This is a genomic window from Streptomyces sediminimaris, from assembly GCF_047049295.1.
Lineage (GTDB): Bacteria > Actinomycetota > Actinomycetes > Streptomycetales > Streptomycetaceae > Streptomyces > Streptomyces sediminimaris.
In genome coordinates this window covers 1-448,527 of record NZ_JBJWOT010000001.1, presented here as the reverse complement: position 1 = coordinate 448,527, position 448,527 = coordinate 1, and the positions used below count along the sequence as shown (strand labels likewise).

Sequence of the window (448,527 nt, the reverse complement as noted above, 5' to 3'; positions counted from 1 at the left end):
CGGGTGCGTGGGCCGGCGGCCGGCCGCCTCAGGCGTCCCCGTCGGCCGGCTCCTGCCGGGCGGACGACTCCAGATGTCCGGCCAGCCGCTGCGCCTGCAGCAGCAGAGTGCCGTACGCCGACGCCTCCTGGGGCTCGGACCGCAGGCCGTCCGGCATCCGCTCGTGCAGGCCGTCCACCGTGGCCCGCATCTTCTTGGCGGCCTGCTGCAGGTCCTCCTGGCGCTCCGCGCCGAAGCCGCTCTCCGCGTACAGCCGCATCACCTCCGCCGCCTCGGTCAGGAAGTCGGCGTAACCGCGGATCAGGGGCAGCCGGGACCACCGTTCCTGGCGGCCCTCGGCCGCCGCCTCGAGCAGGGTGCGGGTGAGTTCCGTGGTGTGCACGGCGGCGTATTCCAGGACCAGGATCACGGCGTCGTAGTCCTTGCCCGGGAACGACCGGGCGAGCGTGCGCCGGCGCACGTTGCCCCAGAGGCTCTCCCGGCTCCAGCCGACGGCCGACCGGGACTCCGCCACGAGATGCTTCAGGTGCAGGGCCCGCCGGTGCCAGCCGTTCGCCTCCTCCTCGCCCCACTCCCCGTCGGCCAGGCACGACGCCGGTGCCTCGAGGATCCCGGCCGTCTCCTGGGCGGCCTCGCTCAGCGAGGCACGGGCGTTGCGCAGGTAGACGGGCGGCCGGATCAGCGCGTTGACGGCGATGCCGACTGCGGCTCCGAAGGCGGCCTCGGCGATGCGGAACCCTGACGTCGCCACGCTGACCTTCTGGTCGGTGAGGACGAAGAGGGCGCCGGTCGCCGTGTAGATCCCTTGGCGTCCCAGGCGTGACCAGGAACTGAGGAGCACCACGATGGGCAGGACGAGACCCATGGTGCCGATCCTGTTGTGCATCAGCAGGATCAGGCCCGTGGCCATGGCCGTGCCCGCGGCGATGGCCACCAGCTGCTGCAGCGCGTGGGCGACCGACTGATAGACGGTCGACTCCACGAGCAGGATCGCCATCCAGGGTGCCATGTAGGCCACGGGAGCGTGCAGCCACCAGCCGGCCACCGCCCAGGACAGCCAGGCCGCGAGCGCGGCCTTCAGCGCTTGCGCGGCGAGATCCCGCTCCCTGCACGGTCCCTGGCATGCGCGCTGAACGGCCTGCGCCACCCCCGACAGCCTCGTGGCCACGGCCCGAGTCGCGTCCGACGTCCATGTCATTTCGGTTTTTTCCCCGCATTCTCCGCATGGTGCAAAGGGGGTGGGTTCCCCAGGCCGGCGGGCCGAAGCAACGAGCCTCGGGTGCGAAAGCCCACGCCGGAGCGGGACACGGAGCGGGGCGTGCGGCAGGGACGCCGCGAAGGGCACCGGGGCCATGCCGCCCGAGCCCCCCTCGCGCCGATCCGGCCTCAGCGAAACGCCACCGGCGAAGCCGCGGGGGCTCAGGCGAAGTCGGTCTCCCCGGCCGTCACGATCCGGGCGCCCATGTTGCGTTCCATCATCTCCAGCGCGGCGGACCCGAGGCGGGGATGGATGCAGGCGACGGCGTCCCTGGGCACGGTGACGTCCAGATGGCGGATGTGCGCGTCCAGGGCGGAGTACAGGACGCACTGTTCGGTGACCTGACCGCTGAGGACGACGTGGTCGACACCCAGGCGCCACAGCAGGTAGGACATCGGCGTCTCGTAGAAGACGGAGTGCCGCGCCTTCAGCACGAAGAGCGCGTCGTCGTCGGGCCGCAGCGGCTCGACGAGATCGCGGTGCGGCGTGGACAGCGCCTTCTCCACGATCTCTCCCTGGTGGGAGCGCCACGACCCGAAGTTGTCGTTCGCGTAGACCACCGGCGCGCCCGCCTCCCGGGCCCGGCCGATGAGGCCGGCCACGACGGGCACCACGCGCTCGGCGGAGGGCACGAGCAGGTCGGCGTCCTCGTGATCGTAGGTGTTGATCATGTCGATCACGATGAGTGCGTGCACCGTGCCTCCAGCGGGGCGCTGCCGTGGTCGTCGCGACGGTTCCGGGGAACGCGCGTGAGAGCGCGCTGGCGAGTACCCGGCCGAGGAGCGAAGCTAACGGGAAGGGCGCGAGTGGCACGCCGTCCCTCTGCTTCTTCCGGGTCCGCCGGGGAACCCGGTGCCCCGGCAGTCCCCCTCAGCGCGCCAGGAGGCGTTGTGAGCCAGAACCGGGCCACGACGGACGTCGCACCGGAGCCGGCCGACACCCTGCTGCTGGACGTCGTCCGGGACTGCGGCGCGTCCAGGGGGCTGCTCTACGTGCTGCCGCGGGACGGTGACGCCCTGTGGCTGGTGGCGCTGACCGGGACTCCCCGTGAAATGGCCGTTCCGTGGACCCGGGTGGGGCTCGCCGACGCGGTACCGGTGGCCGACGCGGTACGGGCCGGCCGCCTGATCTGGGTCGGCGACATGGAGGAGATGGCCCGCCGCTATCCGCGCACGTCCCTGGTGCTGCCGTACGCCTTCGCGCTGGCCGCCGCCCCGCTCACCGCACGGCACTCCGCCGTCGGCGGTCTGGTGCTGCTGTGGCCCGCCGCCCATCCGGCGCGGCTCAGCGGGGCCGAGCGCGCGGTCATCGACGCCGGCTGCCGCCGGCTGGGCCGGCTGCTGCAGGACACCGGCGTCCGCGACAGCCCGCGCCCGCCGGGTGGACCACGCATCCTGCCCCACCCCTCGCGCGCCGGTGCCGCACCGGCCGAGGGGGGCGAGGCTGCCGCGTTCATCGCCCGGCTGCCCGGAGGGGCCTGCGCGCTGGACGACGCCGGACGGTTCACCTTCGTCACACCGGAGGCGGCACGGCTCCTCGGCGCCGACGCGGGCTCCCTGCTGGGCACGCTGCCGTGGGAGGCACTGCCGTGGATGGACGTCGCCGAGATCGAGGACCACTACCGGGCGGCGGTGGTGAGCGAGCGGCCCACCACCTTCACGGCGGTGCGCCCTCCGGACACCCCGCTCGCCTTCGCCCTCTACCCGGACGCGTCCGGCATGAGCGTACGGATCACCCGCGGCGACCCGCGCGACGAACTGCCGCCGGGCCCGGTGGCGTCGCCCGCCGGCGCCGCCGGAACGGCCGACCCCGCCGCCGGCGGAGCGAGCCGGGCCGGCTTCCTCTACCACCTCATGCACCTGGCCGCGACGCTCACCGAGGCCGTCGGCGTCCAGGACGTGGTGGACCAGGCCGCCGACCAGCTCATGCCCGCCCTCGGCGCGACCGCCATGGCCGTCAACGCGCCGCGGGAGGGCAGACTGCGCATCCTCGGCTACCGGGGCTACGACCCCGGACTCATGGAACGCTTCGACGACCTGCCCCTCACGGCCGACACCCCGGCCCTGCACGTGATGGAGAGCGGCAGCCCGCAGTTCTTCACCGGGTTCGACGAACTCCGGCGGTCCTACCCCCGCGCCGTCCGCCTGGACGACAAGACGTCCTGGGCGTTCCTGCCGCTGATCGCGTCCGGCCGGCCCGTCGGCTCCCTCGTCCTGTCCTACGACCGGCCCCGGCACTTCCCGCCCCCCGAGCGCGCGGCGCTCATGGCGCTGGCCGGTCTCATCGGCCAGGCCCTCGAACGAGGCCGCCTCTACGACACCCAGTACGCCGTCGCCCATCAGCTCCAGGCCGCCCTGCTGCCGAGGCATCTGCCGTCCCTCCCCGGGCTGCGGGTCACCGCCCGTTACCAGCCGGCCGGGCAAGGAGTGGAGGTGGGCGGGGACTTCTACGACCTCATCCGGCTGACCGACAGCACCGTCGCCGCCGCGATCGGCGACGTCCAGGGACACGACATCGACGCGGCGGCCCTCATGGGGCAGGTCCGCACCGCCGTGCACGGCCACGCCACCGCCGGCGCCTCCCCGGGCGGCGTCCTCGCCCGGACCAACCGCCTGCTCGTCGACCTGGAACCGGACCGGTTCGCCAGCTGTCTCTACATGCACCTCGACCTCGCCCGCCATGCGGCGTGCCTGGCGAGCGCCGGCCACCCGCCCGCCCTGCTGCGCCACGCCGACGGCCGCACCGACGTGCTGCGCGCGTCCCCCGGGCTGCTGCTCGGCATCGAGCGCGAGGCCGGCTACCCGGCCGTCGAGTTCCCGCTGGAGCCCGGCTGCACCCTCGTGCTCTACACGGACGGACTCGTCGAGCGGCCCGGCGTCGACGTCGACGACGCCATCGCCGCGCTCGCCGCACTGGTCGCACGCACCGACCCCGCGGACCCGGACGCCATGGCCGACGCCTTGATCCGGCACGCCTCCGACTGCGCCGACGATCTGGCCCTGCTGATCCTTCACGTCACGGCCCGGGAGGCGGCCGGCGGGTGAACGTGCCCGGTCGTGTCGGGCACATGGCGCGGGGTACCCGGTGCGCGCAAGAGCACGACGGCGGCATCGGGAGCGTGCGCCCCGCCCCGGGCGCGGCATCGCGAAGGGAGCGTTCATGGTGTACGACGCCCACGGCGCGGACCGCTCCGGCGACTCGGGCCCCGCCGGCCTGCACGTCGCGCCGGAGGAGCCCGCTCCCGCGGCACCGGCGCGGCGGGACCTGCCCGTGGACCGCACCCAGGCGATCCTGGAGGCGGCCAAGCGGGTGGGCGCGCTGCTGAAGGAGAAGGGGCACCGGTTCGCACTGGCCGGGAGCGTCGCCGTCTACGCCCACGGCGGCGGCGGGCGGCTCCAGCACGACGTCGACTTCTGCGTCCTGCGCGAGGACGCCGACGCGGTGGCGGCCACGCTGCGCGAAGGCGGGCTCACCGTGCGCTCGGCACCGGAGGACTGGCTGCTGAAGGCCACCTGCTTCGGTCAGCTGGTCGACATCATCTTCGAACTCTCCCACCGCCCCGTGACACCGGAGCTGCTCGCGCGCGCGGGTGAACTCCCGGTCGACTCCGTGCAGATGCCGGTGCTGTCGCCGACGGACGTGATGGTGAGCCTGCTCAACGCCTTCTCGGAACACCACTGCGACTTCGGAGCCGTGCTCCCGGCCGCGCGCACTCTGCGGGAGAAGGTCGACTGGGAGGACGTACGGCGCAGCTGCGGTGACGAGCCCATGCCGGCGGCGTTCCTGTACCTCCTGGAGCGGCTGAACGTCATAGCTCCCGGGGCGGCGACGCCAGCCAAGGCGGCGGGAATCGAGGCCGCCGAGGCCGAGGCCGCCGGTCCCCACGTCGCCGATCTCCACGTCACGGATTCCCACGTCACGGATTCCCGGCGGGAGGCCGAGTCCGCCCCGTCCCCGAAGGGAGCGTCATGAGCGGGACTCCCGGGTCCGCCGAGTACCGAGTCGCCCACCTGACCGAGCGCTTCGCCACGGGAGGCTGCGGCGCATTGGGCGTGCGAGCCGAGATGCGCGGCGAGGCCGTCCTGCTGACCGGCACGGTCCCCTCGGACCGGTGCCGCGACGACATCCTGCGGCTCACCCGCGAGGAGTTCCCGGACGCCACGGTGCGCTGCGACCTCGTCACGGCGCGCACGGCTCCGCCCGACGACGCGGAGGACCTCTCGTGATCCGGGTGGCGGCCGTGGGCGACATCCACATGGGGCCGGAGAGCAACGGCCTGCTCAGGCCCGCGTTCGAGACCCTGTCCGACTGCGCCGACCTGCTGCTCCTGGCCGGCGACCTCACCCGCCACGGCACGGTGGACGAGGCCCGGGTCGTCGCACAGGAGGTCGAGGACCTTCCGGTGCCGGTCGTCGCGGTCCTCGGCAACCACGACCACCACGGCGACCGCCCGGACGAGATCACCACCCTCCTCGAGAAATCCGGCGTGCGGATGCTGGAGGGCGGGTCCACCGTCGTGGCCGCGGGCGGCGCCCGCGTCGGAGTCGCGGGCACGAAGGGGTTCGGAGGCGGGTTCGCGGGGCGCTGCGCGGGGGAGTTCGGCGAGAGCGTCATGAAGGAGTTCGTCCGCCACTCCCGCGCGTGCGCGGACGGCCTGCGGACCGCGCTCGACGAGCTCTCCCGGACGGACTGCGACGTACGCATCGCCCTCACCCACTTCTCGCCCGTACCGGACACGCTGGCGGGTGAGCCGCTGGAGATCTATCCGTTCCTCGGCAGCTACCTGCTGGCCGAGGCGATCGACGCCGCGGGCGCCGACCTCGCCGTCCACGGGCACGCCCACTCCGGCACGGAGCACGGCATGACCAGCGGTGGCGTACAGGTGCGGAACGTGGCGCAGCCCGTCATCGGACGGGCCTTCCACGTCTACAACCTCGGCGGCTGAGCCCGGCCGCACCGCCGTTCGGACGCCGCGCGGTCAGGTGTCGCGCGATCCGATGTCGCGTCGCTCCAGCGGCCGCACGGCGGGCCCCTGGAGAATGCTGCCGTCCGGCGCGAAGCGCGAGCCGTGGCACGGGCACTCCCACGCCTGTTCCGCACGGTTGAACGCCACCAGGCAGCCGAGGTGGGTGCAGCGCGCCGACACCGCGCGCAGTTCGCCCTTCTCGTCCCGGTGCACGGCGCAGTGCCGTGCGCCCACGCGCACCACGGCACCTTCGCCCCGGGGAACGTCCTCCGGCGTGAGGGGCCGGGTCACCGACGACAGCCGGTCGCCGAGGAAGTGCCGTCCCACCTTGGCCTGGTTCTTCAGGAACGTCGCGCCCTCGCGGACCACCGTGCCCAGACGGCGGGGATCGTAGAGGCCGGCCCACTCGACCTCGCGACCGTGGACGAGGTCACTGATCAGGCGGCCCGCCATGATGCCGCCGCTCAGTCCCCAGCCGCCGAACCCGGTGGCCACGTACGTGTGGTCGCTGCCGGCGCGCATCGGCCCGACGAGGGGCACGGAGTCGGTGGAGTCGTTGTCCTGCGTGGCCCAGCGGTGGGTGACCGTGAAGCCCTCGAACCGGTCGCCGGCCCAGGCGGACAGCCGGGCGAAGCGCTCTTCGACGTCGGCGGTACCGGGGGTGATGTGCTCGCCGGTGACGACCAGCAGGCGTGTGCCGTCCCGGTACGGCGCGCTGCGCACCGAGCGGGTGGACTGCTCGGGAGTGATGTGCATGTCCCGCGGGGCCCGCTCCTCCTCGATGGTCCCGGCCACGACCAGTTCGCGGCGCGGCGAGAGCCGGGTGAAGAGAAGAGCCCGGTCGAACACGGGGTAGTGCGTGGCCACCACCACCTCGTCGGCGCGCACCGACACGCCCGCGTCGGTCCTCAGCACGCAGGGTTCACCCTCGGAGAGGCCGACCACACGCGTGCCCTCGTACACGGCGCCGCCGCGTCGGCGCAGATCGCCGGCGAGCGCCAGCAGGTACTTGCAGGGGTGGAACTGGACCTGGTTCGTCACCCGGACCGCCCCGGCGATCGGGAAGGGCAGCTCCGACTCGGTGACGAAGTCGGCCGGCAGGCCCGCCTCGCGCGCGGCCTCCGCCTCCGCGCGCAGTTCTCCCACGCGCCGGCGGTCCTCGGCGTAGGTGAAGGCCGACGCCTCCTCCCACTCGCAGTCGATGCCGAGCTCGTCGACGATCCCGGCGGCGTGCTCGATCGCCGCCGTCTGCGAGCGCGCGTAGAGCCGCGCCCCCTCCGGTCCGCGGGTGCGGCGCAGGTGGTCGTAGACCAGCGTGTGCTGAGCGCTGAGCTTGGCGGTGGTGTGTCCGGTGACCCCCGCGGCGATGCGGTCCGCCTCGAGCACCGCCACCTCCCGCCCCTGCCGGACCAGCTCCCAGGCCGTGCTCAGCCCCGCGATCCCGCCGCCGATCACGGCGACCTCGACGGTGATGTCTCCGGACGGCTGCGGGGCGGGCTCGCCCCGCGGCGCGGTCTGGAGCCAGTACGATCCCTGCGTCCTCGTCTCAGCGTTCATGAGCGCCGGGTTCCCCCCTCGCGGTCGGGCACGCGGAGCCGGGCCGGAAGCCCACGCCGAGCCAGAAGGCCCTCACCCATTTCAAGATCACACGTCAGTGATCGCTGTCACCAACCTCCGTGGACAGAACACCTAGGCCAGAAGCCGGAGCACGGCCTCTTCGACCGGACCCTGCGTGGCGGGCTCACCGAACCGGACTCCCGCGCCCAGACGGTCCAGGTCCGGCGCGATGGTCCGGCCCTCCTCGAAGAGCTCGATGACCCTCGGATTGATGTACGAGGCGCGGCAGACCGCGGGTGTGTTGCCCAGATAGCGGGCCACCTCGCGCACGGCGCGGGCCTCGGCGCGCTTGCGGGCCGTGCGTGACTCCGCGGCGACGGGCGCCGCCACGGCGAGCGCCACGGCCGCGAGCACGGTGGCGTGCCAGGTCCGGAAGTCCTTCGCGGTGAGGCGGGTGCCCGTGCGTTCCTGGAGGTAGGCGTTGAGATCGTCCGCGTGGATGTTGTGCCAGGAACGGCTCTCCCAGTAGGCGAAGAGGCGCTCGCTGTCGTCCCCGCGGCGCAGCAGTGCCCGCAGGACGCGGCACACGGACTCCTCGGACAGCGCCAGGGACACTTCCTTGGCGCCCTTGCCCGGGTAGGTGAAGCGGACTTCGCCACGGCGGTGGGTGACATGCCGGCGCAGCAGCGTGGTGAGGCCGTGCGACTCGTTGTCCCGGCGGTAGGCGTCGTTGCCGACGCGGAAGAAACCCAGGTCGAGCAGGCGTGCCGCACAGGCCAGCACACGGTCCCGGCACAGGCCCCGGGCGTCGAGGTCGTCCGCGGTGTGTTTGCGCAACCGGGGCAGGGCCGGGGCCACTTCCAGCACGTGCTCGTGCTTGGCCGCCTCCTGCCGCTCACGGAAGCGCGGGTGGTACAGGTACTGACGGCGCCCGGCGGCGTCGGTGCCCACCGCCTGGATGTGCCCGTCGGCGGCGGGGCAGATCCACACGTCCTGCCAGGCCGGCGGTATCACCAGCGCGCGCAGCCGCTCCTTCTCGGCCGCGTCGGCGATCGGGCGGCCGTCGGGCCCGACGTAGCGGAAGCCCTTGCCGCAGCGGAGTCTGGTGATGCCCGGCCTGTGCGGGTCGCTGGTGCGCAGGCGGGCCCCGCGCAGCACATCACCGGACCGCTCCGGCGCATTCACAGCCACGACGTGATGCGTTCCCCGGCACTGCTGACCCGGCACAGCAGCCGGAAGGCCTGGAACAGGGTGAGGGGCCACAGCGCGGCGAAGGTCCATATCACGGCCGGGTCGGAGGTGCGGATCCCGATCACGGCGAGGGCCAGCGAGGCGCACACCAGGACCGCCACCGTGAGCGCGAGCCGGCGCCGCGGGCGTGGGGGGCGTGTCTGGCCCATACGCCGGACAAGGCGTCGGTCGCCGCTGAGTTCGGCCTCGATGTGCCGCAGGGCGACCCTCTCGTGCGGTGACAGCACGATGTCGTTGGGCTTGTCACGGTCGTTCACGATCAGCACCTCATTCCACCCGGGCCCGCGACACCGGACCACTGGGCCCGCCCCGCCTCGTGCGGCGTGGGGGCCCGAGCGCCCGGTGATGCCCCGTCGAGTGCCCCGGAACGGCCGTCCGACGCCTCTCGCGGGCCAAGTTCCGGCGCTCCGGCCGTACGTACGGTCCGCGGTTCGGGCGAGCGGGCGACGGTGCGGTGGCTCCACATGCTCGACGGCACGCGGGCACGCGGGCACGCGTCGCCGGCCGCGCGGCGCGGCCGGCTCGAGGCAGAGCGGACCGGCCGGTCCGAGCGGGCGGACGACGCGCGCACCTGCGCGGAACTCACGGCGATGGAGGCCGAGTCGGGCGGCGCCGCCGGGGCGGCAGCGGACACGCCGGGTCCGGGCCGGCGGAGCGGGCCAGGGGCCGTCTGCGCCGCTTCGAGGACCGGTGCGGCGGGCGAGGGCGGTGACACCGCCGGCCGACGGGGGCGCATCCGGCCGGACGACCCGGGTACGCTCCTCCGGGCACTCCGAGCGCTCTGCGCGCCACGGCCGCCCCGGTCACACGCCGGCGAGCAGACCCTCCAGCGGCGCCGGTACCCGGTCGGCGTCGAGGGCTTCGACCAGGACACGGCCGTAGTGGATCTTGCGTCCCTTCTTCGTGCCGAGGAAGCGCCGCAACTGCTGTTGCGGGGAGCGGCCCCGCTGTGCCGGCTGGTGCAGGAAGGTCCGCAGGGCGCGCAGCTCGCCCTCCTCCCGGACGAGTTCGCGCACCCGCGGCACGCCCAGCGCGCGGATCAGCTCGTCCTCCAGGTCGGCCGCGCAGACGAAGAACCCCTGCCGTGAGCTCCCTGCGTCGAGGGCGCGGGCGTAGTGGGCACGCTCCCGCTCGTCGCACAGCCCCGTGAGGCGGAGGCCGAGGCCGGGCGGACCGAGGAGGCGGACGAAGCGCCCGACGCTCATCGCGCCGCCCACCGGCAGGACGCACACCCCCTCGTCCGCGAGGTTCCGGCCGCGCCGCACGGCCAGCGCGCCGACCGCGGCGACGTCGCTCGGCCCTTCGAGCAGCACGGCCGCCCGGACGTCCAGCCGCGCGGCGAGGTCACGAGCGGGAGCGCCGGGTCCACCCGCCGCCCAGGCGACGACCGCCTCCCGGAACGACCCCATGTCGGTCATGGCACGAGTCTCCGCTCCTCGCCCGCCTCCACGCCAGCGGTTTTCCGTCGGCGGCTGCGGCGGCCCCCTCCCCACCGGTCGGCTGAATCCGCAGGCCGGGCGGCGTGTCCGGGCACGCGGGGCGGCCGGTCCGGCGCACGGTGATCGAAACCGCCGTCGCCGAGGAGGAACCGTGAAGCGTCGTGTCGTCGCCGTCCTGGCCGCCGCCGTCGCCGGTCTGGTGCTGTTCGCGGCACCGGCCGTCCCCCATGACGGCCGCGGCGACGTCGAGAGCAACGACTGGAACTTCCCGCTCACCAACATCGGCCTGCTGTAGCCGGTGAGCGGGGCGGCCCGGCCCTCCGCGGCCGGGCGGTCACCGAGGATGCCCGAGGCGGTGGGCCTGCAGAGATGACGGACTGTTCGAGGCGGCGGACCCTGCGGCGCGCATCGGCTGCACCAGGACCGAGGCCGCGGGTCTCGCCCGGTTCCGGACGTCGTGGAAGCCGCGACGCGCCGTCCCGTCCGCCGCGTCCCGCAGGCGGCCGCAGCCCCTACCCGGCGTCGGCCGCCGTCGAGTGATCCGCTCCGGTGTCCTGCGAGGAGCGCAGCGCGTCGAGTGCGCGGGCCGACTCCGAGCCGGGCTCGGCGTGGTAGATCGCCAGGATCTGGCCGCCGGAGTCGGCGATCGGGAGCTTCTCGCGGCCCAGTTCCAGCAGGCCGAGCCGCGGGTGGCGCAGCCGCAGCGAGCCTCCGGCCAGCGCGGTGACGTCGTGCCGGGCCCACAGCCGCCGGAACCTGTCGCTGCCCAGGGACAGTTCGCCGACCAGTTGCACGATCCGTGGATCGTCGACATCGCTGCCCACGGACGCGCGGAACCCCGCGACCAGCCCGCCGGCCGTCTTCTCCCAGTCCGGGTGGAGCTCCTGTTCGGCGGGGTCGAGGAAGATCGCACGCAGCCGGTTGACCCCCGGCCGGAGGTTCGGTGAGACGGCTGTGGCCAGCCGGTTCGCGGCGAGCACCTCGAACGTCCGGCTCTCCACGAACGCCGGCAGGTTGATCACGTCCAGCAGTCGGAGGATCCCGGCGGGCACCACCTCGCGGCGCGGCCGCCGGCGCGCGGCGGGACGCGCGGTGCTCAGGCTCAGCAGATGTTCCGTGGCGATCGGGTCCAGCCGGAACACCCGTGCCAGGGCCCGCAGCACCTGCGGGGACGGATTGCGGTCGCGGCCCTGCTCCAGGCGGAGGTAGTAGTCGGCGCTGATGCCCGCCAGCATGGCGACTTCCTCACGGCGCAGCCCGGGGGTGCGGCGCACGCCCACCACCGGCAGTCCCGCGTCGGCCGGATCGGTCAGCTCACGGCGGGCCCGAAGGTACTCTCCGAGCGCGTTCGGCCTGCTCATGCCCTCGATCCTACGAGCCGGGCCAGGGCCGTGCCTGGTCCTGCCACCCCCAGGATGACCGGGGCACAGGCTGGGTCCGCGGCTGCTCCGTACGGTCGGATCCAGCTCCCGGAGACGCCGGCGAGCGGAAGGGAAACATGACAGACAACGAGCTGCCCGGCGGCACCTACCGCGTGGGCGACCTCAGCCTCACCCGGTTCGGCTACGGCGCCATGCAGCTGGCGGGGCCGGGCGTGTTCGGCCCGCCCGAGGACCGCGACGCCGCGATCGCCGTCCTGCGCACGGCCGTCGAACTCGGCATCCGGCACATCGACACGGCCGACTTCTACGGTCCGCACGTCACCAACGAGATCATCCGCGAGGCGCTCGCGCCCTACCCGGACGGCCTGCACATCGTCACCAAGGTCGGCGCCCGCCGTGACGAGCGGGGCGGCTGGCCGCACGCCCGCACCCCGGCCGAGCTGGTGCAGCAGGTCCACGACAACCTGCGGCGCCTCGGTCTCGAAGCGCTCGACGTGGTCAACCTGCGCGTCGGCGGTTTCGACTCGCCCGAACCGGGCTCCGTGGCCGAGCAGTTCGGCGCCCTCGCCGAGCTGCGTGAGCAGGGCCTGATCCGGCACCTGGGACTCAGCACGGTCAGCGCGGACCAGCTCGCCGAGGCCCGGTCGATCGCCCCGGTCGTGTGCGTGCAGAACTTCTACAACATCGCCAACCGCCGGGACGACGACCTGATCGACCTGACCGCGCGGCAGGGCATCGCGTACGTGCCGTACTGGCCCCTGGGCGGGATGTCCCCGCTCCAGTCGGACATCCTGGCGAAGGTCGCCGAGCGGCTGGAGTCCACCCCCATGTCCGTGGCCCTCGCCTGGCTCCTGCACCGCTCACCCAACGTGCTGCTGATCCCCGGCACGTCCTCCGTGGACCACCTGCGCGCGAACATCACGGGCGCGGCCCTGGACCTGCCCGCCGACGCGCTCACCGACCTGGACGCCATCGGCGGCGGGGAACGAACCGGGCAGAGGCCCGCGCGGTAGCGGCCGGCGCCGACTCCACGGACACGTCCGATCCTCCGCGGGAGCCGGCGCCGGGTCCCTGCGGCCCGCCGGTACCGGGCCTCGTCCCCGCGGGTACCCGCGGGTGGCGGCCTGCCCCGTGTGCGACGTCCGGAGCCGGAAATCACGTGCCGCCGGCGGTCGACTGCGGCATCTTTGCTCCCATGAGTCGCGGTGGAAGGGGGACTCGTGCGCACGGCAGGGGCAGCGAGACCCGGAGCGAGGGGACATGACGGACGACGTCGACGCGTTCATGAGCCGGCTGGACCCGGAGATGTGTGTGGTCACCGCCGTGGCGGGCACGGAGCGGTCGGGGTGCCTGGTCGGCTTCTCGAGCCAGTGCTCCATCCACCCGGTGCGGTACGTGGTGTGGATCTCCAGGGCCAACCACACCTACCGCGTCGCGTCCGCCGCCGACTGCCTGGCCGTCCATCTGCTGACCCGCGAGCAGCACCGGCTGGCGGCCCTGTTCGGCGGGCGGACGGGGGACCGGACCGACAAGTTCGCGGAGGTGCCCTGGCGGGCGGGGCCCGGCGGCTCGGCGATCCTGGAGGAGGCGGCGGCCTGGTTCGTGGGCACCGTCGAGGAGCGCGTCGACGGCGGCGACCACGTCGGCTTCGTCCTGCGCCCCGTGGACTGGGGCGAGCGCACACGCGGCCCGCTGCTGCGGCTCGACGACGCCCTGGACATCACGCCCGGCCATCCGGCGTGACGTGGTGTCCAGGGCTCTCGTACGCCCGGGGGAGGCGATGAGCCGGGGTCCGCCACGCGATGTACGGGACCACCCTGAGCGTTCCTTTTCAAGGTCACTACCATCTGACCGAAGACAACCGTTCGACCGGTACGTGCGGTGCGTGCCGGTCGGGGTCGCCGATGCCAGGGTCCGCTCCCCGGGCTGCGGTGATCTTCCTGCCCAGGAGGACCTTCCGCATGTTCCGACGAATTGGCACCACTGTCGTCCGACATCCCGTCTGGACGATCGTGGCATGGCTGATCGCCGCGGTGGCGATCGTCGCCACCGCTCCGAGCCTGCCCTCGAACAGCGACGAGAGCAGTTTCCTTCCCAAGAGTTACGAGTCCATCGAAGCGGCCGATCTCCAGGCGAAGGCGTTCCCCAGCGCCTTCACCCCGTCCGCGATCGTGCTGTACCAGCGCACCGACGGCGGAAAGCTGACCGCCCAGGACAAGAAGGACGTCGCCCGGATCACCGACGAACTGGGTGACAAGCACATCGACCAGGTGCAGAAGGTGGTCCCCGGCCGGCCGTCCAAGGACGGCCGGTACACCATGACCCTGGTCCAGATGGACAGCAAGAACGCCGGCCAGCCCAAACAGGCCGACGCCGCCAAGGTGCTGCGTGAGGACGCCAAGCAGCTGGCCAAGGGCACCGATCTGCAGGCCAGGCTCGGCGGGTCGGCCGCGCAGGCTCTGGACCAGCAGGATTCGTCCAAGCGCGGTCAGGCGCTGATCGGCATCGGCACCTTTGTGATCATCCTGGTCACGCTGCTGATCATCTTCCGGGCGCCGATCCTGGCCGTGCTGCCACTGCTCCTGATCGGCGTGGTGTCGGCGATCGCCAACGGGCTGATCGCGTACGCCACCAAGCTGTTCGACCTCCAGGCCAACAGCTCGATCTCGTCGATCCTCATCGTCGTGCTGTTCGGCGTGGGGACGGACTACTTCCTGTTCCTGATGTTCCGGTATCGCGAGCGTCTGCGTGCCGGTGACGAGTCCAAGCAGGCCATGGTCAACGCGGTCGGCCGGGTCGGGGAGGCCATCGCCTCCGCCGCCGGCGCGGTCATCATCGCCTTCCTCGCCCTGACGCTGTCCACGCTGGGCTTCCTCAAGCAGATGGGCCCGGCGCTGGCCATCGCGGTCACCGTCACCCTGATCGCGGGGCTGACGCTGATCCCGGCCGTGGTCTCGCTGATCGGTCCCAAGGTGTTCTGGCCGTCCAAGACCTGGCAGCGCGAGCCGGACAATGCCCGCTTCGCCGCCTTCGGCCGCGGGGTGCAGCGGCGTCCCGCCCTGACCGCGGGGCTGTCGGGCCTGGTCCTGGTCGCGCTCTCGCTGGGCATCTTCGGCTACCACGCCACCTTCGACCTGGCCTCGGGCTCGATGCCCAAGACCAAGGAGTCGATGGTCGTCCAGACCAAGATGCAGAAGGCGTACTCGGCGGGCGCGGCCGCGCCCACCGACGTCTACCTCTCCAGCGCCGACGGCAAGCCGCTCGACAGGTCCGCCTTCGGCGCCTACGCGCGGAAGCTCGGGGCGGTGGACGGAGTCGCGAACGCCCGTATGGCGCAGGTCAACAAGGCGGGCACCACCGCGGACTTCACCGTCACGCTCAAGTACGAGGCGTCCACGGACAAGGCGATCGAGGCCGTCGGCCGGGTGCGCGACGTCGCGCACGCCGACGCCCCGGACGGCACCGAGGCCCTCGTCGGGGGCATGTCCTCGATCTACAAGGACATCGACACCGCGGTCAACCACGACTACCGGACCGTCTTCCCCGTCGCCGCCGTACTGATCATGGTGATCCTGGGACTGCTGCTGCGCAGCGTGGTCGCTCCCTGGTACCTGATCGCCTCGGTGGGCCTCGGCTTCGGAGCCACCCTCGGCGCGACCGTGCTGATCTTCCAGAAGGGGCAGGGGCACTCGGGCCTGATGTTCATGCTCCCGGTGATCATGTATCTGTTCGTGGTCGCCATCGGCACCGACTACAACATCCTCATGATCGCCCGGTTGCGCGAGGAGGCCCGGGAGGGCCGCGAACCGAGGGAGGCGGCCGGCATGGCCCTGCGGCACGCCGGTCCCACCGTGGCCGCGGCCGGCTTCATCCTGGCGGCCACCTTCGCCACGATGATGCTGGCCGGCAACGCGCTGCTGACGGAGATGGGCTTCGCCGTCTCCTTCGGCATCGCGGTCGCCGCCTTCGTCATGGCGATGTTCTTCACGCCCAGCCTCACCGCCCTCATCGGCCACGCGGCCTGGTGGCCGGGGCACGCCGACCGGTCACAGGCACCGGTCGGCGCGGGCGCAGGAGCGGGCGCCACCGCTCCGGTCTCCGGGGGCGGCGACCCCGACCCGGTCGCCCACGATCCGGCGGCACGCCGCCGCTAGCCACGGCGTGGCACGACAGGTCTGCCGGGCCGCCCGGCAGACCTGTTCGCGTCGTGCGGGCCACGGCGGCGGCACGCCGGTAGCCCGGGGCACGGGCGGGCGCGGCGGGATGGGTCCCCGCCGTCAGGCGTTCGGGTCGAAACCGATCCCGGACGGCTTCACCGAGGACAGGTGGGAGGCGAAGCCGGCGTCCACCAGCCGTTGTCGCACTTGTGGCGCGAGCAGCTGTTGGTGTTGTCCAGGTCGGAGGCGTCGTGGCACTGCCCGTTCAGCGCGCCCGTCGGCTTCAGAGCGCCGTTGACGGTGGCGTCGGGGCCGAGCGCGGGAGTGCCGGTGGCAGCCGTCCCCTCCCGCGCCAGGAGATGACAGGCGTACCACTGGTGAGTCCCGGCCCCACGGTCGGTCGTGACGGCCCGTCAGCCGAGCTCGTCGGGCAGGTCGGCCGCGGAGTCCTCCGGTGCGAGGTCGGGCCGCAGCCGCAGCCAGGAAGGCTGGCGCAGCATCCCGGCCCGGGTACGGGTGCTGTAGCGGACCTCCCCGACCAGCCGGGGCAGCACCCAGTGCGCGCCGGCGACCGCGGGCGGGGGGTCGAAGGGGCACTCCGCCGTGGCCGCCGCCCGCAGCAGTCCGGCGAGACGGGTCCGCTCGGACTCGCTCCAGCCGGTGCCCACCCCGCCGACGTACCTCAGCCGTCCGGCCGCCCGCTGCCCGACCAGGACGGCGCCGGGCAGACCCGACAACCGGCCCTTGCCGGGCAGCCAGCCGCCCACGATCACGTCCTCGCTCCGCATGTTGCGGATCTTGATCCAGGCCCGGGAACGCACCCCCGGTTCGTAGACCGAGTCCAGCCGCTTGCAGACCAGGCCCTCCAGCCCGTGTTCCACGGTGGCCCGCAGCGCCTGTTCGCCGTGGCCGACCAGTGCGGAGGGCGTCGACCAGAACGGCCCGTCGAGACCGAGTTCCTCCAGCCGCCGGCGCCGGCGGAGGTAGGGGAGACCGGTGAGCCTCCGTCCCCCCAGGTGCATCACGTCGAACAGCACCAGGTGGACGGGTACCTTCGCCGCCTGTCGTGCGGCCTTGGCGGGGGAGTGGGCGAGACCCATGCGGGACTGCAGCAACTGGAAGTCGGCGCGGCCCTGTTCGTCCAGCGCCAGGACCTCCCCGTCCAGCACGGCCGGTGCCGCGCCGAGTGCCGTGCCCAGCGGCCGCAGTTCGGGATACGCGGCCGTGATGTCCTCCCCCGACCGCGCCCGCAGCCGGAGGCCGCCGTCCCCTTCGAGGTAGGCCACCACACGCTGGCCGTCCTGCTTGGTCTCATAGGCCCAGCGGGCGTCCTGCGCGGCCGGCGGCAGGGTCCCGGGTGTGGCCAGTATCGGCGGGATCAGGGGGAGCGTCACGGGGTGAGGTCTCGACGCCCCGGCCCGCAGCCATTCACCCCGCCCGCCGGTTTCCCCTGAACGGCGCTGCCTACAGGCTGCTCACCGGGGCCAGCAGGTCCTCCAGCCCGACCCGGCGGAAGAACTCCACCCGTATCCGGTCGGCCACGGCCGAGACGACCTCGCTGCCGTCCCGGCCGGGGTCCACATGGATCCTGAACGGCCGCTTGCCGGGCGGCAGTTCGACCGTCCGCACGATTGCCCTCGCCACGTCGGCGACGTCGGCGTCCGGCGGCATCAGCCCGGCCAGCCGCTGGTTCACCTCGGCCGTCAGCGCCCGGTACTTCGTGTCGTAGACGGCGGCACGCCCGGTGTCGGCCGGTGCGCCGGCGTGGGCGAAGTGGTTCGTGCCCGAGGTGAAGGCACCCGGCACGACGATCGAGGTGTCGATGCCGAACCGTATGAGCTCCGCCGCGTAGCTCACCGCGAGCGCGTCCATGGCGGCCTTCGCCGCGAAGTACGGCGCGAGGAAGGGCGGGGTACCGCCGCGCGTGCTGGAGGAGCCGATCCACACGAGGTGTCCCTGCCCCTGGCCGCGCAGCTGGGGCAGGGCCGCCCGGTTGACGCGCTGGGTGCCGAGCACGTTGGTGTCGTAGACGTCCGCCAGCTGCTCGGGGGTGAAGGCCTCGGCGGGGCCCAGCACCATGTGCCCGGCGTTGTGGATCAGGACGTCGAGGCGCCCCCGCTCGTCGACGACGCGGGCGACCGCCGCGTCCGCGCTGTCCTGCCGGGTCACGTCCAGCTCCACCGCGCGCAGGTCGGCCCCGTGCTCGGAGGCGTGGGCGGCCAGATCGGCGGCGGCGCGGGCGTTGCGCGTGGCGAGGGCCCGCATGCCCGCGTAGACGGTGTGTCCGCGTTCGGCGAGCGCGCGGACGGTGAGGGCGCCGAAACCGCTGGAGGCGCCGGTGACGAGAATGACCTTGCTGTCGCTCATGACTGCTCCTCGGTGCCGTTCGATCTCTCGATCTCTCGGCCTGTCGATATCTCGGCCTGTCGGTCTGTGGATGTGCCGGTCGCCCGGAGGACGGCGCGGGGCCGTCAGATGATGCCGCCGTTGGCCCGCAGGACCTGTCCGTTCACCCAGCGGCCCTCGGGGCCGGCGAGGAAGGACACCACACCGGCGATGTCTTCCGGCGTACCCAGGCGCTCCAGCGGCGGCTGTGCGGCCAGGCGGGCGACGGTCTCCTCGTCCTTGCCGTGGAGGAAGAGGTCGGTGGCGGTGGGGCCGGGCGCGACGGCGTTCACGGTCACGTCACGGCCGCGCAGCTCGCGCGCGAGGATCAGGGTCAGCGCCTCGACGGCTCCCTTGCTCGCGGCGTAGCCGCCGTAGCCGGGGAAGGCCAGGCCGACCACCGACGAGGAGAAGTTGACGAGTGCTCCGCCCCGGCGCAGCCGACGGGCGGCCTGCTGGCCGACGGCGAACGTGCCGCGGACGTTGGTGCGGTACAGCGAGTCGAGCTCGCCGAGGTCGAGCTCGGCGACGGGGGACAGCAGCATCCGCCCGGCCGCGTGCACCACCGTGTCCACGCCGCCGTACACCGCCTCCGCCCGGTCGAAGAGGGCGGCCACCTCGGTCTCGTCGCCGACGTCCGCACGGGCGGCGAAGGCGGTGCCGCCGGCCGTCTCGATGGCGCGGACGACGTCCTCGGCGGCGTCCTTGCCGCCCGCGTATCCGACGACGACGGCGAAACCGTCGGCGGCGAGCCGCTGGGCGACCTGCCGTCCGATGCCTCGCGATCCGCCGGTCACGATCGCGACGCGCCGGTCCGTCCGGAACTGAGTGGTCATGAGGGCATCCTTTGCTCGATTGCTTCGTAGCGTCGTTAACGCGATTGCGTAGCGACGGTAACACGGCTTCGTAGCGTTGGTAAAGACGAATTCGTATCGGCGCTACGGATGGCGTACCGTGGAGCCATGGATGCGAGGGAGAAGATCCTGGAAGCGGCCGCGAAGCTGCTGGCGGAGGCGCCGGTGGCGGACGTCTCGACGCGTGCGGTGTGCGAGGCGGCCGGGGTGGGGGCACCGATGCTGTACCGGCTCTTCGGCGACAAGGCCGGGCTGCTGGCCGCCGTCGTCGACCGCGGCTTCGAGGAGTACCTCGCCTCCAAGCGGGCGGCCCGGCCCAGCGACGATCCCGTCGCCGACCTCAGGAGCGGCTGGGACAACCACATGCGCTTCGCGCTGGAGCACCCCAACCACTACCGGCTGATGTACTCGCCGGAGCTGACCGCCCCGCCCGCGGCCGCCCGGGAGGCGCATGCCCTGCTGCACGGCATCCTCGAACGCTGCGCCGCCGCGGGCAGGCTCGGTGTCCCGCCCGCCCTCGCCACCCGGATGATCATGTCCGCCAACGTCGGAGCGGCCCTGTCGATGCTGACCAGGCCGGAGCAGTACGCGGACCCGGGCTTCTCCGAGCGGCTGCGCGACACCGTGCTGGACGCCCTGACCCGTCCGGGGGACGCCGGCGGAGCACCCGAGGGGGACCGCGCCGTCCCGGTGGCGGCCGCGACCCTCGCCGCGCGCCTGCGCGCCGAGCCCGCCCCGCGCCTCACGCCGGCGGAGTCGGCCCTGCTGGAGCAGTGGCTGGACGAGCTCTCTGCGGGCTGAGCGCTCAGCGCTCGGTGGACGGCCGCGCCAGGAGCGCCCCGGACCGGTGGGCCAGGACGACGAGTTGGGCGCGGTCACGGGCGCCCAGCTCGGTCATGATGCGGCGGACGCGAGTGCGCACCGTGAGCGGGCTGACGCCGAGGCGGGCCGCGATCTCCGCGTTGGAGCGGCCCTGGGCGACCCGGGTGGCGATCTCGCGGTCGCGGCCGGTGAGCGCGGCCAGGCGCTCGCTCGCGCCCGGCGGCGCGTCCGCGGCGGGGGCGCCCGGGAAACGCGTGATCAGCGCGCGGGTGGCGAGCGGGGAGAGCAGCGCGTCGCCCGCGACGACGGTCCGGATGCCGTCGAGCAGTACGTCCGCGGTCGCGTCCTTGCCGAGGAAGCCGCTCGCGCCGGCCCGCAGCGCTCCTGCGACGGAGGCGTCGATCTCGTGCGTGGTGAGGATCAGTACGCGCGTGTCCGACAGGCCGGGATCGGCGCAGATCGCCGTCGTCGCCGTCAGGCTGTCCGTGCCGGGCACCCGGATGTCCAGCAGGACGACGTCGGGGCGGTGCACGCGCGCCAGGGCGACGGCTTCGCCGCCGCAGGTGGCCTCGGCGACCAGCTCCATGTCGTCGCAGGAGTCGAGCACGACGCGTAACGCGGCGCGCAGGAGGGCCTGGTCGTCGGCGAGCAGTACGCGGATGGTCATGGTGTGGGTCCGTTCCTGTCGTCTCAGGGTCCCTGTCCTGGAAGCCATGATCGGCGATGACCGGCGGGAACGTCGGGCGAGGGACGCCCCTGCCCGGCGGCGCGGGGGTCCGTCGCGGGGGAAGGCACGAGGTCAGACACGGGCGGACGGCCGTTCGACCCGCGCGGCCGCTTCCCGGGCGGCGCGGGGCCTTGCGGGTGAGGACGGGTCTCTCGGCGGCGACGACCGGCAGCCGTCCAGGACGTGGTGCGCACGCCGGCCTCGGAGTCCGCGCGGGCCGGGACCGGGCCGTGGGCCGCTCACGGCGCGCCGTTGCGTAGGCTTCCGGAGCTGGAACCCGCCGCGACGCCGGCGGACCCGCGACGGTTGGAGGGACTGGCCGTCGGGAGGAGTGAGGGAAGTCCCGGTGCGGTGGTGAGCATGGCCGGCAGGACAGTGCGCGCGGAACGGGCCGACGCGACCCGTGAGCTGATCCTCACGGCCGCCGAGCGGCTGTTCGCCGAGCGCGGCGTGAACTCGGTGTCCAACCGGCAGGTCGGCGAGGCCGCCGGGCAGGGCAACAACACCGCCGTCGGCTACCACTTCGGCACCAAGGCCGACCTGGTGCGGGCGATCGTACGCAGGCACGCGGGGCACACCGAGGAGATCCGCTGCCGCCTGCTGGCGGAGATCGGCGACTCCACCGACGTGCGTGACTGGGTGGACTGCCTGGTGCGCCCGCTGCCCGAGCATCTCGGGAGCCTGGGTGGTCCCACCTGGTTCGCGCGGTTCTGCGCGCAGGTGATGACCGACCCGGCGCTCCACCGGATCGTGCTGGAGGAGTCCTTCGCCTCCCCGTCCCTGCGGCAGTGCGTCGACGGGCTGAACCGGTGCCTGCCCGATCTGCCCGCGGAGGTCCGGGCCGAGCGCGGCGAGATGGCTCGCCACCTCATCGTGCACATGCCCGCCGAGCGGGAGCGTGCGGTCGCCGAGAACCGGGCCACACCCCGCTCCAACTGGGACGACGCCGCCACCGGTCTCGCGGACGCGGTCGTCGGACTGTGGCTGGCGCCGGTGACACCCTGAGAGCGGGGGAGCGCCGGGAACCCGCCGCCAGGCAATTTACTTGAGTTACGCAACTATATGCTACCGTGGGTGCATGCCCGCACCGCCGCCGCCCGAGCTCCCCGGACCCCCCGCGCCCGACGAGGTGACCGAGATCGAGCGGGCCCTCGCCCGCATCACCTACCTGAGCACGCGCGCCCGGCAGCACGAGCGGCTGATGGCCCTGGCCGGTGTGCCGCTGGACCGGGCGGCGGTGGCACTGCTGCGGCAGGTCGCCGACGCGGACCCGCTGCGCCCCGGGGAACTCGCGAACCGGCTGGGGGTGGAGGCCTCCCACGTCACGCGCACCGTGCAGCAACTGGAGAAGTGCGGCTACGTCACCCGCGTCCCCGACCCCGACGACCGCCGGGCTCAGCGCATCCGGCTCACCGAGGCCGGACGGCAGGCTGTGGAGCGGGTGCGCGAGGCCGGGGTCCGCGGCATGCGGCAGGCCCTGTCCGGCTGGAAGCCGGAGGAACTGCGGCAGCTGGCCACCCTCTTCCACCGCATGGTCGACGACTTCCTCTCCCACTCCGGCGAGGAGGACGCCGGGGAGCCGGCGGACGGGCGGACGGGCACCGTCTGACGCCGAGGCGGTTCGCCCACCGGCACCGGACCTTCCCGAGGTGGCGCACGCGGTCGTGCCCAGGCGCGAGCGCCGTGTCCGGGGCCCGCCCGGGAGGGGAACGGCTGCCTGAGGGGCCCGTCCTACCCTCGGGTAACATCCGGGTGCAGGTCATCAGAGGAGGAACCGTGTCACGGTCCGAACGCTCGCCCCTGCTGCTCGCCGGCCTGTTGGCCGCCGCGGGCGTCACACACTTCGCCAGACCACGCCCGTACGACGAGATCGTCCCACGGGCGCTGCCGGGCAGCCCCAGGACGTGGACGTACGCGAGCGGCGCCGTCGAACTCGCCCTCGCCGCCGGGGTCGCCCTGCCGCGCACGCGCAGAGCCGCCGCCCTCGCCACGGCCGCCTTCTTCGTCGGTGTGTTCCCCGCCAACGTGAAGATGGCCGTCGACTGGCGGGACCGGCCGGCGCCGCAGAAGGCCGCCGCGATCGGACGGCTGCCGGTGCAACTGCCCCTGGTCCTGTGGGCCCGCAGCGTCGCGAGGGCCGGGGAGGGCCGGGCGTGAGCGCGCGCGTGAACGTCGGCGACACCGTCGACGACTTCGAACTGCCGGACGAGACCGGCGCCAGCCGCAAGCTGTCCGAGCTGCTGGCCGACGGTCCCGTCGTGCTCTTCTTCTACCCCGCCGCCCTGACCGCCGGCTGCACCGCGGAGGCCTGCCACTTCCGTGACCTCGCCGCCGAGTTCGCGGCCGTCGGCGCCCGGCCCGTGGGCATCAGTGGCGACACCGTGGACAGGCAGCAGGAGTTCGCCGGCCGGCACCACCTGGGCATGCCGCTGCTGTCCGACGCCGACGGCGCGGTCCGCGAACGCTTCGGCGTCAGGCGGGGGTTCGCCCTCGCGCCCACCAAACGGGTCACGTTCGTCATCGCCCCGGACCGCACCGTCCTCGAGGCGGTCCACAGCGAACTGCGCATGAACACGCACGCGGACCGGGCACTCGCCGCGCTGCGCGCACACCGCGGGTGACACCCTCGGCCCGGGGTCCCTGGCGTCCCGGGGCCTCCGGCCGCGGGGCGATCAGCAGCCGGCGGGCGGCCCGGAGCCGGCGCGGCCCTCCGGTACGGCGAGCCGCCCGGCCAACGCTCAGCCGGCCGCCCGCTCCCGTACGACGTCCCCGGGCTTCTTGTCGTCCCTGAGCCCCAGGTACCGCGGATGGCGCAGCATTCCGTCCCGCGTCCACTCGGTGAAGTCGACCTGCGCGACCAGTTCGGGCCGCACCCACCGCGCGCCCGGCTCCGCCACCCGGCCGCCGAACGGCTGGTCGGGTACGCGCAGTCCGTCCAGCCGGGCCCGCAGGGAGAGCAGGCTCCGCCGGTCGAAGCCGGTCCCCACCTTGCCCGCGTACCGCAGCTGCCCGCCCTGGTGGTAGCCGATGAGCAGCGCGCCGAGCCCGACCCGGCTGCCCGCCGGTTCGGTGAACCCGCCCACGACGAACTCCTGCCCCCGCGAGCACTTGAGCTTCAGCCAGTCCCGGGACCTGCGCGGCTGGTAGTCGGCGTCCGCCCGCTTGGCGATCAGGCCCTCCCAGCCGCGGTCGCAGGAGGCGGCCAGCAGCTCCGCACCGCCCTCGTTGCGATGCGGCGTCATCCGCAGCGGAGGACGGTAGGTCAGCGCCCGGCGCAGCAGGGACTTGCGGGTTCGCAACGGCAGCCGGGTGAGGTCCGCTCCCTCCAGCCTGAGCAGGTCGAACACGTAGTACGTCACGGCGACGCCGGCCGCCTCGATGTCCTCGGGACGCGTCAGGCCCATGCGCTGCTGGAGCCGGCCGAAGTCGGTGCGGCCCCGCCGGAACGCCACGACCTCCCCGTCGACGGTGAAGTCCGTGCGGGGCTGGTCGGCGAGGGCCCGCACGATCTCCGGATAGGTGTCGTCGAGACGGCGCCCGGAGCGGGAGAACACGGTGGCCCGCTCGCCGTCGCGGACCGCGAGCAGGCGCACGCCGTCCAGCTTGCGCTCGAACACCCAGTCGTCGTCGCCGGAGAAGTCCCGGCGGTCACTGAGCGTGGCCAGCATCGGGCGGGCGGCGAGCTCCGCACCGGGACGCGCCGTACGCAGCAGCCGGCGCTGCTCGCCGGGGAGCGAGTCCAGGAGACCGCCCACCGCCGCTCACCGCTCCCCGCTGTCCGCGGCGACCTGGGCGAGCGTACGGCCGCTGGTGACCGAGCGGGCCCTGCGCGGGTCGGGCGTCCCGTGCCCCTGCGCCTTCCCGCCCGCCTTGACCAGCAGCCACGCCTCCTCGCCGCCGTCGCCGCCGTCGCGGAACCGGGTGAGCGCGTACTCGCCGCGCAGCTTCGAGCCCTTGAGCCGGAAGCGGGCGTGCCCGCGGTCCAGGGACTCCCCGAAGTCGACGGACCGTCCCGTGCGGTCGTGGCTCAGCGGCTCGTAGACGCCGTGGTCCCACACGATCACCGTGCCGCCGCCGTACTCGCCCCGCGGGATCACGCCCTCGAAATCCTCGTACTCCAGCGGATGGTCCTCCGTGGGCACGGCGAGCCGCTTGTCGTGCGGATCGCCCGAGGGGCCCTTGGGCACGGACCACGACTTCAGTACGTCGCCGACCTGCAGCCGGAAGTCGAAGTGCAGGGTGCCGGCGTCGTGGATCTGTACGACGAACCGGGGTTCCTGGCCCGCGGCGGCCCCCCGGCCCCGCGGTTCCGCGGTCCGCCCGAAATCGCGCTTGCGGTGGTAGTCCCGCAGCCTCTCCTGCTCGGCCACCTCCGGCCCCTTCCGTACGGTCCTGCCGCGACGGCCCTGTCACGGGGTGACCGGGTACCCGGCCGATGTCTCAGAACTCCTCGTGCACCTCAGGGTCCCCGCCGACGCGCCGGTGGGCACGGTCCGCGACCGCGCCGAGCTGGGAGGGGTCCAGCTCGAAGCCGAAGACGTCGAGGTTCTCGCGCTGCCGCTCGGGGTTCGACGACTTCGGGATGGGCACCGCGCCCAGCTGGGTGTGCCAGCGCAGGACGACCTGCCCGGGCGTGACGCCCAGCGCCTCGGCGACGGCCGCGACGACGGGGTCGCGCAGCAGGCCGGTGCCGCGGCCGAGCGGGCTCCAGCTCTCGGTGAGGATGCCCCTGGCCGCGTGGAAGGCGCGCAGCTCCTCCTGCGGGAAGAACGGGTGCAGCTCGATCTGGTTGACGGACGGCAGCACCCCGGTCTCCTTCTCCAGGCGCTCGATGTGCCCGGCGGTGAAGTTGGAGACGCCGATGGAGCGGATCAGACCGTCCTCGCGCAGCTTGATCATGGCCCGCCAGGAGTCGACGTACCTGCCGACGCGGGGCAGCGGCCAGTGGATCAGATACAGGTCGACGTACTCCACGCCCAGGCGGCCGCGGGACTCCTCGAAGGAGGCGAGGGTCTCCTCGTAGCCGTGGTGCCGGCCCGGGAGCTTCGTCGTCACCACGATCTCCTCGCGGGGGACGCCGCTGCGGGCGACCCCGCGGCCCACGCCGGACTCGTTGCGGTAGTTGGTGGCCGTGTCGAGCAGGCGGTAGCCCTGCTGCAGGGCCTCGGACACGGCGCGTTCCGCCTCCTCGTCGCTCATCGGCCAGGTGCCCAGGCCGAGAGCGGGGAGCGTCGTGCCGTCGTTGAGCCGGTGTGCCGGGATGCTGGTCACCGTGGAACCCTTCCGTCGACTGTGCCTGTCTCCAGCCTCGCGGATGGGGCGAGCCGTGATCAACCGGACGCGTGGGCGACGGGGGCGGGCGGGATCCGGTCGTGGCGGGGCGTTTCGTGGCCGCCCCGGCCGTCCCGCGGCCGGGTTCCCTGCGAAGATCGGATAGCCGCGGCCCGGCGACGACGCGTATCTGCGCCATCTGCTGGACCACCAGGTCGCCTCGGTGCACCCGCTGGTGCCGGTGCATCCGGAGACGGGGGAGCGGGTGCTGTTCGTCAACGGCTACTACCTCGAGCAGATCACCGGCGTCTCCCGCCCGGAGAGCCGGGCCCTGATCGACATGCTGCTGGAGCAGGCGGTGCGGCCCGAGTACACGGTGCGGTTCCGCTGGGAGCCGGGCAGCGTCGCCTTCCGGGACAACCGGGCCACGATCCACCTCGCTCCCGGCGACAGCGCCCACCTCGGCTTCCCCCGGATCATGCACCGGGTGATGCTGGGCGGCGATGTCCCGGTCGGGGTGGACGGCAGGCCGTCGGAGCCGGTCGTCGGGAGCGAACCCGGGCGCTGGTGAGGCCGGTCGCCCGGCCCGCCCGGGCCCGGCAACCGCGGCTCAGGCCAGTGGGATGGTCACCTCGTCCTCGACCGGCGGATCGATCTCCTGGGCGCGGTTGCCGGTGGCGGCGAAGCAGCGCAGCCGGACGGCCTCGGGGGTGACGTCCAGGCGCAGGAAGCTCTTGAAGAAGGGCGGGCTGTACGTCGCCGAGCCCGGCGAGAACAGCCGCGTGTAGATCCTGTGCACGGGGAGGCGGATGCGCGAGGTGCGGCCGGGGCGTCCGCCGGCGCCGAGCAGTGCGGCCACGACACGGGCACGGCGGGTGACGCGCACCGGTCCGCCCGGGGCGCGGGTCGGCGGGATGCCCAGCCGTTCGGCGATCACGGCCGTGGCCTCGTCCTCGGAGAGGGTGAACAGGCGGCGCAGCCGCAGCCGGCGGCCGTAGAGCCCGCTGTAGAAGGCCAGGGAGTCGCCGCGCAGCGGATAGCAGCGGAAGTCCTCCTCGGTGACGTCGGCGACGCCGACGCGGGGGATGGTGTGGGTGGCGTGCATGAACGCGCCCCCGCCGCCCGAGACGACGTACTGGATCGTGCGGCCGCCCACCCGGACCGGGTAGCGCTGGTAGTTGTGGATGTCGCCGCCTATGGCCGCCACGTAGTGGTGGCGGGGGTCGCGGACGATGTCGTCGACGGTGCCGTGGCCGCCCTCGATGGCGCAGGGATGGTGCTCCCCGTCGACGTAGAGGGGCGATCCGGTGACGAGGATCTTCGGGCGCGGGCCCTGGGACACCTCGCGCAGCCAGGCGCCCTGTTCGGCGTCGATGGTGCCGAGCAGGCCGGTGTCGATGCCTATGATCCGCAGCGGCCCGGCGTCGATGGCCCAGTACGGGCCCGGCTGGACGGCCTGTTGGGCCGGCGCGGAGCGCAACGCGCGGTCCCGGTCCAGGTGCTGACCGTCCTTCGCGCGCGGCCGGTGCCACAGCAGGCCGCGCACCCAGGCTCTGCTCAGGGGGCGCGGCGCCGGTTCCGGGTCGAGGGGCGGGGCGTCGTCGCAGAAGACGCGCATGAATCCGTGCAGACCCTCGTACCAGTCGTGGTTGCCGGGTATCGCGTAGATGGGCGCGGGGTAGTCCCGGTAGGGGCGGAAGAACTTCGTGCCGTAGCCGTCCGCGCTGCCCACGGGATAGATGACGTCGCTGGTGATCACGGCGAAGTCCGTGCCCTGACCGGCCCTCAGAAGGCCCGGCACCACCGCGTACTGAGGGTCGTCGCCCTCCCCGGTGTCCCCGATGACCAGGAAGGAGAACCGGTCCGCGTCCGTACGCCGGATCACCTTGTCGGCGGGCGCGCCGGCGGCTCGGCGCTGGGCCACCCACCTGGCGCGGGTGCGGCCGGTGGGGTCACCGAACCAGGAGGCCAGTACGCCGTTGCGGGCGGCCCACAGCGTCCTGGGGCTGAGCCAGGAGAGCTTCTCGACCCTGGCCGGCATCAGTTGCTTGTACTCGCCGCGCTCGGCGACGCCCCAGCCGGCGCCTTCGGCGGTATCGCGTGAAGAGTCAGACACCGGTGAACCGTAACAACGGTCAAGTGGGGGAGCGCAGGGGGTACGGGTCGCCGGCGGGTGACCGCGGGTCACCACTCGTCGCTGGTGGGCGGCGGGGCCCACCGGGGCGTGGCGGGCGAGGCCGCTCCGTGGTCCGCCCGCCGGGGGCGGGCGGCGGCGACGGGGCCCTGGAAGCGCGCGGTGCCGTGTTCCGGAGCGGGCTCCGGTGGTGCGCCGGCCGCGGAAGGCCGGCGGGACGCCGCTGCGGGCCCCGGCCGCGGAGCCGGGGCGGAGCCGCTCCACTCGCCGGCACCCAGCACCAGCAGCGGGTCGAACATGACCACCACGCCCGCCAGCAGCAGGAAGACGGCCGGACCCAGGAGCATGGGGAGCAGCAGCGAGGAGGGCGAGTCGCCGGACCAGGTGCCGGCGCCGTTTCCGTGCACCTGGACGCTGACGGCGGCCATGGCCGTGTAGTGCATGCCGGACACCGCCACGCCCATGACCAGACTGGCGCCGAGGCTCGTCATGAAGCCGCGGACGGTGACGGCCGCCCAGAGCGCGGCGGTCGCCGCGACGACCGCGATGACGACGGACAGGACGACGGGCAGTGTGGCGTACCGGATGTCTCCGTTCATCCGCATCGCCGCCATGCCGAGGTAGTGCATCACGGCGACCCCGGTGCCGGTGATCACACCGGCGACGGCCAGCGTGACCTTGCCGGAGCCCCGGTAGCCGACGATGAACACGCCGATGCCGACCACGACGATCGCCACGGCGAGGCTCACCAGCGTGAGCCCCCTGTCGTAGCGGATCCCGGTCTCCGCGACCTGGAAGCCGAGCATGGCGATGAAGTGCATCGTCCAGATGCCGCTGCCGATCGACGCGGCGCCCAGTGCCAGCCAACCCGCCTTCCAGGACTGTTCGTCGAGCATGGACCGGACGATGCAGCGCAGCCCCAGGGCCCCTCCCAGGCATGCCGTCAGATAGGCCGCCACCGGGGTCACCGCACCGTAGCGGAACCCGTCAATCGTGCCTTGCATGCGACAACTCCCCCCAGAGCCCCGGCAGATGGTGGAGCAAGGTCTACGGGTAAGGGTGACGTAAAGGCAAGAGATTACCAGCGGTAACTGAATAGTTCTCCATTACTGGTGGTCAACGGCGGTCACATATGCGTGAGTTCCGGCCATGGGCCGTTTCCGGACGTCTCCTCTCCGACGGCACCGACGGCACCGACGGCACCGACGGCACCGACGGCACCGACGGCACCGGCGGCGTCGAGGCGGGCGGCGGCCGGGCTCGCTCAGCGGGTCAGGAGATCGACGGCGGTCCTCAGCCGTTCGAGGAAGAACTCCCGTGACGGTGCCTGGTGCTTGAGGCCGATCGAGGCGCTGATCATCGTCCGGGCGACGGCACGCGCCCTCTCGTGTCCGTTCTCCGCGGCGATCGCGTCGGTGATGAGTTCCTCGAAGCGCCGCGGCGCGGTCTCGGCCACCTCGCCGAGCAGACCGGGGTTGGCCTCGATGACCTCCGTGACCTCGCGCGCCAGCGGGCCGATGTAGCGGCCGGCCCACCGGTCGAAGGCTTCGACGAGCCGCTCCGGCAGCGGCCGTCCGGTGTCGCCCAGTACGTCTTCGACCGCCGCGATGTCGCGCTCCAGGACCTGGGTGACCGCGGCACGGAAGAGAAGCTCTTTCGAGGAGAAGAGGAAGTAGAGCCCCGGCCGGGAGATGTCGGCCGCCCGTGCCACCGCCTCCATCGAGGTCTTCCGGTAACCGAATCGCGCGAACGTGGTCATGGCGGCGTCCAGGACCGTCGTCCGCCGGCTGGTGTCGGCGCTTGCCGACGGCGGGTGGCCGGCATCAGGGCTGCTCATGGGCCGAGCATACGAGGAGTAGCCGAACTATACAATCCAAGTCTACTGTGTATAGTCCTCGCCATGGCTGAGACCGAGCTCATCTCCACACCCTTCACCGCCGCCAGCACCGCGGACGACGTGCTGCGGGGCCTCGACCTGACCGGCGTCCGCGCCATCGTGACGGGGGCTTCCTCCGGGATCGGGCTCGAGACCGCCCGCGCGCTGACCGCCGCCGGGGCGGAGGTCACCCTCGCCGTCCGGAACACGGCCGCGGGCGCCCGTGCCGCTGAGGCGATCGCGAGGTCGACCGGAAGAAGCCGGCCCCCGGTGGCCCGGCTCGACCTCGCCGACACGACGGCCGTCGCGCGGTTCGTGGACGCGTGGCGTGGCCCGCTGCACCTCCTGATCAACAACGCGGGCGTGGTCACCGGTGGCCTCGAACGGACCCGCGAGGGCTGGGAGCTGCAATTCGTGACCAACCATCTGGGCCACTTCGCCCTGGCCGTCGGCCTGCACGGCGCGCTGGCCCGGGGAGCGTCCGACCGCGCCGGCGCCCGGATCGTCTCGGTGAGTTCCACCGCGCACATGCGTTCGGGCATCGACTTCGACGACCTTCACTTCGAGCGCCGCCCCTACGATCCGCAGATCGCCTACGCCCGGTCCAAGACCGCGAACTCCCTCTTCGCCGTGGCGGCCACCCGCCGGTGGGCGGTGGACGGGATCGTCGCCAACGCCGTGAACCCCGGCGGTGTCGCGACGGGGCTGCAACGGAACTTCACGCCACAGCAGAGGCGGTCGCTCGACGCGGCCGAGGCGGCCGGCGTCTTCACCTACAAGACGGTGGAGCAGGGGGCCGCGACCGGCGTCGTCGCGGCCGTCCACCCGGCCTTCGCGCACTCCGGCGGCCATTACCTCGACGACGCGACAGAGGCCTACACCGTGCCGGACGACGCCGACCTCGCGCAGCACCCCCACGGCGTCAAGGAATGGGCGCTCGATCCCAGGGCAGCCGAGCGCCTCTGGAGAGTGTCGGCCGATCTGCTGCGTGACGGTGCTCCCGGGGTGTCGGTGCCCGGTGAGGGGTGCACCCGGTGAACACGGCAGCGGCCCGAGCGGCACGCTCCGCCGGTGACGGAACCCACGCCTGAGGAGGCCCCATGTCCAAGCCGCCCCTGCCCGCCGAGGCCCAGGACCTGCTGAGCCGGGCCAACCCGGCCGTCATGGCCACTCTGCGCCCGGACGGCGCGCCGGTCTCCACGCCCACCTGGTACCTGTGGGAGGACGGCCGGGCTCTGGTCAACCTGGACGAGGGGCGTGTCCGGCTGCGGCATCTGCGCCGCGACGCCCGCGTGACGCTCACCGTCCTCGACGGCGGCGACTGGTACACACACGTCACCCTCGTCGGCCGGGTCGTCGAGATGTACGACGACGAGGGCCTGGCCGACATCGACCGCATCGCCGCCCACTACACCGGCAAGCCCTATCCCGAACGGGCCCGCGCCCGCGTCAGCGCCTGGATCGAGGCCGAGCGCTGGCACGGCTGGGGCGCGCACCGCGACAGCGGCCGGTCCTCGGCCTGAGGGTCGGGGCGGTCCGGCACCGCCGGTGCCGGACCGCACGGCCGGCGGCGACCAGGCAGGCGGTCGATCCCCCGGCATGCGCCATCACTCGACACGCGGGTCAGCGCACCCGCACAGAGGGATAACCCTAGATTGCGTCCGGTGGGACCCTAGATTGCCCGCGCGTTGATGACATGCCACGGTCAACGCTGTCATTCTCCATTCAACTGCCACCCACCCCCCACGTTCTTCTCATCCGGCAGTGACGGCCCACCCCGCACGGCCCGTCTCGTCCCGGTCAGTACACCCGTCTGTCCGGTCTGTCATGGCCGCCCCACGCGGCCGCAGCAGTAGGAGAACGAGTGAGACGCATCCCCCGCAAGCGCACCGCTCTCGGAGCCCTGGCCTCCACCGCGGCTCTTCTCGCCGTCGGCATCCAGTCGGTCCCGGCAAGCGCTCAGTCCGCCGCTCCCCACCCCAGCCCCCTGCGCGCCGGGGGCCTGGAAGCGAAGCTGAGTCCGTCACAGCACAGCGCCCTGATCAAGAGCGCGCAGGCGAAGACCTCGGCGACCGCTCGCACCCTGGGCCTCGGCGCCAAGGAGAAGCTGGTCGTCAAGGACGTCGTCAAGGACAACGACGGCACCGTGCACACCCGTTACGAGCGCACCTACGCGGGCCTGCCCGTCCTCGGCGGCGACCTCGTGGTGCACACCCCGCCCGCCTCCCTGGCCAAGGGCACGGTGAGCACGACCTTCAACAACAAGCACACCATCAAGGTCGCCTCCACCACCGCGACCTTCGGCAAGGCGGCCGCCCGGACGAAGGCCCTCAAGACCGCCAAGGCCCTGCACGCCGAGCGGCCCACCGCCGACAGCGCCCGCAAGGTGATCTGGGCGGGCACCGGCACCCCGAAGCTCGCCTGGGAGACGGTGGTCGGCGGCCTGCAGGACGACGGCACGCCGAGCCGGCTGCACGTCGTCACCGACGCCGTCACCGGCAGGGAGCTCGGCCGGTTCCAGGACATCAAGACGGGCACGGGCAACACGCAGTACAGCGGCACGGTCACGCTGAACACCACGCTCTCCGGGTCGACGTACCAGCTCTACGACACCACGCGCGGCGGCCACAAGACGTACAGCCTCAACGGCGGCACCTCGGGCACCGGCACCCTGATGACGGACTCCGACGACGTCTGGGGGACGGGCTCGGGCTCCAACTCGCAGACGGCGGGCGCGGACGCCGCCTACGGCGCGCAGGAGACCTGGGACTTCTACAAGAACACCTTCGGGCGCAGCGGCATCAGGAACGACGGTGCGGCGGCCTACTCCCGCGTCCACTACAGCAGTGGCTACGTCAACGCCTTCTGGGACGACAGCTGCTTCTGCATGACCTACGGCGACGGCTCCGGCAACACCCACGCGCTGACCTCGCTGGACGTGGCCGGGCACGAGATGAGCCACGGCGTCACCTCGAACACCGCGGGCCTGAACTACAGCGGTGAGTCGGGCGGGCTGAACGAGGCGACCTCCGACATCTTCGGCACCGGCGTGGAGTTCTACGCCAACAACAGCAGCGACGTCGGCGACTACCTCATCGGCGAGAAGATCGACATCAACGGTGACGGCTCCCCGCTGCGCTACATGGACAAGCCGAGCAAGGACGGCGGCTCCGCGGACAGCTGGTACTCCGGCGTCGGCAACCTCGACGTGCACTACTCCTCGGGCCCGGCGAACCACATGTTCTACCTGCTCTCCGAGGGCAGCGGCACCAAGACCATCAACGGCGTGACCTACAACAGCCCGACCTCCGACGGCGTCGCCGTCACCGGCATCGGCCGGGCCGCGGCGCTGCAGATCTGGTACAAGGCGCTGACGACGTACATGACGTCCAGCACCAACTACGCCGGAGCCCGCACCGCCGCCCTGAACGCGGCCGCCGCGCTGTACGGGACCAACTCCACGCAGTACGCCGGGGTCGGCAACGCCTTCGCCGGCATCAACGTCGGCAGCCACATCACCCCGCCCTCGTCGGGCGTGACGGTCACCAACCCGGGCAGCCAGTCATCCACCGTCGGCACGGCGGTGAGCCTGCAGATCTCGGCCAGCAGCACCAACGGCGGCTCCCTGAGCTATTCCGCGAGCGGACTGCCCACGGGCCTGTCGATCAACAGCTCCACCGGCGTGATCTCCGGTACGCCGACGACGGCCGGCACCTACAGCACCACCGTCACCGCGAAGGACAGCACCGGCGCCACCGGCACCGCCTCGTTCAGCTGGACGGTCAGCACCTCGGGCGGCGGCACCTGCACCGCGGCGCAGCTGCTCGCCGACCCCGGCTTCGAGTCGGGCGGCACCGGCTGGAGCGCGACCAGCGGCGTCATCACCAACGACACCGGTGAGGCCGCCCACGGCGGTTCGTACTACGCCTGGCTCGACGGCTACGGCACCACCCACACCGACACCCTCTCGCAGTCGGTGACCGTCCCGGCCGGCTGCACGGCCACCCTCACCTTCTACCTGCACATCGACTCCTCGGAGACCACCAGCAGCACCGCCTACGACAAGCTGACGGTCACCGCCGGATCCAAGACCCTGGCGACGTACTCCAACCTCGACGCCGCCTCCGGCTACACCCACAAGTCCTTCGACCTGTCCTCGTACGCGGGCTCGACCGTCACCCTGAAGTTCAGCGGTGCCGAGGACTCCTCCCTGCAGACCAGCTTCGTCGTCGACGACACCGCCGTCACGACCGGCTGACCACCGTCCCACCCGGCAAGGGCCTCACCCCGCGGCGCGCGGGGTGAGGCCCTTCGGCGTCCGCCGGGGCGGGAGACCAGCGGGGTGGTGCGGACGAAGCCGGCGCACGGGGTGCGTGAAAGGGGGCCGCGCCGAAGGCTGCTCGAGGCAGGAAGCGGTTCAGAAGGTCCGCTGCAGAAGGTCGAGCAGGGCCGCCCAGTGCCGTTCGTCGGCCTCCTTGTCGTAGGCGGCCGTGTCCGCCTGCGTGTACCCGTGCTGCGCGCCCGGGTAGACCTCGCAGCGGTGGCGGACGCCCGCCGCCGTCAGGGTCTCCTCCAGCAGCCGCTGCTGCTCGGGCGGCATGGAGCCGTCCTGGTCGGCATGTGCGAAGTACAGCTCCGCGGTGACGTCCTTCGCCACCAGGTGCGGGCTGTCCGGCGCGTCCGTGGCGAGCCGGCCGCCGTGGAAGCCGGCCGCGGCGGCGACCCGGTCCGGGTAGGTGCCGGCGGTGAACAGGGCGAGCCGCGCTCCCATGCAGTAGCCGGTCACCGCGACCGGGCCGTCCGCCGCCGAGGGGGAGCCGGCCAGCCACTGCAGGTACGCGCCCGCGTCCCGCACGGCGAGGTCGGGGGTGAACGACCGCATCACCGGGGCGATCTGCTCCCAGATCTGCGGCCGCGCCGCGGGGTCGATGAACTCGGGCAGGTCGAAGACCGGGGTACGGCCGTGCCGGTAGAAGACGTTCGGCACCAGCACCGTGTAACCGGCCCCGGCCAGCCGGTCGGCCATCGACCTCAGATGCGGTCGCAGCCCGAACGCGTCCTGGTAGAGCAGCACGGCGGGGTGCGGGAGGCCGTCGGCGGGATGGGCGAGATAGGCGTCGGCGACGCCGTCCGCGGTGGTGATGTCAACGGCTGTTCCCTGTACGGAGGTCATGGGGGGACCACCTCTCTGCGCACGTTCGGCAAGCGGCTGTCGCGGGCCCGGCGGGCCGGGCCCGGCCAATCGTTGCACGTGCCACACACCGGGCCGCCGTGGCCCCTGCCTCCGTCGCGACCGCTCACTCGAAGCGCGTGACGTCCCCGGCCCCCCGCCGTACGACCTCGGCCTCGCCGCCGGAGAAGTCGATGACGGTCGTCGGTTCGGTGCCGCAGTCGCCGGAGTCCACCACCGCGTCCAGCACGTGGTCGAGGCGGTCCTTGATCTCCCAGCCCTGGGTCATCGGCTCCTCCTCGTCCGGCAGCAGCAGGGTGCTCGACAGCAGGGGCTCCCCGAGCTCGGTGAGCAGGGCCTGGGTGACGACGTGGTCGGGGATGCGCACCCCGACCGTCTTCTTCCTGGGGTGCTGCAGCATGCGCGGCACCTCCCTCGTCGCCGGCAGGATGAAGGTGTAACTGCCGGGCGTCGAGGCCTTGATCGCGCGGAAGACGTCGTTGTCGACCCGTACGAACTGACCGAGCTGTGCGAAGTCCTGGCACACGAGGGTGAAGTGGTGCCGACTGTCCAGCCGGCGGATGGACCGGATCCGCTCGATGCCGTCCCGGCTGCCCAGCCGGCAGCCCAGTGCGTAACAGGAGTCCGTGGGGTACGCGATGAGGGCGCCCGCGCGGATGCTCTGCGCGATCTGGGAGATGGCACGAGGCTGGGGGTTGTCGGGGTGCACGTCGAAGTACTTCGCCATCCGCCGAGCTTATGCGGTCCCGACCTTGGCGACGAACGCGTCGACGTTCGCCACGGTCCGCCGGATCTTCTCCTCCAGGGTGATCGTCTCGTGCAGCCGCGCCCCCACGCCCGCGTCCCGCTTGCCCCGCACGTACAGCGAGCAGGCGAGGTCGGCGCAGATGTAGACGCCGACCGAGTTGCCCTGCTGGCCGGCCCGGCCCGCCTTCGGCGCGACCATCAGGCGGACGCCGCCGGAGTGGGTGGTCAGGCACATCGAGCACATGCTGCGCCGCTGCTGCCCGACGGCGGAGGCCGAGGCGCGCAGCACGACGGCCTTCGGACGGCCGTCGTGCCCCGGGGTGACGAGATAGGCGCGGTCGGGCGCCTGTGGATCGCGCCAGCCGAGGTAGTCCAGGTCCTCCCAGGGCCGGTCGGCCAGGTCGCGCGGCACGGACAGGCGCTTGGCCTCGCCCTTGGAGCAGTTGATGAAGGCGGCGCGGATCTCACGCTCGGTCAGTGGTTCCATAAGCCCACGCTAATTTGCCTAAACTCTTTAGGCAAACCAATAATGGCTTCTGGTGACGGAGAGGGAGGTCGTGGTGCGCGCAGGGCTGACCACGCAGCGGGTCGTGCGGGCGGGTGCGGAGCTGGCGGACGAGATGGGCTTCGAGCAGGTGACCGTCTCCGAGCTCGCCCGGCGCTTCGACGTGAAGGTGGCGAGTCTGTACTCGCACGTGCAGGGCTCCCGGGACCTCAGGACCAGGATCGCGCTGTTCGCCCTGGAGGAACTCGCCGGCCGCGCCGCCGACGCCCTCGCGGGCCGGGCCGGCCGGGACGCCCTGACCGCCTACGCCGATGCCTACCGCGACTACGCCCGGGAACACCCCGGCCGCGCGGCCGCGGCCCGGATGCGGCTCGACCCCGAGACCGCGGCCGCCAGCGCGGGCGTCCGGCACGCGCAGATGGTCCGCGCCGTCCTGCGCGGCTACGACCTGGCGGAACCGGACCAGACACACGCCGTGCGGCTGCTGGGCAGCGTCTTCCACGGCTTCGTCAGTCTCGAGGAGAGCGGCGGCTTCAGCCACAGTGCCCCCGGCTCCGAGGAGAGCTGGAGACGCGTCCTGGACGCCCTCGACGCCCTGCTGCGCAACTGGCCCGCCGACCCCACCCGCTGAACAGGAGGCAGGAGGAACATGCCCACCACGTACGACTGGATCACCACGCCCATCACCGCGGGCCTGCTGCGCGGCGCCCTCGACGCGGAGCACACCGAGCGCGGCGTGCTGCCGCACCGGCTCCCGCCCTGGGCCCGCGCCCAGTGCCACGATCCCCAGCTGGCGATGGCGGAGTCGCAGCCCTCCGGGGTACGGCTCGTCCTCCGTACCCGCGCGACGGCCCTCGAACTGGACACCCTGCCCACCAAGCGCCTCTACGTCGGCGCCCCGCCCCGTCCCGACGGCGTGTACGAACTCCTCGTCGACGGCCGCCCGGCGGGCCGGGGCAGTGTCAGCGGCGGCGACACCGTGACCGTCGACATGACGGCCGGAACCGCCGAACTCCGCTCCGGTCCCGTGGGCACCCTGCGCTTCACCGGCCTGCCCGAGGGGGAGAAGGACGTCGAGATCTGGCTGCCGCACGACGAGACCACCGAGCTGGTCGCCCTGCGCGCCGACGCGCCCGTGGAGCCCGCCCCGCCGGGCGACCGCAAGGTGTGGCTGCACCACGGCAGCTCGATCAGCCACGGTTCCGACGCCGCGGGCCCCACCGCCACCTGGCCCGCGCTCGCCGCCTCCCTCGGCGGCGTGGAACTGATCAACCTGGGGCTGGCCGGCAGCGCCCTGCTCGATCCGTTCACCGCCCGCACCCTGCGCGACACGCCCGCCGACCTGATCAGCGTCAAGATCGGCATCAACCTCGTCAACACCGACCTCATGCGGCTGCGCGCCTTCACGCCCGCCGTCCACGGCTTCCTCGACACCGTCCGCGAAGGCCATCCCACCACACCGCTGCTGGTCGTCTCGCCCATCCTGTGCCCCATGCACGAGGACACGCCCGGTCCGACCGTCCTGGATTTCAGCACCCTGAGCGACGGCCGGCTGCGGTTCCACGCCATGGGCGACCCGGCCGAACGGGCCGACGGAAAACTGACCCTGGGCGTGATCCGGGACGAGCTGGAGCGCATCGTGGCACAGCGGGCGGCCGACGACCCGAACCTGCACCACCTCGACGGCCGCGACCTGTACGGCGAATCCGACGCCGCCGAGCTGCCGCTGCCCGACGGCCTCCACCCGGACGCCGCCACCCACCTGCGCATCGGCGAGCGCTTCGCCGGGCGGGTCTTCACCCCGGAGGGCGCCTTCGGCGATCCGGGCAGCTGAGACGTTCGCGGCGTCCCGCCCCTCGCCGTACGAAAGCCGTACTCGTGTCACCCCGGGCAGACGTGAGGTAACGTCCCCGACCGACGTGCCGAGGTCGGTGCGACGGATCGCGATGGACGAGGAGAAGGCCGAGATGGCTGGCCGAGAGGACGGGGGCCGCGCCGCGCGGGTGACGGACGCCGAAGGCCCGGGGTGGGAGCTGGAGCTGCTCGACCACCTGCGGCCGACCGGGCGGGACGTGCGCCGGGTCGTCACCTGGCTCGCCCGGGCGGTGGACGGGACGGCCTGCCTCCGGGACGACACCGGCCGGGTCCTCGCCGGTACGCCGGCGCCGCTGGACGACGGCCTCGTCGCGGACCTCGCCTCCGGCCGCATCGCCTCCGCGGCCTGGCACGACGCGGGGCTGCACGTGCGGCTGGTCGGAGTGCGGCTGCCGCGACCCGCCGCGGCCGGAGTGCTGTCCGTCTCCCGCACGGCCCCCTTCGACCGGCGGGCCTCCGACATCGTGACCCACACCGCGCAGGTGGTCGAACTCCTGCTCAGCGCACGCGAGTCGACGGCGGCCGGTCGGCGGCTGCGGCGCGCGACGTCCGATCTCCGCCTGGCCATCCTGCAACTGCTGATGGTCGAGGACACCGTCTCCGCCCGCCGCGTCGCCGCGGGCCTGTGGCCCGGTCTGCTCGACACCGACACCGCCTGCGTCTACGTCCTGGAGGGCAGCGCCGAGGAACGTGACCGCATCGCCGAGGAGTGCCTGACCGCGACGGCCGAGCAGGCGCTGGTCGTGCGCTGCCCCGCGGTGGACGCCCACGTCATCGTCGTCGCCCCCCGCGACGGGGCGGCCACCGCGCTCAGGCTGGTGGTCGGCCGCCGTCCGGACACCTTCCTGGGCGGCAGCGCCCCGCAGAGCCTCGTCCGCACCGCGACCGCGTACGGGCAGGCCGTCAGCGCACTCGCCGTCGCCCGCTTCCGGCCCGACCAGCAGGCCGTCTACGCCGAGCGCACCCATCCCGAGCGTCTGATGGACCCGGCCGAGCTGCGGGCCTGGACGGCCAACGTGCTGCGCCCGCTCGACGCCCTGGCGCACCACACGCGCGCCGAACTGCTCGCCACCACCCGGCTGGGCCTGGAGTTCACCGCGGTGAACACGGCCAAGGTCCTCGGCGTCAGCCGCAACACCGTACGTGCCCGCATGGAACGCGTGGAGAGCCTGCTGCACGCGGACTTCTCCGACCTCACCGCACGCGCCGTCGTCCACCTGGCGCTCAACTCGCGGGTCGGCCTGGCGGAGGAGGAACCCGCGACCCGTCCCGCCGGGACGGCCGGTTCCGGCCTCACCGGCCTGCTGGCCGGCCCGGCCCTGCGCACCTGGGCCCGTGACCTGCTCGGCCGCCTGGAGACGGACGCCCGCCATCTGCGCCGCTCCCTGCGCACCTGGATCGCCGCCGGAGGCAACGCGGAGCGTGCGGCGCAGCTTCTGGGCGTCCACGCGCAGACGGTGCGCGAACACGTGCGCAGCGCGGAGCCCGTCCTCGAGCGCCAGCTGCTCGCCTCCGGAAGCGATCTGTACGAGGTCGTCCTCGCTCATCTGGCCCTCGGCGAACTCGACCGGCCCGCGTTCGACCGGACGAACTAGGACCTTCCGGACTCACTTGTGCACAGGTGAGCCCCGGGGGCGCCGCAGCGGGCATGGACGCGGTTCACAAGGCATCCGCTCGGCACGTAAGTTCGACGGGCCGCGGGGGCACGACCGGAACGGGGGACCGGTCGCGCCCCCTTGCGGTTCTACGCCCGTAGCCGCACGGGCACCGCGCCCGCCGGCCGCGCACGACGAACGACGGCATCTGCCGCGACTCGTCCACGCCGACCGCCGCTCTGACCGGCCGCGGCCCGTGGCCACCGCTCGGAGCACAGTACATACCGTCGTCGGCCCTCCGCGTACGACTGAGCGAGATCTCGGCGTGAAACCGCCCCCGGCCCGCGGCCGCTGGCGCGACGCCGGCCGAATGCGCGGCGTGGGACGGGTACCCGGGCAGTCCCCGGAACCACTACCGCCTGAAGGAGGCACGGATGACCAGCAGCTCGGAGACCGGAGGCGTGACCGGTACGAAGGACAAGGACTACAACCTCATCTGGTACGTGGAGGCGTGCCTGAACAACGCCCTGCGCCTGGAGAGCTACATCCAGGACGCGGAGCGTGAGAAGGACACCGAGGTGGCCGATCTCTTCCGCAAGGCCCAGGCGGACAGCCGCAAGGGTGCGGAACTGGGCAAGGAGCTCCTGCGCGCGCGGATGAACGGCGGCTGACACCGGACCGCCCCCGAGGCCCGGGCCCCCTGCGTGACGCACGGGGCCCGGCGTGATGCAGGGGGCCGGACGTGACGCACGGAGCCCGGCGCAATGCACGGGGCCGGTCGCCCGTAGGCCGCCGTAGGCCGCGGGAGGGTCACCTGACGGACGTGCCGACGCCCGGACGCGCACGCGCACGGCCGGACCGCCGCGCTCGACCGGCTCCCGGCCGCGGCCGGCGGGTGAGGCCCTCGCGGAGCCCGTCGGTCAGCGGCTCATCCTGGCCCTGACGCCGCCGGCCGCCGCGGCGGGGCGTGCCGTGGCCCGCACGGACCGGCGCACCAGACGCGCCTCGCGCCGCAGGTCGTGCGCGGCATGCCGGCTCCGCCACGCGAGCGAGGGTGCGCCGCCGGTGTCGTCGGCGGCGATCAGCAGACCGCCGAGCATCGACAGGTTCTTCAGGAAGTGGATCTTCTGCTGGGCGCGCTCGTCGGGATCCTCCACCTCCCAGAACCGGTGCGCCGCGACGGTGGTCGGCACGAGCGTGGCCGCCATGGCCAGGGCGGCCGGCCGCGGCAGCCGCCCGCCGGCCAGCAGCAGACCCGCCACCACCTGTACGGCCCCGCTGAGCCGTACGGCCTGCTCGGTGCTGTCCGGCAGCGGGCCGACCCGCTCGGTGACCGGCTGCACGACCGGCTCCGCCACGGGGGCGACCTGGCCGGGAGCGCGCACCGAGTTGATTCCGCCGGCGACGAACATGGAAGCCAGCATCGGCCGGCCGACGAGTCGCAGGAGACTCATGACCCTCTCCTCGGGTGTGGGGTGTGTGCGGGAACCCACCGGGTTCCCGGGGCGCTGTGGTCGATGCCACGTCGTCCGGCGAGGTGAGGGCATGTTCCTCGGCCGGGCCGGGAGCTACCGTCGGTGCGCAGTCCCTGTTCACTCTCACGCGGTACGGACGACCTCGCAGTGCTCTCAGACCTCTCCCCGCTCATCGCGGCGACCGCCCGATGGCTGACGTGCGCCTACCCCCCGGCCGGTGGAGCCCTGGCCTCCGCCCTGTGCGACGTGCAGGCCCGCCAGGCCGTCACCGTCGCGGCCTGGCTGCGCTACCCGACGCAGGTGGACGCGGCCCTCGTCGGCATCGCCGGGCCCGGAGGGTCCGCCCGGCTCGACTGGGTCGCGGGCCTCGACGACCCCGCCCACCGGGACGCGGACGCCCACGCCTGGCGCACCTGGGTCGACGAGGTCGTGGCGAGCTGGGCCGCCTGTCTGCTGACCGACCCGGAGCTGGCCGCCCTCGCCGTGGCAGCGGTCGGCGGGAGCGATCACTCGGCCGGCACGCCCGTCGCGTTCCGGCGCCTGGTCGCGCCGGACGACACCGACCGGCGGGCGGCGGCGCTGCTGCGCCACCCCGACCTGCTGGCCCCCGTGACCGCGCTGCACCAGGACCAGCTCGTGATGCTGCTCGGGACAGGACCGGCGCTCACCGCCTGACGCGGCGCGGAGCGGCCGCCCGTGGGGGCTGGAGGAAGCCGCCCCGCCGGGGGTGACCCCCGGCCCTCCACAGGCCCGCACGGACTCCCGTCGTCCTCTCGCCGTCCTGTCCGCGGTCAGTCGTGCTTGCCGCGCCCGCTGAGCGCGTCGCGCATCCGGTCGACCATTCCCGCTCCCGGCGCCAGCAGCTTGTTGGCCGGAGGCTGGTCGGGAGCGGAGGGGTGCGGCCGGGTCGGCGCCGTCTTCTTGGCCTGGCGGACCTTGTCGCCCAGGCTGTCGAGCGCCTCCGGCGTGCACGCCGCACGCAACTGGGGGAAGAGGCTGCCCTCCTCGTCGGCCACATGCGAGCGGATCTCGGTCATCAGCCGGCCCATGAGCCGGTCGAACTCGGCGTCGCCCGCCTCGCAGCCCTCCAGATCCTTCATGATCTGCTCGGCCTTGGAGTGGTCCTCGATCTCCCTGTCCGCGATGGCGTCGCCGTCGGCCAGGTGCTCCCGGACCGCCGGGTACAGGTACTGCTCCTCGGCCACCGAGTGCCGGACCAGCTCGATCGTGGCCTGGTCGGCGTACACCTTGCGGTCCTGGTGGCCGGGCGGCAGCGCCTCGATGCGACCGAAGAGCTCCTCGACCTCCCGATGGTCGGTCGTGAGCTCGTCGATGACGTTCCCACCGTGTCCCATGCCTTTCACCTCCAGGCAGAAAGTGGCGGTTCCCGGTCCGGATCCGCCGCGGGCCCCCGAGTGCCCCCGCGGCCCGCGGGCTAACGCTCCTCCGGCCGGAGTACGGCTGCTCGTGACGGGTGTGGGACGCCGCCTTGTTGGAACTCGGCGCAACAGCACCGCCGTACGGGGCAGCTCGTGGGCGGCAGGACGGAGTGACAGCTCGGGAGGCCGGTGTGGCAGACGCGGTGGATGAGGCGGTCGCGAGCGTGGGCGCCGAGGTGGCCCTCCGGGCGGAACGGCTGTGGCAGGTCGCTCAGGCCCTGCACCGCGATCCCGAGTACGCCTTCGAGGAGCACCGGGCGGTGCGGCTGCTGACCGGGGAGCTCGAACGCGAGGGGTTCACCGTCGAGCGCGACCTCGCGGGCATGCCGACGGCCTTCGCCGCGCGCGCGGGAGCCGTGGCCCGGCCCGCGGTGGCCCTTCTGCTGGAGTACGACGCCCTGCCCGGCCTCGGCCACGCCTGCGGCCACAACCTGATCGCCGCGGCCGGTCTCGGCGCCGCGCTCGCGGCGCGGGCCGTGCTGGGGGAGGGCGCGGGGGCCGTCTGGGCCGTCGGGACACCCGCCGAGGAGGGCGGCGGGGGCAAGGTCGCCGAGACCGAGGCGGGCGTCTTCGACGACGTCGACGCCGCGCTGATGTTCCATCCCGGGGTGCACAACTGGCGCTGGGCGCCCCTGACCGCACAGACGCAGTACTGCGTCGGCTTCCACGGCCGCGCCGCGCACCCCACCGGCAACCCCGCCGACGGCATCGACGCCCTCGCGGCCCTCATCCAGCTGTTCAACACCCTCGCCGTCGTCGGCCGCCGCCTGCCGGAGGCCTCGCACATCCAGGGCATCGTCTCCGAGGGCGGCCGGGCGACGAACGTCGTCCCCGAGTACGCGGAAGGGGTCTTCGGCCTGCGCGCCCTGACGACCGACGCCCTCGAGGAACTGGCACAGGAGCTGCTGACCTGTGCGCACGGGGTGGCCCGGGCCACCGGCACCACCGTCACCTTCGGCCGCGCCACCCCGCGCTACGAGCACTTCCGCGACAACGACGTGCTGTCCGGACGGTTCGCCCACCACCTGGAGCGCGCCGGCATCCACCTGACGCCCCCGGCACCGGGCGTCTACCTCGGCTCCTCCGACATCGGCAACGTCAGCGGACGCGTCCCCGCCATCCACCCCTTCGTCGCGATCATGGACCCGCACGGCTCCGACCACACCACGGAGTTCGCCGCGGCGGCCTCCTCGGACCGCGCCCGGGAGGTGCTGCTCGCGTCGACGCGGGCGCTCGCGTGCACGGCGGTCGAACTGGTGCTGTCGGCGCGTCTGCGCGAGCACGCCTGGCAGGAGCACGGGGGCGGGGTGCGGGCCGGGGTGTGGTGACGGCGGGACCCGAGGGGCGCGCCGCTCCGGCGGCCGTGCCCCGGTCAGGGCCGGGGCACGGCCGCCGGCTCCTGCTCAGGGCGGGTCCGCGAAGGCGCTGTTCGCGCACGTCCGAGGGCGGCACCGGCGTCCCGGGCGGCCAGGTGGCGTCCGGGGGTACGGGAAAGGGCCCGCGCGGCGCGCGGACCCTTCACCGGGTGCGGCGATCGGGCTCACGAACGGGGCCGCTCGAAGGTGAGCAGCAGGCCCTCCACCGCCCCGGGACCGACACGGCCCTTGACGTCGGCCGAGGTGATCGCCTTCAGGCCCCAGCCGTCCTCGGCGTGCTTGTTGAGGACCTTCTCCAGCTTGTCGCTGTCCAGTGCGTCACCGATCAGCGACTCCCTGAACGTGACCACCTTGTACTCGTACATGACTGCGGTGTCCTCCTGTGCGATGGGCCGGAACGGGCGGCGGTGCGAGGAACAGCCAACCACGGCACCGGGGCCGCCGACACACCGGCGGTGGGTCAGCAGGCGCTGCTCCCGGTCGTCCGCTCGCCGCCGGACCCGGTCGGGGCCGACGGCCATTGCGCCAGCGACAGCATCCGCGTCACACGGTGGATGAGGTAGCCGGCCAGCGGCAACTCGACGAACAGCGCGAGCGCCGCGGACAGCCAGACCTCCGGGGTGCCGAAGGCGAGCGACACGTCGAACCAGGCGTCGCCGATCAGCAGCACCGCCGTCGCGAGTCCGGACAGGATGACCGCTCGGTGCCGCAGCCAGCCGAAGAGCGTGGTCGCGGCCATCGCGACCAGCAGCAGGACGTCGAAGCCCACCCAGGCGACGCGCCAGTGGTGGACCTTGTAGCCGGAGGGCAGCGACAGTGCGAGCAGGACGGTCCACGGTACGAGGGCGACGGCGCAGACCGTCAGCACCTCCAGGGTGTGCCTGCGGTGCCGGCGTATGCGCTCCAGCAGCTCGGGCGGCGGAGCCGGTGCGGCCTCTTCGAGCTCGTCGACCTGCGTGTCGCTCACGTCGCCTGCTCCGTTCTCGTCCGTGAAGGGGCGTCTCAGGCCCCGGTTCCCCGTTCCCTTAGTGACAAGCCTTCGGCCGCCGGCATTCCCGGCGGTGCGCTCACCGCGGCCGTCCCGCGGGGCGGCGGCTCCGGGATCCTGGGCGCGGGCGGGGGACACGGGGCCCGGAAGGGGCGGTCCACCTCGCCGTTCGTGCCGGTCATGGCGGACCTGGCGGCTCCGGCGCCCGTGCCGGCGGCCGGCGGGATCACGGACGGCCGCGGGGTGGCCGCCGCCCTGGCGCCGTCCGCCGCCGGAGCGCTTCTCGGCACCCGCTTCCAGGCCACGCGTGAGGCACTGGTCGACCCCGCGGCCGCCGAGGCGAGCGTCGCCGCGGGCAGGACACGGAACGCGGCCCCGTGCTGGACATCGCCCGGGAATCCCGGTGGCCGCCGCGCCGCGCCGCGCCGCACGGCACGCACGCTCCCGCATCCCTTCCCCGACGGGTGGAGGGGGCCCGGAGGCCGTATTCGCCGCCGGCCCCGTGCCCGGCGGGACTACCGCGAGGGTGTGGCGAGCGGCGACCTCCCGTCGCTTCCGGTGCGGGCGGGGGAGGGCGCCGGCCTCACCGACGACCTGCCGTACGCCGCCGGTCTCGTCGGCGTGCTCCCGGAACGGGCGGCGCGGGCGCCGGCGCGGGCCGGTTGGCAGTGACCGGGCGGCGCGGCCGGACCGGTGACGCCAGCGGGCCCCGCGTCCCGTACCTCGCCATCGGCGAGGGGGCGGGACGCGGGGCCCGGGTGCCGCTCCTGCCTGCGCGGAGACGGCGAAGTGGTCGAAGGGAAGGGGGAGCCGGGGCTCAGCCCGGTCCGCCGCCGGTCAACCGTGGCAGATCAGGACGATGAGGCCGTCGCAGTCGTCGCCGTCGTCGTCCCAGTCGCCGTGACCGCGGTGAGCGGCGCGGTCGTCGTGGCCGCGGGCGTGGGTCCGGGCCGTGGCGTCGTGCGGGGAGGGCGGCGCGGCCATCGCGGGCGCCGCGGTAACCGCGAGTGCCGCGCAGGCGAGGCTCAGGGCGGCACCCGCCGCGAATATTCGGGGCATGCGGGAGCCGGTCTTCTCGGAGGGGCGGGGGCAGCTGGAGTCGAGCTGTGCAGTGTTCATGCAGTCACCGTGCCTGCCCCGGCGGCCGATTTCGCGCCGAGCGGAGCCGACCGGGTGAGAGGCCCGCGACCCGCCGATCGCCTGATCGGCCCCTGCCGGGGGCCGGGCCGACGGCGGGTCAGAGGCCCGGATCGGCGGCCCGGTTGTCCCGGTTCCCCGAGTGCGTCCTCACGATGCCGCGTTGCCGCGGGGCTGCGCCTTGTCGCGGACGTCACCGGCCGGGGCCGGCCGGTCCTGGTGCGGATCCTCGTGCGCGGCCCGGTGGCTGCCGCGCAGGGCCGAGGCGACCGCGGAGATCAGCGCCATGCCGGCGGCCACGCCGAACACGATGGCCAGGCCGTGGTGGAACGGCCCGGACACCAGCCGCGGGAAGAACGTGTGGCCGGTCAGCGCCGCCCGCTGGGCCGCGCTCACGTGGTGCAGGGCACCGTCGGACGCCAGCAGGTGCTCGATGGGGTTGTTGCCGAGGAACGTGGCGAACAGCGTGCTCACCGGCGGCAGCGAGGCGGCGTGCTCGGCCGCGCCGGCCGGCACGCCGTGTGCCTGGAGCCCGCTGCTCAGCGTCCCGGGCAGCGAGGAGGCGAGCCCGGAGACCATCAGCGAGAAGAACACGCCGATGGACAGGGCGGTACCGGAGTTCTGGAACGTCGAGCGCATGCCCGACGCGACGCCCCGGTACCCGGGCCGCACGCTTCCCATGATCGAGGACGTGTTGGGCGCGGAGAACATGCCCTGCCCCAGCCCGTTGAGCAGCAGCAGGGCCGCGAAGAGGCCGTAGCCGAAGTCGACCGGCAGGGCGAGCAGGCCCAGGAACGAGGCCGCCACGACCACCAGTCCGGCCGTGGAGAACAGACGGGCGCCGAACCGGTCCGACAGGAAGCCCGAGACGGGGCCCGCGATCAGGAAGCCGACCGTGAGCGGCAGCATGAAGACGCCGGCCCACAGCGGGGTGTCCTCGAACGCGTAGCCGTGCAGCGGCAGCCAGATGCCCTGGAGCCAGATGATGAGCATGAACTGCAGGCCGCCGCGCGCGATCGCGGTCAGCAGCGCGGCCAGGTTGCCCGCGGCGAAGGCGCGCACCTTGAACAGCGCGAGGTTGAACATGGGCTCGGCGACGCGTGTCTCGACGTAGCAGAAGAGCAGCAGCAGGCCGGCGCCGCCGAACAGGCCGGTGAGGACCCAGGGGTTGCCCCAGCCGGTGGCGCTGCCGCCGTAGGGCTGGATGCCGTAGGTGATACCCGCCAGCAGGACGCCGGCGCCCACCGCGAAGGTGAGGTTGCCCAGCCAGTCGACGCGGCCGGGCCGGCCCGCCGCGGTCTCGCGGAGGCTGAGGTAGGACCAGATCGTGCCGGTGACGCTGATCGGGACGCTGACCCAGAAGACGGCGCGCCAGTCGACCACTGCGAGCAGACCGCCCGCGAGCAGGCCGAGGAACTGGCCGGCGAGCGCGGTGATCTGATTGATGCCCAGCGCCATGCCGCGCTGCCGGGCGGGGAAGGCGTCGGTGAGGATGGCGGCGGAGTTGGCGGTCAGCATCGAGCCGCCGAAGGCCTGCACGATGCGCCAGACGATCAGCCACAGGGCCCCCGCGCCCGCCCGGAAGGGGTCCAGGGACAGGGCGACGGAGGCACACGCGAAGATCAGGAAGCCGAGGTTGTAGATCCGCACCCGGCCGAACATGTCGCCGAGCCGGCCGAGGACGACGACCAGCACGGCCGAGACCAGCAGATAGCCCAGGATCATCCAGAGCAGATAGCCGATGTTGCCCGGGGCGAGCGGGTCGAGGCCGATGCCGCGGAAGATCGCGGGCAGCGAGATGATCACGATGGAGGCGTCCATCGTGGCTATCAGCACCCCGAGCGTCGTGTTCGACAGCGCGACCCACTTGTAGCCCGGCCCGACCGGGGTGTCCTTCCCGCGGGCCGGGCGCAGGGCGCTGAACGCGAACGGCCCGGTCACAGCCGCTCCGCCAGCCGGTCCAGCAGCGGAAGGGCCGCCGCGAGCGCGGCGCGCTCGGCCGCGGTGAACTCCTCGAGGACGGCCCCGAGCCGGTGGACCGACTCCGAGCGGCGTTCGGCGAGCATGGCGCGCCCTTCGTCGGTGACCGCCACGATGCTGCGCCGCCGGTCCGCCGGGTCGGGGCTGCGGCGGACGAGTCCGCGCTGTTCCAGCAGCGTCAGCGTGCTCGCCATCGCCTGCGGGCGGACCCGCTCCGTCTCGGCGAGCGACGTGGGCGTGTCGGGGCCCTCGCCGCTGAGGCGGGCGAGCACCGACACACCGGAGAGGGACACGTCCCCCACGGCGTGGGCCTGGCGGAGCCGCCTCGTGACGCGGCCCATCGCGAGCCTCAGGTCCGACGCGAGTCGCGTGGTGTCGCCCGGGTCGCCGGTCTCGGCGCGGCCTGTGCCGCTGTGCACCTTCATGGGTGCTCAGTCTAGGTTTATCAGTTGGGACTGCTCAATCAATTGTTAGTAAACGCGCCGGCCGACGGCTCGCCCGGCCCGGGTGCCGGGCGGGCCCGCGGGGGCCCACCGGCCCCGTTCCGGTGGGCCCCGGCGGCCGGCCGCACCGAGCGGCGCCTGCGTCGCAAGGCGCCGCCGCAAGCGGAGCGCGGCCTTGATCAGTTCGCGCGGACGCGCCGTCCCAGCAGCGCCACACCGGCCAGCAGGACGAGCACCACCGCCGTGAACCAGGTCATCGCCCCGGCCGTCGAGGTGTACCGGCTGGCGACGCCGAGGCCGACGGGCAGCAGCGCCAGGCCGAGGTAGGAGACCAGGAAGAGGCCGGCGAGCGCCTCGCCGCGGCGGGCCGGGGCCGCCATGGCCGCGACGGAGCCCACGGCGGACTTGAAGAGCATCCCGGCACCGGCGCCGGCGACGACACCGGCGAGCACGAACACGGCGAGGCTCGCGGTGCGCACGCCCGCAGCGAGCACGGCCACTCCGGCGGCCTGGGCGAGCAGCCCGGCGTTGCGGCGTGAGCGGGGGGTCAGCCGGCCGGTCAGCACCTGCGCCGCCGCGGCCGCGCCGAACACCACGAAGACGATCAGTCCGGCCAGGGCCCGGGACGGGTGGTGCAGGGTGCCGCCGACGAAGCCGGGGACCAGGGAGGTGAACAGGCCGAAGACCGCCAGCGAGGCGAAGCCGGCGGCACTCGCGGCGAGGTACCCGGCCCGGTCGCCGTGGTCGGTGCTCACCCGCTGCGGCCGGTAGGCGGGCCGGGTGGCGGGCTTGTGGACCGTCTCCGGGGTCAGCGCGACCGCGGCCACACCGAGCAGCAGCGCCACGCCGACGACCGCGTAGGGCAGGCGCAGCGGCGCGCCGAGGTACTGGGCCAGCAGGCCGGCCACCAGCGGGCCGAGGCCGAGGCCGCCGATGTTCGCCGCCGTCGAGACGATCTCGAAGCGCTGCGGCGAGCCGTCCGGCCGGTGCGCGCTGTGCAGGTCGTGCAGATGCGCGGTGGCGGTCGCGGTGAGCATCCCGACACCGAGCCCGGTGACCAGTCGCGCGACGAGCAGCACCGGCAGCGACGGCACGGCCAGGAACAGCGCGGCGGCGACGAGCTCAAGCACCAGCGCCGCGGTCAGTACCTTCTTGCGGCCGAGCCAGTCCGAGACGTGCCCGGCGAGCAGCAGGCTGGCGAGGACGCCGACCGCGTAGACCGCGAACACGACCGTCACGGTGAATGTCGAGAAGCCGTCGTGCGCCTGGTAGAGCGGGTACAGGGGGGTCGGCACCGTGGAGAACGCCATGGCCGTGACGAACACCGCCGCGATCGTCCAGAATCCGGCCCCGTGGGCGCGCCCCGAGCGGCGGGTGGCCGGCCCGGCACCGGCGTCGCCGCGTGCGTGGCGGGTGGCCGAGGACATCGACATCTGAGCACTCCGATCGGTGGACGCTGACTCCGGCGGCTCCAGGGCCGCGTACCCCTTGCAACCGGTGCCCGTGGTGTCTGCTTCCCCTTCGACGGAGATGATCGAAGATGACGGTAATCTCTGTGAGAGATGATCGGCGGGAGGGTGGACGCATGGAGCTGCGGCAGATGGCGGTCGTCGTCGCGGTCGCCGAGGAGGGCGGGTTCACCGCGGCGGCGCGGCGGCTGCACGTGGTGCAGTCCGCGGTCTCCGGGACGGTGCGCGCGCTGGAGCACGAACTGGGCGCGCGGCTGTTCCTGCGCACCACGCACCGGGTGACGCTCACCGCTGCGGGGCGTGCCTTCCTGGCGTCCGCCCGTACGGCTCTGCGGGCCGCCGAGGAGGCACGTGCGGCCGTCGCCCTGGTCCAGGAGGAACTGCGCGGGGAGATCACCGTCGGCGTGATGCAGGGGCTCTACGCCGGTCTCGCCCCGGGGCTGGCCGCCTTCCACCGGGAGCATCCGGGTGTCGTGGTGAAGCTGAGGCAGGCGCCGGCGGAGGACATTCCGCGGGACCTGCGGGACGGCACCGTCGACCTGGCCGTCGTGGCCCTCGACTCCGCGCGGCTGCGGGGGCTCGCCACCAGATCCCTGGCGCGGGAGGAGATGGTCCTGGTGGCCGCTCCGGGGGAGGCCCGTCTGCCCCAGCGGCCGGTGACCCCGGCCGAGGCGGTCGCGCTGCCGCTGGTGGACTTCCCGCCGGGCTGGGCGATCCGCGCCTCGGTCGACCGGGCCCTGCGGACCGCCGGCGTCGAGCGCGCCACCACCTTCGAGGTGAACGACGTCCTCGGCGCCACCGACCTGGTGCGGCACGGCCTCGGCGTCTGCGTCCTGCCCGCCTCCCTGGCCGCCCGCTTCCCCGACCTGTCGGTGCGCCGCTTCGCCGCGCACGCACCGACCTGGCGGATGCGGGTCGTGCACCCCAGAGGGGAACTGCCGCCCGCCGTGGCCGAACTGCTGCGCCACATCGGGTAGCCGACGCCGGACGTCAGGCGTTCGGGTGGCCACGCGGCTGATCGTGCCGGTCCCGCCGAGGGAGACGGTCACCATGTCGGTGAAGCGGACGCCCGCGCGGTTTCGGCGCCTCGATGGCGTGCGCGGCGACCACAGGGGGCGGCGCTGAAGCAGCAGCAGCCGCCGAGCCCGGACGCCTGGTGGCCGGTGACCGAGTCGGCGACCTTGCCGGCGGCGCAGCCCCGGGTGGAGCCGTTCATCCAGGGGAAGGGCGTTGCGGTGACGTCCCCGATCGCCCCGGCAGCCCGATCCTTCATCCGTCCGCCGGCGGGGCGTGCCGGCGGCGCCCACCGGCCGGGCGCGGGCCCGGGGTGAGGCGCCGCGGGCGGCCCGGCGGTCGAGGACGCCGAGACCGCCGGGCACGCCGCAGGCGCAACGAGGAACGTGCCGCGCTCAGCGCGCCGCTGCGATCCGGAGCCTGATCGTGCGGGCTTCGGGGCGCAGGGCGAACTCGGGCCACACATCGGGTCCGCAGGCCCGTGAGCCGAGTCCGTGCTGAGCCGCGTCGATGAACAGGTGACTCGTCGACGAGCGGGGCAGTTCGAAGGGATGGCCGGCCGCCGCGATCTGCTGCGGCGTGTGGCGGCTGAGGGTGAAGCCGGGGCGGCGTCCGCGGGTGTCGGGCAGGGCCGCGAAGGTCAGGACCTCGGTGTCGCCGCTCGCCAGCGTCAGCCGGCGCAGGGCGGAGCGGTGTCCTGTCTCCTGCGGGCGGGCGTACTCCACCGACAGGTCGCGGACGGTGGAGGTGAATCGGCCCGTGCGCGCCGCCCGGAGGTTGTCGGGGTAGGACTCCAGGGGGCCCAGGCCGAACCACTCGGCGCGGTCCACGGGCGCCGTGCCGTCGGGCAGGTCGAAGCGGACTCCGATCCGCGGCCACACCGTCCGCCAGCCGCGCGAGGGCTGGATCTCCACGCGCAGTTCCAGTTCGCCGTCGTCGAGCGACCAGACGGACTCCACCAGCACCGACAGGGCCGAGTTCGCCGCGGAGACCTTGTCGACGGTGCGCAGGGCGTCCGGGGCCCGTTCGACGCCGAGGCGCCGCGCGGTCAGCCGGTGCAGACCGTCGAGCCGCCACAGGTCGGCACTGGACACGCCGACGACACTGTCGTCGCTCCCCTCGAGCCGGTCGGACGCGCCTTCGTCGTTGTCGGTCGGCGCGCGGAACAACTCCAGCCGGGGCCCGGTGACGGCGCGGCCGGCGAGGCGGACGAGCGAGCCGCCGACGAACTCGGCGATGCCGAGGCTCAGCGTCCCGGTGTCCGGCTGCCACGCCCCCCGGGGCCGGACGGCGGGGACGGGGAGGCGGACCGAGCGGTCCAGTTGGGCACTCGCCACCACATGCCCCTCGGGCGCCCACGCGGTCTTCTGGGCCAGCACCGCGTCGACGGTCAGCCATGTCTCGGCGTCCGGGGACACCGCCACCGGCGGCAGGGGCACTCGACGCGAGGCGCCCGCCGCCACGACGGGAACGTCCAGGTCCCCCGATTCCACGAGCACCCCGTCGTGCTCGACCCGCCGGCGGAAGCGCAGGTCCGAGGTGTCGGCCGAGTGGCGCAGATTGGTGACGGTGAGCCCGTCGCCGTCGAAGGTGAGGCTGACCGGCTGGACGACCGCCTTGAACTCGTGCAGGCCCGGCGTCGGCACGTCGTTGCTCAGCACCATGCCGTCCATCACGAAGTTGCCGTCGTGCACCACCTCGTGGAAGTCGCCGCCGTAGGCGTAGTACGGCGTTCCGTCCTCAGCGGTGGCGAGGATGCCGTGGTCGCGCCACTCCCAGACGAACCCGCCGTGCAGCCGCGGGTATTGGTGCACCAGGGCCTCGTACTGGTCCAGCGCGCCCGGCCCGTTGCCCATCGCGTGGGCGTACTCGCACAGCAGGAAGGGCTTGGTGCGCTGCCGGGCGCCCTGCGCGGGGGTGCAGCCGAGCAGCGGGGCGCGGGAGCCGTCGGTGCCGATCTGCTCGGTCTCCAGGACCGAGGGATACATGCGGGAGTAGACGTCGGTGTAGTCGCCGGTGTAGTCGCCCTCGTAGTGCACGGGGCGGCCGGCGTCGCGGGCGTGCACCCATGCCGACATGGCGGCGAGGTTGCTGCCGGTCCCGGCCTCGTTGCCCAGCGACCAGATCACGACGCTGGGGTGGTTCTTGTCCCGCTCGACGGTCCGCTGGATGCGGTCCAGGCAGGCCGCCCGCCACGCGGGGTCGTCGCTCGGGTTCCCGGCCCAGCCGACCTTCTCGAAGCCATGGGTCTCCAGGTCGCACTCCAGCACGACCCAGAAGCCGAGTTCGTCCGCGAGGTCGAGCAGCCGGGGGTGCGGCGGGTAGTGGCTGGTGCGGATGGCGTTGACGTTGAACCGCTTCATGCGGGCCAGGTCCTCGCGGGCGTGCTCCTCGTCGAAGACGCGGCCGCGCTCCGGATGGGTCTCGTGCCGGTTCACCCCGTGGAAGACGACGCGGCGGCCGTTGACCAGGAACCGGTCGCCGCGGATCTCGACCGTGCGGAAGCCCACGCGCAGGGCGACGCTCTCCGCGGCCGAGGACACCGTGGCGTCGTACAGGCGGGGCCGCTCGGCGGACCAGGGCTCGACGCCGGGGACGTCGATCGGGGCCACGTCGGCCGCCGAGGCCCAGACCTGCTCGACGCCGAGCTCGGGGATGCGCAGGGTGACCGGGAAGGCCGCCGGGCCGGCGGCGACCTCCGGGTCGACGCGCCCGCGCCCGTTGTCGTACCCGGTGCGCAGCCAGACGTCCTCGATGCCGGCGGCCGGCCGGGCGAGCAGGGTGACCTCGCGGAAGATGCCCGGCAGCCACCACTGGTCCTGGTCCTCCAGGTAGCTGGCCGCCGACCACTGGTGCACCCGTACGGCCACGACGTTGCCGCCCGGGCGCACCGCGGACGTCACGTCGAACTCGTGGGCCAGCCGGCTGCCGCCGGCACTGCCGATCTCGGCACCGTTGACCCACACCCGGAAGAGCGACTCGACGCCGTCGAACCGCAGCACGACGCGGTCGGCGGCCGGCCAGTCGGCGGGCAGGTCGAAGTGGCGGCGGTAGTCGCCGGTGGGGTTCTCGTCCGGCACGTGCGGCGGGTCGATCGGGAAGGGGTACTGGACGTTCGTGTAGATCGGCCGTCCGTAGGCGCCGTCACCCTGGAGCACCCAGTGCGAGGGCACCGCGATGCTGTCCCAGCCGTGGTCGTCGAAGTCCGCGGCCGCGAAGTCCTCCGCCACCGACGCCGTGGGTGACAGACGGAACCGCCAGGGCCCGTTCAGCGGGAGCGAGGGGGCGTCGGAGCGCAGCCAGGAGCGCGCCGGCCGCAGCGCGCCGCGCCCGGGCGCGGTGTCCGAAACATGTGCGGAGAGCTCGGAAGGCAAGAGGTCACAACTTTCTGGACGGCGACGGACGCCGCTTGCGGGGGAGCGGTCGCCGGGTGGCTTGGAGGCAGGGCCCGTGAGCGGTAACGTGAGCGCTCACGGAGCGGGCGATTCGGAGTCTGCGCCGATCAGCGGACGGGTGTCAAGGTTCCGGAGCCGCGGCCGACCGGACGGAGGTGGACGATGGCGTCGTCGGGGACCGGCCCGCGCCGGGTGACGATCGACGACGTGGCGCGGGCCGTCGGAGTGTCCCGGCAGACCGTGTCGCGGGCGCTCAACGACAAGGGCGAGATCGGCGCCTCCACCAAGCAGCGCGTCCTCGACGCCGCCCTCGAACTGGGCTACCGGCCCAGCCGGTTCGCCAGGGGACTGGTGCGGCAGGACACGGTGAGCGTCGGCCTGGTCGTCCCCGACCTGCTCAACCCCTTCTTCACCGAGGTGGCCGCCGCCGCTCTGGAGGCGGCGCGCTCGCGGGGCTGGCACGTCGTCGTCTACGACACCGGCGGCCGGGTCGCGGAGGAGCGCGGCACGCTCGAGGTCGTCGCCTCGCAGGTGGACGCCGTCGTGGGGTACCTGACCCTGCCGGAGGAGGAGATCGACAAGCTGACCCGGGGACTTCCCGTGGTCTTCATCGACCGGGAGCCGCGCGCCGGGCGGTTCAGCGCCATCCGGATCGACGGCGAGGCGGGCGTCCACGACGCGGTCCGGCACCTGGTGGACGCGGGGCACCGGCGGATCGGCATGATCGACTACGCGGCCCGGGCCGAACCGAGCCTGCGCCACCGCTGGTTCGACGCCGCCATGGCCGCCCGCGGACGGGACTCCGGCACGGTCGGTCGCGCCGACCAGAGTATCGAGGGCGGCGAGCGGGCACTGGAGGAACTCCTCGCCGGACACCCCGACGTCACCGCCGTGTTCACCTTCAACGACATCATCGCCGTCGGAGCCCTGCGCGCCGCGCGCCGGCTCGGGCGGCGGGTCCCGGAAGACCTCGCCGTGATCGGCTTCGACGGCCTGCGGCTCGGCACGCTCGTCGAACCGCCGCTGACCACCGTGGCCCTGGACACGCGGGCACTCGGCGCGCTCAGCGTGGAGCAGGCCGCCCGGCTGCTGGCCGGGAGCGGCCCGCTCAGCGGTGCCGAGGCGGCCGTCAGGGCCCGGCTGCGGCCGGGCGGATCGGCGTAGCCGCACGGTCCGGGCCCTGTTCGTTCTCGGGCCGGCGCAGCTCCAGCAGCAGTGCCTGGCCGGGGTTGAGATTCGGCATGGGCAGGCCGGCCACGGTCAGCACCGAGCCCGGCAGCGTGAGCCGGCCGCCGCCGAGCGCCGCGGACAGCCAGGCGGGGCCGGAGACCTGGTGGAAGGACGGCAGCCCCAGCTCGGTGCGCACACGCACCTGATACGTCGCCTCCGGCGCCAGGCCGGGCAGCCGCACCCGCCCGTACTGCCCCTCGGGCGACGTGGCCAGCCGGGCCCAGCAGTAGAACGCGGCGGAGCCGTCGTGCGCGACGACGCCGTGCAGCAGCGTCGCCTCGTCGGCGAGGTCGGCACGGACCGTGCGCCCGCCGTGGAGCAGCGGGCGCAGCTCGCGGTGGAGCGCGGTCCAGGCGGCGAGCCGGGCGAGTTCCCCGGCGGAGCAGCGGGTGAGGTCCTGTTCGATGCCCGCGTGCCCGAACAGGGCGGTGACCAGCCGCAGCGTGTCGGAGCCGACGCGGGCGGTGGTGTGGCTGGTGCCCGGGCCGACGTGGGTGCCGACCAGTTCGGGCGGCAGCAGTTGCCCGGTCCAGCGCTGGACGGCCTGCCGCTCCACCGGGTCGTTGCAGTCCGAGGCCCACACCCGGTCGGCGCGTTCCAGGATGCCCAGGTCGACGCGTCCGCCCCCGGCCGCGCAGCTCTCGATCTCCAGCGCGGGGTGGCGCTCCCTGAGCGCGTCCATCAGCCGGTAGAGGGCCGGCACCTGGGCGTGCCCGGCCGGCCGGTCGGCCGGGCCGCGGACGCTCTCGTGGAGCTCCCGGTTGTGGTCCCACTTCAGACAGGCGATGCCGTACTTCTCCACCAGGGCGTCCAGCGCATCCAGCAGGTGGTGCCAGACCCGGGTGTCGGACAGGTCCAGGACGTGCTGGTGGCGGGCGGACGGTCCGAGCCCGCGGGCCGGTCCGAGGATCCACTCCGGGTGCTCGCGGGCCAGGTCGGAGTCGAGGCTGACCATCTCCGGCTCGACCCACAGCCCGAACTCCATGCCCAGCGACCGCACATGGTCCACCAGCGGCGTCAGCCCCCCGGGCCACACCGCGGGGTCGACGCTCCAGTCGCCCAGTCCGGCGTCGTCCGAGCGGCGTCCGCGGAACCAGCCGTCGTCCAGCACGAACCGCTCGACACCCACCTCGGCGGCCTTGTCCGCCAGCCGCAGCAGCCGGTCCAGGTCGTGGTCGAAGTACACCGCCTCCCAGCTGTTGAGGGTCACCGGGCGGGGGCGGCGCGGATGGCCGGGGCGGGCCCGCAGGAAGGTGTGGAAGCGGTCGGCGAGCCCGTCGAGCCCCTGGTCGGACCAGGCGAAGTGGCAGACCGGAGCGGTGTACGACTGGCCGGGTGCGAGCCGGATCTCCCCGGCCCGCAGCAGGTCGCCGCCGCCCAGCACCGCGGCGTGGACGCCCGCGCCCTCCGGTACCTGTTCGACCAGGTAGCGCTGATCGCCGCTCCAGGCGACGTGCACGGCCCAGACCTCCCCGCCGCGGAAACCGAACCCCGGCACGCCGACCGTCACCTGGTACGGCGAGTCGAGACCGGGCTTGCCGCGCCGCACCTCCCGGACGTGGCTGCCGAAGCCCAGCGGGCGCCGCTGCGGGGAGCGCTCCCGGCTCCACTTGCCGGTGAAGTCCAGGATCTCCGCGGCCCGTCGGGGCAGCGGCAGGAGCGTGGTGACCCGCACCACGTCGTACGGTGCGGGATCCGCGTCGGCCCGCCGGGTGAGCGTCGTCCGCACGCCCAGGACCCCCGAGGGCTCCAGCCGGTAGGTGAGGGTGGCGTCGAGTCCGGCCCCCGCGTCGGTGAGTTGCAGGGTCAGCTCCCCGCCGCCCGCGGTCCGGGGACGGTGGCGGCTGCCGGTCAGCGTCAGCCTCGGTGCGGCGAACGTCCCGGCCAGATGGCCCTCGTGGGCCGGGGTGCCGGACCAGCCGTCGGCCTCGGTGGGCCAGACGGTGAACCGGCGTGGCAGGTCGATGGAGTTGTTGAGCACGGCGGGCTCGCCGGTCAGGGCGAGTGCCGCCAGTGCGTCCGGCGGCAGCTCGCCCGGATCGGCCCCCCAGTGCAGGACTCTGGGCACGGGCTCGGTGAGCTCCACGATCAGTGCGGTGCCTGCCGCGCGCAGGGTGTGGATTCGCGCGGTGGTGTCCGGCATGCGTGGTCCTGCCTTTCGGGGGTGGGGGGCCGCTTCGCTACTTCGCGAGCAGCTGCTTGCTCTTCTTCTGCATCTCGGGGAAGACCGAGTCGTCCTTCTGGCCGGCGAAGTACGCCTGGAACAGCGGCTGGAGTGCGTCCTGCAGGGCCGCGCCGTTGCCGTAGACGGGGGAGGGGTGGAGCACCTTGTCCCGCATCATGTCGGTGAAGACGGACAGGTCCACGCCCTTGGCGGCCAGCGCCTTGGCCGAGGCGTCCATCGACGCCGGTATCGACGGGAAGAAGGTGCCGGTCAGCGAGGCCTTGGACTGGCACGCCTCGCTGCCCATGTAGGAGACCCACTTCCAGGCCAGGTCGGCGTTCTTCGTACCGGCCCAGATGTTGTTGCCGTTGGAGTTGCTCAGCACGGCCCGGGTCCTGCCGTCGGGGCCGTAGGGAGTGGGCGCGATACCGACCTTGAGGCCGGGGATCTTCACGAAGGTCGACGCCTCCCAGGAACCGGCACTCTCCATGGCGACCTTGCCGGAGGAGAGCAGGTCGACGTCGCTGATGCTGTCGGTGAACTGGCCGATCCTGGGCGCGTAGCCCTTGTCGGTCAGGGAGCGGATCCAGTCCATGGTCTTCACGAACCGCGGATCGCCGTAGTCGAACACCGTCGGCCAGGTGGCCTTGTCGCCCAGGCGCCAGCCGGTGGTGTCGACCAGCGGGCTCCAGGTGACCTGTCCGATGAAGTCCTTGGCGGCGACCTCGCCGTAGCCGTAGGTCTTGACGTGGGACTTGTCGAAGCCCTTCTGGTCGCCGCGGCGTCCCTTCTCGTCGACCGTCAGGTGGGCGATCATCTTGCCGAGCGTGCCGCCGTCGTCGGGGTTCCAGTTCAGCGAGTCGACGTCCTTCTCGCCGTATCCGGCCTTCCTCAGGGCGTCCCGGTCGTAGTAGATGCCGGTCGCCGCCCAGTCCAGGGGCAGGGCGTACTGCTTGCCGTCGGTGAACTTCCAGGCGTCCACGCCGACCGAGAAGCGGGACAGGTCGAAATCGTCCCTGGCGATGAAGCGGTCGAGCGGCATCAACTGGTGCTGGGAGGCGTACGCCTGGAAGAACTGGACGCTGTTCTGGAAGGCGTCGGGCGCGGTGCCGGCCACGAACCCCGCGGTGAGCTTGGTGAAGTAGTCGTCGACGTTGTACTTGGTGATCTTCACCTTGACGCCGGGGTTGGCCTGCTCGAAGTCCGTGGCGCACGTCCGGTACGCGGCGGCCTGCTTGTCGTCCCAGGTCCACCAGTTGACGGTCTTGGAGCCGCCGGCGGAGGAGGAGCCGCCGGAGCAGGCGGACAGGATCGCCGCCAGGGTGAGCGTGGCGCCCAGCGCGACGGTCTTTCGAACTGCCGTGGAGCGTTTCATCGGTCCTTCTTTCACGGTGACACGGAGGGCGCGGGGGACGGCCGCACCGGCGGACGGGACGACGTCTTCAGCAGCGCGCGGAACGCGCCGAGGGCGATGGCCAGGTCCTCGGGACCCCCGGCGTCGTGGCCGTTGAACTCCCACAGGCGCAGCTGCTTGGGCCCGGCGTAGGCGTGATGGGCGGCGATGGTGGTGACCGGCGGGCACACCCGGTCGCGCAGCCCGGCGGAGAACCAGGCCGGGGCGGTGGCGCGGCGGGCGAAGGCGAGCCCGTCGAAGTAGCTCAGCGTCTCGAAGGTCTGCTCCACCCGGTCCCGGCGGGCGCCGAGGTAGCCGACGATCTCGGCGTAGGGGTCTGCGTCGGTGAGCCGGGTGGCCTGCCGGATGTCGCAGAGGAAGGGCGCCTGGAAGTGGGCGGCCGAAAGGCCGGGGACGAGCCCGGCGACCGCGAGGGCGATGCCGCCGCCCTGGCTGGCGCCGACCACGGCGATTCTCGCCGGGTCGACGAGGTCGCCACGACCGCGCAGGGCCTCGACCGCGCGAACGGCGTCGGTGAAGACCCGCCGGTAGACGTACGTGTCCTTGTCCTCGATGCCGCGGGTGAGGAAGCCGGGGTGGGCGGGGCCGCTGCCGACCGGGTCGGGCGTCGCACCGCCGCCCGCCCAGGCACCGCCCTGGCCGCGGGCGTCCACCAGCAGGTGGGCGTACCCGGCGGACGCCCACAGCAGGTCCTCCACGGGGGCCCCGCGCCCGCTGCCGTAGCCGTGGAACTGCACGACCGCGGGGAGCGGCCCGGTGCGGTGCCGGGGCATGCGCAGCCAGCCGCGGACCGGGTGGCCGCCGAACCCGGGGAAGACGGCGTCGAGGACGTCGACCGTCTCCAGGCCGGTCTCGACGGCCGTCAGCTCCAGCGACGCCTCCCGCTCGGCGCGGGCGTGCGCGAGGGTGTGCCCCCAGAAGGCGTCGAAGTCGGCGGGCTCGCGGTAGCAGCTGCGGTAGGCGAACAGCTCGGGGACGTCCCGCTCGCTCAGCACGGCACCGGCTCCTCCCGCACCCGCAGGCCGGCGTCGAGGTCGATCCGGTCGCCGGTGGCCAGGCGTATCTCCGCGGTCCGGCCCCGGTGGCGGATCCGGACCGGTTCCGCCGCGTCGCCGGCCAGGCGGCGCACGGTGACCGTGGTCGGGACGCCGTCGGCCCAGCCGACGTCGACCGCGAGGCCGCCCCGGCAGCGCAGGCCGGTGGCCCGGCCCTCGGGCCACTGCGCGGGCAGGGCGGGCAGCAGGTGCAGGACGCCGGTGTGGCTCTGCAGCACCATCTCGGTGATGGCGGCCATGAAGCCGTAGTTGCCGTCGATCTGGAACGGCGGGTGGGTGGAGAACAGGTTGGGCAGCAGGCCGCCCCACCGGGAGCCGTCGGCCGGGGCGTCGACCGCGCAGTCGCCGTCGAGCGGGCGGCTCGCCTCCAGCAGCAGTGAGCGTGCGGCCGCGCCGTCGCGCAGGCGCGCCCGCAGAGCGGTCTTCCAGGCCCAGGACCACCCCATGGCGCCGGGACCACGCCGGTCCAGCGTCCTGCGGGCCGCGTCGGCCAGTTCGGGGGTGGTGTCGGGGTCGATCCGGCCCAGCGGGTGCAGGGCGATCAGGTGGGAGAGGTGACGGTGGTGGGGATCGGCCTCGGTCAGGTCCTCGGCCCACTCCTGCAGCCGGCCCTCCGGCGAGATCCGCGGCGGACGCAGACGGGGCAGCGCGGCGCGTATCTCGCCGGACAGGGGCGTGTCGAGGCCCAGCAGCTCCGCTGTGGCGAGCGTGCGTTCGAAGGTGGCCCGGATCAACGCCAGGTCCATCGCCGAGGAACGGGTGAGGGACCTCGGAGCGCCGTCCACGAGGAAGAGGTTCTCCGGAGAGGTCGACGGGAGCGTGTCCAGGCAGCCCGCTCCGTCGTCGAGGAGCCAGTCGAGCAGGAACTCCGCGCAGCCGCTGAGCAGCGGCCACGCCCGCTCGCGCAGGAAGCCGGGATCGCGGGTGAAGTCGTAGTGGTCCCAGGCGTGCTGGGCGAGCCAGGCCCCGCCCATCGGCCACAGCGCCCACGAAGGGTCGCCGTGGCCCATGCCGACCGGCAGCGCCCAGCCCCACATGTCGGTGTTGTGGTGCGCCACCCAGCCGCGCGCGCCGTACAACTGCCGTGCCACCGGCCTGCCCTGGGCGGCCATACGGTCCAGCAGGTCGAACAGCGGCTCGTGGCAGGCGGCGAGGCCGGCCGCTTCCGCGCCCCAGTAGTTCATCTGCGTGTTGATGTTGATGGTGTAGTTGGACGACCAAGGGGGGCGCGGGTCCGTGTTCCAGATGCCCTGGAGGTTGGCCGGGGGGCCGGTGTGCGGGCGGGAGGCGGTGGCCAGCAGGTAGCGGCCGAGCTGGAACAGCACGGTGGCGGTGAGGAGTTCGTCGTCCCCGCTGAGGATGTCGCGGGCGACGTCGTGGGCGCCGCGGCGGCGCGGGCCGATGCGCAGGGCGGTGCCGCCGAGGAGGCCGCGGATGTCCGACTCGTGGTTCTCGAGCAGCCGGCCGGCGCCCCGCGCGAGGGCCCGGGCGGCGGTGTCGTGCGCACTGGCCAGGTGGGTCGCGCGGCCGGCGGGTTCCTCCCCGTGCCAGTGCCGGGCGGCGGCCGTGGAGCTGGTGAGGGTGATCAGGACGTGGGAGGCGCCGGCGACGAGGAGGTTGCCGTGGGCCACGGTCACCTCGCCGTCGGTGTGCAGGGCGAGGGCGAGCGCCCCGAAGGGGTCGTAGCCGTCGACCGGGCCGGCGGCGTACCGCAGGGGCTCGGCGACCTGCGGTTCGTGGGCGGGGGCGCCGTCCACGGGTATCTCCACGCCGAGCGTGAGGCCGCCCGTCGTGGCGCGGCGGTGCACCTCGCGCAGGGGGGTCGACAGGTCGACCGAGAGGTCCACGGTGCCGCATTCCGCGTCCAGGGTCGTGCACAGGGCGCCGGTGACGGCGTCGGCCCAGACCCGGCGGCGGACGGTGACCGCGTCGAGGTCGAAGCCGTCCTCGGCCACCGCGGTGTCGAGGTTGAGGCTCCTGCCGCGGTAGGCGGCCCGCTCGCCGCCCGCGACGGTCAGATGCAGGTCGGCGTAGGGAAGGTACTCCTGGCTGTAGGGCCCCTCGAAGGTCATCAGCAGTGTCTCGGCCCGGTCCTGGTCTCCGGCGCGGAGGGCGGCGCGGACCTCTTCGAGGCGCCGCGGGCCGGCGCCCCCCGCGAGGACCGCGGCGAGGGCGGTGGCCGGGCCGCCGGGGGAGCCGGACCACACCGTGGAGTCGTTGATCTGGATGCGGGCCCGGTGGGTGCCGCCGAAGACCATCGCGCCCAGCCGGCCGTTGCCGACGGGGGCTGCCTCGGTCCATGCGGCCGCCGGGGCGGGCCACGTCAGCACCAGGTCGCTGGGGAGCATGGCGGTGATCTCCGATCGCGGGGTGCGGCCGGTCATTTGAGGCCGGAGAAGCCGATGGAGTTGACGATGCGCCTGCCGAAGGCGACGAAGAGCAGCAGCATCGGCAGCGCCGCGATGAGGGCGGCGGCCATCAGCCCCGCCCAGTCGGGGGCGGCCTGCGGGGAGGACTGCTTGAAGACCCCGAGAGCGAGGGTGAGGGGCTGCACGTCCTGGCTGTTGGTGATGAGCAGCGGCCAGAAGTAGTCGTTCCAGGCGTTGACGAACATCAGCAGGGACACGGTGGCGATCGGCGCGGACGACATCGGCAGGATGATCCGGAAGAAGATCCGCAGCGGGCCCGCGCCGTCGATGACGGCCGCCTCCTCGACCTCGTCGCTCAGGCCCAGCATGAACTGCCGCAGGAAGAACAGGGTGAAGGCCTGGAACAGCGCGCCGGACAGGATCAGGCCGCCGAAGGTGTCGGACAGGCCGAGGTCTTTGACGAGCACGAAGTTGGGCAGGAGCGTGAACACGCTGGGCACCATCAGCGCGGCGATGAGGATGTTGAAGACCAGGTTGCGGCCGCGCCAGTGCAGCCGGGAGAAGGCGTACGCGGCGCTCGCGGAGAACAGCACGATCAGCGCCGTCTGGGTGGTCGCGTAGATCAGTGAGTTGCGCAGGTAGAGCGCGATGTCGAGGGAGGCGCCGGAGCCGCCCTGGGCCTGGGCCTGCGCGGTGGAGGCGATGCCCAGCACGCGCTCGAACGCGCCCCAGGTGAAGCCGACCGGCAGCGGCGAGGAGGGGTCGGTGGCCAGTTCGTAGTTGTCGGACAGCGCGGTGCGCAGGATCCAGTAGAAGGGGAAGAGCGTGACCAGGACGATGACGCCGAGGTAGGTCCAGGCCGCGATCCTGCCGGGGGAGAGGCGGCGGGAGCCCTTCCCGGTGGAGCGGTGCGCGGGGGCCGTCCGGCCGGGTGCGAGGGCGACTGCCATGACGGGCTCCTTCAGCTCAGGTCGGATTCGCCTGCGCGGGCGAGCCGCAGCTGGGTGAAGGTGACCGTGATGAGCAGGGCGAACAGGGCCAGCGAGAGGGTGGCGGCGTAGCCGAAGTCGAACTGGCGGAAAGCCTTGTCGTAGATGTACATCTGCAGCACGTTCGAGGCGTTGGCCGGTCCGCCCCGGGTGGTGACCTGCACGATGTCGAAGACCTGGAAGGAGTTGATGACGGTCAGGACGACCACCATGACCAGGATCGGGCGCAGCAGGGGGATGGTGAGGCGGCGGAACATCTGGATCTCACCGGCGCCGTCGACGCGTCCCGCCTCGTAGATGGTGGGCGGGATCGTCTGCAGGCCGGCGAAGATCAGCAGGGCGTAGTAACCCATCCACTTCCACACGCTGATGGCGGCGAGGGAGGGGATGGCCCAGCCGCCGCTGCCGAAGAAGAGGACGGAGTGGCCGGTCAGGTCCTTCAGGACGCTGTTGATGATGCCGAGGCTGGGATCGAGCATCCACTGCCAGACCAGGGCGGCGATGACGTTGGAGATGAGGAAGGGCAGCAGGATGACGCCGCGCAGCAGCGAGGAGCGGGTCACCCGGTGCAGCACCACGGCCGTCACCAGGGAGACCAGGGTGCCGAAGGAGACGGACAGGGCGACGAAGTAGACGGTGACGAGGAGGGAGTGCCAGAAGACGTCGTCGCCGGCCATTTCGTGGAAGTTGGCCAGTCCCACCCAGTGCGGCGGGGTGAGGACGTGGAAGTCGGTGAAGCTGAGGTAGATGCCGCGGAGGGTCGGGTAGGCGAAGAAGACCGCGAACCCGGCCACGGCGGGGAGGATGAGCAGGAGGGCGGCCGGCAGGTCGCGGCGGCGGGCCGCCGCGGACCTGGCCGGTGTGGAGCGGCGCGGCCCGCGGACGCCACGGGCCGTGCGGACGAGGGGAATCCGGCCGGAGGCGGTGGCCGTGGTGGTCACCGCGGCGGGCGGCGGTGCGGACGGCGGTGTGAGCTTGCCCTGTGATGTGACCACCACGGCACTCTCCTCGGGTGTCAGGCGGGTGGAACGCCGGCCGGGGGCGGACGGCGGGTCAGAGGGTGATCCGGTCGATGTCGGAGGCGTAGTCCGAGGGGTTGCCGAAGCCGATCGTGTTCTCGCCGGCCTTCAGCGGGACGGTGACGGTGACCGACTGCGGTGTGCCCCAGTCGTTGTCGTTGCTGCCGGGCAGCGGCACCTGGAAGGACGTGTCACCCGTGGTGACGACGATCGTGCGGCCGGAGGAGCCGTCGGTGTAGTCGATCCTCATCAGGTAGGTGACGTCCCTGGGCGCGGTGACGTGGTTGACGGTCACCGAGCCGCTGCCGCCGAGGTTGCCGACCTTCTTGCCGCCGGAGCACGCGGAGCAGTCCGCGACGGAGGCGTTGCCGCTGAGGGTGTTGCCGGGGGCCTCGGCCTCGTGGCCGACCGGTCCGCCGGCTGCCGGTGTGGTGAGGAGGACGGCCTTGCCGGGCGCGGACGTCCGGCCCCTGGCGTCGTGGGCGGCCACGGTGAAGGAGTAGCCGGTGCCGGCCTCGAGCCCGCTCACGGTGGCGGAGGTGCCGGCGACGGTGGCCGCCTTCGAGCCGTTCACGTAGACGTCGTAACCGGTGGCCGGCGTACCGGAGTTCACCGCGTCCCAGGCGAGCGAGACGCTGGTGGCGGTCGACCTCGTGCCGTGCACGGCGAGCGGGACGCCGGGGTGGTGGCCGTCGCGGCGCGGGGTGATCCGCAGCAGGCGCGAGCCGTGCGGTGGCAGGTTGTCGGTGAAGTGGCCGCTCACCGAGCCGAGGTTCCTGCGGCGCCACAGGTCGCGGACCGCGGCCTTGCCGCTGATGCCGAGGTCGCTGAAGTCGGCCGTCACGTCGGAGTAGCCCTTGCCGAGGTTGAACAGGGCCACGGTGTAGCTGCCGTCGGCGTTACGGGCGTACCAGACCTGTTCGGGGGTCTTCTGGCTGACCGGCTTGGCCGGGTTGCCCGCCTGGTCGACCGCGATGACCTCGTCGTTGGTGAGCAGCTTCAGCCCGTAGGAGTCCAGCTTGGTGAGGTCGTCACCGATGTACAGGGGCGCGGACTCGATGGCCCACAGCGTCATGTAGCTCTGCCGCTCGACGTTGTTGATGCCGTCCATGACGCCGGAGCCGACGTCGAGGGAGTCGAGGTTGTTCCAGTGCCCGGGGCCGGCGTCGTCGATCCACGGCACGACGTCGTTCCAGCGCGCCTTCACGGAGTTGTTCCAGGTCACCAGTGTGTCGCAGTAGCACTCGACGTCGGTGTCGACCCGCCAGCCGTTGGAGTTGGCCTTCCAGACGTCGGCCTGGTTGTGGCTGAGCGACCAGGACAGCACGAACTGGATGGGGCGGCCGGTGTTCCGCAGCGCGGTGTGCCAGGCCTTGATGTCGGGGACGTTGTCGTGGGCCGCGTCGCCCTGGTTGGAGCCGGGGCCCACGCCGTCGATCTTGAGGAAGTCCACGCCCCAGGAGGCGAGTTCGTCGGCGACGGACTGGATGTACTTGGTGGTGCAGGGGCTGGAGAAGTTCAGCTGGTAGGAGACGTTGTCCCAGCCGCTGGTCCTGCGCAGGTCGGGGTAGACGATGTCCTTGGTGGTGCAGCCGGGGGCGTGGTAGATCGGCGTCCTGCCGTCGTTGTAGTAGTCCTGGTAGAGGCCGACCGCCAGGTAGAGGCCGAACTTCAGCCCTTTGTGGTGCAGTTGGTCGCCGATGTACTTCATGCCGTGCGGGAACTTCTTGAGGTCCGCACTCGGGCGGGCGTAGCCGTCACCGACGTTCCTGCCGTGGTCGACGTTCCAGCCGGCGTCCACGTTCACGTAGTCGTAGCCGTGCGACTTCAGCTTCGCGGCCAGGACGTCGGCCTGTCCCAGGACGTTGGACTCGGTGAGCCAGTTCTCCCCGCCGTAGCCGGGGAAGTTGGTGGACTCCAGGCTCCAGGTGCTGTAGCCCATGTACGGCTTGGCCGCCACGGCGGGCGCGGTGGTGGTGCCGGGCGCCGTCCGGGCCACGGGGGAGCCGGCGGGGGCGGCGGCCCGCGCGGCGGCGGGCACGGCGAGGGCCACCGCGAGCGCGGTGACGGCGGTCAGGGTTCTCAGACGTGCGGGTCGAGCTGGACGAGACATGGAGGTACTCCGTCAGGGCGCGACTGCAGGCGGTGGTCCGCCTCTGGCATCGGGGAAGCGATGGAGCGGGGAGAACCTCTCGGCGGTGGTCGTCCCGGAACACCACCGAGGGGATCGCTGAGACCGGCTCAGGCAAACAGGGCCGTGGGTGGGGGCCACGCTCCTCCACGGCGCGGGACCGTCCCGTCCGCTCCGGTGAGGAGTGCGGCGAATGTAGGCCGGGTTTCCTTCCAGCGTCAACATAGTCGGCCCCGATAAATATCCGATGTCTGTGCTCCTGTGATGGGGTTCCTTGCCGTCGCGTTCCAAGTGACCTGGGGTTTTGTGAAGCGAAGGTAGGGTGAATCGGGGCTTGTTTTAGTTTCCAATGGAAAGGTATGGTCGCCGCATGACCCTCGCCGACCAGCCCCCAGCGGCCGCTCTGGTCTTCCAGGCCCTGCTTCAGCACGGTCCGCTGAGCCGCGCCGAGATCGGGCGGCGGACCGGGCTGACGCCGGGAGCCGTGACCAAGGTGGCGACCCCGCTGATGGCCGACGGCTGGATCACCGAGCTGGGCCGGTCCGCGGCGGAACGGGCCGGCGGCCGCCCGGGGACCCTGATCGCCGTACGGGCCGAACGCGCCCTGTTCGCGGGGGTGAAGGTCACCGGGGAGGAACTCATCGGCGTGCTCGCCGACCTCACCACCCGGCCCCTCGCCTCCCGGCGGGTCAGGCTCGACTCACGGGACGTGGGCACCGTGGTGCTGGCCATCGCGCGGCTGGTGGAGGAGCTGCGGGGCGCGGCGGGAGTGGCCGGCGACCGCGCGCTGCACGGCATCGGCGTCACCATCTCGGGCGACGTGGACGGCCGGCTGGGCACGGTCCAGTACTCGCCCTTCCTCGACTGGCGGCGCGTGCCGCTCGCCCAGCTGGTCGAGACGGCGGCCGGAACCCCGGCGGTCGTCGAGAACGACGTACGCGCCCTGACCGTGGCCGAGCAGTGGTTCGGGGCGGGCGCGGGACTGTCGACCTTCGCCCTGGTCACCGTCGGCGCCGGTATCGGCGCGGGCCTGTCCATCGGCGGCCGCGTGGTCTCCGGGGCGCACGGCGTGGCCGGCGAGGTCGGGCACCTTCCGGTGGGCGGCGCCGACCGCGTCTGCACCTGCGGCAACACCGGCTGCGTCGAGGCGGTCGCCTCCACCCACGCGATCACCGAGCAGGCCCGGCAGGCGACCGGCGACCCGCGGTTGACCATGGACGACGCGGTGCGCCTCGCACACGCCGGAGACCCCGGCGTCCGGGCGGTGTTCGCCCGCGCCGGACGCGCCGTGGGCCTGGCACTGGCCTGCGTCGCCAACCTCATCGGCCCGGAACGGATCATCATCTCCGGCGAGGGCGTGGCCTCCTACGACCTGTTCGCCGACCACATCCGCCGGAGCTTCCTCGGCCACGCGTTCGGCGCCGCAGCGGACTGCGACCTCGTCGTCCGGCCGCTGCCGTTCGAGGAGTGGGCGCGGGGCGGGGCAGCGATCGCGGCGCAGCGCGTCTTCGCCCCTGCCAAGTAGGCGTCCGGCAGGCGCCGGTCAGCGCGTGCCGATGCCCTGGCCGACGAGCTCGAGGAGCTGCCGGGCGGTGCCGGCCGGGTCCACGATCTGGTGGAGGTGCTCGCCGGGCAGGTGCGCCACACGCCAGCCGCGCTCGCGCGCCTCGGCGGCGAGACCGTCGTACGGGGGCCCGAACAGCAGGTAGGAGCAGGGGTGGTCGTCCCATCCGCCGGGGACCGGGACGCGCTGCTCGTAGTAGGACAGCGGCAGGGCGGGCTGCTCCGCCACGACCGTGCGGCGCACCGCTCGGTCCGGGAACATGGGGGCGACGTCCGCCTCGTCCCACCAGTCGGTCCAGCGCGGCAGCCTGCCGTCGACGGTCTTGGGGCGCAGGAATTCCAGGAACTCGGGCGCGGCGACGGGCGTGGTACCGGACCGGGCCGGCAGCGCGGCGTCGACGAAGACCGAGGCGGCCACCGGGTGATCGAGGCCGGAGCGGATCAGCGGGACGAACAGGCCCGCGTTGCTGTGCGCGACCAGCGCGACCGGGTTGCCGGACGGCACCTGGCGCAGATCGTCGCGCACGGCGTCGACGACCCGGGGCGCGTAGGGCGGGCCGCCCGCGCCGATGTGCAGCAGGGACGGCACCCTGACCCGGCATCCCGCGGCCTTGAGACGGTCGGCCACGGGATGCCAGGTCGAGGGGCCCACGGACGGGCTGTGCACGAGCACGAAGACAGGTGGCATACGGCGATCCTGCCGCCCGGGCCGGGCGCGGCGCGACCGGCTCGGCCGACAGCAGAACGCCGCACCGGGCCGTGCGCGTTCAGCCGCTGTGCGAGACGGTCAGCCCGTAGAAGGCGACCCGTGCGCCCTTGGTGGTGCTGTCGGAGGACGACTGGTTGTACGACCCGGCCTTGAAGTACTGCTTGTAGGGGAAGAAGGACGACGGGATCGGGTAGTGGGTGGTGCTGCCGTTGACCGTCAGGTCGATGGTGTCGCCGCCGGAGACGGCGATGGTGTACGTCCAGGTCCTGCCGATGGGGACGTGGCCGACGGGGTGCGGGGTCTGGCCGCCGGAGGGGGAGTTCTCGGTGCCGAGGACGATGTCGCCGTTCGAGTGGTAGTACAGCTCCAGCAGGGGCTTGGTGGAGGAGCCGCCGCTGCCGAGGTGGATCTGCCCGACGCACACGTTCTTCGTCACCGACACCACCCGCAGCGTGGCCTTCAGCCGGTGGTTCCCGCGGAGGGACCAGTCGGCGGCGCCCCCGCCGCGGTTCATCTCCCGCAGCTCGGAGCGGGCGTAGCGGGAGTGGGGTGTCGTGACGCCCTTCTCCGGCGCCCAGAAGGTCATCGCCCCGTCGCGCTGGTCCGTGTAGAAGTACGCGTCCTGGTAGCCGTTCGCGCCCCGAAGGCGCGAGGAGGGGACGGTCGTCGGGGAGCCGGGCGAGCCGACGGGCTCCTGGAGCTGCCACACGGACAGGTCGAAGTTGCCGCCGGGGGCCTTGCCCGGGTCCGCGGCGGTGGCACTGCCGGTGCCCGTCACCGCGAGGACGCCGACGGCGGCCGCGACACTGACGCCGGCCAGGACTTTCGAACGGATCATGGCGTGCCCTGCTTTCTTGGGTGGGGGGTGAGCGGGGGTGAGCACGTTCCGGAACCCGGTGTTCATGCGTTCACGTGACTGAACATTATGCTTGTCCGTGAACTGCCGAGGTGGGGCAGAACCTAAAGGTCTGCACCAGCACCGTCAAGGGGTGAAGCGGGAGGGGCTTCCGGGGCGGGTGTCGCCTCGCCTCGTCCTCGGGGTGCTCCTCGAAGCGTCCGGCCGGACCGGTCGGGCGGAAGGAGTGGCAGGTCCAAGTGGCTTTTCCCTAGGATGTGTTGTCTGCCGGTCCGGTCGGCCCGGCGCGGCTTGGAGCTGGGGGAAGACGATGGAGTCCGGGAAGCAGCTGTCCACCAAGATCGATGCCACGGTTCCCACGGCCGCGCGCATGTACGACCACTACCTGGGCGGCAAGGACAACTACGCCGTCGACCGGGCCGCCTGCGAGGAACTGGACAAGGTCGTGCCCAGCACGCGGGCGCTGGCCCTGAACAACCGGCGCTTCCTCCAGCGGGTGGTCCGCACCCTGGCGCAGGAGTACGGCCTGCGGCAGTTCCTCGACCACGGGTCGGGGCTGCCCACACAGGACAACGTGCACCAGGTGGCGCAGCGGATCGCCCCCGACTCGCGGGTGGTGTACGTCGACAACGACCCGATGGTCCTGGTGCACGGCCGCGCCCTGCTGGACCAGAACGACCGCACCGCCGTCATCCAGGCCGACCTGCGCGAGACGGACGCGATCTTCTCCCATCCCGACACCGAGCGCCTGATCGACTTCTCGCAGCCGGTGGCCGTGCTGTTCAACTCCGTCTTCCACTGCATTCCGGACAGCGAGACCGACGGACCCCTCGCGGTCGTCGAGCGGGTGCTCGAACGGCTCGCGCCCGGCAGCTGCCTGCTGATGTGTCAGCTGGTCAGCGAGGATCCGGAGGTGCGGGCGTTCGTGACCGACTTCATGGACCAGGCGACGCAGGGACACTGGGGCCGGGTGCGTCAGGAGAAGGACGTGGCGCAGCTGTTCGAGGGGCTGGAGATCCTCGAGCCGGGCCTGGTGGAGGTGTCCACCTGGCGCCCCGACAACGACGTGGCGCCGCGTCAGCTCACCCAGGAGTGGATCGAGTTCGGCGGGGTCGGCCGGCTGCCGTAGCGGGCCGGCGCCCGGTCACTCGGCGCCGTACCGCTGCCGGGCCGTCTCGCGCAGGCGGGCCAGGGAGTCGCGCGGGCTGAGAGCGTCGTCGGCCAACTGGTCCAGGGCCACCCGGTACTGCTCCGTCTCGTCCCGGTCCTCCAGGAACGTGGCGCTCCTGATGTGCTCCAGGTAGACGATGTCGGGCAGGTCCAGGCCGCCGAAGCGCAGGTAGGTGACGGGGATGGCCGGCGCTGAGGCGTCGGTCACGTCCAGCGGGACGACCTGCACCGTCACATGCGGCAGCCGGGCCATCTCGATCAGATGCTCCAACTGCTCACGCATGATGTCGCGGCTGCCCAGGACGCGCAGCAGCACCGACTCGTCGACGATCGCCCAGAGCTGCGGCGCGTCCGCGCGCTGCAGCAGCCGGCCTCGCCTGCTGCGCAGTTCCACCCGGCGGTTGACCTCGCGGGCCGGGGCGGAGGGCAGGCCGCGCTCCACCACGGCGCGGGTGTAGGCCGGGGTCTGCAGCAGGCCGGGAACGTACTGGATCTCGAAGGTACGGATGGAGTCGGCCGCTTCCTGCAGTCCGACCAGCCGGTCGAACCACTCCGGGACCAGCCGCTTGTCGAAGCGCTGCCACCACCCCGCTTCCCCGGCCCGCCGCAGCAGTTGCAGCAGGACGGAAGCCTCGTGGTCCTCCGTCTTGTAGAACTCCAGCAGGGCCCGGACGTCGCTCTCGGTGGGTGGCCGGCGGCCCTTTCCCGCCTCGATGCGGGAGAGCTTCGCCGGGCTGAACCCGACAGCGCGCGCGGCCTGTTCCTGGGCGAGCCCCGCGTCCTCGCGGATGCCCGCGAGCTGCACCCCGACCAGCATCTTCAGCAAAGTCGGCGCGGGCTCGGTGCGATGCAGATACGGTTCCAGGCGGGAGACGCGCGGCGACTCGGAGGGCATCCTGACTCCCGGTGGGCAGGGGGCAACAGGCCGCATTATCGCACTGCTCGACCTCCCGGCGCATGCGCGTGCCGAAGCGGAACGACGGCGCCCGGCCGGGCGGCTCGGCGGGTACGCGGCCGGGCGCCGGCGCGGGTGCCCGGCAGGGCGTCACAGCAGGTCGTCGAACTGGCCCTCCTTCGCGGCCGCCAGGAAGTCGGCGACCTCGGCGGAGGTGTAGATCAGCGCCGGGCCGTGCGGGTCGCGGGAGTTGCGCATCGCCACGCCTCCTCCGGCCAGCGCGGCGACCTCCACGCAGTTGCCCTCGGCGTTGCTGTGCCGGCTCTTGACCCAGCGGACGCCCAGCGAACTCGCTCGTACCCCGTTCGAAACTGATGGCACTGCGGCCTCCTTGCGCGGGACTGGCTCGAACTGAACGCGCAATTTCCCGTGAAATTGCACGGACAGGCTGTCGGGGTGGATAATAACCAAGGCACCAACGTCCGTGTCAGCGCCCCGTCCTGACGCCACCGCAGGAGATGCCGTGTCGCTGCCCGTGCAACCAGCACCCTGGTCCGGCCCAGGTCCGCTCCCGGCCCGTACCACCTCGGCCGGTGCCTTGCCCGGCGCCGGCCGCGGGACCGCCGGCCTGCGCCTGACCGGCGGTCCCGCCGCCTGCGGCCGGGCACGCGAGTTCACCGAGCGGGTCCTCGACGACTGGGAGCTGGACCAGGTCCGTGACGACGCCTTGGTGGTGGTCTCCGAACTGGTCGCCAACGCGGTGCTGCACGGCCTGCGGGACGACGCGGGTGAGGGGGCCGAGTCCGAGGTACTGCTGCGGCTCAAGCGCCGTGCGGCGCATCTGATGTGCGCCGTCACCGACCGGAGCGAGACGCTCCCCAGCCCGGCACGCGGCGGCGCGTCCCTCGACGAGGGCGGCCGCGGCCTGATCATCGTCGAGGGGCTGTCCCGGCACTGGGGCTGGACCCGGTGCGTCCCCACGGGCAAGACCGTCTGGGCCATGCTGCCCACCGAGGCGCGCGTCCCCCGATGACGTCACGACCCGAAGTGTGCGGCGGTGAGCCTCCGGTGACGGACCGGACACCGGGCGCCGCTCTCCAGGACGTCGGACTGGTCCCCTGGCACGACATCGAGGACTCCTCGGGTTCGGCCGCGGCCATCCCGTTCCTGCTCGCCGCCGTCGCCTCGGGTGACGCGGCCGCCGCCCAGAACGCCCTGGACCGGCTGCGGCACCGCATCTGCCGCTACGGCTTCGTCGTCGGTCAGGCGACGGCCGTGACGGTGCCCTTCCTGTGGGACCTCGCCCAGCGCCCGCAGACGGCCTGCCGGGTGCAGATCCTCCAGCTGCTGCGGGACATCGCCGACGCCCGGCAGTGGGAGATCACCGCCGCCGCCTACCCGAAGTTCCGCCGCCACCACGGCGATTACGTCGAGTGGGAGTCCGCGGCCCGCCATGCGGTACGCGCCCAGCGCGGCGCCCTCACCCGCCTGCTGGCCGAGCAGGACACCGCACTCGTCCACGCCACCGAGGCACTCGCCTCCACCCTGACCGACTGACGGCACGGGCCGGTGAAGCCACGGGCCCGCGTGGGCACGGGCTCAGACGACGCGGGCTCAGACGACGCGGGCGACTCCCGCGTAGATACCGCTGTCCTCCGGCTCGGGCAGCCGGCCGGGCGCGCCCCACTCCGTCGCCGTCACCAGGCCGGGCGGAACCAGGTCGAGACCGTCGAAGAAGCGCTCGACCTCCGCGCGGGTGCGGAAGCCGAGCTCGATGCCGCCCTTCGCGTACTCGGCCGTGACCTGCGCGGAGAGGTCCGGGAACAGGTCGGAGGAGGCGTGCGACAGCACCAGGTAGCTGCCCTTCGGCAGCGTGGTGACCAGACCGCGGACGATGCCGTGGGCGTCCTGCGCGTCCGGGACGAAGTGCATCAGCGCGATCAGCGACAGCGCGATCGGACGGTCGAAGTCCAGTATGTGCCGGGCGTGTTCGACGATGGAGTCCGGCCGGCGCACATCGGCCTCGATGTAGTCGGTGGCTCCCTGGGGGTTGCTGACCAGCAGCGCCTCGGCGTGGCGGAGCACGATCGGGTCGTTGTCGGCGTAGACGATCTTCGCCGTCGGTACGACGCCCTGGACGATCTGATGGAGATTGGGCTCCGTGGGGATGCCCGTGCCGATGTCCAGGAACTGGTCGATGCCCTGCGCGGCGAGCCAGGCCGCCGCACGGTTCATGAACTCCCGGTTCTGCCGGGCCGCGTCCCTGGCCTCGGGCGGCAGCTGTTCGCCCACGGCCTCGTCGACGGGGTAGTTGTCCTTGCCGCCGAGCAGGTAGTCGTAGACCCGCGCGGGATGGGCCTTGCTGGTGTCGATCCGAAGGGACGGCTCCGGGCCGGTCGTCATCGCAACTCCATCACGCCGTTGAATCAAAAACAGATCGAATACGCGATCATCGTACTCGGGTGGTGCCCGCGGCAGTCCCGGGATTCCGTGCGGACCGTGCGGCGCTCGCGCGGGCGCGCGGTCAGCGCGTACGAGACGTGCGCCGAGGGGCCGGATCCGGCGCACGGACACCTGAAGGCCCCGCGTCGCGCGGTGGTGGCGTGGTCATGGAGAAGGCTGCCGGTCGGACGCCGGCCATACGTAGGGCAGGTCGTCCGGCACTCCCGGGAACCGGGCCGCGTACACCTCCCGGTCCTTGCGCACCAGCGCCGACCGGTGGCTGAGGTGGAACGCCTCGTCCCCCAGCCACGGCGGCAGTTCACCGGCTGCCGCCAGGTCCGCCTGAGCGCGCGGGACCGTACCGGGACGGGCCGCGGCGAGGTCGGCCACCAGAGTGGCCGCGCAGCTGTCCTGATGACCCTGCTCGCGCCACACCCGGCAGACCTCCAGCCCGTAGCGGACCAGCGCTTCCTCGTACCCGGTCCACATGCGCACGGCCGGGTGGCGGCGCCAGCCGTATCCGGGCACGGTCAGCCCGCGCAGCACCTGCAGGGCCTCGACCCGCTGCTTGCCCAGTCTGCGCCGGTCGAGGTCGAGCGCGGACTCCCGGAAGCCGGGGTGGGGCAGGAAGGTCTGCATGGGCGGCTTCCGTTCCGTTCCGGAAGGGGCGGGGCGCTCTGTCTCCCGTCCGACGCTGCGTGAGGTGACGCCCGCGCGCAACCCGTGACCGCGGACAGCCGTGCTCACCCCGGTGGCCGTCGCCCGGCCGTTCGTCTCCGGCGCGACCGGCGGGCGGGCGGTTGGTAGCGTGCCCGCATGACCGAACGCGAGCACCGTGTCGTCGTCGAGGGCTCCCGGATCACCACGCCCCGGCTGGTCCTGCGGCCCTGGAGGGCGGCGGACGCGGAGGCGGCCCTGCGCGTCTACGGCGCCGCGAACGTCGCCCAGTGGCTGGCCCCGGCGATGGAGCGGGTGACGGACCCGGCGGCCATGCGGGCCGTTCTGGAGGAGTGGGTGACGGGCGCCGGGGAGCTGGAGGCGCCGGCGGGGCGATGGGCGATCGAGCTCCGCGACGGCGGAGCGGTGGTGGGCGGTGTCGTCCTGCTGCCGCTGCCTTCGCAGGAGCAGGACCTCGAGATCGGCTGGCAACTCGCCCCCGACGCCTGGGGACAGGGCCTGGCGGCGGAGGCCGGCCACGCCGTGGCGCACTACGCCTTCGAGTCGGGCGTGGAGGAGCTGTTCGCGGTCGTGCGGCCGCGCAACCAGCGGGGCGCGGCCACGGCCCGGCGGGTGGGGATGGAATGGGTGGGGGAGACGGACAAGTACTACGGCCTGCGGTTGCAGGTCTTCCGTCTGCGGCCGGGCGATCTCGACGTGCCGGTCCTGCGGGCGGAGCAGTGGCCCGCCTCGTGAGCCGATCCCCCGGGGGGAGCCGATCCGGTGCGAGGGCTGATATCCGCCATGTGAGCCGATCCGTCACGTGAGCCGATCCGCCACCTGAGCCCGACCGGCCCGGGCCGCACGCCCGGGCTTTGCGGTGTTGCGGGGCGGGAAGCGCCGTAGAGCACCAATTGCCGCGCCTCAACGGTGTCGCGCCGTATGTCAGTTGTGGCGGCGGGAGCACACCGGTTCCGGGCGGGCCGTGCGCGCGACTTGCCCACCCTTTGACGATCCGTTCCTTGACCGTTAAGCCACTCGTCTGTGTCCGGGGTGTGTGTCGTCCTTATGGTCCCTGCGTATTTCGAAAGAAGGGGCTATGGACACACTCCACGCGGTCAGGGCTCGTGGGATCGCCAAGAGCTTCGGTGAGGTCGTCGCGCTCGACGGCGTCGACCTGGATGTGACACCAGGTCGGATTCACGGCCTGGTCGGGCCGAACGGCGCGGGCAAGACGACACTGCTCGGCCTTCTGCTGGGCCTCGCCGTCGCCGACGGCGGTCACCTGGAGATCCTGGGTACGCCGGTCGGGCGGGCACTGGCCGCTCCCGACGGCGTCGCCGGATTCGTGGACGGGCCCGGGCTCTATCCCTCGCTCACCGCCCGGCAGAACCTGTCCGCGCTGGCCGCGCTGCGCGGCCACGGCGCGCGGACGGCGGGCGTCGAGGAGGCACTCGACCAGGTCGGGCTGACCGACGTCGCCGACGACAAGGCGCGTGGCTTCTCCCTCGGCATGCGCCAACGGCTCGGGCTCGCCGCCGCGTTGCTGACCAGACCCCGCCTGCTCGTCCTCGACGAACCCTCCAACGGCCTCGACCCGGCCGGCAAGAGACACGTCCACGGCGTCCTGCACCGGCTCGCCGCGGACGGCACCGCCGTGGTGCTCTCCAGCCACCGTATGGACGACCTCGAAGCGCTCTGCGCGGAGGTCACCATCCTCGCCGCCGGACGGGTGGTGTTCTCCGGCCCGCCCGGCAAGCTGGCGACGGAGAACCGCGAGCTGGACTACCGGTTGGTCACCTCCGACCCGCGGGCGGCCCGCCAGGTGGCGGCCGGCGCGAACGGGATCCGCGTCCTCGACGACGCGCGGGTCCGCCAGGACGCCGACGTGCTCGTGGTGCGCGCGCTCCTGCCCGCCCTGGACGAGCTGGTGGTCCGACTCGTTCGGGCGGGAGTGGCGTTGCGTGAGCTCACCCCCGTCGTTTCACCCCTCGAGGCCGCGTTCCTCGCCCTCACCGAGCAGCAGGAGACCGCCGGATGACCGCGACCGCCGTCGACGACCGCGCCGTTGCCCCCGGTCGCGTCCCGGTCTCACGGGGCTACCGCTTCGAGCTGGTCAAGCTGGTCTCACAGTGGCGTGTCCGGCTGCTGGTCCTCGCCTGCTGGATCGCGCCGGCGGTCTTCGTGCTGGGGGTGGGGCAGCAGAGCACACTGCCCACCGACACCCTCTTCGGCCGCTGGATGCTCGCCACGGGATGGGCCGCGCCCCTGGTGACGCTCGGCTTCGCGGGCACCTGGGCCCTGCCGCTGCTGACCTCCGTGGTCGCCGGTGACGTGTTCGCCTCCGAGGACCGGCTCGGCACCTGGCGCCATCTGCTCGTGGCGGTGCGCTCACCCCGGCGGATCTTCGCGGCGAAGGCGCTCGCCGGACTCACCGTCATCCTGCTGCTGGTGGCCGGGCTGGCGTGTTCCAGTGCCGTGGGCGGGCTCCTGGCCGTCGGCGACCGGCCGCTGGTCGGGCTCGACGGCCATCTGCTGGCGCCGTCCGACGCCGCCGGGAAGGTCTTCCTCGCCTGGGCCTGCGTGCTGGCCCCGACGCTGGCGCTCGCCGCGATCGGACTGCTCGGCTCGATCGCGCTGGGACGCTCCCCGATGGGCCTGCTGCTGCCCGCGCTGGTGGCGCTCGTGATGCAGCTCGCCCAGATGCTGCCGCTGCCCGTCGCCGTGCGCCTCGCCCTGCCCGGCTACGCCTTCATCGCCTGGAACGGCCTGTTCACCAGCCCCGTGCAGACCGGCCCGCTGCTGATCGGCACCGCCGTCAGCCTCCTCTGGGCGGCGCTCGCGACCGCGCTGGCCCTGCTGCTCTTCCTGCGGCGTGACTTCACCAATCCGGCCTACGACGGCTCCGGGAGCCGCGCGGTCACCGCCGGGCTGCTGCCGCTGGCGGGACTGCTCGCCCTCACTGTCGCCGTCGTCGCCGCGTCGACCGGCTCCACGGGGTCGGGAATCCGGCAGGACAAGGTGCAGAGATCGCTCGCCACGGCCTTCGCGCACCTCTACCGCCTGCAGACCGAGCAGCTTCACCGCCCCGCCGTCACCGAGGCGCAGCTGCGGGCGTCGGCGGACTGCGACAAGGGCGGCGGCCGGCTCTCCGCGCAGGGACCGGGCAACGACTGGCGCTGCGTCGTCACATGGCACCTGCCCGGCGTCAAGGCCACCGGACAGGCCGTCTACCAGCTCGACTTCACCGCGGACGGGCGGTTCGTCGCCGACGGCGACGGGCCGAAGGAAGTGAACGGCTACTTCCTGGTGCGCACCCCGACCGGGGACGCACCGAACCCGCTCTGGCAGTTCGACGGCAACGTCGAACTGCTCGACACCACCCTGAAGGGATGACTCCATGCAGGTAATACGGCAGCGCCGCGTGAACGAGAAGGAGCAGATCAGCCTGTTCGGCAGACGCATCGGTCGCCGGACCGTGCTGGTGACGACGGGCATCGCCGTCGCCCTCGCCGTGACCGGCACGGCGGCCGCCTCGACGTACCGGTTCGGTACCCAGCAGGTCGGCCAGGTCACCGCGGACGGCCAGGTCGTCTCCGCCGACCAGCACATCGCACCCTACGGCGACCGCACCGTCATCAACGACGGCAAGATCATGTCCTCCTCGGTCAGCCCGGACGGCAGCCACCTCGCGGCCGCGATGGCCGACGGCGACGCCTCGCTCGTGATCATGGACCTGGGGACCGGGCAGGTGAAGCAGAAGGTCGGCACCAACGCGGCGGACGACCTGCGCATCAAGAGCGGCTCCGTCGGCCAGGAAGGCCCGGCGTACTCGCCCGACGGCAAGCAGCTGTGGCTGGGCCAGAGCGACGGGTACACCAGGTTCACCGTCAACGCGGACGGCACCCTCGCCGACCCGACGACCGTCTCCATCCCGGCCGACGGCTCCAAGCGCGCGCTCGTGGGCGCCGCGGTCTTCTCCGCCGACGGCTCCACCGTGTACTCGGCGGTCAACGGCCAGAACCGGGTGGTCGCCATCGACGCGGCGACCGGAACGATCGAGCGGAGCTGGGCCGTCGGCAACGCCCCGCGCGGACTGGCCCTGGTCGGCGGAAAGCTGTACGTCAGCAACGAGGGCGGGCGTCCGGCGAAGCCCGGCGACACCACGATCAACTCCTACGGCACCCAGGTGGTGGCGGACCCGGACACCGGTGCGAGCACCACCGGCACGGTCAGCGTCATCGACACGGCCGACCCGTCGGCCCCCGTGGGGAGCATCGACGTCGGTCTGCACCCGACCGCGGTGTACGCCAGGAAGGGCGCGGTCTTCGTCACCAACACCGCCGACAACAACGTGTCGGTCATCAGCACCGCCAACGACAAGGTCGTGCAGACCATCTCCACCCAGCCGTGGCCGGAGGCGTCGGTCGGCTACGAGCCCAACGCGGTGACCCTCACCGACGACGGCCGCCTGCTGGTGACGCTGGGCCGCGCCAACGCGGTCGCGGTCTACCGGTACAAGTCCCCGCAGGAACCCGCCAGTTACGTCGGACTGCTGCCCACGGACTACTTCCCCTCCCAGATCACCACCGTGGGCAGGAACGTCGTCGTCTCCAACACCCGTGGCATCGACGCCCGCCGGCCCACCACCAGCGGCGGCCACGGCACCCACGACACCACCTCCAGCCTGACGCGGTTCACCCTGCCGGACGACCACGTCGTCAGGTCCCAGACGGTGAAGGTCTTCAGGCAGAACGGCTGGACGCCCGGCTCGGTCAGGACGTCCCAGGGCAGGCACCACCCGCGGCCCGTTCCGGTCCCGCTGCGGCTCGGCGACCCCTCGACGATCAAGCACGTCTTCCTGCTCGTCAAGGAGAACCGGACCTACGACCAGGTCTTCGGCGACATGCCCCAGGGCGACGGCGACCCGGCGTTCACGCAGTTCGGCGAGAACGTGACGCCCAACCAGCACGCGCTGGCCCGGCAGTTCGGGCTCTACGACAACTTCTACGACATCGGCACCAACTCCGCCGAGGGCCACAACTGGCTGATGCAGTCGGACAACCCGGAGTACACCGAGTCGTCGGCCGGTGAGTACACGCGCAGCTACGACACCGAGAACGACGCCCTCGGCCACCAGAAGAGCGGCTTCATCTGGTCCGGCGCGCAGGCGGCCGGCAAGTCGGTCAAGGACTACGGCGAGTTCCAGTCCATCGAGAGCAAGCCGGCGGGCGCGACCTGGCAGAACCTGTACTGCGACGCCAAGAACATGGAGGCGACCGGGGCGAAGACCGCGTACCCGATCCAGACCGGCTCGGCGATCCCGTCGCTGAACAAGGTGTCGGTGCCCGGCTTCCCGCTGTTCGACCTCAGCGTGCCGGACGTCTACAAGTACCAGATCTGGAAGCAGGACTTCGAGAAGAACGGCCCGGCGAACCTGAACATGTTCTGGTTCTCCAACGACCACACCGGTGGCCCGCCGAGCCCCGCGGCCGAGGTGGCCGACAACGACCTCGCGGTCGGCAGGATGGTCGACGAGATCACCCACAGCAAGTACTGGAAGGACTCGGCGATCTTCGTCGTCGAGGACGACTCCCAGGCCGGCCTCGACCATGTCGACGGCCACCGCGCGCCGGTCCAGATCATCAGCCCCTGGTCCCGGCACGGCAAGGTCGACAGCCACTACTACTCGCAGATCATGATGATCCGCACCATCGAGCAGATCCTCGGGATCCACCCGATGAACCAGAAGGACAGCGCGGCGACCCCGATGTACGGGGCGTTCAGCCACAGGCCCGACGACACTCCGTTCACGGCGCTGCCCAACCGGACCTCGCTGACCGACGGTCTCAGCACCCTGCCTCCCTGCGGCGCGGACACCCCGGCACCGCAGGACGCCAAGGCGGCACCCGCGCCGACCGCGGGCAAGGTGCCGGCGGGCAAGCAGAAGCTCGCGGTGCAGTGGAAGACCTGGGAGTCGCACCAGCGGCTGACCGGTCCGCACGCCGTGCCCGACTACGCCAACCCCGCGCAGATGAACCGCCTGACCTGGTACGAGACGCACAACTGGAGCAAGCCGTACCCCGGTGACGGCAAGGTCTACGCGCCCGATGACGTCCCGGGCGCCTACCTCCCGTCGCCGGAGAACGACGGCTGACGCGACCTCCGGCCCCGAGTGACCCCCGGCCGGCTGCGGCACCCGCAGGACGCGGCGTGTCCGCGGTGGTGCGGGACCGGACGAGGAGCGGCGCGGCGCGGACCCGCACGGCGTTCGCGCCGTGCGGGTCCTGTACCCCGGTCGCGGTCGGCGTCCCGTCGGAACGCCCGCCGCGACTCCCTCAGTTGGCCTCAGTAGGAGGCGTAGTCCTCCCGCTTGACCACGCACAGGGCCCAGATGATGAAGCCGGAGAAGGCGATCACCACGACGGACCAGACGGGGTAGTACGGCAGCGAGAGGAAGTTGGCGATGATGATCAGCCCGGCGATCGCCACGCCGGAGACGCGCGCCCACGTGGCCGCCTGGAACAGCCCGAAGCTGACTCCGACGGCGACCGCGCCCAGGATGAGGTGGACCCAGCCCCATCCGGTGAGGTCGAACTGGAAGACGTAGTTGGGCGTCGTGACGAAGACGTCGTCCTTGGCGATCGCCATGATGCCGCGGAAGATGCCCAGCAGCCCGGCGATCGTCAGCATCACGGCGCCGAAGATCGTCAGGCCGGAGGCCCACTGCTGCTTCGCGGATTCCCGGTGGGTGGGCTGTGTGGGCTGAGTGGGGTGTGTGGCGGTCATCCTCAGTACCTCGATTCGATCGGCCCGGTGTACTTCAGTGCCCGGACGCGGTGGCCGCGCCGGTGGGCGTTCCGGCGCCGTGGCCGTTCAGGACCAGGTCCTTCGCCCTGGCGAACTCCTCGTCGGTGATGTCGCCGCGGGCGCGGATCTCGGACAGCCTGGCGAGCTCGTCGACGCTGCCGGCCGCGCCGGATCCCTTGGCGGTCTCGCGGATGTAGGAGTCGAAGGCGCGCTGCTGCGCCTGTGCCTCCGCCACCTCGCGGTGGCCCATGTTCTTCCCGCGCGCGATCACGTAGACGAAGACCCCCAGGAAGGGCAGGAGGATGACGAACGCCAGCCAGCCCGCCTTGCCCCAGCCGCTCATGGCGTCGTCACGGAAGATGTCGACGATGATCCGGAAGAGCAGGACGAACCACATGATCCACAGGAAGAACACCAGCATGGACCAGAAGATGCTCAGCATCGGGTAGTCGTACGCGAGGTACGTGGGCGTGCTCATGTCTCTCCCTCCGTTCCGGGCGATCCGCCCGGCGGCCTTCTTCTGCACTTCTCAGCGTGCGCACGGCAAGCCCCGGGCGGCTTCACCCGGCGCGGGTGAGCGGCCGGACGGCCGGATCGCTCCCGCCTGGGGCCGCCGGAGGCGACGGTGTGCCGGAACCAGGCGCTGGTGGCGACGGCCTCGCCCAGGGCCATGCCCGAGACGGCGACGACGAAGACGCCGATCAGCCAGGACAGCAGCGTGAACGCCGGTCCGAGCGGGCCGAACTCGTCGAGACTGCGCTGCATGGCGTCGGACAGCAGCAGATGGCCGGCCCAGCTCAGGGTGATCGTTCCCGCTCCCGCCAGGAGCGCTCCCGGCAGCAGGCTCCACCAGCCGATCCTGCCGCCCAGCAGCAGGTGCTGGGACCACCACCACAGCAGGACGGACCCTGTCAGGGACAGCGCCAGGCCGGTGGCCGGGCCGACGCCGAAGCCCCGCCGCAGGGGGGCCTGGACGAACATGAAGGCCAGCCACACCACCAGCCAGATCAGCCAGCGCCAGGCCGCCGCCCGCACCGGCGCCCGGGGCAGGTGCCAGCAGCGTTCGCACACCGCCTGCAGGGCCCGGCTGAACGCGGTGGCCGACGCCAGCGTCAGGAGCGCGCCCAGGGCGCCGACGGACTGGCGCGCCGCGTCGTCGGCGGCGTAGGTGCGTTTGACCTCGTCGAGCGTTTCGCCGCGTACGCCCAGAACCGAGCTCAGGGAGTCGACGAGCAGCTGCCTCATTCCCGGCGGCGCGAACGCGGCCACCGTCATCAGCAGGGGCAGCGCCGCCAGGAAGGCCTGCGCGGCCAGCCGCATGGCACCTTCCACGAGGTTGAGCGCGGCCAGCCGGGGCAGCAGCCGGCCCACCGGGCCGGCCCGGAGGCTCGCCGCCGCCCGGACCGCGCGCTCCCTGAGGGTGGTGGGCGGTGCGGTCTCCCTGGCCATGGCTCACGTGACCGCGTGTCCCGGTTTCTCGGTGGTGTCGGAGGCGGGACCCGCGGCCGCGAGCACGGCGGCGATCGCCAGCACGGCCAGGACCAGCACGAGGACGAGGACGACGGCGCCGACGGTGGGATGGTTCCACAGGACGAGCGCCAGGGCCCCGGCTCCGATCGTGACACCGACCGTCCAGGACTGGTGGTCCGACAGCCAGCGTCCCGTCAGGCCGGTGTTCAGCCCGATGCGGCGCAGGCCGCCTCCGGCGGCCGCGGCCCCCCGCCCGGCCAGGCCGCGCACACCGCGGGCCGCCCGGCCGGGTCCGTAGAGGTAGGCGGTGAGCGCCGCGAGCAGGGAGACGACGAGCAGGGTGCGGGTGCTCGCGCGCAGGAAGCGCACGAAGGTGTCGAAGATGGCCGCGGCGGCGTCGGGCGGCAGCGTCGCCGAGGGGACGGAGTCGAGGTAGACCCGTCGCGCGACGGCCAGGGCGACCAGCAGCAGCACCGCCATCACGGCCACACCGACGCCGACGACGATCACCATCAGCCGGTGGCTCGGAGCGACCCAGATGGTGAGGGCCGCGAAGGCCAGGGTCAGCACGGGCAGCCAGATGCCGACGATGTTCAGCAGCCGCATCCCGTCCTGCGCCTTGCTCAGCTGGTCGGTCCTGAACAGCGTGACCGTGCGGTCGACGTTCGGGATGGCGGCGGCCTTCTGGAAGCCCGCGTCGACGAGGCGCTGGCGTACCTGGTCGACGACGACTCCGACGTCCAGCTGCACCGCGTCGCCGTTGGCCTGCAGGGCGCCCTCGCGTGATCCCGTGAGCATGTTCACCACGGCGGCGTGCGCCCGGCGGTTGGCGCCCGTCCAGGCCTGCTGGAAGGCGTCGCTGGTGACCACGCGGCTGACGTTGCGCTCCACGACGGTGCGCACCGCGGAGCGCAGCGGACCGGTGAGGGACTCGGAGCCCTGCACCACGCGCGGTGGCGCGCCGTTCTTCTTCAGCGTGTTGGTGAGGGCGGCCGTCACCGCCTCCACGTCCACGTTGGCCACGACCCGGTCGGTCAGCCGGTTGACGAGGACCTTCTGCACGGCCGGCTCGGAGGCCAGCGGCGCTACGGTCTGTACGTACCGGTCGGTGTCGGCGACCTCGTCGTGCACCCAGGCGGCGACGAGCGCGAGCGGTGCGAGCACCAGCGTCAGCACCAGCAGGACGACGGCGCCGGCCCGGCGGGTCCGCCGGTGGCGCAGCGTCGCGGCGCGCCGCAGCCGCAGGTACTCCTCGTGTTCCGCGGCGGACATCACGCGCGAGGCCTCCGCGGTCGCGCCGGAGCCCGGCGTCACAGAGGTCGAAGGGGGAATCATGCGGGCCTCCCTCGTCTTTTCCGCGCCCGGCGGTGGTTGTGGTCAGTCGCTGAGGGGCATGGGTGTGGCGCCGTCGGCCGCGGAGAGGCCCGTGCCGCCGCGCAGGCCCGACCTGCGCAGCGCGGCCCGCCAGGCGAGGGCCAGCACCGTCTCGGCCAGTCCGAGCAGCACGAGCCACAGTCCGAGCAGCCGGGTCAGCGCGCGGGCCGACTCGGTCGGCAGGGCCAGGACGACGATCCCGGCCACGACGCCGATCACCGCGGACCCCACCACGAAGCCGCGGTGCGGCAGGTTTTCGGCGGCGATCGCCGTGTAGAGGGTGAGGATCCCGGTCACCAGCCAGACCACGCCGACGATCAGTGAGAGAGCGGCGATGGTCTGCAGCGGATTGCGCAGGCACAGCACTCCGGCCAGGACGTACAGCACGGACATGGCCAGCGAGACGATCCGCTCGACGAGCCCGGCGCCCGCGAAGACGGAGACGAACCTGAACGCCCCGTTCACCAGCAGGTACAGCCCGATCAGCACGGCCAGGACGTGCAGGGTCTCCTCCGGCCAGACCAGCACCAGGACGCCCGGCACGAGCGTCATGACCGCGGACGCAAGCACCCACGTCCAGGAGCGGCCGAGCTGTTCCAGCGCCCGAGCGGCGCCGTCGGCCTGCCCGGGTTCCCGGCCGGGCGCCACCCGGTCGGGGCTGTGCTCCGGACCGGTGCGCGGTGCCGGACCACGGGGAACGGTCATGGCTCCTCCTCGCTTGACGAGCGGGCCGTATGCGGAACGCCGCCGGATGGTGAGCGGGGATCTCACGGGTCAGCGTCTCCCCTGGCCGCGGTGGCCGGGTCACCCGTCCCGGGTGATCCGCCGGCTCCGCCCTGCCGCTGGGCTGGGGACCGCACACGTTGCGACCGGCGAGGCGGCACGAGCGGTCTCAGGGCCACTGCCGCACCGGACCCAGGAGGCTGAGCCATGACCGTCCCGAACTCCTTCACCGCGGCCCTGTCTCCCGCCGAGCGCGCGGGCATCGGCCGTGACGCCCGCTCCCGTGCGTCGCGTTCGTGCCACGGCTGGTTCGAGGCGGGCCAGGACCGGTTCGACCCGGTCGGGGTGATAGAGCGTCAGTCGGCGGCGCGGGTGGCCGAACTCGTGCCCATCCGCTACGGGCGCATGCTCGAGTCACCGTTCCGCTTCTACCGCGGCGCGGCGGCGATCATGGCCGCGGACCTGGGCCCCACCCCCAACTCCGGGCTGCGGGTGCAGCTGTGCGGGGACGCCCACCTGCTGAACTTCCGGCTGCTGGCCTCTCCGGAGCGGCAGCTCGTCTTCGACATCAACGACTTCGACGAGACCCTGCCCGGGCCGTTCGAATGGGACGTGAAACGGCTGACGGCCAGCTTCGCGATCGCGGGCCGGGCGAACGGCTTCTCCCGCAAGCAGCAGGACGCCGCCGTACGGACCTGTGTGCGGGCCTACCGGGAGCGGATGCGCGAGTTCGCCGGTATGCGGACCCTGGACATCTGGTACGCCCAGGACAACGTCGAGCGGCTGCGGGAGTTCATGGCCTCGTCGATGGACAAGGAGGCCCAGCGCCGCACCGCCCGCGCCACCGCGAAGGCCCGCACCCGCACCGGCATGCAGGCGTTCGAGAAGCTCACCCGCACCACCGCCGAGGGCCGGCGGATCACCCCCGACCCGCCGCTGATCATTCCGCTCAGGGACCTGTTGTCCGGTTCCGCGGAGGAGGAGAAGGCGCTGCAGAGCGTGCTGGACGGCTACGCGCCGACCCTGTCGTCCGAGCGCCGGCACCTGCTGCGCCACTACCACGTGGTCGACATGGCCCGGAAGGTGGTCGGCGTCGGCAGTGTCGGCACCCGCTGCTGGATCGTGCTCCTGCGCGGCCGGGACGACGAGGACCCGCTGCTGCTCCAGGCCAAGGAGGCCCAGGAGTCGGTGCTGTCCGCGCAGACCGGCGGTGACCGGTACGACAACCAGGGCCGCCGGGTGGTGGCCGGGCAGCGCCTGATCCAGACCACCAGCGACATCTTCCTGGGCTGGACCCATGTGCTGGGCTTCGACGGCAAGGAGCGTGACTTCTACGTACGGCAGCTGCGCGACTGGAAGGGCATCGTGCGGCCGGAGACCATGGGGCCGGATCTGCTGTGCATGTTCGCCCAGCTGTGCGGCGCCTCGCTGGCCCGGGCCCACGCCCGTTCCGGCGACCCGATCGCCATCGCCGCCTACCTGGGCGGCAGCGACCGCTTCGACCGCGCCCTCACGGAGTTCGCGCAGTCCTACGCCGACCAGAACGAGCGCGACTTCGAGGCCCTGGCCGCCGCCGTCCGTACCGGCCGGGTCAGCGCCCAGGCCGGGTGACCCGGGCTCACTCCGGCAGCTGCCGCATCTCCCGGATGTGCAGCCCCAGGGACTGCAGGCGGGCCAGGAGCCCGTACAGGTGCGCCTCGTCGACGACCGGGCCGTACAGGACCGTCTGGCCGGACATCAGCACGTGCTCGAGCTCCGGGAACGCTTTGGCCAGCGTCTCGGACATGTGTCCGTCGACTCGGATCTCGTAGCGCATGGGCTCTACTCCCGCGAATCCTGGGGAAGCGGTCCGCGCCCCTCTCCGCGATCGTGCGCCCGGACGGCCCGCCGGGCCTCACCCCGTACGTGTGACCCCGGTCGCGGAGGCCGGCCGGCGCCCCGCACGTCACGTGGTGCCGCCGCTCACCGCAGGGTGCCGCGGACCGGCCGCGCCCACCGCCGGGACGGCGCAGGGGTGCCTCATCCGTCCCGGACGAGGTCCGCCGAGCGCAGCAGCCGCATGTCCCGGGCGCGGTGCACGGCGTCGCTGCGGCGGTTCACCCCCAGCTTCCGGTACAGGCTCTTCAGGTGCGTCTTCACCGTGTTCACCGACACGAACAGGTCCGCGGCGATCTCCTGCGTCGACATCATCTGGGCCAGGCGCTCGAGGACGTCGCGCTCGCGGGAGCTGAGTTCCTCCACGACCACCGGCCAGGGCGGTGTCCCGATCCCGGCCCGGACGCCGTGCGCCGTGGCGGCGGGCGCGAGCCACCCCGCCGCCAGCTGGTTCAGCGGCGGCGTCAGCAGCAGGGGCTTGAGCCACCGTCCGGCTTCGAGGAAGGGACGCCGCAGCAGCAGGTGCCGCGCCTCCTGGAGGGCCTGCGCGACCAGCCTGCGGGCGGCCGGGGTGTCGCCGGACGCCTCCGCGGCCTGCGCACGCACCAGTGTGGCCCGCACGGTCACCGCCGGTCCGGCCCGCTGCGCGGCGGGCACGCTGTCGAGGAGGTCGATCGCGGCGTCCGCATGGCCCGCGGCGAGCTGGATCCGGGCGGCCTCCACGGCCCACGCCGGCTGGTCCTCGCCCAGCCGGTCCAGCACCTCGGCGGCCGCCTGGGACCGGCCTTCGGCCAGGTGGGCGGCCGACGTCACCAGTGTCTCGTGGCTGTCCGCCCACGGGCAGTCCACGGCGGCGGTGACGTCCGGGTCCGCCGCCCGGACCGCGGCCCGCGGGTTGCCCCGGGCCAGCTGGAGCCGGGCGGTCACGAGGGCCCGTGCGGCGGCGGGCACGGGGTCCTGGGGGGCGGCGGGCGCGTCGGCCGCCTCGTCGAGGATGGCCTGCGCCCGGGCCAGCTCGTTGCGCTCCACGGCGACGGCGGCCAGGACCGTACGCCCGATCCCGGAGCCGGACGGCCCGGAGAGGCTGAAGCGCTCCGTCTCGTTCGCCGCCTCCAGGGCCTTGTGCTCCGCCCGGCCCGTCCAGCCGTCGAGGTAGTCGATCAGGGCGAGGTGGCCCATCGACTCCTCGCGGGCGAGCACGGTGGCGGCCCGGCCGGGCGAGCCGGTCGCCTTGGACAGGGCGTCGCGCGCCTCCTCGAACCGCCCGGCCCACACGTGTGCGGAGCCCACGTGGGTCCGCAGCAGGGCGGGGAGTTCGGGATGCTCCTCCAGCAGATGCGCGGGGACCTCCGGCTGCACCTCGTCGGCCGTCTCGGCGGCCCGCCGCGCGCGGGCCGGGGAGCCGGTCAGGCGGGCGGCCAGCGCCTCCAGCAGCGCGCAGCTCAGCCGGGCGGCAGCCGGGTCGGCCGCCCGTGCGGGCAGCTCCGCCTCGGCCTGGCGCAGATGGGTCAGGCCGCGGTCGAGGTCGCTGTGGGACAGGTCGCAGGCCGCTCGTACGAGGTCCGTGGCGGGGCCGGTGGCGTCGGGGTCCATCCGGGAGAACAGCTCGGTCAGGTGCTCGGAGCGCAGCCCCGTGAAGAACTGCCCGATCGCCAGGTCGTCGACGACGGCACCGGCGGTGAAGTCCCAGTCGCCCGCGGCCGCGCCGTGGCTGAGCGTCTCCTGGAGCGAGCCGGCCCGCCGCAGCCACCGGGCGGCCCGCCGGTGCAGCTCGGGTTCCAGGCCGGGGAGGCGTACGCGCAGATGGGTGCGGAGTATCTCCCCGAACAGCGGGTGCAGGCGGTACCAGGACTGCCCGAGCTGTTCGACGAACGCGTTCTCCCGGCACAGCTCGCCCAGGATGCGCGCGGCGTCGCTCCGGCCGGTCAGCGCGTCGGCCAGGTCGGGGCAGAAACGTTCCAGCACGCTGACGCGCAGCAGCAGGTCCTGGGTCTGCCGGCTCTGCCGTTTGAGCACCTCGGTCAGCAGGAAGTCGGCGACGGTGCTCCGGCCCGCCTCGAACTCCTTGAGGTAGGTCTCCGGGTCCGGGCTCTCCTGCGCCGCCAGGGCGCACAGCCGCAGACCGGCGGCCCAGCCGCGGGTGCGGTCCACCAGAGCGCGCGCGGTGTCGACGGGCAGCCGCAGTCCGTGCCGCCTGAGCAGGGCCGCGGCCTCCTCGGGCGTGAAGGCCAGCTCCGCGCCGCGGATCTCCGTCAGTGCGCCGGCGGCCCGGTAGCGGTGCAGCGACAGCATCGGCTCGGTGCGGGTGACGACCACCAGATGCAGTCCCCGGCCCGCGTGCCGCAGCACGAAGTCCAGCTGCTCCGCGACCTCCGGCTCGGTCACCCGGTCGTACTCGTCGAGTACGACGGTCAGGGCCGGCCTGCGCCCCTCCAGCTCCCCGGCGATCGCCGAGAGCACGCCGCGGTTGACGTGGTTGGCGTCGGCCGGCCAGCCGACCTGCTCGGACAGCGGGCTGCCGGACGCGCGCAGGGCGTGCAGGAAGTACGCCCAGAACATTCCGGGCCGCGCCTCCTCGGCCTCGACGGTGAGCCAGGCCAGGGGCTGCGCCACACTGGCGGCCCATTCGGCGACCAGCAGGGTCTTCCCCGCCCCCGCCGGCCCGTTGACCATCGTCAGCGGGGTGCGCAGGGCCTGGTCGAGGTGTTTGGTCAGCCGTGGCCTGGACAGGAACGTGGCGGGCCTCGTCGGCAGGGCGAAGCGCGTACGCAGAAACGGGTCCCCGAGCGGATCGACACGGTGCTCGGCCGGCACCGGATGCCCCTCATGATCGGCCACGGTACTCACCACCACTGTGGGTCAGGTCATGGGCAGCGCTCCCCTTCGCTCAGCGTCCCATTCTTCGCGTGGAGGCGCCCGGCACACCTGGTCCGATGGTCCCTTCACTCGACCGAACGGCCCTGATGAGGGAGACCGGCGAGCCCATCGGTCCTACGCACCGACCTGGTCGGCCCTGTCCGTCAGGTGGCCGAGGCGGACGGCGGCGGTGACCGGCGTGAGGGGTGTGAGGACCCGCGGGAGCCGTCGGGCCGCTCCTCGCGCAGGGTGGACTGCCGGACTGCCGGACTGCCGGACTGCCGGACTGCCGGTCGCCGGTGCCCCGCCGAACCGGGGTGCCCGCCGCCTGTAGCATCTGCCTGCGTCGGGCCGGACACTTGTGCGGGTCCGGCGATCCCCGCCGGATGAGGAGACGAAGGTGCCGGAGAGCAATCCCGGGTTCGGGACGCACCGGGCTCATGGCGTCGAGCAGCCCGGGGCCGCGCCCCGTCGGCCCGGCGCGCCCGCCGGCCTCGTCGCCACCCCGGACACGGCGCGGTGTGGTCCGCTCGCCCGGCCGCACCGCCCCACGCCGCCCGGGCACGCGCGCGAGGCGGCCCGCCGCTCCGGCCGCACCGTCACCGGCCGCACGCTCGCGGCACGGCCGGATTCCCGGAGCACCCCGTCGCGGAGGAACCCGCGGACCGCCCGGGCGGCGCACCACGCCGCAGGCCGCCACGACGTCTCCCGCCGCCCGCCCGCCTCGACCGCGTAGGCGGCCGCACCCGATGTCCGATCCAGCCGCGACCGGGAACCGACGACATTGAACACAAGCCGTACGACGACTGAGGCGCGGCCCGGCGCCGCCGGACCGGCGGTGCGGTCGGCGCGCGCCCTGGCTCGGCTCGCGCTGCTGTGCCTCGCCGGAGCCGTGGCCTGCGTGGTGGCCGGAGCCGGCCAGTGGCTGATCCTGCTGCTCGGACTCGCCGGACTCGCCATCGCCGGCGCGGGACTGTGGTGGGCCCTGGCGCACCGCGGAGCCGCCCGTCTCCTCGGTGCCCTGCTGGCGATCGCCGCGCCCGTGGGCGTCCTGGTGCTGTACGCGGTCTCGGGCCTGTGGGTGGTGGCGGCCGCGGCCCTGGCCTGCTGGACCGTCGCGCTCGCCTGCGCGCGGAGCGCCCTGCGCCATCTGCGCAAGCCGCGCGGCATGCGCCATCGCGGCACCCGCGCCCCGCGCCGCGCCGTGGTGATCATGAACCCTCGGTCGGGCGGCGGAAAGGTCGGCCGGTACAAACTGGTGGAGCGGGCCGAGGCACTGGGCGCCCGGGTGATCCTGCTCGACCTGGACGAGGACCCGGACCCGGCCGCCCTGGCCCGGCAGGCCGTGGCCGAGGGCGCGGACCTGCTCGGCGTGGCCGGTGGTGACGGGACCCAGGCCCTGGTGGCGGCCGTGGCCGCCGAGCTCCGTCTGCCCTTCATGGTCGTGGCGGCCGGCACCCGCAACCACTTCGCCATGGACCTCGGCCTGGACCGCGACGACCCCGCCAAGGGCCTGGACGCCCTCTCGGACGGCGTGGAACTCCGCGTCGACCTGGGAGACGTGGCCGGCCGGCCCTTCGTCAACACGGCCTCGTTCGGCACCTACGCACATATCGTGCAGAGCCCCGACTACCGCGAGGCCAAGGCGAGCACGGCGCTCGACCAGCTGCCCGACCTGCTGACGGGCGAGGCGGGCGCCACCCTGACGGCCCGCGCCGACGACGAGGTCCTTCAGTCCCCGCAGGCCGTGCTGGTCAGCAACAACCCCTACGCGCGCGCCGACCCCCTGACCGGCGGACGCCGGCCGCGGCTCGACACGGGCAGGCTCGGAGTGATCTCGGTCCGGGTCGAGGGCGCCGCCCGGGCCGCCGAACTGGCGCTGCTCGGGGAACGGGCGAGCGGCATCACGACCCTGACGGCCCGCCGCGTGGTCGTCGAGGCGGACGAGGAGGCCATCCCGGTGGCCCTCGACGGCGAGGCGCTCACCCTGCCCACGCCGGTCGTGTGCACGGTGAGGCCGGGTGTGCTCCGGGTGCGGGTACCCAGACACCGTCCCGGCGCCCCGTACGTCGCACCGTCGGTCGACTGGCGGCGCGTCGTCCGGCTCGCCCTCGGCCGAGCACCCCGCCCGCACGAGAAGCACGAGAAGCACGAGAAGCACGAGAAGCACGAGAAGCACGAGAAGCACGAGGAGCAGAGCGATGGCTGACCGCCGCCCGCGGCAACGACAGGTCCCGCAAGGACTCATGCACGATCTCGCCGCCCTCGACCAGGCGCTGTACGAGGCCGTGACGGTCACTCGGACGCCCACGCTGGACGCGGCCCTGCGCCGGCTGTCCGCCGCGTCCGACCATTCCAAGATCTCCTTCCTGATCGCCGGGGCGCTCGCGGCACGCCCGGGACACTCACGCCGCGCCGCCGCCCTCGGGGTCGCGGCGATCGGCGTCGCCTCGGCCACCGCCAACCTGCTCGGCAAGCGCCTCGTGCGACGGTCCCGGCCGCACCGCGCCGAGGACTCGCCCTTCCCGGGACGCCACGTGCCCATGCCCGCGTCCGCGTCCTTCCCCTCGGGCCACACGGCCTCGGCCGTCGCCTTCGCCGCCGCCGTCGGCCCCGCGCTGCCGGCCGCCACGCTGCCGCTCGGCCTGCTCGCCTGCGCCGTCGGCTACTCGCGCGTCCACACGGGCGTGCACTATCCGGGCGACGTCATCGCCGGCGCCGTGCTCGGAACCGGCGCGGCGGCGACCGTCCTCGCCGCCGCGAGCCGGGACGGCCTGAGAGCGCGGGCCTTCCGCCGCCCGTAGCGGCACCCGGCCCACCGTGCCGGCAGGACGCCCGGATTCCGTTCCCCGGCGGATCATGAAGATTCCGTGCGCGAAACCTGTCTAAGATCTGGAGCTTGTACGGAGAGGGGAAACGTGTGAGCGATTTAGCAGGTCCCGGCTGCCCCGAATGCGGCCGGCTCCGGGCAGCGGACGGGACCCCGACCTGCTCGTGCACCCGCCGCGCCGCGGAAGCCCGCCGGGAGACCCGCACGGCGGAGGCGGCGGCCGCGGAGGACTTCGACCCGGTGCGGATACGGCCGTTCGTGGCCATCGACGACGGCTCCGCCGCACAGGAGGCAGCCTCCGGCGAAGCGGCACAACCGGCGGACGGCACCGGGCCGTCGGACGGCACATCCACGTTCGCCGCCTCTCCGGACCTCGACGGACTGCCCGCGCCGACCCCGTCCGACGACGCCCCGAGCCGTCGGCGCCGTCCCCGGTCCCTGCTGGTCGCCGGTGGCGGAGCCGCCGTTGCGGTCCTTGTCACCGGGGGAGTGATAGGGGGCGTCTTCTGGTACGAAAGCCCCGCGCGGGACGACTCCGCGTCCAGCGGTGTCCGGGCGGGCCTGCCCGCGCAGCGGTCGTCGGAGCAGACCTCTTCGTCGGCGAGCCCCTCCCGGGCGGCCACCTCGGCGGCCTCGTCCACGGCCTCGGCATCCTCCGCGCCGAGAGCCACCCCGTCGGCCCGCGGTACCACCCCGGCCGCTCCAGGCCACCCGAGCGCGACCGCCCCCACGGCCACCGCCACGGCGACGGGCACGCCCGCGCCGAGCGAGCCGGGCGGCGGGGCCCCCGTCCTGCGCTACGGCGACACGGGGCCGGAAGTCGTCGAACTCCAGCTCCGGCTCGCGCAGATCGGCTTCTACGACGGGGCGGCCGACGGCGACTTCGACCGGCAGGTCCAGAACGCCGTCGGCTCCTACCAGCTCACCCGCGTCATCCTCAAGGACCCCTCCGGCGTCTACGGCGCGGCGACCCGCGCGTCGCTGGAAGCCGAGACCAAGGAGCCGTGACGCACACCGGGAGTGAGACGGCCGCGGGCGTACGGCCGCTCGGCGCGGCCCGGTCTCACGCCTTGGCGGCGAGGGGGCGCCAGGTGTTCCAGGTGTCGAGTCGCTGCCGGTAGACGGCTTCGACGACCGGGTAGGGGTACTCGCCGAGGAAGAGCCGCAGGGGTGGTGCGTCGAGGTCGACCAGCTCCAGCAGGACGTCCGCGGTGGCCTGGGGGTCCTGGGGCGCGCGGGCGGTGGCGCCGGCCCGGCGGGCCTCGCGGACCGGCTCGTAGGCGGCGATGGGGCGGGTGTGGACCGCGGAGTCGCCGGACCAGTCGGTGCCGTAGGGACCAGGCTCGACGACGGTGACGTGGATGCCGAGGGGGCCGACCTCCTGTGCCAGGGCTTCGCTCATGCCTTCCAGCGCCCACTTGGAGGCGTTGTAGAGCCCGAGGGTGGGGAAGGCGGCCAGGCCGCCGAGGCTGGAGACCTGCACGATGTGCCCGCGCTGCTGGGCGCGCAGGATCGGCAGGGCCGCCTGGGTCACCCACAGCGGGCCGAACAGGTTGGTGTCGATCTGGGCGCGGGCCTGTTCCTCGGTGGTCTCCTCGACCATGCCGAAGAGGCCGTAGCCCGCGTTGTTGACGACGACGTCGAGGCGGCCGAACGTCTCGGCGGCCTCCTGCACGGCGGCGGTGACGGCGGCACGGTCGGTGACGTCGAGACGCAGCGGGAGGACCCTGTCGCCGTAGGTGCCGACGAGGGGTTGCAGTGACTCGGGGCGGCGTGCCGTCGCGGCGACGCGGTCCCCGCGGGACAGGGCGGCGGCGGCCCAGATCCGGCCGAAGCCGCGGGACGCGCCGGTGATGAACCAGGTCTTCATGTCCTCGACCCTCCGCGATCGGCGGATCCGCAGCCAGCACCCCGGCAGGGTTACCCTGCACCGCATGGTGACCGACAACGCCCTGGGGGAGTTCCTGAAGGCCCGGCGGGGCCGGGTGCCGGCGTCCCGCGCGGATCTGCCCGCTCCCGGACGGCGACGGGTTCCGGGCCTGCGCCGGGAGGAGCTGGCCCGGCTGGCGGGCATCAGCGAGCCGTACCTGACCCGCCTGGAACAGGGTGTCGACCGGCATCCGTCAGCACAGGTCCTGACCGCGCTCGCACGGGCCCTGGAGCTGGACGCCGACGCGTCGGCGCACCTGTTCGCGCTCGCCGCGCCGGATCCCGCCGGGCCGTCGCGGACCGAGGTCACCGCGGACGTGCACCAGCTCCTCGACGCGTGGGTGGGCACCCCGGCGTACGTCCGCGACCGGCGCTTCGACGTCCTGGCGGCGAACAAGTGGGCCCGCGCGCTGGCCCCGATGTACGAGGCGGGGCGCAACCTGGCCCGGGAGATGTTCCTCGGTTCCGAGGCCCGCCGCCTCTTCCCTGACTGGCCGGAGATCGCCACCCAGACCGCCGCGGCCCTGCGCGCCGAGGCCGACCCGCGCGATCCGGCCACCGCGCGGCTCGTCGCGGAGCTCGGGTCGGACGACGACTTCCGGGCCCTGTGGGCACGGCACGAGGTACGTCCCTCCCGTGACGAGCTCAAACGGTTCGTGCATCCGGTCGTCGGCGAACTCGCCCTGCGGCGGCAGGCGTTGACGGTCGGTGGCGCGGAGCAGCAGGTGATCATCGCGTATCAGGCGGTGCCGGGGAGTCCCTCCGCGGCCGCCCTGGACCGGCTGCTCTGACGGCTCCTGCCGCATCGCGGGTCCATTACCTCCGGGGTCATCGACCGGTGACCGGGGGCAGTGTGATGATCGTCCGCGTAACGAGCCGGATCCGCCCGAAGGGACGTCATGTCTGCCTACGCGATAGCTCACCTGCAGGAAGCCGCTCCGCACCCCGAGATCGCCGAGTACATCGAGCGCATCACGGCGACCTTCGCGCCGTACGGCGGGCGTTTCCTGGTGCACGGCGCGCAGCACGAGGTGAAGGAGGGCTCGTGGCCCGGGCACGTCGTGGTGATCGGTTTCCCGTCGATGCGGGAGGCACGGGCCTGGTGGGAGTCGGCCGCCTACCGGGAGATCGCGCCGCTGCGCTCACGGCACATCGCGGGGGACATCATCCTGGTGCCGGGTGTCGGGGAGGACTACGACGCGGCGGCGACCGCGCAGGCGATGAGGGCGGCGCTTGAGGGCTGACGGGCCACGTCCGACCCGCGGCCGCGTCGGGCCGCGGTGTGCGTCCTGGGGGCACCGGCGAGGCTCCCGTGGCGCCCGGGGGGTTCGAGGGGCGTGGTCATTCGGTGGTGCCGGACTGCGGCTCGGCGTCGCCGGACCGGTCCGTGTCGGGCGCGGTGTAGTACACGGAGCTGCCCTGCTTGGTCCGCTGGGCCAGGCCCTTGGCCACGAGACCTTCGACCGTCGTGCGTACGACGGTGTTCTTGACGGGGCGGTCGGGGTGCTCCTGGCTGAGGGCGGCGGCGATCTCGGAGGTGGAGCGGGGCTCGCGCTGTTCGGCGAGGTGGCCGCGGACCAGGTCGACCAGCGTGGGCCGAGCCGGTGGCTCGGCCGCGGGGCGGGCCTTCTTGGCGGAGGCGCGGGTCGCGGTGCGGCGGCGGGAGGAGGTGCCGGCCTTCCTGGACCGGGGCTTGGTGCGCGGGGAGGCGGCCGGCTCGGCGGCGGGCTCCACGGCCGGTTCGGCCGCCGGTTCGGCGGGCGCGGGAGTGATGCCGAGAACCTGCTGCATGTTCAGCAGCACGCTGTGGTCGTGTTGCAGCGCGGCCAGCTGCGCCTGCAACTCGGCGATCTCGGCGCCGATGCGGTCCTGCTCCTTGACGTTGCGTTCGAGGTCGCCGCTGACTTGTGCGGCGTACTGGGAGGTGAGTTCGCTGGAGGCGGAGGGCTGGGACATGGAGTTGACCTTTCTCGACGCCACGGCCGACCGGTCGGGCGAGAGACCGCGGCGGGCCGGGCAGCGGGCTCGCGGACACGGCGGACGCCGTGGACCGCACCCATCATGCCGAACGAGTGCGGCGTAGAGATACTACGGACGCCCGACGCCGCCTGTTCCGTGCGGAAGCCGTGTTTTTCGTCGGCCCGCGCGCGGGTGCGGGTCCTGCGCGCACCGCCGGTCCGGTACGCGTGGGGACGCAGCGGTGGCGGACGCCGTTCGCGGCGTACGGTTCTACTGGCTGTGGCCTTCGCGTTGGTAACCCCCGTCATGGCGTCGCGCCTCCTCCAGGGTCACCTGTCGCGGAAGCTTCGTCATCCGCGGTGCGACCGGGTGGGAGAGCGGCCGGGACACCCCCTCGAAGCGGCTGGGGAAGGGGTACTTCCGCTCCAGGAAGCGGTGGATGGCGGAGCGGGCCGCCGCCCGCGACTCCGCGGCCGTGTCCACGTCGTTGAGACAGAAGAAGTCGATGTCCTCGCCGGCGGCGAGGCGGGCCAGGCGGCGCCCCATGTCCGGCGTGCCCAACTGGACGTAGCGGAAGCGGTAGTGGGCCGGGACGGCCCGTCCCGTCGCGATCGCCCAGTGGTGGTGGAGTGTGGACGCCGGGGCGACGTCGGAGACGGAGCGGAAGCGCGAGAACGCGGTGTGCTCCAGCTCCTCGATTCCGAGGTCCTCCATCTCCCGCATGACGGCGAGCAGTTGTGGGTGGGGAGTGTGCAGCGACTTGTGGGTGGCGTATCGGCCGTGGAAGCGCCTGATCACCTCGCGGGCGTTCTTGCCGGCGGAGTTGGGCGCCGGTTCCAGCGGGTGCGGGGAGCCCACGCCGAGCTTGAGCGGCGACAGCGGGATGCGGGCGATGCCGTTGCCGTGGAAGAAGTGCTCCGCCCGCACCGGGCGGTTGATGAAGACGTCGTCGTTGAAGTACAGGTAGCGGTCCGACAGGCCCGGTATGCGGTGCAGGCTGCTCTCTATCGCGTGCGAGTTGAAGACGGGGAGGGCCTGCGCCGGGAGGATGTCGTGGTGGTCGACGACCGTCAGGCCCTCCGCCTCCGGGTTCAGCCAGTCGGGGATCTGGGAGTCGGTCACGAGATAGACGTGCCGGACGAACCCGGCGTACATGTCCAGCGACCGCAGCGCGTACCTGAGTTCGTCATGGCTGGTGTAGCGGGACGCCCCGGTCTCGCGCGGTGCGATGACGTCGCCGGAGAGCCGCTGGTAGGCGTGGCGCTTCGCGGACAGCGCGGGGTCGTCCCCGTCGACCCAGGTGTAGACGGCGTCGACGGGGAAGCGGACCTCGTCGACGCCCGTCCCGGCGAAGGCCGCGAACGTCGGCAGCCTGCGGTGCGGACCCGCCACGGTGGCGGGTGTCTGCGCCGACGCGGGCAGGACCTCCGAGACGGCGTTGCGGCGCGGGGCGACGAGCGCCGGGCCGTAGGCGTCCCCCAACTGGGCCCCCGGCACGGTGAGCCAGGAGGGGTCGGAGCCCGCGGCGGTGCCCAGGTCCCGGCCGCGGCGCCAGAACTCGATGTCGCAGCCCGCCTCCAGGCCGCTGAGCACCTGCCCCTGGGGGCCGAGGCGCAGCACGCCGGTGCGGAGCACGGTCGCCCGCTCCAGAGCCCGGGGCACCTTGCCGTCGGCCCACAGCGCCGCGGACGTCACGGTTCCGTGCGGGCCGACAGCGCCGACGTACTGCGCGGTGTGCGCGAAGCACTGTGCCGCGCGGGCGAGGACCGCCTCGCGGTGGGCCGCCTCGACGCCGACCACCGGCCGGGACGCGCCGCCGTCGTGGTCGGAGGGGACCAGGAAGTAGGGGACGCCGATCGACTCCAGCAGGGTGCACACCCGTTCGAGGTCGGCCTCGGCGGCGTCCGCGGCCGTGTAGGCGGCGACCACGGGCCCGTGGAGCCGTATGGGCCCGAGGGTGATCCGGCGCAGCTTCGGGACGGTGGAGCGCAGGCGGCGCCGGGCCCCCGCCGTGCGCAGCGTCCACAGCCGGGACGAGAGCCCGAGCCGGAGGCGCACCAGGAGCTCCCTGACGAATCGCAGGGCCGGGGGCGCGGGGTGGTGGTGGCGGATGTCCATGTCCGCGGCCCCGTCAGTTCCGCTTCTCGAAGGGGCTGGGGAAGGGGAAGTAGTGTTCGAGGAACTCGCCCATGCGGAGGCCGACTTGTTCGCGTTCCTCGGGCGGCACGTCGACGTCGTTGAGGCAGAAGAAGTCGAAGCGGCGGTTGCGGCGCAGATCGTCCAGGCGTGCCTCGGCGTCCGGGCGGCTGATGTTGACGTAGCGGAAACTGAAGGTGCCCGGTACGCCGCGGCCGGTCATCAGTGCGTACTGGTAGAGCAGCGGCGCCGTCATGGCGACGTCCTGGGGGGAGCGGAAACGGGAGGCCGTGGTGCGCCGGACGTCCTCGGCGAACAGTTCCTCCAGCGCCCGCAGGGTCTCGCGCTGCTGCGGCAGCGGGGTGTGCATGAAGTTGTTCGTCGTCATCCGCCCGAACTTCTCCATCAGCAGCCGCCGGACGTTCTTGCTGGCGGAGTTGGTGGCGGTCTCCTCGGCGTGCGGTTTGCCGACGCCGATCTTGAGGGGGGAGACCGGGATCTTCATGAGCCCGCTGCCGTGGAAGAAGTGCTCCGCGGTGACCCGGCGGCCGACGAACACGTCGTCGTTGAAGTACAGGTAGTGCTCGGAGAGGCCCTCGATGTGGTGCAGGCGCGTCTCGATGGCGTGGGAGTTGAACACCGGCAGCACGTCCGGCGGGAAGATGTCGCGGTGGTCGACGACGGTGACGCCCGCGGCCCGGTCGTCGAGCCAGTGCGGTTTCTGGCCGTCGGTGACGATGTAGACGTGGCGCACGAAGTCGGCGTACATCGCGAGCGAGCGCAGCGAGTACTTCAGCTCGTCGTGGCTGGTGTAGCGGGAGGCGTTGGTCTCCTTGGCCAGGATCTCGGCCGTGCCCCGGCCCTGGTACCGGGCCCGCTTCGCGCGCATCTGCGGTTCCTCGCCGTCGACCCAGGTGTAGACGACGTCGACGGGGAAGGTCACGTCGTTCACGGTGGGCCGGGTGAACGGCAGGAAACTCGGCAGCTCCCGGTCGCCGACCTGCACGGTGGCCGGTCTCTGCTCGGATGCCGGCAGCACGTCGGTGACCGGGTTGCCGCGCGGCGCGACCAGGGACTCGGCGAATACGTCCTCGGACGCCTGCGGCTGGATCCTGGCCAGCCGGCGGGGGCCCTCGTCGGAGGCGAGGAGCTGCGCGCCGTCCTCCCAGAACTCGACGTCGCAGGCGAGTTCCGGCCCCGCGAGCAGCTGGCCCCCGGGCCCGAGGTGGTTCTCACCGATCCGCAGGGTGGGGGCGGTGCGCAGCGGCGTCGGCAGTACGCCGTCCATGAACAGCGCGGGGTGGCGCAGCTGGCCCCCGGGCAGCGGTCTGCCGATGAACACCGCCTTGCCCGCGTTCTGCGTCTCGAGCGCGGCGAGGAACCGCTCCCGGTCGACGGCGTTCACCCCGACGGTGTAGCGGGTGCGCGCGGCCGGCAGCAGGAAGTAGGGGATGCCTTCCTGCTCCAGGGCGGCCACGACCAGACCGAGGTTGCAGGCGGCCGCCTCGGCGGCGGTGAAGGCGGTCACGACCCGTCCGTAGAGCTGCTGGCCGCGCACGGCCACGGGGCGCAGCACCGGGTCGGTGACCGCGGCCTGCCGGCGCCGCCGCATGGTGCGCAGCTGCCACACCCGCTCGGCGGCCTTCCGTTCGACCCGGGGCCGCATCCGTCGGGCAAAAGAGCGCACGGTCACGTTCTGAGCTCCTCTTCACCAACCTCTACACGCACTTGCGTTAACGAGACCCACGCGTGTGGCGAAAGGTTGTACGAGATATCTCCGAAAGTTAACGCGGCTCACATCGGATTCTTTACTTGCCATGGTAGGCAGCCGTCACCACCAGCTTCCCCGTGGCTTCGTCGTTCTCCATGCACCGGTGGGCCGCGGCGATCTCCTCCAGGCCGAACACCCGGTCCACGTTCGGCCGGTGCACGCCCGCCTCGACCTGCCGCACGATCCGCTGCAGCACGGCCGCTCCCGCGCCGCCCTTGCAGTCGTCGCTGTGGAAGGCCGTGAGCCTGGTGCCGGAGGGGATCATCGCGATCGGCTCGAAGTCCGGTATCACCCACCCACTGAGCGAGCCGGACACACACACCGTCCCGCCGCGACGGACCAGGCGCAGCGAGTCCGCCGCGGTGCGCGCGCCGACCAGGTCCAGGACATGGTCGGGACCCTCGGGCCAGATCTCGTGCAGGCGGGCCCCTAGCGGCCCGCCGTCGTCGACGAGCACGTGCTCGACGCCGGCCGCGGCCAGCGCGGCCGCCTTGTCCGCCCGGCGCGTCGTGGCCGCGGTCGTGAGGCCGTAGCCGCCCGCGATGGTTGCGGCCGCCATCCCGACCGAGGACGTCCCGCCCCGGATCAGCAGCCGCCCCTGGCCGCCCGGCACGATCCCCAGCGCGTCCAGCGAGCCCTGCGCGGTCAGGTGGCTCTCGGGCAGTGCGGCCAGCACGGGCCACGGCAGCGTGGTGGTGAGCGGCATCAGCAGCGGGTTGGGCAGCAACGCGTACTCGGCGTAGCCGCCGTCGAACTCCCGGCCCATCCCGCCCATCACCGCCGCCACGGTCGTCCCCTCCGGCAGCAGCGGGTCGGTGGAGGCGGCCACGGTTCCCACGCACTCGATCCCGAGCACACGCGGGAACCGCACGCCGGGGGAGTGCCCTTGCCGGGTCCGCAGCTCCGAGCGGTTCAGGCCCGCGGCCATCACCCGCACCAGGCTCCAGCCCTCCCGGACCGCGGGCACGGGCCGCTCATGGATCTCCAGCACCTCCGGGCCGCCCGCCCCGACACAGACCGCCGCGCGCATCGTCGTCGTCATGCGTTCACTGTCACCGGCGCGCGGCGTGGCCTGCCACCGCTACGATGCCACGTCATGCCCCTTGGCCGCCAACTTCCCGAATCCGGTGGGACGTCACGGATCTGGCCGTCAGGCGGTGCGCATCAGTGGCCCTCGGGCGGAACGAGCCCGGTGCACTCGCATCCGCGCGGTCACCTGGTGTACGCGGCGCGGGGCGTGCTGTCCCTCCACACGGACCGCAAGACATCGATCGTTCCCACCAACCGGGTCGGGTGGATCCCGGCCGGCTTCACGCACCACCACCGCGCGCACGGCGGCACCGACATGCGGATCCTCTTCCTGCCCGCCTCCCTGGCCCGGTCGGTGCCGGCTCGTCCCGCCGTGTTCACGGCCTCCGACCTCGTCCGCGAACTGCTGCTCACCCTCACCGGCCCGCGCTACCACGACGGCGCCGGGCGCGGCCCCGGCCGCGCGGCGCACGCGCGCCTGCGCCGCGTCCTCGTCGACGAACTCCACGAAGCGCGGGAGCAGCCCCTGCACCTGCCGGAGCCCCGTGACGACCGCCTGCGGGCCGTCGCGCGCAGGCTGCGCGCCCACCCCTCGGACAACTCCTCACTCGCCGAACTCGGCCGGGCGGCCGGAGCCGGCGCCCGCACCCTCAGCCGCCTCTTCCACGACGAACTCGGCATGACCTTCTACCAGTGGCGCACGCAACTCCGCGTCTACCACGCGCTGGTCCTCCTCGCCGACGGCCACGACACGACCCGCGTGGCCCACGCCTGCGGATGGGCGAACCCCAGCGGCTTCATCGCGGCCTTCACCCGGATCGTCGGCACCACACCCGGCCGCTACCGCAACGGCCCCGGGCACGAGCGATGAGTTCCGGCGGCGGGCGGAGTCCACCCCTGGCCGACCGCACTCCGTCCACGAGTCTCTGTGAGGGACCATGACCGACCACGCCCTGCCGCCCGTCGTCGACGCCGAGACCTGGGAGCGCCGCCTCCGGGCGCTGCGAGCCCGGGAGAAGGCCGCGACGCGGGAGCTCGACGCCATCGCCGCCGAGCGCCGCCGCCTGCCGATGGTGAAGATGCCCGATTACGTCCTCGAGGGCGAGGAGGGCCCCGTCCGGCTGGCGGACGTCTTCGCAGGCGCCTCGCAGCTGATCGTCTACCACCACATGTGGTTCCCGGGCGAGGAATGGCAGTGCCCGGGCTGCACCGGGTTCACCTCGCAGTACACCCGCCTGGAGTTCCTGGAGAACTACGACGCCCGGTTCGTCGTCGTCACCCAGGGCCCGATCGGGGAGGCGCTCGCCTACCGGCGGCGCGTCGGGAACAGGATGACCTGGTACTCGACCGCCGGCAGCTCCTTCGGCGCCGACGTCGGCGCACCGCCCGGCGGCGGGTTCGCGGTCAACGTGTTCCTGCGCGACGGCGAGACGGTCCACCGCACCTGGCACACCGACGGCCGGGGCACCGAGCAGCTCGGCCACTCCTTCGCCCTCATCGACCTCCTGCCGTACGGCCGCCAGGAGGAATGGCAGGACTCACCCGAGGGCTGGCCCCAGTCGCCCACGTACAGCCGGTGGGCGACGTCCCGGGACCTCGCCGCGCTCTACGGCCCCGGGGGTGGTGAGTGAGCCGGCGGCCGGTGCCCGGGATCAGCCTGCGGCGAAGGGCGTGAAGTGCGCGGGCGGATGGTCGATGGGCAGGTCCGGACGCCAGTGGGCGAGGATCTGGGCGCTGCACTCGAAGAGGTCCCGCCGGGGAAGCCGCTCCAGCGGCCACCACTCCCATCCGCCCACGCTCTCCTCCGGCCGCGTGACGGGCTGCCCCTCGCAGGAGCGGACGACGGCACCGACGGTGATCCGGACGACGTCACCGACGTGATCGACGAGCGTCCCCAGGAGCGTGACGTCCTCGGTCCGGGCCACCAGAGCGGTCTCCTCGGCGAGTTCCCGCACGACGGTCTCCTCGAAGGAGGCGTCGTACGGCTCCACGGTGCCGCCCGGCAGCTCCAGCGTCCCGAGCCGGTGCCGGCCCAGCAGCAGGCGCTCCTGCCGGACCACGATCACCCCGACACCGACCGCCGCCTGCGGTGCCGGCGGGCGGGTGGTGCGGGGCCGGCTCGTGATGCGGCCGCCTTCGGCGTCGAGTGGGTGTGTGTGCAACGCGCTGCCCTTTCGTAGGGTGTCGAGTCCGTACGGTCCCGCATCCGTATCCCCTTGCGGGATGGAGCCCGCGTTCCAGTGTGGAGGGCGTGTGCGGGAGTGGCTGGAGGGGGCTGAGAGACTGGGTGGCATGGACATCGTTCGCAGGAACAGCGTCACCGTCACGGGCGGGCAGGGGCCGGCCGCGGGCCTGGCGCCGGAGCGGATCGGCGCGATCCACGCCCTCACCGGCCTGCTGGACACCTTCGGCGATGGCCTCGACGACGATACGGCCCTGCTCGCCCTCGGAGTACCTGCTCCCGACACCCACACGGAAACCGGATGATGAGCCCACTGAAGATCACCACCCGAGACGCCGCGACCGGTCCCGTTCTGGAGATCTACGGCGAGCTCGACTACACGAGCGCCACCGAACTGCGCGAAACGGTCGCCGCGACCGAACTGCGGCCCGGCCAGCGCCTCGTCCTCGACCTGGCCGGCCTGACCTTCTGCGACTCCAGCGGCATCACCGCCTTCATCGCGGCCCGGCACCACGCCCACACCGCCGATGCGGAGATCGCGCTCGCCGCCGTCCCCGCCAACACGCTGCGCGTGCTGAGCATGGTGGGCCTGGACCAGCTCTTCCCGCTGCACCCCGACAGCGAGGTCGCCACCCGCTCCTGAGGCCGCCGTCCGTCTCTGGGACCGCGGGCCGACGGCACACCGCGGCGGGCCCCCGGCGGGCCGTTCAGTCGTCGACCGGAGCGGCCGTCTCGACGTCGATCACACCGTCGTTCTCGAAGAGCTCCGCGGTCAGGGCGGCGGAGTCGCCGGTGCCCTCCAGTTCGAGCAGTACGCGGGCGGCCGAGTCGGTCCGGCCGGGCAGGCGGTCGACCTTGACCTGGAGGATGCGGAAGCCGCGCCGGGTGCACGTCTCCATCAGCTGCGGCAGCAGCGCCGTGCCGGTGCGGTAGGTCATGCGCAGTTCGAAGGCCGAGGCGGACGAGCCGGGGACCAGGCGCTCGGTGAACAGGGGAAACCCGCGTACGACGACGAAGTGCAGCGCCGTGACCGCGCCCGCCAGGACGGGCAGACCACCGCCGCAGGCCATGCCGACCGCGCAGGTCAGCCAGATCGTCGCGGCCGTCGTCAGACCGCGTACCGCGTCTCGGCGTACGAAGATCAGCCCCCCACCGATGAACCCGATGCCCGACACGATCTGGGCGGCCACCCGGGACGGGTCGAAGGAGACGTTGTCCAGGCCGAGCACGTTGGTGAAGCCGTGCTGCGACACCTCCATCATCAGCGCGCTCGCGATGCCCACGAGGGTGTGGGTGCGCAGGCCCGCGCTCTTCTGCTGGGCCGCCCGCTCCCAGCCGATCAGGCTCGACAGCAGCAGTGCGAGACCCAGTTCGGACAGCTGCCGCAGACCCTGTCCGTTGCCCACGTCCCACAGGGGGACCGCCAGTCCGGTCACCTGCACCTCCCGTACCACCAGGACGACTACCCCGGCGGCGGCACCCCAGTGGGGAAAGGGCGGCTCATCCTTGCCGCAGACACTGCGTCCTTGCCACAGACGCGTCCTTGCCGCAGACGCGACGGCAGACACCCGACCGGCCCCGGTTCCGGCGGTGGCCGCTTCCTCCGGGTGCCGGTGCCGCGCCCGGCGGGCAGCGGAACGGTGGCGCGACGCGTAGCGCAACGGCGGCGCGACGCGTGCGCCGGCCCTCGCCGGCCCCCGCGCTCGGGGCCGCCCCTCGTCCGGCCGCGTCCCGCCCGCCGCCGGAGAGGCACCCGCCGGGACGGCCGTGGGTGTGCCGCTCACGGCCTCGCCGCGGCGGGGGACCGTGTCACCGCCGGCGTTCGTCCTTGATCCGGCGGAGTTTGCCGAGGGAGCGCTCCAGGGTCTCGGGCTCCACGATGGCGACCTCCACGCTCACGCCGACGCCGTCCTTGACGCCCTTGGCGATCGCCTCGGCCGCCGTCGCGCGCTGCTCCGGACCGGCGCCGGTCTCCGCCTCGACGCGCACGGTCATATGGTCCATCCGGCCGCGGGTGCTGAGCTGGATCTGGAAGTGCGGGGCGACACCGGGCGTGCGCAGCACGACCTCCTCGATCTGTGTCGGGAAGAGGTTGACACCACGCAGGATGATCATGTCGTCGCAGCGTCCGGTGATCTTCTCGATGCGGCGGAAGCCGCCCCGGGCCGTGCCGGGCAGCAGCCGGGTCAGGTCCCTCGTGCGGTAACGGATGACGGGCAGCGCCTCCTTGGTGAGCGAGGTGAAGACGAGTTCACCGCTCTCGCCGTCGGCGAGGACCTCGTCCGTGATCGGGTCGACGACCTCGGGCAGGAAGTGGTCCTCCCACACGTGCAGGCCGTCCTTGGTCTCCACGCACTCCTGGGCGACGCCGGGACCCATCACCTCGGACAGGCCGTAGATGTCGACCGCGTGGATGTCCATGCGCTCCTCGATCTCGCGGCGCATCTCCTCCGTCCACGGCTCGGCGCCGAAGATGCCCACCTTCAGGGAGGTCGTGCGCGGATCGACGCCCTGCCGCTCGAACTCGTCGAGCAGGGTGAGCATGTAGGACGGCGTCACCATGATGATGTCGGGCTCGAAGTCCCGGATGATCTGCACCTGGCGCGCCGTCATGCCGCCCGAGGCGGGGATCACCGTGCAGCCGGCCCGCTCGGCGCCGTAGTGGGCGCCGAGACCGCCGGTGAACAGGCCGTAGCCGTAGCTGATGTGGACCTTGTGGCCCGGGCGTCCGCCGGCGGCGCGAATGGAGCGGGCGACGAGGTCCGCCCAGGTCGACAGGTCGTTCTCGGTGTATCCGACCACGGTGGGGCGCCCGGTGGTCCCGCTGGAGGCGTGGATACGGCGCACCTCGGACATGGGGACGGCGAACATCCCGAACGGGTAGGTCTCGCGCAGGTCCGCCTTGGTGGTGAAGGGGAAGCGCGCCAGGTCCTCCAGCGTCCGGCAGTCCTCGGGCCGCACGCCGGCCCGGTCGAACTTCCGGCGGTACGGCTCGACGTTGTCGTAGGCGTACTGAAGCGTCTGCCGCAGGCGCTTGAGCTGGAGGTCTCTCACCTCCTGCCGCGGCATCCGCTCGGCGGCGTCCAGCAGATCCGCAGGCAGGGGCTCACCGCGGCGGGCCGGACCGGCCGCCGACGTCTTCGTCTCGCTGATCAATTCGGCTCCTCGGGTGGCGTGTTGCGGACGCTGCGGCTGCGGCCGCGGAAGACCGCGATCACCGCCTCACCGCGCCTCACGATCACGTCGTAGATGCCGCTGCGGCCGAAGCGGGTGACTTCCCCGGCGGTGGCCGTGAGGACGTCGCCCTCGTACGCCGGGGCGACGAAGGTGACGTCCGCCCCGGAGGCGACGGTGACGGGGCCGTGGCTGTTGCACGCGCAGGCGAAGGCGGAGTCGGCGAGCAGGAAGACGTATCCGCCGTGGGCGATCCCGTGGCCGTTGACCATGGACGCCGTCACCGTCATGCGCAGCACGGCGGTCCCCTCGCCCTGCTCGAGCAGTTCGACGCCGAGCCGTCGCGAGGCCTCGTCCGCGGCGAACATGCGCTCCACGGGCGCCGGAGCCGATCGCGTGGCTTCCGTCATGGTTCACACCACCTTGTTTACCGACCGAACATTCGGTTAGCGTGCGGCACGGTCAAGTAATCAAGCCGCCCCGTCGCCTGTCAAGAGGTGAGCCCATGCCGAACGGAGCCCCCGAGGTGCCCGACTTCCGCACCCGCCATCGTGACCTGCTGGAACGGGCCGTGACCACGCCCCGGGAGCACCGGACGCCGTATCCGGAGTCGCCCGGCAGGACGGTGTACGGCGAGGACGCCGCCGGGTCCGGTGAGGCGACGTTCCGCGAGCAGGCCGGCCGCTTGGCCGTGCCGCAGTTCCGGCGCCCCGTTTCCGCCCCCGCCGAGGAGTCCGCCTGATGCCCGAGGACGTCTATCTGATCGACGGCGCCCGCACCCCGCAGGGCCGCTACGGCGGCGCCCTGGCCTCGGTGCGACCGGACGACCTCGCGGCCCTCGTCGTCGGCGAGGCCGTGCGCCGCGCCGGCGTCCCGGCCGAGGCCGTGGACGAGGTGATCCTGGGCGCCGCGAACCAGGCGGGCGAGGACAACCGGGACGTGGCCCGCATGGCCGTGCTGCTGGCCGGCCTGCCGCACACGGTGCCCGGTTACACGGTCAACCGGCTGTGCGCCTCCGGGCTGACCGCCGTCGCCTCGGCCGCCCACACGATCCGCTCAGGCGAGGCCGACCTGGTCGTCGCGGGCGGCGTGGAGTCCATGACCCGCGCCCCGTGGGTGATGGAGAAGCCCGGCACCCCGTGGGCCAAGCCGAAAGAGGTGTACGACACCTCGCTCGGCTGGCGCTTCACCAACCCCCGCTTCGCGTCCGCCGACCGTGCCGTGCCCGAGGGTGCCGGACCCGGGACGGTCAAGCTCACGCTGTCGATGGGGGAGACGGCCGAGGAGGTCGCCGCCCTGGACGGCATCACCCGCGCCGACTCCGACGCCTTCGCGCTGCGCAGCCATCGGCGGGCGGTCGCCGCCCAGGAGGCGGGCCGCTTCGACCGCGAGATCACGGCGGTCCCGGTACGCGACGGCGACGTCACCCGGGACGAGGGCCCGCGCCCCTCCACCACGCTGGAGAAGCTCGGCACCCTGCGCACCATCTTCCGCGAGGACGGCATCGTCACCGCCGGTTCCTCCTCGCCCCTCTCCGACGGCGCCGCGGCGCTGGTCGTGGCGAGCGGGTCGGCGGTCGAACGGTACGGGCTCACCCCGCGGGCCCGGATCGTCACCTCCGCCTCGGCCGGCGTCCAGCCACACCTGATGGGCCTCGGACCGGTGCCCGCCACCGAGAAGGCCCTCGCCCGGGCCGGATGGCAGACGGCCGACCTGGACGCGGTGGAGCTCAACGAGGCCTTCGCCGCACAGGCCCTGGCCGTGATCCGCCGCCTGAAGCTGGACGACTCTGGTGCGTAATTCGGTTGTCAGCCTGCGAGTTGGTAGTTGAGCTGGGTGAGGCGGCTGCTGCGGGTGCGGTCGAGCGGGTGCCCGCTCCAGTAGGCGTCGAGCCGGACGATGTTGATCGCGGTGGCGGAGAAGGCGTGCTGGAGGCGGACCTTGGGCAGGCCGCGGTAGCGGGCGCGGCGGATCCCGGTGACATCAAGGGCCTGATTGATCGTGGCTTCCACCCCGGCCCGTAGCTTGTACCGCTCCTTGAAGTCGTCGCTCTTCTGTGCGGTGCGGGCTGTCTCGAGGGTCTCGTGCAGTTCGCGGGGGCGCAGGGTGAGCATGCGGACGCCGCGCCGGGAGGCGGTGCACTGCTGCTGGACCGGGCAGGCGTGGCAGCAGGCGCGGGAGAACTGGACGACGATGGCGTCCTTGCCATGCTGGGTGACCGGGAACCAGCCGTCGCTCGTCTGCCCGGTCGGGCAGCGGACCTGCCGCATGTTCCAGTCGACGGTGAAGGCGCTCTTGGCGAAGCCGGCCTTCGCCTTGGCCTGCGGCGAGTGATCGAGCAGGGCGGGAGTGACCATGGTGATGCCCTGCCCGGCGGCCTCGTGGATCAGGTCGGCGGAGGGGTAGCCGGAGTCCAGGTAGTGCTCGCCGGGCTTGACCCGGCGGTCTGCCAGCCGTTTCTGGATGGGGGCGGTGGCCTTCACGTCCGGCACCGCGGCGTGCGTGGTCATCACATCCGTGATCAGGTTCGGCATCACTGCGTCCGCCGCCGTGTCCACGGCTTCGGCTTCGGCTGGAGCATGGCAGGTCTCCGTCAGGTGGACCTTGTACCCCAGCCAGAACAGGTCCTCGCCCTTGGCTGCCCAGCGGGCGTCCGCGTCGTAGGGGGAGGCCAGGCGGATACTGCCGGGCGGGACGCCGTCCGTCTCGGCCTCCCGCTTGCTGACCACCTCCTTCCCGCGACTGGTGGTGTGCACGTAGAACGTTTGCACCAGGACCTGCCGCAGCAGCGCCACCGCCTCGATCTCGCGGATCCACGGCGGGGCGTCATCCGCCCAGGCGGCCCGGCACAGGGCGAGCGCGTCCTGGCCGAAGACCAGCGCGAGCCGGTCGCGTTTGGTCTTGGACGAAGGCATCGTCCATCCGTTGACGCGTTCGCCGTAGCGGTGGGCGAACTCGGCCACGTTCACACTCCGGGCCAGCCAGGTGGGTGCGGCGACGGCCAGGGCTTCCAGGGCCGCGCGGACGCTCTCCCCGGCCAGCTCGGTGCGGTTCAGGTCGCGCACCGCGCTGATGACATGGGTTGCGTCGGTCCGCTGCTTGCCGCCGGCCGCGACCAGTCCGGCCTGGCGGCAGTGCTCCAGCAGCCGGTCGAAGACGGTGCGTTCCAGGCCGTGCTCGCTCAGGCGCGCGCGGAAGCGGGACAGCACGGTGTGGTCGAATCCGGTGTCGCCGAGCTCCATCCCGAGGCCGTATTTCCAGTCGATGGCGCGGACCGCCATCGCCGCGGCCTGCCGGTCGGTCAGGTTCTCGGCGAACTGCAGCACCGTCACCAGCGCCAAGGCCCCCGGCGAGGTCCCGGGTGCCCCGCGCACCCCGAACGCCTCCGCGAACGGCGCATCCGCGAAGACCTCAGCGAGCTGGTCCCGCACCCGTATCGCCAGGCTGCCGTGCGGGAACGCGGCGCGGGCCACCGCCGCGGTCTGCTCAGGAACCGGCGGCAACCCCTTGGACTGCATCGACATCTGCATCCTCCCCGACGGACGCACGGAGAGGAAACGACCGCCGAGCCGATCATCCCCCACCGAACCGATGACGCATCAGAAATTGCGCACCAGAGTCCTGGACGAGGACAAGGTCAACGCCGACGGCGGCGCCATCGCCCTGGGTCACCCGCTCGGCTGCTCCGGCGCCCGCATCCTGCTGGCCCTGCTCGGCCGGCTGGAGCGCGAGGACGCGGCGCGCGGCCTGGCCACCCTGTGCGTCGGCGTCGGCCAGGGCGTGGCGATGCTGGTGGAACGGGTGTGACCAGGAGGCCACGGCACCCGCGCACGCCGACGGGACCCGCCCCGGGCAGGCCCCCGCTGTGGTGCGGCAGGAGCACACCTCGCCGGTGCGGCAGGGGGACGCCTCGCCGGTGACGCGGGGCGCGCCCCGCCGCGGCCGGTCGTCGTGGCCGCGGCGGGCGACCACCTGCCACGGTCCGCCGCCGGGCCCGCGGCGGGCCGATCCCCGGGCGGCGGCCGGGCGCCCGACCGGCGGCCCGCGGCCCCGCGTGCGCCACCCCGCGTACGCCGCGCCGCGGGCCGCGACGGGCGCCGGCCTGCCCGCACCGTTGGAACCGATCAGGTTCCGGCACTTGCCGAAACCCGGGATTCACCGCATATCATGTACCGAACGAACGGTCGGTTGGGATTGGTGGTACGGATGACGGCACAGCAGGCCGACGCCCCGGCGCTCGACGGCGCGCCGCCCGCGCTGCGGGAGCACTTCGAGGCGACGATCGAGCGCGACCAGCGGATCGAGCCGCGGGACTGGATGCCCGAGGGCTACCGCAAGACGCTGATCCGGCAGGTCGCGCAGCACGCGCACTCGGAGATCATCGGCATGCAGCCGGAAGGCGAGTGGATCACACGGGCGCCGTCGCTGCGCCGCAAGGCGATCCTGTTCGCCAAGGTCCAGGACGAGGCGGGACACGGCCTGTACCTGTACTCGGCGGCCGAGACCCTCGGCGCCGACCGCGCCGAGCTCACCGAGCGGCTCATCGAGGGGCGGCAGAAGTACTCGTCGATCTTCAACTACCCGACGCTGAGCTTCGCGGACGTCGGCGTGATCGGCTGGTTCGTGGACGGCGCCGCCATCTGCAACCAGGTGCCGCTGTGCCGTTCCTCCTACGGCCCGTACGCCCGCGCCATGGTGCGGATCTGCAAGGAGGAGTCCTTCCACCAGCGGCAGGGCTACGAGCTGCTGATGACGATGATGCGCGGCACCCGGGCCCAGCGGGAGATGGTGCAGGACGCGGTGGACCGCTGGTGGTGGCCGTCGCTGATGATGTTCGGCCCGCCCGACGACGCCTCGCCCAACTCCGCGCAGTCGATGGCCTGGAAGATCAAGCGGCACAGCAACGACGAACTCCGCCAGCGGTTCGTCGACATGACCGTCCCGCAGGCCGAGAAGCTCGGGGTCACCCTGCCCGACCCGGAGCTGCGCTGGAACGAGGAGCGCGGCCGGCACGACTTCGGCACGCCGGACTGGGACGAGCTCATGCGGGTCATCAAGGGCGACGGCCCCTGCAACACCGAACGCATCGAGCGGCGCCGGACCGCTCACGAAGAAGGCGCCTGGGTGCGCGAAGCGGCCATGGCGCACGCCGCCAAGCAGGCGGCCCGCGCCGCGAAGGGAGCGGTGGCATGACCTCCGACCGGCACGGCTGGCCCCTGTACGAGGTCTTCGTGCGCGGCAAGCGCGGCCTCAACCACGTCCACGTCGGCTCCCTGCACGCCGCGGACGACGCGATGGCGCTCACGCACGCACGTGACCTGTACACCCGCCGCAACGAGGGCGTGAGCATCTGGGTGGTGCGCTCCGAGCACATCGCCGCCTCCACCCGCGACGAGAAGGACCCCTTCTTCGCCCCCAGCGCGGACAAGGTGTACCGCCACCCCACCTTCTACGACATCCCCGACGACGTCCCCCACATCTAGGAGCAGGGCATGAGCGACGACCACGTCTACATGACCCTCGCCGAGGGACAGGACGACGGCGACGCGCGCTGGGCCTTCGGGACCGGTTTCGAGGACCCGCTGCACGGCGTGCCCACGGCCGTTCCCGAGGGCGTCGACCGGGAGGAGCTGGCCGCGACCTGCCTGACACTGGGCGACGACGCCCTCGTCACCGCCCAGCGGCTGGCCGAGTGGACCACACGCGCACCGGAGCTGGAGGAGGAGGTCGCCCTCGCCAACATCGGCCTCGACTTCCTCGGCCAGGCCCGGCTGCTGTACGCCCGCTGCGGCCAGGCCGACGGCACGCGGCGCGGCGAGGACGCCTACGCCTACTTCCGCGACGCCGACGCCTTCCGCAACGTGACCCTGGCCGAACTGCCCAACGGGGACTTCGCGTTCTCCGTCGCCCGGCTGCTGGTCCTCTCCAGCTGGCGCCTGGCCCACTTCGAGCAGCTCGCCACCACCGGCGACCCGGTGCTCGCCGCCATCGCCGCCAAGGGTGCCAAGGAACTCACCTACCACCGGCAGTACGCGGCCGAGTGGGCCGTCCGGCTCGGCGACGGGACGGCCGAGTCCCACCGGCGCATGCAGAACGGTCTCGACCAGGTGACCGCGCACCTGGGCGAGCTGTTCGCGGCCCACGACGCCCGCGGCGCCGTGCTCGCGGTGCTGGAACAGGTCACCGGGGCCGCGGGCCTGAGCCTGACCGAGGTGCCCGGGCCGGCCGTAGGCGGCGGCGGACGCGAGGGCGACCACACCGAGCACCTCGCCCCGCTGCTGGCGGAGCTGCAGGGGGTGGCCCGCGCCCACCCGGAGGCGACATGGTGACCACACTCACCGACCCCCGGCGCGCCCGGCACATCGCCGAGCAGGTGCCGGACCCCGAACTGCCCATGCTCACCCTCGCCGACCTCGGCGTGCTGCGGGACGTCAGCGTGGCCGCCGACGGCACGGTCGTCGCCTCCCTCACGCCGACGTACTCGGGCTGCCCGGCCATGGCCGAGATGCGGGCCGGTGTCGCGGCGAGGCTCCGGGGCGCCGGCTACCGGCACGTGGAGGTCCGTACGGTCCTGGACCCGCCGTGGTCCACCGACTGGATCACCGCCGAGGGCCGCCGCAAGCTCGCCGAGCACGGCATCGCGCCGCCCGGACCGGCGCCGCGCCCGTCGTCCGGCCCGGTGCCGCTCCTGCTGTCCCCGACCCGGCGGGTGGTGGCCTGCCCGCGCTGCGGTGCCCGGGACACCGAGGAGACCTCCCGCTTCGGCGCCACCTCCTGCAAGGCGCTGTGGCGCTGCCGCGCCTGCCGGGAACCGTTCGAGTACGTCAAGGAGATCTGATGGAGGACCTGTTGGCCACCGACGCCGCCGTTCCCCCGCGGGCGCGGCGTGCCCGCCGCCGTCCGGCCTTCCACACCCTGCGGGTCGCGGACGTCCAGCGCCTGTGCGAGGACGCCGCCGCGGTGAGCTTCGACGTGCCCGAGGAGCTGGCAGAGGAGTTCGCCTTCGAACCCGGGCAGTCGCTCACCCTGCGCCGCGAGATCGAGGGGCGCGAGGAGCGGCGCTCGTACTCGATCTGCTCCCCGGCGGGCTCCCGGCCCCGGATCGGTGTCCGCGTGGTGCCCGGCGGCCTGTTCTCCTCCTGGCTGGTGAACGAGGTCGAGCCCGGCGACACCGTCGAGGTGATGGGCCCGGTGGGTGTCTTCACCCCCGACCTCACCACGCCCGGGCACCACGTGCTCATCGCGGCCGGCTCGGGCATCACCCCCATGGTCTCCATCGCCGAGTCGGTCCTCGCCGCCGACGAGGGCTCGCGCGTCACCCTCTTCTACGGCAACCGCCGCACCGGCTCGGTGATGTTCGCCGAGGAACTGGCCGACCTGAAGGACCTCTACCCGGCCCGGTTCCAGCTCGCCCACGTGCTGTCGCGCGAACCGCGTGAGGCCGAGCTGCTGACCGGCCGCCTCGACGCGGACCGCCTCGCGGCGCTCGTCGACGGCCTGGTCGACGTCGCCGAGGCCGACCACTGGTGGCTGTGCGGCCCGCACGGCATGGTCCGCGACGCCCAGAAGGTCCTCACCGGGCTGGGCGTGCCCGAGGACCGGGTGCACCAGGAACTCTTCTTCGCGGGCGAGGAGCCGTTCGCCCCGGTGCGGCACGAGGAGAGCCGGGCCGACGGCCCGCTCAGCGAGGTCACGGTCGTCCTGGACGGCCGCACCACCACCTCCGCGCTCTCCCGCGGGTCATCCCTCCTGGACTCCGCCTCCCGCGTACGCCCCGACCTGCCCTTCGCCTGCAAGGGCGGCGTCTGCGGCACCTGCCGCGCCCGGATCACCGAGGGCGAGGCGGAGATGCGCCGCAACTACGCGCTCGAGCGGGCCGAGGTCGACGCCGGCTATGTGCTCACCTGCCAGAGCTTCCCCCGCTCCGACGCCCTGACGGTCGACTACGACTCCTGAGGCCGCACCTGCCGCGCGGCCGTCTCCCGCGCGGCCGGGGCCGGCGGGGAGACGGCCGCGGGGAGCACGGGCCGCCCGGGGACTCCCGGCCCAGGTGTTCAGGATGCGTTCAGGACGGCGCTGCCAGGCTCACGGGTGGCGATCGCCGGTCCGCGGTCGTCCAGCTCGGAGCGCCCGCCCCGTCACGGGGCCGGGCGCCCTGCCGCACGACCACCCGAGGAGCCCCCCACCTTGCGACAGCCGCACGTGCTCACCGACCTCGACGCCGCGGGCGCGCGGAAGCCGGTGACGAAGAAACTGCCCGAGGTCACCCTGGCCTTCTGGATCATGAAGATCGCCGCGACGACGCTGGGCGAGACCGCCGGAGACCTCTTCTCCCAGACCCTCGGACTGGGCTACTTCCTCACCACGGTCGCCCTGTTCCTGATCTTCGTGGTGACGCTGGTCCTCCAGTTGCGCTCCGGCCGCTACGACCCGTTCCTGTACTGGGCGGTGATCCTGTCGACCAGCATGGCCGGCACCACCATGTCCGACTTCATGAACCGCGACGCCGACGCCCGGTACCTCCCCCACGGTGCCACGTCGCTGGGCTGGGGCCCGCAGGGACTGGGCCTCGGCTATCCGGCCGGCGCGGCCATCCTGGTATCGGGCCTTCTGGCCATCTTCGCCCTGTGGAGACTGAGCGGGATGACGTTCCGGATCCGCGACATCGTCACCTTCCGCGGCGAGGCCCTGTTCTGGTCGGCGATCCTCGTCTCCAACACGCTGGGCACCTCCATGGGCGACTTCCTGTCCGACAGCTCCGGCCTCGGCTACGCGGGCGGCGCGCTGCTCGTGACCGGGGCGCTCGCGGCGCTGGTCGTGCTGATGAAGGTGCCCGCCGTGCCGAACACGCTGCTGTTCTGGATCGCCTTCGTGCTGACCCGCCCGCTGGGTGCCACCGCCGGCGACTTCCTGACCAAGCCGGTCGGCACGGGCGGCATGGACCTCGGGACGGCGGGCTCGTCGGCCGTCCTGCTCACCGTGCTGCTCGGTCTGATGGCCCACGCGCGGATCCGGCAGCGCCAGGCCCCGGCCGGTCTGTGACGGAGCGCGGACCGCTCACCGGCCGTACCCGGCGGGCAGCGCGCGCCGCGTCCCGGCCGGCCCTCAGCCGGCCGGCAGATCGGCGGTGAAGCGCGCCCCTGAGGTGTGGCCGCGATCGTGGGACACCTCGCCCCCGACGGAGCGGGCCAGGCGTCGCGCCAGCGGCAGCCCGAGGCCCGCGCCGTCGTGTCCGTCGTCGTGGTCGGCGCGGCGTCCGGGCTGGAAGAGGTCGTCGAGGAACGTCTCCGGCACGCCGGGACCGTCGTCCGTGACGTCGATCCGCACCCCTCCGGGAACCTGCCGCGCGGAGACGGTCAGGCCGGAGCGGGCGTAGCGGAAGGCGTTGGCGAGCAACGGGCTGACGATGCGCTCGAGCAGCGCGGGTGCCACACCCGCCTCCAGGGCCGGATCGGGTACGTCGACGACTGCCGTCACCCGCCTCCCGGCGCCGGGCGCGCCGAGCGTGTCGACAAGTCGGCACAGGACGGGTGCGACGGCGGCGGCGCCTGGGGCACCGGGGGCCGCGGCGGTGCTCCGCGCGGTCGCACGGGCGTCGTTCAGCAGTGTGTCGCAGATGGTGCGCATGGACTGGGCGGCCTCGGCGATCGCGTCGAGCGTGGCGTGCGTCTCGGCGGCGCGGCGGGGACGCGAACGCCACCAGTCCAGCTCGACGACGATGCGGGTGAGCGGGGTGCGCAGCTCGTGGGACAGCTCGCACGTGAGCTGCCGTTCATGGCGCAGCACGGCGCGGATGCGGTCCAGGAGGGCGTCCAGCGAACTGCCCAGGCGGGCCAGTTCGGCCGGATGGCTCCCGTCGCCGAAGCGCGCGTCGGAGCCGACCGCGCTCCACCGGATGGCCTGGTCGGTCATGGTGCGCACCGGCCGCAGGGCCCGCCCGACGGCCAGGCGGGTCAGCGCGTACGTGCACGCCAGCATGACGCCGTCCAGGATCAGCGAGCCCAGCAGCAGGCTGTCCGCCGAGTCGCGGTAGGGGTCAAGGTCCAGGGCCGTGACGACCGTGGCGCCGCCGCCGGGACGACCGGGCACCGGCCGGGAGCAGAGCCGTACCGGATCCGGGCCCCGCGGGTCGACGGTCGCACACGCCCCGCGGCGCTGTGCGGCGAGCCGGCCGGCGGCCCGGGTCACCCGGCTGCCGCCGGTGGTCGCGGGCGGCCTCTCCAGCAGGTGTCTCCCGGCGTAGATCCACACGTTCGCGTCGAGGAGGCCGTCGTTGCCGGACTCCACGACCCGCACCCGGGGGCCGCTGGTGTCGACGGTGGCCGAGACCGCGGCCGCGCGGTCGCGCAGTTCCGCGTCCGCCTGATGCCGCAGATGGCGGTCGATCACGGCGTTGAAGACGAGGGTCAGGGCCGCCGTCACCAGTGCGGCGGTGGCCAGCGCCACGAGCGAGAGCCTGCCTCGCAGGGTCCGGGGCGCCGGACGGCGCAGCAGACGGTTCACGACAGTCGGTGCCCGATCCCGCGCGCCGTGTTCAGGGCGAGGCCGCTGCCCGCCGCGCGCAGCTTGCGGCGCAGCCGGCTCAGGTACTGGTCCAGGGTGTTGTCGCTGACCTGGGCGCCGTACGGCCACGCCGCCCGGACGAGGTCGCGGCGGCGCACCAGGGCGCCGTTGGCCGCCATCAGCGTGGCCAGCAGCCGGAACTCCGTGGGGGAGAGGCCGAAGTCGGCGCCGCCGACACTGGCCCGGTGTCGGCTCGCGTCCAGCGACAGGTCGCCGCTCGTGGTCACGGCCGGGGGCGCGGCGCGCTTGAGCGTGGCGCGTAACCGGGCGATCAGCTCGGCGAGGTGGAAGGGCTTGGGAAGGTAGTCGTCGCCGCCCGCGGAGAATCCCGACAGCCGGTCGGTGAGCTGGTGGCGGGCCGAGAGGAAGATGACCGGGGCGGCGAAACCGCCCGCGCGCAGCGCGTGGCAGACGTCTCGGCCGTCCGCGTCGGGCAGGCCGATGTCCAGGACGACGGCGGCGATGTCGCCGGCGCCCAGCCGGAGGGCGGTGGCGCCGTCGACGGCCAGTACGGGCGTGAAGCCCTCCTCCGACAGGCCGCGGCGCAGCACGTCGCGCAGAGCGTGATCGTCCTCAACGACCAGGATCTTGTGGCGCATGGTCCTCCGCCGGGGCGTCGGTCGTGAGCGGTGTGCCGGGAAGCGTTCCTGCCGGAAGCCACCGGGCCATGGCCCACAGGCACACGGCCAGCCAGCCGGTGGCGAACAGCCAGCCCCCGAGGACGTCGGTGAGCCAGTGCACGCCGAGGTAGATGCGGGAGAGGCCGACCGCCAGGGCCCAGCAGCCGATGGTGATTCTCAGCAGGGGGGTGCCGCGCGGGGCGCGCAGTGCTATCGCGAGGACCAGCAGTCCGGCGGTCATGGCGGAGGTGGTGGTGTGCCCCGACGGGAACGACCAGCCGCTCGCGTGCGTGGCCCAGTCGGCGCCGGCCGGGCGGGGCCGGTGGATGAGCGTCATCACCCCGTAGCGCAGCGCCTGGCCCACCGCCAGACAGGCGAGGCCCAGCAGGGCGGTCACGAGACGCTGTCTGGCGGTTCGCCCCACCGCCAGACCGCACAGCAGGATCAGCAGGTAGGGAATGACGCCGGTCCCGGTGTCGGTCACCCCCCGGGCCACGGCCTGGGCCACCACCGGGCGATGGCCGACCGACCAGTGCAGGAGCCCGCTGTCCGGCCGCAGCGGGACGCCGTGCCGGCCCACCACCACCGCGGCGAGCACGGCGAACGCCGCCCAGGCGCCCAGAGCGACGCTGCCGGCCGTTCCTGCGGTGTCACGCCGATTCATGCGGCCCAGGCCCCTTCGTCGGGAACGGTGCGACGGCGGCGAACGCACGGAGACGGACGTCCACAGCGGTGTAGGAGGTCTACAGGGAAGTAGACCGTCTACAGAACTGTAGACGACCGACGGGGGCGCGGTGTTCCCCGAGGCGCGCGGCTGAGCCCCGCGAGATGCGGCGGTTCGGGGCCCGAAGCCCGAAAGATACCTCCTACAACCGGTAGAAGGTGCGGGGTAACCTGTGCGGTGAGGATGCGAAGGAAGGCGGACGGTGGAGTACCGAGAGGACGAGGAAGTCCGCGGGGCCTCCGGCAGAAGGGCGCGCGGCGAACTGGAGAGCGATGTGCTCGCCGCGCTCTGGGCGGTCGGCGGACCGCAGACCGCTCGCGAGGTCCGGGACCGGCTGCCGGGCGATCTCGCCTACACGACCGTCCTGACCATCCTGTCCCGGCTGCACGACAAGGGCACGCTCGTCAGGCGCCGCGAGGGCCGCGGCTACGCCTACGAGCCGATCCGGGACGAGGCGTCCCACACCGCCCAGCGCATGCACTCCCTGCTGCAGGGCGGCTCCGACCGCGAGGCGGTCCTGGCCCGCTTCGTCTCCGAACTGTCCGAGCAGGACGAGCACGTGCTCCAGCAGCTGCTGACCGGGCACGACGCCCCGGACGAGAGCGAGCGCGACCGCGGGAAGCGGTGAACCAGTGCTGATCAGCGTCTACGTCCCCTTCCTCGTCACGGCGGTGCTCGCGGTCCTCGCGCCCGCCGTGGCACGCCGGCTGCCGCCCCGCCCCGCTGCCTGGGCCCTGGCCTGCGTCGCCCTCGTGACCGCGGCGGGCTGGGCCGGCGCCCTCGCCCTGCTGGCCTTCACCGGAGTGGCCCAGATCCCGGAGATCGCGCAGGAGGGCCGCTGGTCCGTGGCCGTGCTCCAGGCCGAGGACCCGGTCTCCTTCGCCGTCGCGGCGGGCAGCGCCCTGGTGCTGACCGCGGGCGTCGTCGCCCTGGCGGTGGCCGCCGTACGGCAGGTCCGGCACGTGCTGTGGGCGCGGCGGGAGTGCGCCCGGCTGCCCGGCGACCTGGAGGTGGCCGTGGTCGACGACGACGCTCCCATCGCCTTCGCGCTCCCGGGGGCGCCGGGACGCGTCGTCGTCTCGCGGGGCATGCTGCGCTGCCTCGGCGACGTCGAGCGTGACGCCCTGTTCGCGCACGAGCGGGCGCATCTGCGGGGCCGCCACCACCTCTTCCAGGCGCTGTGGCGGCTCACGGCGGCGCTGAATCCACTGCTGCGGCCGCTGGCCACCGCGGGCGGCTTCGTCCTGGAGCGCTGGGCCGACGAGGAGGCCGCGCGGCGCGTCGGTGACCGCAGGGCCGTCGCTCACGCCGTCGGACGGGCCGCTCTGGCGTCCGCCGCTCCCGCTCGTCCCGTACTGGCCGCGACCGGCGGAGCGGTACCGCAGCGTGTGCGGGCGCTGATGGGCCCGCCTCCCGCCCGCCGCAGCCTGCCGTTCGTGGCGGGCGGCCTGCTGCTGGCGGTGTGCTGCGCGAGCCTGGTCAACGCTGCCTCCGACAGCGACCAGATGCTGGACCGGGCCCAGTCGGCCCACTGCGCGGCGCACGCGCCCACCGTCGGCGCGCTACCGTTGAAACCCCACCCGAGCGGCGCGGGCCGGCCGGCCAACTGACCGACCGGCCGACCGGCCAAGTGGCTGACCGGCCGACACGCGCGTGGTACACGGACGTGTGACGGCCCGGGTCAAGCTACTACAGCATGTAGAGTGGCTGTGTCTCTACGTCTTGCGGTAGGTGAGGCCAGGTCGATGACCGGGACCCGGTACATGGTGCCGCCGCGCTCCACCCGCCCGCCGGGCGGAGCCGCGCGGTGGAAGTGGGGAGGCGAGCCCTGGCTCGCGGCGGTGGCGGTCGTCTTCACGGCCGCCCAGCTGGTCCTCGTACGGCCCGCCCTGGGCCTCGGCTGGGACGAGACGGTCTACGTCAGCCAGGTCAGCGGACATGCCCCGGCCGCCTTCTTCAGCGCGCCACGCGCCCGCGGCGTCCCCCTGCTGGTGGCTCCGATCGCCTCCTGGTCGTCCTCCACGACGCTCCTGAGGGTGTACCTCGCCCTGCTGTCCGGCCTCGGCATGTACCTGGCACTGCGCGCCTGGCGCGGGCTGCTCCCGGTCCGGGTGCTGGCGCTGGGCGGGGCGCTGTTCGCCTCCCTGTGGGTGACGCTGTTCTACGGCCCCCAGGCGATGCCCAACCTCTGGGTGGCATTCGCCGCTCTCGTGGCGGTGGGCTGCTTCCTGCGGGCGCAGGCCGACCGCACCCGGCCGGGACCCGTATGGGGACTGGCGGCGAGCGCGGCCGTGATGGCGCTGATGCGGCCGACCGACGCGGTCTGGGTGACGCTTCCACTGCTCGTGGCCCTCGTCGCCCTGCCGCGTTGGCGGCACGGGCGGCTGCTGCTCGCGCTGGCCGGAGGGCTGGCGGCGGGCGCCGTCGAATGGGTCGTGGAGGCGTACGCCGACTTCGGCGGCCTGGCCCAGCGGCTGTCCGACGGCTCGCGCATCGAGGGCGGTCTCGGCGCGAACAACGCCATCGGTGACCAGCTCCGCAGCCTCGGCGGCCGCACCCTGTGCCGCCCGTGCACGGGGGCGATGCCCCATCCGGCCGTGATGCTGTGGTGGTTCGCACTGCCCGTCCTGGCCGCGCTCGGGCTGGTGGTCGCCCTGCGGGCGCACCGCGCCGCGTCCACCGCGCTGCCCTTCGCCTGCGGCGTGTCGGCCGCTGTCCCGTACCTGTTCCTGATCGGCTACGCGGCACCCCGCTTCCTGCTCCCCGCCTACGCACTGCTCTCGCTGCCCGTCGCCGGCGCGCTGCTGTACCTGGTGACCGCACCGCGGGGCCGCCTGCGCCCTGTCGTCGTGGCCGCGGTGACGATCGGCCTCCTCGGGCATCTGGCGATCCAGGCGATCGTGCTGGGGCACGTGGTCGACCGTACGACGGCGAACCACGAGCGCTGGGCGCGCGTCGCTGACGGACTGCACCGCCACGGCGTACGGCCGCCCTGCCTCATCACCGGGAACCCCGCGTCCGCGCCCGCCATCCCGATCGCGTTCTACGCGGGCTGTGCGTCCGCCGACACCGGTGGCCACAACGAGAACACCACCGCTGCCGCCTTGGTGCGCACCGCTCGCGCGCAGCCGGTCGCCGTCCTGACCGCCGAGGGCGGCAGGCCGCCCGCCTACGCCCGCGACTGGCACCCGGTCCACCTGGCCGCAGGGGTGGACGCCTACCTCGCCCCCGGTTCCGGGAAGGGGCCGGCCGGATGAGCGCCTCCTCCCTGGCACCCCGGCGGACGAGCCGGCGCACCTATGTGCACACAGCCGTCTCCTCGCTGGTGCTGCTCATCGGGGCGGTGCTGGCCGTGCGCCACCGGCAGGTCCTCGACAACGGCACGGACCACCTGGTCGTCGCGGACCGCGGCTGGCTGCTGCTGGCCGTCACGGCCGCGTCCGCGACCTGGCTGTGCGCGGCCCTGATCCAGCAGGGCGCGGTGGCCGTGCCGCTGCCGAGGACCCGGCTGGTGGCGGCGCAGTTCGCGGCCTCCGCCGCCAACCACGTCATGCCCGCGGGGCTCGGCGCGACCACGGTCAACTGGCGCTTTCTGACCCGCTGCGGCCTCACCCCGACCGCCACGGCGACGGCCCTGGCCCTGAAGGCGACCGCGAACACCCTCACGCGGGCCGTGCTGACAGCCGCACTGGTCCTGGCCGGCCCCGGCCTCATCCGCCTTCCGCACCTCCCCGCGGCGACCGCCCTCCTCGCGCCGCTGCCCCTCGTCCTGCTGCTTCCGCCGCTGCGCAGGCGCGTCGGCCCGCTGCTGCGCGGCGCGGCGGCGGAGGCCCGCGCGGTGCACGCCCGCCCCGGACGGGCAGGGGCGCTGTGGGGTGGCACCATCGCCTTCGCGGCCTCGCACGCGCTCACCGTCTACGCCGTCGCACACGCCCTGGAACTGCCGCTCCCCGCGGCCAAGGTCGCGCTGGCCTACCTCGTGGCGAGCGGCGCAGCCGTACTGCTGCCCACACCGGGCGGCCTCGGCTCACTGGACGCCGCACTCGCCTTCGCCCTGGTCGGCGTGGGAGCGCCGGGCTCCATGGCCGTCTCCGTCGTCCTCGGCTACCGGCTGCTGACGACCTGGCTGCCACTGGTACCGGGTCTCGTGGTGCTGGCGGTCCTGGCGCGCCGCAAGGCGGTGTGAGCCGGCCACGGCGGTCCGGCCGGCCTGCCCCGGGCGGGGCGTGACAGAAGTCACCCGAAAGCGTGACTCGATCTTGGAATGCCCGGTCTCCCGCCACTGCTGCACCGTTGGTGGGCCTGCCCTGTTCGGGGGTGCGCTGGGCAACGGTGCTCGTCGCGGCCGGCCGTGGCCTCCAGCGGGAGCTGGACGGCCCCGGCCTCTGCTCCCCTGTCCGTGGACCGCGTCCGTCGAAAGGTTCCCCCGCACCATGCCTCTGGCTCTGCTGGCCCTGGCTGTCGTCGCCTTCGGCATCGGCACGACCGAGTTCGCCACCATGGGGCTGCTGCCCCAGATCGCCGACGGGGTCGGGGTGTCGGTGCCCCATGCCGGCAACCTCGTCTCGGCCTATGCGCTCGGTGTGGTGGTCGGTGCCCCGGTCCTGACCGGCATCGGCGCACGCGTACCGCACAAGCGGCTGCTGCTGCTCCTGTCGGGGCTGTTCGTGGTCGGCAACGTCGCGTCCGCGCTCGCGCCCGACTTCGGTCTGCTGTTCGCCGCGCGTTTCCTGGCGGGGCTGCCGCACGGGGCGCTGTTCGGCGTCGGCGCCGTCGTCGCCTCCCGGCTGGTCGCACCCGAACGGGCGGCGCGCGCCGTCTCCAGGATGTTCCTCGGGCTGACCGTCGCGAACATCGTCGGCGTCCCCGCCGGCACCGCCCTCGGCCAGCACCTGGGCTGGCGTTCCGCCTACGGCGCCGTCGCCGTCATCGGTGTCGTCGCGCTCGCCGCACTCGCCCTCTTCGTGCCCCACCAGCCGCGCGGCAGGCAGTCCGGCATCCGGCACGAGCTGCGGGCCATGGGCAACAGGCAGGTGGCCCTCGGCCTGGCCACGGCGGTCGTCGGCTTCGGTGGCTTCTTCGCCGTCTACAGCTACCTGGTGCCCATGCTGACGCGTCTGACGGGCATCTCCGACTCCTCGACCACCCTCGTCCTCGCGCTCTACGGCGTCGGCATGACGCTCGGCACGCTGATCGCGGGCCCGCTCACGGACCGCGCCCTGCGGCCGACGCTCTACGCGGGGCTCGCCCTGCTCGCGGCGGGCCTGGTGACCTTCTACTTCGCCGTCCACAGCACCGTCCCGGCCCTGCTGACGATCACCTTCATCGGCGCGATGGGCTCGCTCATCACCACGCCCGTGCAGATGTTGCTCATGGCCAAGGCCAGGAACGCCCCGACCATGGCCGCCGCCTCCAACCACTCGGCCTTCAACCTGGCCAACGCGGGCGGTGCCTGGCTGGGCGGCCTGGCCATCTCCGCGGGCTGGGGCTGGGCGTCGCCCGACCTCGTCGGCGCCGCCCTCGCCGTGGCGGGCCTCGGCCTCGCCTTCACGGGCGGCCTCATGGACCGGGACGGCCACCGCTCCGAGGTGATCACGTCGTCCTCCGCGGGGGCATCGGCGCATACGGGAAGCGAAGAGCCGCTGCGGCGGCCGTGACGCCACGTGAGGGGCGCCGGCTTCGACCGGGCCCATGCGGGGCGGACCGGCCCTTCCACCGGGGCCGGCGTCCGCGGCGCCGGGCCCGTGCGCGCCTGCGAGCCCTGTCCGGCCCCGGCCATGACGCACCTGGTGCCGGTGGTCGCCGGTCCACTTGGGTGTTCGTCGGCTTGAGCGGGGGCCGACGGGTTACCCGGCAGATATGGCGAAGCTGCATCTTCCAGGGCGCAAAGTTCAGGACGACCGTGACCGGGACCCGGCTCCCAGGGTGCCGTCGCCGGAGGAGGCCGGGCCGGACCCGGAGGTCGAGGAGGCCGCCCCGGACACGCCGACCGAGCTGCCCAGGAGCGCATGGGTCGCCGTCTTCAAAGGCAGTCTGAAGGAGTTCAAGGACGACGAGCTGACGGACCGGGCCGCGGCACTGACCTATTACGGGGTGCTGTCCCTGTTCCCGGCCCTGCTGGTGCTGGTCTCCCTGCTGGGCATCACCGGCAAGGCCGCCACCGACAAGGTGCTGCAGAACGTCCAGAAGCTCACTCCCGGCGCGGCGCGCGACATCATCACGCGGGCCGTCGAGCAGCTTCAGAACAACTCCGGGACCGGCTCGGTGATGGCCGTCATCGGCGTCGTGCTGGCCGTGTGGTCGGCGTCCGGATACGTGGCCGCCTTCATTCGCGCCGCGAACGCCGTCTACGACATCCCGGAGGGGCGGCCGGTGTGGAAGGTCCTGCCGGTGCGGGTCGGCGTGACGGTGGTGCTGATGGTGATGGCGGTCGTCAGCGCGCTGATCGTCGTCTTCACCGGCGGCCTCGCCCGCCAGACCGGGCAGACGCTGGGGATCGGGGACACGGCGCTGACCGTGTGGGCCATCGCCAAGTGGCCCGTCCTGGTCCTGCTGGTCACGGTGATGATCGCGATCCTGTACTGGGCCACCCCGAACGCCAAGGTCAAGGGTTTCAGGTGGATCACCCCCGGCAGCCTGCTGGCCCTGTTCATCTGGCTGATCGCCTCCGGCGGGTTCGCCGTCTACGTCGCCAACTTCTCCTCGTACAACAAGACCTACGGCACCATGGCCGGCGTCATCGTCTTCCTCGTCTGGCTGTGGATCAGCAACCTCGCGATCCTGCTGGGCCTGGAGTTCGACGCGGAGACCGTCCGGCAGCGGGCCATCGCGGGTGGCCTCCCGCCCGAGACCGAGCCCTACACCCAGCCCCGGGACACCCGCACCTGGGACGAGGAGGACGTCCGCCGCCTGGACGACGACGTCTGACCGGGTGAGGCGTGGACGCGGAGGACCGAGTGGGGCCGCAGACGCGCGGAGGGGCGCCGGCCGTCGCCGGCGCCCCTTTCGTGTCGGGTTCCGGGGTCGTGCGTATTCGGGTCTCGGGCTGTGAGTATGCGTGACCGCTCGGCTGCTGTGGCGGTCAGCGCGCCACGCGGTGCCTGCGTCCGCCGCGGCGGAAGCGCACGGCGGCGTAGACGAGGTCGATGAGCAGCACGGCGGCGCCGATGATCAGCAGGTAGAACAGGCCGTGCGCGGCGACCCCGATGATGCCCAGGACGACGGCCACGAGGACGAGGAACAGGAACAGGCTCATGGGCTCTCCCAGCGGCTTCGCCGCGTCGGCGGCGTCGGCGGTTCAGCGGCGGCCGAGACGGCGTTCGCCGCCGGCGCCCGGCGCGTAGTCGAGTTCGTAGTGCGCGAAGATCCCCGGCTCGTCCGAGGCGGGCAGCTCCCCGTCGACATCGATCGAGGGGGCCTTCTTGACCACGTCCTTGGACTGAGCGATCTTGAGATAGCCCGGTCCGACGGTCGCCCCGGTGAGCGGAGCGAAGACCAGGCGCCGGCGGGTGGGGAGCCCCACGGTCACCGTCGCGAAGAAGGGCTGGTCGGTCGCGGTGTCGACGTAGATCGCCTCCAGCGCTCCGATCTTGTGACCGCGCGAGTCGACCACGTCGTGCCCGCGCCATTCACGGATGTCGCCTGCCTCGAACATCAGAAACCTCCACAAGAGGGGTACCCCTGCTCACGGTACTGATGTCTGGGGGAGGCTGCCCTGAACAGGCGGGGCGGGCGCGCATGTGTCGCGGGCGGCCGGCACCTCGTCGTGGGGCGAGTCCCCGCCGCAGGCGAGGGATCGGAGGCCGACGTGGCCGGGACGACGCCGGAGGGGACGGCGGCCGCCGAGGCGATGGCCGAGCCGGCCGTCATCGAGGCTTCCGCGGACCTGCTTCCGCCGTCCGGGGATCCGCCGCGGCGGCGAACTCCTCTTCCGGAGCGCCTTGCTCCTCCAGGACTGACCGCACCGGTGTCGACCGGTCGGCACGCTGGTCGACCGGTCGGCGCCCTGCCGGCCGGCGCCACAGGCCGCTTACGGGAAACCGGGAGACCGCCGTGCGTCAGGGCGACTACGTCGTCTGCTTCGTCGATCTGTAGTTTTCTACGACAGGACGCGACGCCGGGTGCGGCGGACCCCGTCTGGCCTGGGACCGAGCCCGGTCCGCACAGCCGACCGGGGCCGCCTCGGGCGCCGAGGGCCGAATCGCGGGGTGTCGCCGGGCAGCCGCGTCGTTCTAGGCTGCCGGAAGTGAGGAATCCACACCTCCCTGAGCCCCCAGTCCCCGGGCAGCGAGCAGCGTCCCGCAACGTCGGGTGGCCGGAGCCCACCTCGCCCCGCGCTGGTGTCCTCCCGCGGGTCCCCGGCCTTCGTCCTCGCGGCTGTTTTCGAGCTGGGGCTCATTCCCGCAGGCCCCGGAGCCGTAGGGACGTTCCCGCGCGGGGTCCTCGCGCCAGGGGACGGCGCGAGCCCTCGCGCACGGCGGCCGCCGCCATCGCCGACTTCAGGCGGCGGCCGCTGCCCGGCCTTCCCGCCGGGCAGGGCCGTGGGCACACGCGCCGTCGAGCGAACGCAGCGCGCGACACCCCGTGCGCGCGGGACACGCCACAGGGGTGCCGCGGGGCCGCTCGTGCCGCGCCGGCGGCCGCCTCCTGATCAGTGCCGCTCCGGATCGAACTCCAGTACCTGTGTGAGCCGGATGTTGTTGCCCGACGGGTCCCGGAAGGAGGTGTCGATGCCGTACGGCTGTGTCGTCGGCGGGTCGTTGAACTCGACGCCACGGGCAGACAGTTCGTCGTAGGCGGCCTTGCAGTCGTCAGTCTCCAGGAACAGTGTGCCGCCCGCGCCCTTGGCCACCAGGTCCGACAGCTGCGCACTGCTCGCCTCGTCCAGCATCGGCTCTCCCGGCACCGGCATCAGCACCAGCGCCGGGCCGTCCCCGGGCGGGGCGACGCACAGCCAGCGGAAGCTCCATGCCTCCATCGTCACGTCGGCCCTGACCTCCCAGCCGAGCTTGGTGGTGTAGAAGGCGAGCGCCTCGTCCTGGTCGTGCACCCAGAACTGCGCGTTGGCGATCTTGATGGTGGTCATGGCCGCTCCTCGGTCGGTTGCCTGGGAACGACGCTAGGCAGCGGACGATGGCGTGTCTTCTCGAAACGTGCGGTTCCGCGGCCGCGCGTAGGCCATCGCCACGCACCGGGGGACGCGCACGTGCCGGGCGGCCGGCGGATGCGCCGCCCGGTAGGCCTGCGGCGTCACCCCGTACATCCGCCGGAAGCTCGTCGTGAACGAGCCGATGCTCAGCGCGCCGACCGCGACCCCGATCGAGGCGACCGTCCAGTCGGTCGCCAGCAGCAGGGCCGCGGCCCGCTCCAGGCGGCGGGTCAGCAGGTACTGGTGCGGGGACTCGCCGAACGCGGCCTTGAAACTCCGGCTGAAGTGGGCCGGCGACAGCGCGGCGGCCGCGGCCATGTCGGCCACGGTGAGTGCCTCGCCGTAGCGGGCGTCCGCGAGATCCTTGGCACGGAGCAGATGACGGGCGATCGGAACCTGGGCCACGGATCCATTGTGCGGTCGGCGGTGGCGCCGTGCCGTCCTCGCGAGGAGGCCCGGGACCGAACCGCCTGCCGGCGGCCTGGCCCGCACCGTGTACGGCGATGCCGGACATCGGCACGTCCGGCGGTTTGATCCCCGCGATCGGGTACAGGCGATATGTATGGCCCAGTCGATACAGGAAACAGAACGCAAGTACGCGGCGCCTGCGGCCGACGACATCTCCTGGCTGTCCGACCTGGCGGGCGTGGACCCGGTCGTGTCGCTGGCCGACCGGGGAGTCCACGAGCTGGACGCCGTCTACTACGACACCGAGGACCTGCGCCTGACGAGCGGCAGCGCGAGTCTGCGGCGCAGAACCGGCGGGACGGACGAGGGATGGCACCTCAAACTTCCGCTGCCCGGCGACAGCCGGGAGGAGATCCGCCTCCCGCTGTCCGAGGAGGTGCCGGACGAACTGCGCGAACTGACCCTGTCGCGCACCCGTGGAGCGGACCTGCGGCCGGTGGTGCGCATCCGTTCCACCCGCTCGGTGCGCGACCTCCTCGACGCCGAGGGCTCCGCCGTGGCCGAGCTCAGCCTCGACTCGGTGCGGGCGGACTCCCGGCTCGTGCCCGGTCTGCACGCCATGTGGACGGAGATGGAGGTCGAGCTCGCCGAGGGCGCCGACCCCAAGCTTCTGAAGCACCTCGAGAAGGTGCTGCGGAAGAACGGCGTCGAGCGGGCGTCCAGCCCCTCCAAGGTCGCCCGCGCACTGCAGGAGACGACGCCGGCTCCCCGCGGAGGCGCGGGCGCGGAGGTCGAGCCCGGCTCGGCCGGCGCGCACGTACAGGCCTACCTCGAACGGCTGGTGCGCGCCCTGATCGACCTCGACCCGGCCGTACGGCGCGATCGGCCGGACGCGGTGCACAGGATGCGCACCACGATCCGCCGGCTGCGCGGCTGTCTGCGGTCCTGTCGTTCCGTCCTCGACCGCGAGGTCACCGATCCGGTCCGGGCGGAGCTGAAGTGGCTGGCCGGAGAACTGGCTCCGGAACGCGACCACGAGGTGCTGCGGGACCGGCTGACGGCGGGCGTGCGGGCACTGCCCGGCGAGCTGGTCCTCGGCCCGGTCGGGGCGCGGTTGCAGGCGTGGGACGCGGCGGAGCAGGCCGAGGCCCGCCGCCGCACCCTCGAGGCGCTGGCCTCGCCCCGCTATCTGCGGCTGCTGGAGTCGCTGACCCGGCTGCTCGAGGACCCGCCCCTGCGGGCGAAGGCGTCGGGCAGGCCCGAGAAGGTCCTGGCCAAGGCGGTCGTCAAGGAACACCGGCGGCTGCGCACGCGCATGGACCGGGCGCTGGCGATGCCCGCGGGTTCCGAGCGCGACGCGGCCATCCACCATGCCCGCAAGGCGGCGAAGCGCGTCCGTTACGCCACGGAGACGGCCCGCCCGGCCCTCGGCAAGCCCGCCAAGCGCCTCGGCAAGCGGGTCAGGACCGTACAGCGGATCAGCGGCGACCAGCACGACGGCGTCGTGGCCCGCGAGGTGCTGCGCCGCCTGGCCATCGCGGCCCACGCCGCGGGCGAGCCCGGCTTCACCTGGGGCGTGCTGCACGGCCAGGAGAGGGCCGCCGGACAGGCACGGACACGCCGGCTGCCCAGGGCCTGGGAACGCGCCAGGAAACCGCACCTCGGGTAGTGCGGGCGGCCGCCGACGGCCGCCCGCCGCGCGCGGGGAAGCGACGGCGGCCCCGCGCGGCGCCCGGCCCTCGCCGTCACAGCAGCAGAAGCGCCGCCACCGCACTCACGCAGGCGACCAGAGTCAGTGCCGATGCCACGCAGCGCCGCCGCAGCAGGCAGTAGCGGCTCTCGTATTCCGCGCGCAGGGAGTGGCACCGAGCGGCGACCCGCTCGAGATCCGTCCGGCTGCGCTGGAGGCTGTCGGCCACGTACTGCTGCTCGATCTCGGTTCGCCGAGCGCCGGTCAGCCACGGCAGCCGCTCGGTGAATTCCCGGGCACGGTCCTCCGCTTCGGCGATCCGGGCCCGCCACAGCAGGTAGCCCTCCACCTGGTTGACCATGTCGGCGGCCGTACGCACGTCCCCGCCGGCTCTGTGTGCTGGTCCGGTCATGCGGGCAGCCTGTGGCTCTCGTCCATGTCCGTCTTCGCGATGTGCGGGTGGTGCAGGTCGAACGCCGGGGATTCGCTGCGGATCCGCGGCAGGGTGAGGAAGTTGTGCCGCGGCGGCGGGCAGGACGTCGCCCACTCCAGCGAACGGCCGTAGCCCCACGGGTCGTCGACGCCGACCGGCTTGCCGTACTTGGCCGTCTTCCACACGTTGTACAGGAACGGCAGGACCGACAGGCCGAGCAGGAACGAACCGATCGTGGAGACCGTGTTGAGGGCGGTGAAGCCGTCGGCGGCCAGATAGTCGGCGTACCGGCGCGGCATGCCCTCGGCGCCCAGCCAGTGCTGCACCAGGAACGTGGTGTGGAAGCCGACGAACAGCGTCCAGAAGGTGATCTTGCCGAGCCGCTCGTCGAGCATCTTGCCCGTCCACTTCGGCCACCAGAAGTGGAAGCCGGCGAACATCGCGAAGACGACCGTGCCGAAGACGACGTAGTGGAAGTGCGCCACCACGAAGTACGAGTCCGAGACGTGGAAGTCCATCGGCGGCGAGGCAAGCAGGACGCCGGTCAGGCCGCCGAAGAGAAAGGTCACCAGGAAGCCGGCGGACCACAGCATGGGCGTCTCGAAGCTCAGCGAGCCCTTCCACATCGTTCCGAGCCAGTTGAAGAACTTCACCCCGGTCGGGACCGCGATCAGGAACGACATGAAGGAGAAGAACGGCAGCAGTACGCCGCCGGTGACGAACATGTGGTGCGCCCACACCGAGACCGACAGACCGGAGATCGCGATCGTCGCGCCGACCAGGCCCAGGTAGCCGAAGATCGGTTTGCGGGAGAAGACGGGGATGATCTCGGAGACGATGCCGAAGAACGGCAGGGCGATGATGTACACCTCCGGGTGGCCGAAGAACCAGAAGAGGTGCTGCCACAGCAGGGCGCCGCCGTTGGCCGCCTCGAAGACGTGCGCCCCGAACTTGCGGTCCACCTCCAGCGCGAGCAGGGCGGCGGCCAGCACGGGGAAGGCGAACAGCACCAGGATGCTGGTGAGCATCACGTTCCACACGAAGATCGGCAGGCGGAACATGGTCATTCCCGGCGCGCGCATGCAGGTGATGGTGGTGATGAAGTTGACCGCGCCGAGGATCGTGCCGAAACCGGACAGGGCCAGGCCCATGATCCACATGTCCGGCCCGATGGGCGGCGAGTGAACCGCGTCGTTGAGCGGCGCGTAGGCGAACCAGCCGAAGTCGGCCGCTCCCTGCGGGGTGAGGAAGCTGCCCAGCGCGATGAGCGAGCCCAGCAGGTACAGCCAGTAGGCGAACATGTTCAGCCGAGGGAAGGCCACGTCAGGGGCGCCGATCTGCAGCGGCATGATCCAGTTGGTGAATCCGGCGAACAGCGGTGTGGCGAAGATCAGCAGCATGATCGTGCCGTGCATGGTGAAGGCCTGGTTGTACTGCTCGTTGGAGAGGATCTGGATGCCCGGGCGCGCCAGCTCGGCGCGCATCACCAGCGCCATCACCCCACCGATCAGGAAGAACGCGAACGACGTGCTCAGGTACAACGTGCCGATCGTCTTGTGGTCGGTGGTCGTCAGCCACTTGACCACGACGTTCCCGGGCCGTTTGCGGCGCAGCGGCAGCTCGTCGGTGTAGTGACCACCGGGTGCCGCGGCGCCCTGAGGCTCGTTGAGGATGCTCACAGGTCGTCCGTCTCCTGAAACTCGCCCTGCCCTGCCGATCGCCTGCCATCCTCGTGGCGCCGGGGCAGCCCTCGACGCCCCGGGGAACCGACACGCCACCCGCCGCCCCCGGGTCTCACACGATCGGAGCAACCGGGGCGCCGGGGCACCCGGCCCGTGATCCCGGATACGGGCGTTCTCGCATATCGCCGGTCTGCCGGGTACTCGCGGACCATGGCTACACACGACCAGAAACCCGAGGGCGACATCGAGAAGGCGGAGGAGGAGCGGGCCGCCTCCCGGCCGTTCAGCTATCCGTATCCCGAGCGTCGCTCCAACGTCCGTGCCACCCGGCACATCTCTCGCGAGGAGGCCGAAGCGGACAGCGTGCCCGGTGTGCCGGGCGGCTACGGGACCTCCGGCGGCGGGCAGCCGGGCAGGACGAGCAGCGGCGCCGACGAGGCCGACCCCGACCAGCACTGACAACTGCGCCCGCAGCGGAAGGAGTCACCATGACGGTGCCCGAGGAGAACCGGCCGAAGACGACCACGACCGACGAGGTGGTCGCCGGCGAAGGCAACGAGGCCGCGAAGGACACGTCGAAGGACAGCTCGCCGGGAGCGACCGGCCGCACCGTGCGCGAAGCGCTGGAGGAGGCCGGGGTGAGCCCGGAGGACTTCGAGGAGTCGTGAGCCCCGGTCGCGGCTGCCGCCACGTCCCGGTCGCCTCCCGGGCCCCGGCCGTCCGCGGCTTCAGCCGCCGGGCCCCGGGTCCGGGTGCACGGCAGACTTGATGCCGGCGCGCGCCGCCTCCAGTTGGGCGGCGAAGGCGATGCCGAGGAAGAGGGCGACGCCGGTGACGTTGGCCCACAGCAGCAGGGCGACGAAGGCGGTCAGGGGCCCGTAGACGGCCCCGAACGAGCTGCTCCTGCTCACGTACAGCGCCAGCAGCCACGTCGCCGCGACCCACAGGACGAGGTGGACCGCGCTGCCGAAGGCGAGCCAGGTGTAGCCCGGCTGCCTGCGGCGCGGTGACCACCGGAAGATCACGGCGGAGGCGATCCAGGCGAGCGCCAGCCCGACGGGGACCTCGAGCGCGGCCCACCAACGGTCCGTGCCGCCGTGGGAGCCCAGCGTCGTGGCGATGGCGTCGCCGACCGCCTCTCCGGCCACGAGCACCACGAACCCGAGGACCATCGGCAGGCCGGCCGCCATCGCCAGCAGCAGGGCACGCCCGTATTTGCGCGGGAAGGGCCGGTCCCGTTCGATGCCGTAGATACGGTTGGCGCCCCGCTCGATCTGGCCCATGGCGGAGGCGAGGTTGAGCACGGCGAAGCCGAGGCCCAGCCAGAGGGCGAGTGTGCTCCAGATGTCGCCGTGTGCGCTCTGCCGGGAGCGGGCGAACGCCTCCTTGAGGACCCCGGCACCGGTGCCGGGCACGATGTCGCCGAGGGACCGTTCGACGATGCGGCCCGCCGCGTCGGTGTGCACGGACGTGGCGAGGCCGACGAGAGCCAGGGTCAGCGGTACCAGGCCGACCACGATCTGGAAGCCGAGGGCCCGCGCGTGGGAGAAGCCGTCGCCGTAGCGGAACCGGGCGAAGGAGTCGACCAGCAGCCGTACGCCGCCGTAGCGCCGCAGCGCGGTCAGCGCCTCGTCTCCGGAGAGTTCCTCCCCGATCATGTCCCTGGTCTGCGGGACGTGCACGGCCGTTCCCATCGCGGACAGGCTCCCTCCTGCGAACCGGGGCCCTCGCCCCGGCCTCTGCCTGGTGCATGCCAGTTCCGACTGCCCCGGAACGGCCGGTTCAACGGGGGGCGGCAGGCGCGCGGCCCCGGATGCGGCCGCGGGGTGCCTGCCGGCGGTGCCCAAACGGCCCGGGGACCGGCCGGTCGTGTGCCCGCCCGGTGCCGCGGCGTCCGTCCGCCGGCCGGTCAGCCGGGGAAACCGGCGGTCAGCCGGGGAACCGGCCGGTGGAGCGCAGGAGCCAGCGGCGTTCCGCGTAGGCCAGGTCGTCGCGCCACAGGCGTCCGGCCGTCGAGGCCATGAGCCGGCGCAGAACGGGTGCCGCCGTGCGTGCGGCGGCGAAGCCGGGGCGCTCGGAAGAGGCCACCACCGCTTCGACGACGGTGGTGCGGGGCCGGCCCCGTTCGTCCGTGCCGAGGGGGGTGGCGTGGGTCTCGACGACGGAACCCCGGCCCTCGCCCCCGGTGATGCGCATGACGATCGTGCGTGGTTCGGGGCTGGTGAAGACCGCCCGCACCGGTACCACGAGCCGCCCGGCGACCTTGAAGGAGACGTCGACGACGAACCCGTCGTCGTCCGCCTCGTCCGCCTCGTCCGCCTCGTCCGCCTCCTCCGCCTCGTCCGGGGAGCCGGCGTGGTGCGGGTCCTCCGCGCCCGGTGTGCGGACGACGGTCAGGTCGACGAAGGAGTACGGGTGGAACCAGGCTCCGTGCCAGGGGTCCAGCCGGTTGGCCACCACGTCCTCGGGTTCGCAGGTCCCCACGCCCGTGTAGACGGCGGAGACCGACCGCGACAACGGCGGGCGGGGCGGTACGACCGGTGCGCGCAGCGGCGGTTCGCCGCCGACCGCGTCCAGGCGCACCCAGACCAGGACCCCGTCGTCGTGCACGGGGAACGGGTCCCAGCCGGCGAACGGCGCGCCGTCCAGGGCCAGTCCGTGCCAGTGGCACACGAGCGTGCCGCACCGGACGGGGCTGTCCGCCAGCGGCGCCCCCAGGTGCGGGCAGACGCCGGGGCCCGCCGCGAGCCGCCCGTGCGCGGTGCGCCACACCACGATGTCCTGACCCGCCACCGTGCCGGACAGGGGCCGGTCGTCGCGTACGTCACGGCTCGCGCCGACGACGTACCAGTTGCCGGACGGACGGGCCTGGGCCCGCTTCAGCGCCTCGGCGATGGTGCCCGGCCGGGCCTGGCGCCAGGTGGGCTGCTGCTTCTCCCAGCGCACCGGGTGGCGCCGCAGTGAGAGGGGAAGACGGCCGGAGCGCCTGCGGGGTGTCATGCGAACCTCCGGTGCATCGGCTCGGGGGCGGACGCGGGCGCCGGTCCTTCCGGCACCGCGGGCGCCGGCTCCCGTGGGGTACGGGGCGGTCGGTGGCGGAGCCTGGCCGCGGCCACGCGCGCCAGGCCGTCGAGGGCCACGGCGGCGCGGCGGCGCCGTGGGACCGCGGCGCGCCGCTGCACCGAGCGGTAGCCGTCCTCGGCGACCGCGTCCAGGATGCCGCCGTAGAGGACGAACGCCGTACGGATGCAGGGGCGGGAGAGGGGATGGAGCATGGCGAGTCCCGGGGCCGCCTCGCGGTACAGCTCGCGGGTCAGCCGTTCGAAGTCCCGGAGCGCGGCGGTGATGCGGCGGTCCGCTCGTGCGGTCCTCCGGCTCCACAGCAGCAGCTGCCGGTCCACGCCGTGCGCGGCCAGCAGGTCGGCGGGCAGGTAGACGCGGCCGCGGTCGAGATCCTCGCCGACATCCCGCAGGAAGTTGGTGAGCTGGAAGGCCACGCCCAGTGCCGCGGCGTGCGGCGCCGCTTCCTCGCGGGGGACGACCGTGCCGAGCACCGGCAGCATCTGCAGGCCGATCACCTCGGCCGAACCGTAGGTGTAGCGGCGCAGGTCGGTGTAGGTGGCGTAGTCCGTGACGTCGAGGTCGGCGCGCATCGCGGTCATGAAGTCGGTGAAGTGCCGGTGGTCGATGGCGTACCGGTGGGCGGTGTCGGCCAGGGCGCGGACGACCGGCTCGGTGCTGTCGCCCTCGCGCAGGCCCGTCCGCAGGTCCCGTTGCAGCCGGGCCAGCCGGGCGGAGCGCTCCAGGGCGGTGGTCGCGGGGTCGAGTGTGTCGACGATGTCGTCGGCCCAGCGGGCGAATCCGTACAGGGCGTGCACCGCCGGCCGGTGCTGCACCGGCAGCAGGCGGGTGGCGAGGAAGTACGTCTTGCCGTGCCGGGCGTTGAGCCGCCGGCAGCGGGCGTACGCCTGGCGCAGCCCGGGGTCGGTGATGCCCGCGGCGTCGAGTTCGCGGTCGCTCACGCCGGCCTCCTCTCCCGTCGGCCGCGTGACCCCGACAGCGCGCCCGCGCGGTGCGGGCGCGGGCCGCCCGTGATGCGTGCCGCGGCCAGCTTGCCGGACAGCAGGACGGTCGGCACGCCGACGCCGGGCGTGGTGCCGCAGCCGGCGAGGACGGCGTTGGCCGTCCCCCGCGGCAGGTTGCGCGGCCGGAAGGGCCCGGTCTGCGCGAAGGTGTGGGCGGCGGAGAAGGGGGAGCCCGCCGCGTGTCCCTGCGCCTGCCAGTCGGCCGGGGTGACCAGGCACTGTTCCTGGATGGCGGAGGCGATGCCGTCGAGGCCGCGCCGGTCCAGTTCGGCGAGGAGACTGTGCCGGTAGCGGGGGGCCAGGTCGCCCCACTCGGCCGCGCTGGGGCCGAGCCGGGTGTTGGGGCAGGGCGCCAGGATGTAGTGCAGGTGGCGGCCGGGCGGGGCGAGCGTGGGGTCGGTGGTGGTCGGGCGGGTGACGAGCAGGGACGGATCGCTCATCAGCCGGCCCGTCTCGGTGAGCTCGCGGAAGGTCTGCCGCCAGGCCGCGCCGAAGGAGAGGGTGTGGTGGGCCAGCCACGGCCAGGTGCGGTCGGTGCCGGCGTGCAGGATCACGGCGGAGGGGGAGAAGCGCAGCGGTACCGGGCGCTTGGGCGCATGGCCGAGCAGGCGGTAGGCGACGGGCAGGTCGGGGGTGAGGACCACGGCGTCGCAGGGGATCCGGTCGTGCGCGGTGACGACGGCCGTGACGCGGTCGCCGGAGCGCTCCAGCCGGCTGACCGGCTCCGAGAAGCGCAGGTCGGCACCGGCCGCCGCGGCGGCGTCCGCCATGGCCCGGGGCAGGGCGTGCATGCCGCCGCGCGGGAAGAACACGCCCGCGACGGTGTCCATGTAGGCGATGACGGCGTACGCGGCCAGCGCGTCGGCCGGTGCCACGCCCGCGTACAGGGACTGGAAGGAGAAGATCCGCTTGAGCCGTTCGTCGTGCAGGAAGCGGCCGATCCGCGCGTCCAGCCGGCCGAAGCCGCCGAGCGCGGCCAGCCGCGCCAGGTCGGGGGCGAGCAGTTGCGCGGGGGAGTCGAAGTTGGCGTCGATGAAGTGCCGCATCTGCGCCCGGTAGAGCCTCTCCAGCCAGGCGCGCAGCCTGCGGTAACCGGCGGCCTCCCGCGGCCCGGCGAAGCCCTCGACCTCCGCCTCCATGGCCTCCGCGTCGGTGTGGACGTCCAGGAGGCTGCCGTCCGCGAACCGCGCCCGGTACGCCGGGAGCAGCGGCACGAGGTCGACCCGTTCGCGCAGGCTCTCGCCGACGGCGGCGAAGGCCTCGTCGGCGAGGTGGGGCATGGTCAGCACGGTGGGACCGGTGTCGATGTGGTAGCCGTGGCGCGTCAGGCGTCCGGCGCGGCCCCCGGGTGAGGCGTCGCGCTCGACGACGGTGACCCGGCGTCCGGCGCCGAGCAGGTGCAGCGCGGCCGCCAGCCCGGACAGACCGGCGCCGACGACCACGACGTGGTCGGTGCGCCCGGGAACGGTGCGGGTCATCGGCATCCCTCTTCCTCGGCGGTGGTCGGCAGCAGGGACACGGCGACCTGGTCGCCGGGCGCGCCGCCCTCGGTGTCCGCCGGCGTGCCGGCCGCGGAGCGCAGCAGCTCGCCCAGCCGGCTCGCGGCGTGCGGTGCGAGCGGGACGCTGTCGAGGCGGCGCAGGCCCTGGGCCGTCAGCCGTTCGATCCTGGTCTCGACGGTGGCCCGTGCCCCGGTGGCCTCGAACACGTCGCGCACCGTGGCCAGCTCCGCGTCGGAGGCGTCGGCCCGGCCGAGCGTGCCGTGCAGTACGGCGAGGGCGCGCCGGTCGCCCGCGGTCTCGGCCCGCGCCTGCGCCACGGCGGCGAGATACGTGGGCTTGCCGCTGCGGACGTCTCCGCCCGAGGGCTTGCCGGTGTCGTGCGGGTCGCCGAAGGCGTCGAGGAGGTCGTCGCGCAGCTGGAAGGCGAGGCCGATGCTGCGGCCCACCGAGCACAGGGCGCGGGTCGTGGCGGCGGCGGCACCGGCCAGCGCGGCCCCCAGCCCCAGCGGGCGCTCCACGGAGTACAGGGCGCTCTTGAGGCAGGCGGCGCGGACCGCGCGGGCGAGGGAACGCGCCGAGGTGGCCTCGCCCTGGACGTCCAGGTACTGCCCGGCCACCATCTCCATGCGCATGGTGCTCCACAGGTCCCTGACCCGCCGGGCGGTGGCGGAGGGCAGGTCGGTGTCGGCCACCACGTCGTCCGCCCACACCAGGGCCAGGTCACCGGCCAGGATCGCGGCCGCCTGCCCCAGGCGTGCGCCGCGCGGCCCGGTGACCGTGCCGCCGTACTGACCGGCGACGTCGGCATGGAGCGAGGGCCGCCCGCGGCGCACCGGTGCGGCGTCCATCACGTCGTCGTGGACGAGGGCACAGGTCTGGATCAGTTCCAGGGCGGCCGCGATCCGCAGGGTCGCCCACGTCACGGACGATCCGCCGCCGCAGGCACGCATCGCCCACCACACGAACCGGGAGCGGGTGAGCTTGCCGCCGTCCTGCGTGAACTCCGCGACGCGTGCGGCCAGGTCCTCGGCGAAGAGCGGGTCCACGGCCTCGGCCGCGCTCATCCGCTGGGCGAGTGACTCGGCGAGCACACCGCGCACGGCGCCGGTGACGTCGGCGTCCACGGCGCGGGGATCGTGGGGGCCGCTCCGGTGCGCGGCGGGCGCGGTGCCGGGTGGGCGGTTCTCGTGCGAGTGGCCCCAGGGTTCGGCGGGGTTCCGCGCGAGGGCGGGAAAGTCCTGCCCCGAGGACGGCTGTGCCCCCGGGCAGGGGGCGGGGCGGTGATCCTGTGCCGCGGTGGGGCTCGTGCCGGGTCCCGTCATCGAGTTCCTCGCGATCAGAGCTGATTTCGTCGTCCTTGCTTCGGTTCGGGCTGCGGCGACGGATGCGGAGCGGTACGAAAAACGGCGGAGACATGAGCGCGCCGTGTCGGGGCGCGGCCGGGGCGGCCGCGGCCGGTGCGCACCGGCCGGGGAGCCGCCCTCGCTCCGAGCGGCCGCCCGGCGAGACGGAGTGCCCAGACCGGTCGCGACCCAAACGGGCGCGCCTGTCGCGGAGGCGCGGCCACCGGCGGGTGACGATCGCATCCGAAGGGGTACCGCACCCGGAATGGTGTCGGCAGGCGGACAGCCGACGGACGGGCGGACGGCTCGGAAGGAGTGAGGTGATCGTGCTCGAGGCGGACGTCGCCATCATCGGGGCCGGAGCGGCCGGTCTGTCCCTGGCCCACCGGCTGTCCCGTCCCGCACCCGGCCCCCGCTGCCTGTCGGTGGTGCTGCTGGACGCCCCGCCCGGCCCGTTGCGCCCGCCCCGGCGCACCTGGTGCTTCTGGGAAGCCGGCCGCGGACGCTACGACGCCGCCGTCACCGCCTCCTGGCGCCGCCTGCGCGTGCACCCGCCCACGGGGCGGCCGATCGAGGACGACATCTCGCCGTTGCGGTACAAGATGATCCGCTCGCAGGACTACGAGTTCCTCATCGCCCGCGACCTCGCGCGGGACACCGGGGTACGGCGGGTGGAGGCGACGGTCGAGAGCGTGGAAGGCCGTCAGGAGGGCGCGGTGATCCACGCCCGTGCGGCGGACGGGCAGGCCCGTTCGGTGCGGGCGCGCTGGGTGTTCGACTCCCGTCCGGCGGGCAGCCTGCCTGCGGCCCGGACGACGCTGCTGCAGCACTTCCGCGGCTGGTTCGTGCGCACCGGCCGTCCGGTCTTCGATCCGGCACGGGCCGACCTGATGGATTTCCGCACGCCGCAGCCCGCCGAAGGGCTGTCCTTCGGCTACGTACTGCCGACCGGTGCACGACAGGCCCTGGTCGAGTACACCGAGTTCTCCCCGTCCGTACTGTCCACCGAGGCCTACGACGCGGCACTGGACCACTACACCGGCGCCGTGCTGGGCCTGAAGGACCTCGAGATCGTCGGGACCGAGACCGGTGTCATCCCCATGACCGACGCCCGTTTCCCACGGCAGACGGCGCCGTCCGTCTTCCGCATCGGCGCGGCGGGAGGAGCCACCCGCCCCTCGACCGGCTACACCTTCGCCGCCGTGCAGCGGCAGACCGCGGCCGTCGCGGCCGCCCTGCGGCAGGGGCGCCGGCCGGTGCCCCCGCCGCCCCACTCCGCGCGCTCGCGGGCCATGGACGCCGTACTGCTGCACGCGCTCGACAGCGGCCTGGTGGACGGCCCCGCCTTCTTCTCGGGCCTGTTCGCGCGCGTGCCCATGAACCGGCTGCTGCGCTTCCTGGACGGCGGGACCCGGCCGTACGAAGACCTCGGCATCGGCCTGCGCACCCCCGTCCTGCCCATGCTCCGCGCCGCCGCGGAGGTCCCGCGGCTGCCCCGGCGCCCCTTTCCCGACCTGTGACACAGCGACGCACCCCGCCCACTTCCCGAGGAGACGGCATGACCGTGCTGCGCGACGGAGATCTCTCCGCCGCCTTCGACCACGCGGCCCGCACCTACGACACGCTGGTCGCCGCCAACCCCGGCTACCACGCCCACTTGCGCCGCTCGGCCCGCAGACTCGGCCTGTCCTCTCCCGCCGGCGCCCCGCCGCGGGTGCTGGACCTCGGCTGCGGCACCGGCGCCTCCACCGCCGCGCTGTGCGCCGCCCTGCCGGGCGCCGACATCACGGCCGTGGACGCCTCCGCCGGGATGCTGCAGCGGGCCCGGGCCAAACGCTGGCCCGGGACGGTCAGGTTCGTGTGCGCCCCGGCGGAAGGCCTGGAGCAGGCCGGTGTGCACGGGCCGTTCGACGCGGTGTTCGCCGCCTACCTCTTGCGGAACGTGGCCGACCCCGACGCCGTGCTCGGCACCGTCCACGACCTGCTCGCCCCGCACGGCCGGCTGGCCGTGCACGAGTACACGCTCAGCGGGCGCCCGGTGCACCGCGCGGTGTGGACGGCCGTGTGCCGCGGCCTCGTGCTGCCCGTCGCGAGCGCACTGGGCGACGGCGACCTCTACCGGCACCTGTGGCGCAGCGTCGTCGACTTCGACACCGTCGACGTCTTCGCCGACCGCGTCCGCGCCCGCGGATTCGAGCGGGTGCGGGCCCTGCCGCTGCCCGGCTGGCAGACGGGCATCACCCACACGATCCTGGGCCGCCGCGCCGGCTCCGCTCCCCGGACGCCACGGTGACCGGGACCGTCCGCCCCGGCCGGGACCGCCGCGCCGTCTTCCTGCCCGCGCCGCCGGGCACACCCCGGCTGAGCGGGCCGCCGCGCACCACCGCCGTCGTCGGCGCGGGCATCGCGGGCCTGACCGCCGCGACGGCCCTGACCGAACGCGGCACCGACGTCACGCTGTACGAACGCGAGGCATACCTCGGCGGCCGGGTGGGCGGCTGGCCGATCGAGCTGTCCGACGGCTCGCCCGCCACCATGAGCCGCGGCTTCCACGCCTTCTTCCGCCAGTACTACAACCTCCGCTCCCTGCTGAGCCGCACCGACACCCACCTCGGGCGGCTCACCGGCCTGCCCGACTACCCCCTGCTGCACAGCAGCGGACTGCACGACGGCTTCCGCAGGGTCCCGCGCACGCCGCCGCTGAGCGCTCTGGGCTTCGCGGCGCTCAGCCCGTCCTTCCGCTCGCGGGACCTGGTCCGGATGAACCCCGCCGCCGCGCTCCCGCTGCTCGACGTCCGCGTCCCGCGGGTCTACGAGCGGCTGGACGGCGTCAGCGCCCACGACTTCCTCGCCTCGCTGCGCTTTCCGCGGGCCGCGCGCCATCTGGCCTTCGAGGTCTTCTCGCGCAGCTTCTTCGCCGACCCCCGGCTGCTGTCGGCGGCCGAGATGGTGCTGATGTTCCACATCTACTTCCTCGGTTCCGCCGAGGGGCTGCTCTTCGACGTGCCCCGCGACCCCTTCCCGACGGCCCTGTGGGAGCCCCTGCGCACCTACCTGAACCGGCACGGCGCCGCAGTGCGCACCTCGACGCCCGTCGAGCGCGTGGCGCCCACCGGTGACGGCGCCTTCACCGTCGTGACCGGCGGCGGGGAGAGGCGCTACGACACCGTCGTCCTGGCCCTCGACACCCCCGGACTGCGCGCCCTGGTCGGCCGGTCGCCCCGGCTCGGCGACGCCGCCTGGCGCGAGCGCGTCGGCCGCCTGCGCGCCGCCCCGCCCTTCCTCGTCTCCCGCCTCTGGCTGGACCGCCCCGTAGCCGCCGGCCGGCCCGGGTTCCTGGGAACGGCCGGATACGGCTCCCTGGACAACGTCAGCGTCCTGGAACGCTGGGAGGGCGAGGCCGCCCGCTGGGCGGCCCGTACCGGTGGATCCGTGGTCGAACTGCACGGCTACGCACTGCCCGAGGACGCCGACCGGGACACCGAGGCCGCCGGTCTGATCCGGCAGCTGCGGCGTGTCTACCCGGAGGCCCGCCACGCGCGGATCATCGACGAACGTCACGAATGGCGCCGCGACTGCCCCCTGTTCCCGGTCGGCGGCTACGACGACCGCCCCGCCGTGCGGACCCCGCAACCGGGTCTCGTACTCGCCGGCGATCTGGTGCGCACGGACCTGCCGGTGGCTTTGATGGAGCGGGCGGCAACCAGCGGATTCCTCGCCGCCAACGAGATCCTGCAGCAGTGGGGCGTACGGGGCCACCCGCTGTGGACCGTGCCCGACCGGGGCCGGAACCGGCTGCTGCGAGCCCTGGCGACCGATCGGATTCGGCCACCTGTTCCCCGAGATGCGTGAAACGGCGATGAAAACGAGAATCAAGGGTATTCGGCAGCGAGCGGCAGAGCGGCCGCGTCCAGCGCAAGCGGCTGACCAGTCGCTTCGAGTACGAGGGATACGAGGGAAGGCATCCATGATGACGCCGGTGTTGACGACTGAGGCCCGGGCGGAACAGCTGTCGGAGGTCGCCGATGCCACTCACGTCACCCCCAAGGACGCCCGGGAGCTGACCCGCCACTTCCTTGCGCGGCTGGCTGTGCTGGAAGAGGGCACGCAGGAGCACCAGTACGCCCGCAACACCCTGATCGAGATGAACATCTCGCTGGTGCGCTACGCCGCCGCCCGGTTCCGCAGCCGCGGGCCGCAGGAGATGGAGGACATCGTCCAGGTCGGTGTGATCGGGCTGATCAAGGCCATCGACCGGTTCGAGGTGACGCGCGAGGTCGAGTTCACCTCCTTCTCGATCCCCTACATCGTCGGCGAGATCAAGCGGTTCTTCCGTGACACCTCCTGGGCCGTGCACGTCCCGCGCCGGCTGCAGGAGGCCCGGGTGCAGCTGGCCCAGGCCACGGAGGAGCTGAGCAGCCGTCTGGGCCGGGCGCCGACGGTCGCGGAGCTGTCGCAGCTGATGAGCCTGTCCCAGGAGGAGGTCATCGAGGCACGCGTGGCCTCCAACGGCTACAACTCCTCCTCCCTCGACGCCGCCATCTCCGGCAGCGAGGACGGCGAGAGCGTGCTGGCGGACTTCATCGGCAGCGAGGACGGCGCGCTGGAGCTCGTGGAGGACTTCCACGCGCTGGCGCCGCTCATCCACGACCTCGACGAACGCGACCGCCTGATCCTGCACCTGCGTTTCGTGGAGGAGCGCACCCAGGCCGAGATCGGCGAGCGCCTGGGCATCTCGCAGATGCACGTCTCCCGTCTGCTCAACCGCCTGCTGGGCCGCCTGCGCGAGGGCCTGGCGACCACCGGCTGAGCAGTCCGGGCCGCCCGCCCGGCGGGTGCGGGTTCAGGCCACCGTCCGGCCGTCGACGGAGATGCCCAGCCGGCCGGCCACGGTGGTGAGCGCTCTTCCCAACGGCAGCGCGACCCGGGTGCGGGCGTGCTGGTCGCCCCGGGTCGGATCGAGGTTGACGATCACCACCGGCGTTCCGGCCCGGGCGGCCTGCCGTACGAATCTCAGCCCGGACATCACCGTCAGCGAGGAGCCCAGGACCAGCAGCGCGGCAGCCCCGCGGACCAGTTCCCGGCAGTGCTCCACCCGCTGCGGCGGAACCGCCTCGCCGAAGAACACCACGTCCGGTTTGAGGATGCCGCCGCAGCCGGTGCAGGGCAGCACGCGGAAGTCGCCGACCTGCTCGTCGGTGAGGTCGGCGTCGCCGTCCGGGTTGATGCCGGCGGCCACCGGGCCGAAGCCCGGATTGGCCGCCTCCAGCCGGCGGGCGAGTTCGCCGCGCGGGCTGAGGGCACCGCAGGACAGGCAGCGCACCCGGTCCAGGCTTCCGTGGAGCTCCACGACTCCCTCGCTGCCGGCCGCCTGGTGCAGACCGTCGACGTTCTGGGTGATCACGCCCGAGAGCAGGCCGCTGCGCCCGAACGCGGCCACCGCGCGGTGCCCGGCGTTGGGGCGGGCGCGGCCGAAGGTGCGCCGGCCGAGGTGGCTGCGGGCCCAGTACCGGCGCCGGGCCTGGGCGCCGGCGGTGAACTCCTGGTAGGTCATCGGAGTGTGCCGGCTCAGGCTCCCGCCCTCGCCCCGGTAGTCGGGGATGCCCGACTCGGTGGAGATGCCGGCACCGCTGAGGACCAGGACCCCGCCGGCGCTCAGCAGATCGGCCACCGGTCCCGGATCCGTGGTGGCCGCGGGCAGATCCTCGGCAGGGGTCCAGCTCAGAGTGGGGCGCATGCGCATGCCGCCAGGGTACGGAACGGGGTGCCGGTCCCTGCCGCGTACCGGAGCCGTCCCTCCTCGTGATCCGACAAGCGGGTCAAACAAAAGGGTCGGAATTGGGTCTGATGACAGATCCACCAACTCCCTGCCGTCATTGCCATGACGCATCGACCGGGTCGCCTGCCGGCCCTCGCCCAGCTCGCCAACTCCATGGGTGACGGCGCCTGTTACGTGACCTCGGCGCTGTACTTCACCCAGGTCGCCCATCTCGCTCCCGGGCGCGTGGGCCTCGGTCTGACCCTCGCCCGGGGGAGCCGGCTCGCTGGTCGGGGTGCCGCTCGGACGGCTCGCGGACCGGCGCGGGCCCCGCGGCATGTCGGTGCTGCTGGCGCTGGCGACCGCCGCGGCGATCGCCTCGTTCCTGCTCGTCTCGGGATTCGTGGCCTTCGTCGCCGCGGCCTGTCTGTACGCCGCCGCCCAGTCCGGGCTCTCGGCGGCCCGTCAGGCGCTGCTGGCGGCCCTGGTGCCGGCCGAGCAGCGCACGGGGCTGCTGGCCCGCCTGGACGGGCAGTTCCGCGGAGATTCCGAACCTGCCGTACTCGTCGAGGCGGCCTCAGTGCGGGAACGGACGTTTCGGCATCACCGCAACCGGCCCAATGCCGAGCGGCTGTCATCGTCCGCGGCGCGGTAGATCAGCAACCGCTGGTCCGGATCTTGAAGTGGCGCGAGAACTTCGAAGTGCACTGCGATCACACCGACGTCAGGATGCCGCAGCACCTTGTGCCCCCGACCGTTGACCTTGATGTCTCGCTCGGCCCACAACCGCGCGAATTCCTCGTCACGAGTGATGAGTTCGGCGATGAGATCGGTCAACGCCTGATCCTCCGGACAGGCGGCCCACGCGGCGCGCAGGTGGGCGACCCCTTCCCGCACGACGCGCTCGCGGTCGACATAGAACTCACGCATCTGCGGATGCACCAGACACAGCCACATCGCATTGCGCTGCGACGGCGGCAGGGTGTCGACATCCAGCAGCAGCCTCGCCATTTCGCTGTTCCAGGCCAGGATGTCGTAGCGGTGGTTCATCAGCATGGCCGGCAGCGGCGACAGGTCGGCGACCAGACGGGCCAGCGGCGGCGCAGCAGTGGCGGCAGGCTTGTCGGCGCTGCGGGGACGCTGCCGGGCCAGGTTGAAAAGGTAGGCGCGTTCGGCAGGGGCCAGGCGCAGCGCCCGGGCCAGGGCCTCCACCACCTTCGCTGAGGGCCGCAGTCCGCGGCCCTGTTCCAGCCGCACGATGTAGTCGATGCTGACCCCGGCCAGTTCGGCGACCTCTTCGCGGCGCAATCCCGGGGTGCGCCGGGCCTGCTGACGTGACGGCAGGCCGACATCGTGCGGGTCCAGGCGTTCGCGCCGGGCCCGCAGGAACACGGCCAGCTCCTGTGCCGGGTCCACGGTGCGGATCATCATGCTCGATCCAACAGCCAGGGTGGGACTGGTGTTCCCAGGAACGTCCTTCCCTTATGCCCGGCTCGCGGCGGTCACAGGCTTGTTCTCGGCAAGGGATCACAAACACAGGAGGAGACGATGTCGCTCACCCTCGACACCTACCGGCTGCTGGGCCGCTCCGGGCTGCGGGTCTCACCGCTGGCACTGGGCGCGGCGACCTTCGGCACCGAATGGGGCTGGGGCGCCGAGCCGGACGAGGCACGCGAGCTGTTCGACCTCTACGTCGAGCGCGGCGGCAACTTCATCGACACCGCCAGCACCTACACCAACGGCAGTTCCGAGCGCCTGCTGGGCGAATTCACCCACGAAAACCGCGAAAGCCTGGTGCTGGCAACGAAGTACACGACGCTGCGCCGGCCCGGCGACCCGAATTCCGGGGGCGCTCACCGCAAGAGCCTGTTCGCGTCGGTGGAAACCAGTCTGCGACGGCTGAACACGGACTACATCGATCTGCTCTACCTGCACGTGTGGGATTTCACGACGCCGGTCGAGGAGATCCTGCGCGGCATGGACGACCTGGTCCGTCAGGGCAAGGTCCTCTACGTGGGGATCTGCAACACCCCGGCCTGGCAGGTGTCGCGTATGCAGGCGATCGCCGACTTGCGCGGCTGGTCGCCACTCATCGCTCTGCAGACCGAATACAACCTGATCGAGCGTACCGGGGAACGTGACCTGATCCCCATGGCACGGGAGATGGGCCTGGGGGTGGTTCCGTTCTCCCCTCTGGCCGGCGGGGTGCTGACCGGCAAATACGGCCGCGACGACCTGACCGCGACGGAGGTCGCCGACGACGGCACCCGCAAAGGCTTCAACATCGCCAACGGCGCGCTCACCGAACGCGGTCTCGCCATCGCGGACGTCGTGAAGGAGGTCGCCACCGAGCTGGGCCGCACCCCCGGGCAGGTCGCGCTGGCCTGGTCCCTGAAGAACCCGGGCGTGACAGCACCGATCACCGGCGCGCGCACCACCGCGCAGCTGAGGGACAACCTGGGTGCCCTGGAGGTCGATGTCACCGCCTCCCAACTGGCCCGCCTCGAAGAGGCCGGCGCGATCGGGCTCGGCTTCCCGCACGACTTCCTCGCCGGCGCCAGGGGCCGTTCTGTGAACAGCGGCGACCTGAAGATCGAAGCCCGCCGCTGACGCCGGATCGAGCCCCGAGGGCAGCACCGCCAGCGCCCTCCGGGCGAACACCGGCACATCTCGCATGCGTGGCCGTGCGTCCGTCGAGCGGTGGCTCGAGCCGATGCTCGCACACGTGACAGAGCGTGGCGCCGGCACGATGAGGAGGGGCCCGCCCTTCGTCGTCCGCCGGTGAAGCGCCGAGGTGGTCAAGGCCGCGATCGCCGACCCGCGGGCCCGGCGTCCGCGCGACGTCGGCACATCGGCACCGAGCCGTCGGCACTCGGCATCGCCGACCGGCCGCGCCGGGCGGCAGCAGACCGAGCTCCTGCGTTCAGTGATCGCGGGAAGCCGGAGCCCCGTACTCGGTGCGCCAGGTGGTCGGTGGCATCTCGGTCTGGCGTCGGAAGAAGGTGGTGAAGTTGCCGGTGTCCCGGAAGCCGAGGCGTCGGGCGCAGCTGCCGACCGGCAGGTCGGTGTGGGCGAGCAGCCGCTTGGCTTCCAGCAGGATGCGCTGGTCGAGGAAGGCCTTGGCGGCGATGCCGGCGGCGGCGCGGGTCGCACGGGTGAGGGTGCGCACGTCGTAGCCCAGTGCCTGCGCGTACTCGCCGACGTGGTGCCGGTCGGTGAAGTGCTCCTCGACGGCGGCGCGGTAGGCGCGGAACACCTCCGTGGACCGGGCGTCGGCACGGGGTGCCTCGGCCGGCTCGGCCGTGGCGGGGAGCGCGCGCAGGATCAGTGCCGCGAGCAGGTGGGAGAGCAGTGCGGGAGACGCCAGGCGCGGGGAGCGGACCGCCGCGTCGTGCTCGCGAGCGAGGTGTTCGGCTGCGAGCAGGGCGAGGTCCAGGCGCTGCCGATCCAGCTGCCAGCACGCCGCCACGGCCGCCTCCGCCGCGCTGAAGCCGGTGAGGAAACCGGTCCGGAACAGGATCAACGGGCCCTCGCAGGCCTCGACGTCGCTCCAGCGGTGCACCATGCCGGGCCGGATCCACACGGCGCTTCCCTCCGCCAGGCGATAGCTGCGGAAGTCCGCTTCGTGGGCGCCGGTACCCGAGCTGATCAGGGCCAGCACATGGAAGTCGGGGCGCTGCGGCCGTACGCGACGGCGGCGGGTGTCCATCGAGCGCAGCGCCCGGAAGTCCAGCACCTCCACGCCGTACGACGCTCCGATCGCGGGCAGGTACCTCAGCTGCCGGACCGGATCGTGTCCGTTTTCCACAATTCCCGTGCTCCTTTCCGTCAGGAACCGGACTTCGCGTCCCCTACGTTCGAACCCGTGCCCGGGCAGCAGCCCAGGGTAACGGTTCGAGGCTGCGGCACGCCGCGTGCGATCGCCCGGCACAGCCACGTGAGAGGTGCAACGATGTCGGAAATCACAAAGCCGGTGCCCGTGGCGGGCGGGACCCTGGACGCGCGGGTCGGGGGCCGCACCGGACCGGCGCTGGTGTTCGTCCACTACTGGGGCGGCTCCGCCGACACCTGGAGCGGCGTGATCGGCCACCTGGGGCGCGGACAGGCCACGGTCCGCTTCGATCAGCGCGGCTGGGGCACCGCGCGGGCACTGCCGGGCCCGTACCACCTCGACCGGCTCGCCGACGATCTGGGCCGGGTGGTCCACGCGTGCACGCCGGGGCCGTACGTCCTCGTCGGTCACTCGATGGGCGGCAAGGTCAGCCAGCTCCTCGCGGCGCGGCGCCCGGCCGGTCTGGCGGGGATGGTGCTCGTCGCGCCCGCGCCGCCGAAGCCGCCCGCCACGGTGACCGAGGAGTACCGCCGGACCCTGTCCCGGGCGTACGACGCGCCCGGGACGGTGCGGCACGCCCTGGACCATGTCCTGACCGCGGGGCCACTGCCCGAGGCGGTGCGGGCCACCGCCGTGCGCGACAGCCTCGCCTCAGGGGCCGGGGCCCGGCAGGAATGGCCGCTGCGCGGCATCGCGCAGGACATCACCCGTGCCGCACGTGACATCGAGGTCCCGGTCACCGTGCTGGCCGCGGAGCACGACGTGGTGGAACCGCCGGACGTGCTGCGCGCATATCTGCTGCCGCACATACCGCAGGCGGCCCTCGTCACCGTGCCGGCCGCCGGCCACCTGCTCCCGCTGGAGGCCCCGGCCGCCGTCGCGACCGCGCTCGACGGATTCCTCTCGACCCTTCGGCACGGAGCGCCTACAGGAAGCGCCGGATCGGCACTGGATGCATCGGGGTGATCCCGACAACACGGCGAGCGTGCGTGCCAGGCGTCGCGGGGCAGGCGGGACTTTCGGGACACGCCCTATGACCCCTCCGCGGCCGTCAGCGCCTCCAGCGCGCTCGCCTGGGTGCGCCAGTCCGAGGCATTGGGGCTCGTGCCCGACCAGCGCTGGCCGAGGCGGTTGAGGGAGTCGCGGTCGGTGGCCCAGACCGAGTCGGCCTGCCGGTCGACGTACGCCCGGTAGGCGGCGGACCCGGTGGCGTCCGCGAGGTCGGCGAAGCAGCGGATGAAGATGCCCTTGAACTGTTTCTGGTTGTCGTCGCAGGAACCCGTGCCGACGTCGCAGGACTCGGTCAGTACGCCGTCTCGGGTCAGCGCCGTCGAGGACATCGCCGCGTCGGCCAGGCGCTCGGCCGTGTCCAGGTAGCGCCCGCTGCCGGTCGACCGCCACAGCTGCGTGAACGCGCCGATGGCGAGGCCCTGGTTGTAACTCCACACCGTCTGGCCGTTGTTGGCGCAGTTCGCGGTCAGCCCGTCGTTGACCAGGCCCGAGGAGCCGATCAGCCCGCTGGCCAGGTACCAGTCGGCCGCCGCGGTCGCCCGGCCGCCCCACACGGTGTCGCCCGCGAGGCGCTGGTGCAGGGAGGTGGCCAGCCACAGGTACAGCCCGTTCGTGACGGCGTTCTTGTAGGTGCGCTCCCGGTTCCACCAGACACCGCCGCCGCAGGTGCCGGTGTCCCAGTACTGGTGGACGTAGTCGGTGATGGTGACCGCCTCGTCCAGGTAGCGGCGCTCGCCCGTGTAGTCGTAGGCCTCGACCCACGCGACCGCCCACCACGCCGAGTCGTCGATCGCGCGGCTGATGAAGTCGCCCTCGATGGGGTCCGAGCTGCGGCCGCCCGCGGGGAAGACGCCGCGGTTCTGCTCGAAGGTACGGGCGATCGCCCAGTCGTAGTCGTGCCGCCCGCTGTGCCGGGCGAAGTCGATGAGCGCGGTGAGGGCGGCGGCCGAGTTCCACCAGCTGCTGCGCCACCAGCCCTCGTCGGTCCGGTACGACGCCATCAGCGCGTCGGCCGCCGCGCGTGCGCGGGTGGGCGCGGGCCGGACCCAGGCCGTGCAGCTGCCCTCCTGGTGGGAGGCCTCACGGCCGCAGGCCCGGACCGCCCCGCCGTAGAGCAGGCCGCGCGGGTCCCGGGTGGCGAACATGACGGTTCTGGTCGAGGCCGCCCCCGAGGGCACACTCGTACGGCCGAGCGAGGAACCCTCGGGCCGGCTCGCACCACCGTCCCAGGAACGGTCGAGCCAGATCTCGTCGCCCGCGCCGCCGCCCGCGATGACGCCCCAGGCCATGCCGGTCTGCCGGTCGACGTGCAGGCTGATGGTGCGTCCGTAGAGGGTGGCCGGGGGGACCGGGGTGGCGTCGCCCGCCGCCGTGGCGGGGTCGGCGCCGTCGCAGGAGGAGCCGTCGCACACCGTCGGGTAGACCCAGTCGGTGCACGCGACGCCGGCGGCGTCACCGCAGGCGCGGACCCAGCCGCGCCGGTGCCCGGCCGGGTCGGTGATGTTGTACATCAGCGTGCGGGTGCCGGTCCACGTGCCCGGGATGCTCGCCTTGCCGAGCAGGGGCTCCCAGGTGGCGCCCCGGTCCCAGGAGCGGTCCAGCCAGACCGAGTCACCGCTCACGCCGTCGTCGATGCTCGCCCAGGCCATGCTGTCGGGATCGGAGACGTGCAGCCGCAGGGTACGGCCGTTGATGTTCCTGCTCGGCACCGGGAAGGTCTCCTGCCGCGCCTTCGACGGATCCAGGGTGTCGCAGGCGAGGGCGCAGACCGCTGTCGCGGCGCGGGAGGGTGCGGGGAGGGCGACCAGGCCGGTCAGGGCCAGGAGCAGGGCCAGCAGCCCGCCGATGACGGGGTGGGTCCGCGCTGACATGGCGTACCGCCTCTCTGTGGGGGCCGTGCGCGGAAAGGGGGTCGACGGCCGCCCGGGGAGGAGGGCGGCCGTCCGGGGGAGCGGTCGGTTCTCGGCAGCCGTTCGGCAGGAACCCGCGGGACAACGTTGTCGAGCCGACTGCCGGGTGGCCGCTCGACGGCCGTGTATCCGTTTCAGGGTGCCGCGTCGAGCAGGTCGAGGGCGCTCTGCTGCCGTGCCGCGTCCACCGTGTCGAGCGGGCCGGACCAGTGCAGTCCGTACTGGTCCAGGGCGTTGCGGTCGTCCGCGTGGGCGCGGTCGGCCTGGCGCTGCAGATACGCGGTGTAGGGGTGGTCGGACAGGGCCGCGTTGAGCTTGCCGAGACCGCGCGCGTACGCGCCCTTGAAGGACGGGCCGTCGCCGCCGCAGTCGCCGCTCTCGCACGGGTCGCGGAGGATGCCGTCGGCGGTGTGGAGGGAGGGGGCCGTGGTCGCGGCGTCGGCGATCTGCCGTGCGCGGGTGAGGAGTGCGCCGTCCCCGGTGGCCCGGTTCAGTTCGGTGAGGGCGCCGAGCAGGACACCCTGGTTGTAGGACCAGACCGCCTGGCCGTTGTTGCGGCAGGTGGACAGGTCGATGCCGTCGTTGACCAGGTTCGAGGCGTTGATCATTCCGGTGCTCTGGAACCAGGACCAGCCGGCGCGGGCGCGTTGCAGATAGCTCGTCTCGCCCGGGATCCGGTTGTGCAGGGCCGCGTTGAGCTGGATGTAGAGGGAGTTGGCGATGGCGTTCTTGTACGTCCTCGCCGTGCTCCACCACACTCCGCCGCCGCAGGTGGTGTCCCAGTAGGCGGCCATGTGATCGGCGTCGGCGCGGGCGGTGGCGAGGTAGCGGCTGTCGCCGGTCAGGTCGTAGGCGGCGACCCAGGCGAGCCCCCACCAGCCGGTGTCGTCGATGTAGTCGTTGCGGAACTGCCCGCCCTGCGCGCTGAGGTTGAGGTCGTAGGTCCGGGAGATCGCGTACGAGTAACTGCCCATCCCCGACACGCGGATGTTCTCGATGACGGCGGTCAGGGCGTTCGCGGAGTTCCACCAGCCGGTGGTGTCGAACAGACCGGTGGCGTTGTTGTAGAAGGTCATCAGCGCGGTGGCCGCCGCGGTGCGCCGGTCCCCGGCGTTCCAGGTGGTGCGGGCCCACGGGGTGCAGGCGATCTCGGCGCGGTCGCCGGCCTTGCCGCAGGCGCGCAGGGCGCCGACGCCCCGGTTGTTCCAGTCGTCGACGTTGTACATGAGGGTGCGCCAACCCCGTTGCCCCGAGGGGACGGTGGTGTCGCCCAGCTTGCTTCCGGAACTCCAGGTGCGGCCACCGTCGAAGGAGCGGTCGAGCCACACCTCGTCGCCCGGGTTGCCGCTGTCGGTGGACGCCCAGCCCATCGCGTCCGCGTCGTCGAAGTGCAGGACGATGGACCGTCCGTAGAGGGTCGTGCCGACCGGGGTGCGGTCGCCGGGGGAGAGGGCCGGGTCGCGTGCGTCGCAGTACTTGTTGCAGACGGTCGCGGCGGCGGAGGAGGCGCCGGCCGCGGACGCCGGTTGCGCGGTGAGGGCGGCGAGGAGCGCGAGGGCGAACGCCGCGGCCGGGCGCCTGAGAGTGAGGGGTCTCGTGGTGGGGGCTTTCGCTGTGCGGTGTCTTCGTACGGGAGTCATGGGGCCTCCCTGTCGGCGCAAGTCCCTTGGCCGCGCCGTGGGTTCGCAGGGGCCGGTTCACGCGGGAGCCGGCGGCGGCGGAAACCGGGGACGTGCTGCGGTGAATGGAGAGAGAGCGCTCTCAGAAGGTAGTGACGGGGAAAGGGGGCGTCAATGGGTTGTTGCGTACGAAAGTTGGCCGGTGGGGCGGCGGCCCTCCGTGGATGTACGCAAAAGGTTGCAGTGCTTGCATTCGCTTGCGTCGTGCGGCGCAAGGGCGAACAGTACCCGCAGGTCCTCACCACGGCCGCCTCGACCCCCGACCTCGCCCAGGCGGCGCCGCAGTCGTCGGCCCGAACCGCACCGTCGGCGACATCGCCGGCGAGGCGAGCGGCCGCAGGGCGGTGACCCTCACCGGGACCGGTCAGTACGTGGAGTGGACCACGCGCGCGGCGACCGACACCCTGGTCACCCGCTTCTCCGTTCCCGACGGCACCGACACCACGCTCGACGTCTACGCCGACGGAAATCTCCTCAAGCCCATCGGCCTCACCGCCAAATACGCCTGGCTGTACGGGAACGAGACGTCACCGGGCAACTCACCCGGCTCCGGCGCCCCGCGTCACATCTACGACGAGGCGAACCTGATGCTCGGCACGACCGCGCCGGCCGGCTCCAGGATCAGGCTGCAGAAGGACGCGGCCAACACCTCCACCTACGCGATCGGCTTCGTCAACACCGAGGAGGCGACCGCCCGTCCGAACCCGGACCCGTCCGCCCACGCGGTCCCGGCCGGCTTCTCGCACCAGGACGTGCAGAACGCCCTGGCCCAGGTCCGCATGGACACCACCGGCAAGCTCGTCGGTGTCTACCTGCCCGCCGGTGACTACGAGACCGGCAGCGAGTTCCAGGTCTACGGCAAGGCGGTCGAGGCCGTCGGCGCCGGGCCGTGGTTCACCCGCTTCCACGCCCCCTCCTCGCAGGAGAACACCGACATCGGCTTCCGTGCCGACGCCACGGCCGACGGCTCGACGTTCGCGGGCTTCTCCTGCTTCGGCAACTACACGTCCCGGATCGACGGCCCCGGCAAGGTCTTCGACTTCTCGAACGTCTCCGGCATCACCATCGACGACATCTGGGTCGAGCACATGGTGTGCCTCTACTGGGGCGCCGACACCGACCACATGACCATCAAGAACTCCCGCACGGAAACCGCATCCGAAACCGCATCCGCCGGGCCGGCCCGCTCGGAAGTACCGGCAAGGGCCCTCGTCCCGCGCGCTCCCCCGAGAGCGGGACGGGGGCCCGCTCTCGGGGACGGCGCGGGCCCCTGTTCAGAGCCCGGTGACCTTCCCGCTCGCCGAGATCTCGTGGACCAGGGTGATCGTGCGCTGCCCGCCGGGTGCCAGGCGCAGGTCCCAGTGGGCGATGCCGTCGGGGTCGACCGCGTCGGGCGGCGGGGCGCAGGCCTCCTCGCGCAGGCGGACCTCCACCGCCGAGACCTCGGAGACGGGGATCCGTTCCCGGAGGGTGACGACCTGCTCGCCGTGTGCGCCGGGGGCGGAGAAACGGGAGACATGGAGGCGGACCGTGCGGGTGATCACGGTCCGCTGGGTCAGCGTGGCGGTGTCGCGGGACTCCTCGGTGTGCCGGATCACCCGGTAGTCGTCGTGGCTGCCGAAGGCGAGCTCGACGGGAGCACCCGGAGCGGTGAAATCCAGCGTGCCGCGGCCGGTGAAACCGCTGCCGCGGACGAGGTCCACGGGCCCGGCCAGCAGCGCGTGGCCGGAGGTGTTGTCGAACCGTACGACCTGGGTGACCAGCGGCGACAGTTCCGGGGCGGAGGCGTACTCGCTGCGGGCGGCGGTGGTGACGGCGGTGAGCGGCACGCGGTGGGCGCGGCCGTCGGTGGGGACGGAGACGGGCGCGGGGGAGTGCAGCACACGTGCCTCGCCGCCGTCGTCCACTCCGGGAAGGCCGAGCACCGGGGCGGGGCCGAGGTCCGTGATCTCCTCCTCCCGCACTTCCACGTCGACCGTGCGGCGCTCGGCGGCGGTGCGGTCTTTGAGGGTGAGACGGTCCTCGGCCAGCCGTGGCGGCTCGGTGGCCGGCGCCGAGCGGGCCGTCGACAAGGTCAGCCGCACCCGCGACCAGTCCTCGCCGGTGCGCTGCCAGACCATCGCGTCGGTCTCCAGCGTCAGCGCGTCCTCGTCCAGTACGGCCCGGTATGCGGGGCGCCACAACGCGCACGCGGTGAGGTGGGTCAGCCGCAGCCGGGCCGGCCCGGCCGCGTCCGCGCGCACGGTCAGCTCGACGTGGCCGAGCAGTTCGGCGGGCTGTTCCTCGGCGAGTTCGGCGGCCCGCCGCACCTCCGCGAGCTCGCCGGAGAGGGCCTTCAAGCGTGCCTCCGCGGCACGCAGCCGCTCGGCGCAGGCATCACGTTCGCCGTCGATCCGGTCCAGTTCGCGCGTCCAACGGGTCTCGTCCGTCTCCCCGTTGCCGGTGTTCTCGGCGATGTCCCGCAGCAGATCGGTGGCGAGGTGCCCCAGCAGGCCGAGGCGGGCGCGCAGCCGGTCGCGCCGGTGACCGAGCAAGAGCTGTTCCTCTTCGAGGGCGCGCGTCCGCCGCCGCAGGGCGGAGTCGTCGGGGGAGGGCAGGGGCTCCCGGGGCGTCCAGGTGCGGACGATCCGGATGTCGAGGACGGCCGGTTGGTGATGGCCCGTCAGTTCCGCGTGCAGGGTGCGGTCGACCGCGAGCGCGCTGACCGGTCCCAGGCGCAGCCGCTGCACGCCGGCGCGCAGGTCGAGTTCGGTGGTCCGCTCGATGTGGGCGCGGTCTTCCAGACAGGTGACGGCCGTGACGGGCAGGGGGATCGGCTGGGTCTGCGTGGCCATGGTGTCAGCTCCTGCGGTTGCCGCCGGCCAGGGCCTTGTTGGCCGGGACGCGGATCTCGTAGCCGCCGTCGAGGGCGGCGCTGCCGCCGGCGGGCAGGTCGACACGCCACACGCGGGTGCCCGGGGCGTGGCGGTCGGGCCCGTCGGCCTGCCCGGGTGCCGTCCAGTCGGCCCGTTCCTCGATCCGGACATCGGATTCGGAGGTGACCGGGACCCGTTCGTGGACCTCGACGGTGATGTCCTCGGCGAGCCGGTTGGCCAGTCCGACGTGGACCTGGTGTGCCAGCACGGTGGTGTTGTTGCGCAGTCCGGCCGTCGACTCGCGCAGGTTCGTGCGGCGGGTGACCTTGACGCCCTCGGCCGGCCCCAGCCCCATCCGGCGGACACCCCCGGGAGCGAGCGTCGGCAGCGCGGCGGTCAGCAGGAATCCGCCGTCGGCGGTGACCTCCACCGGTCCGGCGAGCAGGGCCTGGTCGGTGGCGTTGGAGAGCACGAGGGTGGCGTAGACGGTCTGCTCCACGGACGGCACACACAGGTACTCGGTGCGCAGACCGACCGGGATCTCCGTGACGGTGACGGTGTGCCAGGCGCCGTCGGAGGGGATGTCGGCGCGGGCGGCCGCGTCGAAGCGGTGGTCGAAGGAGCCCGCCGACTCCCGGGGCCGCACGGCGTGTCCGGGCAGCGGCAGCGCGGCCACCGCGTCGGCGCGGCGGCGGTACTCGGCCGCCACCGGGTCGTGGGGAGCGTGCGGAAAGAGCCTGCCCCTACGGTCCTCGGGCTCGTCGGCACCGGACAGCACGAGGGCGGCGTAGTCGAGCTCCGCGCCGCTCGGCTGCGGCGGACCCGTCTCGGCCGGCGGCGCGGGCGGCGGGGGCATCCGCCCCGGAGCCGCGGGAGCCGCGGCAGCCGAGGGGGCCAGGGCGGCGGGAGCGGAGACGCGCCGGGCGGCGGCCGCGGATCCCCCCGCCGGTGGCCGTCCCGACCGTGTCGGCGGCGCGATGCCGGGCAGGGCTGGGCCGGATACCTGCGGCGGGGCACCGGCGAGTCCCGTCGGTGCGGCGGGTGCCGCGGGCGGCGTGCCGTACCCTTCCGGCGCCGGCGGCGGTGAGGCGGCACCGGGCGCGGCCACGGTCATGGGCAGCGCGGTCGAATCCGGGCGCGCGCCCGCCGCGTCATAGCCGGAGAACAGATCGGCCAGCCCCGCGGGCGGCTCCCGCCAGCCCGACGACGCGGGCGAGGGCTGCCGGCGCCCGACCCGGACCGAACGCAGCCTCGGCAGATCGGTCCGGCGCCGCAGATCCGCGGTGGCCAGGGCCACGCGCACCCCGCTCCAGTCCTCTCCGGTGCGCTGCGCGACCGAGGCACGCAGCACCAGGGTGCCGCCGTCCGCGCCCCGGCGGTGCGTGAGGCGGTAGGCCGGGACCCAGACGGCGCCCGGCACACCGTACTCGAGCTCGACCTCCACCGGTCCCGACCCGTCGAGCGTCAGGACCGCGCCGACCGTCGTCGCCACCTGCCCGGACGGTACGTCGGTGGAGGCGCGGGCCCAGCGGTCCGTCGCCACGGAGAGTGCGTGCTCGGCGTGGCGCACCTCCGCCTCGAGCTCGGCCAGCCGCTCGTGCAGGCCGACCAGCCGCTGGTCGACGAAGTCCGCGAGCCGCAGCCAGGCGTCGGCGGGTGTGCGGCGCGGCGGGTCCTCGCGCTTGCGGGCCGGCGGGACCGGACGCAGCGCCGCCACTTCGGAGATCCTGCTCAGGTGGCGGTCACGGCGGCCCTCTGCCGCGGCGTACACGTCACGCAGCCGCTCCATCTCGTGCCGCAAGGTGCCGGCCGGGTCCGTGCCGGACGGCTCGGCGGCCACCTCGACGCGCGCCTCGGTGACGCGCACACCGGCCGCGCCGACGACTCTGGCGCGCAGCGAGCCCGGGTCCATCGTGCGGGGCAGGCCCGTCACCCGTACCCGGCCGCCGGCCGGCACGGTGCCACGGGCCACCCGGGTGCAGAACGCGCCCCGCGCGTACACCACGACCGCGTCGAGCGACGACGCCCAACGCTGTTCCGGTTGCTCAGACTTCATCCGCACTCCGCCCCCACCGTGTCCGTGCCGAGCGAAGCCTATGCCCAGGCCGCGCTCGGCTCGTGGTTCTTCCCGGGGCCGCTTCACGTGTGCTGCCCGCCGGACGGCCGATCGCCGTGTTCACCTGGGGTGTGTGCAGGCTGGTGCCTGCCCGCACGTTGGGGGATCACGTCGGGTGGGGGCGCGGCGTACGACCACGGTGCGCCCGGGTGAGGGCGTGGGGCGCGTCGGGGGCAGGTCGTCGCCGTCTTCGCGCTCGTGGGGGCGGTGAGCCCGGCACTGGGGGCGGTCGGCCGGAACGACCTCCTCCACCGGCTCCGGGCCTGCCGGGTGCGCGGGTGGCGGCGGGGGCGAGAAGGGCTCCGCCGGTGCCGTTCCGGAATGGCCGACCGGAAACCGATCGTGGCCGATGGGCCGATGGGGCGACAGGCTGGCCTGGGCCGGTGGGGCAACGGACCGTGGGCCGCCGCGCTGCCAGCCCGGCACCGTAGCGGCCCGGTCCGGCCCGGTCCGGCACCGTAGCGGCCCGCCTTCGCGGTCCGGTGCGCGCGACACAGCCGTCACACGGTCCGGTACCCGCTACCCGCCGGGCCGCGAGGTGACGCGCGGGATGTGACGTGCTCAGGAGCGCCGTGCGAGGGCCGGGCTGCCCGTGACGGTCGGGCGTGCCCGAGCAGGCGGTCCTCGGTGTCCTGGGCCCTCGCACTGCCGACGGGCGATTGCTCGCGCAGCCGTCGTCCAGGGCCCCTGCGGACCGTTCCGGCCCGCAGGGGAGCGGCCCGCCCCGTTCGCGGGGCTACTCCTCGTCCGCCGTTGTGGTCGGCCTGGTGCGGCCGGGCTCCGGCGGCTCGGCCTCCAGGGCGCGGATGTGCAGGACGTCGCCGATGAACAGGTCGTAGACCAGCACGCCGATCACCCCGCCGATCAGTGGTCCGACGATGGGTATCCAGAAGTAGTCGCTGAAGGACCCGGACAGGGTGCCCGGCATGGCCAGGTCCTGCCAGCCGGCCGCCCAGGTGAACAGACGGGGCCCGAAGTCACGGGCGGGGTTGATGGCGTATCCGGCGTTCGCCCCGAAGGACATGCCGATCGCTGCCACGACGAAGCCGATCAGCAGCGGTCCCAGGTTCGCCTTCACCGCGGTGTTGCGCAGGTCGATGAGCGCGACCACCAGCATCACCAGGAAGGCCGTGCCGACGATCTGGTCGATCAGCGGCCCCCAGTTCCCGCCGTGGAAGTAGGGCGCGGGGAAGGTGCCGAAGATGGAGAACGAGGCGAGGGTGTGCCCGTTGACCTTGGGGCCCTTCATGGCGTTGTCGAAGGTGCTGATCGCGTCGTGGTACACGCCGTAGACGAGCGCGGCTCCGGTGAAGGCGCCCACCAGTTGGGACAGCCAGTAGGGCAGGACCTTGGCCCACGGGAACTTGCGGCGCACCGCGAACGCCAGCGTCACCGCCGGGTTGATGTGTGCACCGCTGACGCCGCCGGCCACGTACACGCCGAACACGACCGCCATCGCCCAGCCCCAGGTGATCAGCAGCCAGTCACCGGCACCGAGGAAGAACGTCGTCGGGCCGGACGTGCGGCCCGACCCCGGCAGGGCGGCGACCGCCATGGCCACCACACCGCAACCAAAGGCGATCAGTACGAAGGTTCCGAGGAACTCCGCCAGGCACTCGCCCCACAACCCGCCCCGGCGCCTGAGCCGGGAGGGCTTGAGCAGGGGCTGGATCTCTACGGCCATGTGATCCTCCCGATGTGCGGTTGTGCGCGCCACGTCTAGGCGTGGTTTGTCCCGTCATAACGCGACTCGGGGATCGCGGCAAGGTCAACGGGCTTTCGCGGCGAAATCTCGAACTTTTGTTCCCTTCCGTGCGGCTCGGATGATCTTGCGGACGGCTCACACGTTGGTCCCGCCCCACCGCCTGTCGGCCTGCTCCCAGTCCGCGGCCCACAGGCGCATGCGGTGCCGGCCCAGACACGCCTGCAGGCCCTGTACGCCGATCAGCACCACCACGCCGGCTCCGCCCGCGGCCGTGAGGCCCACCATGGCGGACTGGAACAGGGCGTTCGCGGGGGAGAGGGGCTCGGCCGTGAGGTGGTTGCGCACGTCGGTCCACACCCTGATCCGCTGCCCCGGCGAGGCTCCCCGCCGCACCTGGGTGGCGGCCGTGTGCTTGTGTCCGTCGGTGCCCGTCCAGCGCACCGTCGCCCGTACCCGCCGGTGACTCGCCGGGCCCGTGGTGGCCTGGGAGTTCGCGAGTCGCACGACGACCGCGGGGACCGGCCGGTGGGCGGCGCGCATCCGTGCGTAGCCCTCGTAGGCCGTGCTCCCGGTCACCCAGGCCGCCGCCAGGCCGCCCGCGACGGCGCACAGCCAGGCCGCGAGGATGATCCACGCCTCCACGACGTCGACACGCCGGCGCAGCGGATTGCTCCGCCACCTCCACAGCCGCGCAGCCGAGCGGCTCGTCGTCGCCATCGGCCGACACCCCTTCGAGAGTCCCGGCGACATCCTGCTTCGAAGTTGCCCCGTGCCATGTTGCCCCGTGCCATGTGTCCCGGGCGGGGAGTACCCCCGTCAGCGCGGGCGACACCCGGGACAGGGGGCCGAATCGACGCCTGCCCCGGCAGTCCGGTTCGCGGGCGTCCCATGGGCTCGGCGGTACCCCGGGTGCCGGCGGGCAGGCTCGCCCGCCCACGGCCGCCGCGCAGCAGCGTCCGCGTGATCCCCGCGCCCCGTCAGTACGGCCGTGGCGTGCAGCGCTGCCCAGCGGGTCGCCGGCCGCCCGGCAGAGCCGGGCCAGGACGGTCAGGGAACCGGTCCCAGCGATCCACCGCGTCTCCTTCCGCGGTGGATCCCGTGCTCCGGGGCTCCCGCGCCGGTCCGCGTCAGTCGCGGAGCGCATCGCGCTCCGCCGCTGGTCCAGCCCGTCTCTCCACCTCGCGGGCCATCCGCTCCCGTGCTCCCGCGCTCCCGGGCCGCGCGGGAGCGGGTGAGCGCCGCCGGGTCCTCGACACGGAGCGCGGCGGGGGCGGCCGTCCGGCCCGGATCAGGGGTTCGGGGCACCGGCCCGCAGGCCGTCCATGACGAGGTCGAGGAGCCGGGCGGCGCGTGGCCGCCAGTCGTCGGTGGGGGCCAGCTGCCACAGGCCGGCGATGGCGAGCATGAAGTCGTCGGGGGTCAACCCGGGGCGGATGGTGCCCGATTCCTCGTTGGCGCGGAGCAGGAGTTCGGCCGCGTCGGCCACGGGGGTGGGGGAGGGTTTGGCCGGGCTGCCCGGGGCGCTGGTGGCGAGGCGGATCGCCTCGGCGAGGCCGGCTTTGGCCATGGCGAACTCGGCCAGCCGGTCCATCCAGGTCCGCAGGGCCTGCTGCGGGGGCAGTTGCCGCAGGAGCTGGACCGCGCTGTCGGCCACCTGGTCCATTCCGTGCCGGTAAACCTCCAGGACGAGTGCTTCGCGGCTGGGGAAGTTGCGGTAGAACGTGCCCTGCCCGACGCCGGCCTTCTTGGCGATCGTGCTGAGGGGAACGTCCGGACGGTGTGTCAGCTCGGCCAGGGCGACGTCGAGGATGCGCTCGCGGTTGCGCTGCGCGTCCGAGCGCAGGGGCGCGTGGTCGTTGTGCTGCACTCGTCACTCCTCGCGGGTCCGGATCGAAACCCGTCCTTGCTAAGCGGACAATTGTCCGCTACGTTGACTGCGTAGCGGACGGCTGTCCGGTTAGGTCAACCATAGCCCTGGCCGTGACCGTACGGCAGCCCGCGCACACCGTACTTCGGCGGCGCACCCCGGCCCGAGCGGGCCCGCACCCCGGCCCGAGCCCCGACCGGCGCGCACGACGCATCACGACGGGCAGCACCCCGGGCCCCGCCCTGCTCCGCCGCGACAGCCCCTTGCTCACCTTTCCTGCGTGAAGAACTGCGAAAGAAGTGGCTCATGGCCTTACCGACGTCCGGCGTCATCACCCTGCACATCAACGGCGAGAAGTTCACGCTGCCCGTCGAGCACCGCACCACCCTCCTCGACGCACTGCGCGAGCGGCTCGACCTGACCGGCACCAAGAAGGGCTGCGACCAGGGCCAGTGCGGCGCCTGCACCGTGCTGGTCGACGGCCGCCGGACCGTGGCCTGCCTGCAGTTCGCGGTGGCGGCGGAGGGACGCGACATCACCACCATCGAAGGCGTCGCCGACGGTGAGCGGCTGCACCCCGTCCAGCAGGCATTCCTCGAACGGGACGGCTACCAGTGCGGCTACTGCACGCCGGGACAGATCTGTTCGGCCATCGGCGTACTCGCCGAGCACGCCGCCGGGTGGCCGAGCGCCGCGACGGACGACCTGCGACCGGAGGCGGGGCCACCGCCGCTGACCGCCGAGGAGATCCGGGAACGGATGAGCGGCAACCTGTGCCGGTGCGCCGCCTACGCCTCGATCGTGGAAGCCGTCGCCCAGGCCGCCGAAGTCCCCGCCGCGCCGCGGGCCGGCGCCGGGCCGAACGCGAAGGAGCAGGCGGCATGAGGGAGTTCGCCTACCAGAAGGCCTCCGACGTGCCGGGTGCCGTCGCGCTGCTCGACGCCGACCCCGACGCCCGTTTCCTGGCCGGCGGTACCAACCTGGTCGACCTGATGAAGAGCGGCGTCGAGCGGCCCACCCGGCTCGTGGACGTACGGGAGCTGCCTCTGGACCGCGTCGAGACGGCACCGGACGGCGGCCTGCGCATCGGCGCCACGGTCACGAACAGCGACCTCGCCGCCCACCCCGAGGTACGGCGCCGTTACCCCGTGCTGGCGCAGGCGGTGCTGGCCGGCGCCTCCGGGCAGCTGCGCAACATGGCCACCGTCGGCGGCAACCTCCTGCAGCGCACCCGGTGCGCGTACTTCACCGACGTGACCAGGCCGTGCAACAAGCGCGCCCCGGGCAGCGGTTGCGCCGCCGTCAGGGGCGAGCACCACAACCACGCCGTCCTGGGCGCCTCCGAACACTGCGTGGCCGTGCACCCCTCGGACATGGCCGTCGCCCTGGCCGCCCTCGACGCCGTGGTGCACTTCGAGACCGCCGACGGGCCGGACGCGCTGCCGCTCGGCTGGCTGTACCTGCCGGTCGGCGAGACGCCGCACCGCGAAACGGCCCTGCCGCCCGGCGCGTTGATCACACACGTCGGCCTGCCGCCGGCCCCGGTCGCCGCCCGCTCCCGCTACCGCAAGGTGCGCGAGCGCGCCTCCTACGCCTTCGCCATCGGCTCCGTCGCGGCGGCACTGGACGTCCGCGACGGCGTGGTGCACGACGTACGCCTGGCGTTCGGCGCGGTCGCCTCCCGCCCGTGGCGGGCACGCGCGGCCGAACGGGTGCTCACCGGAGCGCGCGCCGACGCGGAGACCTTCGCGGCCGCCGCGGACGCCGAACTGGCCGCGGCCCGGCCGCTGGCGCACAACGAGTACAAGGTGGCCTTGATGCGGAACCTGACGACGGCAGTGCTGAGCGAACTCGCCGAGGAGGCCGGCCGATGAGCGCGCCCACCGTGACCGCCGCGGCGACCCGTGCCGTCGGCCGGGAACACGTCCGCGTCGAGGGCCGCGACAAGGTCACCGGAGCGGCCCGCTACGCGGGCGAGGTCCCCTTCGCCGACCTCGCCCACGGCTGGCTGGTGCTGTCCACCGTCGCCCGCGGCCGTATCGAGGAGATCGTCACCGATCCCGTCCTCGAGATGCCCGGCGTACTCGCGGTCCTGCACCACGGCAACGCCCCGCGCCTGGAGACCGACTTCGTCGGCCTGATGGGAACCAGGCCCGATCCGACCTGCGCCGTCTTCCAGCACGACCGGGTGCCGCACGCGGGCTGGCCGGTGGCGCTGGTGGTCGCCGAAACCTCCGAGCAGGCGCGGGAGGCCGCGGAGACGCTTGTCGTCCACTACGAACAGCAGCACCACGACGTGGAGTTCACCGCGGCGGACCCGGCGGCGTACCCCGTGGACGGCCACATGCCGGCGATCACGGACAAGGGGGACCTGGAGGCCGAACTCGCCGCGTCCGCGGTCGTGCTGGACGCCGAGTACACCACGCCGGAAGAGCACCACCACCCGATGGAACCGCACGCGGCCACCGCCCGCTGGGACGACGGCCGCCTGGAGGTGACCGACTCCAACCAGGGCGCCACCTGGGTCGTCTCGGAGCTCGCGAACATCTTCCGCCTCGATCCGGCGTCGGTGCGGGTGCGCTCCGAACACGTCGGCGGCGGCTTCGGCAGCAAGGGGGTGCGCGCCCACCAGGTGGCGGCCGTCATGGCCGCCAGCGTCCTGGGACGCCCGGTGCGCGTCGCGCTGACGCGCCGCCAGATGTTCACGCTGGCCGGGCACCGCAGTCCCACCATCCAGAGGGTCCGCCTCGGCGCGGACGCCGACGGGCGCCTGCGCGCCCTGGACCACCGCTCCCTCAGCCGCACCTCCACCGTGTACGAGTTCGTCGAGCCGAGCGCGGGCGTCGCCCGGGTGATGTACGACGCGGACGCCCATCACACGGAGAACAAGGTCGTACGGCTCGACGTGCCCAGCCCCACCTGGATGCGCGCCCCGGGCGAGGCGCCGGGGTCCTTCGCCCTGGAGGCCGCGCTCGACGAACTCGCCGAGAAGTGCGGCATCGACCCCATCGAGCTGCGCCTGCGCAACGAACCGGACAAGGGCCCCGTCTCCGGCCTGCCGTTCGCAAGCCGCAACCTGCGGGCCTGCTTCGAGGAAGGCGCCCGCCGCTTCGGCTGGGACCGGCGCGATCCGCGGCCCGGCGTGCGCCGCGACGGCCGCTGGCTGCTCGGCACCGGTACCGCGGGCGCGTCCTTCGGGGCCGGCGCCGCTCCGTCGACCGCGTCGATCACCGCCGAGGCCGACGGCCACTTCACCGTCCGCATCGCCGCCGCGGACATCGGCACCGGCGCCCGCACCGCCCTCACCCTCGTCGCGGCCGACGCCCTCGACGTCCCCACCGAACGCGTCCGCGTCCGCGTCGGCGACAGCGCGTTCGGGCCGGCGATGATCGCCGGAGGCTCCATGGGCACCCGCTCATGGTCCTGGGCCGTCACCGCCGCCGCGGGCGAACTGCGTGAACGGCTGGTGCCGGGCATGCAGATCCCCGAGCAGGGCATCACCGTGCGCTCCGACACCACCGAAGCCGTCGCCGCGCTCGTCCGCAAGGAACGCCACTCCTTCGGTGCCCAGTTCGCCGAGGTCGCCGTCGACCCGGCCACGGGGGAGGTGCGCGTACGGCGCATGCTCGGCATCTTCGCCGCGGGCCGCATCGTCAACCCCCTCACCGCGCGTGGCCAGTTCACCGGGGGCATGATCTGGGGCATCTCGATGGCCCTGCACGAGGAGGCCGCGCGCGACGGGCACTTCGGCGGCCTCGTCGGTGCCGACCTGGCCGGCTACCACGTGGCCACGCACGCCGACGTTCCGCACATCGAGGCGGACTGGGTGGACGATCCCGATCCCGAGGACCCCGTCGGCATCAAGGGCATCGGCGAGATCGGGGTCGTCGGCGCCGCGGCGGCCGTCGCCAACGCCGTCTGGCACGCGACCGGTGTGCGCCACCGCGGGCTGCCCATCCGCCCGGACCGCGTCCTGACGGCGGGCCCCCGTGCTTGACCTCCTGCCGGAGCTGGGACGCCTGCTCAAGGACGACCGCGCTGTCGCCGTCGCCACCGTCGTGGCCGTCGGCGGCAGCGCCCCCCGCGGGCCCGGCGCCTCGCTCGCCGTCGACGAGGAGGGCACCGTCACCGGGTCGGTGTCCGGCGGCTGCGTCGAGGGGGCGGTCTACGAGCTGTGCCGGCAGGCGCTCAAGGACGGCCACAGCGTGCTCGAGCGGTTCGGCTACAGCGACGAGGACGCCTTCGCCGTCGGGCTGACCTGCGGCGGGATCCTCGACGTCGTGGTCACCCCGCTGCCCGCGGGCGCGCCGCTCAGGGCCCTGCTGCGTACCGCCTGCGACCTCGCGGCGACGGGTGAGGCGGTCGCTCTCGCGCGCGTCGTGCGCGGCCCGGCGGCCCACCTGGGCGCCGGCCTGCTGGTGCGCGCCGACGGCTCGTTCGACGGCACGCTCGGCGGTCGCACCGATCTCGACGTCACGGCCGCCGCCGAGGCCCGGGCCGCCCTCGACACGGGCCGTACCGGCACCGTCGAACTGTCGGAGGACGGCTCGCACTGCCCCGGTGGACTCACCCTGCTGATCGAATCGAGCGTGCCGCCGCCCCGGATGATCGTCTTCGGTGCCGTCGACTTCGCCGCGGCGCTGGTCCGAGCGGGAAAGTTCCTCGGCTACCACGTCACCGTGTGCGACGCCCGGCCCGTCTTCGCCACCCGGGCGCGCTTCGCCGAGGCCGACGACGTCGTCGTGGACTGGCCGCACCGCTACCTGAGAGGAACCACGACCGACGCCCGCACCGTGCTGTGCGTCCTCACCCACGACGCCAAGTTCGACATCCCCCTGCTCGAGGTCGCGCTGCGTCTGCCGGTCGCGTTCGTGGGCGCGATGGGCTCGCGGCGCACCCACGCCGACCGCCACCGGCGCCTGCGCGAGGCGGGGCTGACGGAGACCGAACTGGCCCGCCTGCGGTCGCCCATCGGACTCGACCTCGGGGGCCGCACCCCCGAGGAGACGGCCCTGTCGATCGCGGCGGAGATCGTGGCAGCCCGGCGGGGCGGGAGCGGTGTTCCGCTGACCGGCTCCGCAAGGCCCATCCACCGCGCCGACCTGGCCTGAGGTGCCGCGGGCGCAAGCCTTTCCGAGTGAGCGAGTGAGCGAGTGACCGGGCGACCGGGTGACCAGGCGACCCGCGGTGCCGTATCACGCGGCCTGCGGGTCTCCGGGGCCCAGGGACCGTCGGATCACTTCTACTACATGTAGTAGATTGAGCTGACGGCCACCACCGGTTCACCGTGACGTCATTCGCATGTCATCGCGGGCGTGGGACTGGCCGGCGGCGCCGGGCTGTCCGGGTCGCCTCGCTGACAGGGAAGGACGTGCCCATGACCGCGGCCGCCACCGCGCAACTGGCCTTCGACGGGTCCGGTATGGACGGGTCGCTGTTCACCTCCATCACGGACTTCGCCCGCGACACCAAGTGGCTGAACACCCCCATGGAAGTGTGGACCAACCTCGGCCTGGGTGTGTTCGCGATACTCATGGTGATGGGCTGGTGGAAGGCCCGCCGCCGGGGGACCGAGGCGATGACCGTCGCCCTGGCCGCGCCGGTCGCGGTCGTCGTCGCCTTCGCCGCCGCCGAGGTCGTCAAGAAGATCGTGGCCGAGGCGCGGCCGTGCCGGTCGATGCCCCACGCGTACCTGGTCGACTCCTGTCCGGCGCCGTCCGACTACGCCTTCCCCAGCGGACACACCACCGTGGCCGCCGCCACCGTGGCCGCCCTGTTCCTGCTGGACCGCCGGCTCAGCGCCATCGCCGCGGTGTTCGGCGTGCTGGAGGGCTTCTCCCGGGTCTACGTCGGCGACCACTACCCGCACGACGTCCTCGGTTCCGCGATCGTCGCCCTCCCCGTCGCCTACCTCACCAGCCTCGCGCTGCGCCGCTGGGCCACGCCGCTGGTCACCAGCCTGAACCACGGCGCGCTGCGCCCGCTGCTGAGCGCGGAGCCCCGTGGCGGTGGCGTAGCGCAGCACACTCCCTGACCACGACCAGAAGACGATCCGCGCCGGGCACCGACGTGCCCGGCGCGGATCGCCGTTCTAGGTCCTGTCCCTCCTGACCGGGGCCGGACCGTCCGCGCTTCGAGTCACCTCCACGCGGACGCCTACCGGCGGAGCGTCACATCCCCCGGGCCGTGACGTCCGCGGCGTACACCAGGGCGACCCGGTGGTTGTACTGGATGGTGTACATCGACTTGGCGCCGGTGACGACCGTGCCGCTGGAGGCGAAGAAGTCGTCCGTGCGGGCCGGGGGCCGGGTGGCCACGTAGGCCTGGCCGGGCGGGACGCTGTACATGCTCAGCGGGGACTGCGTCGAGGGGGACAGGCCCGACGGGTACTCGGAGGCGTCGGGGTAGCTGGAGCCGTAGACGGCCACCGGGGAGGTGCCGGCGGCCGTGACCACCCGCACGCCGTGGGCCGGTGCGGTGTTGCAGCCGTGCGGGTTGTAGAACCACACCTTCGCGCCGCTGTACCAGATGGCGGTCCAGTCGCCGTCCTGACCGGCGACCACGAACTGCTGTCCGGCCTGTGCGGTGCTGCCCCAGTCGTTGATGCGGTCGGTGCCGGGCGCGCCCGGGTGGATCGCCTGGTCGCCGAAGAGCGGGGCGGTGGCGCTGGGCGCGGTGCGCAGGTGGACGAAGTCGGACGCCTGTGTGCTCTCGGTGCAGGCGGTGGTGGCGCCGGTGGGGTCGTCGGAGGGACAGATCTGCACCGTCTGCTGGTTGCGGGCGAAGCCGGGGGCGATGGTGACCACCGAGCCGACGGGGCCGACTCCGTGCCGTCCGGTGCGCACGCCGAGCAGGTTCATGAAGTGGTTCCAGTCCCAGTACGGGCCCGGGTCCCAGTGCATGCCCGCGACGAGGGACGACTTCGGCCCGGCGACGTTGTCGTGGCCGATGATGTGCTGCCGGTCCAGCGGGATGTCGTAGCGGGCGGCGAGGTACTTCACCAGGTCGGCCGTGGCCTCGTACTGGGCTTCGGTGTACCAGGTGGCACCGTGCGCGGCGTAGCCCTCGTGCTCGATGCCGATCGAGTGCATGTTGGTGGAGTAGTTGCCCGCGTGGAAGGCCAGGTCCTTCGTGGGCACCATCTGCGTCACCGCGCCGTCGGAGGAGCGCATGACGTAGTGCGCGGCGCCGCCACCGGGCGTCTGGAAGGTGGAGATGGCGGCGTCGTAGGAGCCCTCGGTGTCGTGGATGACGATGGTGTCGATACGGATGCCGTTGGCGGGGCGGTCGGAGACCTGGCCGTTGGACGGCGACGCCGGGACGAAGACGCAGTCCAGGGTGGCGGGACACTCGACGTCCGTGTCCGCCGCCGCCTTCAGGTGCAGGGCGGCCAACTGGTCGGTGTCCGGGCGGACTTCGCTGTCGGCACCGAGGCTCATGTGCCGGCCGTCCGCGGTGGTGCGGGCGGCACCCTTGCGCAGGGTGGCGAAGACCCGGTCGGCGAAGGCCTCGGCGCCCTGCCGCCGCGTCGACTGGCTGTACCGGGCCACAGCCGCGTACCAGTCGCCGGCGTCGGTGGAGGTGCGGCCGGCGGCCTTCTTCTGGTACGAGGCGAGCAGCGCCGCGCCGCCGCGGATGTTGGCGGACGGGTCGGTGCGCAGCTTCCCGGCGGGCAGCCCGGTCAGGCGCGCGGCGGCCTGGAGGGTGTGCAGGGCCGGGTCCGCGGCCATGGTGGCCAGGTCCCCCCGTCCCGCCGCGCCCGCGCCGCCCCCGGCCAGCATGGCGGGGGTGACGTCCGTCAGATGCATCGGCCCGTAGCCGCCGTCCGCGCTGTGCCGCCCGGCATGGGTCTCCCAGGCGGACTCCTGGTACGCCACCGCCATCAGGACCTCGCGCGGTACGTGGTACTCGTCGGCGGCCTGCGTGAAGTCCTGTTCCAGCGTGGTCGCCGCCGAGCCGGTGTCGTCGGTGGCCAGAGCGTTCGCCGGAACGGCCATCGTCGCCGCGACGACCAGTGTGGCACTCGCGGCCAGCAGGGCTCTGCGGCGGCGCCGTGACGCGTCCGCGCGCCCGGCAATTCTCGTGGTCATGGAATAGTCCCCGAAGCTGAAGAGAGCGAATGAGTGGGAGGGACCGGGCCGGTGGTCGTACGGCTGCGGCCCGGCGACAGCATGTCCTCGCCACGTCGGATGTGGATGATCCCCCTCCAGGCGAACCGGCGTCAACCTCGGCCAGCCGAGGCCCACTTGGGGCCGCGGCCCGCCCCGCGGCGCCCGGCGGCGCACAGGCCGCGGGGGATCTCGTCGTACGGGGCGCGCCGTTCGGGCGCGATCGGCAACACCGCGCCGGAGTCCGGGCCGCGCTGAACCGGCCGCCGCGCGAGGGGCCACGCGGCGGCCCGGCGTTCCGGGTTCCCCTGAGCGCGGGACCCCGGAACGCCGGGGCCGCCCCCGCACCCAGCAGGTCCCCGGCTTCAGGCACCGATCATGTTGTAACCGCCGTCGGCCATCAGGAACCCGCCGGTGATGTGGTGGGCGTCCTCGGTGGCCAGGAACAGCGCGGCGCCGGCCAGCTCCTCCGGGCCCGGGATGCGGCCCATGGGCGTCATCTCGCGCAGCCGGTCGCCGCGCCCGCTCTTCCAGTCCGCGCGCTCCAGCGTGGCCGGCGTCTCGATGAACCCGGGGGCGAAGACGTTCACCCGCACCGCAGGGGCGAAGGCGTGGGCGTAGGACTTGGTGAGGCCGATGATCCCGTACTTCGCGGCGGCGTACTGCGGTGCCCGCGCGCTGCCGCGGGCCACCACGGTGGAGCCGATGTTGACGATGGCACCGCCGCCCTCCTGCTCCAGCATCCGCGCCCCGAACTCGTGCGTGCACAGCAGCGTGCCCTTCACGTCGACCGCCAGGACGTGGTCGACGGACTCCTCCGTGAGCTCCCGCCAGGACATCTGCTCCCGTGCCACGTCACCGACGTTGTTGATCGCGACGTCCAGTCGGCCGAAGTGGCTCCACACCGCGTCGGCCATGCGCCTGATCTGCCCGTGCTCGGCGATGTCGGCCTGCACCAGGAACGCCTTGCGCCCGAGGGCGGTGACCCGCTCGGCGGTCGCCTCCGCGCCCGCGCGCGAGCTGCGGTAGTGCACCGCGACATCGGCACCCTCCTGGGCGGCGCGCACCGCCAGCTCGGCGCCGAATCCGGTACCGGCGCCGGTGACCAGCACGGTCTTGCCGGTGAAGCGCCGGGAGGTGGTGGTCATGAGAACTCCGTTCGACAGTGGGATCGTTGAGCGGATCGAGACGTCATACAAGGGTGCGGCCGCCGTCCCCGTACAGCACCCGTCGGGTCACGAAGCCGGACCCTGGGCGGGGAAAGAGGAGGGCGAGACCGGCCGTGACGTTCCACGCCGTCCGCATGCCGGAACCGGATACCGGAGGACTCGATGAAACTGGTGACGTTCGACGCGGGCCCGGAGGCCGCACGTGTGGGCCGCCTCGACGGCGACACGGTGGTCGGACTCGACGTCCCGACCACCCGGCAGTATTTCGAGCGCCAGGGCAACGTCCCCGAGACGGGCCGGACGTACCCCCTGGCGGACGTGCGGCTGCGCGCGCCGATCGTGCCCAGGAAGTTCTTCCACACGGCCGGAAACTTCCGGGAGCACCACGATGACCTGGCCCGCGTCGACTGGTCCCACCCGGTCAACAAAGGCATCGTGTTCTTCCAGAACGTCGACGCCGTCATCGGCCCCGAGGACGACATCGTGTACCCGGCCAACCTGACCCGGGAGCTGGACTACGAGCTGGAACTCGCCGTCGTCATCGGCAGGCCGGGCAAGTTCTTCACCGCCGAGCAGGCCGTCGAGCACATCGCCGGATACCTGGTCTTCAACGACATCACCGCGCGCGACATCCAGCGCAAGGAGATGGAGTCGGGTGTCTTCTCCTTCTGCAAGGCCATCGACACCTTCTGCCCGATCGGCCCGTACATCGTCACCGCCGACGAGATCGGCGACCCGCACCACCTGGACATGGAACTGCGTGTCAACGGCGACGTCCGGCAGAAGTCGAACACCTCCCGCATGTCGGTGTCGATCCCGCAGCTGGTGGCCTACCACTCCCCGCAGACCTACAGCGCGGGCGACCTCATCACCACCGGTACCGTCGCGGGCGTCGCCGCGAGCACCGCGGACCCGTTCGCCCACTACCTCAAGCCCGGCGACGTGGTCGAGGCCGAGATCGAGAAGCTCGGCGTGCTGCGCAACCGGGTCGTCTCCTGGCACGACGCCTACGGCACCCCCGAGCCGCCGGCCGGACAGTGGGCGTGACGGCACGGGACCGGCGGGGCCGCGTATCTCCGCAAGAAGTGCACCGTCGCGGATCCGCGGACATGGGACCGCCGCACAGGGGCATCCGAACACGAAGCCGAAAGCGTGGAGCGCGCGGCCGTCTTCGGCTCGCTCCCCTGACAACTTGGAGTGTCCAATGCCCGGTTACGGCGGTTCATCTGCCACGTCCTCCGGATCGCGCACCAACGGCATGGCGATCGCGAGTCTGTGCTGCGGCATCGTCGGGTTGTTCTTCCTGAACATCATCCTGGGCCCCTTGGCCATCGTCTTCGGTGCCGTCGCCCGCCGACGGACGGCGGCGGGGAACGGCACCGGAATGGCGACAGCCGGCATCATCCTCGGCGTCGTCGACGTGGTCCTGTGGGTCGTGCTCCTGGCCGTCGCCGCCAACGGCGGGTCCGGCTGGTACGTGGGCGGCTAGAGAGTTCCGCCGGCGCCGGTTGCGCCGGCGCGTGACGGCTCTCGTGGGCCGCGCCGCGCCGGGAGGGTTCGGCGTCCCTGCGTGGTCGCTGAGCGGCGGACCGAACGCGCGCCCCGTCAGCGGTCACCGACGGAACGCGGAAGCCCGAGGCGCCTCCTGCGCCGCACAACCAGGCCGAGCGCCATCCCGGCGAGAAGAAGGACCGCCCCGGCGGCCAGCCATCCCCAAGGGCTGTACTCGTCGACGCACGACTGACCGGCGGTTGTCGTCGTGCAGACGTTCCCCGGGCCCCCGCGGTTGAGGTAGGCCACGTACAGCAGGGGCACGCCGAGCCCGGAGACCAGGCCCGCGAGCCCTGTCCGGCAGCCGCGGCGGGTGGCGAGGAAGACGGCCGCCGCAAGGGCGACGGGCAGCAGGAAGACACCGACGGTGAGCACGCTCAGCAGTCCGAGCGAGGCGAGGCCGCCCACCAGGAACCATGCGCAGAACCACGGCCACACGCTTCTTCTCATGCGCCCCTCCATCACGGCGTCGGGCACCGGCACGGCACCGTCCGGCATGATGTCGCTACCCAGCACGCGCGGCCCGCAGCCCACAACGGCCCACCGGGCGTGCAACGGTCGTGCGTACACGCGGGCCCTGGAGTGAGGACGGCCCGCGCGGGCAGGTGGACCACGACATCGAGGACGGCCCGCCGACCAGGCAGGGGTGCCCGGCGGGAGAGCGGTGGTGTGAGGATGCCTGAACCATCGACGGCGGTACCGCCGTCGGGACCGGACGGGCCGGACGGCAGCGAGAGGCGGACGCCGCCGTTGCGGCCCGGCGCCTATGACCCGGCCGACTACGCCGATTGTGTCGTACGGAGCGCCGAGGCGGCCGGTGTGTCGCCCCTGCTCGTGATGACCGTGCTGCACAACGAGGCGTACAAACCGCACCACCCTGTGCTGGAACGGCTGTGGCAGTGGTGGAAGCCCGAGGCGTCGTTCGGGGTGGCGAACATGCACCGTGCGACGTTCGAGCAGGTCCGGCGCGCGCACGGCCTGTCCGGGCGGTGGCAGGACCTTCGCGACGACCCCGCTCTCGCCATCCACGCCGCGGCCCTGTACCTGAAGGACCTCGACCAGATCCTCCCCGAGCGGCACGTCCGCCGTTACACCCGAGCCGAACTGCTGGCCCTGGGCTACAACGCGGGCGGACGCAACATGCGGGCGTTCGCCCGAGGCGTGCCGCCTGGGCCGATGGCCCGGTCTTACCTGCGCCGTTTCCGAGCCCATCGAAGCCGGGCGGCCGCCGTCCTCGCGAACGGCGGCCGGCCGCGCGGCACCGCGGCGGAATGAGCGCTTTGAACTCGTCGACCAGCGCCCGGCCTCCGCGCGAGTCCAGGACCTGTGCCGCACGAAGCCTCAGGACCTGTGCCGCACGAAGCGGAGGTGGGCGAACCGCTCGCCGTCGCGTGGCGCGCGGGTCCAGGACCGGGTGGTGAAGGTGGGGAGCCTGCCTCGGGTCAGGGCGAAGCGGGGGAGCGACAGGCCGAGTTCGGTGTGCAGGGCCTGCAACAGACGCAGTTCGCGGTCGGGTCCGGTGTCCCCGGGGCGGAACAGCCGTGCGGGGTCCAGCGCCTCGGGTATCGCGCCGGAGCGGTGGACCGCCTCGCCCTGCACGGTGAACGCGTAGAGCTCCTCACCCTGTTCGGCCACGGAGAGGTGCAGCGCGCCCGGGTGGCGTTCCGGCACAGCGTGTCCGGGGTCACGCCAGATCACTACGGCGCGGCCGGAGGAGGAGGCGGCCCGAGCGGGGGACCGGAACCGTCTGTCCAACCAGTGGTGGGAGTAGCCGTCGAAGGCGAAGGCCCACCCTTCGGTGGTGCGGCCGACAGCGACCACGGCTCGGTCCTCCCAGGGTTCCACGCCCTCGCGTTCGTGGGCGTGGGGCGCCCGCCAGGACGCCGTGCGCGGCTCGACGGGCGCGCTGAGTCCGGCGCCCTCCTCGCCGATCAGGGCCGGCAGACGGGCGGGGTCGAGTCCCTCGACCCAGACGCAGCGGTATCCGTCGATCCCGCGCTGGTGCACCGCGGGATCGCTGAGCCAGGCCAGGCCCGGCGGGTCGAGATCGGGTACCGGATCGGGTGCGGGCCCTCTTTCCCCGGCCCGTGGGGTCGCGAGGAGTTCCCGCCCGCGCTCCGGGGTGAGCAGCGGGCCCAGGACGGGATCGGCGAGCAGGCCGACGGGGGCGATGAGCAGTGGCCCGGGAGCCTCCCAGCGGGGAAGAGCGTCCCGCAGCACCCGCCACGCGGCGTCATTGGCTCCCCAGCGGGCCAGTTCCCGGGCCTCGGTGACGGCCTGGCCCCATGGACCGCCGGGCGCGTAGCGATGGGTGCCGTTGCGTACCGCGCTCAGTACGGCCTCGGCCGTCTTCCGGTCGGCGCCGCGGGCGGCCATCGTCCTCAGCCAGTGGTCGTCCCCGCCCGGCCGGTGTGCGCCGGGTGCTGTCGTCATGGCTTCCACGGGGAGGATCTCGGGAGCGTAGCGCGCGTCGGCCACCAGATTGCCGTAGCCCGGGCAGTCGGGCGGGCTCAGCAGGTGCCGCAACTGGTCGAGCAGGGTGGCGCTGCGCGGCCGCCCGAAGGCCCGCGCCTCCTCGAGCAGGGGCAGGGCCTGTTCGTACCGTCCGCGCAGGGCGAGCAGGCGGGCCTCGTCCACCTGGACGTCCTGGGCGATCGTGGTCGCGTTGACGAAGCCGGGTCTGTCCGCCCGGTTGGCGTGGAAGTGGCGGTACATGGCCTCCATGTACGCGCGGAACGACCGGTGGCGCTCGGGCGGTTCACCGCTCCAGCCCTTGTAGACATAGAGCGCCCACTCGCCGTCCTCGTCGCGGTCGCCCGGGTCGAGCAGGGCGTACGACGCGTCGGAGTCCGTATCCAGGCGCAGCGCCCGCCGCCACATCCCGGCCAGCAGGACGTCCTCCTCGCTCGGGTCGTCGCCCAGGTTCTCCTGGTACAGCGAGGTCAGGTCGTGGGGGTCGGTGAACCAGTCGATGTCCGCGGCGCCACCGAGCTGATAGATCCCGGCCGTCTGGTCCACGTGCCAGCCGTCGCTCACGGCCAGGAACTGCCGGTAGGAGGCGGGCAGCCGCCGGCCCAGCCGCTCCTCCGCCGCGGTGATCGCCGCCTCGTCCGCACCGGGCCGGCCGGGAGGCGTGACGGGCCGGTCGCCGGTCTCCGCCGCCTTCTCGTCCTCGTCCTCGTCCTCGTCCTCGTCTGCGCGCGGTACCCACTCCTCCTGCCAGCGGCCCAGGAAGGTGTGCCAGGTGAAAGACTCACTGCTCATGGTCGGATGGTGCCATCCAGCACTGACATTGATGCTGATACTCAGGTTCCGGTGGTCGTGGCCCAGGCACTGACTGACGCCCTGCTGGGCTGTCCTCCCGCTGTTCAACGGCGCCCGGCGCCCTCGGCAGGGCAGGTGCCCTCTGTCGGCGGCTCGCGCCGAGCTGGGGCTCCGGCCAGGACGCCAGGTGTGCCGCCGCAGCGAGCGCCGAAGAGATCGACGCCTGTCTCCGTCATGCCTGCCTGCCCTGCATGCCGTGCGGCGTTCGCTGTCAGTGCCGCGTGGCACGATCACAGGCGTGGCATTCATGGATGAGGGCACCATCGCGAGACTGGCCGACGAACACGGCGTACCCGCCGACGTGGCAGGGGAGTTGGCAGGGCTGCTGCGGCCTTGCGTCTTCCTGGTGACGTACGAGGACCTGCCGGAGGGACGCCGGGCGGATGCCCGCCCGGCCGGGCGGACGGGCGGGCTGCCCTCGCTCCCGGAGGGCGTCGAGTGGCCCGAGGGGGTGCCCTTCGCGCTGGCCGTCGGCTGCGCGGCCCTCCCGCGTGACGCCATCGACATCGAACTGCCCCTGGACGGGCAGCTGTTGTTCTTCACCACCTTCAGGTACGAGCCGGAGGACTCGGCCGTCCTCCATGTCCCCACCGGCGTCCCGACCACGGAGCACGCGCTGCCGAAAGAGCTGGACGGCCAGGAGGCCGTGGCCTATGAGCCACGCGTGCTGTACCCCGTGCCCGGTCTGACCATCGACCATGACTGGTACAACGCGCCCGCGGCCGCGGCGTTCGGGGACGGCGGCTCGGACCGCCATGAGGTGCTGGACCGCTTCGTCGAAGCGGCCGTCGACAGCGTCCCGGGCGGATCCCCGTCCAACTCCGTCGCGCAGATCGGCGGATTCTCCAACCAGTGGCAGGTGCCGCCTGACGAGAACGGCCTCGTGCTCCTGGCCCAGATAGCCGGAAACGGCGTCGACCAGGGCCTGTTCACGCTGAACCTGATCGTGGGCGCCCGTGAGGACATCGCCGCCGGGCGCTGGGACGAGCTTCAGTACGAGCAGCAGTACTGAAAGAACCGGGCGGTCTCCTGCGCGGCCGAGAATGGCCCGGCGAAGCCTGTCGTGGCAACCCCGGTGGACACCGGCCCGGCCCCGGACCGGGCGCCTACGGAACCACGGGGAGCCGGCGACGGGCGAGCGCGGTGCGTGTCGTCCGTCGTGGCGGACTGCCCGCGTGGCTGCCGGTCGTGCCCATGGCCTCGTGCTCACGCCCGCGGTCGCGGAGCGATCTCCTCGATCAGGCCCTCCACCAGCTTCCTGATCTCGTCCCGGATGGGCCGGACCGCCTCGACGCCCTGGCCGGCGGGGTCGTCGAGCCGCCAGTCCAGGTAGCGCTTGCCGGGGAAGACGGGGCAGGCGTCGCCGCAGCCCATGGTGATGCAGACGTCGGATTCCTTGACGGCGTCCGGGGTGAGCATCTTCGGGACCTCGGCGGAGATGTCGACGCCGACCTCGGCCATGGCCTCGACGGCGGCGGGGTTGACCTGTTCACCCGGGGCGGACCCGGCGGAGCGGACCTCGACGCGATCCCCGGCCAGGTGGGTCAGCCACGCCGCGGCCATCTGGGAGCGGCCGGCGTTGTGGACGCAGACGAAGAGCACGGAGGGCTTGTCGGGCATCAGTGGTCTCTCTCGGTCTCGCGCGCCTGTACGGCGGCGGAGGGAGGGTGCACACATCAGCACCCGGTGATGTCAGTCATCAGTGATGTGACAGTATCAGTGCATGCTGACGTCAGTCGACGCTGATCTGCTCCGGGTCCTGGCCGACCCGCTCAGGCTCCGGATCGTCACCCTGCTCGCCGAAGAGACGCTGTGCACCACCCATCTCGTGGCGGAGACCGGTGCCCGGCAGACCAACCTCTCCAACCACCTGAAGGTGCTGCGCGAGTCCGGGGTGGTGGAGACGGAACCGTGCGGCCGCTTCACCTACTACAAGCTGCGCGCGGACGTCCTGGCGTCGCTCGCCGGCCAGTTCGCCGACCTGGCCGAGTCGGCCCGTACCGCCGCGGGCAACAAGCGGTCCTGCCCCTGACCCCTCGCCGCCCCGGCGACCGCACCGAGGAGACCTGTTGACCACCACGCACGAGCCGGCCGCGGAACCGGCGCTGCCCGGCACCGCTCCACAGCCCGCACCGGGCGCCACTCCGCCCCGCCGACCGCTGGCCGCACGCGCCGCCGCCGAACTCATCGGCACCGCGGCCCTCGTCGCCGTCGTCGTCGGCTCCGGCATCCAGGCCACCCAGCTCACCCGGGACGCGGGTGTGCAGCTGCTCGCCAACTCCCTGGCCACCGTCTTCGGCCTCGGTGTCCTGATCCTCTTGCTCGGCCCCGTCTCCGGCGCGCACTTCAATCCCGTGGTCACACTGGCCGAGTGGTGGACCGGCCGGCGCGGCGGCGCCGGCGTGACGATGCGTGAGGCGGCCGTCTACGTCCCGTCGCAGATCGCCGGCGCGATCGCGGGCGCGGTCCTGGCCGACGCGATGTTCGGCAGGCCGCTGGTGGCGTGGTCGACCCACGACCGGTCGGCCGGACACCTGCTGCTGGGTGAGGTGGTCGCGACGGCCGGCCTGGTCCTGCTGATCTTCGGTCTGGCCCGCACCGATCGGCTGCGTTTCGCCCCCGTGGCCGTCGCCTCCTACATCGGCGCCGCCTACTGGTTCACCTCCTCCACCTCCTTCGCCAACCCGGCGGTGACCATCGGCCGCACCTTCAGCGACACCTTCGCGGGCATCGCGCCCGGGTCACTGGTGGGCTTCATCGGCATGCAGCTGATCGGCGGTGTGATCGGACTGGCCCTGGTGTCCCTCGTGTTCCTGCCCGGACGGGAAGCCGCCGAGTGACACGCCTGCGGCGGGCGGTGATCGGCGCTGGAGCGGTGTTGACGGGGCGAGTTCCTGCCCCGCTGGTCAGGCCGCGGCCGGTGCGATCGTCAGCAACCTGCCCATCGCGACCAGCACCGACGGCTCAACCCGGTAGTACACCCAGGTGCCACGCCGCTCGGACGTCAACAGCCCGGCGTCCTTGAGCTTCTTCAGGTGGTGCGAGACGGTCGGCTGCGAGACGCCCACGTCGGAGATGTCGCACACGCACGCCTCGCCGCCGTCGTGCGAGGCGATCGCCGTGAACAGACGCAGCCGCACCGGATCGCTCAGCGCCTTGAACATCCGGGCGGCGGCCACGGCCTCCTCCGCGGTGAAGGGGCGCTCGGTCAGCGGCGGGCAGCACGGCTCTCCGGCCTCGGGGCCGAGCAGGGGAAGCGCCTTCGTATTCGGCATGCGTCTATGTTGACATACGTCAAATCAATGGGGCCGGGGAGCGTGGTGCGGACCGCCTGCTCGCCCATCCCGGGCCGTACCGGCTGTCTCGAGCCGCATCGCCCGCCCCTTGCCCGTATCGCCCGCCCCGACTCGTATCGACCGCCCCGAGCCGCATCGCCCGTACGGCCGCCCGCTTGATTAGATAAATGTCTATGTTGACGCTCGTCGATGCGGGTGTCATTCTGGGCGGGCAAGACATCGACAGACGTCGAAATAAAGGGGAACACCGTGAACGCGCCCACCACCCGGCTGCCCGTCGTGGTCATCGGGGCCGGCCCCGTCGGCCTGGCCGCCGCCGCTCATCTCGTCGAGCGCCACCTCGAACCGCTGGTCCTGGAGGCAGGTCCCTCAGCCGCCACCGCGGTACGCGACTGGGCGCACGTCCGGCTGTTCTCCCCGTGGGCGGAGGTCACCGACCCCGCCGCCGAGAAGCTGCTCGCCCCCACCGGCTGGATCCGCCCCGACGGCGCCACCTACCCCACCGGCGGCGACTGGGCGGCGGACTACCTCCAGCCCCTGGCCGACGTCCTCGGCGAGCGGGTCCGCTACGGCGCGACGGTGACCGGTGTCGCCCGCGCGGGACGGGACCGCGTCGTCGATGCCGACCGTGACCAGCAGCCCTTCACCGTCCACATCGAAACGGCCGACGGCCGCGAGGAGCGCCTGACCGCCCGCGCCGTCATCGACGCCTCCGGCACCTGGACCGTGCCCGGCCCCATGGGTGCCGACGGGCTGCCCGCCCTCGGCGAGAAGCCGGCAGCCGGCCACATCTCCTACCGTGTCCCCGACCTGGAGAACCCGGCCGTCCGGGCCCGCTACGCGGGCAGGCGCACCGCCGTCGTCGGGTCCGGAGCCTCCGCCTTCACCGCCCTCGCCCACCTCGCCGCCCTGGCCGAGGGCGAGCCGGGCACGCACGCCGTCTGGGTCCTGCGCCGGGGCATCGGTGCGAACACCTACGGCGGCGGGGAGGCCGACCAGCTGCCCGCGCGCGGCGCCCTGGGCCTGCGGGCCAAGGCCGCCGTCGAGGCCGGGCACGCCGACGCGGTCACCGGTTTCCGTACGCGGGCGGTCGAGCGCGACGGCGGCCGGATCGTTCTCGTCGCCGAGGACGGCCGCCGCCTGGACCCGGTCGACGAGGTGATCGTGCTGACCGGCTTCCGCCCGGACCTGTCGTTCCTCTCCGAGATCCGCCTCGGCCTCGACGAGCGCCTCCAGGCTCCGGCCGCGCTGGCCCCGCTCATCGACCCCAACGTCCATTCCTGCGGCACCGTCTATCCGCACGGCGTGAACGAACTGTCCCATCCCGAACCGGGCGTCTACCTGGTCGGCATGAAGTCCTACGGCCGCGCCCCCACCTTCCTCGCCATGACCGGCTATGAACAGGTCCGCTCCGTCGCCGCTGCCATCGCCGGTGACCGCGAGGCCGCCGAACGCGTCGAACTCACCCTGCCCGAGACCGGTGTCTGCGGTGGCGCGGGCCTCTACGACGACCCCGACGCGGCCCAGGGCGGCGAAGGCGGAGGCTGCTGTGCGGCCCCGGCCACCCTGCAGATCGGCACCGGCGTACCCGCCGCGTCCGGGGGCTGCTGACGATCTGCCGAGGCCGGGCGCCCACGCGGCCGAGGCCGCGACCGGTGCGGGGGGACCGGCCGCGGTCGCGCCCCGCCGGCTCAGCCCGCGCCGCCCCCCGGCGTCACGAGACCGGTTTCGTACGCGACGATCACGGCCTGCGCCCGGCTGTCGAGGTCCAGTTTGGTCATCGTGCGGTTGAGGTGGGTCTTGACGGTGGCCTCGCTGATGAACAGCTGCTCGGCGATCTCGGTGTTGGACATACCGCGTGCCGTCAGCAGCAGCACCTCGCGTTCCCGGTTGGTGAGCGCCTCCAGGAGCGCGGGGGAGTCCGGGACCGGCTCGCAGCGCCGTACGTATGCCTCGATGAGCCTTCGGGTGACGCTCGGTGCGAAGAGCATGTCTCCGCGCGCGACGGCGTCGATCGCCCCCAGCAGCCGCGCCGGGCCGGTGTCCTTGAGCAGGAACCCCGACGCCCCGGCGCGCAAGGCCGCGTACACGTACTCGTCGAGGTCGAAGGTGGTGAGCATCAGAACGCGCGGCAACGGGCCCGTTCTCGCCGGGAGTCCGGACCCCGGCCGGGCGCCGGTGGCCTCCGCGAGGATGCGTTCCGTCGCGGTCGTGCCATCCATGCCCGGCATCCGGACGTCCATCAGGATCACATCGGGCCGGACATCCGCCGCACAGGCCACGGCCTGCTCGCCGTCGGCCGCCTCACCGACGACCTCGACCCCTGGCGCGGCCCGCAGCAGCGCGACGAGCCCTGCGCGGATCAGGTCCTGGTCGTCGACCACGAGCACCCGGATCATCGCCGCAACCAGTCTCCTCAACTCGCGGCGTGCGGCTCGGCGGGAAGTGCCAGGCGTACGCTGAACCCCCCTCCGGCACGCCGGCCGACGTCCAGTGTTCCGCCGTAGAGCCTGGCGCGTTCCCGCATTCCGATCAAGCCGTGTCCGGACGTCGGCGGGACGTTGGCCGGAAGCGAGCGCCGTGGCCGGCCGTCGTCGGTGACGGTGATCGTCAGCTGCTGAGGGCCGTAGGCGACGACCACCGTGGCGTGCGCGGGGCGGGCGTGTTTGATGACGTTGGTCAGGGCCTCCTGCACCACGCGGTAGGCGCACAGCTCGATGCCGGGCGCCAGCGGCCGGGGCGTCCCGCGAGTGTGCAGGTCGACGGGGACACCGGCGGCCCGGACCCGCTCGGCCATCTCGCCGAGACGTGACAGGCCGGGCATCGGCGTGTACGGCCTGGTCCCCGGGGCACCGTCGTCCGGGCGGTCGGTGTCGTCGTCCGTGCCGTCGTCGGCGTCGGTGCGCAGCAGTGTCAGCATGCGGCGCAGTTCGCCCAGCACCTCCTGGCTGGTTTCGTTGATCGTCCGGATGGCCGCACGGGCGGTGTCCGGCGCGCTGTCGAAGACGTAACTCGCCATTCCGCCCTGCACATTGATCACCGACATGTGGTGGGCGACCACGTCGTGCAGCTCCCGGGCGATGCGCCGCTGCTCCTCCGCGATCGCCCGGCGCGTCCGGTCCCGCTGTTCGCGGCGCAGCTGCTCCGCCAGCTCGGCGAGCCGGTCGGCGCGCCGGGCCGAGACCCGGGCGGCGACGCCGAAGCGGCAGCCGACGGCCGGGAAGACGATCGCCTGGGCGAAGACGGCGGGCGTGGGCTGGCCTGCCCGCCAGCCGGCGTACACCCAGACGGCGCCCACCAGCGCCGCGCAGACGGCTGCCGGGCGCCACGGACGCAGCGAGGCGACGGTGTACAGCGCGAGGAACGGGCCCATCGAGTTCACGACGGGCCAGTAGTCGAACGCGATGAACAGGACCCAGGCCGCGCTGCTGATCGCGAAGACCGTGAGAGGATTCCGCCTGCGTGCCGCGAGCGGCGCGTTGACCAGACATGTGAGGGCGATGCCCAGGGCGTCCTGGGGCTGCCAGTCAGGTCCCCGCTCGGGTTGGTGGCCGAGCAGTACGGCGACCACCGTGAAGGCCACCGCGATCGTGACGTCCAGGAGCCACCGCTGTCGTGGTCCGATCAACTGTCTGGTCCTTCCCACGGCCGCAGCGTACGGGCACGGCGGGCGGGAATCAGGGCAGGAAGTGCGCAGTCGTGGCCGCCGCAGGCGCAGAAGCAGCCGGACGGCGTGCCGCTCCACGTGCCCCGGCAGTCGGCGACGGACGGGGTAGCGGCGTGTGAGGCCGTCGCGGGTACGTCCAACCCGAGAGCCGCGGGCGCTCCATGCACCTCCTGACGAGGAACCCCTCGACGCGAGCCACTGTGACCCGCGCCGCGTACACCAGGGTGCGCGTCTCACCGGCGTCCGCCGGCCGGCCGTGTGCCAGCTGCCGGCCTGGCGGACGCGGTGCCCCCCGGCAGCGCCACCGCGGTGACGACGAAGGCCGCGCAGAGGGAGGTGAGCATGGCTCCCCCGTGGTCATGCTCTTTCCCTGTGATGGACGTGCCGTGGCGCCCCTGGGCCGTCCGCCCGGCCGTCGGCTCGCGGCGTGCTCCCCTTCGACAACGACGCTAGGGCAGCGGCCCGGACCGATCATCAGACCGCCGGTTGACGATCCCGGTAAACCTTCGCGGTACTCCGGCCCCGCCGCCCAACCGTGGTTGCAGCCGGCACCAGGCGGCGGAGCAGATCCGTCCTCCGGCGTGAACAACGTGGCAGCGGCCGGAAGCCCGGGCCTGGATATGTGTCCGCCCGGCGCGGGTACCCGTTGTCCGCGGTGGAGGTGAACCATGGACGCGAGAGTCTCCCTGGGACGCGTCGCGGGTCTCCGCTTCGGAGCCCACTGGAGCGTCCTGGCCGTCTTCGTGCTGATCGCCGCCGGGCTGGCGCAGGGTCGCCTGCCGGTGGCGCACAGCGGGCACACGGCCTGGGTCTACTGGGGAGTCGGCCTGGCCACCGCTGTCCTCTTCCTCGCCTCGCTGCTCGCTCACGAGGTGGGTCACGCTGTCGTGGCCCGGCGCAACGGCGTGCCGGTCGACGGCATCACGCTGTGGCTGCTGGACGGCGCCCGGCTGCGCGGTGAGGGGCCGTCACCGGGCGTGGAGTTGCGCATCGCCGGTGCGGGACCGCTGGTCAGTCTGTTCCTCGGTGCGCTGTTCGGCGCACTGGCCGGCCTGTTCGCCCTGTTCGACGCAGCCGGTCTGCTGGTGGAGGCGGTGGCCTGGCTCGCCGGGATCAACGTTCTGCTGGCCCTGTTCAACGCCCTTCCCGCAGCCCCGCTGGACGGCGGCCGGCTGCTGCGCGCGGCGGTGTGGCGTCGCAGCGGCGACCCGCTGCGTGCCACCGTCCTCGCCACGGCCGTGGGCCGGGTCATGGGCTGGCTCCTCGCCGGGAGCGGCTTGTACCTGCTGTTCCTGGGTGCCTCGTTCAGCGGCATCCTGCTGGCCGTCGTCGGATGGTTCCTCATCGCGACGGCGACCGCCGGAGGCGGCCGGGCCGGAATGGGGGAGTTCCTCTCCGGCGTGTCCGTACGCGACGTGATGACGCCGATTCCGCCGACCGTCCCCGCCGGGGCGAGTGTCCGCGACTTCCTCGGCGGCTGCGCGGGTCACGACCCCCACGAGGCGGTCCTCGTCGTCGGTGACGACGGCCGCCCGATCGGGCTGATCACCGCGCAACGAGCCGCGCGAGCGGTTTCCGGGGAGGAACACACCACGAAGCTCGGGTCGGTCGTGGTGCCGCTCAGGGACCTCCCCACCGCGACACCGGACTGCCCACTGGTGCGGCTCCTGCCCCGGCTCGACGCCAGTCCCGTACGTCGGGTGGTCGTGCTGTCCGCCGACGGGGCTCCGGCCGGGATCGTCACCTCGTCCGACGTCAGCCGCCTGACCACGTGGCTGTCCTCCACCTCGCCATGGCCACGGTCGGCCGGGTCGTGGCAGTCGAGGAAGAAGGAGGTGCCCGCGGGATACGCGGAAGAGGGCGAGGGGGATGAGGGGGCACCAGGCGGGATGACGGGCTGAGATGACGGGGCGAGGGATGAGCAGGCGGGATGACGGGATGAGGGGTGATCAGGCGGGCATGGGCACAGGGGTAGGGGTGGCCCAGGCCGGCTCCCCGCGGGGCCGCGGCGTCACTCCGGCGCGCTGACCACGACCGCGTAGCTGCCGACCCCCAGGAGCGCCTCGCCCGGGATCTGCTCCTCGTCCGTCAGGAGATGACGGACGCGCCCTGATCGCTCGTCGAACTCGATGTCGGTCACGGTGCCCTTGCCGACACCCGTCTCGGTCAGCACCGCCTTCCCGATGGGGTCGTGCGTCGCATGGGCGGGGTCGGCGGGTTCGATGGTCTTCTCGTCCCGGAGCCGGCCCGCCTCCTCGACGGCGATCGCGTCGGGCCCGAACGCCTGGACGTGCGCCCATTCCAGGGTGTGGTGCCCGCGGCCCCGGGTCTTCAGGCGCAGCCCCGCGATGTGGGCCGGGGACGGAGCGACCGTGCACGCGGTGACCGTCGCGAGGGTGTCGGCCGAGCTGAGGTCCATGACGGCCCTGCCCAGGGCCTTGCTGAACAGCATCGTGCTCACTCCTCCCGCGCCTCGTGCCGGAGCCGGTCGCGCAGGCCTTCCGCGGCGGCGCCGAACCCTCCCAGGTCGCCCGCGCTGTGCTCGGCGGTGGCGTCCGGGACGAGCATCCGCTCCCGGGAGACGGTGACCGGGCCGGCCACCGGCAGCAGAATGTGGCGCTGCTCCGCGGTCTCGATCTCGTAGCCCGCCACCACCGGGGCCTTGCCGGTCTCGACGACGGCGTCGACGACGGTGCCCAGCCGCGTTCCGCTTCGGGTGGTGAGCGCCACACCCAGCACATCGGCTCCGCCCGGCTCGTCCCGGTCCGACCGGGCGGCCGTGTCGTCCTCCTCCAGCGTGGACTCGTCGCGCACCATGACCGCGTGCGGCCCCAGGGCGTGGACGTTGCTCCACAGCAGAGCGCGGTGCAGGGGGCCCGAGAGCAGTCCGCGGCCGGCCAGGGTGAAGCAGCGGATGCTGCCCGTCGGAGCGTCGAAGACGATGTCCTTGACCTGCCCGATGTCCTCCCCCGCCAGGGTCACCACCGGTTTCTTGATGATCTCACCGGCCCGCATGTAGACGGTCACGGCTGCCTCCTCACCGCTGAGGCCGACGGCCCTGCGCTATGACACCCCCGGAACGTCGCCGGGCCTGCAGCGACACGAGGGAAGCGGTGCCGGCCGCGGCAACCGCGAGAGCGATGATGAGCCAGATCCACCATTCCATCCCTGTGCCCCTTTGCTCCCGGTCTCCCTCCTTCCCTCCCGGTTCCCTGCTCCGGCCCGGATATGCGCGGCACGCGGTGCATGCCTACGGTCTCGACGGCACGGCGTACCCGCGAAGCCCGGCCGTCCGCGCCCGAGTCGCGCTGCCGCGAGCGGCGTTCACACCAGGCGGGCAAGGGCTGCCGAGACCAGCGCCGCCGTGCCGGTTTCGAGGGTGAGGCGGGGGCTGGGCAGGAAGCGGGGGGAGTGGTTGGCGGGGAGGGCGGCCAGTTTGGCGGCGGCTCCCGTGCCGGGAGCGGCGGCCCAGCGGGCGGGTCCGGTGGCGCCGAGCATCCAGTAGGCGCCGCGGATGCCGGGGTGGCCGTGCAGGTGGGCGCCGGCGCCGGTGAGCAGGGGAAAGTCGTCGGTGGCCGCGGAGCCGGGCCAGCCGGTGACACGGGCCGCGCCGAACAGCGCCCGGTGCGCCGCGCGCACGGTGGCGGTGAGGTCCGGGTCGGGCACGGTGGCGCGGGAACGGGAGAGCACCGTGAGCCGGACCCGGGACGGTACGGCAGCGGCGGCGGCCTCCTCGCGCACCGCGCGCTCCACCGCGGCTGTCGCGCGTTCCAGCGCCGGCTCGGTGAACGCTCTTATGGAGACGCGGAGTTCGGCGCGGGTGGGCAGTACGTTGGCGGACGGGCCGCCGTCGCCGGTGCGCAGGGAGGAGACCGTGACGACCACACGGTCCGCCGGGGACGCCGGCGAGGTGAGCCGCAGTACGGACGCCGCGGCGGCGCGCAGCGGGTCGGCGGCCAGGTGCGGGGTGGCGACATGGCCGCCGTCGCCCTCGAAGACCGCCTGCAACGCGGTGCTCGCGGCCAGCAGGGGCCCCTGCGCGTGGGCGACCATCCCGGCCGGGAACGGCGCGGTGTGCTGGGCGAGGACGTCGCCGGGCGGGGTGATCCGCTCGTAGAGGCCGTCCCGCAGCATGGCGTGGGCGCCGCTGAGGTTCTCCTCGGCGGGCTGGCCGACGACGAGGAGGGTGCCGCGCCAGCGGTCGCGCCGGCCGGCCAGCCAGCGGGCGGCTCCGGCCACGCAGGCGAGGTGGGCGTCGTGGCCGCACGCGTGCGCCACCGGTACCGGTTTCCCGTCGGGCCCGGGGGCGGTGACGGTGCTGGCGTAGGGGGCACCGGTGTCCTCGGCCACGGGCAGCGCGTCGAGCTCGGCGCGCAGCAGGACGGCGGGGCCGTCGCCGTTGTGCAGTTCGGCGGCGACGCCGTGGCCGCCGACACCGCGCAGGACACGGAAGCCGTCCGCCGCCAGCCAGTCGGCGAAACGGGCGGCGGTCCGCTCCTCGGCGCCGGAGAGTTCGGGGTGGCGGTGCAGGCCGACGTAGAGCTCGGTGATGGCGGGCAGCAGGGCGGCCAGACCGGAGAGCCCGGGACGGGAGCCGTCCGGCGGGTATGCGGGGACGGCGGTGGCGGGCCTGTCGGGCCGGTCCGGTCCGCCGGTGGTCATGGGCGTCTCGTGCCCGTCCGGTCCGCCGGCGGTCATGGGCGTGCCGCGCCTGTCGGGTCTGCCGGCGGTGGCGGGCGTGGCCGGCGTGTCTGGCCCGTCGGGCCCGCTGGCGGTGACGGGTCTGTCGGGCCCGCCGGCGGTGACGGGTCTGTCCGGCTCGTCCGGGCCGCCGGTGGTCACGGGCGTCTCGTACGCGTCCGGTCCGCCGGGGGAGGCGGGCTGTGCGGGGGCGGCCGGGCCGGTCGGTCTCAGGGGTGCCCCGGGTCTGCCGGAAGGGCTCTTCTCGGTGGTCACGGGTGTGGCTCCTGGTGGGTGTCAGCGGGGTGACAGCGGATGGCGAGGGGCGTGATCGGGCGGGCGCGTAGAAAGAGAGTGCTGAAGGGCCTGGGCGCGTACGACGCCCGCCGGGCCCCGGCGGCCGGACTGTCCCGTCCGGTTCACTGTCCCCGCACCCAGAAGGAGTCGTCATGGCCGACAGCACCCTGTCCTCCCTGGCCCAGGAGATCCTGGACCTCGAGTCGGAGACCTTCGAGATCACCGACTACTCGGACGCCAGCGAGGTCATGCTCGGTTCGTCCACGAGCTGCTCCTCGACGAGCACCTGCTCCAGCACCACCAGCACCACCTCCTGCACCGCCTGACGTCCGCCGTCGGCCGGCGAGGCCCCCGGAGCGCGCGCTCCGGGGGCCTCGCCGCGGCGCGGGCCCGCGGGGCCCGGTCAGGGGAACGGATGCGGCACCCTGCGCAGCCGGTCCTCGGCGAGCGGTTCAGGGCTCAGCCCCGCGCGGTGCGGGGCGGTGCGCAGACGGGGCATGCGCAGGGCGCGCTGCCGCGACCAGCCGAAGTCGATCGGGAGCAGGCCGGGGGCGATCGTGGCGACCGTGCGCAGCCCCATCCGGCGCTGCTCGGGAGTGGTCTGGTCGACGGCGATGACATCGCATCCCGCGCCGGTGATCAGGTCGCGCAGGAACCGCAGGTCGTCCAGCAGGTCGTGGGTGCGTGGCCGGCTGTCCTGCCACTCGGAGAACAGCTCGGCCAGGGGTGCCCGGCGCGGGGGCTCCAGGTAGCCGCGGACATGTGCGCGCATGGCGGGCAGGCCGAACAGGGCCGCGTGGTCGGGCAGTCTCTTCACCAGGTCGAAGTCCGCGGCCATGGAGGCGAGTTCGGTGGGGCGTTCCGCGACCTGACGGGGCAGGTGCGGGATGTAGGTGAGGATCTCGGAGAGGGCGGACTCGACGGCGGCCTCCGGGTCGAAGGAGGCGCCGGCGGCGAACGCGAGGGTGCCGGGGCGGTCGTCGCGGCGCACGGCGAGACCCGTGACGACGGGCAGCGGCAGGTCCACGCGGTTGTCGAAGACGTGGACGTCGTAGCCCTGCAGGGCGGCGCGGGCCACCATGGCGCGCACCTCGTGGCCGCGCACCGTGGCGAGGTCGATCTCGGGCAGGGGCAGGTCGCCGTACCAGCCGAGCAGGAAGGCGTCGCGCTCGACGAGTTCGAGCAGGCCGAACAGGACGGCCTCCTCGGTACTGCCTCCGGTGGCGCAGCCGTTGGAGCACTCGAAGACGAAGTTGTCGGCGTGCGTGCCCGCGCTGTAGTAGACGAGCCGCGCCGGGACCAGCACGGGCCGTTCGTCGCGCAGCGACCAGCCGGTGACCCAGGGCAGCGGCCGTGCCGGGTCGAAGGGCTGGACCATGGGGTCCTCGGCGTAGGTGCGGGGAGCGTAGAGTCCGCAGGCGCGCGGGTCCAGGGCGCGGTCGCCGAGGTCGTCGAGCGACGCGGTGACGACCGGGGCGCGGTGGCGGCGATGGGTGCCGGCGTACCGCTCCAGGCCCTCCAGCCAGGCCAGGTTCCGGCTGCGGGCGAAGGAGTTGGCCTGGCCGCTCCAGGTGACGTCGGTCAGTCCCGCGTAGCCGCGCATGAAGACGCTGCCGGCGACCGGCGCGGTGGTGGGCGAGGTGACGTCGATCCAGGTGCCGCCGCCGAGCATGCCGCACACCGGGTTGGCGAGGCCCTTGACGGGCAGGGGATAGTCGGCCGGAGAGCGCGGCCGGTAGGTGTCCGGATCCGGTTTGGCACGGGAACGGAGCGGTGGCACGCGGGCCTCGGTGGCGGCCGCCCGCTCGGCCGCCTTGGTGAAGGGCCGGCAGTGCGGGCACATCGGCTCGGGCACCAGCGGGAAGGTGCGCACCCGGAGGGTGTCCAGGTCGAGTTCGGTGACCCGCGGCAGCGTGGCGTCGGCGCCGGCCGCGGTGTGCCGGGCGGCGCCGGAGTCGATGAGGCGGTGCAGCTGCCAGGCGGCGTCCACGGCGTGGTCGGGCAGGGCGGGCCAGCGGCCGGCGCCGGTGGTCTCGGTGCCGGTCTCCAGCGCCTCCCGCTCGCTGCGGGTGCGCAGCCGCTGGCGGCGCATGGCGAGGCAGGCGCCGCAGGCGGGTCCGGCGGCCGGGTCGCCGCCCCACGGGCCCAGCAGCACCGCCTGGGCGGTGAGATGGACCCTCGCGGTGTGCGCGCTCAGCGTCCGGGCGGGGCTCTCGCCGAGGACGTTGGTGTCGCCGATGCGGGAGACGGCCGGTGCGGGCAGCCCGGCCCGGGCGGCACGGATCGCGAGCCGGGCCTCGAACTCGGCGCGGGCGGACTCCAGGGGAGCCGGTGGCGTCGGGGCCGCAGCGGGGGCGGCGGGGGCGAGGGGCGTGGCGGTCACCGGTTGCTCCAGCGGAAGATCCGGACCGCGATCAGACAGAAGACCGCGGCGAAGACGGCGAGTCCCGCGCAGTCCACGGCGATGTCGCCGAGGTTCCCGCGCCCGCCCATGGCGTCGGTGACGCCGTCGTTGAGATAGTGCAGCGGCAGTACTTTGGCGACCGTGCGCAGCCAGCCCGGCATGAGGTCGTCGGGGAAGAACGAGCCGGACAGGAACGCCATCGGCACCATGAGGATGTTGGCGATGGCCGCGACCGCCTCCGGGGTGTCGGCGACGCTGCCGACCACCAGTCCGAGCGCGAGGAACGCGGTGACGCCGAGGACCAGCAGCGGAAGCACGGCCCACCAGGGGCCGTTGAGCCGCAGCCCGAAGAACGGCAGCAGTGCCACGGCGGTGAACAGCACCGTCTGCACGACGGCCACCGCGAGCGCCACCGTCCAGCGCGAGGCGATCACGGTGCGCAGCGGGGTCGGGGTGCGCCAGATCAGCCGGAGCAGGTCGTCGCGGCGCCACTGCATGAGGGCGAACCCGACCGAGAACACACAGGCGTTGCCCAGGCCCCAGGACAGCACGCCGGGGGCGATGTAGTTGATGGAGGACATGCCGCCCTCGACCCGCTGGCCCTGGAAGATGAGACCGAACAGGACGAGGAAGGCCAGCGGGAAGGCGAAGGTGAAGAACAGGGTCGTCTTGTCGCGCACGCTCGCGACGTAGGTGGCCCGGGTCAGTGCGGCGTACGCGCTCAACGGTGGTGCTCCGTTCCGTGTCCGGTCAGGGCGAGGTAGGCGTCCTCCAGGGTGGCGGTGCGCACGGTGACCGCGTCGATGTCGAGCAGGTCGCCGAGGCCGGTGAGCACCCGGTTCACGGAGGAGGTCTCGATGACGAGTTCGTCGCCGTCCACGGTGGCCCGGTCGACGCCGTTCAGGGCGAGCGCGGCCTCCGGGGTGAGCCGGTCGGCCGGCAGCGTCAGCCGGGCGGGCGCGGCGAGGGAGCGGATCAGGCTGCGCGGGGTGTCCAGGGCGGCCAGTCTGCCGCCGGAGATGATGGCGACCCGGTCGCACAGGGCCTCTGCCTCGTCCAGGTAGTGGGTGGTGCACACGATGGTGCGGCCCTCGGAGCGCAGCGAGCGCAGCAGAGTCCACAGTCCGCGCCGGGCCTCGGGGTCGAGGGCGGCCGTCGGCTCGTCCAGGAAGATCAGCTCGGGTTCGTTCAGGAGTGCGGTGGCGACGGCGAGCCGCTGGCGCTGGCCGCCGGAGAGATGGTCGACGCGCGCGTTCTCCTTGTCGGTGAGCCCGACGCGTTCCAGCGCTGTCCGGGCTGCGGCCGGGTCCATTCCGTAGAGCGCGGCCACGGTGCGCAGGTGCTCGCCCGCGGTGAGTCGGGCGAAGAACGCCGACGCCTGGGTCTGCACGCCGATCCGGGCCAGCAGCGCGGCATCGCGCGGCCAGGGACTGCGGCCGAGCAGGCTGACGGTGCCGGAGTCGGGGCGGCGCATGCCCTCCACGATCTCGACCAGGGTGGTCTTGCCGGCTCCGTTGGGGCCGAGGATGCCGAAGAACTCGCCCTTGCGGACCGAGAGTGTGACGCCGGCCAGCGCCGTCACCTCGCCGTACCGCTTGGTGATGTCCTCGAGGACGATGACCGTCTCGGCGCCGGTCCCGGTGTCAGGTCCGCTCATCTGGCCTTTCCTTCGGTGGTACGACGGGCCCCGGGCGCCGTCGGCGCGTGCGGTGCCCGGCTCCGGGGCGGAGTGCTCCGGAGAGGCGTCGGGGGGTGTGCCGGGCCCGCCGGGGGACGGGACCGGAGCGGGGGACGGGTCGGTCACGGTGCGGGTGGCCGCCGGTTTCGCCGCACCGGCCACCGCGTCGGTCACCGCGGCCGGCACCGCGTCGGCCGCGGTCCGCTGCGCCGCCCGGTGCTCCCGCACGGCGCGGCCGCGGATGCCGAGCGCCCACAGCAGCAGGACGGCGGCGAGCGCGGCGGGCGGCAGCGACCAGGCGAGGACGGCCCGGTCGTCCGGGAGGGCGGCGCGCAGCGCGGCGCCGGCCAGGGCGAGCAGCGCGGCGCCCTGCGCGAGGCCGAGCAGCGCGAAACCGCCGTAGACCAGGCGCAGGCGGGCCGGGTAGGCGCCGATGCCGGGGCCGCGCCGGAACAGGGCGCGGACCGCGAGGGCGCAGAACGCCCGGCTGCCCTGGGCGAGTTCGGTGACACCCAGGGCGTGTCCGAGGGCCTTGTAGCCGTCCAGGGGCGGCAGCGGCCACAGGTTGGCGACGCCGGCGAGCGTGCCGAGCAGCAGCAGCGCGCCGAGCGCGGGACGGGCCTGAGCGCTCTCGGGCAGCAGCGCCCAGACGGCGTAGAAGGGCACCAGGAACACGATGTTGGCGAAGGCGCCCGCGCAGGCGGTGGCGACCTTGCGGGCGCGGCTGCCCAGGAACTGCACGTCCTCGATCTCGCAGTAGAGGTAGGTGGCGCCGAGGATCCAGCGCAGTCCGATCTCCTTGACGTGGCCGCCCCAGGCGCGCGCGAAGAGGCCGTGGGCCAGCTCGTGCAGGGCGAGTGCGCACCACAGTACGCAGCCGACGGCGAGCAGCAGGGCCGGCTGCCGGGCGGTGTGCTCGGTCTGCCGCCACAGGGTGCCGGCCTGGACCGCGACGGCGACGAGCAGCGCGCCGGCGAGGAGGGTCAGCGCGGTCAGTGCGGCGGGCCGCCGGGCCGGCGCGGTGGCCCGGTGCAGGCGGTCCATCAGGGCGGGCGCGTCGGCGACCAGCCGGGTGCGGCCCGCGAGGATCCCGCTCGGCCGGTCGCCGGGCGCGGGAGGCACGGCGGCGGGTGCCGGTGCTCCGTCGAGCAGGCTGCGGCCGTGCAGCAGCCGCAGCATCTGCGCCCACTGCCGCTCGCCGAGCCGGGTGCCGAACTCGCCCGCGTACTCGGTGCCGATGTCGGCGAGGGTGCGGCTGCCGTCGAGCCGGCTGATGAGGAAGTGCTCCTTGGGGCCGACCTCCATACGCCGTCCGGTGCGCGGGTCCTTGATCAGGTGGATGCGTGCCGCGCCCCGCACCAGGCTGGGACCGAACACGACGTCGGGGCGGATGCGCGGCCGGGCGGCCAGGAAGGCGCCGGCGGTCACCGCGCCTCCTCCGCGGCCCCGGCGCGCAGGGCGCGGGCGAGGACGTAGGAGAGGAACGCCTCGTCGCGGATGGTCATGCTCAGCCGGTTGTTGGTCATGTGCAGGTACGGCGAGAGCAGCATCGGCAGGACCGCGGCCGGGTCGGTGAGGTGGATGTCGCGGGTGTCGTCCCAGGAGCGGAAGGTCAGTTCGCCGCGGCGGGCCAGGTCCTCGGCGCGGTCGCGGAGTTCGGCGCAGTGGCCGGCCCAGCCGCGCAGGAAGGCGGGCAGCCGCTCGTGTCCGCCGCCCGCCACGGCGTCGCGGATGTGACCGAAGCGCGCCGGGAGGGAGTCCCCCATGGCGGTGTAGGCGCGGTCGTAGCCGTGGTCGGCGGTGTAGTTGGTGCCGCCGAACGCCTTGTCCCAGAAGGCGTGGTAGCGGTCGAGGAAGGTCAGCAGGGGCTCCTCGGCGGGCAGGAAGGTGCCGGACATGACCATCATCAGCTGGGCGGAGAGGCCGAGGAGCACGGTGCGCAGGTGCAGGTTCATGCTGTGCGCGGCCTCGATGACGAGGTCGCTGGAGTGCTGGAAGTGCCATTCGGCGAGCGCCACCCCGGCCGGCCCGCCGTACTTGCCGTACTCGGGCTCGTAGGCCCGGTCCTCGAAGGTGTTGTTGGGGCGCAGCGCCATCCGGCCGTCCGGGCCGAGGAGTTCGGCACGCTGGTCCTCGCTGTACTCCAGGGTGAACAGGGTCTCGTACAGGTCGGCGAGGAAGCCGGCCCTGACCTCGTAGAGCGCGGGGCGCTCCCGCAGGAACGCGGTGAGCGCGGCGTGCGCGCGTTCGCGCACGGTGTCCGTGTCCGCGGCGCGGGCGGGCCTGAGGCGGAGGCGGACGTGCGGGCCCTCCAGCCAGTAGTTGATGAAGAAGTACCCGGCGAGCAGGCCTTCCCGGGTGAGGTCGTCGACCAGCGGCTTCACGCACTGCAGCAGCAGCGGGCGGGGGCTGGCGGCGTAGAAGACGTGGACGGCGAGCCACTCGCCCGGGGCGTCGTCGGCGAGGGCGGCGGGAAGAGCCGACCGCGAGGTGGTGGGTGGGGTCATCGGGGGGTGTCCTGTTCGGTCCGGCCGGCCGGGGCGGGCAGCAGCTCGACGGCGAGTTCGGCGACATGCCTGCCGCGCGGGGAGGCGACGTGCAGTTCGTCGTCGCCGGGCAGCATCTCCTCGAAGACGGTTCGGGCGCGCTTCCCGGCGAGGAGGGCTTCGAGGGCGGTGAGCGAGAGGGGGCTGTCGAAGTCGACGTACTGCGGCTTGGAGGCGCCGAACCAGCCGCCGGGCCCGCCCTCGCCGCTCTCCTCGTGGAGGGTGGCGAAGACCCGGGCGGGCAGTGCGTGCCGGGCGCGCCAGCGGTGCCAGGCCAGGAACCACTGCCCGTCCGAGGCGCCGGGGGAGCGCAGCGGGAGGCTGCCGTCGGCGGCCGACCAGGAGCGGCGCTGCAGGACCAGCCGGTGGTGGCGGACCCGGGGGCGGCGGGTGACGCCGCCGTCGTCGGGCCCGGCCGGGACGCCGCGCCACACGTCGAGCACGGAGCGGGCGGTCGGGGAGAACAGCAGCAGGGTGCGCGGGATCTCGGGCAGCACCATGGGGACCAGGTAGCCGAGGTACAGCGGTACGACCTCGCGGCCGAGACGGCGCGAGCGCAGGGTGAGCCGGTCGGTGCCGGCGTCGTGGACGGCGTAGAGGTCGTCGAGGTGCAGTCGGGCTTCCCCGGGTGCGGTGCTGTGCTCGCCGGGGCAGACGATCTCGTAGTCGGTCAGGCGGCCGTGCAGGTTGAGGTTGGTGGTGGCGGCACCGGCCGTGATCTCGGCGAACACCGCCCCCTCGGGCAGCAGTCCGCGCAGGCTCGTGCGCAGGGCGGTGGTCAGGTCGGGGGCGGGGCGGGTGCCGGTGCCGGCCGCGCCCCGGGCGGGCTCCGGGCGGTCGGCGGTGCCGGCCGTACCGCCGGTTTCGGCGCTCCCGAAGCAGTGCGTGAAGCGGGTGAAGGGGAAGCAGAGTCCGCCGAAGGAGTCGTTGAGGACGGCGAGCGGGCCGTCGGCGCGGCGGGCGAGCTGGAGGAAGTGGCTGTGCGGCTGGAAGGCGGGCGCGGCGGCGCCGAGTTCGGCGGCGACCTCGTTCACGGTGGCGTCGTCGAGGACCAACTCCTCCGCGTCGTCCGGCAGTTCGGCCCACGTGGTGCGCAGCCGGGCGGTGAGCGCGGCGCGGGCGCGGTCGACGGCCGTGATCTCCGGCAGGCCGAGCCAGTTCTCCTCGGGCGCGTGACTGCCGTCCGGCAGGAAGTCGTCCTTGCCCGCGGTGAACTGCAGGTACTGGCGGAAGATGTCCTCGTGGAAGTCGTGCACCAGCCGCAGCAGGTCCTCGCAGCGCCCGCCGCGCCCGTGGCGGGCGAGGAAGAAGCCCTTGAGGGTGAGCCGCTGGGGCAGGGCCACGTCGAAGGCGGGCAGGGCGCGTCCGAGGGAGGCGAGCGGCGCGGCGATCGCGGTCCACTCGGCCAGGTCCGCGCCGGTGGTGCCGGCGGACACGTCCTCGTAGAGCAGGGTCTGCGGCAGTGTGGGCCGTGCGGCACCCAGGTCGCTCTGTACGGCGAGCAGTTCCTCGCGCAGAGAGGTCAGCAGGGAGCGGCGGGTGGCGATGTCCGCCTCCGGGTAACGGGCGAGCGTGTCGGCGGGCTTGCCGAGGCGGTCGGCGAGGGCGTCGGCCCAGGGCCGCTCGAGGGCGCGCAGCGAGCGCTGGAAGGCGTGCAGCGGGTCGCCGTCGTGGACGCTGCCGGCGAGGCCGGGCAGTTGGAGGATGCCCAGGTCGCGCAGGGCGGTGAGGTAGTGCCCGGCCTCCTCGTCCCCGGCTTCGGTGGTCTCGGCGAGCCAGCGGGCGAGGTCTCCGTGGCGCAGGGCGCCGCCGTGGTCGCGCAGCAGGGTGAGCATGCCGTCGAGGACACCCTGACGGCGCAGGAAGAACAGGCGGTCCTGCGCGGCGTCGAAACTCACCGGTGCGCTGTCGTCGCCCGCGGTGACCGCGCGCCGGACGTAGCGGATCCGGTCCTCGTCGAGCTTCCAGCCCGAGGCCAGGGCGACGGGCAGGTCGGCGCGGCGCCGCGGGTCGGCGGCGACGAGTTCGGCGAGGCGGGTGAGGACGACGACGTTGAGGCGGACGTGGCCGGTCCAGTCGTCGCCGACCCGTGTGTCGTGCGGTACGCCGTTCTCCGGCGGGTGCTCCTCGCACGTGAACTCGCCCAGTGCGACGCCGGTGAGGGTGCTGAAGGGACTGGTCTTGCAGGCGGTCCGGTAGACGTAGGACAGCAGCGAGCGTTCCATCTTGCGGGCCCGCTTGCCGGGGGCGGGGGTGGTGTCGGCGGCGAAGGCGTCGAGCCGCTCCTCCAGGGTGGGCGAGGCGAGCAGCAGACCCCGGCGCAGGCGGTCGTCCCGGGCCAGGTCGCGCAGGGCGGCACGGGTGCGGGCGAGGCCGCCGGCGAGGACGCCGTCACCGGCGCGGCACAGTTCCTCCCAGCGCACGCGCGCGTCGAGCCAGGCGGCGAGGTCGGCGCCGGCGGTGCCGCCGACGGCGGCCGCGAGAGCGCGGGCGGCGTCGAGGTCGCCGGGCAGGCGGTTGTTGAACACCTGGCGGCGCAGCGCGAGCAGCCGGCGGCGCAGCGTCCGGTCCTCGGCGCCGCCGACGGCTTTTGCGAGCGGGTCGCTCAGCCGGGCGGCGAGGCCGGTCAGGCGGTCCTGTTCGGCGGCGGTGCGGGCGGCCCAGGCGGTGGCCTCCGGCGCGCGCAGGGCGTGCACGGTGTCGACGGGCAGTCCGGCGACCCGCAGCATGAAGCGGCGGTGCAGGACGGCGGGTTCGCCCGCGGTGGCCGGGGCCTCCTGGGCGGTGGTGGCGGTCGGGCTCACGCCCTCCCCCCTTTCGGGTCGGTGGTCCGCCGGGGTTCCGCTCGCCGCGGCTCCCGGTGGTCGGCGGGCGGGGTCACGGCGCGACGATGTCGAAGCGGTACTCGGCCGGGTGCGGCCGCTCGTCGCCGATCATCATGATCAGCAGCGGGAACTCGCCGCGTTCGGCCAGTCCCAGCTCCTCCTCGAAGGAGACGCTGTCGAAGCCGAGGGCGACACCGCAGCAGGTGCCGACGGCGCTCGCGGCGGTGTAGACGGCCTGCGCGGTGGCGCCGACGGCCGCGTTGACCAGGCGGTAACCGCGGTCGCCGACCCGGTCCAGCACCGCGTGGGTGCGCACGGTGGGCACCAGGACGGCGGCGGCCTGTTCCACGTTGTAGTTGGCGAGGAAGTAGTTCTGCTGGAGGAAGCCGCCGAAGTCGCCGGCCTTCAACAGCACCAGGCCGCCGGCGTCCCGGTCGTACTCGTAGAGCCCGGCGGGTACGTCGCGCACGTGGTTGACGAAGACGCACAGCCGGGTGAGGGGCGGGCCGCCCGGCGTCTCGGCGTCGCTGCCGAGGCTGCCGGCGGCGACGGCGGCGGCGAGCGTGGCGGCGAGCCGCGCCGGATCGAGCGGGCTGACGGCCGTGAACCGGCCGAAGCTGCTGCGGCGTCGGCGCAGCGCTCGGCGCACCGGCGTGTCCAGCGCTGCCGGCGCGGGCAGCGGGAGGCGGGCACCGGGGCCGGCCGGGGCGGCGAGTGCCGGGTCGAGGGCGCCCGGGGCGGGCCGGTCGGCGGCCTTCTCCAGGGTGGCGGCGTGGATGCGGCGCAGGGTCTCGAAGGACAGCACCCGGCGGGACTTCTCGTCCGCCACCCGGCGCACGCGGGCACGGGGCGCGGGCGGTGCGGGCCGGGCCGGCTCGGCGGGGGCGGTGCGGGCCGGGGCCGTCGTGCCGGGTGCCTGGGGCGTCTCCGATGCCTCGGGTCCCTCTGCTCCCTCGGGCGCCGGGGGTGCCTCGCCGGCCGCCGGGCCGGGAGCGGTGGCCTGCCAGCGCAGTGGTACGACCGCGAACACGCCGTCCTGTTCCGCATCGAGGCCGAGCAGGCGGCCGAGCCGGGGCTCGTCGAACCACAGGGCGGTGGCGAGGGCGAGTGAATGGGCGCGGGCCCACATGCGCCAGGTCTGCAGGAGGGCGCCGACATCCATGGTGACCGCGTGGTAGCAGAAGCTGTTGTACTTGAAGGAGTTCTGCCAGAACGTCACCCCGAGGACCAGGAACTGATCGGTGCGGGCGGCTTCCCCGAGGTCGCCGAGAGCTGCCCGCACCTCGCCGGTGACGTCGCCGGACAGCAGCCGGGTCAGGCTGTGGCGCGGGGTGTCGTAGTAGTAGACACCCGGGTTGAGGGGGCCGCTCGCACCGCTGATCCAGTGCACGCCGACCGGGTAGAGGCCGCCGCCCGAGGCCGTTCCGCGTGAGTAGTTGGCGTGCGCGTGGAAGGGCAGCGAGCCCAGGTCGGTGTTGGCCTGCACGGCGAGGCGGCGCCCGGTGAGGCCGTAGGAGTCGCGGAGCATCGCGCCGAGCAGGGGCAGGGTGAAGGCGCCGGTGCCGGGCGGCCCGAACAGCCCGCGGCCCGTGGTGGCGCTCCGCGCGCAGCCGCCGTCGGGCAGCGGGAAGGACGGGGCGCCGGGGAAGTGCTTGCCCTTGCGGGGGCGGTCGGCCCAGTCCGGCACGAAGCCGGCCGGCTCCATCGGGATTCGGCCCCGCCGCATCACCGCGGTCGCGTACTCATGGGCGTATCCCATGGTCACTCCCTGTCTGTCGTTCGTCTGTGGTGGTCTTCGGCCGTCCGGCGCGCGGGCCGCACGGTGGAGGTCTGGGGTGAAAGGTGCGTGTGGTGTGCGACGGGGTCAGGGGAAGGGGTGGGGGGCGGGATTGAGGTCGTCCGGGCCGAGGTCGTCCGGGCGCAGGCCCGCCTCGCGCAGCGCGGTGCGCGTGCGGGGCATGCCGGTGCCGCGCTGGCGGTGCCGCCCGAAGTCGATCGGGAGCAGCCCGGGGACCAGCACCTTGACCGTGTGCAGGCCCACATCGCGCTGTTCGGGCGCCGTCTGGTCGACGACCACCACGTCGAAGCCGCGTGCGGTGACGGCCGCGAGGCACGCTCGCACGTCGTCGTGCAGGTCGGCGGAGGGACGCGGGTCCGCGGCCAGCGCCGACAGCGGCACCCGGTCGGCGTCGTCGCGGCCGCGCAGCAGGAAGTCGGTGTACCGGCCCATCTCCGGCAGCCCGTACAGCAGCGGATGGTCGTGCAGGACGCGCACCTCGTCGAAGTCGGCCGCCATGCGGCGCAGCCGGTGCTCCTCGCGGGCGGTGCGGCGGCGCAGGTTGACGCTGTCGGTGGCGATCTCGCACAGGCCGCCGGCCAGGGCGGCCTCGGGATCGAGGGAGGCGCCCGCGCCGAAGCAGAGCAGTCCCGGCCCGCCGTCGAGGCGTTCGGCGACGGCGGTGACCACCGGCACCGGGAAGGTGACACGGGTGTCGAAGAACCGTGCCCGGTAGCCGTACAGCGCCAGCCGGTCGACCATCGCGCGGCTCGCGGCGCTGGTGCTGCTCGCCGGGTCGATCTCGGGCAGCCGGGCCCGCCCGAACCAGGCCAGCAGGAAGGCGTCGCGCTCGATGGCCTCCATCAGCCCGTGGTAGACGGCCTCGGTCGGCGAGCCGCCGGAGGCGCAGCCGTTGGAGCTCTCCTGCACGAAGCGGCGCCGGATGCCGCCCGGCGCGTGGTAGTAGGCCACCACCTCCGGTACCAGGACGGGCCGTTCGTCGCGCAGCGACCAGCCCCACACCCACTCCACCGGCCGGTCCGGGCGGAAGCGGGGCACCTCCGGTTCGGCCGCGTGGAAGGCCTCGGAGTACAGCCCGGTCACCCGCGGGTCGACCGCGGTGTCGCCGAGTTCGTCGAGGGCGGCGGTGACGACGGTCCGCTTGGCGCGGGCGCGCATGCCGGCGTACCGCTCCAGCCCCTCCAGCACGCCCACACGGGCGCTGGTGCCGTAGGCGCCGGTGTGGCCGCCCCAGTAGCAGTCGCGCAGATAGCCGCCGGATCGGGTGGTGAAGGCCCCGATCACCGAGGAGGTGGAGGCGGAGGCCAGGTCGGGGGCGACGGACGGTCCGAGCATCCCGGTGACCGGGTTGACGAACGCCTCCAGCGGTAGCTCGTAGTCGTCGGGCGCCCTCAGCCGGAAGGCGTCCCGGGCGTGCTTCGGGGTGGCCCGCAGGGTGACCCGGGCGTCCTCGGCGGTGTCGTCGCGTCGCGGCCCGCAGGCGGGGCACTCGCCGTCCGGCACCAGCGGCAGCCGGGAGGCGCGCAGTGTCTCCAGGTCCAGCAGCCAGACCCATGGGCGGTGGGCGGGGCCGGGCCGCCGGGCCGCCGCGGCGACGAGATGGGCCAGGGCGTCCGCGACGAACGCGGCCCGCCAGGGCGGGGTCCCGGTGGCCCGGCATTCCCCGCCCTCCTCCAGGGCGTCCCGCAGGAACCCGGCGCGTACCGCCTGCCAGCGGCGGGCGAGGCACTGCGGGCAGCCCCGGGTGCCCTCGGCCGTCACCGGACCGACCACGGCGTGGTGCCCGTAGAGGCCGACCGGCACCGCGCCCGGGGGGAACCCGGCGGCGCCGGCGGTGAGTTCGTCGCGTACGCCGAGCGCGCCGACCACGCTGGGCGGGGTGGCGGGGTGTGTGCCCGCGCGCGCGGCCAGGGCGTCGGTGAGCGCGTGGCAGAGCTCCGCCCAGGGGCCGGCCGGCGCGGTGGTGGGGCGGCTCGGTGCCGGGGGGCGCGCTGCCGTCGCGGTCTCAGCGGGCACGGTGCTGCCCGCCGGTGGGCAGGGTGAGCAGGACCTTGGCCACGTGAATGCGGCCGGTGGCCAGGTCGGGGGCGGCGACCGGCAGCGCGAAGGCGTCGCGGTCCGCGGTGGCGAGGCGGTCCAGGACGGTGGCCCAGGTGGTGGCGGTGTCCGGCAGGGGCAGGAGGCCGTCCGCGACCAGGGTGGTGGCGTCGAGGTCGGCCCACAGCGGGTCGCCGGTGTCGACCTCGCCGCCGGCGCGGCGCAGTTGCTCGGCGCCGAGGAGGTCGCGCAGCGCCTCCACAGCGGCCTCGCGCGGGCGCAGTGCGCTGCCCGCCGCCCAGCGGGTCACTCCGGTGGCCCGGTCGGTGAAACGGGCGAGGACGACCGGCAGCGTGCTGCCGCCGGCGGCGGTCAGGTCCAGCAACTCGGCTGCCGCTCCCAGGTGTTCGGCCGAGCGGAGCAGGAAGAGCAGTTCCGGGTCGCCGGTGAGGGAGTCCGCGTCGACGGTCCGGGCGGGGGCGCTGCGGCGGACGGCGCTGTGCAGCGCGTCGTGGGTGAGGGCCGAGCGCAGGGCGCGGGCGAGCGCGGCGCGCGGGCTGCCGGCGGCGCCCGTGCCGGCCGCGGTGGGCTCGAAGAGGTGGAGGTCGTTCCAGGGGCCGAGGAGGCGCGTGGCGCCCGTGGGAACGAGCACGGTGCGGCCGTCGAGCAGCGAGACGGCCTCGCTCCAGTGGGCGACGCGGTCGGCGCCACCGCCGAGGCCGCTGCTCACGGCGAGGTCGGCGGGGGCGATGCGCGGCCACTTCGCGTCGGCCGCCTCCGGCCCGGCGGCGTCGGTCACGCGGGGCGGGACGACGTGTTCGGCGTAGACCTCGGCGGCCCGGAACAGGGCGGAGAGGCGGGCCCCGGCGACGTGGTGGATGTCGACGGCGCTGACGTGCCGTTCCCGGCCGGGACCGGTGGCCAGGCGGACGGTGCCGGCCTTGAGCGGGGTCTGCTCCCAGTCGTCGTCGGCGTAGGCGGTGAACACGCCGGCCGCCTCGTGGACGAGGACGTCGCGGGCCTGCAGCGCGGCGAGGGCGTCCTTGGCCGCCGCTTCGTCGGCGGCGCCGTCGCCGGGCGGTGCGGCGGGCGCGTCGTCGGTGTGCGGCTCGCGCAGCAGGTCGCCGGGCGACACGGCGTCGCCGGGGAGTACGGCGCTCGCGTCATCGCCGGCCGCGGAGGTCTTCGGGGCGCAGAACGGGCAGCGCGGGTGCGCCAGCAGCGGCTCGGTGAGCACGTCGAGGGAGTCCAGGTCCTGAACGACGACCTGGCCGCGGGTCTCGGCGGGCAGGGCCTCGGTGACGAGGCGGAAGACCTCGAAGGCGAGGAGGTTGCCGAGCATGCCGGCGAGCGGTCCGGTGAGCTCGGTGGCGGGCGCGCCGAGCGGTGCGGCGGGGCTGAAGGAGGCCCAGAAGGCGGCGCTGTCGGCGGCATCGGGGCCCGCGCCGAGGCGCAGGACGGCGCAGCACCAGCAGCCCGGGGCGTCCCCGGTCATCACCGGGCCGACGACGGCGCGGTGGCCGAAGGTCCAGGCACCCAGCAGGCGGCGGCCGGGCGGGACGCCCTCGCTGAGCAGCCGCAGCATCTGACGGTGCCCGGCGGGCCCGGGGGTGACCAGGACCGTGTCCCAGCCGTCGAGTTCCTCCCAGCCGTAGCTGCCGGGGGCGTGTGTGCCCACCCCCGGCTCACGCATGGCGGGGGTGGCGGGGACGGGCGGCGGCAGGCGGACGAGGCCGGGGGCGCAGCCCGCGTCGGTGAGTTCGGCGGCCTCGGCGTCGAGGTCCTCGGTGCCTTCCACGCCGTGCAGTTCGCGGCGCAACGCGCCGGGCCCGCCCGCCTCCTGCACGGCGATGTCCGCGCAGCCGTTGCGCAGCAGCCCCAGCGCGGCCCAGCGGGCGAGGGCGCCGTCACCGAGGACGGCGACCCGGGTGGCGCGGAAGCGCAGGAACCGCTCGGTCGCGCCGTCGGCGTAGTGGTCGAGGTAGGCGAGTTGGTGGGCGAAACGGTCCGCGACCGGTGGCGGAAGCACGTCCGCCGAGGGTCTGGGCGCCGCGTCGCGGGCGAAGCCACGCGCGTAGAGCGCGCGCACGAGTTTGACCACCATGTCGCGCTGCTTGTCCCCCAGGCCGGCGCACAGCTCCTCCACACGGCGTTCGCCGTCGAGGTGCGGCACGATCAGGGAGGCGAAGCGGTACGCGGACTGGGTGACGATGTTGAACCCGCCGTGGGCGTTGTGGAAGAGCACACCGGACGGCGTACGGGTGAACAGCACGTCCCTGCGGATGCGCGGTCGCGACTGAGCGATCTCGTCGAAGGACGAGGGCGTCCGGGTCGTGGGTGTCGCGGGGGTCTGGGTCATGGGTGTTCGGAACCTTCCCTTGGGGGAGCGGCGCGGTGGTCAGCCGGCGGGCGGCGGGGGGAAGTCCGTCTGGAGACGGGAGGCGGCGGGCGGGTCGCCGGTCGGCGCGTGGGCACGTGCCGCCTGGGTGAACAGGCGCAGCAGGTCGTGGACGCGGTAGCGGCCGGTGGGGCCTTCCTGGAGCAGTCCCGCCTCGACGAGCGAGCGCAGGACGTGGGCGCCGGGGGTGGTGGCCGTGGCCGGATCGCGGGCCGTGGAGCCGGGCGGCGGTGAGGCCCGGCCGAGTCCGGGGGCCGCGGCCGCGCGGCCCGGGGGCAGCGCCTGGGGTCCGTCCGCCGCGTTGTCCGGCAACTCGCCGCGCAGTACGGCCAGATGGAGGTCGCGCAGTGCCGGGCCGGGCTCGACGCCCAGCTCGGCGGAGAGGTGGGCGTGGATCCTGCCGTACTCCTCCAGGGCCTCCGCACGCCGGCCGGACCGGTAGAGCGCCTCCATGAGCAGCGCGGAGAGCCTTTCGTGGCCCGGGTGGTCCTGCACGGCCAGGCGGGCCTCGGCGATCATCTCGCGGTGCCGTCCGAGGCGCAGTTCCCCGTCGAAGACCTGCTCGACGGCGAGCAGTCGTTCCTCGGCGAGGCGCGGGACGAGGTCGCGGTGCAGGGCGTCGGACCGGACGTTGCCGAGGAGGGGTTCCTGCCACAGCCGCAGCGCCTCCCGGGCGAGCCCGAGCGTGGCCTCCGGGTCGTCGCAGGCCCAGGCCCGGGCGAGCAGTTCGCGGAAGTGGAGCAGGTCGAGGGCGTCGGCGTCGGCGTGCAGCCGGTAGCCGCCGGGCACCGCCTCGATCGCGTGGTCGGCGATGCCGTACTTGGCGAAGAGCCGCCGTAATCGCAGGACGCAGGTGTGCAGGGCGGACTTGCCGCCGGCCGGTGGCCTGTTGCCCCACGCGACGCGTTGCAGGAAGCCGGTGGAGACGACGGCGCCGGGGTGCAGCAGCAGCGCGGCCAGCAGGGTGGCGGGGCGGGAGGGCTGGAGCACCACGGTCTCGTGGCCGTCGGTGATGGCCAGCAGGCCGAGGACGAGGAACCGGGGCCGCCCGGACTCCGTTTTGGGAGGTATTCGTCCGGGAAGCGCACTCTTAACAAAAGGTGAATTGGTCTGATCCACAGGTCTCTTTCATCGCACGAAAGGGTGGTGCAAGAGCGGACTTGTCTCGCGGTTGCGCACCACGCCGGATTTCGACCGTGATCAGCGCCCCGCCGGGACGGTAACCTAGATGGCTGATACTGCTGCCGTCCAGTGCCCGGCGTGGCAACAGCAAGCAAGTTTCGGGCCGAACTTTTCCGCCGAGTGCTCGGCATTGGCGTCCCGCCTGCGGGGGCGTATCCTGCCACGCGAAGCGCGGACCACGCTTCACCGAACGACACTTCAGGGGGACACACATATGCCGTGGTGGGGACTCATTCCGGTCGTCTCGATGATCACCGGACCTGCCACTCTCTATCTCCTCTCGCGGCGCAAGCGGCGAGAGAGCGACGGCCGGGACCGCTACGACGAACTGTCCCAGAAGTACACCGAGTTGCTGGAGCAGTCCACGGCCGGGGAGTTGCCCAACGGGCGGGGGCGGTATCCGGAGGACCGGTGAACCGGTGAACCGGACGCGAAACAGAAATTTACTCACCTTCTCATAGCGGGAGCTTTCTTCACGCTTATCGCGGCCACGGTCCGGGCGGACTTCATGCTCTATGCGAAGGTTGCAGACGAAAAAGGAAAGCGGCTTCGCGGCGGGCGCACTTGTGCATTCCGCGGCAGGCCCGGCCGTGAACTCGTGATCCGATCGTGTGAATGCGTGCTGGTTGCGTGCCGGTGGGTCGCGACCGATACGACGATTTCACCGTCGGCGAGATATCGGGAACCTGCCGTTGTCGGCCGCCGCGCTGTGCGGGAAGTCTGCGGGTCCGTCCCGGAAGGGTTCGTCCGCGCGCGGCCGGCACCAACGGCCCGGTGGCCCCGGTGCGCAATTCTCAGCCCGGTGACCCCGCTGAGCCGGAGCCGGTGATGCGATCGGCCCTGGCCGCGTCGGCGAGGGCGGCGGCCGCGGCTTCCGCGGCCTGGGCCGTGTCACTGGCCGCTTCGGCGGACGTGCCCTGTGCGGGCTTCTCGCGGGTGGCCGGCGACTGGGGCAGTGCCTCGGTGAAGGCGCGGGAGACCCCCTGGAGCGCTGAGGTGACCTCGCTGGGAATCACCCAGAAGGTACTGCCCGGGCCCTGCGCCAGTTGAGGCAGCGTCTGCAGGTACTGCCAGGCCAGCAGTTTGGGGTCGGGGTCGTTGCGATGCACCGCCTGGAACACCTCGTCGATGGCTCGCGACTGGCCCTCGGCCTGGAGGATGGCGGCGGTGCGGTTGCCCTCGGCGCGCAGCACCGCCGCCTGCTTGTCGCCCTCGGCGGTGAGGATCTGTGACTGGCGCTGCCCCTCGGCGGTCAGGATCGCGGCCCGCTTGTCCCGCTCGGCCCGCATCTGCTTCTGCATCGCGTCCTTGATGCTCTGCGGAGGATCGATGGCCTTGATCTCCACGCGGTTGACCCTCAGCCCCCACTTGCCGGTGGCCTCGTCGAGCACACCGCGGAGCTGGCTGTTGATGGTGTCCCGCGAGGTGAGGGTCTTCTCCAGGTCCATGGACCCCACGACGTTGCGCAGGGTCGTGACGGTGAGCTGCTCCACCGCCTGAAGGAAACTGGCGATCTCGTAGAAGGCCGCTCGCGGGTCGGTGACCTGGAAATACAGGACGGTGTCGATCTCGACGACCAGGTTGTCCTCGGTGATGACCGGCTGCGGCTTGAAGGAGACGACCTGCTCCCGCAGGTCGATCAGGGGGTGGACGCGGTCGATGTACGGGATGACGAGGTTGAGCCCGGGACTGAGGGTCCGGTGGTAGCGGCCCAGCCGCTCGACGTTGCGAGCGCGGGCCTGGGGGACGATACGGACCGCCCGCACGATGGTGAAGACCACGAACAGTGCGAGGATCAGGCCGGCAATCAAGAACGCCGTGTTCTCCATGGCTTCAGTCCCGGGGGTAGACGAACGCGGTGGCGCCGCTGATCTTTATGACGTCGACGGTCTTTCCGGCGGGGATCACCAGCGTCTCGTCGTAGGCGCGGGCGGTCCATTCCTCGCCGTCGATACGGACCCTGCCCCCCTGCCCGGTCACCTCGGAGGTGACGTGGGCGGCCTTGCCGACCAGCGCGTCCACGCCGAATCGCGTCGTCTGGGGCTGGAGGACGTGGCGCAGTGCGATGGGACGCACGAACAGCACGGTGACCGTGGCGACGGCGGCGAACACCAGGAACTGGAAGGGCAGCGGCAGCCCGACAGCGGCGGACGCCGCCGTGACCATCGCCGCCGCACTCAGCATGGCGAGCGCGGCGGTCAGCGTGAGCATCTCCGCGACAGCCAGCACGGCCGCGACGACCAACCAGATCAGCCACAGATCCATGGCGTGCCTCTTCTGACCAGTACGGGAACGCGGGAGCGGCGCGGCCCGGGGCGTCCCGAGCGACCACCGCGCATCCTTTACCCCCAGTTTACCCACGGGGAGAAGATCCCTACTCCCTCCGCGACGCGCTTCTCAGCGCTTTGCACACCTGGCACGGGGCAGATCGTCCCGCGGGAGCCGGTGCCGCGGACGTACCCGGTGCGTAACCCCCGCGCGCGTGCGTGCAGTCGTCTGCCGTAGCCGGTGCCCGGTCGCGGCGCGCTCCGGCGGCCTCGCCTCCCAGGTGGGAGCGGTCCTTGAGGCCGGCCGCGCGCTCACCGCGGGTGCCGGGTGGCCGGCCGCCCCGTCCGACGGCCGCTGTATCAGTGCGACCGGCGGCGGCTCCTTCCCGTTGGCGGCCGACAAGCCGCCGCGCGCTCAGGGCCGGTACAGGCGGATCCCGTGCCGGCCGCGCGTCTCGTCTCCGGGGGAATCCGTGACCACTGACCCGATCGTCCAGGATCTGCCGTTCCTGTCCCAGGCGAATGCCCTGGGACAAGGATTCGACGTCTACGGCGCGTATGGCGCCGAAAGCCTGCTGCGGCCGATCTTCGACCTGGACGACACGCCCACCGGCGTCTTCACCTTCCTGGGCAGGGACTACCAGATCCCGGCCATCGTCCGCGGCGTGCAGGACACCTCGTCGACGTACAACAGCGGCACCTTCACCTCGCGCGAGGGCTTCCAGAACAAGGTGGCCGTGTTCGCCGGCGTCGAGGGCAAGTACGGCGAGTTCAGCGGGGAACTCAAGGCGGCGTTCGCCACCGACTACGCACGCAGCAGCGAGTACTACTACTCGTTCAAGAACTTCTACACCCGGCTCGGCCACCTCCAGCTCAACCCGGACACCACGTTCCTGACCGCGGACTTCAAGGAGGCGGTCGGCAAGCTGCCGGACGCCGTGACGCCGCAGAACCTGCCCGTCTTCGCCGACTTCTTCGCCCGGTTCGGCGGCTACTACACCAGCCAGGTCTCGCTCGGCGCCTCGCTGGAGTTCTACAACGGCGTCAGCAAGTCCACCACCGACACCGTCACCCAGATCAGCGCGATGCTGGAGGTGCAGTACACCGCCCTGTTCAGCAGCGGCAGCATCTCGGCCGGCATCCTGGCCAGCAAGGAGTGGAAGACCTACGCCGAAAACTCCACCCTGTCGGTCGCGACCACGGGCGGCGACGCCATCGGTGCCGCGCACCTGCAGTCCATCGACGCCCGCAACCCCAGCGCCAAGACGGTGGACGCCTTCAACGGCTGGCTGGAGACGATCAGCGACAACCCGGCCGTATCGGAGTACAAGCTCAGCGGCATCTGGAACGTCTGCGGCGAGAAGAAGGCGGTGGTGCAGCAGGCATGGGTGCTGTTCGGCAGGACCATGCACCCGCGGATCACCATCGAGGCGACCAGCCCGGCCGCCCAGGCGCCGACGATCACGCTCGGCTACCAGGTGAAGCCGTCCACGCCGCCGGACACCCTGTCCGGCTGGCAGATCGCCCTCCTGGACCGACGGGACGTGAGCACGCCGTCGAAGGTCGTGTTCGACCGCTACTACACCTTCGACAAGAACTGGGTGTCCTCCTTCCAGAAGGTCTACCGCACCATGGCCCGCGACATCCGCGAGTCCGGGTACGCCGACGAGAACCACGTCCTCGTGGCGTGCGCCTTCGGCCTGAACTTCAACTGCTCGCCGGACAGCGACTTCTACGGCCTGCTGCGCTCGGCGGGCGGCGGCGAGATGCTGCAGCGCTGGGTGCAGAACGCCACCCCGGGCAGCAGCAACGCCGACAACGCCGGCTACGCGCTCATCGGCGTGTTCGACGAGGGCGCCGACAGCGGACTGGAGGCGTTCAGCTCCGCCTGGGAGCGGACGGCCCGGCTCGACCTGGACGCCTACTTCTACCGGCTGGCCTACGACGCCCCGTACACCTTCGGGCCGGCGCCCCTGCCCACCGAGGCGTCCGCCGGTGACCCGCCGGCCCCGGACACGCCGACCGGGGCCTGAGGTGCCCCCGCCGCGCCGCCCGCTTCCGCGGCTGCTGGTGGTCGGGGAGTCCCAGCGGTACACCGGGTACGCGCGGCACGCGGCCGGCCTGCTGGGCGCCCTGGCAGACCGGTGGGACATCCACCAGTTCGAGGTCCGGGACGCGGGGGAGCGTATCGAGCGGCCGTGGCAGGTCCATCACAGCCGGGTGGACGGTGACAGCTACGGGCTGGAGCAGGTTCCGCGACTGGCCGACCGCCTGACTCCGGACGCGGTGCTGTTCCTGCACGACGCCGTCCTGCCCGGCCTGCACGCCGGGTGGCTGGCCGGCCGGGCGCCCCGGCCGGCCGCGGCGGCGGTGCAGGTGGAGCGACAGGCCGACGCGGCGGAGATCGCGCCCTGGCTGGACGGCCTGGACCTGGTCGTCGTACCCCACGAGCCGGCCCGTGCCGCACTGACCGGGGCGCGGGGGTCCGCCCCGGCCGTGCACGTGATTCCGCACGGCCTGTCCGCGGCCGACTTCCGGGCCCCGGGCTCCGGGCAGGCCCGGGCCCGGGCCAGGGCCCGGCTGTGGCCCGGCCGTCCCGATCTCGCCTCGGCCTTCGTCGTCCTCAACGCCAACCGCAACACCGGGCGCAAGCGGATCGACCGCACGCTGGCCGGCTTCGCCGGTCTGGTCCGCGCCGGGCACGAACACGCCTGGCTGGTCCTGCACATGGGGCGGCGGGACTTCGGCATCGACGTCGTCGCCACCGCCCGCCGGCTCGGCGTGGCCGACCGGGTCATCTGCACCGCGCCGGGCGACGACCACCCGGACGCCGCCGACGCCACGCTCCGGTCGCTGTACGCGGCCGCCGACGTCGGGGTCAACACCGCCGACGGGGAGAGCTGGGGCTTCGTCGCCTTCGAACACGCCTGCGCCGCAGCCGCGCAGATCGTGCCCGGGCACCCCGGGCAACGGGCGATCTGGGGGGAGGCCGCCTGGGCGCTGCCCACCGGGGAGGACACCATGCCGGCCGCGCTCACCGCGGCACTGATCCGGCTGGCGACCGAGCCGGGCACCCTGCGCGAGTACGGCCGCCGGGCCCGCGCCCGGGCGCTCGACCCGGCGCTGGCCTGGCCGGCCGTGGCGGCCGCCTGGGACCGGCTGCTCCGCGAAGCGGCATCGGGGGCGCGTGCCTCGACAGGGCGCGCACGCGGTCCCAGCAGGGGCCTGTAGCGGGTGGACCGCGCCGGACCCGCCGTCATCACCCCCTCCACCACCACCGGGAAAGACCCACAGAAAAGGAAGTGCGTCGTGTCCAAGAAACACACCAAGCGGGCGCAGCACGAGCGCTGGCTGGAGATCGACGAGTACTGGACCCCCGAACGGATGGCCGCGGCCGTACCCGAGAACGTGCCCGTCACGGCCGAGCCGGCTCCGGCGCCGCCGTGCGAACTGCCCGGCGCGTTCAAGACGACCCTGGTGCAGAACCCGGCCACCAAATCCCCTTACCAGCGGGCGGGCGCCCTGTTCTTCGTCAGGGAAGGGGTCGACTACTACGGCAGCGCGTCGGCCATCACCCACAACGGCATCCTCACCGCCGCTCACTGCCTGTACGGGAGCACGGTGCGCAAGTACGTGAGCAAGGCGGCCTACGTGCCCGGCTACCAGGAGCACGACGAACCCCTGGGCAAGTGGCCCCTGTTCGGTCAGCCGGCCGTCCCCGATCAGTGGAAGGCGGAGGTCAACCGCGCCTGGGACTACGGGTTCAGCAAGGTGGGCCTGGGCGGGAAGAACGGCTACAGCGTGCTGGGCAACGTGACCGGGTACTTCCAGCTCGCCGTCGAGCTGCCCGGCGTCCGGCAGTGGGACGTCCTCGGCTACCCGGGAGACCCCATACCCGGCTACCCCTTCGACGAGGAGCACATGTGGAGCTGTGTCGGCGATTTCACCCGGCAGCCGACCCCGCACATCATCGGCAAGGAGGGGAACCTGAACAGCGGTTCCAGCGGCGGCCCCTGGCTGGTCCCCGGGCGTGACTACGTCAACGGCGTGGAGAGTTACCGCAACGACGAGTTCCCGGGCGAGAACTTCTCGCCCTATTTCGACCGGGATGTGGTGAAGCTGTTCGAGAAGACCTTCCGCTCCTGACGAAGCGGTCCTCGCGGTAGGCGGCGGCGGTCGTTGACACGCTGTCAGACGGCCTGTCGGCGAACGGCGTTGCCGGTCGCACTCCCCCCGGAGAAAACGCACGCCAGTGCGGGGTCGCGGTGTAGCTTCTACCCGTCAGTAGGGGCTTGAGCAAGGGGGGACCTGTGACTGCCTCTCCGAGAACCGGGACATTCGCCGCTTACCTTCGGATGCTGAAGGACCGCAGTGGCCGGGGTTACGACCGCCTCGGCAAGGAGGCGGGCGTCAGCGGTTCCAGTCTGCACCGGTACTGCTCCGGCCTCAGCGTTCCGACGGACTACCGGGTGGTGCACGCCTTCGCCAAGGTGTGCGGCGCCAGCGCGGAGGAACTGCGCGAGCTGCACCGTCTGTGGGCCCTGGCGGACAGCGACCGCAACGCGCCGGCCGAGGACCGTCCGGACCCCGCACACGATGCCGTACGGGACGCACCCGACGTACGGGACGCACCCGATGTACCGGACGCGACCGGCTCACCGTACGCAACCGGTGTGCCGGACACGACCGGCTCACCGTACGCAGGCGGCGGTGCTGCGGATTCACCCGTCCTGCCCGCCGAGCCCGTGCGGACGAGTCACGCGCCGGACGACCTCGCCCCGCCGCGGACCGCCGTCGGCCGGGACGGGGTGCCGCCACGGCTCCCGCTGCCCGGGAAGGTGTCCGCCCGGTTCGCGGTCCTGGCCGCGGTGGTCGTGGTACTGCTGGTGGCCGGCTTCGTGTGGCTGCCCTCGGGCCACTCCGCCGGCGGCTCTCCGGCCGCGGGCGACAAGGTGCTGGACTCCCCGGCGTGCGCGACGGTGAGCATGGGACAGCACGACGCGTGCGTGCGCGAGGTGCAGAGCCTGCTGGTGCGGGCGAAGGGCAGACTCGCCGTCGACGGGGACTTCGGGCCGGAAACGCTGCGCCGGGTGACCGCCTTCCAGGTGCTGGCCGGCGTCACGGCCCGGGGAGTGGTCGACGAGGCCACCAAGAAGGCGCTGTACGCCCACAAGGTGAGCATGGCGACCTGGGCGCCGGCCAAGGTGGCGAGGCGCATCCGCGAGGTGTTCGTCGAGAACCCCGACACCGCCGTCGCGATCGCCCGCTGCGCGTCGTTCCTCGACCCGCTGTACGTGCTGCCGAACACCAACGGCAGCCGCAACTGGGGGGTGTTCCAGATCTCCGACGCCCGCCTGCGCGATCTCGGCGGCACACCGCTGCGGGCGTTCGACCCGGAGTGGAACATCCAGGCGGCCCACCGGCTGTGGAGCGTCCGGCACGACTTCCACGACTGGCCCTCCTGCGAGGCGGCGCTGAAGAAGACACCGAAGAGCTGAAGTGGCCCGGGGCGCCGCCGCGGCGGCAGGCGGAACCCCGGGCCACGCATCACCGGGCAGGCGTCACACCGTGCCCGACTCCCACCACCAGGCACGGCCGAGGTCGGCCCTGCTGTCGACGTGCTGATGGTCGGCGGTGTACCGCTCCAGCCCGGAGAACCCGCAGGTCTCGGCCTTCTGGTAGACGGTCTTGTTGGACACGCCGGGCACGTTGAGGTCGGCCGCGGTGCCGTACAGGTGCATGCTGTCGCTGGCGCCGCCGATGTCCGCGTTGTGGGCGATGCTGCGGAAGCCGGAGTTGACCGTGATCGGCTTGTCGCCGAGCTTCTTGCGCAGCGCCTCCAGCTTGTACATGCAGCGGCGGACGTTCTCCTTCACCTGCGACGCGCTCAGCTTGCCGCCGCTGAAGCTGCCGCTCACCCGGTCGGTGAACTCGCTCCAGTTGAAGTGGAGCGTGGAGCCGTCCGACTGCTCCAGCGCGTTGAGCTTCGCCTGGGTGTTGGGTCCGACGACGGCGTCGACGCTGAGACCGTACGCCGCCTGGAAGCGGCGTACGGCCGCCGCCGTACCGGGACCGAAGTCGCCGTCGATGCTGACCCGGCTGTGGCTGGGGCTGTCCGCCGCCCAGCCCGCGACCCTGATCTGCAGCTCGGTCACGTCGGAGCCGGTGGCGCCCTGGGTCAGGGTGCGCGACCAGGAGTAGGCCTGTGCGGTGCCCGAGAGCAGCAACGGGCCGACCGCGACGCCGGCACCGGCGATCAGCGTGCCACGCAGCATGGACCGGCGGCTGATCGGACGGAAGGAAGAGGAAGCCATGGTCGTCCTTTCAAGGGGGAACGGTGATCCGGGAAGAGGTCAGTAGGCGATCTGGAAGGTGACGTTCTGCGCGTCGGTGTCGTAGGCGTGCACGCGCAGCACGAAGTGGGTGCCGTCCTTGACGTCGGTGGCGACGGTGCCCCACTCGGTGCCGTGCGTGGTGTACGCGTCGCCGTTGTTGCACTTGGTGGTGTGGTCGACGAACACCACGCAGGCGTCCAGGAAGACCCCCGGCACGTCCGTGACGAGCCGCATGTTGATGTCGCGGCACCGGGAGGACGTGGTGTAGGTGCCGTACTCCTTGGCGGCGGCCTGATAGTGGTACGTCAGGGTCCTGGTGCCGCCGTAGCAGCTGACGGCGGCGGCCGAGGACTGCGCCGCGGCGGGCACGGCGCCCGCTCCCAGCAGCGCGGCCGCGGTGAACAGGGCCGAGGCGAACACTCTTTTCCGGCTCATGGATGGTCTCCGTGGTCTTTCGTTGGTGAGGGGGGTCAGAAGGCGAGCTGCATGACGGCGTCGTCGCCCTCCAGGGGCACGCCGACGGGCACCGTGAACCTGCTGCCGTCCAGGACGTCGGTGGCGATGGTGGTCCAGCTGCGGCCGACCCTGGTCCAGCGGTTGCAGGTGCCGTACTTCGCGAACTTGACGCAGGCGTTGACGTAGTCGGCGGTGCCGCCGATGACCCGCAGGTTGATGTCGTGACAGCGGGCCGTGGTCCGGTAGGGACCGAACTCCAGGGCGTCTCCGTAGCGCACCGTGACCGCCCCGCCGTAACAGGTCGTCGTCGCGGCGGCCAGGGAGACCGGGGCGGCCGAGGCGGGCGCCGGAGCGGTGAGGCCGAGGGCGATGAGCAGCGCGACGAGGAACGCGCGTCGGAACCGGATGGTGGTCATGCGGGTTCTCCTGAGTCGCGCGGCATCAGCGGTTGGCCAGGCGGTCCAGATCGGCCTGCGTGCCGTTGAACACGTCCGCGGTCGCCGGTGCCTGGATGCCCGGGAACAGCGCGGCATCGGTGTACTGCCACATCGTCCAGGTCGTCGAGCCGTCGGGCAGCGGCGGCCGGCTGATCGACCGGCGGTAGTCCGCGAGTTGCAGCGGATAACGGGCGAAGGCGGTGGTCGAACCCAGGCAGTCGTCCAGGAAGGACTTCTGGGTGTAGATGATCGGTGTGCGGCCGAACGCCGCCTCCACCCGGTCGAGCCAGGCCTTGGCGTCGTCCACCGTCCCGTAGGTGGGACAGCGTCCGCTGCCGTCGTCCATGCGTTCCAGGTCCAAGACCGGCGGCAGGTCGCCCGCCCGCTGCCCGGTGTAGCCGGTCGCCCGTACGGCGGCGACGAACCGGTCGGCCTGCGCGGCACCGGTGTCGGGCGAGGTGCCCGTGTAGAAGTGGTAGGGCGCGACGGCCAGCCCGGCGGCCCTGGCCGCCTTCAGGTCGGTGGCGAGGTAGGCGTCGGTGACGTTCGTGCCCCGGGTCGCCTTGACGGTCGCGAACTCGACACCCGAGGCCCGTACGGCCGTCCAGTCGATCGGCGCGCCGCCGGGGTGCTGGTACTTGGCCGTGTCCAGGCCGTCGATCGGATATCCGGCGGGCCGCGGCGGCGTGCAGTAGGTGTTGCGGCCGGACCAGTCCGCCAGCTGCGCCCAGGCGTTGGGGCCTACGACGCCGTCGGCGCTGAGATTGGCGCAGTGCTGGAGCTCGATGACGCGGCTCTCGGTCCCGCCCCCGAAGTCACCGTCGATGGCCAGCGGCGGATAGTGGAAGGGCTCCATCGCGAGGTTCAGACGGCACTGCAGCTCCTTGACCTCGACGCCGGCGGCGCCCTTGCGCAGCGTCGGGCGGGTGTCGGTGTGGCCGCACACCGCCGGCTGCGCCGTACTCGAGGTGCCCCGGGTGGCGCAGGTGTGCGGTTGGGCGGCCCAGGTGTTCAGCGCCGCCCAGGTCTGCGGGCCGAGCACACCGTCCACGCCCAGCCCGGCGCAGCGCTGGAACTCCTTGACCCGCGTCTCCGTCGCCGGCCCGAACGAGCCGTCCGCCGCGATCGGCGTGTACCGGCTCGGTTTCGTCGCCAGGTTGAGCTCGCACTGTGCCTCGACCGCCGGGTCCCCCGTGGATCCCCGCCGCAGGGTCGGCTGTGCGCTCGTGTGCCCGCAGACCGCGACCGCGGTCGCCGCGGACTCCGCCGCCTGCACCACCGCGGGCCCGCACAGGGGCAGGACCGCTGCCACGGCGAGGGTCAGACCCCGCAGAAGCGTCCTCTGTCCCATCTGGTGTTTCCCCTCTTGTGAGTGACCGGGAGCTCCCGGCGCGGGCCATGCTCGCAGTGGTCGCCGCGAAGCGGACCCCCTCACTCCCGGATTGGGATGCCGGGATGGCAACCCGCCCGTGACCTGCGAGGACGGGGCACCGCTGGGATGGAGCTGGGACACCGACGGTGATGCCGGGGCTGGAGGGGCAGATGAGGGAGTGTGTGCGCCAGTGGAAGAAGCGCCTGTGGAGGAAGGGGAAGCGGGGGAGGGGGACGCGAGGGCCGCCCACGCCCGAGGCGGCGGGCGGCGACTCAGGGGCGCGGCCGCCGCGGGTCGTCAGGCGGCCTTCCGGGGCGATCGGGGCGATCGGGCCGATCGGGTGGGCCGGGTGCCGGACGGTGCTGCCGCGCTCCGCGCGGCGAGGCGACGGCGCAGGCGCGGATGGAGATTGGCGCGGGAGAGATCGCCGTCGTAGTGGGCGGCGAGCCGCGGATCCATCACCTTGCGCCACAAGGGAGGGAACCAGGCCAGCACGATCATCGACGCGTAACCGGACGGGAGTTCCGGGGCCTCTTCGAAGTGCCGCAGGGTCTGGTAGCGGCGCAGGGGGTTGGCGTGGTGGTCGGAGTGGCGCTGAAGCTGGAACAGGAAGAGGTTGCTGACGGTGTTGTCGCTGTTCCAGCTGTGCCGGGGAGCCACCCGCTCGTAGCGGCCGTCGGGGCGGTGTCGGCGCAGCAACCCGTAGTGCTCCAGGTAGTTGACCGTTTCCAGCAGGCAGAATCCCAGCACGGCCTGGAGTGCGAGGTAGGGCAGGATGCGCGGGCCGTACGCCGCCGTCAGGCCGGCGAACAGGACCGCGGAGAGCGCCCAGGCCGTCAGGATCTCGTTGTGCCGGCTGAGCACCCGCCGCCCTCGCCGGTCGAGACGGCGCTTCTCCAGGCGCCAGGCGGAGCGCAGGCTGCCCCACACCGTCCGGAGCAGGAACTGGTAGAAGTTCTCGCCCATGCGGCTGCTCGCGGGGTCCTCGGGTGTGGCCACCCGGATGTGGTGGCCGTGGTTGTGCTCCACGTAGAAGTGGCCGTACCAGCTCTGGGCGAGCGCCATACGGCTCAGCCGGCGCTCCAACTGCTCCCTTTTGTGGCCCAGTTCGTGCGCGGTGTTGATGGCCACCCCGGCGACCACGCCGGTGGTGACCGTCAGCCCGAGGCTGTCGGTGACGGACAGGTGCCCGCCGGACCACTGGCCGCACGCCCACACCAGTGCGCCGAACTGCAGCGGGAGATAGAGGTAGGTGCACCAGCGGTAGTAGCGGTCCGCCTCGAGCCGGGACATCGCCGACTCCGGCGGATTGGCGCTGTCCCGGCCTGTCAGCCGGTCGGCGAGCGGCACCAGGACGAAGGCGAAGAAGGGCCCCCACCACCAGAAGGCGCCGGCCCCGGTGAGGGCGACCAGAGCACCGGCCTGGAAGGGGAGAGTCGGCACCGCCAGTGCGAGCAGCCACAGCGGACGTTTGGGATCCCGCCACGGGCGGGTGTCGATGGACGCTGACGGCATCACAGTTCCCTTCGGGCGGCTGACGAGGGGGCGCGCTCTCGCCGGCCCTGAGGGACCGGGCCGGCGAGAGCGCTGTTGGGGGGACCACCGAGAGTGGCAGACGGGTTTGCCGCTGACAAAGGTGGCTCAGTGTCAATGTTCTGATGGAACGTCAGGTCCGCGTTTCGCGTTGTCTCCGCCGGCACTTCGGGGGGATCCGATCCACCTCTCGCCCGGATTTATCCTTCGGTCCAATTCTGTTCCGTTTCGTCTCGTTCCTTCTCCTTCCGTCTCCTTCCGTCTCCTACGGTCCCCGTACCCGCGGTGGCACACTGCGCCCATGCCTCAGGACCGCTCGTCTCCGCTCCCCGAACTCCCGCCCGATCCACCGCGAGTGGCGTGGCGCAAGCAGATGCGTGCACGGGTGCTCGCGGAGGCCAGGGCACTGGCGGCGGAGAGCGGGTGGGACGGCGTCCGGGTGGCGGACCTGGCCCTGCGCGCGGAGGTGTCGAGGCCCTCGATCTACAAGGAGTTCGGTGACCGGGCGGGCATCGGCCGGGCACTGGTGCAGCGCGAGGCGGAGGAGTTGCTCTGCGCGCTCGCCGTGGTGCTCAAGGCGCGTCGGGGCGACCTCGGCGCGGCCCTGGAGGCGGCGGTGGCCCACGTACTTGCCGAGGCGGACGCCAACCCGTTCGTCGGTGCCGTACTGACGGCGGCCCGGGGCGGCACCGATGCCCTGCTGCCGTTTCTCACCAGCAGGCCCGAGCCCGTCTTCTCCGGTGCCTGGCAGTTGCTGGCGGCCTGGCTGGGGGAGGTGGTGCCGCAGGTGAGCGAGGAGCGTCGAGCCGAAGCCGCCGACCTGGCGGTGCGACTGACGCTCAGCCACATGCTGCTGCCGGCACCCGGGCCAGAAGGGGCCTCGACCCCCACCTCGGCCCCGACTCCCACCTCGGTCCCGGCCCAGGTGTCTCGTGCTGTGTGCGCGGTTCTGGGTGTGCCCGTCCCGAGATGGCCGGGCGGCCTGGCCGCACGTCATGCGCTGGGGCAAGCCGCGCGACCGTCCGGATCGTCAGCGTGCGAACTTCTCGACGGCCGCTGGGGTGACGGGGGTGAAGAAGTTGACGAGGTTGCCGTCGGGGTCGCGGAACAGCAGTGACCGGTTGCCCCAGGGCATCGTCGTGGGTTCGTTGACGAAGTCGGTGACGAAGCCGGTCAGGTTCTGGTGCACACGGTCCACGTCGTCGACGAGGAACTCGGTGATCACGCTGTCGTTGGCCGCCGGACGGGCGGAACCCGGGGCGAACAGCGGGACGGTGCGGGTGCCGCCGATGGCGAGGGTGGCGCGCCCGATCCTGAGTTCGGCGAAGTCCTCGGTGGCCCAGGTCGCCGACACCCCCGTGGCCCGCTCGTAGAACCCGACGAGGCGCGCCACGTCGCCGGTGATGATGCGGATCGAGACGAAGTCCATGGGAATCTCCTTGGCTGTTCTGAAGGCGTGCACGTCGCAGGCTAGGAGAAATAGAGGACAGAATCGGTCCTGTATCCGCGTTAGGCTGCGAACATGTCCCGACCCACCGGCCGCGTGCTGACACTGCTGGAGCTGCTGCAGTCGGGTGGTACCCGGACCGTGGCCGAACTCGCCGACCGGCTCGGCGTCGAAGGGCGCACCGTGCGGCGGTATGTGGACCAGCTGATCGACCTGGACATCCCCGTGGAATCGGTGCGCGGCCGCTACGGCGGGTACCGGCTCGCGCCCGGATACCGCCTGCCTCCGCTCATGCTCAGCGACGACGAGGCGCTGGCCGTGCTGCTCGGCCTGGTCGCCGGCCGCCGAGCGGGGTTGACGACGACGCAGCACACCGCCGGTGAGACGGCTTCGGCCAAGATCCGGCGGGTGCTGCCCAAGCACCTCGCCCGCCGCCTCGACACCCTCGTGGAAGCTCTCGCCTTCACGGACCAGCCCGGCGACTTCGACACCCCGGACGCCGAGGTGCTGCTCACCATCGCCGATGCGGTGCGCCACCACCGACCGGTCTCGGTCCGCTACACCGACCGCGAGGGACGGCGTAGCGAACGCACACTGCATGCGTACGGCATCGTCGCGCACGCGGGCCGGTGGTACGTGACGGGCAAGGACGCCCGGATCGGCGAGGACCGCACCTTCCGGCTCGACCGCGTCGCAGACGCGAGGACCCTGCCCGGCTCATTCGAGACGCCCGTGGGCCTTGATCCCGCGGAGCGGGTGCTGACGGCGTTCGCCACGGCCCCGTACCGGCACGAGGTCACCTTGCGGATCCACGGGACGGCCGCGCAGGTCCGCGCCCACCTTCCCGCCGGCGTCGCGAGCCTGCCGGACGAGACGCCCGCGGCAGGCGAGGACCGGACGGCCGAGCGCTGGCTGCGCGTCGAGCTGCGTGCGGAGCGGCTGGACTGGCTGCCTGCGGTACTCGCCGCACTCGACCGGCCGTTCGTCATCGAACGCCCCGATGAACTGCGCGACCGCGTCCTCGCGCTCGCCGATCGCCTCACCTCCTGCGCCCGCCGCACCTGACCGCGACGGCCCCCCTGCTGTCCGGCAGCGATGACCCCTGCTGTCCGGCAGCGAGGAGCCCGTGTCGTGACACGGCACGGCCGGGGTGGACCGTGGGGTCCGAGATGCGTCGACGGTGGGGCGCGCAGCCGTTGCGGGCCGGTCGGGTCCTCGCGGTGCACGGGCGCACTGACCCGCCTTCCCGCTGTTCCCCCTTCCCGCCCGTCTCGCCGCCGGAGCCGGGCCCGCACCGCCCTCCCGATCCTCACAGCAGCATCGGCAGTCCCATCAGCGTCGCGCCGCTCGCGCCGAGGGCCGCCATGAGGGAGCCGGGCCAGTTGCCGGACTGGGCGTACGTCAGCAGGCCTGTCAGCAGTCCCGCCACCACCGCGGCCAGGAGGATGAGCGCCCAGCGCAGGGAGAGTCGTTCCGACTGGGGCGGTGGCGGTGGCGGGGGCGGGGCGGAAGCGGGGGCGTGGGCGAGGTCGGTTCGGGCATGGGGGTTCTCCTGAAGCTGAGTCAGGTCGGGACCAGCAGTCCTGGGTGGCTGCCACGCACCGGCGCGGCCCGGTGACGTCCGTCCTGCACTCACCCCTGGCCGATGTCCGGTATCACCGAAGCATCTCGAATGAGTGAATACGGTAACCATGTAAGCGCTATCAGAGAAGGCTTCTGATACACCATCACGCGTCGTGAGGAGGCGCGGGGAGGCTCGCGGGGGGCAGTGCGGATGCCTGCGCGCTCCGACGTGCGCCTGCCGGGCTGCCCGCGCTTCCGCACCTCCCGGCCGGATGGCTGACCAGAGCGACGCTGTGACCTAGCATCCCTGCCATGACTGGTCCCGAGAAAGACCATTCCGTGGATTTCGAGGACGCGTCACGGGGTTCCACCGCCAAGGTGGTGGAACGGCTCGGCTGCCAGATCGTGGAAGGCAGCAAGTCCCGTGAGCAGCACCTGACCGTCGACGCCGTGGCGCGCGAGTTCGCGATCACTCGCCCCATGGCCCGCGAGACGCTGCAGGCGCTGCACCAGAAGGGCCTGGTCAACCTGCAGCCCAGGATCGGGGCCGCCGTTCAGGGCCTGGAGCAGTGGGACCTGCTCGACCCCGACGTGATCGCGTGGCGCCTGGAGGTCGCCCCCGACAGCCAGATGCGGTCGCTCACGGAACTGAGGGAGGTCATCGAGCCCCGAGCGGCCAGGCTGAGCGCGCTGAGCCGGTCCGCGGAGATCTGCCACGACCTGACCGGCCATGCCCGCACCCTGCTCGCCCTCAGCGAAGAGCCGGACTTCGTCCGTCCGCGCGAGGGAGTGGCGGTCAGGCAGCGCTTCCGCGACGTCGATGCGGCCTTTCACCGCACCCTGCTCGCCGGCTCGCGCAACGAACTGTTCCTGCGCCTGTCGCATCCGGTCGTCATGGCGTTGAACCACCGGATCGACCGCAACTGGATCGGCGGCCACCAGCAGGCGGCGGTCGGGCCGGCCCGTGCCGTCGTCGGCGCCGGCACCGTCCAGCGCTATCCGATACGGCCGGAACCGGTCGCCATGTGGCTGCACATGGGGCTCGCCTACGCCGTCGACCAGGGACTGGCGACGGCCGCGGAGGCATTCGCGGAGGCCCTCCTCGCCGAGATCAGGGGCGGACGGCTCCAGGACCCCGCCGTACTGGACCATCTGCGCGCCGGGCTGGAGCAGTTCGACCCGAACGGCCTGCCGTCGCCGTACCGGTCCGGATTCCACGACGCCATGGCCGCGCTGGTCCGCGCCCGGCGCGCCCCCGTCGTCGTCATGGGGGTGAGTGGGTGCGGCAAGACCACCGTGGGGCAGTACCTGGCGGAGTCGCTCGGCGCGCCGTTCGAGGAAGGCGACCGCTTCCACCCCCGGTGCAACGTGGAGGCGCTGGAGAACGGCACCCGGCTCGACGACCGCAGCCGCAGCCCGTGGCTGGCCGCCGTCGCGGCCCGCATGCGGGCCGCGGGCTCGGAGGAAGGCCTGGTGATCACGTGCTCCGCCCTCAGACACATCTACCGCGAACTGCTGCGGGCGGCCCGCCCGGACGCCTTCTTCGTGCACCTGGCACTCGACCAGGACGCGGCCACCGCCCGGGTGGCGGCCCGGCGTTCCCATTTCATGCCCGCCTCCCTGGTGTCCTCGCAGTACGAGGACCTCGAACCGCTGCAGGAGGACGAGGCCGGCCTGACCGTGGACGCGACCCTGCCCGTCGAACGGATCGTCGCCGAGGTCCAGACCGAACTGGTCCGGCGCGTCCGGGAACGCTGAGACCTCCGCCCGAGTGGCCCGCACCGGCCGACGCAGCCCCGACAGGACCCGACGAGCAACCGACGCACGCCCGACAAGACCGACCAAGAAGAGACCAGCAGGAACCAGCAGAGGCCGGCAGAGGGCGGCAGAGGCCGGCCAGCAGAGACCGGCAGAGGGGGCCCAACATGAGGATCGTGTCCGCCGAGGTCATCGTCACCAGTCCGGGACGCAACTTCGTCACCCTGCGCATCACCACCGAGGACGGCGTCACCGGCCTCGGCGACGCCACCCTGAACGGACGTGAACTCGCCGTTCAGTCCTACCTGGACAACCATGTCGTCCCCTTGCTCATCGGAAGCGACGCCTCCCGCATCGAGGACACCTGGCAGTACCTCTACCGGGGCGCGTACTGGCGGCGCGGCCCCGTGACCATGGCGGCCGTCGCGGCCGTCGACACGGCACTGTGGGACATCAAGGCCAAGGCCGCCGGCATGCCCCTGTACCAGCTTCTCGGCGGCGCGTCCCGCAGCGGAGCCCTGGCCTACGGGCACGCCTCCGGCCGCGACATACCCGAACTCCTCGACTCCGTGCGGGCGCACCTGGAGCTGGGCTACCGGGCCATCCGCATCCAGACCGGCATCCCCGGCCTGGACACGGTCTACGGGGTGGCGGCCTCGGCCGCCGACGGAGGGGACCGGTACGACTACGAACCCGCGCGCCGCGCCGCGACGGGCGGGCGGCCTCTTCCCGCGGTCGAGACGTGGGACACACGGGCCTATCTGCGGCACGTTCCCTCCGTCTTCGAGGCCGTCCGGGCGGAGTTCGGCCCCGAACTGCCGCTCCTGCACGACGGACACCATCGGATGACGCCCATCCAGGCCGCCCAGCTGGGAAAGGCGCTGGAGCCGTACGACCTGTTCTGGCTGGAGGACGCCACGCCCGCCGAGGACCAGGCGGCGCTGCGCCTGATCCGCCGGCACACGACGACACCGCTGGCGATCGGCGAGGTCTTCAACTCCGTCCACGACTACACCACGTTGCTGAGCGAGCGCCTCATCGACTACGTGCGCTCCGCCGTCACCCACACCGGCGGCGTCACCGCGATGAAGAAGCTCCTCGACCTCGCCGACCTGTACGGCATCAAGTCCGGGATGCACGGCCCGACCGACATCTCCCCGGTGGGCATGGCGGCAGCGCTCCATCTGGACCTGGCCGTCCACAACTTCGGCATCCAGGAGTACATGCGGCACTCCGAGCCCACCCTGGAGGTCTTCCGGACCTCCTTCCGGTTCCACAACGGCCTGCTGCACCCGTCCGACACGCCGGGCCTCGGCGTGGAACTCGACGTGGAGGCGGCACGGAAATTCCCCTACGAGGCCGCGTACCTGCCGGTCAACCGGCTGCGGGACGGGACGATGCACGACTGGTGAGCGTGAGCTCGGGGCGCGTGTCCTTCTCGCCGTAGCGCACCGTCGGATGGACTTCGGACGGACTCCCGGCTCCCGCCGGCTACCCGAAAACGGTGCACTGGTTGCGGGCATACCTGGGCGCGGGGCGCGGTGTGTCGCCGCAGGCGCGGAACTGCCATCCCTGGCGGAGGGGGTGGGCAGGGGTGGTGCGCGTCGGTGAGGTGGCCGCGAAGGGACCGCACTGCGTCCAGCTCCTGCCGTCGTCCTCGCTCCAGTCGATCCACACGCGGTCACCGAAACGGGCACCGGTGATCTCGGCCCACGCCATCCGGCGGCCGTTCACCGTGCCGTTCTCCAGGCGGACCACGGGCGCGTGGTCGTCTCCGTGGACGGTGACGGGAGCGACGTCGACCTGGCCCTCGACGCCGGCCGACGGCCAGGCCCAGTCATTGCAGGCGCCGTCCTGCGGTGAGGTGAGGGTGGTGTGCGCCCGGCGGTCCGGGGCCAGTTCGAGCCCGGCCCACACGCCGCTTCCCCCGGACACGAGCGCGGTGACGAGCACCAGCGCTCCGACGGTCGCGCCGGGCCGCCACCGGTGCCGGGCGGCCCGGTCGATGCCCGTATCCCGATCCCGCGCGGGCGGAGCGGGGGGCACGGACGGCGGGGGATACACCCGGACCGGGACGCAGCGGCCGTCCCGGTGCTCCTCGCGCTGCAGGTGCTCCCACAACGGCCGGACCGCCGCCGAGTCCTCACCCGCCGCCTCACTCAACCGGCCCACCACGCTCCATGGCGGCACGATGCGCCCGGAGAGATAGCGGGACAAGGAGGAGTCGCTGGCGTGGACGACATCCTGGAGTTCCTTCAGCGATCTACCGGTCCGCTGCCGCATCCCTCGCAGCCGTGCGGCGAGGAGATCGCCGGCCAGGCACTCCGGTTCCGTACGCGCGGCAGTGTCCCGTCCCATCCGTCCCATCCTGGATGCGCGCCCGAGTCTCGAGCTCAGCGTAGGCGCAGGTCGGTGCCGGGGACGCGAGCCGGGCGCGTCCCAATGCCGTCCCAGGGGGCACTCCCGGCCAGTCCGGTCGCGATAGTGGAGCTGCCGGGCAGACCGCAGCCGCAACGGGGGACAGCGTGCTACGCATTCACTTCACCGACGACGATCTTTCGCGTGTCGAGGTCGCCACCACCTACGATCCCTTGTGGGAGACCGTCCTCGGCCTGCAGCAGCTGGCGGAGGCCGCCCGCGTCCCGGCCGTCTTCCTGACCTGGTGGCTGCGGGCGCGTGAGGTCCTCACGGAACGACAATTGACCGGATCGGTACGGCAGTTACGGATGCTCGCGCCGGCGGACTGCTACTTCCCGGACTTTCTCACCCCGGACGCCGCCGCCGACGGCCTGCGGTCCGGGCTGCGGGCGGTACGAGCGACCCCGCCCGGCCGACTCCGCCGCGAAACGGCGCTGTTGGCACGGCTGCGGCACCCGCGCGGGGCACCGCTGTGGCTGCGCGACCTCGCCTCGGGCGACCGCGAAGGGGTGCAGGAGGTCGCAGACGCGCTTCATGTGCTGCACGACGCGGTGATCGCGCCCGACTGGAGCGATGTCAGGGCCACCGTGGAAGCCGACAGCGCGGTACGGGCGCGGGCCGTGCGTGACGGCGGCGTGAACGGGCTTCTGAGCAGCCTCGGTCCCGGCATGCGCTGGGAGCCGCCCGTGCTCCGCGCGGACTACCCCGTCGACCGCGATCTCCGCCTGGAGGGCCGGGGCCTGCGCCTGATCCCGTCCTTCTTCTGCTGGCGCACGCCTGTCACGCTCGTCGACCCGAGCCTGCCCCCGGTGCTGGTCTGCCCCATGGAGCACGAGAGGCCCATTGCCGTCGCGCGGCGCCGTGAACGCCATGCCCAGGCTCTGGCCGCCCTGCTCGGCCGTAACCGCGCCCGTGTCCTCGCCGCCCTCGACGTCGCCGCCACCACGGGCGAACTCGCGCGCCGCCTCGGCGTCTCCGCCGCCGGCACGAGCCAGCACGCGCACGCCCTGGCGGACGCCGGGCTGGTGCGCAGCCGCCGGATGGGCAATCGCGTCCTGCACACGCTGACGCCCCTGGGGCGGGCGTTGCTGCAGCACGGGCTGCGCGGTCCCTCCGCCGTGAACTGACTCTTTCAGGCCTGCCTGAAACACCTCGCCCGTTCCCGTTCGCTCCCCGCAGGCTGATCGGGCGCCGAGAGGCATCGAACGGACCGACTACGTCAGGAGGGTTCCCATGAATCGACTGCGGACCGCGCTCACGGGGGCGGCGGCCGCCGCGCTGACCGCCTCACTGCTGGCCGGCGCCTCCGGCTCCGCCTCCGCCGCGTCCCCGGCTTCCGCCGGCGCCGGCCCGGCGGCCGCCGGTGCGGTGCACGCGCCGGTGAGGGCCGCGGCCTACGCCAAGCACTGGATCACACTCTTCGAGGACGAGGACGGCTACCGCACGCCACGTCCCTTCTCACAGCCGACCACGCCCTCGGGCGGGATCCACGCGGGCAGCAACTACGTGTACTGCCGTGTGTGGGGCGACAAGGTGACCGGCAGCTACGGGTACAACCACTGGTGGCTGCGGACGGACCTGGACTGGACGTATCCGGGCAAGCCCTGGCAGAACCAGTACATCCCGGCCTACGGCCTGTCGGGGCAGGGCAACGACCAGGCCAACGGCATCCCCGACTGCTGAGGAAGGGGGCCGGACCATGAGGACATCCGTCAGGAACGCGGGCCTGGGCCTGCTGGCCGCCGTGCCGCTGGCCGGCCTGCTGCTCGCCGCGGCCCCCGCGCGTGCCGTGGGGTCGACTCCGGTACTGCCCTGTCCGCCCAGCCCGGGGAGAACCTTCTGCGTCACCCGGACCACCCCGGTGTACGCCTCGCTGCCTCCGGGCGCGCAGGTCGGCCAACTGCTGCCGGGGCGCGCCTACTTCGCCGTCTGCCAGGTGGCGGCCGGGAGGGTGACGCGCGGCGAGTACCACAGCCGCTGGTGGGTCAGGACCGACTCGGGCTGGGCCAGTGAGATCGACATCGCGGGCCTGGCCGACGACCGGCCCATTCCCGGCCTGGCGTCCTGCTGACAGGACCACGTCGTTGCGACGGGGCGAGTGCGCGCTCCGTCGCAACACCGTGCCGAGGCCCTGCACGTGCGGGGAGGCCGCCGCTTCAGTAGTTCAGGCCGGCGAGATCCGGTCCCCGTCGCCTCCAGGATCGCTGCCGTCGGTCGGCCCGGCGAACCCCGGCTGCCGCAGAACGCGCAGCCACTTGAGCATCAGCGCGGTTTCCTCCTGGCCGAGGGGGGAGTTGCCCGGCTGCCGGAGCCTTGCTTCGAGCTGAAGGGCGGAGGAGACGAGGGCGGAGGAGACGACCGGCTCCTCGGCGCGGCCTGGCGCGTGGGTGTGGACGAGACAGGAGGAGAACACCGCGTCCCGCACCCTGTGCGGCAGGTCCGGGTCGCTGTACCGGTCGGGCTGGGACAGGATGCTGAGGGCGACACCGACGTTGGCCGACAGGATCGCCTGTGCGGCCTCTTCCGTCGGGATCTTCAGCGCGCCGTGGGCGGCGCAGCGGTCGAGGGTCTGTTTGAGAAGGCCGAAGATGCGGCCGGCCGCAGCGGGCACCTGGGGGAGGGTGGGCGAGAACATCAGCCGGTACAGCGCCCGGTTGCTCAGCGCGAAGTCCATGTGGTCGTCCCAGCCGTCGCGCAGGTCGGCCACCGGGTCGTCGGTGGTCTCCAGCGCCTGCTTGCGGCTGATGTACCGCTCGAAGCCGCTTTCGACGAGGGCGTTCAGCAGGCCGTTCTTGTCCCCGAAGATGCGGTAGAGAACGGGCTGGCCGACACCCACGGCGTCGCAGACGGCCCGCGTGGACACGTCGTTGTCGGAGGAAGCGCTCAGCAGCCGCTCGGCGGCGTCGAGCATGCGTGTCCGCGTGTCCTCGGTCTTCGGGCTCCTGCCGGCGTCAGCCATGGCCGTCCACTGTCTCCTTCCTGCCGGCAGCCGTTGGGCGAGGGCCGCGGTGGGCCCCGCCCTCGTGGCGGCCGAGGGCAATGAGAATAACCGCTGGGTCAGGTGCCGCCCGTGGCTGTCCGGACGGGCGGACCGCCGGGCGGTGCGCCGGACGCGGTTCGGCCGACGCTCGGGATGGCGCAGGGGGCGGGTGGTGGGCCGCCCCCTGCGGCACCTCTGCAACGCGGACGGGCAGTTGTCGCGGGTAAGGGCAGGGGGCCCGGTGCGCGCCCGGCAGCCGGGTGCTACCCGTCGTGGCTGTCGTTGATCATGGCCGCGGTGAGGACGGTGCCACCGATTCCCCAGCCGCCGTCGGGGACCTCCTCGACGAGAACCAGGGTGTTGGGGCGGGCCACCTCTCCGTAGATCTCGGCGTAGAGGTCGGTCGTCCGGTCGACGATGAGCTTCTTCTGCTCCGGGGTGAGGGTGTCGGCGGGGACCTTGAAGTTCGCGAAAGGCATGATCTGCTCCTTGTCGTGGTGATGACCGGCCTCGGCGTGTACGCGACGTCCGGCACTCCGCTGTGCGGGGGTCCAGCGGGCGGACTGCTGTCCGCCGGTTGGGGCGGGCAGCCGGCGGGCACGTGGACCCGTCGTGCGTATCGCCGCTACGGCCTGGCGAGTGCAACGATAACACCAGGGCTTAATCAGCGCTACGGTCTGGGCGTATCGATGAAACGGCTCGATGTCCGGCTGGAACGCCGCTGCGAGGGTCAGTGCGAGGTGAGGTCGCCGAGCAGCAGGCCGAGGACCGCCTCCTCCTCGACGCGTACGCCGATCTCGGTCAGAGCCGGGCGCAGGTCCGGGTCCCAGGGCGCGGTGGCGGGGGCGCCGGTCAGGGGCGGTGCCAGGGGAGCGGCCGAGGCGGCGGCGCGGTAGTCGGCGGCCGTGTAGCGCCAGGGCTGCCAGGGGACGCGGCGCAGCAGGGCGGCGGCGATGCGCAGGCCGCCCCAGTCGAAGTCGCCGTGGTAGCGCAGTGTGGCGCCGTGGGCGTGCAGGTGGCGCAGCAGGGTGAGGGCGGCGGCGGAGGGCTGGCCCTGGAGGCAGACCAGGGGCGGGCGGCCGGGGAAGGAGGGGCTCCCGTTCGAGCGGCGCCGAGAGCGGGGGAGCCGGTCGGCGGCGGTGGCCAGGACAGTGGGGTTCTCGCACACGTACACCGTGGCCGGAGCGGTGCGCGGCGGGGTGCGGGTGAGCTGGCGCAGGGTCAGGACGGCCGGTTCGCCGGTCTCGGCGAGGGCGTTGAGGGCGGGGGTGCCGGTGAGGCCCAGGGTGAGCACGGTGGAGGACAGGGCGTCCTTGAGGAGCCCGGCCGAGGCCCACACCTCGCGGCGCCACTCGGCGCCGGTGCCGTCCGGAAAGCCGCTCAGGGCGCGGATGCCGGAGTGGACGAGGGTGGCGAGAGGGGTGCCGTCGTCGAGGGCGTGGGCGTCGCCGAGGGTGCGCGCGGCGAAAGCCGCCAGGGACACGGGCGGGTCGGCGGGCAGTTCGCGCAGGGCGGTGGCGGCGGAGGTGAGCAGGTTCCGCGCGGCGCGCGGGGTGCGGGCGAGCCGCCGTACCAGGCCGTCCGCGCGCACCCGGTCGGCCCAGGCGGCCAGTTCGGGACCCAGGCCGGCGAGCGGCGCGTAGGCCTCCTGCCAGGCGTGCGCCTGCTGTTCGCGGACGTCCGCGAGCCGGGTGACGGGCCCGGTGAGGGCGGTGACGGCGGCGGCCAGTCCGCCGGGGGCGGCGCCGGAGCGGCGCAGGACGGTGTCCACCGCCTCCAGCCGGATGCTGAGCGAGCGCCCGGTGCCCGGGGGGCGGCCGAGGAGACGTTCGGCGGCGGCGCGTTGGGCGTCGGTCGGGGTGGCCAGGGTGACCGGGCCGGTGAGGGGTTCCTCCCGTGCCATGCGGCGGCGTATCCGCTCCAGGAGCCAGGCGAGGTCGGCGTGGCCGAGCAGGCGCGTGAGGCGGTCGCGATCGACGGGCGGGGCGGGGCCGGCCGGTTGCTCGGCGGGCGGGGCCGCGGTGGCCGGTCCCTCGGCGGGTCCTCCGCCGCCGGTGTCGCGCCGCCCGGTGCCGGACGGGGCGTCCGTGTCGTTACCGGTGCCCCGCCCGGGCGGGGTCAGCTCCGCCACAGCGACTCCTGGTGGTCGGGGGCGGGCAGCGACGGCAGGCGATGGTCGTCCCCGCCGGTGGCCCGGGCGCGCTCGGTGCCGTCCCATTCCCAGCGGGTCACCAGGACCGCGGGGATGTCGTCGACGCGGGAGAGCTGGGCGATGGCGATGCCGGGCACCTGCGGGTAGCAGGCCCATTCGCGCTCGGACGTCATCACCACGTCCAGGTCGAAGGCGTGCAGCAGGCCCAGGCACTTGGCGCGCGAGTCGTCGTCGACGCCGGCGAACGCCTCGTCCAGCGTGACCAGGCGCGGGGCGTGAGGGGCGGCGGTGGCGTAGTGGGAGGAGGCGGCGGCGAACAGGGGCACGGAGACGGCCAGGACGCGTTCGCCGCCGGAGGCGGGGCCGGTGGCCGGGACCCACTTGCCGTGCTGGTGGCGTTCGATGCCGAACTCGTGCCAGGAGCGGTGGTCGAGGGCGGTGGTCAGGACCTCCAGCCAGCTGCCGGCGGCGTCGTCCGTCTGGGCGCGGGCGATCTGTGTCTGCAGGAACTCGCCGACCGCGGCCCGGTCCTCGCTCGTCCAGGCGTCGGCCGACTGCCGCAGCCGCTCGCGGGCCCGCTCCAGCCCGGCCGGTGCCCTGCGGGAGGGGCGCCAGACCAGGCGCAGCCGCATGCCGGTGGAGGTGGGGCGTTCGGCGAGCTCGGCGTTCATGGCGCGCACCTGCCGCTCGGCGCTGCCGATCAGCTCCTGCAGGGTGCCCGCGACCTCGGTGAGCAGGTGGGTCTCGAGGATCTCCCGTTCGTGCGCGGACAGGATGCGGGTCAGTTCGGCGACCTCGGCGGCGAGGGCCTCGGCGAGTTCGGGGACGGCCCGTTCGCGGCCCTGGTAGACGATGTCGACCACCATGCCGTCCTCCGTCATCCGGGCGCTCGCGCCGTGGCCGCCGCGGGAGAGGGTGTCCTGGAGCTTCTTGTACTCCTCGCCGAGCCGCTTCTGCACGCGCTCCCAGGCGCCGTCGGAGTCGTCGGTCGCGGACAGGTCGGCCTCGATCGTGCGGGCGAGCGCGATCGCCGGGGTGGCGGCCCAGGGGCCTGCCTCCAGCGGCGGGAGCGCCGTTTCGGGCAGGGCGACGCCGAGCAGTCCGGTGGCGGCGAACCGCTGGAGCGCGGCGATCGCCTCGGCGCGGGCCGCCGCCGCTTGCCCCACGTCCTTCTCCAGCTGTTCGATACGGCCCTCGGCGTGGCTGGTGCGCCGGTCGGCGGCGGTGTACGCCTCGCGGACCCGGCGCTGGTCGCGGTCGCAGGCGGTCAGCGCCTCGGCGGTCTCGGCCAGGCGGCGCTCCAGTTCGGCGACGGCGGCACCCACGGTGGAGCGCAGGGTGGTGTGGCGTTCATCGGCGGCGCTGGCGAGCCGGGCCGCCTCCTCGGTGCGCCGGGCGAGTTCGGTGACCCGGTCGCCGGCCTGCCCGGTCTCGGCGCGCTCGTCGGCGACGGCGCGGGTGGCGGCGGTGCGTTCGCGCAGCGCGGGCCACAGGGCGGCGAGGACGGCGGTGTAGTCGGACAGCGCCTGGCGGACGGCCGACAGGCCGGCCCGGTCCGCGGGCAGGCCCACGGCGGCGGCGGTCTCGGCGAGTTCGGCGGCCGCCTCGGCCTCCTGACGTGCGGCCTCGGTGAGGTCGGCGGCGCACTCGTCGCGGCGGGCACGCGCCCGGTGGGCGGCCTCGGCCGCCGCGGCGGCGTGCGCGTGGGCGTCCCGCAGGGCCGCGTCGTCGGGGACCGCGGCCAGTTCGGCGTCCAGGGTGCAGCGCCGCTCGGCGACGCGGGCCTGCTCGGCCTCCAGCCGCGCCGATGCGCCGGCCAGGTCGTCCAGTTCGCCCTTCAGGGCGGCGATCCGGGCCCGGCGGGCCTCCTCGCGGGCGCCCGCTCCGACGTAGGCGGCCCTGTCCTTGGCCCAGGAGCCGGTCAGCGCGCCGACGCGGAAGCGGCCGTCGGCGCTCATCCAGGTGTCGCCGCCCGAGCCGAGTCCCACGGCGGCCAGCAGCCGGGCGACCGTCTCCTCACTGACCGCGGCGGCCGGGGACGCCTCTTCGGGAGCGGAACCGCCGTGGTCGACAGCGGGGCGCAGCACATCGGTGAGCGTCGGTCCGGCCAGCGGGCCCGCCGGGGCGAGGAGCACGTCATGGCCGTCCGCGTGCCACACCGTGCCGTCCGGGCACACCCAGGCGTCCAGCAGCCCGGACGCCTCCAACGCGGCCTCCAGACCCGCCCGTTCACGATCCGGGACGTGGTCACGGAAGTCGACCAGGCGCCACAGGGGAGCCCCCGGCGCGCTCTCGCGCACACCAGGCGTACGGGTGCGGGGGGCCTCGGGCCCGCGCTGCCCGCCCGCTTCCAGCGCGGCCAGCTCCCGCTCGGCCTCGGCCCGCCGGGTGTTCAGGGCGTCGTGTTCCTGCCCGAGCCCGGCTGCCCGGTCGGCCAGCCGGGCCGCCCGCGCCCGGTGTGCCTCACCCGCCTGCTCCCGTGCGGGGTAGGGCCCCTGACAGTGCGTCACCCAGTCCTGCAGGCCGTCCAGGAGACCGGCGGGGTCGGCGACGGCCAGCTCCCGGCTGCTGCGCACGTGGTCGCGGACGAGGCCGATCAGCTCCCGGCCCGCCCCTGCCGTCCGTGCCCCGGCCTCGGCCTGCCGGGCGGCGGTGTGTCCGGCCTCGGTCTCGGCCTCGTCCAGGCGCCGGGCGGCGGCACGCCTGACGGCGGCTGCCTCCTCGGCGCGTGCGGCCAGCCCCTCCACATGGTCCACGGTGCGCCGCCTGCGGGCCACCGACTCCTCGGCCGCGCGGCGCAGGTCGGCCTCCGCCGCGCCGTCGGTGCTCAGCTCCCCGTCGAGCCGGGCGGCGGCGGCCGCCTCCCGCTCTCGCAGCAGAACGTCCGCGACCTGCTCCTCGGCCGCGGCCAGACGGTCCTCGGCCGCCTGAAGACGACCAAGGGCCCGGGTGTGCGCGGCGGCGGCCTGCACCCGGTCGGCCTCGGCCCGCTGCCGCTCCCCGGCCGTGCGGCGGGCATCGACCGCCGCCTGCTCCAGCTCCCGCGCGCTGCGCATCTCCGGCCCCGCGCGCAGGGCCGCGTCCTGGGCCCGGAGCCGGGTGGCGATCTCCTCCAGCTCCGCGATCCGTACGGCCGCCTCCTCCCGCTCCCGCTCGGCGTCCTCGCGCTCGGCGCGGGCCTGGGCCAGATCGCGTCCGAGCTGTTCGTAGCGGGCGTGTTCGCTGCGCGGCAGCCGGGCCCGGCGCCGGGTGGCGACGCGGGCGTAGCGGCGGTAGTGCTCCAGGAACCCGGACGCGGCCCGCTCCGCCTCGGCAGCCGCTCGCAGTTCCTCCTTCTCCTCGTCCAGCGACCGGAAAGCCTCGGCCACATCCGCGATCACCGCCTGGTCCATGGGCGGCAGCGCCTCGGTCAACGCACGCGACAGGGCCGCCTCGTTGGGCCGTTTCGACAACTGAGGCTGGCGCAGCTGGATCAACAGGTCCACCAGCGCCGCGTACCTCTGCTCGCCCAGCCCGAACAGCGCCTCGTCGACCGCCCGGCGGTACGCCTTCGCCTGGTCGTACACCATGCCGCGGCCGGCGACCGCCTCGGCGAGCCGGTCGCGCGACAGCGCGGTGCCGGTCGCATCCAGCAGGCTCAGCTCCTCGCCGATCCGCTGGTCGGTGACCGTGTACCAGTGGCGCGCGATGCCGCGGCCCGCCACCGCCTTCAGTCCGCAGGCGAGCGTGCGGAAGTCGGCCTGCCCGCTCTCCTCGTCGACGCGCCCGAACTCGATCCAGGTGTAGCCGAGCCGCTCGGGGTGCGGGTGCTCCCCGCCCAGCAGCAGGTTCCACTCCATCCGCTTGCCCGGGTCGGCGTCGGGCTCCACCCGGCGCGCGGACAGGTCGCCGTCCAGCAGGAACGGCAGGGTCAGGGCGAGGACCTTGGACTTGCCGGTGCCGTTGTTGCCGCGCAGCAGCAGGCGGCCGTCGCGGAACCAGAACTCCTCGGTGTCGTAGTAGAACAGGTCGACCAGGCCGACGCGCAGCGGGCGCCACCGGCCCGGGGAGGGATGGGGCAGGGCGGGGGTGGTCACGGCTGCTGTGCCTTTCGCTGGGACGGGCGCGGCCTGCGGTCGGTCCGGACTCCCGGTTCCACGACGACGGTCTCGCCGACCGCGTACCGGGCCAGGGCCGGCCGTGGTGTCACGCCTCCGGGGGTGCGGGTCACCAGACCGAGCGCGGTGAGTCTGTCCAGTGCCTGGTCGACCAGCTCGCCCTCCGCGCCCGGCTGTTTGGCGCTCTTGGACCAGAACGCCCCGTGGACGACGGCCAGTTCACGCACCTTCCGCTCGAGCTCCGGGCGGCCCACCTCGCCCGCGGCAATGGCCAGGTGCTCGGCGAGCAGCAGGGTGACATGCCCGTGGGTGCCCTGCTCGGGCATCCGCACGTCGGTGAGATCGTCGTGGGGGTCGACCATGGCGACGCCCTCGGCCCGCACCTCCGCGACCAGGCCGGTCAGTTCGGTGATGCGGGCGGTGATGAAACCGCGCTGGCGGGTCAGGTAGGCGAGTTCCTCGTCTGTCAGGGTGTCGTAGTACAGCACCGGGTCATCGAGCAGGCGGCGGGTCAGCCGCTGGCGGATGGCGCGGAAGCGCAGTTCTTCGCTGTCCAGGGCGGTCTCGGCGGTCAGTTCGGCCAGCCGTTCCCCGAAATCCCCGGCGGTGATCGTCGACGGACCGTGGCGGGCCGCCAGCAGCCCGGCCAGGACGCGGCGCTGCACGTCGTAGAGCACGTCCCCGGACCCGCTGACGTAGGCGTCCTCGTCCCCGGCCACCCGCCGCAGCACTCCGTAGCGCATCAGCAGCCGGACCACCGCCGCCAGGTCCGCCCGCTCCTCGCGCCGCTCCAGGGTGAACTCGATGCCGGCCGAGGTCAGTTGCGGATCGGCGGCGTCCAGCATCACCTGCTCGGCGAGCCGCCCCAGCGCGGTCTGCGCCTCACCCCGCTCCAGCGCCGCCAGGGCCAGGCACAGCAGCACATAGCGGCGCCGGGTGAACGGCGCGCGGGCGCGGGAGGTGTCGCGCGCCGGATGCGTCGCGTCCGACAGGGTGCCGGGCGCGCGGTGCAGCCGGGCCGCCTCCGCGTCCACCCGCAGCGTCCATCCGGTGTTGCGGTCGAACCAGTCCCGCAGCTCACCGGCGTACTGCCGGACGAGGCGGAAGGCGTCCGCCGACGGACCGTGCGCCAGCAGCAGCGGCTCCTTCAACAGCGCGCGAGCGGCCTTCTGCTGCTCGGCCGCGCGCCGCGCGTCGAGGACCTCTCCCAGCTGTGCGGTCATCGTGCCCCTCCTGCATCGTTGCGCACGGCTCCTCGCGGACGGTCCGCGGCCCCGCCGAAGGCGCCGCGTTCGTCCCCCGAGGCCGCGCCGGGGGCGCCTCCCGGATCCGCCGCGGCGCTGCCCGCGCCGAGCCCGGTCCCCCGTAGGTCCGCTGTGGCCGCGCCGACGGCGCCTCGCGGGTCTGCCAGCACGCCCCGCGCATCCTCGGGGCCGCCGGTGTGCTCTGTGGCCCTGCCGGCCGCCCGCACCCGTCCGTCGCGGGTCAGATCGGTGATCTCCACCAGGTGGTCCGGGCCGCGGAAGACGCCGCCCGGTGTGCGGATCTCGGCCGTCGTGCCGTCTGCCGGAGCAGTGAGCCGGATCTCCATGGTGCCGTCGTTGCTGGTCGCCAGGGTCGTCGTCATGCCGGGTCGCCAGGTGGCCAGGGCGTCGCCGAGCAGCCGCAGGAACAGGCCGAAGGCCGCCGGGTCCAGCTCGCCGAGCGCGGACAGCCGGGTGGTGCCGTCCGTGGCCAGCCGGGCGCGGGCCGCCGCGATCTCCTCGGCCTGACGGGCCGCGATCTCGGCCAGCCGGCGCCGCTGTTCGGAGCGGTCCTGCACCTTGCGCGCCTTGCCGCGCCGCTCGTAGCTGCCGGTGCGACGCAGCTGCGGACTGATCCGCAGCGGCGCGGCCTCGGCCCACGGGGTGGCCGCGGGCTCCGGGCGGGCGGCCCGCTCCGCGAGGGTGTCGGCGTCCACGGTCAGGTGCCGGGCCGGGTACAACCCGAAGGCGGCCCGCCACAGCCGGTGCCGCGCCTGGTCGTCCGGCGCCTCCGCGAACCAGCGGGCCAGCGCCCGGAAGTCCGCCGACCGGTCCGAACGCCCGGCCCGCCGGTCATTCAACTGCCGTACGACGGCCAGTAGTTGCGGAATCGCCCCGAGCGCACGCCCGCGCAGCAGACGGGCCTGCGCGGGTCGCCCGTCGGCGGACACGAACCACGAGGACAGCCCCGCCCACCGCGCCGCCCACCGCGCATGGGCCTGCGCCTCGGCGCTCGCCGCCTCTTCCGGGTCCGCGTCGGCCGCCTCCCGGGCAGCCGCCAGTCGCAGCAGGCTGTCCGCGCGCCCGTCCCGTTCCAGCTCGCCGACGAGCAGTGCGATGCGGCCGCCGAGGGTGATCAGGTCCTGGATGAACCGCTCCAGGTACTGGATGAGCCGGTCCTTGTAGGCCAGGAACACCTCCACCTCGACACCGTGCAGGTCGATCGTGCGCTGCAACGACCCCATGAACGCCCGCGCGTTCTCCGCCAGCGCCTCGAACCGGGCCGTCAGCGCCGACAGTGCCAGATGCGCCTTGGCCGCGTCGGGTCCGCCCTCGTCCCCCTCGGCGGCGATCACCATGAGCGCCCGCAACTGGGTGACGATGTCGTGCAGCGCCACCGCCTGCAGCGCGCCGCGCCGCCCCAGCGCCTCGTCGTACGTGCTCAGCGCCTGCTCGGCGGCCTCCCCGGCCCGGGTGAGCTGGTAGATGAACCGCTTGCGGTAGAAGTCCTCCACCGCCGTCACCCGGGAGGTGTCCGGGTCCGCCCGGAGATTCCCCCACTCCACCAGGCTGTCCAGCGCCTTGGCGACCGCGTCCGGATCGCCGGGCCGCCGCTCGGGCGGCAGCGCCGCGTACACGTCCTCGGGCCGCAGATGCACCGCGAACCGCTCCTTGGCGGCCAGGAACGCGCGCATCACCTGGCGGTACAGGGCGGCGTTCGGCACCGTCAGGTGCGCGAAGGGCCCGTAGTCGGCCCGGTCCCGATCGGAAGGCTGCGAGGTCATCGCCCCGCATTCTTCCCGACGGGCCCCCGGACACGGCAATCGTGGCCAGAGATGTACGCAGAGTGATGGGCTCGTGCATCGAACCGTACGACGACGCTCCGGGCGCCTGGGCTCCGCCCCCCCTTGTGCCTCGTGGCCGTCGCCGCTGCGACCGGAGCCGACGGACTGACCCCATCGGCAGTGGAGGGCCCTGCAGTCCGTCGACCATCCGTAGTCGATGGAGCTGTTCGAGGTCAGTCCCGTGCCGTGCCGGTTGTTGTAGCCGCGCGGTCCGCTCCACGAGCTGCGCCACATCTGCGGAATGCCGCGGTACGCAAGTCGCTGTTGCCGTAGGTCCCGCGCGGAGCCTACAAACGGGCCATGCCACCAAACGACACCACACCCGCCCGCCCTGCCTGGTACTTCCCCGAATACGCGCCCGTCGGCGTCGACTTGGGCAGCAAAGCCGCAGTCGCCGCCTACGACCGCAACCAGGGCACGGACCCGCGAGCCGATGACGCGCTGCTGGACCGCTTGGGCGTCACCGGAGATACCCGACTGGTCGATCTCGCGTGCGGTACCGGATCGCTGGTCGTCCAGGCCGCACGGCGCGGGGCCGCCGCACACGGTGTGGACGTCTCCGAGGAAATGCTGGCCTTCGCCAAGGCGCGCGCCGACAGGTACGGCGTCGCACCGCGATGGCACCACGCCGGCTTTCTCGACTACACCCACCGTGGTCCTCTCGCCGACGTGGTCACCACGAAGTCGGCCCTGCATCAACTGCCGGACTTCTGGAAGCAGCAGGCGCTGCTCAACGCGGCCGGGATGCTGCGTCCCGGCGGGACCTTCCACCTGTGGGACGTGATCTTCAGTTTCGAGCCGTCCAGCGCGGAGACGCACCTGCGGCAATGGATCGACACCGCCGGCCGGCCGGACGGCGAGGGCTTCACCAGGGCCGACTTCGAGGCCCATGTGCGTGAGGAGTTCTCCACCTACGCCTGGATCGTCGAGGGCATGCTGCAACGAGCCGGGTTCGACGTCGTCTCCCGCTCCTTTCCCCGCCCCACCCATGCGGAGTTCTGCTGCCGCCGCCGGTAGCCACTCAGGCCGCGTCTCGTCCGGCTGCCGATCAGGCGGCCCGCACGAGGAGCGGTGGCACAGATGAGTGGTGCCACAGAGACGTGTGACACGAAGGCGTGGTGACACAGAGGAGCCGTGACCCCGCTGGATCCGCCGCGGCAGCGTCCGGGCGGCGCCACCCCGCGGCATGCCCGCCGCGAGGTGCCGCCGGCCGAGCCGTTCGCCGTGGTCAGCAGCGGGCAGGTGCCGAGGCGTCCTGGTCGAGGAGGAGGGGGGCGGCGGTCGCGGCCGTCACCTCCCCCACGGTGACGCCCGGAGCGGTCTCCGCCAGGCGCAGGCCTTCGGGGCTGACGTCGATGACGGCCAGGTCGGTGATGATCCGGTCCACCACCCGGCGACCCGTGGCGGGAAGGCTCAGTTCCTCGACGATCTTCGGGCTGCCGTCCTTGGCGACGTGCTCCATCACGACCATCAGCCGGCGGGCACCGTGCACCAGATCCATCGCACCGCCCATGCCCTTGACCATCTTGCCGGGGATCATCCAGTTGGCCAGGTCGCCCCGGGCCGAGACCTGCATGGCGCCGAGCACGGAGACGTCGATGCGGCCGGCCCGGATCATGCCGAAGGAGAGGGCCGAGTCGAAGTAGGCGGTGCCGGGGACGGTGGTCACCGTCTCCTTCCCGGCGTTGATCAGATCCGCGTGCTCCTCGCCGTCGTGGGGGTAGGGGCCCACGCCCAGGATGCCGTTCTCGGAGTGCAGCACCACGTGCACCCCGTCCGGCAGGTGGTTGGGGATCAGGGTGGGCAGGCCGATGCCCAGGTTGACGTACTGGCCGTCGCGCAGCTCACGGGCGGCGCGGGCGGCGAGCTGGTCGCGGTCGAGCGGCATGGTCACTTCTCCTCGGAGTCGGTGCGCACGGCGGCCGGTTCGGCGCCGGTGCGCGCCGGGCGCACGGTGCGGCGCTCGATGCGCTTGTCCAGCGAGGCGTCGGCGGCGACCACGCGGTCGACGTACACGCCCGGCAGATGGACGGTGTCCGGCGGCAGTTCACCGGCCTCGACGAGGCGTTCGGTCTCCACGACGGTCACCCGTCCCGCCATCGCGCACAGCGGGTTGAAGTTGCGTGCCGCCGCGTGGAAGAGGCAGTTGCCGTGCCGGTCGGCGACCGCTGCGCGCACCAGGGCGAAGTCGGCCGTGATGGCTTCCTCCAGCAGGTAGCGGCGGCCGCCGAACTGCCGTGTCTCCTTGGGCGGGGAGGCCAGCGCGACGCCTCCGTCGGCGCCGTGGCGCCAGGGCAGGCCGCCCTCCTCGACCTGGGTGCCCACCCCGGCCGGGGTGAAGAACGCGGGGATGCCGGTGCCGCCGGCCCGCAGCCGCTCGGCGAGGGTGCCCTGCGGTGTCAGTTCCACCTCCAGCTCGCCGGCCAGGTACTGGCGGGCGAACTCCTTGTTCTCACCCACGTAGGAAGAGGTCATCCGGGCGATCCGGCCGGAGCGGAGCAGCAGTCCCAGCCCCCAGTCGTCGACACCGCAGTTGTTGGACACCACCCGCAGGCCGGACGCGCCCGTCTCGGCCAGCGCGGCGATCAGCGTCGACGGTATGCCGCACAGGCCGAACCCGCCGACCGCGAGTGTCGCACCGTCAGGGATGTCCGCCACTGCCTTCGCGGCCGCGGCCATCACTTTGTCCATGCCGTTCCCTTCCCCGTGGGGGTGTGTCGCCTTCGTCGTCGTCCCGGCCTGCCCACCACATCGCGACCAGGGCCGGGTGGTGCTCACCTTTTCCCGGGCCGGCTGCCACGGACCATGTGCGCCGGCGCTATGACTGGGCCTTGAAGAACGGTGATCGGCACCATGCCGCCCGTCGTACGGCGCTCCTAGGGTTCCGGCAATCACGCACCGCGCTCCCGTCGTCGCGTACGAGGCCGCCGTCCCGGACGGGGCCCGCGGAACCCGGCGACGGGCGGGCGACACACTGTCAGGAGCCGATCGTCATGCGTTCCCGCCTCACGGACACCTTCCGAAGCAGATCTGTTCGCGCCCTCTCCCTGATCGCCCTCGGCGCCCTCGTCGCGGGCTGCTCCTCGGCCGGCACCGCCGGCACCGAGTCCGCCGGCGCGGCCGGTAGGTCCGCGCCCGTCGACGTGGGACTGGTCTACTCCCGCAGCGGGCTGCTGGCCGCCTACGGCAAGCAGTACGAGGAAGGCTTCAAGGCGGGTCTGGCGTACGCCACGCACGGCACGAACAAGGCCGGCGGCCACCCGATCCGGGTCACCGAACAGGACGACGCCGGTGACCCCGCGAAGGCGGTCGCCGCGGCCAAGACCCTCGTCGGCAAGGGCTACAAGATCCTCGCCGGCACCACCGACTCCGGTGTGGCCCTGCAGATGGCACCGCTGGCCGCGCAGAACAAGGTGCTCTACGTCAGCGGCCCCGCGGCCACCGACGCGGTCACCGGCGTCAACGCCTACACCTTCCGCTCGGGCCGGCAGTCCTACCAGGACATCCTCGCGGCCGGGACGCTGCTCGGTGACGCCAAGGGCAAGAAGGTCACCGTGCTCGCCCAGAACTCTGCCTTCGGGCAGGCCAACGTGGCCGCGGTGAAGGCCGCCCTGGGCCCCAAGGGCGCGCACGTCGGCTCCGTGCTGGCCCCGCCGAGCGCCACCGACCTCACGCCCTTCGCCCGCCAGACCAGGGCCGGCAGACCGGACCTGGTGTTCGTCGCCTGGGCCGGCGCCACCGCCCCCGCCCTGTGGACCGCGCTGAACCAGCAGGGCGTGCTGGACGCGAGCAAGGTCGTCACCGGGCTCGCGGGCACCGCCTCGTACCCGATCTTCGGTTCGGCCGGCTCCAAGGTCGCCTTCCTCGCCCACTACTTCCCGGGCGCCGGCGGCGGCAACCCCGTGGAGAAGGCCATGCTCGACGGCATCGCCAAGGCCGGTGGCACCCCCGACCTGTTCAGCCCGGACGGCTTCACCGCCGCCCAGATGATCGTGCACGCCATCGAGTCCGGCAGCGCCACCGACACCACGGCCATGGCCAAGGCACTGGAGGGCTGGACCTTCGACGGCCCCAAGGGCAAGGAGCAGATCCGCGCCGAGGACCACGCCCTGCTGCAGCCGATGTTCACCGCCCGGCTCAAGGGCAGCGGCGCCGCCGCACGGCCCGAGCTGATCGACAGCCTCCCGATGACAGCCGTCGCACCACCGGTCGCGAGGACGGCGGGCTGAGACGATGTCCTCCTCGAACACGACGTCACCGAACGCCGCCGGGGCCGCGGACGCCGGGCAGGCCCGCGCCCTCCCGGCCCCGGTGCTCCGGCTGCGGGACATCGGCTGGACGGTCGGCGGCGCGACCATCGTCGACTCCGTCTCCTTCGACGTCCGCGAAGGCGAGTTCCTCGCCTTCATCGGCCCCAACGGCGCGGGCAAGACCTCCCTGTTCAACCTGGTCAGCGGAGTCAGCCCGGTCTCCCGGGGCACGATCGAACTGGACGGCCGCGACATCACCGCGGAGGCCGCCTACGCCCGGGCCCGGCGCGGCCTCGGGCGCACCTTCCAGACCTCCAGCCTGTGGCCGGGCATGACGGTCGCCGACCACGTGGGACTCGCGGCCCAGGCCGCCGACGGCGGCTCGTACCAGGTGTGGCGCCGCGCCGGCACCGACCCCGAACGGGTCGGGCGGGTGCTGGCCCGCACCCAGCTCACGCACCGCGCCGACACCTGCGCCGACGCCCTCTCGCACGGCGAGAAACGCAAGCTGGAACTCGCCGTCCTGCTCGTCGGAGAGCCCCGGCTGATGCTGCTGGACGAGCCGATGGCGGGCGTCAGCGCCGAGGAGGTCCCCGCCCTGACCGACCTCATCCGGTCGCTGCACAAGGAGGAGGGACGCACCGTGCTCATGGTCGAGCACCACATGGACGTGCTGCTGGACCTGGCCGACCGGCTGGCCGTGATGCACCACGGCACGCTGCTGGCGCTGGACACCCCGCCCTCGGTGATGGCCGACCCCACCGTGCAGCAGGCCTACCTCGGGGAGGAGTTGTGACCGCCGTTCCCGCCCCCCTGCTCACCGTGCGCGATCTGCGGGTCGTCATCGGGGGCAGGCACATCCTGCACGGCGTCGACCTGCAGGTGGCCGCCTCGGGCACCACCGCCCTGCTGGGCCGCAACGGCGCCGGCAAGACGACCACCGTGCGCGGCATCCTCGGACTGGTGCCCCGCACCGGCAGCGTGCTGCTGGCCGGCGAGGAGACGGTGCGCCTGGCCACCCACGCCCTGGTGCGCCGGGGCATCGGCTACGCCCCCGAGGACCGCGGCGTCTTCGCCTCCCTCAGCGTGGCCGAGAACCTGCGTCTGGCCGAGCGGCCCGGCGCCGGGGAACCGGCCTACGACCTGGTCCACGAACTCTTCCCGGAGCTCGAGCGACGCGCCCGGCAGCCCGCCGGAACCCTGTCCGGCGGCCAGCAGCAGATGGTCGCCATCGCCCGCACGCTGCTCAACGGCAACCGGCTGATCATCGCCGACGAACCCACCAAGGGCCTCGCGCCCAAGGTGGTCACCGAGGTCGCCCAGGTGCTGGAGCGCGCCGCCGAGGCGGTGCCGGTGCTGCTCGTGGAGCAGAACCTCGCCGTGGTGCGCCGCCTCGCCCGTACCTGCGTGGTCCTCGCCGACGGCCGCACCGCCCACCAGGGGCCGGCCGCCGACCTCCTCGCCGACGCCGAGGCCGCCCACCGGCTGCTCGGCGTCGGCAGCACCGCAAGGCCGACGGCCGGTGCGCCCGTTCGCACCGCGGCGCTCCCCGCCGCCCGGACCACGGAGGCGGACGCCTGATGTCCACCGTCGTACTGCTCGTCTTCACCGGACTGGGCCTGGGCGCCCTGTACTTCCTGGTCGCCTCCGGCCTGTCGCTGATCTTCGGGCTGATGGACGTGCTCAACTTCGCCCACGGCGCCCTGCTGTCCGTCGGCGCCTACGGCACCTGGTGGGCCGCTTCCGGCCACCTGCCCGGTGCCGGGTCCTCCGGCGCCGGCTTCGGCCTCGCGGTCGTCTTCGGCACCGCTGTGGGCACCGTCGCCGCCGTCGTGCTCGAACTCGCCGTGATCCGCCCGCTCTACACCCGCCCCCGCGAGCAGATCCTCGCCACCGTGGGCGTCGGCCTGGCCGTTCCGGCCCTGCTGTCCGCGATCTGGGGATCCGACGCCCGCCCCTTCCCCGGACCGAAGGCGCTGGCGGGAACCTTCGCCGTGCTGGGCGCCGAAGTGCCGCTCAACCGCCCGGTGCTGATCGGCGCGGCGCTGCTCGTGCTGTCCGCGCTCAAGCTGTTCCTGGGCCGGACCCGGCACGGACTGGTCGTCCGCGCGGGGGTGGAGGACCGGGCGATGGTCACCGCGCTGGGCATCGACGTGCGCAAGGCCTTCACCCTGGTCTTCGCCATCGGCGGTGCGGCGGCGGCCCTCGGCGGCGCCCTGGGCGGCCTCTACTTCGGCTCGGTCGACCCCGAACAGGGCACGTCGCTGCTCATCTTCGCCTTCGTGGTCGTCGTCACGGGCGGCATGGGCTCGCTCACCGGAGCCGCCCTCGCCTCGGTGGCCGTGGGCCTCGTCCAGCAGTTCGCCAACTACTACACCACCGCCGGACTCGGCGACCTCGCCGTCGTCGTCCTGCTCGCCGCCCTGCTGCTCGTCCGGCCGCGAGGGCTCACCGGGAGGCTCACATGATCACCGCCACCCAGCCGCGCGACGGGGCCCGCGCGGCGGACCGCCCCGCCGCCCCCCGCTCCGAGCGGCTGCGGCGGGCCACCCGCTGGTGGCCCGCCCTGCTGCTGGTGGCGCTGTTCACCGTCCCCTACAGCGCGCTGCCGCTGCCGGGCCTGCTCGACGGGCCGATCGGCGGCCCCGGCAACCTGCAACTGCTGGCCCTGTGCCTGCTCTTCGGCGGCCTGGCCACCGGCTACGACCTGCTGCTGGGCCGCACCGGGCTGCTGTCCTTCGGGCACGCGCTCTACTTCGCCGCGGGCACCTACGTCACCAACACCCTCATGCTGGAAGCGGGGTTGCCGTTCGCCGCCTCGGCGCTGCTCGGCCTGCTCGCGGGCATGGTGCTGTCCGCCCTGCTGGGCGCGGTCAGCCTCCGCGTCAGCGGCATCGGATTCTCCATGGTCACCCTGGCCTTCGCGCAGGCCGCGTCGATCCTCGTCCAGCGCGATCCCGGAGGCGTCACCGGCGGCGAGGAGGGCAGGGCCGCGCCCGCGGACCGGCTGCCCGCCTCGCTGGTCGGCATCGAGCACACCGCCAACCTGTACTGGATCGCTCTCGCCTACCTCGTGGTGGTGCTGGCCGTGGTGGGGTGGGTGGTCCGCTCGCCCATCGGCCGGGTCTGGGAGGGCATCAAGGAGAACGAGCGCCGGGTGGAGGTGCTGGGGCTGCGCCCGTACGGCTTCAAGCTGGTCGCCTTCGTGCTGGCCGGCACCCTGGCCGCGCTCGGCGGGATCGTGTACCTGCTGCTGACCGGCGGCGCCACCCCGCAGACGACCACCTCCGACTTCACCCTGTCGCTGCTGGTGATGGTGGTCCTGGGCGGTTCGGGCAGCCGGTGGGGCCCCATGATCGGGGGCATCCTCTACACCTGGGCCGACCACCGGCTGGCCGACCTGGCCGGATCGAACGCGGTCGCCGATCTGCCCTCCGTGGTCCGGGTGCCGCTCTCGCAGCCGCTGTTCCTGCTCGGCACGCTGTTCGTCGCGGTGATATACCTGCTGCCCGGCGGCGTGGTGCGGCTCCCGGCACGGCTGCGCACCGCCCGTACGTCCCGGCCCGCCGCCGACCGCGAGGAGGTCCTTGCGCCATGACGCCCACTCCGCACAACCACACGACGGCCGGCCGGCCCGGGGCCGCCCCGGCGCACGAGGAGTTCGACGTTCCGGTGCCCGGCGGGCGGCTGGCCGTGTCGCGCTGGCCGGCCGCGGACCCGGGCGCGCCGGTGGTGCTGGCGCTGCACGGCATCACGGCCAACGGCCTGAGCTGGGCGCGCGTCGCCCACCACCTGGCCGGCCGGGCCACGCTGGTCGCACCCGACCTGCGCGGCCGGGGCCGCAGCGGGCGGCTGCCCGGCCCGTACGGCATCGCCGCCCACGCCGATGACATGGCGGCCGTGGTGGACGCGCTGGGCGTGCGGCGGGTGGTGCTGACCGGGCACTCCATGGGCGCCTTCGCGGCGGCCCTGACCGCGGTACGCCATCCGGGCCTGCTGACAGGTCTGCTGCTGGTGGACGGCGGCGTCGGCTTCCCCGTCCCGGCCGGCCTGGACCCCGATGAGCTCATCACGTCGGTGATCGGCCCGGCCATGCGACGGCTGTCGATGACGTTCCCGGACCGGGAGGCCTACCGCGCCTTCTGGCAGGCGCATCCGGCCTTCGCCGGCTGCTGGTCGACGTGGGTGGACGCCTACATCCAGCGCGATCTGGTCGGGCAGGAGCCCGAACTGCGCTCCTCCTGCAGTCTGGAGGCGGTCCGCGTCGACGGCGTGGACCAGCTCGGTGCACAGGTGCCGGGCGCGGTGCACCGGCTGCCCCTGCCCGCCGTGCTGCTGTGGGCGGAACGCGGCCTCATGGACGAGCCGCAGGGCCTGTACGACGAGCAGCGGCTCGGCGCCGCGGGCCTCGATCCGCGCATGGTCCGCACCCGGCTCGTCCCCGGCACCAACCACTACACGATCGTCATCGGCGACGAGGGCGCCCGGGTGGTGGCCCGGCACCTGCTGGCCGCGGCCGGTGCCGGGAAGCCCGAGGAGGCCGGCGGCACGCCGTGACGGGGGACACCTGCTGGGGCATCGGGCATCGGGCATCGGGCATCGGCCACCGGGCATGGGGCGTCAGGCGTCATCAGACGTCAGGTGTCACACCTCGGGCGCCAGCGATCAGGCATCACACATCCGGCGACAACAGGTGCAGGCGCAGGGCGAGTTGGAGTTCCAGCGTCTGTTCGGGGGTGTTCCAGTCGGGACCGAGCAGCGCCTGGATACGGTCCAGGCGCTGCACGACCGTGTTCACGTGCACGTGCAGCTCCTCCTTCGCCCGGGTGAGGATCCCGCCGCAGTCGAAGTAGGCGCGCAGCGTGCGCACGAGCTGGGTGCCGCGCTGGGCGTCATAGTCCAGCAGCGGTCCCAAGGTGGCGGAGACGAAGCCGTCCACGTCGTGCAGGTCCCCCAGCAGCACGCCCAGGAAGCCCAGTTCGGTCACGCTCGCCCCCTGTCCTGCGCGGCCGAGGACGTGCAGCGCCCGCAGGCAGCGCAGGGCCTCGGCGTGCCCGTCGGCGAGGGCCCGCGGCCCGGCGGCCGGCCCGGCGCCGGCCACCGTGACCGGTGCGCCGGTCAGCTGGCCGAGCTGCCCGGCCGCGGCGCGAGCGGCCTCGCCCGGACCGGTGCCGGCGTACGGGAGCAGCAGCACCACCTCGCCCTCGTGCTCCGCGCTGACACCGGCGCACCCGAACAGGTACTGCGCGGCGGCGTCGGCGAGCCGTTCGCGGACCGCGTCGCCGGTGCGGGCGACGAGCAGTACGTGGGGCCGGTCGAGGTCGAAGCCGAGACGGCGGCCGCGGGCGACCAGGCCGGCCGGGTCGCGGTCGGGGGCGGTGAGCAGATCGGTGACGAGGTCGCCGCGTACCCGGTTCTCGGTCTCCGCGACCGAACGCCTCAGCAGGAGCAGCAGCGAGGTCACCACGCCGCTGCGCTCGAACAGGCGCCGGTCGGGACCGTCGAGGTCCGGCCGCCCGGACAGCACCAGACAGCCCAGCAGTTCCTGCCCGGCCAGCACAGCGCAGACCCAGCGCCCGTCGTGGAGCACCGCGTGGGCGGCCGCGCGTGAGCGCTTCGCCGCCGCGACCAGCGCTGCCGCCTCCTCCTCGGTGCCGCCGGCGTCCGCCGTGTCCCCGGCGAGCGGGCCACCGTGTTCGCCGACCGAGGCCAGCGGCCACCCGGAGCCGTCGTGGACCGCGACGTCCCCCTTCAGCAGACCGGCCACGGCGGCGGCCACGTCCGGGACGTCGCCGCCGCGCAGCACCAGATCGGTGAGCCGGTCGTGCGATTCCTCGGCCCGCTGCATGGCGGCGGAGTGCTCGCGGATCACGGCGTTGGCCTCGGCCAGTTCGGCCATCGCGACACGCGCGTCCGCCATGGCCTTGGCGGTGTCGATGGCGATCGCGGCGTGGTCGGCCAGCGAGCACAGCAGGGCGACCTCGTCGGGTGCGAAGGTGCGGGGCGTGCGGTCCGCGGCGAACAGCGCCCCGATGACCTGGCCGCCGCTGCCCGATCCGAGCAGCAGCGGCACCCCGAGGATCGCGACCAGGCCTTCGTCCAGGACCCCGGCGTCGATGCTGCCGGTGTGCAGGAAGCGGTCGTCGGTGCGGTAGTCGGGGGAGGCGTAGGGGCGGGCGGTCTGCGCGACCAGGCCGCCGAGGCCCTCTCCCAGCTCCAGGCGCAGGTTCTGGAACAGTTCCGACACCGATCCGTCGGTGACCCGCATGTAGGTGTCGCCGGCCTCCTCGTCGGGGAGCGTGAGGTAGGCCGTGTCGGTGCCCAGGAGCATCCTGGCGCGCCGGACGATGGAGCGCAGCACGGCGTCGAGGTCGCGCAGCGCCGCGAGGTCGCCGGCGGTGTCGAAGAGCGCGGTCAGCTCCGCCTCCCGGCGCCGGTGCTGCCGGAGTGTGGTCTGCACGCGCAGCGCCGCCTCGGTGGCCTGTTCGACCTCCGCCAGGTCCTGGGCGGCGGCACCGCTGTGCCGGGCCTCGGTGACGACGGCGCCGAGGTCCTCGGCGGGGGCGCCCGCGGCGAGGAGTTCGAGCAGCCGGCGCAGGTGACGGGTGACGGGAGTGGGGGTGTGTGACATGGGCGGGCCACCGTTGCGTGGTCGATGGGCTCTGGAAGCGGTGTACGGCTGCGTGGTCGAGGGGCACGGGAAGCGGTGTACGGCGGGATTCAACGGCCGAGGACCGAACCGCCCGCCGGGAACAACGGCCGAGGACCGAACTGCCCGGCGGGAAGGCAACGGCCGATGAGGGCCAGGCTCCTCTCCCTTCTGGAAGGAGCCTGGCCCTCCGGCCGGGGAGCGGTGCGGCCGTCAGGCGGACGCGGCGGTCTTCCGGTCCGCGGCGGCCGGCGCCGCGGAGCCGTCCGGCTCGATCGCGGCCAGGTCCCTGCCGCGGGTCTCGCGGGCGGCGACGACGGCGACCACGGTGATCAGGGCGGCCAGCCCCACATACAGCGAGATCGGGGTGGCGTTGCCGTAGGAGCTGAGCAGGGCCGTCGCGATCAGCGGGGCCGGGGCGCCGGCCGCCACCGAGGAGAGCTGGGCTCCGACGGAGGCGCCGGTGTAGCGCATCCGGGTGGCGAACAGCTCGGAGAAGAACGCCGCTTGGGGGGCGTACATGGCACTGTGGAAGATCAGCCCTACCGTGACGGCCAGGACCAGCGCGGGGAAGGACCTGGTGTCGAGCAGAGCGAAGAAGGCCCACGACCACAGACCCACGCCGACCGCGCCCACCAGGTACACGGGCTTGCGCCCGACCCGGTCGGAGAGCGCGCCGAACAGCGGGATCAGGCAGAACTGCACCGCCGAGCCGATCAGTACCGCGTTCAGTGCCGTCTGCTTGCCGAGGCCGAGGTGCTCGACGCAGTAGGTGAGGACGAAAGCGGTGATCACGTAGTACGAGATGTTCTCGGCCATGCGCGCGCCCATCGCGATGAGGATGTCCCGCCAGTGGCTGCGCACCACCGCGATGAGCGGCGGCTGCTCGGCCCGCTGCTCGGCCTTGCGCCGTTCGGCCTTGGCCAGCGCCTCCTTGAACAGCGGGGACTCGTCGACGGACAGCCGGATCCACAGGCCGATCATGACCAGTACGGCGGAGAGCAGGAACGGCACCCGCCAGCCCCAGGAGTCGAACGCGTCGTCGCTGAGCAGGGTGGTCATCAAGGAGAGCACTCCTACGGCGACCAGGTTGCCGGCCGGTGCGCCGCCCTGCGGCCAGGACGCCCAGAAGCCGCGTCGCCTGGCGTCGCCGTGCTCGGACACCAGCAGCACCGCTCCGCCCCACTCACCGCCGAGGGCGAAACCCTGGATGAGGCGCAGGACGGTCAGCAGCACGGGAGCCGCGACACCGATCGTGTCGTAGCCGGGGACGCAGCCGATCAGGGCGGTGGAGAGCCCCATCATCAGCAGGCTGATCACCAGGAGCTTCTTGCGGCCCAGACGGTCGCCGAAGTGGCCGAAGACCACGGCGCCGATCGGGCGGGCGGCGAAGCCGATGGCGTAGGTGAGGAAGGACAGCAGCGTGCCGGTCAGCGGGTCCGACTCGGGGAAGAACACGCGGCCGAAGACCAGGGCGGCGGCCGAGCCGTAGAGGAAGTAGTCGTACCACTCGATGGTCGTGCCGATCAGGCTGGCGGCGACGATCTTGTGCAGACCGCGTGGCCTTCCCGGGGCTGCCGGGTCGTTCACGGCGTTGTGAGCGCTGGGCATGGTTGTCACCGTGTTTCGGAGTGAGAGTGAGCGGAACCGCCGGACCCGGCGCCGCGGTCGGACGAAGGGAGGGGGTCCGGGGGAGTCGGTCGGCGGGGTGCGCCGCGGGGCGGTGGGGGACGGTGGCGCGGCGTGGCCCTGGCCGGGATCGGACGGGCGGGTGAACGGGCCCTCAGCTGGCCGTCCAGCCTCCGTCCAGGGGGATCGAGCTGCCGGTGAGGTAACCGGTGGGGTCGGTGCACAGCCACAGCGCCGCCTCGGCGACCTCGGTGGGCTCGATCAGGCGCTTGATCGCGGTGCGTTCCAGGAAGACCTGGTCCATCACGTCCGCCGCGGGGATGCCGTGGGCGAGCGCCTGGTTGGCGATCTGCTCCTCGACCAGCGGTGTGCGGACGTAGCCGGGGTTGATGCAGTTGCTGGTCACACCGTGTGCGGCGCCCTCCAGGGCGACCACCTTGCTCAGGCCCTCCAGCGCGTGCTTCGCCGTGACGTAGGCCGACTTGTAGGCGCTGGCGCGCAGACCGTGCACCGAGGAGATGTTCACGACCCTGCCCCATCCTCGCGCGTACATGTGGGGCAGGGTGCGGCGCAGGATGCGGAACGGCGCCTCCACCATGACCCGCTGGATCAGTGCGAAGCGCTCCGGGGGAAACTCGTGCACCGGGGCGACGTGCTGCAGGCCCGCGTTGTTGACGACGATGTCGGCGTCGTCCGGCAGCGCGTCGACCGCGTCGGCCTCGGAGAGGTCGGCCACGACGGCGATGCCGCCGATCGCCTCGGCCACCTGCTTGGCGGCCTCGGCGGCCCGGTCCACCACGTAGACCTCGGCACCGGCCGCGGCGAAGCCCTCGGCGCAGGCCCGGCCGATCCCGCTGGCCGCACCGGTGACCAGGGCCCTGCGGCCGGTGAGGAAGCGGGTCGAGGCCAGGCCGGACGCGGTGGCGTCACCGGGTCCGGGATGCTGGGGCGAGCCCTCGTCGGAGCTCTTTGTGCTGTCCATGGCCGAACACGGTAGGGACGACTCAGGAGGTGAGACACGTGGGTCGTCGACATATTTTCGCGCCGAGAGATAGGTGCCGCCACCATGTGCCGGCAGGGCGTCGGACGCCGGGTGTTCCGCCGGACCCCGCACGCCGCGCGCACCCGGGACGCCGGGGTGCGCGCGGGCTCCGTCCCATGTCACAGGGGCACTGCGGACACCATGGGTGCGCCATCCACGCCCGGCGCCGCAGTCCTGGCTGTCCCTCACATGTCATGGCCCGGCCAACCGGTCGTACAGTCCGCTCCAGTAAGCCGGTACGACAGCGTGCCGTGACGACAGCAAGCCGGTACGACAGCGGGCCGGGCGCGGCCGGGTGCCGGGCCGGCCGACGCGACGGGCGCGGGTGGAGCCGGGCGGGGTGGGACCGCCGGGCGGCGCGCCGCGCCCGCGCTCCTCCTCACTCCCCACCATCCAACGGAGTCGCACCATGCCTCACCCCACCTTGCGCGGGTTCTTCCGGCGCACCGCACTGGCTGCCGCACTGGGCGCCTTCATCGCGTGCCTGAGCGCCGTCACCCCGCTCGCGCCGAGCGCGGCGGCCGCCGGCACCCTCCAGCAGGTCACCAGCTTCGGATCGAACCCCGGCAACCTGGCGATGTACGAGTACGCCCCCGCCAACCTGCCCGCCGGCGCACCACTGGTCGTCGCCCTGCACGGGTGCACGCAGACGGCGAGCGACTACCACACGCACTCCGGCTGGCAGAAGTTCGCCGACCAGTGGGGCTTCGCCGTGGTCTACCCGCAGACCAGCTCGGCCAACAACAGCCTGTCCTGCTTCAGCTGGTTCGACTCGACCAAGGACACCAGGGGCAAGGGCGAGGCGGCCTCGATCAAGCAGATGGTCGACACCGCCGCGGCACAGTACGGCTCCGACCGCGGCCGCGTCTTCGTCACCGGGCTGTCCGCCGGGGGCGGCATGACCGCGGACCTGCTCGCCGACTACCCGGACGTGTTCGCCGGCGGTTCCGTCGACTCCGGCCTCCCCGCGCAGTGCGCCACCACGCAGGGTGCCGCCTCCGGCTGCCAGTACAGCAGCCAGAACCTCACCCCGAAGCAGTGGGGCGACAAGGTCCGCAACTCCGACCCGGGGTACTCGGGCCCATGGCCGCGCGTCGCCATCTGGCAGGGCAGCTCCGACACCACCGTCGCCCCGGTCAACGGCACCGAGCTGCGCGACCAGTGGACCGACGTGTGGGGCATCGGCCAGACGGCCTCCAGCACCCGGAGCCTGACCGGCGGCACCACCGAGAGCCTCTACGACGACTCCGCCGGCCGGCCCGCCGTCGCCCTGTTCTCGGTCTCCGGCATGACGCACGGCCTCGCCGTGAACCCGGGTTCGGGCGCGGACCAGTGCGGCAGCACGGGCGCCTACTACCTCGACTACATCTGCTCCAGCTACTACACCGCGAAGTTCTGGGGTCTGGACGGCAGCGGCGGCCAGGGCGGCACCGGTTCCCTGCCCGCCCCGTCCGGGCTCACGGTGACCGGCACCACCGACACCGGCGCCTCGCTGTCGTGGAACCCCGTCAGCGGCGCCGCCTCGTACAACGTCTACCGTGACGGGACGAAGGTCGGCTCCGCGACGAGCACGACGTACACCGACACCGGCCTGTCCGCCGGCAGCTCCTACGGCTACACCGTCGCCGCGGTCGACTCCTCGGGCGCCGTCGGCGCCTCGTCCGCACCGGTCACGGCGACCACGACGGGCTCCGCGCCCAAGTGCTACACCGACAACAACTACAACCAGGTACAGGCCGGACGGGCCCACCAGAGCGGCGGCTACACCTACGCCAACGGCTCCGGCCAGAACATGGGCCTGTTCAACGTAGCCATCGTCCACACGCTGAAGGAGACTTCCGCGGGTTACTTCGTCATCGCCGACTCCGGCTGCTGAACCGGCGGGAACCCTCGCGCCCGCGCCGCGCCGCGCCGTGCCCCGCCCGCGCCGCCCCGGCTCGGCGCGGCACGACGCGGGCGGGGCGGCGGGTCGGATGTCGCGCAGATTCCGGGCCCTCTCCGCCGCGGGAACGCTCAGCGGAGAGGGCCCGCTTCCGCCCTGTGAGAGCCGGAGGTCAGGCGTAGAGCCGCACGGAGTAGGTCGACGTGAGATTCGTCCAGAAACCTCCCGCACAGTTATTGCTGCTGAGGTTCCACGCCACACTTCCTGTGCCGTTGTAGCCCGTGAACCCCTCGACCCCCGCGCCACCGGTCTGGCAGTTCAGCACGGTGTACTCACCGATGAGATTGTGGACGTTGTACGTCCCGTAGTAGTAGAAGTCGTACACCTTCGCATGATTGGAACTGCCGTCCCAGATGTCGCCCTTGTAGATGCACACATGACCTGAATTGCAGGCGACGGTCTGCACACTGCCGGGAACGGCGGTCGACACGACCGGCGCTGCGGACGCGGCCGTGGAGGTGGCGACCACCATGGGTACAGCTGACCCCAGGCAGGCGAGCAGCACGAGTGAGATGCGACGCATGGATATCTCCTGGCGAGGTTGACGAGTTGCGACGGGAAGTGAGGAAGCGACGGGAAGTGAGGAAGGAACAGGACATGGGACCCGGCGCGCGGTTCATCACGGGCACGCCGGGAAACGTGCCGTCCAGCAGCTGGGAGGGGTGTTGGCTCACCGGCACTGCGGCACGTGCGGCTGCCACTGGGACGGCGACCCCGTCGTCACGTACCAGTCGTTGATGTAACCGCTGTCGCTGTCGAAGTCGAGCGCGAACCAGTAGTGGTCGCCATGGCCGTCCGCGTCGCCGTCGCCCGTGGTCCAGCAGGCCAGCATCATGGTGTTGCCGTTGTAGTAGCGGTGTCCGGTCGTGCCCGATGCGTAGGACGGCCCGTTGTGGGACGCCAGATAGGACCCGGGCGAGATGGCGGTCACGGAGGCGCACCATACCGTGTGCCCGTCGTGGTCACAGGCCCAGCCCGCGGCCGACGCCGGTGAGGCGGCCGTGCCCACCGCGGCTCCCGCCAGCGCGAGCACACCCGCCACGGCAGCGGCGCGACGGCGCCTCGGTCCGGCGGTGCGGACGGGGCCCCTCACGCCGGCCGACCCCGTGTCACCAGAAGCCGACGGCTGCGGGCGCATATGTGCGCCGGGGCCGCTGTCCGGCGCGGCGCCCGTACGCGCGGCCGCCGCGGCGGTACGGGCCGCGAGCCTTTTGATCGACTGCATGCGCTGCATTCAGAGCTCTCCCTCTGACGGACCCGCCCGGGCGCCACTTCGAGCGGCCACCCGAGCCCCTCCTGTGTCGGGCCGCGGCGACAGGATCCGCCACCGCGGCCGATCTCTCGCACGTCGTCGCGCGCCGGTCCTCCGGGACGACGCGGGACGACGTGCGCGGGCTGCGAGCGGTACCGCCCGCGGCCCGCGACGGACCATGGTGCGGTCAGCAGGTCGCCGACGCCGGCAACCCGCCGTACTGGTCGCCCTTGAGGTAGACCGCGCTGACGTAGCCCTCGGCCAGACGGACCCAGACGTCGTTGGTGTAGCCGTTGTCCTTGATCGTCTGCCCGTGCGTCCAGCAGGACGCCCCGCGCACCTCACCCGCCGCCACGTGACCGGAGATCGAGTACGTGGTGGCCGGGCCCGAGCGGACGTTGACGTTCTCGTAGGCGGTGACCGCGTAGGGCAGCCCGGCGGCCGCCGCCTGGGCTCCCGCCGCCCCGCCCAGCAGCAGGCCCGCCGTGATGGCCCCCGCGCCCGCCGTGGCGAGCACCTTCGTCTTCAGTCCCATGCCGATGGTTCCTTCCCCGTGGGTGGCTGGTGTCCAGCTGTTTCAGTGCGTTCGTTCGGTCGGTCGAGTGCGTTCGTTCGGTCGGTCGATTGAGCGCGTTCGGTCGGTTCAGTGGGCTCGGTCGGTTCAGTCAGTTCGATCGATGGGTTCGGCCAGTCGGGCTGACGGCCGGCCGGGCGGCGGCATGTCAGCAGGGCTGGGGGATGCCGTTGCCGATGTACTGGCTCAGCGGGTCCGTCTCGCTGTAGATGTCGGTGTCCTTCATGTAGCCCCACTGCCCGTTGTCCGCCTCCGTGTACTCCCACCGGTACGGGTGCGGGCCGCCGACGTAGGCGCCGCTGTCGGTGCGGCATTCGAACCAGCTCGGGTTCGAGTACATCTTGCCGACCGGATGGCTGGTGTCGGGGGTGGCGTACACCGTGGCACCCACGACGTTGTTGCAGTACATGTGCATGCCGTCGCTGCTCCACCAGCACGGATTGGCGGCCTGCGCGGTGCCGGCGAAGACGGTGCCCAGCGCGGCCAGGGACAGGCCGGTGGTGAGGAGTGCCGAGATCCTGCGAGCGGATGTCCTCATGATGTTCCCCCTGTGACGGTGTCGGTTCGGTCCTGCCGCGTCGCCTTCCACGCCGTGCGGTGGGGGAGACGCGGTGCGAAGCGGCGGTCGCCGAGTGTCGGTCGCGCCGGACGGGGGGCGCGAGGCTGCCGCACCCCGCCCACGCGCATCGAGCGCTCCCGGCGGCGGTCGTGTCGGTCCGGAACGCGGCGTCGCGCGCTTCACACGGTTGGAGTTCGGTGGTCGCAGCTCAGCCTGCACGAGACGCTCAACTGGCGCACGGCGGTTCGGACTCAGCCGAAAGACCCGCATGTTGCGCACGAAAGGCTTGACATCGGGAGGAGTTCCGGGGGATGCCGCCCGAGTCTTCAGGGCGTGAAGCCGGCCCGGGCCGGGGAGCGTTGACACCCGTGCCCGGCCCGGACGCCGGAGTCACGCTCGAGAACCGCCCGGCCGAGCGGGGTGGGCATGTGCCACACCGTGTTGGCGGTCCGGTGACTGACGATGAAGCCGGCCCGCCGCAGCACGGTGGCGTGTTCGCTTGCCGAGGCGGGCGAAATCCGAAGGCGCCGGACGAGGTCCGTACCGGTGACGCCCTCGGCACCCCCGATCTCCTGCAGAACGGCGGCGCGCGTGGCGCCCAGCAGTTGGGCCAGCGAGTCACCGTTGGACGTGTCGGGTGGCTCCACCAGCCGTTGCAGGCCGCGGTTGGCCGGATAGACCAGCACGGGATCCAGGCCGGAGTCGCGCAACGCGATGGGGCGAGCCCAGCAGAAGTACGAGGGTACGAGCAGCAACCCCCGTCCCCCGAGGTGCAGTTCCTTGCGGACGGGATACGTCACCGACAACACGGGCGCCTCCCAGCGGATGTGAGGATGCAGCCTGCTCAGCATCCGCTCCACACCTCCGTCGAGGAGGTCGGCCACCCGGGCCGCACGCTCGGCCATGACCACCGCGTGAATGCGGTCCCACGCCGGCGCCAGAACGCGCTGGTGGTAGCGGAACATCGCGGTGCCCACGCACCGCAGCGCCGTGGTGTCACCATCGGCCAGTGGACGCATCCAGACCGCTGGGCCGCGCTGTGCGGCCAGGAGTCCGAGATCGGTGCGCAACCGGCGCCGGGCCGTGCTCTGCACGGCGTCCACGAGGGAATCGATATCGTTGTCAGCCGTCGGGGTCAGAAAGTCCGGGGAATAGCCCCGCGGCGGGGCAAGACGCAGCAGCAGCCGCGCGGAAGCGTCCAGCACGCCCAGCGTCCTGGCACGCCACGGCCCGAAGACGCCGTGGTCGGCCGGTCCCCGCAGGGCATGCAGACTCAACAGCATCTCCCAGGCCGGCACCGGCCCGGCGGCGATACGCACACGCCCGATGTCCTCGCCGGCGAAATGAATTCGCAGCACGTTTACTCCCCCGAAGAACAAGCGGTCTCGAATGATGACGCCAGGTGCCGCTGAATTGGTTCATCGCCGGCTGGTGGTGGCTTGATTTGATGGATCCGCACCATGGTGGGAATGTGCGGCGCAGGACACCAATCGTCGGAATATCGGAATAGATGTGAAGGTTCCGAGCGCACGTAAAGGTTCTCGGTCGGACGGGGAGCGGGGAGCGGGGAGCGGAGCAGAGTGCCTTGCTGGGTGACGCCTGTGTCGCACGGTTCTCTCCACGCCCGCAGACCGAGGAGGATCGCAGCCGCAGCCGCAGCCGCAGCCGCAGTACGCCTTCGGCGATGGCCGCGGAGATATCCCGTTGTGGGACCAGGAAGGTGTCCATAGGGTCTCGGCATGTCCCTACGTATCCGTATGCGTCAAGCCCTTCCGGAAGCGATGCGCGCCCGCGACAAGGCCGCGGTGAGCGCCCTGCGTGCGACTCTTGCCGCGCTGGACAACGCCGAGGCGGTGCCTCTGGAGGAGGCCGCGACGCGCGGTCCGGCGCTTGAAAAGTCACCGGTCGGTGCCGGTGCCACCGAGGCGGCGCGGCGGGAGCTGAGTGAACGCGGGGTTGCGGACATCGTGCGAGCCGAGGCCACCGAACGGCTGGAAGTCGCAGCGCGGTTGACCGCGCCCGCGCATGCCGACCGAGTCGCGCGGCTGCGCGCGGAGGCCACAGTCTTGCTCCGCTTGCTCGATGGTCAAGGTGTCTCGTAATACGGGGGGTTGTATACGGGTCTTGCCAACAGAGCCATGCAGCCGGAGCCGGAGCCGGAGTCGGGGCCCACGCCGCACGACCTGCACGCGTGCGTCGTAAATGCCGGGATTCGCTCCGTAACGCTGACCATCGCGTACGCGCGGGAAGGTCGGGTGGGCCGGTCGTCGTCGGATGGGGGCCGGTCGACCCTTTGGACCGCGGCTCGCCCGGCGGGAGGCTGGCCGAAAGACCAGCCGCCCCCCTGATCCGGGGCGGCACCTCCCTGAGAGGCGAACATGACCAGTAGGCGTGCACGAACTGCCACCGCGGCGGTGCTGGCTCTGGCGGGCACCGTGGTTATCGGTGCGTGCGGTGCGAACGGCGACTCGGCCGGCCGCATCGGAACCTCGAGCCGTATGCCCATCGTCACGTCCAGCCCGGCTCCCGCCGCCTCGGGCACCGGCACCTCGACCGCCCCGTCGAGCAGCGCTCCCGATGCGGGTCCGACCAGCGGTTGGGGACCGGATATGTGGAGTGGCGAGTGGGGCTCGGGCATGATGGGCGGCGGCGGGGGCTCCTGGGGGCCCGGCATGATGGGCCGGGGCATGACGGGCAACTGGTGGCTGGCGGGCGACGGCAGTCGGGTGCGGACACTCGACCAGGCGCGGCAGCGGGCGGCAGCGTTCGCCGACCGGCTCGGTCTGCGGGTGGGCGAGGTCATGCAGTTCTCCCGTAACTTCTACGCCGAACTGGAGACCACCGCCGGTCGTCCGGCCACCGAGGTGCTGGTCGATCCGGCTGACGGGGCCGTGCAGATCGAGTACGGCCCGGCGATGATGTGGAACAGCGACTACGGCATGCACTACGGCCGGCAGGACCAGGTCCGCGTCTCCGCGGCGCAGGCCCGCAGCATCGCAGGGCAATGGCTGCGCGACCACGATGGCAGCTTGACCGCGGGTGAGCCCGATGCGTACCCCGGCTACTACACCCTGCACACCATGCGCTCGGGGAAGATCACCGGCATGCTCTCCGTCAACGCCTACACCGGTCAGGTCTGGCCGCACACCTGGCACGGCACCTACATCGCCACCAGCCAGGGGTAGCCGCGCGTCCCGTGCTCGTTCAGTGCTTCACCGGCGACGCATGCCGTGCCCGATCACGGTTCTCGCCGCCGCAGCCGATGTTCGCCGAGCCGGGCGGAGGCGCCGTGTTCCCGGAGGGGCCCGACCTGCCAGCCGCGGGCTTCGCAGGCGTCGAGGATGCGCGGCAGTGCGCGGAGGGTGGTGCGCCAGGAACCGACGGCTGAGGTGCAGTCGGAGTCGTGCAGCAGGATGGTGCCGCCGCCGCGCAGGTCCCGTAGGACGGTGTCGTGCACCGAGCGAGGCGTGGCGCGCCGTCGCCAGTCCTCGCCCCAGCAGGTCCACAGGATTGGGGCCATTCCGAGGCGGCGGCAGGCCAGATGGGCGGCCGTGGTCATCACCCCGTACGGGGGCCTGAAGAGCACGGGGGCACGTCCGGTGACATCGGCCGTCTTGTCGCGGGCGCGGGCGAGGTCGTCGTAGGTGGCGCGGGGACCGCGCAGCAGCAAGGGGCGGTGGTGCCAGCCGTGGACGGCGACCTCGTGGCCGGCGGCGGCCATCTCCTTCGCCAGGCCGGGCGACCGGGTCAGCATCGAGCCGAGCAGGAAGAAGGTGACACGCACGCCGCGCGCGTCGAGGAGGCGCAGGAAGTGCGGGGTGGACAGATGGTCGGGGCCGTCGTCGAAGGTCAGGGCGACGTGGTCCGGCCGGCCCTGCCCGGCGAGCCGGGGCATGGTCTTGTTGCGTAGGGGGCCGAGGGTGGAGACGACGGGGGCGGCGTGCAGGGCGGCGAGCGCGGGGAGTGCCGCGGCGGTGGCGCGCAGGACGTGGCGTGGCGGGGTCATCGTCCGTCTCCGTCCAGGTAGTGGGTGACGGCGGTGAAGCGGGCGGGCGTCTCGTTGTAGGCGTAGGCGAGCGGGGCGCCGATGCCGAGGGCGAGGGTGGCGGCGATGGTGGCGGCGGGCAGGGCGAGCCGTCGCCTGTCCGGCAGGAGTGTTGTCGTCGGCCGTCCGCCTGGCGCGGGCGGCGGACCGGCATCGGCCGCGACCTTGGCGGCGACGGCGGGTTCCGGGCCCGGGGCGGACCGGTGCAGGGCGAGTCCTGCCGTGCGCTGGGCCTTGCCGCGCGGACCGTGGAGGAGGTCGGTGAGCGCCGGCCCGAGGCCGGCCGCTTCGCGGATCCAGGTCGCGAGGCCCGCCTCGTCCAGGGCGGCGGCGTTGGTCCGGCCGTGGCCGGCGATACAGCGGTAACTGGCCACCGGCAGCCCGGCGGCGAACGCCTCCAGCGAGGTCAGCCCGCCGGCGTTCTGGACCAGCACATCGCAGGCGTGCATCAGGCCGGGCATGTCGTCCGTCCAGCCGAAGGCGTACTCGACACCGTCCCGGCGCAGTTGCTCGGCCAGGGCGTGGTTGTGTCCGCACACCACGACCGGCGCCGCGATCCCGGTCTGCCGTATCTCGGCGGCGGCCCGTCGCACCGGGCCGACCCCCCACGAGCCCGCGACCAGCAGGGCCAGCGGTGTGTGCGGGGGCAGTCCGAACCGGGCCCGGGCAGCCTGGCGTTGCCCGGCGGTGGCGGGGGTGAAGCGGGGATGGGTGACGGGCCCGGTGACGGTGACACCGGCCGCGCCCCGGGCGTGCGCCTGAGCGGCGGGTACTGGGTGCACGGCGAGGTGCGTGTCGATGCCGGGGGCGACCCACAGCGCGTGGACGGAGAAGTCGGTGAGGTAGGTGAGGGCCGGAACCGTCAGCAGGCCGCGCCGCCGCAACTCACCGAGGACCTGGCTCGCCCCCGGGTAGGTCGAGACGACCGCGCAGGTATCCGGCCGGAGGGCTGCGAGGGTGCGTCGCTGGGCGGCGCGGAACAGTGCCCGCCACACCGCGCCGGGGCGCGAGGCATGCTCGGTCGCCGCGTACAGACGCTGGTAGCCCTCCGGGGCCCAGGTCAGCAGGCGGTGGTAGCCGCCGCGGAGCAGACGGCCCGTGCGTGCGGGCAGCAGGTCGAGGAAGTCGTACCGGTCCACCAGGAAGCCGCGCGCGGCCAGCCGGTCGGCGAGCCCGGCGGCGGCACCGTCGTGTCCCGCGCCGACACTCGCGGAGATGATCGCGACCCGCCGCGGTGCCGCGTCCTGTGGTGACGCGGCGGGCGGCGAAGGCACCGGGTCCGGATCCTTGAGGTGGGGCACGGTCGATCAGCCTCCTGGCGAGATGTGCGCCCGGATCACGGGGGTGCCGCGGGCAGGCCGACGTCACGCCCGGTACGGCGGAGGGCGAATCGATGGCGGTGGGCGCCGACGAACGGAAACTACTACATGATGTAGAAGTTAGGGAATGCCGGGGGTGGGGGTGAGCGTGGGAGCCGGAGTGGGAGGTCCGTCCGCGGTGCGCCAGGAAGGTGCCGGTGAATCTACTACGAGATGTAGGGGGGAGTGCGCGGGGAGAGCGGGGAGGGTGTCCGATGGTGTCGGATCCTGTGCCGGTGCCGGTGCCTGTGCCTGTGCCTGTGCCTGTGGCTGTGGCTGTGCTTGTGGCTGTGGCTGTGCTTGTCCGATGAGTGACCGTCAGCTGCGGCCGGCGCGCTCTTCGGTGTCGGCCAGGTAGGACCGCAGGGTGCGGGAGGAAAGGGGCCAGGGCTGCGGACAGGGGCGAAGTCGCCGCCAGTCGTAGGGTGGATGGCCGAGCTTGGGGCGACGCCGGTCGTAGCCGTTGATGAGCGCCCAGCCGCCGACGCAGGCCACGATCCCCGCCCGTGCGGCAATATCGGCGGCACGTGTTCCGGGCGCCAGCAGACCCCCGACTCCGGCCGTCCACAGCCAGTAGCCGAGCAGCGGGTAGACCACCAGCTGATGCCAGATCTTGGTGGGGGCGAGGGCCTGACGGCGGGTGAAGAAGCCCGACCGCAACTCTGACCACCACTGCGCCAGGCCGAAGGCGAGCCAGCCGCCACCGGAGGCCACGCCCCACCACAGGCCCGAGGGGCCACTCGGCGGCGTCGCGCCCAGCCGCCACACCCCCAGCGCGACCGCCGCGGCCAGCAACGGGTCGCCGATCAGCACCGCCAGGAACCCGGTGCGCAAACCCATCAGACGCCGTTCCAGCACCAGCGCCAGCACCCACATACCCCCCGGTGTGGCAGCCAGCACCGCGAGGGCCGCGCTCCAGGGTCCGTGCTCCAGCGGCACACCCAGCCAGGGAAGATACGATCCGCTCACACCGGACGCGTTCCCCCGGTACGCGTCCGCAGCCATGCCGACCCCTCATGCCGGCCGGGTCGTCGCGTACCTCGAGCCCTCGCGGACCACCCGCGGTCTTGGACGCGCATCCTTGCGGGACCCCGGCGCTCCTGCACGCGCATCCTTGCGGACCACCCGGCGGCCCTGCACGCGCATCCTCCCGGACCGCCGGGCGGCCTCGGACACGCAGCCTCCGCTTCGTGATTCTGCGTAATGAGTCGATTACGGTGTGCATGTGATTCGTGCGATGGTCGGGAGCCGCGTCCTGCGTCGTCCTGCGCCGTCCGTGCTGCTCATCGGGCTGATCGTGCTCGTGGCGTCCCACCTGGTGGGTGCCCTGCACGGACCGGGATTCGTCGGCCCGCACAAGCCCGTCGCCGTGATCGCCGCGTCATCGACGGCGGTCGCCGAACCGGAGATCCCCGGTTCACGTCACGGGCACAGTCACGACGTCTTCGACGACTCTCTCGAGCATGCCGTCGACCGCGTCCGGGCCACAGCGGATCTCCCGGCCCACGCTCCTCAGCCTGTCGAGCCGGTGGTCGCCCAGCGGCCCGGCACGCGTCCGTCTCCCCGGCGCGCGGCCCCGGCAGGCGGTGTTTCCGCACCGGCACACGGCCGGTCCGTATGTGCCCAGCACTGCGTCTGGCGGCAGTAGGCAAAGCCCCGCACGCCCTGCCCAGGTCCATGCCCCGAAAGCGGCGGGCCGCGGTTCGGCGTGCCCAGGTACCCCCGCACCGCCAGCACGCGCCCGCCCCACCCGCGGACGCGAAGGAGCCGTACACCCATGGATCTCTCCGTGCTCGAATCCCCCGCCTCCATCGGGGCCGTCGCCCCCGCCCCCCTGATCGCCCGCCGCCCGGCCCAACTGGTCGGCAACACGCCGGTCCTGTGGATCGACGAGCCGTTCGCCCCGCCGGGCCGCGGCTTCCACGCCAAGCTGGAGGGCGCCAACCCGGGCGGCATCAAGGACCGTCCCGGCCTGTACATGGTCCGCGAGGCGCGGCGTCGCGGCGACCTCGCCGCCGGCGCACCGATCGTCGAGTCCTCCAGCGGCACCCTCGGCCTGGGCCTCGCCCTGGCGGGGCTGACCCACGGCCATCCCGTCACCGTCGTCACCGACCCCGGCATCGAGCCGGCCATGGTCCGGCTGCTCACCGCACTGGGCGCACGCGTCGACCAGGTGGCCGCTGCGCACCCCGACGGCGGGTGGCAGCGGTCCCGCCGCGAACGCGTCGCCGAACACCTCGCCGAAGTCCCTGGCGCCTACTGCCCGGACCAGTACCACAACCCCGACAACGTCGCCGCCTACCGCCCGCTGGCCGCCGAACTCCTCGCCCAGCTCGGCCGTATCGACGTCCTGGTGGCGGCGGTGGGGACGGGCGGGCACTCGGCCGGCGTCGCGACGGGGCTGCGTGAGTCCTTGCCCGATCTGCGGCTCATCGGCGTGGACGCGACCGGCTCCACGATCTTCGGACAGCCCGCCGCACCACGCCTCATGCGCGGACTGGGATCCAGCATCCACCCGTCCAACGTCGACTACGGGGCCTTCACCGAGGTCCACTGGGTGGCCCCGGCGGAGGCCGTGTGGGCATGCCGGCAGCTCGCCCGGCGCCACTGCGCCTCCGGGGGCTGGAGCGTGGGTGCTGTCGCGCTGGTGGCCGGGTGGGCGGCGCGGACGTACCCCGTCGGCACGCGTATCGCCGCCGTCTTCCCCGACGGCCCGCACCGCTACCTGGAGACCGTCTACAACGACGCGTGGTGCCGTGAGCACCAACTCCTCGACCAGCGACCGCTCCTGGAACCGGAGGAGATCTCCGAGCCGGACGAGCACGTGGTGACGGCCTGGACCCGGTGCGGGCGGGTGCGGGATCCGCTGGGGCGGCAGACGGCGGCGAAGGCGGGTGTCCGATGAGGCGGACGTGGGCGCAGGTGGCCTCCTTCGACCGGCCGGCCCGCCTGCTGATGGTGAACCAGTTCGCCATCAACCTCGGCTTCTACATGCTGATGCCCTACCTCGCCGACCACCTCGCCCACGGACTCGGACTGGCCGCCTGGGCGGTCGGCCTGGTCCTGGGCGTGCGCAACCTCTCCCAGCAGGGCATGTTCCTCGTCGGCGGCACCCTCGCCGACCGCTACGGCTGCAAGCCGATGATCCTGGCCGGGTGCGCGCTGCGCACGGTCGCCTTCGGTCTGCTCGCGGTGGCGGCGAGCCTGCCGGTCCTGATCGTGGCCTCGGCGCTGACGGGACTGGCGGGTGCGCTCTTCAACCCGGCCGTACGGGCGTATCTGGCCGCGGAGGCCGGTGAGGAGCGGCGTGTGGAGGCGTTCGCCGCTTTCAACGTCTTCTACCAGGCGGGCATCCTCATCGGGCCGCTCGCCGGACTCGCCCTGCTGGCCTGGGACTTCGGTGTGGTCTGCACGGTCGCCGGACTCATCTTCGGGGTGCTGGCCGTCCTCCAGGCCCGGGCGCTGCCGGTCCGTCCGCCGGCAGGCCGGGGCACCGAGCCCGCCTGGCGGGCGGTGGCCGCCGACTGGCGCGCCATCGCCGCCAACCGGCCCTTCCTCCTCTTCGCCGCCGCGATGAGCGGCTCCTACGTCCTCGCCTTCCAGGTCTACCTGGCTCTCCCGCTCCGCGCCCGCGAACTGTTCGGCGCGCGGACCGGGACCGTGACCGGCGCGATCTTCGCCGTCTCGGCGCTGGCGGCACTCTCGGGCCAGCTGAAACTGACCGCGTGGGCGAAGGCGAACCTGGCCGGACCCCGGGCGATCGTGTACGGGCTGGCCGTGATGGGGGCGGCCTTCACGCCCCTGCTGCCGGGGGCGTACGGCGCCGTCACCGGCGCCGGTGCCCTGACACTCTGCGCGGCCCTCCTCGCCTGGGGCGGGGCCCTGCTCTACCCCTTCGAGATGGACACCGTCGTACGACTCTCCGGTGACCGGCTGGTCGCCACGTACTACGGCGCCTACAACACCGCCTCCGGCATCGCGATCTCCCTCGGGAACCTCGCGATCGGCGCCCTGTTCGACACCGGTGTGCGCTGGCTGCCGTGGACGGCGCTCGCCACCACGGGGTTCGTCTGTGCGGCGCTGGTGGCGCGGCTGCACCGGGCCGGCCACCTCGCGCCGAGGCCGGCGGCGGTGGCCGTTCCGGGGTGAGCCTCAGCGGGCCCCGGTCGCCGTGGCCGGGGCCCGGGCCGGGGTGTCGCGCAGGCCCAGACGCAGGTGCTCGACGTGGTAGAGGGCCTGCTCGAGCAGTTCGGCGACGTGGTTGTCGTAGAGGGCGTAGATGACCGAGCGGCCCCGGCGTTCGCCGGTGACCAGGCCGAGGTTGCGCAGCAGGCGCAACTGGTGGGAGCAGGCGGACTGTTCCATGCCGACGGCGTCGGCGAGTTCGGTCGCCGCGCACGGGCCTTCCTGGAGGCGGGCGAGGATGCGCAGCCGGGACGGGGTGGCCAGGGCCTGCAGGGTGGTGGCCACGTCGGCGGCACCCACGCTCTCCAGCCGCTCGCGCGCGGTGGCGGTGGTGTTCTCGACATCAGCTCCGTGGCCCATGGCATTCATCCTACGGAGACCGTCCCATGAATGCATGAACGGGTCTTCATTCGATCCTGTACGGTGGAGCGAGCGGCGCCGGGCGACCGGTCGGCCGCTGTCCGTCATGTCTTCTCCGTCCTGCGTCCTGTCTCCTCCTGTCGCCCCCATTGCCCCCGACCCATTGCCTCCGACCCATTGCCCCCGACCCATTGCCCCCGACCCGTCGCCCCCGACCCATCGCCTCCTCCAGCGTGTCCCCTCCGTCGTGTCTCGTCCGTCCTGCTTCCGTCCGTTCCCTTTCCGCCCGTGAAGGACCCGCGCCCCGATGGCCTCCACTCTCACTCAGCCGTCCACCGACCGGGCCGCGGTGTCCGGCGACGGTGGCGCGCTCCGCCGCCGTACCCGCGTCCTGGCCCTGCCCGAGGCCCGCTGGGCGCTCGCGGCCACCGTCTGCTTCCTGCTCGCGCTGCCGGGACAGCTGGCCGGCGCCCCGGTGTGGGTGTGGGGGCCGCTGTACGCGCTGGCGTATGCGGCCGGCGGCTGGGAGCCCGGCCGGGAAGGGCTGAAGGCCCTGCGGTGCAGGACGCTCGACGTCGATCTGCTGATGGTCCTCGCCGCGCTCGGGGCGGCGGCGATCGGGCAGGTGATGGACGGCGCACTGCTGATCGTCATCTTCGCCACGTCGGGCGCGCTGGAGGCGCTCGCCACGGCACGCACCGCGGACTCCGTGCGCGGCCTGCTGGACCTCGCGCCCGCCACCGCCACCCGCCTCGACGACAGCGGTGGCGAACGGACCGTTTCCGTCGAGGAGTTGACCGTCGGCGACACCATCCTGGTACGGCCCGGCGAGCGGATCGGCGCGGACGGCCGCGTGCTGGACGGCGTGAGCGAGGTCGACCAGGCGACCATCACCGGTGAGCCGTTGCCGGTGGCCAGAAAGAAGGGTGAGGAGGTCTTCGCCGGGACTCTCAACGGCACGGGTGCGCTCCGGATCCGCGTGGAGCGGGACGCCCGCGACTTCGTGATCGCCCGGATCGTGCGCATGGTGGAAGAGGCGTCGGCGACCAAGGCGCCGACGCAGTTGTTCATCGAGAAGGTCGAACAGCGCTACTCGCTGGGCATGGTGGCGGCGACTCTCGCCGTCTTCCTCCTCCCGCTCGGCTTCGGCGCACCGCTGACGGAAGCGCTGCTGCGGGCGATGACCTTCATGATCGTGGCCTCCCCGTGCGCGGTCGTGCTGGCCACCATGCCGCCCCTGCTGTCCGCCATCGCCAACGCCGGACGGCACGGCGTGCTGGTCAAGTCGGCCGTGGTGATGGAGCGGCTGGGGCAGGTCGACGCGGTGGCCCTCGACAAGACGGGCACGCTGACCGAGGGCACCCCGCGCGTCTCGGATGTCCGTCCGCTGGCCGGATCGGGCCTCGACACGGGGGAGTTGCTTGCGTTGGCGGCCGCCGCGGAGCACCCGAGCGAGCACCCGCTGGCGCGAGCCGTCGTGGACGCGGCGCATGAGCGCGGACTCGCCCTGCCACCGGCCGAGGACTTCGCCTCCACGCCCGGCGTCGCGGTGACCGCCACCGTCGCGGGGCGCGTGGTCGCGGTGGGCGCACCGGCCCGGCTGCTCGCCGGCGCCACGGACGCGGCCTCCGCGCGGGCTGCCGCGCTCGCCGCCGGTCTGGAGGACGGCGGACGGACCGCCGTCCTGGTCGCGGCGGACGGTGTGCCGGTCGGCGTGCTCGGTATCGCCGACCGGCTGCGCCCCGACGCCGCGGCCACCGTCACCGCGCTGACGACCCTCACGGGGACGCCGCCCGTGCTCCTGACCGGCGACAACAGGCGTGCCGCCGCCCGCCTTGCCGCCGACGTCGGAATCGAGGACGTCCGGGCCGGCTTGCTGCCGCAGCACAAGGTGGCCGCCGTGCGGGAGTGGCAGGACGTGAACCGCAAGGTGCTCGTGGTCGGCGACGGTGTCAACGACGCCCCGGCACTCGCCGCCGCCCACACCGGCCTCGCCATGGGCCGCGCAGGCTCCGATCTGGCTCTGGAGACCGCGGACGCGGTCATCGTCCGCGACGAACTCACCACCGTGCCCGCCGTGATCTCCCTCTCCCGCCGGGCCCGTACGCTGGTCGTGCAGAACCTGGTCATCGCCGGTGTCTTCATCGCCGGCCTGGTGGTCTGGGACCTGGTGGGCACGCTGCCGCTGCCACTCGGCGTCGCGGGCCACGAGGGCTCCACCGTCATCGTCGGCCTCAACGGCCTGCGGCTCCTGCGCGAGGCGGCCTGGCGGCGCGCCGCCCGGTGAACCGCTGCGCGGCCCCGGCCGCGCGCGAGTACCGCCTCGGAGCTGGGAGGAGAACGCGACCAGCGGCGCGGCAGCGATGAGGCGTGGCTCGTGGCCTGTTCGTGGCCTGCAGTCCGCTCGCCCGCAGCGGCCCGGGCTCCAGCCCGTGGCGCCGGGTGCGGTCACGGCGCGTTCCGGGGTCCGGCGGTGGCGCCGGCATCGAGTGCCGCGGCCGCGCAGGAGCCGGACACGGTGGCATCGATGTCAGTGCTCGGCCCTATCTTGGCCTGGTGACTTCCGAAGAGCTACGCGAGCGACTCACCCGCTTCCGCGACGAGGCGATTCAGCTGGGGATACCGGCCGAGGAAGCCGACCGGTGGATCGACATGGTCCGGCCCTGCGCGGTCCTGTCGACGCGCCAGGACGGCCCGGTCGCCGCCAGGTTCGGCGGCCCCGTGCTGCTGCCGGCGGACACCCCGCACCCCCTGTTCCCCCACGTCGCCTCCATCGACCTCGCGGCCCTGCCGCCGGCCTCGACCGACCTGCCCCTGCCGTCCGACGGCCACCTGCTCCTCTTCGCCTGGCCGCGCGACAGGGGCGACCTGACCGATCACGGCGCGGTCGTGCACGTCCCCGCCGGGACACCCGTGAAGGAACACGACAGGTACGCCTGGGACCCGTACGGCGTCCCGGAGGAGCGGGAGGTGGCCGACGCCTTCCCGCAGGGCGAGCTGCGAGTGCGGACCGAACCGTCACTGCCGTACCACTACGCGGTCGAACTGCCCGACGGCGACCTGCAGCCGCTCCCTGGCTTCCCCCACGCCGAGGAACTGGCCGAGGAGTGGGAGATGGCATGCCGCTACCTCGACCTCCGCGGCCCCTTGCACATGGGCGGGTACGCCGACGAGGAGATGGTCGACCTCGACCCGCTGGAAGGCCTGGTGCGCTGCGCGGTGGAGCAGGCGGCGAAAGGCCGTTGGGGCGACGGCGAACCGGCGTCGGAGGTGGTGGGGGACTGGGTGCTGCTCGCGAGCTGGAGTCCCGACCTCGGTGAAGTGGCGGCCGGCTCCAGCGTCCACTGGGCGATCCAGCGCAAGGATCTGGAGGCCGGGCGCTTCGACCGGACGTTCACGAGTGTGTACTGGAATCCTTGACCGATCGACTCCCGGACAGGCACCCCATCGCCGCCGATCCGGGCGGGCGTGAGCACGGTGGACCCGCCGGGCCGCGTGGCGCGAGACTCGTGGGCATGGTGACGCTGCGGGTTCTCACGCCAGACGACTGGCCGTTGTGGCGAGCACTCCGCCTCGCTGCGCTGACCGACGCGCCGAACGCGTTCAAGGTCCGGCTCGCCGACTGGCACAGCGGCGAGGAAGAACGCTGGCGTGCCCGCCTGGGGCTCCCCGGCGCCCACCATGTCGCCGCGCTGCTGGACGGGCACGCCGTTGGCATGGCCAGCGGCCTTCCCGGCGCCGCCGAGAGCAAGGAGTTGCGGTCCGTCTGGGTCAGCTCTCGGGCGCGGGGCCGTGGAATCGGCAATCGGCTGGTCGCGGCGATCGAGACCTGGGCTCTGGCATCGGGGGCAGCAGCCTTGAAGCTCGCGGTGCTTGCGGACAACGAACCCGCCATCGCCCTCTACCGGCGTCATGGGTTCATGGCCACCGGGGAGCCCGGAGCGGTACTGCCGGACGGGGCAGCCGGGGAACAGGTCATGGTGAAAAAACTTCGCCGAGCGTGAGCGGCGGGCTTGGCCCGCTGGGCGCGGACCGCCGGGGGCCCGGTCAGAGCACCGCGGGCCCGGTCAGAGCACCGAGGACGCCGGCACGAGCCCGGCACGAGCAAGGACCATCGGGTGTCCGGCAATCCCCGCGCTTCGGCACGGAAACGGCCCGGGTCACGCGTAGGGCCGGCCCCCGGGCTCGTGGCCCCGCTCGGACCAGGAGTGACTGCCACCCGGTGCGTTCCGGTCCGTCCGCCGTCCCTGGCCGTCGCCGAAAGGCCCCACCAGGAGGACGATGCGGTTCTGGCCGTCAGAGGCTGAACGACACGCCTGTGAGCTTTTCCGACATGTCCCAGAGCTGCCGGGCGACCTTCGGGTCCCGCGCGGTCTTGGACCGGCCGATCGGCTCGGCGCCACCACGCATGTGCAACCAGTGCTCCGGTCCGATGAAGCTGTCGCCGGGGACATCGCCGGTGGCGGCGTGCAGCACCGGCAGGGCGCCGTCCTCCGGGCTCTGCGCGAGCACGCGGAGCATCAGTTTCGTGCCGAGTCCGGTCGCCCGGTCGTAGATGTTCGTCGCGACGAAGCCGGGGTGTGCCGTGGTGGCCAGCACCTTCGCCCCGGCGGCGTCGAGCCGGCGTTGCAGTTCGGACGTGAACAGGAGGTTCGCCAGCTTCGACGTCGCATAGGCGCTGGACTGTTTGTAGCGGGTGTGCTCGCAGTTCAGGTCGTCGAAGTTGATCCGCCCCATGCGTTCCGCCTGCGACGACACGGATACCACTCGTCCGGTGACGTGGGGCAGAAGCAGGTTCGTCAGCGCGAACGGGCCGAGATGGTTGGTTCCGAATTGCAGTTCGAAACCATCGACGGTCCTTCGGAGTTCGGGGGCGGAGATGCCCGCGTTGTTGATGAGCAGGTGGATCGGCTCCTGCCAATCGGCGGCGAAACGGTGGATCGACGCCAGGTCGGCCAGATCCAGCTGTCGCACCTCGGTCAGGCCGGGCGTCCCCGCGGCGGCGCTCATGCCCTTCGCCGTGTTGCGTACGGCGAAGACGACGCGCGCTCCGTATCCGGCGAGGGCCTTGGCCGTGGCGAGACCGATACCGCTGTTCGCGCCGGTCACGATGACTGTCTTGTCGGTGAGATCTGGGGTCATGGCAGCGAGACTAGACGCTGCCTAGTTTCTAGGCAATGCCTAGTTACTAGTCAATGTCTAGATCGAGGTAGGGTAAGTGGGTGACCCACAGGCCCTTCCATCACGGCAATCTGCGAACCGTTCTGCTGGACCAGGCCGAGCGAACCTTGCGCGAGGGCGGTGTCGAGGCGCTGTCGCTGCGCGAGTTGGCACGGAAAGCCGGAGTCAGTCACGGCGCGCCCCGGAGCCACTTCGTCGACCGGCAGTCACTCCTGGACGCGCTCGCCGAGCGAGGATTCAACCGTCTCGCCGATGAGGTGGAAGCGGTCATCGCCTCCGATGCCGTGGACTACAAGCAACGGTTCCGCGCGATCGCGACCTCGTATGTGCACTTCGCCGTCACGGACGCCGCGCTCCTGGACCTCATGTTCACCGCAAAGAACGACGACCCCCCCGAGGGGCTGCGCGCGGCCTCGGAACGACTTTTCGCGGCCGTCGGTGACCTGATCGACCGCAGCGCCGAGGCCGGAGAGCTCGGCCCCCGGGACCCGTACCGGCTGCAACTGCTCTTCGCTGCCATCATGCAGGGAATCGCGTCGCTCGTCAGCGCCCGCCGCATCTCCGCGCAGGACGGCGACGCCCTGATCGACGACGCGGTCTCCCTTCTGGTCCGTGACTAGTGCCGCACCGGCCTGCCCCTCGTCATGGCCGAACAGGCGCACGCCTACTCGCTCCGTCACCCGGACACGTCGCCTGTATCCCTCCCGCACGGAAGCCTCCGGCTTCGACCGCATGAAGGCAGAGAAGATGAACACGCAGCCCCAGCCTGCCGACCGCGAACTCATCCAGGCCGCGGACCGGGCCGCGCAGGCGTGTTGCCGGGGCGACAACCACACCATGGCGGCCGCGGCCCGCGCCCGCGACGGCCGGATCGTCACCGCGGTGAACGTCTACCACTTCACCGGAGGCCCCTGCGCCGAACTGGTCGTCATCGGCGCGGCGGCCGCCCAGGGCGCCTATGACCTGGACACGATCGTCGCCGTGGGCGACCGCGACCGCGGGGTGGTGCCCCCGTGCGGCCGGTGTCGCCAGGTGCTCCTGGACTACTTCCCGGCTCTCAAGGTCATCGTCGGCGCAGGCGGCAGCCTCCGCGTCGTCCCCATCGGCGACCTGCTTCCGGAGAGCTACGTCTGGGCGGACCATCAGGTCGACGCCTAACACCTCACAGCATCCAGCACGAGCTGACACCGCCGGCCGGCTACCGGGCAGACGGCGCCTGACATGGCGCTCGTAGGGCTTGGTCGGCTCCGTTACCCGGTGGCGCGTCTGCCTGTCGCCTCCCCGCCGCCGGTCGGATCGGGCCTTGCGGCGTAACGGCCGTAGCGCACCGTTGATCACCTGCCGGTGGTCGCGTCACGGACGGCCTGGTTCATCGGCAGCCGGCGGCGCGGGCTTCAGCGCCTGCCCCGCGGCGTCCGCCGGTTCGCACCTTCCTGCCACGTGATCGGTCGCGCACCGGGTCTCATGCGGCCGTGGCCGTCTGCGTCTTCGCCTCACGGACCCCGCGCAGTGCGCCGGACCAGGCGATCACCTGATCGAGCATGTCGCCCACGGCGGTGTCGAGGCCCTCCTGGGGGACGAAGGTGCCGGTGTGGAACGCGGGGTGTGTGGAAATGGTGGGCTGGGCACGGACCGTGGCCACTTGCAGTTCGGCGAGGACGAGCCGCAGCGCCTCGGCGGCCCGGGCTCCGGCGACCCAGCCGCCGTAGCTGATGATTCCGGCGGCCTTGTCGTTCCACTCGCGGTAGACGTAGTCCAGGGCGTTCTTCAGGGCGCCGGGGTAGGAGTGGTTGTACTCGGGGACGAGGAACACGTAGCCGTCGAAGCTGTCGATGAGTGCGCCCCAGGTGCGGGTGTGGTCGTGCTGGTACTGCCGGAGGTTGGGGTTGCCGGGCTCGTCGAGGTTGCCGAGGTCGTGGTCGGCGAGGTCGACCAGCTCGTAGGCGGCGCCGCCGTGGGCGCGGGCGGCCTCCAGTGCCCAGGCGGCGATCTGGTCGCCGCGGCGTCCGGGGCGGGTGCTTCCGAGGATGAGCGCGATGCGGAGCGGCATGGTCTTCCTTCCGGGTGAGTTGATACGTCAACTCTAGACGGGAAGGAGTTGATGTGACAACACAGCTGGTCGCGGTATCCTCGGCGGCATGACGGAGACTCGATCGCTGGACCCCGGGGAGTGGGAGTTCTGGGATACCTGGATGCGCGCGCAACGCCTGCTCACCAGGGAGCTGGAGCGTGGTCTGCAGCGGGAGTGCGACATCTCGAAGGCCGAGTTCAGCGTGCTGGTGACGCTGTGGCAGGCCACCGGTCGCGAGATGCGTGTCGGTGAGCTCTCCGAGTCGCTCGACTGGGACAAGAGCCGTGTCGCGCATCAGCTGACGCGCATGGAAAAACGCGGCTTCGTCAGACGCACCCGGTACGGGGCCGATGGCCGCCGCGCGGGGGTCGGGCTGACCGTCGAGGGCCGCCGCGCCGCCGAGAGCGCCGTCCTGGTGCACGGCGGCAACATCCGCCGCCACGTCCTCGACCCACTCACCCCCGAGCAGGCATCGGTCATCCGCGCGTGGAGCGAGGAAGCGGTCGACCGCCTGGAGCCGCACCGCGGCGGGGCTGTCGACGACGGCGCGTCCTAGGTGTTCTGTCCCCGGACCGCGCTGTCAGGCCGGCGGTGTTCGGCGGCCGGGCTGCTCTGGGCTGCTCTGTTCCGCTGTCTCGCGTGGCGCCGGCGCCGGGCACCAGGTCGGGCAGGGCGAGGGCGAGCGCGACTACGGACTCCTCGCGCCGTAGGCCCGTCACGACGGCATCCCGACGTGTTCGCCCGAGCCGTCGTCAACCGGTGTGGACGCGTGGGCGCTTGGCCCGGTCCGGTTCGGCCTCGCGCAGGACCTCGCGGGTGACGGGGGCGACCTCGCCCTGGCCGAAGAGGAAGAAGCGCAGGAAGTTGGCGAAGGGGGTGCCCTCGGTCCACTCGAAGTAGATGTGCGGGATGGTTCCGGTGACGTCCCGGGCGTGCAGGAGGAGAGCGGCCAGGGCGTTGGGGATGGAGGAGGATTCGAGGGTCAGCACGCGGTAGCGGTCGTGGAGGACCTCGCCGCGCACCCTGAGATCGGTCTCGAACTCGGACGGGTCGGTGACGGTGACCTCGACGAAGACGAAGTCCTCCAGCTCGGGCAGGTCGTTGTCGGCGCGGATCTGCTCGACCTTGTCGCGGTACTCGGCTTTGTCGCGGCGGCCGGGATCGTTCGCGATGAAGCGGATGCGGCGGTGCGCCATGTCGCGGATGAATCGTTCCGCCATGCCGTCGAGCTCGACGTGGGTGACGCGCAGCTCGAAGGCGCGGGCCAGCCGGGACAGCAGCGAGACGAGCATGATGCCGACGATGAAGCAGGCACCGATCTTGACGCCGTCGGGGCGCTCGACGACGTTCGCTCCGGTGACGTAGACGAGGACCGCGGAGACGGTGGCGAAGCCGATGGCCCAGCCGCGCTGGCCCGCGCGGCGGGCGGCGATGGTCACCGCGATCGCGGCGGAGGACATCAGGACCAGGACGCCGGTGGCGTAGGCGCCGCCCTGGGCGTCGACGTTGGCGTCGAAGATCCAGGTGACCAGGAAGGCGATCAGGATGAAGACGATCACCATGGGGCGGACGGCGCGGGCCCAGTGCGGGGCCATGCCGTAGCGGGGCAGGTAGCGCGGCATCAGGTTGAGCAGGCCGGCCATCGCGGAGGCGCCGGCGAACCACAGGATGGCGATGGTCGAGACGTCGTACACCGTGCCGAAGCCGCCGCCCAGGTACTCGTGCGCGAGGTAGGCCAGGGCGCGTCCGTTGGCCTGGCCGCCGGCCTCGAACTCCTTCTTCGGGATCAGCACCGTGGTCACGAAGCTCGTGACGATCAGGTAGGCGCTCATGATCAGGGCGGCGGTCGTGAGCAGTTTCTTGGTGTCGCGGATACGGCCCCTGGGCTGCTGCTCCGTGTCGCCCGGGTCGCCCTGGACATGGGGCATGACGGCGACGCCGGTCTCGAAGCCGGAGACGCCCAGGGCCAGCTTGGGGAAGACGAGCAGGGAGACACCGACCATCGCGAACACGTTGCCGTGATCGGCGGTCAGGCCGCTGGTCCAGTCTGTCACCAGGTGACCGGCGGTGAGGACGTGCCACAGGCCGACGGCCACGACGACAGCGTTGAGGCCGAGATAGACCACCACCAGGGCGACCGCGACGCCGATCGCCTCCATGAAGCCCTTGAGGAACACCGCGCCGAGGAGCGCGACCAGCAGCAGCGTGATCAGCATCTGTTTGCCGTGGAGCGCGCTGTTGAGGTGCGGGTTCTCGACCAGATGGGTGGAGGCGTCGGCCGCGGACAGGGTGATGGTGATCAGGAAGTCGGTGGCCGCGAAGCCGAGGAGCGTGAGGACGAACAGCTTGCCCTTCCAGAACGACAGCAGCCGTTCCAGCATCGCGATGGAGCCCTCGCCGTGCGGGCTCTCCTCGGCCACACGGCGGTAGACCGGGAGGATGCCCGCGAGCGTCACGACCACGAGGACGAGGGTCGCGACGGGCGACAGCAGGCCGGCCGCGAGGGCCGCGATGCCGGGCTGGTAACCAAGGGTGGAGAAGTAGTCGACGCCCGTCAGGCACATCACCCGGTACCAGCGCTGCCCCTTGTGCGGAGGCTCGGGCTCGGCGTAGGGGCCCTGCGGGCCGTGTCCGTTGCCCATGTCGGACAGGTCCTCCAGCAACCACGTCCGCAGTCGGCTCGGCGGCGGGTGTTCGGTGGTGGCCATCGACGTGCTCCTGATGTGTGACTCGGCGTGCGGTCCCGCCATCACACGGACGGCGGCACCAGCGTATGCAGAGGGTGACACGACGGCCCGCGGAAGATTCCGGCGGGCGCGTCAAGAAGCCGTTAAGGCCGACGGGGAGCACCGCGCGCAGGTCAGGGCGGGGAGGACCGCGGAAGACGGGGGAGCGGTGGAGCCGTACGGGGAGCGGTGGAGCCGTACGGGGAGTGGCCGAGTGGTACGGGGAGCGGTCGAGCCGTATGGAGGAGCGGTCGAGCCGTACGGGGGAGCGCGCCTGCCGAACGCCGAGGCGATGCCGGGCCGCCGCCTCGGCGGCGGGACCGCGTCACCGCGGGGTCACGTCATCGGCGCTTCTCGATGACCTTCGCGTGCAGCAGCGTCCCGGCGAGTTCGATGCGAAGGCGCGGGTCGGTGGCCCGGCCCTTCGAGCGGAGCTTCAGCTTGGAGTAGGTGAGGCTGAGCCCGTCGGTGTCGATCGTGATGTCCCGCGAGCCGATGAACACCAGCTTGCCGTGCACCATGTCCGTCTCGATCCGCAGAACGCCCGAGGTGATCACCGCGTGGGTGAAGTCGAAGGTGACCCGGCACAAGCGGGTGCGGAGTTCGATGCGGGCGGGTACCGACCAGCGTCCTTCCCGTACGTACTTCCCGCCGTGCTGCTCGACCACGAGGACGTCCCTGCCCCTGGCAGCGGGCGTCACCGGCAGATCGGCGGTGAGCTCGGCCAGTTCACCGAGCGTCCGGGCCGACAGCGCGCTCTCCAGCCGCATGTCGAGTTCCTCGGCGCTGAGCCGGCCGTCACCGGCGGCGACTCGCAGCACGTCCACGACGCGGTCGCGATCCTCGTGCGATGCCCGCAGGCCGGGCGGCTCGTTGGACATGACGGCCACGTTAGCAGCGCCCGAGGGGCGGGGTCTGCGGGAGGACGTACGGTGATGCCTGCCGGGGTCCGTGTCCGGGGCCGCGCAGTGGCATGGGGCGCCTCGGCGCGCGGGGAGAGCCCGGCTGGCCGTGGTGATGCCCGCCGGCAGGCCGGTGCCGGCCTGCGATACGGCGGGACTGGTGGACGGGCGGGCCCGGCCCTGACCGGCAGGCGATCCGGGCGCTCGGCCTGCGCGGCGCGGCGCGTCGTGGTGGGGCGGGGCGTGGCGCGTCGTGGTGGGGCGGGGCGTGGCGCGTCGTGGCGCGGGACTTCATCCGGCAGCGGGCCCGTCGGCGTCGGTCGCCATGCCGGAGACCTTGAACACCGCCCGCGCGGTCTCCCGGTCGATGCGTTCCGACAGCATGCGCAGGGCCGCCGGATGAGCGGTGGGGTGGCCCGCGCGGGCCGAGACACGGCACGCCGTGTCCAGCCGGTGCCACAGGGCGGGATTGGCGGACAAGACGTGGGAGTCGAACTCGACCCGCCCGCCGAGAGCGTCCCGCAGCACCAGACACCGGCCGTCGTGACCGGTGGTGTGGGCGGCGACGAGGCGGTCGGTGCGCACCCGGCGCGTGCCGCGGACGGTGCGCACGGTGAGCCAGCCGTCGCCCACGGCGACTCGGGCGGGCATCAGGACGAGGAGCAGCAGCAGGGCGAGCCCGCTCCACAGGGCCGCGCGGGCCGGCGTGAGGGTGCCGGCCGCCGCGTCGATCAGGACGAGGAGCGAGAGGAAGGAACCGACGCAGAGCAGGGTGGTGCGCAGGTCCGTGGCCCAGCGGCGGTCGACGATCTCGCGCTCGTGCGGCGCGGGACGCCCGTCGGCTCCGGTGCTCTCCATGTGCCCGTACACGCGGCGTCGCATGGGCGCGACCATAGGCGGCCGAACGTGACCGCCGCCGGTTCTTGACGCGCCGCTGACGGGTTGCCGACGGATCCCTGACGCCCCGGCAAAGCGCAGGCGGCCGGGCGGGGAGGGCGGCCGGTTCCGTACCGCCGTGATCGTCCGAGCGGCGGGCGCGGGGCGGCGTAAGGGCTCCGTCAAGGCCGCCGGAGTCGCCGTATGAGGGCCGTCAAGGGCGCTGGAGTCCGGCCGAACGGCGGGTTCCCTGTACTCGTCCGATCCGTGTTCGAACCCCATTGAGGAGTCTGCGATGGCCGACCTGGCCTTCGTCATCGCCACCTTCGCCGTGTTCGCTCTGGTGGCTCTCGTCGCCAAGGGGGTGACGAAGCTGTGACCGCGGAGAACGTCGTCGGCCTGGTCGTGGCCGTCGCCCTGCTGGGTTACCTCGTCCTCGCCCTCGTCTTTCCGGAGAGGTTCTGAGCCGCGTCATGAGTTCCGAACTTGCCGACGTGCTCGTGGTCGCCGCGCTGATCGGCGCCCTCGCCCTCGTACACCGTCCCCTCGGCGACTACATGGCCGCCGTCTTCCGGTCCGGGAGGCACCTGCGCGTCGAGCGGTGGATCTACCGCTCGGTCGGCGTCGACCCGGACACGGAGATGCGCTGGCCCGTCTACCTGCGCGGTGTGCTGGTCTTCTCCGCGGTCGGTGTGCTGTTGCTGTACCTGGTGCAGCGCGTGCAGGACAGGCTGCCGCTGTCGCTCGGCTTCAAGCCGATCAGCCCGGACCAGGCGTTCGACACGGCCGCCTCCTTCGTCTCCAACACGAACTGGCAGTCGTACTCGGGCGAGGTGGCCATGAGCCACGTCACCCAGACGATGGGCCTGGCGGTGCAGAACTTCGTCTCCGCCGCGGTGGGCATCGTCGTCGCGGTGGCGCTGGTGCGCGGTTTCGCGCGCTCCCGTACCGGCGAACTGGGCAACTTCTGGGCGGACCTGGTGCGCTGCGTCATCCGCATCCTGCTCCCGGTCTCGGTGGCCGCGGCCGTGGTCCTGATCGCCTGCGGTGCGATCCAGAACTTCGGCGGCATCCACCACGTCACCACGCTGACCGGCGAAAAGCAGGCGATCAGCCCGGGTGCGGTCGCCTCGCAGGAGGCCATCAAGGATCTGGGCACCAACGGCGGGGGCTTCTTCAACGCCAACAGCTCGCACCCCTTCGAGAACCCGGGCGGCTTCACGAACTGGCTGGAGATCTTCCTGCTGCTGGTGATCCCGTTCTCGCTGCCGCGCACCTTCGGCACGATGGTGGGTTCGGTCAGGCAGGGCTACGCGATCGTCGCGGCGATGGGCGTCATCTGGTTCCTCGGCGTGGTCGCCGTGACCTGGCTCGAGTACGCCCACCCCGGCACCGCCTCGCAACTGGCGGGCGGCGCGATGGAAGGCAAGGAGACACGGTTCGGCGTGGGTGACTCCTCCCTGTTCGCGGCCTCCACGACGATGACCTCGACCGGTTCGGTCGACTCCTTCCACGACTCCTTCAGCGGCCTGTCCGGGGGCGTGCTGCTGCTGGGCATGATGCTGGGCGAGATCGCGCCCGGTGGCACCGGCTCCGGTCTCTACGGCATGCTGATCATGGCGGTCGTCGCGGTGTTCATCGCCGGCCTGATGGTCGGCCGTACGCCCGAGTACCTGGGCAAGAAGATCGGCCCTCGTGAGATCAAACTCGCCGCCTGCTACATCCTGATCACTCCGGCCCTGGTGCTGACCGGCACCGCGCTGGCGATGGCGCTGGGCAAGGGCGAGCCGTCCATGACCAACACCGGAGCGCACGGATTCTCCGAGGTGCTCTACGCCTACACCTCGGCCTCCAACAACAACGGCTGCGCGTTCGCGGGCTTCGCGGCCGACACCGTGTACCACAACACGATGCTCGGCTTGTGCATGCTGCTGGGCCGCTTCCTGCCGATGGTGTTCGTCCTCGCCCTGGCCGGCTCGCTCGCCGGGCAGAAGCCGGTCCCGGCCACCGCGGGGACCCTGCGCACCGAGAAGCCGCTGTTCACCGGAGTGCTGGTGGGCGCGATCCTGATCATCACCGGTCTGACGTTCTTCCCGGCTCTCGCGCTGGGCCCGCTGGCCGAGGGGCTGGCGTGATGAGCCCCGACGCGCAGAAGACCGACGTACAGGGACAGGACTCCATGCCCGCATCCACATCCGCATCCACTCCCACGTCCACTCCGACGTCCGCTCCGACGTCCGCTCCCACCCTCGCGCCCCACCAGGACGCGCCCACCGGACACAAGCCCGACGGGCGGGTCGGCGGCGGGCTGTTCGAACCCCGGCAGTTGTTCAGGTCGCTGCCGGACGCCGTCCGCAAGCTCGACCCGCGGGTGATGGTCAAGTCGCCCGTGATGTTCGTGGTCCTCGTCGGCTCGGTCCTGACGACGATCTTCTCCGTCAAGGACCCGGGCGACTGGTTCGGCTGGGCGATCAGCGCCTGGCTGTGGCTGACGGTGGTCTTCGCCAACCTGGCGGAGGCCGTCGCCGAGGGCCGCGGCAAGGCGCAGGCCGACACCCTGCGCAGGGCCAAGACCGACACCATGGCACGCAAGGCCGACGGAACCGTGGTCGCGGGCACCGAGCTGATCGTCGGTGACGTGGTCGTCTGCGAGGCCGGCGACATCATCCCCGGCGACGGCGATGTCATCGAGGGCGTGGCCTCGGTCGACGAATCGGCGATCACCGGCGAGTCGGCCCCGGTCATCCGGGAATCCGGCGGCGACCGCTCGGCCGTCACGGGCGGCACGAAGGTGCTGTCCGACCGCATCGTCGTCAAGATCACGACGAAGCCGGGCGAGACCTTCATCGACCGTATGATCAGCCTTGTCGAGGGTGCGGCGCGGCAGAAGACACCCAACGAGACAGCACTGAACATCCTGCTGGCCTCGCTGACGATCGTCTTCCTGCTGGCCGTGGCCACACTGCCGCCGTTCGCGGACTACGCCGGCTCCCGGCTCGGCATGGTCGTGCTGGTGGCGCTGCTGGTCTGCCTCATCCCGACCACGATCGGCGCCCTGCTCTCCGCGATCGGCATCGCGGGCATGGACCGGCTGGTGCAGCGCAACGTGCTGGCGATGTCCGGCCGGGCGGTCGAGGCCGCCGGTGACGTCTCCACACTGCTGCTCGACAAGACCGGCACCATCACCCTCGGCAACCGCCAGGCCGCCGAGTTCCTGCCGGTGCGCGGCACCACCGAGGCCGAGGTCGCCGATGCCGCCCAGCTGTCCTCGCTGGCCGACGAGACACCCGAGGGCCGGTCCGTCGTCGTACTGGCGAAGGAGCAGTACGGGCTGCGCGAGCGCCACCAGGGCGAGTTGGCGCACGCCGAGTGGATCGCGTTCACCGCGCAGACCCGGATGTCGGGCGTGGACGTGGACGGCCGGAAGATCCGCAAAGGGGCCACCGCTTCGGTCATCGCCTGGGTGCGGGAGGAGGGCGGCACGGTCTCCGAGGACGCCGACCGGATCGCCGCCCGTGTCTCCGAGGCGGGCGGCACGCCACTGCTCGTCGCGGTCCACGACGGCCACGGCGCCCGGGTGCTGGGTGTCGTCCACCTCAAGGACGTCGTCAAGCAGGGCATGCGGGAGCGGTTCGAAGAACTGCGCCGCATGGGCATCAGGACCGTCATGATCACGGGTGACAACCCGCTGACGGCCAAGGCGATCGCCGAGGAGGCGGGCGTCGACGACTTCCTCGCCGAGGCCACCCCGGAGGACAAGATGGCCCTCATCAAGCGGGAGCAGGCGGGCGGCAAGCTCGTCGCGATGACCGGTGACGGCACCAACGACGCGCCCGCGCTCGCTCAGGCGGACGTCGGCGTGGCGATGAACACCGGTACCTCGGCAGCCAAGGAGGCCGGCAACATGGTCGACCTCGACTCCAACCCGACCAAGCTCATCGAGATCGTCGAGATCGGCAAGCAGCTCCTCATCACCCGCGGCGCGCTGACGACGTTCTCCATCGCCAACGACGTCGCGAAGTACTTCGCGATCATCCCGGCGCTGTTCGCCGCCGTCTACCCCGGCCTGGACAAGCTCAACATCATGGGCCTGTCCTCGCCCGACTCCGCGATCCTGTCCGCCGTCATCTTCAACGCGCTGATCATCGTCGCACTGGTGCCGCTGTCCCTGAAGGGCGTGCGGTACCGGCCGGTCAGCGCCGACAGGATGCTGCGCCGCAACCTCGCCGTCTACGGCCTCGGCGGGCTGATCGCCCCGTTCGCCGGCATCAAACTCATCGACCTGCTCGTCTCTCTGATCCCCGGGATCGGGTGAAGGACATGAACACCTCTCTCGCGAAATCCGCCCGCCTGGCGTGGGCCGCGCTGCGCATGCTGCTCGTCCTCACCGTCGTGACCGGCCTCGTCTACCCGCTCCTGGTCACCGGGGTCGGCCAGGCCCTGTTCCACGACAAGGCCAACGGCTCGATCGTGAAGGTCGGCGGCAAGGCGGCCGGCTCGAAGCTGATCGGGCAGAGCTGGAACATCGAGAACACCGGCGAACCGGACCCGAAGTGGTTCCAGCCCCGGCCCTCCAACAGCGGCTACGATCCCCTGGCCACCGGATCCGGGCAGCTCAGCGCCGGCAACCCGAAGCTGGTCGCGGCCGTCAGGGCGGCCCGGAAGCAGGTCGCCGCCTTCAACGGCGTCCCCGAGTCACAGGTGCCCGCCGACGCGGTCACCGGCTCGGCCTCCGCGATCGACCCGGACATCTCCCCGGCGTACGCGGACATCCAGGTCAAGCGGGTGGCCGAGGCGAACGGGCTGTCCGTCGCCCAGGTCCGCAAGCTGGTGAAGGACCACACTTCGGGGCGCGCGCTGGGGTTCATGGGCGAGCCGCACGTCAACGTCCTGGATCTCAACATCGCCCTCAAGGCGCTGGCCCGGAGGTAGGGGCTGGGGGCTTACCCGCGGCGGCGTGCGCCGGCGCACCCGAGACCTCCGGGCCACTGGCTCCCGCCGCAGTACCCGCCCCGCCGATTCCGTGGGCGGGCCAATCCCGTCGGCGGGCCAATCCCATCGGCGGGCTGATTCCGCAGGCGAGTTGATCCGGTCGGCGAGTGGATCCCGTCAGCGGGTCGATTCCGCAGGTGAGTGGATCCCGTCGGCGGGCTGATTCCGCAGGCGAGTCGGTCCGGTCGGCGAGTCGATCCACCCAGCGAGTAGATCCATCCGGCGAGTCGATCCCGCCGGTGAGCCGGCCTCGCCGGCAAGTCGCTCCCACCGACAAGAGGAAGGCCGCACGCCGATGACCCGGGTGCTGGTGGTGGAGGACGACCCGCAGCTCGTGCGGGCCCTCGTGATCAACATGCGGGCGCGCCGGTACGACGTGGACGCGGCGCCCGACGGTGCCACGGCCCTGCGCCTGGCCGCCGCCCGCCGCCCGGTTGCCGTGATACTGGATCTCGGGTTGCCGGACATGGACGGCGTGGACGTCATCAAGGCGCTGCGCGGCTGGAGCCGCGTACCGATCCTCGTCCTGTCCGCGCGCCGCGCCTCGGAGGAGAAGGTCGCCGCCCTCGACGCCGGAGCGGACGATTACATCACCAAGCCGTTCAGCATGGACGAGCTGCTGGCGCGGCTGCGGGCCGCCGTCCGGCGCATCTACGACGTCTCGCTCGCTCCGGAGACGACGCTCGTGGAGACGGATGCGTTCAGCATCGACCTGCCGGCCAGGAAGGTCGTGCGCGACGGGCACCCGGTGCGTCTCACACCGACCGAATGGCATCTGCTGGAGATCCTGGTCACCCACCCCGGCCGGCTCATCACCCAGACGCACCTCCTGCAGGAGGTCTGGGGTGTGTCGCAGCGCGGCAAGACAAACTACCTGCGGGTCTACATGGCCCAGCTGCGCCGCAAACTGGAGACGGACCCCGCCCACCCGCGCTACCTGATCACCGAACCGGGCATGGGGTACCGCTTCGAGGCCTGAGACGACATCGGCGGGCAACGTGGCCTGGTCGAAGGAAGGCGGATCTTCGAACCCTTCCAGCGCCACGGCGACGCTCCACGCTCCACGCGTCACCGTCAGCACTCGGCTGGCAGAGGCAGAGGCAGAGGCAGGGGCAGGGGCAGGGGCTCAGGCGGCTGAGGCGGTCGCCCGTCCCCGAATGCTGTCAGCCGCGGGCCCGTTCATGGCTCCGGGCGGCCCGGTGCGTAGAGTGCCTCGATGTCCGTGGCGAACTTGACGGCCACGTATCCGCGTCGCACTTTCTGAGAGGGCGTCAGTTCCTCGCCCACGACGAACTCCCGGCTGAGAATGCGGAATCTCTTGATGGCCTCGGCCGCGGAAACCATCCGGTTGACCTCGTCCACCGCGGTCTGGATGGCCGACATGAGTTCCGGGTCGTGGCGGAGTTCCGCGATGCCGTCCGTCTGAGGCCGGTTGTGCTCGCGCTTCCACCAGGTGAGGAACTCGGGGTCGAGGGTGATGAGGGCGCTGATGTACGGTCGCCGGTCACCGACGAGCATGCACTGGTCGATCAACCAGTGGGCCCGCAGCCGGTCCTCCATCGGGGCAGGGGCGACATTCTTGCCGACGGCGGTGATGATGAGGTCCTTCTTGCGGCCGGTGATGGTCAGATACCCGTCGTCCAACGCGCCCACGTCACCGGTGCGGAACCAGCCGTCGGCGTCGAACGCCTCGGCCGTGGCCTGCTTGTCGTGCAGGTAGCCACCGAAGACGTTCGGGCCCTTGACCAGGACCTCGTCCCCGGGACCGATGCGTACGGCGCAGCCGGGCAACGGGCGGCCGACACTGCCGATGCGCTGCGCGTCGGGCAGGTTGAGGGTCACCCCGGACGTGGTCTCGGTCAGCCCCCAGCCTTCCAGAACCGTGACCCCGGCACCGCGCAGGAAGTGCCCCAGACGGGCCCCCAGGGGAGCGCCGCCACTGCACGCGTACGCGACCCGGCCGCCGAGCGCGGCCCGCAGCCTGGTGAACACCAGGCGGTCGTACATCCGGCGCCTGAACCGCAGCCACGGTCCCGGACCGCCGTGATCAAGTGACTCGCTGTACGCGACGGCGGTGGCCTCGGCGGCACGGAACAGCCCGGCGTGACCGCCCGCCACGGCCGCGCGCTGGGCGGTGTTGCGCATTTTCTCGAACACCCGGGGCACGGCCAGCAACAGCGTGGGCCGGTAGGCCCGCAGTTCGGTGGTGAGGTTGGCGAGGTCGCTGGTGTGCGCGACCTGTGCGCCGTTGTGCACGGCGGCGAGTGCGACGACCCGCGCGAGAACGTGGGCCGGCGGCAGGAACACCAGGAGCGTGGTGCGGTCGGTCAGGACCTTTTCCCTGATCCCGTCGGCGAGTGCGACGTTGCGTACCTCGGCGACCAGATTGCCGTGGCTGAGCAGGCAGCCTCTGGGCCTGCCGGTCGTGCCGGAGGTGTAGACGATGGTCGCCGGCTCGTCGGCGCCGACCGAACGCCTGCGCCGCTCCACCTGTTCCGGGGACAGCGACCGGCCCAGTTCGGTGAGGTGCCCGAGTCCTCCGTCCATCCGCCAGACCTGGCCCGCCGAGGCCAGGCCGACCTCGGCGACGACTCGGGCGCGCGCCTCGTTCTCGACGAACGCGGCCCTGGCGCCGCTGTCACGCAGGATCCACGCGACCTGCTCCGGGGACGAGGTCTCGTACACGGGCACCGTTACCGCCCCGGCCGTCCAGATCGCGTAGTCGCACAGCATCCACTCATAGCGGGAGGCCGACATCAGGGCGATCCGGTCGCCCCGTGCGATCCCGGCCGCGATCAAGCCCGCGGCCAATGCCCGGACCTGGTCGGCGAACTCCCTCGAGGTGACCGTCCGCCAGACTCCGTCGACCTTGCGGGCGAAGGCCATGTGATCAGGGCGGCGAAGGGCGTTGTCGACGATGTCGTCGGCCGCGTTCACACAAGGCGGCACCACGTATTTCGCCGGGGTGCGCCACGTCGCCGAGTCCGGTCGCTCCTCCATACCTCCATGCTTCCGCTCCGGTGGGCCTGCACAAGGGGACCAACCGCACCGTATGAGGGTCCACCGGTCCAGGACAGAGGGCAGTTGGCCGTCACACCATGGAGGCACCTTCCGTCATGGACACGTCCCTCGTGCCGGAAGCCACGGTTCCGCGGACACGGAGCAGCGATGAGCCTTCAGCCCCATCCCGCCGACCTGCCACCGGACTACCCGGTCGCCTACGAGCGCGAAGTGCGGCTCCGCGACGGCCGCCGCGTCGTGATCCGGCCGATCGTGCCGTCCGACGCGCCGGACCTGGCCGCGGCGATCCGGTCCGCGGACGCCGAGACGCTGCACCGCCGCTTCCTGGGCGGTTCGCCACGCGTCACGCCGGAGCTGCTGACCCGGCTGACGCAGCTCGACTACACACGCCGATTCGCCCTCGTCGCGGCGGACGCCACCGGTGGACGGGGCGTCGCCGTCGCACGCTACGAACATCTGGGCGAGGGCGTCGCGGAGGTCGCCGTCGCGGTGGACCCCGCGTGGCGCCGGGTGGGGCTGGCGACCGCGATGGTGGAGATCCTGGCCCAGGCGGCCCTGGAACGGAACATCCACACCTTCAGCGCCTCCTATCTGGCCGACAACCGCCCGGTGGCGGCCCTGTTGTCCCTGGCCGACCTCACCCGCCCACGCGAAATGGAACAGGGACTGGCCGAGTCCGAGGTCGAACTGGACCGCGGCAGTGTCGCCGCGGCCGTGCGCGCGATGAACACCGACCAGCACGGCGCCGCACCGTCATGACCCCTGGCGCGTGAGCGGGCGGTCCGGCCCGCCCGGAGCGGCGGGCGTACCGCGTTGCGCTCCCGTGCTGCGGCCCTGCTTCTCCCGGCGCCGCGCCCGCCGACGATTCGGCCTCGTGCGCGGCCTCGTGCGCGAGCTCGGCGCCGCCGGCGACGGCACTCCGGGCGGATCGTCCCTGCAGGGATGCACGCTCGGACATACCGGCTCAGCATGGAAGGAAAGGGATGTTTCCCCAGTGGAGGTTCCCATGACTGACAACGAAACATTCGTCCGTGATCTCTTCCGGGCGTGGAACGACCGGGACTACGACGCCATCGCCGGATCCGTCGCTCAGGACTGCACCCTCGTCGAGGAGGGCAGCGGGAGGACGCTGCAGGGTCCCGAGGGCTTCACCCAGCTCGCGAAAGCCATGTTCGACGCGATGCCCGACGGCAAGTTCACCCTCGACCACCTCACGTCCCAGGGGGACACGGTCGTCGTCGAGTACACGGGCAGCGGAACCCAGACCGGAGACCTGGCCCTGCATGCCGGCACCGTGCCCGCCACGGGGCGTCACGTCACCGTGCACGCGTGTGACATCTACGAGGTCCACGACGGCAAGATCCAGGAGGGCCGCGCCTACCTGGACACCGGCGCCATCATGAGCCAGCTGGGCCTGACCGAGCAGTCTCGCGGCTGATCGGTACCGAGCCCCCCTGCCCGGGCGGAGATCTTGTACCGGCCCCGCCCGGGTGGCATGCGCGGTGGCCGCGCCGCCGCGCATGCACAGCACCTCGGCGCCTCCACGCGTGAACGGCCGACGCAGAACGACGTCGCCGCCCCGGGACGCGCCGGCCTGTGCAGGGCACCGAATCTCGTATCGGCGTCTCCTGGTGCTGGTGCTGGTGCTGGTGCTGGTGCCGGTGCCGGTGTTCCGCTGTGGGTTCCGATGCCGACGCCGCGGTCGGGGTGAAATGCCGACGCCCGGAAGATCCAGGTGCCGCGGCGGGAACAGCCGGTCCTGCCGGCACTGTTGGATCGACCGAGGGACCGGCGTCGCACGGGCGGGGAACACGGAGACCATCAGGTGTCCGTCCGGGGTGGGTCCGGTCCCCGGGGAGCGCGGTACACCCGCCGCGCACTCGGACCAAGACGCAATGTCGCAGGAGGACTGTTTCGTGACTGACCGGCCTTTGACGCTCATGGCGGTGCACGCCCATCCCGACGACGAGGCCACCGGAACCGGAGGGGTCCTCGCGCGGTACGCGGCGGAAGGCATCCGCACGGTTCTCGTGACGTGTACCGACGGCGCTTGCGGTGACGGACCGGGGGGTGTCAAGCCGGGTGATCCCGGGCATGATCCGGCGGCCGTCGCCCTGATGCGGCGCAAGGAACTCGAGGCGAGCTGTGAGGTCCTGAAGATCAGCGATCTGGAGATGCTGGACTACGCCGACTCCGGAATGATGGGCTGGCCGAGCAACGACGCCCCCGGATCCTTCTGGCAGACCCCCGTGGAGGACGGCGCCGCCCGCCTCGCCGAACTCATGCGGCACTACCGACCCGATGTGGTCGTCACCTATGACGAGAACGGCTTCTACGGCCACCCCGACCACATCCAGGCCCACCGCATCACGATGGCGGCACTGGAGATGACCGCGCTGACGCCGAAGGTGTACTGGACGACGATTCCCCGTTCGGGAATGCGGCAATTCATGGAAGTCATGCGCGAGTTCGGTGCGGAGATGCCGGAGCCGGACCCCGCCGAGGTCGCGGCGATCGCCGAGATCGGCCTCCCCGACGACGAGATCACCACGTGGGTGGACACCATGGCGTTCAGCGGCCAGAAGTACGACGCCCTGGCCGCGCACGCCAGCCAGGGCGAGAACATCTTCTTCCTCAGGATGGGCAAGGAGAGGTTCGGCGAGTTGATGGGCATGGAGACCTTCGTACGTGTCCAGGACACCACCGGCGCGGCCGTACCGGAGAACGACCTCTTCGCCGGACTGCGCTGATCTGCTCGCTCGCTCACTCGCCCGTCTGTCCGACCGGCCGGTAGGCCGCCGGTAGGCCGACAGGGCCGGGCCCGGACCGGTCCTTCGGCCGCGCGGCAGGATCGAGCGCGTGCCACACTCCGAGGCGTGTGCATGCGGATGCCCTTCCGGTGGGCCACCGCCTCGGATGGTGTCTCACAGCGCGGGTCAAGTACCCGGCGGTCTACTCCGATCAGCAGGGACCGCCGGGGAACGGCAGGAAGCGGAGCCTCCGACATCCGGCACACTGTCGCTACCCTCGCGGGTCGTTGCTGCCGACGGGCCGGCGCCGCCCGTTCCACCGGAGTCAGACGGAACGCGGGTCGCGGAAGGCGGGTTGCGGAACGCGGGTTGCGGAACGCGGCTCGCCGTCGTCCGTCCGCCCCTGGCCGTCGCGGTACTGCGGGCATGGCGCTTTCAGTCCAGTACGAAGGTGCCGCCCGCGGTCGTCGCCAGGCCGGCTCCCAGGGCCGCTGCCGGTGTCCAGGCGCCGGGCCCGCCGGCGCCGCGCGCCAGCAGTTCGGTGACGGTGGCGGTCACGTCGGCCGTGAAGTCCATGCCGTCGCCGGCGCGGAGCCATCCCTCGCGCCGGGTGCCGTCCGCCCATTCGACGACCGCGTGCCCCCAGGAGTGCTTGCGCGGGCGGGGTGTTGCCTCCTTGACCCGTATCCGGCCGAGCCGGTCGACGGCGAGGCGTCGCAATGCCGGCACGGACAGCAGGCCGCCGAGCAGGGGGAGCAGGGCACGTATCAGCGGAGCGGTCGGCACCAGAGCGGACGTGGCGGTGACGAACGGTGCTCCGCTCACCGCGTGCGCCGCGATGAGTTCGCCGGAGGCGACGCCTGCCGATTTCGCCGACTCCCCGTCGGGGAAGGTGAGTTGCTGCGGGTCCGCGCCGAGACGTGAGGTCGTCAGCCGCCCGTCTTCGTACCGCCGTCCGCCGGCGGTGAGCGCGTCCGCGATGGTTTCCGCCAGGGCGGCACCGAGCAGGCCCGCCTCGACGGCGACCGAGGCCACGGCGTCGACCCGCACCCGGTGCGGCGCGGGCCGGCCCTCGCACAGCTTCGCCACCACCGCCTCCGTCGCCAGCACACCGAATCCGGCGCCGGTGACCAGGGTGCTGCCCGCCCGCACCGCTTCGTCGTGCAGGGCGAGCAGCCCCCGCACGGCGACCACGTCGTTGGCCTGGTCGACGTAGTGGCCGCCGGGCATGCAGGCGCGGGCGATCACCGGCGCGGTGGCGGCGAAGGCGCCCATCGTGTTGACCACGACCCGCGGGCGCCCCCGGGCGATCTCGTCCGCGATCCGCTCGGCCGAGTCGGCGACGACGACTTTCGCGTCCCCGGGCAGACCCGCTTCGGCCCCGACGGCGGCCATCCGCCCCCGGCTGCGCCCCACCGGTACGACCGTCAGTCCCCGCGCGGCAAGCCGCGCGGTCACGCCCCGGCCGACCCGGCCGGTGGCCCCGACGATCCATATCTCGTCGTTCGTCCTGCTCTCGCCGGTCGTCCCGACGGAGCCACTGCTCTCGGTCATGCGAAGGTCACCCTGCCTGCTTCGGGCCGCACCGAGGGCGGGCGCCCCCAGTGATGACACAGTGTGTCGTGAGTCGAGGCTAGCACTGACGACACAGTGGGACATCACCTGTTAGGGTCGGTCCATGGCGAGGTGGGATCCGGGCGCCGAGCAGCGCCTGAAGCAGGCGGCGCTGGAGCTGTATCTGGAGCGCGGTTACGACAACGTGACGGTGACCCACATCGCCGAGCGGGCCGGACTCACCCGGCGCTCCTACTTCCGCTACTTCCCCGACAAGCGTGAGGTTCTCTTCGCCGGCTCGGAGCACCTGCCGCCCGCGCTGGCGGAGGCGGTCCTGGCGGCGGACCCGGACGCGGCTCCGCTGGCCGCCGTTCTCGACGCGCTGGCGCGGGTCGGTGCCCAGCTCGTCGAGCAGGTGGACGGTGTGCCGGAGCGCCGGGCGGTGATCGACGCCAGCCCGGAGCTGCAGGAGCGCGAACGGACGAAGGCGGCCGCGGTCGCCGAGGCGATCCGCGATGCGCTGAAGCGGCGTCAGGTCGACGCCGGCACGGCCGAACTGGTCGCGCAGCTGGCCACGGTGGCCTTCGGCAGCGCCATGCGGCGCTGGATCGACGCCAAGGGGCAGGCGAGTTTCGGCAGCTGCCTGGACGCGGTGACCGACGAACTGCGAGCCGCCCTCGCCGGGGTGTGAGGGGGACGCCTGACCGGTCCCGCCTCCTGACGACGGAGGACCTGCCACCCGGATGGCGCCGGATCGGCCGGCGCACCCGGCGAACCGGAGACTCAGGGCCGGCCTGGAGACCGGGAGGAGAAGGTGTGTGTCAGCCCCCGGTCATTCCCCAGGAAACCACTTCCCTTCGCTGTGACAGCCGCCTGCTGCTTCCGCGGCTCCCCTGCAGTATCGGTCGCCCCAACCGGATCGTGTGACGAATTCCACGGACGGGAAATTCAATTCTGAATGAAACTTCTGGAGAACGGCGACCTCTCGGCGTCCGGAAATGCATCCCTCCGTATCGTCCGCCGAGTGCTGCGCCCGTCATATTCGGTCATCGGAAGCGCAAGCCCTCACTGCTTTGACGAGACCGCACCGTTGTGAGCTGTGCGTTCTGTGAGTGGATAGGTCCTGCCGGCTGTCCGATCCTGGTGGTGAACGACCGGCGGAATTCGGTTAAAACCATTTCCGCGGTCGCGGAAGAGTTTTCTTGGATAGTGTCGTGAAACCTCTTGGTGAGGCCGAGTCCGAAGTCCGAGCCGGGGTCCGATCCGGAGTCCGAGTCCGGAGTGCTTCGAAAGGAAACTAGTTGTCGCTCACCACGGGAGCCGATCACCGGTTCCTTCGCGTTCTCACACCGTCCAGTGAGCGTTCTCAGATCGCCGCATGGGCCGGTGGCAAAGGGAGAAACCTGCACACGCTGAGCACGTCCGGATTTCATGTACCGGACTGGGCCGTGCTCGGCCTGGACGTCTTCGCGGCATTCTGCCGCGGCAACCGACTGGACGAACGCCTGGCGAACCTGCTCGACGACGGCTGGGACACCCAGGCCGGGCAGGTCGCCGACGAGATCGCGCGCCTCATCGGGACCGCGCCGCTCGGCGAGGGGGTGGCCGCGGCCATCGCCCGGGCCTACCGGCAGGTCGGCGGCGGCCCGGTGGCCGTGCGCTCGTCAGGAGCGGAGGAGGACGGCTCGCACCACTCGTTCGCCGGCCAGTTCGACAGCTTCCTCAACGTCTCGGGGCTCGACGAGGTCACCGCCCACGTCCGCCGCTGCTGGGCCTCCGGCTTCTCGGAGCGCTCCCTGCGCTACCGCGCCCTGCGCGGGCTGCCGCCGGACACCGGGGGCGTCGCCGTCATCGTCCAGCGCATGGTGGCCGCCGAGCGCAGCGGTGTCCTGTTCACCGCCGAACCGGCGACCGGCCGCACCGACCGCTACGTGGTCAGCGCCGTGCACGGCCTGGGGGAGGGGCTGGTCAGCGGCGCCGTCGACGCCGACACGGTCGTGCTGGACGCCGGCACCGGTGAGGTGCTGAGCACCGTGATCGGTGAGAAGCGGGAACGCCACGTGGCGGGCACCGGTCCCGGCTGCGCGGTGGCACCGGTGGCCGACGAGGACCGCATCGCACCGGCCCTGACCGCCGAGGACCTCGCCCGGTTGCACGGCGTCGGCGTCCGCGCCACCGCACTCCACGGCGCTCCTCAGGACATCGAGTGGGCCATCGCCGACGGCACCGTGTGGGTGGTGCAGTGCCGCCCCGTCACCACGCCGCCGCCGACGGCCGACTCCGCGCAGGCACCCGAGGGCGAACTGCGGATCTGGGACAACTCCAACATCATCGAGAGCTTCAGCGGCGTCGTCTCCCCCCTCACCTACAGCTTCGCCGCCGACACCTACGCCAAGGTCTACGACGGCTACGCCCGCGCACTCGGCGTCAGGGGCCGGCGACTGCGCGAGGTGCAGGAGTGGACCCCGCACCTGCTCGGGTACATCCACGGCCGGGTCTACTACAACCTCCACCACTGGTACCGCATGGTGCGCCTGGCGCCTCTGTACCCCCTCAACCGGCGAGTCCTCGAGAAGGCCCTGGGCGTCGCCGAGAGCATCTCCGACGAGACGGCCGACTCGCTCCATCCCTTCACACCCCGGGCCGGGCTGCGCGGCGCCATGTCCCGGCTGGCCCGCACGGTGGTCTTCACCGGACGGTTCCTGACCGTCGGAAGGTCCGTGGAGACCTTCCACCGCGACTTCTCCCGCGCGTACGCGGTCTTCAACGAGGTCGACTACGACGCACTGCACGGCGACGAGACCTACCGCCGTTTCCGCAGGCTGCAGAGGCAACTCATCGAGCAGTGGGGGCCGATGCAGGTCCTGGACGCCGCGATCCTGCTCTCCGTCGGACTGCTGGCGCTGCTGACCCGTGCCTGGCTGCCCCAGGCCCCGGAGTGGTTCGTGTGGGCAGCGGCCGCCCCCGGCGGCGACATCGAATCCGCCGAACCGGCCCGGAAGCTGGCCGAGCTGGCCGAACAGTCGCGCGCCGACGCCGAGGTCCGCCACCTGCTGGAACACACCCCCGACACGGACGCCTACCGGGCGCTGCACGAGGCGGGCCACACCGCGTTCCTGGCCGCCGTCGACGCGTACATCGCCGACTACGGCTACCGCAGCCCCGACGAACTCAAGCTGGAGGTTCCCGACCTGCGCGAGAACCCGGCCGCGCTGTTCACCCTGCTGCGTGACGCGCCGGCGGACACCACCACGGGCGGCGGGGGCGACCGCGGCCGCGAGGCCGACGCCTACCTCGACGAGCACCTGCGCGGTCCCCGCCGCTGGCTGTACGAGAGGGTGCGGGCCAAGGCCCGGGCCGTGCTCGCCGACCGGGAACGGCTGAGGTTCTGCCGCACCCGTGCCTTCGGCGCGGCCAAACGCATGCTGCGCGCCCTGGGCCGCGACCTGGCGCGCATGGGGGCCGTCGACGCCTGGGACGACGTGTTCATGCTGCGCCTGGAAGAGGTACGGGGCGCCTACGAGGGCATGATCGCGCACACCGAGCTCAAGGAGCTGGCCTCGCTGCGCCGCAGGCGGCTGGCCGACGACGCCGCACTGCACCCCCCGTCCCGCTTCACCACCCGTGGTGCCCCGTACTGGTCGGGCAACCTGGAGCGGGCGGGCTGGAGCAGCGCGGCCCCCGCCCGCAGCGGCGCCCGCGAACTGCGCGGCACCCCCTGCGGCCCCGGCATCGCCGAAGGGCCGGCCGTGGTCACCGACACTCCGCACGACATCGGCGGGGGCATCCTGCTCACCTACCGCACCGACCCCGGCTGGGTGGCCGCGCTGCCCTCGGCCGCGGCCCTGGTCGTCGAACGCGGCAGCCCGCTGACCCATGTCGCCGTCGTGGCACGGGAGCTGGGCATCCCGACCGTGGTCCAGGTCAAGGACGCCACCACCGAGATCCGCACCGGCAGTCTGCTGCGCGTCGACGGCGCCGCCGGGACGGTCACCGTACTGGCCGACCCGCCCGACGACGGCACCACCGGGAGTCCGGACACTCCCAGGACGGAGATCCACCTGTGATCCTCACCGAGGACCAGTTGCAGGACCTGCTCGACAAGTCCCTCACCGAACTGCCCTACGACGCCGAGTGGGCCGTGGCGCTGGAGGGATCCGTCGCGGAGGGCTTCGGCAACGCCTCCTCCGACATCGACTTCCTGCTCGTCGGCCGCCGCGAGGAGGACCTGCCGACCATGCCGTCGCTGCTCTTCGTCGACGGTCGCCGGGTGGAGATCCGTACCCGGTCGGTGCGTCAACTGGCCGAGCAGTTCCGCACGCTGGAGAACGCGGCCCGGCGGCCTGACCGGCTCTCCGAGGACCTGCTCAACCGCTGTCAGCGGCTGCTGCACAGCCACCCGCTGCGCGGCCACGCCCTCATCGGCGAGGTCAAGGCGATGCTCCCGGTCGAGCGGCTGCGCCGTATCGCCGCCGACTGGTGGGCGCACCGGGCCCGCCAGTCCCTGCGCCACGCGACGGCGCTGCACTGCCTCGGCGAGATGGACGAGGCGGTCGACTGGGCCCGCGCCGGCATCGTCCAGGCGGTCAAGTCCTGGGCGGCCGGCCTGGGCGAGACGTACCTCGAACCCAAATGGCTGTCCCTTCAGCTGGACCGGCTGGACCGGTCCGACCTGCGCGAGCGGTACTGGCGGCTGGACGCCGCCGCCCCTGCCGCCGGTGACGCCGACGCCGCCCGCGGCCACCTGACCGCGTGCTTCGCCTTCGCCGAAGACCTCGGTCTGACCGGGATCCGCGGGGGAGGGGAGCGGCTCATCGTCGAACGCGCCCCCGGGGTGACCACCTGGCAGACCGGCGAGCGGATCCATGTCGTCCGCGAACGGAGCGAGGTGTTCGCCCTGGGGGAGCACACCGGTGCCGTCTGGCGCTGCGTCGTCCCCGGTCGGCCGCTGCCCCGGGTACGGGCGGCGGCCGCGGCCACCGGCGTCAGCGACCCCGGCCCGCGGCTGGCCGCGTTCCTGCGCCTCGGGCTGATCCGGCTGGCCTGGAAGGGCGGCGGTGTCGTCGTCCCCGCGCTGCCGCTCGCCGCGCCGCCCGGCCCCGTCACCCCGCCGCCCTCCACCGTGCAGCCGCCGCTGTCGGTGCGCGGCGCGGCCGTCAGCGGCCCCGACGCCATCGATCTGGTGCCGCTGCCCGCCGCCCGGTTCGCCGCCGCCGCCATGGCTCTGGTGTGGTCCAACGTGGTCGTCGAGAACGCCCTCGAGGACCTCACCGGCGCGCTGCGGGGCGGTCAGTGGCGGGTCGCCGAGCTCACCGCCCGCCGTGCCGTGCACGCCGCGCTGCGCGGACTGTTCAGCGCCTACGGCGTCAGCCCGCTGCCCGCCGACTGCGACCTCGTACGCCGTGTCGACCTGTTGCCGCCCGTCGTACGGCCCGTCCGGGCACGTGTGGAGGACCTGCTGCGGCGCACCGCCGACCCGGCACAACGCGGCGGCGACCTCCTCACGGACGTGCGCGCCTGCGTCGCCCTGGTGCGCGACGCGGCCGGCGCCGGCGCCTTTCCCGCCTCCTTCGACTCCGGAGAGGCCTGGCGGGCGACCCTGCAGCTCGGCTACGACTGGCTGCGCCTCGGCGCCCACCTCGACGCGCAACTGCCCCTCGAGGAGGCCCGGGACCTGCTCGCCGGCCACGGCGCCGCGTCACCCCGGGCCGCGTGAGAGGAGCCCCGACCGATGACCGACACACGGACCGCCCCGATGACCGACACACGGACCGCCCCAATGACCGACACGATGACGGTTCTGGTGACCGGTGCCAGCGGGCTGGTGGGCGCCGAGGTGACCGCCCGGCTGACCGCCGCGGGCCACACCGTGCTGGCACTGCTGCACCGCAACGGCGACCTCGTCCGCAACAGCGGCCGGAGACTCAGCCCCGGCCCCGGCGTCCTGACGCGGATCACCGGCGACATCACCCGGCCCGGCCTCGGGCTGACCGGCGACGACCAGCGCCTGGTCGCGGCCGCCGACCGGATCGTGCACTGCGCCGCCGTCACCGGCTTCGGACTGCCCGCCGAGCGCTACGAGACCGTCAACGTCAGCGGCACCCGGCACGTCCTCGACCTCGCCGTCACCCACCGGACCCCGCTGGTGCACGTCAGCACCGCCTACGTGTGCGGGGAACGCGACGGCACCGTCCGCGAGGACGAACTCGACGTCGGCCAACGCCCGGGCAACGACTACGAGAAGAGCAAGCTGACCGCGGAGACCATGGTCCGCCGGGCCGCAGCGGAGGGCCTGCCGGTGACCGTGGTGCGTCCGAGCATCGTCACCGGCGCCGCCCGCACGGGCCGCGTCCGCGACTTCACCACCATCTACCCCGTGCTCAAGGTCCTCACCAGAGGCCTGGTACGCACCGTGCCCGCCCACTACGACGCCGCCCTCGACCTGGTCCCGGTGGACCGCGTCGCCGACCTGGTGGCCGGGGCCGCCACCCGCTTCGACGGCGCCGCGGGCCGCACCCTGCACGCGGTGGGCCAGGAGCTGACCCTGCGGGACTTCTCGGACGTCCTCGCCGAGTACCCGTGTTTCCAGGTACCGAGGTTCCTCCCGCCGTCCGCGTTCTCCGCCGCGGCCCTGCCCGACCGCGAACGCCCCTACTACGACCGCGTCATCTCCCTCTACGACACCTACTTCCGGCGGCGCGTCCGCTTCGACGACACGCAGGCCGCGGCATTCGGCAGCCGTCCGGCGCCCGCGGGCGCGAGGCCCTATCTGCGCCGCCTCCTCGACCACTGCCTCAGGACCGGCTACCTCGGCGCCGCCCCGCCCCGGGAGCCGGCCGGCGCCCGAACCCACGGGAGCACCCAGTGACCACCCATCCCGCCCCCGACGAAACCACGCACGGCATCGCCGTCTCGCCGCTGCTGACCTGCCGGCCGGACAAACAGCGGTGGTACGGCGCGGACACCTACTACCAGGAGAGCCACGGACAACTGGCCGAACTCACCGACGACGTCACCGGCTTCGCGCACCGCCACGCCGCGCTGCTGCTCAAGCCGGACGCCGTGGTGACGCGCCGGCTCGAGGCGGCGGTCCAGTGGCTGACCGAGCAGGGCTACCGGATCGTCGGCGCGGCCATCACCCGGCTGACCCGCACCATGATCCGCTCCCTGTGGTATTTCCAGTGGAACCTGGCCACCCCCTACCGCAGGCGGCTCGCCGCGCTGTTCCTGGAAGACGCCGACGCCCTGGTCCTGCTGGTCCGCCCCACCCGTGCGCCGGACGTCCCCGCCTCGGTCGAACTCACCCGGCTCAAGGGTCCGACCGACCCCGAAGCCCGCAGGCCCGGCCAGCTGCGTCACCTCCTCGGCCGCTACAGCTACCTGCTGAACCTGGCGCACACCCCCGACGAACCCGCCGACGTCCTGCGGGAGTTGGCCGTCCACTTCGACGAGGCCGCGCGGGAGCGCCTCTTCCGTTCCGCGCTGGCCGGCGCCGACCGCACCGCGGACGCCCTTCGACTGGCCGACCAGCTGTACGCGGCCACCGAGCCGCGGGACCTGGACTTCGCCCCCGCCGCCGGCCGGCTGCGCGACACCGTCCGCCGTCACACCGGCATCGACCCCGCCGCCGGCCCCCGGCTCCTTCTGGAAAGGGCCTGGGAACGGGGGATCGTCCTCGACCCGTGGGACACCGTCATCGTCGGCTCCGCGGTGCTCCCGATGCGCCAGCCCGGCCGCACCCCCGTGCTCGACGGGGCCGGCGTCGGCGCCTGGCGCCGCCATCTGGACGCCCTGCGCGTCACACCGGTGTGAGGAGCGGTCCATGCAGTTCACCCGCACACTCCCGAGGGAGTTGGTGCACCGCGCCGCGGTCGCGGAGGTCTTCCTCACCGACGCGCAGCGCCACAGCGAGGACGAGGTACTGCTCGCCGCGCAGCTTCCCCGCCTGCACGCCTTCTACGACGACACCCTCGGCCCCCGCACCCACCACGACCCCCTGCTGCTGCTGGAGGCGTGCCGACAGGGCATCTTCGTGGTGGCCCACCGTTACTTCGACGTCCCCCTGGGCCACAAGTTCCTGCTGCGCGCCGTCGAGTTCGAGGTACCGGACCCCTCCGCCCTGGCCCGCGGAGACACCCCCACCGAGACCGTCGTCGCCGCCCGTGTCGAGAACCGGTTCCGCGGCCGGACCGGTGTGACGGGGCTGCGGCTGGGCTTCACGGTGCGCACCGGCGCACGCGAGGCCCTGCTGGCCCGCATCGACTACCGCTGGATGCCGCCGGAGGACTGGAGGCGTCTGCGGGACGGCCAGCGCGGATCACTCGGCCTGCCCCACACCCCCGTCGCGCTGCTCGGACCGCGCGTCGAGCCCACCCTCGTCGGCCGGCGCGACCCCGCCAACACGGCCATCTCCCCGCCGCGCACCTCGCGCGACGGCGCACGCGTCGCCCGCCTGGTCGCCGACACCGGCCACCCCATCCTGTACGACCACTGGGTCGACCATGTGCCCGCGATGCTGGAGCTGGAAGCCCTGCGCCAACTGGCACTGAGCGCCTCCCTCGCCACGGACAGCAGGGTGACACCCACGCCCATGCCGATCGGCCTGGCCGCGCGGTTCCGCTGCTTCGCCGAGATGGACCTGCCCCTGCAGTGCCGGATGGCTCCGGCGCCGCCGGGCACCGACGCCGAGTGCACTGTGCACCAGCTCGGAACCCTGGTCACCGACGCCCGGATCCGACTGGCCGACCGGAGCACCGCCGTCCCGCCCGACGCCTTCGCGGAACGGCGAACTGCGGAACGGCGAACTGCGGAACGACGAAGTGCGGAACGGCGATCTGCGGAACGGCGAACATCACGCGATTCGCCGGAATCCGGCGCGACCGGCACACCACAGCAGCGCACCCGAGCAGGGGGAGCCCCGTCGTGACCACCGCCGCCGTACCCCACGTGCCCGCCCGGCTGGGCCGTTTCGTGCTGCGCATGTTCCGGCCCCACATCTACGTCACCTACGCGCTGCTGTGGGTCCTGGCCCTGGAGAGCTCGGCGGTGGCCCTCGCCGGCACCGCCTGGCGGCCGACCGGCGCCACCTGGGTGAGGGTCGTCACCGTCGTACTGGCCCTGTTGTTCCTGCGGATGCTGGACGAACAGAAGGACCTCGCCTACGACCGCGTGCACCACCCGGACCGGCCGCTTGTCACCGGTGCGATCACCGTCACCGAACTCCGCGGCGCGATGGCCGCGCTCACCGTGGTGGCCGCGGGCCTGAACGCGCTCCGGTCGGCGACGGCCCTCCTGCTGATCCTCGCGGCCCTCGGATACGCGCTGTTCCTCGCCGGCCTGGAGCGGCTGTCACCGGCCGTGCGCGACCGGCAGCTGCTCAACCTGACGGTCACCTACCCCGTACAGGTGCTGCTCGGCGTCTATGTGTACGGCTCACTCGTCGCCGACGGGACCATCACCGCCGACTGGCAGGGCGTGGCGCTGCTCGCGCTGTGCGCCTGTGTGTTCCTGCACTTCGAGTTCGCGCGCAAGACCGCCTGGCAGGCCGAGCCCACCGCCCGCCTGTACTCGGCCCGCCTCGGCCCCCGGCGCGGCGCGGCGGTCACCGCGGGCTTCGCGGCCGGCGCGGTCGGCTGCCAGGTCGTGCTGTTCGCGCCCGACGGCCCGCTCGGACTGCTGCCGTGCCTGGCGGCGGTCCTGCCCGCCTGGGGCACCCGGCGGTTCCTGGCCGCCCGCCGCGGCGACTGGCCGTTGCCGGCCGCGATGGGATTCGTCGTGAGCACCTACCTGGCCCTGGTCGTCCGGGCGGTGCTGCTGCCGTGAGCACGCGGCCTCCGGCGTCCATCGACGCGTTGCTGACCACCACGCGTTCCGTGCGGCGCGGCCTCGACCTGGAGCGGGCGGTGGACCCGGAACTGGTCAAGGACTGCCTGCGCATCGCCCTGCAGGCACCCAACGGCAACAACCGGCAGAACTGGCGCTGGATCCTGCTCACCGCCCCACGGGTACGCGGGCTCGTCGCCGAGGTGTACCGGGCGGCGTTCTACGACCGCAACGCCGCCGCCCTCCGGCGGCTCGACGAACTGCCCCCGCAGGAGCGGTCCGTGCTCACCGCCGCCCGCGCGCTGGCCGATCGGCTGGACCGGGTGCCTGTCCTGGTCATTCCCTGCCTCGAACTGGCCGACGCGCGACTGCCGGAAGGCAACCAGGCGGGCCTGTGGGCGTCACTGCTGCCCGCCGCCTGGAGCTATGCGCTGGCCGCCCGCAGCCGTGGCCTGGCCACCGCATGGACGGCCGTCCACCTGGACCGTGAGCAGGAGGTCGCCGACATACTGGGCCTGCCACCCACCGTCCGCCAGGGCGCCCTGCTGGCGACGATGTACCCGCTGCGCACCACCTTCCGGCCGGGGCCGCGGCTGCCCCTGGAGGAGGTCCTGCACCACAACGGCTGGCAGGGCGGAGACCGACCCTGACGCGGGCAGGCCGCGCCCTCCGTGCCGGAACAGCGTCATGCGGCCGGGATCGGCTGAGTGAGGTTCACCGGGTTGCCGTCGGGGTCCTGGATGTGGGCGACGCGCTGGCCCCACGGCATGTCGTTGGCACCGCCGCGGACCGAGCCGCCCAGCGCCGTCACCCGGCCGAGCGTGTCGTCGACGTCGTCGACGGCGATGCTGAGCAGGATCCGCGCCGCCGCCCCGGTTCCCGGGTCCGCCTTGGCCACCAGCCCGAGGTCGGTGTCGCCGATACGCAGACCGAGGTAGAAGACCGGGCCGTGCGCCGGTATCCGGAAGATCTCCTCGGCGCCGAACAGCTTCGTGTAGAAGTCGAGCAGGACGCCGTGGTCGGCAGTCACGATCACCGGCTGGATGGTGGACATGGCACTCCTGTCGGGCCTGTCGGGCCTGTCGGGGACGGTCGTTTCGATGGACAGACCGTTCGGCGACGGTGAACTCATCGGCAGGGCCGAGTCGAGGCGGACGCGCCACGTCCGGCAGGAGGCCACGGCTACGTCTCCTGCGACGCGGTACCACTGCGACGCGGTACCACCGCGCCGTCGCCCCGCAGCATCACGGTGTGGGCGATGCGCCACGCCCGCCAGGCCGCGCTCGCCGGGGCGGCCCGCACGGGGCGGCCCGTACGGTGCGGTCCCGGTCAGGCCGTCGACGGATCCAGGCTGAGCACGGTCTTCACGTCGCCGGGTTCGCGCCTGAAGGCTTCCTCCGCGCGCGCCACCGGGACCCGCCGGGTGATCATGCGCTCCAGCCAGTCGACATCCGCCTTGGCCAGCGCGTCCGCCGCCTGCTGGTAGTGGCGCCTGTTCGCGTTGACCGAGCCCACGACCACATCGTTCTCCAGCACGATCTCCCGGTTGACGACGCCCGCGTCCACGGTCAGCCGGCGCCCGGAAGGAGACACCCCGGTCAGGCAGACGATGCCGTAGGGAGCGGTGCCCCGCATCGCGGCGAAGACCACCTGCGCGGCGCCCGTCGCCTCGATGACGATGTCGGGGCGTACGTCGTCCAGCACGGCGTCGATGTCGTCGCTGTGGTACGTCGCCCCCAGGCCGCCGACCAGGGCGGGCTTCACCCCGCGCGTGACCCGGTCCAGGACGTGCGTCTCCAGGCCGCGCTGCACGCTCAGCAGTGCGGCCAGCAGGCCGATGGGTCCGGCGCCGGTCACCAGCACCCGGCGCGGCCCGAACCAGCCCCGCTCTCCGACCCGCTCGACCTGCTCCCACGCCTTGGCCACCACGCTCGTCGGCTCCATCAGCACACCGGCCGACCCCAGCCGCGGCTCCACCCGCACGGCGTACGCCGGGTCGACGCACCACGTCTGCGCGCCGTAGCCGTCGCGCTCCTTGATGCCCCGCTCGGTGTACCGCTGGTTACGGCACATGTCGAACTCGCCGCGGGCGCAGGCTCCGCAGGGCACGGGATCGGGGCGGCGGACCACTCCGGCGACCAGGTCACCGGAGGCGAAGCCGCTCCCGGCGGGCGCCTGGCGCACCCGCCCCAGCGACTCGTGGCCCAGGACCAGCCAGTCCCGGCCCGGCGGCGGGGTGCCGTACGCGCCGGAGACGATCTCGCGGTCCGTGCCGCAGACACCCAGCGCGATGCCGTCCACCAGCAGCTCGCCGTGCTCCGGCTCGGGCTCCGGCAGATCCCGGACTCCGAGGCTTCCCTCCTGACCCGGCGTGACGGTGACAGCTCGCATCGTCTTCCTCCCGATGTCCGACTCGACTCCTCGGCGGCCGCCCGGTGACCGGCGGGTGATCACGGAAGCGGCCGTGCGGCGTCCGTCCCGGCCACTGATCGGGTGCCGGACGACGCTGACGCCGGCACGTCCTCCTGCGTTCCGCCCAGGCGCACGGCGGTGGTCCGGCCGCCGCCGTACGCCGAGTACCCGGCCGACCGGTGACGAAGCCGTCACGGAGGGTCGGGTGCCTGTGGCGGAATCCAGGTCAGGCCGCTCTGCTCGTCACTTGCGGCTCACCAAAGGATCAGCTTCCGGCCGCAATATGACATCGGGTGTCCACTTCGGGAAACAGGCGATCTCCGTTCGTCATCTTCCGTCTGCCCGGTCAGGGCCGGCTTGTGAGTAGCGTCGTCGCCGTTCAGGGATCAACTCGGAGGTGGCCCCTTATGTGTGTTCACGGTGACGGCCCATCAGAGGAAGCGGCCGGTCAGAGCCGGCGGGGTTTTCTGCGCAACGCGGCATTGGCGGGCGCGGGCGCGGCGGCCATGGGTGCCGGCGTGTCCGAGGCCGGTGCGGCGCCCGCCTTCGCGGCGGACGCCGGCAGGGGTGGCAGGGTCGGCCCGTGGAGACCGGATCCGACCGCTCTGCAGTTCACCCTCGCGGTGATGCCGGACACCCAGTTCCTGTACTGGGGCAGCCAGGACAGCATCGACCGGACGCCGCAGGAGGAGTCGTTCCGCTACATCGTCGACAACAGCGGCGCCGCCGACAACATCGTCTTCATGGCGCATCTGGGCGACCTGACGCAGGATGCCGACGCGTCGTCGTTCCACCAGGTCGACAAGGCCTTCACCCTGCTGGACCGGCACGGTGCGGCATACAGCGTGGTGGCCGGCAACCACGACGTCTCCGGCGACGACAGCCGCGGTGACACGCCGTACCTGCGGACCCTGGGCCCGCAGCGGTTCAAGCGCTCGAAGACGTTCGCCGGAGCGGACGCGACCGGCTACAACACCGCGCACGTCTTCCAGGCCGCCGGCCGCTCCTGGCTGGTGCTGGCTCTGGACTGGCGCACCACCGAACAGGGCTTCGCGTGGGCCGACGAGATCATCAAGGCGCACCCCGGGACGCCCGTGATCCTCACCGCCCACGACATCGTCTACCCGGACTACGATGACAACGTTTTCCCCTACGAGTCCGGCGATCCGGAGAACAACGCCGCGCTCTCCGGCTACGGCCGGACCGTCTGGGACAAGCTGATCAACGGCAACGACCAGATCTTCCTCACCCTCAACGGCCACTACTGGCCCGCCGGACGTACGACCAGGAAGAACGCCGCCGGCAACGACGTGCACATGCACATCACCAACTACCAGAACCGCTACTTCGGCGGCGGGGGCATGATCCGGCTGTACCACTTCGACCTCGTCCGCAACGTGATCGACGTCGAGACGATCAACCCCTGGATCCTGGCTCAGGATCCGCATTCCCGCACCGAACTGGCGGCAGAACACGCCCGGATCACCGGCCCGGTCGACGACTTCTCGATCCCGATCGACTTCCGGAAGCGGTTCTCCGGCTTCGTCCCGGTCCCGGTCAGGCCCGCGAGGCCGGCCGGCAGGGAACTGGTGAAGGGCACCCTGGCCTACTGGCGTTTCGACGGACAGGGCGCGCCCGGGACTCCGCTCGCCCCGGGCCGGACGATCCACGACCTGTCCGGCAAGGGCAACGACCTGACGGTCGTCTCCGTGCCGGGCACCGCCGCCGACGCGCTGACCTGGTCCGCGGACCACCATCCCGACCAACCCGGCCACGCCAGCCTGAAGTTCACCGGCGGCAGGAATCCGCTCCATGGCACATACCTCACCACCCGGGCCGAGGCTCCGCTGAACGCGGAGACGTTCGGGTCCGGCTACACCATCGAGACGTTCGTGATGATGCCGCTGGACTGGGACGCCGGTCAGAACGGCTGGGCGGCGATCCTCAGCCGCCGAGGCTCAGCCGGAGCAGCCGGCAAGCACGGCAGGAACACCGACCCGGGCGAACCCGTGCTCCAACTCGCCATCTCCAACAACGGCCGCGAGCCGCAGTTCAACCACTATCCGCTGAACAACACCTACCCGACGACCAACTGGGGCCACGGCCTGCCGGAGCTCAAGTGGTGGCACCTCGCCGTCGTCAACGACGGCCGCCGCACGAGGCTCTACGTCGAGAGCGCTCCCGTCGTCGACAACCCCGACCGCGAGTCCCACGGCCTGACGTCGCTCGGACTGCCCTGGCTCGTGGGCGGTCACGAGTACGCGGGCGAGATCGACATCGTCTTCCACGGCAGCATAGGTGACATCCGCATCGTCAACCGTCCCCTGCCCACGCACGAGTTCCTCACGGCCGAGTAGGGGAAGCCCCCTTCAGGGGCGCGCTGCCATCGGCGGCCGTTCACCTGCGCCTCGCGGGCCATCAGCCGGTGGAAAGGGCTCAGTCTCTGCCGTCGTCCTCGAAGGTGAAGTACAGACTCAGCACGTAGGCGAACTCTTCCCCGGCGGGCGCGATCTCCCAAGCGGTGTCGATCACCCGGATGTCGTGCGCCGCGATCCATGTGGAGGCCGCCTCGAAGGGCTCTGCCATGATCGAGCCGAAGAACATCTTCCGCGCCATGGGGTGCACTTGCGATTCCGCATCGGAATCGTCGAAGTCGTCGGGAACCATCAAATGGAGATCGGGTTCACTTCTCATCCGGGTACCTCCCGCATCCGGCCGCCGTTCGCGGCCCTCGAGGTGGAAGACCCGGCAGCGTGCTGTCGAGGTTGCTTCGTGCGCTCCGAGCCGCCTCCCACACGGGTGTCCTGATCGCTGAGCCCGCACGTTCGCGCCGCGCTTCCTGTCGGCCGAAGCGGAGGGCCGGCCCTCGGGGATGCGGCCGGTTGGCAGGAGCATGCCGTCCATGCCCGGATACGCGTTTGCCGAGCCCGTGTGACCTACGGATTGCTGGGTAGCAGGACCGTCTCCAGCGGCGTAGTCGGCAGGCGGGAAACGAACCTCTTCATGAGCAGGGCAGTGAGCGTGTCAGTGACGACCGACGAGCGGGAAGCGGAGGGCGAGCGGGAAGCGGCCGGTCGTTCCTCCGGCCCCGACGAATCGTCGAGACGCGCGCCGTCGGGCCGCGGCTTCCCGTCGGCGTCGGCACGCAGCGGCCGCGTGGATGGCCTGGACGGCCTGCGGACCGTCGCGGTGGCGATGGTCCTCGTCTACCACGTGAGGCCGGACCTGTTGCCGGGCGGAGCGGTCGCGGTGGGCGTCTTCTTCACCATCAGTGGCTTCGTCATCACCCGGCTGTTGCTCGCCGAGTACGCCCGCACGGGCGGCATCGGCCTGCGGGGCTTCTACCGGCGGCGCTGGCTGCGGCTCGTCCCCGCCCTGCTGGTCGTCTGCGCGGCGTGCGTGGTGCTGGCGCTGACCACCTCACTGTGGGGGTTCGACGGCGCCTGGGCGGGGGCCGGCCTCGCGGCGGTGTTCGTGGTGAACATCGTGCGGGCCGGAGAGGCCGGGTCGTACTCCGACATGACCGGACCACTGGCGCACAGCTGGTCGCTCAGCGTGGAGGAGCAGTTCTACCTGCTGTGGCCGCTGGCGTTGCTGTTCCTGCTGCGGCGGTGCCGGGCCCGGGCGGTGCTGCTGTGCACGGCGGCGCTGTGCGCGCTGCCGGTGCTGTGGCGATGCGAGCTGTGGAACCCCGACGCGGCGCACCGTATCTACAACGGCACGGACACTCGCGCCGACCAGTTGCTCGCCGGCGCCCTGGTGGCCGTGGTCCTGGCCCGTCTGCGCGCCGACGACCCCCGGCTGGCCACGCTGCGCAGATGGGCCGGCCGACTGGCCTGGCCGACGCTCGGCCTGCTGTTCCTGACCGCCTGGAAGGTGCCGGTCACCGGTGACGCGGGCGCCTGGACCGCCGTCTGGTACACCGTCGGGTTCCTGGCGGTCGCCGTGGTGTCCGCCACGCTCGTCGCCGGGCTCGAACTGCGCCGGGACACCCGGCTGTCACGAGTGCTGTCCGTGGCGCCCGTGACCTGGGTGGGCCGCAACCTCAGCTACGGCGTGTACCTGTGGCACTACCCCATCGTCCGTCTCCTGGCCTCGCTGGGAGTGAGAGACGGGCGTCTGTCGGCCACGGTGGTGCTGACCACCGTGATGGCGCTGCTGTCGTACGCACTCGTCGAGGCCCCCTGCCTGCGCCGGGGCCGGCGAGTCCGCTCGGCGCCCGGAGACCTCTCCGCGGTGAGCAGGCCGACGGCGGCGCCACCGGCGACGTGAACCAGGGCGGGCGCTGGTGTCGTGTCATTGCTACGTCGTGTGACGGCTACGCCTGTTCGAGCAGGGTGCAGTTCTGAGCAGGGTGCGGTTCTGAGCAGGTGGGGTGGAAGTGTCCGACCTTGCCTCGCAGTTGGTCCGGGTCCGTCAGGGGCGGGTCCGGCGGGGGCGGGTCGGGCTGGGCTGATGCCGAGGTCCGTAGTTCAGCGCGTCTTCGCCAGCGCCGCGCGCATCCGCGGAGTCAGCGGCTTCTCGACATAGCGGTTGATCAGCCAGGCGAGGAGCAGCATGAAGGCGATGGTCAGCAGGAAGGTCCCGTAGGACGGGATGTGCAGGCCGCGGTGCAGGACCTTGATGACCACCCAGCCCAGGTGCTCGTGGACCAGGTAGAAGGGGTAGGTCAGTGCCCCGGCCACCGTCAGCCAGCGCCAGTTCGCCCAGTGCAGCCAGCCGAGGGCGATCGCTGCGACCGCGACGAAGCCCAGCGTGACCACGAGGACGATGCCGAACGAGGTGCGGTGGGCGAAGGCGTGCGGGTCCGCGGCGTTCCACAGCGCGCGCACCGCGTAGTGCTGCCCGATCAGCCAGCTGACGGCCACGATGCCCCAGGCGTAGACGTCATGCCGGTCGCGGTGGACCAGGAAGAGGCCGACGCCTCCGACGAAGAACGGCGCGTACTCCGGCATCAGCACGAGGTCGAGCAGCGGCTGGTGCGCGCCTTGCGCGATCGCCGCCGTGAGGATCCAGCCCGCGCAGAAGAAGATCACGCGCTGTCGGCTCGCGCCGGGCAGGACGATCAGCAGCGCGAACAGGGCGTAGAAGCGGATTTCCGCCCACAGCGTCCAGCACACGCCGAGTACCCGGTCCACGCCGAGCGGCTGCTGGAGCAAGGTCAGGTTCACCAGCGCGTCGCTGGGCGACACCGCCTTGAAGGCGACCGCGGGCAGCGCGAACACCGCCGTCACGAGGACGATCGCCAACCAGTATGCGGGCATCAGCCGGGACGCGCGGGAGGCGAAGAAGGACTTCAGGGTCCGTCCCCAGCCGCTCATGCAGATCACGAAACCGCTGATCACGAAGAAGACCTGGACGCCGAGGCAGCCGTAGGCGAAATACGTGTGCAGAGTGGGGAACTGGTGCTGCGCGGACGCCCCCCAGGACTGAGTGACATCGCCGCCCCGGCCGCCGTAGTGGTACGCGGCCACCATCAGCGCGGCGACCAGCCGCAGCCCGTCCAGTGCGCGCAGCCGCGGCCCCGGCCGGGGCCCGCTCCGCTCCGGCCGACGGGGAACCTCGATCGCCGGTCGGACGGTCATGCTGGTCACGAAATTCCCCTCGACGGGCGTTCCTGTGGGTGTACGGCAGCACGTTAGTCCGATTCACAGACATACCTTGGCCTGCGCCCCGATGATTGGCCGCCCCGACCCGGGGAGTTCATCTGAAGGTCGTTTCTGCTTCCCGATTTCTTTCGCGATTCCACCGCTGAGCGGACGAACTCAGTGCTTCTGGCTACCGGTCAGCTCTGACAGATGTCGTGCGATCACATCCAGCATGAGGGACCGGGTGGCGCGGTCCGGGCGGATCACGCAGTGCACCACCAGTCCGTCGATGAGCGCGTACAACCGCTCGGTCTCCACCCTGAGATCGAGATCCGTCCGCCGGTTGTGTTCCCGGAGGACGTCGACCAGGCGGCGGCACAGGTCCTGCAGAAGTTCGTAGCTGGTGTCGCGCAGTGCCCGCAGCGCCGGGTCGGTCTGGGCCCGGGCGGTGAAGGCCAGCCAGACTTCCGCCTCGGCTCGGCGATCCGCATCGAGGGGGAGCAGTTCCTCGACGGTTCTCAGGACGGTCGCGTTGGGGTCCGGCCGGGGCTCCAGTGCCTGGATCCGGGTGCGGACCCGGTCGATGACCAGTTGCATGGCGAAGGTGAGTACGTCCGACTGCGTGGCGAAGTAGTGCCGGAGCGCACCCGAGGACAAGCCCGCTTCTCTGGCGACGGTGCGTACGGAGACGCCTTCCAGCCCACGTTTGAGGATCAGGCGCCACACGGCTTCCGCCACGGCGGCACGCCGCGCCTGGTGATCGACCACTTTCGGCACCCGGCCTTTTTAGCACGGCCGTGCTACTTTGATTTAGCACGGTCGTGCTAAATCAAGGGGGAGCCGGTGCTGTATCTGCTGATCGTCGGGTGCGAGATCGCCTTCTGGGTCTTCCTGGTCGCAGGCCTGCTGTGCCGCTACGCACTGCGCCGGCGCCGGGCGAGTGCCGTCCTGCTGCTGATGGTGCCCGCTGTCGACCTTCTGCTCTTCACGGCGTCGACCGTCGACCTCGCAGGAGGTGCGGCGCCGACCCCCGCGCACGGACTGGCGGCGGTCTACCTGGGGGTGTCGATCGCTTTCGGCGGGCAGCTGGTGGCCTGGGCGGACGGTCGCCTCGCTCACCGGTTCGGCGGGCCTCCGCCGGACCGGCCCCCACGCACCGGCCCGGAGCACGCTGCCCGTGAACGTCGCATGTGGGCACGTCACCTGCTTGCCTGGAGCATCGGCAGCTGCCTGATCCTGCTGGATGCCGCCATAGTCCACGACGCTCACCGCACGGGTCCCCTGGTCGGCCTCATCGGCGCCTGGGGCCTCATCCTGGCGATCGACTTCATCTGGTCGTTCAGCTACACACTGTTTCCCCGCAAACCTCGTCTCGACCGGCGCGGCCCCGGCGCATGAACCCCGACCGGCTTCATGACGGCCCCGGGTGCACACTCGGGACGCGGGCCCCCACCTGGCCGCGTGAACCGCCGCGCGGGCCGGAGCCCGGCCGCTGGGCGCAGACGAGGGCCGAGGAGGGCAGACGCGGGCACAGGAGCGCAGAGCAGGGCAGGCGAGGGTGGAGAAGGGCGGGAGGGATGACGCGATGAGGACACCTCACCAGGAGTCGGTGCTGTCCCGGGCGGCTCGCATCCTGGAGGCCTTCAGCCAGGAGGAGCCGGCGCTGACCGTCTCCGAGATCGCCCGCCGCACGGGGCTGCACGTGGCGACGGCCTCCCGCCTCGTGGGCGAGCTGGTCGCTCACGGCTTCCTGGGCCGGGACGACGATCGCCGGGTGCGGATCGGCGTACGGCTCTGGGAACTCGCCGTCCGGGCCTCGCCCGCGCTGTCCCTGCGGGACACCGCGATGCCGTTCATGGAGGGCGTGCACGACGTGGTCGGCCACCATGTGCAGCTGGGGGTGCTCGACGGTGACGAGGTGCTGTTCCTGGAACGCCTCTCGGCGCCGAACTCGGTGATCAACTACACCCGGATCGCCGGGCGCCTGCCGCTGTACGCCTCCTCCAGCGGTCTGGTGCTCCTGGCCCACGGTTCGGCGGACCTCAAGCAACGGGTGCTGACCGGCTCGTTCACCGCCTGCACGCCGGCGACTCCGGCCACCCCCGCCCGGCTGCGCGTGACCCTGGCCGAGGTCCGGCAGCAGGGTTACGCCTACTGCCCCGGCTACGTCCACGAAGAGGCACTCGGTGTGGCCGCCGCGGTGCGCGGCGCCAACGGCCGGGTGGTGGCGGCGCTGTCGGTCATCGTCCCCAACGACCCAGGTGCCCAGGCGGTCGTTCCCGTCGTGCGTACGGCCGCGCGCGGTGTGTCCCGTGCGCTCGGCGCGCCGACCGGGAAGGAGACGGCCGAGGTATGACGGGGCGGGACGTCGGTGCGGACTTCGTCTCTCACTGAGTGAGAATGCCGTCGCGCCCCGGGGGCGGCCACGCGCATCCTTCCTGCATTCCACAGACGGGAGGCGACAACGTGGTCGCACACAACCTGCTGCCCGCGATTCCCCGTTCCACCCCCGCCCTGTCCCTGCGGGTCCGTGCCAAGGACGCCGTCGCGGACGGCGTCGTGTCCCTCACCCTCGACCACCCCGACGGCCTGCGGCTGCGGGACTGGACTCCCGGGGCGCACATCGATCTCGTGCTGCCGGACGGGACGACCCGGCAGTACTCCCTGTGCGGCGACCGATGGGACGCGCACAGCTACCGTATCGCCGTCCTGCGCGAGCCGGCCGGGCGCGGGGGATCGGCCTACGTCCACGACGGGCTGATGCCCGGTGACCGGGTGGGCGTCGGCGGGCCGCACAACCACTTCCCCCTGGTGCCGGCCGACCGCTACCTGTTCATCGCGGGCGGCATCGGTATCACCCCTGTGCTGCCGATGATCCAGCAGGCCGAACTGGTGGGAGCCGAATGGCAGTTGCTCTACGGTGGCTGTACCCGCGCCTCGATGGCCTTCCGTACGGACCTCACGCGGGCCCACGGCGAGCGGGTGCGCGTCAGGCCCCAGGACGAGTACGGCCTGCTGGACCTGGCGGCCTGGCTGAGCACACCGGCACCCGCCACCAGGGTGTACTGCTGCGGACCGGCCCCGCTCCTGACCGCCGTCCAGGAGGCGTGTGCCCACTGGCCCGACCACAGCCTGCGCACCGAACGCTTCGCCGCGGCCGTCCGGTCAGAGCCCGTGCGCCGTACGCCCTTCGAGGTGGAACTGCGGCGCACCGGCCGTACGGTGACCGTCACCCCGGACGTCTCCGTGCTGCACGCCGCGCGCCGGGCCGGCGCCGAGGTGCTGTCCTCCTGCGAGCAGGGAACCTGCGGCACCTGCCTGGTCCCTGTGCTGGGGGGAACCCCCGACCACCGCGACGCGGTCCTGGCCGACCACGAACGCGCGGCAGGCGACTGCATGCTGCCCTGCGTGTCCCGCTCACACTCCGACCGCCTGGTCCTGGACCTCTGAGCGCCGGAACACCGCAGCCGCTCCGAGCCGCGGCCCTCGGGCGCCCGAGGACCGATGCCCCGACCCTGCCCCGAACCCCCTTCTGTGCCAAGTCGCCCTCCGTGGAGCCGCCATGACCGAGACAGCCGCCGTTCCCGCATCGCCGCCGACCATTGACGCGGACCCGTTCGCCGCCGAGCACCTGGAGAACCCCGAGCCACTGCACCGGCAGCTGCGCGAAGCCGGACCCGTCGTCCGACTCTCCCGCTACGGCGTACACGCCCTGGCCCGCCACCGGCAGGTGCACGCCACCCTCGTCGACTGGCAGTCCTTCCAGTCCGGCGCCGGAGTCGGGCTGGCCGACTTCCGCCACGAGAAGCCGTGGCGACCGCCGAGCCTGCTGCTGGAGGCCGACCCGCCCCACCACGACGCGCCGCGCCGCGTGCTGCGCGAGGTCCTCGCCCCGCTCGCCCTGCGCCGGCTGAGTGAGGAGTGGCAGACAGTCGCCGAGGACCTCGTCGAGGCGGTACTGACCGAGCAGGGGAGGGAGTTCGACGCCTTTGACGTCTTGGCGAAGGCGTTTCCCTTGCGCGTCTTCCCCGACGCCGTCGGTCTCGGCCCGCACGGGCGGGAGAACCTGCTGCCCTACGGCAACATGGCCTTCAACGCCTTCGGACCGCGCAACGCCCTCGTCGAGGCCGACGCGCGCCGGGTGGGGGAGCTGTCGGCATGGGTGAACACCCAGTGCGCCCGCGAGGCGCTGAGCGAGGACGGCTTCGGTGCCCGGATCTGGGCCGCCGCCGACCGCGGTGACCTCACCCCTGCACAGGCGCCGCTGGTGGTGCGCTCACTGCTCACCGCCGGTGTCGACACCACGGTGCACGGCCTGGCCGCCGCCCTGTACGCCTTCGCCACGCATCCGGAGCAGTGGCAGCGGCTGCGGGCCCGCCCGGAGCTGGCGCGGGTGGCGTTCGACGAGGCGGTGCGCTGGCAGTCGCCGGTGCAGACGTTCTTCCGCACCGCCACCACCGATGTCGACATGGCCGGCACCCGCATCCCCGAGGGCGGCAAGATCCTCATGTTCCTCGGCGCCGCCAACCGGGACCCCGTCCGCTGGTCGGCCGCCGATCGTTTCGACCTCACCCGGGACCCCTCCGGCCACGTCGGTTTCGGCATGGGCGTCCACCAGTGCGTCGGCCAGCACGTCGCCCGCCTGGAGGCCGAGGCCCTGCTGACCGCCCTCGCCCACCGCGTCGAACGGCTGGAACTGGCCGGAGAACCAAGGCGGCACCTCAACAACACCCTGCGCTCCTGGGCCTCGCTTCCCGTACGTGTCCGGCCGGCGAGGTGACCCGCCGGGCGTCTTCGGGTCATGGCGTACGGGCGTCCACGGCGGGCTTGAGCACCTCCCTGCACCAGGTCCGGAAGTCCGTCGGCGTCGGCTTGGCAGCCGCCCAGTCCTTGTCGTAGATGCCGTGGTCCTGTGCGGCGAACGCCTCGGTCAGGTCCTTGACCGCCTGCCCGCCCGCGCCCTGCGAGCGCAGCAGCGAGGCGTAGTCGTCGATGCCCATGCGGCGGTAGGCGACCGTACGCCCGAGTTCCTGGCTGATCACTTCGGCCATGCCGTCGGGGGTCAGCCGGTCGGGGCCGAACACCGGAAGGTTCTCCTGCCCGGTCCAGGACAGGTCGGTGAGGAGGTCGGCGGCGGTGCCGGCGATGTCCCGCGTCGCGATCGACGCCAGCGGCAGGTCGCCCGCGCAGGTCAGGTAGAACGCGCCCTGCTCGCTGATGGCGTCGAGCTGCCGCAGGAGGTTCTCCATGTAGAAGGGCATGGCCAAGGCCCGGTAGGCCGCGCCGGACTCGCTCAGTTCGGCGTCCATCGCGAAGGCCGCCGAGAGCACGCCGGCAGGGGTCGGCCAGCCGTGCCCGGCGCTGGAGACCCCGACGACGTGGCCGACGCCGTGGCGGGCGACGGCGGCGGCGCCCGCCCGGGCGAACTGCAGATAGTGCGCCTGAGCGCTCGGTGCCCGCGGGTTCGGCGGGACGAGCCAGAACAGCGCTTCGGCGCCGGGCAGGGCGCGGTCGAGCACGACGGGATCGTCGTGGGAGCCGCTGACGGTCTCGACCTGCTCGCGGACCCGTTCGTCCAGACGCGAGGCGTCCCGGACGACGACCCGGACCTTCTGACCCTGGTCGAGCAGCCGACGCAGCAGCTGACTGCCGATCTGTCCTGTCGGTGTGGTGACGACGATCACTGCATCCTCCATAACCTGAACCTGAACTCCGGTTCCGAATGTAGGGGTGCCTTCCGTGCGCCGTCAACTAGAGTCGGTGGTCATGACCGCTCCCGAACGCCCGCTGCGTGCCGACGCCCGGCGCAACCGCGAAGCCGTCCTCGACGCCGCCGGCGACCTGTTCGCCCGGCGAGGGGACGCCGTGCAGATGGACGAGATCGCCGAGCGCGCCGGACTGGGCGTCGGCACCCTCTACCGGCACTTCGCCGACAAGCAGGCGCTGCTCGCCGCGATCATCGGCCGCCGGTTCGAGGAGATGACCACGCTCGCCCGCGCCGCCGACGCCAGCGAGGACCCCTGGGCTGCGTTCGAGACGCTGCTCTACGGCTATCTGGAATCCGTCGAGGGCGACGCGGCGTTCCGCTTCGCGCTCCTCGGCCCGCAGGAGCCGCGCTGGAACGACATCGCCGCCGAGAAGACGGACTTCTCGGCGATCACCGAACGCATCATGCGGCGCGCTGTCGACTCCGGTCACCTTCGTGAGGACTTCCAAGCCCGGGACTTCGTCCTCATCACCCGCGGCGCCATGGCCAACATGACCGGCACCACCGACTGGCGCAGGCACGTCACGCTTCTGCTCGAGGGCATCCGCCGCGACGCAGCGTGACCGAGAAGGGTGCGGGCAGGTCCGGAAGGTGGTCAGGGCGGCAGCGGATCCCCTGGCCGTGCCGCCGCCCACGCGGATGGTGTCCGACGGTATCGGACGCCGGCTACGCCGCGGGTGGTAGCGGAGGGCGCTGGGGGGAGGCCTGGATCATCTGGATCACGAAGCCCGCGAAACGCCTGGATGCCGCTACCTGACCGGCGGCTGTGGCGGCGCGGATCCCCTGATTCGCCATGAGCATGAGCAGGAGATCGTCCGGGACCAGGAAGTCAGGACGCAGCTGACCGGTTTCCTTGGCGCGACGGGCCAGTTCCGTGACCGCCTTCACCGTGTGTGCGCGGCCCGCGGTGATCTCCCTCGCGTCCGGGAAAGTCGACATGAACGCTTCGGTGAAGCCCCGGTCCCGCGCGTGCAGCTCGCAGATCCCCTCGATGACCAGGCAGAGGCCGCGCCAGGGATCGGGGTCGGCGCACCCCTGGTCGACGATGGCGCGGCATGCGCGCATCTGGTCCGCGAAGGCTTCGGTGACCAGCGCCTGCTTGGCCGGGAAGTGGCGGTACACGGTGGCGGGCCCCACCCCCGCCCGCCGCGCGATCTCTCGCATCGGCACGCTGAGTCCCTCCGCGGAGAACGCCGCGCGGGCCGCGTCGAGGATGCGCGCGCGGTTGTCCGCCGCGTCGGAGCGCAGGGCGTGAGGCAAACGAGTCGTCACGACTCTCACTTTAGGCAGCCGGACGGGGGCGTCCGGATACCGTCGCGGAACGGGCGGACCTCACGCCCGGGCCGGACGGCGCGCCGGCAGGACCGGACCCGGCTACACGGCGCCGAGCCCCTTCGCTCCGGCGGCGAGGCTGCCACGGCGCGCGCGGCGCCCGGCCGCCACGGCGCGCGGCGCCCGGCCGCCGGCCGACCCGAGACCATGGAGACGGAGACCACATTGAAGGCAGTTTCGATCCGAGAGTTCGGACGTCCCGAAGGCCTCGCGGTCATCGACCTTCCCGCCCCGGTTCCCGCCGCCGGGGAGGTGCTCATCGCGACTGAGGCGACAGGCGTCGGCGGTGTCGACGCCGCGATCCGGAGCGGGGCCATGTCCGCCTACGGCTTCACTGAGGGCCACATTCCCGGCGGTGAGGTGGCGGGCACCGTCATCGCGGTCGGCGACGGTGTCGATGCCTCGTGGACAGGGCGGCGGGTGTGGGGGGCCACCGGTACCGGCGGAGGCTACGTCGAACAGGCCATCGTGCCGGTCACCGAGGTCGTTCCGCTGCCCGCGGACCTGTCCGCCGCCGACGCGGTGACGCTCGGCAGTGCCGGCGTGGTGGCCCACTTCGGACTCGCCCACGCCCATTTCGCACCCGGGGAGACGGTCCTGATCCGCGGCGCGGCCGGCAGCATCGGGATCATGGCGGTGCAGCTCGCGGCCCACGGCAGCGCCGCCGCGGTGGCGGTCACCACCTCCTCGGCCGATCGGGGCCGGCGGCTGCGCAAGCTCGGTGCGACCCACGTACTGGACCGCTCCGGCAACGCAGACGGCGACGCCCCCGCCGGCTACGACGTCGTCATCGACGTGGCCGCCGGCGAGCACCTGCCCGCCTTCCTCGACCGACTCAACCCCAACGGCCGCATGGTCGTCGTGGGCGCAGTGGCGGGCCGGCCGCCGGCGAACCTCGGCACGCACATGATGGCGGCGTTCCAGAAGTCGCTGTCCTTCGCCACCTTCAGCGCGGCCACCGTCACGCCGGCCGACCGGAACGCCACGCGCGCCGAGCACTTCGCAGCCGCAGGCCGCGGTGAGATCCAGGCGGTGGTGCACGAACACCTGCCGCTGGACCAAGCCGTGCTCGCGCACCAGAAGATGGACGCGGGCGAGGTCTTCGGCCGAATCGTGCTGACGCCGTAGCCCCAGGAGCTGTTGATCAGTCGCGCGGAAAGGCGGCCCATGCGGTGATCGCGAAGCCGTCGCCGTCTCGCCGGGCCTCGGCCGCCCCGTGCCCCGGCCAGTGGGCCGGGATGATGAGCTCGCGCAGCTCGGCAGCGCGGGAGAGATAGGTGCGGCGGGTCGTGGCCGCGAGCTGGAGGTCGTCGCAGAAGCAGCTGTTCCAGTCGGGTTCGAGGACTTGTACGGGGCTGTGCAGCATGTCCCCGACGAAGACGGCGCGGTCGTCGCCCGAGCGGAGGGTGAGGACGGAGGAACCGGGGGTGTGGCCCGGTGCGGCCTCCAGGCGCAGGTTGCCGTCGATGCGGTAGGTGCCCTCCCACAGCACCGACTGTCCGGCTCGGTGGACGGGGGCGATGCTGTCGTTGAACACGAGCTTGCTGCCCTCCCAGCGCAGGCGCTCGTGTTCATCGCGCGGCATCCGGCTGCGGCGGGGGTTCTCCGGGTCGAAGTACAGGTTGTCGGCGCGGGGGATCAGATACGTGGCGTTGGGGAAGGTGGGTACCCATCGCCCGTCGTGCAACTGGGTGTTCCAGCCGACGTGGTCGTAGTGGATGTGCGTGTTGACCACGACGTCGACGTCCTCGGGCTCGACGCCGGCCTCGCGCAGCCGGGCGAGGAAGTCGGTCCGCAGTCCGGCGAACTGCGGGACCTGCGGGCGCTCCCGGTCGTTGCCGACACCGGTGTCCACCAGGATGGTCCTTCCCTCGCTGCGCAGGACCCAGGTCTGGATGCGGCAGCGGTAGGCGTCGTCCGCGGGCGTCCAGAAGTCGGGCGCCAGCCAGTCCTGGTTGCGCCGCCAGGTTTCCTCGTCGCTGTCGGGGATGAGGAAGCGGGCGGTGCGGATGGGGCCGGACCATTCGATGACGCGTGTGATGTCGACATCGCCGAGTGTGATGGTGGGTGCGGGCACGGTGGGTCCTCCGGAGAGCGCGATGGCGGCTCGGGTGCGGACACGGTGGTCGCGCGGCGAATGGGTCGGGCAGGCTGCGCCTGAATGTCCTACGCGGGCGCGTAGCGCGCCAGGAAACTGAGTACGGCCTCCTCGATCACCACTTCCGCGTCGGGCTGGACGGCGGTCTCCTCCTCGAAGGCCATGACCCTCGGCCAGACGAGGAACTCCTGGACGAGGCCCATGAATTGGCGCGCCGCGAGGTAGGTGTCCGGGCAGTGCAGGCGGCCGCTGCGGACCAGAGCGTCGAGACTGGCGACGAACGCTGCCACGACCGGCCCTTTCCCCAGCCGGTAGAACTCGTCCGCGATCCACGGCAGACGGCCCGATTCGCTCACGACGAGCCGGGCGAAACGGATCTGGTCCGTCTCGGCGGCGAAGCGCTGGAGCGACTGGGCGAACCCGCGCAGGACCTCCGCGGCGCTCGCGCCCTCCTCGCACTTGGTGGGCTGTCGATCCGGGTCGGCGAACGCTGACCAGTGGTGACGGATCATCTCCCGGAAGACCGCCTCCTTCGACCCGAAGCGGTTGTAGACGGTCTGCCGCGACAGTCCGGCGCGTTCGGCGACCCGCTCCAGGGTGACTCCGTCGTAGCGGTCGGCCAGGAAGAGCTCCTTCGCCGCCGCGAGGATCTTCTCGTCGGAGGCCGACCTGCGGCGTACGGACTCCTTGGCGACAACGCCATCCACCCGGCTGTCCATGACCAGTCTCCCTTCTCCCCTCAAATCTTTACTTGACAGTACAGTCAAAGTCCAGGCGCCGCAAACCCCGAACGCACCACTTGCAGGCAGCGGCGGCGTTGGGCCGGACACCCGGCCTGATCAGCCGCCTGGATGCCGGAACGAGGCCGGGCGACACGGAGGTCACGGAGCTCACGGACGAAGGTCACGGAGGCCACGGAACAGGCGGAGAAACGGTGCCGCGTCCTTTCGTAACCCTCAACACAATGGGTGGGCTCGACTGGTCGCAGGCCGGCGTCGGGCACGGTAGGGGGGACGGAGTCAGTCGCGTAGTCGCAGGTGACAAACCCTGCGACGCCGGCGATCGGCCCCGGGATACTGGTCGGCCATGGATGAGGTCGAAGTCGTCGTCGCCCACTCCGAGCGCGCGACCCTGCGCGTCGGCGAGGTGTTCGTGAAGGTGGACGCCGATCAGGCACGCATCGACGCCGAGGTCGAGGCGATGTCCCTCGCGCCGGTCCCGACCCCGGAGGTCCTCTGGCGCAAGCCGCCCGTGCTCGCGATCGCGGCCCTTCCGGGGGCGGCGCTCGGGCGCCTCGGCGGCCCGTCGACCGGGTCGCCGGCGGCATGGGCCGCGGCGGGCGCCGCCATCCGGAAGCTGCACGACGCGCCGCTGCCGCCCCGGCCCGGCCGGGCCGGCCGGAGCATCGCCGCGCTGGCGGCGGAACTCGACGACGAGTGCGCGTTGCTCGTGACGAACGGCGTCCTGCCCGCCGACCTGGTCACCCGCAACTGCCAGGTCGCCGAGGCCGCACTGCGGCCGTGGGCCCCGGCGTTCACCCACGGCGACCTGCAGATCGCACACGTCTTCCTCGACGGCGACGAGGTCACCGGCATCATCGACTGGTCCGAAGCGGGCCGTGGTGATGCCCTGTACGACCTCGCCACCTTCACGCTCGGCCACGAGGAGCACCTCCACGACGTCATCGCCGGGTACGGCACCGACGTGGACCTCGACGTGGTCCACGCGTGGTGGTCGTTGCGAAGCCTGCTGGCAGTCCGCCGGCTGATCGAGCACGGCTTCGACCCCTTCGCACCGGGCTGCGAGGTCGACGTGCTGAAGTCCCGGATGTGAGGCTGCGCGGGCGTCACTGCCACGTATGCGTTCTGACGCATCGAGCAATCCGCTGTACCTGGAGCGATCGGCCGCCACGACTGTGCACACCGTGAGGTGCGCAGTCGTGGTCGGCAAACGGCAGCGCAGCCGAGCGTGCACCGTTCCCGGATCGGTGGAGGGCCCGGCCTGCCCCGAGGGCCGGAGCGTTCGAATGGTTCACGGGTCGGCGCAGCGCCGGCCGCCGGTGTTCAGCGGCGGTACGCGGCTGTCGCGATCTTGATGAAGGACCGGATCAACGGGTTGGTGTCGCCTTCGTTCCACACCGCCACCACTCGGCTCGGCGCCATGTCGATCAGCGGTACCAGGGCGAACTCCGCAGGGAGGTCGTGTCCGAGCGGGGCCAGGCCGACCGTGCCGTTCCACAGCACGGCCTGCAGGCATTCCTGGACGGCGCGCACCACGGGGCCCTCGCGCGGCCTGCCGCCGTTCCAGTACGACTGCCAGACGGGATCCGTGCCCTGCGGGAACCGGAACCAGCGGCGGTCGCTCAGCTCGGCCAGCCGCAGCCGGCCGCGTCGGGCAAGCGGATCGTCGGCGCGCAGGACCACTCCCACCGGATCGGTTCGCAGCGCACGCACTGCCAGGGCAGTCTCGTCGAACGGCGCCCGAGTCAGGGCGACGTCGACCAGCCGGGCCCGCAGCCCACACGTCGGGTCCGTCAGGTCCGTGTCGCGCACGCGGATGTCGACGGCGGGGTGGGTCCGGCGGTAGGCGGCGGCGAGCCTTGCCATTCCCGGGTCGGTTCCATCGCCCAGGATGCCCACGGTGAGAGTGGCGACGCCGGCCGCCGCGCTCACCCGTACCCGGACGTGGTCGGCGTGGTCGAGCAGGGCTCGCGCCTCGTCGAGCAGCACTGTGCCCACCGCGGTGAGCCTGACGCCGGTAGGGGAGCGGGCGAAGAGCACGGCCCCGACCTCGTCCTCCAACTGCTTGATCGCCCGGCTCAGCGGCGGCTGACTCATGTGCAGTCGGGTGGCGGCCCGGCCGAAGTGGAGTTCCTCGGCGACCGCCACGAAGTAGCGCAAGGTCCGTAGCTCCACGCTGCAACGATACCCGCGAGGTATCGGCGCTGCGGGATGGGTCTTGGACACGGGCGGGGCCCCGGCGGTGCACTCGTGAGCATGAGCGAACAAGCAAGGACCAGCGAGCCGCAGACCGACGCCGCCGTATCGGTGGTGGGCCCCGGCGACGGTGAGATGATCGTTCTGGGCACCACGCGCATGCGCGTCCTGGAGGACGGCAGCCACACCGGGCACCGCCTCGCCATCGCGGAGTCCGTCCTCGCCCCGCACACCCAGGGGCCGCCGCAGCACCGCCACGCCCGACACGATGAAGGTTTCTACGTCCTGTCCGGCACGGTGCGGTTCACCGTCGGGAAGGAGGACTACGACGCCACCGCGGGCACGCTCGTGATGGTTCCGCCAGGCGCCCCGCACACCTTCGCCAACCTGACCGACCAACCCGCCGTCCTGCTCAGCACGTTCACGCCCGACCTGTACGTGCAGTACTTCCGCGACCTCCAGGACGTACTCGCCGGCGGCCGGCCGCTGACGCCGCAGGCCAACATCGACGCGATGAGCCGCTACGCGACCGAGCCCGCAACCGACCTCGCCTGAAGCCGGCGGGACGGCACGGCCGGCCGGGTGCCTCCAGCCGGTCCGGCGAGGTCGCGGCGCTCCCGCCTTCCGGTGCCCGGATCCGGCTCACTGGCCATTGACGCAATCGACGGGCCCTGCGAAGCGGTGGCCCATGAACGGGAACGATGAACATCGCCTACTGGATACTCGCCGGACTGCTCGCTCTCTTCTACCTCTACTCAGGCACGCTGAAAGTGCTCCGCGGCCGCGATGAGCTCCGCCCGATGATGGCCTGGGTCGACCGCGTGCCCCTGACCGTGCTCAGGGCGCTGGGGACGGTCGAGATACTCGGCGCGACCGGCCTGATCCTGCCGCCACTGACCGGCATCGCTCCCTCGCTGTCAGCGGCCGCGGCCGTCGGCTTCGTACTCCTGCAGATGGGTGCGATCGCCGTCCACCTGACCGGCGAAGACCGCCGGATCACGCTCAACCTCGGGCTCGCCGCCACCGCGGCCGTGACTGTCTGGCTGGCCACCAGGCTCTGATCGGGCACTGTCCCCGAGGCCGGCACCCTCAGCCCGCGCGGACGCGACGGCGCCCTCGCGTGGCGGTCTGTACGCGGGGGCGCCGTCTGCGCGCTGAGTGAGGGTCAGTTGCCGGGGCCGAGGGTGGCCAGGTCGATGGTGCCGGTGATGGCCTGGTGGGCGTCGGTGGTGGGGTTGACGTGGTCGCCGGTGTCGTAGTCCTCGGGAGCTGCGGCGGCGTTGAGGATCAGGGGTGCGGGGTCCGCGGTGAGGTGGGTGTACCCCGCCGCGGCCGCCCGCTCCAGTGCGGTGGACAGATCGGGCGCGTGGTGGGCGAGCACCGGTCAGCCCTTCGTGCAGGTAGCGGTAGGCGGTCGGCAGCGAGATGCCGTTGTCCTGGGCGAGCTGGGCCAGCCGGGTGCCGTCGACGAACCAGCGCAGCACGAGCACGGCCAGCCTGAAGACGCCCAGTGTGCGGGTGCCCTTGCGGGTTCCGAGCCGCTCGCGGTGCCCGCGCAGCAGCTTCGCTCTTCCTACCAGGGCTTCACCCTTATCTGACGTCAGGTCATCCGACGCCTTATCACGCACTGCAACCATACGTTGCCGCGAGGACTTCTCTGGCGAGCGGCGGCTTCTCCCCTGGCAAGGTGACCGTCACGGCTCCGTCAACTTGCCGATTGCCAGGGTTTGCTGATCAGTGGGCGTCCCTGCCTCACGCCCCCGGTGCATATCCGGGTGCGTCCTCGCCGGCGAGGACACTGCGCTGAGTGGCGAACTGGGGCTCCGGACTGAACCGTTGTTCGAAACCGTCGGCAAGCGCGTGCAGTGCAGCGGCGCCGTCGCCTTGGTACGAGGAGCCGTGCATCACCGCCAGCGTACGTGGCTGGAGGTCGGCGAGGGATCGCAGCGTTGTCACGGCTGCGGTGAGACAGGACGTCTGCCGGAACGCGGCCTCCGCGTCGAGGGCGCGTTCGACCAGGTCCTCCTCAGTGACCGCCGGCCCGTTTCCGACGTGTGTGAACAGATCGCCGCAGAGCAGGGTGCCGGTGGTCTCCTCGTAGAGGACGCGGGCATCCCAGCCGTGCGGCACATGGGGCGTGTTGAGGTGGCGGACCCTACGGCGAACCTGTTTGCCGCCCAGATCGAGCACTTCCCCGTGTGCCATCGGACGCGGTGGCCGGTCGGCGAGGTCGTTGAGGGAGACCTGGCAGCCGAGCAGGCCGTGCGCCACCTCCGCGTGCGGCGCCGCGCCCAGGAAATCGTTCATGGCCCCGCATTCATCGGCCTCCACGTGCCCGAAGGCGATCCACCGCAGCCGTTCGACGGGCACCACCCGCCCGACGGCCTGTGAGACGGCGGGGAACAGGTGCTTCATCCCGGTGTGGAAGAGCAGTGGCTCCTCCGCCTTGATCAGAAACTGGTTGAAGGTGAATCCGGCGGGCTCGGCCACTTCCGGGAAGAACGTCGAAATCCGGTAGATACCGTCGGCGATCTCGTCGACACGCGTCTCCATGGCACGACCTCCTCAGAGCGTCGGACGGTGTTTCGCACGCTACGCCCGGTGCCCAGGCATAGCGATCCGGCGCACTCCACGAGGAGTACGCGTCTCTCGCCGCGGAGCCGACTGGCTCTGCGCCGTGGCCGCCGCCCGGGTCACGAGCACGACATCACCTGCGCCCGCGCCCACGGCCTCGTCGACGCCCTCAACCGGCTCGCCGCCACCCAACTTGTACGAGAACGTCGACGACGAAGGCGAGCGCTTGAAGCCCTGTGACGTCAAGCGGGTGCACCGGTCCCGCGCCACTGCAGAAATTCAGGAAGCCTCAGCAGCAAGAGAGCCGTAGCCATGAACCCGTGTTCGGTCGGCCCGGGTCGGCTACTGTGATCGGTCACAGTCCGGAAAGGCGCTGCTGGGCGATCATGAGCCTTCATTCGGGTGGCACGGACCATGGCGGGGCAGAGCTGTCCCAGGCGGCTCGGGACCTGGCCGCGCGCTGCGAGAACCAGGTGAACGAGCTGGCCCGGCGGATGTCCGGAGACGTCTTCGAGAGCCTGCGCGGTTACGCCGAACTCCCGAATGACGTCAAGGACGTGGAGATCGCAGCCACGGCTCGCCATGCCATGCGCGTGTTCCTCGGCCGTGTCGCCGACAATCCGGGCCGTGCCGCGGCGTTGGACGGCTCAGTGACGCTCTTCCAGGAACGTGCCGCTCAGCGAGCGGAGGAAGGGATGCCGCTTCAGCTGCTGCTGCGCACCTACCTGCGGGGCACCCGGGTTCTGTGGGAGGCATTGCGCCGCAGCGCCGAGCCGGGTGAGGAGGCCGCGCTGGCGGAACTGGGTGGGCACCTCTTCGCCGCTCAGGAGCGCGTGATCAGCGCCGTGACCGAGACCTACCTGGACGAGCAGGCGGCGCTCGCCGCCGAACGCCGCGAGGAGCGCCGGTCGCTGGCCCGGGCATTGCTCGACGGACGCCCGGTGCCGCAGCGGTGGCAAGGGCCCGCGCTGGTGGTGTGCGTGCAACTGCCGCCCGCTGCGGACGCGGCGGGCGAGAGGGCCCGTCATGCGCTGGTGGGCGCCCGGCGGGTGGTCCGCCGTCTGCAGGCCGCGCTGGAGCGCCTGTGCGGCGTGGACGTCCTGACGCTGCTCGATGAGGACGGCGGACATGTGATCGTGCCGGGTCTCGCCGCGGTTCCCGGGGACCTGATGACCGTACTGCGCGGTGCGGCGGGTTCGCGGGTACGGGCCGCGGTGGCCGTCACGGATGGCGCCGAGGACATCCCCGGCGCCGCGGGGCTGACGTCCGACGTGGTGAGGGTCGCGCGTGCCTGCGGCCGCCCGGCAGGGCTCCACGACCTGGACGACGTGCTCCTCGAATACCACCTGGTGTGTCGTTCCAGCCAGAGCAGCGAACGCATCAGGGCCTTGCTGGAGCCGATGGCCGACCGGCCGGAGCTGCTGGAAACGCTGCGCGTCCATCTCGAACAGCACCAGGACCGCCGCGCGACGGCCGCGCTGCTCCACCTGCATCCCAACTCGGTCGACAACCGGATCAACCGGATCGTGGCTTTGACCGGGCTGGACTTGTCCTCACCGCGGGACTCCGCTCTCGCCCTGGCCTCGCTCCTGCTCAGGAACGCGCGGTGACGATGGGAAAGTCCCGGGTCGGGGGCTCCAGCAGGCCGCGGAGCGTGACGAGTACGTCCACGTCGCCGTCGATGTCCACCGCGCCGTCGCGGATCGCCGACGGGAACGTCGTGTCGCCGGCCAGTACGGCGTCCAGAGTGGGGCGGTCGAGGCGCAGCGTCACGTGCGGTGCCTCCCCGCGGGGAGCGTCCCCCGGCATCGGGATGAGGGCCCCGTTGGAGAGCAGCAAGGTCCAGACTTCGCTGATGTCCGGGAACTCCCAGCGCAGCAGCAGCCGGCCGGCACGGGCCGCCTCGAGTCCGTCGACCCTGACGGCCATGGACTGGAAGATCTGCTCCGTGGTCAGTGCTGCCACGACCTCCGGCGCCGAGCGTACCGGTGTGGGAATGACGCCCTCGCGCAGTTCGGCAGCACCCATCAGGAAGAAGTTGCGCCACGGTGCGGACTCGCTGCCGTATCCGAGACGCTCGAAGCACTCCGCCTGCAGGGCGCGGCCTTCGGGGTGGTCGGGCTCCGTCTGCAGGACGTGGCTCAGGACTTCGGCCACCCACCGCAGATCCCCGTCAGCGAGGGAACGACGGGCCTTCGCCACTACTGCGTCCGCGCCACCCATGAAAGACACGTAACGGCGGGCGGACTGGGCGGGTGGGTGCTGCCACAGGTGGGCGGGATTGCCGTCGAACCAGCCCATGTACCTCTGGTACACGGCCTTGGCGTTGTGGCTCAGGGTGCCGTAGTAGCCGCGCAGGTGCCGGGCCTCCTCCAGCGAGGGCGGGAACCGCAGTTCCTCGGCGATCTCCGCGCCGGTCCTACCGGAATTGATCATGCGGACGCATTGGTCGTGCAGATAGGCGTAGCCGTCGCGCTGCTCCTCCACCAGGCGGAACGCTCGGTCCCGGCCCCAGGTCGGCCAGTGGTGCGAGGCGAACACCACCTCCGTCTCCGCGCCGAAGAGGCGCAGCGTCTCGGTGAGGTACCGGGCCCAGGCGCTGGGGTCCCGCACCAGTGCGCCCCGCAGGGTCAGCACGTTGTGCAGGGTGTGGCAGACGTTGTCCGCCATGCACAGCGCCTCCTTCTCGGGGAGGAAGAAGTTCATGTCGGCCGGCGCCTCGGCCCCGGGAGTGAGCTGGAAGACGATCCGCACCCCGTCGACGGTCTCCTCCTGACCGGTGCGGACCACATCGAGCGTAGGGGCGATCAGACCCACGCTGCCGAGAGAGGTGGTCTGTCCTACGCCGCAGCCGATCTGGCCGGCCGGCCCCTTGGGCAGGGCCGTTCCGTACATGTAGGAGGAGCGACGGGCCATGGCGGCACCGGCGAAGACGTTCTCGGCTGCGGCGTGCTCGAGGAAGCCGCTGGGGGCGAGAACGGGCACGTGGCGATCCCGCACGTCCGCGGCGTCGACGATGCCGCGCACTCCTCCGAAGTGGTCGACGTGGGAGTGGGTGTAGATCACGGCCGAGACGGGACGGTCGCCCCGGTGTCCGCGGTACAGCGCCAGAGCCGCTGCCGCCACTTCCGCGCTGATGAGAGGGTCGACGACGATGACACCCCGGTCACCTTCGAGGAAGGTGATGTTCGACAGATCCAGTCCGCGCACCTGGTAGATGCCTTCGACCACCTCGTACAGGCCCTGTCGCGCGGTGAGGCGGGACTGCCGCCACAGTGAAGGATGCGCGGTCGGTGGACAGTCCTCATGCAGGAATCCGTAGGCGTCGGCGTCCCAGACCAGGTGACCGTTGCCGTCACGGATCTCGCCCGGTCGAAGTGCCGTGATGAAGCCGCGATCGGCGTCGCGAACGTCCCGCTCGTCATGCCGGGCGAGGTCTTCGTCGCAGTGCGTGCCGTTGATCATTGTTCGATTGTGAGGTGGCTCGACTGCTCGCCGCACTGTGACGCGTCACAGGGTCTGCGCACGCACGTCACACCGCCGGATGGGCGGCTTACGGCCGGACGCGGCGGGCGAGCCCGTATTGACATAGCGATCACTATCCAAGTAATTTCCATTCGGTGGAAGACGTGACTGATGCACTGCCCCGCAAGCGCCTCACCCGGGCACAGGCCAAGGCGCGCACCCGTTCGCTCCTGCTCGACGCGGCGGCACGCACCTTCGCGAGGAAGGGCTTCGCCGGTGCGTCAGTGGAAGAGATCGCGGAGACCGCCGGCTTCTCCGTGGGGGCCGTCTACTCCAACTTCAAGAACAAGGACGAACTGTTCGTGGCCCTCCTCTCGGAGCGGGCCCACGACCGCGTCGTACGGGCGGCGGAGATCCTCGATGGTGAGGCGGCGGACGCGGACGACCCGGCCGCGGCCCTCGGTCGTCTCCTGACCGAAGTCGCCGACAAGGACAGTGAATTCGCCCCTCTGCAGGCCGAGTTCTGGTTGTACGCCATTCGCAAGCCGCAGGCCATGGACGTACTGGCCGCACAGTCCGAGCAGACCCGAGAGGCTCTCGCCAGGGTCATCGAGCACCGGGTCAGTGAAGCTGAGGTGTCCCTGACGGTTCCGTCGGCCCGCATGTCCACCATCGTCCTGGCCCTCTTCCAGGGGCTGGTGACTCAGCGGCGCACCGATCCGGACAGCGTGCCGGACGACTTGTTCGGGCAGGCGGTTCGCTGGCTGTTCGCGGGAGCGGTCACCGAGTCCTCGCAGGAGCCTGATGGTGCCCCGGCCGGGGAGTGACTCCCGGCGCTCGCTCGCCGAGGCCGCCGAGGCGGCCCCGTGCAGTCCCCGGCCGGCACCCGCTCATGTCCAAGGGCGGCGCGCGACCGACGACTTGGCCGAGAGATCCGGCCCGTATGACGCGGGCGTCCCTCACTCCCGGAACCGGCCGGGCCCGCAGGGCCAAGTGCCTCTGAAAGCAAGGTGAGAACGGTGCGCCAACCGAGCGACTCCGCAACCGCAGGCGATCCCGCCGCTGCGGCCCGGAAGGCCCGGACGAGCTGCCTCGTCCTGGGTCCGGCGATGGGGCTCCCCTGGGCGGCACCGCATGCCGAGGGACCCGCGTGGGAACACGCGGTGCGCACGCTCCTGGTCATGCCGGCCGCCCTGCCGGGCCTAGTTCTCCTGCCGCGTCGCAAGCGGAGCAGATCCGGAGTGCGACTGAGCCGATTCTTCGTCAGACAGCCGGTGGCCAAAACGCCTCAGCCCTTTGCACATACCGGGAGTTGCGCATGAGTGAGCACAGGACAACCGTTTTCCGCGCCGCCCGGGTCTTCGACGGGGCATCCTTTCTGCCGGGCCCTCACGACGTCACTGTCACGGGGCGCCACATCACCGCCGTCGCGCCCACCGACGCGGACATCGACGGTGATGAGGTCGTGCACTGCGGCGGCAAGACCCTGGTGCCGGGGTTCATCGACACCCACGTGCACCTGATGATGTCGGGCGATCCCACCGCCGTAGCCCTGCGCCCCTACTCCCAGGTGTATTACGAGTCGGCGGCCAACGCCCGTACGGTCCTCGCCTCGGGCGTCACCAGTGTGCGCGACTGCGGGGGTGCCGATCTGGGCATGAAGCGCGCCATCGACGCCGGCATCATCCCTGGCCCGCGGCTGAAGATCGCCACCAGCGTCATCTCGCAGACCGGCGGGCACGGAGACTTCCGTCTGCCGTCCGGTCACACTTTCGGCATCGTGCCCGAGCACGAGGGACTCCCGCACGCCGTGGTGGACGGAGTCGAGGAGGCCCGCAAAATCGCCCGCGTCCTCTTCCGGGCAGGCGCCGACCACCTGAAGATCTGCACCTCGGGCGGGGTGCTGTCACCCATGGACGACCCCCATCACCCGCAGCTGACCGTCGACGAGATCCGGGTCGTCGTGGAGGAAGCGCAGGCCGTCAACAGCTACGTGGCGGCACACGCCATAGGCGCCGCCGGGATCAGGAACGCCGTCCGGGCCGGGGTGCGGAGCATCGAGCACGGCATCTTCGCCGACGACGAGACCCTTGCGGAGATGGCGGACAAGGGTCTCTTCCTGGTCCCGACGCTGACCGCGCCGACCGGAATCCTGAAGAAGGCCGACGCCGGCATCGTGCTTCCCGACTACATGATCGCCAAAGCACGCGCAGTCGTCGACCAGCACCTCGACACGGTCGGCAGAGCCCACCGGGCCGGTGTGCGCATCGCCATGGGGTCCGATTCCGGCGTCAACCCCCACGGCGGTCACCTGGAGGAGCTGGCGCTGATGGCCGAAGCCGGCATACCGCTCGAGGAGGTCCTCTCAGCAGCGACGAGAACGGCCGCGGATCTCATCAACGAGCGTGAAAGCCTGGGCGAGATCAGGGAGGGGTACCTGGCAGACCTGGTGCTCCTCGACATCGAGTTGACGCACGCGAACCAGCTGGACAAGGTCCCGGCGCACGTCGAGGCGGTCTGGAAGGGCGGCGAGCGCGCGTAGCCGGTGCCCCGGCGAGACAGGGGCCGACGCTGCCGCGTCCAGTCCTATTTGGCCCTCAAGTGCGCGGTCAGGCGTGACAGCAGGGGCAGCGCCGCCGCGAGCGTCTCCCGCTCTTCCGGGTCGAGGACCTCGGTGATCGCGGTGCCGAGCCAGGCTGCACGCCTTCGGCGCTCCTCGGCCAGACGACTGCTTCCCGCCGGTGTGAGGTCGAGCAAGAGCTTGCGGCCGTCGCTGGGGTGAGGCTCGGCGTGCACGAGGCCCTGGCCGAGGAGTTCCTTGACCGCCTTGGCGGCCGACTGGTGGCTGACGCGCCGTTGGTGTGCGATGTCGGCGGTGGTCATCGGGCCGCCGCGGTCCAGGTATCCCAGGACGGCGGCCTCGCCGGGGGACATCCTGTCGGCCGTGCGCACGGTGCGCACGAGCTGTCCGACGGTCAGGCGGAGTTCTTCAGCCAGTTGGTTGTCGTCCATGGTCCCACCACCCTACCCAGCGGCCCTGCCGTACTATATACAACCTAGGTGTACAGATTGGTTGTAGATATTTTCCGGGTCAGAGAGGGCCTCCTGTGAAGCTCACCAAGCACGCCCATGCCTGCGTCACTCTCGAGAAGGGCGACACCCGCCTGGTCATCGACCCCGGCACCCTCACCCCGGACGCGGCGGAAGCCGTCGCCCGGGCTCACGCCGTCCTGATCACCCACGAACACTTCGACCACTTCGACGCGAAGCTCCTCGCCGCTGCTCTCGAAACCCGGCCGGGGCTGCAGGTCTACGGCACAGCCGGTGTCGCGGCCGCTCTCGGCAGCCACGGCGGCCGCGTGCACGCCGTCGCCGCGGGCGACACCTTCGGCGTCGGTTCCATCACCGCCACCGTCCACGGCCACCGCCACGCGCTGATCCACGCCGACATCCCGTGCCCCGACAACGTCGGCTACCTCCTCGATGACGGGGCCGTCTACCACCCCGGCGACGCCTACTTCGCGCCCGGCGCCCCCGTCCGCACTCTCTTGCTGCCGACCAGCGGCCCGTGGACCAAGCTCGGTGAAGCCGCCGACTACGTCCGCACGGTCAAGCCCGAGCGCGTCATCCAGATCCACGAACTCATGCTCAGCGACCTCGGCCGGCACTCCACCGCCCATCTCCTCGGGGAGCAGGGCCTGACCGGCATCCCGATCGACCGCTTCGAGCCCGGGACCACCGTTCGACTGTGACGTCCAAGGAGCCAGGAGCGGACGTGTGTTCGGCGACCGTCCGCACGGGGGAGCCAGGGCGACCTTGGGCAGGCTCAGCCGGTTCGGAGGACGTCCGCTCCGGCCCTGCCGGTCCACAGCGTGCCCGCGGTCAGCTCCAGGTCGACCTGCCCGAGCAGTGCGGCGTCGATCTGCCGGACGTCGTCGACCACGTACCGCACGCCGGTCTCCGCCATCTCGGCGCGCTGGAAGTTGTGCGGCATGCTCGCCGGCAGCCCGACGAAGCCGGCGCCCAGGGCCTTGCACACCTCCGCCACCCGGTTGATGTCGTCCACGAACACGACCTCGTCGAAACGCAGGCCGAAGATGTCGCGCACGATCTCCTGGACACCCGGGCGGAAGTCGTTCACGTCGACGTAGGGGATCTCCGGATCGAAATACGCCGCCAGGTGGCCCAGGTGCGTGTCGAAGGTGTACCGCCGGTCGCGTCCGCCGTAGCAGGTGACGCGCACGCCGAGTTCCCGCAGGCCGGCGAGGAGTTCCGGCACGCCCGGCTGCACCTCGATCGGATGGGCCTTGAGGTAGGTGTCGCGCTCGGCGAAGAACTGGGCGATGGTCTGCTTGGCCGACCAGGGCAGCCGGCACGCCAGGGCCAGGTTCTGTCCGGCCGCCAGCTGCGGCGACCCCCACACGCCGCGTTCGACCGCCGCTGTGTACTCGCCGCCGTGCTGCGTGACGAACCGCTCGATGACCGGGCTGTAGGTGTCGTTGAGCAGGACTCCGTCACTGTCCAGCGCGACAAGTTTGATCTTCTGCAACTGCGTCTCCTCGGATGGCGGGTGTTCGTTCGTCAATGGGCGGTCAGGACGAGGGCCGCGTTGTGCCCGCCGAAGCCGAGAGAGGTGCTCACCGCGACGTCGAGCCGGGCCGGCCGGGCGGTGCCGTGCACCACGTCGATCGTCAGCTCCTCGTCGAGCCGGGTCAGGTTGGCGGTCGGCGGCACGCACTGCCGCTGCAGGGCGAGCGCGGTGTAGGCGGCCTCCATCGCGCCGGCCGCCGCCAGGGCGTGTCCGGTCACGCCCTTGGTCGAGGTCACCACGGGCCGGTCGCCGAGCACCCGGGCCAGCACCCGGCCCTCGGTGACGTCGTTGAGCTTCGTCGACGTGCCGTGCGCGTTGACGTGGTCCACCTCTGACCCGGACACCTCGGCGTCGGCGAGCGCGGCGCGCAGCGCCTCCTCGATGCCGCGGCCCTGCGGATGCGGCGCCGTGCTGTGGTAAGCGTCGCTCGCCGCGCCGTATCCGCGGACCACGGCCCGGATCCGGGCATCGCGGGCCCGCGCGTCCTCGAGCCGTTCGAGTACGAGGACCGCCGCGCCCTCGGCGGCGACGAAGCCGTCGCGATCGGCGTCGAACGGCCGCATCACGTCTGCCGGTTCGCCACCACCGCGAGCAAGGGCGCCCATCCGGTACAGGCCGGCCAGTACCAGCGGGGTCAGCGCCGACTCGCAGGCCCCGGCGAGCACGATGTCGCACGCGCCGGACCGGAGCAGGTCGCGGGCCGCGCCCACGGCCGTGGCACCCGAGGCGCATGCGGTGGCGACCACCTGGCTGGGTCCCTGCGCGCCGAGGTCCAGCGCCACCTGACCGGCAACCATGTTGACCATGAACGACGGGATCAGCAGCGGGGAGACGCGTTGCGCACCCTCGTCCTGCAGCACGTGGTGCTGCGCGGCGAAGGTCGCGGCCCCGCCGAGCGAGTTGCCGAGCACCACGCCCACCCGGGCGGGCTCCCACGCACGCGGATCCCAGCCGGCGTCGGCCGCCGCCGCGCGGGCCGCGCTGATCGCGAGCTGGGTGAACCGGTCGAGCTGGCGGGCGCGGAAACCGCCGAGCTCGGCGTCCGGGTCGTAGCCGGGCACCCGGCAGGTGATCCGCACCGGGCCGTCGCGCAGCGTCTCGTCCGCCGTCGCGCACGACCGGCCGGCGACCAGTCGCGACCAGTTGGCCTCGACCCCGATACCGGCCGGGGTGAGCAGGCCGATCCCGGTGACGGCCACCGCCGGCGGCCGACGGCGGCCGTTCACCGGACCCGGCTGCGCTGCGAGACCAGCTCGGCGCTCGCGCCGATCGTCATCTCCGGCAGCAGTTCGCCGTCGGCGATCGACACCCCGAACTCGTCGCCGATCAGCAGCGCAAGCTCCACCAGGATCAGCGAGTCGATGCCGAGTGCGGCGAAGGTGGTGTCCGCGCCGACCGCCTCCGCCGGCACGCGCAGCACGTGGACCAGCAGGTCACTGATGCGGTCTTGGATGGTGATGTCCTGTGCCGGGTGCATGGGGGTTCTCCTCACGGGGTCGCGGTGATGGGGGCGGTCGGCTCCAGAGCGGGCCAGACCAGTGCGGCCGAGCCCCAGGTCAGCCCGCCGCCGAAGCCGGAGAGCAGAACGCGGTCGCCGGGCCGCAAGCCGCCGCGGGCCGCCGCGTCGGCCAGCGCCAGCGGGATGGAGGCGGCGGCGGTGTTGCCGACCCGGCCGATATTGCAGACGAACCGTTCCCGGGGGACGCCGAGCCTGCGCGCGACCGCGGCCAGGATCCGCTCGTTGGCCTGGTGCAGCACGAAGCGGTCGACACCGGAGACGTCCCAGCCGACCCGGGCGGCCGTCCGGGCGACCGACTCCGCCATCCGCTGCACCGCACGGCTGAACAACCGGGGACCGTCCATCACGAGGTAGCAGTCCTCGCTCTTGATCCCCTCCCCGCTGGAGCGCTGCCGGGACCCGCCGCCGGGCACGACGAGCAACCCGTGTTCGCTGCCGTCACTGCCGAGGTCGAAGCCGCCGATCACGCCGGGTTCCGCTGTCCTGCCGGCCCGCAGCACCACGGCGCCCGCGCCGTCGCCGAACACCGACCGGGTCGTGCGGTCGTCCGGGTCGACGACGGTGCTGAACGCGTCGGCTCCGGCCACCAGCACCGTGCCCGTGACACCGGCGGCGAGCAGGCCCGCGCCGGCCGCGAGCCCGTAGACGAAACCGGAGCAGACCGCGCCGATGTCGAAGGCCGGGATCGGGCCGAGCCCGAGCGCCGCGGCGATCTGCGGGGCGGTCGGCGGGCAGGGCTGGTCCGGGGTGGCCGTCGCGAGCACGAGCGCATCGACCGGCCCGGCACCGTAGGAGTGCAGTGCGCGGCGGCAGGCCTCGACCGCCAGGTCCCCCGTGGACTGCCCGGGGGCCACGAGATGACGGTGGCTGATGCCGGTGCGTGTCCTGATCCACTCGTCGTCCAGACGCAGGTGGCGGGCGAGTTCGGCGTTGCCGACGGCGTCGCCGGGCACCCAGCCGCCTAGCCCGGCAAGGACGGCTGCCGCGCCCATGGCGGTCTCCTTCCGTGTCCGTCCTCCGCGGCCGGGCCCGGCGCGGTGAGCCCGAGGGCGATCCCGATCTCTGCGATGCGGGTCCCGCCCTGGACGACCCGCACACGTGCCGGCTCCTCGGCGGAGGGGGTGTGCAGCTCGATCGGAGCGTCCAGTTCGGCATACGCCGAGAACGAGGCGCTCATCGCGGTCATCACGGTCCGGTCGGGCGGCTTGCCGTGGTACCGATCGGCGACCACGGCGGCCAGTTGGCGGGCCGCCTCGACGAGGACGGTTCCGGGAACGTGGTCCTGCGCATGGTCGAACAGGCTGATGTTGCCGGTCGGCAGGCGCAGGCGCGCGGTGCTCGCGGCGGGGGTGGTGGACAGGTCCAGCAGCAGCGTGTCATCCGGCGATCCGCGCCCCACCCAACGCGGTGGCACCGGCTCGCCGGTCTGCGGGGCAGGGTCGGGGCAGGAGGGCGGGGGAGCCTCCCGGCCGCGGGAGCGCAGCAGCGTGTAGGCCGGGCGCGAGACGTAGCCGACCTCGATCCGTGCGCGCGCGATCGGCCGCCCGGCGGCCCAGAGGTCGAAGTCCTGCACCAGGCCGCGGGCCGCGCCGCCGACCGTCCGCAGCCCGCGTGTCCGCGCGCCGATCGTCAGCCGCACCGGCGTGTCCCGCCCCGGCCGAGGGGCGAGCGCCTCGGGCAGCAGCGACAGCGACCAGCTCTTGAGGACGAAGGCCGCGTCGGGCTCGACGCCGTAGAACCGGTGCGCCGCGTAGGTCTCCGCCTGCCGGCAGCACTCCAGCAGCAGCATCGGGTCGAGCCGGCGGTTGGCCTCGCCGGTGTGCGCGGTGTAGTGCGGGTGCGCGACCGGCAGCAGCGCCGCCGCGGTGAACCGGCGCACCGGTGGGCGGCCGCCGGGTCGTGCGTCGGTCAGGAAGACCTCGGAGGCGTTGCGGCGGTGCACGGCCTGGAGCGGCACGCTGCCGGAGAAGCCGAGCCCGGCATCCGCCGGTTCGGTCGCGGTCACCACGTGCAGCAGTTCGTCCAGCGGCACGTCGCTCTCACGGCGCAGCAGCGTCGTCATGATCTGATACGGGTCGGCGTACCCCCGGGCGCCGGCCTGCGCGCCGAGGTGGCCGCCGAGCTCGGCGGGCGGTGCCGAGGGGTCACCGGAGCACCGGTCCAGCAGCCGTGCCGCGCGGCGCACCCAGCGGCGCAGCCGGGCCGGGGAGAACGACTGGCGCGCCGTGCGGCCGAGCTCGGCGATGAGGTACAGCCGCAGCCCGAGGCGGAAGGCGTCCGGCCCGTGTGCGTCGACGAGCGGCGCGGCGATCGCACTGAGCGTGTACCCCTGCCAGCCGCCGTGCCGCGTCGAGCGGGCGACGCCGTCGATGGCCACCCGCGGCACCTCGAAGCGGGTGACCTTCGCTCCGAGCACGGTGAGGATCGCGGCGACGGTCCGGTAGTCGGCGCGCAACTCGGTGTCGTGCGCCAGCACCACGAGGTCGTGGGCGGCCGCCTGCGGGATCAGCTCACGCAGGAGCGGCAGCAGGTAGTTGGGCCGGCCGTCGGCGCCCACCACGACCCGTAGCGGCAGGCCTTCGCCGGTGGCGTCGAGGTACACCGGCGCGCCCAGCGCACGGCCGTCGACGCACAGTCCGTGCTCGGCCAGCAGCGCCAGCACGTCCTCGGCGTCCAGCAACGGCGGCCCGTCCCGGCCCATCACCGGATCGAGCATCCCGAGGGTGCGGTAGTGCCCGGCCCAGATGTCGAGCAGCCGGGTGCTGACCGGATGCGGTCCGCCGGCTCGTGGACCGCGGTCGACGACGTCGGCGGCGTCCGTGCGGTGATACGTCGTGTAGAGCTCGCCGATCTCCTCCTCCGTGGCGTCCGCGTACTCCCGCCCGGGAAAGCGGTCATCCAGGTAGGACCAGAATCCGGTGACCTGGTGACTGCCGTCGAAGGTGGCATGCCGGTAGAGGAAGGTGACCTCCGCGAACGTGGCGGTGGCGCGGCGCAGCACGTCGAGTGAGAGCAGGTACTTGAGATGCGTCGGGGTCAGCGGCTTGGTCGGGCTCACCGTCACCGGCGCGACCAGGACGCGGGGGCGGGCGCCGGTCACGTCGTGGCCTCGCCGTCGGCGGGGTCCTCGGCGGAGTGCTCCGCGTCGAGCGCGGCACGCACCTTGTGGATGACCTCCTCGGCCTCCGACGGTGTGCAGTGGCCGGGTTCGGCGATGAAGGTCCGGCCCTCGGTCGCTCCGGGCACGCGGGGCACCATCCACAGGTGGAAGTGCTCGGTGCCCTCCATGCAGGAGAACAGGTGCACGCGCGGGGCACCGGTGGCCTGCTTGAGCGGTTCGGTCAGCCGGTGGATCAGCGGTCCGAGGGAGGCCGCCTCGTCGGCGGCGAAGTCGGCGTAGTCGAGGAAGTGCCGCCGGGACTCGATCAGCAGCGTCCCGGCGGGCCAGTACGGGGTGGGCCCGTGCCCGACCCTCCACAGGTCGTCATCGATCAGATGCCCGCCCGGGGGGACGGGGAACCCGGCCCACGGGGGGACGGGGTTGCCCGCGTACTTCGCACAGATCAGGCAGGTGCGCTCGCCCGGCGTACGGCCGCTCAGCAGGCGGCTGAACGGGTCGGGGACGCGGGCCAGCGGTTCGAGCTGGGCATGCCGCAGGTACCAGGCGTCGAGCTGTGCGGCGGTGGCGGCCGGGTCGGCCACATGGGTCGTCGTGCCCTCGGCCGCGCCGAGATAGCCGGCGATCGACGCGCGCAGTGTCGGCACCTCGGAGTCCAGCAGCGCCTCGAGCCGGTCGGCGAGGGTGGCGACGCCCGGGGTGACCGAGGCGAGCCGGAAGGCGTCGGACAGCTTCTGCAGTTGGGCGGAGAGGGCCAGCCGTGCCAGGTCCGAGGCGGAGAAGTCCTGGAAATCCTTCATGGCGCATCCTGAGGGTCGGGGGCGAGCCAGGTGAACAGACGCAGCCGCGCGGTGTCGGCATCGGGATGGTGCACGCGGGCGTAGGCGGGTTCGCCGACCGCCACGGCGGGCTCGATGTCGGGTCGGTGGTGCAGCCGGAGTGCGTCGTCGGCGCCGAGCCTGCCGCTGAGTACGGCCTCGGCGAGGGTGTGGTGCAGATGGACCAGGTAGTCGACGAGTGAGAGGCCCCGCGTCGCGACGTACAGCGCTCGTGGCGTGCCGTGTCCGGGGATGGAGAGCGTCGGCGGCAGCGTGGGCGGCGTGCCGGTCAGCGGCTTGAGCAGCCGGGCCCGGCCCGGTGTGTGGTCCGGCGGGTACAGGCCGAGCCAGGCGCAGCTGCCGCCCGGGCCGATGACCCGGACCGGCGTACGCCCCGTCAGGTTGGCCGGGTTGCCGAACAGGAACCTGGTGGCGGTCCAGGTCCGGCGCCAGCGCGCCGCTTCCCGCGCATCGAGTCCGGCGGCGAACGCCCGGGCGCCGGCGACCACGTCGGGCAGGTCGAACCGGCACAGCACGACCAGGGCGACGCGGTCGTCGTCGGTCAGCTCGGCCGGGCTCACCGTCTCGCGGCCGACCCAGGCGGCGCGCTGCGCGAACAGCGCGGCGAGCCGGTGTTCGAGCGCGGTCGCCTGGGGCGTCTCCGACGTCGGTGCCGTCATCCGGCCATCACCGGCTCGACCGTGCGGCGGATGGCCGAGACCAGTGCCTCGGGTGTGCGGCGGCCGTCGATGTCGACCACCGGGACGTCCCGCAGCTCGGCCAGCACGGCCGCGCGCAGGTCGCGTTGCAGCCGGACGAAGCCGACCTGCTCGGGCCGGGCGCCATAGTGCTCGAACGGGTTGACGCGTGCGCCGTGGCCGCTGCGCTGCCAGGCGAGCCTCGGCGGCACGTCGAGCCAGAACGCGCCCGCCGGCTGCGGGAAGGAGCGCCAGATGTCGAAGGTCGGCTGGTGGCTCACCCCCAGCAGCGTGCACTTGGCCAGCAGCTTGTAGTAGTACGAGTCGACGATCACCGGCCCGTTCCCGCTCGCGCGGGTCAGCTCGTCGCGCAGGTGCAGCACGATCGGGTGCAGCGTGGCGAGCACCAGTTCGCTCGTGTAGCGCTTGCCGCACCACACGAAGGCGTCGTCGACCCACAGCTCGCGCAGGGTCCTGATGAGCGGATGGGCGCCGAGGTAGGCGTCGTCGTAGGAGACCACGCGCCACCCGTGTTCGCGGTGCAGCAGCTCCAGCACGGTCGACTTGCCCGCTCCGTCCGGCCCGACCAGGGTCCAGAAATCGGGTGCCGGCCGTCCCGGCCCGGTACTCACAGCCAGGCTCCCTTCGCCAGCCAGCCGACGAGGAGGTAGCCGGCGTAGGTGGTCGGGACGAACGCGATGGTCGGCCCGGCCGGCCAGCGCGTCGCCCCACGGGCGAACCTCAGCGCACACGCCGCCGGAACGAGCGGCGGGACGAGGACCAGCCAGCCCCACGCGTCGGCGCCGGAGGCCCACGGACGCAGCGCCCCGAGCACCACGGCCGCGCCGGCCAGGGCGCAGCCGACCGCGAGTGCAGAGGTGAGCGCCGGGCCGAGAACCGCGGAGTAGGTGTGCTCGCCCGGCCGCGGCGCCCGGTTCGCCTTGCGGCCGAACTCGAGACAGGCGGCGGCCAGCGTGGCCGCGGCGACGGCGACCAGTCCGGCCCGGTCCGGTCGCTGTCCGGTCGAGGTGAGGAAGCCGGCGTAGACGTAGCAGCTGAGCAGGGCCTGGATGGGCAGGTTCACCGCGAGGTGCAGGAACACCCGCCGCGGCGGCGGCCAGTGCAGTCGGCGGTCGGCGGCGATCACGAGGAACGCGTAGCCCAGCTGGAGAGCCAGGGCGGCCAGGGCGGCCGGCCGCCCGGCGTTCAGCAGCAGCACGACGGCCGTGCCCGCCGCGATCATGACGGTCAGGTCTCGCTCGCGGACCCGGCCGGCGGGCAGCGGCCGGCTCGGATGGTGCGCCCTGTCGTAGTCGTGGTCGCGGATGTCGTCGAGGGCGCGCAGCATCAGCATGTCGAGGACGAGGGTGATCCCGGTGACCGCGAGCCAGGCGTCCGGGCGCCACTGTGCTATCACGCCGGTCAGGCAAGCCAGTTGCACGGTCAGGCCGACCGCCCAGAGCAGCATGTAGGGCAGGTGGATCCGCAGCGGGTACGCGTCGGCGACGTAGCGGACGAGCCGGCGGGTCATCACGGCCGCTCCAGCAGCCGGACGGTGCCGGCCGCGCCGTCGACCTCGACGAGGGCTCCGTCGGCGATCCGGCGGGTGGCCCCGGGGACCGCGACGACCGTCGGGATGCCGAGCAGCCGGCCGGTGATCGCCGTGTGCGAGAGCAGGGTGCCGCGTTCGACCACCAGGGCCGCCGCGGACATCATCAGGAAGAGCCAGCCGGGATCGGTCTCGCGCGCGATCAGCACCTGTCCGGCCGGGATGTCGGCCCCGACCGGGTCCAGCACGACCGCTGCCCGGCCCCGCACGGTGCCGGGGCTGGACGCGAGGCCGCGCAGCGCGTCGCCGGCGACGCCGGGTGGTGCGGCCCGCGCCGCCTCGGCCGTGCGCGGGACCTGGGCCAGGGCTGCCGGCAGCGGCAGGTCCGCGGGTGTCCGCAGCCGGGCCGGCAACGGTGCGAGCGCGCCGCACCGGGCCCGTTCGGCGGCCCGGACGGCCACGAGCGCGCGAAGGTCCGCGCCGGGAAGCGTGCCGTCGATCGCGCCGAGCACCTCCTCCACGGTCAGATCGAGCACGTCCTCGGCGCGCTCGAGGCAGCCGGCCGCGGCGGCGTGCTCGCCGAGCCGCAGCAGCAGCGCGCGGGAGTCGCCGAACAGCTGGCTGCGACAGAACCGGGTGTCCTCACGGACCTTGAGCAGCGCCCGCATCGCCGCGTATCCGGCGGCGAGCACCGCGCGCTTGACCGGATTGCGGCAGTGGGCACGCAGCGTCCGTACGGCGTCGTCGCGGGTCCTGCGGGCCGTCGCGCGGATCTGCGCCACGCGCAGTCGCCGGTCGACGTACGTGCGGAGGGTGGTCAGCAGGAGCGGGGGCTCCTGGCGCGGCGTGCGCGTCTCCAGCTTGAGGTCGTGCAGGGTCCTGTCACCGAAGGCGCGCAGGTAGTGGGTGAAGGCCGGGCCGTGCGGGCCCGCGGCGATTCGCCGCCAGGCCGCGTCGGCGTCGGCGTCGCGCAGTTCGGCGGCCAGGCTCGGATCCTCGACGGCGCGTTCGGCGAGCGCCACCGCCGCCAGCACGGCTTGCGTCGACCGGTTGTCGCGGCCGCCGCAGAGCATGCCCGCGGTGACGGCCGCGGTGTCACCCTTCAGCCAGCGGCTCGCGAGATGTGTGGTGGCCGCCGTGGCCGCGAACAGGAAGACGCCGTTGACCAGGGTCACACCCCAGCGGCGCCCCACCTGCGCCCACAGCAGTCGGTAGGTGTCGGCCAGCTGCGCGGGTGAGCGGGTTCCGGTGTCCGCGAGCTCCGCGTGACAGGCGTCCCACCAGCGCAGGAAGCCGCGGACCCGGAGCGGATGCGCGGTGAGCCTGCGGAGGATTCCCGCGACGTCGAGTGCGCGCGTCACCGGTGCGGGCCGTGGACGCGTGTGCTCGGTGGCGGCCAGGCCGAGTGAACGCTCCCAGGTCGGCCACAGCGGCCGGAAGCAGCGCATCAGACCGTGCAGCCGGTACCAGCAGTCGAGGCGGTAGTAGATCCGGCCGTCGAGATGGCCGATCATGCGGGCGAGCAGGTGGGCGTTGCGGCGCAGCGTCCGCGCGGGCACGCCCATCCGCCGGTAGAGATCCCGGAAGCCCGTCTCGTAGAGCTGACGGGCCGCCGAGTAGGTGAGTGCGCTGCTGATCCCGGGGAAGCTCTCGGTGACGTTGTTGTTGTCCCACAGGGCCGTGTCCTGGTCCGGGGACGCCCCGGGGGCCGGCCCGCCCGGCCGGGCGATCTGCACCGGCCGGGACTGCACCAGGACGATCTCCCCGTCGGCGGTGATCGTGCCCTCGACGTCCTGGGGCGCGCCCAAGTGCTGCTCGGCCGCCGCCGCGAGTGCGGCTATCCGGCGCACCTCGTCATCGGTGAGCACGGACTCGGTGGCCTGACGCGGGGTGAGCGTGAGCGGGACGGGGCCCGCGTCCGGGCGGCCCGGGTCCCAGCCGACCGCGCGCCGTTTCAGGGTGAGCTCGGAGCCGACCGCGTCGGTGGCCGGGTCGTGGAAGTAGTGGTCCACGTCGGCCTTCTCCTGCACGACGCCCTCGCCGATGCCGTGGGCCGCCGCGACAACCGTGCGCCGCGCGCCGTCCCGGGGGTCCCGGGTGAAGGCGACGAACGAGCGCGCTCCCATCGCCATCCGCTGTACGGTCACCGCGACCCGGGCGGCGAACGGATCCAGGCCGCGCCGGATGCGGTAGGCGACTGCCTCCGCGTTGAAGGCCGAGGCCCAGCACTGCGCGACGCGGCGGGCGATGTCGTCCCGGCCGACGTAGAGGAAGCTGTCACCCAGCCCGGCGAACGGATCGGCGGCCGAATCCTCGCCGTCGCCACGGCCGCGGTTCGGCACCACACAGGAGCGCACCGCGACCAGTCCGGCGGAGCCGGCGAGTTCGGCGAACCGCCCGTCGAGCGCGGTGGTCAGCGGCGTGGGCAGTGCCGTGTGCGCCAGTCGCTCGCGCAGCTGGGCCGCTCTGGCCAGGGGGTCGTCGGCCGGGTCGTGCAGCAGCCGTCCGAGAGTCGGGTCCGCGGCCACCACATGGTCGAACACGGAGGCCGGCACGCACACGAGTGGCGGCACCGCGATCCCGGCGAGGGCCAGTTCGACCTGACTCGCCGCCTTCCGCCCGACCAGCTCCGGGTTCCGCAGGGCGGGACCGGACACGATCAGCCGGGCGGGCCCGGCTTCCGCTCGCCCCCGGTCGTCGTCCCGCCGCCGCGGAGCGGTCGGGCCTGCCCCGTCCGGTCCCGGCCCGGACGGGTGCGCGCCCATGTCAGGCCACGGACGTGGTGGGGGAGCTGCGGAGCTGAGCGCTCGCTTCGACACCTGGCTTCCCCTCGTGTTCACCGCGACATCGGCGTCCGCGGTCCCGGTCTTGGCTGCCCGGCCAAGCTAGAAGCGGGTGACTGTGCGTTTCCCCAGTACTGGGGGTGCGCTCTTGAGGAGGCCGTCCGGCCCAGGCGGGCCGGCGGGGCGATCTCGAAGTCGTAACCATCTCGTGGATGTACGCCTCCCGCCGGCCGGACCGTGGAGGATCCGTAGCGGCCACGGGCCGGAGAGCGGCGGCCCCGCGCGGGCAGGCTGTCGACCGGTTCTCGCGTCGCCGGCCTCACCGGCCTCACCGCGCCACGGCAGATGCCCCTGTCGTACGCACAAGGGGCCGGCGAGCCCCTGTCGTCACGTGCCGGAAATCATTGAACGTTGGATGTTATGGGTTCGGTCGGAACTCGGTCATCTTCAAGACGCCATCTGGGCACTGCGGGCACCAATGCGGGCAAGGTCGGTCATTTGCGTTACTCGAACGAGATATTTCCAGTATTGCGGCTGCTCATGGCGCGGATAAAACTGAGGCCTTCCGGGCAACAACGGACGTGAAACCGCATGAATGCGGTACTCGTTTGTGAAAGGAGCGTTACGCGACGTGTATGTGATCGAACGTCGTCAGATGCTCCTCGAACGCGCGCGACGCACCGGTCGGGTGAATGTCGCACAGGTCTCGGAAGAACTCCATCTCGCGGCGGAGACGATTCGCCGGGACCTGAAGGATCTCGAACGGCAGGGACTGGTGCGCCGGGTCTACGGCGGCGCGGTCGCGGTGGAGCGCCTGAGCTTCGAGAGCGCCCTGTCGGTGCGTTCGACCAGGCGGCAGGCGCAGAAGAACCGGATCGCCGCGTCCGCGGTGACCTTCGTCAAGGAGGCCGAGTCCGTATACATCGATGAGGGTTTCCTGCCGTCGCTGGTCGCCCATCAGCTGCCGGCCGACCGGCCGCTGACGGTGGTGACCTCCTCGCTGGTCACCGCCCAGGCCCTGGTCGAGCGCCCGGAGATCACCGTTCTCGTGGTCGGCGGGCGGGTGCGCGCGGAAACCGTGGCGAACGTGGATCACTGGGCGGTGGCGATGCTCGACACCCTCGTGCTCGACCTCGCGTTCATGGGTGGCAACGGCATGAGTATCGAGCGCGGTGTGACGGTGCCGGACGGTGCCGTGGCCGCGGTGAAATCCGCGGCGATGCGCGTATCCCGGCGCAGGATTCTGATAGCGGACAGTTCGAAGTACGGCATGGATTCCTTTGTCCGATTTGCACAACTCGACGATTTCGAACGACTGGTCACGGATGACGGATTGCCCATGGACCAGGCGGCCCTCCTGCATGAGCACGGCGTCGACGTGACCCGCGCCTGACGAAGGAGGCGGGCGGTCGACTCGCGGCCGACCGCCCCACATCCCGCGCGAGCGCAGGCTCCGGCCGAAGAGCCTGTGACCGTGCCCTTCCCGACGACGCAGACACGCATCCGGTGAGGACGCAGCCCACGACAGGAGGAACACGGGGATGGGTTTGACACACGGGACTCGGTCCGGTCACCGGTGGGCCGTGGCCGCCGGGTGCAGGGCGCTGCCGGCGGCCTCGGAGAGTGCTTACGCGCATTCCTTGCTGTCACCGCCGCCGGGGCCGACCTGAGGTATCGCCGTCGACGTGGCCGCGCTCCCGGCCCCCGCCTCGGCGAGCCCCGGCGCGGCCGCCGGACGTGGGCGCGGAACGTGCGGCACATCGCATCGCCCACCGCCCGAGAGCCGGGGGACGCGGATGCCACAGGAGGTCGGACCGAACACTCTTCGGGACCGGTGACACCGGACGGGGAAGTGAGCCCGGTCGTGCTCGAAGGCCGGCCCGGCGCCGCCCGCGGTCCGACCCCGCGCGGCTCGAGCGCACGGCCGGCCGGGGGGAAGGCAAGCAACACCGGGGGCGAGGCAAGCAACACCGGGGGCAAGGCAAGCAACGAGGAACTGACCATGGCGTATCCGCACATCGACCCCCAGGACACGGCCCGCAGCCGGCTGAAGCAGGACGGTGCGGCCGCCCCGTCACCGCTCGCGCCGCCTCTGCCGGGCGACGGTCCCCCCGGCCCGACCGCGACGGCCACCGGGTCCGCGTCCGGCCCCGGGAGGCGAGGCCGTCCATACGATCGGTGCGGGCCACCCGGCTCTGGGCGTGCCCGTGGACGAGCCGGGCGTGACCAGGTGCGCGGAGGCCGGGCGAGACCGCTGGAGCGCGACCCGGAACTGCGCGCCCTCGAGCGGGCGCTCGGCTCCGCCGCAGAGCGGCAGGGCGGCTTCGCCGTCATCACCGGGGCGCCCGGCTGCGGGCGCTCGGCCCTGCTCGACGCACTCTGCGCGGGCCCCGCCGTCGCCGGGTTCACGGTGCTGCGCGCTGCCTGCTCGGCCGCGGAGCAGGGCTTCGCCTTCGGCGTCGTCCAGCAACTCTTCCAGCCGCTGCTCGGTGCCCGCTCCGCCGCACGCGTCGACGCCCTGTTCACCGGCTCCGCCGCCGTCTCCCGGACAGTGCTGGTCGACGACCCCTGGTTCGAGGGACACACGACCGACGAGTCCGTGCTGCACGCCCTGCACGCGCTGCTGCTAAGGCTGAGCTCGGAGCGCGCCGTGCTGCTGGTCGTCGACGATGTGCAATGGGCTGACACCGCCTCGCTGACCTGGCTCGTCTATCTGGCGAAGCGGCTGAGCAAGGCCAGGGTGCTCGTTCTGTGCGCGGTCACCTCACAGCCCGCTGACGACGACACGGCGGCGGATCCCGCCGACGACCCGGCCGAGCGCGGGGCCCTGCGGGAGCTGCTCGACGCGGCGGGCGTCGTGCTCGAGCCGAGTCCGCTCTCGGCCGCCGCCGTGCGGCACATGCTCGGTTCGGCGGCGACGGACGATCTGGTCCGGGTCTGCTGCGAGATCACCGGGGGCCGTCCGGCAGCCGTGGCCGCCGTGGCGTCGGCGGTGCACGCGCTCTCTCCGGCGCCCGGGGATCCCGCGGACCTGCGCGACCACTGCCAACGATCGCTGCTCGGGTGGCGGCAGGCGGGCCTCGCCTCGGCGCCGGCGAAGGCCCGGCGGCTCGCGGACGCGCTGGCCGTGCTCGGCGGACACGCTGATGCGCACATCCTGCGCGAGCTCGCGCAGCTCGACGAGATCGAGTACGCGGCGGCGCTGCGCGCGCTCCACGGACTGGGCCTGCTCGCGGACACGGCGCCGGTGCGGTTCGTGCACCCGAGCCTGCCCGCCGCGCTCTACGCCGCGATGCCCCGGGGCGACCGGGAACGTCTGCACGGCGCCGCCGCACGGCTGCTGTACGCCGCCGGGCAACCGGACGAGATCGTCGTCGAACACCTGCCGCCGGCCGGCAGACCGCTGGACCGCTGGGCCGTGGGCGTGCTGCGCTCGGCGGCGGTGCGTGCCGCCGAGAGCGGCGCGGCGGGTCGGGCCTTCCAGCTGCTGCGCACCGCCATGGTCCACGGCCCCGCCGACCGGCAGCTGCGCGCCCAGCTGCTCACCGAGCTCGCGGCCGCCGAACGCGACACCGACCCGCTCTCCTGTGTCGAGCGCGTCCGCACGGCGCTGCCCCACCTGGAGCCGGGTCCCGAACGGGTCGGCGCCGCGCTGCTGCTGCCTCCGATCCTCGCCGCGAGCATGCCGCCGGTCCTCGCCACGAGCGTGCCGCCCGTCGGCGACCTGATCAGGCGCGTGCGCGACGAACTGGCAGCGAGCGACCGGGCCGTATTGCACCGCGGTCCGGGGCTCCGGCTCGAGGCGCGCGTGCGGGCGCTGACGCTGTTCGGCGACGTCGGCCCCCTCCAGGCGCGCCCGAGCCCGCCGCCGTCCGCGGCCGCGGACGAACCCGGGGCGGCTCGGCCCGGCGAGCGCGTGCGCGAACTGCTGCGCTCGGGCTCGGCGGACACCGGCCCCGGCCGCGAACTGCTCGCCGTGCTCGCCTGGGAGGCGGTGCTCACCGGCGAACTGCCGGCGGCCGACGTCGCGGCCCTGTGCGACCGTGTGGTGCAGGGCGAACCGGCCGATCCGACGCATGTGCACACCTCCTTGCCCCTCCTGGTCGCCGCCGCCGTGGCCGCCGACGCCGCCGATTCCGTCGACGCCGTGGGACGCTGGGTGGAGCGGGCCGTCGCCGCGGCCCGGCCGGACGGATCGGCCGGCGTGCGTGCCTGCCTCGCGGCCGAGCAGGTGGTCGTGCTGGCCGGCCACGGCCGGCTGGAACGCGCCCGCAAGCTCGGCCTGGACCTGCTCGAGACGACCGGCCCGGAATGGCCGGCCACCCGGATCCTGACCGTCTCGGCCCTGGTCTCGGTCGCGCTGCAGACCCAGGACGTCGGGCTCGCCCGACGGCTGCTGAACCGGCCGCTGCTGCTCGGCGACCGGCGCACCCGGGCTGCGTACCAGCTGCTGCGCGGCATGCTCAGCGCCGCCTCCGGGGACCTGGCCGGGGCGCTGGACACCTTCCTCGGAGCCGGCCGCGACCTGGCCCGGACCGGGTGGACGGACACCGGCTGCCTGCCCTGGCGGGTCTGGGCGGCGATGGTCTGCGTCCGGCTGGACGAGCGCGACCGGGCCCTGGAACTGGCCGAGGACGAACTGCGCGATGCCCGCGCCTGGGGCGGCCCGAACCCGCTCGGGCGCGCGCTGCGGCTGCTCGGCATGCTCACCCCGGGGGAGGCGGGTCTCGGCCTGCTGCGCGAGGCCGTCGACGTGCACCGGCGCTCGGCCAACCGGCTCGAACTCGCCCGCAGCGCCACCGTGCTCGGCCGTGCCCTGCGCACCGCGGGGCTGCCGGGCGCCGAGCAGCTGCTGGCCACCGGGGAGCGGATCGCCCGCGACTGTGACGCCTCCTGGCTCGAGGGGACTTCGGACAGCGAGCTCGTCGGGCCGGTGCCGCGGCTGCTGCGCGCGGGACGGGACCGGCTCAGCCGGGCCGAGGGCGCCGTCGTCGACCTCGTCCAGCGCGGACTGAACAACGCCCGGATCGCCGAGGAGCTCAATGTCACCCGGCGGGCGGTCGAGAAACACCTCACGAACGTCTATCGGAAACTCGGTGTCACCGGACGCGCCGCCCTGATATCCGAACTCGCCCCCGCGGCACCGAACCTCGAACCGCAAGGCGGACCGCACTGACCGAACCGATTCCCGTGAATCACGTAGTGATTTTCGACGCCCATAGGTCCCAGGAGGCTCACTTCATAGCATTTCTCAACAGCTGAGCACGGTGACGGCTCAGCGTTAAAGTCGAGGGGCCGATTTCGCATGGATGATGATTTCTGGGCGCGCGCCGACGATCCGGGCCATTCCCTGGCGACCAGGAAGCCGGGCCGCGACGGCGGTGTGTTCCCCACCTTCTTCGACCAGTCCGGGATGCGTGCGGCGCTGCTGGACGACAAGCTGCGCGTCGTCGAGGCAAGCGTCGACTTCGTGCGGGACCTGGACCGCTCGGTGGAGCAGATGCGCGGCCGGTACCTGCCCGAGCTGCTGCATCCGAGCGTGCGCACGCAGGTCGTCGAGCAGCTGCACCGGCTGCTCGACGGGCAGCGCACCCGCTTCGTCGAGTGGGTGCTGGCGCTGCGTTCGGACGGCGCGGCCTTCAACGGGGAGCTGATCGGCCTCGCGGTCTGCGGGGACACCGGCGGCGTCGAGGGGCTGATGGCGCTGCTGCGGCCGGAGAAGCCGGAGCACGAGGAGCACGAGGGGAGCGAGGCGACCGAGGAGAACGACGGGCGCGGCGTCGTCGTCGCGGGAGACGAGAAACTGCTGTCGCAGATGGAGGCACGGATCCTGGAGGGCGTGGCGGCGGGCGCGTCCACGGTGCAGTTAGCGGGGCTGCTGTTCCTCAGCTGCGGCGGTGTGGAATACCACCTCACGGCCCTGCTGCGCAGCATGAAGGTCCGCAACCGCTCCGCGCTGGTCTCCAAGGCGTACTCGATGGGCCTGTTCTGTGTCGGCTCCTGGCCGCCCCGGGTGCTTCCCCAATACGTGGCATGAGGGCCAGAGGCACGGCTTACGCGGCGGCAGGGGGTACCGGCACGGTGGTCGGACGACCGGGGTGCTGCCATTCCCGGCTCGATCCGGGGGCCGGTGACGAGGACCGTAGGACCATGCGCGAGGTGTCGCCCTGAGTGGAGCATCGATGCTTGACGAGTCAACCGAGACGGCTGTCCTCTTAGGACGTGATCACGAACGTGATCGGCTGCGCACCCGGATAGAGGACCTCGTCGCCCGGCGGCGATCCGCGTCGCTGATTCTGCGCGGGCCTCGGGGGAGCGGGCTGAGCGCTCTGCTGGAGGCGGCCGTCGCGGACGCGGCCGACGCCGGAGCGGACGTCGCGTACGCGACGTGCTCGCCCTCCGAGTCGTCCCTGCCCTTCGGCATGGTGCTGCAGCTCGCCGCCTCGGTGGCCGACGGCGAAGAGTGCGGCGACGGCTCGCTCACCCGACCGCTGCGCGCCGGCCCGGCCGGGCGCCACTCGTCGCTCGCCACGGTCGCGGGGCTCTGCGCCGCGTTCCTCGCGGCCGCCCGCCGCCGACCGCTGCTGATCGCCGTCGACGACGCGCACTGGGCCGACCCGGACTCCCGTGCCTGGTTGCGGGCAATGAGCAGCCGGTCGAATCAGGCCCCGATCCTGCTGCTGTGCGCCACCGTCCTGCCCTGCGCGGAGCTGGCGAACGTCGAGGAACTGCCGGTGCGCCCGCTGCCGGAGGACGCGTTGTGCCGCCTGGCCGGCACCTGGTGTCGTGGTGGGCCGGGCGAACACCCGCGCGTGCGGAGCCTCGCGGAGGCTTCCGGGGGGCTTCCGGCCGTGCTGCGGGCCATGGGGAACCGCCTCACGCGCGGAGCGCCACCGACCGGGGACACGACGGCGATGGCGGATCTGGCCGCGCAGGTCGTCGCGCGGCGCGCGGGTCCGGTGCTCGACGGGCTGTCGGCCGACGCACTCCGCCTCGCCCGCGCGATGGCGGCATGCGGCCGGGCGGGCGGCTTCGAGCTGGCCACCATGCTGGCCGCCCCGCTCGACGGCTCCTGGCGCACCGCGCTCGACGAACTCGTCTGCCTCGGACTGGCCCGGCACGATCCGGCTCCCGCGCTCGTCGACGGCGTCGCGGTGCGGGTGCTCGGCGCGATGGCCGCCGCGGATCGCTCCCGACTGGCCTGCCGCGCCGCCGAACTGGGCCGGCACAGCGCGATTGCGGACGAGCGGCTCGCCGAGCTGGTGGTGCGGGCGCCGGAGCTGAGCACCCGGTGGAGCGGCGAGCTGCTGCGCCAGGTCGCCGCGCGGCGCCGAGCCGAGGGTGATGCCGCCGCGGCGGCGACGCTGCTCATGCGCGCGCTGCGCGACGACGCCCCGGCGCAGCGGCCCCGGCTGCTGACCGAGCTGGCGCTGGCCGAGGTCGCCGACCGGCCGCAGGCCAGCGATCTGCGGCTGCGCGAGGTGCTGGCCGAGGCTCCGCCGGAGACCGCGCTCGGCGAGCTGGTCCGGGCGGCCGACCTGCTGCTGTGCCGGGGCGACGCGCGCACCGCGCACCGATCGATCGCCTCGGCCTGCCGCCGCCGCACGGGTGCGGACGTGATCGCGTTGGGCGCGATCGGGTGGATCGCGGCCGAGGACAGCGACACCGATCCGGTGCTGCCGGTCGCGCCGCTGCCGGAGCTGGACGGCCTGCCCGCCGACTGCACGCCCGGGCCTGCGGCCGACCCGGTCGTGGAGCCGGTCGTCGCGGGGGTGATCGCCTGGCGGCTCGCCGCGCAGGGTCGCCGGCGTGATCTGGTCCGGTCCGTCGCGTCGCGGGCGCTGCACGCGCCCGGGACCTCGCTGCCCTTCCTGCCCAGGCTCCGCGTCTGCCGGGCGCTGCTGCTCGCCGGTGAGTTCGACGCGGCGCTGCGCGGCCTCGACCGGGTGCACCTCGACGCGCGCCAGGCCGGGGCCGGCATGCCCGCCGCCCTGGCCCGGCTCTGGCGGGCGGAGTGCGAACTGGCCCGGGGCCGGCCCGCGTTGGCCGCGGAGGAACTCGCGGCGGCCCGGCGCGAGCTGCCGCCCGAGGCCTGGCATCCACGGCTGCTGCCGTGGCTGCTCGCCCTCGAGGCCCGCGGGCATCTCGCCGCGGGCGATGCCGAGGCCGCCGAGCGGGTACTGGAGGCGGACCTGCCGCCCGCCGCGACCGAGGGCACGGCCTGGGCGCACTTCGAACAGGCGCGCGGTGACCTGCGCCTGGCACTGGCCGCCCCGGCGGCGGCCCTGCCGCACTTCCTCGCCTGCGGGCGAGCACTGACCAGCCGCGGGATGACCAATCCGGCGCTGTGCGACTGGCGGTCGACGGCGGCCGAGGCCCACGCGCAGCGCGGCGAGCGTGCCGCCGCCCTGGCCCTGATCCGCGACGCGGCCGACCGGGCCAGGACCTGGGGTGAGCCGCTCACGGCGCGCCGGGTGCACCTGCTCGCCGTGCGCAGCGGCTGCGGCGGCGTCACCCGCGATCTGGCCGGAACCGGCGCACCCCCCGACGCCGTGGGAGACGACGGCCGGCAGCGCGACGATCGGCAGTGCGACAGCCGGCAGCGCGACCCCCGGAAGCCGGCCGGCGGGGCGGCGCGGCTGTCCGAGGACGAGGAGCGCATCGCGAAGCTCGCGGCGGCCGGCTGGTCCAACGCCGACATCGCCCGCTTCCTCGCGGTCAGCACCCGCACGGTCGAGGCCCGCCTCACCGCGATCTACCGGCGGCTGGCACTCACCGGGCGCAAGCAACTCGCCGGTCTGTTCCCGCCCGCCCGGGCGGTCGGCCCGCGGCGGGACGACGGTGCCGGACACGCGCGGACCGGCCCGACCGAGCAGGACGGCTAGACGAGGGCCCGGCCCCGAAACCGGCCGCGGGCTGAGCAGAGGGCCGCCTGCTGCGGCGTTGGGCGGCGGGCGGCGGTCAGCAGGGCCTGGCGGCCTGCGCTCAGGCGCCGCCATCGGGCGCCGGAAAGGGAGACGGGGCTGCTGCCGTTGACTGGTGAACGAATAGCCGGGCACTCCTGAGCCCCGGAGCTCTGCCAGGGGCGTTCGGCCGGCTGATTGAGTCGTTTGGCCCATGGCTTGGGCGGGGTGGCGGGGTGAGTGTTTTACGAGGCGTTCCACCCCCAATGGTGAGGGGACTCGGCTCATGACAGTGCATTCGTCTTCCGGTGGGGGTCTCCTCGGCGCGCCCATCGATCTCAACGGGACCGGGCACTACGTGCACTGGGGCGTCATACAGGTGTCCGTGGCCAATCTCGTGGTCGTCGGGGTGATGCTGGTCGTCTTCGTGGCGGCACTGCTCCTGCCCTTCCCGCGAGGGCGGAACCGGCGATGAGCGGGGTGCCGGAGACCGGCGGAGGGTGGACCGGAGCGGTACGGCGCAGGTCGGTGCGGGCATTGCCCCCGGAGAAGCTGCTGCCGGACGCGCAGCCCGCGTACATGGCGTCATGGATCTACGTCTTCGGTGTGCTCACCCTTGCCGCGCTGATCGTCGTCCTGGTCACCGGCGGGGTGCTGGCCCTGGAGGGGCCCGCCTGGTGGCATGTCTCGGGGACCGGCAAGTACGTGAACAGCCTGCACCTGTGGAGCGTCGAGCTGTTCATGGCCTTCATGGTCATCCATCTGTGGGGCAAGTTCTTCATGGCCGCCTGGCGCGGTCGCAGGGCGCTGACCTGGATCATCGGCGCGGTGTGCTTCTTCGCCTCGATCGGTACGGCCTTCACCGGCTATCTGGTCCAGCAGAACTTCGACTCCCAGTGGATCGCGGGGCAGGCGAAGGACGGCCTCAACTCGGTCGGCATCGGCGCCTTCTTCAATGTGCTCGACTTCGGCCAGATGCTGATGTGGCACATCGTCCTGCTGCCGCTCGTCCTGGTCCTGCTGACCTTCTGGCACCTTCTGCTGGTCCGCCTGCGCGGGATCGTGCCGCCGATCGACGCCACCGATCCTGCCGAGGACGGCACTGCTCAGGAGGCGGCGCGATGAAGAGACGTACGCGCAAGGCCGCCGCCGTGCCCGACTCGGGCGCCTTCCCGACGAGGCCGTACGACCTGGTCAAGGAGTTCACGATCGCGCTGGTCGTGGTCGCGCTGCTCACCGTGGGCCTGGCCGCCGTCTTCTCGTCGCCCGACGTCAAGCCGGTGACTCTGGCCTCCTGGTCGAGGGCGGACGGCGCCGACTTCAGGGCGACGGCGGTGTCCGAGCTCGGCGGCACCAGCAGCACCGCCGAGTACGGGGCGCCGTACAACCACACGCCGGGCGCGGCGCAGAAGCTGGGCCCGGTCGGGCTGCAGAGCGCCGCGGGGGTCCGTATCCCGGTGGACACGGCCAACGACTTCGTGCTGCGGCCGCTGCGCAACGCCCCGGAGCCGCCCGCGGTCGGCGCGGCCCTCGCCGCCTGGGACGGAGCTTCGGCGGCCCGGCACGCGGCATGGACCTCGGCCTACTCCGACGCTCTGGCCAAGGCCAACGGCGGCACCCCGGGCCAGGGCGACTACGGCCCCGCCCCTGTCCTCGTCTCGCGCCTTCTCCAGCTGGCGCGCGGTGGCGCGCTGGACGGTCAGCTCCAGGCGGAGGGCAAGTTCTACGGGACCGACTACACCCGCCCGCTGCTCTTCCTCTCCGACGGTTCCTATCTCGAGTCCCTCGCCCGCGCCGACCATCTCGGCGGTGACCAGTGGGGGATGATGAACGAGACCGGGAACTACCCGGGCCAGGCGTGGCTGTGGCTGTACACCTTCTGGTACCAGATCGACCCCTTCAAGTCCTCCGGCAACGCCGACGCCCTGATCTGGGGTCTGATGGCCCTGCTCAGCCTGGTCCTGCTGTTGGTCCCCTTCATCCCCGGCGTGCGCTCGATACCGCGCTGGACCCGGGTGCACCGGCTGATCTGGCGCACGTACTACCGCGAACAGGCCGCGCAACGGGGCCCGCGGGAGGAGTAGGCCCAAAAGACAAGTGTGTTGGCCGCCAGGACCACGTCCGGCTTGGCGCGGGGTCGTCCTCGCGGTCGAGGAACGCGCAGTCGGGCCACGGCGTATGGAGGTTCCTGGACCCGATGCGCAGGTCTGAGATCTGCGGGTGTGTCACACGGCGCGCCACGACTCCAGGCGCTGCGCGACGGCACGCAGGTCGGAGTCCAGCGCGCGGATCGACTGAGCGAGTTCGAACAGATCGTCGTCCTTGGCCTGGAGGGGCTCGCCAGAGACGTGCATGTACTGGCTGGCGCAGGCCCAGCCGATGACCAGGTTGTAGTCGGCGAAGGGGCGCAGCAGCAGCGCGGTGTGCAGGAAGGTCGCGGCCCGGGAAGCGGTCTCCTCGTAGTACAGGACGCCGCGCTCTCGCTCGAACTGGTGCCGGCTGGCCATGAAGCCGAGGGCTCCCCAGTCCGTGATGGGCACGTTCAGGGGGGAGATCGCCGACTGGATCTGCAGGACCCAGCCGACGTCGACGCGGATGATCGGGCTCACCGCTGCCCGGCGGGGAAGCGGGCTTCGACGCCGGGCAGCACCCGTTCGGCCTCCGCGACCGCCCCGTCCACGAACGTGATCCGGTCGGCTTCGTCGACCGTGACATCGTGCACGTGCTGCTTCAGGCTCCGGCCGGTCAGCGCCGCCCTCGCGCGCAGCCGCGCCATCTCGTCATCGGTGAATTCCACGTTGAGTGCAGGCATGACCGAACAGTACCGCCTCCGGTACCGGGTGCGGTACCGGAGGGAAGCGGCCTCACGGTGGTGCAGCCGTGGCGCCCGCTTAATGATCTTGCCTGTACCTGCTGTTGCTCAGTTGGACTGGGCAGTGCGTTGGTTTCGCGGAGGCGGACCGAGGGTTCGCGGACCGGTGGTGCGCAGGTGCACCGCAGGGGGCTGCGGCCCGGTTGATCGGTGACGCGGTCGGCTCCCCGGTCAGCGGCACGCTCCGTAACGCCCCTGCGGTCACAGCTCTTCCTCCCGTGCCCGTTCCTGCTGAGCCGAAGCCCAGTACTGTCATCGGTGAAGCCGGATGAGCTAGGGCGGCGACCAGGCCGGGAAGCTGGACGGACTCTCGGTCTTCGGTACTGGTGACAGCAAGGCCGCCGAATGAGCATCTGTGACAACAGAAGCCGAATGCCTCGTTGGCGCCACAACGCCGCCTCACCCCGTCCTTCCGGCCAGCCGACCTGACGGCCGTGCTGCGCGCTGGTGCGGTGGCCGCCGTGGTGGGCATCGTTCTGCTGCTCACCAGGAGAGCGGATCCGTCCGGGGCTCAGGCCGCTGCGGCCCTGGCTGCCTCCGGCGGACGCGGCCAGCTGGGCTGGGAGCCCACACGGGGTCTGGACGAACAGGCGGGGCGCTACGGCTGGAGCGTCCACCCCCTCCTTCGGCAGTCGGCTCGCGGTTGCCCCTTGCGTGATCGGCGACGAGCCTCCATTATCAGGAATCCTGATACTTTAAGTTTGTAGCGATGGGGTCCAGTCATGTCATTCAAGGCCACAATCCAGGCCAGAGGGGTTCAGCTGCTGCTCGGCCGAATGATGAGCCGCGTGCACAAGGATCTGCGCTTCACCGACATCCCGAAGCGCGCGGAATCCATCCGGGTGGAGACCGGCGCCGGACTGGTGACGTGCACCGTCTACCGCCCGTCGGCCGCCGCCGCACCCCCTGCCCCCGTGTACGTCAACTTCCACGGCGGCGGGTTCGTGATCGCCCGCCCCCGGCAGGACGACCACATCTGCCGCTACATAGCCGCCACGGCCGGCTGTGTGGTGATCAACGTGGACTACGCCGTCGCCCCGCAGCGGCCGTACCCCGTACCCGTCACCCAGGCCTACGACGTCACCGCCTGGGTGGCCGAGAACGGCACCGCCAACAACTGGGACGGTTCGCGACTCGCCGTGGGCGGACACAGCGCCGGGGCCAACCTGACCGCCGCGGTCTGCCGCACCGCTCGGGACCGCCGCACCTTCACGCCCCGCCTCCAGATCATCGACTCGGCACCGCTCGACCAGCTCGCCGACCCGGCCACCAAGCAGTCACCCATCGTCAAGCCCCTGCTCACCCCTCAGCTCATGCGGATCTTCACCGCCGCCTACGTCTCCGATCCCGCCGACCTGGCCCATCCGCTGGTGTCGCCCGGACTGGCCGACGACCTCGCCGGGCTGCCGCCCGCCCTGGTCATCACCGCGGAGAACGACCGCCTGCGCGACGAGGGCGATGCGTACGCCAAGGCTCTGGAAGCTGCCGGCGTTCCGGTCACCCACCGTTGCTTCGAGGGTGTCGACCACTACTTCACCCACACTGGCCCGGTACCGGCCGGGAAGGAAGCCATCGATCTGATGGCCACCACCCTGCGCACGGCACTCACCGCCTGACCGTTGCCAGGGGCCGACAGTCCTTGTGCCAACACGCTGCCTTGGTGACACCTATCGTGCCTCGGCTCACCTGCTTCCTGCCCGGTCTCCGGCCCTGTCCGGCTACAGCTCGAACCGCAGGTCGACGATGTCGTTGAGTTCCCCTTCGAGGCCGTGGGCGCGCCGTCCGCCGTCGCGGCAAGGCGGGCATCCGGATGCCCGTCCACCATCTGTTCGGCCGCGCCGGTGCCGAGTGGCTCGCCCGCGCCGGCCTGCACGGCACCTACCGGCTGCGCGTCGACTCGCTGCCGCGGCTGATCGCTTTCCTCAGCGAAGAGATCGCGGCGGTGGAGAAGCAGACCTGCCGCCTGCTCTGTGATGAACCCGGCTACCGGGCAGTGCAGGCCATTGCGGGCACCGCCCTGTCCGGTCCGTTCGAGGCCTGATCCGTAACCCGGGTGAACCGGCCGGAGTGCCCGGTGCGCACAGCCTCCCGCCGCCGGTGCGGCCCGGGTGTTCCCGTGAGCGCCGCCCCACCCGATCCGGGTCCGTCGGTCACCTGGCGCCCGCAGGAGGCGCTCTTGAACGCCGCAGGGACACCTTTTAGGTTCGAACGATGGATCCCTCAAGCATCGGATTACGGATCTCGGCGAGCCTCGTGACGCCCCTGGTGAAGCGGCTCATCAGACAGGCCGGACCCGGCGCCGGGCTGGTGGACGAGCAGGTGCGTCTCTCCGGCCTCGTCTCCTTCCACGGGGAGAAACGCGATCTCGTCGAGGACGACCTGCGCCGGCTCACCGGAGAACTGGTGTCCCGGGCACGGCGCGCCACAGGACCGCGCGAGGGTTTCCCGGATGACGAGTACACGGCCGTGGTGGACGCCGTGACCAGGACCCTCTCCGGGCTGGGCGGACTCGACATGGACGACGTACAGGCGGTGGCGCTCGGCCCGGAAGGGTTCGTGCGCCGGCTGCGCCTGAGCACGCCGGACGCGTGCCAGCACCTGTCGGCGGACGCCACCTGGTTCCACGACCGGCTGGTGGAGACGGCCGGCGTACACATTCTGCACTTCTTCACCCAGCGGTCCACGTTCCTGGCCCGGACCGCCGTCGAACAGAGCCGACGCCTGGAGCAGGCGATGCGCCTGCTCGAGCAGCTGCCGTCGCCCGACGCGGCGGACCTGGCGTTCGAGACCGCGTACGTGGAGAGCCTCGTCCCACTGCACGGGCAGGTGACGATCGTCGGCGTCGACTTCGTGAACTCCCCGGGAAGCTGGTCGCTGGACGCCACGTATGTGCCGCTGGGGGCGGAGCCGACCGGCGAGGAGCCCTTCGAGCGTCGGCCCGGCGAGGCGCTGGGCGACAGCGCGACCGGCAGCACCGGCGGACCGGCCGCCGTCGGTGCGGCCGCCGGCCCGCCGCCCACCGTTCCCGTGGATCACGCGCTCGGCGGTGCGCCCCGCATCCTGGTGCGCGGAACCGCCGGATCCGGCAAGACGACGCTGATGCAGTGGCTGACCGTGCAGACGGCCGCCGACCGGCTGCCCGAGTCGCTGCGCCCGCTACGCGGTCTGGTGCCGTTCATGCTGCCGGTGCGGCGCTTCTCCGACCAGGACATGCCCTCACCCGCTGACTTCCTGTCGGCCTCCCACCACCCCATGGCGGGCTCGGAACCGGACGGCTGGGCGGTGCGGGTGCTGCGCTCGGGCCGGGCCCTGCTGCTGGTGGACGGAATCGACGAGGCCCCCGCCGGACGGCGGCAGCGGATCCGTGAGCAGATCGACCTGCTCCGGCGCACGTTCCCCGGTAATCGCTGGGTGGTCACCACCCGTCCCTCCGCGGTGCGCGAACAGTGGCTCACCGACCAGGAGTTCACCGAAATCACGCTCACGCCCATGAACCGCGACCAGGTCGCCCGCTTCATCCGCGCCTGGCACCGCGCAGCGGCAGGTGAGGCCGGCACCGACACCGCACGGCTGGCCGAGTACGAACGTCGCCTCCTCAACTCCGTACGCCTGATACGGGAATTACGCGGGCTGGCCACCAATCCGCTGATGTGCAGCCTGATCTGCGCGCTCAACCGTGACCGCAACGGAATCCTGCCGCGCGGCCGCAAAGCCCTCTACAAGGCGGCGCTCGCCATGCTCCTGGAGCGCCGCGACCCGGAACGAGAGGTGGACGCGGACGGGATCGTCATCGACCGGGAGGCCAAGGAACGTCTGCTGCAGAAACTGGCGCACTGGATGCTGCTCAACGACCTCACGGAGATGGACAGGACCACCGCCGTGGGCACGCTGGAGCGGTTCCTGCCGGCGATTCCCAGCGCGGGCAGCCAGGGCAGCGCGGAGGCGCTGTTCGAGCACCTGCTGCACCGCACCGGACTGCTGCGGATGCCGACACCGGGCTCCGTGGACTTCGTGCACCGCACCTTCCAGGACTACCTCAGCGCCAAGGAGGCGGTGGAACGGCACGACTTCCATTTCCTGGTCAACAACGCGCACCGCAGCGACTGGGACGAGGTGATCCGGATGGCGGTGTCGCTGGCACGGCCCGACGAGTGCGCACAGATGATGCAGGACTTGGTCTCCACACGCCCCGGGCTGACCGCGGCCCAGGCCAAGTACTGCAAGCTGCTGGCCTCCGCCTGCCTGGAACACGCCACGGAGATGAGCCCCGAGACCCGGGAGATGGTGCGCCGGCGCACCCGCTTCATCGCACAGCCGGACAACCTCGCCAGCGCCCGCACCCTGGGCTGGATCGGCCCGATCGCCCTCGAACTGCTTCCGGACCCGGAGAAGATCTCGGACCGCAAGGCCCTCCTCCTCGCCGCCACGGCGAGCGGCGTCCGCGACGATGCCGCCATCGACTACCTGGCCCGCTTGCGCGACCGCCGTTCCCTGGCCGTCCGCAACGAACTGGCAGCCGCCTGGCCCCGCTTCGACACCGAACGCTACGCCGCCGAGGTCATCGCCCACCTCGACCCCGAGGACCTCTACTTCACGGTCACCAGCCCCGAGGAGATGGCGGAGCTGCGCCGCCTGGGCGGGCGCGCCAGGATCCGCGTCACCGAACTCCTGCCGTCGGAGGAGCTCTTGTCAGGCCTGGTCCGATCGTGTCTCACTCATCTCTACCTCTTCGTCCACGACACGAGCAGCTCCTTGGACTGGCTGGCGGCCTTCCCCCACCTGACCACCCTCCGCCTGGGCCCCCACGCCGGCCTCGCCCAGGACCTCCCCGAGGGCATTCACGTACAACGCGACGCCGTGCGGGAGGCGTGAGGCTTGCGCAACGCCATCACTGCCGGAGCACGGTCCTCATCCCGGCAGGCGGGCGTCCACGACGTCAGAGCCAGGTGGTGGTGGCCGCCTGCGGCTTCACCCTGCCGGATCTTCTAGAACCCCCGAATCACGCGGAACGCGGGCCGATGTTTGCCGAAAGCACTTGATCGTCATAGGACCCGTCGGCCGCGCAGGTTGCGTACGACGAGGGTGCCCGCGCACAGGACGGTGACCGCGCCGCAGACCAGGTGCACCCAGGTGTCCGCGCCGTCGAAGGAGGCCACCATGTTGGCAAGCGCACTGATTACGACGGTGATCCAGAGCAGAGCGCGGAAGACGTCCCCGCGGGAGAGGGCGGGCGACGAGGTGCCGGGGGCGGTGTCGGCACTGGTCAGAGGGTGAGGATCGGTGTTCTGCATGGGGACTTCCTCTCGATGTCGGCTGCCGCACCGACGCTACGGAACACGGCCCCTCGCCGCCGATCCCGCAGCCCCCCGGTTGCGGGTACAGCAGGCTGTACTCCCCGGCACCCAGGCTGACAGCGAACGGACTCTCGGCATAGGGTCCTTCGCGACGAAGGGAGGGCAGGTGGCCGTCGACCAGGACGCCGCGGACGGTGATCGGAGCGCGGGCCTCAAAGCCACCGTCGTGCAGGCCACGAGGGCCGCGGGCGCGGCGATCGGGCAGCTCGCCTCCGGGCTCGGTACGTCCGTCCTGGCCCTCCTGGTACTGCTCTGGCTGGCCGCCACCGCTGTGGCGAGCCTGGTCGGAGTGGGTCTGCTCGTGGCCCCCGCCGTGCTGCGCGTACTGCACGGCCTGGCCGGACGGGAACGCGAGCGGCTGGGCCGCTGGGGTCCCGAGGTCGTCTCCCCACAGCCTTCGCCGACACGGCTACGGCCCGCCCTCGTCGACCCGGCCACCCAGCGGGAGTTCCACTGGCTGGTCCGGCACGCCACCCTCGGACTCCTGCTGGGACTGCTCGGCGTCCTCCTGCCCGTCCTCGCCATACGCGACAGTGCCTTTCCGCTGTACTGGAAGTTGGCGCCCGCGAACGCGACGGCCACATCCGTGGGGGTCGGCGTCGCACACTCCTGGCCGGACGCCCTCGCTGTGACCTTGCTCGGTGCGGGCTGGATCGCCATCATCCTCGGCCTCACCCCCGGCATGGCGCGTCTGCAGGCCCGGCCGGGACGCCGGTTCCTCGCGGCCGGACCGGAAGTGGACCTGTCGCTGCGTATCGCCGAACTCACCAGCACCCGCGCGGCCGCCCTCGACGCCCACGCCACCGAACTGCGCCGCATAGAGCGCTCGTTGCACGACGGCACCCAGAACCGGATGGTCAGCGTGACCGTCCTCCTCGGTGCCGCCCGCCGCATGGTGGCCCGCGATCCCGCCGGCGCCGACGAACTCCTCGAACGCGCCCAGTCCGCCGCCGAACAGGCTCTGGCCGAACTGCGCTCGGTCTCGCGGAGCATCCTGCCTCCGGTGCTCAAGGACCGCGGGCTCGCCGGTGCGCTCTCCGGGCTCGCCGCGGAGTGCGCCGTGCCCTGTCGGGTCGACGTGGACGTATCGCAGCGGTGCGCCGCGTCCGTCGAGGCGACCGCCTACTTCGTCGTCGCCGAGGCCCTGACCAACATCGCCAAGCACAGCGGCGCCGGGCGGGCCGCGGTGACCGTCCAGGCCCGCGGCGGCCGTCTCCACCTGTGCGTCGAAGACGACGGACAGGGCGGCGCCGACGACGAACGTGGCTCCGGACTCGCCGGCATCCGCCGCCGGATCGCCGCCCACGACGGCACACTCACCCTCGTCAGCCCGCCCGGCGGCCCCACAACCCTGAAGGTGGAACTTCCCTGTGGCTCATGACCTGCGCATCGTGATCGCCGAGGACGACCCGTTGCTGCGCGAAGGGCTCGCCCTGCTGCTGCGTGCCGAGTCCCTCGACGTGGTGGCCACGGCCGGTACTCCCGACGAGGCGCTGGACGCCGTCGACGCGCACGAGCCGGACGTCGCCATCCTCGATGTACGAATGCCGCCGACCCATACCGACGAGGGGATCGTCGCAGCGGTCGAGGCCCGGCGCCGGCGGCCCGATCTGGCGGTTCTGGTCCTCTCCGCGTACGTCGAGCAAAGCTTCGCCACCGAACTGCTCACCGGCGGTGTGGGCGGCCTGGGCTATCTGCTCAAGGAACGGGTGGGCCGGGTGGAGGAGTTCCTCGACGCGCTGGGCCGGGTGGCGGCGGGCGGCACCGCCATCGACCCCGAAGTCGTCGCCCAGCTCTTCACCCGGTCCCGCCAGGACACCCGGCTGGACCGGCTCAGCCCCCGCGAACGGGACGTACTCGTCCTGATGGCCGAGGGGTTGGGCAACACGGCCATCGCCGAACGGCTCGTCGTCACCGAGGGCGCCGTCCACAAACACATCCGCAGCATCTTCGCCAAGCTCGACCTGTCCCCCACCGACCAGGTCGACCGGCGCGTCGCCGCCGTCCTGCACTACCTGGAGGATGCCCGCCGCCGAGCCTGACGGGTGCGGCGGACGGCTCCGGTACAGCCTGCTGTACCACCGCCTGGGGCACCCACGGCAATGATCTGCGGACGCGGCGCTGATGTGCTGAGCACGTCACGTCATCCGCATCCGGAGGGACACCACGGTGAGTACCCAGACACCCGTCACCAGCGACATCCAACCCGCCGAGCGCGTGCCGAAGGCCCCTGCCGGGCTCCGGGGCAGTATCGGCCGCCGCCCCTTGACCTGGTTCTTCTCGCTGGCCTACCTGCTGAGTTGGCTGGCCTGGACACCGTACGTCCTGTCGGAGAACGGCTTGGGTGTCCTGCGCTTCTCCTTCCCCGGGGCCGGCGGGACGAACGAGCTTCTGGGTGTTCTGCCCGGCGCCTACCTCGGCCCGATCATGTCGGCGTTCCTGGTCACCGCAGGCTCTGAGGGTCGTGCCGGACTGCGGGTCTGGATCGGGCGGATGACCAAGCTGCGGGTCGGCTGGCGCTGGTACGCCGCAGTCCTCCTGTCGGTGCCCGTCGCGCTCATTCTGACCTCGTCCGCGCTGGCCGGGCGCGGCCCCGTACTGCCGCCGGTCGCGGTGCTGGCCGCCTACCTGCCGGGGCTCGTCCTGCAGGTGATCACCACGGGTCTGGCCGAGGAGCCCGGCTGGCGCGAGTTCGCCATGCCCCGCCTCCAGCGACGCCACGGCCCTGTGGTCGGCACCCTCATCCTCGGCCCGCTGTGGGGTGCCTGGCACCTGCCGTTGTTTCTGACCGAGTGGGGCGACTGGATGGGCGGGTCCTGGATCGGGCCGGTGGAGTTCATCGCCACCGCGATGGCGATCAGTTTCGTCATGACGTGGGTCTTCAACCGTACCGGCGAGAGCCTGCCGTTGGCCATGCTGCTGCACACCAGCGTCAACAACTTCATCTCCCTGGCGTGGTCGGCGATGTTCCCGTCCCTGTCCCAGGGGAAGGCCGCGCACGCCATTCTGCTCAGCTTCACCGCGGCGGCCCTCATCCTGCTGGTCAGTACGCGCGGTCGGCTCGGCTGCCCGCCCTCTCCCCCTACCGGCGGACAGCCGGGCTTGACAGCCTGACCGGGGCGGTGCCCGGCGCAATCACCCCGGCTCGCCCCTGTGCGATCGTGCGCACCGTGGCCTGGGTCGGTGTGGTCGCCGTGTGCACGGCGCTCGCGACGGCGCCGTCGGGGGTGCCTGTTGAGTCGGCACGGAGCGCAGGGCCGGTGTTGCTACCGGGATTGCCGCCGCACGCTCCGGTCGGTTCCCGCTATCCGAGGCTCTGCCGGCCCCGGCGCCGGCCCGGGTTCGGGTTCGGTGTTCTGGGACATGGGATCTTCCTTGCAGAGACGGCGGCGGTCGGCCGCATGGCTGACTCGGCCAGTGCCGCTCTCGCTCAGGGCATCGTCGGCCACGGCCGGGTGTACGCCGTGCGGCGGAAGGCGTCCCGGGTCCGTGCCAGCAACTCGCTGCGCCTACGACCCGTCCGGCCGGCCGGTGCACCCCTCTCGGCAGCGGCGCTTCCCACCCGTCCTCGTGCTGTGGCGTGCGGTCGGCCGCTGCCGTTCGGCTCCGGCCCACGTCGCAGAACGCGAGCCGGAGCCGAACGGCACACGGGAAGGTGATGGTGGTCAGTCCGCGGACCGCAGGGTGGGAGTGGCGAGGGCGACCGGTCCCGTGCTGGGGCCGCTCTTGCAGGAGTCGTGGCAGTCCTTCTCCAGGCTGCAGCACAGCGAGCAGATCGCCCCGGCGTGGAAGGGGCAGCCCGCCACGTCCGGCCGTTCGAAGTCGGTCGTGCACACGGTGCAGGTCAGCAGTGCTGCCGAGGGCAGGCCGTCCGCCCCGAGCAGCGGCTGAGCCAGATCGTCCACGCGGGCGATGTAGTACTTGCCCTTGGTGAGCGCCGCAAACAGCGGTGAGAGGAGCATCGCGAGGAGCAGGGCGATGAAGGGGGAGTACGCCTTGCCGTAGTCGCCGAAGGCATCGAAATAGGCCGCGATGGAGACGGCGGAGGCGATGAGCATCGAGCCGAAGCCGACCGGGTTGAAGTGGTGGAGGTGGGCGCGCTTGAACTCGACGTAGGAGGGGCTGAGCTTGAGCGGTTTGTTGATGACGAGGTCGGCGACGACCGCGCCGATCCAGGCGATGGCCACGTTGGAGTAGAAGCCGAGGACGGTGTTGAGGAAGCCGAAGACGCCGCCCTCCATCAGGGCCAGCGCGATGGCGACGTTGAGGAAGATGTAGACGACCCGGCCGGGGTGACGGTGGGTGAGGCGGGAGAAGAAGTTGGACCAGGACAGCGAACCGGAGTACGCGTTGGTCGAGTTGATCTTTACCTGGGAGAGGATCACGAAGAACGTGGCCAGACCCAGTGCGACCGGAGCGGCGAAGGTCTTGAAGCCGTGGACGTACTGCTGGATGGGCTCGTTGGCCTTGGACAGACCCACGCTGCCGGCGATGTAGAAGGCGAGGAAGGCGCCGCCGATCTGCTTGGCCGCGCCGAGCACCACCCAGCCGGGGCCGGCGGAGAGCACGGCAGCCCACCACTTCCTCGCGTTGTCGGGCGTCTTGTCGGGCATGAAGCGCAGATAGTCGACCTGCTCGCCGATCTGGGCGATCAGTGACAGGGCCACGCCGGCGCCCGCGCCGACGCCGAGCATGCTGATGCTTGAGCCGGTGGGGGAGTTGCCGGCGAAGTGCGTGAACTGTGAGAATCGGTCCGGTTCCTGGATGGCGATGGACACGAACGGCGCGACCATCAGCACCAGCCAGACCGGCTGCGTCCACACCTGCATCTTCGACAGTGCCGTCATGCCGTAGATGACCAGCGGCAGGATGATCAGAGAGCAGATCAGATAGCCGACGGCGAGCGGGATGTGCAGTCCCAGCTCCAGGGCCTGCGCCATGATCGAGCCTTCGAGGGCGAAGAAGATGAAAGTGAAGCTGGCGTAGATGACCGAGGTGAGCGTGGATCCGAGGTAGCCGAAGCCCGCGCCCCGGGTCAGCAGGTCCATGTCGATGGAGTACTTCGCCGAGTAGTACGAGATCGGGATGCCGGTCAGGAAGATGACCACCGCCGCGGCCAGGATCGCCACCATGGCGCTGGAGAAGCCGTTGGAGACGGCGATCGAGCCGCCGATGGCGAAGTCGGCGAGGTAGGCGATGCCGCCGAGCGCCGTGGTGGCCACCACATAGGGGGTCCAGCGGCGGAAGGATTTCGGCGCGTACCGCAGCGAGTAGTCCTCCAGCGTGTCCTTCTGTGCCCAGTTGTTGTACGTCCGTCCGCCCGTACTCGCCGGCGGTGCTTCCTTGTCGACGATCTCCGTCACGACATTCCCTCTTCCCAGCACTGGGGACGGCCCGGGCGATGCCGGGTGATTGCACGGAAGAGTCACGCCGCACTGTTTCTTGAACGTTTCGCTCCTTTTAAGGGAGAGATCTTTAACGGGCCTTTTATTTGACGCGTGTAGATAGCGCGCCGGCGGTGGCGGACTACGCCTTGCCCGCGGGGAAGCGCGTGGTGCGGCTGCCGCCCTCCCGGCGAAGGCCCCGGCTCATGAGGCCTTCACCGGAACGAGCTGCGGGGAGCGCAGCCGTGCCATGCCGAGCTGGGTGGCGCGCACCTTCTCCGGGTCACCCGCGAGGGAGCGTGCCCCAGCCAGGTCGCAGTCGAGCTTTTCCGGATCCGTGGAGTGGTGGACGAGCCGCTTGAACTCGCCGGCCATGGGCGAGGCGATGTTCAGGAACCTCTGCCGGCGGTCCTCCGCGCAGCGGCGGAGAACATCGGAAGGAGCCTCGCCTCGGACCACGGCCGCCGGTGCCGGGTACAGCACGAACAAGCCGAGCAGGCCGCAGGTGAGGCCGAGAGCGCCGGTCGGGTTGGTGGCGTGCGCGGCGTCCCGGCCACCAGCACCCGGCCGGTCTGGAAACGCTCCGCCGCCCGCTGGTGCAGCCGGTAGGGAGCGTGGTGCACCAGCTCGAATTCCCTCGAGCCGGGGAAAGTGCCGAAGAAGGCGGACACCCGCTCCAGGACCCGCTCGACCGGCAGGTCGGCGTCCTCCGCGTACGTCACCCGCCACAGGCCCTCGTCGTCGATCTTCGCGACGACCGCGCCGTACCGCGGATCGACGGCAGGTGCCGCCGGAAGCTGCGCGTCCTGTAGCGGGGTGCACGCCGGGAAGCGGATGCGAGCCGGGCGGGCGTCGGAGGCGGCCGTAGTACCACGATGAGCCGGGTGGACAACACCACCGCCGGCCAGGGGAGGGCCGCCACTTCGTCGATGCGGCCGACGACGGCGCGCTCGCGGCCGGCTGCACCGCCGCCGGCCTGGTACCGGTTCGACCGCCGGACCCGGATGTACCGGACCGGTCCCGTTCCAGGCCAAGGAGCCGTTCGCTTGTAGCCCGTCTATGAACTCGTGCCGTAGGTCACTCAATAACTTCACATTCGCGACCGCAGGGGAAGACCACGCCTGGTGCAACTGCCATGCTCACAAGCCCTGAAGGAGGTGGCTGTGACCTTCATTGCGGAAACCGTGGAATCGTCGGCGCCCGCCGCTCGCACGACGGCGGGGCGCCTCGACGACCTTGCCGCCCGGCACCGGCGGGCCCTGGCAGGTGGCTCCGCGGCGGCTCTCGCCCGGCAGGCCGCGAAGGGGCGGCTGACGGCCCGCGAGCGCGTTGACCGGCTGCTGGATCACGGGTCCTTCGTCGAGACCGGCGCGCTGGTACGCAGCCGTGGTGACAGCGGTGACACCTCCCTCGGTGACGGTGTGGTCACCGGATCCGGCACTGTCGACGGGCGTCAGGTGTGCGTCTTCGCGCAGGACGCCACCGTCCACGGCGGCAGCATGGGCGAGGCGTGCGGGGAGAAGGTCATCAGAACGATGGACCTGGCGTTGGCGACCGGGTGTCCCGTCATCGGCCTCAACGACTCAGGCGGCGCTCGTATCCAGGAGGGCGTCGCCTCGCTCGCCCTGTACGCGGAGCTGGCCCGTCGCAATGTCCAGGCCTCGGGCGTCATCCCGCAGATCTCCGTGGTCATGGGTCCGTGCGCGGGCGGCGCCGCCTATTCGCCGGCCCTCACCGACTTCACCGTCATGGTCGACGGCACCTCGCACATGTTCGTCACCGGCCCGGATGTCATCAAGGCCGTGACCGGGGAGCGGACGACGGCCGAGGAACTCGGTGGCGCCCGTGCCAGCAACTCCGTGAACGGCAACGCCCATTTCCTTGCCGAGGACGAGGACGACGCCCTCGACCTCGTCCGGGTACTTCTCTCGTTCCTCCCGGCGAACAATCGCGAGAGTCCGCCCGTGTACGCTTGCGCGCCGATCGCCCTCGACACCACGCCCGACGACCGGCGCCTCGACCTCATCGTCCCCGACCGGGCGGGCACCGTGTACGACATGCGTGAGATCCTGCGCACGGTCGTAGACGACGGCGAACTGCTCGAGGTGCACGAACTGTTCGCGCCTAACATCCTCTGCGCCCTGGCCCGGGTCGAGGGACAGTCCGTCGCAATCGTCGCCAACCAGCCGCTGCACCATGCCGGCGTGCTCGACAGCGACGCCTCCGAGAAGGCCGCTCGCTTCGTCCGCTTCTGCGACGCCTTCGGAATCCCGCTGCTGACCTTCGCCGACGTCCCGGGCTATCTCTCGGGCGCCCATCAGGAACAGAACGGCATCGTCCGGCGCGGCGCCAAACTGCTGTATGCCTACGCCGAAGCCACCGTGCCCAAGATCACCGTCGTGGTCCGCAAGGCCTACGGCGGCGGATACGCCGTCATGGGCTCCAAGCACCTGGGAGCCGACGTCAACCTCGCCTGGCCCACCGCCATGATCGCCGTGATGGGCGCCGAGGGAGCGGTGAGCATCCTCCACCGCCGCGAACTCGCAGCGGCGGCGGCCGAGGGAGAGGAAACCGCGGCGCGTCTGCGGACGAGGCTGGTGGAGGAGCACGAGACGACCGCCGCCAACCCGTACGCGGCCGCAGCGCGCGGCTACGTCGACGCGGTCATCGCGCCCAGCACCACCAGGGCGCACCTCACCCGTGCCCTGCGCACGCTGCGCAGCAAGCGCGCCGCCGTCCCCGACCGGCGCCACGGCAACATCCCGTTGTAACGGCATCGCAGCCGGCACCGCCTCGCCCCGGACGAAATCACCACCAGTGACGTGAGGAGTTCTCCCATGCCCGCGCATGCCCTGCCGCACGCCTCCGGCGCGTTACGCACAGGAGCGGAACAGCCGGTCACCCTCCCCGCCCTTCTCGCGCACTGGGCCCACCACACCCCCGACCGCCCGGCGTTCACCTTCGCCACCTACCGGTCCGCCGGCCTGCACGCGAGCCACCGCACGCTCACCTGGCAGCGCCTCGCCACACGCGTCAGGGGGATCGCCGCCCGGCTGGCCGACACCGTGGCACCCGGCGAACATGTCGCCCTGCTCGCTCCTCAAGGCCTCGACTACGTCGTCGGTTTCCTCGCCGCACTCACCGCGGGCACGGTCGCCGTACCCGTGTTCACCCCTGAGCTGCGCGGGCACGCGGACCGGCTGGGCGGAGTTCTCGCCGATGCCCGGCCCTCGGCCGTACTGACGACCAGCGGTGCGGCGGACACCGTGAGAGCCTTTCTGGACGCTCATGAGCTGCGCACTCGGCTGATCGTCACCGACATCGTTCCCGACCGGCCGTCGAGCGTCCCGCACCAGCCCGCACCGGACCCGGAGGCCACCGCCTACCTCCAGTACACCTCGGGATCCACCAGGTTCCCGGCCGGCGTCGAGATCTCGCACGCGAACGTCGTGGCCAACGCCCGCCAAGCGCTGGCAGCGTACGGCGCCGACACCGCTCCCGTCACCACGGTCGGCTGGCTTCCGCTCTACCACGACATGGGACTGGTGCTCAGCGTCGCCGCTCCCGTCGTACGCGGACTGCGGTCGGTCCTGATGGACCCCATGGCCTTTCTCCAACGACCCGCCCGTTGGCTGCATCTGCTGTCCGACCATCGGTACGCCCTCAGCGCCGCGCCGAACTTCGCGTACGACTACTGCGCCGCTGTCGTCACCGACGAGGACAAGACCGGCCTCAGGCTGGACCGGGTCGCCGTGCTCGCCAACGGCAGCGAACCTGTACGACCGGAGACCGCCGACCGGTTCCACGCGGCCTTCGTCGGCCAAGGGCTTCGCGACGACGTCCACTGCCCGTCCTACGGGCTCGCCGAGGCCACCGTCTTCGTGACCGCCCACCGCCCCGGACAGCCGCTGCGCCGATTCGCCCTGGACCGCGAGGCCCTGGCGGCGGGCAAGGCCGTGCCCGTGGCACAAGGCGACCCCGGCGCGGTTTCGCTCACCGCGTGCGGCGAACCCGTGGGCCAGTCGGTGCGGATCGTCGACCCCCTCGCCGCCACGGTCGTTCCGGCGGGGGAGGTGGGCGAGATCTGGGTCCAGGGCCCCAACGTAGGGCGCGGCTACCTGGGCCGTGACCGGCAGACCCGCGAGACCTTCCATGCCCTGCTGGCCTACGCGCGCGGTCGCTGGTTGCGCACCGGGGACCTCGGCACGCTCCTCGACGGGCAGCTCGTGGTCACCGGCCGGCTCAAGGACCTGATCATCGTGGACGGCCGCAACCACTACCCGCAGGACGTCGAGGCCACTGCCCAGGCAGCCCACCGCGTGCTGCGCCCCGACCGCCTCGCCGCCTTCGCCGTTCCCGCCCGGGAAGGGGACACGGAGCCCGGTGCGGTCCTCGCCGCGGAACGTGCCGTGATCGTCGCGGAGCACGTCCGGGGTCTGGACTCGCAGGCCGGCGCCCTCAAGGAAGCCGCCGTCGCGGTGCGGACTGCGGTCTCCGCCCGGCACGGTCTGCGGCTCGGCGACGTGCTGCTCGTCCCGCCCGGTACGGTGCCGCGCACCTCCAGCGGCAAGGTCTCCCGCGCCCTGACCCGCGCTCGATATCTCGACGACTTCTACGGTCGACCGCAGCGAGGCACTTCGTGAACGGGCCCCCGACCGGTTCCACCGAACTGCGACGCCTGGTCCTCGAACGGATCGCCCGCTGGTCCGGGTTGTCCGCCGAGGACATCGCCGGGGACCGGCCACTCATGGAGCTCGGGGTGTCGTCACGCGACGCGGTCGTCATCGCCACCGAACTGGCCCACGCCCTCGGCAGAGAGCTGCCCGCGACACTCTGGTGGGAGTCGCCCACCGTCGATGCGCTGGTCACCCTCCTCGGGGACATCGACCCGTCCGGCGACGAGCCTGGGCCCGATCCGCGAGCGGTGCGCGCCGCCGGGGCGGTCTCCGTCGACGAGGAACCCATCGCGGTGGTCGGGGTCGGTTGCCGTCTTCCCGGCGGTGTCCGAGGGCCCGCCGACTACTGGCGGCTGCTCGTCGAGGGCACCGACGCCGTCAGCAGGGCCTCCGAGGAACGCCTGCGCCACTTCGGCCCCCGGCTGCCGTCGGACGCCAACCTCTGGGGCGGATACCTCGACGACGCCACCCTGACAGGGTTCGACTCGGCCTTCTTCCACGTCCCCCCGAGCGAGGCCGACGCGATGGACCCGCAGCAGCGCATGCTGCTGGAGGTGACCCAGGAGGCCCTGGACCACGCAGCCATCCCCGCCGAGTCCCTGGCAGGGACCGCGACAGGCGTCTTCGTCGGCATCTCCGGCCAGGACTACGGCCGGTTCACCGGAGCCGACCCGTCAACCATCGACCCCTGGGCGGCCACCGGAGCCGCCGCCGCGGTGGCGGCGGGCCGGCTCAGCTACGTGTATGACCTGCGTGGCCCCAGCCTCGCCGTCGACACCGCCTGCTCCTCCTCCCTCGTCGCCGTCCACCAGGCCTGCGTCGCCCTGCACGGCGGTGACTGCGACACCGCGCTCGCCGCCGGGGCCAACGTGCTGCTGTCGCCCGCCGTAACCGTCGCGTTCGGCCGGGCCGGCGCTCTGGCACCGGACGGCCGGTGCAAACCGTTCTCCCGATCCGCGGACGGCATCGGCCGCGCCGAGGGCTGTGCCGTCGTGGTGCTCAGAAGACTGGGCGACGCGGTGGGCGCCGGCGATCGGATCCTCGCCCTCATCACCGCGACCGTCGTCAACTCGGACGGCCGGTCCAACGGGCTGACGGCCCCCAGCCCGCCGGCCCAACGAGCCTTGCTGGAGACCGCCTACGCGCGCGCCGGTGTCGCCCCCGCCACCGTGGACTACGTGGAGGCACACGGCACGGGCACCCCCCTCGGCGACCCCATCGAGGCAGGTGCGCTGGCCGACGTACTGGGCCGTGCACGCCACCCCGACCAGCCGCTGCTCCTCGGTTCGGCCAAAGGCAACCTGGGCCACCTGGAGGCAGCCGCCGGGGTGGCGGGACTGGTCAAGACGGTCCTCGCGCTCCACCACGGTCTCATCCCCGGCTCGTTGCACTGTGATCGTTCGGCCCTCGACGACGACCGGCTGCGGGTGGTCACCGACCCCGAACCCTGGCCCCGCTACGAGGGAACCGCGACCGCCGGGGTCTCCGCCTTCGGCTTCGGCGGTACCAACGCCCACGTCGTATTGCAGGAGTGGCAGCGCACCCCGTCCGTCCCCGGCGCCCAGGACGGCGGCGGTTGCCTGCTCCAGCTCAGCGACACCGACCAGGAGCGGGTTCGGCTCATCGCCACCCGGCTCGCCGACTGGCTCGACACGCCCGGCGGCCGAACCGCCGGGCTCCAGGACGTCGCGCGCACCCTTGCCGGGCGCACCGGCCGAGGTCCCGCCCGCGCGGCCGTCGTCGCCACGGATCACGACGGACTCACCGACGGGCTGCGCGCACTCGCCGCCGACCGTCCCCACTTCCGGGTCGGCACCGGAAACCGGAACCGGCTCGGGCCCGGCCCGGTCTGGGTCTTCTCCGGCTACGGCACCCAGTGGCCCGCGATGGGCCGTCAACTGCTGGGCTGCGAACCTGCGTTCGCCGCCGCCGTGGAGGAACTGGAGCCGGTGCTCGCGACCGGTTGCGGCATTTCCCTGCACGAACTGCTGAGCGACTGCACCGACGACGATCTGCGGAACGTGGCGATCGCTCAACCCCTCCTCTTCGGAACCCAGTTGGCGTTGGCCGAGCTGTGGCGCTCCTACGGCGTCGAGCCCTCCGCCGTCATCGGGCACTCGATGGGTGAAGTCGCCGCGGCCGTGGTCTCCGGAGTGCTCGACCCCGCCGACGGGGCCCGCGTCATCGCCGTACGGTCCCGGCTGCTCGCCACCCTGCGCGGCGGCCAAATGGCGGTCGTGGACCTGCACGACGACGAACTCCCGGCGCTGGAGCGCGAGTTCCCGGGCGTCCACCTCGCCGTGCACTCGTCAGTGAGGGAGAAGACCGTCACCGGTGAGGCGTCGGCCGTCGCCCGGTTGGTGGAACACCTCGTCTCCCAGGGGCGTGCGGCCCGCACCATGACCGTCCAGGGCGCCGGGCACTCGCCCCAGGTCGATCCACTGCTGCCGCAGCTGGTCGGTGATCTCGACGGAGTCCGGGGCCAGTCCGACGGCGCGGTCCGCGTGTATTCCACCGTCCATGACGACCCCGGCCGGCGCTGCGCCTTCGACGCCGGCCACTGGGCGGAGAACCTCCGCCGCCCCGTCCGGCTCGCCACCGCGCTGGCCGCCGCCGCGGCGGACGGACACACCGCCTTCATCGAGATCTCCCCGCACCCCGCCCTCCTGCGCCCCCTCGCCGAGAACCTGCCCCACGCCTTCCACCTGCCCACTCTGCGCAGGGGCGACGACCCCGTCCTCACCTTCCGTCTCCACCTGGCCGCCCTGTACACGGCGGGCCATTCCCTCCCGGCCGACCGCCTCCACCCGCGCGGCGAGGTCATCGACGTCCCGCTCCCGCCCTGGCGGCACACCCGTCACTGGTGGACGGACGCAGACGGCCCGACGCCTACGACAACGCCCGCCGATCCACCGGCCCTTCCCCCACCGCCGGCAGGCCGGGGCAGGGGAGCCGGGACGGTCACCGAGCGGCTCATCCGCCGCATCGCGGACGTCACCGGCCACTTCCCCGAGCAGATCACCGCCGACACCTCGTTCACCGAACTCGGCCTCGACTCGCTGATGGCCGTCCGGCTTCGCGAGGCCGTCGTCCGCGAGTTCGGCGCCGCGCTCTCACTGAGGGACCTGCTCTCGGCCGAGAGCATACGGGGCGTCGCCGAGGCGATCACCCAGGTCCCGCACGACGACCAGCCGGAAGGCAAGCCCGCTTCCCGGGCGTTCGCACCACCTTCGGCGGCTGACCGGCCGGCGCCCCACCCGCTGCGGGCACTGCGCCCGGAGGGCCGGCTCCCGCCCCTGATCCTGGCCCACGCCGCGGGCGGCAGCCCGGACGTCTACCGACCGCTCGCCGGGCTGCTGCCTCCTGGGCTGCCGGTGTACGGGCTGGACCGCGTCGAAGAGGCGGAGAGCGTCGCCGAGAAAGCCCGCCGGTACGCCGAGGCGATCCGCACGGCATGGCCCGGCGGCCGCTACCGGATCGGCGGATGGTCGTTCGGCGGGTTCGTGGCACAGGAGACCGCCCGGCTGCTCGCCGCCGAACTCGCACCCCCCGACGCGGTGGTCCTCATCGACGCCGTGCGTCCACTGCCCCGAGGGGCCGGGCGGACCGCGTGGGACGTGGCACGGGAGCACTTCGAAGGCTTCACCGAGCATGTGTTCCGCACCTACGGGGCACGCCTGGACCTGCCGTACCCCGAACTGGCGGGCCTCGACGACCGGGGCCGTATCGACCTGGTGCTCGCCGCCCTGAACGCAGCTGCCGACATCCCGCCCGCCGCCCTGAAACATCAGCGCGACTCCTATCTTGACCTGCGGACCGGCGAGGAACACACCCCCCGCCCCTACGACGGCCGGGTGATCCTCTACCGAGCCTCCGAACCCGCGCCGCACACAGTGCGAGACCCGGCGTACGAGCGCCTGGACGACGCCCTCGGCTGGGACGAACTCTGTGCCGACCTGCAGATCGTCCGTGTCCCCGGACACCACCTGTCGCTGCTCGACCCGCCGCACGTGCAGGTCATCGCCGACCACCTGAGCCGGGCGCTCGGCCAGGACCCGGCCTGAGCCCGGGCCGTACATCGCCCATCCCGACACGTCACAAGGAGCCGCCCGTCATGTCCGACCGCTCGTCCATCTCGCACCGCGGCCCCTCTCGTCGCACTGTCGCCAAAGCCGCTGCCCTCGGTGCCGCGGGCGTGCTCACCGGGGCCTGGAGAGCCTCGGCCGCCGACGTCACCGTCACACAGCTGGGGCCCCGCACCTACGATCTCGGCGTCCCCTCCGCCGCTCTGGGCCGCACCGCGCCCGTAAGGATCATTCTCCCGACCTCCTACGCGGCTCAGCCGGACCGTACCTGGCCGGTGCTTCACCTGCTGCATGGCGCGCACGACAACTACACCTCGTGGACCCGCGAGACCGACATCGAGGCGTTCACCGCGGGCCAGGACCTGATCGTCGTGATGCCGGACGGAGGACCCACCGGTATCCCGACCCGCTGGCTGAGCGGTCCCGACTACGAGACCTTCCAACTGCAGGAGGTTCCCGCGGTCTTGCGTTCCGGTTACCGGGCCTCCACCGTTCAGGCGGTCGCCGGGGTCTCGACCGGCGGATACGGCGCCATGGCCCACTCGGCCCGCCACCCGGGTACGTTCGCCGCTGCGGCGTCGTACAGCGGCATCCCCGACACCACGGTGACGAGGATGCCGACGATCGTGGAGGGGATCGTGGGGCGGGAGCGTCTCAACCCGCTGTCACTGTGGGGCGATCCAACAGCGAATGCCGCGACCTGGCAGGACTTCAATCCGCTGACACACGCGAACGCACTGCGTGGCACGGCCCTCTACGTATCGGTCGGCAGCGGCAGCCTCACCGGCGGACTCGACACCATCCTCGCGCTCGCTCAGCTCTTCAGCGGCGGCATCGACTCCCTGCTCCCCGGAGCCCTGGAGAGCCTGGTCGCACCCTCCACGGAGAGCTTCGTCAACGCCCTCGGCCAACTCGGCATCCCGGCCAACCAGCACCTCTACCACGGCGGTGGTCACCAATGGAGTGACTGGAAAAGGGAGTTCACCACCTCATGGCCCGTTCTCGCCGGGGCGCTCGGCCTGCCCGTTTGACCCGAGCCGGTTTGTCACGCACCGACAACACCGCGGCCGCTCCTTGTAAGTCCCGCACAACGTGCGCCCGTCGAAGGGAAGATATCGTCGTCGGCTGATCCGCCTTGGCCGAGCGGTAGGAGCAGCCAGCATGGATTCTTTCGCCGTCGTCCCGCACCGACTGGCAGACTTTCTGCGTCCGCACCTCGACGACATCGCCGAGGAAGTGGAACGCGAGGTGCAGGTTCAGGTGCCGGAGTACGCACGCCCAGCCGACGAGGCGTACGTGCGGACCATCAGGGCCGGGGTCAAACAGGCGCTGACGCTGTTCGTGGACCGCATCGCCGAGACGGGCCAGGACCGGGGGCACGTCGCCCGTACCTACCAGGAGATCGGGCGCGGTGAAGCCGGCGAGGGACGAGGTCTCGAAGTCCTGCAGGCCGCACTCCGGCTCGGCGGACGCGCCGCCTGGCGGCGCATGATGACGGCCGCCCACGAACTCGGGCTGGACTCCGCAGAGGTGGCGGCGCTGGCAGACGCGGCCTTCATGCACTTGCACGAGATCATGCAAGCGGCAACGGAGGGCCACACAGAGGCTCGGTTACGCAGCGCGGGGGAGTTGCAGAGGCGCCGCAAACGCCTGGTGGACCTGCTGTTCGGGGACCAGCCCGCCTCCGTCGAAGCGGTCGGTGAACTGGCCCGCGCCGCAAGCTGGCCGATGCCGCGGAGCGTCGCCGTCATAGCGGTCGGCGGCGAGTGCGAACAGGAGGGCGACGAACGACTGCTGCCTTCCGGAGTGCTCGCCGACACGACCGCGCGTCCGGCCCGCCTCGTCATCCCGGACCCGGATGTGCCCGGCGCCCCGCGCGGACGCGCTCTGACCCCGGTGCTACGTGGCCGGCCCGCCGCGGTCGGACCGACGGTCCCGTTGGCACACATCGCGGACTCGCTGCGCTGGGCGGCCCGCGCCCTGACACTCATGCGGCGCGGTGTTCTGCCCGGTGAAGGGGTGGTCCGCTGCGCCGATCATCTCTCGACGCTGATTCTGTACGCGGACGAGCCACTGGTCAGGGCCCTGTCCCACCGGGTGCTCGCACCCCTGGCCGGGATCCCGGCGCCGCAACGTGACCGCCTGGCCGAGACGCTGCTGGCGTGGTTGCAGAGCGAGAGCAGCGTCGGGGGCACGGCCCTTCGGCTGCACATCCATCCGCAGACCGTGCGCTACCGCATGCGTCAGCTGGAGAAGCTGTTCGGCGAGGGCCTGCGGGATTCGGAGACCCGCTTCGAGCTGGAACTGGCTCTGCGGTCCGGTGTGGCCTCCGGGGCGGCCCGCAAGCAGGTCCGGCCGGCACCGGAACCCGTGCGTCCCACGGTTCCCTCCTCACCCTCCCGCTCTTAGTCGTTTCCCGAGTAAAACTGGGTGCGACTTTGTCATGCCGGTCATTAACTCAGGGATTGCGCGACGGCTTAGCTTTTAAGAGCAGCAACCACCTCACCTGGTGGTGGCGGACGTCGTTCGTACACGAGGCCGCACACCACATGAGGAGGCAGGCGGCGGCACGTTCCGGGTCGAGGAAGGAGGCCACCGCGGGGCAGGTCGGGCCGGAGGGCGGAGCGTCTCGCGCCCGGCGGCCGGCCGCCTGCGATTCCACGTCCTGCCATATGAACTTCTCTGCGTGAATGGCGTGTTACGTTCGAGCAAGCCAATTCCTCTGCACTGGCTTTCCGTTCGACGGACCTGTAGTGCACATCTCGCGTGCCGTCACTTTCGCGCAACCGTGAAGAGCCGCTGCGCCCCTGCGTCTTCGACGCCGGGTCAGTAACGCGCCCGTCCGGCCGTCCCGGTGCGCCCGGGAACGGCCCCGCGCGGGCCGCCGTCCCACCCCCGTGCTCAGGGCGGCGACCCGCACCCTTCTCTCCACCAACTCCAGTACCGGAGGCACCCGCATGCGCAGATACTCTCTCTCCGCCCTGGCCACCGCCTTGACGGCCCTGGCATTCCTCCCGGCGACCGCCGCCTCGGCCGACAGCGCCGTGCTCACGTACGGCAGCGCCGGCGGCAACGCGGTCTCGGGGGGAGACGTCCTCACTGGTTCCCTGGCGAGCGGCACCAAGGCCACGCTCGCCACCAGCAGTGGCGGCACGTCCGGCATCACCTGCACCGGCTCGACGCTCTCCGCCACGGTGACGGACAACCCCGCCGCCCCGGGCACCGCCACCGAGTCGGCGACCTCGCAGACCTTCAGCGGCTGCACCAGCAACGTCTTCGGCGTCACCAGGGTGCAGAGCATCACCGTGAACGGTCTCCCCTACACCACCTCCGCCGGATCCGACGGCACGGTGACGGTGAGCCCTGCCTCGGGCGGCGCGATTCAGACCACAGTGGTGCTCTCCACTCTGCTGGGCTCGATCACCTGCGTCTACCAGGCGCCCAGTCTCTCGGCGGTGAGCTCCAACAGCGGCAACAGCCTCACCTTCTCCAACCAGGCGTTCACCAAGGTCTCCGGCTCGGCCTTGTGCGCGGCCAACGGCTACTTCACGGCCGCCTACGCGCCCGTCGTCGACAGCAGCGTCAGCGGCGCCCCCGCTGTCTACACCAACTGACGGGCCCGCCATGGGAACTCACCCGAGGTCAGTTCCGCTCCGCGCGCTCATGGCGATCCTCACGATCGTCGCCGCGACCGCACTCGCCACTCCCGCCGACGCCGCCCCGGCCGACCCCTATCAGCGCGGACCGGACCCGACCTGGGCGAGCATCACCGCCGAGACCGGCCCGTTCAGCGTAGCCTCGGTCACCGTGCCGTCGGGCAGCGGGCAGGGTTTCAACGACGGCACGATCTACTACCCCACCGACACCAGCCAGGGCACCTTCGGGGCCGTCGTCGTCATGCCGGGCTTCGTCGCCCCGCAAGCCGAGATCGCCTGGTACGGTTCCCGGCTGGCCTCCCAGGGCTTCGTGGTCATGACCATGGACAGCGTCAACCTGTGGGATTTCCCCACCGACCGCAGCAAGCAGCAACTCGCGGCGCTCGCCTACCTCACCACTCGGAGCGCCGTGAAGAACGAGATCGATCCGGGGCGCCTTGCGGTGATGGGCTGGTCGATGGGCGGCGGTGGCACGCTGGAGAGCGCGGCGAGCACTCCGTCCCTGAAGGCGGCCATCGCCCTCGCACCCTGGGACACCGCCAATCCATCCAGCCAGATCACGGTCCCGACCATGGTCTTCGGCGCCGACGGCGACACCGTCGCCCCCGTCTCGACCTTCGCCCTGCCCGCCTACAACGAACTGACGAACGCCCGTGACAAGGCGTTCATCGAGCTCAAGGGTGCCGACCACTTCACCTTTGCCAGCCCGAACACCACGGTCGCCGAGTACAGCATTGCCTGGCTCAAGCGCTTCGTGGACAACGACACCCGCTACGACCAGTTCCTGTGCCCGACTCCCAACGACCCCAGCACGGTCGCCTTCCAGGACAGCTGCCCGCTCTGACTCACCCGGACCACGGCAGCCACGGCTTCCATGGAGCCGTGGCTGCCGTGTCCGCTTGTCGTGCCGATGCCATCAGTCCGGCGGTCCCATTGTTCCGAGACTCCAGGGTTCCACCGTCGGCTCGCCCTCGAACGTGGCAGGCGCGGCCGAGGGCCGCCCGTGGCCAGGCCGGAGACGCCGTTGCTTCCGTCGTGGCCGCAGCCAACTGCCCGACGGCCCTTCGCGCGAGGGTCTGCTCGTGCAGCCGGCGGGCGGATTCCAGCGCGGTCCAGCGGGCGGGCCTGCCAAGGGGTCCGGACGGTGATCGGCGGGGGAGTCGCCATCGGCAAGGTACTGCTCTGAGTGATCACCACACAGCGCTCAGTCGGGAGGAAATCGGGCAGCGCGGCACAGAGGTTCGAGCGGCACGCAGGAGCGTCGGCTGGGAGAAGGATAGGAAAGGACCTGAAGCCTGTTGCCGGGCTGGCAGTGTTTGCAGGCGCCAGGCTGTCGGCCAGAAGCTGGCGGGCTTCGTCGCGGCCGACGAGGCGGCGGGAGCCGAGCAGCTCCAACAGCAGGTTCACTACCGCAGCGCCCCCGACCAGGCATGTCGGCTCCGCGGTGTCAGCCGGTGGCTGCTCTGGTGATCCCCGCCGACGGGGACGACCTCCTGCGCACGACGCCCGAGGAGGCCTTCACCGGCCTGATGCCCCGGTTCGGCGTCACGCTTCCGTTGCAGCCGGGGCGGGTCGAGGCAGCGCGGCCGTCCCGTTGCCGTGCCCCGACGGGCGGCGACAGTCCTCGGCGATGTGACGCCCTCGTGCGGCCAAGACCGCGGATGATGAGCACGCGGGTCCCGCCCCGATCCCCGAGCCGGCGCGGGACCCGCACACCCTGCCGCAGCTGGTGGCGTCATGCTGATGAGGACCCGTGGAATCGGCCAGGGCTATTCGTCGCCCCATTCGCTTCGTCTCTCAACCGAGTGGGGAGGGAAGGCGAGCGCCTCCCGGGTGAAGGCCGGGCCCGCACGCTCGCGGGGTGTGCGGGCTGTGCTGCCCCCCTGTGGTGGTGTGCTCAGGCTCCCCGGTCCGGGGCGACGGCGCGGCTTACGCAGTCCCGGAGCAGGGTGCGCCGCTGGTCGTGCGCGCTCGCGGGCTCCTGGGCGGAGGCGGCGTAGACGTTGCTCACCGGGGACCAGGCCATGGACATGGCGATGACCATGGCCATGACGTCGAAGGGGTCTCCCTGTCTGATGCGTCCGGCGGCCTGGGCCTCTGCGATGGCGCGGAGTTTGCGGTCGTCGTAGCGTTCGTGGTCCGCGACGAGATGCCCGCTCGGGCGCCGCTCCAGGCGTGCCCAGGTCGCGAGCCGGATCAGATCGGGGCGGCTGAGGTACTCGTCGTAGAGGCGCACCGCCCAGTCGGCGAGGTCTTCGGCGTCGATGGGGACGACGTTGGTGATCCGCTCCAGTGAGGCGAAGAAGATCGCATCGAAGAGCTGTTCCTTGTTGCCGAAGTAGCCATAAAGCTGCGCCTTGTTGGTGCGTGCGGCGGCGATGATCCGCTCGATGCGTGCACCGGCGATGCCGTACTGGGCGAACTCCTCGGTGGCGGCGTCGATGATGCGCTGATACGTCGCGGCTCCGCGGCTGCTGGATGGCTGGTCGGGCATGCTCCGCACCATAACAGACAGACTCGTCTGTTTGCGTATTGGCCGGCATGCACCTACTCTCAAACAGACCGAACAGTCTGTCTTAGGGGTCAGAGATGCGTCCCACGACCGGATGGCAGGCGGACAGCGCGACACGGACTCTGCGCCGCGTGACGCTGGAGCGCCGGGACCTGCGCCCGGACGACATCGCGGTACGTGTCGAGTACTGCGGCGTCTGCCACACAGACCTCCACGCACTGCAGACGCACGAGAGTGACGCCAACGGCATGCTCGTACCCGGGCATGAGTTCACAGGCGTGGTGACCGAGGCCGGCAGCGCGGTTGTCGACTTCTCCCCGGGCGATCCCGTGGCCGTCGGCAACATCGTCGACTCGTGCGGCATGTGCCGCATGTGCCGGGCCGGCCAGGAGAACTTCTGCCGCGAGTTCCCGACACTGACCTACGGCGGAGCCGACCGGCGGGACGGGTCGACCACGCTGGGCGGGTATTCCCGCGAGTACATCGTGAGCAGTCAGTTCGCCTACCATCTCCCTGCCGCCCTCGACGCGGCCGCCGCGGCCCCCTTGCTCTGCGCGGGCGTCACCGTGTGGGAACCGCTGCAGGCGCTCGGAGTGGGCCCGGGCAGCACTGTCGCCGTGGCCGGACTGGGCGGCCTGGGACACCTCGCGGTCAAGATGGCGACCGCGCTCGGCGCCACGACCTCCGTCATCAGCCGGACCCCGGACAAGGCTGACGAAGCGCGCGGCCTGGGAGCGCAGGGATTCGTCGTGTCCACCGACCCCCGGCAGATGGAAGCGGTCCGCGACCAGTTCGACGTGGTCATCGACACCATCTCCGCTCCTCACGACCTGGCTCCGTACCTGCGTGTGGTCGCCATGGACGGCACCCTCAGCCATCTCGGTCACCTCGGACCGGTCACCGTGGAAACCTTGGAGCTGCTCCTCGGCCGCAAGAAGCTCAGCTCCGCCGGCAGCGGCGGCCGCCCGTCCACCGCCGCCATGCTGCTCTTCTGCGCCGAACACGGCATCACCGCCGACATCGAGCTGCTGCCCTCGAGCCAGGTGAACAGGGCTCTCGAGCGCCTGGCTCGCAACGACGTCCGCTACCGCTTCGTACTCGACATGTCTGACCTGGACTGACCGACAGCGCGGCTTGTCCAACAGCACGCCCAGCGTTAACGCGAAGCCCGCCCCGCGATAACCGAGAGAGGCGCCCGGACGCAGATCAGGCGCTGCATGGGTGGGGAGGTCCATCAAGCAGGTCCGGGGTCACCCCAAGCAGGGAGTGATCGTTTCAACGAGCGCCATCAGGGCGACGGAAGCTGCTGGCGAGCGGGGTGCGCACGTCCGGTACGGTCAACGCGGCGGTGTCCGCGCCGGCCTTGTGGGCAGCAGCCATCACGGTGGCGATGTCGCCCGTGGCCAGTGTCTCGGCGGGGCACTTCCGGCACTCTCCGTCCGGCTCGTGCCCTGGCTGAGCGGCGACGAGCGCCCGGACGTGGCCGAAGGCGTCCAGAGCCCGGTCGACCCGCACCGCGTACCACGTCCCCCGCTGCTGCTGCGGTGAGAAGGCGGCTGCGACCCGGGGATGCACGGGCAGGTCCACCCGCCCGTCCACGGCACGGACGAGGACGACCTGGTCGAGGTAGTCACACCGGTCGGGCTCGGGCCGGTTCGCCTCCAGCCAGTCGACGGCCTCAGCGCGGGTTCCCGGCCCCCACAGATACGCGGACGGGAAGACGGTTGCCGCGGCGCGGGCGTCGAATTCCATCAGGGCCGGGTCGTCCACCACGGCACGGACCAGGAGGTAGGTCAGCGGCTCCTCGTCCCCCGACGACGCCAGATGCTCGGCCGGGCCGGCGAGGATCGTGTGCCCGCTCTCGTTCCAGCCGATGGCGACGATGTCCCGCACCAGCGGCGCCGGGTACAGCCGTCCGCCCGGGGTGGGCTGCCCCCACAGGTGGTTGATGAGTTCGGCGAGGTCGGACAGGGTGCGGGCGGCGTCCACCGGGGAGTTCAGATGGTAGGAGCCGTGCGCGGCCATGTTGCGCAGCTCTCTTTGGACCGGCTCCAGGCTCCGGCTGCGCTGCCCGCGTAGCAGACCTTCGCGACGCGCCCACCGCAGCAGCCCGTCGAGCATCCCGTTGAATCGTTCCCAGTCCCCGGTAGCGCCCATCCGGATCTCGGCGCCCTTCACGTTCCGGAACTGCTCGTAGAAGGCCGGGTAGCTGGTCATGGTGACCTGGTGTTCCCGGCCCCGGCGGTCGCGCACGTCGACGGCGCGGCCTTGGTGGTGAGTCATGGAGCGGTCCCGCAGGGCTTGCTCGAAGGTGAGACGGGTCGCGTCCTCGACGAGGGTGAACAGCTCGTAGCACAGCACCCCGTGGCTGAACCCGGCCCGCAGTTGCTCGAACTTGTTCCGGGTCGATTCGGCGACATCGTCCGCCAGCTTCAGCCGGGCGATGACACGCTGCTGGAACTCCGCTGAGTCCTCCGCACGCATCCGGCCGAGGCCCCAGGGGGTGAAGTGCAGCGTCCGTTCGTCGACGGCCTGCAACTGCTCGAGCGTCTTGATCTCCATACCGGGCCCTGCCTGCCTTCCTGCCACGCGTCAGCCAACCGGCCAGGATCGGCCCAAGTCCCCGGCGGCCGCAACCGAATTGACTCGACGCACACGTGCGGCCTGCCGCCGTCGCCGCGCTGTGGGGGATCAGGATCTCCTCGGCCTGCCTCAGCTGCTTGCGCACCTCGTCGACTGGGTCAGCGTGACCGAAGACCTCCGGGCCGCGGCCCTTGTGCATGCGGGCGAGCGATCGCGCGGCCTCGAGCGCGGAGACGACACCCTTCGCGGGAACTCGGCGCTGGCGTGGTTCGAAGTACTTCTTCGGCACCGACAACGGCAGACGGTTCGGCGGATACTTCGGCACGGGACGGACTCCTTCCAGCAGTCGCAACCACCGAAGAGAGAACCACCGAAGAGAATCCGCACGGGGTCCTGCCACCGGCATCGCCGGCCACTGCTGAAGGTGGTGACCAAACCGTGCCCGGGTGTCTTACAGTGACTTCACCTGACCTGGCACTTTAGGGACCTGCGAGGGACACGCCAACCATGCCGACCGAAACGTTTGAGTTCCAAGTCGAGGCGCGCCAGCTGCTGCAGCTGATGATCCACTCGGTCTACTCGAACAAGGACGTCTTCCTGCGGGAACTCGTCTCCAACGCCTCCGACGCGCTCGACAAGCTGCGTCTGGCCGCGCTGCGGGACGACAGTCTCGACGCCGACACGTCCGACCTGCACATCGAGATCGACGTCGATCCGGAGGCCCGTACGCTCACCGTGCGGGACAACGGCATCGGGATGTCGTACGACGAGGTCGGCAAACTCATCGGCACCATCGCCAACTCCGGCACGGCCGCCTTCCTCAAGGAGTTCAAGGAGCTCAAGGAGGCGAAGGACGCGGCCGGCGCCGAGGGCCTCATCGGGCAGTTCGGCGTCGGCTTCTACTCCGGCTTCATGGTGGCTGACGAGATGACCCTGGTGACCCGGCGCGCCGGGGAGAGCCGCGGCACCCGCTGGTCCTCGCGCGGCGAGGGCACGTACACCCTGGAGACCGTGGACGACGCCCCGCAGGGAACCGCCGTCACGCTCCACCTCAAGCCGGCCGACCCCGAGAACCAGCTGCACGACTACACCTCCACCTGGAAGATCAAGGAGATCGTCAAGCGCTACTCGGACTTCATCACCTGGCCGATCCGGCTCGTTCCGAAGGCGAAGGAAGACGGCGACGGAGCGGACACGTCCGGGCCCGAGACGCTGAACTCCATGAAGGCCCTGTGGGCCCGCTCGCGTGAGGAGGTCTCCGACGACGAGTACCACGAGCTGTACAAGCACGTCAGCCACGACTGGCGCGACCCCCTGGAGACGATCCGCTTCCAGGCCGAGGGCACTTTCGAGTACCAGGCCCTGCTCTTCCTCCCGGCGCACGCTCCGCACGACCTGTTCACCCGCGACTTCCGCCGCGGACTGCAGTTGTACGTCAAGCGCGTGCTGATCATGGACGACTGCGAGGCGCTGCTGCCGCCGTATCTCCGCTTCGTCAAGGGCGTCGTCGACGCGCAGGACCTCTCGCTCAACGTCTCCCGCGAGATTCTCCAGCAGGACCGGCACATCCGGATGATCCAGCGCCGGCTGACCAAGAAGGTGCTGGCGTCGGTCAAGGAGATGAAGGCCGCCGACGCCGACACGTACGCCGCGTTCTGGCGGGAGTTCGGCGCCGTGCTGAAGGAGGGACTGTTCGGCGACCCCGACAACCGCGACGCCCTGCTCGCGATCGCGTCCTTCGCCAGCACGCACTCCGAGGACGAGGCGACCACCCTCCAGCAGTACGTCGAGCGGATGAAGGAGGGGCAGGACGACATCTACTACATGACCGGCGAGTCCCGGCAGAGCATCGAGAACTCCCCGCACCTGGAGGCGTTCCGGGAGCGCGGCGTGGAGGTTCTGCTGCTGACCGACCCGGTCGACGAGGTGTGGGTCGACGCCGTGGGCGAGTTCGAGGGCAAGAAGCTGCGGTCCGTCGCCAAGGGCGAGATCGACCTCGACGTCAACAGCGACGAACACAGCGACGGTGAGCGGGAGAAGCAGGCCGAGGCGTACGCCGGTCTGCTGGGCTGGATGAAGGAGCAGCTGGAGGAGGACGTGAAGGACGTCCGCCTGTCGACGCGTCTGACCGTGTCTCCGGCCTGCGTCGTCTCCGACGCCCACGACCTGACGCCGGCGCTGGAGAACATGTACCGGGCCATGGGCCAGGAGATCCCACCCACAAAGCGGATCCTCGAACTCAACCCCGCTCATCCGCTCGTGCAGGGCCTGAACAAGGCCTACGAGGAACGAGAGGACCGCGGCGAACTCGTCGAGAGCGCCGAGCTGTTGCACGGTCTGGCAGTCCTCGCCGAGGGCGGTCAGCCGAAGGAGCCCGCCCGGTTTGTGAAGCTGGTGGCGGACAGGCTGGAGCGCGGGCTGCGCTGACTGATCGGGGCAGCGGCGTCACTTTGCTGACGAGCAGGCACTCGGCATGCCGATGCGCGCCGAGTGCCTGCTCACTTGTGTGCACCACTCGACCGCGATCCGAGCCCGGGCCACGGCAGCGGCAACTCCCGCGGTTTGTGCGGGACTCGGCCGCCGTGGCCGCATCACGTGAAGGAGGCTCGGCATGCTGGTCCGGCGGATGGACAACGTCCTCATCGTCGTCTCACGCGACTGGCGCGAGGCGCTGGCAGCAGCCGGGACAGCCCACAACTCACCCACTCTCACCGAGTTCCCCGGCCAGTCCGACGACGATGCCCTCGGGGCCGCGGACGCAGCAGAGCCGATAGAGGTTCTATTACTGCACGATCTCGTCGCAGCAGGGAGGCATTCGAGAGGAGGTTCCTGGGCCAAACGCTGTTGGTGGTCCCTTGCTGCGGCGCCGCGACCTCGCTGGACGCGCTGGAGTAGGAACGCACCCCGCAAGCCCCTCGCGGGTCGGTGACCGACTCGAACTCGGCAACCAGACAACGAACTTGGCCCTGTGTGGCAGCCTCGCCGAGGGCCTCCAGGCGGGGCGCGTGATGCGCGAGAACAGCGGCAGGAGATGATGGAGGGACGAACACGGTACCTTCGTGGATCTCGAAGCGTAGAGAACTCCATGATCCACGGTGCGGTGTTCACCTGCTTCCGGGGCCCGCTGCCCCGATCAACCACTCCAAGCCGGGGTGAGCAACCTCGCCCACCGCCAGGACGACGAGCTGATCGACGGCCTTGCCGCCAAGGGCATCGCCTACGTTCCGTTCTTCCCCCTCGGCGGCTTCACCCCGCTGCAGTCGGCGGCGTTGACGGCGGTGTCCGCCCGGCTGGATGCGGCGCCGATGTCGGTCGCGCTGGCCTGGCTGCTGCAGCGGTCACCGAACACCCTGCTCATTCCCGGCACCTCGTCGGTGGCCCACCTGCGCGAGAACGTCACCGGCGCGGGACTCTCGCTCTCCGAGGAGGAACTCGCCGAGCTGGACGAGATCGGCCGCTGAACCCGGCCGGCGTGAGTTCGCGGGCGCACCCGCCACCAGGTGGATCTCTGTGGCTGCGCGGTCTGGGAGATGGACGACCCTGAACTGCGGGTGGCCGGGGCGAGACCGGGGTGAGCGGCGAGGTGGCCGGCGGTCGGGAAGGTGCTGCCGTCGCCGAGCTCGATCAGAATCCGGGCTCCGGTCCTGACGCCGATTCCCGGCATGGACGTCAGGACCTTCGAAACCGCCAGACACCCGGTGCAGTTGATCTGCCAAGGGCGGCACTCTGGTAGGGGTAGGAGTGTCGGTGGTGTGTGGCAGCATCCACGGCATGACGAGCATGGGGATGAGCCGCGGACTGGACTTGTTCCGAGAGGGCGATTTCCCCATCTACACGCTGACCTTCGTGCGGGACCTGACCCCTGCCGAGCTGCTCACCCGCATGGCGGTAGATCCGGAGACTTTGGCGCTTCGCGACGCCGTAGACCTCTCGGCCGACTTGGGCGACGACCTTTTCGACGATGAAGAACCCGTCGTCACCAGCGGTATCGACCATCCGTGGACGTGGGCATGGGAACAGGGCGGCGTGCACGGACTCGATGAGAGGATCTTGAGTCGCGTCTCCGTGGGCACGGAGGCCGTGGTGCTCCACTACAACGAGAAGCCGATGCACTGGTTCAAGTACGCGGTGGGCGGCGAGATCGTCGTCGACTTCCACACGCTCCAGGCGATCGAACCGACCGGTCATGACCCGGCAAGACTCGATGACGCCATGAGGCCCCTCGGGCTGGTCCCTGGCCAGGTCGCGCCCCTGCACAGCGTCCTGGCACTGGTAGAGAACGTTTTTGACATCCGCCTGAGGCAGCCCGATGAGGTTGGCGACTCGCGCTGGAGCGGCAGGTTGCTCCCGCTGCCCGACTGAACGCCCCGCCGCTGACGTGCCATCAGGCAACTACACTTCCCACGACGCCTTTGACCAGGCCAGATAGCGAAGCGCTGCTGGAGTACTAGCTGCTCGTCGGCCGTCCGTTCGCCGGCGTTTCGGTTCGCCAGCCGAGAAGGATCGCGCGGAGCGCCTGTTCGGCGAGGCGGCGGGCGCGATCGTTGCCTACGTTGCCGAGGTGGCTGAGCGACGCGATGCCGTACAGCGTGCCCCAGAGGATTTCGCAGGCCTGGTCCTGGTCGGCCAGGACCACATCGTGTGCAGCAGCCCAGGTGGTGAGCAACTCCTTGAGGACGTCGATGGCCGGTTCCACGATGCGTCGGCGTTCGTTCGCGTCAACTACTGGGTCGTTCATGACCTGGTAGAGGTGGGGGTGCTCGCCGGCGAACCGGACGTACTCCGACGCGATGCGCATCATGCGCCGGTCCGTGTCGGGCTCCTGCGCGGCTTGGCGAAACGCGGCCAGCATCAGGCGGTGGCCGTGCGCGACCAGCTCCAGTACGAGTGCGTCCTTGTTGGCGAAGTGCTGGTAGACGACGGGTGCGGAATATTCGACGTCGGTGGCGATGCGCCGGATCGTCAGGGCCGCGACGCCCTCGGTCTCGAGGACGTGCAGCGCGGTCTGGATGATCCGCTCCCGGGTGTTCGCCCGTTCGCGGGCTCGTCTCGTGCTGGTCGACATGGTCCGTCACTTCGCTTCGATGGTGTCCTCGAACACTAGTCAACCCCCCTTGACCGTGCCGAAAACGCCCACCATGGTTAACGTCGTTAATAAATCTAACAACGTTAGGAACGTGGGGCAGGCCATGATTTACCACATCAACCGGGTCACGATGAAAGCCACCGCGACGCCCGGGCAGATCGAGGCGGCGTTGGAGAGCCGGCGCAATCAGGGCCGGTCGAACCCCGCCACCAAGTCCCTCATCGTCGGCCGCGACCACGGCGGCGACTACACGTACAGGGCGGTGTTCGTTGTGGAGGGCCTCGACGGGCTGTTCGCCTGCCTGACGCACCCGACCACCCACCAGACCGACCACTTGGGACTGAACCTGGTCGAACGGCTGGAGATCTTCGACGTCAGTGACGACGACCCTGACCTGAACGCCAAGATCCAGGAACTGCACCGGCGACGCAACGAGCTCAACCCGCAGATCGCCGGAATGCTCGCCGACGTGCCCACCTGCATCGGCTCCGGCGTGGACGCCTGAGCGAGATTCCAGGGAAGGGAGAAACGTCATGGGCAAGCACCTCGTCATCGGCGCCGGTTCCATCGGTACCAACGTCGCCCGCCTGCTCGCCGAGCGCGGCCAGAGCGCCCGGATCGTCACCCGCAGCGGCTCCGGCCCCGAGCACCGACTGATCGACCGGGTCGCCGCGGACGCGTCCGACCCGCTCCGGCTGACCGAGCTGTCCCGCGGCGCGGAAGTGATCTACCACTGCGCCAATCCGCCCTCGTACACGATGTGGGAGCGCCTGCTGCCACCCCTGCAGACGGCGGCCATCGCCGCCGCCGAGGAGAACGACGCCGTCCTCGCGCTGACCGGCAGCCTTTACGCCTACGGCCCGCAGCCCGGTGGCCGGATGAACGAACGCACCCCCATGGCCGCCGTCGGGCACAAGGGCCGTCTGCGCAGACGCATGTGGGAACAGGCCCTCGCCGCGGGCATCCGCACCGTCGAGGTCCGCGGCTCCGACTTCATCGGCAAGGGCGCCAACGGCGTCTACTCCCTGCTCATCGAGCCGGCCCTGAAGAAGGGGAGCGCGGCCTGGATCCCCGGCCACCTGGACATGCCGCACACCTTCACCTTCAACGGCGACATGGCGCAGGCCCTGGTGACGCTGGCCTCGGAGAAGCGCGCGTGGGGCCGGCCCTGGCATGTGCCGTCCCCGCCGGCCGTCACCATCCGCGAGCTGGCGCGGCGCTACGCCGACGCATTGGGCCGGCCACCGATCAAACTGATCCAGATGCCACGCTTCGTGATGCGTACGGCCGGGCTGATCGTGCCCATCGCCCGCGAGATGGCCGAGATGGACTACCAGTGGTACGCGCCGTTCCACATGGACGCGACGCAGACGGCCAACACCTTCCGCCTGACCGCCACCGACCTCGACACCGCCGTCCGCAACGAGGTCAGCTGACTCCCACCGCCACACCGGCAGGCCAACGGCATGGCCGGCACAGGGCGTCACCGCAAGCTCGGCCGGGCTGCGTCTGCTGCCGCCGGGGGGAGACCGCGGCGATCCCTGAGTACGCCGAGCGGCTGCCGGTGCCTCTCGGCGAGGAGGAACTCGGCCGCCTGCGTCACCGCATGTCGCCGGACATCGCGCAGGTCGAACAGGAGTTGCTGGCCTACCGTTCCTGCGCCGACGGCCGCGGCGCCCTGTTCACCCGCGTCCTGGCGGCCGGAGTGCCGGCGCACGGCATCGCTGAGCTGACCGGCGAGGACCTGGCCGTCGTCAAGGCGGGGGCACGCTGGCACCGGCCGGCGTGTGGCGCCGGCGCTGAGGATTCCGCTGTTCTCATGCGGTCAGTGCGATGTACTTCTCCTCCAGGAACTCCAGGACGCCCTCGAAGCCGCCCTCCCGGCCGAGACCGCTCTGTTTGACGCCTCCGAACGGGGCGGCCGGGTCGCTGACCACGCCGCGGTTGACCGCGACCATGCCGGCTTCGAGGCGGCGGGCGACGGCCATCGCCTCGCGTTCCTCGCCGAACACGTAGGCCATCAGTCCGTGGACCGTGTCGTTGGACATCCGGATCGCGTCCTCGACGTCGTCGTACCGGACGACGGCGGTCACCGGCCCGAAGATCTCGGTCATGGTGATGGCCGAACCGTGTGTGACGTCGGTGAGCAGCGTCGGGTCGTAGAACGCGCCCTTGCTCCAGGCGCGTCCGCCGCGTACGAGGGTCGCGCCGTCCGCGATGGCGGTCTCGACCAGGGCCGCGACCTTGTCGCGCTCGGCGACGGAGACGAGCGCGCCGAGCGTGTGCGCGCGGTCGGTGCCCGGACCGACCGTGACCTTGGCGAGCGCGGCGTCCATCCGGGCGACGAACTCGTCGTGGACCGAGGTGTGCACGTAGAAGCGGTTGGCCGCCGTGCAGGCCGCGCCGCCGTTGCGCATCTTGGCCGGCAGCGCGCCCTCGACGGTCAGGTCCAGGTCGGCACCCGGCAGCACGACCAGGGGGGCGTTCCCGCCGAGTTCCATCGAGGTGCTCACCACGCTGTCCGCGCACGCGTGCAGCAGTGCGCGGCCGACCTCGGTCGAGCCGGTGAACGACAGCTTTCTCACCTCCGGGCGGTCCAGCATGCGGTGCACGGCCGGGCCCGGCGGCACGGGTGTGACCAGGTTGACGACTCCGTCGGGGACGCCGGCGCGGCGCAGCACCTCGACGACGTACGCGGCGGTGAGCGGTGTCTCCTCGGCGGGCTTGAGGATCGTGGTGCACCCGGCGGCCAGCGCGGGGGCCAGCTTGCGCGTCGCCATGGCGGCGGGAAAGTTCCAGGGTGTGATGAGCAGCGACACCCCGATCGGCTGCCGGTCGACGACGATCCGCTTGTCCCCGGACGGGGAGAGGCGGTAGTCGCCCGGCACGCGCACGGCCTCCTCGGCGAACCAGCGGAAGAACTCCTTGGCGTAGTGCGCCTCACCCAGGGCGTCCGTCCAGGACTTGCCGTTCTCGCGCACCATGAGCCCGGCGAACTCCTCGACCTCGGCGGTGAGGATGTCGTAGGCCCTGCGCAGGACTTCCCCGCGTTCGCGCGGTGCGGTCGCGGCCCAGGCGTCCTGTGCGGTGGCCGCCGCGTCGACGGCCGCCATGCAGTCCTGCTCGGTCGCGACCGCGAAATCGGCGATGGTCGACAGATCGGCGGGGTCGACGACGTCGAACCGGGCGTCTGCCGAGCCCGGCCGCCACTGTCCGTCGATGAACAGGTTCGTGTGCAGGTTCATGCGGCGGTCCGTTCGTCGAGGACGCCGGCGTGCGCCCGCCCGATGACGTCGAGGAGCAGGTCCCGGTCCGGCTCGACCGGCGCGATCGCGAGGAGCCGTGCCGACTTCAGTGCCAACTCGGCCATACGCGACAGCTGTTCGCGTCCGACCCCGATCTCGGCGAGGGTCGCCGGAACGCCGATGGTCCGGTTGATCTCGGCCACCCGGGCGACGGTTCGCGCGGCGGACGCCTCGCTCGCGGGGATGTGCTCCAGCGCGGCGCCGAGGTCCGCGATCCGTTCGGCCACGCCCGGGTCGGCCCGCAGCGTGTCGAGGACGTAGGGCAGCAGCAGGCCGGTGCCCAGGCCGTGCGGTGTCTTGGTCAGCGCGCCGACCGGGTACTGGATCGCGTGGCACAGATGAGTGCCGGTCGAGCCGAAGGCGACGCCTCCCAGCAGCGCGCCCAGCGCGACCTGGTGGCGGGCCCGCCGGTGCGAGGGCTCCCGTACGGCGACGGGGAGCCACGGCCCGAGGTGCCCTGCCGCTTGCAGGGCGATCGGTTGTGCCAGGACGTTGCGGCCCGTGAACACGGGCGGCGGCAGGGACCAGTCGGTGTCGAGCGACCGGGCGGTGTATGACTCGGCCGCGTGCACGAGTGCGTCGATGCCGGAGAAGGCGGTGACGCCGCGCGGGGCGCCCAGGGTGAGTTCGGGATCGACGACCGCGGCGGCCGGTACCAGGAACGGGCTGGAGATGCCCACCTTGAGTGCGCGGCCGGGGTCGGACACGACGGCCACCGGTGTCACCTCGGAACCGGTGCCCGCCGTCGTCGGCACCGCGACGACCGGGACGACGGGACCGGGAACGAGGTTCTCGCCGTAGTACCGGCTGAGCGGGCCGTCGTGCGCGAGGAGCAGCGCGATGAGTTTGGCCGCGTCGAGGACGCTGCCCCCGCCGATCGCGAGAATGGTCTCGGCCCGGTGGGCCCGGGCCACGGTGGCGGCCGCGTCCAGGGTGCCGACGGGCAGTTCGGCGGTGACGTCGGAGTATGTCCGCACCTCCAGCCCGGCCGAGCACAGGGAGTCGGTCACGGCGGTGATCTGCGGGGTGGCGGCGAGGAACGGGTCGGTGACCACCAGCACCCGCCGTCCGTACGCGGCCACGATGTCGGGCAGTTGCGCGCGGCACCCGTAGCCGAAGTGCACCTGCGCGGGCAGCCGCAACGTCCCCCGGGCAGCGGTCAGGTCAGGCACTGAATCCTCCGTCGACCGGCAGCACGGCCCCGCTGATGTGGCTCGCCCGGTCGCTGAGCAGGAATGCGGCGGTCGCTGCGACCTCCTGCCCGGTGCCCACCTTGCGCAGCGGGGTGGCGGCGATCCGCGCCTCCACTCCGCCGGGGATCGCGCGCCGGAGCTCGTCGAGCATGGGGGTCTCGGTGGGCCCGGGGGCGATGACGTTCACGCGGATGCCGAGCGGCCCGAAATCGTGGGCCGCGGTCCGGGTCAGGCCGATGACCGCGTGCTTGGTGGTCTGGTAGGCGCCCATGCCGGAGCTGCCGCGCAGTCCTCCGATGCTGCTCACGTTGACGATCGCGCCATACCCGCGCTCCTGCATGACCCGCACTTCCTCGCGCACGCACAGCCATGTGCCCTTGACGTTCACGGCCATGATGCGGTCGAAGTCCTCCTCCGGGACCGCGTCGAGGCGACCGGCCTGGGTCATCGCCGCGTTGTTGAACGCGCCGTCGAGCCGGCCGAACCGGTCGACGGTGGCGTCGACGAACGCGGTGACGCTTGCCGCGTCGGAGACGTCGCCGGTCGTGTACTCCACGTCGTGCCCCGCCGATGCGAGCTCCTTGGCCAGTGCGGCGAGCGGTTCCTCGGTGCGGGCGACGAGCATGAGGGCGGCGCCGTCCGCGGCCAGGACGCGCGCGGCATCGGCTCCGATCCCCGCGCTCGCCCCGACGACGAGAACGACCTTGCCGAGGAGCGGCGGCCGGATGTTCATTTCCTGAGCCATGGTTCCCTGTGTCCTTTGCTGTCTTCGTGTGACGGCCGCGTGTTCACGCGGCGGTGGTGGCGTCGTCGGTCTTCGCGAGGCCGCGGAGCGCGAGCATCCGGCGGGCGTCGTCCGGTGTGGCGATCTGCTGCCCCAGGTCCTCGACAACGGTCCTGATCCTGCTGACCTGTTGGGCGTTGCTCCGGGCGAGCTGTCCTTTGCCGAGCCACACGCTGTCCTCCAGGCCCACCCGTACGTGGCCGCCGAGCCACGCGCTGTGCGTGCCGAACTCCATCTGGTGGCGGCCGGCGGCGAAGGCGGAGAAGGAGTAGTCGTCGCCGAAGAGCCGGTCGGCGACCCGCACCATGTGCTCCAGGTTGTCGTGGTCGGCCCCGATGCCGCCGAGGACGCCGAAGACACCCTGGATCATCAGCGGCGGCTTCGCCAGGCCGGCCTGGACGAAGTGGGCGAGCGAGTACAGGTGCCCGATGTCGTAGCACTCGAACTCGAAGCGGGTGCCGAACGCGCCGAGCGTGCGCAAGGTGTACTCGATGGATTCGAAGGTGTTGACGAACGGCCGGGAGTAGCTGTCGAGGACGTAGGGCTTCTCCCAGTCGTGCGCCCACGCCGTCACCTTGTCGGCGATCCCCGCGTACACGAAGTTCATCGAGCCCATGTTCAGCGAGGCGAGCTCGGGCCGGATCCGGACGGCGGCGGCGAGCCGTTCCTCCATGGTCATCGCCGTCGAGCCGCCGGTGGTGATGTTGATGACGGCGTCGGTGTGCGGGGTGATGCGCTGGATGATCTGCTCGAAGACCTCGGGGTCGGCGGTGGGCCGGCCGTCGGGCTCCCGGGCGTGCAGGTGCACGACGGCCGATCCGGCCTCGACCGCTTCCAGCGCGGACTCGGCCACCTGCTGGGCGGACAGCGGCAGATGGGGGCTCTGGGAGGGCACGTTGACCGAGCCCGTCACCGCGGTGGTGATGATGACCTTGTCGGCCTTGCGCATCAGTCGCTCCTCCTCGCGTGCTCGTCGGCGTGGTCGTGACCAGCCGCTTCCCGGAATTCCGTGACCAGTGCGCGTGCGGCCGTGGCCAGCATGGTGGTGTCGTTGCCGAGCAGGACGAAGTCGCAGCCCTCACGGACCGCCCGTACGGCCTGCTCCGACACGCCGCCGAACGCGAGCCCCAGGCGCTTGCCCGCGGCGTGCGCGGCGTCGCGGGCCGAGGCGATCAGCGCGAGGACGTCGGGTGAGGCGGGTGTGGAGCCCATGAACCCCATGGACAGGGACAGGTCGGCGGCGCCGACGAACACCGCGTCGACCGAGTCGAGGGCGAGTATCTCCGGTGCCGCCTTGATCGCTTCGACGCTCTCGAGCTGCGGGATGCAGAGCACGTCGTCGTTGCCGGTGGCGAGGTAGTCGGCGTTCGGGCGCAGCCCCCAGGCGCCGGCCCGGCTGGTGCCGCCGGCGCCTCGCACGCCGTACGGCGGGAACCGGCAGGCGCGGCCGACGGCGGCGGCCTGCTCCACGGTGTCGACGTGCGGCACGAGGATGCCCATGGCGCCCGCGTCGAGGACCTTCTGGATCGTCGACGCGGTCGTGTCCGGTACCCGCACCAGCGGTGCCATGCCCAGCGCGGCGGCCGAGTTGATCAGCCGGTAGGCGGTCTGGAGGTCGAGCGGGGCGTGCTCCAGGTCGATCACCACGAAGTCGAACCCGGCGTACGCCATGATCTCGACCGGCTCGCCCGAGGCGATCTTCAGCCAGGTGCCGAGGGGGGTGATGGTGCGGTCCGGCGCGAACAGCCCCCCGCCCGTGCGTCGTGGCGTACTCATGACGTGCGGTGTTCGGCGGGCATCGGGTAGGTGTCGGCGTTGAGCACCCAGCCGGGCTTGAGCGAGAAGTCGGTGCGGGGCGGGCTGAAGATGTCGATCAGCTGGTTGAGGCCGGGGTCGGCGGCGGCGGAGGTGTGCACGGCGGGAGGCGGGATGATCGCCACGGACGGGCTGCCCAGCCGCACGTGCTCGTCGTCGCGCCACTGGGTGCTGTCGTGCAGCCAGGGGGTGCGGATGTGGTGGACGTAGCTGCCCCGCACCGCCAGGGAGAGCTGCTCGAAGTCGTCGTGCGTGTGCGGCGAGAGCTTGCGCGGATCGCGCGGACCGTCCTGCGGGGGCAGGAAGTTGACCATGAAGGAGCGGGTGCGGAGGATACGGCCGAACCGGCCCGGCTCGTCGGGCACCCCGGCCAGCGGGTAGAACCGCACGGCCGCCCCGCCGACGGGCTCCGGCCAGCGGCGTAGCGGTGCGACGCGCGGGTGGTCGTGCGCGTAGGCCTCGGCGTTCGCGGCGCGGCTGCGCCACGCCGGTTCACTCGCCTCGACCAGACGGATGACGGGCCCGTCGCCGTGCACGCTGATGCGCGAGGCCCCGGGCGGCACCACCACGAGTCCGGGCTCGCCCACCGAAGTGGCGCCGTCGCCGGTGTGCACGGAGAAGGCGGGCGAGTCGTCGGTGACGACCACGGCGAGTTCCCCGTCGAGGGTTGCGTTGTCGAGGTCGTCGCCGGCCCGCGCGTCGGTGTGGACGAGGATGACGTTCTGGGCGCGGACGACGGCGGTGCGTTCCTCCGCCGTGGGGGCGTCGGGCGAGGCCAGGCGGCGGAAGTCGAAGTACTGGGCGGCGGCGATGGCGGCGCCTGCGTCCGGCCCGGGTGGGGGCGCCGTCGCGAGCGCGGAGCGGGGGTCGTCCTTGGCGTACACGGTGATTCCCTTTCGTTCAGGGGTCGAGGCCGATGCGTTCAGGAGTCGAGACCGAGCAGGTGGGCCGGGTTGTCGCAGGCCATGCGCCGCAGGTCCTTCTCCGGCAGGCCGAGGTCGAGCAGCGCCTCACAGACGCGCAGCCAGGCGTCCACCGGTTTCGGGTTCGCGGCCTGCCCGAAGTCCGAGGCCAGCACCGTGTGTTCGGGACCGAGCGTCTCGATCCAGGTCAGCAGCTGCCTCGGGTCCCAGTGCTGGTTCCCCTCGGGGTCGTACATGCCGACCTCGTGCTCGACGTACGCGCCGAGGTCGATGAGGTCGCGGCACAGGTCCGGCTCGGCGCCGATCACGAAGTCGGGATGGCTGACGACCATCCGTGTGATGCCGCGCTCCTTCGCCGCCTGGAACAGCGTGCGGATGTACTCGGGGTACATGTGACCGCCGTTGACGACGGCCTCCTGTTCCTTGATCTCGTCGAGGATCTGGGCCGCCTCGGGCTTCAGTTCGCCGTTGTCGTCGACGATGTCGATGCGCTCGAGCGTCAGGGGCACGGTGGTGGTGGGGAACGCCCCGTCCTCGGGGTGGCAGTCGAGGTGCCGGCCCGAGGAGATGGTCGGGAACCAGACGACCTTGCCGCCCATGCGCAGGCACATGCGGACGGCGTGCACGTTGAGGCCGCCGACGGTGCTGTTGAGCGCGATGCCGCCGTAGGCGGTCGCGGCGACCCCGGCGAGGCGGTCCTTCATCGCCAGGAGGTCCATCTGGGTGTTGTGGTGGTGGGACTTGGCCACCATGGCGCGCATCCCGATCCGGGCGCCGTCCTGCGCGGCCTCGACGTGGTCGAAGCGGCGGGGGAAGGGGCTGGGGCCGGAATGGACGTGCATGTCGACCAGGCCGTCGAGGAGGGAAGCGATGGCGGGACGTGGATTCATGGACTCACCCTTCGTTCGCAATATGAAGTATGAGTTCACGATGAGACCCAATGTCAACCGTGTCCGGAGGCTTGCGCTACTGAATGGGCATGTTTACCGTGACTGACGTTCGCTTCGTGAACATGCAGTTCGCAATAAACCGAGTGTGGCGACGCGCGAGCTGCAAGTAGCCGACAGCCCATCTCGGAGGACGACGATGTCCACACCGCCACCCGCCACCGAGCCGCAGTCGGCGGCTTGGGATCAGCCTCGCCCGCGAACGCCGCACGGCCCGGACCACGCCAAGATGCGCGCCGCGGTGCGCGGCGGGGTCCTCGCCTACTTCGTCGACCAGTTCGACATCTACCTGCCGATCGTGGTCGTGGCGCCGGCGATGATCTACTTCCAGTCGGCCGGCCTGAGCGCGAGCACCACGGCCATGCTCTCGTCCCTGGTCTTCGCCTCGACGCTGATCGGCCGCCCGCTCGGCGCGGTGATCTTCGGGCACTTCGCCGACACCGTCGGACGCAAGCGCACCACGCTCGTCGCGGTCGGCGGCTTCGGCGTCACGACGCTGCTCATCGCGTGCCTGCCGGGGCACGAGACGATCGGAACGTGGTCGATCGGCCTGCTGATCGCCCTGCGGTTCCTCGACGGAGTCTTCCTCGGCGGCGAGTACACGACCGCGGTGCCCCTGGCGATGGAGTGGAGTCCACGGCACAGACGGGGGTTCTACGCCTCGATCATCACCTCGACCTCCCCGGCCGCGTACGCCGTGATCGCCGCGATCACCCTCCTGATGCTGCAGTTGCTCAACTCCACCGGAGTGCACAGCAGTTACGTGCAGTGGGGCTGGCGGGTGCCGTTCCTGATCGGCGCACTACTGGCGGCCGTGCTGTTCCGCTACTACTCCAGGCAGGTGCACGAGCCGCCGGCCGAGGTCACCGGTGAGCGGCACAGACTGCCCTTCCTGCGGCTGCTGGGGCAGTACCCCAGAGCGCTGGGGCAGGTGTTCGTGCTCATGACCGGCGTCTGGCTCGCGACCAACGTGCAGACCGCGGTGACCCCCGCACAGCTGAAGGCGCACCTTCAGCTGTCGAGCCAGCAGGTCACGCTGACCATGCTCGTGGTCAACGCCGCCGCCGCGCTGTCCTTCCCCGTCTACGGCGTGCTCTCCCAGCGCATCGGCCGGCGACGCTTCTACATCGGCTACGGCCTGGCGGTCCTGGTGCTCGGGTCGGGCTCCTACAGCCTGCTGATGGCCTCCGGCGGCGGCATGGCGGCGGCACTCGGCTGGGGTGCGCTGATGGGCGTCTCCACCCTCGGCACGTTCGGCCCGATCGCCGCGTACCTGACCGAGCGGTTCCCGGCCGGCGTGCGGTCCACCGGCTACGGCGTCGGCTACAGCCTCGCGCTCATCGCCCCGGCGTTCTACCAGTTCTACCTCCAGCAGCTCGACGGCTTCATGCCGTCGCACGTCGCCCCGGCCCTGCTGATCGCGCTCGCCGGCGTACTGATCAGCCTCGGCGGCCTCCTCGGCCCGGAGACCAAGGACATCGACATGGCCGACGACAGCACGCTCCCCGCGCTGTCCTGACCGTCCCCGGCGCACGTGTGGGCGGGCATCCGCGAGATGCCCGCCCACACGTGCGTGCGCGGTCCTACACCGCCCGCCGGTGGAGGTCGTCGGGCCGGTAGTGGCCGCCGAGTTCCCGGGTGAGCTCGCGCGCGGTGTCCATGACGAAGCGCAGCTCGGGGGCGTCGTCGGACATCGAGAGGGTGTTGTCGGGCCCCACGACGGCCATGGTGGCGCAGATGCCGTACTCGTCGAAGACGGGCGCCGCGACCGCGACCACACCGGGGGTGCTCATCGCGGAGCAGTGGCCGACGGCGCGGACCCGTTCGACGTCGGCGCGCAGTTCCTCGCGCGCCGGACCCGGCAGGTTCGCCATCAGCCGCTCCATGGACAACTGGTCGGCGTGGTACGCGAGGAAGACCTTGCTCTGCGCCGTGTCCAGCGGCAGATGGCTGCCCACCCGCACGGAGACGACGACCACCGCGGAGACGTGCTCCTCGACCCGGGAGACCACCGGGCCGGTCTGGCCCCACAGGCTGAGCACCACGCTGGTCCGCGTGGCACGGGTGAGCGCCTGCATGTGACGGGGCGCCAGGTTGACGACGCGGCGGTGCCCGATGGCGAAGGCGCCCAGCTGGAGCAGCAGGCCGCCGGGGACGTAGCCGCCTTCGGCGCTGCGCTCCAGCAGGCCGGCGGCGACGAGTGACGTGCAGTACCGGTACGCGGTGGTGCGGTTGAGCCCGAGCCGTTCGGCCACTTCGCCCGCGGTGACCTCGGGCGTGGCCGGATCGAACAGGGCGAGGATCTGACTGACCCGGCCCACAGCCTGGATGTCGGCCTGGTCGGCACGGTCGGCGCGGACCGTGTCCGACGGCCGTGTCGATTTGGTCACGCAAGCCTCCGCCGGACGATGTTCGAGGATGATGTCATCCTAGTCGACCGCGCTGCGCCGCGATCTCCCCGCGGTGCGACGGCGTCTGTCGGCACGTGCGCCACCGTCCGCAGGGACGTCGGATCCGCACCGCTCAGTGACGGCGCTGTGCGTCGTCCAGATAGCGCGGGAGGGCCGCCATGCCCCAGTCCGGGCGATCGGTCGGCATCGGGTCGAGCTTGGCGAAGATGCCGCGGATGTGGTTGTGGACCGCCCGGCGGTGACGGCGAGCCGTTCGACGATGGCGCTGTTGCCGAGCCCGTCGGCCATGAGCGCGGGGACCTCCCGCTTCCGTGGGCTGGGCCGTTACAGTCGCGTGTCGCGGGGGAGACCTCTGAAGAGCCGGGCGACGACCTCGGGGTCGACGGCGGTGGAGCCGGACGCGACCCGGTGCGGCAACCGCTCGCCGCGCAGCCGGACGGTGACCCTCGCCCGTGGCACCGCTGTGCCCGGCGATGTTGGGCGCGACGACGAAGTAGGTGGTCGCCTCGACCGAGGCGGCGCACCGCCGTCCACGTCGGCCTCGGTGGCGCAGGGACGGAACACGAGGCCGCCAGTCCCGAGAGGGCGCCTGCCAGCCCGCGGTCGGCCAGTACGGGCGGCAGGACGCTCCGCGCGACGGGTCTTCGGCTTCCAAGCTCACTGGCGGGGTTCCGGGTCCGCTGACGGATGTTCCGAGTCCGTTGAGGGGCGCGAAGACCGGCCGATGAGCGCGGGCCCGGGAATCGCCGCCGGCCGGACCGGGTTACCTACGATCACGACGATCGACGGGACGGACCGCACGGAGCTACGAGAACCGATGAGCATGCGCCAGTTCGAGTACGCCCTGGCCGTCGCCGAGGACGGGACGGTGACGGCGGCGGCCGAGCGACTGCGGGTCGCGCGGCGTCGGTGTCCCAGCAGATCCGCGGCCTGGAGCGGGAACTGGGCGTGGAGCTGTTCGCCCGCACGCCGACCGGTCTGGTGCCCACCGCGGTCGGCCGCGCGTTCCTGCGGGAGGCGGAGATTGCGGTGAGCGCGGCACGCCGGCCAGGGCCACGGCGCGCGCCGGTGCCGAGGAACTGGCGGGCGAGCTGGTGGTCGCCGCGCAGATGGGCTCTGGCACCCGGCAGCTGCCGGGCGCGCTGGGCGCGGTGCGCCGCCGGTTCCCGCGCCTGGAAGTCACCGTCTTCGAGGGGCAGGATTCCTCAGCGAGGGCTATGACGGGGGAGCGGTCTTCGGCGCGCTCGCTGAGGGGGAGGCGGTCGGCGTACTCGGCTGCGAATCGCTGCCGCCGCTGTTCATGACGAGGATGGCGACGATCGCCGTCACGATGGCCACGGTCGCAGCCAAGACCCCGATTGGTCTCACTTCGCGCCTGGCCATGCGGTGCCACCTCCGGCACCGAGGGTAGCGCGCCACGGGGGAGGCGGCCTGTGACCCGTGGCATGCCGGCGGAGCCGGGGTGCCCGCTGCCCGAGAGTTGGGACGCTCGTGATCGCCAGTGATACCTGCGTCAGGAGATCGACAGGCGCCTCGAGCAACTCGAAGCGATTGCGAAGCCAGTCACAGGAGAGGAAGCCCGAGCGCTGGTCTCCTGTTTCGGCCCAGACGACTCCTACGACGCCGCCGAGACCCTGCTGCACCTCATCGAGACCGGCCCAAGCCCCGTCCCACCCACCGATCCCGGAGGCTGCGCCAACGAGTGGCACCGCCGGCTCTGCAACCGCGCCGTGAACCGAGACCTGAGCTTGAGGACTTGACGGCATGGCAACGTGAGGTGTCTTCCTCTATGCCCCCACCGGCCCACAAGTCACCCCCCTCCAGGCGCCCGTTCGGACCAGACCGAGCGCACGACCGGATAGCGGGCAGCCAGTCAGACACCACTTTTGGCCATTATCCGCCGCGCGACGGCGAGGGAAAGACGCGTCGGCAGCAGCCTTCCGAACAGCAGAGCGGTCAGCGCATTGGTTTTGCCGTCGATGACCGCCGGACCGTTGCCTGACAGGGCACGCAACACAGTAGTGGCGACAGCCTCGCTGCTCCGCGTGCCGCGGGTGTTCATCGCCGTCTTTGTGGGACCGGGACTGACCGCCACCACCCGGACCCCGGTGCCTTGGGTCTCGGCCCACAGCGCTTGGCTGAACGACACGACATACGCTTTCGTCGCCGCGTACACCGCCAGATTGGGGGCGGGTACGTACCCCCCGGTGCTTGCGATGTTGACGACGGCCCCGTGGCCACGGGCGACCATCGCGGGCACCAAGAGGGTGGTCAACTCGGTCAATGCGTTGACGTTGACGTCGATCAGGGACCGGAACCGGGCCGGATCGCCGTCGAGCACCGGACCTCGCGCGGTGACGCCGGCGTTGTTGACCAGCATCTCCACCTCGATGCCCTCGTCAGCCAACGTCTTGGCCAGCTGCGCCGGCGCGTCGGCGGTGGCGAGATCGGCCGGAAGGGCACGCACGGTCACTCCGTGACGACGGCTCAGCCGCGCGGCCGCCTCGTCGAGCTTGCCCGCGCTGCGGGCGACCAGGACGAGGTGCACGCCGGAGGCAGCCAGTCGCTCGGCGATGGCTGCCCCGATGCCGTGTGAGGCGCCGGTGACGACGGCGAATCTGTCGCGCAGTTGCGCTGCTGTGGTCATGATCCCGACGCTAAACCTTGACGTCGATGTCAGGGTCAAGGTGAACTGAGGCATGCGCATCGGCGAATTGAGCAAGGCGACCGGCGTCAGCAGCCGGGCACTGCGCTACTACGAGCAGCAGGGCCTGCTGCGCAGCGAGCGCCGGCCCAACGGGTACCGCGAGTACGCCCCCGAGTCGATCGAGGTTGTCGCGTTCGTCCAGGACATGTTCCACGCCGGTCTGTCGTCCGACGTCATCCGAGACATCCTGCCCTGCGCCCGAGATGAGCACCCGCGTGCTGACTGCGCCGAACTCCTCGGGCGCGTCCGGCAGGTCCGCGACGAACTCGTGCGGCAGGAACACCACATCGCCGAGCGTCGCCAGCGACTGGACACCTATCTCGCCGACGGCTATGAGGCGCCTCCGATCGCCCCCAGGGCTTCGGCGTAGTCATGTGACGTCCGGTTCGTGATCATCCGAGGCCGAGGGGTGCGAGGGGGGCGGCGAGAGTCGCGGGCGTTGCGGCGGAGGCTGGCGGCGATGTTCTTCACTCTGGCTGTGCGGAGGGCTCCGATGGCGAGGTTGCGCCAGGTGGCCATCGCGCGGGGCGGGTTGCCGGTCCGTAGTTGGGAGGCGTCCTCGGCGAAGGTGGTGTGGCGGACGTGGTGCAGGGCCTCGATCACGCTGCCCCTTGATCGTGGACACCTGGAGACTGGGACCTTGAGGTTCCAGCGGAAGTAGCACCAGGTGGGTAGCAAGTACACGAAGCGGTACACCGAGGAGTTCAAGCGGGACGCGTTCGCGCTCGTCGATTCCTCGGACAAGACGGTCGCTGCTGTCGCCCGGGAGCTCGAGATCAGCTCCGAGTCCCTGCGCGGCTGGTACCGCCAGGCGAAGGCGGACCGGGGCGAGGGCGGGTCCGGCGAGCAGACCAGTGCCGAGCGCGGGGAGCTCAAGCGGCAGCTCTAGGAGGTTCGCGAGCAGCTCCGAGAAGGACGCGGTGGCGAAGCGGGATGAAGCCTGCCCATCCGTGCATATGGCGCGCCATCCGCTCGGCGTACGACGCAGGACCGTTGACTGGTGACGTCCTTGTGCGGTGTGGCGTGCCGGCGGGCCTGCCGTGATATGTGTCCGGCGTCGGACTGCCTTCCGCGGTGACTGCGCCAGCGTCGGTCGGTCATCCGGCGGTGGTGTTTCCGGCCTGCGGGCGCAGGCCGTCGAGCATGGTCTGGATGATCGGGTCGAGATGGTCCTGGCTGCCTGGGATCTTGGCGATGGCGATGATCATGTCGAAGATCTGCTCCAGGGTGAGGTCCTCACGGATCTCATGGGCCTGCTGTGCCGAGGCCAGGAGCGGACGGCCGGCGTCAAGGGCCTGTGCGCGGCGGCTGGGGACGCCGCCCTGGCTGGTGTGCGCCAGCAGCTCGGAGACGATCAACCGTTTGTTGGAGATGAAGTCGAACTGCTGACGCAGCCAGATGATGAGCGCTTCGCCGGGCGTCTGGCCGTCTTCGATGACCGCGGCGTCGCAGACTGCGTCGACCTCGTCGGCGTAGAGGGCTTCGAGCAGTTCGGGGCGCCCGGGGAAGTTGCGATAGAGGGTGGCCATGCCGACGCCCGCGCGTCGTGCCACCTCGGCCATCGAGATCGCTGTGTCGCCGTCGGCGAAGGCTGCTTTCGCGGCGGCGAGAATCTTGTCGCGGTTGCGTTCGGCGGATGCCCGCCGGGTGGGGAACGACGTCTTGCCTCGTGTCACTGGTCTTCTCCGATCCGTACGGCCTCGGTGGGCCCGTTGCGGGCGGGACCTGGCCGGCCATCAGCTCCAGGCGTTGAGCTTCGGCCCCAGCTTGGTGGACAGCCTATCCGGTATTGCTCTAACGTTGCCGGATAGCCTATCCGGCATTGCTTCTCTCCGGGCCGGACGGGCATCTCGCACTCTCGTACAGGAGATTTTCCATGCCTCACGAACATTCTGGCGGGGCGACCGTCACGCCGTCCGCCCCGGACATCGCGCAGGAGGTCGCCAAGCCGGGTGTGGGTCTGGCCGTCGTCGCGGCCATCGCCTGTCTCGCGCAGTTCATGGTGGTGCTCGACTCCAGCATCGTGAACGTGGCGCTGCCCTCGATGAAGACCGGACTCGGCCTGTCGGCCACGGCGCAGCAGTGGGTGGTCAACGGCTACCTGATCGCCTTCGGCGGCCTGCTGCTGCTCGCTTCGCGTGCGGGTGACCTGTTCGGCCGCCGGCGCGTCTTCCAGATCGGCCTGATCGTCTTCACGGCTGCCAGCCTCTTCGGCGGTCTCGCCACCGACGGCTGGATGCTGCTGGTGGCACGTGTGATCCAAGGAGCCGGTGCCGCTGCGCTCGCCCCCTCCAGCCTGAGCCTGATCACCGCCAGCCACACCGAACTCCGTCAGCGCACCCGCGCGATGACCTGGTGGGGCGTGGCCGCCTCCAGTGCCGGCGCGGCGGGCATCGTGCTCGGCGGACTTCTGACCACTTACCTGAGCTGGCGCTGGGTGATGCTCGTCAACGTACCCGTCGGCATCGGCCTGCTCGCCGCAAGTGTGGTCTGCCTGCGGTCTTCCGCAGCATCCGAGGCCCGCGCCCGCATGGACGTCCCCGGCGCCGTGGTGATCACCCTGGCCGCCGCCGCAATCGTCTACGGCGTCTCGATCGCCCCGGACCACGGCTGGGGCTCCGGCCAGGTCCTCACGTTGCTGATCGGCGGGATCGTGCTCCTCGCCGCGTTCGCGGCGATCGAGCGGCGCAGTGCAGAACCGCTGATCCCGCTGGACGTCTTCACCGTCCACAACGTCCGCGTCGGCAACATCCTGACCCTGTGCATGGGCGCGGTGCTCACGGCACCGTTGTTCTTCCTCTCGCTGTATCTGCAGCAGGTACTGGGCCAGAGCGCGCTGCGCACCGGACTGTCACTGCTGCCCATGGTCTCCGTGATCAGCATGGGTGTCCTCCTTTCCCAGCGGCTGATCCCCACGATCGGCCCGCGCCGTCTGGTGGTGGCAGGCTGCCTGGTCGCTGCCACGGGACTGATGTGGCTGGCCCAGCTGCCCGCTCACTCAGCCTATGTCGGCCACGTCCTGCTCCCCACGGTGATCGTCGGTGCGGGAACGAGCCTGACGATGATGCCGGCGATCGTCGCCGCCACCACCGGAGTGGCTCCGCGCAACGCCGGCGTCGCCTCCGGACTGCTCAACATGTGCCGCCAGCTCGGCGCGGCACTCGGCCTGGCCGCCTTGGTCACCGTGGCCACGACCGTCACGCGCCACAGCCCGTCCACGGGCTCCGCGGCGGCCGTCGACGGCTACCGCATCGCGTTCTGCGTGATCGCCGCGATGAGCGTTGGCACGGCGCTTGTCTCGCTCATGCTCAAGGCAGCCGCGACGACTCCCCGCCCGCAGTAACGGGCGAGACGGCGCCACCCGTGCAGCGCGCGGATGCCGCTGTCTCGCCCCGAACCGCTCAGGAGCCGCACACGCATGGTGAGTCCGCGGCTCGGCCGTCCGCGCCGTAGCACCCGGCCTATCGTCGGACAGGCAGAAGCCGCTGCTGGTGACTGCACGGTCGCCCAAGACCTGGTATGGGCCGTGCGGACCGACGACATGGCCGCCTCCACGGCGATCATCCTCCAGCTCGCCCACTACATGGGGCAGGCCGAGCTGGCACAGGCCAGCCGGCAGGGGCTCGAGCTGCGCAAAGCGGGAGAGTCCGACTGACGCTTCAGGCTGTCGGGCGCTTGGCACGGGCCGGTGAGGCGTTCCCGGTTGCGGTGGCCGATGTCGGCCTTCTGCTCGTCGGTGAAGGGCGAGTTCTCCAGGAAGGAGCGGGCTTCACCGTTGCTGGCGTCGACGTAGGGGAAGCCGCCGGGGCGGAAGCCGTGGGTGAAGGGGTGGTCGGTGGAGTACAGCATCCGTTCGGTTCCCATCACTTCGGCGGTCCAGCGCAGGTAACGAGGGCTGTCGGTGCCGCTGCCGGCCACCCAGAAGTTCTGCTTGAAGTAGTCCGCCAGGGGTTGCCGCAGACTGCCTGCCTCGCCGAAGAAGCCGGTGTGGTCGAGGGAGAACATCACGACCTCGCCCCAGTGCCCGGCGATCACCTGCAGATCGGGGAACCGGTCGAAGACCCCTGAGAAGATCATGCGCAGGTACTGGACGCCGAGGTCGTAGTACCAGCCGAGTCCGGCGCCGGCCAGCACGGGGCCCACGGGCTCGGGGAGGCTGGAGCAGTAGGCGTCGATGACGGGCCCAACCGGTGTCTGCGGGTGGAAGTGCAGCGGCACGGCGAGGCGCTCGGCCATCGCGTACAGCTCGTCGTTGTCCGGGTGGTCGGCCAGCTTGTTGCCGGTACGCCCGTACAGCATGGCCCCGGGAAAGCCCAGTTCGGCCACCGCGCGCTCCAGCTCGGCCGCGGCCGCGGCCGGCGACTGGGTGGGAATCCCGGCCCGAACGCCTGGAAGCGATCGGGCCGGGAGGCGACGATCTCGGCAAGCTGGTCATTGGCCTCGCGTGCCACCGCCACGGCGTCGGTCCCGGGCAGGTCCCGCACGCCCGGAGGCGACAGGGACAGCACGGCGACGTCGATGCCCTGATCGTCCATGCGGGCCAGCCGCCGCTCGCCGGCCTCGTGCGGGTTCTTCGCGGTCGGGCTGTCCCCGAAGCCACGCGAGAGGATCCGCGGCGATCCGGCCCGCTGGTATGCCGTCGTAGACGGCCGGTGTGTCGTCCGTCATGCCTGCCGCTTGGGATGGCGTATCCATCAGGAAGCGTCGGGGACTGTCGGCCGCGAGTGAGGGGCGGCCGCGTGGTCCGGGCCATGCTCTCCCGTGAGGTGTGCCTCGGCGGCCGCACAGAAGGCTTCGAGCAGGTGGTTGCCGTCGTTGGCGCGGGTCGCGAGCACGACGTGGCTCGGCTCGGCGCCCTCCAGCGGGACAGCGGTCAGGTCCGGGCGCAGGTGGTCGGAGCGCTCGGGAGAGATGGCCACGGCCTGCCCGGCGGCGATGATCTCGTACTTGTCCTCGACGGCCTCGACGAGGGGACCTTCGGGCGCGCGTCGTCCGTCGGGCCGGGGGTCGATGCGCCAGAAGGCGCTCCAGAGCGGGTCGGATCGGCGCACCCGGGGCATGGGCTCGTCGGCGATGTCGTCGAGGTTGACCGACTCCTTGCCGGCAAGGCGGTGTTCACGTGAGAGCACCACCACGCGAGGTTCGTCGTAGAGAGTGATCACCCGCAGGTGGTCGGTCGCGAACGGCATGCGGGCCACGACCGCGTCCACGCGGCGATCCAGCAGCGCCGCGCGCGGTTCGTTCCAGGGCAGATGCAGGGTGTGCACCTCGGCGTCGGGGTGCAGGCGGCGTACCTCCCGTACGGCCGGAGTGATGATGATGCCCGCGGTGTAGCCGACGGTGATCCGTTCGGGTCCGCCCGCGGCCCGCGTGAGCTGTACGGCCTGATCGGCGGAACGCAGCAGTGCCTCGGCGTGCGGCAGAAAGACCTCACCCGCTGTGGTCAGACGGCTGCCCCGAGGTGTCCGGTCCAACAGGCGGGTGCCCAGTTGCTGTTCGAGACGGTGAATCTGGCGACTCAGGGACGGCTGAGTGGTGTGCAGGGCTTCGGCGGCACGGCCGAAGTGCTGGTGTTTGGCGACGGCCACGAAGCACCACACCAGCCGCAGGTCGAGGTCCACCGGGCGGAGCGACCAGTCGGGCATGCCCCAGAATAACCCGCCTCGAGCGGGCGCCGCCGAGCGGAATGCTGGCCAGGAGGTGCGGTCATACGGCATGCGTAAGTCCGCATGCGGAACATTCATTGGATCTCGCGGGGCCGGCGTGCGCAGGATGGGGACACCGGCCGGACCGTCCATCGAACGGGCACATCACGGAAGAAGGCTTCATCCATGCGCGTCTTCGTCACTGGTGCGACCGGCCATATCGGCTCGCTCGTCGTCCCCGAACTGCGCTCGGCCGGGCACGAGGTCGTCGGCCTCGCCCGCTCCGAGGCGTCCGCCGCTGCGCTGGCGGCCGCCGGCGCGGAGGCCCACCGAGGCACCCTGGACGACCTCGGCAGCCTGCGGAAGGCCGCCGTCGCGGCGGACGGCGTCATCCACCTGGCGTTCATCCATGACTTCGCCGACCACGCCGCTGCGGCGGCGACCGACCTGCGTGCCATCGAGGCGATCGGGGACGCGCTGGAAGGCTCCGACAAACCGTTCGTGGTCACCTCGGGCACCGCGGGCCTTAAGCCGGGGCGCGTCGTGACGGAAGAGGACCCGGCCGATGCACGGGCCACGACAGCGCCGCGCGCCCCTTCGGAGAACGCGGCGATCGCACTGGCCGGGCGCGGGGTACGGTCGTCGGTGATCCGTTTGGCGCCGTCCGTGCACGGCCCGTACGACGCCCACGGCTTCATTCCGCGCCTGATCCGCATCGCCGCAGACAAAGGAGTCTCTGCCTACGTCGGCACCGGGTCCAACCGCTGGCCGGCCGTGCACGAACTCGACGCGGCCCGCCTGTACCGGCTGGCGCTGGAAGCGGGCCCGGCCGGGTCGCGGCTGCACGGGGTCGGTGAGGAGGCGGTGCCCTTCCGGGCGGTCGCGCAGTCCATCGGCCGCCATCTGGGCGTGCCGGTCCGGAGTGTTCCGCCGCAGGAAGCGGCAGCCCACTTCGGGTGGCTCGGCGCCCTGGCCGCGCTCGACGTCCCGGCGTCGAGCGCGCGGACGCGGGCGCTGCTGGGATGGCGGCCGGTGTACGCCGGACTGCTGGCGGACCTCGATGAACTCCACTACTTCCGCTCCTTCCGCAGCCGCACGGCCGTCGCCTTCGAAGCCGGGAGGCCGGCATGACAGGCCTGCAGGAACGCCATGCCCTCGTCACCGGCGGCACCGGAGGCATCGGACGGGCGATCGCCGAGGCACTGGCACGCCAGGGCGCGCTCGTCGTGGTGACCGGCCGCGATACCGGGCGCGGCACAGAAGTCGTCGGCCGCATCCGCGAACAGGGCGGGCGCGCCGAGTACGTCAGGGCCGACCTGGCCACCGGCGAGGCCGTCCGGCTCCTGGCCCGTGACGCACTGGCCGCTGCGGACGGGCGCATCGACATCCTGGTCAACAACGCCGCCCACATCCCGCCCTCCCAGTCCCTGTCGGAGGCCACCGAGGAGCAGATCGACGCGGCGCTGGGACTCAACGTCAGAGCGCCGTTCCTGCTCACCGCCGCCCTGGTTCCCGGCATGGCCGAACGCGGAGCCGGCACGGTCATCAACATCGGCTCGGTCAGCGGCATCCACGGCAAAGAGGGCACCGCGCTCTACGGGGCGAGCAAGGCCGCGCTGCACTCGCTGACCAAGTCCTGGGCCGCGGAACTCGGCCCCCGAGGGGTACGGGTCAACGCCGTCGTACCGGGCCCGACCGCCACGGAGTTGAACGCCGCGCAGATGCCGTTCTGGGAAGAGCTGACCGCGAGCAGCTACCCCGCCCGGCGTCCTGGCACCGCGGCGGAGGTCGCCGACGCGGTGGTCTTCCTCGCCGGGGATGAGGCGTCGTACATCCATGGCGTGCTGCTGCCCGTCGACGGCGGCGCCCTGACCCGCTGAACGGATCAGTTCGTGAGCATGCCGCCCGGCTGGTTGCGTGCGGCGGCCGGTCCTGCAGGGGACACAGGCCATGTCGCCCTGTGCCGGTCCTTCGGTCCGAAAAGCCGGCAGGGGGGCGCTTTTCGTGTCCGCAGCCGTTACTCACGGATGAGGGAGAGGGCGGTCCATGGTTTCCCAGGGCGAGCAGGGACCGCTCTCCGGGGGCTCCTGGTCGCGTCGGCGGGTAAGGCAGGGCCGGAGCACTGTGGTCGTCAGGTGCGCGACGGACTCCGCGTCGGCCCGGGTACAGCCGTTGCGGACCCGGCGCCCAGTTGCGCCTCACCGATGCCGACGGCACCCAGCTCACGGCGTTCGCCAACACCAACAACGTTCCGATCGCGGCGCTGGATCTGAGGCACTGTCGGCGGGCCCGCGCCGAGGACCGCATTCGCGCCGCCCGCGCCACCGGCCTGCGCAACCTGCCCCTGCACGACAGCGCACAGAACCAGGTCCGGCTGTAGATCATGCAGATCGCCCTCGGCCTGCCGGCCCGGATGCCGAGACTCGCCCTCACCGCAGCCGCCCGGCTGTGAAAGCCTCGCCGCCTGCGCCTGTTCTCCGCCGCTGTCGAGTTTGCCCTGGACCGGCGAGATCACCGAAGCCCTGCAACGGCTCGCGGCTCTGCCGAACCCCGACTGATCAGCAACGTCCCGCCTCTACGAGCAGCATCACCCGACCGGAGCCACCCACCCGGGAAGGCGTAGTTCGAAGCATGCTCCGAGGGTCCGGGGGGTGAGGGTGAGGGTCCCTCGGTGGCGGTGGGCCAGGTCGCGGGCGATGGCAAGGCCCAGGCCGGTGCCGCCGTGGTCGCGGGAGCGGGCGTCGTCGAGTCGGACGAACCGTTCGAAGATGCGCTCGGCGTCCTCGGCGGGCACGCCTGGTCCGTCGTCGTGCACGGTCAGGACGACCCGGTCGTCCTCGTTCCGGACGGTGATCTGGATGCGGTGTGCGGCGTGGCGGGCGGCGTTGTCGACGAGGTTGCGCAGCAGCCGTTCGTATTCGTCGGGGTTTCCGTGTACGAGCGTGGGGGCGGTGCTGTCGCAGGTGAGGGTCAACGGTCTTTCGGTGAGGGGGTATTGCTCGGTCAGCCGAGAGGCGAGGGCTGCCAGGTCGACGGTCTCGGAGCCGGCTGTGGGGGTGCGGGTGTCGAGGCGGGCGAGGAGCAGCAGGTCTTCCGCGAGAGCCTGGAGGCGGCGGGTCTGTCGTGCGGCGGTGGTGGCCGTGGCGGGCCAGTCGGTGCGTTCCGGGTAGGCGAGCGCGACTTCCAGGCTGGCCAGCAGTGTGGTGAGGGGGCTGCGCAGTTCGTGGGCGGCGTCCGCGACGAAGCGGCGTTGCTGGGCGGCGGCGTCGTCGAGGCGCTGGAGGGTGGTGTTGATGGTGGTGGCCAGGGCTGTGATTTCGTGTCCTGTGGCGGGGACGGTGACGCGTTGGCGCGGGTCGTTCGGGGTGACCGAGGCGGTGAGCCTGCGGATGGCTTCGACCGGCCGCAGCGCGATGCGGACGGTCACGTAGGCGATGGCGGCGATCAGCACAAGGCCGACGAGACCGGCCCGCAGCAGCAGGTCGTCGGTGCTGCCGGCGATCTCCTCGGCGGTGTCGGGGAGCACCACCACATAGACCCGCAGGGTGGCGCCGGTGGTGACGCCCAGGGCGGCGGCCTTGTCCTTGCCCAGTTCACCGGCCCAGATGTCGTTGTACATGACCATGTAGGTCTTGCCGGCCAAGTCGTATCCGTACTGAGGGCGGTAGTCACGGCGCTCCGGTATGCGGAGGGGCTGCATCGTATAGCCCCAGCTGGCACCATCCGATGTCGGGGCGGAGAGCGCGGGTGGGGCAGGCAGCACATGGCGGGCGCGGGAATCGAAGTCCCGCATGGCTCCGCCGGAGGCGACGGGGGTGCGTCGGCCGGTCGCGACGACCTCGTACGGCGCGGCGCTTGCGGGACCGGGAACGGAACCATCACTCAGCTGATTGACGAGAGCGGCGAGGTTCCGTTCGGCACGTTCTTCGGCGATGGCCATGCTCTTGCGGTAGACCTCCTGGTGCACCCACCAGCCGATGCCGGCCAGGACGACGGCGGCGGCCAGGGCGGCGGCCAGGGCTGTGCGGGCGCGTACCGAACGCGGCCACCAGCGACGCCGTGGCTCAGTCGCGTTCACGGTCGTCCACCAGGCGGTAGCCGGTGCCCCGTACGGTCTGCAGGGACTGCCGGTCGAACGCGGCGTCCACCTTCTTGCGGAGGGCGCTGACGCGGGCCTCGACCAGGTTGGGATCCCAGGCTTCGTCGGGCCACGCGTGATAGAGCAGGTCCGCTTTGGAGACCGCCTGGCCCGCGCGGCGGGCCAGCAGCTCCAGCACGGCGAACTCCCTGGGTGTGAGTTCCACCCGGACCCCGGCCCGGCGGCAGACCCGGGCGGCGACGTCCAACGAGAGGTCGCCCACGGCAAGGACGGGCGGGGCGGTGGTGGCGGCTCGTCTGACCAGGGCCCGCAGCCGTGCGACGAGCACCAGGTAGGAGAACGGTTTGGCCAGGTAGTCATCGGCCCCCGTGTCCAGGGCCTCTGCCTGGTCCCAGTCCCCGTCCTTGGCGGTGAGTACCAGGATGGGGGTCGCGTTGCCCTCCCGGCGCAGCTGGGCGCAGACCTTGTAGCCGTTGAGGCCGGGCAGCATCAAGTCCAATACGACAACGGCGTATTCGCCGGTGCGGGCCATCCACAGTCCCTGTCGGCCGTCGTGGGCGAGGTCGACGCTGTAGCCCTCGGCAGTCAGACCGGTATGCAGGGTGTGGGCAAGGTCCAGCTCGTCTTCGACCACCAGGATGCGCATGCGGTGCAGCCTGCCACAGCACCGGGCCCGCCTTCCTGATCGGCCGGTCAGGGTGGATCAGCAACCGGTCAACGAGGTCCCGGCACGCTGACGGGGTTTTTCGCCCCTGCTGAAAGGCCCTGTTGCCGATGTCCCTTGATGAACGTACCCCCACCCTGGCCAGGGCGGTTTCTCCTCCCGTATCCGCCCGTCGACGACCACCGGGCCCGGCCACAGCCGTGGTCGTCATCGCGCCCTTGTCGCTGGCCATCGGTCTGGGGCTGTGGGGGATCCGCAGGCAGAACACCATGTGGGGGGACGAGTCCGTCACCTGTCAGCTCGCGCACCGCGATCTTTCGCAGATATGGCACACCGCCCAGCACATTGATCTGGTCCATGCCCTCTACTACGCCGTGATGCATGAGATCTTCGGCTTCTTCGGCGGAGGGCTGCTGATGTTGCGGCTGCCGTCCGTGCTGGCCATGGCCGCGGCGGCGAGCGGAGTCGGGCTGCTGGGGCTACGCCTGGCGGGATGCCGTGCCGGGCTGCTGGCCGGACTGGTGTTCCCGCTCCTTCCGCAGGTGCAGAAGTACGCGCAGGAAGGCCGCTCGTACGCCATGGTCTGCGCCCTGGTCACCTGGGCCACCCATGCGCTGGTGGTCAGCGTCCCGCATCGCACCCGGTGGCGGTGGGCGATCTACGGCTCCACCATGCTGCTGGCCTGTCTGCTCCATGAGTTCGCGGTCCTCGCCCTGGTCGCGCACGGCGTCACACTGGCCGTCTCCCGTGTTCCACGACCGGTGCTGAGGGCGTGGAGCGCGGCAGCCGCGGGCGTTGTGGCCGGGCTGCTGCCGCTGGCGATCTGCAGTGCGGCGCAGTCGGACCAGGTGTCCTGGATCGGCGCACCGGTGCGGCTTCGCTATTTCCTGGTGGTGGCGGTCGTGGGCGTGGCGTGTGCCCGCGTGCCCCTGCCAGTGAGGGAGCCCGTGCGGCTTTCCGCGCTGGCAGTGCCGATCCTGGTGCTTCCGGGTCTTCTGCTGCTGATCACCTCACTGGTCAAGCCCCTCTTCGTCGACCGGTACGTGCTCTACAGCAACATCGGAATCGCCTTGCTGCTGGGCGCCTTGCTGGACCACGTCCACCAGAGGCAGCGGTCTTCCCGCAACGCGTGGATCGCGTGGACCTCGGCGGTTGCCGTACTGGCCGCGCTCATCCCGCCGAGCCTTTCGCTGAGAACGCCCCAGAGCCGGAGCAACGACGCCACCGCCGTCGGCGCCGCCGTACGCAAGGAAGGCCGCCCCGGCGACGGGCTGCTCTATCTCTCCGGCCAGCAACGGATCTTGACCGCGGCCAACCCCGAAGACACCCGTACTTTGACAGATCTCGCCCTGGCACAGGATCCCGTATCGTCGAACACACTTGCAGGTGTCGAGCTTCCGGCCCGGGACATAGCGGCACGCATGCTGGAATTCGACCGGATCGTCGCGGTCCGCGCGGTGGGTGTGCACTCGCCGACCGACCCGCGGGAGGAAGCCAAGACAACCACCCTGCGGCACCACTTCCGTGAGTACGCGACAATCCATGTCAACGGAGCGCAAGTCACCGTCTATGTGCGGGACCGGTTGAGTCGGCCTGGAGCGCGGTACCGGTGTTGCCACCATCCCGTCTCGCCAGGCCGCTCGCCGAAGCCGGCGTGCCCGTCACCGAGTACCGGGCCTCTCCACAGTCCTTGCCGTGGGCTGTTCGTCAGGCAGCCGTCCAGGGGGGTGGGGATCGCGTCGCTCCGGTAGCGGTACCGCGTGATCGCGGGCGTCCGCGCCGGGTCGACCAGCTCCACCCCGTCCACCCGCGATCGGCAGCCAGGACCCGTCGGGTCCGGGAGGCGTGAAGCCGGTGACCGGGAGGCTGCGGGGAAGGTCTGCGGCGCACTCGCAGTGAGGCCGTTGGGGCAGAGTCGGGCTCCTCCTGCGTCAGGCTGTGCGGAGGCGGCCGGCTCAGGCGGTGTGGCGGGCGAGCCACTCGAGAACGCGGTTCGGGTCTTTCTGGAAGTGCAGGTATCCGTCCCAGCGGCGCGTGGTGTCGTGGATCCAGAACAGTTCCTTCGGCACGTCCGAGGGGATGGCGTCGAACATGGACTCGACATCGGCCGGCCGTGTCATGAGGTCGTCGTGGACCTGGTAGACGAGCGTCGGCACCCGGACACTGCCGGCCGCACCGGTCTCGACCGGGGACATCTCGTCGAGGCCGAAGCCGGTACGGAGTCTGATCAGCCGGTCCAGCTCCTGCACCCGCTCGGCCGGGATGCAGCGCCGCTCGAGCGTTCGCTCGAGAACCGCGCGCGGTGACAGCGGCTGGCAGGCGACCAGGCAGCAGACGTCCGTGAACTCCTGCGGGGCCCGCTGCATCGCGAACAGCGTGGCGTTGGCGCCCAAGCAGCGACTGAACAGCGCGATCCGCGCCCCGCGCAGGTCAGGACGCGACCGCGCATACTTCAAGGAACCGACGACGTCGCGCGACTCGAATCTGCCACTGGTGGTCACGCCACCGTTGGCGGCGCCGCTGATGCCGAAGTTGCGCAGGTCGTAGGCGAGGACGTGGTAGCCGGCGGCGTGCAGGAGCGCGATGTCCGGCACCAGATCGACCTCGATGTCATTGCCGGTCTCGCCATTGACCGACCGCCAGGGCTCCAGATGTGACGGCAGCCCCGAACGACTGAAGAACCGCGGATGGTTGACGATCACGATCCGGTCGGAGCCGGGGGCCGGCACGAACCAGCCTTCGAGTGGAGTCCCGTCCTCGGAGGGGAACGTGACGTCCTCGAAGTCCAGCCTGTGCTCGGCAGGGGAGTGCAGCACGGGCGAGCGTGGCGAGGTGCTGAAACGTTCGGCGATGGCTTCGAGCATGTCAGGCTCCCGTACGTGTCATGCCGCCGTCGACGTGCAGGATCTGGCCGGTGATGAAGCCGGCGTCGTCGGAGACCAGGAAGCCCAGAGCGTTGCCGAGGTCCGCCGTGACCGACCGGCGCTTGATAGTCTGCAGGGCCGTCACATGGGCGAACACCTCGTCGGCGGTTGGGCCGTTGGGCCGGGCTCGGCCCAGGAACCCGTGGGTCGCCACCAGGCCGGGTGCTATCGCGTTGACCGTGATGCCGCTGTCTCCGAGTTCGTTGGCGAGCGCCCGGGTCAGAACGTGCACGGTGCCCTTGCTGGCCATGTACGCGAGGTCGCGGTTCTGGGTCAGGGTGATGCCCGAGCCGGTGTTGACGATGCGCCCCCACCCTGCGGCCCGCATCCCCGGCGCGAACGCCCGGGCGAAGAGCAGGATCGACTCGACGTTGACCGCCTGCACCTTGCGCCACAGTTCGATCGTCATGTGCTCGAGATCGGTGAAGGGGAAGATGCCAGCGTTGTTGACGAGGATGTCGCAGCGCCCGTAACGCTCGAGGACCGAGCGGGTCACGGCGTCGACCTGCGACGGCTCACTGATGTCGCACACCAGTCCCAGCTTGTCGCCGCCTCCCGTCAGCTCGCTCACGGCGTCCACCGGGTCGTCGACGTCGACGGCGACCACGTTCGCGCCGTCCGCGGCGAGCCGCCTGCAGTATGCGCGGCCGATGCCCCGGGCCGCCCCGGTCACCACCGCCGTCTTTCCGTCAAGCGCCACGGGTGAACACCAGTCCGAGCTGGGTGGCGATCGAGAAGTAGTCCTCCAGGTGCCAGGTCCGCACGATGTGGCCGTCGACCATCTGGTGGAAGTCGGCCGCTCGGAACTCGACCTCGCGGCCGGTACCCCCGACACCGAGCAGTTCCCCGGTGTGTTTGCCGCGGCTGACCGCCCGCACCGCGACCATGTCCCGATTCATGACAATGTGGTCGATCTCGACGGTCAAGTCACTGAACACATCACGAACGTGAGCAATGCTCGCCTTCCATCCCTCTGGGCCGCCCCCGGTGCGCAGGGGCGGGACAGCCTCCCAGCCGGCGGCGAGGGCCTCGTCGGCCAGCGCGCCGTCGCCGCTGGAGAGTGCCTCGTAGAAGCGCCGGACCGCGATTTCATTGTCGTTTGCCATGGATCTCACAGTAGGGGCGCAAACTTTCGGTCATCAAAGACCTGTTGCGGAACACGTCATACCCTTCAGGCATGACGGATCTCGACCTTCGGCTGGTGCGCTACTTCACCGCCGTCGCGTCACACCTGCACTACGGCCGGGCCGCAGCCGAGCTGCACATCGCGCAGCCGTCGCTGAGCCGGCAAATCAGCCAGCTCGAGGCCCAGGTGGGTGCGCGACTTTTCGACCGGACGCGACAAGGCACACGGCTCACCGAAGCGGGAGAGGCCTTCCTCCCCCACGCACGCACCTTGGTGCGCTCGGCCCAGCAGGCCACGGCTGCCGCCCGGGCCGCAGCGCGGCCCACCCGGATCACCGTCGGCTACACCGCAGGACTGATCGTCACCCCGGTGGTGCGGAACCTGCGGTACGAACACCCCGACACCGATGTACGCACGCTGCACCTGAAGTGGAACGAGCCGCGCGAGGCCCTGCTCGACCGGCGGGTCGACGCCGCGATCACCCGGATGCCGCTGCAGGCCGAAGGCCTGGACGTGACGGTCCTCTACGACGAACCGAAGATGCTGCTCGTACCGGTCGGACATCGGCTGGCGGGCAAGGAGTCGGTCACGCTCGACGACATCGAGGGCGAACCGATTCCCCGCTTCCCGGATCCGGAATGGGACGCGTACTGGCGGGTCGACCCGCGGCCGGGAGGCCGGCCCGCGCCCGGCGGACCCCCGGTCGAAACCATTGAGGACAAGCTCGAACATGTGGCCGCCGGGCACGCTGTGGCCATCATCCCGGCTGCCCTGCACACCGGCGGCACCCGATCCGACCTCACCGCCGTCCCGCTGCGCGGCGTCGAACCGGGCCACGTCGTCGTGGCAACCCGGGCCGGGGACCACAGCCGACTGGTGACCGCGTTCCGCGCGTTGGCTCGGGACTGCATGACGGCCTGAGTGCCTCTCGGCGGCACTGCCGTCCAAGGCACTCAGGACACACGTTGTCCTGGTCGAGTACGCCCGCCAATTGGCCTCTGGGCTCGAGTGGGTCTCCACCCAGCCAGTGGTCCACACTGAACTTCCCCGCATCCGGCGCAATGTCGACTTTCCCCCGCTGTGGTTCCAGGCCGTCATCCACGCGGTCGAGGGCTTCACCACGTGGGTCCGCACCGACACCCACTCCACACCCCTCATGGACGACCAGTTGCATCAGCGTGTGGTCGGCTCGGACACGTTGCTGCCACGGCCATATCGGCCAGGTGCTTGGCGCTGGTCGTGGCGCAGCACGGCCATGAGGATCAGCGATCGGGAGTGAAATCTAACGACTCTGTCTTTCAGTGGTAACGGTAAGTAGCTGCCGTGGCTGGCAGTGGCGCTCCCAGGCCAGTATGGGTGAAGCGACCGTCGGTACCGTGCGCGCGCCGCTCGATGACGCCTCCGCGACTGCTCTTCCCGGAGTTCGGACCAGGCACTTCGGCGATGACACTCTGCCACCACCGAATGTGAGACAGAGCCGTTAGATGTCTATCGGACACTCCCGTTCCGACTTGTATGGCGGTAGCGGAACGTGGTCGGGTTGGCCGCTCGTAGCGTTTCCGTAGGACGCTGGGCCGAGGGGGTGGCTCGTGAGGTTCCTGCCACCGTTCCTGGCTGGCTCATCGGGGGCGTGCCGCCGTTCCGGCGTCCGCCGGCGGTCTGACTCAACAGAGGCGTGTCCCGGTCCGGTTGTTTCCCGAAGTCGGAGTGTCGGCCGGGGGCGTACCTTCCCGAGTGATCGATAGGTCACCGAGTAGACGACGTTGCACCGTCGGTAGGGAAGGCACGCCCATGCTCAGCGTGGTCAACGAACACGGCACCACGGAATCCGGCTCCTTGATCGACGAGATCGTCCGGGAGGGCGCCCGCCGCATGCTGGCGGCCGCGCTGGAGGCCGAGGTCGATCAGTACATAGCCGATCTCGCCGCCGGAAGGACGAGGCCGGGCGGCGCCTGGTGGTCCGCAACGTCCGCCACCGGCCGCGCACCGTGACCACGGCCGCTGGGCCGGTGGAAGTCACCGCGCCGCGGGTGAACGACCGCCGGGTGGACGAGGCTACCGGCGAGCGGGCCCGGTTCTCCTCGAAGATCCTGCCGCCCTGGTGCCGCAAATCGCCGAAGATCAGCGAGGTGCTGCCCCTGCTCTACCTGCACGGCCTGTCCTCCGGGGACTTCGTGCCGGCGCTGGAGCAGTTCCTGGGCGGCTCGGCCGGGCTGTCGTCGGCGACGGTGACGCAGCTGACCAAGCAGTGGCAGGCCGACCACGCCTCCTTCCAGGAACGCGACCTTTCGGCATCCGACTACGTGTATGTGTGGGCCGACGGCGTGCACCCCAAGGTCCGCCTCGGTCAGGCCCGCTCCTGCGTGCTGGTGCTGATGGGTGTGCGCGTGGACGGCACCAAGGAACTGATCGCGCTCGCGGAGGGGCTGCGGGAGTCCACCGAGTCCTGGGCCGACCTGTTGCGCGACTGCCGCCGTCGCGGCATGCGCGATCCTGAACTGACCGGCCCCCGGCCGGCCCCGGCGACCCGGACACACCCCGCCTGCCCTTGGAACCGGGGGAGTGGGACCTCCCCCGCGTCCCGCTGCTCTACCAGCGTGCGGTTATCGCCTCCACCGTTCTCAACGCCCGACTGCGCGCCGCGCGCCGCACCGGCCGCGCCCTGTACGACGACGTCGTGGTGCACCAGCGGGCAGCGATGCCCGAACAACTGCCCCTCTTGGCCAGGAGGAGCCGCCCGTACGCAAGAAGGCCGGGTCCCGTCGACGTCGCCGCGCTGCGCACCGACCTGGAAGCCCTGGAGTTGACCGCCCCAGCTTCGCCGCCTCGGTCGCGCCGGTCAGCGGCTGCACAAGGACTCGAACCAGCGCGCGCACCAGATCGCCGTCGGCAGTGCGCCGCGTGCGCAGGACGCCCCGGCTGCCGACCCGAGCAGCCAGCAATAGCACCAGCAGCCCGGCACCGAGCACGGACAGAGGCGCGGACCAGCCTCACAGCCGTGACCAGGAGCAGGCCAGTCGGTTCCCCCTGGGGACAGGAGACCAAGTCGCCCAGCCAGCCGCCGGAACGCGACGGGAGAGTAGGCCCCGGCACCGGCGGGCGGCAGCGAGAGTGCGGTGGCCACCCCTCAGCCAGGCCACTGCAGCTACCCGGGACCCGAGCGGCAGGTTTCAGCACGGCCTGTCGAAGCACCGCTCATCAACTCCCGCTGCCTCAGCTGGTCCAGGGACGGTGTATCCGGCCCGGCCCCAGCGGTGATTGCCTCCAGTGCCGATTCAGTCCGCGGCCAGGACGCGCACAGGGGCGATCCGGGTCAGGGTGCGGATGGGAACGGCCAGCGCCGCGCAGACCAGGCCGGTCGAGAGGAGGATCGCCGTCCCAGCCGCGGCGGCCACCGGCAGCAGGTGCCCCGACAGGACTCCTTCGCCCAGTGCGAGGACGGTGGCCAGTCCGGCGGCGGCGCCGGTGAGGCTGCCGAGCAGGGCCAGGCCGAGGCCCTCGTAGAGGGTCAACCGGGCCAGCTCGTGTGTCGTCCAGCCGGTAGCTCGCAGGACTGCGAGGTCTGTTGCCCGTTCTCGCTGGGACATGACCAGGACGTCCACTGCACCGGCCGCGCCGAGCAGCAGGGTCAGGGTGACACTCAGGTAGTCGGCCGTGCGGGCCTGGGCCACCACCGCGTCGCCCAGGAGCGAGCCCGCGACCTCCCCCCGGAAGGCGAAGGTGACCGAGAGCAGCACGGTGAACGCCGTCACTGCCAGGGCGAGTCCGGCCGCGCCGAGCACGGTACGTCCGCGTGCCCGCAGCAGGTTGCGTTGGGCGAGACCGGCGACCGACCGCACGGCGACGGACCGGCGAGCCGGCGCCACCGGGGCGGTGACGGCGGCCAGGGGACTGATCCGGGTCGCCCGCCATGCCGGGATCAGCCCCGCGAGCAGTGCGAGGAGGAGCGCGACCGGCAATACCAGGGCGGCCTTCGTGAACGAGTGGGAGAGACCGAGCAGGGCGCCCAGGCCGTAGGCGAGCAGCGCCCCCAGCGCGCCCGCGGCCAGGCCGACCACGGCGAGTTCGCCGAGGATCAGACGCAGGACCTCCCCCGCGCTCCACCCCGTACAGCGCAGAGTGCCGATCTCGGTACGCCGGGAGCGTACGGAGGCGAGCGCGGCCTGGGTGAGGAACAACCCGCAGACCACCAGCACGAGTATGAAAAGCACGGCGCTCTTGGTGTCCACGGCCCGCAGGACGCGCAGTGCCACGCCCTTGGCCGTCCAGTTCTCCCGGATGTTGAGGCCGGCTGCGAGGGCGACGGTCTGTGGCGCCGGCGAACTGCCCACGGTGACGTCCACGCGCAGGTGCGGGAACGCGTCATGGATGCGCGCGGCCACGGCGTTCACCCGGGCTCGGGACGCGGAGTCGACGCCCCGCACTCCGGCTACCCGGATGCGGATGGCGCTGATGGGCGTCTTTTCCTGGGCGGTGGGCGTGTGGCGGCTCTTGGTGAAAGCGCTGATGGAGTCCAGTGTGGTGAGCAGGGTGGGAGGCGGACTGAGGTAGCCGCCGAGGTTGCGGTCGGGGTGAAGGGGGCGGCCGCCGAGCGCGGACCGGGTGGCCGCGTCGGCGCCGGTGACCTGTGGGGAGCGGTAGGTCTCCAGCGGCACGGCGGAGAGCGCGGAGAAGCCGTGCAGCCGGGTGGTGTCGTAGCGGCCGACGAGGTGGATGACTGGGATCGGGGCGCGGCCGCTGTCCTCGCCGGTGCAGGTCTTTTGTCCCCCGCAGTTGGTGGAGGCGTGGTCGGCGACCGTGCGGTATTGCGTGCCGGCGTTCTCCTCGGGAACGTCGGACAGCAGTGCCGAGGTCCCATCGAGGTTGTTCTTCCAGACGTCGGCGGGTTGCTGCGGGCGGGATCGCGCTACCAGGCCGTCGGCGGTGACGCCGTAGGCGACCGGACCGACGGTCCAGTAGCCGCCGGTGTCGAAGTTGACGGCGCGGTTGACGGCGCGGAAGGCCTTGTCGAGGTCGGCGCCGACGGTGCCGACGGTCTTGCCCCGCAGCGCGGTGACGAAGCGGTGGGCGGCCGGGCTGCCGAGCTTGCCGGGCAGCTGGCCGGGGTCGCCTGCGTCGAGGCGTTCCACGCTCGCGGTCAGGGTCGTGGAGGTCAGGGCGTGGCTGCTGAGCATGACCGGCACCTGGTAGTCGTGCTGGCGGCTTGCCGCCGGGCCGCTGTCGAAGGGGTCGGGGCCCCACACGGGGTGGTCTTTCGAGGTGAGCATCCGGCCGGAGGTGACGGTGTTGCCAAGGCCGACCAGCCGGTCTTCGGCTTCCGGGTCGACGGCGGACAGCAGCACCGGGAAGGTGACCGGGATCTCCGCCGAGGCCTTGCCCTGTCCTGACCGGCAGGTCATCCTCGACCGGGCGTCCAGGTCGAAGGCGGAGGTCGGGACCGGGTTGTAGTCGGGTTCGGCCTGGGGCGTCAGGGTCTTGCCGTCAGTGCCCGTCGTCGTATCGGACTTGTCGCTGTTGTAGTACCAGCACACCCAGTACGTACGCCCGGCCGCCTTCTCCTGGTCCAGTCCGGTCAGTCCGGTGTCGGCCATGAGGTCGTCGCGGACGGTGATGGGGTTGCGGGTGAGGTAGACGTACTGGTCGGCGGCCGGGTACGTGCCGAGGCCGGCCTTCACCGTCGGTTTCAGGCGCAGCAGTTGGGCGGAGGCTTTCGAGTCGAGGAAGGGCGTGACGTCGAGGCGCAGATTGCCATCCACCATCAGATAGCCGATGTTGGCGATGGGGGCGGCGACGTCGAGTCCTGGCAGTTTTTCGATGCGCCGGTACTGGTCGAGGGTGATGCCGCCGAACACGCCGGACAGGAAGTTGGCCTGCACCAGGCCCCGTTGACGTTCGACGGAGGTCTGCGCGGTCGGGGGGCGGACCAGGATGTCGTAGGCGGAGCGGGCGTTGTGCCGGACGATTCCGGTGGTCTGGGCGCGGCTGGTGGTGACTGCGGAGGTCAGCAGGGTGAAGCCGGTGGCCGCGACGAGGATGCCCAGGGCCAGGGAGAGGGCCCGCCCGCGTCGGCGCCGCAACTGGGAGAGGATCATGCCGATCACGGACGCAGGCCTCCGAGGCGGCCGAGGACGTCGTCGTCCGGCGTCACCTGGTCGTCGGCCACGATCCGGCCGTCGTGCAACCGTACGATGCGGTCGCAGTTCGCGGCCACCTCGACGTCGTGCGTGGCGACCAGCATGGTCGTACCGTAGCGCTCGCGCAGCGAGAGCAGCAGCTCGACTATCTCGCGCCCGGTCGTGCTGTCCAGGTTCCCGGTCGGCTCGTCGGCCAGTAGCAGGCCGGGCCGGTTGATCAACGCCCGTGCTATCGCGACGCGTTGCTGCTGGCCCCCGGACAGCTCCGACGGCAGTGCGTGCGCACGCACTGCCAGGCCGACCGCCTCCAGCAGTTCCCGCGCGCGCCCCTGCCGGTCGAAGTCCACCCGGCGGGGCAGCACCGGAGCGAGGACGTTGTCCAGCACGGTCAGGGCCGGCAGCAGATGGAAGCGCTGGAAGACGAAACCGACCCGCCGGCGGTGCGCGTCCAGCCGCCGTGCCGTGAGCTCGTCGCCGTCGACCTCGACCGTTCCCTCACTGGGCCGGTCCATTCCGCCGAGCAGATGCAGCACCGTGGACTTCCCCGAACCCGAGGGGCCGGTCAGCGCGACGGCGGCCCCTGACTCGATGCGCAAGTCGACGGCGTCCAGCGCGACCAGGTCCGCATATCGGCGCGTCACGCCTCGTAACGACACATCCACCGAGCTTCCACCCTCCTGCATTGACACAATGCAGCGGTACGTTGTCACAATGCACAACGACTTGTAAATGGCGTTGCAGGAGGGTCCATGCCACTTCATCACGCGGTGCTCGCGCTGCTGGCCGACGGCCCGGACCACGGCTATGAACTCAAGGGCCGATTCGAGAAGGCCATGGGCCCGCAATGGGGCGGCCTGAATATCGGGCACCTCTACCAGATACTGGAGCGCCTGGTCCGGGACGGCTACGTCGTCCCGTCTCATGTGAGCCAGGCGGACCGCCCCGACAAGACCCGCTACACCCTCACACCCGCCGGACAGGACGAGTTGCGGGACTGGGCCACCAGCGCCTGGGTGCGCACTGGCGGTTTCCGGGACGAACTGTTCCTGAAACTCTTCGGCGCTTCCTCCCTCGGTCCCGACGCCCTCGCCACACTCATCACCGCACAACAGCAGACCTACGTTGCCGAACTCGCAGGCCTGACCCGGCTACGGCGTACCCGAGCGGACGATCCCCTGGTCAGCCTCCTGATCGACGGGGCGATCGCTCACACCAAGGCCGACCTCGAACTCCTTGACACAGCCGCCCAACGCCTCGCCCCCATGACCCAAGCAGCTCCAGGAGATCGAGCCACTTGGTCAGACGGCGGCCAAGGAATCGTTGCGTGAGTGAACGTGTCGGCAGGGAAAATGTCCTGCGAACTCACCAGAGAATCCTCTCCAACCTGGCGAATCGAAACGGACAATCCACTCACATGTCCTGAACATTGATCAGATGCGATTCGTTCCCCTTCAAAAAGGGGCGAACTGGTGCTGTAGGGGTTGAAGTGGGCCCCTTGCCGAGTCTGGTCGGTCGACCATGACCCCATGTCCGATCGTGGTCGGCCAACCACGGACCCCTTGTCCGATTCGGCGCGGGCCGCCCGGAGTGGACGTTTCCCCTTGACCGGCTTCGCCAGCGGACGCCGTCAGGTCGCGGACAAGGGGTGGGTGTTCACGATGGCCGCCACGCGCCCGCAGGAGGGGCAGCAGCGGCCACCGAGCATCGGGGGCGGCCTCCCTCGCGCCGGCGTGCCACCGGTCGGCACAGGGCCGGTGGAGGACGCCTCGACGCAAGGAGAGATCCGGGATGATGACCCAACACAGGCGCCCGCCGTACCCTGACCGAGGGCTGGTCGGCCGGACAGGCCGCCGCAGTCTCCTGCCGCCGGCGCTTGCGATCCCACTGCCGTACCCACTTCCGTGCCCGTCACGAGCGCGGACCGTATTCCCCTTGGCCACCACGGCTTTCCGGGGCTGTAGCGCGTCGTCACGACCCTCTTCTGTCCTCCTCTCACTGACCAAGCCCTGGGAAATAGCTGGGGGCGGGGTGTCAGTGGTGGAGGCGATCATCGGGTTGAGGGCGCCTGGTGCCCTCTGCGGCCGGGCGGGGCCGGCGCCCGGCCGGTGGCCGGACGCGGACGACGGGAGGGGGCGCTGATGGTGGGCAAGCGCAAGGAGAACGAGGCGGGATCGTCGACCGGGCCGCGCGCCGATGTGCTGCGCGTGCTCGGGGTGTTCAAGGCCGCGACGGCGGACCAGATCCAGCGCCTGTCCTCACCGCGCCTGACGTACCGGCACACCCTCAAGGAGACGGCAGCCGCGCGGAAGGAGGCGCGCACCGCCTCCCATCGCGGAGCGCTCAACGATCTGCGGAGGCACGGCCTGTCCGCTGATGGTGGCCGCACCCGAGGCGGGGAGGAGGTGCGCCTGCTCACCAAGGACGGGCTGGCGGCCGCTGGCCTCGAGTTGGACCGGGGGTCGGAGAAGATGGGCGGCATGCCCAAGAGCGCGGGCCGCTCGGGTGCGTCGCACGCGATGACGGTCAACGAGACGGCCATCGCGATGATCCGCCCGAAGCCCGACCTCGCCCTGGTGGCCGGTGAGCCGGCCGAAGCCATCGCGGCCGCCGCCCAGGGCCCGGGTCGACGCCCCGGACGGGATCGGCCATCGCCTCCTACGCCACCGAGGTCGCCTTCCCGGGACCGGCACCTGGAGGAACCCCGGCGTCGGGTGCGCGTGGGCCGACATCGTCCTCACCGCCCCGGAGGTGGGGCTGCCGCTGTTGTTCATCGAGGCCGACAACTGCACCGAGGAAGTGCCGATCATCGCGGCGAAGTTCGACAAGTACATGCGCCACTTCCACCGGAAGGTGAAGGACATCGACGGCCAGGACAAGCCGATGTGGCGCACCCGCTGGTCCGCTCCCGATCCGCGGTGGGGTGACGCGACGCACCCGCCGGTCCTGCTCGTCTTCCACCAGGTCGGGAAACGGACCGTGCTGACGCAGATGAAGAACGTCGCCGACCTCACCCGCGAGCACTGGCAGGGCCAGTGGGCCGAAGGCGGCTTCCGCGTCTACAACCAGAAGATGCCGATCGTGGCGACCACCCTGGAGCTGCTGCGCGAACGGCCCGGCCGGGCCCGCGTTCTGGCGTTTCGGCCGCGAGGACCGACAGAACCTGTGGGAGGCGATCGGCAACCCCCGCCGGGACGCAGCCCTCGCTCGCCGTGCTGAAGAGCGACGGCGCCGCCAAGCGCAGGAAGCAGCCGAACGCGAGGCTCAGCGCCCGGTGTGCACGGACTGCGGACAGAAGTTCACCGACGACCGTCTACGTCCGCGCGGATGCGGTGGGGGCGGGCCGGGTGCCGCCACCGTCCGGTGCTGTCGCGGGCGACGTCGACGTTGACTTCCATCACGACCTCCGGTCGCACCAGGACGGCCTCGAGGGTGCGCTGCGTTTCCCACGCTGCCGAGAACGTCCAGCCCGTCCATGGGTGCGCGCCGTGCGGCGGGGCCAGAGGGTCGGCCACAGCGCGGCCGGCGGCCGCACCACGTCCCGTGAAAGCCACCGCACCGTGGGCTTTCCCCCACGAGAGCTCCGCGACCTGCAACTCCGCGTCCGCGCCGGGCAACAGACGCCCGAGTGGAAGGCCCGCTACGCGATCCGCTCCGGGGTGGAGGGACCGGTCAACGAGTTCGCCCACGGACACGGCATGCGGCGCTGCCGCTACCGCGGACAGGGAAAAGCCCACGTGCAGCACGTCCTGACGGCCCTCGCCGTCAACATCGAGCGTCTCAGCGGACTGCCACCAGCCGTGGGAGCACCCGCACCCCGCCGATCGACTGCCTTTCAGAACTACCTCGACCAACGCGAGATCCCTCGCCTGAAGTCATGGCGCACCCTGGGCAGTTGACCTCAACGGCTACAAGATCCCCGAGAGAGGCAAGCTCAGGTTCACCAGTCAGGTTTTCGATCAGAGGCACCGGGCCGCGCAGTCGGCTGGCGATGCGGGTCGCTTCGCCGGCGAGGTCGTCGTCGAAGCCGGCGATCATCTCCAGTTCGGCGATGGTCTCGTCGGTCGACCCGACGCTAGGCAGAATGTGCGGCATGGTGCGGGCAGCGTCCGCGATGATCGTGACGTCACGGGCGTCCGTCTTGGCTTCGCCGGGGCAGAGGTCGGCGATGCAGCGCATCTTCGGGCCGGCAGGTAGGCGATGCGGCAGCCGGCGTTCCGGGCGGCCGCCGGCGGCGGCAGGGCACCGATGGAGACGGGCCGGCCGACCACGACCAGGATCGTGCCGTGCTTCGCGGTGAACTTGCCCAGCACGGCCCGCATCCTGGGATCGCAGTTCGGTAGCTGCTTGTCGAAGTCCCGCTTGCCGACCCGGGTCAGAGCAGTCCCGTGGTGCTCGCTCTTGCCGGTCCAGGCCGAGGAAGACGTCCACATCGCTGGTGTCGATCATGCTGGTTCTTGAGAGTGTCGCCCTCCTCGTGACGGCAGGCCGCCGGAGGCTGGCGGCGCCCATGGCCGTGGAGTCGCCTTTGAGTTTCGGCATCCCCTCCAGTTTCGGCATCGTTGACCTGGGCGCCCTTTGGCGTGCCGTCAGGAGTCCCCTGGCCTGAGGGGCCGTCGCCCCATCTGGGCGGCGGCCCTGTGCTACCTGCGGCTGCGGAACGGGTGAAAGCTGCCCGTAAGCATGCGGTTTCTAGCGTCCTGAGCGAGCTGTCACCGACTCTGGAGGAAACCGTGGACGTGCTGAGCAGATGGGTGGTCCGGCACCGGTTGTTGGTGTTCGCGGCCTGGCTGGCCATCACCGTGGTGGGCGTCCTCGTCGCGCCGAGCGTCTCTGGCCGGCTGCAGTCCGGCATACACATGAGCGGTTCGGCCTCTACGGCCGACGCGCAGATCGAGGCCCGGTACGGCGGCGCCACCTCGGACCCCGGAGTGCTGGTCCTGGGACTGCCGAAGGGCGAGCCCGTGACTGCGCCGGCCGCTCGGGCCGGGCTCCGGGCGGTGGACGCGGCGATCAAGAAAGCCGATCCCCGGGTACGGCTGGTCTCGTACGCCTCGACCGGGGCCCGGACGCTGGTGGGGAACGGGGGAACCAGCACCATCGTGCTCGCGTACCCGCCGCACACGGGCGACGACATGTCGGCCGGACAGATCGACGCCCTGGTCGGCGCTGCCAAGGCGGCGGCACCCGGGCTGACCGTGCACGGCACCAGCGTGAAGGCGCTGGAGGCCGGCAACACCTCGGGCAGCGGCAACTCCGGCGTCATGACCGAATTGATCTTCGGTGTGCTGGGCGCGCTCGTCGTGCTGGCGTGGGTGTTCGGCTCGCTGCTGGCGGCACTGCCGATCATCATGGCACTGGTCTCGGTGCTGACGATGCAACTGCTCATCTACGCACTGACCTGCGTCATGCCGTCGTCCTCGCCGCTGAACCCGGCGGTGCAGTACATCGTCGCGCTGCTCGGCCTCGGTCTGTCCATCGACTACTCACTGCTGGTGGTGACCCGCTGGCGCGAGGAACGTGCCGCGGGCCGGAGCAACGAGGAGGCGGTACGGGCCGCGGTCGGGCGCGCGGGGCACTCGGTCTGGTTCAGCGGCCTGGTCGCCTCGCTTGGCCTGTTCGCCCTCATCGTGGTGCCCAACTCACTGGCCCGCGGGATCGGCGTCTCCGGCCTCTTCATCCCCTCGACGGCGGTGCTGGTCGCGCTCACCCTGCTTCCCGCGGTGCTGTCGAAGGTCGGTCCCCGGGTCGACTGGCCGCGACGGCGGCGGGCCGGGTCCGCGAGCCGCTTCTGGACCTGGTGGGCCGTGCTCGTGATCCGCTACCGGATGCTTGCGGCGGCCCTCGGCCTGGCGATCCTCGGCGCGCTGGCCGCGGTGGCAGCCACCATCGACATCGGGCTGCCGACCACCTCGCACCTGGCGACCAGCGGCGTCTACACCGACGGCCTGCACGCCCTGCAGGCGGCCGGCTTCCCGGCGGGGACGCTCACCACGGTGCCGGTGTACGTGCCGCACGCCCCGGACGCCGCCTCGGTCGCTTCCTCCCTGGACTCGGTGGACAGCCTGCACGGGGCCGTCTCGCCGGCGGGGGCACCCTGGCGGCACGACGGCAGTGCCATGGTCTTCGCCATCCCGCAGCACGAGGTGGGAACCTCGGTGGGCGGGACCTCTCTCGCCGACATCCGGCACACCGTGCCGCACGGCGTGCTCGTCGGCGGCGAGGGCGCGGTCAACCTCGACCTGACCCATTCCACCTACGGCGCGTTCCCGCTGCTGTTCGCGGTGGTGGCCCTGACGACGTTCCTGCTGCTGGCACGCGGTCTGAAGTCGATCCTGCTGCCGGCCAAGGCGGTGCTGCTGAACATCCTCTCGGTCGCGGCCTCCTACGGCCTGCTGGTGCTGGTTTTCCAGCACGGCCTGGGGATGCAGACCTTCTGGGGCGCGCGCAGCTACGGCGCCGTGGGCACCCTCGCCCCAGTGCTGATCTTCGGCTTCCTCTTCGGGGTCTCGATGGACTACGAGGTGTTCATCCTCGCCCGCGTGCGCGAGGGCTACGACCGCTCGGGCTCCACCCGGGAGGGCGTCGTCGAGGGCGTCTCGCGCACCGGAAGGCTGGTCACCAGCGCCGCGCTCATCCTCTTCCTCGCGCTCGCCTCCCTGTCGACGGCGAACGACATCACCGTCCGTCAGATCGCCGCCGGCCTGGCGGCCGGGGTGCTGCTCGACGCCGTCGTGGTGCGCATGCTCCTGCTCCCGGCGCTCGTCTCGCTCTTCGGGAAACTGAACTGGTGGATGCCGCCGGGCGCGGCCCGGCTGATGCGGATCCATGCCGCCCCGCCGCGGCTGCCGAACGAGCCGGGGCAGGAGCCGGTGGCGATCGGGGATGCTGGATAGATGCGCGTGCTGGTGGTCGAGGACGACCGGGACCTGGCCGAGTCGCTCGCCTGGGGACTCAAGGCCGAGGGCTACGTCGTGGACGTGGCGGACAACGGTGTGGACGGGCTGTGGAAGGCCCGCGAAACCTCACCCGACGTGATCATCCTGGACGTGATGCTGCCGGGGATGGACGGCTACCGGGTCTGTCGCACCCTGCGCGAGCAGGACCTGTGGATGCCGATCCTGATGCTGACCGCGATGGACGAGGACCTCGACCACGCCGAGGGCCTGGACAGCGGAGCGGACGACTACCTGGCCAAGCCGTTCTCCTACCCCGTGCTCCTCGCCCACCTGCGCTCCCTGACCCGCCGTCGGCTCGGCGCCAGGCCGGCGGTGCTCACTGCCGCCGGCCTGGCGCTGGACCCGGCCAGCCGCACCGTGACCCGCGGCGGCCGGGGGCTGGATCTCACCACCCGCGAGATATCGGTCCTGGAGCACCTGATGCGGTGCAAGGGACGTGCCGTGGCCAAATCCGAGCTTCTGGAGCACTGCTGGGACGTCAATTTCGAGGGCGGGCCGTCCGTGGTCGAGGTCCATGTGCACCGGCTGCGGCGGAAGATCGAGACGCCGGGCGGTGCGCCGGTGATCGAGACGGTCCGCGGTGAGGGCTACCTGATCCGGGAGGACGGGCAGTGAGCGGCCGACACCTGGGCCACCCGGTCGGCATGCGCACAGTGCGTGCCAGGGTCACCGTCGTCGCCGGGCTCGCGCTCACGGCGGCAGTGACCCTCGGCCTGGTCCTCTTGTACCTGCTCCAGGTCGGATCCGCGCACCGTACCGCCGACGACCAGCTGCGCACCTACGCCGCGCAGGTCGAGCAGTCCGCGCGCGGCGGCCGGTGGCCGCATCCGCTGCCCGCCTCGGCCCTGGACCCCAACGCCCAGGCACAGGTGCTCACCCCGGACGGCACGGTCCTCGCCGCCAGCCGCGCCCTGCAGGGGCAGAGTGCCGTCTACGCCCTGCCGCCCGGCGCCGGAACCCCCGTGCGACAGAGGACTGCGGACACGGCGCTGAACGGCGAGGTACGCGTGCTCGGCCGCCGGGCCACCATTGGCGGCAAAGAGGTGACGATCATCACTCTCACCACCACCGACCTGCTCAGCCAGGTCAGCGAGACCTTCGCACGGCTGCTGTTGGTGGGCGTGCCCGGCATCCTGTTGCTGGCCTGCGGCACTGTGTGGCTGGTCGTGGGCCGGGCGCTGCGCCCGGTGGAGCGCATCCGCCGCTCGGTCACCGAGATCACGGCCGCGGACCTGTCGCGGCGAGTACCGCAGCCGGGCACCCACGACGAGATCGGTGACCTCGCCCGCACGATGAACGACATGCTCACCCGGCTCGACGACTCCGCGGCGCGGCAGCGGCGCTTCGCCGCCGACGCCTCGCACGAGCTGCGCACCCCGCTGGCGGCGATCCGCACCGCACTGGAGGTCGGCCTTGCCCACCCGGAGACGGCTCCCTGGCCGCAGATCGCCCGGCGAGCGGTGCGTCAGTCGGAGCGCCTGGAGACGCTCGTGCACGACCTTCTCGTCCTTGCCAGAACCGACGACCGCCGGCTCGTGACGCGACGGCGTCGGGTCGGTCTCGGCGAGCTGGTCGAGGAGGTGCGCGCGACCAGTGCTGCACCGCGGGTGCCCGTCGGCATCGACCGCGCGAGGACCGGCCTGATGGTCATCGGCGACGCCGAGCACCTGAGCCGCATGGTGCGCAACGTCCTCGACAACGCCGTCCGTCACGCCCGCCACGCGGTCCAGATCTCGGTCCGGGACGCACGGCCCGATCAGGTGAGGATCGAGATCGCCGACGACGGTCCCGGAATCCCGCCCGAGGAACGCGAGCGCGTCTTCGACCGCTTCGTCCGGCTGGACGCCAGCCGGGAACGCACCAGCGGATCGAGCGGCCTCGGCCTGGCCATCGCCAGGGAGATCGCGACCGCACACGGCGGCCATATCGTCATCCACGAGGCTCCCGGCGGCGGTGCACTCGTCCTGATCACCCTGCCACGTGCCGCCGCCGGTGAGCGCCTGGTGGGTTGAGGCGCAGGCTGTCCACGTCCCTGACCCGGCCGTTGGAGACCACACCGCGCACGCTCAGCGCCGCCGGCAGGCTGCCGTTCACTTCGCCGAGGAACGCGCCCGCGCCCGCGGGCTGGTCGGGCAGGCGGGGCGGCAGAGGTCTGGGGGGCGCCGCTGGTTCAGGCGCCGGCGGCCGTGACGACGGCGTCGGTGGCGAAACCGAGCAGGAGGCCCAGCAGGAGGCACCAGGTCGTGAGTGTCTTGAGTCCGGTCTTGCGGGCGACCGCCAGCAGTTCGATGACGACGTAGAGGATCGAGCCGGCGGCGAGGCCGAGGAAGGCGATCGACAGGGTGTCGTTGACCAGGTGCTGGCCGATGAGCGTGCCGAGGAAGGTGGGGCCGCCGCCGATCAGACCGAGCCACAGCAGGGTCGGCCAGGACGGGCGCTCGCCCTCGGCGGCCAGCGGGGCGACGATGCCGAAGCCTTCGGTGGCGTTGTGCAGGCCGAATCCGACGATCAGCAGGAGAGCGAGGGACAGTTCACCCTGCGCGGCGGAATTGCCGATGGCCAGGCCCTCGGCGAAGTTGTGCAGGCCGATGCCGGTAGCGATCATCAGCGCGAGCGAGCCCGCCTGACTGCGGGTCCTGGGTGCCAGCTCCGCGGCGGCGGCGGCACCGGGCCCGGCCGGGCGGGCAGCGGCGGTCCGGCGGCGGCTGACCCAGGCGTCGTAGTGGACGAGTCCGGCCAGCCCGATCGTGAGGCCTACGGCCAGGGTGACACCCCCGGACGCGACGTCCGCCCATGCGTGCTTGCTCAGCGCCTCGTCGACCGGTTCCCAGGCGTGGGTCAGGACGTCCCATACAAGGAAGGTCAGGATGCCGATGGCCACGGCGTTCAGGCCCGCCTTGAGGCGCGGGGTAGGCGTGCGCAGGCGACCGACGGGAAGGCCGAGGTAGATGGTGAAACCCGCGATGGCGCCGAGCAGGGCGATGTTCGCGCTGGACATGGGAGACTCCGGTCTTTCGTGCACGGGAAGCACACCGAAACTAAGTCAGGTAAGCCTCGCCTAACAAGCTGTGGAGTTCCGCTGCTGGGAGATTTGGCGAAACCATTACGGGCCGCGGCGACGCGGGACTCCGTTCCGGACCACCTCCCTGCGCTCTTCGCCGGCTCTCGCGGCTGGGCCTGTCGCACACCGATGTCCGGGCTCACCGCTTCACGCGGTGCCGCCCCCGGGCGGCCGGTTCCACGGCCGCAGCAGGGGAGGGGCATCGCCGTGATGACGACGGCGCCCAGCGGCCGGACGACCAGAAACCCATGCGAGAACGGCGGCTCTCTACGGCGGGAGCCCCAGCGCCGGCTCTGCCGGCGGAGGATGGACGGCGGAGGCCACCCCCGACCTCACCCTCCAAGCCGGTGCCCAGTGATCACCGTGCTCATCGTGGACGACCAGCCGCTGCAACGTTCCGGCTTCAGCCCGCACCTCGACTCCGTTCCCGAGAAGGAGCCGTCGGCGAGGCCGCCCACGGCGGCCAAGCGGTCCGCAAGGCGGCCGAACTCCGACCCGACGTCGTCCTATGGACGTCCGTATGCCCGGCCTGGACGGCATCGAGGCCCCGTTATGTTTTCCGCGGTCCTGCAAGAGGGCCGCTGGCCTCCGGGCCCGGCATGACTGTTGCCCCCTGTCGAAGGCATGACCTGGGGGGTGGTGTCACCGGGCCCGGGAGGTGCCGTCGGAGACGCTGATCAGAGGTCCGGCCACCGCCCGGTCCGGCGCAACGCCGGACAGTTCGCGGGCGGCAGGTCTGCATAACGTGGATGCGCGAGCACGACACCCGAGCCGAGGCCGGCACCGTCAACACCCCTGGGGAAGGGGCACGATGTTCGAGATCGAAGACGTGGGCGTGTTCCTGGGCCTGGACGTCGGCAAGAGTGCCCACCACGGCCACGGACTCACCCCGGCCGGGAAAAAGGTCTTCGACAAACCGCTGCCCAACAGCGAGCCCAAGTTGCGGGCCGTCTTCGCCAAGCTGCGCGAAAAGTTCGGCACCGTCCTGGTGATCGTGGACCAGCCCGCCTCCATCGGCGCCCTGCCACTGACCGTCGCCCGCGACGCCGGCTGCCAGGTCGCCTACCTGCCCGGACTCGCGATGCGCCGGATCGCCGACCTCTACCCCGGCGAGGCCAAGACCGACGCCAAGGACGCCGCCGTCATCGCGGACGCCGCACGGACGATGCCGCACACCCTGCGCTCGCTGGAACTGACCGACGAGATCACCGCCGAACTCACGGTCCTCGTGGGCTTCGACCAGGATCTCGCGGCCGAGGCCACCCGCACGTCCAACCGGATACGCGGCCTGCTCACTCAGTTCCACCCGTCGCTGGAGCGCGTTCTGGGTCCCCGCCTCGACCACCAGGCCGTGACCTGGCTGCTGGAGCGCTACGGCTCCCCGTCCGCCCTGCGCAAGGCCGGCCGCCGCAGACTCGTGGAGCTGATCCGCCCGAAAGCCCCCCGCATGGCCCAGCGGCTGATCGACGACGTCTTCGACGCACTCGACGAGCAGACCGTCGTCGTCCCCGGCACCGGCACCCTCGACATCGTCATTCCCTCCCTGGCCGCATCCCTGGCCGCCGTCCACACCCATCGCCGGGCGATGGAAGCCCAGATCAACGCCCTGCTGGAGACTCACCCTCTTTCCCCGGTCCTGACGTCGATGCCCGGCGTCGGCGTCAGGACCGCCGCCGTCCTGCTGGTCACCGTCGGCGACGGCACCAGCTTCCCCACCGCCGCCCACCTCGCCTCCTACGCCGGCCTCGCCCCCACCACGAAGCAGTCCGGGACCTCGATCCACGGCGAACACGCACCCCGAGGCGGAAACCGGCAGCTCAAACGGGCGATGTTCCTCTCCGCCTTCGCCTGCATGAACGCTGACCCCGCCTCCCGCACCTACTACGACCGCCAGCGAGCACGCGGCAAGACCCACACCCAGGCCCTCCTCCGCCTGGCCCGTCAACGCATCAGCGTCCTGTTCGCCATGCTCCGCGACGGCACCTTCTACGAATCCCGGACACCGAAAGGCGTCGAGCTCGCCGCGTAACCTCAGCAACCCCGAACCACCCCAAACCCGACAGGAGTGCCTTGACGAAAGACATAGAGGCACCCCCCGCCCCATCACCGCCACCGGCGACCGCTCCCGCGTCCTGGTGCTGACCACCTTCGACCTCGACGAGTACGTCCACGCGGCCCTGCGCCGGAGCCGGCGGCAGGAAGATCGCGGCCCGGCCGCCGCCTGTCGAAGCCGGGGTGCTGGTCGCCACCGACCGGCACGTGCGCATTTTTCCGGTGTCGCCCCTCGCTGTGCGGGCGGCCGTCGTTTAGGCTCGCTTCGCCACAATTGGTCCTGAATCAGCGGAGGACGGGACGCCGGGAATCAACCGCGAGCGCCTCATCGAGACGCTGACATTCTGGCTGCGTCCCGCCTTTGTGCTGCGCGTCATCAACCGTTTCCAGAAGATGGCGGGTTTCGACCGGGCGATGGCGTTGGCCTCGGGCGCGCTGACCGCGCTGCTGCCGCTCGCAATCCTGGGCGGCGCCCTGTTCGGCGAGGAGGCCGCGGATCGGATCATCAACCGCTACCGCCTGACCGGCCGCGGGGCCGAGGTGGTCAGGTCGGTGTTCTCCACCTCGTCCGCGAGTGACGGCATCGGGGTCTTCGGGATGCTGTTTCTGGCCATCTCAGTGCTGAGTTTCTCCCGCGCCATGCAGCGCCTGATCGAGCAGACATGGGAGTTGAGGCCGCTGGGTGTGCGCAACACCCGAGGCGGCCTGTGGTGGATCGGCTCGCTCACCGTGTACTCGGCGGTGATCGGCTGGATCTACGTCATGCTGGGCGGGGGAGGCCTGGGCGTGGCGGCCGCGGTGTGCGAGGTGCCGGTGTCCGCCGCCTTTTTGACCTTCAGCGGCTTCATCCTGTCCGCGAAGCGGCTCGCCTGGCCCGTCCTGCTGCCCTTCGCGCTCTCCGCGGCCGTGCTGACGGCGGCCTATTCGGTGGTGGCGGCGGTGTACCTGCCGCGTCTGTTCAACTCCTACGCCTCACGCTACGGCGCCGCCGGTGCGGTCTTCGGGATGACCACGACCCTGTTCGGGGCCATGCTCGTCGTCGTCGCCTCGGCGGCGCTGGGGCGCGAGGTGGGGGATGAACTCACCCGGATCCGCCAGGGCCAGCGCCCGTCCCAGGACGAGGTGCGCCGCGAGTGGGACAGCATCGTGGAACAGACCCGCTCCCGCTGGCGCAGTGTGCGCAGCCACCCCGCTCATCACCAGGCGAAGGAGGCTCCATAGGGATCATGTCCGAGACGATCGGGTCTGCGCGTGGGCACGGCGTTCCACGGTCGAATGGATGCGTGCGGTATGCCGAACCGTGGCGTCCTGCCCGGATCAGCAGCAGACCGGGGCGTGGACGAACCTGCTCGCCCGCGAAGGTCTCGGCGGGCAGCAGGCGTTGCGCGGTCTGGACGAAGCCGAGACGCAGCGGCTGGAGAAGCTGGCGTGGACGACGAACGCGGTGCCGCTCACCCGCCGGATGCTCGACAACTGGGGGGATAGCACCCGATGAGGCACGACTCAGCAGCGGGGCCGGCTCCCCGGACGAGAACATGGACGGCTGCGCGGAGCTGATCGTCGGCGGTCTGCTGCCACCCGGCGCGTCGACCACCGAGGATCGGGAGAGAACCTGCCGCGGTGTCCTGATCCGACTGGTGGCTGGGCGCCCCTTGCGCTGGGCTGGGCTGCCACCGAACGGGGTCCGGGCAGGGATCTGTCGATCAATAACTCCTCGGTTTCTGTGGCCGGTTGGTCCGTAGGGTGCGGGTGTGACGGAGGGGATTGGGGCGGGACTGTCGGAGGCGCTGGGGCTGTTGCTGCCGCATCTGGACGAGCGGCAGCGACGGCTGGTGCTGGGGGCTGCTGCCCGTGTGCGGGGCCACGGTGGGATTCGCCTGGTCGCAGGGGCTGCGGGGCTGACGGAGTCCACGGTGTCGCGGGGTTGCGCGAACTCGAACGGGGCGGAGAGCCCGATGGTCGGGTGCGGGCGGTGGGTGCGGGCCGCAAGCGGCTGCGGGATCTCGATCCGGACCTGGTCCCTGGGTTGCTCGCGCTGGTCGAGCCGGACCAGCGGGGAGATCCGAGTCGCCGCTGCGGTGGACCGTGAAGTCCACCCGTGCTCTGGCCGCGGAGCTGTCCCGCCAGGGGCACCGGGTCGGTCACGACACGGTGGCCGCACTGTTGTAGGCCGAGGGGTTTTGCTTGCAGGGCTCCTCGCGCACCACCGAGGGAGCCCGCCACCCCGACCGCGACGCCCAGTTCCGCTACATCAACGACCAGGCCACGGCGTATCTCGCGGACGGGCAGCCGGTCATCAGTGTGGATGCGAAGAAGAAGGAGACCCGGGGCGCGTACGCGGTCGCCGGGCGCGAGTGGCACCGGGTCGGGCAGCCGGTTCGCGTGCGCGCCCACGACTGTCCCGAGGGGCAGGCCATGCGCATCCTGGACACGGCCGGGACCGTTCTGCGCGACTGGCGACCCCGCCCGGATGACCGGGCGAATCCCGAGATTGACCGTGGGCAACTCCGTGACCTGCTGCTCGGCACTCTCGACGTCCAGTGGGCGCAGGGCGTGACGCAGGTGGTGCCGGGAACCCGGGACGGTGCACTGGTCCACTTCGCGGACGGGCGACAGGAGACGTCACAGCGCAGCAGCCGCCTACGCGGCACTCCGCGGCCGCGTTCCCGGGCTCGGGCCATCCTTCTTCACCAAGTTCCTCTACTTCACCGGCAAGGCAGTCCCGCCGGCGAACGGCCCCGAGCCACTCATCCTCGACCGCGTCCTGGCCTGGCGCATGCGGTCCCTGGCCGCGGCGGTCGGCCGGGAAACGGGCCACGACCCCGACGGCTCGATCGCCGCCTGGGTCTGGAGGGATCGGGACTGGTCACCCCACCGCTACCAGGTGTACCTCTCGTTCCTGCACGCCGCCGCCCACCAGGCAGCGTCCACCGACGGCTGGCCGTCCGACGCCTCACCCGACCTGCTCGAATACGCACTGTTCAACGCTGCGTGGTGAGCATCCGGGTCGGGCACACCTGCCGCATCCCGGCGCGCATAGGCGTACGGCAGACGTTCCCGGTGCGGCCTGGCGAGCGTTCCGGCGCGGTTCGGTAATCGAGTTGAACCGGTACGGGTGAGGCGTGAGACTTGCGCGGTGTTCGTAGAGCTGTCGCCCCGCATCCTGACCTGGGACGAGGTGGACCCCGCCCGTCATCCATTCGACAGCGAGGCGGCGGCGCGGGTGGTCAGATCGCTCGGCCCGGCCCGGCGGGTACCCCGTCGCCCCGACCTACCGCCGGGTGACAGGGCCCTGTACGACTGGGGCTGGGAGGAGGCCAGGCCCTGGGCCGACGCCATGACCCACGCACTGTCCGAGCACTACGGCCGCTGGGTCGCCGGCTGGCGATGGGCGCACGACGAAGGGGACTTCGACGGAGGGCCGGTCGGCAGCTGGTGCTGCCCCCAGGACTCGGTCACCACCCCGGACGAAACCCTCGACCGGGTGGCCGAGGCGCTGCGGGAGTGGCGGGAGTGGCTGGAGAGTCTGGCCGCATGGTTCGAGGCCTACCCATTGAACCTGGCCAGCATCGACGACCAGCGCATCCTGTGGGACCGCACCGCCCGCAACCTCATCCTGCACGTCACCGACCGCACCGGCTGCGGCAGCGGCTGGTACGCACACTGCCACCAGGTCCTCGGCTGGTTCCTCAGCCGCTGGGGCATCCCGGCCGACGGCGCCGAGCACCTCGTGGAGCAGACGATCGGCGGCCGATTCGAAAGCTGGACCGGCCCCGACACGGTGCTGGTCGAGGACATCGCCGAACGCCTCGCGGCCGCCGTACGGCCCGACGCGGCCGCCCGAGCCGCCCAGTCGCCGCTGCTGCCCGACCACCTCAAGCGCTGGCTCGCAGTGCGGGACGCGGTGCCGTGGCACGAGGCTGCCGACAGCACCGGGGACGCACCGGTGGCACCAGTGCGCGACGGGATGGCGGAGGAGATCCGCACCTTCGACGCGATCCTGGACCCCGCCCGCGGACGAGGCCTGCTCACCGCCCTCGACCTGATGCGGGCCGACGCCGCGCGCGGCGCCCGGCTGGACTGCGCCCTGATCCAGCGCTGGCAACAGCACGTCCTGGCCACACCCGGACTGCCACCGTTGCGCAGCCTGCCCGCCTTCGCCAAGGGCGGCCGTGAACGCTATGGCATCGCCCCGGACATCCGCGCCCGTCTCGACGCCTGCCTCGCCGAAAGCGCCAAGGACGCCGACCGGCCCCTGCCGCTGACCGCCCGGGCCGCACGCGCCTTCCTCGACGTCTGTTTCTTCCACCCCTTTGACGACGGCAACGCCCGCTCTGCCCTCCTCGCCCTTCTCTTCGTCCTCGCCCGCGAAGACGTCGCACTTGACAGCGTGCAACTGCTACGCCGGGTCTCCTTCCACGCCGATGACCCACAAGACGCACTGATCCTCGCCCGGTACATCGACTTCCACCTGCGCGAAACCCGACGGCAAACCACCAACCCGCCCCCCTGAACGGACGGCAACCTCGCTCGGCTGTGATCGTGAGGCCGGCCTCGGTGGCGAATGGGGGCGAGTTCGGTCTTCCACGTGCGGGTGCGGTACCCGTTGGAGCCGCCGGCGTCCGGTGATCAGCAGCCGGTCGGCGTCGGGTAGGTGGCCCACCCGGCTCCGTTCCACCAACGGCGGATCGATTCGACGGCGAACGCGGCGGTGTCATGGTCGATGTGACGTTGACCCAGCCGGTGTTCGTGGCGACGTCGTAGATGCCGTAGGGCACCAGGGCTTGATCAAGTTCCGTTGAGGTCGGGCTTGTAGGTGATGCCCAGGATGGGGAGGGCTCGTTCGGGTTGGTCGCGGATGGCGCGGGTGGTCTTCGCGATGTTGGTCGCTCCGAGGGCTTTGAGGGCTCCGATCGCGAGGTTGCGGAGGGTGGCCATGACGCGGGGTGCGTTGCCGGTGTGGACAGTGGAGGCGTCTTCGGCGAAGGTACGGTCGCGGATGTGGTGCTGGGCTTCCACTGTCCAGTGTCCGCGCAGGTGGGAGGCGAGTTCGGCCGGTTTCGCCTGGTGGACGTCGAGGCTGGTGACCGCATAGACGGTCTCGCGGGTCTCCTTCCTGCCGGTCTCTTTGCGGCGGCGGTGGACGCGGAGGGCGAGCTTCGCGTGGGGGAAGGCGATGCCGCCGAGGTTGTCGGCGATGGCGAGAGTCTTGATCGAGCGGGACTCGCGACGGCCGTGTCCCTTGTTCGAGGCGGTGTGCTGGATGGCCACCGCATGCCAGTCCAGTCCGTCCAGTTGGGCCCAGGCGGTGGGCTGATTGGGCTTGATCACGGCTACGTAGTGCGCCTTCTTGGTTTCGGCCAGCCAGGTGACATTGGCCCTCACGGAGTGCAGCGCGTCGAACGTGAGTACGTCTCCGTCCAGGTCGAGTGGTGCAAGCAGGGGCTGGAAGTGCCGTGTCTCGTTGGTCTTGGACTCGACCTCAGTCTGGGCGAGGGTGACCGGGCAGCCGTGGGTGACGGCGGACAGCAGGTGCCGGCGGGGCTGGTCCAGGCGGGCGGAGCCGCGCAGTGCCTTGCCGTCCACGGCGATCACCCGTCGCCTGCCCGGGGCTGCGGCGGTATGGCGGTGAGCGAGCCAGGCTCCCACGGCCGCGTCGAGTGCGTTGGTGTCGAGACGCTCGAGGACCCTCCCGATGGCGGACCTGGACGGTGCATGCCGCCAGCGCAGCAGGTGACGGCGCACGCCCAGCGTGGCGAGCAGTCCTGCGTCGGCGCGGGCGCCCCACTCGGCGAGTTCGTCGATGGTCCGGGCTCCCGAGACCGCGGCGGCCGCGCAGACCAGCAGGATCGAGGTCAACGAGTACCAACGGCCTCGCCGGGACCGAGGATCGGGCACCGCCTCCAGGAAGAGTCGCAGGTCAGACATGCTGTCTGGACGGAGCGGACCCAACTTGGCCAACACGGCAGGGATCGGGGAAGATGAGACAGCGGACACGGGAACCCTCTTGATCACTTGGCTTAGACACCTGAATGATCACGGATCCCGTGTCCGCTCTGTCATCCACCCAACCCGCGGCGTCCTCACGCCAGTTGGCCGATCCCGGGAACTTGCGCAAGCCCTGGTAGGGCACCGCCTGAGACAGGGCCGTGAGATTTCACTCCCGCCCGGCCCGGCTGGGTTATGGCGCGCCTGGCGGACGTGCTCCGGTGTTCGGTTCCTTGCGGAGATCTTTCTTTGAGGTGAACGAACGGATTCTTTACGCGGTTTCAGGCATCTCACTGCCTGATCTTGGAGGATCGATTGAACTCGGTTTGACCTGTCCCTGCCATGATCCTCAATCGCCAAGTGAATGTGACCAGTTCGTCAAGGACTCTGGAGCGAGTTGTGGGGGATTCGGGGGGCAGACGTGTGCGGTCGTCGCGCACCGCATGGTTGGCCGCATTCGTCTTGCTGATTCAGCCTGTCGCGGCGGCTGCCACGCATACGGTCGTCGCGGACGGTCAGAACACCGGTTCCACCAGTACGACATCGCTTTCCCCGGAGGCGGCCGCTTCGCAGAAAGCGGCGGCGAGCGGTTCTCGGGTCGAGGTCAGCGATGACCGCTCGGAGTACACGACGACGTACGCCAATCCTCACTCCAGCACCTCCACACGTACTATGTGCTGGCAGGGGCTACTCCGGTCCTAGTGCATAACTGCAATGGAAATGCAGTTATCAACGACGATCGGTTGGCCCATATTGAGTATCGCCATGGCCCTGGTGGTCGCGATCAGGCGATTCGCGCGGGTGAGACTGATCTGCCGGGAGAGTTCAACGAGGACTTCATATGGAATGAGAATGACGAACATGTCCTTGGTGAAAATCTTCGCGAAGGTGCGAATAATTCTCCTGAGCTCCCTAACCCCAACGGCCCTGGGCATATTCATCAGTATGACTTCGGGCGAACGATCGGCGTGAACGGGGCTGGAAATGAGACATCAGTCGCTGAGATCGTCGTTCGTGACGGGCAGATTTGGACGGCGTATCCGAAGTGACCGAAATGACTGAGGAGGGTCTCTCCGTGGCTCGGCACATATTCAATTGGATGCAGCTGCGGCATGGCTGGGCGTCGTTTGAGCTGCTGAGAGAGGGTTCGCCCCCTTACCGTGCAACCGTCAGCGATTCGACTGATGTGTTTCGTGTCCTAGTGGAAGGCGCGCGGCTAGTTCTCGATACCGGGGCGCGCCAGGAGTTCTCATTCGACAATGAGCCAGGAGAGATCCGGTGGACTTTGGAGCCGCACGGAGATTCTTTGAGCCTCCGTGTGGCAATGCATCCCGAATGGGGACGAGGTCCGGGCGAAGAGCGGTGGACGGCAGAAGAGATCGATCCTAGAGTCTTCGCATCTGATGTACTTTCATCCACCGCTGAATTGATTAGCAGTCTGGGTGTCGAAGGCTTTCACCGTTCATGGCCGTCGTACCCGTATCCAGTTGCTGAGGTCGAGGCGCTTAAGGAAATTCTTGGAACTTCTTGATCTGCCTCTGCGGTCCCGCCAGATGCTGGTGAGTGTGTGAACCGCCCCGGGTCCGGTAGAGATCTCAGGTTGTGGTTGTGACCTGGGGTTTCGTGGATTCCTTGTAGTGATTGGCTTCGTACTCGGCGGGCGGAACGTGGCCTATCTCACCGTGGAGTCTGCGGTGGTTGTACCAGTCCACCCACTCTGCGGTGGCCAACTCGACCTGGGAGAGCGACTTCCAGGGCCGTCGGGGCTTGATCAGCTCGGTCTCGTACAGGCCGATCGTGCTCTCCATCAGGGCATTGTCGTAGGCGTCGCCGACCGATCCGATCGAGGCGGCGATGCCGGCGACGTCCAGATGCTCGGCGAGCCGAAAACTCGTATATTGCGATCCGGCGACGCTCTCCTGAATGTCAACCTCTCTGGAGTGACCGGTTTGAGGCGTTGTCCTGCTTGATCAGGTAGTACGCCTCGCGGGCGACGTATCGTTTGAGGCAACGGATGATCTCCATCTTCGACTTGCCTTCGCTGGTGCGGCGTTCGAGGTACTCCTGAGTGGCCTTGTCGTAATGGAGGCGGCAGACCACGGCCATGTGGAGGGCGGAGTTGGCCTGGCGGTCGCCGCCGCGGTTGAGGCGGTGACGCTGGACCTTCCCGGAGGAGGCGGGCAGCGGGGCGACGCCGCAGAGCTTGGCGAAGCGGGCCTCGTCGGTGACCCGCTGAGGGTTGTCGCCGCAGGTGACCAGGAGTTGGGCGGTGTTCTCGATCCCGAAGCCGGTCCGTTTCAGCAGCGAGGGCGCCAGTTCCCGGACCAGGGGCTCGATCATTGCATCGAGATCGGCGACCTCGTCGTTGAGCTCGAGGTAGCGGCGGGCCAGGGACTTGATGGCGATACGGGTGGCTGAGACGGGGTCGCGGAAGGCGGTCTCGTCCGGCCGCCAGGCGGCGCAGGTGCGGATGAGCTGCATCCGTGTCAGGTTCCGTACCTGGTCACGGAGTTCCTCGGGCGCGGAGATGATCTGGCAGCGCAGCATCTGCAGGGCGACGCGGCGGGCCTTGACGGCAGTGGAGCGGGCGATCCGCAGGACGCGTAAGGACTCGACCATGCCGGTGCGGGTCTTGGGCGTGATCACACGGTTGCCGGCCAGCGCGGCGTGGGCGGCGTTCTCGGCGTCGATGGTGTCGTCCTTGCCGCGTCGGCGCCGGTCGGAGCGGTCGGGCCGGTTGACCTCGAGGATCTCGATGCCGGCCTGCTGCAGGTGGCGCAGGAGCCCGGCGCCGTAGGAGCCGGTGCCCTCGATGCCGATGCGGCGCACGTCGCCGAAGGTACGCATCCAGGCGAGCAGGGCGCGGTAGCCGGCGCGGGTGGTGGAGAACGCCTGGGTGTCCAGGACGTGGTCGTCGGTGTCGATCACGGCAGCGACGTGCAGGTCTTTGTGGGTGTCCACGCCGCCGATGACGACGCGGGAGACGGGTGGGATGCTGGCCATGTCGGCCTCCTCGCGGATGAGAGCGCGGTGGGTCGGCGCGCGGTCACCGAGGCGGCGGACAAGACAGTGATGGGACCTTGGCCAGGCTCTCCTTAAGTCACTCCCGTCGGCGAGGCGAGCGCCTCGCCGGGATGCTCCCGGGCCACCGACAAGTCCGAGGAAGGACAGAGCCGTCGATCGGAGTGCGGGTCAGGAGGCCGCGAGAGCATCCCGGCACCGGCATCCTGGCGCGTCCATCGCTGTGCGAGTCAAGAAGCCCGGGACATCCGGCACTTCACATACTCACTGTCCGAGTGATGTATCAACTCGCCTGGTACTCCAGTCGCACTTCGTGATCTGACTGGTCGTTGGGGTGCGGGGTTCAGTCGAGGTCGGTGAGGCGTCGCTTGTAGTGGTGCCAGCGGGCGCGTGCTTGGTGGCGTCGTCGCCAGGTGGACCACTGCAGGTGGAAGGTCATGCGGCGGGTGGTGAGGGCGGCGGGCAGGTCCCGCAGCAGGTTGGTGAACAGCTGGAACAGGCGTCGGGCCTCGGTGACGGTCAGGGCGATCTGCCCGAAGTCCGCGGGTGCTTCGTCGGTGGGGCTGGTCGGCAGGACCGGGGCGGGATGTTCTCGCTGCTCCAGGCTGGCGATCACGGAGAGCAGGGCCAGGGCGGCCATCGCGAGGACGACGTGGCGTCGCCAGGAGCGGTAGCGGCGGGCCTGGGTGTGGTCCAGTCCGACGGCGTCCTTTCCGTTGGCGAAGTCCTCCTCGACGGTCCATCTGATCCCGGCGATCGCCACGAGGTCGGTCAGCGCCATCGAGCGGCCTTCGGGTGCGTAGGCGTAGAAGTAGGCCAGATCGGTGGGGTCGGCGATGCTGCGGCGGACCAGCAGGTGGTGGCGCGGGTCGGCGGTGGCGACCAGGGCCCAGTCGTAGACGCGCGGTCCCTTGGCGCCCTGCCCGCACGAGAGCCGGTTCCAGGCTCGCTTGGGGACCTTCTTCGCCGCCAGGACGTCCACGCGCATCGGCCCGGCGCTGGTCGGCACGGCGAAGTTGACGCCGACGGCGAAGACGTAGCCGATGCCGTTCTCCTCGAAGAAGCCGCGCAGTTTCGCGCTGCGGCCATAGACCTCGTCGCCCGCCGCCCAGTCCACCGGGACGCCGGCCGTGAGGGCCAGTCGGGCCTGGTCCAAGGCGATGGTGGTCTTGGTGCGGAAGGTGAAGTCCGAGCCCAGTCCGGCTCGTTCGCACCGGTCGGGGTCCTGGGCCCAGTGGTTTTGGACGTAGAGGTCGCCGTCGATCAGGCAGTGGCCGAGCGGGCTGGCGTAGGTGCAGTACACCGCGACGACGGCATTGCTGACCTGTCCGGTGGTGCCGGTGTACTGGCGGCCGACCCCGGCGGTGGCCTCGCCCTTCTTCTCCTGGCCGGTCTCGTCGAAGACCAGTACTGCGCCGGGCGCGGCCAGGTGCCGTACGGCGAAGCGGCGCACCACGCCCAGGGCGGCGTCCTCGTCCCAGGCCGCCTGGGAGAGCAGGCGTTGCAGTCCGAAGGCCCGGTCTTGTCCGGCGTGTTCAGCCATGGTCCAGCAGTTCTTGCGCGGCAGGTCGGCCAGCAGGCCGCGCAGGTAGTCGAGGGCGTGCGCCCGGGGCTCCCGGCGGGTGAAGAGCGGGGCGAGACCGGCCGCGAGCTCGTCGAACTTCTCCTGGAACAGCAAGGGATCTATGCTGGCGGCAGAGGCCGCCTGATCTTCATGATGCGTCACAACACCATGATCAACAGGTGGCCTCGCCCATGCTCCGGAGCCCCCATGGCACCTGCCGCCCCGTCAGATCACGAAGTGCGACTGGAGTACTGGTTGGACCTGGTGTTGGTCGCGATCGCGTTGCCACACGGCCATTTCCAGAGCGTCCAGGACGAAGACCGTTTCCTTCACCGTGGCCGCGGACCAGCCGACGATCTCGGCGGGAGAACGTGTCCACGACGAAGGCGACGTAGACGACACCCGCCCAGGTCTTCACGTGGGTGAAGTCCGCGACCCAGCAGCGGTTCGGGGCGGCGGCGACGAAGTCGCGGTCCAGCAGGTCCGGCGCCCGTTCGGCCTGCCCGCCGGGCAGCGTGGTGATCACGCGTTTACCGCGGACCGCTCCGGTGATGCCGAGTTCGCGCATCAGGCGTTCGACGGTGCAGCGGGCCACCGCACGTCCCTGTCGGTTCAGCTCGCGCCAGATCTTCCTGGCCCCGTAGACGCGGTAGTTGGCCTCGAAGACCTTGGTGATCCGTCCCTTGAGTTCGGCGTCCCGCACGGTCCTGGCCGACGGCGTGCTCCGGCGTTTGTGGTGGGCGTAGTAGGTGGAGGGGGCGATCTTGCAGTCGTGTCCGGTGAGGGTTCTGCAGATCGGCTCGACGCCGCCGAAGCGGTCCCGGTGCTCGTCGATGAACGCTACGAGCGCGTGTGTGGCCGGTCGAGCTCGGCCGCGAAAAAAGACGCCGCGGCCTTCAGGATCTCGTTGGCCCGCTTGAGTTCGGCGTTCTCCTTCTTGAGCGCTTTGAGCTGGGCGGACTCCTCCGTCGTCGTCCCCGGACGTGTCCCCGCGTCGATCTCGTACTGCTTCACCCAGTTCCGCAGCGTCTCGCGGGAACCGATGTCGAGCTTCTCGGCCACCCCCTGCAGAGCGGCCGTCTCGTTCGGGTAGTCGTCGCGCACCTCGGCGACCATGCGCACCGCACGACGGCGGAGCTCAAGCGGGTAACGGGAAGGTCGTGCCATGACTCGATCCTTTCATGAAATCGAGTCTCTATTCGAACCGGGGCTGTTCACACACCCTCGTCGGCGGCGCGGGTGGTGTGGTTGGGACTCCTCTACTGCCAGAAGCATTCGTCAATGACGATCTGTGGATCCGTCGTGCGGGGCACGAAGTGATACCGGAGCCATCCGCGGCCGTGGTCGAAGTAGAGGACGTGTTCACCGCTGGGGCGGGTGGACTGGACGGGTTCGACATTCATGCCGGTGGGCAGGTCGCGGTCGGTGTCGATGCCCCGAAAGTACGGGTCTTTTGCGATGACGAGTTCGGCGCGGGCCGCTTCGATCATGGTGCGGGCCTGGGGCGGCAGCGCGTTGTAGTTGCTCGTGGCTTCGTCGGTCCAGTCGGCTTGCCAGGGTGGACCCATGAAGTCGTCTGTCACTGGCCTGGTTCCGCCTTGGCCGCGTCGCGGCGGAGCCGTCCGGCCTCTTCGATCATGACTTTGGCGCGGGCGAAGTCGGGTTCTTCGGCCGCTTGGTCCTCCAGGCCGTGAACTTGTGCCTCAAGTTTAGGGTTTCGGGCCAGGGCGTATTCACCCCACCAGCGGGCCATGAAGGCGGGGACGGGCGCGAGGTCGTAGGCGTCAGCGATGTCGCGGCGCCAGTGCCGGTCGAAGTCGACAAGGAGTTTCGGTGCGTGCTGGGCGATGGCTGCGCGGAGGGCTTTGGGGCTGCGTTCGGGCATGGGGGGGGTGGTCCCGTGGTGCCCGATGGATGCGGTGGTCATGAATGGCCGGTCCCTTCGTGGCGGTCGGGTCAGGCGGCGAGAGGCGACGGGGTGATGCCGCCCCGGGCTTCAAGCTGGGGGGCGGTGGTCCTAGGGTCCGCCGGGCTCGGGGTGACGGTCATGGTGATGGACAGGCGCCCCTGCGCGATGGCACCGATCAGCTTGCTCACGAGGGTGGCCATATTGGCGTAGCGGCCCTCGTCCTGTCTTTTCTCGTCCGCGCGCTGCCAGACGGCGCCACTGATACGCATGTTGACCTGCTTGCGGCCTCCGCCGGCGTCGATGTCCTCGATCGCGGCGACGGGGATGAGGTCGCGAGCGTAGGAGTCCAAGGCCAGCTCGAGGGCGCGGGGGCCGGTGAGCTCGAGAGGGGCGACGGCGTCGATGAACTGCGCCCACGCGTGGGGGCTGATGTACGGTTTTTGTGGGCTGCGGGGCGTGGGTGGCATGCGGGCTCCTCCTGGTGATGTCCAGGACAGCGTAAGGTGCGTTTGTAACTAGGGGCAATCTTGATCGCTAGATGTGAGGGTGTCGGCTGCCTGGTTGATCCGGTACCGGTCTGCGCGGCGGTTGCAGGAGCCGCGTAGGTAGATCCCGATCGGGGGAGGGGCCCGGAAGCGGAACGGCTGGAGGTAGGCGACGTCTACCGGGTACTGCCCTGAGAACAAGCGTTGACCCTGCCCCTGGTGCGTGGCTGCCGGGAGGCGGCACGGTTCACGGCGCCGGGGCGTTGCGCGGGTGTGGGGGAGTGGTGTCCAGGTGGTGCCAGATGCGACTTGCCTCAGGGCACCGAGATGAGCTTCCACACCTGTACGCCGGTCCGGGCCCTCGATGCGTCACAGGCCCGGCCTCACGGATATTTCCCTGCCTCCGGGTCGGTCGGGTCAGCTGAAGGGCTTCACACCCTGTCCGCTGGTGGCCTGGGTGAGCCGGTAGCTGTCACCCTGGGTGACACCAACGGAACTCAAAGCTGTACTTGACGGTCCTCCTGGGGCCCCTCGGGCCGGTCGAGGGTCTATATCTGCATCCTGAGCACCGCCGACGTCTTCGGCATCCTCCTGTTGAGGGGGTCCGTGATGTGTAGTGATCGATGCCGCTGCGTCCATTTGAATGCACCGCCGAGCCCTCGGGGCATACTTCCTCTTGCGCCCCTAACTGCCCATTCGCTCCGGCGTATTGGGGTGTGCTTCGGGGCTGCGGCAGCAATCCGTCGACAGCCTCAGCCGGCGGGACTACGTTCCGCAGCAGGAGGCGATGTAAGTGGACGAGGCCGCGAGGTTGAGGTTCCTGGAGTCCTCCGGCCTGCTGCATGCACGGCCCGAGGCGGTGTCGGCGCCGCTGTTCGCCTCCGGCGGGTTCTTCCTGGCCCAGGACAAGGTCCAGGTGAAGTACGAGATGCTGCGGGCCCACACGGTCGAGGGCGTCCCCGCGGCTGCTGCGGCCGTCGGCCATGGATACTTGCGGTCGGGCTTCTACCTCGTGAGCGCGGCCTTCGAACGGGCGGGCATGCCGGGGCTGTTGGACCGTCCGCCCGGACGGCGTGGCCCGTTGAAAATCACCGAGGAGATCGTGGTCTTCGTCCGCACGGCCCCGGCCGACGTCTCCGGGGCGGTGCTGGCCGGCGAGGTAGAGCGCCGGTTCGGGGTGAGTCTTCACCGGCGCACGGTGGAACGGATCCGGCGGCGGTAACGATGACCGGCAGCTTCCCGTTTGTGCAGGCGGGTGGGCCCGGGCAGACCGAGTACGAGATGCTGCGGGCCCAGGTGATGGAGGACGGGCGGCTGCCCGACTCACTGGCCGCGGCCCGCTTCCAGCGCCGGGGACTGGCCGGCCTGATCTGCTGGCCCGCCGGGGAGACGGTCTTCCGCGCACAGCTGGTCGGGGCCTGCCGCCCCGCGTGGTCGCCGTATGAGGATCCCCGGGTCCAGACGCTGGCGGACGTGTTCGCCCTGCTCCTGGCGGCAGCCGACCGCGACGGGCGAGGTCACCCGCGCTGGCAGGGGAGGTGGGCGTGATGAGGGCGGCGCTCTATGCGCGGGTGTCCACCGAACGCCAGCAGGCGCGCGGCACGATCGGCTCCCAGCTGGCCGTCCTGCGCGAGCACGTGGCGGCCGCGGGCGACGAGGCGGTCGCCGAGTTCATCGACGACGGCTGCTCGGGCGCCCGGCTGGACCGCCCGGGCCTGGACGCGTTGCGGGATGCCGCGAGGCCGGGCTGTTCGAGCGGGTGTGGTGCCTGTCCCCGGACCGGCTCGCCCGCGCCTACGCCTACCAGGTCGTTATCCTTGACGACCTGGCACGGCTGCAGGTCACGGTGGTCTTCACCGATGCCCCGCCGCTGACCGACGATCCACAGGCCGTGCTGCTGACCCAGGTCCAAGGGGTCATCGCGGAGTACGAGCGGGCGAAGATCGCCGAACGCTACCGGCGGGGGAAGTTGTTCCGTTCAAGGGCCGGGGAGGTCATCTCCTGGAAGACGCCCTACGGTTACCGTCGTCTGCCCCGCGAGCACGACCGGCCGGCCCGGCTGGAGGTGTTCGAGGCGGAGGCCGCCGTGGTGCGGCGGATCTTCGAGGACTACACGGTGCATGGCCTGTCCCTGCGGCAGATCGCCCGGAACCTGGCTGCCGACCGGGTGCCCACCCCGCAGTCCGGCCGTGGCATCTGGGGCACCTCCACCCTGGCGCGGATCCTGCACAACGAGGCGTACATCGGCCGGGTCTACTTCAACCAGACCGCACTCGTGCCTGACCCCAGGCCCGGCCACCGTTCCCGGCAGGTTCCAAGGCCCCGCGAGGAGTGGATTCCCATCGCGGTGCCCGCCATCGTCCCCGAGCCCGTCTTCGCGGCCGTCACCCAGGTCACCTACGACAACAGCAAGTGGAGCCCGCGCCGCACCGAGCCCGGCCAGTGGATGCTGCGCGGCCTGGTCAAGTGCGGCCACTGCCACGTCGGAACGAACTGCCACACGATGCGCGCTCGCAACGGCACCTGGCACCGTTACTACTACTGCCGCAACCACGACCCCCTGCGGGCTGGAGGACACGAGCGGCGCTGCCCCGAACGCAACATCCGGGCCGAGGCCCTGGACGCCTTCGTCTTTGCCCAGGTCCGTGCCGTCCTTCTGCGCCCCGACGTACTGCTGGCCGGCGAACAGGCCCACGCCCAGCAGCCCGCCGACGGCGAACTCCTCGAGGGCGAACTGGCCCGCCGCGAGCGTAAACTCGCCCAAGCCCAGGCCGAGCGACGTCGCCTGGCCGACCTCTACCAGGCTGGGCTGATCGACCTGCAGGACCTGCAGCGGCGCGCCGACGGCATCGAGCACCGCCGCACCACTCTGGCCGAACGCCGAGAGGCTCTCACCGCCCGGCGCCATGAACTGGCCCAGGCCGGGCAGCTGCGGCGGCGCCTGGAGGGCTTCGCCGAACGCGCCCGCGCCGGCATCGACTCCCTCAGCTTCGAGCAGCAACAGGCCCTCCTCCGCCTGGTCGTGGAGGAAGTCGAGGTGACCGGCTGGCACGTCACCATCCGCCTACGGATCCCCTCGACGACCCACCGCCCAGGCGACCTGGTCTCCGCCCCCGCACCCCCGCACCGTCCAGCCAAGACAGTCTGCGTTCCATTGGTGTCGATCAACGGCAACAGCTACCGGCTCAAGAACCGCCTTCAGGCCATCGAGCGGGACACCGACGTGGCCTGAGCAGTGGTGCACGTATCTCCGTACTCGGTGGTGCACTCAGACGAGTACGGGGACAGCATCTCCAGGATCTTCGCCGCTTCCATGGCCTTCGCCCTGATTTCGGGGGCTCGGCACTCCCTGTCCCCGCCCCGAGAGACGGGCCTCTAACGACGCCGCAGGCTTCGCTTCATGCTACGGACCGCTGCTTTGCTCCCCCTTTG

391 protein-coding genes and 20 pseudogenes are annotated in these 448,527 nt (G+C 72.1%); 205 read left to right on the top strand and 206 right to left on the bottom strand.

Annotated elements, in window-relative coordinates:
* Positions 1-28: 28 nt before the first annotated feature.
* Both ACJ9NR_RS02055 and ACJ9NR_RS02050 read right to left on the bottom strand, forming a co-directional pair.
* Positions 29-1,147 (bottom strand): FUSC family protein, encoded by a 1,119-nt coding sequence (locus ACJ9NR_RS02055; RefSeq protein WP_412490111.1) that lies wholly within the window; start codon positions 1,145-1,147, stop codon positions 29-31.
* A gap of 272 nt (positions 1,148-1,419) precedes the next feature.
* Positions 1,420-1,929 carry a cysteine hydrolase family protein gene (locus tag ACJ9NR_RS02050; RefSeq protein WP_412490534.1) on the bottom strand — a complete coding sequence of 170 codons (510 nt, stop codon included), beginning with the start codon at positions 1,927-1,929 and terminating at the stop codon, positions 1,420-1,422.
* Between the two features lie 219 nt (positions 1,930-2,148).
* On the opposite strand from ACJ9NR_RS02050, the gene ACJ9NR_RS02045 reads away from it, so the two are divergent.
* The 4 genes and pseudogenes from ACJ9NR_RS02045 to ACJ9NR_RS02030 all read left to right on the top strand — a co-directional run bounded on the left by ACJ9NR_RS02045 (position 2,149) and on the right by ACJ9NR_RS02030 (position 6,203).
* Positions 2,149-4,302 (top strand): SpoIIE family protein phosphatase, encoded by a 2,154-nt coding sequence (locus ACJ9NR_RS02045; protein ID WP_412490112.1) that lies wholly within the window; start codon positions 2,149-2,151, stop codon positions 4,300-4,302.
* A gap of 115 nt (positions 4,303-4,417) precedes the next feature.
* Positions 4,418-5,077: pseudogene (locus tag ACJ9NR_RS02040) on the top strand (nucleotidyltransferase family protein); the annotation flags it as partial.
* 149 nt (positions 5,078-5,226) lie between these two features.
* On the top strand, positions 5,227-5,484 hold the full coding sequence (locus ACJ9NR_RS02035) for a hypothetical protein (protein WP_412490113.1): 258 nt from the start codon (positions 5,227-5,229) through the stop codon (positions 5,482-5,484).
* On the top strand, positions 5,481-6,203 hold the full coding sequence (locus ACJ9NR_RS02030; RefSeq protein ID WP_412490114.1) for a metallophosphoesterase family protein: 723 nt from the start codon (positions 5,481-5,483) through the stop codon (positions 6,201-6,203). The genes ACJ9NR_RS02035 and ACJ9NR_RS02030 overlap by 4 nt, the downstream gene beginning before the upstream one ends.
* 33 nt (positions 6,204-6,236) lie before the next feature.
* Here the strand turns inward: ACJ9NR_RS02030 and ACJ9NR_RS02025 are convergent, their stop codons facing one another.
* The 4 genes from ACJ9NR_RS02025 to ACJ9NR_RS02010 all read right to left on the bottom strand — a co-directional run bounded on the left by ACJ9NR_RS02025 (position 6,237) and on the right by ACJ9NR_RS02010 (position 10,450).
* Positions 6,237-7,781 carry an FAD-dependent oxidoreductase gene (locus tag ACJ9NR_RS02025; protein ID WP_412490115.1) on the bottom strand — a complete coding sequence of 515 codons (1,545 nt, stop codon included), beginning with the start codon at positions 7,779-7,781 and terminating at the stop codon, positions 6,237-6,239.
* A 132-nt stretch (positions 7,782-7,913) separates the two neighbouring features.
* The gene (locus ACJ9NR_RS02020; protein WP_412490116.1) at positions 7,914-8,972 is read right to left on the bottom strand and encodes a DNA topoisomerase IB; all 1,059 of its coding nucleotides are present in this window, start codon (positions 8,970-8,972) and stop codon (positions 7,914-7,916) included.
* A complete protein-coding gene (locus tag ACJ9NR_RS02015) occupies positions 8,963-9,289 on the bottom strand; it encodes a DUF3040 domain-containing protein (RefSeq protein WP_412490117.1) in 327 nt (108 codons plus the stop codon). The genes ACJ9NR_RS02020 and ACJ9NR_RS02015 overlap by 10 nt, the downstream gene beginning before the upstream one ends.
* Positions 9,290-9,835: 546 nt before the next feature.
* On the bottom strand, positions 9,836-10,450 hold the full coding sequence (locus tag ACJ9NR_RS02010) for a TOPRIM nucleotidyl transferase/hydrolase domain-containing protein (protein WP_412490118.1): 615 nt from the start codon (positions 10,448-10,450) through the stop codon (positions 9,836-9,838).
* 172 nt (positions 10,451-10,622) lie between these two features.
* On the opposite strand from ACJ9NR_RS02010, the gene ACJ9NR_RS02005 reads away from it, so the two are divergent.
* Positions 10,623-10,766 carry a hypothetical protein gene (locus ACJ9NR_RS02005; protein WP_412490119.1) on the top strand — a complete coding sequence of 48 codons (144 nt, stop codon included), beginning with the start codon at positions 10,623-10,625 and terminating at the stop codon, positions 10,764-10,766.
* 217 nt (positions 10,767-10,983) lie between these two features.
* On the opposite strand, the gene ACJ9NR_RS02000 is transcribed toward ACJ9NR_RS02005, so the two are convergent.
* Positions 10,984-11,832, bottom strand: coding sequence for a helix-turn-helix domain-containing protein (locus ACJ9NR_RS02000; RefSeq protein ID WP_412490120.1), 849 nt, complete (start codon positions 11,830-11,832; stop codon positions 10,984-10,986).
* Positions 11,833-11,969: 137 nt separating this feature from the next.
* On the opposite strand from ACJ9NR_RS02000, the gene ACJ9NR_RS01995 reads away from it, so the two are divergent.
* The 3 genes from ACJ9NR_RS01995 to ACJ9NR_RS01985 all read left to right on the top strand — a co-directional run bounded on the left by ACJ9NR_RS01995 (position 11,970) and on the right by ACJ9NR_RS01985 (position 16,007).
* Positions 11,970-12,866 carry an oxidoreductase gene (locus ACJ9NR_RS01995; RefSeq protein ID WP_412490121.1) on the top strand — a complete coding sequence of 299 codons (897 nt, stop codon included), beginning with the start codon at positions 11,970-11,972 and terminating at the stop codon, positions 12,864-12,866.
* Between the two features lie 247 nt (positions 12,867-13,113).
* Positions 13,114-13,596 (top strand): flavin reductase family protein, encoded by a 483-nt coding sequence (locus ACJ9NR_RS01990; protein ID WP_412490122.1) that lies wholly within the window; start codon positions 13,114-13,116, stop codon positions 13,594-13,596.
* Between the two features lie 218 nt (positions 13,597-13,814).
* Positions 13,815-16,007 (top strand): MMPL family transporter, encoded by a 2,193-nt coding sequence (locus ACJ9NR_RS01985; RefSeq protein ID WP_412490123.1) that lies wholly within the window; start codon positions 13,815-13,817, stop codon positions 16,005-16,007.
* Between the two features lie 194 nt (positions 16,008-16,201).
* On the opposite strand, the pseudogene ACJ9NR_RS01980 reads toward ACJ9NR_RS01985, so the two are convergent.
* The 4 genes and pseudogenes from ACJ9NR_RS01980 to ACJ9NR_RS01965 form a co-directional block, all read right to left on the bottom strand.
* A pseudogene (locus tag ACJ9NR_RS01980) lies at positions 16,202-16,336 on the bottom strand (NPP1 family protein); the annotation flags it as partial.
* An 87-nt stretch (positions 16,337-16,423) separates the two neighbouring features.
* Positions 16,424-17,404 (bottom strand): non-homologous end-joining DNA ligase, encoded by a 981-nt coding sequence (ligD, locus tag ACJ9NR_RS01975; protein ID WP_412490124.1) that lies wholly within the window; start codon positions 17,402-17,404, stop codon positions 16,424-16,426.
* Positions 17,405-17,474: 70 nt separating this feature from the next.
* Positions 17,475-18,377: an SDR family oxidoreductase gene (locus ACJ9NR_RS01970; protein WP_412490125.1), complete on the bottom strand. Its 903-nt coding sequence runs from the start codon at positions 18,375-18,377 to the stop codon at positions 17,475-17,477.
* A gap of 104 nt (positions 18,378-18,481) precedes the next feature.
* The gene (locus tag ACJ9NR_RS01965; protein WP_412490126.1) at positions 18,482-19,231 is read right to left on the bottom strand and encodes an SDR family oxidoreductase; all 750 of its coding nucleotides are present in this window, start codon (positions 19,229-19,231) and stop codon (positions 18,482-18,484) included.
* A 126-nt stretch (positions 19,232-19,357) separates the two neighbouring features.
* On the opposite strand from ACJ9NR_RS01965, the gene ACJ9NR_RS01960 reads away from it, so the two are divergent.
* Positions 19,358-20,050: a TetR/AcrR family transcriptional regulator gene (locus ACJ9NR_RS01960; RefSeq protein WP_412490127.1), complete on the top strand. Its 693-nt coding sequence runs from the start codon at positions 19,358-19,360 to the stop codon at positions 20,048-20,050.
* 4 nt (positions 20,051-20,054) lie between these two features.
* Here ACJ9NR_RS01960 and ACJ9NR_RS01955 read toward each other — a convergent pair whose 3' ends face one another.
* On the bottom strand, positions 20,055-20,738 hold the full coding sequence (locus ACJ9NR_RS01955; protein ID WP_412490128.1) for a response regulator: 684 nt from the start codon (positions 20,736-20,738) through the stop codon (positions 20,055-20,057).
* 420 nt (positions 20,739-21,158) lie between these two features.
* On the opposite strand from ACJ9NR_RS01955, the gene ACJ9NR_RS01950 reads away from it, so the two are divergent.
* From ACJ9NR_RS01950 to ACJ9NR_RS01935, 4 genes are all read left to right on the top strand, one after another.
* Positions 21,159-21,803: a TetR/AcrR family transcriptional regulator gene (locus ACJ9NR_RS01950; RefSeq protein ID WP_412490129.1), complete on the top strand. Its 645-nt coding sequence runs from the start codon at positions 21,159-21,161 to the stop codon at positions 21,801-21,803.
* Between the two features lie 73 nt (positions 21,804-21,876).
* Positions 21,877-22,407 carry a MarR family winged helix-turn-helix transcriptional regulator gene (locus tag ACJ9NR_RS01945; protein ID WP_412490130.1) on the top strand — a complete coding sequence of 177 codons (531 nt, stop codon included), beginning with the start codon at positions 21,877-21,879 and terminating at the stop codon, positions 22,405-22,407.
* A 167-nt stretch (positions 22,408-22,574) separates the two neighbouring features.
* Entirely contained in the window at positions 22,575-22,955 is a 381-nt protein-coding gene (locus tag ACJ9NR_RS01940) for a DoxX family protein (protein WP_412490131.1), read from the top strand.
* Complete coding sequence (locus tag ACJ9NR_RS01935; protein ID WP_412490132.1) at positions 22,952-23,419, top strand: peroxiredoxin; 468 nt, start codon at positions 22,952-22,954, stop codon at positions 23,417-23,419. Before ACJ9NR_RS01940 ends, ACJ9NR_RS01935 begins: the two co-directional genes overlap by 4 nt.
* 117 nt (positions 23,420-23,536) lie before the next feature.
* Here the strand turns inward: ACJ9NR_RS01935 and ligD (ACJ9NR_RS01930) are convergent, their stop codons facing one another.
* The 3 genes from ligD (ACJ9NR_RS01930) to ACJ9NR_RS01920 all read right to left on the bottom strand — a co-directional run bounded on the left by ligD (ACJ9NR_RS01930) (position 23,537) and on the right by ACJ9NR_RS01920 (position 26,069).
* A complete protein-coding gene (ligD, locus tag ACJ9NR_RS01930; RefSeq protein ID WP_412490133.1) occupies positions 23,537-24,553 on the bottom strand; it encodes a non-homologous end-joining DNA ligase in 1,017 nt (338 codons plus the stop codon).
* 6 nt (positions 24,554-24,559) lie between these two features.
* Positions 24,560-25,168, bottom strand: coding sequence for a DNA polymerase ligase N-terminal domain-containing protein (locus ACJ9NR_RS01925; RefSeq protein WP_412490134.1), 609 nt, complete (start codon positions 25,166-25,168; stop codon positions 24,560-24,562).
* Between the two features lie 70 nt (positions 25,169-25,238).
* Positions 25,239-26,069, bottom strand: a complete 831-nt coding sequence (locus ACJ9NR_RS01920; RefSeq protein WP_412490135.1) for an aldo/keto reductase — start codon at positions 26,067-26,069, stop codon at positions 25,239-25,241.
* A 166-nt stretch (positions 26,070-26,235) separates the two neighbouring features.
* On the opposite strand from ACJ9NR_RS01920, the pseudogene ACJ9NR_RS01915 reads away from it, so the two are divergent.
* Positions 26,236-26,640: pseudogene (locus tag ACJ9NR_RS01915) on the top strand (TauD/TfdA dioxygenase family protein); the annotation flags it as partial.
* Positions 26,641-26,679: 39 nt separating this feature from the next.
* Here ACJ9NR_RS01915 and ACJ9NR_RS01910 read toward each other — a convergent pair.
* The 3 genes from ACJ9NR_RS01910 to ACJ9NR_RS01900 form a co-directional block, all read right to left on the bottom strand.
* Positions 26,680-28,185, bottom strand: a complete 1,506-nt coding sequence (locus tag ACJ9NR_RS01910; protein ID WP_412490136.1) for a metallophosphoesterase family protein — start codon at positions 28,183-28,185, stop codon at positions 26,680-26,682.
* 68 nt (positions 28,186-28,253) lie between these two features.
* Entirely contained in the window at positions 28,254-29,207 is a 954-nt protein-coding gene (locus ACJ9NR_RS01905; protein WP_412490137.1) for an MHYT domain-containing protein, read from the bottom strand.
* Between the two features lie 260 nt (positions 29,208-29,467).
* Positions 29,468-30,040, bottom strand: a complete 573-nt coding sequence (locus ACJ9NR_RS01900; RefSeq protein ID WP_412490138.1) for a TetR/AcrR family transcriptional regulator — start codon at positions 30,038-30,040, stop codon at positions 29,468-29,470.
* Between the two features lie 63 nt (positions 30,041-30,103).
* On the opposite strand from ACJ9NR_RS01900, the gene ACJ9NR_RS01895 reads away from it, so the two are divergent.
* From ACJ9NR_RS01895 to ACJ9NR_RS01885, 3 genes are all read left to right on the top strand, one after another.
* Entirely contained in the window at positions 30,104-31,117 is a 1,014-nt protein-coding gene (locus ACJ9NR_RS01895) for an SDR family NAD(P)-dependent oxidoreductase (RefSeq protein WP_412490139.1), read from the top strand.
* 62 nt (positions 31,118-31,179) lie between these two features.
* A complete protein-coding gene (locus tag ACJ9NR_RS01890) occupies positions 31,180-31,602 on the top strand; it encodes a PPOX class F420-dependent oxidoreductase (RefSeq protein ID WP_412490140.1) in 423 nt (140 codons plus the stop codon).
* A 341-nt stretch (positions 31,603-31,943) separates the two neighbouring features.
* Entirely contained in the window at positions 31,944-34,337 is a 2,394-nt protein-coding gene (locus ACJ9NR_RS01885; RefSeq protein ID WP_412490141.1) for a M4 family metallopeptidase, read from the top strand.
* 159 nt (positions 34,338-34,496) lie between these two features.
* Here the strand turns inward: ACJ9NR_RS01885 and ACJ9NR_RS01880 are convergent, their stop codons facing one another.
* From ACJ9NR_RS01880 to ACJ9NR_RS01870, 3 genes are all read right to left on the bottom strand, one after another.
* Positions 34,497-35,252, bottom strand: coding sequence for a dienelactone hydrolase family protein (locus ACJ9NR_RS01880; RefSeq protein WP_412490143.1), 756 nt, complete (start codon positions 35,250-35,252; stop codon positions 34,497-34,499).
* A gap of 124 nt (positions 35,253-35,376) precedes the next feature.
* Positions 35,377-35,997, bottom strand: a complete 621-nt coding sequence (locus ACJ9NR_RS01875; RefSeq protein ID WP_412490144.1) for an L-threonylcarbamoyladenylate synthase — start codon at positions 35,995-35,997, stop codon at positions 35,377-35,379.
* Between the two features lie 9 nt (positions 35,998-36,006).
* A complete protein-coding gene (locus ACJ9NR_RS01870) occupies positions 36,007-36,504 on the bottom strand; it encodes an FBP domain-containing protein (protein ID WP_412490145.1) in 498 nt (165 codons plus the stop codon).
* Positions 36,505-36,574: 70 nt separating this feature from the next.
* Here ACJ9NR_RS01870 and ACJ9NR_RS01865 point away from each other — a divergent pair, with 70 nt between their 5' ends.
* The 4 genes from ACJ9NR_RS01865 (at position 36,575) to ACJ9NR_RS01850 (ending at position 40,663) form a co-directional block, all read left to right on the top strand.
* Positions 36,575-37,153 carry a TetR/AcrR family transcriptional regulator gene (locus ACJ9NR_RS01865; protein WP_412490535.1) on the top strand — a complete coding sequence of 193 codons (579 nt, stop codon included), beginning with the start codon at positions 36,575-36,577 and terminating at the stop codon, positions 37,151-37,153.
* Positions 37,154-37,171: 18 nt separating this feature from the next.
* Positions 37,172-38,356, top strand: coding sequence for a GDSL-type esterase/lipase family protein (locus ACJ9NR_RS01860; RefSeq protein WP_412490146.1), 1,185 nt, complete (start codon positions 37,172-37,174; stop codon positions 38,354-38,356).
* 133 nt (positions 38,357-38,489) lie between these two features.
* Positions 38,490-39,992, top strand: a complete 1,503-nt coding sequence (locus ACJ9NR_RS01855) for a helix-turn-helix domain-containing protein (RefSeq protein ID WP_412490147.1) — start codon at positions 38,490-38,492, stop codon at positions 39,990-39,992.
* A 434-nt stretch (positions 39,993-40,426) separates the two neighbouring features.
* Positions 40,427-40,663 (top strand): hypothetical protein, encoded by a 237-nt coding sequence (locus tag ACJ9NR_RS01850; protein ID WP_412490148.1) that lies wholly within the window; start codon positions 40,427-40,429, stop codon positions 40,661-40,663.
* Positions 40,664-40,912: 249 nt separating this feature from the next.
* On the opposite strand, the gene ACJ9NR_RS01845 is transcribed toward ACJ9NR_RS01850, so the two are convergent.
* Entirely contained in the window at positions 40,913-41,446 is a 534-nt protein-coding gene (locus tag ACJ9NR_RS01845) for a DoxX family protein (RefSeq protein WP_412490149.1), read from the bottom strand.
* Positions 41,447-41,614: 168 nt separating this feature from the next.
* On the opposite strand from ACJ9NR_RS01845, the gene ACJ9NR_RS01840 reads away from it, so the two are divergent.
* Positions 41,615-42,142 carry a hypothetical protein gene (locus ACJ9NR_RS01840; RefSeq protein ID WP_412490150.1) on the top strand — a complete coding sequence of 176 codons (528 nt, stop codon included), beginning with the start codon at positions 41,615-41,617 and terminating at the stop codon, positions 42,140-42,142.
* Between the two features lie 116 nt (positions 42,143-42,258).
* Here ACJ9NR_RS01840 and ACJ9NR_RS01835 read toward each other — a convergent pair whose 3' ends face one another.
* Entirely contained in the window at positions 42,259-42,822 is a 564-nt protein-coding gene (locus ACJ9NR_RS01835; protein ID WP_412490151.1) for a hemerythrin domain-containing protein, read from the bottom strand.
* Positions 42,823-43,037: 215 nt separating this feature from the next.
* Here ACJ9NR_RS01835 and ACJ9NR_RS01830 point away from each other — a divergent pair, with 215 nt between their 5' ends.
* Positions 43,038-44,234, top strand: coding sequence for an amidohydrolase (locus tag ACJ9NR_RS01830; RefSeq protein ID WP_412490152.1), 1,197 nt, complete (start codon positions 43,038-43,040; stop codon positions 44,232-44,234).
* Positions 44,235-44,446: 212 nt separating this feature from the next.
* Here the strand turns inward: ACJ9NR_RS01830 and ACJ9NR_RS01825 are convergent, their stop codons facing one another.
* Both ACJ9NR_RS01825 and ACJ9NR_RS01820 read right to left on the bottom strand, forming a co-directional pair.
* The gene (locus ACJ9NR_RS01825; protein WP_412490153.1) at positions 44,447-44,647 is read right to left on the bottom strand and encodes a DUF4177 domain-containing protein; all 201 of its coding nucleotides are present in this window, start codon (positions 44,645-44,647) and stop codon (positions 44,447-44,449) included.
* Positions 44,648-44,742: 95 nt separating this feature from the next.
* Positions 44,743-45,249, bottom strand: coding sequence for a hypothetical protein (locus ACJ9NR_RS01820; protein ID WP_412490154.1), 507 nt, complete (start codon positions 45,247-45,249; stop codon positions 44,743-44,745).
* Here ACJ9NR_RS01820 and ACJ9NR_RS01815 point away from each other — a divergent pair.
* Positions 45,160-45,942 (top strand): nitronate monooxygenase, encoded by a 783-nt coding sequence (locus ACJ9NR_RS01815; RefSeq protein ID WP_412512674.1) that lies wholly within the window; start codon positions 45,160-45,162, stop codon positions 45,940-45,942. The genes ACJ9NR_RS01820 and ACJ9NR_RS01815 overlap by 90 nt on opposite strands.
* Positions 45,943-46,107: 165 nt before the next feature.
* On the opposite strand, the gene ACJ9NR_RS01810 is transcribed toward ACJ9NR_RS01815, so the two are convergent.
* From ACJ9NR_RS01810 to ACJ9NR_RS01795, 4 genes are all read right to left on the bottom strand, one after another.
* Positions 46,108-46,329, bottom strand: coding sequence for a hypothetical protein (locus ACJ9NR_RS01810; protein ID WP_412490157.1), 222 nt, complete (start codon positions 46,327-46,329; stop codon positions 46,108-46,110).
* Positions 46,330-46,557: 228 nt separating this feature from the next.
* Positions 46,558-48,348: an MFS transporter gene (locus tag ACJ9NR_RS01805; RefSeq protein ID WP_412490158.1), complete on the bottom strand. Its 1,791-nt coding sequence runs from the start codon at positions 48,346-48,348 to the stop codon at positions 46,558-46,560.
* Positions 48,345-48,812 carry a MarR family winged helix-turn-helix transcriptional regulator gene (locus ACJ9NR_RS01800; protein ID WP_412490159.1) on the bottom strand — a complete coding sequence of 156 codons (468 nt, stop codon included), beginning with the start codon at positions 48,810-48,812 and terminating at the stop codon, positions 48,345-48,347. Before ACJ9NR_RS01800 ends, ACJ9NR_RS01805 begins: the two co-directional genes overlap by 4 nt.
* 197 nt (positions 48,813-49,009) lie before the next feature.
* Complete coding sequence (locus ACJ9NR_RS01795) at positions 49,010-50,263, bottom strand: MFS transporter (RefSeq protein ID WP_412490160.1); 1,254 nt, start codon at positions 50,261-50,263, stop codon at positions 49,010-49,012.
* 152 nt (positions 50,264-50,415) lie between these two features.
* Between ACJ9NR_RS01795 and ACJ9NR_RS01790 the strand changes: the two genes are divergently transcribed.
* Positions 50,416-51,276, top strand: a complete 861-nt coding sequence (locus tag ACJ9NR_RS01790) for a LysR family transcriptional regulator (protein WP_412490161.1) — start codon at positions 50,416-50,418, stop codon at positions 51,274-51,276.
* A gap of 432 nt (positions 51,277-51,708) precedes the next feature.
* Here the strand turns inward: ACJ9NR_RS01790 and ACJ9NR_RS01785 are convergent, their stop codons facing one another.
* Entirely contained in the window at positions 51,709-54,687 is a 2,979-nt protein-coding gene (locus ACJ9NR_RS01785) for a glycoside hydrolase family 2 TIM barrel-domain containing protein (protein ID WP_412490162.1), read from the bottom strand.
* Positions 54,688-54,870: 183 nt separating this feature from the next.
* Between ACJ9NR_RS01785 and ACJ9NR_RS01780 the strand changes: the two genes are divergently transcribed.
* Positions 54,871-55,872 (top strand): LacI family DNA-binding transcriptional regulator, encoded by a 1,002-nt coding sequence (locus ACJ9NR_RS01780; RefSeq protein ID WP_412490163.1) that lies wholly within the window; start codon positions 54,871-54,873, stop codon positions 55,870-55,872.
* Here the strand turns inward: ACJ9NR_RS01780 and ACJ9NR_RS01775 are convergent.
* The 7 genes from ACJ9NR_RS01775 to ACJ9NR_RS01745 are packed head-to-tail and all read right to left on the bottom strand — an operon-like array spanning position 55,838 to position 67,061.
* A complete protein-coding gene (locus ACJ9NR_RS01775) occupies positions 55,838-58,081 on the bottom strand; it encodes an alpha-galactosidase (RefSeq protein WP_412490164.1) in 2,244 nt (747 codons plus the stop codon). The two genes, ACJ9NR_RS01780 and ACJ9NR_RS01775, sit on opposite strands and share 35 nt — an antisense overlap.
* Before the next feature lie 37 nt (positions 58,082-58,118).
* Positions 58,119-59,477, bottom strand: a complete 1,359-nt coding sequence (locus ACJ9NR_RS01770) for an ABC transporter substrate-binding protein (RefSeq protein ID WP_412490165.1) — start codon at positions 59,475-59,477, stop codon at positions 58,119-58,121.
* Between the two features lie 11 nt (positions 59,478-59,488).
* Complete coding sequence (locus ACJ9NR_RS01765; RefSeq protein ID WP_412490166.1) at positions 59,489-60,511, bottom strand: acetylxylan esterase; 1,023 nt, start codon at positions 60,509-60,511, stop codon at positions 59,489-59,491.
* Complete coding sequence (locus ACJ9NR_RS01760; protein ID WP_412490167.1) at positions 60,505-62,919, bottom strand: glycosyl hydrolase family 95 catalytic domain-containing protein; 2,415 nt, start codon at positions 62,917-62,919, stop codon at positions 60,505-60,507. The genes ACJ9NR_RS01765 and ACJ9NR_RS01760 overlap by 7 nt, the downstream gene beginning before the upstream one ends.
* A 32-nt stretch (positions 62,920-62,951) precedes the next feature.
* Entirely contained in the window at positions 62,952-63,890 is a 939-nt protein-coding gene (locus ACJ9NR_RS01755; RefSeq protein ID WP_412490168.1) for a carbohydrate ABC transporter permease, read from the bottom strand.
* A gap of 11 nt (positions 63,891-63,901) precedes the next feature.
* Positions 63,902-64,927: a carbohydrate ABC transporter permease gene (locus ACJ9NR_RS01750; RefSeq protein WP_412490169.1), complete on the bottom strand. Its 1,026-nt coding sequence runs from the start codon at positions 64,925-64,927 to the stop codon at positions 63,902-63,904.
* A gap of 55 nt (positions 64,928-64,982) precedes the next feature.
* On the bottom strand, positions 64,983-67,061 hold the full coding sequence (locus ACJ9NR_RS01745) for a fibronectin type III domain-containing protein (RefSeq protein WP_412490170.1): 2,079 nt from the start codon (positions 67,059-67,061) through the stop codon (positions 64,983-64,985).
* A gap of 388 nt (positions 67,062-67,449) precedes the next feature.
* Here ACJ9NR_RS01745 and ACJ9NR_RS01740 point away from each other — a divergent pair, with 388 nt between their 5' ends.
* A complete protein-coding gene (locus tag ACJ9NR_RS01740) occupies positions 67,450-68,604 on the top strand; it encodes an ROK family transcriptional regulator (RefSeq protein WP_412490171.1) in 1,155 nt (384 codons plus the stop codon).
* 18 nt (positions 68,605-68,622) lie between these two features.
* Here ACJ9NR_RS01740 and ACJ9NR_RS01735 read toward each other — a convergent pair whose 3' ends face one another.
* Together ACJ9NR_RS01735 and ACJ9NR_RS01730 are read right to left on the bottom strand one after the other, a co-directional pair.
* Entirely contained in the window at positions 68,623-69,330 is a 708-nt protein-coding gene (locus ACJ9NR_RS01735; protein ID WP_412490172.1) for an alpha/beta hydrolase, read from the bottom strand.
* Positions 69,331-69,409: 79 nt separating this feature from the next.
* Complete coding sequence (locus ACJ9NR_RS01730; protein WP_412490173.1) at positions 69,410-70,189, bottom strand: polysaccharide lyase family 7 protein; 780 nt, start codon at positions 70,187-70,189, stop codon at positions 69,410-69,412.
* A gap of 328 nt (positions 70,190-70,517) precedes the next feature.
* On the opposite strand from ACJ9NR_RS01730, the gene ACJ9NR_RS01725 reads away from it, so the two are divergent.
* Entirely contained in the window at positions 70,518-71,336 is an 819-nt protein-coding gene (locus tag ACJ9NR_RS01725; protein WP_412490174.1) for an SAM-dependent methyltransferase, read from the top strand.
* A 15-nt stretch (positions 71,337-71,351) separates the two neighbouring features.
* On the opposite strand, the gene ACJ9NR_RS01720 is transcribed toward ACJ9NR_RS01725, so the two are convergent.
* Positions 71,352-72,272, bottom strand: a complete 921-nt coding sequence (locus tag ACJ9NR_RS01720) for a helix-turn-helix domain-containing protein (protein ID WP_412490175.1) — start codon at positions 72,270-72,272, stop codon at positions 71,352-71,354.
* A gap of 150 nt (positions 72,273-72,422) precedes the next feature.
* Positions 72,423-72,653, bottom strand: a complete 231-nt coding sequence (locus tag ACJ9NR_RS01715; protein WP_412490176.1) for a DUF397 domain-containing protein — start codon at positions 72,651-72,653, stop codon at positions 72,423-72,425.
* Between the two features lie 142 nt (positions 72,654-72,795).
* Between ACJ9NR_RS01715 and ACJ9NR_RS01710 the strand changes: the two genes are divergently transcribed.
* Complete coding sequence (locus ACJ9NR_RS01710; RefSeq protein WP_412512673.1) at positions 72,796-73,305, top strand: ATP-binding protein; 510 nt, start codon at positions 72,796-72,798, stop codon at positions 73,303-73,305.
* Positions 73,302-73,829 carry a hypothetical protein gene (locus ACJ9NR_RS01705; protein ID WP_412490178.1) on the top strand — a complete coding sequence of 176 codons (528 nt, stop codon included), beginning with the start codon at positions 73,302-73,304 and terminating at the stop codon, positions 73,827-73,829. Before ACJ9NR_RS01710 ends, ACJ9NR_RS01705 begins: the two co-directional genes overlap by 4 nt.
* A gap of 57 nt (positions 73,830-73,886) precedes the next feature.
* Here ACJ9NR_RS01705 and ACJ9NR_RS01700 read toward each other — a convergent pair whose 3' ends face one another.
* Together ACJ9NR_RS01700 and ACJ9NR_RS01695 are read right to left on the bottom strand one after the other, a co-directional pair.
* The gene (locus tag ACJ9NR_RS01700; RefSeq protein WP_412490179.1) at positions 73,887-74,675 is read right to left on the bottom strand and encodes an SAM-dependent methyltransferase; all 789 of its coding nucleotides are present in this window, start codon (positions 74,673-74,675) and stop codon (positions 73,887-73,889) included.
* Positions 74,676-74,879: 204 nt separating this feature from the next.
* The gene (locus tag ACJ9NR_RS01695; protein ID WP_412490180.1) at positions 74,880-75,353 is read right to left on the bottom strand and encodes an MSMEG_6728 family protein; all 474 of its coding nucleotides are present in this window, start codon (positions 75,351-75,353) and stop codon (positions 74,880-74,882) included.
* Between the two features lie 177 nt (positions 75,354-75,530).
* On the opposite strand from ACJ9NR_RS01695, the gene ACJ9NR_RS01690 reads away from it, so the two are divergent.
* The 4 genes from ACJ9NR_RS01690 (at position 75,531) to ACJ9NR_RS01675 (ending at position 81,528) form a co-directional block, all read left to right on the top strand.
* Positions 75,531-76,127, top strand: coding sequence for a GNAT family N-acetyltransferase (locus tag ACJ9NR_RS01690; protein WP_412490181.1), 597 nt, complete (start codon positions 75,531-75,533; stop codon positions 76,125-76,127).
* Positions 76,128-76,470: 343 nt separating this feature from the next.
* Positions 76,471-77,412 (top strand): ABC transporter ATP-binding protein, encoded by a 942-nt coding sequence (locus ACJ9NR_RS01685; RefSeq protein WP_412490182.1) that lies wholly within the window; start codon positions 76,471-76,473, stop codon positions 77,410-77,412.
* Positions 77,409-78,767, top strand: a complete 1,359-nt coding sequence (locus tag ACJ9NR_RS01680; protein ID WP_412490183.1) for an ABC transporter permease — start codon at positions 77,409-77,411, stop codon at positions 78,765-78,767. The genes ACJ9NR_RS01685 and ACJ9NR_RS01680 overlap by 4 nt, the downstream gene beginning before the upstream one ends.
* A 4-nt stretch (positions 78,768-78,771) precedes the next feature.
* Positions 78,772-81,528 (top strand): alkaline phosphatase family protein, encoded by a 2,757-nt coding sequence (locus ACJ9NR_RS01675; RefSeq protein WP_412490184.1) that lies wholly within the window; start codon positions 78,772-78,774, stop codon positions 81,526-81,528.
* 191 nt (positions 81,529-81,719) lie between these two features.
* On the opposite strand, the gene ACJ9NR_RS01670 is transcribed toward ACJ9NR_RS01675, so the two are convergent.
* From ACJ9NR_RS01670 to ACJ9NR_RS01650, 5 genes are read right to left on the bottom strand one after another with little or no spacing between them, the layout of a single operon-like run.
* The gene (locus tag ACJ9NR_RS01670; RefSeq protein ID WP_412490185.1) at positions 81,720-82,160 is read right to left on the bottom strand and encodes a DUF7144 family membrane protein; all 441 of its coding nucleotides are present in this window, start codon (positions 82,158-82,160) and stop codon (positions 81,720-81,722) included.
* A gap of 34 nt (positions 82,161-82,194) precedes the next feature.
* Positions 82,195-82,659 (bottom strand): SHOCT domain-containing protein, encoded by a 465-nt coding sequence (locus tag ACJ9NR_RS01665; protein WP_412490186.1) that lies wholly within the window; start codon positions 82,657-82,659, stop codon positions 82,195-82,197.
* On the bottom strand, positions 82,656-83,630 hold the full coding sequence (locus ACJ9NR_RS01660; protein WP_412490187.1) for a YhjD/YihY/BrkB family envelope integrity protein: 975 nt from the start codon (positions 83,628-83,630) through the stop codon (positions 82,656-82,658). The genes ACJ9NR_RS01665 and ACJ9NR_RS01660 overlap by 4 nt, the downstream gene beginning before the upstream one ends.
* 3 nt (positions 83,631-83,633) lie before the next feature.
* Positions 83,634-84,986, bottom strand: coding sequence for a hypothetical protein (locus ACJ9NR_RS01655; RefSeq protein WP_412490188.1), 1,353 nt, complete (start codon positions 84,984-84,986; stop codon positions 83,634-83,636).
* A gap of 42 nt (positions 84,987-85,028) precedes the next feature.
* Positions 85,029-85,730 carry an HdeD family acid-resistance protein gene (locus ACJ9NR_RS01650; RefSeq protein ID WP_412490189.1) on the bottom strand — a complete coding sequence of 234 codons (702 nt, stop codon included), beginning with the start codon at positions 85,728-85,730 and terminating at the stop codon, positions 85,029-85,031.
* A 225-nt stretch (positions 85,731-85,955) separates the two neighbouring features.
* Here ACJ9NR_RS01650 and ACJ9NR_RS01645 point away from each other — a divergent pair, with 225 nt between their 5' ends.
* The gene (locus tag ACJ9NR_RS01645) at positions 85,956-87,359 is read left to right on the top strand and encodes a DUF2252 domain-containing protein (RefSeq protein WP_412490190.1); all 1,404 of its coding nucleotides are present in this window, start codon (positions 85,956-85,958) and stop codon (positions 87,357-87,359) included.
* Positions 87,360-87,366: 7 nt separating this feature from the next.
* Here the strand turns inward: ACJ9NR_RS01645 and ACJ9NR_RS01640 are convergent, their stop codons facing one another.
* Positions 87,367-87,564 (bottom strand): DUF8691 family protein, encoded by a 198-nt coding sequence (locus tag ACJ9NR_RS01640; RefSeq protein WP_412490191.1) that lies wholly within the window; start codon positions 87,562-87,564, stop codon positions 87,367-87,369.
* Between the two features lie 203 nt (positions 87,565-87,767).
* Positions 87,768-90,470 (bottom strand): winged helix-turn-helix domain-containing protein, encoded by a 2,703-nt coding sequence (locus tag ACJ9NR_RS01635; protein WP_412490192.1) that lies wholly within the window; start codon positions 90,468-90,470, stop codon positions 87,768-87,770.
* An 847-nt stretch (positions 90,471-91,317) separates the two neighbouring features.
* On the opposite strand from ACJ9NR_RS01635, the gene ACJ9NR_RS01630 reads away from it, so the two are divergent.
* From ACJ9NR_RS01630 to ACJ9NR_RS01620, 3 genes are all read left to right on the top strand, one after another.
* A complete protein-coding gene (locus ACJ9NR_RS01630) occupies positions 91,318-92,688 on the top strand; it encodes a diacylglycerol/lipid kinase family protein (RefSeq protein ID WP_412512764.1) in 1,371 nt (456 codons plus the stop codon).
* Positions 92,681-93,283, top strand: coding sequence for a phosphatase PAP2 family protein (locus tag ACJ9NR_RS01625; RefSeq protein ID WP_412490193.1), 603 nt, complete (start codon positions 92,681-92,683; stop codon positions 93,281-93,283). Before ACJ9NR_RS01630 ends, ACJ9NR_RS01625 begins: the two co-directional genes overlap by 8 nt.
* 116 nt (positions 93,284-93,399) lie before the next feature.
* Positions 93,400-94,317 (top strand): peptidoglycan-binding domain-containing protein, encoded by a 918-nt coding sequence (locus ACJ9NR_RS01620; RefSeq protein WP_412490194.1) that lies wholly within the window; start codon positions 93,400-93,402, stop codon positions 94,315-94,317.
* Between the two features lie 55 nt (positions 94,318-94,372).
* Here ACJ9NR_RS01620 and ACJ9NR_RS01615 read toward each other — a convergent pair whose 3' ends face one another.
* Positions 94,373-95,179 (bottom strand): SDR family NAD(P)-dependent oxidoreductase, encoded by an 807-nt coding sequence (locus ACJ9NR_RS01615; RefSeq protein ID WP_412490195.1) that lies wholly within the window; start codon positions 95,177-95,179, stop codon positions 94,373-94,375.
* A 64-nt stretch (positions 95,180-95,243) separates the two neighbouring features.
* Here ACJ9NR_RS01615 and ACJ9NR_RS01610 point away from each other — a divergent pair, with 64 nt between their 5' ends.
* Together ACJ9NR_RS01610 and ACJ9NR_RS01605 are read left to right on the top strand one after the other, a co-directional pair.
* The gene (locus ACJ9NR_RS01610) at positions 95,244-96,029 is read left to right on the top strand and encodes a helix-turn-helix domain-containing protein (protein ID WP_412490196.1); all 786 of its coding nucleotides are present in this window, start codon (positions 95,244-95,246) and stop codon (positions 96,027-96,029) included.
* Between the two features lie 108 nt (positions 96,030-96,137).
* Positions 96,138-96,482 carry a DUF1330 domain-containing protein gene (locus tag ACJ9NR_RS01605; RefSeq protein ID WP_412490197.1) on the top strand — a complete coding sequence of 115 codons (345 nt, stop codon included), beginning with the start codon at positions 96,138-96,140 and terminating at the stop codon, positions 96,480-96,482.
* A 97-nt stretch (positions 96,483-96,579) separates the two neighbouring features.
* Here the strand turns inward: ACJ9NR_RS01605 and ACJ9NR_RS01600 are convergent, their stop codons facing one another.
* The 4 genes from ACJ9NR_RS01600 to ACJ9NR_RS01585 all read right to left on the bottom strand — a co-directional run bounded on the left by ACJ9NR_RS01600 (position 96,580) and on the right by ACJ9NR_RS01585 (position 102,146).
* Positions 96,580-97,194, bottom strand: a complete 615-nt coding sequence (locus tag ACJ9NR_RS01600; protein WP_412490198.1) for a hypothetical protein — start codon at positions 97,192-97,194, stop codon at positions 96,580-96,582.
* Between the two features lie 273 nt (positions 97,195-97,467).
* Positions 97,468-99,315, bottom strand: coding sequence for a stealth family protein (locus ACJ9NR_RS01595; RefSeq protein WP_412490199.1), 1,848 nt, complete (start codon positions 99,313-99,315; stop codon positions 97,468-97,470).
* Between the two features lie 13 nt (positions 99,316-99,328).
* Positions 99,329-101,026: a stealth family protein gene (locus tag ACJ9NR_RS01590; RefSeq protein ID WP_412490200.1), complete on the bottom strand. Its 1,698-nt coding sequence runs from the start codon at positions 101,024-101,026 to the stop codon at positions 99,329-99,331.
* Positions 101,027-101,141: 115 nt separating this feature from the next.
* Complete coding sequence (locus ACJ9NR_RS01585; RefSeq protein ID WP_412490201.1) at positions 101,142-102,146, bottom strand: zinc-binding dehydrogenase; 1,005 nt, start codon at positions 102,144-102,146, stop codon at positions 101,142-101,144.
* Between the two features lie 150 nt (positions 102,147-102,296).
* Here ACJ9NR_RS01585 and ACJ9NR_RS01580 point away from each other — a divergent pair, with 150 nt between their 5' ends.
* The gene (locus tag ACJ9NR_RS01580) at positions 102,297-103,004 is read left to right on the top strand and encodes an AraC family transcriptional regulator (RefSeq protein WP_412490202.1); all 708 of its coding nucleotides are present in this window, start codon (positions 102,297-102,299) and stop codon (positions 103,002-103,004) included.
* A 67-nt stretch (positions 103,005-103,071) separates the two neighbouring features.
* Positions 103,072-103,764: a DUF899 domain-containing protein gene (locus ACJ9NR_RS01575; protein ID WP_412490203.1), complete on the top strand. Its 693-nt coding sequence runs from the start codon at positions 103,072-103,074 to the stop codon at positions 103,762-103,764.
* A 21-nt stretch (positions 103,765-103,785) separates the two neighbouring features.
* On the opposite strand, the gene ACJ9NR_RS01570 is transcribed toward ACJ9NR_RS01575, so the two are convergent.
* Complete coding sequence (locus tag ACJ9NR_RS01570) at positions 103,786-104,295, bottom strand: NUDIX domain-containing protein (RefSeq protein ID WP_412490204.1); 510 nt, start codon at positions 104,293-104,295, stop codon at positions 103,786-103,788.
* A gap of 130 nt (positions 104,296-104,425) precedes the next feature.
* Between ACJ9NR_RS01570 and ACJ9NR_RS01565 the strand changes: the two genes are divergently transcribed.
* Complete coding sequence (locus tag ACJ9NR_RS01565) at positions 104,426-104,620, top strand: hypothetical protein (RefSeq protein WP_412490205.1); 195 nt, start codon at positions 104,426-104,428, stop codon at positions 104,618-104,620.
* A complete protein-coding gene (locus ACJ9NR_RS01560; protein WP_412490538.1) occupies positions 104,620-104,958 on the top strand; it encodes an STAS domain-containing protein in 339 nt (112 codons plus the stop codon). Before ACJ9NR_RS01565 ends, ACJ9NR_RS01560 begins: the two co-directional genes overlap by 1 nt.
* Before the next feature lie 64 nt (positions 104,959-105,022).
* On the opposite strand, the gene ACJ9NR_RS01555 is transcribed toward ACJ9NR_RS01560, so the two are convergent.
* The 3 genes from ACJ9NR_RS01555 to paaI form a co-directional block, all read right to left on the bottom strand.
* On the bottom strand, positions 105,023-105,751 hold the full coding sequence (locus ACJ9NR_RS01555; RefSeq protein ID WP_412490206.1) for an MgtC/SapB family protein: 729 nt from the start codon (positions 105,749-105,751) through the stop codon (positions 105,023-105,025).
* A gap of 373 nt (positions 105,752-106,124) precedes the next feature.
* Positions 106,125-107,471, bottom strand: coding sequence for a phenylacetate--CoA ligase PaaK (paaK, locus tag ACJ9NR_RS01550; RefSeq protein ID WP_412490207.1), 1,347 nt, complete (start codon positions 107,469-107,471; stop codon positions 106,125-106,127).
* Positions 107,468-107,899 (bottom strand): hydroxyphenylacetyl-CoA thioesterase PaaI, encoded by a 432-nt coding sequence (paaI, locus tag ACJ9NR_RS01545; protein WP_412490208.1) that lies wholly within the window; start codon positions 107,897-107,899, stop codon positions 107,468-107,470. Before paaI ends, paaK begins: the two co-directional genes overlap by 4 nt.
* 95 nt (positions 107,900-107,994) lie before the next feature.
* Between paaI and ACJ9NR_RS01540 the strand changes: the two genes are divergently transcribed.
* Entirely contained in the window at positions 107,995-108,231 is a 237-nt protein-coding gene (locus ACJ9NR_RS01540; RefSeq protein WP_412490209.1) for a hypothetical protein, read from the top strand.
* Positions 108,231-109,280: pseudogene (locus tag ACJ9NR_RS01535) on the top strand (thiolase family protein); the annotation flags it as partial. The gene ACJ9NR_RS01540 and the pseudogene ACJ9NR_RS01535, both read left to right, overlap by 1 nt.
* Positions 109,281-109,297: 17 nt before the next feature.
* Here ACJ9NR_RS01535 and ACJ9NR_RS01530 read toward each other — a convergent pair.
* Complete coding sequence (locus ACJ9NR_RS01530) at positions 109,298-111,013, bottom strand: IS1182 family transposase (protein WP_412492178.1); 1,716 nt, start codon at positions 111,011-111,013, stop codon at positions 109,298-109,300.
* Between the two features lie 97 nt (positions 111,014-111,110).
* Between ACJ9NR_RS01530 and ACJ9NR_RS01525 the strand changes: the two are divergent.
* From ACJ9NR_RS01525 to ACJ9NR_RS01495, 7 genes and pseudogenes are all read left to right on the top strand, one after another.
* A pseudogene (locus ACJ9NR_RS01525) lies at positions 111,111-111,296 on the top strand (3-oxoadipyl-CoA thiolase); the annotation flags it as partial.
* Positions 111,297-111,695: 399 nt separating this feature from the next.
* Entirely contained in the window at positions 111,696-112,682 is a 987-nt protein-coding gene (gene paaA, locus ACJ9NR_RS01520; protein WP_412490211.1) for a 1,2-phenylacetyl-CoA epoxidase subunit PaaA, read from the top strand.
* Positions 112,679-112,972, top strand: a complete 294-nt coding sequence (gene paaB, locus ACJ9NR_RS01515; RefSeq protein ID WP_412490212.1) for a 1,2-phenylacetyl-CoA epoxidase subunit PaaB — start codon at positions 112,679-112,681, stop codon at positions 112,970-112,972. Before paaA ends, paaB begins: the two co-directional genes overlap by 4 nt.
* Before the next feature lie 9 nt (positions 112,973-112,981).
* Positions 112,982-113,818 carry a 1,2-phenylacetyl-CoA epoxidase subunit PaaC gene (gene paaC, locus ACJ9NR_RS01510; RefSeq protein ID WP_412490213.1) on the top strand — a complete coding sequence of 279 codons (837 nt, stop codon included), beginning with the start codon at positions 112,982-112,984 and terminating at the stop codon, positions 113,816-113,818.
* Entirely contained in the window at positions 113,812-114,327 is a 516-nt protein-coding gene (gene paaD / locus ACJ9NR_RS01505; protein ID WP_412490214.1) for a 1,2-phenylacetyl-CoA epoxidase subunit PaaD, read from the top strand. Before paaC ends, paaD begins: the two co-directional genes overlap by 7 nt.
* Positions 114,327-115,445 carry a 1,2-phenylacetyl-CoA epoxidase subunit PaaE gene (gene paaE, locus ACJ9NR_RS01500; protein ID WP_412490215.1) on the top strand — a complete coding sequence of 373 codons (1,119 nt, stop codon included), beginning with the start codon at positions 114,327-114,329 and terminating at the stop codon, positions 115,443-115,445. Before paaD ends, paaE begins: the two co-directional genes overlap by 1 nt.
* Positions 115,446-115,676: 231 nt before the next feature.
* The gene (locus ACJ9NR_RS01495) at positions 115,677-116,531 is read left to right on the top strand and encodes a COG4705 family protein (RefSeq protein WP_412490216.1); all 855 of its coding nucleotides are present in this window, start codon (positions 115,677-115,679) and stop codon (positions 116,529-116,531) included.
* Positions 116,532-116,594: 63 nt separating this feature from the next.
* Here the strand turns inward: ACJ9NR_RS01495 and ACJ9NR_RS01490 are convergent, their stop codons facing one another.
* The 3 genes from ACJ9NR_RS01490 to ACJ9NR_RS01480 are packed head-to-tail and all read right to left on the bottom strand — an operon-like array spanning position 116,595 to position 119,336.
* Positions 116,595-117,992 carry a sensor histidine kinase gene (locus ACJ9NR_RS01490; protein ID WP_412490217.1) on the bottom strand — a complete coding sequence of 466 codons (1,398 nt, stop codon included), beginning with the start codon at positions 117,990-117,992 and terminating at the stop codon, positions 116,595-116,597.
* Positions 117,989-118,651, bottom strand: coding sequence for a response regulator transcription factor (locus ACJ9NR_RS01485; RefSeq protein ID WP_412490218.1), 663 nt, complete (start codon positions 118,649-118,651; stop codon positions 117,989-117,991). The genes ACJ9NR_RS01490 and ACJ9NR_RS01485 overlap by 4 nt, the downstream gene beginning before the upstream one ends.
* A complete protein-coding gene (locus ACJ9NR_RS01480; protein WP_412490219.1) occupies positions 118,626-119,336 on the bottom strand; it encodes a phosphatase PAP2 family protein in 711 nt (236 codons plus the stop codon). Before ACJ9NR_RS01480 ends, ACJ9NR_RS01485 begins: the two co-directional genes overlap by 26 nt.
* Before the next feature lie 262 nt (positions 119,337-119,598).
* Between ACJ9NR_RS01480 and ACJ9NR_RS01475 the strand changes: the two genes are divergently transcribed.
* From ACJ9NR_RS01475 to ACJ9NR_RS01450, 6 genes are all read left to right on the top strand, one after another.
* Positions 119,599-120,024 (top strand): BlaI/MecI/CopY family transcriptional regulator, encoded by a 426-nt coding sequence (locus tag ACJ9NR_RS01475; RefSeq protein ID WP_412490220.1) that lies wholly within the window; start codon positions 119,599-119,601, stop codon positions 120,022-120,024.
* Between the two features lie 4 nt (positions 120,025-120,028).
* The gene (locus tag ACJ9NR_RS01470) at positions 120,029-121,006 is read left to right on the top strand and encodes a M56 family metallopeptidase (RefSeq protein ID WP_412490221.1); all 978 of its coding nucleotides are present in this window, start codon (positions 120,029-120,031) and stop codon (positions 121,004-121,006) included.
* 135 nt (positions 121,007-121,141) lie between these two features.
* Positions 121,142-122,653, top strand: a complete 1,512-nt coding sequence (locus ACJ9NR_RS01465) for a hypothetical protein (RefSeq protein ID WP_412490222.1) — start codon at positions 121,142-121,144, stop codon at positions 122,651-122,653.
* Positions 122,650-123,582 carry a lysylphosphatidylglycerol synthase transmembrane domain-containing protein gene (locus ACJ9NR_RS01460; RefSeq protein ID WP_412490223.1) on the top strand — a complete coding sequence of 311 codons (933 nt, stop codon included), beginning with the start codon at positions 122,650-122,652 and terminating at the stop codon, positions 123,580-123,582. The genes ACJ9NR_RS01465 and ACJ9NR_RS01460 overlap by 4 nt, the downstream gene beginning before the upstream one ends.
* Positions 123,583-123,829: 247 nt before the next feature.
* Positions 123,830-125,053, top strand: coding sequence for an MFS transporter (locus tag ACJ9NR_RS01455; RefSeq protein WP_412490224.1), 1,224 nt, complete (start codon positions 123,830-123,832; stop codon positions 125,051-125,053).
* 202 nt (positions 125,054-125,255) lie between these two features.
* Positions 125,256-126,323 (top strand): YihY/virulence factor BrkB family protein, encoded by a 1,068-nt coding sequence (locus tag ACJ9NR_RS01450; protein ID WP_412490225.1) that lies wholly within the window; start codon positions 125,256-125,258, stop codon positions 126,321-126,323.
* 154 nt (positions 126,324-126,477) lie between these two features.
* Here the strand turns inward: ACJ9NR_RS01450 and ACJ9NR_RS01445 are convergent, their stop codons facing one another.
* From ACJ9NR_RS01445 to ACJ9NR_RS01430, 4 genes are all read right to left on the bottom strand, one after another.
* Complete coding sequence (locus ACJ9NR_RS01445; protein WP_412490226.1) at positions 126,478-126,651, bottom strand: hypothetical protein; 174 nt, start codon at positions 126,649-126,651, stop codon at positions 126,478-126,480.
* Between the two features lie 42 nt (positions 126,652-126,693).
* The gene (locus tag ACJ9NR_RS01440; RefSeq protein WP_412490227.1) at positions 126,694-127,050 is read right to left on the bottom strand and encodes a PRC-barrel domain-containing protein; all 357 of its coding nucleotides are present in this window, start codon (positions 127,048-127,050) and stop codon (positions 126,694-126,696) included.
* 996 nt (positions 127,051-128,046) lie between these two features.
* Complete coding sequence (locus ACJ9NR_RS01435) at positions 128,047-128,481, bottom strand: VOC family protein (RefSeq protein WP_412490228.1); 435 nt, start codon at positions 128,479-128,481, stop codon at positions 128,047-128,049.
* A gap of 33 nt (positions 128,482-128,514) precedes the next feature.
* Positions 128,515-128,949: a helix-turn-helix domain-containing protein gene (locus ACJ9NR_RS01430; RefSeq protein ID WP_412490229.1), complete on the bottom strand. Its 435-nt coding sequence runs from the start codon at positions 128,947-128,949 to the stop codon at positions 128,515-128,517.
* Between the two features lie 157 nt (positions 128,950-129,106).
* Between ACJ9NR_RS01430 and ACJ9NR_RS01425 the strand changes: the two genes are divergently transcribed.
* Complete coding sequence (locus ACJ9NR_RS01425) at positions 129,107-130,621, top strand: CYTH and CHAD domain-containing protein (protein WP_412490230.1); 1,515 nt, start codon at positions 129,107-129,109, stop codon at positions 130,619-130,621.
* A 76-nt stretch (positions 130,622-130,697) separates the two neighbouring features.
* Here ACJ9NR_RS01425 and ACJ9NR_RS01420 read toward each other — a convergent pair whose 3' ends face one another.
* Both ACJ9NR_RS01420 and ctaD read right to left on the bottom strand, forming a co-directional pair.
* Entirely contained in the window at positions 130,698-131,054 is a 357-nt protein-coding gene (locus ACJ9NR_RS01420) for a cytochrome C oxidase subunit I (protein ID WP_412490231.1), read from the bottom strand.
* Positions 131,051-132,754, bottom strand: coding sequence for an aa3-type cytochrome oxidase subunit I (gene ctaD, locus ACJ9NR_RS01415; RefSeq protein ID WP_412490232.1), 1,704 nt, complete (start codon positions 132,752-132,754; stop codon positions 131,051-131,053). The genes ACJ9NR_RS01420 and ctaD overlap by 4 nt, the downstream gene beginning before the upstream one ends.
* A gap of 213 nt (positions 132,755-132,967) precedes the next feature.
* Here ctaD and ACJ9NR_RS01410 point away from each other — a divergent pair, with 213 nt between their 5' ends.
* Positions 132,968-133,216 carry a hypothetical protein gene (locus tag ACJ9NR_RS01410; protein WP_412490233.1) on the top strand — a complete coding sequence of 83 codons (249 nt, stop codon included), beginning with the start codon at positions 132,968-132,970 and terminating at the stop codon, positions 133,214-133,216.
* A 29-nt stretch (positions 133,217-133,245) separates the two neighbouring features.
* The gene (locus ACJ9NR_RS01405) at positions 133,246-133,425 is read left to right on the top strand and encodes a hypothetical protein (RefSeq protein WP_412490234.1); all 180 of its coding nucleotides are present in this window, start codon (positions 133,246-133,248) and stop codon (positions 133,423-133,425) included.
* 60 nt (positions 133,426-133,485) lie between these two features.
* Here the strand turns inward: ACJ9NR_RS01405 and ACJ9NR_RS01400 are convergent, their stop codons facing one another.
* The 5 genes from ACJ9NR_RS01400 to ACJ9NR_RS01380 all read right to left on the bottom strand — a co-directional run bounded on the left by ACJ9NR_RS01400 (position 133,486) and on the right by ACJ9NR_RS01380 (position 139,468).
* The gene (locus tag ACJ9NR_RS01400; RefSeq protein WP_412490235.1) at positions 133,486-134,451 is read right to left on the bottom strand and encodes a YihY/virulence factor BrkB family protein; all 966 of its coding nucleotides are present in this window, start codon (positions 134,449-134,451) and stop codon (positions 133,486-133,488) included.
* Between the two features lie 235 nt (positions 134,452-134,686).
* Complete coding sequence (locus tag ACJ9NR_RS01395; protein ID WP_412490236.1) at positions 134,687-135,757, bottom strand: Rieske (2Fe-2S) protein; 1,071 nt, start codon at positions 135,755-135,757, stop codon at positions 134,687-134,689.
* The gene (locus ACJ9NR_RS01390) at positions 135,754-136,779 is read right to left on the bottom strand and encodes a phytoene/squalene synthase family protein (RefSeq protein WP_412490237.1); all 1,026 of its coding nucleotides are present in this window, start codon (positions 136,777-136,779) and stop codon (positions 135,754-135,756) included. The genes ACJ9NR_RS01395 and ACJ9NR_RS01390 overlap by 4 nt, the downstream gene beginning before the upstream one ends.
* Positions 136,776-138,320, bottom strand: coding sequence for a phytoene desaturase family protein (crtI, locus tag ACJ9NR_RS01385; protein WP_412490238.1), 1,545 nt, complete (start codon positions 138,318-138,320; stop codon positions 136,776-136,778). The genes ACJ9NR_RS01390 and crtI overlap by 4 nt, the downstream gene beginning before the upstream one ends.
* A complete protein-coding gene (locus ACJ9NR_RS01380; RefSeq protein WP_412490239.1) occupies positions 138,317-139,468 on the bottom strand; it encodes a polyprenyl synthetase family protein in 1,152 nt (383 codons plus the stop codon). Before ACJ9NR_RS01380 ends, crtI begins: the two co-directional genes overlap by 4 nt.
* A gap of 545 nt (positions 139,469-140,013) precedes the next feature.
* On the opposite strand from ACJ9NR_RS01380, the gene ACJ9NR_RS01375 reads away from it, so the two are divergent.
* The 4 genes from ACJ9NR_RS01375 (at position 140,014) to ACJ9NR_RS01360 (ending at position 144,497) form a co-directional block, all read left to right on the top strand.
* Positions 140,014-141,207, top strand: coding sequence for a lycopene cyclase family protein (locus ACJ9NR_RS01375; protein ID WP_412490539.1), 1,194 nt, complete (start codon positions 140,014-140,016; stop codon positions 141,205-141,207).
* 38 nt (positions 141,208-141,245) lie between these two features.
* On the top strand, positions 141,246-141,980 hold the full coding sequence (locus tag ACJ9NR_RS01370; RefSeq protein WP_412490240.1) for a class I SAM-dependent methyltransferase: 735 nt from the start codon (positions 141,246-141,248) through the stop codon (positions 141,978-141,980).
* Entirely contained in the window at positions 141,977-143,539 is a 1,563-nt protein-coding gene (locus tag ACJ9NR_RS01365; RefSeq protein ID WP_412490241.1) for an FAD-dependent oxidoreductase, read from the top strand. Before ACJ9NR_RS01370 ends, ACJ9NR_RS01365 begins: the two co-directional genes overlap by 4 nt.
* Positions 143,540-143,657: 118 nt before the next feature.
* Positions 143,658-144,497, top strand: a complete 840-nt coding sequence (locus ACJ9NR_RS01360) for a SigB/SigF/SigG family RNA polymerase sigma factor (protein WP_412490540.1) — start codon at positions 143,658-143,660, stop codon at positions 144,495-144,497.
* Positions 144,498-144,530: 33 nt separating this feature from the next.
* Here ACJ9NR_RS01360 and ACJ9NR_RS01355 read toward each other — a convergent pair whose 3' ends face one another.
* Entirely contained in the window at positions 144,531-145,430 is a 900-nt protein-coding gene (locus ACJ9NR_RS01355) for an NAD-dependent protein deacetylase (RefSeq protein ID WP_412490242.1), read from the bottom strand.
* Between the two features lie 310 nt (positions 145,431-145,740).
* On the opposite strand from ACJ9NR_RS01355, the gene ACJ9NR_RS01350 reads away from it, so the two are divergent.
* Positions 145,741-146,100, top strand: a complete 360-nt coding sequence (locus tag ACJ9NR_RS01350; protein WP_412490243.1) for an MFS transporter — start codon at positions 145,741-145,743, stop codon at positions 146,098-146,100.
* On the opposite strand, the gene ACJ9NR_RS01345 is transcribed toward ACJ9NR_RS01350, so the two are convergent.
* Positions 146,049-146,876 (bottom strand): helix-turn-helix transcriptional regulator, encoded by an 828-nt coding sequence (locus tag ACJ9NR_RS01345; RefSeq protein WP_412490244.1) that lies wholly within the window; start codon positions 146,874-146,876, stop codon positions 146,049-146,051. The two genes, ACJ9NR_RS01350 and ACJ9NR_RS01345, sit on opposite strands and share 52 nt — an antisense overlap.
* A gap of 117 nt (positions 146,877-146,993) precedes the next feature.
* On the opposite strand from ACJ9NR_RS01345, the gene ACJ9NR_RS01340 reads away from it, so the two are divergent.
* Complete coding sequence (locus tag ACJ9NR_RS01340; protein ID WP_412490245.1) at positions 146,994-148,055, top strand: aldo/keto reductase; 1,062 nt, start codon at positions 146,994-146,996, stop codon at positions 148,053-148,055.
* 313 nt (positions 148,056-148,368) lie between these two features.
* Here ACJ9NR_RS01340 and ACJ9NR_RS01335 read toward each other — a convergent pair whose 3' ends face one another.
* The gene (locus tag ACJ9NR_RS01335) at positions 148,369-149,253 is read right to left on the bottom strand and encodes an AraC family transcriptional regulator (protein ID WP_412490246.1); all 885 of its coding nucleotides are present in this window, start codon (positions 149,251-149,253) and stop codon (positions 148,369-148,371) included.
* Between the two features lie 144 nt (positions 149,254-149,397).
* On the opposite strand from ACJ9NR_RS01335, the gene ACJ9NR_RS01330 reads away from it, so the two are divergent.
* The gene (locus ACJ9NR_RS01330) at positions 149,398-150,243 is read left to right on the top strand and encodes an alpha/beta fold hydrolase (protein WP_412490247.1); all 846 of its coding nucleotides are present in this window, start codon (positions 149,398-149,400) and stop codon (positions 150,241-150,243) included.
* A gap of 65 nt (positions 150,244-150,308) precedes the next feature.
* Here ACJ9NR_RS01330 and ACJ9NR_RS01325 read toward each other — a convergent pair whose 3' ends face one another.
* The gene (locus tag ACJ9NR_RS01325; protein WP_412490248.1) at positions 150,309-152,159 is read right to left on the bottom strand and encodes a glycoside hydrolase family 76 protein; all 1,851 of its coding nucleotides are present in this window, start codon (positions 152,157-152,159) and stop codon (positions 150,309-150,311) included.
* A gap of 173 nt (positions 152,160-152,332) precedes the next feature.
* On the bottom strand, positions 152,333-153,838 hold the full coding sequence (locus ACJ9NR_RS01320; RefSeq protein ID WP_412490249.1) for a glycoside hydrolase family 76 protein: 1,506 nt from the start codon (positions 153,836-153,838) through the stop codon (positions 152,333-152,335).
* A 311-nt stretch (positions 153,839-154,149) separates the two neighbouring features.
* On the opposite strand from ACJ9NR_RS01320, the pseudogene ACJ9NR_RS01315 reads away from it, so the two are divergent.
* Positions 154,150-155,022: pseudogene (locus ACJ9NR_RS01315) on the top strand (carbohydrate-binding protein); the annotation flags it as partial.
* Positions 155,023-155,151: 129 nt separating this feature from the next.
* Here ACJ9NR_RS01315 and ACJ9NR_RS01310 read toward each other — a convergent pair.
* The 5 genes from ACJ9NR_RS01310 to ACJ9NR_RS01290 form a co-directional block, all read right to left on the bottom strand.
* On the bottom strand, positions 155,152-156,711 hold the full coding sequence (locus ACJ9NR_RS01310; RefSeq protein ID WP_412490250.1) for a mucoidy inhibitor MuiA family protein: 1,560 nt from the start codon (positions 156,709-156,711) through the stop codon (positions 155,152-155,154).
* A gap of 4 nt (positions 156,712-156,715) precedes the next feature.
* A complete protein-coding gene (locus ACJ9NR_RS01305) occupies positions 156,716-158,788 on the bottom strand; it encodes a DUF4139 domain-containing protein (protein WP_412490251.1) in 2,073 nt (690 codons plus the stop codon).
* A gap of 796 nt (positions 158,789-159,584) precedes the next feature.
* Positions 159,585-160,532, bottom strand: a complete 948-nt coding sequence (locus ACJ9NR_RS01300; RefSeq protein WP_412490252.1) for an MIP/aquaporin family protein — start codon at positions 160,530-160,532, stop codon at positions 159,585-159,587.
* Between the two features lie 156 nt (positions 160,533-160,688).
* Complete coding sequence (locus ACJ9NR_RS01295) at positions 160,689-161,270, bottom strand: Rv1733c family protein (RefSeq protein WP_412490253.1); 582 nt, start codon at positions 161,268-161,270, stop codon at positions 160,689-160,691.
* Positions 161,271-161,841: 571 nt separating this feature from the next.
* Positions 161,842-162,420: a TetR/AcrR family transcriptional regulator gene (locus ACJ9NR_RS01290; protein ID WP_412490254.1), complete on the bottom strand. Its 579-nt coding sequence runs from the start codon at positions 162,418-162,420 to the stop codon at positions 161,842-161,844.
* 306 nt (positions 162,421-162,726) lie between these two features.
* On the opposite strand from ACJ9NR_RS01290, the gene ACJ9NR_RS01285 reads away from it, so the two are divergent.
* The 5 genes from ACJ9NR_RS01285 (at position 162,727) to ACJ9NR_RS01265 (ending at position 168,454) form a co-directional block, all read left to right on the top strand.
* Positions 162,727-163,305, top strand: a complete 579-nt coding sequence (locus tag ACJ9NR_RS01285; RefSeq protein ID WP_412490255.1) for a (2Fe-2S)-binding protein — start codon at positions 162,727-162,729, stop codon at positions 163,303-163,305.
* Positions 163,302-164,294: an FAD binding domain-containing protein gene (locus ACJ9NR_RS01280; protein WP_412490256.1), complete on the top strand. Its 993-nt coding sequence runs from the start codon at positions 163,302-163,304 to the stop codon at positions 164,292-164,294. Before ACJ9NR_RS01285 ends, ACJ9NR_RS01280 begins: the two co-directional genes overlap by 4 nt.
* Complete coding sequence (locus ACJ9NR_RS01275; RefSeq protein ID WP_412490257.1) at positions 164,291-166,417, top strand: xanthine dehydrogenase family protein molybdopterin-binding subunit; 2,127 nt, start codon at positions 164,291-164,293, stop codon at positions 166,415-166,417. The genes ACJ9NR_RS01280 and ACJ9NR_RS01275 overlap by 4 nt, the downstream gene beginning before the upstream one ends.
* Positions 166,410-167,531 carry an XdhC family protein gene (locus ACJ9NR_RS01270; protein ID WP_412490258.1) on the top strand — a complete coding sequence of 374 codons (1,122 nt, stop codon included), beginning with the start codon at positions 166,410-166,412 and terminating at the stop codon, positions 167,529-167,531. Before ACJ9NR_RS01275 ends, ACJ9NR_RS01270 begins: the two co-directional genes overlap by 8 nt.
* Before the next feature lie 266 nt (positions 167,532-167,797).
* The gene (locus ACJ9NR_RS01265; RefSeq protein ID WP_412490259.1) at positions 167,798-168,454 is read left to right on the top strand and encodes a phosphatase PAP2 family protein; all 657 of its coding nucleotides are present in this window, start codon (positions 167,798-167,800) and stop codon (positions 168,452-168,454) included.
* 136 nt (positions 168,455-168,590) lie between these two features.
* Here ACJ9NR_RS01265 and ACJ9NR_RS01260 read toward each other — a convergent pair whose 3' ends face one another.
* Both ACJ9NR_RS01260 and ACJ9NR_RS01255 read right to left on the bottom strand, forming a co-directional pair.
* A complete protein-coding gene (locus tag ACJ9NR_RS01260; protein WP_412490260.1) occupies positions 168,591-170,510 on the bottom strand; it encodes an N-acetylmuramoyl-L-alanine amidase in 1,920 nt (639 codons plus the stop codon).
* Positions 170,511-170,893: 383 nt separating this feature from the next.
* The gene (locus ACJ9NR_RS01255; RefSeq protein ID WP_412490261.1) at positions 170,894-171,676 is read right to left on the bottom strand and encodes an SDR family NAD(P)-dependent oxidoreductase; all 783 of its coding nucleotides are present in this window, start codon (positions 171,674-171,676) and stop codon (positions 170,894-170,896) included.
* Between the two features lie 183 nt (positions 171,677-171,859).
* On the opposite strand from ACJ9NR_RS01255, the gene ACJ9NR_RS01250 reads away from it, so the two are divergent.
* Positions 171,860-172,744, top strand: coding sequence for a fumarylacetoacetate hydrolase family protein (locus ACJ9NR_RS01250; RefSeq protein ID WP_412490262.1), 885 nt, complete (start codon positions 171,860-171,862; stop codon positions 172,742-172,744).
* 157 nt (positions 172,745-172,901) lie between these two features.
* Entirely contained in the window at positions 172,902-173,186 is a 285-nt protein-coding gene (locus ACJ9NR_RS01245; RefSeq protein ID WP_412490263.1) for a DUF4190 domain-containing protein, read from the top strand.
* 116 nt (positions 173,187-173,302) lie between these two features.
* Here ACJ9NR_RS01245 and ACJ9NR_RS01240 read toward each other — a convergent pair whose 3' ends face one another.
* Positions 173,303-173,698 (bottom strand): hypothetical protein, encoded by a 396-nt coding sequence (locus ACJ9NR_RS01240; RefSeq protein WP_412490264.1) that lies wholly within the window; start codon positions 173,696-173,698, stop codon positions 173,303-173,305.
* A 225-nt stretch (positions 173,699-173,923) separates the two neighbouring features.
* Between ACJ9NR_RS01240 and ACJ9NR_RS01235 the strand changes: the two genes are divergently transcribed.
* Entirely contained in the window at positions 173,924-174,523 is a 600-nt protein-coding gene (locus ACJ9NR_RS01235) for a transglycosylase SLT domain-containing protein (RefSeq protein ID WP_412490265.1), read from the top strand.
* A gap of 66 nt (positions 174,524-174,589) precedes the next feature.
* Here the strand turns inward: ACJ9NR_RS01235 and ACJ9NR_RS01230 are convergent, their stop codons facing one another.
* The gene (locus ACJ9NR_RS01230) at positions 174,590-176,512 is read right to left on the bottom strand and encodes an SMI1/KNR4 family protein (protein WP_412490266.1); all 1,923 of its coding nucleotides are present in this window, start codon (positions 176,510-176,512) and stop codon (positions 174,590-174,592) included.
* Positions 176,513-176,819: 307 nt separating this feature from the next.
* Here ACJ9NR_RS01230 and ACJ9NR_RS01225 point away from each other — a divergent pair, with 307 nt between their 5' ends.
* On the top strand, positions 176,820-177,584 hold the full coding sequence (locus tag ACJ9NR_RS01225) for a DUF1963 domain-containing protein (protein ID WP_412490541.1): 765 nt from the start codon (positions 176,820-176,822) through the stop codon (positions 177,582-177,584).
* Positions 177,585-177,778: 194 nt separating this feature from the next.
* Here ACJ9NR_RS01225 and ACJ9NR_RS01220 read toward each other — a convergent pair whose 3' ends face one another.
* Positions 177,779-178,192 (bottom strand): arsenate reductase ArsC, encoded by a 414-nt coding sequence (locus tag ACJ9NR_RS01220; protein WP_412490267.1) that lies wholly within the window; start codon positions 178,190-178,192, stop codon positions 177,779-177,781.
* A gap of 103 nt (positions 178,193-178,295) precedes the next feature.
* Between ACJ9NR_RS01220 and ACJ9NR_RS01215 the strand changes: the two genes are divergently transcribed.
* The gene (locus ACJ9NR_RS01215) at positions 178,296-178,604 is read left to right on the top strand and encodes an ArsR/SmtB family transcription factor (protein ID WP_412490268.1); all 309 of its coding nucleotides are present in this window, start codon (positions 178,296-178,298) and stop codon (positions 178,602-178,604) included.
* 37 nt (positions 178,605-178,641) lie between these two features.
* Positions 178,642-179,412, top strand: coding sequence for an aquaporin (locus ACJ9NR_RS01210; RefSeq protein WP_412490269.1), 771 nt, complete (start codon positions 178,642-178,644; stop codon positions 179,410-179,412).
* A 66-nt stretch (positions 179,413-179,478) separates the two neighbouring features.
* Here ACJ9NR_RS01210 and ACJ9NR_RS01205 read toward each other — a convergent pair whose 3' ends face one another.
* Positions 179,479-179,847, bottom strand: coding sequence for an ArsR/SmtB family transcription factor (locus tag ACJ9NR_RS01205; protein ID WP_412490270.1), 369 nt, complete (start codon positions 179,845-179,847; stop codon positions 179,479-179,481).
* A 270-nt stretch (positions 179,848-180,117) separates the two neighbouring features.
* Here ACJ9NR_RS01205 and ACJ9NR_RS01200 point away from each other — a divergent pair, with 270 nt between their 5' ends.
* On the top strand, positions 180,118-181,479 hold the full coding sequence (locus tag ACJ9NR_RS01200; protein WP_412490271.1) for an NAD(P)-binding domain-containing protein: 1,362 nt from the start codon (positions 180,118-180,120) through the stop codon (positions 181,477-181,479).
* 80 nt (positions 181,480-181,559) lie between these two features.
* Here ACJ9NR_RS01200 and ACJ9NR_RS01195 read toward each other — a convergent pair whose 3' ends face one another.
* Together ACJ9NR_RS01195 and ACJ9NR_RS01190 are read right to left on the bottom strand one after the other, a co-directional pair.
* Positions 181,560-182,267 (bottom strand): response regulator, encoded by a 708-nt coding sequence (locus ACJ9NR_RS01195; RefSeq protein WP_412490272.1) that lies wholly within the window; start codon positions 182,265-182,267, stop codon positions 181,560-181,562.
* Between the two features lie 17 nt (positions 182,268-182,284).
* On the bottom strand, positions 182,285-183,514 hold the full coding sequence (locus ACJ9NR_RS01190; protein WP_412490273.1) for a sensor histidine kinase: 1,230 nt from the start codon (positions 183,512-183,514) through the stop codon (positions 182,285-182,287).
* A gap of 689 nt (positions 183,515-184,203) precedes the next feature.
* Here ACJ9NR_RS01190 and ACJ9NR_RS01185 point away from each other — a divergent pair.
* Entirely contained in the window at positions 184,204-185,436 is a 1,233-nt protein-coding gene (locus tag ACJ9NR_RS01185; RefSeq protein ID WP_412490274.1) for a site-2 protease family protein, read from the top strand.
* Between the two features lie 110 nt (positions 185,437-185,546).
* Here ACJ9NR_RS01185 and ACJ9NR_RS01180 read toward each other — a convergent pair whose 3' ends face one another.
* From ACJ9NR_RS01180 to ACJ9NR_RS01170, 3 genes are all read right to left on the bottom strand, one after another.
* The gene (locus ACJ9NR_RS01180; protein WP_412490275.1) at positions 185,547-185,987 is read right to left on the bottom strand and encodes a PRC-barrel domain-containing protein; all 441 of its coding nucleotides are present in this window, start codon (positions 185,985-185,987) and stop codon (positions 185,547-185,549) included.
* Positions 185,988-185,992: 5 nt separating this feature from the next.
* Positions 185,993-186,562, bottom strand: a complete 570-nt coding sequence (locus ACJ9NR_RS01175; RefSeq protein ID WP_412490276.1) for a PRC-barrel domain-containing protein — start codon at positions 186,560-186,562, stop codon at positions 185,993-185,995.
* 297 nt (positions 186,563-186,859) lie between these two features.
* On the bottom strand, positions 186,860-188,491 hold the full coding sequence (locus ACJ9NR_RS01170) for an amidohydrolase (RefSeq protein WP_412490277.1): 1,632 nt from the start codon (positions 188,489-188,491) through the stop codon (positions 186,860-186,862).
* 173 nt (positions 188,492-188,664) lie between these two features.
* Between ACJ9NR_RS01170 and ACJ9NR_RS01165 the strand changes: the two genes are divergently transcribed.
* Positions 188,665-188,838: a thiazolylpeptide-type bacteriocin gene (locus tag ACJ9NR_RS01165; RefSeq protein ID WP_217784406.1), complete on the top strand. Its 174-nt coding sequence runs from the start codon at positions 188,665-188,667 to the stop codon at positions 188,836-188,838.
* A gap of 77 nt (positions 188,839-188,915) precedes the next feature.
* Here ACJ9NR_RS01165 and ACJ9NR_RS01160 read toward each other — a convergent pair whose 3' ends face one another.
* The 9 genes from ACJ9NR_RS01160 to ACJ9NR_RS01120 all read right to left on the bottom strand — a co-directional run bounded on the left by ACJ9NR_RS01160 (position 188,916) and on the right by ACJ9NR_RS01120 (position 205,317).
* Positions 188,916-190,895, bottom strand: a complete 1,980-nt coding sequence (locus ACJ9NR_RS01160) for a TOMM precursor leader peptide-binding protein (protein ID WP_412490278.1) — start codon at positions 190,893-190,895, stop codon at positions 188,916-188,918.
* A complete protein-coding gene (locus tag ACJ9NR_RS01155; protein WP_412490279.1) occupies positions 190,892-191,641 on the bottom strand; it encodes an ABC transporter permease in 750 nt (249 codons plus the stop codon). The genes ACJ9NR_RS01160 and ACJ9NR_RS01155 overlap by 4 nt, the downstream gene beginning before the upstream one ends.
* On the bottom strand, positions 191,638-192,573 hold the full coding sequence (locus ACJ9NR_RS01150) for an ABC transporter ATP-binding protein (RefSeq protein ID WP_412490542.1): 936 nt from the start codon (positions 192,571-192,573) through the stop codon (positions 191,638-191,640). Before ACJ9NR_RS01150 ends, ACJ9NR_RS01155 begins: the two co-directional genes overlap by 4 nt.
* A gap of 1,445 nt (positions 192,574-194,018) precedes the next feature.
* Positions 194,019-195,101 (bottom strand): lantibiotic dehydratase C-terminal domain-containing protein, encoded by a 1,083-nt coding sequence (locus ACJ9NR_RS01145; RefSeq protein ID WP_412490280.1) that lies wholly within the window; start codon positions 195,099-195,101, stop codon positions 194,019-194,021.
* Positions 195,098-197,944 carry a lantibiotic dehydratase gene (locus ACJ9NR_RS01140; RefSeq protein WP_412490281.1) on the bottom strand — a complete coding sequence of 949 codons (2,847 nt, stop codon included), beginning with the start codon at positions 197,942-197,944 and terminating at the stop codon, positions 195,098-195,100. The genes ACJ9NR_RS01145 and ACJ9NR_RS01140 overlap by 4 nt, the downstream gene beginning before the upstream one ends.
* 73 nt (positions 197,945-198,017) lie before the next feature.
* On the bottom strand, positions 198,018-199,724 hold the full coding sequence (locus ACJ9NR_RS01135; protein ID WP_412490282.1) for a SagB family peptide dehydrogenase: 1,707 nt from the start codon (positions 199,722-199,724) through the stop codon (positions 198,018-198,020).
* 105 nt (positions 199,725-199,829) lie between these two features.
* A complete protein-coding gene (locus ACJ9NR_RS01130) occupies positions 199,830-201,779 on the bottom strand; it encodes a TOMM precursor leader peptide-binding protein (protein ID WP_412490283.1) in 1,950 nt (649 codons plus the stop codon).
* A complete protein-coding gene (locus ACJ9NR_RS01125; RefSeq protein ID WP_412490284.1) occupies positions 201,769-204,159 on the bottom strand; it encodes a TOMM precursor leader peptide-binding protein in 2,391 nt (796 codons plus the stop codon). Before ACJ9NR_RS01125 ends, ACJ9NR_RS01130 begins: the two co-directional genes overlap by 11 nt.
* Positions 204,160-204,198: 39 nt before the next feature.
* Positions 204,199-205,317 carry an AfsR/SARP family transcriptional regulator gene (locus tag ACJ9NR_RS01120; RefSeq protein WP_412490285.1) on the bottom strand — a complete coding sequence of 373 codons (1,119 nt, stop codon included), beginning with the start codon at positions 205,315-205,317 and terminating at the stop codon, positions 204,199-204,201.
* 310 nt (positions 205,318-205,627) lie between these two features.
* Between ACJ9NR_RS01120 and ACJ9NR_RS01115 the strand changes: the two genes are divergently transcribed.
* Positions 205,628-205,795, top strand: coding sequence for a hypothetical protein (locus ACJ9NR_RS01115; protein WP_412490286.1), 168 nt, complete (start codon positions 205,628-205,630; stop codon positions 205,793-205,795).
* Positions 205,796-206,174: 379 nt separating this feature from the next.
* On the opposite strand, the gene ACJ9NR_RS01110 is transcribed toward ACJ9NR_RS01115, so the two are convergent.
* Complete coding sequence (locus ACJ9NR_RS01110; protein WP_412490287.1) at positions 206,175-207,209, bottom strand: SPFH domain-containing protein; 1,035 nt, start codon at positions 207,207-207,209, stop codon at positions 206,175-206,177.
* A 4-nt stretch (positions 207,210-207,213) separates the two neighbouring features.
* Positions 207,214-207,645 carry an NfeD family protein gene (locus tag ACJ9NR_RS01105; protein WP_412490289.1) on the bottom strand — a complete coding sequence of 144 codons (432 nt, stop codon included), beginning with the start codon at positions 207,643-207,645 and terminating at the stop codon, positions 207,214-207,216.
* A gap of 475 nt (positions 207,646-208,120) precedes the next feature.
* Here ACJ9NR_RS01105 and ACJ9NR_RS01100 point away from each other — a divergent pair, with 475 nt between their 5' ends.
* From ACJ9NR_RS01100 to ACJ9NR_RS01085, 4 genes are all read left to right on the top strand, one after another.
* A complete protein-coding gene (locus ACJ9NR_RS01100; protein ID WP_412490290.1) occupies positions 208,121-209,680 on the top strand; it encodes an MAC/perforin domain-containing protein in 1,560 nt (519 codons plus the stop codon).
* A 1-nt stretch (position 209,681) separates the two neighbouring features.
* The gene (locus ACJ9NR_RS01095) at positions 209,682-210,878 is read left to right on the top strand and encodes a glycosyltransferase family protein (protein WP_412490291.1); all 1,197 of its coding nucleotides are present in this window, start codon (positions 209,682-209,684) and stop codon (positions 210,876-210,878) included.
* A 78-nt stretch (positions 210,879-210,956) separates the two neighbouring features.
* Positions 210,957-211,793, top strand: coding sequence for a trypsin-like serine peptidase (locus tag ACJ9NR_RS01090; RefSeq protein WP_412490292.1), 837 nt, complete (start codon positions 210,957-210,959; stop codon positions 211,791-211,793).
* A 164-nt stretch (positions 211,794-211,957) separates the two neighbouring features.
* The gene (locus ACJ9NR_RS01085) at positions 211,958-213,145 is read left to right on the top strand and encodes a helix-turn-helix domain-containing protein (RefSeq protein WP_412490293.1); all 1,188 of its coding nucleotides are present in this window, start codon (positions 211,958-211,960) and stop codon (positions 213,143-213,145) included.
* A 63-nt stretch (positions 213,146-213,208) separates the two neighbouring features.
* On the opposite strand, the gene ACJ9NR_RS01080 is transcribed toward ACJ9NR_RS01085, so the two are convergent.
* The 5 genes from ACJ9NR_RS01080 to ACJ9NR_RS01060 form a co-directional block, all read right to left on the bottom strand.
* A complete protein-coding gene (locus ACJ9NR_RS01080) occupies positions 213,209-213,961 on the bottom strand; it encodes a D-Ala-D-Ala carboxypeptidase family metallohydrolase (protein WP_412490294.1) in 753 nt (250 codons plus the stop codon).
* Positions 213,962-214,000: 39 nt separating this feature from the next.
* Positions 214,001-214,417: a hypothetical protein gene (locus ACJ9NR_RS01075; RefSeq protein ID WP_412490295.1), complete on the bottom strand. Its 417-nt coding sequence runs from the start codon at positions 214,415-214,417 to the stop codon at positions 214,001-214,003.
* A gap of 35 nt (positions 214,418-214,452) precedes the next feature.
* Positions 214,453-214,854: a hypothetical protein gene (locus ACJ9NR_RS01070; RefSeq protein ID WP_412490296.1), complete on the bottom strand. Its 402-nt coding sequence runs from the start codon at positions 214,852-214,854 to the stop codon at positions 214,453-214,455.
* Between the two features lie 25 nt (positions 214,855-214,879).
* The gene (locus tag ACJ9NR_RS01065; protein ID WP_412490297.1) at positions 214,880-216,226 is read right to left on the bottom strand and encodes a GH25 family lysozyme; all 1,347 of its coding nucleotides are present in this window, start codon (positions 216,224-216,226) and stop codon (positions 214,880-214,882) included.
* 318 nt (positions 216,227-216,544) lie between these two features.
* On the bottom strand, positions 216,545-217,762 hold the full coding sequence (locus ACJ9NR_RS01060; protein ID WP_412490298.1) for an alkane 1-monooxygenase: 1,218 nt from the start codon (positions 217,760-217,762) through the stop codon (positions 216,545-216,547).
* Positions 217,763-218,081: 319 nt separating this feature from the next.
* On the opposite strand from ACJ9NR_RS01060, the gene ACJ9NR_RS01055 reads away from it, so the two are divergent.
* Entirely contained in the window at positions 218,082-218,897 is an 816-nt protein-coding gene (locus tag ACJ9NR_RS01055; protein WP_412490299.1) for a TetR family transcriptional regulator, read from the top strand.
* Here the strand turns inward: ACJ9NR_RS01055 and ACJ9NR_RS01050 are convergent.
* A complete protein-coding gene (locus ACJ9NR_RS01050; RefSeq protein WP_412490300.1) occupies positions 218,811-219,209 on the bottom strand; it encodes a VOC family protein in 399 nt (132 codons plus the stop codon). The genes ACJ9NR_RS01055 and ACJ9NR_RS01050 overlap by 87 nt on opposite strands.
* A 93-nt stretch (positions 219,210-219,302) precedes the next feature.
* Between ACJ9NR_RS01050 and ACJ9NR_RS01045 the strand changes: the two genes are divergently transcribed.
* The 3 genes from ACJ9NR_RS01045 (at position 219,303) to manD (ending at position 223,960) form a co-directional block, all read left to right on the top strand.
* A complete protein-coding gene (locus tag ACJ9NR_RS01045; RefSeq protein WP_412490301.1) occupies positions 219,303-220,292 on the top strand; it encodes a helix-turn-helix transcriptional regulator in 990 nt (329 codons plus the stop codon).
* An 810-nt stretch (positions 220,293-221,102) separates the two neighbouring features.
* On the top strand, positions 221,103-222,548 hold the full coding sequence (locus tag ACJ9NR_RS01040; protein WP_412490302.1) for a gluconokinase, GntK/IdnK-type: 1,446 nt from the start codon (positions 221,103-221,105) through the stop codon (positions 222,546-222,548).
* A 167-nt stretch (positions 222,549-222,715) separates the two neighbouring features.
* The gene (gene manD / locus ACJ9NR_RS01035; RefSeq protein ID WP_412490303.1) at positions 222,716-223,960 is read left to right on the top strand and encodes a D-mannonate dehydratase ManD; all 1,245 of its coding nucleotides are present in this window, start codon (positions 222,716-222,718) and stop codon (positions 223,958-223,960) included.
* Between the two features lie 79 nt (positions 223,961-224,039).
* Here the strand turns inward: manD and ACJ9NR_RS01030 are convergent, their stop codons facing one another.
* On the bottom strand, positions 224,040-224,906 hold the full coding sequence (locus ACJ9NR_RS01030) for a helix-turn-helix domain-containing protein (RefSeq protein ID WP_412490304.1): 867 nt from the start codon (positions 224,904-224,906) through the stop codon (positions 224,040-224,042).
* A 167-nt stretch (positions 224,907-225,073) separates the two neighbouring features.
* Between ACJ9NR_RS01030 and ACJ9NR_RS01025 the strand changes: the two genes are divergently transcribed.
* From ACJ9NR_RS01025 to ACJ9NR_RS01015, 3 genes are all read left to right on the top strand, one after another.
* The gene (locus ACJ9NR_RS01025; protein WP_412490305.1) at positions 225,074-226,093 is read left to right on the top strand and encodes an ArsR/SmtB family transcription factor; all 1,020 of its coding nucleotides are present in this window, start codon (positions 225,074-225,076) and stop codon (positions 226,091-226,093) included.
* Positions 226,094-226,199: 106 nt separating this feature from the next.
* Positions 226,200-226,649, top strand: coding sequence for a hypothetical protein (locus ACJ9NR_RS01020; RefSeq protein ID WP_412490306.1), 450 nt, complete (start codon positions 226,200-226,202; stop codon positions 226,647-226,649).
* A gap of 16 nt (positions 226,650-226,665) precedes the next feature.
* A complete protein-coding gene (locus ACJ9NR_RS01015; protein ID WP_412490307.1) occupies positions 226,666-227,037 on the top strand; it encodes a hypothetical protein in 372 nt (123 codons plus the stop codon).
* Positions 227,038-227,130: 93 nt separating this feature from the next.
* Here the strand turns inward: ACJ9NR_RS01015 and ACJ9NR_RS01010 are convergent, their stop codons facing one another.
* From ACJ9NR_RS01010 to ACJ9NR_RS00985, 6 genes are all read right to left on the bottom strand, one after another.
* Entirely contained in the window at positions 227,131-227,925 is a 795-nt protein-coding gene (locus tag ACJ9NR_RS01010) for a TetR/AcrR family transcriptional regulator (RefSeq protein WP_412490308.1), read from the bottom strand.
* A gap of 284 nt (positions 227,926-228,209) precedes the next feature.
* The gene (locus tag ACJ9NR_RS01005; protein WP_412490309.1) at positions 228,210-228,425 is read right to left on the bottom strand and encodes a 4-oxalocrotonate tautomerase family protein; all 216 of its coding nucleotides are present in this window, start codon (positions 228,423-228,425) and stop codon (positions 228,210-228,212) included.
* A gap of 251 nt (positions 228,426-228,676) precedes the next feature.
* A complete protein-coding gene (locus ACJ9NR_RS01000) occupies positions 228,677-230,077 on the bottom strand; it encodes a TIGR02679 family protein (RefSeq protein ID WP_412490310.1) in 1,401 nt (466 codons plus the stop codon).
* Positions 230,065-234,174 (bottom strand): TIGR02680 family protein, encoded by a 4,110-nt coding sequence (locus tag ACJ9NR_RS00995; protein ID WP_412490311.1) that lies wholly within the window; start codon positions 234,172-234,174, stop codon positions 230,065-230,067. The genes ACJ9NR_RS01000 and ACJ9NR_RS00995 overlap by 13 nt, the downstream gene beginning before the upstream one ends.
* Positions 234,171-235,418 carry a TIGR02678 family protein gene (locus tag ACJ9NR_RS00990; protein WP_412490312.1) on the bottom strand — a complete coding sequence of 416 codons (1,248 nt, stop codon included), beginning with the start codon at positions 235,416-235,418 and terminating at the stop codon, positions 234,171-234,173. The genes ACJ9NR_RS00995 and ACJ9NR_RS00990 overlap by 4 nt, the downstream gene beginning before the upstream one ends.
* Positions 235,415-237,223: a TIGR02677 family protein gene (locus ACJ9NR_RS00985; protein WP_412490313.1), complete on the bottom strand. Its 1,809-nt coding sequence runs from the start codon at positions 237,221-237,223 to the stop codon at positions 235,415-235,417. Before ACJ9NR_RS00985 ends, ACJ9NR_RS00990 begins: the two co-directional genes overlap by 4 nt.
* Before the next feature lie 360 nt (positions 237,224-237,583).
* Here ACJ9NR_RS00985 and ACJ9NR_RS00980 point away from each other — a divergent pair, with 360 nt between their 5' ends.
* The gene (locus ACJ9NR_RS00980) at positions 237,584-238,300 is read left to right on the top strand and encodes a class I SAM-dependent methyltransferase (RefSeq protein ID WP_412490314.1); all 717 of its coding nucleotides are present in this window, start codon (positions 237,584-237,586) and stop codon (positions 238,298-238,300) included.
* 211 nt (positions 238,301-238,511) lie between these two features.
* On the opposite strand, the gene ACJ9NR_RS00975 is transcribed toward ACJ9NR_RS00980, so the two are convergent.
* Together ACJ9NR_RS00975 and ACJ9NR_RS00970 are read right to left on the bottom strand one after the other, a co-directional pair.
* Positions 238,512-239,171, bottom strand: coding sequence for a CoA transferase subunit B (locus tag ACJ9NR_RS00975; protein ID WP_412490315.1), 660 nt, complete (start codon positions 239,169-239,171; stop codon positions 238,512-238,514).
* 2 nt (positions 239,172-239,173) lie between these two features.
* The gene (locus ACJ9NR_RS00970) at positions 239,174-239,974 is read right to left on the bottom strand and encodes a CoA transferase subunit A (protein ID WP_412490316.1); all 801 of its coding nucleotides are present in this window, start codon (positions 239,972-239,974) and stop codon (positions 239,174-239,176) included.
* Between the two features lie 302 nt (positions 239,975-240,276).
* Between ACJ9NR_RS00970 and ACJ9NR_RS00965 the strand changes: the two genes are divergently transcribed.
* The 6 genes from ACJ9NR_RS00965 to ACJ9NR_RS00940 are packed head-to-tail and all read left to right on the top strand — an operon-like array spanning position 240,277 to position 246,090.
* Positions 240,277-241,512: a substrate-binding domain-containing protein gene (locus ACJ9NR_RS00965; protein ID WP_412490317.1), complete on the top strand. Its 1,236-nt coding sequence runs from the start codon at positions 240,277-240,279 to the stop codon at positions 241,510-241,512.
* A 4-nt stretch (positions 241,513-241,516) separates the two neighbouring features.
* Positions 241,517-242,329 carry an ABC transporter ATP-binding protein gene (locus tag ACJ9NR_RS00960; RefSeq protein WP_412490318.1) on the top strand — a complete coding sequence of 271 codons (813 nt, stop codon included), beginning with the start codon at positions 241,517-241,519 and terminating at the stop codon, positions 242,327-242,329.
* Positions 242,326-243,114, top strand: coding sequence for an ABC transporter ATP-binding protein (locus ACJ9NR_RS00955; protein WP_412490319.1), 789 nt, complete (start codon positions 242,326-242,328; stop codon positions 243,112-243,114). The genes ACJ9NR_RS00960 and ACJ9NR_RS00955 overlap by 4 nt, the downstream gene beginning before the upstream one ends.
* The gene (locus ACJ9NR_RS00950) at positions 243,114-244,001 is read left to right on the top strand and encodes a branched-chain amino acid ABC transporter permease (protein ID WP_412490320.1); all 888 of its coding nucleotides are present in this window, start codon (positions 243,114-243,116) and stop codon (positions 243,999-244,001) included. The genes ACJ9NR_RS00955 and ACJ9NR_RS00950 overlap by 1 nt, the downstream gene beginning before the upstream one ends.
* Positions 243,998-245,131 carry a branched-chain amino acid ABC transporter permease gene (locus ACJ9NR_RS00945; RefSeq protein WP_412490321.1) on the top strand — a complete coding sequence of 378 codons (1,134 nt, stop codon included), beginning with the start codon at positions 243,998-244,000 and terminating at the stop codon, positions 245,129-245,131. The genes ACJ9NR_RS00950 and ACJ9NR_RS00945 overlap by 4 nt, the downstream gene beginning before the upstream one ends.
* Positions 245,128-246,090, top strand: a complete 963-nt coding sequence (locus tag ACJ9NR_RS00940) for an alpha/beta fold hydrolase (protein ID WP_412490322.1) — start codon at positions 245,128-245,130, stop codon at positions 246,088-246,090. The genes ACJ9NR_RS00945 and ACJ9NR_RS00940 overlap by 4 nt, the downstream gene beginning before the upstream one ends.
* Positions 246,091-246,205: 115 nt before the next feature.
* Here ACJ9NR_RS00940 and ACJ9NR_RS00935 read toward each other — a convergent pair whose 3' ends face one another.
* The 3 genes from ACJ9NR_RS00935 to ACJ9NR_RS00925 form a co-directional block, all read right to left on the bottom strand.
* Positions 246,206-248,164: a helix-turn-helix domain-containing protein gene (locus ACJ9NR_RS00935; protein WP_412490323.1), complete on the bottom strand. Its 1,959-nt coding sequence runs from the start codon at positions 248,162-248,164 to the stop codon at positions 246,206-246,208.
* A gap of 231 nt (positions 248,165-248,395) precedes the next feature.
* Entirely contained in the window at positions 248,396-249,793 is a 1,398-nt protein-coding gene (locus tag ACJ9NR_RS00930; protein ID WP_412490324.1) for an MFS transporter, read from the bottom strand.
* 172 nt (positions 249,794-249,965) lie between these two features.
* Entirely contained in the window at positions 249,966-250,793 is an 828-nt protein-coding gene (locus ACJ9NR_RS00925) for a 3-hydroxybutyrate dehydrogenase (RefSeq protein WP_412490325.1), read from the bottom strand.
* Positions 250,794-251,262: 469 nt separating this feature from the next.
* Here ACJ9NR_RS00925 and ACJ9NR_RS00920 point away from each other — a divergent pair, with 469 nt between their 5' ends.
* Entirely contained in the window at positions 251,263-252,729 is a 1,467-nt protein-coding gene (locus ACJ9NR_RS00920) for an extracellular catalytic domain type 1 short-chain-length polyhydroxyalkanoate depolymerase (RefSeq protein ID WP_412490326.1), read from the top strand.
* Between the two features lie 178 nt (positions 252,730-252,907).
* Here ACJ9NR_RS00920 and ACJ9NR_RS00915 read toward each other — a convergent pair whose 3' ends face one another.
* The 5 genes from ACJ9NR_RS00915 to ACJ9NR_RS00895 all read right to left on the bottom strand — a co-directional run bounded on the left by ACJ9NR_RS00915 (position 252,908) and on the right by ACJ9NR_RS00895 (position 256,538).
* A complete protein-coding gene (locus ACJ9NR_RS00915; protein WP_412490327.1) occupies positions 252,908-253,318 on the bottom strand; it encodes a hypothetical protein in 411 nt (136 codons plus the stop codon).
* A 147-nt stretch (positions 253,319-253,465) separates the two neighbouring features.
* Positions 253,466-253,726, bottom strand: coding sequence for a hypothetical protein (locus tag ACJ9NR_RS00910; RefSeq protein ID WP_412490328.1), 261 nt, complete (start codon positions 253,724-253,726; stop codon positions 253,466-253,468).
* Positions 253,727-254,234: 508 nt separating this feature from the next.
* Positions 254,235-254,582, bottom strand: a complete 348-nt coding sequence (locus ACJ9NR_RS00905) for an SH3 domain-containing protein (RefSeq protein ID WP_412490329.1) — start codon at positions 254,580-254,582, stop codon at positions 254,235-254,237.
* Positions 254,583-254,769: 187 nt separating this feature from the next.
* Positions 254,770-255,159, bottom strand: a complete 390-nt coding sequence (locus ACJ9NR_RS00900; RefSeq protein ID WP_412490330.1) for a hypothetical protein — start codon at positions 255,157-255,159, stop codon at positions 254,770-254,772.
* 347 nt (positions 255,160-255,506) lie between these two features.
* Positions 255,507-256,538, bottom strand: coding sequence for a winged helix-turn-helix domain-containing protein (locus ACJ9NR_RS00895; RefSeq protein WP_412490331.1), 1,032 nt, complete (start codon positions 256,536-256,538; stop codon positions 255,507-255,509).
* A gap of 423 nt (positions 256,539-256,961) precedes the next feature.
* Between ACJ9NR_RS00895 and ACJ9NR_RS00890 the strand changes: the two genes are divergently transcribed.
* Positions 256,962-257,282 (top strand): GatB/YqeY domain-containing protein, encoded by a 321-nt coding sequence (locus ACJ9NR_RS00890; protein WP_412490543.1) that lies wholly within the window; start codon positions 256,962-256,964, stop codon positions 257,280-257,282.
* 396 nt (positions 257,283-257,678) lie between these two features.
* Positions 257,679-258,365, top strand: a complete 687-nt coding sequence (locus tag ACJ9NR_RS00885; protein WP_412490332.1) for a hypothetical protein — start codon at positions 257,679-257,681, stop codon at positions 258,363-258,365.
* Between the two features lie 53 nt (positions 258,366-258,418).
* Here the strand turns inward: ACJ9NR_RS00885 and ACJ9NR_RS00880 are convergent, their stop codons facing one another.
* The 3 genes from ACJ9NR_RS00880 to ACJ9NR_RS00870 form a co-directional block, all read right to left on the bottom strand.
* Positions 258,419-259,186 (bottom strand): polysaccharide deacetylase family protein, encoded by a 768-nt coding sequence (locus ACJ9NR_RS00880; protein ID WP_412490333.1) that lies wholly within the window; start codon positions 259,184-259,186, stop codon positions 258,419-258,421.
* Entirely contained in the window at positions 259,183-260,526 is a 1,344-nt protein-coding gene (locus ACJ9NR_RS00875; protein ID WP_412490334.1) for an MGDG synthase family glycosyltransferase, read from the bottom strand. The genes ACJ9NR_RS00880 and ACJ9NR_RS00875 overlap by 4 nt, the downstream gene beginning before the upstream one ends.
* Before the next feature lie 375 nt (positions 260,527-260,901).
* Positions 260,902-261,552, bottom strand: coding sequence for a hypothetical protein (locus ACJ9NR_RS00870; RefSeq protein ID WP_412490335.1), 651 nt, complete (start codon positions 261,550-261,552; stop codon positions 260,902-260,904).
* Between the two features lie 268 nt (positions 261,553-261,820).
* Here ACJ9NR_RS00870 and ACJ9NR_RS00865 point away from each other — a divergent pair, with 268 nt between their 5' ends.
* The 3 genes from ACJ9NR_RS00865 to ACJ9NR_RS00855 all read left to right on the top strand — a co-directional run bounded on the left by ACJ9NR_RS00865 (position 261,821) and on the right by ACJ9NR_RS00855 (position 264,732).
* Positions 261,821-262,231 carry a hypothetical protein gene (locus ACJ9NR_RS00865; protein ID WP_412512672.1) on the top strand — a complete coding sequence of 137 codons (411 nt, stop codon included), beginning with the start codon at positions 261,821-261,823 and terminating at the stop codon, positions 262,229-262,231.
* A gap of 129 nt (positions 262,232-262,360) precedes the next feature.
* Complete coding sequence (locus tag ACJ9NR_RS00860; RefSeq protein ID WP_412490336.1) at positions 262,361-263,488, top strand: PLP-dependent cysteine synthase family protein; 1,128 nt, start codon at positions 262,361-262,363, stop codon at positions 263,486-263,488.
* The gene (locus ACJ9NR_RS00855; protein ID WP_412490337.1) at positions 263,485-264,732 is read left to right on the top strand and encodes an MFS transporter; all 1,248 of its coding nucleotides are present in this window, start codon (positions 263,485-263,487) and stop codon (positions 264,730-264,732) included. The genes ACJ9NR_RS00860 and ACJ9NR_RS00855 overlap by 4 nt, the downstream gene beginning before the upstream one ends.
* 3 nt (positions 264,733-264,735) lie before the next feature.
* Here the strand turns inward: ACJ9NR_RS00855 and ACJ9NR_RS00850 are convergent, their stop codons facing one another.
* Positions 264,736-265,128: an ArsR/SmtB family transcription factor gene (locus ACJ9NR_RS00850; RefSeq protein WP_412490338.1), complete on the bottom strand. Its 393-nt coding sequence runs from the start codon at positions 265,126-265,128 to the stop codon at positions 264,736-264,738.
* A 307-nt stretch (positions 265,129-265,435) separates the two neighbouring features.
* Here ACJ9NR_RS00850 and ACJ9NR_RS00845 point away from each other — a divergent pair, with 307 nt between their 5' ends.
* The 3 genes from ACJ9NR_RS00845 to ACJ9NR_RS00835 all read left to right on the top strand — a co-directional run bounded on the left by ACJ9NR_RS00845 (position 265,436) and on the right by ACJ9NR_RS00835 (position 269,132).
* Positions 265,436-267,415 (top strand): heavy metal translocating P-type ATPase, encoded by a 1,980-nt coding sequence (locus tag ACJ9NR_RS00845; RefSeq protein ID WP_412490339.1) that lies wholly within the window; start codon positions 265,436-265,438, stop codon positions 267,413-267,415.
* A 269-nt stretch (positions 267,416-267,684) separates the two neighbouring features.
* Positions 267,685-268,548 (top strand): DUF1963 domain-containing protein, encoded by an 864-nt coding sequence (locus ACJ9NR_RS00840; RefSeq protein WP_412490340.1) that lies wholly within the window; start codon positions 267,685-267,687, stop codon positions 268,546-268,548.
* A 95-nt stretch (positions 268,549-268,643) separates the two neighbouring features.
* The gene (locus tag ACJ9NR_RS00835; RefSeq protein WP_412490341.1) at positions 268,644-269,132 is read left to right on the top strand and encodes a GNAT family N-acetyltransferase; all 489 of its coding nucleotides are present in this window, start codon (positions 268,644-268,646) and stop codon (positions 269,130-269,132) included.
* A gap of 292 nt (positions 269,133-269,424) precedes the next feature.
* On the opposite strand, the gene ACJ9NR_RS00830 is transcribed toward ACJ9NR_RS00835, so the two are convergent.
* Positions 269,425-270,270: an oxidoreductase gene (locus ACJ9NR_RS00830; RefSeq protein ID WP_412490342.1), complete on the bottom strand. Its 846-nt coding sequence runs from the start codon at positions 270,268-270,270 to the stop codon at positions 269,425-269,427.
* An 80-nt stretch (positions 270,271-270,350) separates the two neighbouring features.
* On the opposite strand from ACJ9NR_RS00830, the gene ACJ9NR_RS00825 reads away from it, so the two are divergent.
* Positions 270,351-270,929, top strand: coding sequence for a TetR/AcrR family transcriptional regulator (locus tag ACJ9NR_RS00825; RefSeq protein ID WP_412490343.1), 579 nt, complete (start codon positions 270,351-270,353; stop codon positions 270,927-270,929).
* A gap of 127 nt (positions 270,930-271,056) precedes the next feature.
* Complete coding sequence (locus ACJ9NR_RS00820; protein WP_412490344.1) at positions 271,057-271,467, top strand: cytidine deaminase family protein; 411 nt, start codon at positions 271,057-271,059, stop codon at positions 271,465-271,467.
* Positions 271,468-271,771: 304 nt separating this feature from the next.
* Here the strand turns inward: ACJ9NR_RS00820 and ACJ9NR_RS00815 are convergent, their stop codons facing one another.
* Positions 271,772-272,359 carry an NADPH-dependent FMN reductase gene (locus ACJ9NR_RS00815; protein WP_412490345.1) on the bottom strand — a complete coding sequence of 196 codons (588 nt, stop codon included), beginning with the start codon at positions 272,357-272,359 and terminating at the stop codon, positions 271,772-271,774.
* Positions 272,360-272,447: 88 nt separating this feature from the next.
* Here ACJ9NR_RS00815 and ACJ9NR_RS00810 point away from each other — a divergent pair, with 88 nt between their 5' ends.
* Complete coding sequence (locus tag ACJ9NR_RS00810) at positions 272,448-272,936, top strand: MarR family winged helix-turn-helix transcriptional regulator (protein WP_412490346.1); 489 nt, start codon at positions 272,448-272,450, stop codon at positions 272,934-272,936.
* A 196-nt stretch (positions 272,937-273,132) separates the two neighbouring features.
* Here ACJ9NR_RS00810 and ACJ9NR_RS00805 read toward each other — a convergent pair whose 3' ends face one another.
* From ACJ9NR_RS00805 to ACJ9NR_RS00795, 3 genes are all read right to left on the bottom strand, one after another.
* Positions 273,133-275,088 carry an APC family permease gene (locus tag ACJ9NR_RS00805; RefSeq protein ID WP_412490347.1) on the bottom strand — a complete coding sequence of 652 codons (1,956 nt, stop codon included), beginning with the start codon at positions 275,086-275,088 and terminating at the stop codon, positions 273,133-273,135.
* A gap of 359 nt (positions 275,089-275,447) precedes the next feature.
* Positions 275,448-275,987 carry a DUF1707 SHOCT-like domain-containing protein gene (locus ACJ9NR_RS00800; RefSeq protein ID WP_412490348.1) on the bottom strand — a complete coding sequence of 180 codons (540 nt, stop codon included), beginning with the start codon at positions 275,985-275,987 and terminating at the stop codon, positions 275,448-275,450.
* Positions 275,988-276,299: 312 nt separating this feature from the next.
* Complete coding sequence (locus ACJ9NR_RS00795; protein ID WP_412490349.1) at positions 276,300-276,890, bottom strand: hypothetical protein; 591 nt, start codon at positions 276,888-276,890, stop codon at positions 276,300-276,302.
* A 369-nt stretch (positions 276,891-277,259) separates the two neighbouring features.
* Between ACJ9NR_RS00795 and kdpF the strand changes: the two genes are divergently transcribed.
* The 5 genes from kdpF to ACJ9NR_RS00770 all read left to right on the top strand — a co-directional run bounded on the left by kdpF (position 277,260) and on the right by ACJ9NR_RS00770 (position 282,855).
* Positions 277,260-277,349, top strand: coding sequence for a K(+)-transporting ATPase subunit F (gene kdpF, locus ACJ9NR_RS00790; RefSeq protein WP_037802756.1), 90 nt, complete (start codon positions 277,260-277,262; stop codon positions 277,347-277,349).
* An 8-nt stretch (positions 277,350-277,357) separates the two neighbouring features.
* Positions 277,358-279,019 carry a potassium-transporting ATPase subunit KdpA gene (gene kdpA / locus ACJ9NR_RS00785; protein ID WP_412490350.1) on the top strand — a complete coding sequence of 554 codons (1,662 nt, stop codon included), beginning with the start codon at positions 277,358-277,360 and terminating at the stop codon, positions 279,017-279,019.
* A gap of 44 nt (positions 279,020-279,063) precedes the next feature.
* A complete protein-coding gene (gene kdpB, locus ACJ9NR_RS00780; protein ID WP_412490351.1) occupies positions 279,064-281,199 on the top strand; it encodes a potassium-transporting ATPase subunit KdpB in 2,136 nt (711 codons plus the stop codon).
* Positions 281,200-281,204: 5 nt separating this feature from the next.
* Positions 281,205-281,816: a potassium-transporting ATPase subunit KdpC gene (kdpC, locus tag ACJ9NR_RS00775; RefSeq protein WP_412490352.1), complete on the top strand. Its 612-nt coding sequence runs from the start codon at positions 281,205-281,207 to the stop codon at positions 281,814-281,816.
* 355 nt (positions 281,817-282,171) lie between these two features.
* Positions 282,172-282,855 carry a response regulator gene (locus ACJ9NR_RS00770; RefSeq protein WP_412490353.1) on the top strand — a complete coding sequence of 228 codons (684 nt, stop codon included), beginning with the start codon at positions 282,172-282,174 and terminating at the stop codon, positions 282,853-282,855.
* Between the two features lie 200 nt (positions 282,856-283,055).
* Here ACJ9NR_RS00770 and ACJ9NR_RS00765 read toward each other — a convergent pair whose 3' ends face one another.
* Positions 283,056-284,876 carry an AMP-dependent synthetase/ligase gene (locus ACJ9NR_RS00765; protein ID WP_412490354.1) on the bottom strand — a complete coding sequence of 607 codons (1,821 nt, stop codon included), beginning with the start codon at positions 284,874-284,876 and terminating at the stop codon, positions 283,056-283,058.
* Between the two features lie 168 nt (positions 284,877-285,044).
* On the opposite strand from ACJ9NR_RS00765, the gene ACJ9NR_RS00760 reads away from it, so the two are divergent.
* The 3 genes from ACJ9NR_RS00760 (at position 285,045) to ACJ9NR_RS00750 (ending at position 287,647) form a co-directional block, all read left to right on the top strand.
* A complete protein-coding gene (locus ACJ9NR_RS00760; protein WP_412490355.1) occupies positions 285,045-285,656 on the top strand; it encodes a GNAT family N-acetyltransferase in 612 nt (203 codons plus the stop codon).
* 247 nt (positions 285,657-285,903) lie between these two features.
* Positions 285,904-286,335, top strand: coding sequence for an ester cyclase (locus tag ACJ9NR_RS00755; RefSeq protein WP_412490356.1), 432 nt, complete (start codon positions 285,904-285,906; stop codon positions 286,333-286,335).
* Positions 286,336-286,813: 478 nt separating this feature from the next.
* The gene (locus tag ACJ9NR_RS00750; protein WP_412490357.1) at positions 286,814-287,647 is read left to right on the top strand and encodes a PIG-L family deacetylase; all 834 of its coding nucleotides are present in this window, start codon (positions 286,814-286,816) and stop codon (positions 287,645-287,647) included.
* A 435-nt stretch (positions 287,648-288,082) separates the two neighbouring features.
* Here ACJ9NR_RS00750 and ACJ9NR_RS00745 read toward each other — a convergent pair whose 3' ends face one another.
* Entirely contained in the window at positions 288,083-289,201 is a 1,119-nt protein-coding gene (locus ACJ9NR_RS00745; protein ID WP_412490358.1) for a saccharopine dehydrogenase family protein, read from the bottom strand.
* Between the two features lie 124 nt (positions 289,202-289,325).
* On the opposite strand from ACJ9NR_RS00745, the gene ACJ9NR_RS00740 reads away from it, so the two are divergent.
* The 8 genes from ACJ9NR_RS00740 to ACJ9NR_RS00705 all read left to right on the top strand — a co-directional run bounded on the left by ACJ9NR_RS00740 (position 289,326) and on the right by ACJ9NR_RS00705 (position 299,673).
* Positions 289,326-289,892, top strand: a complete 567-nt coding sequence (locus tag ACJ9NR_RS00740) for a TetR/AcrR family transcriptional regulator (RefSeq protein ID WP_412490359.1) — start codon at positions 289,326-289,328, stop codon at positions 289,890-289,892.
* 610 nt (positions 289,893-290,502) lie between these two features.
* A complete protein-coding gene (locus ACJ9NR_RS00735) occupies positions 290,503-293,268 on the top strand; it encodes a phosphoenolpyruvate synthase (protein ID WP_412490360.1) in 2,766 nt (921 codons plus the stop codon).
* Positions 293,265-294,917, top strand: coding sequence for a hypothetical protein (locus ACJ9NR_RS00730; protein ID WP_412490361.1), 1,653 nt, complete (start codon positions 293,265-293,267; stop codon positions 294,915-294,917). Before ACJ9NR_RS00735 ends, ACJ9NR_RS00730 begins: the two co-directional genes overlap by 4 nt.
* Positions 294,918-294,980: 63 nt before the next feature.
* Positions 294,981-296,069, top strand: a complete 1,089-nt coding sequence (locus ACJ9NR_RS00725) for an SDR family oxidoreductase (RefSeq protein ID WP_412490362.1) — start codon at positions 294,981-294,983, stop codon at positions 296,067-296,069.
* Positions 296,066-297,013: a nucleoside-diphosphate kinase gene (locus ACJ9NR_RS00720; protein ID WP_412490363.1), complete on the top strand. Its 948-nt coding sequence runs from the start codon at positions 296,066-296,068 to the stop codon at positions 297,011-297,013. Before ACJ9NR_RS00725 ends, ACJ9NR_RS00720 begins: the two co-directional genes overlap by 4 nt.
* A 10-nt stretch (positions 297,014-297,023) precedes the next feature.
* A complete protein-coding gene (locus ACJ9NR_RS00715) occupies positions 297,024-298,127 on the top strand; it encodes a ScbA/BarX family gamma-butyrolactone biosynthesis protein (protein ID WP_412490364.1) in 1,104 nt (367 codons plus the stop codon).
* The gene (locus tag ACJ9NR_RS00710) at positions 298,124-299,023 is read left to right on the top strand and encodes a hypothetical protein (protein WP_412490365.1); all 900 of its coding nucleotides are present in this window, start codon (positions 298,124-298,126) and stop codon (positions 299,021-299,023) included. The genes ACJ9NR_RS00715 and ACJ9NR_RS00710 overlap by 4 nt, the downstream gene beginning before the upstream one ends.
* Positions 299,020-299,673: a nitroreductase family protein gene (locus tag ACJ9NR_RS00705; protein WP_412490366.1), complete on the top strand. Its 654-nt coding sequence runs from the start codon at positions 299,020-299,022 to the stop codon at positions 299,671-299,673. Before ACJ9NR_RS00710 ends, ACJ9NR_RS00705 begins: the two co-directional genes overlap by 4 nt.
* A 35-nt stretch (positions 299,674-299,708) precedes the next feature.
* Here the strand turns inward: ACJ9NR_RS00705 and ACJ9NR_RS00700 are convergent, their stop codons facing one another.
* Both ACJ9NR_RS00700 and ACJ9NR_RS00695 read right to left on the bottom strand, forming a co-directional pair.
* Positions 299,709-300,077 carry a VOC family protein gene (locus ACJ9NR_RS00700; protein ID WP_412490367.1) on the bottom strand — a complete coding sequence of 123 codons (369 nt, stop codon included), beginning with the start codon at positions 300,075-300,077 and terminating at the stop codon, positions 299,709-299,711.
* 275 nt (positions 300,078-300,352) lie between these two features.
* Entirely contained in the window at positions 300,353-301,414 is a 1,062-nt protein-coding gene (locus tag ACJ9NR_RS00695) for a glucose 1-dehydrogenase (protein WP_412490368.1), read from the bottom strand.
* 428 nt (positions 301,415-301,842) lie between these two features.
* On the opposite strand from ACJ9NR_RS00695, the gene ACJ9NR_RS00690 reads away from it, so the two are divergent.
* A complete protein-coding gene (locus tag ACJ9NR_RS00690; protein ID WP_412490369.1) occupies positions 301,843-303,792 on the top strand; it encodes a LamG-like jellyroll fold domain-containing protein in 1,950 nt (649 codons plus the stop codon).
* Between the two features lie 79 nt (positions 303,793-303,871).
* On the opposite strand, the gene ACJ9NR_RS00685 is transcribed toward ACJ9NR_RS00690, so the two are convergent.
* Positions 303,872-304,129, bottom strand: a complete 258-nt coding sequence (locus tag ACJ9NR_RS00685; protein ID WP_412490370.1) for a hypothetical protein — start codon at positions 304,127-304,129, stop codon at positions 303,872-303,874.
* Positions 304,130-304,438: 309 nt separating this feature from the next.
* On the opposite strand from ACJ9NR_RS00685, the gene ACJ9NR_RS00680 reads away from it, so the two are divergent.
* The gene (locus ACJ9NR_RS00680) at positions 304,439-305,707 is read left to right on the top strand and encodes an acyltransferase family protein (protein WP_412490371.1); all 1,269 of its coding nucleotides are present in this window, start codon (positions 304,439-304,441) and stop codon (positions 305,705-305,707) included.
* A gap of 200 nt (positions 305,708-305,907) precedes the next feature.
* On the opposite strand, the gene ACJ9NR_RS00675 is transcribed toward ACJ9NR_RS00680, so the two are convergent.
* Positions 305,908-307,020 carry an acyltransferase family protein gene (locus ACJ9NR_RS00675; RefSeq protein WP_412490372.1) on the bottom strand — a complete coding sequence of 371 codons (1,113 nt, stop codon included), beginning with the start codon at positions 307,018-307,020 and terminating at the stop codon, positions 305,908-305,910.
* A 180-nt stretch (positions 307,021-307,200) separates the two neighbouring features.
* Positions 307,201-307,800 (bottom strand): TetR/AcrR family transcriptional regulator, encoded by a 600-nt coding sequence (locus ACJ9NR_RS00670; protein ID WP_412490373.1) that lies wholly within the window; start codon positions 307,798-307,800, stop codon positions 307,201-307,203.
* Positions 307,801-307,866: 66 nt separating this feature from the next.
* On the opposite strand from ACJ9NR_RS00670, the gene ACJ9NR_RS00665 reads away from it, so the two are divergent.
* From ACJ9NR_RS00665 to ACJ9NR_RS00650, 4 genes are all read left to right on the top strand, one after another.
* Entirely contained in the window at positions 307,867-308,421 is a 555-nt protein-coding gene (locus tag ACJ9NR_RS00665; RefSeq protein ID WP_412490374.1) for a hypothetical protein, read from the top strand.
* Positions 308,422-308,608: 187 nt separating this feature from the next.
* Positions 308,609-309,379 carry an IclR family transcriptional regulator gene (locus tag ACJ9NR_RS00660; RefSeq protein ID WP_412490375.1) on the top strand — a complete coding sequence of 257 codons (771 nt, stop codon included), beginning with the start codon at positions 308,609-308,611 and terminating at the stop codon, positions 309,377-309,379.
* A gap of 110 nt (positions 309,380-309,489) precedes the next feature.
* The gene (locus ACJ9NR_RS00655) at positions 309,490-310,473 is read left to right on the top strand and encodes a PDR/VanB family oxidoreductase (RefSeq protein ID WP_412490376.1); all 984 of its coding nucleotides are present in this window, start codon (positions 309,490-309,492) and stop codon (positions 310,471-310,473) included.
* 112 nt (positions 310,474-310,585) lie between these two features.
* Positions 310,586-311,803 (top strand): cytochrome P450, encoded by a 1,218-nt coding sequence (locus tag ACJ9NR_RS00650; protein WP_412490377.1) that lies wholly within the window; start codon positions 310,586-310,588, stop codon positions 311,801-311,803.
* Positions 311,804-311,822: 19 nt separating this feature from the next.
* Here ACJ9NR_RS00650 and ACJ9NR_RS00645 read toward each other — a convergent pair whose 3' ends face one another.
* Entirely contained in the window at positions 311,823-312,719 is an 897-nt protein-coding gene (locus ACJ9NR_RS00645) for an NAD(P)H-binding protein (protein WP_412490378.1), read from the bottom strand.
* Positions 312,720-312,789: 70 nt separating this feature from the next.
* Between ACJ9NR_RS00645 and ACJ9NR_RS00640 the strand changes: the two genes are divergently transcribed.
* A complete protein-coding gene (locus tag ACJ9NR_RS00640; RefSeq protein WP_412490379.1) occupies positions 312,790-313,353 on the top strand; it encodes a TetR/AcrR family transcriptional regulator in 564 nt (187 codons plus the stop codon).
* 103 nt (positions 313,354-313,456) lie between these two features.
* Here ACJ9NR_RS00640 and ACJ9NR_RS00635 read toward each other — a convergent pair whose 3' ends face one another.
* Complete coding sequence (locus ACJ9NR_RS00635; protein ID WP_412490380.1) at positions 313,457-314,062, bottom strand: TetR/AcrR family transcriptional regulator; 606 nt, start codon at positions 314,060-314,062, stop codon at positions 313,457-313,459.
* A 225-nt stretch (positions 314,063-314,287) separates the two neighbouring features.
* Here ACJ9NR_RS00635 and ACJ9NR_RS00630 point away from each other — a divergent pair, with 225 nt between their 5' ends.
* Positions 314,288-315,250, top strand: coding sequence for a zinc-binding dehydrogenase (locus ACJ9NR_RS00630; protein ID WP_412490381.1), 963 nt, complete (start codon positions 314,288-314,290; stop codon positions 315,248-315,250).
* A gap of 16 nt (positions 315,251-315,266) precedes the next feature.
* On the opposite strand, the gene ACJ9NR_RS00625 is transcribed toward ACJ9NR_RS00630, so the two are convergent.
* Together ACJ9NR_RS00625 and ACJ9NR_RS00620 are read right to left on the bottom strand one after the other, a co-directional pair.
* Complete coding sequence (locus ACJ9NR_RS00625) at positions 315,267-316,199, bottom strand: MBL fold metallo-hydrolase (RefSeq protein WP_412490382.1); 933 nt, start codon at positions 316,197-316,199, stop codon at positions 315,267-315,269.
* Between the two features lie 89 nt (positions 316,200-316,288).
* Positions 316,289-316,939, bottom strand: a complete 651-nt coding sequence (locus tag ACJ9NR_RS00620) for a TetR/AcrR family transcriptional regulator (protein ID WP_412490383.1) — start codon at positions 316,937-316,939, stop codon at positions 316,289-316,291.
* A 367-nt stretch (positions 316,940-317,306) separates the two neighbouring features.
* On the opposite strand from ACJ9NR_RS00620, the gene ACJ9NR_RS00615 reads away from it, so the two are divergent.
* The gene (locus ACJ9NR_RS00615) at positions 317,307-318,053 is read left to right on the top strand and encodes a phosphotransferase family protein (protein ID WP_412490384.1); all 747 of its coding nucleotides are present in this window, start codon (positions 317,307-317,309) and stop codon (positions 318,051-318,053) included.
* Positions 318,054-318,283: 230 nt separating this feature from the next.
* On the opposite strand, the gene ACJ9NR_RS00610 is transcribed toward ACJ9NR_RS00615, so the two are convergent.
* Positions 318,284-319,135 (bottom strand): LysR family transcriptional regulator, encoded by an 852-nt coding sequence (locus ACJ9NR_RS00610; protein WP_412490385.1) that lies wholly within the window; start codon positions 319,133-319,135, stop codon positions 318,284-318,286.
* Between the two features lie 81 nt (positions 319,136-319,216).
* On the opposite strand from ACJ9NR_RS00610, the gene ACJ9NR_RS00605 reads away from it, so the two are divergent.
* Both ACJ9NR_RS00605 and ACJ9NR_RS00600 read left to right on the top strand, forming a co-directional pair.
* The gene (locus tag ACJ9NR_RS00605; RefSeq protein ID WP_412490386.1) at positions 319,217-319,711 is read left to right on the top strand and encodes a cupin domain-containing protein; all 495 of its coding nucleotides are present in this window, start codon (positions 319,217-319,219) and stop codon (positions 319,709-319,711) included.
* A gap of 146 nt (positions 319,712-319,857) precedes the next feature.
* Positions 319,858-320,217, top strand: a complete 360-nt coding sequence (locus ACJ9NR_RS00600; protein WP_412490387.1) for a DoxX family protein — start codon at positions 319,858-319,860, stop codon at positions 320,215-320,217.
* Positions 320,218-320,420: 203 nt separating this feature from the next.
* Here ACJ9NR_RS00600 and ACJ9NR_RS00595 read toward each other — a convergent pair.
* Positions 320,421-320,793: pseudogene (locus ACJ9NR_RS00595) on the bottom strand (hypothetical protein); the annotation flags it as partial.
* Positions 320,794-320,908: 115 nt separating this feature from the next.
* Positions 320,909-321,709 carry an oxygen-binding di-iron domain-containing protein gene (locus ACJ9NR_RS00590; RefSeq protein WP_412490388.1) on the bottom strand — a complete coding sequence of 267 codons (801 nt, stop codon included), beginning with the start codon at positions 321,707-321,709 and terminating at the stop codon, positions 320,909-320,911.
* Positions 321,710-322,116: 407 nt separating this feature from the next.
* On the opposite strand from ACJ9NR_RS00590, the gene ACJ9NR_RS00585 reads away from it, so the two are divergent.
* Entirely contained in the window at positions 322,117-323,340 is a 1,224-nt protein-coding gene (locus tag ACJ9NR_RS00585; protein ID WP_412490389.1) for a PucR family transcriptional regulator, read from the top strand.
* On the opposite strand, the gene ACJ9NR_RS00580 is transcribed toward ACJ9NR_RS00585, so the two are convergent.
* Complete coding sequence (locus tag ACJ9NR_RS00580; RefSeq protein ID WP_412490390.1) at positions 323,324-325,195, bottom strand: alkyl/aryl-sulfatase; 1,872 nt, start codon at positions 325,193-325,195, stop codon at positions 323,324-323,326. The two genes, ACJ9NR_RS00585 and ACJ9NR_RS00580, sit on opposite strands and share 17 nt — an antisense overlap.
* A gap of 164 nt (positions 325,196-325,359) precedes the next feature.
* Between ACJ9NR_RS00580 and ACJ9NR_RS00575 the strand changes: the two genes are divergently transcribed.
* Together ACJ9NR_RS00575 and ACJ9NR_RS00570 are read left to right on the top strand one after the other, a co-directional pair.
* Positions 325,360-326,022, top strand: coding sequence for a TetR/AcrR family transcriptional regulator (locus ACJ9NR_RS00575; RefSeq protein WP_412490391.1), 663 nt, complete (start codon positions 325,360-325,362; stop codon positions 326,020-326,022).
* Positions 326,023-326,513: 491 nt separating this feature from the next.
* Positions 326,514-327,737, top strand: a complete 1,224-nt coding sequence (locus ACJ9NR_RS00570) for a metal-dependent hydrolase family protein (protein ID WP_412490392.1) — start codon at positions 326,514-326,516, stop codon at positions 327,735-327,737.
* Positions 327,738-327,781: 44 nt separating this feature from the next.
* Here ACJ9NR_RS00570 and ACJ9NR_RS00565 read toward each other — a convergent pair whose 3' ends face one another.
* The gene (locus ACJ9NR_RS00565) at positions 327,782-328,207 is read right to left on the bottom strand and encodes a MarR family winged helix-turn-helix transcriptional regulator (RefSeq protein ID WP_412490393.1); all 426 of its coding nucleotides are present in this window, start codon (positions 328,205-328,207) and stop codon (positions 327,782-327,784) included.
* 95 nt (positions 328,208-328,302) lie between these two features.
* Here ACJ9NR_RS00565 and ACJ9NR_RS00560 point away from each other — a divergent pair, with 95 nt between their 5' ends.
* Complete coding sequence (locus ACJ9NR_RS00560; RefSeq protein ID WP_412490394.1) at positions 328,303-328,947, top strand: MBL fold metallo-hydrolase; 645 nt, start codon at positions 328,303-328,305, stop codon at positions 328,945-328,947.
* Between the two features lie 74 nt (positions 328,948-329,021).
* Here ACJ9NR_RS00560 and ACJ9NR_RS00555 read toward each other — a convergent pair whose 3' ends face one another.
* Genes ACJ9NR_RS00555 through ACJ9NR_RS00510 form a run of 10 tightly spaced genes read right to left on the bottom strand, consistent with a single transcriptional unit; the run spans position 329,022 to position 340,145 of the window.
* Positions 329,022-329,744: an HAD family hydrolase gene (locus tag ACJ9NR_RS00555; protein WP_412490395.1), complete on the bottom strand. Its 723-nt coding sequence runs from the start codon at positions 329,742-329,744 to the stop codon at positions 329,022-329,024.
* Positions 329,745-329,776: 32 nt separating this feature from the next.
* Positions 329,777-331,012 carry a beta-ketoacyl-[acyl-carrier-protein] synthase family protein gene (locus ACJ9NR_RS00550; protein WP_412490396.1) on the bottom strand — a complete coding sequence of 412 codons (1,236 nt, stop codon included), beginning with the start codon at positions 331,010-331,012 and terminating at the stop codon, positions 329,777-329,779.
* Positions 331,009-331,263 carry an acyl carrier protein gene (locus tag ACJ9NR_RS00545; protein WP_412490397.1) on the bottom strand — a complete coding sequence of 85 codons (255 nt, stop codon included), beginning with the start codon at positions 331,261-331,263 and terminating at the stop codon, positions 331,009-331,011. The genes ACJ9NR_RS00550 and ACJ9NR_RS00545 overlap by 4 nt, the downstream gene beginning before the upstream one ends.
* Positions 331,264-331,274: 11 nt before the next feature.
* Complete coding sequence (locus ACJ9NR_RS00540; protein WP_412490398.1) at positions 331,275-332,297, bottom strand: beta-ketoacyl-ACP synthase III; 1,023 nt, start codon at positions 332,295-332,297, stop codon at positions 331,275-331,277.
* Positions 332,267-334,405 carry an AfsA-related hotdog domain-containing protein gene (locus tag ACJ9NR_RS00535; RefSeq protein ID WP_412490399.1) on the bottom strand — a complete coding sequence of 713 codons (2,139 nt, stop codon included), beginning with the start codon at positions 334,403-334,405 and terminating at the stop codon, positions 332,267-332,269. The genes ACJ9NR_RS00540 and ACJ9NR_RS00535 overlap by 31 nt, the downstream gene beginning before the upstream one ends.
* A complete protein-coding gene (locus tag ACJ9NR_RS00530) occupies positions 334,402-335,223 on the bottom strand; it encodes an HIT family protein (protein WP_412490400.1) in 822 nt (273 codons plus the stop codon). Before ACJ9NR_RS00530 ends, ACJ9NR_RS00535 begins: the two co-directional genes overlap by 4 nt.
* Complete coding sequence (locus ACJ9NR_RS00525) at positions 335,220-335,921, bottom strand: DUF6182 family protein (protein ID WP_412490401.1); 702 nt, start codon at positions 335,919-335,921, stop codon at positions 335,220-335,222. Before ACJ9NR_RS00525 ends, ACJ9NR_RS00530 begins: the two co-directional genes overlap by 4 nt.
* Positions 335,918-336,571 carry a hypothetical protein gene (locus ACJ9NR_RS00520; RefSeq protein WP_412490402.1) on the bottom strand — a complete coding sequence of 218 codons (654 nt, stop codon included), beginning with the start codon at positions 336,569-336,571 and terminating at the stop codon, positions 335,918-335,920. Before ACJ9NR_RS00520 ends, ACJ9NR_RS00525 begins: the two co-directional genes overlap by 4 nt.
* The gene (locus ACJ9NR_RS00515; protein ID WP_412490403.1) at positions 336,568-337,470 is read right to left on the bottom strand and encodes a UbiA prenyltransferase family protein; all 903 of its coding nucleotides are present in this window, start codon (positions 337,468-337,470) and stop codon (positions 336,568-336,570) included. Before ACJ9NR_RS00515 ends, ACJ9NR_RS00520 begins: the two co-directional genes overlap by 4 nt.
* A complete protein-coding gene (locus ACJ9NR_RS00510; RefSeq protein WP_412490404.1) occupies positions 337,470-340,145 on the bottom strand; it encodes a PEP/pyruvate-binding domain-containing protein in 2,676 nt (891 codons plus the stop codon). The genes ACJ9NR_RS00515 and ACJ9NR_RS00510 overlap by 1 nt, the downstream gene beginning before the upstream one ends.
* A 781-nt stretch (positions 340,146-340,926) precedes the next feature.
* Here ACJ9NR_RS00510 and ACJ9NR_RS00505 point away from each other — a divergent pair.
* From ACJ9NR_RS00505 to ACJ9NR_RS00475, 7 genes are all read left to right on the top strand, one after another.
* On the top strand, positions 340,927-341,664 hold the full coding sequence (locus ACJ9NR_RS00505; protein ID WP_412490544.1) for a DeoR/GlpR family DNA-binding transcription regulator: 738 nt from the start codon (positions 340,927-340,929) through the stop codon (positions 341,662-341,664).
* Positions 341,665-342,501: 837 nt separating this feature from the next.
* On the top strand, positions 342,502-345,447 hold the full coding sequence (locus ACJ9NR_RS00500) for a helix-turn-helix transcriptional regulator (protein WP_412490405.1): 2,946 nt from the start codon (positions 342,502-342,504) through the stop codon (positions 345,445-345,447).
* Positions 345,448-345,576: 129 nt separating this feature from the next.
* The gene (locus ACJ9NR_RS00495) at positions 345,577-346,308 is read left to right on the top strand and encodes a helix-turn-helix transcriptional regulator (protein ID WP_412490406.1); all 732 of its coding nucleotides are present in this window, start codon (positions 345,577-345,579) and stop codon (positions 346,306-346,308) included.
* Positions 346,309-346,453: 145 nt separating this feature from the next.
* On the top strand, positions 346,454-349,156 hold the full coding sequence (locus ACJ9NR_RS00490) for a helix-turn-helix transcriptional regulator (RefSeq protein ID WP_412490407.1): 2,703 nt from the start codon (positions 346,454-346,456) through the stop codon (positions 349,154-349,156).
* A 304-nt stretch (positions 349,157-349,460) separates the two neighbouring features.
* The gene (locus ACJ9NR_RS00485; RefSeq protein ID WP_412490408.1) at positions 349,461-349,649 is read left to right on the top strand and encodes a hypothetical protein; all 189 of its coding nucleotides are present in this window, start codon (positions 349,461-349,463) and stop codon (positions 349,647-349,649) included.
* Entirely contained in the window at positions 349,646-350,299 is a 654-nt protein-coding gene (locus ACJ9NR_RS00480) for a cytochrome b N-terminal domain-containing protein (RefSeq protein ID WP_412490409.1), read from the top strand. The genes ACJ9NR_RS00485 and ACJ9NR_RS00480 overlap by 4 nt, the downstream gene beginning before the upstream one ends.
* The gene (locus ACJ9NR_RS00475) at positions 350,296-351,258 is read left to right on the top strand and encodes a hypothetical protein (RefSeq protein ID WP_412490410.1); all 963 of its coding nucleotides are present in this window, start codon (positions 350,296-350,298) and stop codon (positions 351,256-351,258) included. The genes ACJ9NR_RS00480 and ACJ9NR_RS00475 overlap by 4 nt, the downstream gene beginning before the upstream one ends.
* Positions 351,259-351,399: 141 nt before the next feature.
* On the opposite strand, the gene ACJ9NR_RS00470 is transcribed toward ACJ9NR_RS00475, so the two are convergent.
* Both ACJ9NR_RS00470 and ACJ9NR_RS00465 read right to left on the bottom strand, forming a co-directional pair.
* Complete coding sequence (locus ACJ9NR_RS00470; protein ID WP_412490411.1) at positions 351,400-351,783, bottom strand: hypothetical protein; 384 nt, start codon at positions 351,781-351,783, stop codon at positions 351,400-351,402.
* Positions 351,780-351,986 carry a hypothetical protein gene (locus tag ACJ9NR_RS00465; protein WP_412490412.1) on the bottom strand — a complete coding sequence of 69 codons (207 nt, stop codon included), beginning with the start codon at positions 351,984-351,986 and terminating at the stop codon, positions 351,780-351,782. Before ACJ9NR_RS00465 ends, ACJ9NR_RS00470 begins: the two co-directional genes overlap by 4 nt.
* Positions 351,987-352,825: 839 nt before the next feature.
* On the opposite strand from ACJ9NR_RS00465, the gene ACJ9NR_RS00460 reads away from it, so the two are divergent.
* The 3 genes from ACJ9NR_RS00460 to ACJ9NR_RS00450 all read left to right on the top strand — a co-directional run bounded on the left by ACJ9NR_RS00460 (position 352,826) and on the right by ACJ9NR_RS00450 (position 356,918).
* Positions 352,826-353,662 (top strand): alpha/beta hydrolase, encoded by an 837-nt coding sequence (locus ACJ9NR_RS00460; RefSeq protein ID WP_412490545.1) that lies wholly within the window; start codon positions 352,826-352,828, stop codon positions 353,660-353,662.
* A 194-nt stretch (positions 353,663-353,856) separates the two neighbouring features.
* The gene (locus tag ACJ9NR_RS00455) at positions 353,857-354,087 is read left to right on the top strand and encodes a hypothetical protein (protein WP_412490413.1); all 231 of its coding nucleotides are present in this window, start codon (positions 353,857-353,859) and stop codon (positions 354,085-354,087) included.
* 170 nt (positions 354,088-354,257) lie between these two features.
* Entirely contained in the window at positions 354,258-356,918 is a 2,661-nt protein-coding gene (locus tag ACJ9NR_RS00450) for an NACHT domain-containing protein (protein WP_412490414.1), read from the top strand.
* Between the two features lie 170 nt (positions 356,919-357,088).
* Here the strand turns inward: ACJ9NR_RS00450 and ACJ9NR_RS00445 are convergent, their stop codons facing one another.
* A complete protein-coding gene (locus ACJ9NR_RS00445) occupies positions 357,089-357,337 on the bottom strand; it encodes a hypothetical protein (RefSeq protein WP_412490415.1) in 249 nt (82 codons plus the stop codon).
* Between the two features lie 169 nt (positions 357,338-357,506).
* Between ACJ9NR_RS00445 and ACJ9NR_RS00440 the strand changes: the two genes are divergently transcribed.
* From ACJ9NR_RS00440 to ACJ9NR_RS00430, 3 genes are all read left to right on the top strand, one after another.
* Positions 357,507-358,781 carry a sensor histidine kinase gene (locus tag ACJ9NR_RS00440; RefSeq protein ID WP_412490416.1) on the top strand — a complete coding sequence of 425 codons (1,275 nt, stop codon included), beginning with the start codon at positions 357,507-357,509 and terminating at the stop codon, positions 358,779-358,781.
* A 1-nt stretch (position 358,782) separates the two neighbouring features.
* Positions 358,783-359,442 carry a response regulator transcription factor gene (locus tag ACJ9NR_RS00435; protein WP_412490546.1) on the top strand — a complete coding sequence of 220 codons (660 nt, stop codon included), beginning with the start codon at positions 358,783-358,785 and terminating at the stop codon, positions 359,440-359,442.
* Positions 359,443-359,569: 127 nt separating this feature from the next.
* Entirely contained in the window at positions 359,570-360,514 is a 945-nt protein-coding gene (locus tag ACJ9NR_RS00430) for a CPBP family intramembrane glutamic endopeptidase (protein WP_412490417.1), read from the top strand.
* Between the two features lie 551 nt (positions 360,515-361,065).
* Here ACJ9NR_RS00430 and ACJ9NR_RS00425 read toward each other — a convergent pair.
* A complete protein-coding gene (locus ACJ9NR_RS00425) occupies positions 361,066-362,763 on the bottom strand; it encodes a purine-cytosine permease family protein (protein ID WP_412490418.1) in 1,698 nt (565 codons plus the stop codon).
* Positions 362,764-362,988: 225 nt separating this feature from the next.
* Positions 362,989-363,159, bottom strand: coding sequence for a hypothetical protein (locus ACJ9NR_RS00420; protein WP_412490419.1), 171 nt, complete (start codon positions 363,157-363,159; stop codon positions 362,989-362,991).
* A gap of 788 nt (positions 363,160-363,947) precedes the next feature.
* Between ACJ9NR_RS00420 and ACJ9NR_RS00415 the strand changes: the two genes are divergently transcribed.
* The 7 genes from ACJ9NR_RS00415 (at position 363,948) to ACJ9NR_RS00385 (ending at position 376,045) form a co-directional block, all read left to right on the top strand.
* On the top strand, positions 363,948-365,555 hold the full coding sequence (locus ACJ9NR_RS00415; protein ID WP_412490420.1) for an acyl-CoA carboxylase subunit beta: 1,608 nt from the start codon (positions 363,948-363,950) through the stop codon (positions 365,553-365,555).
* A 66-nt stretch (positions 365,556-365,621) separates the two neighbouring features.
* Positions 365,622-367,427 (top strand): fatty acyl-AMP ligase, encoded by a 1,806-nt coding sequence (locus tag ACJ9NR_RS00410; RefSeq protein ID WP_412490421.1) that lies wholly within the window; start codon positions 365,622-365,624, stop codon positions 367,425-367,427.
* Positions 367,424-371,524, top strand: coding sequence for a beta-ketoacyl synthase N-terminal-like domain-containing protein (locus ACJ9NR_RS00405; protein WP_412490422.1), 4,101 nt, complete (start codon positions 367,424-367,426; stop codon positions 371,522-371,524). Before ACJ9NR_RS00410 ends, ACJ9NR_RS00405 begins: the two co-directional genes overlap by 4 nt.
* Positions 371,525-371,574: 50 nt before the next feature.
* Complete coding sequence (locus ACJ9NR_RS00400) at positions 371,575-372,576, top strand: alpha/beta hydrolase (RefSeq protein WP_412490423.1); 1,002 nt, start codon at positions 371,575-371,577, stop codon at positions 372,574-372,576.
* A gap of 130 nt (positions 372,577-372,706) precedes the next feature.
* Positions 372,707-373,954 carry a PucR family transcriptional regulator gene (locus ACJ9NR_RS00395; RefSeq protein WP_412490424.1) on the top strand — a complete coding sequence of 416 codons (1,248 nt, stop codon included), beginning with the start codon at positions 372,707-372,709 and terminating at the stop codon, positions 373,952-373,954.
* A 548-nt stretch (positions 373,955-374,502) separates the two neighbouring features.
* Complete coding sequence (locus tag ACJ9NR_RS00390; protein ID WP_412490425.1) at positions 374,503-375,159, top strand: Tat pathway signal sequence domain protein; 657 nt, start codon at positions 374,503-374,505, stop codon at positions 375,157-375,159.
* Positions 375,160-375,208: 49 nt separating this feature from the next.
* A complete protein-coding gene (locus tag ACJ9NR_RS00385; RefSeq protein ID WP_412490426.1) occupies positions 375,209-376,045 on the top strand; it encodes a dienelactone hydrolase family protein in 837 nt (278 codons plus the stop codon).
* A gap of 1,053 nt (positions 376,046-377,098) precedes the next feature.
* Here ACJ9NR_RS00385 and ACJ9NR_RS00380 read toward each other — a convergent pair.
* Entirely contained in the window at positions 377,099-377,695 is a 597-nt protein-coding gene (locus tag ACJ9NR_RS00380; protein ID WP_412490427.1) for a TetR/AcrR family transcriptional regulator, read from the bottom strand.
* A 95-nt stretch (positions 377,696-377,790) separates the two neighbouring features.
* On the opposite strand from ACJ9NR_RS00380, the gene ACJ9NR_RS00375 reads away from it, so the two are divergent.
* On the top strand, positions 377,791-378,834 hold the full coding sequence (locus ACJ9NR_RS00375; protein ID WP_412490428.1) for an NAD(P)-dependent alcohol dehydrogenase: 1,044 nt from the start codon (positions 377,791-377,793) through the stop codon (positions 378,832-378,834).
* 154 nt (positions 378,835-378,988) lie between these two features.
* Here ACJ9NR_RS00375 and ACJ9NR_RS00370 read toward each other — a convergent pair whose 3' ends face one another.
* A complete protein-coding gene (locus ACJ9NR_RS00370) occupies positions 378,989-380,275 on the bottom strand; it encodes a hypothetical protein (RefSeq protein ID WP_412490429.1) in 1,287 nt (428 codons plus the stop codon).
* A 528-nt stretch (positions 380,276-380,803) separates the two neighbouring features.
* On the opposite strand from ACJ9NR_RS00370, the gene htpG reads away from it, so the two are divergent.
* The gene (gene htpG / locus ACJ9NR_RS00365) at positions 380,804-382,723 is read left to right on the top strand and encodes a molecular chaperone HtpG (RefSeq protein WP_412490430.1); all 1,920 of its coding nucleotides are present in this window, start codon (positions 380,804-380,806) and stop codon (positions 382,721-382,723) included.
* A 470-nt stretch (positions 382,724-383,193) separates the two neighbouring features.
* Here htpG and ACJ9NR_RS00360 read toward each other — a convergent pair.
* Positions 383,194-383,346, bottom strand: a pseudogene (locus tag ACJ9NR_RS00360) (ISAs1 family transposase); the annotation flags it as partial.
* Positions 383,347-383,448: 102 nt separating this feature from the next.
* Here ACJ9NR_RS00360 and ACJ9NR_RS00355 point away from each other — a divergent pair.
* Positions 383,449-383,757 (top strand): aldo/keto reductase, encoded by a 309-nt coding sequence (locus ACJ9NR_RS00355; protein ID WP_412490431.1) that lies wholly within the window; start codon positions 383,449-383,451, stop codon positions 383,755-383,757.
* 47 nt (positions 383,758-383,804) lie between these two features.
* On the opposite strand, the pseudogene ACJ9NR_RS00350 reads toward ACJ9NR_RS00355, so the two are convergent.
* Positions 383,805-383,981 (bottom strand): annotated as a pseudogene (locus tag ACJ9NR_RS00350) (transposase); the annotation flags it as partial.
* 86 nt (positions 383,982-384,067) lie between these two features.
* On the opposite strand from ACJ9NR_RS00350, the gene ACJ9NR_RS00345 reads away from it, so the two are divergent.
* On the top strand, positions 384,068-384,658 hold the full coding sequence (locus tag ACJ9NR_RS00345; RefSeq protein ID WP_412490432.1) for a DUF6461 domain-containing protein: 591 nt from the start codon (positions 384,068-384,070) through the stop codon (positions 384,656-384,658).
* 85 nt (positions 384,659-384,743) lie between these two features.
* On the opposite strand, the gene ACJ9NR_RS00340 is transcribed toward ACJ9NR_RS00345, so the two are convergent.
* On the bottom strand, positions 384,744-385,361 hold the full coding sequence (locus ACJ9NR_RS00340) for a TetR/AcrR family transcriptional regulator (protein WP_412490433.1): 618 nt from the start codon (positions 385,359-385,361) through the stop codon (positions 384,744-384,746).
* Positions 385,362-385,485: 124 nt separating this feature from the next.
* On the opposite strand from ACJ9NR_RS00340, the gene ACJ9NR_RS00335 reads away from it, so the two are divergent.
* The 3 genes and pseudogenes from ACJ9NR_RS00335 to ACJ9NR_RS00325 form a co-directional block, all read left to right on the top strand.
* Positions 385,486-385,887 (top strand): Dabb family protein, encoded by a 402-nt coding sequence (locus ACJ9NR_RS00335; protein ID WP_412490434.1) that lies wholly within the window; start codon positions 385,486-385,488, stop codon positions 385,885-385,887.
* A 28-nt stretch (positions 385,888-385,915) separates the two neighbouring features.
* Positions 385,916-386,818 (top strand): NAD-dependent epimerase/dehydratase family protein, encoded by a 903-nt coding sequence (locus ACJ9NR_RS00330; RefSeq protein WP_412490435.1) that lies wholly within the window; start codon positions 385,916-385,918, stop codon positions 386,816-386,818.
* A gap of 28 nt (positions 386,819-386,846) precedes the next feature.
* A pseudogene (locus ACJ9NR_RS00325) lies at positions 386,847-387,144 on the top strand (DUF6003 family protein); the annotation flags it as partial.
* Positions 387,145-387,199: 55 nt separating this feature from the next.
* On the opposite strand, the gene ACJ9NR_RS00320 reads toward ACJ9NR_RS00325, so the two are convergent.
* Genes ACJ9NR_RS00320 through ACJ9NR_RS00290 form a run of 7 tightly spaced genes read right to left on the bottom strand, consistent with a single transcriptional unit; the run spans position 387,200 to position 394,292 of the window.
* Complete coding sequence (locus ACJ9NR_RS00320; RefSeq protein WP_412490436.1) at positions 387,200-388,627, bottom strand: NAD-dependent succinate-semialdehyde dehydrogenase; 1,428 nt, start codon at positions 388,625-388,627, stop codon at positions 387,200-387,202.
* Positions 388,624-389,859: an iron-containing alcohol dehydrogenase gene (locus ACJ9NR_RS00315; protein ID WP_412490437.1), complete on the bottom strand. Its 1,236-nt coding sequence runs from the start codon at positions 389,857-389,859 to the stop codon at positions 388,624-388,626. The genes ACJ9NR_RS00320 and ACJ9NR_RS00315 overlap by 4 nt, the downstream gene beginning before the upstream one ends.
* The gene (locus ACJ9NR_RS00310; protein ID WP_412490438.1) at positions 389,852-390,625 is read right to left on the bottom strand and encodes an SDR family NAD(P)-dependent oxidoreductase; all 774 of its coding nucleotides are present in this window, start codon (positions 390,623-390,625) and stop codon (positions 389,852-389,854) included. The genes ACJ9NR_RS00315 and ACJ9NR_RS00310 overlap by 8 nt, the downstream gene beginning before the upstream one ends.
* A gap of 43 nt (positions 390,626-390,668) precedes the next feature.
* Complete coding sequence (kce, locus tag ACJ9NR_RS00305; RefSeq protein WP_412490439.1) at positions 390,669-391,613, bottom strand: 3,5-dioxohexanoate:acetyl-CoA acetone transferase; 945 nt, start codon at positions 391,611-391,613, stop codon at positions 390,669-390,671.
* Positions 391,613-392,440, bottom strand: coding sequence for an HpcH/HpaI aldolase family protein (locus ACJ9NR_RS00300; protein WP_412490440.1), 828 nt, complete (start codon positions 392,438-392,440; stop codon positions 391,613-391,615). The genes kce and ACJ9NR_RS00300 overlap by 1 nt, the downstream gene beginning before the upstream one ends.
* On the bottom strand, positions 392,437-393,363 hold the full coding sequence (locus ACJ9NR_RS00295; protein WP_412490441.1) for a cupin domain-containing protein: 927 nt from the start codon (positions 393,361-393,363) through the stop codon (positions 392,437-392,439). The genes ACJ9NR_RS00300 and ACJ9NR_RS00295 overlap by 4 nt, the downstream gene beginning before the upstream one ends.
* Before the next feature lie 38 nt (positions 393,364-393,401).
* Positions 393,402-394,292, bottom strand: a complete 891-nt coding sequence (locus tag ACJ9NR_RS00290) for a DUF6282 family protein (RefSeq protein WP_412490442.1) — start codon at positions 394,290-394,292, stop codon at positions 393,402-393,404.
* Between the two features lie 286 nt (positions 394,293-394,578).
* On the opposite strand from ACJ9NR_RS00290, the gene ACJ9NR_RS00285 reads away from it, so the two are divergent.
* The gene (locus ACJ9NR_RS00285) at positions 394,579-395,868 is read left to right on the top strand and encodes an MFS transporter (protein WP_412490443.1); all 1,290 of its coding nucleotides are present in this window, start codon (positions 394,579-394,581) and stop codon (positions 395,866-395,868) included.
* Positions 395,869-395,932: 64 nt separating this feature from the next.
* Here ACJ9NR_RS00285 and ACJ9NR_RS00280 read toward each other — a convergent pair whose 3' ends face one another.
* Positions 395,933-396,739 (bottom strand): IclR family transcriptional regulator, encoded by an 807-nt coding sequence (locus tag ACJ9NR_RS00280; protein WP_412490444.1) that lies wholly within the window; start codon positions 396,737-396,739, stop codon positions 395,933-395,935.
* Positions 396,740-396,872: 133 nt separating this feature from the next.
* Positions 396,873-397,168: pseudogene (locus ACJ9NR_RS00275) on the bottom strand (LuxR C-terminal-related transcriptional regulator); the annotation flags it as partial.
* Positions 397,169-397,577: 409 nt separating this feature from the next.
* Here ACJ9NR_RS00275 and ACJ9NR_RS00270 point away from each other — a divergent pair.
* A pseudogene (locus ACJ9NR_RS00270) lies at positions 397,578-397,953 on the top strand (LysR family transcriptional regulator); the annotation flags it as partial.
* Between the two features lie 680 nt (positions 397,954-398,633).
* Here ACJ9NR_RS00270 and ACJ9NR_RS00265 read toward each other — a convergent pair.
* On the bottom strand, positions 398,634-399,407 hold the full coding sequence (locus tag ACJ9NR_RS00265; protein WP_412490445.1) for an SDR family NAD(P)-dependent oxidoreductase: 774 nt from the start codon (positions 399,405-399,407) through the stop codon (positions 398,634-398,636).
* Between the two features lie 52 nt (positions 399,408-399,459).
* On the opposite strand from ACJ9NR_RS00265, the gene ACJ9NR_RS00260 reads away from it, so the two are divergent.
* Both ACJ9NR_RS00260 and ACJ9NR_RS00255 read left to right on the top strand, forming a co-directional pair.
* The gene (locus ACJ9NR_RS00260; protein ID WP_412490446.1) at positions 399,460-399,837 is read left to right on the top strand and encodes a MerR family transcriptional regulator; all 378 of its coding nucleotides are present in this window, start codon (positions 399,460-399,462) and stop codon (positions 399,835-399,837) included.
* Between the two features lie 297 nt (positions 399,838-400,134).
* Positions 400,135-400,356, top strand: a complete 222-nt coding sequence (locus ACJ9NR_RS00255; RefSeq protein ID WP_412490447.1) for a transposase — start codon at positions 400,135-400,137, stop codon at positions 400,354-400,356.
* A gap of 208 nt (positions 400,357-400,564) precedes the next feature.
* Here the strand turns inward: ACJ9NR_RS00255 and ACJ9NR_RS00250 are convergent, their stop codons facing one another.
* On the bottom strand, positions 400,565-401,143 hold the full coding sequence (locus tag ACJ9NR_RS00250; RefSeq protein WP_412490448.1) for a TetR/AcrR family transcriptional regulator: 579 nt from the start codon (positions 401,141-401,143) through the stop codon (positions 400,565-400,567).
* Positions 401,144-401,343: 200 nt separating this feature from the next.
* On the opposite strand from ACJ9NR_RS00250, the gene ACJ9NR_RS00245 reads away from it, so the two are divergent.
* A complete protein-coding gene (locus tag ACJ9NR_RS00245) occupies positions 401,344-402,810 on the top strand; it encodes an MFS transporter (protein WP_412490449.1) in 1,467 nt (488 codons plus the stop codon).
* Between the two features lie 236 nt (positions 402,811-403,046).
* Here the strand turns inward: ACJ9NR_RS00245 and ACJ9NR_RS00240 are convergent, their stop codons facing one another.
* Together ACJ9NR_RS00240 and ACJ9NR_RS00235 are read right to left on the bottom strand one after the other, a co-directional pair.
* On the bottom strand, positions 403,047-403,793 hold the full coding sequence (locus ACJ9NR_RS00240; protein WP_412490450.1) for an amidohydrolase family protein: 747 nt from the start codon (positions 403,791-403,793) through the stop codon (positions 403,047-403,049).
* Positions 403,794-404,161: 368 nt separating this feature from the next.
* Entirely contained in the window at positions 404,162-405,112 is a 951-nt protein-coding gene (locus ACJ9NR_RS00235; protein WP_412490451.1) for a LysR family transcriptional regulator, read from the bottom strand.
* A gap of 186 nt (positions 405,113-405,298) precedes the next feature.
* On the opposite strand from ACJ9NR_RS00235, the gene ACJ9NR_RS00230 reads away from it, so the two are divergent.
* From ACJ9NR_RS00230 to ACJ9NR_RS00220, 3 genes and pseudogenes are all read left to right on the top strand, one after another.
* Positions 405,299-406,243, top strand: coding sequence for an SDR family oxidoreductase (locus ACJ9NR_RS00230; protein ID WP_412490452.1), 945 nt, complete (start codon positions 405,299-405,301; stop codon positions 406,241-406,243).
* A complete protein-coding gene (locus tag ACJ9NR_RS00225) occupies positions 406,240-406,992 on the top strand; it encodes an SDR family NAD(P)-dependent oxidoreductase (protein ID WP_412490453.1) in 753 nt (250 codons plus the stop codon). The genes ACJ9NR_RS00230 and ACJ9NR_RS00225 overlap by 4 nt, the downstream gene beginning before the upstream one ends.
* A 245-nt stretch (positions 406,993-407,237) precedes the next feature.
* Positions 407,238-407,670 (top strand): annotated as a pseudogene (locus tag ACJ9NR_RS00220) (transposase); the annotation flags it as partial.
* Between the two features lie 29 nt (positions 407,671-407,699).
* On the opposite strand, the gene ACJ9NR_RS00215 reads toward ACJ9NR_RS00220, so the two are convergent.
* Positions 407,700-409,190, bottom strand: coding sequence for a sensor histidine kinase (locus tag ACJ9NR_RS00215; RefSeq protein ID WP_412490454.1), 1,491 nt, complete (start codon positions 409,188-409,190; stop codon positions 407,700-407,702).
* Entirely contained in the window at positions 409,177-409,857 is a 681-nt protein-coding gene (locus ACJ9NR_RS00210; protein WP_412490455.1) for a response regulator transcription factor, read from the bottom strand. Before ACJ9NR_RS00210 ends, ACJ9NR_RS00215 begins: the two co-directional genes overlap by 14 nt.
* Positions 409,858-409,985: 128 nt before the next feature.
* Here ACJ9NR_RS00210 and ACJ9NR_RS00205 point away from each other — a divergent pair, with 128 nt between their 5' ends.
* Entirely contained in the window at positions 409,986-411,626 is a 1,641-nt protein-coding gene (locus ACJ9NR_RS00205) for a glycosyltransferase family 39 protein (RefSeq protein WP_412490456.1), read from the top strand.
* Between the two features lie 204 nt (positions 411,627-411,830).
* On the opposite strand, the gene ACJ9NR_RS00200 is transcribed toward ACJ9NR_RS00205, so the two are convergent.
* The 3 genes from ACJ9NR_RS00200 to ACJ9NR_RS00190 are packed head-to-tail and all read right to left on the bottom strand — an operon-like array spanning position 411,831 to position 413,905.
* Positions 411,831-412,739 (bottom strand): alpha/beta hydrolase family protein, encoded by a 909-nt coding sequence (locus ACJ9NR_RS00200; RefSeq protein WP_412490457.1) that lies wholly within the window; start codon positions 412,737-412,739, stop codon positions 411,831-411,833.
* A gap of 1 nt (position 412,740) precedes the next feature.
* The gene (locus ACJ9NR_RS00195; RefSeq protein WP_412490458.1) at positions 412,741-413,499 is read right to left on the bottom strand and encodes an SDR family NAD(P)-dependent oxidoreductase; all 759 of its coding nucleotides are present in this window, start codon (positions 413,497-413,499) and stop codon (positions 412,741-412,743) included.
* Positions 413,489-413,905, bottom strand: coding sequence for an ester cyclase (locus tag ACJ9NR_RS00190; protein WP_412490459.1), 417 nt, complete (start codon positions 413,903-413,905; stop codon positions 413,489-413,491). The genes ACJ9NR_RS00195 and ACJ9NR_RS00190 overlap by 11 nt, the downstream gene beginning before the upstream one ends.
* A 71-nt stretch (positions 413,906-413,976) precedes the next feature.
* Here ACJ9NR_RS00190 and ACJ9NR_RS00185 point away from each other — a divergent pair, with 71 nt between their 5' ends.
* Positions 413,977-414,846 (top strand): LysR family transcriptional regulator, encoded by an 870-nt coding sequence (locus ACJ9NR_RS00185; RefSeq protein WP_412490460.1) that lies wholly within the window; start codon positions 413,977-413,979, stop codon positions 414,844-414,846.
* A gap of 870 nt (positions 414,847-415,716) precedes the next feature.
* Positions 415,717-416,426: pseudogene (locus ACJ9NR_RS00180) on the top strand (transposase); the annotation flags it as partial.
* A gap of 774 nt (positions 416,427-417,200) precedes the next feature.
* Here the strand turns inward: ACJ9NR_RS00180 and ACJ9NR_RS00175 are convergent.
* Both ACJ9NR_RS00175 and ACJ9NR_RS00170 read right to left on the bottom strand, forming a co-directional pair.
* Positions 417,201-420,017 carry an FtsX-like permease family protein gene (locus ACJ9NR_RS00175; protein ID WP_412490547.1) on the bottom strand — a complete coding sequence of 939 codons (2,817 nt, stop codon included), beginning with the start codon at positions 420,015-420,017 and terminating at the stop codon, positions 417,201-417,203.
* Between the two features lie 5 nt (positions 420,018-420,022).
* Complete coding sequence (locus ACJ9NR_RS00170; protein WP_412490461.1) at positions 420,023-420,700, bottom strand: ABC transporter ATP-binding protein; 678 nt, start codon at positions 420,698-420,700, stop codon at positions 420,023-420,025.
* A 108-nt stretch (positions 420,701-420,808) separates the two neighbouring features.
* On the opposite strand from ACJ9NR_RS00170, the gene ACJ9NR_RS00165 reads away from it, so the two are divergent.
* From ACJ9NR_RS00165 to ACJ9NR_RS00155, 3 genes are all read left to right on the top strand, one after another.
* On the top strand, positions 420,809-421,387 hold the full coding sequence (locus tag ACJ9NR_RS00165; protein WP_412490462.1) for a PadR family transcriptional regulator: 579 nt from the start codon (positions 420,809-420,811) through the stop codon (positions 421,385-421,387).
* Between the two features lie 1,420 nt (positions 421,388-422,807).
* Complete coding sequence (locus ACJ9NR_RS00160; protein WP_412490463.1) at positions 422,808-423,275, top strand: hypothetical protein; 468 nt, start codon at positions 422,808-422,810, stop codon at positions 423,273-423,275.
* Positions 423,269-423,955: a transposase gene (locus ACJ9NR_RS00155; protein ID WP_412512671.1), complete on the top strand. Its 687-nt coding sequence runs from the start codon at positions 423,269-423,271 to the stop codon at positions 423,953-423,955. The genes ACJ9NR_RS00160 and ACJ9NR_RS00155 overlap by 7 nt, the downstream gene beginning before the upstream one ends.
* Before the next feature lie 43 nt (positions 423,956-423,998).
* On the opposite strand, the pseudogene ACJ9NR_RS00150 reads toward ACJ9NR_RS00155, so the two are convergent.
* Positions 423,999-424,505: pseudogene (locus ACJ9NR_RS00150) on the bottom strand (IS110 family transposase); the annotation flags it as partial.
* Between the two features lie 290 nt (positions 424,506-424,795).
* Between ACJ9NR_RS00150 and ACJ9NR_RS00145 the strand changes: the two are divergent.
* Genes ACJ9NR_RS00145 through ACJ9NR_RS00135 form a run of 3 tightly spaced genes read left to right on the top strand, consistent with a single transcriptional unit; the run spans position 424,796 to position 429,027 of the window.
* Complete coding sequence (locus ACJ9NR_RS00145) at positions 424,796-426,952, top strand: MMPL family transporter (RefSeq protein WP_412490465.1); 2,157 nt, start codon at positions 424,796-424,798, stop codon at positions 426,950-426,952.
* A complete protein-coding gene (locus ACJ9NR_RS00140; RefSeq protein ID WP_412512670.1) occupies positions 426,953-427,630 on the top strand; it encodes a response regulator transcription factor in 678 nt (225 codons plus the stop codon).
* Complete coding sequence (locus ACJ9NR_RS00135) at positions 427,627-429,027, top strand: sensor histidine kinase (RefSeq protein WP_412490467.1); 1,401 nt, start codon at positions 427,627-427,629, stop codon at positions 429,025-429,027. Before ACJ9NR_RS00140 ends, ACJ9NR_RS00135 begins: the two co-directional genes overlap by 4 nt.
* A 158-nt stretch (positions 429,028-429,185) precedes the next feature.
* On the opposite strand, the gene ACJ9NR_RS00130 is transcribed toward ACJ9NR_RS00135, so the two are convergent.
* A complete protein-coding gene (locus tag ACJ9NR_RS00130) occupies positions 429,186-430,013 on the bottom strand; it encodes a ZIP family metal transporter (RefSeq protein WP_412490468.1) in 828 nt (275 codons plus the stop codon).
* A 417-nt stretch (positions 430,014-430,430) separates the two neighbouring features.
* Here ACJ9NR_RS00130 and ACJ9NR_RS00125 point away from each other — a divergent pair.
* From ACJ9NR_RS00125 to ACJ9NR_RS00085, 9 genes and pseudogenes are all read left to right on the top strand, one after another.
* Positions 430,431-430,623, top strand: a pseudogene (locus tag ACJ9NR_RS00125) (response regulator transcription factor); the annotation flags it as partial.
* Between the two features lie 264 nt (positions 430,624-430,887).
* A complete protein-coding gene (locus ACJ9NR_RS00120; RefSeq protein WP_412487501.1) occupies positions 430,888-432,105 on the top strand; it encodes an IS110 family RNA-guided transposase in 1,218 nt (405 codons plus the stop codon).
* A gap of 67 nt (positions 432,106-432,172) precedes the next feature.
* Positions 432,173-432,259: pseudogene (locus ACJ9NR_RS00115) on the top strand (DNA-binding response regulator); the annotation flags it as partial.
* Positions 432,260-432,491: 232 nt separating this feature from the next.
* Positions 432,492-433,349, top strand: a complete 858-nt coding sequence (locus ACJ9NR_RS00110) for a YhjD/YihY/BrkB family envelope integrity protein (RefSeq protein WP_491074815.1) — start codon at positions 432,492-432,494, stop codon at positions 433,347-433,349.
* 58 nt (positions 433,350-433,407) lie between these two features.
* Positions 433,408-433,623 (top strand): hypothetical protein, encoded by a 216-nt coding sequence (locus ACJ9NR_RS00105; RefSeq protein WP_412490470.1) that lies wholly within the window; start codon positions 433,408-433,410, stop codon positions 433,621-433,623.
* Between the two features lie 256 nt (positions 433,624-433,879).
* A pseudogene (locus ACJ9NR_RS00100) lies at positions 433,880-434,549 on the top strand (ISAzo13 family transposase); the annotation flags it as partial.
* Positions 434,523-434,750 (top strand): annotated as a pseudogene (locus tag ACJ9NR_RS00095) (FAD-dependent monooxygenase); the annotation flags it as partial. The pseudogenes ACJ9NR_RS00100 and ACJ9NR_RS00095, both read left to right, overlap by 27 nt.
* Positions 434,713-435,126, top strand: coding sequence for an 8-oxoguanine DNA glycosylase OGG fold protein (locus tag ACJ9NR_RS00090; RefSeq protein WP_412490471.1), 414 nt, complete (start codon positions 434,713-434,715; stop codon positions 435,124-435,126). The pseudogene ACJ9NR_RS00095 and the gene ACJ9NR_RS00090, both read left to right, overlap by 38 nt.
* 138 nt (positions 435,127-435,264) lie before the next feature.
* On the top strand, positions 435,265-436,641 hold the full coding sequence (locus ACJ9NR_RS00085; protein WP_412490472.1) for a Fic family protein: 1,377 nt from the start codon (positions 435,265-435,267) through the stop codon (positions 436,639-436,641).
* 59 nt (positions 436,642-436,700) lie between these two features.
* On the opposite strand, the pseudogene ACJ9NR_RS00080 reads toward ACJ9NR_RS00085, so the two are convergent.
* Both ACJ9NR_RS00080 and ACJ9NR_RS00075 read right to left on the bottom strand, forming a co-directional pair.
* Positions 436,701-436,906, bottom strand: a pseudogene (locus tag ACJ9NR_RS00080) (ISAzo13-like element transposase-related protein); the annotation flags it as partial.
* A gap of 10 nt (positions 436,907-436,916) precedes the next feature.
* Entirely contained in the window at positions 436,917-438,056 is a 1,140-nt protein-coding gene (locus ACJ9NR_RS00075) for an ISAs1 family transposase (protein WP_412490473.1), read from the bottom strand.
* Between the two features lie 761 nt (positions 438,057-438,817).
* Between ACJ9NR_RS00075 and ACJ9NR_RS00070 the strand changes: the two genes are divergently transcribed.
* Together ACJ9NR_RS00070 and ACJ9NR_RS00065 are read left to right on the top strand one after the other, a co-directional pair.
* Positions 438,818-439,165, top strand: a complete 348-nt coding sequence (locus ACJ9NR_RS00070; RefSeq protein ID WP_412490474.1) for a hypothetical protein — start codon at positions 438,818-438,820, stop codon at positions 439,163-439,165.
* A 50-nt stretch (positions 439,166-439,215) separates the two neighbouring features.
* Entirely contained in the window at positions 439,216-439,647 is a 432-nt protein-coding gene (locus ACJ9NR_RS00065) for a hypothetical protein (protein ID WP_412490475.1), read from the top strand.
* Positions 439,648-439,711: 64 nt separating this feature from the next.
* On the opposite strand, the gene ACJ9NR_RS00060 is transcribed toward ACJ9NR_RS00065, so the two are convergent.
* The 8 genes from ACJ9NR_RS00060 to ACJ9NR_RS00025 all read right to left on the bottom strand — a co-directional run bounded on the left by ACJ9NR_RS00060 (position 439,712) and on the right by ACJ9NR_RS00025 (position 445,077).
* Complete coding sequence (locus ACJ9NR_RS00060) at positions 439,712-439,972, bottom strand: integrase core domain-containing protein (protein WP_412512763.1); 261 nt, start codon at positions 439,970-439,972, stop codon at positions 439,712-439,714.
* A gap of 70 nt (positions 439,973-440,042) precedes the next feature.
* Positions 440,043-441,119 (bottom strand): IS110 family RNA-guided transposase, encoded by a 1,077-nt coding sequence (locus tag ACJ9NR_RS00055; protein WP_412490476.1) that lies wholly within the window; start codon positions 441,117-441,119, stop codon positions 440,043-440,045.
* 361 nt (positions 441,120-441,480) lie between these two features.
* Positions 441,481-442,815, bottom strand: coding sequence for an IS701 family transposase (locus ACJ9NR_RS00050; protein ID WP_412487484.1), 1,335 nt, complete (start codon positions 442,813-442,815; stop codon positions 441,481-441,483).
* A 58-nt stretch (positions 442,816-442,873) separates the two neighbouring features.
* On the bottom strand, positions 442,874-443,404 hold the full coding sequence (locus tag ACJ9NR_RS00045; RefSeq protein WP_412490477.1) for an IS3 family transposase: 531 nt from the start codon (positions 443,402-443,404) through the stop codon (positions 442,874-442,876).
* Between the two features lie 137 nt (positions 443,405-443,541).
* Positions 443,542-443,868 carry a transposase gene (locus ACJ9NR_RS00040; RefSeq protein ID WP_412490478.1) on the bottom strand — a complete coding sequence of 109 codons (327 nt, stop codon included), beginning with the start codon at positions 443,866-443,868 and terminating at the stop codon, positions 443,542-443,544.
* A gap of 92 nt (positions 443,869-443,960) precedes the next feature.
* Positions 443,961-444,284 (bottom strand): hypothetical protein, encoded by a 324-nt coding sequence (locus ACJ9NR_RS00035; protein ID WP_412490479.1) that lies wholly within the window; start codon positions 444,282-444,284, stop codon positions 443,961-443,963.
* A complete protein-coding gene (locus ACJ9NR_RS00030) occupies positions 444,281-444,586 on the bottom strand; it encodes a hypothetical protein (RefSeq protein WP_412490480.1) in 306 nt (101 codons plus the stop codon). Before ACJ9NR_RS00030 ends, ACJ9NR_RS00035 begins: the two co-directional genes overlap by 4 nt.
* 71 nt (positions 444,587-444,657) lie before the next feature.
* Positions 444,658-445,077, bottom strand: coding sequence for a hypothetical protein (locus tag ACJ9NR_RS00025; RefSeq protein WP_412490481.1), 420 nt, complete (start codon positions 445,075-445,077; stop codon positions 444,658-444,660).
* A gap of 811 nt (positions 445,078-445,888) precedes the next feature.
* Between ACJ9NR_RS00025 and ACJ9NR_RS00020 the strand changes: the two genes are divergently transcribed.
* Genes ACJ9NR_RS00020 through ACJ9NR_RS00005 form a run of 4 tightly spaced genes read left to right on the top strand, consistent with a single transcriptional unit; the run spans position 445,889 to position 448,327 of the window.
* Positions 445,889-446,317 carry a hypothetical protein gene (locus tag ACJ9NR_RS00020; protein WP_412490482.1) on the top strand — a complete coding sequence of 143 codons (429 nt, stop codon included), beginning with the start codon at positions 445,889-445,891 and terminating at the stop codon, positions 446,315-446,317.
* Between the two features lie 2 nt (positions 446,318-446,319).
* The gene (locus ACJ9NR_RS00015; protein WP_412490483.1) at positions 446,320-446,643 is read left to right on the top strand and encodes a hypothetical protein; all 324 of its coding nucleotides are present in this window, start codon (positions 446,320-446,322) and stop codon (positions 446,641-446,643) included.
* Positions 446,643-446,969, top strand: coding sequence for a recombinase family protein (locus ACJ9NR_RS00010; protein ID WP_412490484.1), 327 nt, complete (start codon positions 446,643-446,645; stop codon positions 446,967-446,969). Before ACJ9NR_RS00015 ends, ACJ9NR_RS00010 begins: the two co-directional genes overlap by 1 nt.
* Positions 446,855-448,327 (top strand): recombinase family protein, encoded by a 1,473-nt coding sequence (locus ACJ9NR_RS00005; protein WP_412490485.1) that lies wholly within the window; start codon positions 446,855-446,857, stop codon positions 448,325-448,327. The genes ACJ9NR_RS00010 and ACJ9NR_RS00005 overlap by 115 nt, the downstream gene beginning before the upstream one ends.
* Positions 448,328-448,527: the final 200 nt, after the last annotated feature.

Bases quoted from the DNA above. Each gene is read 5' to 3' on its own strand.
- ACJ9NR_RS01875 (WP_412490144.1), bottom strand. From the start codon at position 35,997: ATGGCGAAGTACTTCGACGTGCACCCCGACAACCCCCAGCCTCGTGCC.
- ACJ9NR_RS02010 (WP_412490118.1), bottom strand. From the start codon at position 10,450: ATGACCGACATGGGGTCGTTCCGGGAGGCGGTCGTCGCCTGGGCGGCG.
- ACJ9NR_RS00675 (WP_412490372.1), bottom strand. From the start codon at position 307,020: ATGACCGTCCGACCGGCGATCGAGGTTCCCCGTCGGCCGGAGCGGAGC.
- ACJ9NR_RS01005 (WP_412490309.1), bottom strand. From the start codon at position 228,425: ATGCCTTTCGCGAACTTCAAGGTCCCCGCCGACACCCTCACCCCGGAG.
- paaB (WP_412490212.1), top strand. From the start codon at position 112,679: ATGACCTCCGACCGGCACGGCTGGCCCCTGTACGAGGTCTTCGTGCGC.
- ACJ9NR_RS01675 (WP_412490184.1), top strand. From the start codon at position 78,772: ATGCAGGTAATACGGCAGCGCCGCGTGAACGAGAAGGAGCAGATCAGC.
- ACJ9NR_RS00745 (WP_412490358.1), bottom strand. From the start codon at position 289,201: ATGACCGAGAGCAGTGGCTCCGTCGGGACGACCGGCGAGAGCAGGACG.
- ACJ9NR_RS01745 (WP_412490170.1), bottom strand. From the start codon at position 67,061: ATGTCTCGTCCAGCTCGACCCGCACGTCTGAGAACCCTGACCGCCGTC.
- ACJ9NR_RS01275 (WP_412490257.1), top strand. From the start codon at position 164,291: ATGAGCGCGCCCACCGTGACCGCCGCGGCGACCCGTGCCGTCGGCCGG.
- ACJ9NR_RS01880 (WP_412490143.1), bottom strand. From the start codon at position 35,252: ATGACCTCCGTACAGGGAACAGCCGTTGACATCACCACCGCGGACGGC.
- ACJ9NR_RS00695 (WP_412490368.1), bottom strand. From the start codon at position 301,414: ATGCGAGCTGTCACCGTCACGCCGGGTCAGGAGGGAAGCCTCGGAGTC.
- ACJ9NR_RS00680 (WP_412490371.1), top strand. From the start codon at position 304,439: ATGAGCAGGGCAGTGAGCGTGTCAGTGACGACCGACGAGCGGGAAGCG.
- ACJ9NR_RS00725 (WP_412490362.1), top strand. From the start codon at position 294,981: ATGACCGACACGATGACGGTTCTGGTGACCGGTGCCAGCGGGCTGGTG.
- ACJ9NR_RS00800 (WP_412490348.1), bottom strand. From the start codon at position 275,987: ATGTCCAACGAGCCGCCCGGCCTGCGGGCATCGCACGAGGATCGCGAC.
- ACJ9NR_RS00950 (WP_412490320.1), top strand. From the start codon at position 243,114: ATGTCCACCGTCGTACTGCTCGTCTTCACCGGACTGGGCCTGGGCGCC.
- ACJ9NR_RS01345 (WP_412490244.1), bottom strand. From the start codon at position 146,876: ATGATGATCCGCACCGTGGACCCGGCACAGGAGCTGGCCGTGTTCCTG.
- ACJ9NR_RS00055 (WP_412490476.1), bottom strand. From the start codon at position 441,119: ATGGCCAGCATCCCACCCGTCTCCCGCGTCGTCATCGGCGGCGTGGAC.
- ACJ9NR_RS01115 (WP_412490286.1), top strand. From the start codon at position 205,628: ATGATCACCGGACCTGCCACTCTCTATCTCCTCTCGCGGCGCAAGCGG.
- paaC (WP_412490213.1), top strand. From the start codon at position 112,982: ATGAGCGACGACCACGTCTACATGACCCTCGCCGAGGGACAGGACGAC.
- ACJ9NR_RS00600 (WP_412490387.1), top strand. From the start codon at position 319,858: ATGAACATCGCCTACTGGATACTCGCCGGACTGCTCGCTCTCTTCTAC.
- ACJ9NR_RS00310 (WP_412490438.1), bottom strand. From the start codon at position 390,625: ATGGCTCAGGAAATGAACATCCGGCCGCCGCTCCTCGGCAAGGTCGTT.
- ACJ9NR_RS00370 (WP_412490429.1), bottom strand. From the start codon at position 380,275: ATGGAGATCAAGACGCTCGAGCAGTTGCAGGCCGTCGACGAACGGACG.
- ACJ9NR_RS00810 (WP_412490346.1), top strand. From the start codon at position 272,448: ATGACGGAGACTCGATCGCTGGACCCCGGGGAGTGGGAGTTCTGGGAT.
- ACJ9NR_RS00010 (WP_412490484.1), top strand. From the start codon at position 446,643: ATGAGGGCGGCGCTCTATGCGCGGGTGTCCACCGAACGCCAGCAGGCG.
- ACJ9NR_RS01135 (WP_412490282.1), bottom strand. From the start codon at position 199,724: ATGGGATACGCCCATGAGTACGCGACCGCGGTGATGCGGCGGGGCCGA.
- ACJ9NR_RS00545 (WP_412490397.1), bottom strand. From the start codon at position 331,263: ATGCACCCGGCACAGGACATCACCATCCAAGACCGCATCAGTGACCTG.
- ACJ9NR_RS00130 (WP_412490468.1), bottom strand. From the start codon at position 430,013: ATGTCCAGCGCGAACATCGCCCTGCTCGGCGCCATCGCGGGTTTCACC.
- ACJ9NR_RS00615 (WP_412490384.1), top strand. From the start codon at position 317,307: ATGGATGAGGTCGAAGTCGTCGTCGCCCACTCCGAGCGCGCGACCCTG.
- ACJ9NR_RS01355 (WP_412490242.1), bottom strand. From the start codon at position 145,430: ATGCGCATGCGCCCCACTCTGAGCTGGACCCCTGCCGAGGATCTGCCC.
- ACJ9NR_RS00040 (WP_412490478.1), bottom strand. From the start codon at position 443,868: ATGGCACGACCTTCCCGTTACCCGCTTGAGCTCCGCCGTCGTGCGGTG.
- ACJ9NR_RS01650 (WP_412490189.1), bottom strand. From the start codon at position 85,730: ATGACCGTTCCCCGTGGTCCGGCACCGCGCACCGGTCCGGAGCACAGC.
- ACJ9NR_RS01080 (WP_412490294.1), bottom strand. From the start codon at position 213,961: ATGGCTTCCTCTTCCTTCCGTCCGATCAGCCGCCGGTCCATGCTGCGT.
- ACJ9NR_RS00205 (WP_412490456.1), top strand. From the start codon at position 409,986: ATGTCCCTTGATGAACGTACCCCCACCCTGGCCAGGGCGGTTTCTCCT.
- ACJ9NR_RS01215 (WP_412490268.1), top strand. From the start codon at position 178,296: ATGCTGACGTCAGTCGACGCTGATCTGCTCCGGGTCCTGGCCGACCCG.
- ACJ9NR_RS02025 (WP_412490115.1), bottom strand. From the start codon at position 7,781: ATGAACGCTGAGACGAGGACGCAGGGATCGTACTGGCTCCAGACCGCG.
- ACJ9NR_RS00815 (WP_412490345.1), bottom strand. From the start codon at position 272,359: ATGCCGCTCCGCATCGCGCTCATCCTCGGAAGCACCCGCCCCGGACGC.
- ACJ9NR_RS00935 (WP_412490323.1), bottom strand. From the start codon at position 248,164: ATGTCACACACCCCCACTCCCGTCACCCGTCACCTGCGCCGGCTGCTC.
- ACJ9NR_RS00850 (WP_412490338.1), bottom strand. From the start codon at position 265,128: ATGGGCCACGGAGCTGATGTCGAGAACACCACCGCCACCGCGCGCGAG.
- ACJ9NR_RS01945 (WP_412490130.1), top strand. From the start codon at position 21,877: ATGCCCGCACCGCCGCCGCCCGAGCTCCCCGGACCCCCCGCGCCCGAC.
- ACJ9NR_RS00330 (WP_412490435.1), top strand. From the start codon at position 385,916: ATGGGCAAGCACCTCGTCATCGGCGCCGGTTCCATCGGTACCAACGTC.
- ACJ9NR_RS01145 (WP_412490280.1), bottom strand. From the start codon at position 195,101: ATGACCCCACCCACCACCTCGCGGTCGGCTCTTCCCGCCGCCCTCGCC.
- ACJ9NR_RS00760 (WP_412490355.1), top strand. From the start codon at position 285,045: ATGAGCCTTCAGCCCCATCCCGCCGACCTGCCACCGGACTACCCGGTC.
- ACJ9NR_RS00465 (WP_412490412.1), bottom strand. From the start codon at position 351,986: ATGCCTGCACTCAACGTGGAATTCACCGATGACGAGATGGCGCGGCTG.
- ACJ9NR_RS00075 (WP_412490473.1), bottom strand. From the start codon at position 438,056: ATGTCTGACCTGCGACTCTTCCTGGAGGCGGTGCCCGATCCTCGGTCC.
- ACJ9NR_RS00285 (WP_412490443.1), top strand. From the start codon at position 394,579: ATGCGCGCCGCGGTGCGCGGCGGGGTCCTCGCCTACTTCGTCGACCAG.
- ACJ9NR_RS00980 (WP_412490314.1), top strand. From the start codon at position 237,584: ATGCCACCAAACGACACCACACCCGCCCGCCCTGCCTGGTACTTCCCC.
- ACJ9NR_RS00390 (WP_412490425.1), top strand. From the start codon at position 374,503: ATGCGCAGATACTCTCTCTCCGCCCTGGCCACCGCCTTGACGGCCCTG.
- ACJ9NR_RS00410 (WP_412490421.1), top strand. From the start codon at position 365,622: ATGCCCGCGCATGCCCTGCCGCACGCCTCCGGCGCGTTACGCACAGGA.
- ACJ9NR_RS00585 (WP_412490389.1), top strand. From the start codon at position 322,117: ATGAGCCTTCATTCGGGTGGCACGGACCATGGCGGGGCAGAGCTGTCC.
- ACJ9NR_RS01705 (WP_412490178.1), top strand. From the start codon at position 73,302: ATGACGTCACGACCCGAAGTGTGCGGCGGTGAGCCTCCGGTGACGGAC.
- ACJ9NR_RS01250 (WP_412490262.1), top strand. From the start codon at position 171,860: ATGAAACTGGTGACGTTCGACGCGGGCCCGGAGGCCGCACGTGTGGGC.
- ACJ9NR_RS01530 (WP_412492178.1), bottom strand. From the start codon at position 111,013: ATGTCGATGCAGTCCAAGGGGTTGCCGCCGGTTCCTGAGCAGACCGCG.
- crtI (WP_412490238.1), bottom strand. From the start codon at position 138,320: ATGACCCGCACCGTTCCCGGGCGCACCGACCACGTCGTGGTCGTCGGC.
- ACJ9NR_RS01060 (WP_412490298.1), bottom strand. From the start codon at position 217,762: ATGCCGTCAGCGTCCATCGACACCCGCCCGTGGCGGGATCCCAAACGT.
- ACJ9NR_RS00225 (WP_412490453.1), top strand. From the start codon at position 406,240: ATGACAGGCCTGCAGGAACGCCATGCCCTCGTCACCGGCGGCACCGGA.
- ACJ9NR_RS01760 (WP_412490167.1), bottom strand. From the start codon at position 62,919: ATGCTCCCCAGCGACCTGGTGCTGACGTGGCCCGCCCCGGCGGCCGCA.
- ACJ9NR_RS01970 (WP_412490125.1), bottom strand. From the start codon at position 18,377: ATGAGCGACAGCAAGGTCATTCTCGTCACCGGCGCCTCCAGCGGTTTC.
- ACJ9NR_RS00985 (WP_412490313.1), bottom strand. From the start codon at position 237,223: ATGACCTCGCAGCCTTCCGATCGGGACCGGGCCGACTACGGGCCCTTC.
- ACJ9NR_RS01435 (WP_412490228.1), bottom strand. From the start codon at position 128,481: ATGACCACCATCAAGATCGCCAACGCGCAGTTCTGGGTGCACGACCAG.
- manD (WP_412490303.1), top strand. From the start codon at position 222,716: ATGAGGATCGTGTCCGCCGAGGTCATCGTCACCAGTCCGGGACGCAAC.
- ACJ9NR_RS01360 (WP_412490540.1), top strand. From the start codon at position 143,658: ATGACGCCGGTGTTGACGACTGAGGCCCGGGCGGAACAGCTGTCGGAG.
- ACJ9NR_RS01990 (WP_412490122.1), top strand. From the start codon at position 13,114: ATGACGGACGACGTCGACGCGTTCATGAGCCGGCTGGACCCGGAGATG.
- ACJ9NR_RS01595 (WP_412490199.1), bottom strand. From the start codon at position 99,315: ATGGACATCCGCCACCACCACCCCGCGCCCCCGGCCCTGCGATTCGTC.
- ACJ9NR_RS01050 (WP_412490300.1), bottom strand. From the start codon at position 219,209: ATGGACTTCGTCTCGATCCGCATCATCACCGGCGACGTGGCGCGCCTC.
- ACJ9NR_RS01800 (WP_412490159.1), bottom strand. From the start codon at position 48,812: ATGAAGGTGCACAGCGGCACAGGCCGCGCCGAGACCGGCGACCCGGGC.
- ACJ9NR_RS01790 (WP_412490161.1), top strand. From the start codon at position 50,416: ATGGAGCTGCGGCAGATGGCGGTCGTCGTCGCGGTCGCCGAGGAGGGC.
- ACJ9NR_RS00320 (WP_412490436.1), bottom strand. From the start codon at position 388,627: ATGAACCTGCACACGAACCTGTTCATCGACGGACAGTGGCGGCCGGGC.
- ACJ9NR_RS01015 (WP_412490307.1), top strand. From the start codon at position 226,666: ATGAGGACATCCGTCAGGAACGCGGGCCTGGGCCTGCTGGCCGCCGTG.
- ACJ9NR_RS00300 (WP_412490440.1), bottom strand. From the start codon at position 392,440: ATGAGTACGCCACGACGCACGGGCGGGGGGCTGTTCGCGCCGGACCGC.
- ACJ9NR_RS01260 (WP_412490260.1), bottom strand. From the start codon at position 170,510: ATGACCACGAGAATTGCCGGGCGCGCGGACGCGTCACGGCGCCGCCGC.
- ACJ9NR_RS01770 (WP_412490165.1), bottom strand. From the start codon at position 59,477: ATGAAACGCTCCACGGCAGTTCGAAAGACCGTCGCGCTGGGCGCCACG.
- ACJ9NR_RS01900 (WP_412490138.1), bottom strand. From the start codon at position 30,040: ATGAGCAGCCCTGATGCCGGCCACCCGCCGTCGGCAAGCGCCGACACC.
- ACJ9NR_RS00835 (WP_412490341.1), top strand. From the start codon at position 268,644: ATGGTGACGCTGCGGGTTCTCACGCCAGACGACTGGCCGTTGTGGCGA.
- ACJ9NR_RS00975 (WP_412490315.1), bottom strand. From the start codon at position 239,171: ATGCCGCTCGACCGCGACCAGCTCGCCGCCCGCGCCGCCCGTGAGCTG.
- ACJ9NR_RS01030 (WP_412490304.1), bottom strand. From the start codon at position 224,906: ATGGGACGGGACACTGCCGCGCGTACGGAACCGGAGTGCCTGGCCGGC.
- paaA (WP_412490211.1), top strand. From the start codon at position 111,696: ATGACGGCACAGCAGGCCGACGCCCCGGCGCTCGACGGCGCGCCGCCC.
- kdpC (WP_412490352.1), top strand. From the start codon at position 281,205: ATGAACACCTCTCTCGCGAAATCCGCCCGCCTGGCGTGGGCCGCGCTG.
- ACJ9NR_RS00830 (WP_412490342.1), bottom strand. From the start codon at position 270,270: ATGACCCCAGATCTCACCGACAAGACAGTCATCGTGACCGGCGCGAAC.
- ACJ9NR_RS01720 (WP_412490175.1), bottom strand. From the start codon at position 72,272: ATGCCCTCCGAGTCGCCGCGCGTCTCCCGCCTGGAACCGTATCTGCAT.
- ACJ9NR_RS00475 (WP_412490410.1), top strand. From the start codon at position 350,296: ATGAAGAGACGTACGCGCAAGGCCGCCGCCGTGCCCGACTCGGGCGCC.
- ACJ9NR_RS01480 (WP_412490219.1), bottom strand. From the start codon at position 119,336: ATGAATCGGCGTGACACCGCAGGAACGGCCGGCAGCGTCGCTCTGGGC.
- ACJ9NR_RS01185 (WP_412490274.1), top strand. From the start codon at position 184,204: ATGGACGCGAGAGTCTCCCTGGGACGCGTCGCGGGTCTCCGCTTCGGA.
- ACJ9NR_RS01445 (WP_412490226.1), bottom strand. From the start codon at position 126,651: ATGAGCCTGTTCCTGTTCCTCGTCCTCGTGGCCGTCGTCCTGGGCATC.
- ACJ9NR_RS00645 (WP_412490378.1), bottom strand. From the start codon at position 312,719: ATGGAGGATGCAGTGATCGTCGTCACCACACCGACAGGACAGATCGGC.
- ACJ9NR_RS00685 (WP_412490370.1), bottom strand. From the start codon at position 304,129: ATGAGAAGTGAACCCGATCTCCATTTGATGGTTCCCGACGACTTCGAC.
- ACJ9NR_RS00855 (WP_412490337.1), top strand. From the start codon at position 263,485: ATGAGGCGGACGTGGGCGCAGGTGGCCTCCTTCGACCGGCCGGCCCGC.
- ACJ9NR_RS00960 (WP_412490318.1), top strand. From the start codon at position 241,517: ATGTCCTCCTCGAACACGACGTCACCGAACGCCGCCGGGGCCGCGGAC.
- ACJ9NR_RS00480 (WP_412490409.1), top strand. From the start codon at position 349,646: ATGAGCGGGGTGCCGGAGACCGGCGGAGGGTGGACCGGAGCGGTACGG.
- ACJ9NR_RS01890 (WP_412490140.1), top strand. From the start codon at position 31,180: ATGTCCAAGCCGCCCCTGCCCGCCGAGGCCCAGGACCTGCTGAGCCGG.
- ACJ9NR_RS01150 (WP_412490542.1), bottom strand. From the start codon at position 192,573: ATGAGCGGACCTGACACCGGGACCGGCGCCGAGACGGTCATCGTCCTC.
- ACJ9NR_RS00515 (WP_412490403.1), bottom strand. From the start codon at position 337,470: ATGACCCGCCGGCTCGTCCGCTACGTCGCCGACGCGTACCCGCTGCGG.
- ACJ9NR_RS01645 (WP_412490190.1), top strand. From the start codon at position 85,956: ATGACCGTCCCGAACTCCTTCACCGCGGCCCTGTCTCCCGCCGAGCGC.
- ACJ9NR_RS00120 (WP_412487501.1), top strand. From the start codon at position 430,888: ATGTTCGAGATCGAAGACGTGGGCGTGTTCCTGGGCCTGGACGTCGGC.
- ACJ9NR_RS01600 (WP_412490198.1), bottom strand. From the start codon at position 97,194: ATGTCCCAGCCCTCCGCCTCCAGCGAACTCACCTCCCAGTACGCCGCA.
- ACJ9NR_RS01440 (WP_412490227.1), bottom strand. From the start codon at position 127,050: ATGTTCGAGGCAGGCGACATCCGTGAATGGCGCGGGCACGACGTGGTC.
- ACJ9NR_RS00495 (WP_412490406.1), top strand. From the start codon at position 345,577: ATGGATGATGATTTCTGGGCGCGCGCCGACGATCCGGGCCATTCCCTG.
- ACJ9NR_RS01825 (WP_412490153.1), bottom strand. From the start codon at position 44,647: ATGTACGAGTACAAGGTGGTCACGTTCAGGGAGTCGCTGATCGGTGAC.
- ACJ9NR_RS01685 (WP_412490182.1), top strand. From the start codon at position 76,471: ATGGACACACTCCACGCGGTCAGGGCTCGTGGGATCGCCAAGAGCTTC.
- ACJ9NR_RS01680 (WP_412490183.1), top strand. From the start codon at position 77,409: ATGACCGCGACCGCCGTCGACGACCGCGCCGTTGCCCCCGGTCGCGTC.
- ACJ9NR_RS01305 (WP_412490251.1), bottom strand. From the start codon at position 158,788: ATGAAGTCTGAGCAACCGGAACAGCGTTGGGCGTCGTCGCTCGACGCG.
- ACJ9NR_RS00540 (WP_412490398.1), bottom strand. From the start codon at position 332,297: ATGGGCGCGGCAGCCGTCCTTGCCGGGCTAGGCGGCTGGGTGCCCGGC.
- ACJ9NR_RS00455 (WP_412490413.1), top strand. From the start codon at position 353,857: ATGCCCGTCCACCATCTGTTCGGCCGCGCCGGTGCCGAGTGGCTCGCC.
- ACJ9NR_RS00460 (WP_412490545.1), top strand. From the start codon at position 352,826: ATGAGCCGCGTGCACAAGGATCTGCGCTTCACCGACATCCCGAAGCGC.
- ACJ9NR_RS00605 (WP_412490386.1), top strand. From the start codon at position 319,217: ATGAGCGAACAAGCAAGGACCAGCGAGCCGCAGACCGACGCCGCCGTA.
- ACJ9NR_RS00490 (WP_412490407.1), top strand. From the start codon at position 346,454: ATGCTTGACGAGTCAACCGAGACGGCTGTCCTCTTAGGACGTGATCAC.
- ACJ9NR_RS01020 (WP_412490306.1), top strand. From the start codon at position 226,200: ATGAATCGACTGCGGACCGCGCTCACGGGGGCGGCGGCCGCCGCGCTG.
- ACJ9NR_RS00185 (WP_412490460.1), top strand. From the start codon at position 413,977: ATGACGGATCTCGACCTTCGGCTGGTGCGCTACTTCACCGCCGTCGCG.
- ACJ9NR_RS00700 (WP_412490367.1), bottom strand. From the start codon at position 300,077: ATGTCCACCATCCAGCCGGTGATCGTGACTGCCGACCACGGCGTCCTG.
- ACJ9NR_RS01960 (WP_412490127.1), top strand. From the start codon at position 19,358: ATGGATGCGAGGGAGAAGATCCTGGAAGCGGCCGCGAAGCTGCTGGCG.
- ACJ9NR_RS00970 (WP_412490316.1), bottom strand. From the start codon at position 239,974: ATGGACAAAGTGATGGCCGCGGCCGCGAAGGCAGTGGCGGACATCCCT.
- ACJ9NR_RS01045 (WP_412490301.1), top strand. From the start codon at position 219,303: ATGTCCCGACCCACCGGCCGCGTGCTGACACTGCTGGAGCTGCTGCAG.
- ACJ9NR_RS00245 (WP_412490449.1), top strand. From the start codon at position 401,344: ATGCCTCACGAACATTCTGGCGGGGCGACCGTCACGCCGTCCGCCCCG.
- ACJ9NR_RS00420 (WP_412490419.1), bottom strand. From the start codon at position 363,159: ATGGCCGGCGAGTTCAAGCGGCTCGTCCACCACTCCACGGATCCGGAA.
- ACJ9NR_RS00740 (WP_412490359.1), top strand. From the start codon at position 289,326: ATGGCGAGGTGGGATCCGGGCGCCGAGCAGCGCCTGAAGCAGGCGGCG.
- ACJ9NR_RS01225 (WP_412490541.1), top strand. From the start codon at position 176,820: ATGGATGAGGGCACCATCGCGAGACTGGCCGACGAACACGGCGTACCC.
- ACJ9NR_RS01240 (WP_412490264.1), bottom strand. From the start codon at position 173,698: ATGAGAAGAAGCGTGTGGCCGTGGTTCTGCGCATGGTTCCTGGTGGGC.
- ACJ9NR_RS00165 (WP_412490462.1), top strand. From the start codon at position 420,809: ATGCCACTTCATCACGCGGTGCTCGCGCTGCTGGCCGACGGCCCGGAC.
- ACJ9NR_RS00660 (WP_412490375.1), top strand. From the start codon at position 308,609: ATGAGGACACCTCACCAGGAGTCGGTGCTGTCCCGGGCGGCTCGCATC.
- ACJ9NR_RS00590 (WP_412490388.1), bottom strand. From the start codon at position 321,709: ATGGAGACGCGTGTCGACGAGATCGCCGACGGTATCTACCGGATTTCG.
- ACJ9NR_RS01725 (WP_412490174.1), top strand. From the start codon at position 70,518: ATGGAGTCCGGGAAGCAGCTGTCCACCAAGATCGATGCCACGGTTCCC.
- ACJ9NR_RS01905 (WP_412490137.1), bottom strand. From the start codon at position 29,207: ATGCAAGGCACGATTGACGGGTTCCGCTACGGTGCGGTGACCCCGGTG.
- ACJ9NR_RS01070 (WP_412490296.1), bottom strand. From the start codon at position 214,854: ATGACCACCATCCGGTTCCGACGCGCGTTCCTCGTCGCGCTGCTCATC.
- ACJ9NR_RS01295 (WP_412490253.1), bottom strand. From the start codon at position 161,270: ATGGCGACGACGAGCCGCTCGGCTGCGCGGCTGTGGAGGTGGCGGAGC.
- ACJ9NR_RS00715 (WP_412490364.1), top strand. From the start codon at position 297,024: ATGCAGTTCACCCGCACACTCCCGAGGGAGTTGGTGCACCGCGCCGCG.
- ACJ9NR_RS00620 (WP_412490383.1), bottom strand. From the start codon at position 316,939: ATGGACAGCCGGGTGGATGGCGTTGTCGCCAAGGAGTCCGTACGCCGC.
- ACJ9NR_RS00450 (WP_412490414.1), top strand. From the start codon at position 354,258: ATGGATCCCTCAAGCATCGGATTACGGATCTCGGCGAGCCTCGTGACG.
- ACJ9NR_RS01340 (WP_412490245.1), top strand. From the start codon at position 146,994: ATGTCGCTCACCCTCGACACCTACCGGCTGCTGGGCCGCTCCGGGCTG.
- ACJ9NR_RS00235 (WP_412490451.1), bottom strand. From the start codon at position 405,112: ATGCCCGACTGGTCGCTCCGCCCGGTGGACCTCGACCTGCGGCTGGTG.
- ACJ9NR_RS01325 (WP_412490248.1), bottom strand. From the start codon at position 152,159: ATGTCAGCGCGGACCCACCCCGTCATCGGCGGGCTGCTGGCCCTGCTC.
- ACJ9NR_RS00260 (WP_412490446.1), top strand. From the start codon at position 399,460: ATGCGCATCGGCGAATTGAGCAAGGCGACCGGCGTCAGCAGCCGGGCA.
- ACJ9NR_RS01065 (WP_412490297.1), bottom strand. From the start codon at position 216,226: ATGGGACAGAGGACGCTTCTGCGGGGTCTGACCCTCGCCGTGGCAGCG.
- ACJ9NR_RS01985 (WP_412490123.1), top strand. From the start codon at position 13,815: ATGTTCCGACGAATTGGCACCACTGTCGTCCGACATCCCGTCTGGACG.
- ACJ9NR_RS01660 (WP_412490187.1), bottom strand. From the start codon at position 83,630: ATGGCCAGGGAGACCGCACCGCCCACCACCCTCAGGGAGCGCGCGGTC.
- ACJ9NR_RS00065 (WP_412490475.1), top strand. From the start codon at position 439,216: ATGCAGCTGCGGCATGGCTGGGCGTCGTTTGAGCTGCTGAGAGAGGGT.
- ACJ9NR_RS00805 (WP_412490347.1), bottom strand. From the start codon at position 275,088: ATGGCCACCACCGAACACCCGCCGCCGAGCCGACTGCGGACGTGGTTG.
- ACJ9NR_RS00210 (WP_412490455.1), bottom strand. From the start codon at position 409,857: ATGCGCATCCTGGTGGTCGAAGACGAGCTGGACCTTGCCCACACCCTG.
- ACJ9NR_RS00915 (WP_412490327.1), bottom strand. From the start codon at position 253,318: ATGCGTCGCATCTCACTCGTGCTGCTCGCCTGCCTGGGGTCAGCTGTA.
- ACJ9NR_RS01965 (WP_412490126.1), bottom strand. From the start codon at position 19,231: ATGACCACTCAGTTCCGGACGGACCGGCGCGTCGCGATCGTGACCGGC.
- ACJ9NR_RS00445 (WP_412490415.1), bottom strand. From the start codon at position 357,337: ATGCAGAACACCGATCCTCACCCTCTGACCAGTGCCGACACCGCCCCC.
- ACJ9NR_RS01565 (WP_412490205.1), top strand. From the start codon at position 104,426: ATGGACATCGTTCGCAGGAACAGCGTCACCGTCACGGGCGGGCAGGGG.
- ACJ9NR_RS00340 (WP_412490433.1), bottom strand. From the start codon at position 385,361: ATGTCGACCAGCACGAGACGAGCCCGCGAACGGGCGAACACCCGGGAG.
- ACJ9NR_RS02050 (WP_412490534.1), bottom strand. From the start codon at position 1,929: ATGATCAACACCTACGATCACGAGGACGCCGACCTGCTCGTGCCCTCC.
- ACJ9NR_RS01010 (WP_412490308.1), bottom strand. From the start codon at position 227,925: ATGGCTGACGCCGGCAGGAGCCCGAAGACCGAGGACACGCGGACACGC.
- ACJ9NR_RS01280 (WP_412490256.1), top strand. From the start codon at position 163,302: ATGAGGGAGTTCGCCTACCAGAAGGCCTCCGACGTGCCGGGTGCCGTC.
- ACJ9NR_RS01665 (WP_412490186.1), bottom strand. From the start codon at position 82,659: ATGAGCACGCCCACGTACCTCGCGTACGACTACCCGATGCTGAGCATC.
- ACJ9NR_RS01220 (WP_412490267.1), bottom strand. From the start codon at position 178,192: ATGCCCGACAAGCCCTCCGTGCTCTTCGTCTGCGTCCACAACGCCGGC.
- ACJ9NR_RS00505 (WP_412490544.1), top strand. From the start codon at position 340,927: ATGCTCCTCGAACGCGCGCGACGCACCGGTCGGGTGAATGTCGCACAG.
- ACJ9NR_RS01795 (WP_412490160.1), bottom strand. From the start codon at position 50,263: ATGTCGATGTCCTCGGCCACCCGCCACGCACGCGGCGACGCCGGTGCC.
- ACJ9NR_RS01245 (WP_412490263.1), top strand. From the start codon at position 172,902: ATGCCCGGTTACGGCGGTTCATCTGCCACGTCCTCCGGATCGCGCACC.
- ACJ9NR_RS00880 (WP_412490333.1), bottom strand. From the start codon at position 259,186: ATGACCCCGCCACGCCACGTCCTGCGCGCCACCGCCGCGGCACTCCCC.
- ACJ9NR_RS00030 (WP_412490480.1), bottom strand. From the start codon at position 444,586: ATGCCCGAACGCAGCCCCAAAGCCCTCCGCGCAGCCATCGCCCAGCAC.
- ACJ9NR_RS00865 (WP_412512672.1), top strand. From the start codon at position 261,821: ATGGTCGGGAGCCGCGTCCTGCGTCGTCCTGCGCCGTCCGTGCTGCTC.
- ACJ9NR_RS01300 (WP_412490252.1), bottom strand. From the start codon at position 160,532: ATGGCCGTAGAGATCCAGCCCCTGCTCAAGCCCTCCCGGCTCAGGCGC.
- ACJ9NR_RS01585 (WP_412490201.1), bottom strand. From the start codon at position 102,146: ATGACGACGACGATGCGCGCGGCGGTCTGTGTCGGGGCGGGCGGCCCG.
- ACJ9NR_RS00925 (WP_412490325.1), bottom strand. From the start codon at position 250,793: ATGGACAGCACAAAGAGCTCCGACGAGGGCTCGCCCCAGCATCCCGGA.
- ACJ9NR_RS02000 (WP_412490120.1), bottom strand. From the start codon at position 11,832: ATGAGCAGGCCGAACGCGCTCGGAGAGTACCTTCGGGCCCGCCGTGAG.
- ACJ9NR_RS01460 (WP_412490223.1), top strand. From the start codon at position 122,650: ATGAGCGCCTCCTCCCTGGCACCCCGGCGGACGAGCCGGCGCACCTAT.
- ACJ9NR_RS01485 (WP_412490218.1), bottom strand. From the start codon at position 118,651: ATGCGCCACAAGATCCTGGTCGTTGAGGACGATCACGCTCTGCGCGAC.
- kdpB (WP_412490351.1), top strand. From the start codon at position 279,064: ATGCCCGCATCCACATCCGCATCCACTCCCACGTCCACTCCGACGTCC.
- htpG (WP_412490430.1), top strand. From the start codon at position 380,804: ATGCCGACCGAAACGTTTGAGTTCCAAGTCGAGGCGCGCCAGCTGCTG.
- ACJ9NR_RS01235 (WP_412490265.1), top strand. From the start codon at position 173,924: ATGCCTGAACCATCGACGGCGGTACCGCCGTCGGGACCGGACGGGCCG.
- ACJ9NR_RS01450 (WP_412490225.1), top strand. From the start codon at position 125,256: ATGGCGAAGCTGCATCTTCCAGGGCGCAAAGTTCAGGACGACCGTGAC.
- ACJ9NR_RS00570 (WP_412490392.1), top strand. From the start codon at position 326,514: ATGAGTGAGCACAGGACAACCGTTTTCCGCGCCGCCCGGGTCTTCGAC.
- ACJ9NR_RS01330 (WP_412490247.1), top strand. From the start codon at position 149,398: ATGTCGGAAATCACAAAGCCGGTGCCCGTGGCGGGCGGGACCCTGGAC.
- ACJ9NR_RS01780 (WP_412490163.1), top strand. From the start codon at position 54,871: ATGGCGTCGTCGGGGACCGGCCCGCGCCGGGTGACGATCGACGACGTG.
- ACJ9NR_RS00945 (WP_412490321.1), top strand. From the start codon at position 243,998: ATGATCACCGCCACCCAGCCGCGCGACGGGGCCCGCGCGGCGGACCGC.
- ACJ9NR_RS01615 (WP_412490195.1), bottom strand. From the start codon at position 95,179: ATGAAGACCTGGTTCATCACCGGCGCGTCCCGCGGCTTCGGCCGGATC.
- ACJ9NR_RS00965 (WP_412490317.1), top strand. From the start codon at position 240,277: ATGCGTTCCCGCCTCACGGACACCTTCCGAAGCAGATCTGTTCGCGCC.
- ACJ9NR_RS01955 (WP_412490128.1), bottom strand. From the start codon at position 20,738: ATGACCATCCGCGTACTGCTCGCCGACGACCAGGCCCTCCTGCGCGCC.
- ACJ9NR_RS01310 (WP_412490250.1), bottom strand. From the start codon at position 156,711: ATGGCCACGCAGACCCAGCCGATCCCCCTGCCCGTCACGGCCGTCACC.
- ACJ9NR_RS01195 (WP_412490272.1), bottom strand. From the start codon at position 182,267: ATGATCCGGGTGCTCGTGGTCGACGACCAGGACCTGATCCGCGCAGGG.
- ACJ9NR_RS00845 (WP_412490339.1), top strand. From the start codon at position 265,436: ATGGCCTCCACTCTCACTCAGCCGTCCACCGACCGGGCCGCGGTGTCC.
- ACJ9NR_RS01655 (WP_412490188.1), bottom strand. From the start codon at position 84,986: ATGATTCCCCCTTCGACCTCTGTGACGCCGGGCTCCGGCGCGACCGCG.
- ACJ9NR_RS00485 (WP_412490408.1), top strand. From the start codon at position 349,461: ATGACAGTGCATTCGTCTTCCGGTGGGGGTCTCCTCGGCGCGCCCATC.
- ACJ9NR_RS00900 (WP_412490330.1), bottom strand. From the start codon at position 255,159: ATGAGGACATCCGCTCGCAGGATCTCGGCACTCCTCACCACCGGCCTG.
- ACJ9NR_RS01895 (WP_412490139.1), top strand. From the start codon at position 30,104: ATGGCTGAGACCGAGCTCATCTCCACACCCTTCACCGCCGCCAGCACC.
- ACJ9NR_RS00990 (WP_412490312.1), bottom strand. From the start codon at position 235,418: ATGACCGCACAGCTGGGAGAGGTCCTCGACGCGCGGCGCGCGGCCGAG.
- ACJ9NR_RS00400 (WP_412490423.1), top strand. From the start codon at position 371,575: ATGTCCGACCGCTCGTCCATCTCGCACCGCGGCCCCTCTCGTCGCACT.
- ACJ9NR_RS01575 (WP_412490203.1), top strand. From the start codon at position 103,072: ATGACCGACCACGCCCTGCCGCCCGTCGTCGACGCCGAGACCTGGGAG.
- ACJ9NR_RS00190 (WP_412490459.1), bottom strand. From the start codon at position 413,905: ATGGCAAACGACAATGAAATCGCGGTCCGGCGCTTCTACGAGGCACTC.
- ACJ9NR_RS01125 (WP_412490284.1), bottom strand. From the start codon at position 204,159: ATGACCCAGACCCCCGCGACACCCACGACCCGGACGCCCTCGTCCTTC.
- ACJ9NR_RS01420 (WP_412490231.1), bottom strand. From the start codon at position 131,054: ATGACCGGACCAGCACACAGAGCCGGCGGGGACGTGCGTACGGCCGCC.
- ACJ9NR_RS01055 (WP_412490299.1), top strand. From the start codon at position 218,082: ATGCCTCAGGACCGCTCGTCTCCGCTCCCCGAACTCCCGCCCGATCCA.
- ACJ9NR_RS01540 (WP_412490209.1), top strand. From the start codon at position 107,995: ATGCCGAACGGAGCCCCCGAGGTGCCCGACTTCCGCACCCGCCATCGT.
- ACJ9NR_RS00385 (WP_412490426.1), top strand. From the start codon at position 375,209: ATGGCGATCCTCACGATCGTCGCCGCGACCGCACTCGCCACTCCCGCC.
- ACJ9NR_RS01040 (WP_412490302.1), top strand. From the start codon at position 221,103: ATGACTGGTCCCGAGAAAGACCATTCCGTGGATTTCGAGGACGCGTCA.
- ACJ9NR_RS01845 (WP_412490149.1), bottom strand. From the start codon at position 41,446: ATGAGTCTCCTGCGACTCGTCGGCCGGCCGATGCTGGCTTCCATGTTC.
- ACJ9NR_RS01205 (WP_412490270.1), bottom strand. From the start codon at position 179,847: ATGCCGAATACGAAGGCGCTTCCCCTGCTCGGCCCCGAGGCCGGAGAG.
- ACJ9NR_RS01180 (WP_412490275.1), bottom strand. From the start codon at position 185,987: ATGCTGTTCAGCAAGGCCCTGGGCAGGGCCGTCATGGACCTCAGCTCG.
- ACJ9NR_RS00375 (WP_412490428.1), top strand. From the start codon at position 377,791: ATGCGTCCCACGACCGGATGGCAGGCGGACAGCGCGACACGGACTCTG.
- paaE (WP_412490215.1), top strand. From the start codon at position 114,327: ATGGAGGACCTGTTGGCCACCGACGCCGCCGTTCCCCCGCGGGCGCGG.
- ACJ9NR_RS00640 (WP_412490379.1), top strand. From the start codon at position 312,790: ATGACCGCTCCCGAACGCCCGCTGCGTGCCGACGCCCGGCGCAACCGC.
- ACJ9NR_RS01625 (WP_412490193.1), top strand. From the start codon at position 92,681: ATGGCTGACCGCCGCCCGCGGCAACGACAGGTCCCGCAAGGACTCATG.
- ACJ9NR_RS00290 (WP_412490442.1), bottom strand. From the start codon at position 394,292: ATGAATCCACGTCCCGCCATCGCTTCCCTCCTCGACGGCCTGGTCGAC.
- ACJ9NR_RS01400 (WP_412490235.1), bottom strand. From the start codon at position 134,451: ATGGGAACGGCCGTGCACGTCCCGCAGACCAGGGACATGATCGGGGAG.
- ACJ9NR_RS02035 (WP_412490113.1), top strand. From the start codon at position 5,227: ATGAGCGGGACTCCCGGGTCCGCCGAGTACCGAGTCGCCCACCTGACC.
- ACJ9NR_RS01855 (WP_412490147.1), top strand. From the start codon at position 38,490: ATGGCTGGCCGAGAGGACGGGGGCCGCGCCGCGCGGGTGACGGACGCC.
- ACJ9NR_RS01410 (WP_412490233.1), top strand. From the start codon at position 132,968: ATGGCTACACACGACCAGAAACCCGAGGGCGACATCGAGAAGGCGGAG.
- ACJ9NR_RS01465 (WP_412490222.1), top strand. From the start codon at position 121,142: ATGACCGGGACCCGGTACATGGTGCCGCCGCGCTCCACCCGCCCGCCG.
- ACJ9NR_RS01695 (WP_412490180.1), bottom strand. From the start codon at position 75,353: ATGCAGACCTTCCTGCCCCACCCCGGCTTCCGGGAGTCCGCGCTCGAC.
- ACJ9NR_RS01455 (WP_412490224.1), top strand. From the start codon at position 123,830: ATGCCTCTGGCTCTGCTGGCCCTGGCTGTCGTCGCCTTCGGCATCGGC.
- ACJ9NR_RS01395 (WP_412490236.1), bottom strand. From the start codon at position 135,757: ATGACACCCCGCAGGCGCTCCGGCCGTCTTCCCCTCTCACTGCGGCGC.
- ACJ9NR_RS00025 (WP_412490481.1), bottom strand. From the start codon at position 445,077: ATGCCACCCACGCCCCGCAGCCCACAAAAACCGTACATCAGCCCCCAC.
- ACJ9NR_RS01165 (WP_217784406.1), top strand. From the start codon at position 188,665: ATGGCCGACAGCACCCTGTCCTCCCTGGCCCAGGAGATCCTGGACCTC.
- ACJ9NR_RS00345 (WP_412490432.1), top strand. From the start codon at position 384,068: ATGACGAGCATGGGGATGAGCCGCGGACTGGACTTGTTCCGAGAGGGC.
- ACJ9NR_RS01995 (WP_412490121.1), top strand. From the start codon at position 11,970: ATGACAGACAACGAGCTGCCCGGCGGCACCTACCGCGTGGGCGACCTC.
- ACJ9NR_RS01850 (WP_412490148.1), top strand. From the start codon at position 40,427: ATGACCAGCAGCTCGGAGACCGGAGGCGTGACCGGTACGAAGGACAAG.
- ACJ9NR_RS00395 (WP_412490424.1), top strand. From the start codon at position 372,707: ATGGATTCTTTCGCCGTCGTCCCGCACCGACTGGCAGACTTTCTGCGT.
- ACJ9NR_RS00525 (WP_412490401.1), bottom strand. From the start codon at position 335,921: ATGACGGCACCGACGTCGGAGACGCCCCAGGCGACCGCGCTCGAACAC.
- ACJ9NR_RS00930 (WP_412490324.1), bottom strand. From the start codon at position 249,793: ATGCCCAGCGCTCACAACGCCGTGAACGACCCGGCAGCCCCGGGAAGG.
- ACJ9NR_RS00230 (WP_412490452.1), top strand. From the start codon at position 405,299: ATGCGCGTCTTCGTCACTGGTGCGACCGGCCATATCGGCTCGCTCGTC.
- ACJ9NR_RS01870 (WP_412490145.1), bottom strand. From the start codon at position 36,504: ATGGAACCACTGACCGAGCGTGAGATCCGCGCCGCCTTCATCAACTGC.
- ACJ9NR_RS01700 (WP_412490179.1), bottom strand. From the start codon at position 74,675: ATGACGACCGGCCCGGAGCCGTCCCTTCGGATCGACACCAGCAAGGCC.
- ACJ9NR_RS00920 (WP_412490326.1), top strand. From the start codon at position 251,263: ATGCCTCACCCCACCTTGCGCGGGTTCTTCCGGCGCACCGCACTGGCT.
- ACJ9NR_RS01405 (WP_412490234.1), top strand. From the start codon at position 133,246: ATGACGGTGCCCGAGGAGAACCGGCCGAAGACGACCACGACCGACGAG.
- kce (WP_412490439.1), bottom strand. From the start codon at position 391,613: ATGCGCAAGGCCGACAAGGTCATCATCACCACCGCGGTGACGGGCTCG.
- ACJ9NR_RS00335 (WP_412490434.1), top strand. From the start codon at position 385,486: ATGATTTACCACATCAACCGGGTCACGATGAAAGCCACCGCGACGCCC.
- ACJ9NR_RS01755 (WP_412490168.1), bottom strand. From the start codon at position 63,890: ATGGCAGTCGCCCTCGCACCCGGCCGGACGGCCCCCGCGCACCGCTCC.
- ACJ9NR_RS01735 (WP_412490172.1), bottom strand. From the start codon at position 69,330: ATGCCACCTGTCTTCGTGCTCGTGCACAGCCCGTCCGTGGGCCCCTCG.
- ACJ9NR_RS00885 (WP_412490332.1), top strand. From the start codon at position 257,679: ATGCCCATCGTCACGTCCAGCCCGGCTCCCGCCGCCTCGGGCACCGGC.
- ACJ9NR_RS01370 (WP_412490240.1), top strand. From the start codon at position 141,246: ATGACCGTGCTGCGCGACGGAGATCTCTCCGCCGCCTTCGACCACGCG.
- ACJ9NR_RS01255 (WP_412490261.1), bottom strand. From the start codon at position 171,676: ATGACCACCACCTCCCGGCGCTTCACCGGCAAGACCGTGCTGGTCACC.
- ACJ9NR_RS00770 (WP_412490353.1), top strand. From the start codon at position 282,172: ATGACCCGGGTGCTGGTGGTGGAGGACGACCCGCAGCTCGTGCGGGCC.
- ACJ9NR_RS01105 (WP_412490289.1), bottom strand. From the start codon at position 207,645: ATGGATCTGTGGCTGATCTGGTTGGTCGTCGCGGCCGTGCTGGCTGTC.
- ACJ9NR_RS01670 (WP_412490185.1), bottom strand. From the start codon at position 82,160: ATGACCGCCACACACCCCACTCAGCCCACACAGCCCACCCACCGGGAA.
- ACJ9NR_RS01075 (WP_412490295.1), bottom strand. From the start codon at position 214,417: ATGAGCCGGAAAAGAGTGTTCGCCTCGGCCCTGTTCACCGCGGCCGCG.
- ACJ9NR_RS01110 (WP_412490287.1), bottom strand. From the start codon at position 207,209: ATGGAGAACACGGCGTTCTTGATTGCCGGCCTGATCCTCGCACTGTTC.
- ACJ9NR_RS01640 (WP_412490191.1), bottom strand. From the start codon at position 87,564: ATGCGCTACGAGATCCGAGTCGACGGACACATGTCCGAGACGCTGGCC.
- ACJ9NR_RS01320 (WP_412490249.1), bottom strand. From the start codon at position 153,838: ATGACTCCCGTACGAAGACACCGCACAGCGAAAGCCCCCACCACGAGA.
- ACJ9NR_RS00580 (WP_412490390.1), bottom strand. From the start codon at position 325,195: ATGATCAACGGCACGCACTGCGACGAAGACCTCGCCCGGCATGACGAG.
- ACJ9NR_RS00650 (WP_412490377.1), top strand. From the start codon at position 310,586: ATGACCGAGACAGCCGCCGTTCCCGCATCGCCGCCGACCATTGACGCG.
- ACJ9NR_RS00940 (WP_412490322.1), top strand. From the start codon at position 245,128: ATGACGCCCACTCCGCACAACCACACGACGGCCGGCCGGCCCGGGGCC.
- ACJ9NR_RS00755 (WP_412490356.1), top strand. From the start codon at position 285,904: ATGACTGACAACGAAACATTCGTCCGTGATCTCTTCCGGGCGTGGAAC.
- ACJ9NR_RS01285 (WP_412490255.1), top strand. From the start codon at position 162,727: ATGGCCTTACCGACGTCCGGCGTCATCACCCTGCACATCAACGGCGAG.
- ACJ9NR_RS00380 (WP_412490427.1), bottom strand. From the start codon at position 377,695: ATGCCCGACCAGCCATCCAGCAGCCGCGGAGCCGCGACGTATCAGCGC.
- ACJ9NR_RS01775 (WP_412490164.1), bottom strand. From the start codon at position 58,081: ATGCCGGACACCACCGCGCGAATCCACACCCTGCGCGCGGCAGGCACC.
- ACJ9NR_RS00890 (WP_412490543.1), top strand. From the start codon at position 256,962: ATGCGCGCCCGCGACAAGGCCGCGGTGAGCGCCCTGCGTGCGACTCTT.
- ACJ9NR_RS01605 (WP_412490197.1), top strand. From the start codon at position 96,138: ATGTCTGCCTACGCGATAGCTCACCTGCAGGAAGCCGCTCCGCACCCC.
- paaD (WP_412490214.1), top strand. From the start codon at position 113,812: ATGGTGACCACACTCACCGACCCCCGGCGCGCCCGGCACATCGCCGAG.
- ACJ9NR_RS00105 (WP_412490470.1), top strand. From the start codon at position 433,408: ATGCGTGCGGTATGCCGAACCGTGGCGTCCTGCCCGGATCAGCAGCAG.
- ACJ9NR_RS01730 (WP_412490173.1), bottom strand. From the start codon at position 70,189: ATGATCCGTTCGAAAGTCCTGGCCGGCGTCAGTGTCGCGGCCGCCGTC.
- ACJ9NR_RS00265 (WP_412490445.1), bottom strand. From the start codon at position 399,407: ATGACCACAGCAGCGCAACTGCGCGACAGATTCGCCGTCGTCACCGGC.
- ACJ9NR_RS01810 (WP_412490157.1), bottom strand. From the start codon at position 46,329: ATGCCCCGAATATTCGCGGCGGGTGCCGCCCTGAGCCTCGCCTGCGCG.
- ACJ9NR_RS00905 (WP_412490329.1), bottom strand. From the start codon at position 254,582: ATGGGACTGAAGACGAAGGTGCTCGCCACGGCGGGCGCGGGGGCCATC.
- ACJ9NR_RS01860 (WP_412490146.1), top strand. From the start codon at position 37,172: ATGCCCACCACGTACGACTGGATCACCACGCCCATCACCGCGGGCCTG.
- ACJ9NR_RS00015 (WP_412490483.1), top strand. From the start codon at position 446,320: ATGACCGGCAGCTTCCCGTTTGTGCAGGCGGGTGGGCCCGGGCAGACC.
- ACJ9NR_RS01610 (WP_412490196.1), top strand. From the start codon at position 95,244: ATGGTGACCGACAACGCCCTGGGGGAGTTCCTGAAGGCCCGGCGGGGC.
- ACJ9NR_RS01835 (WP_412490151.1), bottom strand. From the start codon at position 42,822: ATGGGACACGGTGGGAACGTCATCGACGAGCTCACGACCGACCATCGG.
- ACJ9NR_RS00690 (WP_412490369.1), top strand. From the start codon at position 301,843: ATGTGTGTTCACGGTGACGGCCCATCAGAGGAAGCGGCCGGTCAGAGC.
- ACJ9NR_RS01265 (WP_412490259.1), top strand. From the start codon at position 167,798: ATGACCGCGGCCGCCACCGCGCAACTGGCCTTCGACGGGTCCGGTATG.
- ACJ9NR_RS01740 (WP_412490171.1), top strand. From the start codon at position 67,450: ATGACCCTCGCCGACCAGCCCCCAGCGGCCGCTCTGGTCTTCCAGGCC.
- ACJ9NR_RS00795 (WP_412490349.1), bottom strand. From the start codon at position 276,890: ATGCGACGCCGCGTGTACGGGCACATGGAGAGCACCGGAGCCGACGGG.
- ACJ9NR_RS00565 (WP_412490393.1), bottom strand. From the start codon at position 328,207: ATGGACGACAACCAACTGGCTGAAGAACTCCGCCTGACCGTCGGACAG.
- ACJ9NR_RS00140 (WP_412512670.1), top strand. From the start codon at position 426,953: ATGCGCGTGCTGGTGGTCGAGGACGACCGGGACCTGGCCGAGTCGCTC.
- ACJ9NR_RS01425 (WP_412490230.1), top strand. From the start codon at position 129,107: ATGGCCCAGTCGATACAGGAAACAGAACGCAAGTACGCGGCGCCTGCG.
- ACJ9NR_RS01560 (WP_412490538.1), top strand. From the start codon at position 104,620: ATGAGCCCACTGAAGATCACCACCCGAGACGCCGCGACCGGTCCCGTT.
- ACJ9NR_RS00530 (WP_412490400.1), bottom strand. From the start codon at position 335,223: ATGAAGGATTTCCAGGACTTCTCCGCCTCGGACCTGGCACGGCTGGCC.
- ACJ9NR_RS00200 (WP_412490457.1), bottom strand. From the start codon at position 412,739: ATGCTCGAAGCCATCGCCGAACGTTTCAGCACCTCGCCACGCTCGCCC.
- ACJ9NR_RS00175 (WP_412490547.1), bottom strand. From the start codon at position 420,017: ATGATCCTCTCCCAGTTGCGGCGCCGACGCGGGCGGGCCCTCTCCCTG.
- kdpA (WP_412490350.1), top strand. From the start codon at position 277,358: ATGAGTTCCGAACTTGCCGACGTGCTCGTGGTCGCCGCGCTGATCGGC.
- ACJ9NR_RS00820 (WP_412490344.1), top strand. From the start codon at position 271,057: ATGAACACGCAGCCCCAGCCTGCCGACCGCGAACTCATCCAGGCCGCG.
- ACJ9NR_RS00765 (WP_412490354.1), bottom strand. From the start codon at position 284,876: ATGGAGGAGCGACCGGACTCGGCGACGTGGCGCACCCCGGCGAAATAC.
- paaI (WP_412490208.1), bottom strand. From the start codon at position 107,899: ATGACGGAAGCCACGCGATCGGCTCCGGCGCCCGTGGAGCGCATGTTC.
- ACJ9NR_RS00860 (WP_412490336.1), top strand. From the start codon at position 262,361: ATGGATCTCTCCGTGCTCGAATCCCCCGCCTCCATCGGGGCCGTCGCC.
- ACJ9NR_RS01230 (WP_412490266.1), bottom strand. From the start codon at position 176,512: ATGAGCAGTGAGTCTTTCACCTGGCACACCTTCCTGGGCCGCTGGCAG.
- ACJ9NR_RS01950 (WP_412490129.1), top strand. From the start codon at position 21,159: ATGGCCGGCAGGACAGTGCGCGCGGAACGGGCCGACGCGACCCGTGAG.
- ACJ9NR_RS01690 (WP_412490181.1), top strand. From the start codon at position 75,531: ATGACCGAACGCGAGCACCGTGTCGTCGTCGAGGGCTCCCGGATCACC.